Origin of the sequence: Xanthomonas translucens pv. cerealis (genome assembly GCF_006838285.1) — a bacterium.
Lineage (GTDB): Bacteria > Pseudomonadota > Gammaproteobacteria > Xanthomonadales > Xanthomonadaceae > Xanthomonas_A > Xanthomonas_A cerealis.
This window is the reverse complement of sequence record NZ_CP038228.1, coordinates 3,027,843-3,483,807: the sequence shown is the minus strand read 5'-3', so window position 1 is coordinate 3,483,807 and position 455,965 is coordinate 3,027,843. Positions and strand designations below refer to the sequence as shown.

At 67.7% G+C, this 455,965-nt stretch carries 387 protein-coding genes, 2 tRNA genes, 1 other RNA gene, 21 pseudogenes and 3 riboswitches (2 of these 414 only partly in view); of the genes and pseudogenes, 252 read left to right on the top strand and 159 right to left on the bottom strand.

All coding sequences use genetic code 11. From position 1 onward, the window contains the following. Both speD and E4A48_RS15475 read left to right on the top strand, forming a co-directional pair. Positions 1–310 carry the final stretch of an adenosylmethionine decarboxylase gene (gene speD / locus E4A48_RS15480; protein WP_003476431.1) on the top strand. It extends 485 nt beyond the left edge of the window, so the window shows 310 of its 795 coding nt (coding positions 486–795); its start codon lies off the left edge, out of view; it ends in the stop codon at positions 308–310. Positions 311–431: 121 nt separating this feature from the next. Then, complete coding sequence (locus E4A48_RS15475; RefSeq protein ID WP_003470247.1) at positions 432–749, top strand: DMT family transporter; 318 nt, start codon at positions 432–434, stop codon at positions 747–749. Between the two features lie 91 nt (positions 750–840). Here the strand turns inward: E4A48_RS15475 and E4A48_RS15470 are convergent, their stop codons facing one another. Both E4A48_RS15470 and coq7 read right to left on the bottom strand, forming a co-directional pair. Next, the gene (locus E4A48_RS15470; protein ID WP_235426577.1) at positions 841–1,350 is read right to left on the bottom strand and encodes a hypothetical protein; all 510 of its coding nucleotides are present in this window, start codon (positions 1,348–1,350) and stop codon (positions 841–843) included. A gap of 194 nt (positions 1,351–1,544) precedes the next feature. Further along, positions 1,545–2,189: a 2-polyprenyl-3-methyl-6-methoxy-1,4-benzoquinone monooxygenase gene (gene coq7, locus E4A48_RS15465; protein ID WP_142742725.1), complete on the bottom strand. Its 645-nt coding sequence runs from the start codon at positions 2,187–2,189 to the stop codon at positions 1,545–1,547. 217 nt (positions 2,190–2,406) lie between these two features. Here coq7 and rplM point away from each other — a divergent pair, with 217 nt between their 5' ends. Then, the gene (rplM, locus tag E4A48_RS15460; RefSeq protein ID WP_039008165.1) at positions 2,407–2,835 is read left to right on the top strand and encodes a 50S ribosomal protein L13; all 429 of its coding nucleotides are present in this window, start codon (positions 2,407–2,409) and stop codon (positions 2,833–2,835) included. A 2-nt stretch (positions 2,836–2,837) separates the two neighbouring features. Further along, positions 2,838–3,230: a 30S ribosomal protein S9 gene (gene rpsI / locus E4A48_RS15455; protein ID WP_039008163.1), complete on the top strand. Its 393-nt coding sequence runs from the start codon at positions 2,838–2,840 to the stop codon at positions 3,228–3,230. Between the two features lie 450 nt (positions 3,231–3,680). Here the strand turns inward: rpsI and E4A48_RS15450 are convergent. Both E4A48_RS15450 and E4A48_RS15445 read right to left on the bottom strand, forming a co-directional pair. Next, positions 3,681–3,754: transfer RNA gene (locus tag E4A48_RS15450), tRNA-Gln, on the bottom strand. Between the two features lie 44 nt (positions 3,755–3,798). Further along, positions 3,799–3,875, bottom strand: a tRNA-Met gene (locus E4A48_RS15445). A 120-nt stretch (positions 3,876–3,995) separates the two neighbouring features. On the opposite strand from E4A48_RS15445, the gene E4A48_RS15440 reads away from it, so the two are divergent. From E4A48_RS15440 to bfr, 3 genes are all read left to right on the top strand, one after another. Then, positions 3,996–4,607, top strand: a complete 612-nt coding sequence (locus tag E4A48_RS15440) for an RNA pyrophosphohydrolase (protein ID WP_039008162.1) — start codon at positions 3,996–3,998, stop codon at positions 4,605–4,607. Positions 4,608–4,686: 79 nt separating this feature from the next. After that, complete coding sequence (locus tag E4A48_RS15435; RefSeq protein WP_058196882.1) at positions 4,687–4,896, top strand: (2Fe-2S)-binding protein; 210 nt, start codon at positions 4,687–4,689, stop codon at positions 4,894–4,896. A 113-nt stretch (positions 4,897–5,009) separates the two neighbouring features. After that, complete coding sequence (gene bfr, locus E4A48_RS15430) at positions 5,010–5,480, top strand: bacterioferritin (protein WP_142742724.1); 471 nt, start codon at positions 5,010–5,012, stop codon at positions 5,478–5,480. Between the two features lie 138 nt (positions 5,481–5,618). Here bfr and E4A48_RS15425 read toward each other — a convergent pair whose 3' ends face one another. Genes E4A48_RS15425 through E4A48_RS15415 form a run of 3 tightly spaced genes read right to left on the bottom strand, consistent with a single transcriptional unit; the run spans position 5,619 to position 10,645 of the window. Next, positions 5,619–8,054: a hybrid sensor histidine kinase/response regulator gene (locus tag E4A48_RS15425; protein ID WP_185910780.1), complete on the bottom strand. Its 2,436-nt coding sequence runs from the start codon at positions 8,052–8,054 to the stop codon at positions 5,619–5,621. A gap of 35 nt (positions 8,055–8,089) precedes the next feature. After that, complete coding sequence (locus tag E4A48_RS15420; RefSeq protein WP_142742723.1) at positions 8,090–9,967, bottom strand: EAL domain-containing protein; 1,878 nt, start codon at positions 9,965–9,967, stop codon at positions 8,090–8,092. A 45-nt stretch (positions 9,968–10,012) separates the two neighbouring features. After that, positions 10,013–10,645 carry a DUF4126 domain-containing protein gene (locus tag E4A48_RS15415; RefSeq protein WP_058196699.1) on the bottom strand — a complete coding sequence of 211 codons (633 nt, stop codon included), beginning with the start codon at positions 10,643–10,645 and terminating at the stop codon, positions 10,013–10,015. A 210-nt stretch (positions 10,646–10,855) separates the two neighbouring features. Here E4A48_RS15415 and E4A48_RS15410 point away from each other — a divergent pair, with 210 nt between their 5' ends. From E4A48_RS15410 to E4A48_RS15390, 5 genes are all read left to right on the top strand, one after another. Further along, positions 10,856–11,590 carry a DUF6776 family protein gene (locus E4A48_RS15410; RefSeq protein WP_142742722.1) on the top strand — a complete coding sequence of 245 codons (735 nt, stop codon included), beginning with the start codon at positions 10,856–10,858 and terminating at the stop codon, positions 11,588–11,590. 7 nt (positions 11,591–11,597) lie between these two features. Further along, positions 11,598–12,053, top strand: a complete 456-nt coding sequence (locus tag E4A48_RS15405; RefSeq protein ID WP_039008154.1) for a bactofilin family protein — start codon at positions 11,598–11,600, stop codon at positions 12,051–12,053. 31 nt (positions 12,054–12,084) lie between these two features. Further along, positions 12,085–12,471: an iron-sulfur cluster insertion protein ErpA gene (erpA, locus tag E4A48_RS15400; protein WP_003470970.1), complete on the top strand. Its 387-nt coding sequence runs from the start codon at positions 12,085–12,087 to the stop codon at positions 12,469–12,471. A 48-nt stretch (positions 12,472–12,519) separates the two neighbouring features. Then, entirely contained in the window at positions 12,520–13,455 is a 936-nt protein-coding gene (nudC, locus tag E4A48_RS15395) for an NAD(+) diphosphatase (protein WP_142742721.1), read from the top strand. A gap of 62 nt (positions 13,456–13,517) precedes the next feature. Then, positions 13,518–14,414 (top strand): hypothetical protein, encoded by an 897-nt coding sequence (locus E4A48_RS15390; RefSeq protein WP_142742720.1) that lies wholly within the window; start codon positions 13,518–13,520, stop codon positions 14,412–14,414. Positions 14,415–14,420: 6 nt separating this feature from the next. On the opposite strand, the gene E4A48_RS15385 is transcribed toward E4A48_RS15390, so the two are convergent. Next, positions 14,421–14,828: a DUF2752 domain-containing protein gene (locus E4A48_RS15385; RefSeq protein WP_039008151.1), complete on the bottom strand. Its 408-nt coding sequence runs from the start codon at positions 14,826–14,828 to the stop codon at positions 14,421–14,423. Positions 14,829–14,833: 5 nt separating this feature from the next. Continuing rightward, a complete protein-coding gene (locus tag E4A48_RS15380; RefSeq protein WP_039008150.1) occupies positions 14,834–15,175 on the bottom strand; it encodes a CD225/dispanin family protein in 342 nt (113 codons plus the stop codon). A gap of 282 nt (positions 15,176–15,457) precedes the next feature. On the opposite strand from E4A48_RS15380, the gene xopQ reads away from it, so the two are divergent. Next, positions 15,458–16,861, top strand: a complete 1,404-nt coding sequence (gene xopQ, locus E4A48_RS15375; RefSeq protein ID WP_230812716.1) for a type III secretion system effector XopQ — start codon at positions 15,458–15,460, stop codon at positions 16,859–16,861. 56 nt (positions 16,862–16,917) lie between these two features. On the opposite strand, the gene E4A48_RS15370 is transcribed toward xopQ, so the two are convergent. Both E4A48_RS15370 and E4A48_RS15365 read right to left on the bottom strand, forming a co-directional pair. Then, positions 16,918–18,846 carry an MFS transporter gene (locus tag E4A48_RS15370; protein ID WP_039008149.1) on the bottom strand — a complete coding sequence of 643 codons (1,929 nt, stop codon included), beginning with the start codon at positions 18,844–18,846 and terminating at the stop codon, positions 16,918–16,920. Positions 18,847–19,085: 239 nt separating this feature from the next. Further along, positions 19,086–19,973, bottom strand: coding sequence for a LysR family transcriptional regulator (locus tag E4A48_RS15365; protein WP_039009353.1), 888 nt, complete (start codon positions 19,971–19,973; stop codon positions 19,086–19,088). Between the two features lie 103 nt (positions 19,974–20,076). Between E4A48_RS15365 and E4A48_RS15360 the strand changes: the two genes are divergently transcribed. After that, positions 20,077–21,288, top strand: coding sequence for an MFS transporter (locus tag E4A48_RS15360; RefSeq protein ID WP_142742719.1), 1,212 nt, complete (start codon positions 20,077–20,079; stop codon positions 21,286–21,288). On the opposite strand, the gene yccS is transcribed toward E4A48_RS15360, so the two are convergent. From yccS to purH, 3 genes are all read right to left on the bottom strand, one after another. Then, the gene (yccS, locus tag E4A48_RS15355; protein ID WP_142742718.1) at positions 21,233–23,455 is read right to left on the bottom strand and encodes a YccS family putative transporter; all 2,223 of its coding nucleotides are present in this window, start codon (positions 23,453–23,455) and stop codon (positions 21,233–21,235) included. The genes E4A48_RS15360 and yccS overlap by 56 nt on opposite strands. A gap of 595 nt (positions 23,456–24,050) precedes the next feature. Then, complete coding sequence (gene purD / locus E4A48_RS15345; protein ID WP_039008147.1) at positions 24,051–25,340, bottom strand: phosphoribosylamine--glycine ligase; 1,290 nt, start codon at positions 25,338–25,340, stop codon at positions 24,051–24,053. Between the two features lie 148 nt (positions 25,341–25,488). After that, positions 25,489–27,075, bottom strand: a complete 1,587-nt coding sequence (gene purH / locus E4A48_RS15340) for a bifunctional phosphoribosylaminoimidazolecarboxamide formyltransferase/IMP cyclohydrolase (RefSeq protein ID WP_058196901.1) — start codon at positions 27,073–27,075, stop codon at positions 25,489–25,491. 78 nt (positions 27,076–27,153) lie between these two features. Here purH and E4A48_RS15335 point away from each other — a divergent pair. The 3 pseudogenes from E4A48_RS15335 to E4A48_RS15330 form a co-directional block, all read left to right on the top strand. Continuing rightward, a pseudogene (locus E4A48_RS15335) lies at positions 27,154–27,755 on the top strand (CDP-alcohol phosphatidyltransferase family protein); the annotation flags it as partial. Further along, a pseudogene (locus tag E4A48_RS20635) lies at positions 27,747–28,109 on the top strand (lysophospholipid acyltransferase family protein); the annotation flags it as partial. The pseudogenes E4A48_RS15335 and E4A48_RS20635, both read left to right, overlap by 9 nt. Further along, positions 28,106–29,076, top strand: a pseudogene (locus tag E4A48_RS15330) (phosphatidate cytidylyltransferase). The pseudogenes E4A48_RS20635 and E4A48_RS15330, both read left to right, overlap by 4 nt. 368 nt (positions 29,077–29,444) lie before the next feature. Here the strand turns inward: E4A48_RS15330 and fis are convergent. The 3 genes from fis to E4A48_RS15310 form a co-directional block, all read right to left on the bottom strand. Next, entirely contained in the window at positions 29,445–29,717 is a 273-nt protein-coding gene (gene fis / locus E4A48_RS15320) for a DNA-binding transcriptional regulator Fis (protein WP_003471008.1), read from the bottom strand. A gap of 115 nt (positions 29,718–29,832) precedes the next feature. After that, positions 29,833–30,336 (bottom strand): DUF3426 domain-containing protein, encoded by a 504-nt coding sequence (locus E4A48_RS15315; RefSeq protein WP_141696371.1) that lies wholly within the window; start codon positions 30,334–30,336, stop codon positions 29,833–29,835. A gap of 581 nt (positions 30,337–30,917) precedes the next feature. After that, positions 30,918–31,286, bottom strand: coding sequence for a helix-turn-helix transcriptional regulator (locus E4A48_RS15310; RefSeq protein ID WP_039008141.1), 369 nt, complete (start codon positions 31,284–31,286; stop codon positions 30,918–30,920). A gap of 189 nt (positions 31,287–31,475) precedes the next feature. Here E4A48_RS15310 and E4A48_RS15305 point away from each other — a divergent pair, with 189 nt between their 5' ends. After that, entirely contained in the window at positions 31,476–31,934 is a 459-nt protein-coding gene (locus E4A48_RS15305) for a hypothetical protein (protein ID WP_142742717.1), read from the top strand. 44 nt (positions 31,935–31,978) lie between these two features. On the opposite strand, the gene prmA is transcribed toward E4A48_RS15305, so the two are convergent. Further along, the gene (prmA, locus tag E4A48_RS15300; RefSeq protein ID WP_142742716.1) at positions 31,979–32,899 is read right to left on the bottom strand and encodes a 50S ribosomal protein L11 methyltransferase; all 921 of its coding nucleotides are present in this window, start codon (positions 32,897–32,899) and stop codon (positions 31,979–31,981) included. 200 nt (positions 32,900–33,099) lie between these two features. Between prmA and E4A48_RS20630 the strand changes: the two are divergent. Further along, a pseudogene (locus E4A48_RS20630) lies at positions 33,100–34,048 on the top strand (hypothetical protein). Beyond that, complete coding sequence (locus E4A48_RS15285; protein WP_039008138.1) at positions 34,045–34,398, top strand: hypothetical protein; 354 nt, start codon at positions 34,045–34,047, stop codon at positions 34,396–34,398. Before E4A48_RS20630 ends, E4A48_RS15285 begins: the two are co-directional and overlap by 4 nt. Before the next feature lie 430 nt (positions 34,399–34,828). Here E4A48_RS15285 and accC read toward each other — a convergent pair whose 3' ends face one another. From accC to aroQ, 3 genes are all read right to left on the bottom strand, one after another. Continuing rightward, entirely contained in the window at positions 34,829–36,196 is a 1,368-nt protein-coding gene (gene accC / locus E4A48_RS15280; RefSeq protein WP_003470512.1) for an acetyl-CoA carboxylase biotin carboxylase subunit, read from the bottom strand. Positions 36,197–36,339: 143 nt separating this feature from the next. Beyond that, the gene (gene accB, locus E4A48_RS15275; RefSeq protein ID WP_039008135.1) at positions 36,340–36,825 is read right to left on the bottom strand and encodes an acetyl-CoA carboxylase biotin carboxyl carrier protein; all 486 of its coding nucleotides are present in this window, start codon (positions 36,823–36,825) and stop codon (positions 36,340–36,342) included. Positions 36,826–36,930: 105 nt separating this feature from the next. Beyond that, positions 36,931–37,377, bottom strand: a complete 447-nt coding sequence (gene aroQ / locus E4A48_RS15270) for a type II 3-dehydroquinate dehydratase (protein ID WP_039008134.1) — start codon at positions 37,375–37,377, stop codon at positions 36,931–36,933. Positions 37,378–37,856: 479 nt separating this feature from the next. Here aroQ and E4A48_RS15265 point away from each other — a divergent pair, with 479 nt between their 5' ends. Next, positions 37,857–39,254, top strand: coding sequence for an FAD/NAD(P)-binding protein (locus E4A48_RS15265; protein WP_058196960.1), 1,398 nt, complete (start codon positions 37,857–37,859; stop codon positions 39,252–39,254). Between the two features lie 144 nt (positions 39,255–39,398). On the opposite strand, the gene E4A48_RS15260 is transcribed toward E4A48_RS15265, so the two are convergent. From E4A48_RS15260 to E4A48_RS15245, 4 genes and pseudogenes are all read right to left on the bottom strand, one after another. Then, positions 39,399–39,959: a TlpA disulfide reductase family protein gene (locus E4A48_RS15260; RefSeq protein WP_058196959.1), complete on the bottom strand. Its 561-nt coding sequence runs from the start codon at positions 39,957–39,959 to the stop codon at positions 39,399–39,401. Continuing rightward, positions 39,956–42,241, bottom strand: coding sequence for a protein-disulfide reductase DsbD family protein (locus E4A48_RS15255; RefSeq protein WP_142742715.1), 2,286 nt, complete (start codon positions 42,239–42,241; stop codon positions 39,956–39,958). The genes E4A48_RS15260 and E4A48_RS15255 overlap by 4 nt, the downstream gene beginning before the upstream one ends. A gap of 4 nt (positions 42,242–42,245) precedes the next feature. Next, a complete protein-coding gene (gene cutA / locus E4A48_RS15250) occupies positions 42,246–42,578 on the bottom strand; it encodes a divalent-cation tolerance protein CutA (RefSeq protein ID WP_009611150.1) in 333 nt (110 codons plus the stop codon). Between the two features lie 305 nt (positions 42,579–42,883). Further along, positions 42,884–43,069, bottom strand: a pseudogene (locus E4A48_RS15245) (endonuclease); the annotation flags it as partial. A gap of 190 nt (positions 43,070–43,259) precedes the next feature. Between E4A48_RS15245 and E4A48_RS15240 the strand changes: the two are divergent. From E4A48_RS15240 to E4A48_RS15225, 5 genes are all read left to right on the top strand, one after another. Continuing rightward, positions 43,260–43,547 (top strand): co-chaperone GroES, encoded by a 288-nt coding sequence (locus tag E4A48_RS15240; RefSeq protein ID WP_003470504.1) that lies wholly within the window; start codon positions 43,260–43,262, stop codon positions 43,545–43,547. Between the two features lie 136 nt (positions 43,548–43,683). Further along, the gene (gene groL / locus E4A48_RS15235; protein WP_039008127.1) at positions 43,684–45,333 is read left to right on the top strand and encodes a chaperonin GroEL; all 1,650 of its coding nucleotides are present in this window, start codon (positions 43,684–43,686) and stop codon (positions 45,331–45,333) included. A 457-nt stretch (positions 45,334–45,790) separates the two neighbouring features. After that, complete coding sequence (locus E4A48_RS15230; RefSeq protein ID WP_039008125.1) at positions 45,791–46,864, top strand: 3-deoxy-7-phosphoheptulonate synthase; 1,074 nt, start codon at positions 45,791–45,793, stop codon at positions 46,862–46,864. A gap of 39 nt (positions 46,865–46,903) precedes the next feature. Continuing rightward, complete coding sequence (locus E4A48_RS20625; RefSeq protein ID WP_185910665.1) at positions 46,904–47,062, top strand: hypothetical protein; 159 nt, start codon at positions 46,904–46,906, stop codon at positions 47,060–47,062. 114 nt (positions 47,063–47,176) lie between these two features. Then, positions 47,177–47,461, top strand: a complete 285-nt coding sequence (locus E4A48_RS15225; RefSeq protein ID WP_058196064.1) for a GIY-YIG nuclease family protein — start codon at positions 47,177–47,179, stop codon at positions 47,459–47,461. Positions 47,462–47,701: 240 nt separating this feature from the next. Here the strand turns inward: E4A48_RS15225 and E4A48_RS15220 are convergent, their stop codons facing one another. Then, positions 47,702–49,222: an acetyl-CoA hydrolase/transferase family protein gene (locus E4A48_RS15220; RefSeq protein WP_058196065.1), complete on the bottom strand. Its 1,521-nt coding sequence runs from the start codon at positions 49,220–49,222 to the stop codon at positions 47,702–47,704. A gap of 125 nt (positions 49,223–49,347) precedes the next feature. Here E4A48_RS15220 and E4A48_RS15215 point away from each other — a divergent pair, with 125 nt between their 5' ends. Both E4A48_RS15215 and glnE read left to right on the top strand, forming a co-directional pair. After that, positions 49,348–51,570 carry a translocation/assembly module TamB domain-containing protein gene (locus tag E4A48_RS15215; RefSeq protein WP_142742714.1) on the top strand — a complete coding sequence of 741 codons (2,223 nt, stop codon included), beginning with the start codon at positions 49,348–49,350 and terminating at the stop codon, positions 51,568–51,570. Between the two features lie 453 nt (positions 51,571–52,023). Continuing rightward, a complete protein-coding gene (gene glnE / locus E4A48_RS15210) occupies positions 52,024–54,864 on the top strand; it encodes a bifunctional [glutamate--ammonia ligase]-adenylyl-L-tyrosine phosphorylase/[glutamate--ammonia-ligase] adenylyltransferase (RefSeq protein ID WP_142742713.1) in 2,841 nt (946 codons plus the stop codon). Between the two features lie 175 nt (positions 54,865–55,039). Here the strand turns inward: glnE and E4A48_RS15205 are convergent, their stop codons facing one another. The 3 genes from E4A48_RS15205 to E4A48_RS15195 all read right to left on the bottom strand — a co-directional run bounded on the left by E4A48_RS15205 (position 55,040) and on the right by E4A48_RS15195 (position 59,470). Beyond that, the gene (locus E4A48_RS15205; RefSeq protein ID WP_142742712.1) at positions 55,040–55,597 is read right to left on the bottom strand and encodes a VUT family protein; all 558 of its coding nucleotides are present in this window, start codon (positions 55,595–55,597) and stop codon (positions 55,040–55,042) included. A 424-nt stretch (positions 55,598–56,021) separates the two neighbouring features. Beyond that, positions 56,022–57,131, bottom strand: coding sequence for a glycerophosphodiester phosphodiesterase (locus tag E4A48_RS15200; RefSeq protein ID WP_142742711.1), 1,110 nt, complete (start codon positions 57,129–57,131; stop codon positions 56,022–56,024). 41 nt (positions 57,132–57,172) lie between these two features. Next, positions 57,173–59,470: a TonB-dependent receptor gene (locus tag E4A48_RS15195; RefSeq protein ID WP_058196067.1), complete on the bottom strand. Its 2,298-nt coding sequence runs from the start codon at positions 59,468–59,470 to the stop codon at positions 57,173–57,175. A 217-nt stretch (positions 59,471–59,687) separates the two neighbouring features. Between E4A48_RS15195 and E4A48_RS15190 the strand changes: the two genes are divergently transcribed. After that, positions 59,688–59,882 (top strand): hypothetical protein, encoded by a 195-nt coding sequence (locus tag E4A48_RS15190; RefSeq protein ID WP_142742710.1) that lies wholly within the window; start codon positions 59,688–59,690, stop codon positions 59,880–59,882. Positions 59,883–59,964: 82 nt separating this feature from the next. Continuing rightward, entirely contained in the window at positions 59,965–61,839 is a 1,875-nt protein-coding gene (locus tag E4A48_RS15185) for a S53 family peptidase (RefSeq protein ID WP_039008110.1), read from the top strand. Positions 61,840–61,941: 102 nt separating this feature from the next. On the opposite strand, the gene E4A48_RS15180 is transcribed toward E4A48_RS15185, so the two are convergent. Further along, positions 61,942–62,922 carry a mitochondrial fission ELM1 family protein gene (locus E4A48_RS15180; RefSeq protein WP_039008107.1) on the bottom strand — a complete coding sequence of 327 codons (981 nt, stop codon included), beginning with the start codon at positions 62,920–62,922 and terminating at the stop codon, positions 61,942–61,944. A 132-nt stretch (positions 62,923–63,054) separates the two neighbouring features. Here E4A48_RS15180 and E4A48_RS15175 point away from each other — a divergent pair, with 132 nt between their 5' ends. Together E4A48_RS15175 and E4A48_RS15170 are read left to right on the top strand one after the other, a co-directional pair. Then, positions 63,055–63,645, top strand: coding sequence for a malonic semialdehyde reductase (locus E4A48_RS15175; RefSeq protein WP_039008104.1), 591 nt, complete (start codon positions 63,055–63,057; stop codon positions 63,643–63,645). Between the two features lie 91 nt (positions 63,646–63,736). After that, positions 63,737–64,375 (top strand): YceI family protein, encoded by a 639-nt coding sequence (locus E4A48_RS15170; RefSeq protein ID WP_080763460.1) that lies wholly within the window; start codon positions 63,737–63,739, stop codon positions 64,373–64,375. A gap of 128 nt (positions 64,376–64,503) precedes the next feature. Here E4A48_RS15170 and E4A48_RS15165 read toward each other — a convergent pair whose 3' ends face one another. The 6 genes from E4A48_RS15165 to E4A48_RS15130 all read right to left on the bottom strand — a co-directional run bounded on the left by E4A48_RS15165 (position 64,504) and on the right by E4A48_RS15130 (position 69,547). Then, entirely contained in the window at positions 64,504–64,950 is a 447-nt protein-coding gene (locus E4A48_RS15165) for a hypothetical protein (protein WP_080763459.1), read from the bottom strand. 292 nt (positions 64,951–65,242) lie between these two features. Next, the gene (locus E4A48_RS15155; protein WP_142742708.1) at positions 65,243–66,226 is read right to left on the bottom strand and encodes a radical SAM protein; all 984 of its coding nucleotides are present in this window, start codon (positions 66,224–66,226) and stop codon (positions 65,243–65,245) included. Between the two features lie 9 nt (positions 66,227–66,235). Beyond that, positions 66,236–66,505, bottom strand: coding sequence for a hypothetical protein (locus tag E4A48_RS15150; RefSeq protein WP_139119979.1), 270 nt, complete (start codon positions 66,503–66,505; stop codon positions 66,236–66,238). Between the two features lie 263 nt (positions 66,506–66,768). Next, positions 66,769–67,155, bottom strand: a complete 387-nt coding sequence (locus E4A48_RS15140) for an STAS domain-containing protein (protein WP_039008103.1) — start codon at positions 67,153–67,155, stop codon at positions 66,769–66,771. Next, entirely contained in the window at positions 67,152–67,592 is a 441-nt protein-coding gene (locus E4A48_RS15135) for an ATP-binding protein (protein WP_039008100.1), read from the bottom strand. Before E4A48_RS15135 ends, E4A48_RS15140 begins: the two co-directional genes overlap by 4 nt. Then, positions 67,589–69,547, bottom strand: coding sequence for a SpoIIE family protein phosphatase (locus E4A48_RS15130; RefSeq protein WP_409976343.1), 1,959 nt, complete (start codon positions 69,545–69,547; stop codon positions 67,589–67,591). The genes E4A48_RS15135 and E4A48_RS15130 overlap by 4 nt, the downstream gene beginning before the upstream one ends. Positions 69,548–69,764: 217 nt before the next feature. Here E4A48_RS15130 and aceE point away from each other — a divergent pair, with 217 nt between their 5' ends. The 21 genes and pseudogenes from aceE (at position 69,765) to E4A48_RS15020 (ending at position 93,922) form a co-directional block, all read left to right on the top strand. Next, on the top strand, positions 69,765–72,455 hold the full coding sequence (aceE, locus tag E4A48_RS15125) for a pyruvate dehydrogenase (acetyl-transferring), homodimeric type (protein WP_142742707.1): 2,691 nt from the start codon (positions 69,765–69,767) through the stop codon (positions 72,453–72,455). Positions 72,456–72,548: 93 nt separating this feature from the next. Further along, on the top strand, positions 72,549–73,871 hold the full coding sequence (drt3a, locus tag E4A48_RS21630) for an antiviral reverse transcriptase Drt3a (protein WP_142742706.1): 1,323 nt from the start codon (positions 72,549–72,551) through the stop codon (positions 73,869–73,871). Then, positions 73,864–75,837 carry an antiviral reverse transcriptase Drt3b gene (gene drt3b, locus E4A48_RS15115; protein ID WP_142742705.1) on the top strand — a complete coding sequence of 658 codons (1,974 nt, stop codon included), beginning with the start codon at positions 73,864–73,866 and terminating at the stop codon, positions 75,835–75,837. The genes drt3a and drt3b overlap by 8 nt, the downstream gene beginning before the upstream one ends. An 823-nt stretch (positions 75,838–76,660) precedes the next feature. Further along, entirely contained in the window at positions 76,661–76,873 is a 213-nt protein-coding gene (locus E4A48_RS15110) for a type II toxin-antitoxin system HicB family antitoxin (protein WP_142742704.1), read from the top strand. 104 nt (positions 76,874–76,977) lie between these two features. Beyond that, positions 76,978–78,513 (top strand): AAA family ATPase, encoded by a 1,536-nt coding sequence (locus E4A48_RS15105; RefSeq protein WP_142742703.1) that lies wholly within the window; start codon positions 76,978–76,980, stop codon positions 78,511–78,513. Positions 78,514–78,518: 5 nt separating this feature from the next. Beyond that, positions 78,519–79,379, top strand: coding sequence for an HNH endonuclease (locus E4A48_RS15100; RefSeq protein ID WP_142742702.1), 861 nt, complete (start codon positions 78,519–78,521; stop codon positions 79,377–79,379). 275 nt (positions 79,380–79,654) lie between these two features. Beyond that, positions 79,655–80,254, top strand: a complete 600-nt coding sequence (locus tag E4A48_RS15090) for an XAC0095 family protein (protein ID WP_142742701.1) — start codon at positions 79,655–79,657, stop codon at positions 80,252–80,254. 280 nt (positions 80,255–80,534) lie between these two features. Further along, complete coding sequence (locus tag E4A48_RS15085; RefSeq protein WP_142742700.1) at positions 80,535–80,942, top strand: PAAR domain-containing protein; 408 nt, start codon at positions 80,535–80,537, stop codon at positions 80,940–80,942. A gap of 3 nt (positions 80,943–80,945) precedes the next feature. After that, positions 80,946–81,383: a DUF4123 domain-containing protein gene (locus tag E4A48_RS15080; RefSeq protein ID WP_142742699.1), complete on the top strand. Its 438-nt coding sequence runs from the start codon at positions 80,946–80,948 to the stop codon at positions 81,381–81,383. Further along, a complete protein-coding gene (locus E4A48_RS15075) occupies positions 81,370–81,726 on the top strand; it encodes a hypothetical protein (protein ID WP_260607968.1) in 357 nt (118 codons plus the stop codon). Before E4A48_RS15080 ends, E4A48_RS15075 begins: the two co-directional genes overlap by 14 nt. A gap of 1 nt (position 81,727) precedes the next feature. Continuing rightward, positions 81,728–82,441 carry a Tox-REase-5 domain-containing protein gene (locus tag E4A48_RS15070; protein WP_142742698.1) on the top strand — a complete coding sequence of 238 codons (714 nt, stop codon included), beginning with the start codon at positions 81,728–81,730 and terminating at the stop codon, positions 82,439–82,441. Then, positions 82,438–83,172: an immunity 52 family protein gene (locus E4A48_RS15065; RefSeq protein WP_260607967.1), complete on the top strand. Its 735-nt coding sequence runs from the start codon at positions 82,438–82,440 to the stop codon at positions 83,170–83,172. Before E4A48_RS15070 ends, E4A48_RS15065 begins: the two co-directional genes overlap by 4 nt. A gap of 147 nt (positions 83,173–83,319) precedes the next feature. After that, positions 83,320–83,946, top strand: a complete 627-nt coding sequence (locus tag E4A48_RS15060) for a hypothetical protein (protein ID WP_142742697.1) — start codon at positions 83,320–83,322, stop codon at positions 83,944–83,946. 378 nt (positions 83,947–84,324) lie between these two features. Continuing rightward, the gene (locus tag E4A48_RS15055; protein ID WP_142742696.1) at positions 84,325–86,442 is read left to right on the top strand and encodes a type VI secretion system Vgr family protein; all 2,118 of its coding nucleotides are present in this window, start codon (positions 84,325–84,327) and stop codon (positions 86,440–86,442) included. Between the two features lie 13 nt (positions 86,443–86,455). Further along, positions 86,456–87,820, top strand: a complete 1,365-nt coding sequence (locus E4A48_RS15050) for a DUF2169 family type VI secretion system accessory protein (protein ID WP_142742695.1) — start codon at positions 86,456–86,458, stop codon at positions 87,818–87,820. A 2-nt stretch (positions 87,821–87,822) separates the two neighbouring features. After that, positions 87,823–89,082 (top strand): PAAR-like domain-containing protein, encoded by a 1,260-nt coding sequence (locus E4A48_RS15045; protein WP_142742694.1) that lies wholly within the window; start codon positions 87,823–87,825, stop codon positions 89,080–89,082. Positions 89,083–89,133: 51 nt separating this feature from the next. Continuing rightward, a complete protein-coding gene (locus tag E4A48_RS15040) occupies positions 89,134–89,997 on the top strand; it encodes an ankyrin repeat domain-containing protein (RefSeq protein WP_221887383.1) in 864 nt (287 codons plus the stop codon). Between the two features lie 107 nt (positions 89,998–90,104). Next, complete coding sequence (locus E4A48_RS15035) at positions 90,105–91,370, top strand: polymorphic toxin type 15 domain-containing protein (protein ID WP_142742693.1); 1,266 nt, start codon at positions 90,105–90,107, stop codon at positions 91,368–91,370. Between the two features lie 4 nt (positions 91,371–91,374). Continuing rightward, on the top strand, positions 91,375–92,034 hold the full coding sequence (locus tag E4A48_RS15030) for a GAD-like domain-containing protein (RefSeq protein WP_142742692.1): 660 nt from the start codon (positions 91,375–91,377) through the stop codon (positions 92,032–92,034). A gap of 74 nt (positions 92,035–92,108) precedes the next feature. Further along, positions 92,109–92,771 (top strand): GAD-like domain-containing protein, encoded by a 663-nt coding sequence (locus E4A48_RS15025; RefSeq protein WP_142742691.1) that lies wholly within the window; start codon positions 92,109–92,111, stop codon positions 92,769–92,771. A 184-nt stretch (positions 92,772–92,955) separates the two neighbouring features. Continuing rightward, positions 92,956–93,922, top strand: a pseudogene (locus E4A48_RS15020) (IS1595 family transposase). A 94-nt stretch (positions 93,923–94,016) separates the two neighbouring features. Here E4A48_RS15020 and E4A48_RS15015 read toward each other — a convergent pair. Beyond that, positions 94,017–94,247, bottom strand: a complete 231-nt coding sequence (locus E4A48_RS15015) for a hypothetical protein (RefSeq protein ID WP_141696337.1) — start codon at positions 94,245–94,247, stop codon at positions 94,017–94,019. 172 nt (positions 94,248–94,419) lie between these two features. On the opposite strand from E4A48_RS15015, the pseudogene E4A48_RS21730 reads away from it, so the two are divergent. The 3 genes and pseudogenes from E4A48_RS21730 to E4A48_RS15000 all read left to right on the top strand — a co-directional run. Then, positions 94,420–94,839, top strand: a pseudogene (locus tag E4A48_RS21730) (polysaccharide deacetylase family protein); the annotation flags it as partial. Positions 94,840–95,503: 664 nt separating this feature from the next. Next, the gene (locus tag E4A48_RS21240; RefSeq protein ID WP_058196230.1) at positions 95,504–95,704 is read left to right on the top strand and encodes a hypothetical protein; all 201 of its coding nucleotides are present in this window, start codon (positions 95,504–95,506) and stop codon (positions 95,702–95,704) included. A 648-nt stretch (positions 95,705–96,352) separates the two neighbouring features. After that, complete coding sequence (locus E4A48_RS15000) at positions 96,353–96,973, top strand: DUF2076 family protein (RefSeq protein WP_142742690.1); 621 nt, start codon at positions 96,353–96,355, stop codon at positions 96,971–96,973. Between the two features lie 323 nt (positions 96,974–97,296). Here E4A48_RS15000 and E4A48_RS14995 read toward each other — a convergent pair whose 3' ends face one another. Continuing rightward, complete coding sequence (locus E4A48_RS14995) at positions 97,297–97,518, bottom strand: hypothetical protein (RefSeq protein WP_142742689.1); 222 nt, start codon at positions 97,516–97,518, stop codon at positions 97,297–97,299. On the opposite strand from E4A48_RS14995, the gene E4A48_RS14990 reads away from it, so the two are divergent. Next, a complete protein-coding gene (locus tag E4A48_RS14990; RefSeq protein ID WP_185910779.1) occupies positions 97,463–98,146 on the top strand; it encodes a HipA domain-containing protein in 684 nt (227 codons plus the stop codon). The genes E4A48_RS14995 and E4A48_RS14990 overlap by 56 nt on opposite strands. A gap of 254 nt (positions 98,147–98,400) precedes the next feature. Here E4A48_RS14990 and E4A48_RS14985 read toward each other — a convergent pair whose 3' ends face one another. After that, entirely contained in the window at positions 98,401–99,582 is a 1,182-nt protein-coding gene (locus tag E4A48_RS14985) for a glycoside hydrolase family 30 protein (RefSeq protein WP_141696340.1), read from the bottom strand. Between the two features lie 90 nt (positions 99,583–99,672). Next, positions 99,673–99,918, bottom strand: a complete 246-nt coding sequence (locus tag E4A48_RS14980) for a hypothetical protein (RefSeq protein ID WP_141696341.1) — start codon at positions 99,916–99,918, stop codon at positions 99,673–99,675. Between the two features lie 119 nt (positions 99,919–100,037). Between E4A48_RS14980 and E4A48_RS14975 the strand changes: the two genes are divergently transcribed. Further along, positions 100,038–102,125, top strand: coding sequence for a beta-galactosidase (locus tag E4A48_RS14975; RefSeq protein WP_142742687.1), 2,088 nt, complete (start codon positions 100,038–100,040; stop codon positions 102,123–102,125). Positions 102,126–102,315: 190 nt separating this feature from the next. Here the strand turns inward: E4A48_RS14975 and E4A48_RS14970 are convergent, their stop codons facing one another. Next, positions 102,316–103,419 (bottom strand): DUF1615 domain-containing protein, encoded by a 1,104-nt coding sequence (locus E4A48_RS14970; RefSeq protein WP_039008069.1) that lies wholly within the window; start codon positions 103,417–103,419, stop codon positions 102,316–102,318. Between the two features lie 62 nt (positions 103,420–103,481). Next, entirely contained in the window at positions 103,482–104,309 is an 828-nt protein-coding gene (locus E4A48_RS14965) for an NAD(P)H-dependent oxidoreductase (protein ID WP_142742686.1), read from the bottom strand. Positions 104,310–104,393: 84 nt separating this feature from the next. Between E4A48_RS14965 and E4A48_RS14960 the strand changes: the two genes are divergently transcribed. Next, complete coding sequence (locus E4A48_RS14960; protein WP_039008065.1) at positions 104,394–105,287, top strand: LysR family transcriptional regulator; 894 nt, start codon at positions 104,394–104,396, stop codon at positions 105,285–105,287. Positions 105,288–105,539: 252 nt separating this feature from the next. Here the strand turns inward: E4A48_RS14960 and E4A48_RS14950 are convergent, their stop codons facing one another. Beyond that, positions 105,540–106,376, bottom strand: a complete 837-nt coding sequence (locus E4A48_RS14950) for a class I SAM-dependent methyltransferase (protein ID WP_039008063.1) — start codon at positions 106,374–106,376, stop codon at positions 105,540–105,542. A gap of 289 nt (positions 106,377–106,665) precedes the next feature. On the opposite strand from E4A48_RS14950, the gene E4A48_RS14945 reads away from it, so the two are divergent. The 3 genes from E4A48_RS14945 (at position 106,666) to E4A48_RS14935 (ending at position 110,121) form a co-directional block, all read left to right on the top strand. Next, positions 106,666–107,541 carry a DMT family transporter gene (locus E4A48_RS14945; RefSeq protein ID WP_039008061.1) on the top strand — a complete coding sequence of 292 codons (876 nt, stop codon included), beginning with the start codon at positions 106,666–106,668 and terminating at the stop codon, positions 107,539–107,541. A gap of 132 nt (positions 107,542–107,673) precedes the next feature. Further along, a complete protein-coding gene (gene cycA / locus E4A48_RS14940) occupies positions 107,674–109,053 on the top strand; it encodes a D-serine/D-alanine/glycine transporter (protein WP_039009334.1) in 1,380 nt (459 codons plus the stop codon). A 156-nt stretch (positions 109,054–109,209) separates the two neighbouring features. Then, positions 109,210–110,121 (top strand): CorA family divalent cation transporter, encoded by a 912-nt coding sequence (locus E4A48_RS14935; protein ID WP_039008059.1) that lies wholly within the window; start codon positions 109,210–109,212, stop codon positions 110,119–110,121. Positions 110,122–110,139: 18 nt separating this feature from the next. Here the strand turns inward: E4A48_RS14935 and E4A48_RS14930 are convergent, their stop codons facing one another. Then, positions 110,140–110,499, bottom strand: a complete 360-nt coding sequence (locus tag E4A48_RS14930) for a hypothetical protein (protein WP_039008057.1) — start codon at positions 110,497–110,499, stop codon at positions 110,140–110,142. A 301-nt stretch (positions 110,500–110,800) separates the two neighbouring features. On the opposite strand from E4A48_RS14930, the gene E4A48_RS21235 reads away from it, so the two are divergent. Both E4A48_RS21235 and E4A48_RS21230 read left to right on the top strand, forming a co-directional pair. Continuing rightward, positions 110,801–111,250 (top strand): AraC family transcriptional regulator, encoded by a 450-nt coding sequence (locus E4A48_RS21235; protein WP_260607966.1) that lies wholly within the window; start codon positions 110,801–110,803, stop codon positions 111,248–111,250. Positions 111,251–111,252: 2 nt separating this feature from the next. Beyond that, entirely contained in the window at positions 111,253–111,495 is a 243-nt protein-coding gene (locus tag E4A48_RS21230; RefSeq protein ID WP_260607965.1) for a helix-turn-helix transcriptional regulator, read from the top strand. A 107-nt stretch (positions 111,496–111,602) separates the two neighbouring features. Here E4A48_RS21230 and E4A48_RS14920 read toward each other — a convergent pair whose 3' ends face one another. Then, positions 111,603–112,382, bottom strand: coding sequence for a transporter substrate-binding domain-containing protein (locus E4A48_RS14920; protein ID WP_142742685.1), 780 nt, complete (start codon positions 112,380–112,382; stop codon positions 111,603–111,605). A 298-nt stretch (positions 112,383–112,680) separates the two neighbouring features. Between E4A48_RS14920 and E4A48_RS14915 the strand changes: the two genes are divergently transcribed. Then, entirely contained in the window at positions 112,681–113,646 is a 966-nt protein-coding gene (locus E4A48_RS14915; RefSeq protein WP_260607964.1) for a hypothetical protein, read from the top strand. Positions 113,647–113,969: 323 nt separating this feature from the next. Beyond that, positions 113,970–114,743, top strand: a complete 774-nt coding sequence (locus tag E4A48_RS14910) for a lytic transglycosylase domain-containing protein (protein ID WP_052235075.1) — start codon at positions 113,970–113,972, stop codon at positions 114,741–114,743. A 5-nt stretch (positions 114,744–114,748) separates the two neighbouring features. Here the strand turns inward: E4A48_RS14910 and E4A48_RS21725 are convergent. The 5 genes and pseudogenes from E4A48_RS21725 to E4A48_RS14895 form a co-directional block, all read right to left on the bottom strand. Beyond that, positions 114,749–114,841 (bottom strand): annotated as a pseudogene (locus E4A48_RS21725) (AIM24 family protein); the annotation flags it as partial. Positions 114,842–114,853: 12 nt separating this feature from the next. Continuing rightward, the gene (gene treA, locus E4A48_RS14905) at positions 114,854–116,545 is read right to left on the bottom strand and encodes an alpha,alpha-trehalase TreA (protein WP_142742684.1); all 1,692 of its coding nucleotides are present in this window, start codon (positions 116,543–116,545) and stop codon (positions 114,854–114,856) included. Between the two features lie 342 nt (positions 116,546–116,887). Then, positions 116,888–117,010, bottom strand: a complete 123-nt coding sequence (locus E4A48_RS21225; protein WP_256056226.1) for a hypothetical protein — start codon at positions 117,008–117,010, stop codon at positions 116,888–116,890. Between the two features lie 197 nt (positions 117,011–117,207). Further along, a complete protein-coding gene (locus E4A48_RS14900) occupies positions 117,208–120,084 on the bottom strand; it encodes a M16 family metallopeptidase (protein ID WP_142742683.1) in 2,877 nt (958 codons plus the stop codon). A gap of 326 nt (positions 120,085–120,410) precedes the next feature. Continuing rightward, the gene (locus E4A48_RS14895; protein WP_142743184.1) at positions 120,411–121,844 is read right to left on the bottom strand and encodes a glycoside hydrolase family 5 protein; all 1,434 of its coding nucleotides are present in this window, start codon (positions 121,842–121,844) and stop codon (positions 120,411–120,413) included. 269 nt (positions 121,845–122,113) lie between these two features. Between E4A48_RS14895 and E4A48_RS14890 the strand changes: the two are divergent. Continuing rightward, positions 122,114–122,381, top strand: a pseudogene (locus tag E4A48_RS14890) (peptidase M20); the annotation flags it as partial. Between the two features lie 116 nt (positions 122,382–122,497). Here E4A48_RS14890 and E4A48_RS14885 read toward each other — a convergent pair. Further along, the gene (locus E4A48_RS14885; RefSeq protein WP_039008045.1) at positions 122,498–124,090 is read right to left on the bottom strand and encodes an APC family permease; all 1,593 of its coding nucleotides are present in this window, start codon (positions 124,088–124,090) and stop codon (positions 122,498–122,500) included. Between the two features lie 299 nt (positions 124,091–124,389). Between E4A48_RS14885 and E4A48_RS14880 the strand changes: the two genes are divergently transcribed. The 7 genes from E4A48_RS14880 (at position 124,390) to E4A48_RS14850 (ending at position 129,453) form a co-directional block, all read left to right on the top strand. Continuing rightward, positions 124,390–124,812: a hypothetical protein gene (locus E4A48_RS14880; RefSeq protein ID WP_039008043.1), complete on the top strand. Its 423-nt coding sequence runs from the start codon at positions 124,390–124,392 to the stop codon at positions 124,810–124,812. A gap of 10 nt (positions 124,813–124,822) precedes the next feature. Next, on the top strand, positions 124,823–125,272 hold the full coding sequence (locus tag E4A48_RS14875; RefSeq protein ID WP_003465753.1) for a type II 3-dehydroquinate dehydratase: 450 nt from the start codon (positions 124,823–124,825) through the stop codon (positions 125,270–125,272). Further along, the gene (locus tag E4A48_RS14870) at positions 125,253–125,471 is read left to right on the top strand and encodes a hypothetical protein (RefSeq protein ID WP_039008038.1); all 219 of its coding nucleotides are present in this window, start codon (positions 125,253–125,255) and stop codon (positions 125,469–125,471) included. The genes E4A48_RS14875 and E4A48_RS14870 overlap by 20 nt, the downstream gene beginning before the upstream one ends. A 347-nt stretch (positions 125,472–125,818) precedes the next feature. Further along, entirely contained in the window at positions 125,819–126,625 is an 807-nt protein-coding gene (locus E4A48_RS14865) for a cyclase family protein (protein ID WP_142742682.1), read from the top strand. Positions 126,626–126,969: 344 nt separating this feature from the next. Next, a complete protein-coding gene (locus E4A48_RS14860; RefSeq protein WP_142743183.1) occupies positions 126,970–128,253 on the top strand; it encodes a sensor histidine kinase in 1,284 nt (427 codons plus the stop codon). Further along, positions 128,246–129,013, top strand: coding sequence for a LytR/AlgR family response regulator transcription factor (locus E4A48_RS14855; protein ID WP_039008036.1), 768 nt, complete (start codon positions 128,246–128,248; stop codon positions 129,011–129,013). The genes E4A48_RS14860 and E4A48_RS14855 overlap by 8 nt, the downstream gene beginning before the upstream one ends. 41 nt (positions 129,014–129,054) lie before the next feature. Beyond that, positions 129,055–129,453: a hypothetical protein gene (locus E4A48_RS14850; RefSeq protein WP_039008034.1), complete on the top strand. Its 399-nt coding sequence runs from the start codon at positions 129,055–129,057 to the stop codon at positions 129,451–129,453. Between the two features lie 278 nt (positions 129,454–129,731). Here the strand turns inward: E4A48_RS14850 and E4A48_RS14845 are convergent, their stop codons facing one another. Then, on the bottom strand, positions 129,732–131,825 hold the full coding sequence (locus tag E4A48_RS14845) for a TonB-dependent receptor (RefSeq protein WP_058196440.1): 2,094 nt from the start codon (positions 131,823–131,825) through the stop codon (positions 129,732–129,734). A gap of 334 nt (positions 131,826–132,159) precedes the next feature. On the opposite strand from E4A48_RS14845, the gene E4A48_RS14840 reads away from it, so the two are divergent. After that, a complete protein-coding gene (locus E4A48_RS14840; protein ID WP_142742681.1) occupies positions 132,160–132,639 on the top strand; it encodes a hypothetical protein in 480 nt (159 codons plus the stop codon). 52 nt (positions 132,640–132,691) lie between these two features. Here the strand turns inward: E4A48_RS14840 and E4A48_RS14835 are convergent, their stop codons facing one another. The 11 genes from E4A48_RS14835 to E4A48_RS14785 form a co-directional block, all read right to left on the bottom strand. Next, on the bottom strand, positions 132,692–132,919 hold the full coding sequence (locus E4A48_RS14835) for a hypothetical protein (RefSeq protein WP_068829998.1): 228 nt from the start codon (positions 132,917–132,919) through the stop codon (positions 132,692–132,694). Between the two features lie 463 nt (positions 132,920–133,382). Next, positions 133,383–134,369, bottom strand: a complete 987-nt coding sequence (locus E4A48_RS14830; protein ID WP_260607963.1) for a glycoside hydrolase family protein — start codon at positions 134,367–134,369, stop codon at positions 133,383–133,385. Further along, positions 134,362–135,498, bottom strand: coding sequence for a dTDP-4-amino-4,6-dideoxygalactose transaminase (rffA, locus tag E4A48_RS14825; protein WP_058196447.1), 1,137 nt, complete (start codon positions 135,496–135,498; stop codon positions 134,362–134,364). The genes E4A48_RS14830 and rffA overlap by 8 nt, the downstream gene beginning before the upstream one ends. 65 nt (positions 135,499–135,563) lie before the next feature. Continuing rightward, complete coding sequence (locus tag E4A48_RS14820) at positions 135,564–137,171, bottom strand: hypothetical protein (RefSeq protein ID WP_260607962.1); 1,608 nt, start codon at positions 137,169–137,171, stop codon at positions 135,564–135,566. Then, positions 137,164–137,541 carry an EamA family transporter gene (locus E4A48_RS14815; protein WP_003465732.1) on the bottom strand — a complete coding sequence of 126 codons (378 nt, stop codon included), beginning with the start codon at positions 137,539–137,541 and terminating at the stop codon, positions 137,164–137,166. Before E4A48_RS14815 ends, E4A48_RS14820 begins: the two co-directional genes overlap by 8 nt. An 85-nt stretch (positions 137,542–137,626) precedes the next feature. Then, positions 137,627–138,295 (bottom strand): acetyltransferase, encoded by a 669-nt coding sequence (locus tag E4A48_RS14810; RefSeq protein WP_058196443.1) that lies wholly within the window; start codon positions 138,293–138,295, stop codon positions 137,627–137,629. Further along, entirely contained in the window at positions 138,292–138,927 is a 636-nt protein-coding gene (locus tag E4A48_RS14805) for a methyltransferase domain-containing protein (protein WP_039008022.1), read from the bottom strand. The genes E4A48_RS14810 and E4A48_RS14805 overlap by 4 nt, the downstream gene beginning before the upstream one ends. Then, complete coding sequence (locus E4A48_RS14800; RefSeq protein ID WP_039008020.1) at positions 138,908–139,837, bottom strand: glycosyltransferase family 2 protein; 930 nt, start codon at positions 139,835–139,837, stop codon at positions 138,908–138,910. Before E4A48_RS14800 ends, E4A48_RS14805 begins: the two co-directional genes overlap by 20 nt. Further along, a complete protein-coding gene (locus tag E4A48_RS14795; RefSeq protein ID WP_142742679.1) occupies positions 139,834–140,529 on the bottom strand; it encodes a WbqC family protein in 696 nt (231 codons plus the stop codon). Before E4A48_RS14795 ends, E4A48_RS14800 begins: the two co-directional genes overlap by 4 nt. Next, complete coding sequence (locus E4A48_RS14790; RefSeq protein WP_221887382.1) at positions 140,526–142,379, bottom strand: DUF6077 domain-containing protein; 1,854 nt, start codon at positions 142,377–142,379, stop codon at positions 140,526–140,528. Before E4A48_RS14790 ends, E4A48_RS14795 begins: the two co-directional genes overlap by 4 nt. Before the next feature lie 599 nt (positions 142,380–142,978). Continuing rightward, positions 142,979–143,596 carry a hypothetical protein gene (locus E4A48_RS14785; RefSeq protein WP_039008014.1) on the bottom strand — a complete coding sequence of 206 codons (618 nt, stop codon included), beginning with the start codon at positions 143,594–143,596 and terminating at the stop codon, positions 142,979–142,981. Between the two features lie 195 nt (positions 143,597–143,791). Here E4A48_RS14785 and E4A48_RS14780 point away from each other — a divergent pair, with 195 nt between their 5' ends. Further along, entirely contained in the window at positions 143,792–144,739 is a 948-nt protein-coding gene (locus E4A48_RS14780; protein ID WP_142742678.1) for an oxygenase MpaB family protein, read from the top strand. Between the two features lie 147 nt (positions 144,740–144,886). Beyond that, a complete protein-coding gene (locus E4A48_RS14775) occupies positions 144,887–147,889 on the top strand; it encodes a bifunctional diguanylate cyclase/phosphodiesterase (protein ID WP_058196820.1) in 3,003 nt (1,000 codons plus the stop codon). On the opposite strand, the gene E4A48_RS21220 is transcribed toward E4A48_RS14775, so the two are convergent. The 13 genes and pseudogenes from E4A48_RS21220 to E4A48_RS14725 form a co-directional block, all read right to left on the bottom strand. Further along, positions 147,879–148,289 carry a hypothetical protein gene (locus tag E4A48_RS21220; RefSeq protein ID WP_260607961.1) on the bottom strand — a complete coding sequence of 137 codons (411 nt, stop codon included), beginning with the start codon at positions 148,287–148,289 and terminating at the stop codon, positions 147,879–147,881. The two genes, E4A48_RS14775 and E4A48_RS21220, sit on opposite strands and share 11 nt — an antisense overlap. Before the next feature lie 42 nt (positions 148,290–148,331). Then, positions 148,332–148,562: a Rieske 2Fe-2S domain-containing protein gene (locus tag E4A48_RS21215; RefSeq protein WP_237655147.1), complete on the bottom strand. Its 231-nt coding sequence runs from the start codon at positions 148,560–148,562 to the stop codon at positions 148,332–148,334. Between the two features lie 170 nt (positions 148,563–148,732). Next, positions 148,733–149,887, bottom strand: coding sequence for a GGDEF domain-containing protein (locus tag E4A48_RS14765; protein ID WP_235426563.1), 1,155 nt, complete (start codon positions 149,885–149,887; stop codon positions 148,733–148,735). A gap of 343 nt (positions 149,888–150,230) precedes the next feature. Further along, positions 150,231–150,359, bottom strand: a complete 129-nt coding sequence (locus tag E4A48_RS21210) for a hypothetical protein (RefSeq protein ID WP_260607960.1) — start codon at positions 150,357–150,359, stop codon at positions 150,231–150,233. A gap of 97 nt (positions 150,360–150,456) precedes the next feature. Continuing rightward, the gene (locus E4A48_RS21205; RefSeq protein ID WP_260607959.1) at positions 150,457–150,717 is read right to left on the bottom strand and encodes a hypothetical protein; all 261 of its coding nucleotides are present in this window, start codon (positions 150,715–150,717) and stop codon (positions 150,457–150,459) included. An 83-nt stretch (positions 150,718–150,800) separates the two neighbouring features. Next, positions 150,801–151,076 carry an ATP-grasp domain-containing protein gene (locus tag E4A48_RS21200; protein WP_142742677.1) on the bottom strand — a complete coding sequence of 92 codons (276 nt, stop codon included), beginning with the start codon at positions 151,074–151,076 and terminating at the stop codon, positions 150,801–150,803. 429 nt (positions 151,077–151,505) lie between these two features. Further along, positions 151,506–151,793, bottom strand: a complete 288-nt coding sequence (locus tag E4A48_RS21195; RefSeq protein WP_235426757.1) for an MBL fold metallo-hydrolase — start codon at positions 151,791–151,793, stop codon at positions 151,506–151,508. Positions 151,794–151,975: 182 nt separating this feature from the next. Next, positions 151,976–152,194 (bottom strand): annotated as a pseudogene (locus E4A48_RS21190) (MBL fold metallo-hydrolase); the annotation flags it as partial. Continuing rightward, positions 152,104–153,426 carry a 3-oxoacyl-[acyl-carrier-protein] synthase III C-terminal domain-containing protein gene (locus tag E4A48_RS21185; protein ID WP_260607958.1) on the bottom strand — a complete coding sequence of 441 codons (1,323 nt, stop codon included), beginning with the start codon at positions 153,424–153,426 and terminating at the stop codon, positions 152,104–152,106. The pseudogene E4A48_RS21190 and the gene E4A48_RS21185, both read right to left, overlap by 91 nt. 245 nt (positions 153,427–153,671) lie before the next feature. Further along, positions 153,672–154,373, bottom strand: a complete 702-nt coding sequence (locus tag E4A48_RS14740; RefSeq protein WP_185910664.1) for a glycosyltransferase — start codon at positions 154,371–154,373, stop codon at positions 153,672–153,674. Positions 154,374–154,446: 73 nt separating this feature from the next. Next, positions 154,447–155,442, bottom strand: coding sequence for an aldo/keto reductase (locus E4A48_RS14735; protein WP_142742675.1), 996 nt, complete (start codon positions 155,440–155,442; stop codon positions 154,447–154,449). Positions 155,443–155,817: 375 nt separating this feature from the next. Next, the gene (locus E4A48_RS14730) at positions 155,818–156,387 is read right to left on the bottom strand and encodes a flavodoxin family protein (RefSeq protein ID WP_142742674.1); all 570 of its coding nucleotides are present in this window, start codon (positions 156,385–156,387) and stop codon (positions 155,818–155,820) included. A gap of 127 nt (positions 156,388–156,514) precedes the next feature. Then, entirely contained in the window at positions 156,515–157,426 is a 912-nt protein-coding gene (locus tag E4A48_RS14725; RefSeq protein WP_039007999.1) for a LysR family transcriptional regulator, read from the bottom strand. Positions 157,427–157,605: 179 nt separating this feature from the next. On the opposite strand from E4A48_RS14725, the gene E4A48_RS14720 reads away from it, so the two are divergent. The 4 genes from E4A48_RS14720 to E4A48_RS14705 all read left to right on the top strand — a co-directional run bounded on the left by E4A48_RS14720 (position 157,606) and on the right by E4A48_RS14705 (position 161,770). Next, a complete protein-coding gene (locus E4A48_RS14720; protein WP_142742673.1) occupies positions 157,606–158,412 on the top strand; it encodes a DODA-type extradiol aromatic ring-opening family dioxygenase in 807 nt (268 codons plus the stop codon). Positions 158,413–158,511: 99 nt separating this feature from the next. After that, positions 158,512–159,756 carry a putative DNA modification/repair radical SAM protein gene (locus E4A48_RS14715; RefSeq protein ID WP_039007996.1) on the top strand — a complete coding sequence of 415 codons (1,245 nt, stop codon included), beginning with the start codon at positions 158,512–158,514 and terminating at the stop codon, positions 159,754–159,756. Between the two features lie 37 nt (positions 159,757–159,793). Further along, entirely contained in the window at positions 159,794–160,306 is a 513-nt protein-coding gene (locus E4A48_RS20605; protein WP_185910663.1) for a hypothetical protein, read from the top strand. Positions 160,307–160,321: 15 nt separating this feature from the next. Further along, positions 160,322–161,770, top strand: a complete 1,449-nt coding sequence (locus E4A48_RS14705) for a UdgX family uracil-DNA binding protein (RefSeq protein WP_142742672.1) — start codon at positions 160,322–160,324, stop codon at positions 161,768–161,770. A 63-nt stretch (positions 161,771–161,833) separates the two neighbouring features. Here E4A48_RS14705 and E4A48_RS14700 read toward each other — a convergent pair whose 3' ends face one another. Then, entirely contained in the window at positions 161,834–162,502 is a 669-nt protein-coding gene (locus E4A48_RS14700; protein WP_142742671.1) for a class I SAM-dependent methyltransferase, read from the bottom strand. A gap of 253 nt (positions 162,503–162,755) precedes the next feature. Here E4A48_RS14700 and E4A48_RS14695 point away from each other — a divergent pair, with 253 nt between their 5' ends. The 3 genes from E4A48_RS14695 (at position 162,756) to E4A48_RS14685 (ending at position 166,278) form a co-directional block, all read left to right on the top strand. Continuing rightward, positions 162,756–164,393: a Na+/H+ antiporter gene (locus E4A48_RS14695; protein WP_039009317.1), complete on the top strand. Its 1,638-nt coding sequence runs from the start codon at positions 162,756–162,758 to the stop codon at positions 164,391–164,393. Positions 164,394–164,572: 179 nt separating this feature from the next. Beyond that, positions 164,573–165,520 carry an ABC transporter ATP-binding protein gene (locus tag E4A48_RS14690; protein ID WP_142742670.1) on the top strand — a complete coding sequence of 316 codons (948 nt, stop codon included), beginning with the start codon at positions 164,573–164,575 and terminating at the stop codon, positions 165,518–165,520. Next, entirely contained in the window at positions 165,517–166,278 is a 762-nt protein-coding gene (locus E4A48_RS14685) for an ABC transporter permease (RefSeq protein ID WP_003465683.1), read from the top strand. The genes E4A48_RS14690 and E4A48_RS14685 overlap by 4 nt, the downstream gene beginning before the upstream one ends. Positions 166,279–166,299: 21 nt before the next feature. Here the strand turns inward: E4A48_RS14685 and E4A48_RS14680 are convergent, their stop codons facing one another. Next, entirely contained in the window at positions 166,300–166,545 is a 246-nt protein-coding gene (locus E4A48_RS14680) for a DUF3297 family protein (RefSeq protein ID WP_003476154.1), read from the bottom strand. Positions 166,546–166,690: 145 nt separating this feature from the next. On the opposite strand from E4A48_RS14680, the gene E4A48_RS14675 reads away from it, so the two are divergent. Beyond that, a complete protein-coding gene (locus E4A48_RS14675; protein WP_003465679.1) occupies positions 166,691–167,236 on the top strand; it encodes a DUF6630 family protein in 546 nt (181 codons plus the stop codon). 57 nt (positions 167,237–167,293) lie between these two features. Here the strand turns inward: E4A48_RS14675 and E4A48_RS14670 are convergent, their stop codons facing one another. The 4 genes from E4A48_RS14670 to E4A48_RS14655 all read right to left on the bottom strand — a co-directional run bounded on the left by E4A48_RS14670 (position 167,294) and on the right by E4A48_RS14655 (position 171,338). Then, positions 167,294–169,384: a protease pro-enzyme activation domain-containing protein gene (locus E4A48_RS14670; protein ID WP_058196756.1), complete on the bottom strand. Its 2,091-nt coding sequence runs from the start codon at positions 169,382–169,384 to the stop codon at positions 167,294–167,296. 484 nt (positions 169,385–169,868) lie between these two features. Further along, positions 169,869–170,285 carry a hypothetical protein gene (locus tag E4A48_RS14665; protein WP_080763453.1) on the bottom strand — a complete coding sequence of 139 codons (417 nt, stop codon included), beginning with the start codon at positions 170,283–170,285 and terminating at the stop codon, positions 169,869–169,871. A gap of 229 nt (positions 170,286–170,514) precedes the next feature. Beyond that, a complete protein-coding gene (locus E4A48_RS14660; RefSeq protein WP_003465674.1) occupies positions 170,515–170,799 on the bottom strand; it encodes a DUF4031 domain-containing protein in 285 nt (94 codons plus the stop codon). 8 nt (positions 170,800–170,807) lie between these two features. Next, positions 170,808–171,338, bottom strand: coding sequence for a hypothetical protein (locus E4A48_RS14655; protein ID WP_142742669.1), 531 nt, complete (start codon positions 171,336–171,338; stop codon positions 170,808–170,810). 298 nt (positions 171,339–171,636) lie between these two features. On the opposite strand from E4A48_RS14655, the gene E4A48_RS14650 reads away from it, so the two are divergent. Beyond that, positions 171,637–172,446, top strand: a complete 810-nt coding sequence (locus E4A48_RS14650; protein WP_039007983.1) for a hypothetical protein — start codon at positions 171,637–171,639, stop codon at positions 172,444–172,446. 326 nt (positions 172,447–172,772) lie between these two features. Here E4A48_RS14650 and motB read toward each other — a convergent pair whose 3' ends face one another. From motB to msrB, 3 genes are all read right to left on the bottom strand, one after another. Then, the gene (motB, locus tag E4A48_RS14645) at positions 172,773–173,984 is read right to left on the bottom strand and encodes a flagellar motor protein MotB (RefSeq protein ID WP_039007981.1); all 1,212 of its coding nucleotides are present in this window, start codon (positions 173,982–173,984) and stop codon (positions 172,773–172,775) included. A gap of 10 nt (positions 173,985–173,994) precedes the next feature. Further along, positions 173,995–174,849, bottom strand: a complete 855-nt coding sequence (gene motA / locus E4A48_RS14640; RefSeq protein WP_039007979.1) for a flagellar motor stator protein MotA — start codon at positions 174,847–174,849, stop codon at positions 173,995–173,997. A gap of 403 nt (positions 174,850–175,252) precedes the next feature. After that, complete coding sequence (gene msrB, locus E4A48_RS14635; RefSeq protein ID WP_039007977.1) at positions 175,253–175,717, bottom strand: peptide-methionine (R)-S-oxide reductase MsrB; 465 nt, start codon at positions 175,715–175,717, stop codon at positions 175,253–175,255. Between the two features lie 138 nt (positions 175,718–175,855). Between msrB and E4A48_RS14630 the strand changes: the two genes are divergently transcribed. After that, positions 175,856–176,254, top strand: coding sequence for a hypothetical protein (locus E4A48_RS14630; protein WP_039007976.1), 399 nt, complete (start codon positions 175,856–175,858; stop codon positions 176,252–176,254). A 137-nt stretch (positions 176,255–176,391) separates the two neighbouring features. Further along, positions 176,392–176,769, top strand: coding sequence for a baeRF12 domain-containing protein (locus E4A48_RS14625; protein WP_039007975.1), 378 nt, complete (start codon positions 176,392–176,394; stop codon positions 176,767–176,769). A gap of 221 nt (positions 176,770–176,990) precedes the next feature. Here the strand turns inward: E4A48_RS14625 and E4A48_RS14620 are convergent, their stop codons facing one another. Continuing rightward, complete coding sequence (locus E4A48_RS14620; protein WP_039007974.1) at positions 176,991–177,470, bottom strand: AsnC family transcriptional regulator; 480 nt, start codon at positions 177,468–177,470, stop codon at positions 176,991–176,993. Between the two features lie 148 nt (positions 177,471–177,618). Between E4A48_RS14620 and E4A48_RS14615 the strand changes: the two genes are divergently transcribed. Next, positions 177,619–178,926, top strand: coding sequence for a D-amino acid dehydrogenase (locus E4A48_RS14615; protein ID WP_142742668.1), 1,308 nt, complete (start codon positions 177,619–177,621; stop codon positions 178,924–178,926). Further along, on the top strand, positions 178,905–179,978 hold the full coding sequence (gene alr / locus E4A48_RS14610) for an alanine racemase (protein ID WP_142742667.1): 1,074 nt from the start codon (positions 178,905–178,907) through the stop codon (positions 179,976–179,978). Before E4A48_RS14615 ends, alr begins: the two co-directional genes overlap by 22 nt. A gap of 480 nt (positions 179,979–180,458) precedes the next feature. Here alr and E4A48_RS14605 read toward each other — a convergent pair whose 3' ends face one another. Further along, positions 180,459–181,028 carry a DUF3016 domain-containing protein gene (locus tag E4A48_RS14605; RefSeq protein WP_142742666.1) on the bottom strand — a complete coding sequence of 190 codons (570 nt, stop codon included), beginning with the start codon at positions 181,026–181,028 and terminating at the stop codon, positions 180,459–180,461. A 196-nt stretch (positions 181,029–181,224) separates the two neighbouring features. Between E4A48_RS14605 and E4A48_RS14600 the strand changes: the two genes are divergently transcribed. The 5 genes from E4A48_RS14600 (at position 181,225) to E4A48_RS14580 (ending at position 185,930) form a co-directional block, all read left to right on the top strand. Continuing rightward, positions 181,225–181,695, top strand: a complete 471-nt coding sequence (locus E4A48_RS14600; protein ID WP_052235072.1) for a hypothetical protein — start codon at positions 181,225–181,227, stop codon at positions 181,693–181,695. 17 nt (positions 181,696–181,712) lie between these two features. After that, on the top strand, positions 181,713–181,961 hold the full coding sequence (locus E4A48_RS14595; RefSeq protein WP_176717104.1) for a hypothetical protein: 249 nt from the start codon (positions 181,713–181,715) through the stop codon (positions 181,959–181,961). A 166-nt stretch (positions 181,962–182,127) separates the two neighbouring features. After that, a complete protein-coding gene (locus E4A48_RS14590; protein ID WP_039007968.1) occupies positions 182,128–184,131 on the top strand; it encodes a PAS domain-containing hybrid sensor histidine kinase/response regulator in 2,004 nt (667 codons plus the stop codon). A 66-nt stretch (positions 184,132–184,197) separates the two neighbouring features. Then, positions 184,198–184,488 carry a DUF3247 family protein gene (locus tag E4A48_RS14585; RefSeq protein WP_142742665.1) on the top strand — a complete coding sequence of 97 codons (291 nt, stop codon included), beginning with the start codon at positions 184,198–184,200 and terminating at the stop codon, positions 184,486–184,488. Positions 184,489–184,595: 107 nt separating this feature from the next. After that, positions 184,596–185,930, top strand: a complete 1,335-nt coding sequence (locus E4A48_RS14580; RefSeq protein ID WP_142743180.1) for a PQQ-dependent sugar dehydrogenase — start codon at positions 184,596–184,598, stop codon at positions 185,928–185,930. 187 nt (positions 185,931–186,117) lie between these two features. On the opposite strand, the gene E4A48_RS14575 is transcribed toward E4A48_RS14580, so the two are convergent. Continuing rightward, a complete protein-coding gene (locus E4A48_RS14575; RefSeq protein ID WP_003465648.1) occupies positions 186,118–186,381 on the bottom strand; it encodes a hypothetical protein in 264 nt (87 codons plus the stop codon). A gap of 144 nt (positions 186,382–186,525) precedes the next feature. Here E4A48_RS14575 and E4A48_RS14570 point away from each other — a divergent pair, with 144 nt between their 5' ends. Together E4A48_RS14570 and E4A48_RS14565 are read left to right on the top strand one after the other, a co-directional pair. Beyond that, positions 186,526–187,599, top strand: a complete 1,074-nt coding sequence (locus E4A48_RS14570; protein WP_142742664.1) for a class I SAM-dependent methyltransferase — start codon at positions 186,526–186,528, stop codon at positions 187,597–187,599. Next, complete coding sequence (locus E4A48_RS14565; RefSeq protein ID WP_004425459.1) at positions 187,596–188,297, top strand: pseudouridine synthase; 702 nt, start codon at positions 187,596–187,598, stop codon at positions 188,295–188,297. The genes E4A48_RS14570 and E4A48_RS14565 overlap by 4 nt, the downstream gene beginning before the upstream one ends. Before the next feature lie 199 nt (positions 188,298–188,496). Here the strand turns inward: E4A48_RS14565 and E4A48_RS14560 are convergent, their stop codons facing one another. After that, on the bottom strand, positions 188,497–189,045 hold the full coding sequence (locus E4A48_RS14560) for a DUF1415 domain-containing protein (protein WP_004425458.1): 549 nt from the start codon (positions 189,043–189,045) through the stop codon (positions 188,497–188,499). 70 nt (positions 189,046–189,115) lie between these two features. After that, a complete protein-coding gene (locus E4A48_RS14555; protein WP_003476107.1) occupies positions 189,116–189,598 on the bottom strand; it encodes a YajQ family cyclic di-GMP-binding protein in 483 nt (160 codons plus the stop codon). Between the two features lie 108 nt (positions 189,599–189,706). Between E4A48_RS14555 and E4A48_RS14550 the strand changes: the two genes are divergently transcribed. The 5 genes from E4A48_RS14550 to E4A48_RS14530 all read left to right on the top strand — a co-directional run bounded on the left by E4A48_RS14550 (position 189,707) and on the right by E4A48_RS14530 (position 193,926). After that, a complete protein-coding gene (locus E4A48_RS14550) occupies positions 189,707–190,603 on the top strand; it encodes a DMT family transporter (RefSeq protein WP_142742663.1) in 897 nt (298 codons plus the stop codon). A gap of 107 nt (positions 190,604–190,710) precedes the next feature. Then, a complete protein-coding gene (locus E4A48_RS14545) occupies positions 190,711–191,718 on the top strand; it encodes a methionine ABC transporter ATP-binding protein (protein WP_142742662.1) in 1,008 nt (335 codons plus the stop codon). After that, entirely contained in the window at positions 191,715–192,410 is a 696-nt protein-coding gene (locus tag E4A48_RS14540) for a methionine ABC transporter permease (protein ID WP_039009303.1), read from the top strand. Before E4A48_RS14545 ends, E4A48_RS14540 begins: the two co-directional genes overlap by 4 nt. A gap of 133 nt (positions 192,411–192,543) precedes the next feature. Further along, on the top strand, positions 192,544–193,350 hold the full coding sequence (locus tag E4A48_RS14535) for a MetQ/NlpA family ABC transporter substrate-binding protein (RefSeq protein ID WP_142742661.1): 807 nt from the start codon (positions 192,544–192,546) through the stop codon (positions 193,348–193,350). Positions 193,351–193,362: 12 nt separating this feature from the next. Next, positions 193,363–193,926: a hypothetical protein gene (locus tag E4A48_RS14530; protein WP_058196951.1), complete on the top strand. Its 564-nt coding sequence runs from the start codon at positions 193,363–193,365 to the stop codon at positions 193,924–193,926. A 72-nt stretch (positions 193,927–193,998) separates the two neighbouring features. Here E4A48_RS14530 and E4A48_RS14525 read toward each other — a convergent pair whose 3' ends face one another. Then, positions 193,999–194,631 (bottom strand): OmpW/AlkL family protein, encoded by a 633-nt coding sequence (locus tag E4A48_RS14525; RefSeq protein WP_039007953.1) that lies wholly within the window; start codon positions 194,629–194,631, stop codon positions 193,999–194,001. A gap of 188 nt (positions 194,632–194,819) precedes the next feature. On the opposite strand from E4A48_RS14525, the gene E4A48_RS14520 reads away from it, so the two are divergent. Next, positions 194,820–195,362 (top strand): DNA-deoxyinosine glycosylase, encoded by a 543-nt coding sequence (locus tag E4A48_RS14520; protein WP_185910662.1) that lies wholly within the window; start codon positions 194,820–194,822, stop codon positions 195,360–195,362. Here the strand turns inward: E4A48_RS14520 and E4A48_RS14515 are convergent, their stop codons facing one another. Beyond that, positions 195,363–196,121 carry a hypothetical protein gene (locus tag E4A48_RS14515; RefSeq protein WP_142742659.1) on the bottom strand — a complete coding sequence of 253 codons (759 nt, stop codon included), beginning with the start codon at positions 196,119–196,121 and terminating at the stop codon, positions 195,363–195,365. Positions 196,122–196,365: 244 nt separating this feature from the next. Between E4A48_RS14515 and aceF the strand changes: the two genes are divergently transcribed. Together aceF and lpdA are read left to right on the top strand one after the other, a co-directional pair. Then, positions 196,366–198,135 (top strand): dihydrolipoyllysine-residue acetyltransferase, encoded by a 1,770-nt coding sequence (gene aceF, locus E4A48_RS14510; protein ID WP_142742658.1) that lies wholly within the window; start codon positions 196,366–196,368, stop codon positions 198,133–198,135. A gap of 131 nt (positions 198,136–198,266) precedes the next feature. Further along, the gene (lpdA, locus tag E4A48_RS14505; protein ID WP_142742657.1) at positions 198,267–200,072 is read left to right on the top strand and encodes a dihydrolipoyl dehydrogenase; all 1,806 of its coding nucleotides are present in this window, start codon (positions 198,267–198,269) and stop codon (positions 200,070–200,072) included. Between the two features lie 148 nt (positions 200,073–200,220). Here lpdA and E4A48_RS14500 read toward each other — a convergent pair whose 3' ends face one another. After that, positions 200,221–201,048, bottom strand: coding sequence for a porin family protein (locus E4A48_RS14500; RefSeq protein WP_039007944.1), 828 nt, complete (start codon positions 201,046–201,048; stop codon positions 200,221–200,223). Between the two features lie 437 nt (positions 201,049–201,485). Here E4A48_RS14500 and E4A48_RS14495 point away from each other — a divergent pair, with 437 nt between their 5' ends. The 10 genes from E4A48_RS14495 (at position 201,486) to E4A48_RS14450 (ending at position 209,893) form a co-directional block, all read left to right on the top strand. Further along, complete coding sequence (locus tag E4A48_RS14495; RefSeq protein ID WP_141696343.1) at positions 201,486–201,851, top strand: ATP synthase subunit I; 366 nt, start codon at positions 201,486–201,488, stop codon at positions 201,849–201,851. A 27-nt stretch (positions 201,852–201,878) separates the two neighbouring features. Next, positions 201,879–202,673, top strand: coding sequence for a F0F1 ATP synthase subunit A (gene atpB, locus E4A48_RS14490; protein WP_039007940.1), 795 nt, complete (start codon positions 201,879–201,881; stop codon positions 202,671–202,673). A gap of 78 nt (positions 202,674–202,751) precedes the next feature. Continuing rightward, the gene (atpE, locus tag E4A48_RS14485) at positions 202,752–203,051 is read left to right on the top strand and encodes a F0F1 ATP synthase subunit C (protein WP_003476079.1); all 300 of its coding nucleotides are present in this window, start codon (positions 202,752–202,754) and stop codon (positions 203,049–203,051) included. Between the two features lie 117 nt (positions 203,052–203,168). Beyond that, entirely contained in the window at positions 203,169–203,639 is a 471-nt protein-coding gene (locus E4A48_RS14480; protein ID WP_004425439.1) for a F0F1 ATP synthase subunit B, read from the top strand. Between the two features lies 1 nt (position 203,640). Beyond that, on the top strand, positions 203,641–204,168 hold the full coding sequence (locus E4A48_RS14475) for a F0F1 ATP synthase subunit delta (protein ID WP_009609780.1): 528 nt from the start codon (positions 203,641–203,643) through the stop codon (positions 204,166–204,168). A 147-nt stretch (positions 204,169–204,315) separates the two neighbouring features. Continuing rightward, positions 204,316–205,863, top strand: a complete 1,548-nt coding sequence (atpA, locus tag E4A48_RS14470) for a F0F1 ATP synthase subunit alpha (RefSeq protein ID WP_039009301.1) — start codon at positions 204,316–204,318, stop codon at positions 205,861–205,863. 144 nt (positions 205,864–206,007) lie between these two features. Further along, positions 206,008–206,871: a F0F1 ATP synthase subunit gamma gene (atpG, locus tag E4A48_RS14465; RefSeq protein WP_003476073.1), complete on the top strand. Its 864-nt coding sequence runs from the start codon at positions 206,008–206,010 to the stop codon at positions 206,869–206,871. A 140-nt stretch (positions 206,872–207,011) separates the two neighbouring features. Next, positions 207,012–208,418, top strand: a complete 1,407-nt coding sequence (gene atpD, locus E4A48_RS14460; protein WP_003476072.1) for a F0F1 ATP synthase subunit beta — start codon at positions 207,012–207,014, stop codon at positions 208,416–208,418. Between the two features lie 170 nt (positions 208,419–208,588). Then, a complete protein-coding gene (locus E4A48_RS14455) occupies positions 208,589–209,011 on the top strand; it encodes a F0F1 ATP synthase subunit epsilon (RefSeq protein ID WP_039007930.1) in 423 nt (140 codons plus the stop codon). Between the two features lie 309 nt (positions 209,012–209,320). Beyond that, a complete protein-coding gene (locus E4A48_RS14450) occupies positions 209,321–209,893 on the top strand; it encodes a chorismate mutase (RefSeq protein ID WP_039007928.1) in 573 nt (190 codons plus the stop codon). A 221-nt stretch (positions 209,894–210,114) separates the two neighbouring features. Here the strand turns inward: E4A48_RS14450 and E4A48_RS14445 are convergent, their stop codons facing one another. After that, a complete protein-coding gene (locus tag E4A48_RS14445) occupies positions 210,115–210,498 on the bottom strand; it encodes a GtrA family protein (RefSeq protein WP_142742656.1) in 384 nt (127 codons plus the stop codon). A gap of 143 nt (positions 210,499–210,641) precedes the next feature. Between E4A48_RS14445 and glmU the strand changes: the two genes are divergently transcribed. Together glmU and E4A48_RS14435 are read left to right on the top strand one after the other, a co-directional pair. Beyond that, positions 210,642–212,006 (top strand): bifunctional UDP-N-acetylglucosamine diphosphorylase/glucosamine-1-phosphate N-acetyltransferase GlmU, encoded by a 1,365-nt coding sequence (gene glmU / locus E4A48_RS14440; RefSeq protein ID WP_039007924.1) that lies wholly within the window; start codon positions 210,642–210,644, stop codon positions 212,004–212,006. Positions 212,007–212,126: 120 nt separating this feature from the next. After that, positions 212,127–213,083 (top strand): right-handed parallel beta-helix repeat-containing protein, encoded by a 957-nt coding sequence (locus tag E4A48_RS14435; protein WP_039007922.1) that lies wholly within the window; start codon positions 212,127–212,129, stop codon positions 213,081–213,083. A gap of 273 nt (positions 213,084–213,356) precedes the next feature. Here E4A48_RS14435 and E4A48_RS14430 read toward each other — a convergent pair. From E4A48_RS14430 to E4A48_RS14420, 3 pseudogenes are all read right to left on the bottom strand, one after another. Beyond that, positions 213,357–214,664: pseudogene (locus tag E4A48_RS14430) on the bottom strand (sensor histidine kinase); the annotation flags it as partial. Then, positions 214,661–215,017, bottom strand: a pseudogene (locus tag E4A48_RS14425) (AAA-type ATPase lid domain-containing protein); the annotation flags it as partial. The pseudogenes E4A48_RS14425 and E4A48_RS14430, both read right to left, overlap by 4 nt. A gap of 1 nt (position 215,018) precedes the next feature. Beyond that, positions 215,019–215,568, bottom strand: a pseudogene (locus E4A48_RS14420) (efflux transporter periplasmic adaptor subunit); the annotation flags it as partial. Between the two features lie 288 nt (positions 215,569–215,856). On the opposite strand from E4A48_RS14420, the gene glmS reads away from it, so the two are divergent. Both glmS and E4A48_RS14410 read left to right on the top strand, forming a co-directional pair. Continuing rightward, entirely contained in the window at positions 215,857–217,686 is a 1,830-nt protein-coding gene (gene glmS, locus E4A48_RS14415; RefSeq protein WP_142742655.1) for a glutamine--fructose-6-phosphate transaminase (isomerizing), read from the top strand. A 115-nt stretch (positions 217,687–217,801) separates the two neighbouring features. Further along, a complete protein-coding gene (locus tag E4A48_RS14410; protein WP_142742654.1) occupies positions 217,802–218,275 on the top strand; it encodes a hypothetical protein in 474 nt (157 codons plus the stop codon). Between the two features lie 197 nt (positions 218,276–218,472). Here E4A48_RS14410 and E4A48_RS14405 read toward each other — a convergent pair whose 3' ends face one another. From E4A48_RS14405 to E4A48_RS14395, 3 genes are all read right to left on the bottom strand, one after another. Beyond that, positions 218,473–219,471, bottom strand: coding sequence for a copper resistance protein B (locus tag E4A48_RS14405; protein WP_142742653.1), 999 nt, complete (start codon positions 219,469–219,471; stop codon positions 218,473–218,475). After that, positions 219,468–221,330, bottom strand: coding sequence for a copper resistance system multicopper oxidase (locus E4A48_RS14400; protein ID WP_039007909.1), 1,863 nt, complete (start codon positions 221,328–221,330; stop codon positions 219,468–219,470). Before E4A48_RS14400 ends, E4A48_RS14405 begins: the two co-directional genes overlap by 4 nt. Positions 221,331–221,445: 115 nt before the next feature. Then, positions 221,446–221,877 (bottom strand): CopL family metal-binding regulatory protein, encoded by a 432-nt coding sequence (locus tag E4A48_RS14395; protein WP_039007907.1) that lies wholly within the window; start codon positions 221,875–221,877, stop codon positions 221,446–221,448. Positions 221,878–222,123: 246 nt separating this feature from the next. Here E4A48_RS14395 and E4A48_RS14390 point away from each other — a divergent pair, with 246 nt between their 5' ends. The 6 genes from E4A48_RS14390 to E4A48_RS14365 all read left to right on the top strand — a co-directional run bounded on the left by E4A48_RS14390 (position 222,124) and on the right by E4A48_RS14365 (position 229,616). Further along, positions 222,124–222,579: a heavy metal-responsive transcriptional regulator gene (locus E4A48_RS14390; protein WP_142742652.1), complete on the top strand. Its 456-nt coding sequence runs from the start codon at positions 222,124–222,126 to the stop codon at positions 222,577–222,579. After that, the gene (locus E4A48_RS14385) at positions 222,576–225,029 is read left to right on the top strand and encodes a heavy metal translocating P-type ATPase (protein WP_312845553.1); all 2,454 of its coding nucleotides are present in this window, start codon (positions 222,576–222,578) and stop codon (positions 225,027–225,029) included. Before E4A48_RS14390 ends, E4A48_RS14385 begins: the two co-directional genes overlap by 4 nt. A gap of 41 nt (positions 225,030–225,070) precedes the next feature. Further along, complete coding sequence (locus E4A48_RS14380) at positions 225,071–225,283, top strand: heavy-metal-associated domain-containing protein (protein ID WP_039007901.1); 213 nt, start codon at positions 225,071–225,073, stop codon at positions 225,281–225,283. Between the two features lie 121 nt (positions 225,284–225,404). Further along, entirely contained in the window at positions 225,405–226,508 is a 1,104-nt protein-coding gene (locus E4A48_RS14375) for a PLP-dependent cysteine synthase family protein (protein WP_039007900.1), read from the top strand. A 61-nt stretch (positions 226,509–226,569) separates the two neighbouring features. Then, on the top strand, positions 226,570–228,594 hold the full coding sequence (locus E4A48_RS14370) for a M3 family metallopeptidase (protein WP_142742651.1): 2,025 nt from the start codon (positions 226,570–226,572) through the stop codon (positions 228,592–228,594). Positions 228,595–228,812: 218 nt separating this feature from the next. Continuing rightward, entirely contained in the window at positions 228,813–229,616 is an 804-nt protein-coding gene (locus E4A48_RS14365) for a hypothetical protein (RefSeq protein ID WP_142743178.1), read from the top strand. Positions 229,617–229,716: 100 nt separating this feature from the next. Here the strand turns inward: E4A48_RS14365 and fabB are convergent, their stop codons facing one another. Both fabB and fabA read right to left on the bottom strand, forming a co-directional pair. Beyond that, on the bottom strand, positions 229,717–230,925 hold the full coding sequence (gene fabB / locus E4A48_RS14360; protein ID WP_039007895.1) for a beta-ketoacyl-ACP synthase I: 1,209 nt from the start codon (positions 230,923–230,925) through the stop codon (positions 229,717–229,719). Continuing rightward, on the bottom strand, positions 230,925–231,440 hold the full coding sequence (gene fabA, locus E4A48_RS14355; RefSeq protein WP_003476023.1) for a 3-hydroxyacyl-[acyl-carrier-protein] dehydratase FabA: 516 nt from the start codon (positions 231,438–231,440) through the stop codon (positions 230,925–230,927). Before fabA ends, fabB begins: the two co-directional genes overlap by 1 nt. A 205-nt stretch (positions 231,441–231,645) precedes the next feature. Between fabA and dinB the strand changes: the two genes are divergently transcribed. Next, positions 231,646–232,707 carry a DNA polymerase IV gene (dinB, locus tag E4A48_RS14350; protein WP_039007893.1) on the top strand — a complete coding sequence of 354 codons (1,062 nt, stop codon included), beginning with the start codon at positions 231,646–231,648 and terminating at the stop codon, positions 232,705–232,707. Positions 232,708–232,783: 76 nt separating this feature from the next. Here the strand turns inward: dinB and E4A48_RS14345 are convergent, their stop codons facing one another. After that, on the bottom strand, positions 232,784–233,725 hold the full coding sequence (locus tag E4A48_RS14345) for an MBL fold metallo-hydrolase (protein ID WP_142742650.1): 942 nt from the start codon (positions 233,723–233,725) through the stop codon (positions 232,784–232,786). A 144-nt stretch (positions 233,726–233,869) separates the two neighbouring features. Next, entirely contained in the window at positions 233,870–234,505 is a 636-nt protein-coding gene (locus tag E4A48_RS14340) for an NAD(P)-dependent oxidoreductase (RefSeq protein ID WP_039007891.1), read from the bottom strand. Between the two features lie 104 nt (positions 234,506–234,609). Here E4A48_RS14340 and E4A48_RS14335 point away from each other — a divergent pair, with 104 nt between their 5' ends. Beyond that, positions 234,610–235,512, top strand: a complete 903-nt coding sequence (locus tag E4A48_RS14335; RefSeq protein WP_039007889.1) for a LysR family transcriptional regulator — start codon at positions 234,610–234,612, stop codon at positions 235,510–235,512. Between the two features lie 45 nt (positions 235,513–235,557). After that, on the top strand, positions 235,558–236,211 hold the full coding sequence (gene gph / locus E4A48_RS14330) for a phosphoglycolate phosphatase (protein WP_058196471.1): 654 nt from the start codon (positions 235,558–235,560) through the stop codon (positions 236,209–236,211). An 82-nt stretch (positions 236,212–236,293) separates the two neighbouring features. Here gph and btuB read toward each other — a convergent pair whose 3' ends face one another. The 3 genes from btuB to E4A48_RS14315 all read right to left on the bottom strand — a co-directional run bounded on the left by btuB (position 236,294) and on the right by E4A48_RS14315 (position 239,443). Continuing rightward, positions 236,294–238,165 carry a TonB-dependent vitamin B12 receptor gene (btuB, locus tag E4A48_RS14325; RefSeq protein WP_142742649.1) on the bottom strand — a complete coding sequence of 624 codons (1,872 nt, stop codon included), beginning with the start codon at positions 238,163–238,165 and terminating at the stop codon, positions 236,294–236,296. A gap of 109 nt (positions 238,166–238,274) precedes the next feature. Then, positions 238,275–238,489: riboswitch (cobalamin riboswitch) on the bottom strand. A 26-nt stretch (positions 238,490–238,515) separates the two neighbouring features. Then, on the bottom strand, positions 238,516–238,953 hold the full coding sequence (locus tag E4A48_RS14320; protein ID WP_039007883.1) for a TfoX/Sxy family protein: 438 nt from the start codon (positions 238,951–238,953) through the stop codon (positions 238,516–238,518). A gap of 7 nt (positions 238,954–238,960) precedes the next feature. Beyond that, a complete protein-coding gene (locus E4A48_RS14315) occupies positions 238,961–239,443 on the bottom strand; it encodes a GAF domain-containing protein (RefSeq protein WP_039007881.1) in 483 nt (160 codons plus the stop codon). 103 nt (positions 239,444–239,546) lie between these two features. Between E4A48_RS14315 and bioD the strand changes: the two genes are divergently transcribed. Further along, positions 239,547–240,242: a dethiobiotin synthase gene (bioD, locus tag E4A48_RS14310; RefSeq protein WP_142742648.1), complete on the top strand. Its 696-nt coding sequence runs from the start codon at positions 239,547–239,549 to the stop codon at positions 240,240–240,242. A 329-nt stretch (positions 240,243–240,571) separates the two neighbouring features. Here bioD and E4A48_RS14305 read toward each other — a convergent pair whose 3' ends face one another. The 3 genes from E4A48_RS14305 to E4A48_RS14295 form a co-directional block, all read right to left on the bottom strand. After that, entirely contained in the window at positions 240,572–240,943 is a 372-nt protein-coding gene (locus tag E4A48_RS14305) for a phasin family protein (protein ID WP_039009297.1), read from the bottom strand. A gap of 262 nt (positions 240,944–241,205) precedes the next feature. After that, the gene (queD, locus tag E4A48_RS14300) at positions 241,206–241,568 is read right to left on the bottom strand and encodes a 6-carboxytetrahydropterin synthase QueD (protein WP_039007877.1); all 363 of its coding nucleotides are present in this window, start codon (positions 241,566–241,568) and stop codon (positions 241,206–241,208) included. Positions 241,569–241,700: 132 nt separating this feature from the next. After that, positions 241,701–243,062 (bottom strand): DEAD/DEAH box helicase, encoded by a 1,362-nt coding sequence (locus tag E4A48_RS14295; protein WP_039007875.1) that lies wholly within the window; start codon positions 243,060–243,062, stop codon positions 241,701–241,703. Between the two features lie 375 nt (positions 243,063–243,437). Here E4A48_RS14295 and E4A48_RS14285 point away from each other — a divergent pair, with 375 nt between their 5' ends. Together E4A48_RS14285 and maiA are read left to right on the top strand one after the other, a co-directional pair. Continuing rightward, complete coding sequence (locus E4A48_RS14285) at positions 243,438–244,427, top strand: fumarylacetoacetate hydrolase family protein (RefSeq protein ID WP_039007873.1); 990 nt, start codon at positions 243,438–243,440, stop codon at positions 244,425–244,427. 88 nt (positions 244,428–244,515) lie between these two features. Then, the gene (gene maiA, locus E4A48_RS14280; RefSeq protein ID WP_058195870.1) at positions 244,516–245,175 is read left to right on the top strand and encodes a maleylacetoacetate isomerase; all 660 of its coding nucleotides are present in this window, start codon (positions 244,516–244,518) and stop codon (positions 245,173–245,175) included. A gap of 104 nt (positions 245,176–245,279) precedes the next feature. Here maiA and E4A48_RS14275 read toward each other — a convergent pair whose 3' ends face one another. After that, a complete protein-coding gene (locus E4A48_RS14275) occupies positions 245,280–246,422 on the bottom strand; it encodes a PilT/PilU family type 4a pilus ATPase (RefSeq protein WP_039007869.1) in 1,143 nt (380 codons plus the stop codon). A gap of 98 nt (positions 246,423–246,520) precedes the next feature. On the opposite strand from E4A48_RS14275, the gene E4A48_RS14270 reads away from it, so the two are divergent. From E4A48_RS14270 to E4A48_RS14220, 11 genes are all read left to right on the top strand, one after another. Next, a complete protein-coding gene (locus tag E4A48_RS14270) occupies positions 246,521–246,913 on the top strand; it encodes a DUF4398 domain-containing protein (protein ID WP_142742647.1) in 393 nt (130 codons plus the stop codon). Continuing rightward, the gene (locus E4A48_RS14265) at positions 246,910–247,806 is read left to right on the top strand and encodes a coiled-coil domain-containing protein (RefSeq protein ID WP_142742646.1); all 897 of its coding nucleotides are present in this window, start codon (positions 246,910–246,912) and stop codon (positions 247,804–247,806) included. Before E4A48_RS14270 ends, E4A48_RS14265 begins: the two co-directional genes overlap by 4 nt. Before the next feature lie 338 nt (positions 247,807–248,144). After that, positions 248,145–248,369 (top strand): YdcH family protein, encoded by a 225-nt coding sequence (locus tag E4A48_RS14260; RefSeq protein WP_009575526.1) that lies wholly within the window; start codon positions 248,145–248,147, stop codon positions 248,367–248,369. A 200-nt stretch (positions 248,370–248,569) separates the two neighbouring features. Next, complete coding sequence (locus E4A48_RS14255) at positions 248,570–249,940, top strand: pyridoxal-phosphate dependent enzyme (RefSeq protein WP_039009295.1); 1,371 nt, start codon at positions 248,570–248,572, stop codon at positions 249,938–249,940. An 82-nt stretch (positions 249,941–250,022) separates the two neighbouring features. Then, complete coding sequence (locus tag E4A48_RS14250) at positions 250,023–251,210, top strand: cystathionine gamma-synthase (protein ID WP_058195868.1); 1,188 nt, start codon at positions 250,023–250,025, stop codon at positions 251,208–251,210. A gap of 1 nt (position 251,211) precedes the next feature. Next, positions 251,212–252,045 carry an ABC transporter permease gene (locus E4A48_RS14245; protein WP_003475998.1) on the top strand — a complete coding sequence of 278 codons (834 nt, stop codon included), beginning with the start codon at positions 251,212–251,214 and terminating at the stop codon, positions 252,043–252,045. Continuing rightward, entirely contained in the window at positions 252,035–253,399 is a 1,365-nt protein-coding gene (locus E4A48_RS14240) for an ABC transporter ATP-binding protein (protein ID WP_142742645.1), read from the top strand. The genes E4A48_RS14245 and E4A48_RS14240 overlap by 11 nt, the downstream gene beginning before the upstream one ends. 37 nt (positions 253,400–253,436) lie before the next feature. Further along, positions 253,437–255,554 carry a class I SAM-dependent methyltransferase gene (locus E4A48_RS14235; RefSeq protein WP_039007859.1) on the top strand — a complete coding sequence of 706 codons (2,118 nt, stop codon included), beginning with the start codon at positions 253,437–253,439 and terminating at the stop codon, positions 255,552–255,554. A 56-nt stretch (positions 255,555–255,610) separates the two neighbouring features. Beyond that, on the top strand, positions 255,611–257,872 hold the full coding sequence (locus E4A48_RS14230) for a glycosyltransferase family 2 protein (RefSeq protein ID WP_260607956.1): 2,262 nt from the start codon (positions 255,611–255,613) through the stop codon (positions 257,870–257,872). 97 nt (positions 257,873–257,969) lie between these two features. Continuing rightward, complete coding sequence (locus tag E4A48_RS14225) at positions 257,970–260,147, top strand: glycosyltransferase family 2 protein (RefSeq protein WP_230812377.1); 2,178 nt, start codon at positions 257,970–257,972, stop codon at positions 260,145–260,147. A gap of 43 nt (positions 260,148–260,190) precedes the next feature. Further along, positions 260,191–260,691 (top strand): hypothetical protein, encoded by a 501-nt coding sequence (locus E4A48_RS14220; protein ID WP_142742644.1) that lies wholly within the window; start codon positions 260,191–260,193, stop codon positions 260,689–260,691. Positions 260,692–260,697: 6 nt separating this feature from the next. Here the strand turns inward: E4A48_RS14220 and E4A48_RS14215 are convergent, their stop codons facing one another. Further along, positions 260,698–261,627: a methyltransferase domain-containing protein gene (locus tag E4A48_RS14215; protein ID WP_080763452.1), complete on the bottom strand. Its 930-nt coding sequence runs from the start codon at positions 261,625–261,627 to the stop codon at positions 260,698–260,700. Positions 261,628–262,155: 528 nt separating this feature from the next. Here E4A48_RS14215 and E4A48_RS20600 point away from each other — a divergent pair. Genes E4A48_RS20600 through E4A48_RS14205 form a run of 3 tightly spaced genes read left to right on the top strand, consistent with a single transcriptional unit; the run spans position 262,156 to position 263,236 of the window. After that, a complete protein-coding gene (locus E4A48_RS20600; RefSeq protein ID WP_185910792.1) occupies positions 262,156–262,563 on the top strand; it encodes a glycosyltransferase family protein in 408 nt (135 codons plus the stop codon). After that, positions 262,560–262,697, top strand: a complete 138-nt coding sequence (locus E4A48_RS21175; protein WP_230812376.1) for a hypothetical protein — start codon at positions 262,560–262,562, stop codon at positions 262,695–262,697. The genes E4A48_RS20600 and E4A48_RS21175 overlap by 4 nt, the downstream gene beginning before the upstream one ends. Continuing rightward, entirely contained in the window at positions 262,694–263,236 is a 543-nt protein-coding gene (locus E4A48_RS14205; RefSeq protein ID WP_142742643.1) for a hypothetical protein, read from the top strand. Before E4A48_RS21175 ends, E4A48_RS14205 begins: the two co-directional genes overlap by 4 nt. 34 nt (positions 263,237–263,270) lie before the next feature. On the opposite strand, the gene E4A48_RS14200 is transcribed toward E4A48_RS14205, so the two are convergent. From E4A48_RS14200 to E4A48_RS14140, 12 genes are all read right to left on the bottom strand, one after another. After that, positions 263,271–264,695, bottom strand: a complete 1,425-nt coding sequence (locus E4A48_RS14200; RefSeq protein WP_039007846.1) for a hypothetical protein — start codon at positions 264,693–264,695, stop codon at positions 263,271–263,273. Further along, positions 264,692–265,093 (bottom strand): GtrA family protein, encoded by a 402-nt coding sequence (locus tag E4A48_RS14195; protein ID WP_039007844.1) that lies wholly within the window; start codon positions 265,091–265,093, stop codon positions 264,692–264,694. The genes E4A48_RS14200 and E4A48_RS14195 overlap by 4 nt, the downstream gene beginning before the upstream one ends. Continuing rightward, positions 265,090–266,394: an NAD(P)/FAD-dependent oxidoreductase gene (locus E4A48_RS14190; protein ID WP_039007843.1), complete on the bottom strand. Its 1,305-nt coding sequence runs from the start codon at positions 266,392–266,394 to the stop codon at positions 265,090–265,092. The genes E4A48_RS14195 and E4A48_RS14190 overlap by 4 nt, the downstream gene beginning before the upstream one ends. A 308-nt stretch (positions 266,395–266,702) precedes the next feature. Next, positions 266,703–268,838 (bottom strand): hypothetical protein, encoded by a 2,136-nt coding sequence (locus E4A48_RS21170; RefSeq protein ID WP_260607955.1) that lies wholly within the window; start codon positions 268,836–268,838, stop codon positions 266,703–266,705. A gap of 334 nt (positions 268,839–269,172) precedes the next feature. After that, positions 269,173–270,423, bottom strand: coding sequence for a hypothetical protein (locus tag E4A48_RS14175; protein WP_058195860.1), 1,251 nt, complete (start codon positions 270,421–270,423; stop codon positions 269,173–269,175). Positions 270,424–270,438: 15 nt separating this feature from the next. Beyond that, positions 270,439–271,383: an NAD-dependent epimerase/dehydratase family protein gene (locus E4A48_RS14170; protein WP_142742642.1), complete on the bottom strand. Its 945-nt coding sequence runs from the start codon at positions 271,381–271,383 to the stop codon at positions 270,439–270,441. A gap of 1 nt (position 271,384) precedes the next feature. Continuing rightward, a complete protein-coding gene (locus tag E4A48_RS14165; RefSeq protein ID WP_142742641.1) occupies positions 271,385–272,113 on the bottom strand; it encodes an SDR family oxidoreductase in 729 nt (242 codons plus the stop codon). Between the two features lie 2 nt (positions 272,114–272,115). Continuing rightward, positions 272,116–273,423, bottom strand: a complete 1,308-nt coding sequence (locus tag E4A48_RS14160; RefSeq protein WP_142742640.1) for an FAD-binding oxidoreductase — start codon at positions 273,421–273,423, stop codon at positions 272,116–272,118. Next, positions 273,423–274,811 carry a UbiA family prenyltransferase gene (locus E4A48_RS14155; protein ID WP_039007839.1) on the bottom strand — a complete coding sequence of 463 codons (1,389 nt, stop codon included), beginning with the start codon at positions 274,809–274,811 and terminating at the stop codon, positions 273,423–273,425. Before E4A48_RS14155 ends, E4A48_RS14160 begins: the two co-directional genes overlap by 1 nt. A gap of 108 nt (positions 274,812–274,919) precedes the next feature. Then, a complete protein-coding gene (locus E4A48_RS14150) occupies positions 274,920–275,909 on the bottom strand; it encodes a lysylphosphatidylglycerol synthase transmembrane domain-containing protein (protein ID WP_142742639.1) in 990 nt (329 codons plus the stop codon). Positions 275,910–275,925: 16 nt separating this feature from the next. Next, positions 275,926–276,867 carry an electron transfer flavoprotein subunit alpha/FixB family protein gene (locus E4A48_RS14145; RefSeq protein ID WP_142742638.1) on the bottom strand — a complete coding sequence of 314 codons (942 nt, stop codon included), beginning with the start codon at positions 276,865–276,867 and terminating at the stop codon, positions 275,926–275,928. Continuing rightward, positions 276,867–277,613: an electron transfer flavoprotein subunit beta/FixA family protein gene (locus E4A48_RS14140; protein ID WP_039007834.1), complete on the bottom strand. Its 747-nt coding sequence runs from the start codon at positions 277,611–277,613 to the stop codon at positions 276,867–276,869. The genes E4A48_RS14145 and E4A48_RS14140 overlap by 1 nt, the downstream gene beginning before the upstream one ends. Positions 277,614–277,851: 238 nt before the next feature. Between E4A48_RS14140 and rfbB the strand changes: the two genes are divergently transcribed. The 4 genes from rfbB to rfbD are packed head-to-tail and all read left to right on the top strand — an operon-like array spanning position 277,852 to position 281,317. Continuing rightward, a complete protein-coding gene (gene rfbB, locus E4A48_RS14135; RefSeq protein WP_039007832.1) occupies positions 277,852–278,907 on the top strand; it encodes a dTDP-glucose 4,6-dehydratase in 1,056 nt (351 codons plus the stop codon). 57 nt (positions 278,908–278,964) lie between these two features. Next, a complete protein-coding gene (gene rfbA / locus E4A48_RS14130; protein WP_009575611.1) occupies positions 278,965–279,852 on the top strand; it encodes a glucose-1-phosphate thymidylyltransferase RfbA in 888 nt (295 codons plus the stop codon). Continuing rightward, positions 279,849–280,406 carry a dTDP-4-dehydrorhamnose 3,5-epimerase gene (gene rfbC / locus E4A48_RS14125; protein ID WP_142742637.1) on the top strand — a complete coding sequence of 186 codons (558 nt, stop codon included), beginning with the start codon at positions 279,849–279,851 and terminating at the stop codon, positions 280,404–280,406. The genes rfbA and rfbC overlap by 4 nt, the downstream gene beginning before the upstream one ends. Continuing rightward, positions 280,403–281,317, top strand: a complete 915-nt coding sequence (gene rfbD, locus E4A48_RS14120) for a dTDP-4-dehydrorhamnose reductase (RefSeq protein ID WP_039007828.1) — start codon at positions 280,403–280,405, stop codon at positions 281,315–281,317. Before rfbC ends, rfbD begins: the two co-directional genes overlap by 4 nt. A 78-nt stretch (positions 281,318–281,395) precedes the next feature. Here rfbD and E4A48_RS14115 read toward each other — a convergent pair whose 3' ends face one another. Both E4A48_RS14115 and E4A48_RS14110 read right to left on the bottom strand, forming a co-directional pair. Next, positions 281,396–282,799 carry a mannose-1-phosphate guanylyltransferase/mannose-6-phosphate isomerase gene (locus tag E4A48_RS14115; protein WP_039007826.1) on the bottom strand — a complete coding sequence of 468 codons (1,404 nt, stop codon included), beginning with the start codon at positions 282,797–282,799 and terminating at the stop codon, positions 281,396–281,398. A 50-nt stretch (positions 282,800–282,849) separates the two neighbouring features. Beyond that, the gene (locus E4A48_RS14110) at positions 282,850–284,196 is read right to left on the bottom strand and encodes a phosphohexomutase domain-containing protein (RefSeq protein ID WP_009575620.1); all 1,347 of its coding nucleotides are present in this window, start codon (positions 284,194–284,196) and stop codon (positions 282,850–282,852) included. 132 nt (positions 284,197–284,328) lie between these two features. Here E4A48_RS14110 and E4A48_RS14105 point away from each other — a divergent pair, with 132 nt between their 5' ends. Both E4A48_RS14105 and E4A48_RS14100 read left to right on the top strand, forming a co-directional pair. Then, the gene (locus tag E4A48_RS14105; protein ID WP_003466795.1) at positions 284,329–285,066 is read left to right on the top strand and encodes a CoA transferase subunit A; all 738 of its coding nucleotides are present in this window, start codon (positions 284,329–284,331) and stop codon (positions 285,064–285,066) included. 1 nt (position 285,067) lies between these two features. After that, positions 285,068–285,700: a CoA transferase subunit B gene (locus E4A48_RS14100; protein WP_039007823.1), complete on the top strand. Its 633-nt coding sequence runs from the start codon at positions 285,068–285,070 to the stop codon at positions 285,698–285,700. A gap of 20 nt (positions 285,701–285,720) precedes the next feature. Here the strand turns inward: E4A48_RS14100 and E4A48_RS14095 are convergent, their stop codons facing one another. Both E4A48_RS14095 and E4A48_RS14090 read right to left on the bottom strand, forming a co-directional pair. Next, positions 285,721–288,552 (bottom strand): rhamnan synthesis F family protein, encoded by a 2,832-nt coding sequence (locus E4A48_RS14095; protein WP_039007821.1) that lies wholly within the window; start codon positions 288,550–288,552, stop codon positions 285,721–285,723. A gap of 70 nt (positions 288,553–288,622) precedes the next feature. Beyond that, positions 288,623–290,266: an electron transfer flavoprotein-ubiquinone oxidoreductase gene (locus E4A48_RS14090; protein ID WP_142742636.1), complete on the bottom strand. Its 1,644-nt coding sequence runs from the start codon at positions 290,264–290,266 to the stop codon at positions 288,623–288,625. A gap of 113 nt (positions 290,267–290,379) precedes the next feature. On the opposite strand from E4A48_RS14090, the gene E4A48_RS14085 reads away from it, so the two are divergent. Further along, on the top strand, positions 290,380–290,961 hold the full coding sequence (locus E4A48_RS14085; RefSeq protein ID WP_142742635.1) for an alpha-ketoglutarate-dependent dioxygenase AlkB family protein: 582 nt from the start codon (positions 290,380–290,382) through the stop codon (positions 290,959–290,961). Between the two features lie 176 nt (positions 290,962–291,137). Here the strand turns inward: E4A48_RS14085 and E4A48_RS14080 are convergent, their stop codons facing one another. From E4A48_RS14080 to E4A48_RS14065, 4 genes are all read right to left on the bottom strand, one after another. Further along, positions 291,138–291,809 carry an ABC-type transport auxiliary lipoprotein family protein gene (locus tag E4A48_RS14080; RefSeq protein ID WP_039007816.1) on the bottom strand — a complete coding sequence of 224 codons (672 nt, stop codon included), beginning with the start codon at positions 291,807–291,809 and terminating at the stop codon, positions 291,138–291,140. After that, a complete protein-coding gene (locus E4A48_RS14075) occupies positions 291,806–292,732 on the bottom strand; it encodes an MlaD family protein (protein ID WP_039007814.1) in 927 nt (308 codons plus the stop codon). Before E4A48_RS14075 ends, E4A48_RS14080 begins: the two co-directional genes overlap by 4 nt. Positions 292,733–292,735: 3 nt before the next feature. Further along, on the bottom strand, positions 292,736–293,557 hold the full coding sequence (locus tag E4A48_RS14070; RefSeq protein ID WP_039007813.1) for an ABC transporter ATP-binding protein: 822 nt from the start codon (positions 293,555–293,557) through the stop codon (positions 292,736–292,738). Between the two features lie 81 nt (positions 293,558–293,638). Next, a complete protein-coding gene (locus E4A48_RS14065; RefSeq protein WP_039007811.1) occupies positions 293,639–294,751 on the bottom strand; it encodes an ABC transporter permease in 1,113 nt (370 codons plus the stop codon). A gap of 99 nt (positions 294,752–294,850) precedes the next feature. Here E4A48_RS14065 and E4A48_RS14060 point away from each other — a divergent pair, with 99 nt between their 5' ends. Continuing rightward, positions 294,851–296,107 (top strand): threonine/serine exporter family protein, encoded by a 1,257-nt coding sequence (locus E4A48_RS14060; RefSeq protein ID WP_039007810.1) that lies wholly within the window; start codon positions 294,851–294,853, stop codon positions 296,105–296,107. 100 nt (positions 296,108–296,207) lie between these two features. Here E4A48_RS14060 and E4A48_RS14055 read toward each other — a convergent pair whose 3' ends face one another. From E4A48_RS14055 to E4A48_RS14045, 3 genes are all read right to left on the bottom strand, one after another. Then, positions 296,208–296,684, bottom strand: a complete 477-nt coding sequence (locus E4A48_RS14055) for an H-NS histone family protein (RefSeq protein WP_058195851.1) — start codon at positions 296,682–296,684, stop codon at positions 296,208–296,210. Between the two features lie 295 nt (positions 296,685–296,979). Continuing rightward, positions 296,980–298,674 (bottom strand): proline--tRNA ligase, encoded by a 1,695-nt coding sequence (locus E4A48_RS14050; protein WP_039007805.1) that lies wholly within the window; start codon positions 298,672–298,674, stop codon positions 296,980–296,982. 100 nt (positions 298,675–298,774) lie between these two features. Beyond that, on the bottom strand, positions 298,775–299,167 hold the full coding sequence (locus E4A48_RS14045; protein ID WP_142742634.1) for a DUF4124 domain-containing protein: 393 nt from the start codon (positions 299,165–299,167) through the stop codon (positions 298,775–298,777). A 79-nt stretch (positions 299,168–299,246) separates the two neighbouring features. Here E4A48_RS14045 and pssA point away from each other — a divergent pair, with 79 nt between their 5' ends. From pssA to E4A48_RS14025, 4 genes and pseudogenes are all read left to right on the top strand, one after another. Continuing rightward, positions 299,247–300,023: a CDP-diacylglycerol--serine O-phosphatidyltransferase gene (gene pssA, locus E4A48_RS14040; protein ID WP_039007802.1), complete on the top strand. Its 777-nt coding sequence runs from the start codon at positions 299,247–299,249 to the stop codon at positions 300,021–300,023. An 8-nt stretch (positions 300,024–300,031) separates the two neighbouring features. Beyond that, positions 300,032–300,517: a hypothetical protein gene (locus tag E4A48_RS14035; RefSeq protein ID WP_039009289.1), complete on the top strand. Its 486-nt coding sequence runs from the start codon at positions 300,032–300,034 to the stop codon at positions 300,515–300,517. Further along, positions 300,514–301,005, top strand: a complete 492-nt coding sequence (rimI, locus tag E4A48_RS14030; protein ID WP_039009287.1) for a ribosomal protein S18-alanine N-acetyltransferase — start codon at positions 300,514–300,516, stop codon at positions 301,003–301,005. The genes E4A48_RS14035 and rimI overlap by 4 nt, the downstream gene beginning before the upstream one ends. Positions 301,006–301,052: 47 nt before the next feature. Then, a pseudogene (locus E4A48_RS14025) lies at positions 301,053–301,381 on the top strand (pectate lyase); the annotation flags it as partial. Between the two features lie 62 nt (positions 301,382–301,443). Here E4A48_RS14025 and E4A48_RS14020 read toward each other — a convergent pair. The 4 genes from E4A48_RS14020 to E4A48_RS14005 all read right to left on the bottom strand — a co-directional run bounded on the left by E4A48_RS14020 (position 301,444) and on the right by E4A48_RS14005 (position 306,948). Further along, positions 301,444–301,896 carry a methyltransferase family protein gene (locus E4A48_RS14020; RefSeq protein ID WP_142742633.1) on the bottom strand — a complete coding sequence of 151 codons (453 nt, stop codon included), beginning with the start codon at positions 301,894–301,896 and terminating at the stop codon, positions 301,444–301,446. Between the two features lie 21 nt (positions 301,897–301,917). Further along, a complete protein-coding gene (locus E4A48_RS14015; RefSeq protein ID WP_142742632.1) occupies positions 301,918–304,767 on the bottom strand; it encodes a valine--tRNA ligase in 2,850 nt (949 codons plus the stop codon). 115 nt (positions 304,768–304,882) lie between these two features. Further along, positions 304,883–305,308 carry a DNA polymerase III subunit chi gene (locus E4A48_RS14010; RefSeq protein ID WP_058197019.1) on the bottom strand — a complete coding sequence of 142 codons (426 nt, stop codon included), beginning with the start codon at positions 305,306–305,308 and terminating at the stop codon, positions 304,883–304,885. Positions 305,309–305,442: 134 nt separating this feature from the next. Continuing rightward, positions 305,443–306,948: a leucyl aminopeptidase gene (locus E4A48_RS14005; protein WP_142742631.1), complete on the bottom strand. Its 1,506-nt coding sequence runs from the start codon at positions 306,946–306,948 to the stop codon at positions 305,443–305,445. A gap of 108 nt (positions 306,949–307,056) precedes the next feature. Here E4A48_RS14005 and lptF point away from each other — a divergent pair, with 108 nt between their 5' ends. The 3 genes and pseudogenes from lptF to E4A48_RS21165 form a co-directional block, all read left to right on the top strand. Beyond that, a complete protein-coding gene (gene lptF, locus E4A48_RS14000; RefSeq protein WP_039007796.1) occupies positions 307,057–308,142 on the top strand; it encodes an LPS export ABC transporter permease LptF in 1,086 nt (361 codons plus the stop codon). After that, positions 308,139–309,245 carry an LPS export ABC transporter permease LptG gene (lptG, locus tag E4A48_RS13995; RefSeq protein WP_068830391.1) on the top strand — a complete coding sequence of 369 codons (1,107 nt, stop codon included), beginning with the start codon at positions 308,139–308,141 and terminating at the stop codon, positions 309,243–309,245. The genes lptF and lptG overlap by 4 nt, the downstream gene beginning before the upstream one ends. A 4-nt stretch (positions 309,246–309,249) precedes the next feature. Next, a pseudogene (locus E4A48_RS21165) lies at positions 309,250–309,522 on the top strand (hypothetical protein); the annotation flags it as partial. Between the two features lie 101 nt (positions 309,523–309,623). Here E4A48_RS21165 and E4A48_RS13985 read toward each other — a convergent pair. Next, positions 309,624–310,100: an RDD family protein gene (locus E4A48_RS13985; protein ID WP_068830393.1), complete on the bottom strand. Its 477-nt coding sequence runs from the start codon at positions 310,098–310,100 to the stop codon at positions 309,624–309,626. Positions 310,101–310,260: 160 nt separating this feature from the next. Here E4A48_RS13985 and xerD point away from each other — a divergent pair, with 160 nt between their 5' ends. From xerD to purL, 3 genes are all read left to right on the top strand, one after another. Beyond that, positions 310,261–311,235, top strand: coding sequence for a site-specific tyrosine recombinase XerD (gene xerD, locus E4A48_RS13975; protein WP_068830395.1), 975 nt, complete (start codon positions 310,261–310,263; stop codon positions 311,233–311,235). A gap of 122 nt (positions 311,236–311,357) precedes the next feature. Next, positions 311,358–312,164: a DsbC family protein gene (locus E4A48_RS13970; RefSeq protein WP_068830397.1), complete on the top strand. Its 807-nt coding sequence runs from the start codon at positions 311,358–311,360 to the stop codon at positions 312,162–312,164. A 224-nt stretch (positions 312,165–312,388) separates the two neighbouring features. Continuing rightward, positions 312,389–316,462 (top strand): phosphoribosylformylglycinamidine synthase, encoded by a 4,074-nt coding sequence (purL, locus tag E4A48_RS13965; RefSeq protein ID WP_142742630.1) that lies wholly within the window; start codon positions 312,389–312,391, stop codon positions 316,460–316,462. A 169-nt stretch (positions 316,463–316,631) separates the two neighbouring features. Here the strand turns inward: purL and E4A48_RS13960 are convergent, their stop codons facing one another. Then, positions 316,632–319,259 (bottom strand): methyl-accepting chemotaxis protein, encoded by a 2,628-nt coding sequence (locus E4A48_RS13960; protein ID WP_142742629.1) that lies wholly within the window; start codon positions 319,257–319,259, stop codon positions 316,632–316,634. Positions 319,260–319,383: 124 nt separating this feature from the next. On the opposite strand from E4A48_RS13960, the gene E4A48_RS13955 reads away from it, so the two are divergent. The 15 genes from E4A48_RS13955 to E4A48_RS13885 all read left to right on the top strand — a co-directional run bounded on the left by E4A48_RS13955 (position 319,384) and on the right by E4A48_RS13885 (position 341,648). Then, positions 319,384–320,514 (top strand): hypothetical protein, encoded by a 1,131-nt coding sequence (locus tag E4A48_RS13955; RefSeq protein ID WP_142742628.1) that lies wholly within the window; start codon positions 319,384–319,386, stop codon positions 320,512–320,514. A gap of 1,182 nt (positions 320,515–321,696) precedes the next feature. Further along, a complete protein-coding gene (locus tag E4A48_RS13950; RefSeq protein ID WP_142742627.1) occupies positions 321,697–327,069 on the top strand; it encodes an ESPR-type extended signal peptide-containing protein in 5,373 nt (1,790 codons plus the stop codon). A gap of 158 nt (positions 327,070–327,227) precedes the next feature. Beyond that, a complete protein-coding gene (locus E4A48_RS13945) occupies positions 327,228–329,120 on the top strand; it encodes a S8 family peptidase (protein WP_142742626.1) in 1,893 nt (630 codons plus the stop codon). A gap of 339 nt (positions 329,121–329,459) precedes the next feature. Further along, the gene (gspE, locus tag E4A48_RS13940) at positions 329,460–331,190 is read left to right on the top strand and encodes a type II secretion system ATPase GspE (RefSeq protein WP_142742625.1); all 1,731 of its coding nucleotides are present in this window, start codon (positions 329,460–329,462) and stop codon (positions 331,188–331,190) included. Between the two features lie 115 nt (positions 331,191–331,305). Further along, on the top strand, positions 331,306–332,520 hold the full coding sequence (gene xpsF, locus E4A48_RS13935) for a type II secretion system protein XpsF (protein WP_039007777.1): 1,215 nt from the start codon (positions 331,306–331,308) through the stop codon (positions 332,518–332,520). A gap of 436 nt (positions 332,521–332,956) precedes the next feature. Next, on the top strand, positions 332,957–333,391 hold the full coding sequence (gene gspG, locus E4A48_RS13930; protein ID WP_009575957.1) for a type II secretion system major pseudopilin GspG: 435 nt from the start codon (positions 332,957–332,959) through the stop codon (positions 333,389–333,391). A 79-nt stretch (positions 333,392–333,470) separates the two neighbouring features. After that, on the top strand, positions 333,471–333,920 hold the full coding sequence (gene xpsH, locus E4A48_RS13925; protein WP_039007774.1) for a type II secretion system protein XpsH: 450 nt from the start codon (positions 333,471–333,473) through the stop codon (positions 333,918–333,920). Further along, positions 333,917–334,333 (top strand): type II secretion system protein XpsI, encoded by a 417-nt coding sequence (gene xpsI / locus E4A48_RS13920; RefSeq protein ID WP_039007772.1) that lies wholly within the window; start codon positions 333,917–333,919, stop codon positions 334,331–334,333. Before xpsH ends, xpsI begins: the two co-directional genes overlap by 4 nt. Beyond that, positions 334,330–334,980, top strand: a complete 651-nt coding sequence (locus E4A48_RS13915; RefSeq protein WP_142742624.1) for a type II secretion system protein J — start codon at positions 334,330–334,332, stop codon at positions 334,978–334,980. The genes xpsI and E4A48_RS13915 overlap by 4 nt, the downstream gene beginning before the upstream one ends. Beyond that, on the top strand, positions 334,977–335,837 hold the full coding sequence (locus E4A48_RS13910) for a type II secretion system minor pseudopilin (RefSeq protein WP_039007768.1): 861 nt from the start codon (positions 334,977–334,979) through the stop codon (positions 335,835–335,837). The genes E4A48_RS13915 and E4A48_RS13910 overlap by 4 nt, the downstream gene beginning before the upstream one ends. Further along, positions 335,834–336,958 carry a PilN domain-containing protein gene (locus tag E4A48_RS13905; RefSeq protein ID WP_142742623.1) on the top strand — a complete coding sequence of 375 codons (1,125 nt, stop codon included), beginning with the start codon at positions 335,834–335,836 and terminating at the stop codon, positions 336,956–336,958. The genes E4A48_RS13910 and E4A48_RS13905 overlap by 4 nt, the downstream gene beginning before the upstream one ends. Next, on the top strand, positions 336,939–337,715 hold the full coding sequence (gspM, locus tag E4A48_RS13900; RefSeq protein WP_142742622.1) for a type II secretion system protein GspM: 777 nt from the start codon (positions 336,939–336,941) through the stop codon (positions 337,713–337,715). Before E4A48_RS13905 ends, gspM begins: the two co-directional genes overlap by 20 nt. Next, the gene (gene xpsN / locus E4A48_RS13895) at positions 337,705–338,487 is read left to right on the top strand and encodes a type II secretion system protein XpsN (protein WP_142742620.1); all 783 of its coding nucleotides are present in this window, start codon (positions 337,705–337,707) and stop codon (positions 338,485–338,487) included. The genes gspM and xpsN overlap by 11 nt, the downstream gene beginning before the upstream one ends. A gap of 11 nt (positions 338,488–338,498) precedes the next feature. Further along, positions 338,499–340,808 carry a type II secretion system secretin GspD gene (gene gspD / locus E4A48_RS13890; RefSeq protein WP_039007762.1) on the top strand — a complete coding sequence of 770 codons (2,310 nt, stop codon included), beginning with the start codon at positions 338,499–338,501 and terminating at the stop codon, positions 340,806–340,808. A gap of 6 nt (positions 340,809–340,814) precedes the next feature. Next, positions 340,815–341,648, top strand: a complete 834-nt coding sequence (locus tag E4A48_RS13885) for a glycosyltransferase (RefSeq protein WP_142742618.1) — start codon at positions 340,815–340,817, stop codon at positions 341,646–341,648. Between the two features lie 274 nt (positions 341,649–341,922). Here the strand turns inward: E4A48_RS13885 and E4A48_RS13880 are convergent, their stop codons facing one another. From E4A48_RS13880 to E4A48_RS13865, 4 genes are all read right to left on the bottom strand, one after another. After that, positions 341,923–342,660: a UTRA domain-containing protein gene (locus E4A48_RS13880; RefSeq protein WP_142742616.1), complete on the bottom strand. Its 738-nt coding sequence runs from the start codon at positions 342,658–342,660 to the stop codon at positions 341,923–341,925. A gap of 137 nt (positions 342,661–342,797) precedes the next feature. Beyond that, positions 342,798–343,370 (bottom strand): nicotinamide riboside transporter PnuC, encoded by a 573-nt coding sequence (pnuC, locus tag E4A48_RS13875; protein WP_039007755.1) that lies wholly within the window; start codon positions 343,368–343,370, stop codon positions 342,798–342,800. A 225-nt stretch (positions 343,371–343,595) separates the two neighbouring features. Further along, positions 343,596–345,758, bottom strand: a complete 2,163-nt coding sequence (locus tag E4A48_RS13870; protein ID WP_142742615.1) for a TonB-dependent siderophore receptor — start codon at positions 345,756–345,758, stop codon at positions 343,596–343,598. Between the two features lie 125 nt (positions 345,759–345,883). Continuing rightward, complete coding sequence (locus tag E4A48_RS13865) at positions 345,884–347,032, bottom strand: phosphotransferase enzyme family protein (RefSeq protein ID WP_142742613.1); 1,149 nt, start codon at positions 347,030–347,032, stop codon at positions 345,884–345,886. A 369-nt stretch (positions 347,033–347,401) separates the two neighbouring features. On the opposite strand from E4A48_RS13865, the gene E4A48_RS13860 reads away from it, so the two are divergent. From E4A48_RS13860 to E4A48_RS21150, 15 genes and pseudogenes are all read left to right on the top strand, one after another. Then, positions 347,402–348,247 carry a glycosyltransferase gene (locus E4A48_RS13860; protein ID WP_039007749.1) on the top strand — a complete coding sequence of 282 codons (846 nt, stop codon included), beginning with the start codon at positions 347,402–347,404 and terminating at the stop codon, positions 348,245–348,247. Between the two features lie 170 nt (positions 348,248–348,417). Then, on the top strand, positions 348,418–349,392 hold the full coding sequence (locus E4A48_RS13855) for a hypothetical protein (protein ID WP_142742611.1): 975 nt from the start codon (positions 348,418–348,420) through the stop codon (positions 349,390–349,392). Between the two features lie 68 nt (positions 349,393–349,460). Then, positions 349,461–351,332, top strand: coding sequence for a glycosyltransferase family 2 protein (locus E4A48_RS13850; protein ID WP_260608133.1), 1,872 nt, complete (start codon positions 349,461–349,463; stop codon positions 351,330–351,332). Continuing rightward, positions 351,280–352,794: a hypothetical protein gene (locus E4A48_RS13845; protein ID WP_142742609.1), complete on the top strand. Its 1,515-nt coding sequence runs from the start codon at positions 351,280–351,282 to the stop codon at positions 352,792–352,794. Before E4A48_RS13850 ends, E4A48_RS13845 begins: the two co-directional genes overlap by 53 nt. Then, positions 352,776–353,753, top strand: coding sequence for a glycoside hydrolase family 113 (locus tag E4A48_RS13840; RefSeq protein WP_409976342.1), 978 nt, complete (start codon positions 352,776–352,778; stop codon positions 353,751–353,753). The genes E4A48_RS13845 and E4A48_RS13840 overlap by 19 nt, the downstream gene beginning before the upstream one ends. Before the next feature lie 122 nt (positions 353,754–353,875). Continuing rightward, the gene (pncB, locus tag E4A48_RS13835) at positions 353,876–355,060 is read left to right on the top strand and encodes a nicotinate phosphoribosyltransferase (protein WP_039007739.1); all 1,185 of its coding nucleotides are present in this window, start codon (positions 353,876–353,878) and stop codon (positions 355,058–355,060) included. Positions 355,061–355,245: 185 nt separating this feature from the next. Continuing rightward, positions 355,246–355,669, top strand: a pseudogene (locus E4A48_RS21160) (cellulose synthase subunit BcsC-related outer membrane protein); the annotation flags it as partial. 490 nt (positions 355,670–356,159) lie between these two features. Next, entirely contained in the window at positions 356,160–357,344 is a 1,185-nt protein-coding gene (wecB, locus tag E4A48_RS13825; RefSeq protein ID WP_058197094.1) for a non-hydrolyzing UDP-N-acetylglucosamine 2-epimerase, read from the top strand. Beyond that, positions 357,341–359,560, top strand: coding sequence for a hypothetical protein (locus tag E4A48_RS13820; protein WP_142742607.1), 2,220 nt, complete (start codon positions 357,341–357,343; stop codon positions 359,558–359,560). Before wecB ends, E4A48_RS13820 begins: the two co-directional genes overlap by 4 nt. A gap of 6 nt (positions 359,561–359,566) precedes the next feature. After that, the gene (locus E4A48_RS13815; protein WP_058197146.1) at positions 359,567–361,711 is read left to right on the top strand and encodes a glycosyl transferase family protein; all 2,145 of its coding nucleotides are present in this window, start codon (positions 359,567–359,569) and stop codon (positions 361,709–361,711) included. Beyond that, entirely contained in the window at positions 361,708–364,530 is a 2,823-nt protein-coding gene (locus E4A48_RS13810; RefSeq protein WP_142742605.1) for an NfrA family protein, read from the top strand. The genes E4A48_RS13815 and E4A48_RS13810 overlap by 4 nt, the downstream gene beginning before the upstream one ends. 315 nt (positions 364,531–364,845) lie before the next feature. Further along, positions 364,846–365,460, top strand: a complete 615-nt coding sequence (locus E4A48_RS13800; RefSeq protein ID WP_345776672.1) for an acyl-CoA synthetase family protein — start codon at positions 364,846–364,848, stop codon at positions 365,458–365,460. Beyond that, on the top strand, positions 365,460–365,984 hold the full coding sequence (locus E4A48_RS13795; RefSeq protein ID WP_142742604.1) for an alginate O-acetyltransferase AlgF: 525 nt from the start codon (positions 365,460–365,462) through the stop codon (positions 365,982–365,984). Before E4A48_RS13800 ends, E4A48_RS13795 begins: the two co-directional genes overlap by 1 nt. A 98-nt stretch (positions 365,985–366,082) precedes the next feature. Then, a pseudogene (locus E4A48_RS21155) lies at positions 366,083–366,577 on the top strand (acyl-CoA dehydrogenase family protein); the annotation flags it as partial. Next, positions 366,570–366,995: pseudogene (locus E4A48_RS21150) on the top strand (acyl-CoA dehydrogenase family protein); the annotation flags it as partial. The pseudogenes E4A48_RS21155 and E4A48_RS21150, both read left to right, overlap by 8 nt. A 130-nt stretch (positions 366,996–367,125) precedes the next feature. Here the strand turns inward: E4A48_RS21150 and E4A48_RS13785 are convergent. After that, entirely contained in the window at positions 367,126–368,142 is a 1,017-nt protein-coding gene (locus E4A48_RS13785; protein WP_142742602.1) for a DUF4434 domain-containing protein, read from the bottom strand. 387 nt (positions 368,143–368,529) lie between these two features. On the opposite strand from E4A48_RS13785, the gene def reads away from it, so the two are divergent. Beyond that, positions 368,530–369,045 (top strand): peptide deformylase, encoded by a 516-nt coding sequence (def, locus tag E4A48_RS13780; RefSeq protein WP_039007728.1) that lies wholly within the window; start codon positions 368,530–368,532, stop codon positions 369,043–369,045. Between the two features lie 160 nt (positions 369,046–369,205). Here the strand turns inward: def and ettA are convergent, their stop codons facing one another. Then, a complete protein-coding gene (gene ettA, locus E4A48_RS13775; RefSeq protein ID WP_003475810.1) occupies positions 369,206–370,867 on the bottom strand; it encodes an energy-dependent translational throttle protein EttA in 1,662 nt (553 codons plus the stop codon). Positions 370,868–371,330: 463 nt separating this feature from the next. On the opposite strand from ettA, the gene E4A48_RS13765 reads away from it, so the two are divergent. The 12 genes and pseudogenes from E4A48_RS13765 to E4A48_RS13710 all read left to right on the top strand — a co-directional run bounded on the left by E4A48_RS13765 (position 371,331) and on the right by E4A48_RS13710 (position 384,836). After that, positions 371,331–371,825: an RcnB family protein gene (locus E4A48_RS13765; protein WP_039007723.1), complete on the top strand. Its 495-nt coding sequence runs from the start codon at positions 371,331–371,333 to the stop codon at positions 371,823–371,825. A gap of 777 nt (positions 371,826–372,602) precedes the next feature. Further along, positions 372,603–374,918: a TonB-dependent receptor gene (locus E4A48_RS13760; RefSeq protein WP_058196811.1), complete on the top strand. Its 2,316-nt coding sequence runs from the start codon at positions 372,603–372,605 to the stop codon at positions 374,916–374,918. A gap of 171 nt (positions 374,919–375,089) precedes the next feature. Then, the gene (glyA, locus tag E4A48_RS13755; RefSeq protein WP_142742600.1) at positions 375,090–376,343 is read left to right on the top strand and encodes a serine hydroxymethyltransferase; all 1,254 of its coding nucleotides are present in this window, start codon (positions 375,090–375,092) and stop codon (positions 376,341–376,343) included. 144 nt (positions 376,344–376,487) lie between these two features. After that, positions 376,488–377,018, top strand: a complete 531-nt coding sequence (gene nrdR, locus E4A48_RS13750; RefSeq protein ID WP_009576486.1) for a transcriptional regulator NrdR — start codon at positions 376,488–376,490, stop codon at positions 377,016–377,018. 11 nt (positions 377,019–377,029) lie between these two features. Continuing rightward, positions 377,030–377,521, top strand: coding sequence for a GNAT family N-acetyltransferase (locus E4A48_RS13745; protein WP_142742599.1), 492 nt, complete (start codon positions 377,030–377,032; stop codon positions 377,519–377,521). A gap of 11 nt (positions 377,522–377,532) precedes the next feature. Further along, positions 377,533–378,651 (top strand): bifunctional diaminohydroxyphosphoribosylaminopyrimidine deaminase/5-amino-6-(5-phosphoribosylamino)uracil reductase RibD, encoded by a 1,119-nt coding sequence (gene ribD, locus E4A48_RS13740; RefSeq protein WP_142742598.1) that lies wholly within the window; start codon positions 377,533–377,535, stop codon positions 378,649–378,651. A gap of 147 nt (positions 378,652–378,798) precedes the next feature. Next, a riboswitch (FMN riboswitch) is annotated at positions 378,799–378,971 on the top strand. Between the two features lie 78 nt (positions 378,972–379,049). After that, positions 379,050–379,649 carry a riboflavin synthase gene (locus tag E4A48_RS13735; RefSeq protein WP_039007715.1) on the top strand — a complete coding sequence of 200 codons (600 nt, stop codon included), beginning with the start codon at positions 379,050–379,052 and terminating at the stop codon, positions 379,647–379,649. 91 nt (positions 379,650–379,740) lie between these two features. Beyond that, positions 379,741–380,916 carry a 3,4-dihydroxy-2-butanone-4-phosphate synthase gene (gene ribB, locus E4A48_RS13730; protein WP_230812773.1) on the top strand — a complete coding sequence of 392 codons (1,176 nt, stop codon included), beginning with the start codon at positions 379,741–379,743 and terminating at the stop codon, positions 380,914–380,916. Positions 380,917–381,000: 84 nt separating this feature from the next. Further along, the gene (ribH, locus tag E4A48_RS13725; RefSeq protein ID WP_039007713.1) at positions 381,001–381,468 is read left to right on the top strand and encodes a 6,7-dimethyl-8-ribityllumazine synthase; all 468 of its coding nucleotides are present in this window, start codon (positions 381,001–381,003) and stop codon (positions 381,466–381,468) included. After that, positions 381,465–381,932 carry a transcription antitermination factor NusB gene (gene nusB, locus E4A48_RS13720; protein WP_039007711.1) on the top strand — a complete coding sequence of 156 codons (468 nt, stop codon included), beginning with the start codon at positions 381,465–381,467 and terminating at the stop codon, positions 381,930–381,932. The genes ribH and nusB overlap by 4 nt, the downstream gene beginning before the upstream one ends. A gap of 126 nt (positions 381,933–382,058) precedes the next feature. Then, a complete protein-coding gene (gene thiL / locus E4A48_RS13715) occupies positions 382,059–383,036 on the top strand; it encodes a thiamine-phosphate kinase (protein WP_142742597.1) in 978 nt (325 codons plus the stop codon). Positions 383,037–383,260: 224 nt separating this feature from the next. Then, positions 383,261–384,836: pseudogene (locus E4A48_RS13710) on the top strand (CocE/NonD family hydrolase). 229 nt (positions 384,837–385,065) lie between these two features. On the opposite strand, the gene E4A48_RS13705 reads toward E4A48_RS13710, so the two are convergent. Further along, complete coding sequence (locus E4A48_RS13705; RefSeq protein ID WP_141696364.1) at positions 385,066–385,374, bottom strand: hypothetical protein; 309 nt, start codon at positions 385,372–385,374, stop codon at positions 385,066–385,068. Positions 385,375–385,468: 94 nt separating this feature from the next. On the opposite strand from E4A48_RS13705, the gene E4A48_RS13700 reads away from it, so the two are divergent. The 7 genes from E4A48_RS13700 (at position 385,469) to E4A48_RS13670 (ending at position 395,335) form a co-directional block, all read left to right on the top strand. Then, the gene (locus E4A48_RS13700) at positions 385,469–386,974 is read left to right on the top strand and encodes an outer membrane beta-barrel protein (protein ID WP_039007706.1); all 1,506 of its coding nucleotides are present in this window, start codon (positions 385,469–385,471) and stop codon (positions 386,972–386,974) included. A gap of 291 nt (positions 386,975–387,265) precedes the next feature. Further along, positions 387,266–387,358: a potassium-transporting ATPase subunit F gene (locus E4A48_RS13695; protein ID WP_003466177.1), complete on the top strand. Its 93-nt coding sequence runs from the start codon at positions 387,266–387,268 to the stop codon at positions 387,356–387,358. A 16-nt stretch (positions 387,359–387,374) separates the two neighbouring features. Beyond that, a complete protein-coding gene (gene kdpA, locus E4A48_RS13690) occupies positions 387,375–389,096 on the top strand; it encodes a potassium-transporting ATPase subunit KdpA (protein WP_058196834.1) in 1,722 nt (573 codons plus the stop codon). A 10-nt stretch (positions 389,097–389,106) separates the two neighbouring features. Then, positions 389,107–391,167: a potassium-transporting ATPase subunit KdpB gene (kdpB, locus tag E4A48_RS13685; RefSeq protein WP_039007701.1), complete on the top strand. Its 2,061-nt coding sequence runs from the start codon at positions 389,107–389,109 to the stop codon at positions 391,165–391,167. Positions 391,168–391,208: 41 nt separating this feature from the next. Further along, positions 391,209–391,844: a potassium-transporting ATPase subunit KdpC gene (gene kdpC / locus E4A48_RS13680; RefSeq protein WP_039007698.1), complete on the top strand. Its 636-nt coding sequence runs from the start codon at positions 391,209–391,211 to the stop codon at positions 391,842–391,844. 82 nt (positions 391,845–391,926) lie between these two features. After that, entirely contained in the window at positions 391,927–394,617 is a 2,691-nt protein-coding gene (locus E4A48_RS13675) for a sensor histidine kinase (protein ID WP_039007697.1), read from the top strand. Next, positions 394,607–395,335, top strand: coding sequence for a response regulator (locus E4A48_RS13670; RefSeq protein WP_039007694.1), 729 nt, complete (start codon positions 394,607–394,609; stop codon positions 395,333–395,335). The genes E4A48_RS13675 and E4A48_RS13670 overlap by 11 nt, the downstream gene beginning before the upstream one ends. A gap of 190 nt (positions 395,336–395,525) precedes the next feature. On the opposite strand, the gene E4A48_RS13665 is transcribed toward E4A48_RS13670, so the two are convergent. The 3 genes from E4A48_RS13665 to E4A48_RS13650 form a co-directional block, all read right to left on the bottom strand. Further along, on the bottom strand, positions 395,526–396,911 hold the full coding sequence (locus E4A48_RS13665) for an FAD-binding oxidoreductase (protein WP_142742596.1): 1,386 nt from the start codon (positions 396,909–396,911) through the stop codon (positions 395,526–395,528). Between the two features lie 219 nt (positions 396,912–397,130). Further along, positions 397,131–397,499 (bottom strand): YraN family protein, encoded by a 369-nt coding sequence (locus E4A48_RS13655; RefSeq protein ID WP_039007690.1) that lies wholly within the window; start codon positions 397,497–397,499, stop codon positions 397,131–397,133. Continuing rightward, entirely contained in the window at positions 397,489–399,216 is a 1,728-nt protein-coding gene (locus tag E4A48_RS13650) for a penicillin-binding protein activator (protein ID WP_142742595.1), read from the bottom strand. Before E4A48_RS13650 ends, E4A48_RS13655 begins: the two co-directional genes overlap by 11 nt. An 81-nt stretch (positions 399,217–399,297) precedes the next feature. Between E4A48_RS13650 and rsmI the strand changes: the two genes are divergently transcribed. After that, positions 399,298–400,122, top strand: coding sequence for a 16S rRNA (cytidine(1402)-2'-O)-methyltransferase (gene rsmI / locus E4A48_RS13645; RefSeq protein ID WP_058197005.1), 825 nt, complete (start codon positions 399,298–399,300; stop codon positions 400,120–400,122). A gap of 46 nt (positions 400,123–400,168) precedes the next feature. On the opposite strand, the gene E4A48_RS13640 is transcribed toward rsmI, so the two are convergent. Next, a complete protein-coding gene (locus E4A48_RS13640; protein WP_039005206.1) occupies positions 400,169–400,975 on the bottom strand; it encodes an IS5 family transposase in 807 nt (268 codons plus the stop codon). A gap of 85 nt (positions 400,976–401,060) precedes the next feature. On the opposite strand from E4A48_RS13640, the gene rnpB reads away from it, so the two are divergent. Further along, positions 401,061–401,504, top strand: an RNA gene (rnpB, locus tag E4A48_RS13635) — RNase P RNA component class A. A gap of 413 nt (positions 401,505–401,917) precedes the next feature. Here the strand turns inward: rnpB and E4A48_RS13630 are convergent. Next, entirely contained in the window at positions 401,918–402,700 is a 783-nt protein-coding gene (locus E4A48_RS13630) for an NRDE family protein (protein WP_039007685.1), read from the bottom strand. A 327-nt stretch (positions 402,701–403,027) separates the two neighbouring features. On the opposite strand from E4A48_RS13630, the gene mraZ reads away from it, so the two are divergent. From mraZ to lpxC, 15 genes are all read left to right on the top strand, one after another. Next, positions 403,028–403,474, top strand: coding sequence for a division/cell wall cluster transcriptional repressor MraZ (gene mraZ, locus E4A48_RS13625; RefSeq protein ID WP_003475756.1), 447 nt, complete (start codon positions 403,028–403,030; stop codon positions 403,472–403,474). Positions 403,475–403,488: 14 nt separating this feature from the next. Next, a complete protein-coding gene (gene rsmH / locus E4A48_RS13620; RefSeq protein ID WP_142742593.1) occupies positions 403,489–404,598 on the top strand; it encodes a 16S rRNA (cytosine(1402)-N(4))-methyltransferase RsmH in 1,110 nt (369 codons plus the stop codon). Further along, positions 404,595–404,858 (top strand): cell division protein FtsL, encoded by a 264-nt coding sequence (ftsL, locus tag E4A48_RS13615; protein WP_142742591.1) that lies wholly within the window; start codon positions 404,595–404,597, stop codon positions 404,856–404,858. Before rsmH ends, ftsL begins: the two co-directional genes overlap by 4 nt. Beyond that, a complete protein-coding gene (locus tag E4A48_RS13610) occupies positions 404,855–406,720 on the top strand; it encodes a peptidoglycan D,D-transpeptidase FtsI family protein (RefSeq protein ID WP_039007679.1) in 1,866 nt (621 codons plus the stop codon). The genes ftsL and E4A48_RS13610 overlap by 4 nt, the downstream gene beginning before the upstream one ends. Beyond that, entirely contained in the window at positions 406,717–408,210 is a 1,494-nt protein-coding gene (locus E4A48_RS13605; protein WP_039007677.1) for a UDP-N-acetylmuramoyl-L-alanyl-D-glutamate--2,6-diaminopimelate ligase, read from the top strand. Before E4A48_RS13610 ends, E4A48_RS13605 begins: the two co-directional genes overlap by 4 nt. Continuing rightward, positions 408,207–409,745 (top strand): UDP-N-acetylmuramoyl-tripeptide--D-alanyl-D-alanine ligase, encoded by a 1,539-nt coding sequence (locus E4A48_RS13600; RefSeq protein ID WP_142742590.1) that lies wholly within the window; start codon positions 408,207–408,209, stop codon positions 409,743–409,745. Before E4A48_RS13605 ends, E4A48_RS13600 begins: the two co-directional genes overlap by 4 nt. Beyond that, positions 409,735–410,820 carry a phospho-N-acetylmuramoyl-pentapeptide-transferase gene (mraY, locus tag E4A48_RS13595; RefSeq protein ID WP_003466111.1) on the top strand — a complete coding sequence of 362 codons (1,086 nt, stop codon included), beginning with the start codon at positions 409,735–409,737 and terminating at the stop codon, positions 410,818–410,820. Before E4A48_RS13600 ends, mraY begins: the two co-directional genes overlap by 11 nt. After that, complete coding sequence (ftsW, locus tag E4A48_RS13590) at positions 410,820–412,139, top strand: putative lipid II flippase FtsW (RefSeq protein WP_039007674.1); 1,320 nt, start codon at positions 410,820–410,822, stop codon at positions 412,137–412,139. The genes mraY and ftsW overlap by 1 nt, the downstream gene beginning before the upstream one ends. Further along, on the top strand, positions 412,136–413,437 hold the full coding sequence (gene murG, locus E4A48_RS13585; RefSeq protein ID WP_142742588.1) for an undecaprenyldiphospho-muramoylpentapeptide beta-N-acetylglucosaminyltransferase: 1,302 nt from the start codon (positions 412,136–412,138) through the stop codon (positions 413,435–413,437). Before ftsW ends, murG begins: the two co-directional genes overlap by 4 nt. After that, a complete protein-coding gene (gene murC, locus E4A48_RS13580) occupies positions 413,434–414,870 on the top strand; it encodes a UDP-N-acetylmuramate--L-alanine ligase (protein ID WP_058197173.1) in 1,437 nt (478 codons plus the stop codon). The genes murG and murC overlap by 4 nt, the downstream gene beginning before the upstream one ends. Continuing rightward, positions 414,867–415,826, top strand: coding sequence for a D-alanine--D-alanine ligase (locus tag E4A48_RS13575; RefSeq protein WP_058197172.1), 960 nt, complete (start codon positions 414,867–414,869; stop codon positions 415,824–415,826). Before murC ends, E4A48_RS13575 begins: the two co-directional genes overlap by 4 nt. Before the next feature lie 157 nt (positions 415,827–415,983). Beyond that, entirely contained in the window at positions 415,984–416,877 is an 894-nt protein-coding gene (locus E4A48_RS13570) for a cell division protein FtsQ/DivIB (RefSeq protein ID WP_142742587.1), read from the top strand. Beyond that, positions 416,874–418,109: a cell division protein FtsA gene (gene ftsA, locus E4A48_RS13565; protein ID WP_003465508.1), complete on the top strand. Its 1,236-nt coding sequence runs from the start codon at positions 416,874–416,876 to the stop codon at positions 418,107–418,109. The genes E4A48_RS13570 and ftsA overlap by 4 nt, the downstream gene beginning before the upstream one ends. Before the next feature lie 310 nt (positions 418,110–418,419). Continuing rightward, positions 418,420–419,640: a cell division protein FtsZ gene (gene ftsZ, locus E4A48_RS13560; RefSeq protein WP_003465507.1), complete on the top strand. Its 1,221-nt coding sequence runs from the start codon at positions 418,420–418,422 to the stop codon at positions 419,638–419,640. A gap of 375 nt (positions 419,641–420,015) precedes the next feature. Beyond that, complete coding sequence (lpxC, locus tag E4A48_RS13555; RefSeq protein ID WP_004427486.1) at positions 420,016–420,927, top strand: UDP-3-O-acyl-N-acetylglucosamine deacetylase; 912 nt, start codon at positions 420,016–420,018, stop codon at positions 420,925–420,927. Between the two features lie 149 nt (positions 420,928–421,076). Here the strand turns inward: lpxC and E4A48_RS13550 are convergent, their stop codons facing one another. Then, positions 421,077–421,553 (bottom strand): DUF721 domain-containing protein, encoded by a 477-nt coding sequence (locus tag E4A48_RS13550; protein ID WP_058196687.1) that lies wholly within the window; start codon positions 421,551–421,553, stop codon positions 421,077–421,079. A 10-nt stretch (positions 421,554–421,563) separates the two neighbouring features. Here E4A48_RS13550 and E4A48_RS13545 point away from each other — a divergent pair, with 10 nt between their 5' ends. From E4A48_RS13545 to E4A48_RS13500, 11 genes and pseudogenes are all read left to right on the top strand, one after another. Next, positions 421,564–422,511 carry a M23 family metallopeptidase gene (locus E4A48_RS13545; RefSeq protein WP_058196686.1) on the top strand — a complete coding sequence of 316 codons (948 nt, stop codon included), beginning with the start codon at positions 421,564–421,566 and terminating at the stop codon, positions 422,509–422,511. A 163-nt stretch (positions 422,512–422,674) separates the two neighbouring features. Beyond that, the gene (gene secA, locus E4A48_RS13540) at positions 422,675–425,416 is read left to right on the top strand and encodes a preprotein translocase subunit SecA (RefSeq protein ID WP_039007657.1); all 2,742 of its coding nucleotides are present in this window, start codon (positions 422,675–422,677) and stop codon (positions 425,414–425,416) included. 637 nt (positions 425,417–426,053) lie between these two features. Next, positions 426,054–427,109, top strand: a complete 1,056-nt coding sequence (locus E4A48_RS13535; protein WP_142742586.1) for an HlyD family efflux transporter periplasmic adaptor subunit — start codon at positions 426,054–426,056, stop codon at positions 427,107–427,109. A gap of 82 nt (positions 427,110–427,191) precedes the next feature. Next, positions 427,192–427,329 (top strand): hypothetical protein, encoded by a 138-nt coding sequence (locus E4A48_RS20595; RefSeq protein WP_003475730.1) that lies wholly within the window; start codon positions 427,192–427,194, stop codon positions 427,327–427,329. 106 nt (positions 427,330–427,435) lie between these two features. Beyond that, positions 427,436–428,260, top strand: a complete 825-nt coding sequence (locus E4A48_RS13530) for an SPASM domain-containing protein (RefSeq protein ID WP_142742585.1) — start codon at positions 427,436–427,438, stop codon at positions 428,258–428,260. Next, entirely contained in the window at positions 428,226–429,218 is a 993-nt protein-coding gene (locus E4A48_RS13525; RefSeq protein ID WP_185910661.1) for a hypothetical protein, read from the top strand. The genes E4A48_RS13530 and E4A48_RS13525 overlap by 35 nt, the downstream gene beginning before the upstream one ends. Continuing rightward, the gene (locus E4A48_RS13520) at positions 429,205–429,423 is read left to right on the top strand and encodes a hypothetical protein (protein ID WP_142742583.1); all 219 of its coding nucleotides are present in this window, start codon (positions 429,205–429,207) and stop codon (positions 429,421–429,423) included. The genes E4A48_RS13525 and E4A48_RS13520 overlap by 14 nt, the downstream gene beginning before the upstream one ends. Before the next feature lie 2 nt (positions 429,424–429,425). Next, the gene (locus E4A48_RS13515; protein WP_142742582.1) at positions 429,426–430,241 is read left to right on the top strand and encodes a hypothetical protein; all 816 of its coding nucleotides are present in this window, start codon (positions 429,426–429,428) and stop codon (positions 430,239–430,241) included. A gap of 426 nt (positions 430,242–430,667) precedes the next feature. After that, complete coding sequence (locus tag E4A48_RS13510) at positions 430,668–432,848, top strand: peptidase domain-containing ABC transporter (protein ID WP_409976341.1); 2,181 nt, start codon at positions 430,668–430,670, stop codon at positions 432,846–432,848. Further along, positions 432,826–433,199 (top strand): annotated as a pseudogene (locus tag E4A48_RS13505) (VOC family protein). Before E4A48_RS13510 ends, E4A48_RS13505 begins: the two are co-directional and overlap by 23 nt. 216 nt (positions 433,200–433,415) lie before the next feature. Continuing rightward, positions 433,416–434,372, top strand: coding sequence for a Nudix family hydrolase (locus E4A48_RS13500; RefSeq protein WP_142742580.1), 957 nt, complete (start codon positions 433,416–433,418; stop codon positions 434,370–434,372). A gap of 131 nt (positions 434,373–434,503) precedes the next feature. On the opposite strand, the gene E4A48_RS13495 is transcribed toward E4A48_RS13500, so the two are convergent. Together E4A48_RS13495 and metF are read right to left on the bottom strand one after the other, a co-directional pair. Then, on the bottom strand, positions 434,504–435,148 hold the full coding sequence (locus tag E4A48_RS13495; RefSeq protein ID WP_039007654.1) for a DUF4124 domain-containing protein: 645 nt from the start codon (positions 435,146–435,148) through the stop codon (positions 434,504–434,506). A 403-nt stretch (positions 435,149–435,551) separates the two neighbouring features. Further along, positions 435,552–436,376 (bottom strand): methylenetetrahydrofolate reductase [NAD(P)H], encoded by an 825-nt coding sequence (gene metF, locus E4A48_RS13490; RefSeq protein ID WP_142742579.1) that lies wholly within the window; start codon positions 436,374–436,376, stop codon positions 435,552–435,554. Between the two features lie 391 nt (positions 436,377–436,767). On the opposite strand from metF, the gene E4A48_RS13485 reads away from it, so the two are divergent. The 3 genes from E4A48_RS13485 to E4A48_RS13475 all read left to right on the top strand — a co-directional run bounded on the left by E4A48_RS13485 (position 436,768) and on the right by E4A48_RS13475 (position 439,253). Continuing rightward, positions 436,768–437,691 carry a M14 family metallopeptidase gene (locus E4A48_RS13485; RefSeq protein ID WP_142742578.1) on the top strand — a complete coding sequence of 308 codons (924 nt, stop codon included), beginning with the start codon at positions 436,768–436,770 and terminating at the stop codon, positions 437,689–437,691. 165 nt (positions 437,692–437,856) lie between these two features. Then, positions 437,857–438,414: a DUF3228 family protein gene (locus E4A48_RS13480; RefSeq protein ID WP_142742577.1), complete on the top strand. Its 558-nt coding sequence runs from the start codon at positions 437,857–437,859 to the stop codon at positions 438,412–438,414. A 152-nt stretch (positions 438,415–438,566) separates the two neighbouring features. Beyond that, positions 438,567–439,253: a sulfotransferase family protein gene (locus E4A48_RS13475; protein WP_142742576.1), complete on the top strand. Its 687-nt coding sequence runs from the start codon at positions 438,567–438,569 to the stop codon at positions 439,251–439,253. 69 nt (positions 439,254–439,322) lie between these two features. Here E4A48_RS13475 and E4A48_RS13470 read toward each other — a convergent pair whose 3' ends face one another. After that, positions 439,323–440,720, bottom strand: coding sequence for a cytochrome P450 (locus tag E4A48_RS13470; protein ID WP_142742575.1), 1,398 nt, complete (start codon positions 440,718–440,720; stop codon positions 439,323–439,325). A 158-nt stretch (positions 440,721–440,878) separates the two neighbouring features. On the opposite strand from E4A48_RS13470, the gene E4A48_RS13465 reads away from it, so the two are divergent. Further along, positions 440,879–441,202: a hypothetical protein gene (locus E4A48_RS13465; RefSeq protein WP_141696281.1), complete on the top strand. Its 324-nt coding sequence runs from the start codon at positions 440,879–440,881 to the stop codon at positions 441,200–441,202. A gap of 19 nt (positions 441,203–441,221) precedes the next feature. Here the strand turns inward: E4A48_RS13465 and ahcY are convergent, their stop codons facing one another. Next, positions 441,222–442,667: an adenosylhomocysteinase gene (ahcY, locus tag E4A48_RS13460; RefSeq protein ID WP_058196841.1), complete on the bottom strand. Its 1,446-nt coding sequence runs from the start codon at positions 442,665–442,667 to the stop codon at positions 441,222–441,224. Between the two features lie 35 nt (positions 442,668–442,702). Next, positions 442,703–442,802, bottom strand: a riboswitch (S-adenosyl-L-homocysteine riboswitch). Between the two features lie 190 nt (positions 442,803–442,992). Between ahcY and ppc the strand changes: the two genes are divergently transcribed. The 6 genes and pseudogenes from ppc (at position 442,993) to E4A48_RS13430 (ending at position 454,053) form a co-directional block, all read left to right on the top strand. Beyond that, positions 442,993–445,710, top strand: a complete 2,718-nt coding sequence (ppc, locus tag E4A48_RS13455) for a phosphoenolpyruvate carboxylase (protein ID WP_039007647.1) — start codon at positions 442,993–442,995, stop codon at positions 445,708–445,710. Positions 445,711–445,823: 113 nt separating this feature from the next. Next, complete coding sequence (locus E4A48_RS13450) at positions 445,824–446,390, top strand: TetR/AcrR family transcriptional regulator (protein ID WP_039007646.1); 567 nt, start codon at positions 445,824–445,826, stop codon at positions 446,388–446,390. After that, positions 446,387–447,481 carry an Lnb N-terminal periplasmic domain-containing protein gene (locus E4A48_RS13445; protein ID WP_260607953.1) on the top strand — a complete coding sequence of 365 codons (1,095 nt, stop codon included), beginning with the start codon at positions 446,387–446,389 and terminating at the stop codon, positions 447,479–447,481. Before E4A48_RS13450 ends, E4A48_RS13445 begins: the two co-directional genes overlap by 4 nt. 28 nt (positions 447,482–447,509) lie before the next feature. Then, a pseudogene (locus E4A48_RS13440) lies at positions 447,510–449,336 on the top strand (esterase/lipase family protein); the annotation flags it as partial. Between the two features lie 355 nt (positions 449,337–449,691). After that, a complete protein-coding gene (locus E4A48_RS13435) occupies positions 449,692–452,511 on the top strand; it encodes a TonB-dependent receptor (RefSeq protein ID WP_185910660.1) in 2,820 nt (939 codons plus the stop codon). A gap of 300 nt (positions 452,512–452,811) precedes the next feature. Then, positions 452,812–454,053, top strand: a complete 1,242-nt coding sequence (locus E4A48_RS13430; RefSeq protein WP_039007644.1) for a histidine-type phosphatase — start codon at positions 452,812–452,814, stop codon at positions 454,051–454,053. 414 nt (positions 454,054–454,467) lie between these two features. On the opposite strand, the gene metK is transcribed toward E4A48_RS13430, so the two are convergent. Further along, the gene (gene metK / locus E4A48_RS13425) at positions 454,468–455,679 is read right to left on the bottom strand and encodes a methionine adenosyltransferase (RefSeq protein WP_039007643.1); all 1,212 of its coding nucleotides are present in this window, start codon (positions 455,677–455,679) and stop codon (positions 454,468–454,470) included. 205 nt (positions 455,680–455,884) lie between these two features. Here metK and E4A48_RS21140 point away from each other — a divergent pair, with 205 nt between their 5' ends. Continuing rightward, positions 455,885–455,965, top strand: the beginning of a protein-coding gene (locus tag E4A48_RS21140) for a lysophospholipid acyltransferase family protein (RefSeq protein ID WP_260607952.1). Its footprint extends 498 nt past the window's final position; the window shows 81 of its 579 coding nt (coding positions 1–81); the start codon lies at positions 455,885–455,887; the stop codon falls past the right edge of the window.

Sequence of the window (455,965 nt, the reverse complement as noted above, 5' to 3'; positions counted from 1 at the left end):
GATCATGGATTACCGCATCCGCGGCTTCACCCGCGACGTGAAGGGCAAGAAGCACTACATCGACCACAAGATCAATTCGATCCAGAACTTCCTGGCCAAGAACATCAAGGCGCGCTACGAGATGTTCGACGTCAACGTGTATCAGGAGAACATCTTCCACACCAAGATGCACCTGAAGGACTTCGACCTGGACCAGTACCTGTTCGAGGAAAAAGCCAAGAACCTGTCGTTCAAGGAGCGCATGCGCATCGAGGCGCTGCTCAAGCGCGAAATCGAGGAACTGTTCCACGGTCGCAATCTGGCCGAGTAGCGCGTCACACTCGGCGGGACGGCCCGCCCCGCGGCGTTTTGCGCTGCGACCCCTGACGACGGCGGCCCGGTGTGCAGACATCGGGCCTTTTTTTGTCCTTATTTGTCTACGGAGACAGACAATGCCATGGATCTATCTGCTGCTCGCCGGCCTGTTCGAAATCGGCTTCGCGCTCGGCCTCAAATACAGCGAAGGCTTCACCCGTCTGTGGCCGACGCTGGGCACGCTGGCCGGTGCTGGGATCAGCCTGTGGCTGCTGACCCAGGCGCTGAAACACATACCGCTGGGTACGGCGTATGCGATCTGGACCGGGATCGGTGCGTTGGGCACCGCCGCGCTGGGCATCGCGCTGTTCGGCGACAGTGCTTCGCCGGCGCGGCTGGCCTGCATCGGCCTGATCGTGGCCGGGGTGATCGGCCTGAAGCTGGTCCAGTCCTGAGCGTTGCAGGCGGCGCCAGGTGAGAACGGGCCGAATGCGATAGCGCTGCGGTCGGTGCGCTGCGCCGGCTCCGCGGGACTGGCACGGGCGCTTAGGCGACGGCGGCGCGGCGCGTGCCGAGCACGCGTCCGATCAGCACCTGGTGCGCGGCCGCGGCCAGCAGCGCGGCGATCGACAGCGCGATCGCCAGCCGGGTCAGCACGCTGCCGAGGTTGCCGGCGTGCTGCAACTGGTCGAGGCGGCCGAAGCGCGACGGGTCGGCGTTGGCGTAGGCGATCTCCACCGTGGCGCCATCGAGCAGCAGCGGCGCGGCCTCGGCGCCGCTGGCCTCGAACGTGCCGCGGTGCAGCCGGCCCTTGCTCTCGAAGACATAGTGGAAGCGGTAATGCACCAGCGGTTCGGTATGCACGCCGAAGGCACCGTCGGCGATCACCGGCACCGTCGCCACCGAGTGGTCGTGCAGGATCGCGCTGGCATGGCGATAGTCCCCGAGCAGGTGGTACAGCAGGGCGCCGCCACCGAGCACGAACAGGCTGGCGAACAGCAGGCGCGAGAGCCAGCGTGTCCGTGGCGAGGGGATATGGATGGAGCGTGCGGGCATGTCGGTCGGAAAGGCGCGCGCAAGCGGCATGGCTCGGCGCAGTGGTGCATGGGGTACAGGCGGTGCCGGGATGGAACCGCCGGTCGCTGGAACAGGGAGGGGGTGACGTAGAATCAGTCAGCTTTCGTTCACTTTAACCCGAATGCGCCGGCAATGCCAGTGCGCTGTCCCGCGACAGGGGCGCCGCGCCGCGCTCAAAGCCGGTAGGCGACCGCTTTCATCAGCCGCGAGGCCGCTGCCATCAGGCTCGGGATCGGCGCCGGCAAGCGCCGCGCGCCGGCCTGTTCGGCGTGTTCGGCATGGCGCGCCTCGTCGGTTTTCATCACCTTAAGTATGTCGCGGCTGCGCAGGTCGGCCGGCGGCAGCGTCTGCAGGTGCTCGTCCAGGTGCGCCTCGACTTGGCGTTCGGTCTCCACCACGAAACCGAGGTTCCAGCCGTCGCCGCGCAGCCCTGCCAGGCTGCCGATCGCATAGCTGCCGGCGTACCAGACCGGATTGAACAGGCTCGGGCGGCTGTCCAGTTCGCGCAGCCGCTTCGCGCACCAGGCCAGGTGGTCGGTCTCTTCCTGCGCCGCCTCCAGCAGGTGCAGGCGGGTGGCCGGGTCGCGCGCGACCGCGGCCTGGCCGAAGTACAGCCCCTGCGCGCAGACCTCGCCGACATGATTGATACGCATCAGCCCGGCAGCGTGGCGGCGTTCGTCCGATGCCAGCACCACGTCGGCGCTCGCCGCGGCGGGGTAGGGGCGCTGCGCCGGCGGATTGCCGAACACCGTCTCCAGCGCGCGCTGGGCTTCGACCAGGGCGCGGTCGAGCGGGGTATGCAGGCGGGGAGCCGTCATCGCGATGGGCCTGGGAACGGTGGGGGATTCGATTTTCGCCGCGGGGCGCCGCGATGCCAAGCGCCGGCCGGCGCTGGCGTCCCGCGCAGGGGGCGGACTTGCGTGTGCCGCTGCCGGCGCGTAGAATTTCGCCTCTTGCGTTTTTGCAAGTCACAACGCGTGGCAAAGTTCAGGCAGCGTGCTGCCGGAATCCGCCCGACCAACCGAGTCTTCTTTAATGAGCACCTTCACCGCTAAGTCCGAGACCGTCCAGCGCGACTGGTATCTCGTCGACGCCGCCGGCAAAACGCTTGGCCGGCTCTCCACCGAATTGGCCCGCCGTCTGCGCGGCAAGCACAAGCCGGTCTACACCCCGCACGTCGATACCGGCGATTACCTGGTGGTGATCAACGCCGAGAAGATCACGGTCACCGGCAACAAGCTCAATGACAAGAAGTACCACCGCTTCACCGGCTACATCGGCAACCTGAAGACCGAGACCTTGGCGCAGGCGCTGGAGCGTCATCCCGAGCGCGTCATCGAGATCGCGGTCAAGGGCATGCTGCCGAAGGGTCCGCTGGGTCGCGCCATGTACCGCAAGCTCAAGGTCTACAAGGGCCCCGAGCATCCGCATACCGCCCAGCAGCCGCAAGTTCTGGATATCTAATCATGGCGATCACGCAAAACTACGGCACCGGCCGCCGCAAGTCCTCCACCGCCCGCGTGTTCCTGCGCAAGGGTACCGGCAACATCACCGTCAACAACCGTCCGCTGGACGAGTTCTTCGGCCGTGAGACCGCGCGCATGATCGTGCGCCAGCCGCTGGAGCTGACCAAGAATACCGAGAGCTTCGACATCTTCGTCACCGCCGCTGGCGGCGGCACCACCGGCCAGGCCGGTGCGATCCGCCTGGGCATCGCCCGCGCGCTGGTCGAGTACGACGAAACCCTGAAGTCCGAGCTGCGCAAGGCCGGCTTCATGACCCGCGATGCCCGCGAAGTCGAGCGCAAGAAAGTCGGTCTGCACAAGGCGCGTCGCGCCAGCCAGTTCTCCAAGCGCTGATCCACCGCGCCTGGCGCGGAATCCTTCGGGATTCCCCTGGGAAATACGCAAAAGCCCGGCTCCGGCCGGGCTTTTGTCGTTTCGGGGTTCGGGCCTGTGCCGCGGAGACCGGCGGGCCATCGAAATGGCGGAGCCAAGCAATGGCGACTGCTGCTGATCGCGCGCGTTCGATCGCTGCACCCAGGGCAATGCGTCATTCAACAGCATCGGCAGTCGAGCGCGGCCTGCCCTCGGATCAAGGCTTTACTTCCGATCTGCATCAAAGTGTCTGGTGAAAAGCCCCCTTGAAGTCCAAGGGGGCGCGCCGACAGGCGCGGGGATGTGGGAGCGGAAGGGCTGGGGCCCGCATCTTGCGCAGCAAGGTGCGGGGCGTAGGCGTGTTGCGCCTACGCAAACCCCGCGCCAAACAAAAAAGAAAGGCCGATCAAAGATCGGCCTTTCTTTTTTGTTTGGCTGCCCCGGATGGATTCGAACCACCGATGCCTGAGTCAGAGTCAGGTGCCTTACCGCTTGGCGACGGGGCAATGTCGCATATCGCAATTATTGCACGCTTGCTGCGTGGACACCATGGTGGCTATGGGTGGACTCGAACCACCGACCCCAGCATTATGAGTGCTGTGCTCTAACCGGCTGAGCTACATAGCCTTGGTGAACCGCCAATTCTTATAGCAAATCGGGCGGCTGTCAACGGGTTTTTGCCGCGCTTGTGGGCCGGCCGCCGCCATGGCAGAGTCGGAGCCAGTAGATTTTTCAGGAGTCCGCATCGTGATCGATCCGGACGGTTATCGACCTAACGTGGGCATCGTGCTGATGCGGCCGGATGGTCAGGTGTTCTGGGCACGTCGCGTGCGCCGGGATGGCTGGCAGTTCCCGCAAGGCGGCATGAATACCGACGAGACCCCGGTCGAGGCCATGTACCGCGAGTTGCGTGAAGAGACCGGGCTGTTGCCAGAGCACGTCGACGTGCTCGGGGCGACGCCTGGCTGGCTGCGCTATCGGCTGCCCAGCCGCGCCATCCGCCGCAACGAACGCCAGGTGTGCATCGGCCAGAAACAGGTCTGGTTCCTGCTGCAGATGCGCTGCGACGAGAGCGAGTTGAATCTGGAGCTGACCGAGACCCCGGAGTTCGACCATTGGCGCTGGGTCGACTTCTGGTATCCGGTGGAGCACGTGGTGCTGTTCAAGCGCGGCGTCTACGCGCGCGCGCTGCGGCATCTGGCGCCGTTGGCGCAGACCATCGCCGGGCCGGGTATCCGCGCCATGCCGACCCTGGCCCAGGAAGCGTGGATGCCAGGCAACAACGCCGGCCACGAGCGTCCGCGCAAGCGGGCGCGCAAGCACGGCGGGCCTTTGGCCGCCCGGATTAATAACGATTAACGCCCGGAATTGACAACCATTCTCACTTTGGGTTGAATGGCGGCAGGCGCAGTCCGCGCCGTTCGCCGCCAACGCCATCGTGTACGTCTGCATCTGCAATGGGGTCACCGATCGTCAGATCCGCGAAGCCGCCGACGCCGGCTGCCGCAGCGTGTCCGAGCTGACCATGCGCACCGGTTGCGGTGCCACCTGCGGTTCCTGCCTGGACATGGCCGGCGACCTGCTGGAACGCGCGCTGCTGCGCGAGCTGCCGTTGCCCCTGCTCGGCGGCATGGCCCGCGCCGCCTGAAAGTAGCGGTCCCGCGGCGCGGATGCGCAGCGGGATGATCACGATTCGCGTTCCTTCACGGCCGCGGCCGATTCGCTAAAGTCTGCGCTTTCCACGTATTAGCGAGCACTGCGATGAAGGGCGACAGCAAGGTCATCGAGTTCCTCAACAAGGTCCTCTACAACGAGTTGACCGCGATCAATCAGTACTTCCTGCACGCCAAGATGCTGAAGAACTGGGGGCTGAAGGAACTGGCCGAACACGAGTACAAGGAATCGATCGATGAGATGAAGCACGCCGACAAGTTGGCGGACCGCATCCTGTTCCTCGAGGGGCTGCCCAACTTTCAGGCGCTGGGCAAGCTGCGCATCGGCGAGAACCCGAAGGAAATCCTCGAGTGCGACCTGGCCCTGGAGCAGGACGGCACCACCGCCCTGCGCGACGGCATCGCCTACGCCGAGTCGATCCAGGACTACGTCAGCCGTCAGTTGCTGGCCGACATCCTGGAGTCGGAAGAAGAGCACATCGACTGGCTGGAAACCCAGCTGGATCTGATCGGTCGCATCGGCGAGCCGAATTATCTGCTGACCAAGCTCGAGGACTGAGCGGGTTGCTGGCCGTCTCGCCCAGTCATGGATGCTGGCACTCGTGTAGCGGCGGCTTCAGCCGCGACAGATCCTAAAAGTACCTACGGGTGAGACCTGTCGCGGCCGAAGCCGCTCCTACAGGGGGCCGCGGGCCGGTTATGGCGCGGCGCTTTCCGCGGCGTCGCGCAAGGTGTTGCGGTAGCCCTTCAGGGCCAGCCGCGCACGCGCGAATTCGGCGATGACCAGCGCCACCACGACCGCCGGGTGCTCCAATTGATGGGCGCGCACGCCGTCCTCGATGCGCGCGGCCGCAGCCGCCAGCGCCAGCGCGCCTACATTGGCCGCCGAGGACTTCAGCGTATGCGCCGCGTCGCGCAACGGGTCCAGTTGCGGGATCGCAGTGGCCTGCTCCATGCGTTGGATCAGCTGCGGCGCATCGCCCAGGAACACTTCGACGATCTGCGCGGTGGTCGCGTTGCCGGCGAGTTCGCGCAAGTCGTCGAGCACCGCGATGTCCAGCACCGGCAACGGTGTCGGCGGCAGCATCGGCGCCGGCTCGACGGCAGCGACGGCAGGCGCCGGCGTGGCGCTGGATGACGGCGCCGGCGCGGCCGCAGTTGCCGACGTAGTCGTCTGCGTCTCCACATCCGTCGCCAGCGTCACCGCTGCCAGCGCGGCATGTGCTGCGCGGTGCGGCAGCCAGCGGTGCAGGCATGCCGTCAGCAATTCGCGGTTGACCGGCTTGGACAGGTAGTCGTCCATGCCGGCCTCCAGGCAGCGCTGGCGGTCGCCGGCCATGGCATTGGCGGTCATCGCCACGATCGGCAGCCGCGGCCGTCCCGTCGCCGCTTCGGACTGGCGCCACTGGCGGGTGGCGGCGTAGCCGTCCAGCACCGGCATCTGGCAGTCCATCAGCACCAGGTCGTAGGCCTGCGCGTCCAATTGCGCCAGCGCGGCGGCGCCGTCGGCGGCGCTGTCGCTGCGGTAGCCGAGCACGTCGAGCAGCTTCTGTGCGACCAGCAGGTTGACCGGGTTGTCCTCGACCAACAGCAGGCGGTAGTCGGCGGCCGGCGAGGCCGGGCCGGCATGGGCGTCCGGGTCCGGCGCGAGGGTGGTCGCCGCTGTCGGCGCTGTCTCGGCGGCGTCCGCGGGATCCAGTTCCGCGATGGAATCGGGTAGCAGCAATCCTGCAACGGAAGGTGCGGCCGCCGCAGGCGCCAGCGCGAGCATGCCGCGCAGGTCCAGGTCCGTCGCCTGCCGCGACAGCAGCGCGCCGTGGGCGCGGATTTCATCGGGAATCTCCACGTCCCCGTACAGCCAGGTCATGCGCACCCCGTGCGATGCCGGCAAGCGCGCCACCGTGCGCTGCAACGCGCGTGCGCTCTGGCGCAGGCTGTCGAGGTCGCCGATCACCAGGTGGTAGGGCGTGTAACCGGGGCCGCCGGCGCGCAGCCGCTCCACCGCTTCCTGGGTCGAGTCGACCTTGCTCAGTTGCACGCCCCAGTTCGGCAGCAGGCCTTTCAGGCGCTGGTACAAGCGCAGGTCGGCGCCGACCAGCAGCGCGTGCAGCCGCGGCAGGCCGCCCTGGATCTGCGGCAGGTCGCCGATCACCTTCAGCAGCGGGATCTCGAACCAGAACGTGGCGCCGCGGTCGCTGACCGATTCCACGCCGATGCGCCCGCCCATCAGGTCGACGATGCGCTTGCAGATCGCCAGCCCCAGGCCGGTGCCGCCGTACAGGCGGGTGGTGGAGGCATCTGCCTGGGTGAAGGAGCGGAACAGCCGTTGCTGCTGTTCGGGGCTGATGCCGATGCCGGTGTCGCGCACCTCCAGTCGCAGCAGGTGCTGCGCAGGGGTTTCGCCGAGGCGGCGCACGCGCAGCTCCACGCTGCCGCGCGCGGTGAACTTGATCGCGTTGCCGATCAGGTTGCTCAGCACCTGCCGCAGCCGCACCGGGTCGCCGCGCACCGGCAGGCGCACCGCAGGGTCCAGCTGCAGGCTCACGCGCAAGCCCTTGGCCTCGGCTGAGCGCTGCATCAGGTGCAGCACGCCGTCGAGCAGGTCGCGCAGGTTGAAGCTGGTGATCTCCAGCTCCAGCCGGTTCGCTTCCAGCTTGGAGTAGTCGAGGATGTCGTCGACGATGCGCAGCAGTTGCAGCGAGGAGTCGTTGGAGGCGCGCAGCATCTCGCGCTGCTCGGTGCCGAGCTGGCCGCGCGCGATCAGTTCCAGCATCGGGATGATGCCATTGAGCGGAGTGCGGATCTCGTGGCTCATGGTGGCCAGGAATTCGCCCTTGGCCATCGCCGCGGCCTCGGCCGCCTGCTTGGCCTGCACCAGTTCCCGCTCCAGGCGCTCGCGCAGATGCACGTCGCGCTGCAGCGCGTCGCGTTCGGACTCGGCCAGCGCGGCGCGCGCCAGCGCCGCATCCAGCGCGCCGGCCTGCTGCCGCGCGCGCCAACCGGCGAGCAGGGCCAGCAGTGCGGCGGCACCGATGCAGGCCAGTGCCAGCAGTTGCCACGGCGGCGGTGGCGCCAGTGCCGGCACCGCCAGCAGCGCGCCGGCGGCGGCGCTCGCCGCGCTGGCCGCGGCCAGCCACGGCAGGGGCCGGCGCCGGTGTGCGGGCATCGCTACAGCACCGCGCTCTGGAAATCGAAGTTCATTTCGTCGCCGACCGACTGCACCAGGTTGCCCTGGATGAAATCGACCCCGCTCATCCACATCGCCGCGGCGGCCTGCGCTTCCTCGATCTGCTGGCCGATGATCAGCAGCCCGGCGCGGTGCGCCAGATCGATCGCGGCGCGCAACTGGTCGCGCAGTGCGGCATCGGCATGCGCGTTGGCGAAGCGCGCGGACAGGCGCAGGTAGCCCAGCGGCAACTGGTTGAGCAGTGCCTCGGCTTCGGTGCCGGGTTCGAACTGGCTGAGGCAGAACTGCACGCCCAGCGGCATCAGCCGGGCGCAGAACTGCTGCAGCGTCACCGTGTGAATCAGTGCGTCTTCCAGGCGCAGATCGATCACCAGCGAGGTGCCGGTGACGCCGCGCCGGTCGATCGCCTGGACCAGCCAGTCGGTGAAGGCGCCGCGCGCCAGCGTGCGCGAGGACTGCGACACGAACAGGCGCAGCGGCGGCGTGGCGTGCTGGTACAGGTGCAGCAGGCCGAGCGCGTGGTCCAGCACCTGCTGGTCGAGGTCGGCAATGCGCCCGCCGGCTTCGGCGGCGGGCAGTACCTGCCCGGCCGACAGCAGGGTGCCGTCGCGCTGGCGCAGGCGCAGCAGCACCTGGTATTGCGCGGTGTCGCCGCCGGCGACGGCGACGATCGGCTGGTAGGCCGGTTCCAGCTGGCCTTCGAACATGGCGATGCGGTCCAGGTCCTCTTCCTCGCGCGGCGGCGCGTACGCGGCCACGCCCTGCGGGTGCAGGCGCGCCTGCAGCGCGGTGCGCTCGACCGCTTCCAGCGCGATGCCGGCGTCTTCGAAGCCCTGCCCCAGGTCGGCATAGCCGATCGCGCAGCGCAGGTGCACGGTCTCGTCGTCGCGCAGCGGGAATGCATTGCTGGCCAGGGCTTCGCGCAAGGCCTGGGCGCGCTGCTGCAGCACGTCCAGGTCGCTGTCCTGGATCAGCAGCAGGAAGCTGTTGTCGTTGAGCCGGGCCAGCGGCTGCGGCGCGGTGGCGCTGGCCAGACGGCGCCCGGCCTGGGTCATCAGGCGTTCGAATGCGGCATAGCCGTAGCGTTCGCGCAGGCCCAGCGCGCTGGCGATCTCGATGAAGAACAGGCCGCCGCCGGCATCCGTGCGCAGCGCATCGCCGAGCAGCTGCAGCACGTGGGTACGGGTCGGCAGGCCGGTCTCGGGATTGTTCAGCGGCACGCTGTCGCTGGCGCTCTGCTGGCGCGCGCGGCGGATGCGGTTGGAGACCGCGGCGATCAGGTGCCGCGGGCGGATCGGCTTGGTCAGGAAATCGTCGGCGCCGCTGTCCAGCACTTCGTATTGCAGCTCCGGATCCGGGTCGCCGGTCAGGAACACGATCGGCAGCAGCTGCTGCTGCGGTTGCTGGCGGATCAGCGCGGTCAGCCGCATGCCGTCCAGGCCGGGCATGTGCAGGTCCATCAGGATCAGGTCCGGCCGGTATTCGGCGATCGCCTGCTGCACGCCTTCGGCCTGCATCTCCACCTGCGCCTGCATGCCGGCGCCGTGCAGCACACTCTGCGCGAACAAGGCCTGCGAACGGTCGTCTTCGACGATCAGGATGCGGTATGGCGCGTCCAGCGGCTGCGGCGGCGCGGCGCCTTCGCTGGCCGCAACCGAGGCGGCGGGCACTTGATCCGCACCGGCGGCGGCGATGCCGTCTTCCGTGCTCGCCGCCAGGTCGGGTGCCTGCGCGGGTGTGTCGGGCAAGGCGTCGGCGGCCCAGCGCCGCCAGTAGTGAGGCGGCGGGATCTCGGCACGGATGTTGCGCGAGCGCAGTTCGTCGCGGCTGGAAAGTGGTGCGGTGTCTGTTGCGGCCATCGTGTCTTTAGGGATCCTGAATGCGCGCCAATTATGCGATGAAGTTCACGAAGAGAGGGGGCCATCCCGGCTCGGCATGGCGACGGCGGCGTCCACGGGTGGCGCCAGCAGGCGGCGCACGCCGCGCCACAGCGTGCGCCACACCCACCACACCAGCAGCGCACCCAGCACGCTCGCCCCGAGTGATACGGCCAGCGCCAGCCACGGATGCACCAGGGCCAGCGCCAGCGTGGCAAGCACCACCGAATCCTCGGTCAGCGAGGCGATCCAGTTGCTGGCCGGTTCCGGCGAGGTATTCAGCAAGGCGCGCGAACCGGCCTTCAAGACATGGCTGGTGAGCGCGACGCCGGCACCGGTGGCCAGCGCGCCGGCGCCCAGCTGGCCGTCCTGGGACAGCGTGGCGGCGGCCAGGAACGCCCCGGCCGGGATCCGGGTCAGGGTCTGCAGCAGGTCCCAGGCCGAATCCACGCCGGGAATCTTGTCGGCGAAGAACTCGGCCAGGGCCAGCCCACCGGAGGTGCCGAGCACCCACCATGACTCGGTCGCCTGCAGTGCCGGCGGTAACTGCAGCCAGCCGCACAGGCCGGCCAGGCCGATTCCGAATACGGTCAGATAGACCCGGATGCCGGCCAGCCAGGCCAGCAGGATGCCGATTACGAAGAGGTGGGCGTCGGTCATGGCGAGGCGCTCCTGCAGATACGCGGGTGGCGGCCACTATCGGTCAAGCGTGCAGCGAAGGCCAGCGCAGGCGCGTGCCGGCTGGACGCGGCACGGCTGCGGCGGCGCTGTCCGGCGTCGCTCAAACGCGTGGCTTACACTAGCCGGCCGGCCCCCCCCCCCCCCCGCGAGGATCGACGCCGCTGCCGCCTCGGTGGCACGGCTTTGACGATGAACCGACCCGTCCCCCGTTTCCAGATCGTGCCCAACGGCGCCGCGCCACCGCGCGGACGCGCTCTGTGGCTGCTGGTCGCCATCGTGTGGCTGCTGTCGCTGGGCGGGACCTGGTGGCTGGCCAGCCGCAGGGCCGCGCCGCAGCTGGGCGCGGTGAAGACGCAGTTGGGCGAGGCCGAACGCAAGCTGCAGGCGCAGCAGCGGCAGATCGACACGCTCAACCAGCGCCAGGCCACGCTGGCGCGCTCGGACCAGATCAGCCGCGCCGCCAACAACGAGGTGCAGAGTTCGCTGGCCGAGCGCGACGAGGAGATCGCCGGGCTGCGCGCCGACGTGGCCTTCTACGAGCGCCTGGTCGGTGCCACCAGCCAGCGCAAGGGCCTGACCGTGCACTCGGCCGAGTTCTCGTCCGAGGCCGGCGGCACCTGGCACTACAACGTGGTGCTGACCCAGAACCTCAACCGCGGCGCGATCAGCCAGGGCCAGATGCGCCTGGCGGTGGAAGGCGTGCGCAGCGGCAAGCTGACCAGCGTGGGCTGGGACGAACTGCACCAGAAGAGCGGCGTGCCCGGGCAGGACTATTCGTTCCGCTATTTTCAGCAATTGGACGGCAGCGTGATCCTGCCCAAGGACTTCACCCCGCAGCGGGTGCGAGTATCGCTGTCCGGCGGCGGGGCGCCGGTCACCCAGACTTTCGATTGGACACTGGTCGGCAACGGCAAAGGGGAGTAGGCAGCTTATGTTCGGGAGCAACAAGAACGGCCGCAGCAGCGGCCAGACCGTGGTGGATACCCTGATCGGCGCGCAGGTGGTGATCCGGGGCGATTTGGTGTTCAGTGGCGGCCTGTACGTGGAAGGGCGCATTCTGGGCAAAGTGCTGGCCGAGGACGGTGCGCCGGCGACGCTGACCCTGTCCGAGCACGGCAGCATCGAGGGCGAGGTGCGCGCGCCGATCGTGATCATCAACGGCCAGCTGACCGGCGACGTCCATGCCGCCGAGCGCGTGGAATTGGCGCCGAAGGCGCGGGTGCAGGGCAACGTGCACTACCAGGTGGTGGAGATGAACGCCGGTGCGCAGGTGACCGGGCGGCTGATTCACGTCGGCAGCATGGCCGCGCTGGCCCCGCCGGAGCGTCTGGACGAGGACGCGGCGGACGCGCCGGCGCAGCGCGCGCTGAGCTCGGCCGACGCTTGATTCGGCTGCCGGCCGCCCCCATCCTGCTGCCATGAGCACCCTCGTTTCCCTGCCCAGCGCCGCGCCCGCACCCGACTACCAGTCGCTGGAGCGGCCGCTGAACTTCACCCAGGCCGCCGCGGCCAAGGTGCGCGAGCTGATCCGCGAGGAAGGCAACGACGCGCTGGCGTTGCGCGTGTACATCCAGGGCGGCGGCTGTTCCGGGTTCCAATACGGCTTCGAGTTCGACGAGAACCGCGCCGAGGACGATCTGTCGGTGCGCACCGACGATGTCACCCTGCTGGTCGATCCATTGAGCCTGCAGTACCTGATGGGCGCGGAAGTGGATTACAGCGAAGGCCTGCACGGCGCGCAGTTCGTGATCCGCAATCCCAACGCCAAGACTACCTGCGGCTGCGGCAGCAGCTTCAGCGTGTAGACACGCTGCGGCTTGCCGGATGCGCGGTTTGCCTGCACCCTGCGGCGCATGCCTGAGCTGACGCCTGCTAGCTTCGCCTTCGCCGACGCGGTCATCGACCGCGCCGATGCGCTGCGCAACGATGCCGATGCGCTGCGCCGCGCCTGGCCCGCGGCGCACCTGTTGCTGCTCGATGCCGACGGCAACGCCTACGCCGATGCGCATGGCCAGCCGCTGGCGCTGACCGGCGCGGCGCTGGGCGAGGTGGTCGAACAGGCGATCTTACTCGGCCTGCGCGACGGCGTCGTCTGGTTCGCGCTGGCCGCCGCCGCGCTCGAGGTGGACGTCAACCCGCCGCAACGCATCGATCTGCGCCGCGCCGCGGCCGAATGGCCGGCGTTCGCGTCGGGCCTGTTCGCCTATGCCCGCGGCATGTTGTATTGGCAGTCGCGCACCCGCTTCTGCGGCGTCTGCGGCGGCGCCATCGGGTTTCGCCGCGGCGGCTTCCTCGGCGTGTGCACGCACTGCGCGAGCGAACACTATCCGCGCGTGGATCCGGCGGTGATCGTTGCGGTCGGCGACGGCCAGCGGCTGCTGCTGGGGCGCCAGGCGAGCTGGCCGGCGCGGCGCTATTCGGTGATCGCCGGCTTCGTCGAGCCGGGCGAGTCGCTGGAGCAGACCGTGGCGCGCGAAGTGGCCGAGGAGACCCAGGTGCGGGTCCGGCCCGGCAGCTGCCGTTATTACGGCGCACAGCCATGGCCGTTCCCCGGGGCGCTGATGCTTGGTTTCAGCGCGTTGGCCGAGCCCGATGCGCCGCAGGTGGATGGCGAGCTGGAGGACGCGCGCTGGTTCGAGCGCGACGAGATCGGCGGCGCCCTGCAACGCGCGGCGGCGCATGGCGACAGCGCCGACGACGGGCGCGGCCTGCGCCTGCCGCCGCGGATCTCCATCGCGCGCGCGCTGGTCGAGGACTGGTACCACCGCGGCGGCGATCACGCCGCCTAGGCCACACTGCCACGCCGGCACTCGCCGTGGCACACGCTTCAGAACGGTCCCGGAGGACCTGCATGTTCACTACCCTCGTCGCTGTGATCGTCGCCCTGGTGCTGGGCCATGTCGCGCCCCGCATGGTGGCCTCGCTGCGCCGCTTCGATGCCTTTGGCGACTGGCTGGCGTGGCTGGATGCGCATGCCGGCGAAGGCAGCGGCTGGCGCGGCCGTTACGGCATCGCGCTGGCGCTGCTGCCGGCCTTGCTGCTGGTCGGCCTGCTGCAGTGGCTGCTCGCCGCGCCGCACCTGGGCCTGCTGGCATTGCTGTTCGGGGTGCTGGTGCTGACCTTCAGCTGGGGGCCGCGCGACCTGGATACCGATGTGGAAGCGGTGATCGAGGCCGACGATGTCGCCGCGCGGCGTGTCGTGGTCGCGCACCTGCACGCCGATGGCGGGCCGCTGCGCGAGGACCCGGCCGGGCTGGTCGAGGCGGTGGCGCTCAGCGCGTTGCGGCGCTGGTTCGCGGTGCTGTTCTGGTTTCTGTTGCTGGGGCCGTTCGGCGCGCTTGGCTATCGCCTGCTGGCGCTGGCTGCGGTCGGGCCGTATGCGCCAAGGCTGCCGTTGACCACGGCGCTCGGCGCACGCACCGCGCTGGCCGCGATGGAATGGCCGGTGGCGCAGCTGATGACTTTCTCGCTGGCGCTGGTCGGCAATTTCGAAACCGTGTTCGGCGCCTGGCGCGCGGCCGGCGGCAATCGCTGGCAGCTGGACAGCGGCTTCCTCGGTCCGGTGGCCTGCGCCAGCGTGCGCGGCGAACTGGACGCAGAGGCGCACGACTACAGCGATGCCGGCATGGTGGTGCCGGTGCTGCGGCGGCTGCCGGAATTGCGCGATGCGATGAGCCAGATCTGGCGGGTGCTGCTGCTGTGGCTGGTGCTGCTGGCGTTGCTGGTGATCGCCGGCTGGGTCAGCTGAGGCGCCCTAACCCGGCGCGAGCAGGGTGAATGGGAACCACGGCAGGTTGCGCGCGATCCAGTAGCCAGGTAGCGCCAGCAGCCAGAAATTCGGCCGCGATACCAGCGCGACCACCGGCGCGAACCACGCCGCGCGCCAGCCCGCCTTCCATGCGATCAGGCCCGGCAGCAGGGCCAGGCACAGCATCGCGCCGGGATTCATCGCGAAGGCGCCGAGCGGATCCAGGTGCACCAGGGCGTGCAGGGCGCGGGTCATGCCGCAGCCGGGACAGTAGTAGCCGGTGAGCGCATGGAACAGGCACGGCGCGAATGGATTGTCCGCGGCGTTGGGGTCGAACCGGTACAGCAGCGCGCCGCCGGCCGCCGCGAGGGCGGTGGCGGCGCCGAGGCACGCCCGTTGTTGCCAGGCGCGCATGCCGATCAGCTCATGTGCTGCATCTGGTTCACGTATTCCATGTATCTCTGCATGCCGCCGGTGGCGACCATGCCGATGTTGATCAGCAGGCCGATGATGGCCAGTGCGGTGGTCACCCAGCACCAGGTCTTGGCGCTGTTGGAGGCGCGGCGCGCGCCGTCCAGATCGCCCTGGTTGAGCAGCCCGTTGACCTTGCTGGAGAACACGATGGCGACGATGCCGGTGATGATCGACGGGCAGCACAGGCAGAAACCGAGCACCGTGGCGACGATCGCCCAGGCCAGATGGTTGGGGACCGCGCCGGGCGTGGGGGCGGGCGGCGGCGTGACGGGGCTGACGGTGCTCATGTGGACGTCCTTGAAGTTGAGTTCATGTGCAGTCTAGACGAGTAGCTGCGCGGAACCTAGAACGACTGTCGGGGTGCCGGCGGATTGGGTGTGGCGCCATGCGCGAACATGGCAGTGTGGGCGGCATCCCACGCGCCGCTGCCGCACCTACGCTGGGTTGTCGGCACCGGCGCCGCTAGCGCGGGATCGGGTGCAAGGGCCGCGTCGCGATCACTTCGCTCGCTTGCAAGCCGCTTCGTTTACGCCAGCCGGCGACGTTGGCGCCGGCGTCATCATGCCGCCATGAAAATGTCTTCCTCCCATGCCGCGGGCGATGCGGTGGCGGCCCATTGCCGGACAGACCGCTACGCGTCCGGCGCCGCGGCCGAGTCCCTGCACGAGGTGGCCGACGTGGCGCCGCCGCAGCACCCGCATGCGCCGCCTGATGGCGCCCTGCGCGAGTTGGGACGGCATGGCCGGCTCGGCTCGGGCCGCGTGTCGCGGCCGCCGCGTTATACCGCGCAGGCGGGGCTGCAGCGGGCCTTGTTCGGCGCGTTCTGGACCAGCGGCCAGGAGCGCATGCTCAGCGCCGCGGAGCGGACCCTGCTGCACCAGCTGAGGCCGTCCACGCCGGCCGCCGCGCAGGACTGCATCCTGTTCAGTGATCCGAACAAGGACCCGGACGACGTGGTGTCGTTCGTGATGGCCAAGCAACTGGAGATGCTGGGCCTGGCCCGCGTCGGCCATGTCGTCACCACTCTGGGGCCGCACGCGGTGCGCGCCGAGCGGGCGATGCTGGCCAAGGGTGTGTTCGGCGCGCTGGGCATGCCGGGGGTCGGGGTCGCCATCGGGCGCGAGTACGAGATCGGCGCGCGCCAGGCCGATCACGGCAGTTTCCTGTCGCGCGGCGCGCCGCTGTGCGCCGCGCACGCCGCTGTCGGCCAGGACAGTCTTGCCGGCATGCGCCAGAGCCTGCGCGATGCGTCCGGCAAGGTGACCTTGATCGCGATCGCCGGCATGACCGACGCCAATGCGTTGCTGGTGGCGGAACCGGATCTGGTCAGGCAGAAAGTCGGGCGGGTCGTGGTGATGGGCGGCATCGCGCGTGACAAGGACGATCAGGGCCTGGTATGCCCGGACGATCGCGCCTACAACAACCATACCGATCTGGCGGCCGCGCGCAGCTTCTATCGCCTCGCCCAGCAGTGTGGGATTCCGCTGCGCGTGGTGTGCAAGGAGGCCGCCTACAAGGCGGCGGTGTCGCCGCGCTTCTACGATGCGCTGGCCGCATCGGGGCATCCGGTCGGCGGATACTTGCGCGACATCCAGAAGGAATCGCTGAATACCCTGTGGGACAGGATCGGCAAGCGCGAAATCGGCAAACTGGATGAGCGCTGGTTCTACAACACGTTCATCGCGCGCGGCGACGACGCCGGCTTCGAACAATGGCATGCGCAACGGCCGCCGTTCGAGCAGATATGGGGCCAGGTGGAACGGTTGAATCTGTACGATCCGCTGACCTTGCTGGCTGCGCTGGACGGGCCTTCGCAGATGCTGTTCAAACCGCTGGGCGCGCACGCTTCGGGCAAGCCGCCGGTTGAGGTGATCGGCGCCGAAGAGGTGACCAGCCCGGACGCCGCAAGGACCCTGATGGCGGCCCTGTCAAAGCTGGCGCTGGCGACCGAGATCGGCTACGGGACGCGTTAAGCGCGGCCTTGCATCGGCCTGCTGTTCGCGCGCCCGCGGAGCCGGCATTTGCCGGTTCACGCGGCATCCCCGCGCAACTGCCGCACCTGCGCTTCCAGCCGTTCGGCGCTGGCCTCGGCGGCCGCCACCGGCGCGCCGGCGATCACCTCCACGTGCGCGCGGAAGCGCCGCGGCACGCGCATGCGCCGCAGCCGCGAGTCGCGCTTGCTCCACATGCTGGTCCACATGTTGCGCAGCGCCATCGGCAGCACCGGCACCGGCACCGCGCGGCGCTCGAGGATCTTCTCCACGCCCGACTTGAACTTGGCGATCTCGCCGTCCTTGGTCAATGCGCCCTCGGGGAAGATGCACACCAGTTCGCCCTCGGCCAGCGCCGCGTCGATGGCGTCGAACGCGCGCTGCATCAGCGCCGGGTCCTCGCGCGCGCCGGCGATCGGGATCGCCTTGGCGGTGCGGAAGATCCAGCGCATCACCGGAATGTTGAAGATGCGGTAGTACATGACGAAGCGCACCGGGCGCGGGATCGACGCGGCCAGCACCAGCGCGTCCATGTAGCTGACGTGGTTGCACACGATCAGCGCCGCGCCCTCGTCGGGCACGTGCCGCGCGATGCCGTGCACGCGCAGCCGGTACAGCGCGCGTACCATCACCCAGCTGAGGAAACGCATCAGGAATTCGGGGACGATGCTGAAGATCCAGATCGCCACCACCGCGTTGGCGATGGCCAGCGCCAGGAACACCTGCGGGATGCTCAGCCCGGGCATCGGCACGCGCACGCCGAACAGCGTCAGCTGCTGCATCTGCAGCGCGATGCCGACCATCGCGGCGATGACGATGAACATCGAGTTCTGGATGTTGAGCCCGGCGATGACCCGCGACAGCTCCGCCTTGGGCGTGCGGCTCTGGATCAGCGCGAACAGCGGCACCACGAACAGGCCGGTGCACAGGCCGATGCCGACCAGGTCGAGCATGATCCGCCAGCTGCCGGCCTGGTGCACGAACTGGCCGATGCCCAGCCCGGCCTGCAGCGCGCCGCCGGGGCGGGCGAAATACAGGTCGAGCATGAACGCGCTGATGCCGAACGCGCCCAGCGGCACCAGGCCGATTTCCACGGTGCGCCCGGACAGCTTTTCGCACAGCAGCGAGCCGGTGCCGGTGCCGATCGAGAACAGCGCCAGGGCGAAGATGTACAGGTCCTGCGCGCCGCCGAGATTGAGTTCGGCGTAGGTCGGCAACTGCGCGGTCAGCACCGTGCCGACGAACCAGAACCAGGACACGCCGAGCACCGCGTTGCGCACCGCCAACTGGCGCTGGGTCAGGCGCATGATCGCCAGCGACTCGGGCAGCGGGTTCCAGTTGATCTTCAGTTCTGGCGCGCCGGCATCGACCTTCGGGATCCGCCGCGCGACCAGGTTGCCGGTGACCGCCAGCGCGATCACCGCGGTGGCCGCGGCGACCGGGCCGTGGCTACCGGCGATCTGGAAGATCAGCCCGCCCAGGATCATGCCGCACAGGATCGAGATCGAGGTGCCCATCTCGACCAGGCCGTTGCCGCCGGTCAGTTCCTCCGGTTTCAGCACCGAGGGCAGGATCGAATATTTCACCGGGCCGAACAGGGTGGACTGCAGGCCGGTGCAGAACAGCGCGACCAGCAGCACCGCCATGTTCTCGGTCAGAAAGCCGACCGCGGCCAGCGACATGATCGCGATCTCCATCGTGGTGGTGATCACCACCAGCCGCGATTTCTCCAGTTTCTCGGCGATCTGCCCGGCCAATGCGGAGAACAGGAAATACGGCAGGATGAACAGCGCCGGTGCCAGGTTGGTGTACAGCGTGCGTTGCTCGGGCGTGACGCCCAGATAGAACAGCAAGCCGATGATCGCCTGCCGGTAGACGTTGTCGTTGAACGCGCCCAGTCCCTGGACCACGAAGAACGGCAGGAAGCGGCGCTGTTGCAGCAGGGCGAACTGGCGATGGCCGGACATGCAGGCTCCTTTGCGAACGCGCGCAGCCTAGCAGGTTCGTTGTGCGGCGGAGGCGTAACGTGGGGCGTGGCTGGGCCGCGCCGCGGCCGGTGCCGACGAGCGCCGTCTGCTGGGTGGACGAGTGCTGCCGTTCTGAAAGAGAGGGCATGGTGTCGTGCTTCGTTCGTCGCGACTGAAGTCGCTTCCACAGGGGATTCGCAGGTGGCGGGACGGGCATGCTGCGACGGGTTGTGGTGCGGCTAGCCGGTTTCGGCCGCGCCTGTCTGCTGCCGCAGCAGCGCGATCAGTGCGCGTGCGGCCGGGGTCGGGTCCGAGCGCCAGGTGGCGTAGGTCAGGAAGCGGAAGCGCTCGCGCAGCGCGACCACCGCCACGCCGCGCATCGCCGCGGCCATGGTCTGCGGCACGATCGCCACGCCCAGGTCCTCGACCACCAGCTGGCGCAGCAGGTCGGCGTGGGTGACCTCGTACTGCAGCCGCTGGCGCAGGCCGGCCTCGGCGAAGGCGCGGTCGATGATGCCGCGCACGCCGGCACCGGCGATCAGCCCGGCCATCGGCGCGTCCTCCAGTTCGTGCAGGGACACTTCGGCGCGCGCGGCGAACCGGTTGCCGGGCGCGGCGATCAGCGCCAGCGGTTCCTCGTGCAGCAGCAGGCGCTGCGCGGGCAGGACGATATGCGGGCCGACGCCGACCAGGGCCACGTCCAGCCGGCCTTCGCCCAGGTCGAGCAGCAGCGCATCGCTCATGCCGGTGCGCAGGTGCACGTCCACCGCGCGGTGCGCCTGGCCGAAGCGGCGCAGCAGGGCTGGCACCTGCACGGTGTTGAGCGAGGAGATCTGGCCGATATGCAGGCGCCCGCGTACCGTGCCTAGCGCCTGCGCCATCTCCTCGTGCAGGCGCTCGGCCGCGCGCAGCGTGGCGCGGGCGTTGTGCAGGAACACCTCGCCGGCGGCGGTCAGCCGCACCTGCCGCGCGCCGCGCTCGAACAGGCGCGCGCCCAGTGCCTCCTCGATCTTGGCGATCTGGTGGCTCAGTGCCGACTGCACCGTGTGGCAGCGCCGCGCGGCGGCGGTGAAGCTGCCTTCCTCGGCCACGGCGACGGCGAATTCGAATTGGCGCAGGGTCAGCATGGCATCTGCAAACAAGATGGATCTAGTGAAAACAATACATTGGAAAGATCGGTGACGTGTGCCCAGACTGACGCCATTCCTTCCGCACCCTTGGATTCCGCCCATGGACACGTCCCCGCATCCCCCCATGCCGCGCGGCCTGGTGCTGCTGATGGCCGCCGCCACCGGGCTGGCGGTGGCCAGCAACTACTACGCGCAGCCGTTGCTGGAGGTGCTGGCGCAGACCTTCGCGATCGACGTGCGCAGCGCCGGCGCAGTGGTCACCACCGCGCAGCTGGCCTACGCCGCCGGCCTGCTGTTGCTGGTGCCGCTGGGCGACCGCTTCGAGCGCCGCAGCCTGATCGTCGGCCTGTACGCGCTCAGCGCGGTGGGCCTGCTGATCAGCGCGGCCTCGACCAGCTTCGCGCTGCTGCTGCTCGGCACCCTGGTTACCGGGCTCAGCTCGGTGGCTGCGCAGATCCTGGTGCCGTTCGCCGCCACCCTGGCCGCGCCGCACGAGCGCGGGCGGGTGGTCGGCACGGTGATGAGCGGCCTGCTGCTGGGCATCCTGCTGGCGCGCACCGTGTCCGGGCTGCTGGCCGGCGCCGGCGGCTGGCATACCGTGTACTGGGTGGCCGCGGCGCTGATCCTGCTGGTGGCGGTGCTGCTGTGGTGCGCGCTGCCGCGGCATCCGGGCAATCCGCAGCTGTCCTATCCGCAACTGATCGGTTCGGTGCTGGCGTTGCTGCGCGACGCGCCGGTGTTGCGTTCGCGGGCGATCCTGGGCGGTTTGATCTTCGCCGGCTTCAGCATGTTCTGGACCACGCTGGCGTTTCTGCTGTCCGGTCCCGACTACCGCTACGGCACCGCCACGATTGGGTTGTTCGGCCTGATCGGCGCCGCCGGCGCGTTCGCCGCCAACCTGTCGGGCAAGTTGTCCGACCGCGGCGCCGGGCACTGGGTGGGCTGGGGCGGGCTGGCCATGCTGCTGCTGTCGTGGCTGCTGCTGGCCGCCGCGCCGCACTCGCTGTGGCTGCTGATCGCCGGGGTGCTGCTGCTGGACGTGGCGGTGCAGGGTGTGCACATCGGCAACCAACATGTGATCTACCAACTGGATCCGAAGGCGCGCAACCGCATCACCTCGGCCTACGTCACCTGCTATTTCATCGGTGGCGCGATCGGTTCCAGCCTCGGCACCGCCGCCTATGCCTACGCCGGCTGGCGCGGGGTGGTGGTCGGCGGCACGGCGCTGGCGGTGGCGGCGCTGCTGTGGATGGGCCTCAGCGTGCGGCCGGCACCGCCGGCGGCGCCGCTGGCGCCGCTGCCGGAGCGGTGACCGCATGCGCGGCGGCGCGCAGCTTGGGCAGCAGGCGCAGGGTCAGCGCGAGCTGGTTGCGCACCAGTCGGCGCTTGGCGTCGTCGATCCTGTCCTCATCCTCCAGCGCATCGGCCATGCCCAGCTCGGCCGCTTCGTCGGCCGGCGGTAGCGCCTGGCGTTGCGCCAGTGCGTCGGCGATCGCGCCCAGGGTGTCCTGCAGGTAACCGCCGGCACGGTCGATGACCGGATCGGCCTCGCCGGCCAGCGCGGCGCGGTGCGCGCCCAGCGCCGACAGGTAGCCGAGCAAGGTGTTGGACAGGGCCAGGAAGCGGAAGCCCGCATCCAGGTTGCGGCGGTAGTGGCCGGGTTCGCGCAGCATGTTGGACAGCGCCACCGACAGCGCGGCGTCGGCGTTGTGCATGTCGCGCCGGGCGATGCGGTACGGCAGGTCGTCGCGCATGCCGCTGCGGTATTGCTCCAGCACCTGCGCCAGGTAGCGCGCGCAGCTGGCCAGCACCGTCGCCATCACCTGGTTGAGGCGCCGGCCCTGCCAGTCGGGCAGGATCAGGAAGGCCGCCGCCGCGGCGATCGCGCAGCCGATCAGGGTATCGACCAGGCGTGGCCAGATCAGCACGAAGCCGTCGCCGAGCAGGTTGAAGCAGAACAGCGCCATCACCGTGATCGCGGCGGTGGCCAGCATGTAGCGGTCGGTGCGGGTGACGAAGAACAGCAGCGCGCCGAACAGCGCGAACAGCAGCTGCAGTTCGGTGCCGGGGAACAGCTGCATCAGCGCCCAGGTCGCGATCAGGCCGATCAGCGTGCCGGCGATGCGCTGCGCCAGGCGCAGCCGGGTGGCGCCGTAGTTGGGCCGGCACACGAAGGCGGTGGTGAGCAGGATCCAGTAGCCGTTGCTGGCGTGGATCGACTGCATGATGGCGTAGCCGACCACCAGTGCGATCGCCATGCGCAGCCCGTGCCGGAACAGCACCGAACCCGGGGTGAGCTGCTGGCCGACGCGCACCAGCATTTCGCGCAGGGTGTGCGGCGAGGAGTCACGCAGGCGGGTGTCGAGGGTGTCGCTGGTAGTGTTCGATTGCGCGGCCTCGGACAGCCGCCGCTCGATGCTCTGCAGGTTGGTGACCAGCAGTTCCAGCGAGCCGAGCAGCCGCGCGTGGCGCGGATCGGCCTGCGTGTGCAGGAAGTCCAGCGACTGGCGCAGGTCGGCGGTGGCCTGCTGGGTCTGTTCGCCGTATTCGAACGGATGGCGCAGCCGGATCGCCTCGCCCAGCGCGGTGCAGGCCTTGCCCTGCAGTGCCAGCAGGCGCTGGCAGCGGTACAGCACGTCGCTGTGAAAGAACGCGTCGGTCAGCGCTTCGTAGGGGTAGTGCGAGGAGCTGGCGCGCTCGTGGAAATCCTGCGCCATGTAGTACAGCCGGAAGTACAGGCCGGACTGCACGCCGGGCCGGCCGGAGCGGCCGAAGCGGCTCATGATCGCGGTCTTGGCCGCGTTCAGCGCCGCCACCACGTGCGCGTTCTGCTCGGCCAGCGCCAGCCGCCGCGCATGCAGGTCGCTCTGCCGCACCGGTTCGAACAGCGCGGCCTTGAGCCGCAGGTAGCGGCCGAGTTCGAAGAACAGCCGCGACAGCCGCTCGCGCACCGGGCGGTTGGCGAACAGCACGGTCCACAGGATCGACAGCAGCCCGTACCAGGCCGCGCCGAGCATCAACAGCGCGATGCCGTGCCAGGCGCTGCCGCCGACGTGGCCGGCGCGGCCGCCATGGTCGATGCCGATCATCGCGTAGATCGCCAGCGCCACGGTGGCCTGGGCGATGGAGGCGTAGCGTTCGCCGAGCGCGCCTAGCAGTGTCAGGGCGAAGGTGGACAGCGCCATGCCGGCGACGAACGCCAGCGGGTACGGGAACAGCAGCACCACCGCGGCCGCGGCGGCGGCGAAGCACAGCAGCGACAGCAGTACCGACTTGATCCGGCCCAGCCAGTTGTCGTCGGTCTCGGCGATGGCGCTGGCGATGGCGCCGAGGAAGATCGCCGGCAGCGCGGTCAGGTGCTGCTGCTGCCAACACACGCCCATCGCCACGCCCAGGGCGATGAACACGCGCAGGCCGTAGCTGGCCTTTTCGTGGGCCCACAGGCGGCTGAGGCGGGTTTCGATCGAGGGTTTCGGCACGGCGACACGATAACGCAAGGCTGGCGCGCGCAGTATCGCAGCCGGCGGCGGATCGGCGCACCGCGGTGCTGTCCCGCTCAGATTTTCAGTTGCCGCAGGCGCGCCTCGAGCAGCCCCGGGAAGCGTTTGAACCAGGTCTGGTTGAACGGCGAGGGGTGCGGCAGCGGATGCAGGGTGAAGCGCCGCGTTGCGCCGGTCTCGGTGTGCAGGCCGACCCCGATGTGCGCGCTGAAGCGCGATTCGCTGGCCTAGAACGCGTCCTGCGTGTATGCCGCCGTGCCGATGCCGCCGGTGTGTGCGGCCAGTGCGCGGAATTGCGCGCGGAGGTCGGGATCCAGCGCCATGGAGTGTCCTCGAATGCCAATGGTGTCGCCTGTAGGCGCGGCTTCAGCCTCGACAACTCCCGAAGCCGGAAGGCCCGCCGCTGCGCTCGTCGCGACTGAAGTCGCTCCCACAAGGGCTCCACCGGCGCCGTGGAGCGGCGAGGCCTCTTGTGGAAGGGACTTCAGTCCCGACTGCATGCCGCTTCGGAAAATGCACCACTCCGCTCGTCGCGGCTCAAGGCAGTTGCTCCTACACAGGGGCGGCGTGCGGCCTATTCGCCGCGTTCGCGCGCGATCGCGCGCCAGCCGATGTCGCTGCGATGGAATTCGCTGGGCCACCGGATCTGCGCCACGCCGGCATAGGCATTGCGCTGCGCGTCCGACACGCTGTCGCCCAGCGCGGCCACGCACAGCACGCGACCGCCCGCGCTGAGCACGCGGCCCTGGCCGTCCAGCGCGGTGCCGGCATGGAACACCTTGGCGCTGGCCGGCACGTCGTCCAGGCCGGAAATCGCTTCGCCGGTGACCGGCGTTTCCGGGTACGGCGCCGCCGCCAGCACCACGCCCAGCGACGGGCGCGGATCCCACTGCGCTTCGGTCGCGTGCAGGCGGCCATCGATCGCCGCCTCGACCAGCTCCAGCAGATCCGATTGCAGGCGCAGCATCACCGGCTGCGTTTCCGGATCGCCGAAGCGCACATTGAACTCGATCACCTTCGGCGCGCCGCTGGCGTCGATCATCAGCCCGGCATACAGGAAACCGGTGAACGGCACGCCGTCGGCGATCATGCCCTGCACGGTCGGCTCCACCACCTCGCGCATCACCCGCGCGTGCACCTGCGGCGTGATCACCGGCGCTGGCGAATACGCGCCCATGCCGCCGGTGTTGGGGCCGCTGTCGCCGTCGCCGACGCGCTTGTGGTCCTGGCTGGTGGCCATCGGCAGCGCGGTGGCGCCATCGACCATGGAGATGAAGCTGGCTTCCTCGCCGTCGAGGAATTCCTCGATCACCACGCGCGCGCCGGCATCGCCAAAGGCATTGCCGGACAGCATGTCGCGCACCGCGGCCTCGGCCTCGTCCAGGGTCATCGCCACGATCACGCCCTTGCCCGCAGCCAGGCCGTCGGCCTTGACCACGATCGGCGCGCCTTTGTCGCGCACGTAGGCCAGCGCCGCGTCCACCTCAGTATGTACTTCATAGAACGCAGTGGGGATGCCGTGGCGGGCGAGGAATGCCTTGGCGAAAGCCTTGCTGCCTTCCAGCTGCGCGGCCTTGGCGCTGGGGCCGAAGATGCGCAGGCCGGCGGCGCGGAAACGGTCCACCACGCCCAGCACCAGCGGCACTTCCGGGCCGACCACGGTCAGCGCGACGCCTTCGGCCTGGGCCAGTGTGAGCAGGCCGTCCAGGTCGTCCACCTTGACCGCCACGTTGCGGCACTTGGCTTCAGTGGCGGTGCCGGCATTGCCCGGGGCGACCAGCACTTCGCTGACCCGCGGGGATTGGGCGAGTTTCCAGGACAGGGCGTGTTCGCGGCCGCCGGAGCCGATGACGAGCAGTTTCATTGGAGTGCCGGGAATGGGAAGTGGGGAATAGGAAATGGGAAAAGCGACGGCAAGGCAGCAGCGGGCGCGTGGCTAGGGCCGGTGGCAGGGAGCGGTCAGGGAATCCGCTTTTGCGACTCCCCATTCCCCACTCCCGAATCCCGGCACCTCAGTGCCTGAAATGCCGCACGCCAGTGAACACCATGGCGATGCCGTGTTCGTCGGCGGCGGCGATCACCTCGCCGTCGCGCATCGAGCCGCCGGGCTGGATCACCGCCTTGATGCCGGCCGCCGCCGCCGCGTCGATGCCGTCGCGAAACGGGAAGAACGCGTCGGAGGCCATCACCGAGCCCTGCACTACCAGCTCCGCATCGGCCGCCTTGATCCCGGCGATGCGCGCCGAATACACCCGGCTCATCTGCCCGGCGCCGACGCCGATGGTGCGGTGGTCCTTGGCGTAGACGATGGCGTTGGACTTGACGTACTTGGCCACCTTCCACGCGAACAGCAGGTCGGCGAACTGCGCTTCGGTCGGCGCCAGGCGGGTGACCACCTTCAGTTCGTCGCGGCTCACCACGCGATCGTCGGCGGTCTGCATCAGCAGGCCCGAGCCGATACGCTTGGTATCGATGAAACCGCGGGAGGCCGGCGCCAGCGGGATGCGCAGCACGCGTACATTGGCCTTCTTCTTCGCATATTCCAGTGCACCCCCGTCGTAGTCCGGGGCGATCAGCACCTCGACGAACTGGCGGTCCAGGATGACCTTGGCAGTGGCCGCGTCCAGCGGGCGGTTGAAGGCGAGGATGCCGCCGAAGGCGCTGGTCGGATCGGTCGCATACGCCAGTTCGTAGGCATCGCCGCAGGCCGCGCCCACGGCCACGCCGCACGGGTTGGCGTGCTTGACGATGACGCAGGCCGGCGCGTCGAACTGGCGCACGCATTCCCAGGCCGCGTCGCTGTCTGCGATGTTGTTGTAGCTCAGTTCCTTGCCCTGCACCTGCTGGAACGTGGCCAGCGAACCCGGCGCCGGATGCAGGTCGCGATAGAACGCGGCCTGCTGGTGCGGGTTCTCGCCGTAGCGCAGGTCCATCACCTTGACGAAGCTGCCGTTGCTCTGCGCCGGGAACGCGCTGCGGCACACGCCGGCCTCGTTGTGCTCGACCACCGCCGACAGGTAATTGCTGATCGCCGCGTCGTACTGCGCCACGCGATTGAACGCGGCCACCGACAGCGCGAAGCGCCTGGCCGCCGACAGCTGGCCGTCGTGCGCCTCCAGGTCGGCGAGCAGGTCGGCGTATTGCCCCGGATCGGTGGCCACCGCCACGCGCGCAAAGTTCTTCGCCGCCGAGCGCAGCATCGCCGGGCCGCCGATGTCGATGTTCTCCACCGCCTCGGCGAGCGTGCAGTCGGCCTTGGCGGTGACCGTCTCGAACGGATACAGATTCAGCACCAGCAGGTCGATCGGGGCGATGCCGTGTTCGGCCATCACCGCATCGTCGCTGCCGGCGCGGCCGAGCAGGCCGCCGTGCACCAGCGGGTGCAGGGTCTTGACCCGGCCGTCCATCATTTCCGGGAAGCCGGTCAGCTCGGCCACGTCCTTGACCGCCAGCCCCGCCTCGCGAATCGCCTTGGCGGTGCCGCCGGTGGACAGCAGCTCCACATCGCGCGCGGCCAGCGCGCGGGCCAGGTCGATCAGGCCGGTCTTGTCGGAAACGGACAGCAATGCCCGGCGCACGGGCAGGAAATCGGAGGGCATGGGGGCAGGGCACACATTGGAGCGGGGAGCCGATATTGTAGGCTGCGCCGCCCCGGCATGGACCCTCAGGACCCCGCAATGGTGTCGATCTACGCATTGAAAGGATGCTTCCAGGATCTGCTGCGGCCGGGGGTGCGCGGCCTGTACCGACTCGGCGCGACCGCCAACCAGGTCACCGCGGGCGCGGCCGCGGTGTCGCTGCTGGTCGCCGCCTGGGTGTTCTGGCGCGCGCCGGCGCAGCCGCTGTGGTACGCGCTGCTGCCGGCGTGGATGCTGCTGCGCATGGGTTTGAATGCCATCGACGGTATGCTGGCGCGCGAGTTCGGGCAGCAGTCCAGGCTGGGCGCCTACCTCAACGAATTGAGCGACGTGATCGCCGATGCGGCGCTGTATCTGAGCCTGGCCAGCGTGCCCGGCGTGGGTGCCGGTTGGCTGTGGGCGCTGGCGCTGGCGGCGGCATCGACCGAGTATGCCGGGGATTGGGGTTGATGGTCGGCGCCGCAAGGCGCTACGACGGGCCGATGGGCAAGAGCGATCGCGCCTTCGCCATCGGCCTGCTGGGGTTGCTGCTGGCCGGCGGCTGGGTGGGGGCGAAGACGGTGGACGGGTTCGCGATGGTGTTGGCGGTGCTGTGCGCGGCGACGGTGCTGCGGCGCGTTGCCGCCGGCCTGCGCGAGGCCGCGCAGCGCCGCCGCGATCCGATCGAGTGCCTGTGCGAAGCGGTCGATGGCGGCGGCTCGCTGATCCTGTTTCCGGAAGGCACGCGCAACACCGAGGAAGGCGTGCTGCCGTTCAAGAGCGGCATCTACCATCTGGCGCGGCATCGGCCTGAACTGGAATTCGTGCCGGTGTGGATCGACAACCTGAAGCGGGTGATGCCCAAGGGCAAGTGGTTGCCGCTGCCGCTGTTGTGCACCACCACCTTCGGCGAGCCGCTGCGGCTGGGCGCTGGCGAGGACAAGCACGCATTCCTGGAACGCACGCGTGCGGCGTTGCTGGCGCTGTCGCCGGAACAGATGGAGGCCGCGCGATGAGCACGATCGCCTTCAGCGACCACCTGCAACAATCCTCGCTGCGGCAGCAGACCATCTGGCTGTTCCTCGGCATTGCCGCGGTGCTGCTGCTGGCCACGCTGATGTCCGAAACGCTGCGCTGGCGCGCGCGGGCGCCCCAGCGCGGTGCTCGACAATCTGGTGGCGCGGATCGCGCGTGGTGGGTGATGGCCGCGGTGGTGGCGCTGGCGTTCGTGTTCGGACGCATCGGGGTGATCGTGCTGTTCGCGCTAGTGTCGCTGTTCGCGCTGCGCGAGTTCATCACCCTGGCGCCGACCCGGCGCGGCGACTACTACGCGCTGCTGGCCGCGTTCTACATCGTACTGCCGTGACAGTACTGGCTGGTGTGGAGCGGCTGGTACGGGCTGTACACGGTGCTGATCCAGGTCTACGCGTTCCTGATGCTGCCGATCCTGGCCACCATCGGCCGCGACACCACGCGCTCTCTGGAGCGCACCGCGAAAGTGCAGTGGGGGCTGATGATCTGCGTGTTCTGGATCTCGCACGTGCCGGCGCTGCTGAACCTGGAGATTCCCGGCTACGCAGGCCGCAACCTGTTGCTGTTCGCGTTCCTGGTGATCGTGGTGCAGTCCTCGGACGTGCTGCAGTACGTGTGGGGCAAGCTGATCGGCAAGCGCCTGATCGCGCCGAAGCTGTCGCCGTCCAAGACTGTGGAAGGCTTCGTCGGCGGCATCCTGTCGGCGAGCCTGCTCGGCGCGGCCTTGTGGTGGATCCCCCGTTCTCGCCGCTGCAGGCGTTCGCGCTGGCGCTGATGGCCAACCTGATGGGCTTCGTCGGCGGCCTGGTGATGTCGGCGATCAAGCGCGACCGCGGCATCAAGGACTGGGGCTACATGATCGAAGGCCACGGCGGCGTGCTCGACCGGCTGCACTCGGTGTGCTTCGCCGCGCCGGTGTTTTTTCACTTGATTCGGTATGGGTGGGTGTGAAGGGGGCCGGGACTCGGGACCGGGGACTCGGGACTCGTGGATGCGCGCGAGTGCACTGCATTGCTGCTTTTCTGTAGCGGCTTCAGCCGCGACCAGGCGCGACCGGTAACGCCCCGGTCGCGGCTGAAGACAGTTGCTCCTACAGGAAAGCGGCCGGGCTGGAATAAAAAAGCCGCCTTTTCTGCAGAAAAAGCGGCTTTTTTATCAGATCGCTTGACGGTGATTCATACGCGGACATGATCCTGCAGTCCCGAGTCCCGAGTCCCGAGTCCCGAGTCCCGAGTCCCGAGTCCCGAGTCCCGAGTCCCGAGTCCCGAGTCCCGAGTCCCGAGTCCCGAGTCCCGAGTCCCGAGTCCCGAGTCCCGGCCTCACGCCAACCCGTATTCCTTGAGCTTCTTGCGCAACGTCGCGCGATGGATGCCCAGCATCGCCGCGGCGCGGCTCTGGTTGCCTTCGCAGTGGTTGAGCACTTCCACGAACAATGGGATCTCCATCTCACGCAGCACGATCTCATACACGTCGTCGGCATCGCAGCCATCGAGATCGCGCAGGTAGCGGCGCACGGACTGGGCCACGTGTTCGCGCAGCGGCGGCTTCGGCGCGCCGCGACTGGAGTCAGGACGAGTGGTGGCGGCGTTCAAGTTCGGCGGGTCCCCGGATGACGGCGGCGCCGGAGAGCTGGAGGGCCGGCGCGGGGGAACGAGTCTAGCGCGTGGCCTGCCTCGCTGCCATGGCGGATCGTGGTGCCACAGTGTTTCAGTGGAAGTCGAAACTGAATGCCGCAGTTTCCGCCGCCGGTTCGCGCACCTGGAACGTCACCTGTGCGCTCTGCCCGGGTGCCAGCGTCGCCGCCTCGGGACGGGTGCGGCCCAGGTAGTCCTCCGGGCGCAGCACGCGGCTGCCGATGGTGCGGCCGTCGGCATCGGCCAGCGACAGTTGCAGCAGCGGCCACGCCTGCGCCCAGCGCGCGTCGTTGCGAAACGTGGCCTGGATCTGCAGCGTGCCGGCCCGGCCGGGCAGCGGCCGCACTTCGCGGCTGAGCATGGTGAACGCGCCCGGCTCGCGCCACGGTGGCAGGCTGCAGCGCAGCACCTGGCACACGCCGGCCACCCATGGCCGCCAGCGCGCGTCGGCCCCTAGCCGTTGCCGGTCGGCGATCAGGATCTGCAAGGCCAGCAGCAGGCCCAGCCCGGCCAGTGCGATCCACTGCCAGGGCGCGGCGTGCAGCACCGGCCGCCGCGACGCGCTGCTGCGCTGCATGAAGCTGGGCGTGGCGGTTGCGCTGGCGGGCGCGGCGCTGGCTTGCGGCGCTGGCGCTGGCTGCAGCGCCGCTTCCGATGCCAGTTCCGATTCCGATTCGGATGCGCCAGGGAGGGATGCCAGCGACGCGTCGGCCTCATAAGCAAGGGGGGGCGAGTGAGCCGTGGCGGCGAGCGAAGCGTCTGGGGCCGCGCTGGACGTGGCTGGCGCCACTTGCGCTGGCGTTGGTACGGCATCGGCGTGCTGCGCAGCGCCGGCGCCACGCGCCTGGGCCGGGCTGGCCGCCGCGCCCGGCTCGGCATCCGCTGGCGCGGTAGCATCGGCCTGTTCCGGCGCGGGCCGCGCGGGCTGGCGCAGCAGGGTCGCGAGGCTGGGGCGGGGCGGGCTGGGATCGGGCATGCGGAGGCGACGGCGGCAACGAGAACGCTATTCAAGCACGCGCGGCAGCGGGCTGCAGCGCGGTCGTGGCCTGGTGCAGGAGCGGCTGCAGCCGCCACAGGCACCTTCGGCAAGTTCTTCTCGCGGCTGATGGCCCGAGGCCACCCAGAGCCGCTCCTGCAAGAATGCCGGGAGCGGCCCGCTCAGCGCCGGGTCTTACCGATGCCGATCAGGTCCAGCAGGCCGGCGCGCTGGCGTGGGCTCAGGGTTTCGAAGCCGTCGAGCAGGCGTGCCTGCTGGTCGGACAGGTGCCGGTAGTGCAACGCTTCCTCGGCCACCGACAGCGGCTCGCCGAACACGCGTTCGCCGCGGCCTGTGGCCAGGTATTCGAAGGTCATCCCGCTGCGGCGGGCCAGGGCGCTCAGGTGTTCCACCGCCGGCGCGGTGCCGTCGGCCATTTCCCACTGCGCCACGGCGCTACGGGTCACCGCCAGGTCCAGCGCGAGGGCTTCCTGGGTGAGACCGGTCAGCTTGCGCGCTTCGCGCACCCGTTCGTACAGCTTGCTGCTCACACTCACCTCCGCGTGGGAGGCGAGATATAGCCGTGCCGGCCGGGAAAGTTGGTTCGTACGGCTTTCAATGACCGTTTTGTTGTTGATACTGTCGTCTGCGATGGCTGTGCGCAGTGAAGACGCCGGGCTGCCCGCGCGGTCCCTGCCAGCGCCATCGACCGACCCGCTGCCATGGACCAGGACGCGCCGATGCACACACAGGATGCCCCACCGCAGGACACTGACCGCCCCCGTTTCGCGCCCGCGCCGCCGCCCGCGTCGCGCCGCCCAAGGCCGCCACCGGGGATCGGCGCGCACCGCTACCGGATCTGGGCCGACGCCGGCGACGGGCGCTGCGCCGTCAGGCAGGGCTGGTCGTGGCGGGTGTTCGCGCTGCCGTATCCGCCCGCGCCGCTGCCGCCCGCGCTATGGCTGCTGCTGCATGCCGCGGCCTGGGTGGTGGTGGTGCAGGTGCTGGGCGTGGCCGCGGCGTTCGGATTGGCGCTGGAATTGGCCTGGCGGCTGCCGCGGGCGCGGCGCGGCCATTGCTGGCACGAGCGCCGATTGCGTGCGCTGGGCTGGCGGCCGTGCACGCGGGTGCTGGCGATCCATGCCGAGGCGGCGCTGCTGACCGCGGCGATCCGCAGCCTGGCCGCCGGGCGGCGTTGAGCGCCGGCCGCGCCAGCGCGCTGGCGTCCCGGTGCGGGCCGGCCTCAGCTGCGGCGCACGCCGTCGATGCGCATCCAGTCGCCGTCCTGCTCGGCGCGCAATTGTTCGAACCAGGGGGCGTAGCGCTGCAGCAGCTCCGGTTCCTGGCCGTGCAGGATGCCGGACAGGGCGATGCGCCCGCCCGGCGCGACGCGTTCGGCCAGGGTCGGCGCCAGCGCGTCCAACGCCGAGGCCAGGATGTTGGCGACCACCACCGGATAGGTAGCCACCGGCTCGTCGGCCGGCAGGTGCACCACCAGGCGCGTGCCGACGTCATTGCGCTCGGCGTTGTCGTGCGTGGCCAGCAGCGCCTGCGGGTCGTTGTCCACGCCCACCGCCGCCGCCGCGCCCAACTTCAGCGCGGCCAGCGCCAGGATCCCGGAGCCGCAGCCGAAGTCGAGCACCCGCGCCTGCGCCAGGGCGCCGTCGGCGGCCAGGGCGTCGAGCCAGCGCAGGCACAGCGCGGTGGTCGGGTGGGTGCCGGAGCCGAACGCCAGGCCCGGATCCAGCCTCACCACCGCGGCATCGGCGCCGCGCGCTTCTTCCGGCAGCTCATGGTTCCACGGCACGATGAAGGTGCGCGCGCCGAAGCGCATCGGCTGGAACTGGTCCAGCCAGGCGCGTTCCCAGTCCTGGTCGTCGACCTTACGGAACGTGGCCTGGGCCCAGTCCAGGCCCGGGTCGAACGCCTCCAGCGCGGCCAGCAGCAGCAACGCGTCCTGCTCGGCGGGGAACAGCGCGCTGAGCACCAGCGTGCCCCACAGCGGGGTCTCGCCGACGCCCGGTTCCAGGATCGCGCGCTCGTTGCTGGTGTCGGCCTCGGCGTCGAGCAGGGTGACCGCCAGCGCGCCGACGTCCTCCAGCGCGTTCTCGTAGCGGGGCTGGGTAGTATCGGTGCAGCGCACAGTCAGTTCGAGGAACGGCATCGGTCGGGCACGCGGAGAAAGGACCGCGCATCTTAGACGACCGCCGCGGCGGCTCGAACCGGCGACCGCCGTGACCGCGGCCGCCACTGCCTGGCGTGGCCCGCCAGCGGCTGCGCTAGCTAGACTGCGCCACTGCGGCGTCCGACGGTCGCAGCGGGCCCGGCCGCCCTCGTCGCCCGTTGCCCAGATCGCCTACGCGCATGCCCTTCGCCATGTCCCGCAAAACCTGGCTGTTGCTGGCGCCCGCTGCGTTGCTGCTGGGCGTGGTCGGCTATCGCCTGGTGCTGCTGGCGGCCGCGCAGGCGCTGCCGCCGGTGGCCGCCGCCGCCGCGGCCACCCAGGTTGCGATAGACGTGCCGGACCAGGACCAGCGTCGGCGCAGCTCTGTGCAGGCATTGCCGGCGGCGTCGCCCGACCGCCGCGCCGCGCTGGAGCGCAGTCCCGACCTGTACCGCACCGCGCAGCAGCTGTCCGCCGCCGCCGCGCAGGGCGATGCCGATGCGTCCTGGCTGCTCAGCCGCATCTACGACTACTGCGGCGGCTATGCCATGGACCCGGCCGGCTATACCGCCGACACCCGCGCGATCGATGCGGCGCAGTTGCCCACGTCGGCGCGGATGACGGTGGCGCGCGCGCGGGTCGGCCGCCGCTGCGCCGGCTTCGTGCCCGGCGACGGCCTGACCCGTCAGGCCATCGTCGCCCAGCGCGTGCAGGCCGCGCGCCGCGGCAACCTGGCCGCGAAGGCGGCGTTGCTGACGTTGGGGCAGCCGCTGCAGGCGTCGGCCGGCTACAAGCGCGATCTGGTTCAACGGATGCGCGCCTCCGGCGACCCGGATGCGTACCTGGCGCTGGCGCCGGCGATGGGCCTGGCCGCCAGCGGCGACGACAGCCTGGACGAGCGCATCGCCGGCACCGCCTTCACCGAACTGGCCTGGCAGCTGGCGGCCTGCCGGCTGGGGGCTGGATTGCGGCCCGGACAGCGAGCTGATGACCCGCTATTGCGCCAACGGCGGGATCTGCTCGCAGGACCCGACCCAGGATTTCAGCAGTTTTGTTTACGCCGCCGCGGTGCCGCGGCAAGGCACGGACACGATGAACGAGATGGTCAACCTGTTGGTGGAGACGACGGCGACAGGAGCGGGCTCATGAATTACCGGCGATGGTTGCACGGTGCCAAGTTCTGGTTCTGGGTGCTGCCCCTGGTCGCCTATTCGGCGGCGGCGGCCGGCTTGCTGCTGATCGACACGCCTGAACAGCGCTACCGCGGCCTGTCCAAGGTCGAGCGGACCACCGCACACGCCACCCCGGACCTGCGCCGCGCCGGCGCCGCGCAGGTGGCGGCAATCTACCGCGCCCGCAGCGGCATGCCGTTCTCCACCCTGAGCCCGGGCAGCACCTTCCAGATCGTATGGCCGGACGGCTCCACCGACACGGTGATGATCGTCAGCCCAACCTCGACCCTGGGCGCCGAACCGGTGCCGGGGATGCAGGCGAAATAGCCGGGAATGGGGAGTGGGGAATCGCAACGGCCGGTTCCCGGCCCTGCGCTGTCGTGCGCGACCTGGGCGCGGAGCCTGTAGCGGCTTCAGCCGCGACAACGTCCGAAGCCGGGCCGCCGCTGCGTTCGTCGCGACTGAAGCCGCTCCCACAAGGACTCCACCGGCGCCGCGGAGCGACGAGGCCTGTTGTGGGAGGGACTTCAGTCCCGACTGCATGCCCGTTCGGAACATTCACACTCCGCTCGTCGCGGCTGAAGACAGTTGCTCCTGCAAGGAGCCAGCCGCCGGTCTGGTGAAGCGTCGCAACGGTGGGCGAGCGGGCCATCAGTCCGGACGGCGGCCCGCCATCAGCATCGAGATCGCCGCGTTTCATCGGCAGGAATCGATCAGGAACCGGGTCTGCCGATTCCCGATTCCCCAATCCCGGCTCTCACACCAACGCAATCGACTTGTTCTTGCGCTCGGCCAGGCGCTTTTCCAGGTAGTGGATGTTCTGCCCGCCGGCCTGAAAGCCCTTGTCGCGCATGATCCGCTGCTGCAGCGGGATGTTGGTCTTGATCCCGTCCACCACCATCTCGCTCAGCGCCACGCGCATGCGCGCGATCGCGGTGTCGCGGTCGGGGCCGTGCACGATCAGCTTGCCGATCATCGAGTCGTAGTTCGGCGGCACCTTGTAGCCGCTGTAGATGTGCGTGTCCACGCGCACGCCGGGGCCGCCGGGCGGATGGAAGGCGGTGATCAGGCCCGGGTTGGGCATGAAGGTTTCCGGATCCTCGGCGTTGATCCGGCATTCGATGGCGTGGCCGCGCAGCACGATGTCGCTTTGCTTGATGCTCAGCTTGTGGCCGGCGGCGATACGCAGCTGTTCGCAGACCAGATCGATGCCGGTGATGCGCTCGGTGACCGGGTGCTCGACCTGGATGCGTGTGTTCATTTCGATGAAGTAGAAACGGCCGCCCTCGAACAGGAATTCGAAGGTGCCGGCGCCGCGATAGCCGATGCGCACGCAGGCATCCACGCAGACCTTGCCGATCTCGCTGCGCAACTGCTCGGTGATGCCCGGCGCGGGGGCTTCTTCGACCACCTTCTGGTGGCGGCGCTGCATCGAGCAGTCGCGCTCGCCCAGGTGGATGGCGTTGCCCTGGCCGTCGGCCAGCACCTGGATCTCCACATGGCGCGGATTCTCCAGGAACTTCTCCATGTACACCTGGTCGTTGCTGAAAGCGGCCTTGGCCTCGGACTTGGTGGTCTCGATCGCCGCCTTCAGCGCCGCCTCCGAATGCACCACGCGCATGCCGCGGCCGCCGCCGCCGCCGGCCGCCTTGATGATCACCGGGTAGCCGATCTCGCGCGCGACCTTGGTATTGGCGACGATGTCGTCGCCCAGCGGGCCGCCCGAGCCGGGCACGCACGGCACGCCGGCGGCTTTCATCGCGCGGATCGCCTCGACCTTGTCGCCCATCAGGCGGATGGTGTCGGCCTTGGGGCCGATGAAGATGAAACCGGACTGCTCCACGCGCTCGGCGAAGTCGGCGTTCTCCGACAGGAAACCGTAGCCGGGATGGATGGCCTGCGCGTCGGTGACCTCGGCCGCGGCGATCAGCGCCGGGATGTTGAGGTAGCTCTCGGCCGACGCCGCCGGGCCGATGCACACCGACTCGTCGGCCATGGCCACGTGCTTGAGGTTGCGATCGACGGTGGAATGCACCGCGACCGTGCGGATGCCGAGCGTATGGCACGCGCGCAGGATGCGCAGCGCGATTTCGCCGCGATTGGCGATGACGACTTTATCTAGCATGGGATGGGGTTCCGAAGCACGGGGTTGTCTCTTCGGGACCGGGGACCGCAGACCGCGGACCGGGAAGAGCAGGAGCCAAGCGCACGCGCTTTGGGGCTTTTGCCTTTCCCGGTCCCCGGTCCCTGGTCCCCGGTCCCGGCGGCTTAGCCAATCACGAACAACGGCTGATCGAACTCCACCGGCACGCCGCTTTCGCTGAGGATCGCGACGATGGTGCCGGAGATGTCGGCTTCGATCGGGTTGAACATCTTCATCGCCTCGATGATCGCCAGGGTCTCGCCGGCCTTGACCGCCTGGCCGATCGTGACGAAGGCCGGTTTGTCCGGCGACGGCGAGGTGTAGAAGGTGCCGACCATCGGCGCGCGCAGCACGTGGCCTTCGGGCAGGGCGTTGCCGGGCTTGGCGGTGCCGCCGGTGGAGGCCTCGGTGGGCGAGCTCATCGGCATCGGCGCGGCCGCAGGCGGCGCGGCTGAGGGGGCCGGTGCCGGTGCGTACTGCGGGGCGCTGGCGATCATGCCCTTGGGCGTGCGCGCCAGGCGCACGCTTTCCTCGCCTTCCTTGATCTCGATCTCGGCGAGATTGGATTCTTCCAGCAGGTCGATCAGCTTCTTGATTTTACGCAGATCCATAACGGCCTCTTGAGGTGAATCGGGAAATGACCGGGCACGCGGCCCGGCGAACGCGGAGAGGGTGGCGCAGCGCCGCGCGACGCGCGCTGAAGCCGGGGTTGCCGTTCATGCGCTGGCTCCCAGCCGGGCCAGCGCCGCGTCCAGCGCATAGCGGTAGCTGTCGGCGCCGAAGCCGCAGATCACGCCGAGCGCATGGTCGCTGAAATAGCTGTGATGGCGGAACGGCTCGCGGCTGTGCGGGTTGGACAGGTGGATCTCGATGAACGGGATCGCCACCGCCGCCAACGCGTCGCGCAGCGCTACCGAGGTATGGGTGAACGCGGCCGGGTTGATCAGGATGAAGCCGGTGCCGTCGCTGCGCGCGGCCTGCACCCGCTCCACCAGCACGTGCTCGGCGTTGGACTGCAGGCTGTCCAGCTGGTGCCCGGCGGCCGTGGCCTGCGCGAGCAGCGCCGCATCGATCTGCGCCAGCGTGGTATGCCCATACATTCCCGGCTCGCGGGTGCCGAGCAGGTTGAGGTTGGGGCCGTGCAACAGCAGCAGTCGCGCCATGGAAGACAAAGCAGCGGAAAGGGCGGGAGTCTGCGCGAAGCCGGGATTACTGTCCAGTTCGGCGAAGTTGCGGCTGTTTTAAACGGGCGTTTTGTTTCTGCGCGAGGACCGCGCCAGCAGCGGGCAGGGCCAAGCTACACGTTCGTTCATGAATCGCCTGTGCGTTTGCGGTTCGGCCGCATCGGCCGACGCGCCGGCAATGGCGCCGATGGGCTGGATCCTCGGGGCGCAGGCAATCGGTGCAGACGGCGTTGGCCGGAGCGGATCTTCGCTGAGTCGGCGGAGTGCCTGCGTGGCCGTGCCGGCATGCGCGGCCAACGCCGGCCCGGATCGAGACCGATCGGCCGCCGCTCATGCGTCAGGCGCATCTGCTGATGCCCGATCGGCATGCGCCATGTGGTGCGCATTAACCGGCCATTTACACACGCGGCCGGCATCCCGGGCACAAAGGGCGCTCCAAACAGCCACGAGTGCACGCCATGCGAATTGCGATCATCGGCGCAGGATTCTGCGGCAACCTGTTGGCCGCGGCCCTGGCCAGGCAGGGAACGGCCAGCCGGCTGACGTTGATCGGCGTGGCCGATACCTTCGGCCGCGGCATCGCCTATGGCGCAGCGCGGCCGGAACATCTGTTGAACGTGCGCGCCAAGGACCTGGGCGTGGACCCGCAGGATCCGGGCGGGTTCGCCGACGCCTTGCAACTCGACGCCGGGCAGCGCCTGGACTTCCTGCCGCGGCTGCGCTACGGCCGTTACCTGGAGCAGCACCTGGACGCGGCGCTGGCCTCTTCGGCGGTGGAGGTGGCGCGGGTGAGCGAAGAGGCGGTGGCGGTGGAACGCGGCCCGGACGGCTTCCGCATCTTCCTGGCCAATGGCGAGGATGTGGTCAGCGACGTGGTGGTGCTGGCGATCGGCGCGCTGCCGCCGGCGGCGCTGCCCGGCATCGGGCCGCGCCTGGCGGTGCACCGCCGCTACATCGGCTGGCCGTGGCAGGATGGGGTGCTGGACGAGGTGCCGCCGCAGGCGCGGCTGTTGCTGGTCGGCACCGGTCTGACCATGGCCGATGTCGCGCTGACCCTGCGCCGGCGTGGCCATCGCGGTCCGATCACCGCGTTGTCGCGGCGCGGTCTGGCGCCGCAGGCGCACCTGGCCCACCCGGGCGCGCCGGTGACGCTGCCGCCACGCGTGGCGCAGGCGCTGCGCAACCACGACCTCACCGGACTGGTGCGCAGCCTGCGCCAGCTGACCACGGTGGTGGAGGACTGGCGCTGCGTGGTTGACGCGCTGCGTCCGCATCTGCAGCCGTTCTGGAAAGGCCTGGCGCCGGCGGCGCGCTCGCGGTTCCTGCGCCACCTGCGCCCGTATTGGGAAGTGGCGCGGCATCGGCTGGCGCCGGCCGCGGCCACTGCGCTGGCGCAGATGCAGCAACAGGGCCAGTTGCGCATCCGCGCCGGTCGCCTGCTGCGCGCGCGGCTGGGCGAACATGCGGTGGAGGCGGTGATCCGCGACCGCGCCAGCTACAGCGCGCGCACCGAAGACTTCGACGTGCTGATCCGCGCCACCGGGCTGGACACCGACGTTGCCCGCACCAGCCATCCGCTGATCGCCACGATGCGCGATGCGGGCCTGCTGCAGGCCGATCCGCTGGGCCTGGGCTTGGTGGTGGACGCGCGTTTGCAGGTGCGCGACGGCAGCGGCCATCCGGTGGCCGGGCTGTACTGCCTGGGACCGCTGCTGCGCGGCGGCCTGTGGGAAATCACCGCGGTGCCGGAATTGCGCGCCGGCGCGCAGCGCCTGGCCGCGGAACTGGCGGCGTTGGGGCAGGCGTGGGTTACAGGCGGCGGCGTCGGCGGCGAGGCGCAGCGGCAGGCGGTGTAGCGCATCCGATCCAGGCAACGATCCCGATCCCTTGCAGGAGCTTCAGCCGCGACCGGATCTTACCGGTGAAGTCCGGTCGCGGCTGAAGCCGCCCATAGGGGCGAGTGCGTAAACGGGTACAGGAGCGAGTGCGCAAACCAGCACCTACGGCAACTGCGCCCAGCGTTCCGCTTCGCCCGGCGCGAACGGCCCCAGCTTCTGCCGCACGATGCGGCCGTTGGCGTCGATCAGCACGCTGTACGGCAGCAGGCCCTGGGTGTCACCCAGGCGCACGCTGGCGTCGGCCGGGCCGGGGGTTTCCAGCGCGATCGGGTAGGCGATCGGGATCCGCTGCAGGAACGCGCGCACGTCCCGGGGACGGTCCAGGGCGATGCCCAGCACCTGCAGGCCGTCGGCCTGCTGCGCGCGCGCCAGCCGATCGAGCTCCGGCATCTCGCGCACGCACGGTTCGCACCAGCTTGCCCAGACGTTGACCAGCAGCGGGCGGCCGCGGAACTGGGCCAGGGTCAGGCTGCCGCCGTCGAGCGTGGGCAGGCGCAGCGCCGGTGCCAGGTCGCCTGGGCCGGCCGCAACGACGCCTGTGGGCACCGCGCTGTCGCTGGTCGGCGTGTCAGCCGGCCTATGCCACCAGAATTGCGCGGCGAGCAGGCCCAGCGCCGCCGCGATCACCGCCACCGCGAACAGACGCGGCGGCGTGGCCTTCATCGCGAGGCGCGCAGCAGCGCGTCCTCGACCACCGCCTGGCTCAGTACCGGCGGCAGCACGGTCGGCGGCGCGCCCGGGCCGTAGACCACGTACAGCGGCACCCCCACCGCCTTGTGTTCGGCGAGGAAGGCGCTGATGCGCTCGTCCTCGTTGGTCCAGTCGCCCTTCATGTACACCGCATCCACGCGCTTGAGCGTGTCGCGGAAGGCGTCGCTGCTGAACACGTTGCGCTCGTTGGCCTTGCAGGTCACGCACCAGTCGGCGGTCATGTTGACGAACACCACGCGGTTGTCGGTACGCAGCCGGTCAAGCATCTGCGGCGAATACGCCACCGTGTTGCGCTCCACTGTGGCGCCGGGCGGCGCCAGCCGCGTCACGCCCCAGGCCGGCACCAGTGCCAGCAGCAGCAATACGCTGGCCAGGCGCATGCCCGTCTTGTGGCCGCGCCAGCGTGCGCGCTCGAACCACCACAGGCCCAGCGCCAACAGGGTGGCGCCGACCAGCAGCAACGCCACCGCGTCCACCCCGCGCTGCTTGCCCAGCACCCACAGCAGCCAGATCGCGGTCAGGTACATCGGGAACGCCAGCACCTGCTTGAGCGTTTCCATCCACGCGCCGGGCTTGGGCAGGCGCCTGGCCAGCGACGGCACGAAGCCGATCAGCAGGAACGGCAGCGCCAGGCCCAGGCCCAGGGTCAGGAACACCAGCATCGCCATCGCCGGCGGCGCGGTCAGCGCATATCCCAGTGCCGGGCCCATGAACGGGCCGATGCAGGCGCTGGATACCACGCAAGCCAGCACGCCGGTGAAGAAGTCGCCGACCGGGCCGCTGCGCGAGGACAGCGACTGGCCCAGCCCGCCAAGATTGGCGCTGAGGGTGAACACGCCCGATAGGCTCAAGCCGACCACGAACATCAGGTACACCAGTACTGCGACGAAGCCCGGGCGCTGCAGCTGGAAGCCCCACAGCAGGCGCGCGGCGACGGCGATGCCGCCGACCACGGCGAAGGACACCAGCACGCCCAGCGTGTACCACAGCGCATGGCTGCGCGCGCGGCTGCGGCTCTCGCCGCTCTGCGCCACGCCCAGCACCTTCAGCGACAGGATCGGCAGCACGCACGGCAGCAGGTTCAGCACCAGGCCGCCGCCCAGCGCCAGCAGCAGCATCCACAACAGGCTTTGCGGTTCCGCCACCGGCGCGGTGCTGCGCGCGGCGTTGTGCGCCGAGGCATCGGGCGCACTCGCCCCATCGCGCGCGGTCACCGGTGCCGCCGTGTCAGCCGCCGCGACGTTGGCATCGGCCTGGCTGCTGTTCAGCGGGGTGACCAGCAACGGTGCCACCTCGGCCTGGTCGGCGGGGCTGAGCTTGCCCTTGGGCAGCGACAGCTTCACCCGCCGGGTCATCGGCGGATAGCAGATGCCTTCGGTCTGGCAGCCCTGGAAGGTGGCGACCAGGGTCGCTTCGGCGGCATCGGCGCGCTGGCGCTGCAGCGGCACGCTGACCTCGGTCTGGTCGAAATACACCACCACGTTGCCGAAGTGCTCGTCCTGGTGCGAGCGGCCCTGCGGCCAGCGCGGCAGGCCGGTGCGGATGCCCGCCGCGCCTTCCAGTGCCAGCGCGGTGCGGTCGCGATACAGGTAGTAGCCCGGCGCCGGGGTGAAGCGCAGCAGCAGGGTGTTGCCGTCGCCGACGATGGCCTCGAAGCCGAACGCCTGGTCCGACGGTAGCGGCAGGCCTTGCACCGCACCGGCACCGCCGCCGAACAACGGCTTGGCGGCGGGGCCGGCCGCGCCTGGCGCGCTGCCCGGCAGCGGCGAGCCAGCGGCCGCCGCCGCGCCGGCCTCGGCCGCCGGCAGCGCCACCTTGAGCACGCGCTTCTGCGGCGGATAGCACACGCCGGCGTCGGCGCAGCCCTGGTAGCGCACCTCCACCTGCACGCTGGTCGTGGCGGGATCGGCGACGCCGCTCTGCACCGCGTTCAACTCGCCGCGATAGGTTTCCACCTCGCCGAAGTACGGGTCGGTCTTCTTGTGCCCGGCCGGCAGTTGCAGGGTCGGGTTGGGCTTGAAGCTGCTCAGCACGCGCACCGCGATCCGGTGCCGGTACAGGTAGTAGCCGTCGGCGATCTTCCAGTGCAGTTCGATGCGGCCGCGCTCGGGCGCCTGCGCGGTGAGCACGAAGGCCTGATCGACCGGCAGCAGATCCTTTTCCTCGACCGCCAGGGCGGGGAAGGCGGCCAGGGCCAGCAGGCACAGGGCGGCGATACGGTGCAACACGGTCATCGGCTTACGGTTCCTCACGGGTTTCGGCGTACACCCACTGCAGGTAGGCGGGCAGGCCGCCGGCCACCTCGACCTCGATCAGTTCGGGAACGTCGTAGGGGTGCAGTTCGCTCAGCCGCTGTTGCAGCGCGGGGATGCGGTCGGCGGCGGTCTTGATGAGCAGCAGCACTTCCTCGGCCTGCTCCACGGCGTCCTGCCAGCGATAGGTGGCGTGCACGCCGGGCAGGCGGCTGACGCAGGCGGCCAACCGTTCTTCGACCAAGACCTGGGCGATCCGCGCGGCGCTGGCCGGATCGGGGCAGGTGCTGAACAGCAAACGGAGTGGGGGCGAAGACATGCGGCCGACAGTATAGGGACGCCGGCAGGGCTTTGCCGGGCCTGGTTCGGACGTGAGTACAGGTCTGCGGGTGGCTGGTTGCAGGTCGGTGCGCGATGGCCGGAGGCTGGTGCCGGGCTGTGCGACGGCGAACCGATCCGCAGCGGGAAATTCCCTGCGGCCTGGGGGCTGCGCACGGTAGCAGCGGCCCGGCGGCCATCCGCCGCCGAGCCTTCAACGCGGCGCGAGCGCCTGCGGATGGACCCGGGCCACCCGCGGTGCCTGCGGCGCCCTGCGCGCCGCAGTCGGCGCGCCGGAGATTCGCCTCAGTTGAGCCGCTGGCAGCTCGCCGGCTTGGCCGAGGTGAACAGCGAGGAGGTCGCCCACTGCGGGTGGTCGATGAACGGGTTGCGGTTGCCCTGGAAGCTGTTCACCACTTCGTTGCGGGCGCGCTCGGCGGCGTCCGGCGGATTCTGCTGGCTCCACGCGAGCGGTGTCGACAGCAGGCGCATCCGCTGCCGGGCCTGCGGCGGAAACGAAATTTTTTGTCGCCAGCCCTTGAAAGCGCGCCGGCCAGCACCACATCTTGCGCATCCCGGCGTACCGGGTTTTTTCGCGAGCGTTGCTGGCAGTCGTCACATGCGAGTGCTAACATCGCCAGCCTTTCCTAGACCAATCAATCACTTAAGAGGGTCTCTCTCAATGAGCATCAAGCCGCTTCACGACCGCGTCGTAGTTAAGCCGATCGAAGCCGACGAAATTTCCGCCGGCGGCATCGTGATCCCGGATTCGGCCAAGGAAAAGTCCACCAAGGGCGAGATCGTCGCCATCGGCAGCGGCAAGCCGCTGGACAACGGCAGCGTCCGCGCCCCGGCGGTCAAGGTCGGCGACAAGGTCATCTACGGTCAGTACGCCGGTTCCAGCTACAAGGCCGAAGGCGTCGAGTACAAGGTGCTGCGCGAAGACGACATCCTCGCGATCGTCGGCTAAAACGCCGCCGATCGCGGGATCGGGAGTGGGGGTTCGGGATTCGCGCTGCGCTAGCCGCGGCGCGATCCCGGATCTCCGCCGAATCCCGCTCTTGGCCAATCCCTAATCCCCAATCACGAATTCCGGAGTTACACACATGGCTGCCAAAGATATCCGTTTCGGTGAAGACGCTCGTTCGCGCATGGTGCGCGGCGTCAACATTCTCGCCAATGCCGTCAAGGCCACCCTGGGCCCGAAGGGCCGCAACGTCGTGCTCGAGAAGAGCTTCGGCGCGCCGACCATCACCAAGGACGGCGTCTCCGTCGCCAAGGAAATCGAACTGGCCGACAAGTTCGAGAACATGGGCGCGCAGATGGTGAAGGAAGTCGCCTCCAAGACCTCCGACAACGCCGGCGACGGCACCACCACCGCCACCGTGCTGGCGCAGGCGCTGATCCGCGAAGGTTCCAAGGCGGTCGCCGCCGGTATGAACCCGATGGACCTCAAGCGCGGCATCGACCAGGCCGTCAAGGCCGCCGTGGTCGAGCTGAAGAAGATCAGCAAGCCCACCGCCGACGACAAGGCGATCGCCCAGGTCGGCACCATCTCGGCCAATTCCGACGAGTCGATCGGTCAAATCATCGCCGACGCGATGAAGAAGGTCGGCAAGGAAGGCGTCATCACCGTTGAAGAAGGCTCGGGCCTGGACAACGAGCTGGACGTGGTCGAGGGCATGCAGTTCGACCGCGGCTACCTGTCGCCGTACTTCATCAACAACCAGCAGAGCCAGTCGGCCGACCTGGACGACCCGTACATCCTGCTGCACGACAAGAAGATCTCCAACGTGCGCGACCTGCTGCCGGTGCTGGAAGGCGTGGCCAAGTCGGGCAAGCCGCTGCTGATCGTGGCTGAGGAAGTCGAAGGCGAAGCGCTGGCGACCCTGGTGGTCAACACCATCCGCGGCATCGTCAAGGTCGTGGCGGTCAAGGCGCCGGGCTTCGGCGATCGTCGCAAGGCGATGCTGGAAGACATGGCCACCCTGACCGGCGGCACCGTGATCTCCGAGGAAGTGGGCCTGGCGCTGGAGAAGGCGACCATCAAGGACCTGGGCCGCGCCAAGAAGGTGCAGGTCTCCAAGGAGAACACCACCATCATCGACGGCGCTGGCGACAGCTCGGCGATCGAGTCGCGCATCAAGCAGATCAAGGCGCAGATCGAAGAGACCTCTTCGGACTACGACCGCGAGAAGCTGCAGGAGCGCGTGGCCAAGCTGGCCGGTGGCGTGGCAGTGATCAAGGTCGGTGCTTCGACCGAGATCGAGATGAAGGAAAAGAAGGCGCGCGTCGAAGACGCCCTGCACGCGACCCGTGCGGCCGTGGAAGAAGGCGTGGTCCCGGGCGGCGGTGTGGCCCTGGTGCGCGCGCTGACCGCGATCGGCGATCTGAAGGGCGCCAACGAAGATCAGACCCACGGCATCCAGATCGCGCTGCGCGCGATGGAAGCGCCGCTGCGCGAGATCGTCACCAACGCCGGTGAAGAGCCGTCGGTGATCCTGAACCGGGTCAAGGAAGGCACCGGCAACTTCGGCTACAACGCCGCCAACGGCGAGTTCGGCGACATGGTCGCGTTCGGCATCCTGGATCCGACCAAGGTGACCCGTTCGGCGCTGCAGAACGCCGCGTCGATCGCCGGCCTGATGATCACCACCGAAGCGATGGTGGCCGACGCGCCGAAGAAGGACGAGCCGGCCGGCGGTGGCGGTGGTATGGGCGGCGGCATGGGTGGCATGGGCGGTATGGATTTCTGATCCACGCCGGCGCAAGCCGACCTGCAGTCCGCAGTGAAAAAGGAGCCCCGCAGCGATGCGGGGCTTTTTTTTGCGTTTGTGTGGCGGCACGCACACGACGCGATCGGGCGCGAGGTGGCTTTTGAGTCGGGACTCGGGACCCGGAAGAGCCGAGAGCCGACCTGCGCGCGCTAACCTGCCTTGCGAGTCCCGAGTCCCGAGTCCCGAGTCCCGCAGCCACAGTTGCATCAGCAACTGTGGCACTCGCAAAAATCCTGTGCTATCAATGCAACCCATGAACGCCAACCGCAGCTTTTATTTTTGGTACTACGGTTTTCCGATGCCGCTGGCGGAGGAAGGAGTGCGTTCACCCTGAAGGAAACTTCAGCCGCATCCCCGAAAGCCGCCAGCGAACCTGGCGGCTTTTTTCATGCCGCCGGACCTGGCCCCCACCCAGAACCCGACCGAGAGATTCCCCATGGCCCCGCATACCGACGATCTGCGCATCCGCAAGATCGAACCGCTGACCCCGCCCGCCCAGCTGTTGTCGCTGCTGCCCTGCGACGAACAGGCCTCGCAGACCGTCGCTGCCTCGCGCGCGGCGCTGCACGACATCCTGCACGGCCGCGACGACCGCCTGGCGGTGGTGATCGGCCCGTGCTCGATCCACGATCCGGTGGCGGCGATGGACTACGCGCAGCGCCTGCGCCCGTTGCGCGACAGCTACGGCGATGCGCTGGAGATCGTGATGCGGGTGTACTTCGAGAAGCCGCGCACCACGATCGGCTGGAAGGGCCTGATCAACGATCCCAATCTCGACGGCAGCTTCGACATCAACAAGGGCCTGCGCCTGGCGCGCGGCCTGCTGCGCGACATCAACCGCCTCGGCCTGCCGGCCGGCGTGGAATTCCTCGACATCATCTCGCCGCAGTACATTGCCGATCTGGTGGCCTGGGGCGCGATCGGCGCGCGCACCACCGAAAGCCAGGTGCACCGCGAACTGGCCTCGGGCCTGTCGTGCCCGGTCGGCTTCAAGAACGGCACCAGCGGCGACGTCAAGATCGCGGTGGATGCGGTTGGCGCGGCCTCGCATCCGCACCATTTCCTGGCGGTGACCAAGGACGGCCAGACCGCGGTCGCCACCACCACCGGCAATCCCGACTGCCACGTGATTCTGCGCGGCGGCAAGCTGCCCAACTACGACGCGGCCAGCGTCGCCGCCGCCGGCCAGGTGCTGGAGAAGGCCGGGTTGCCGGCACGGCTGATGGTCGATGCCAGCCACGCCAACAGCGGCAAGAATCCGGACAACCAGCCGAAGGTGATCGAGGACATCGCCACGCAGCTGGAAGCCGGACAGACCCGCATCGTCGGCGCGATGGTGGAGAGCCATCTGCTCGGCGGCCGCCAGGAACTGCTCGACGGCCAGCCACTGGTCTACGGGCAGAGCATCACCGACGGCTGCATCGATTGGGACAGCTCGGTGCAGGTGCTGGAGCGTCTGGCGCAGGCGGTACGTGCGCGGCGCCAGGTGCGGTTGTCGCAAGCGGCCTGAGCGTGGCCGAGCGCTGATGCGCAGCGAGCCGAGTGCTCGTTGCGTGTCGCCCAAAAAGACCCGGCCGTGCCGTCGAATCCAAAGGGAGAGAGCTTCTTCATCGACGGCATTCGGCCGGTGGTCAAGTTATGCGCCCGTGCCGTGGCGGCGGTGTGCCGGCGTGTGGCAGCGACCGGCAAGGTGTTCGGGTTGCGTTAAAGCCGGTTGCGCGACGTTTTAGCGCGGCGGCGCCGCCGTATCGGTTTTCCGGGCGCAAAGCGCTGTGGCGCGGCACAAGCTGGCGCAAATCACGCGCCGGCCGATAATGCGTGCATGGCCGACGCCCCGCCCTGGTTCCTGTACCTGCTCGAATGCCGCAACGGCAGCTACTACGCGGGCATCACCCTCGACCTCGAGGCGCGCTATCAGGCGCATCTTCGTGGCGCCGGTGCCAAGTACACCCGTGCCAACCCGCCGCTGCGGCTGCTGGCCAGCCGCGCCTACCCGGACCGTGCCGCCGCCTCGCGCGCCGAATGGGCGCTCAAGCAATTGCCGCGTGCGCGCAAGCTGGCGTTTCTGAGCGAGCCTGACCTGGTGTCCTCGTCCATCGATGCATAGTGGGACGGTGTAGGCTTTGGCGCCGACCGCGTCCGAAGCCTGTCAGCATCGCGGCTCCGCTCGTCGCGACTGAAGTCGCTCCCACAAAGGTCTCGCGGCCAGCGTGCCGGGTGCACTGTGGGAGGGACTTCAGTCCCCGCGTTCCGGTCGCGGCGACTGCGTGACTTCGTTTGTCGCGGCTGAAGCCTACAAAAAAGCGCGGGAGCCGCGGTGCTGGCGCTGCGCAGCGCGCTGGATGGGTCAACCCGCCGCGTGCATGCTTCCGGTGTCCAGCCAGCGTTGGTGCCAGGACAGCGCCTCGGGCAGCAGGTGCGGGGTGTGCTTGCCGTAGCTGTCGTGCAGCGCGCGGTCGAAATAGTCTTCCAGCTGCACGCGGTAGCTCGGGTCCACGCAGTGGTCGATCAGCTGCCGCGCGCGGTGCCGCGGCGGCAGCCCGCGCAGGTCGGCCAAGCCGTGTTCGGTGACGATGATGGAGACGTCGTGCTCGGTGTGGTCCACGTGGCTGACCATCGGCACGATCGCCGAGATGCTGCCGTGCTTTGCAGTGCTCGGGCTGAGGAAGATCGACAGGAAACTGTTGCGCGCGAAGTCGCCGGAACCGCCGATGCCGTTCATGATGCGGCTGCCCATCACGTGGGTGGAATTGACGTTGCCGTACAGGTCGGCCTCGATCATGCCGTTCATCGCAATGCAGCCCAGCCGCCGCACCAGTTCCGGATGATTGGAAATCTCCTGCGTGCGCAGGATGATGCGCTGGCGATAGAAATCGATGTTGCGCTTGAACTCCTCGTTCGCCTCAGGACTCAACGCAAACCCCGTGCACGAGGCCACTTTCAGCACGCCGCTGCGCAGCAGGTCGAGCATGCCGTCCTGGATCACCTCGGTGAAGGCGCTCAGGTCGCGAAAGCCGCTGCTGGCCAGGCCGGCCAGCACCGCGTTGGGGATGTTGCCCACGCCCGACTGCAACGGCAGCAGGTTGGCCGGCAACCGGCCCTTGCTCACTTCGTGCTGGAGGAAGGCGATCAGGTGCGCGGCGATGCGCTCGCTGCTCGCGTCGGCCGGGGTGAACGGGCTGTTGCGGTCCGGGCCATGGGTACGCACCACCGCCACGATCTTGTCCGGATCGCAGCGCAACGACGGCTCGCCGATGCGGTCGTCGGCGTGCAGCAGCGGGATCGGCTTGCGCTGCGGCGGCAGCGCGGTGCCGTAGTACACGTCGTGCATGCCGTCGATGCCGGCCGGTTGCCAGTCGTTGACCTCGACGATCACCTTCCTGGCCAGGTCCAGCCAGGTCTTGTTGTTGCCGATCGAGGTGGACGGAATCAGGCTGCCGTCCTCGCGGATGCCGGCCACTTCCACCACCGCGGTGTCGATCTCGCCGTAGAAGCCGAACCACACGTGCTGGGCGACATGGCTGAGGTGGATGTCGATGTAGTCCAGGGTGCCGGCATTGATCCGCTGGCGCGCGTCCGGGTCGGTCTGGAACGGCATGCGCAGGGCGATGCCCTCGGCCTTGGCCAGCGCCCCGTCCAGTTCCGGCGCGGTGGAGGCACCGGTCATCAGCTGGATCTTGAACGCCTGGCCTTGCAGGTGTGCGGCCTCGATCCGCTGCGCAAGCGCGATCGGCACCGCCTTGGGATAACCGGAACCGGTGAAGCCGCTCATCGCCACCGTCTCGCCCGGTTGGATCAGTGCGGCGGCGGCTTCGGCGCTGACGATGCGCTCGCGCAGGCGCGGGTGAAGGATGCGTTCGGCGGACATGCGGCGACCGTGGCGGGAAGGGGAAACCACGATTATCGCGGATCGCGCCGGGCGCGGGTGTGCGCCACTGCTGCAGTAGCGGCAAGGCGTTCACGCGGCCCAGGCCGCGGCGCGGCGATAGTGCCATGGTGCCGCCCTTCGCCCGCCTCTCGCCGAACGCCGCCCTTGACCGCTACCGGCGCTGGCCGCGTGCGTTGCGTTTGCTGCTGCGCGGGCTGCTGATCGCCTATCTGCTGTACCTGCTGCTGGGCAACGTGTTTCTCAACACGCCGCTGTTCGACCTGGCGACCAACCGCACGCCGGAAAAATTCCGCATGCACACCGGGCCTGCGCTGACCGTGCTGCCGGGCTTCGTCACGGCGTGGGACCTGCGCATACGCGGCCACGTGCAGCGCACCGTGTGGAGCGTGCGCGCCGATCGCGCCAGCGCGCGCATCGCGCTGTTGCCGCTGTTGCACCGCGAAGTGCGCCTGCCATGGATGGAGGCGGTGAACGTGATCGGCGAGATCGACCGCGTCGCCGACGCCATTCCGCCGCCACCGCAGAGCGACCAGGGTTGGACCCTGCGCTTCGACGCGATTCACAGCGGCACGCTGCGCCGCGCGCGCATCGGCGACCTGGCGATCGAAGGCAAGGGCCACGGCACGGTGGGCTTCCTCAAACAACTCAAGGGCGGGCCGGCGCAATTGTTTCCGTCGCAGATCGTGTTCGACGATGCCAGCGTGCGCTACGGCAAGCGCCAGATCGCCGACCAGGCGCACGTGGACGCGCGCTTTTCGTTCCCGCGCCATTACCGCGCGCAGGCGCCGGGCCTGCGCAAGCTCGGCATCGCCGACCTGGCGCTGCAGCTGCACGGGCGCAGCGTGGCGCTGCGCATCGACACCGCCGGGGCGCAGACGCGCTTGAGCACCGAGCCCGGGCTCGGCCATGTGCAGGCGAACCTGCGCCTGCTGCGTGGCGAACTGCAGCCCGGCAGCAAGCTCACCTGGCGGGTGCCGCTGCATGCCGGCGTCGGCGCCACCGATCGCGGCGTGCTGGCGCTGCTGCTCGATGTCGATCGCGACATCCGGCTGCGCGCACGCCTGCCTGGGCAGATCGATCCGCGCAGCATGCTCGACGCCGACCTGCGCATCGGCGGACGAACGCTGCCTTTCGACGACCCCGGCGCGCTGCTGCCGCGGCTGTCCGGCACGCTGCAGGGGCGCTGGCATTTCGAATCGCTGAACTGGATCAGCGACCTGCTGGTGCGCAAGCCGTGGTTCCGGCTCGACGGCGGCGGCGATGTATCGGCCGATCTGCGCCTGGCGCACGGCGCGCTGCAGCCGGGCAGCCGCCTCGACGTGCCCGAGGTGCAGGCCACGGCCGATGTGCTGCGAGTGCGCATCCGCGGCAAGGCGCAGGCCGCCGGACGCATCGTCGGCACTGCCGCGCAGCCGCGCACCGAGGTCGCTGTGCGCATGCACAGCTTCGCGCTGGCGCCGCTGGCCGACCCCAAGGCGATCTTCGTGCAGGGCGAGAACCTGCGCCTGGACCTGGACGGCGCTGGCACCCTGGCGACGATGCACGACTCGCTGCAGGCGCGGCTGCGCTTCGACGATGCGCGCGTGCCCGACCTGAGCGCCTACAACCGCTACCTGCCGGCAACGCAGGTGCGCGTGCTCGGCGGCAGTGGCTCGCTCAGTGGCGATGTGCACCTGGATGCGGCCGGGCAGGTGGGCGAAGGCCATGTGCGCGTGCGCGGCCGCCAGGCGCGGCTGCAGGCGGCCGGATTGGCGCTGGCCGGCGACCTCGATCTCGACGCGCGGCTGCGGCGCGCGCAACTGCACGACAAGCGTTTCGACCTCAGCGGCAGCACGCTGCGCGTGCAGGGCGTGCGCTACGGCGACGGTGGTAAACAGCGCGACTGGTGGGCCACGCTGCGCGTGCCGCAGGGGCGTATCGCTGCGGCGCCGGCCACGCAGGCCGATGCGCAGGTGCAGATGCAGATGCGCGATGCCGGCCCGGTGCTGGCGGTATTCGCGCAGCGCAGCGATGCGCCGGCCTGGCTGCTGAAGCTGGTCGATGCCGGGCAACTGGATGCGCGTGGTCAGTTGCGATGGAGCAAGGACGCACTGTGGCTGGACCGTCTGCGCGCGGAAAACCAGCGCGTTTCGCTGCGCGCGCGCCTGCGCGTCGGCGATGCCGGCACCCAGGGCGATCTGTATGCGCGCTGGGGCGTGCTCGGCGTCGGCGTGGCGCTGCGCGGCGAACAGCGGCAATGGCATCTGCTCAACGCGCGCGAATGGTACGAGCGGCAGCCGGCGTGGTTGCCGGAACCGCCGCCCGCGCCTGCACCGGCGGCGCCCTGAGCCGCCGCATCGCACCCGCGCGCGCGTTGTAGGCGCGGCTTCAGCCGCGACCGATCGCACGATCGCTCGGTCACCGGCGGCATGATGCTGCGACCACGGCACGCCGCTCGACGCGGGCGCGTCGGCATCGCGCAGCGGGTGAAGACGAGACAGCGGCGCATACTGCGGCGCAGCAGAATGTACCGTCCGGTTTCGTTTTGCAGTGCAGCGTGCAATGCGTAAAAAAAGCGCCCAAGATCAACCTGCATCCCGACGTGGGGGAGGGAGCAAGGCCCGCTGGCAGTTCGCTGCAAGCGGGCTTTTTTTGCCTGGCGATCGTCGATTCTGCCACGCCGTGGTTGCTGCGGTCAGGTGGCGTCCCGCGCTTTCCCGGAGCACGCGAACCGCGTTCGCCGCCGCCGCCATGATCGCGCGCCGCTGTCTGCGGACAGGCCGGGATGCCAGAATCGGCCCATGCCAACCCCGTCCTCGATTGTTCCAGACGCCCTGCAGCCCTTGCTCGAACGCAGCCTGGCGCGCTTGCGCCAGAGCCTGGCCGCGCAGCCATGGCCCGCCGCGCCGGCGTTCGACGCGCCGCTGCGCCGCGCGCTGCTCGCCAGCGATTTCCTGCTCGACACCTTGTGCCGGCAACCGACGCTGTTCGCGCATCTGGCGCAGCCCGACCCGCCGCCGTTGCCGGTGCCGCAGCTGGATCCGGCGCAGCCGGCGGCATGGCCGGCGCAGCTGCGCCGCTATCGCGCCGCCGCCTCGGCGCGGCTGGTGTGGCGCGATGTGCTGGGCCTGGACGACGTCGATGCGACCCTGGCCGGCAGCACGCAGTTGGCCGAGACCTGCCTGGGCATCGCGCTGCAGGCGCTGGAAGGCGAATTCGCCACGCGCCACGGCGTGGTCCGCGGCGCCGACGGCAGCGTGCAGCGGCTGGTGGTGTTCGGCCTGGGCAAGCTCGGCGGCGGCGAACTGAACTTCTCCTCGGACGTGGACCTGGTCTACGCCTATCCGCAAGACGGCGAATCCGACGGCGCGCGCGCGCTCGCCGCCGAGGAATATTTCGCCCGCCTCGGCCAGCGCCTGGCGCGGCTGCTGGATGAGACCACCGCCGATGGCTTCTCGCACCGGGTGGATCTGCGCCTGCGTCCGTTCGGCACTGCCGGGCGGGTGGCGCTGTCGTTCGCCGCCATGGACCACTACTTCCAGCGCGAAGGCCGCGACTGGGAGCGCTATGCGTGGCTGAAGGCGCGCGCGGTGGCCGGCGACAGCGCCGCCGGCGAGGACTGGCTGCAGACGCTGCGCCCGTTCGTGTACCGGCGCTACCTCGACTTCACCGCGCTCGATGGACTGCGCGAGATGAAGGCCGCGATCATCGCCGAAGTCGCGCGCCACGACCGCCTGGACGACATCAAGCGCGGTCCCGGCGGGATCCGCGAGATCGAATTCCTGGTGCAGTCGCTGCAACTGATCCGCGCTGGCCGCGAACCGGCACTGCGCGAGCGCCGCTTGCTGCCCGCTCTGCAGGCGCTGGTCGCCGGCGGCCAGGTCGCGGCCGCGGACGGCGCGGCGCTGGCCCAGGCGTACCGCTTCCTGCGCCGGGTCGAGAACCGCCTGCAGATGCTGCGCGACGCGCAGACCCACGCGCTGCCGGAAGACGCGCTGGACCGCGCACGCATCGCGTTCGGCCTGGGCTACGCGGATTGGGCGCAGTTGTACGCCGCGTTGCAGGCGCAGCGCGACCGCGTCGCCGCTGAATTCGCCGAGTTGCTGGCGCCGCGGGTGCAGGCGGTGGCACCGGATGCACTGGCCAGTTACTGGCGTGGCCTGCCGCAGCAGGACGGCGCGCAGGCGCTGGCCGCGGCCGGCTTCGCCGATGCGCAGGGCGCCGACCAGGCGCTGCGCGGCTTGGTGCAGTCGCTGGGCGTGCGCACGCTGTCGGACGCGGCGCGCGCGCGCCTGGACCGGGTGCTGCCGGCATTGTTGCACGCCGCCGCGCGCACGCTGCAGGCCGATGCCGCGCTGCACCGCGTGCTCGGCCTGCTGCAGGCGATCCTGCGCCGCGCCAGTTATCTGGCCTTGCTCGACGAACAGCCCAGCGCGCTGGCGCGGCTGGTCGATGTGCTGGCGCGCAGCGCATTCCTGTCCGAACGGCTGGTGGCGCATCCGTTGCTGCTCGACGAACTGCTCGACAGCCGCGTCGCTGGGCCGATGCCAGATCGGGCGGCGCTGCAGCGGCTGTGCGACAGCGCGGTCGCCGCCGCTGGCGACGATCCGGAAACCGCCCTGCGCGGCCTCAACGAAGCGCGCCAGGCGCTGAGCTTCCGCATCGCCCTGGCCGCGCTGGACCGGCGCCAACCGGCGGTGCACAGCGCCCGCCAACTTGCAGAACTGGCCGAAGGCGTGGTGCTGAGCGTGCTGCGCCTGGCCCGCGCCGAGCTGGCCGCCGCGCATGGCGAAGTCCCTGGCGGCAGCTTCGCGATCATCGGCTACGGCAGCCTCGGCGGCAGCGAATTGGGCATCGGCTCGGACCTGGACCTGGTGTTCCTGTACGACCATGCCGCCGGTGTGGAGGCTTCGGACGGGGCGCGTCCGCTGGAGAGCGGGCGCTGGTTCGCGCGGCTGGCGCAGAAGGTGATCGCGCTGCTCGGCGCGGTGACCGGCGGCGGCCGCCTGTACGACATCGATGTGCGCCTGCGCCCGGACGGCGGCAAGGGCGCGCTGGTGTCGTCGCTGGCCAGCTATACCGACTATCAGCGCGAACGCGCCTGGACCTGGGAACACCAGGCGCTGGTGCGCGCGCGCGGCGTGGCCGGCGATGCCGCGCTGCTGCAGCGCTTCGAGCAGGTGCGCGCGCAGACCCTGGCGCGCCCGCGCGACGCGATGCAGCTACGCGAGGAAGTAGTGAAGATGCGTGCACGCATGCGCACCGAACTGGACCGCAGCGATGCCGCGCGCTTCGACCTGAAGCAGGGCGCTGGCGGCCTGGTCGATCTGGAATTCCTGCTGCAGGCCGGGGTGCTGCTCGGCGCCGCGCAGCATCCCGCGCTGGTCGTGCCGCGCGCGACGCCGGCACTGATCGACGCATTGGCGGCCACCGGCTGGCTGAGCGTGGACACCGCGCAAGGCCTGCATGCCGCGCACGCCACGCTGGTGGACGCTGGGCTTGCCTGCACCCTGGACCGCCGCCCTCGGCTGACCACCCGCAGCGCGGAGATCGACATGGCGCGGGCGGCGATTGCCGATGCCGCCGCCGCGCTGCAGCTCGCGTTCGTTGCCGGGCGCGACACCCAGGCCGCGCCGCGATGAGCGGCGCCGCTCAGACGCGGACGTAGTGCGACTGGAACAAGACTGCGTCGGTGCCAGTCGCCGCCATCATGTCCGGGTCCACGCCGAACAGCGCCACACAGGCGGGCTTGCAACTGCCGTTGTTCCCTGCGCTCAGATCGCACCACTGCGCACAGAACGTGCCGGCGTCGCGCGATCAGCGCGGCGGCGCGGTCCGCCACAACAGCGCGCGGAACGGCGCCAGCAGGAACACGGCGATGCCGAGTTTCACCGCCAGGTCGCCGGCGGCCCAGCTGACCCACGGCAGCGCCGACCCGGCGAAGGCGACCGACCAGAAGAGCGTCGTGTCCAGTGTCGCGCTACAGGTGGTGGCCACGATCGGCGCGCGCCACCAGCGGCCGCGGCGCAGGCGATCGAACACCGCGATGTCCAGCAACTGCGCGGCGATGAACGCCAGGCACGAGGCGGCGGCGATGCGTGGGGTGGCGATCCAGATCGACAGCAGCACCGCCAGCGCGAAGCCGCACCAGGCCACGCGCCGCGCGGCGCGCGGGCCGAAGCGGCGATTGATCAGGTTGCTGACCAGGAACGCCAGCGGATAGCTGAAGGCGCCCCAGGTCAGCCAGTCGTTGATCGGGAACTGCACCAGCACGTTCGACAGCAGCACCACCGCGCCCATCGCCAGCACCGCCAGCGACAGCGCGCGCGGGGTCAGCGCGGCGAACGCGGGCGATGGCGAGGAGGCTGGAGGCATGGGGCGATGGCGCGGCGGGCGAGGCGGCGCATTATCGCGATGCGGCGGCGCCGCGGCCAGTAGCGTGGCACGCTGGCCGCAACGCCGTCGCCCCCTGTAGAAGCGGGTTCAGCCGCGACCGGGCTTCACCAGGAAGATCCGGTCGCGGCTGAAGCTTCTACACGGCCTGCGGATCGCCTGCTGGGTGCACTGCAGGAGCAACTTCAGCCGCGACAACGTCCCAAGCCGCAAGGCTCGCCGCTGCGCTCGTCGCGACTGAAGTCGCTCCCACAAGGGCTTCACCGGCGCCTTGGAGTTGCGAGGCCGCTTGTGGGAGGGGCTTCAGTCCCGACTGCATGCCGTTTCGGAAAAAAAAACACCACTGCGCTCGTCGCGGCTGAAGACAGTTGCTCCTACACCGGGCAAGCCGCCGAGGGAAATACCCTCAGCGCGCGTGCGGCGGTGCCGTCCCATCCACTGCCGCGCGGCCCAGCGCCGGGTCGTCGGTGAAGAAGGCATCCACGCCCGCAGCAATGAACGCACGCATCTCGGCGATGCTGCCGGCCGCATTCACCGCCGCCGGGCCGCGCGCGTCCTGCAGGTGCTTGGGCAGGAAGTAGTTCTCCGGACGGAACGTGTACGGCACCACCTGCAGCCCGGCCGCATGCGCATCGGCGATGAAGGCGCTAGGTGCAGCCAGTGCGCCGTCGGCAGCGATCGGGATGATGGTGCGCAGGTTGGGGCTGACCAGTTGCGCGTACCTGGCGATCGCGCGCAGGCCCTGCGCGCTGCCCATCTGCGCATAGGTGGGGCCGTCGCGCAGCTGGTCGCCTGGGCGTTCCTTTGGGTCGCCCAGCAACTGCACCAGGCGCACGTTCGGATGGGTGACGCCGAGCTTGCGGTGCAGATATTCCAGATTGCCGATCTCGAACGACTGCACGATCACCGGTGCGCTACGCGTGTACGCATGCGCGTCCAGCGTGGCCAGCACCTTGTCTTCCATCGCCAGGCCCAGCGACTGAAAATAGGTGCCGTGCTTGATCTCCGGGATCAGCCCGATCGGGCGCCCGCGCGTGGCCGACTCGGCCGCGGCGAAATCGATGATCTCGTCGAAGGTGAGCAACTGGAACTGGCCGTCGAAGGCGGTGCTACGCAGTTGCGGCAGGCGCTCGCGCGCGCGCAGCGTCTTCAGCTCGGCCAGGGTGAAGTCTTCGCTGAACCAGCCTTCCACGCGCTGCCCATCGATCTGCTTGACCGTCTTGCGCGCGGCGAACTCCGGATGCGCGGCGACATCGGTGGTGGCGCCGATCTCGTTCTCGTGGCGCGCCAGCAGCGCACCGTCCTTGGTCGAGACCAGGTCCGGCTCGATGAAATCGGCGCCGTCGGCGATGGCCTTGGCATACGACGCCAGCGTGTGCTCGGGGCGCAGCGCGCTGGCGCCGCGGTGGCCGATCACCAGCGGCTTGCGCGTACCCGGTGCCGCGGCCTCGGCCGCGGCGGTCAGCGACGACAGCGCCATCGAACATCCCAGCACCCAGACCAGGGGTTTCATCATCGCATGCGCTCCGGAGCGGTGTTGGGCCAGGATGCGTGCGTTCAGAAGCGCGCGTCCAGGGTCAGGAACACCTGCCGCGGCGCGCTGGCATGGAACGCCAGCGAACGCCCGTTCGGATCGCTGTTGCCGAACGCGGAGAGGTTGGAGGCGTAGCGCTTGTCGGTGAGGTTGGTCACGTTGAGCGACAGCTTCAGGTCCTGCAGGAACGACACCGCGCCGAAGTCGTAACCGGTGCCGGCGTCGAATGCGGTGTAGCCGCCGAAGCCCTGGTCGTTGGTGTAGGTGTAATAGCGCTGGCCGGTGTACTTGCCGCGCAGGTTCGCGTTCCAGCCGTTGTAGTTCCAGCTGATCTCGCTGGTGAGCATGCGCTTGGGCGTGTCCACCGTGTACTTGCCGGCGGTGGGAATGGTCACGCCGTTCTGCACATAGTTGTCGTCGTAGGTGGAGCGGTTGATCGACGCCGAGTTGTACCACTGCAGGTGCGCGATCGGCTTCCAGATGACGGTCAGCTCGCCGCCACGGCTGCTGACCGAGCCGACGTTGAAGAAGCGCGTGGTGCACGCCGGCGTGGTGCCCTGCTGGATGCTCGCGCAGGGGTTGAGCGAGAGCAGGCGGTTGTCGAAGGTCACGTCGTAGCCGACCAGCGAGGCTTCGAACTGGTCGCGCACCAGGCGGTAGCCGGCTTCGAAGGTCTTCGACTTCTCCGGCTCCAGCGCGCCGACGCTGGCGTCGAACGAGGCCTGGGTCACCAGCAGCGGGCCGCCGGCGCCGCCGCCCTGGAACGCGGCGATGTTCTCGGCATAGGAGGCGAACACTTCCTGCCCTTCGGCCAGGCGATAGCGCACGCCGGCCTGCGGCAGCAGCGCCTCGCTGGCCTTCAACGTGCCATTGGCGACCGGCGATTCCACCGCGATCCCCGGCGTCTCGCGCGCGGTCATCGTGGTGTGCGGGCTCTTCGCGCCCACGTCCAGGGTCAGGCGCTCGTCGAGCAGCTTGAAGGTGCCCTGCACATAGGCCTGCTTGGTGGTGATCGTGTAGTCCTGCGAGAACAGCCGGCGGTCCGGGCCGCTGAGGAACAGGTCGTCGTCGATCGGGCCGTCGATCCAGTAGAAGTTGCGCTCCACGTGGTGCTTGTTGCGCTCGTACCACACGCCGGCTTCCAGGTGGTGCGGGCCCAGGTCCCAGCCCAGCGAGGCGATGCCGCCGGTGCGGTTGATGGTGTAGTTGGTGCTGCGGATCGAGATCGGCAGCGCCTGCGGCGTGCCTGGATTGGACGCCTGGCCCGGCGACCACCAATGGCCCTGGCCTTCGTTCTCGTGGTGGTAGACCTGGGTGTGCACGCTCACCGCGTCCGACGGCTGGAAGTCGCCGGCGAGGTAATACAGGTCGTCGTTGCGCAGCGCGCGGCTCTGGTAGTAGGCGTCGTCGGTGTTGTCCACGCCGCCGCTGTAGGCGCAGCGGCTGGCATTGCGGGTGGCCGGCGCGCAGTAGGCGGCCGCCAGCGCGCGCTGCCAGTCCGGCGCGTACAGGTTCCAGTCCCAGCCCAGGCCGCGGTGCAGGCCGCTCTTGGACAGGTAGGCGTAGTCGGCCTGCGAGGTGCGCGAGGTGTCGACGAAGGCGGTGATCTTGCCGCCTTCGAACTGGTACACGCCCTTGCCGTTGAACTGCGCGGTGCTGGTCGGCGACTTCGGGTCGGCCCACATGTCGGCGCTGGCGTAGACGCCGGACAGATATGCCGAGAAGCCGTTGTGCTCGCCGGTGTCCAGGCGCAGGTAGGTGCGGCGGTTCTGGTCCGAGCCGACCGTCTGCGACAGGCGCACGCCGGTTTCGGTGGACGGATCGTCCGAGAAGTACTGCACGGTGCCGCCGAGGTTGCTGGTGGAGGCGGTGCCCAGGCTGCCGATGCCCGAGGCCAGTTCCACGCCGCCGAAGTTCTCGGCGATCAGCGCGCGGCTGATGTTCAGCCCGTTGTAGTTGCCGTAGGCGTTGTCGCCCAGCGGCAGGCCGTCGAGGGTATAGCCCAGGCGCGTGCCGTTGAAGCCGCGCAGGCTCACCGTCTGCGATTCCTCGTTGGCGCCGAACGCGTCGTTGGATTGCACGTTGACGCCGGGAATGCGGTTGAGCAGTTTCTGGATGCTGGTGCCCGGCGGCAGCACCGCCACGTCCTGGCGGGCGATGCGCTGCACCTGGCGGGTCTCGCCCTGACCGATCACCGACACCGTATCGAGTTGGCGGGCGTCGCCGCTCGTGCTGTCGGCCGGGGCGTCCGCCGCGCGCGCCGCCAGCGGCGACAGCAACGTGGCGAGGATCGCGGCGCTCAGCAAGTGATGGGTAGGCATGCCTGAAAAATTCGCTAAAGGAGGTCGGGCGAAGATGCGACAGCGAGGTTTCAGGATCGCGTCACGCGTATTGCGGTTGTCATGCAATGCAGACACGGGCGATACATTTGCCCGGCCGGAGACGGTGCGCCTGCCGCGGTCCAGCGCTGCAGGGGCGCGGTTTCCATGAAATTAAACGGCCGCAAAACGGGGGGATTATTTACGGACGAATATTGGAATGTTGCCGTTTTCCGTTGAAAAACGCGCATCGCCACCACGTTTTTCAGAAGCGCCTATGGGTTTCGACGGTGCACATGAAACATTGCCGATGCATTTTTTGCACAATCGAAGATTCGCAACAGCATCAAATTTTTCGCTGCGTGGCACCATGAATGATGGCGGCCCACCTCATGATCTGATCTTGTACGCGTGACGCTGCTCATTTTTGTTTCCACGTAACGCCGCCAGCAGTTGTCCGCAGGCGACGCCCTATCGCCCCACCCACGGAGAGAGATATGATCGATCGTAGTCGCCGCCAGCCGTTGCTGGCCGCCGTGTTGTCCGGGTGCGCGCTCGTGTTCGGCAATGCCTATGCCGCACAGGACGCCACGCTCGCCGCCATGTCCGCCACGTTGCGCACCGCACCCGTCACCTTCGACGTGCACCTGCCGTTGCGCGACCAGGCCGGCCTGGACGCTTTGCTGGCGGCCATCCAGGATCCGGTGTCGTCGCAGTACCACCATTGGCTGTCGCGCGCAGAGTTCGAACGCCGCTTCGCGCCGCTGCCTGCTCAGGTCGAAAGCGTGCGCTCGGCGTTGCAGGCCGCGCACATGGCGGTCACCCAGCAGGGCGCGACCCTGCACGTGAGCGCCAGCGCCGACAATGTCGAGCGGCTGTTCTCCGCGCCGTTGGCGGTGGATCTGCACGAAGGCGCCAACGCCAGGCTCGCCGTGGCCGGTGCGCTGCAGCTGCCGGCGGCATTGCGCGACAGTGGCGCCGTGGTCACCGGTCTGACCGGCGGATTGCCGCCCTACCAGGTGAATTCGCACATGCTGCCGGTCGATCCGGACAACCGCAGGGGACCCAACGGCGCCTATGCGTACAACGATCTCAAGCAGGCCTACGGCTATCCGTCCTACCAGAGCATGATCGGCGCGCCCGGCCAGCAGCGCCGCCTGGACGGGACCGGCACCACGATCGCCATCCTGATCCAAAGCGACGTGCTGGATTCGGACGTGGATGCGCTGTTCAACAAAGAGAACTTCAGCCGCTACGGCGCCGGTCACGTCAACCCGAAACTGTACGCCCGCCGCTACGTGGCTGGCGCCAAGCCGGGGATCAACGAGGCGGGTGGGGGAAGCGAAGCGGCGCTGGACGTGGAGATGGCGCTGGCCGGCGCGCCGGGCGCGCACGTGCTGCTGTATGTGCTCCCCGATCTGACCGATGCATCGATCATCGCAGGCTACCGGCAGATCGTGCAGGACAACGAGGCGGACGTGGTCAGCACCTCGTTCGGCGGTTGCGAGCTGTACCACACCAAGGCCTACAACGGCGGCCAGGATTTCACCTCGACCTTCAGCACCCTGGATGCGATCTTCAAGCAGGGCAACGCGCAAGGCATCACCTTCATCGCCTCCAGCGGCGACAACGCCGGCCTCGGCTGTGCGGATACGCACTATGCGGTCGACGGCAAGGACGGCAACTTCGTCGCCGGCGTCCAGTTTCCGGCGATGGATGCGAATGTGACCGCGGTCGGCGGCACCAATCTGTCCACCAACTACCAGAAGGGATCGCTGGATTCCAGCTACCGTTCCGAGAGCGCCTATGCCGATCCACTGGTGACCATGGACTACTACGGGATGGGCGCGCAGCTGGCCGGTGGCTATTGGGGTGCCGGCGGCGGGGTAAGTACCTTGATCCAGCGGCCGGCCTATCAGTTGCGCGCGCTGGGCGGCGCCCCCACGTCGATGCGTGCGATGCCCGATGTCGGCATGCTGGTCGGCGGTTGCCCCTTGAAGGAGGCAAAACTGCCGTGCGCGGAAGGCAGGGCGCCTTTCGCCAGTTCGGTGTTGGCGGTGTACAAGGGCAAGTTCCATTCGACGATCGGCACTAGCGTCGCCGCGCCCGAGTTCGCGAGCGTGGCCGCGCTGCTGGTGGAGAAGCAGGGGCGCCAGGGCAATCTCAATGAGTATCTGTATCGGCTGGCGGCCAGTAACCCGCAGGCGTTCCATCACGATATCCCGGGCAATAACGGCGTGGTCGGCAACGACGTGCCGCTCAACGGCAAGTACAACTACACGACCGGTCTGGGCACGCCGATCGTGCGTTTGCTGATCGGCGCGCTGGACGCGGCTCCGGCCGGGATACCGCGCTCTCCCAGCAACCCGTGATCTAGCGGAAATGCAACTACGGGGCGGTATGCGTGCCAACGCCGGCACGCATGCCGCCCCGCTGCGTTTGCGCAGGCGCCGCCGCCCGCAGGCGGTCTTGCGTCAGTCGCTGGCGTCCAGCTGCAGGCGCTGGCGGACGTGCGTGGCGATGCGTGCGGTTTCGCGCAGCGGTTCGATCGTATGCGTGGCGGCGCCATGCACGCCCGTTGCATCGGCGAGGCGGCCACGCGCGTGCAGCGCCGCATGGAAGTCGCGCGCGCGGCCGTGCGCCGTCAGTGGCATCGCCACCGTCACCGGCACCCGCGTGGCGCAGGCTTCCGAGAGCAGGTTCACCGAATCGGGCGTGCACACGATGCGCTCGGCCCAGCCGAGCAGGCCGGCATAGGGATTCGGGCCGTCGCATTCGCCGCACCAGACCACGCCTGGTACACCCGCAAAGGCGTCACGCAGCGCGGCGGCCACCGCTGGCGGCGTCCGTCGCGAAGTGCTGGCGAGCACGCTGCCGCCGGTGTCGTGCAGCTGTGTCGCCAATTGTCTGAACACCGACGCCGCCGCCTCGGCGGTCCACGGTGCCAGCGCGGCAGGGCCGCCGACCAGCAGCGCGGTACGCGGCGACGGCAGCGCGCCGAACTGTGGGAACGCCGCGCGCGCAGCAGACAGCCAGGCATCGTCGATCGGATGCAGGCTGCCGAGCAGGGTGAGCACGTTGTCGCCGCGCAGGCGATCGTGCTCGGGCACCACCACCACGTCCCAGTGCCGCGGCGATAGGCGTGGATCCAGCACTTGCACCGCCGCGCTGCCGCGCGCGCGCAGCAGCCGCGTCGCCAGCGCCGCCTGGCGGCCGCAGCCGATCGCCAGTGCCGGCGGGCGACGCAGCAGTTCGGCGAAGGCGGCGCCATAGGCCTGCGCTGCGCCGGGCAACCGCCGCGGCGCCAGCCAGCGCCAGGGCATGTGCGGTTGCAGCAACAGTGCCGTGGCGGGCGATGCTGCAGGTGCGGACAGCGCCGCGGCGAGCGCCTCCGCCTGGCGCGCGTTGCCGGCGTTGCCGTCGCTAATCGCCCAGGGCGCGCCCGATCGTTTCACGTTTGGTAGTAATCCGTTGCATTGCGGCTGGGTGTTGCGGCTATCGTGCCACTCTACACTGGCTGTCTTGCGTCGAAACCGCCCACCGTGGTTGGGTATCGGCCTTCCCCCGACGACAACAGGTACTTCCGCATGTCCGACGTTCTGCACGATGCCGCCCTGGATCAACTGTTCCGCACCGCCCGCACCCAGAATGCCTTCCGCGACACGCCGGTCGGCGAAGACACCGTACGCGCCCTGTACGAATTGCTGAAGTGGGGTCCGACCGCAGCCAACGGCAGCCCGGCACGCTTTGTGTTCGTGACCTCGGCCGCGGGCAAGGACAAGCTCAAGCCGGCGCTGTCCGAAGGCAACCTGACCAAGACCCTGGCCGCGCCGGTGACGGTCATCGTCGCCCACGACGAGGACTTCCACGAGAAGCTGCCGTACCTGTTCCCGCATGCCGATGCCAAGAGCTGGTTCGATGGCCCGCGCGAAGGCCGCAGCGAATCGGCGTTCCGCAACGGCAGTTTGCAGGGCGCCTACCTGATCCTGGCCGCGCGTGCGCTGGGCCTGGATGCCGGCCCGATGTCCGGCTTCGACAACGCCAAGGTCGATGCCGCCTTCTTCGCCGGCACCGCGATCAAGTCCAACTTCCTGGTCAACCTGGGCTACGGCGATCCCGCCGGCCTGTTCCCGCGCCTGCCGCGGCTGAGTTTCGACGAGGCGGCCCGCATCGAGTGAGTCTGGCCGCGTCTGGTCCGCCCGTGTCCCACTGCATGCCTGTGCCTGCCGCAGGCCTGCCCAACCGCCCCATCACCCGGAGTTCCTGCTCATGAACAAGACCCGCAAACTGCTGCTCCCGCTCGCTCTGGCCCTGGCCGTCGTCGTTGCCCAGCCCGCGACCAGCGCCTTCGCCGCGCCGGCCGCCGCTGCCGCCGCCGCAATCAAGGGCACCACCGGCACCTACAAGCTGGACCCGGCGCACACCGACGTGCTGGTGCAGTGGAGCCACCTCGGCTTCTCCAACCCCAGCGCGCACTTCGGCGACGTCGACGGCACCCTGGTCTACAACGCCGAGAACGTGGCCAAGTCCAGCGTCCAGGTGACCCTGCCGCTGTCCGGCCTCAACAGCTTCACCGCCAAGTTCGACGAACACCTGAAGAGCGCCGACTTCTTCGACGCCGCCAAGTTCCCGACCGCCACCTTCAAGAGCACCAAGGTGACCGCCGCCGGCGCCAACAAGCTGAGCGTGGCCGGCGACCTGACCATCAAGGGCACGACCAAACCGGTGGTGCTGGCGGTGACCCTCAACGGCGCCGGTCCGCACCCGATGAAGAAGGTGCCGGCGCTGGGCTTCGACGCCACCACCACGATCAAGCGCAGCGATTTCGGCTTGGCCGCATACGTGCCGAACGTCAGTGACGAGGTCAGGATCCGCATCACCACCGAGGCGCTGCAGGAGGCGAAGTAAGCCTGACGGCGGTCGCGGCGATGGCGGCGCCTGATGCGTCGCCGTCCGCCGCATTGAATACCGAACGCCCGCCATCCGGCGGGCGTTCGCGTTTCGGGCCGGTTGTCTTGCGCTGCGACGGCGGCCGCTTACATCGCCTGTTCGATCGACAGTGCGTAGACCTGCACGCCGTAGCGGGTAAAGGTGGCGGTGGTGTCGCTGCCGATGTTCATCTCTTCCAGCGGCATGCCCTGCGCGTCGGCGAGGGTCAGCCGGTAGATCGGCCCGAAGCGCGTGCTGATGTCGGTGGGGCTGATCTTCACCCGGTAGGTGCCGTTGCCCTTGAGCGCGAGCGGCTCGGAGAGCTGCCCGGGAATCAGCTGCAGGTCGGTCGACAGCTGCCGTAGGTCGCCGAGCACCTGCACGGCGAAGGTCTGCGTTTCGGGGAGGGCGCGACCGAGAGGCGCCGCCGCCTGTGTCGCTCTGGCATCGGTGGCCGCGGTCGCCGCAGCCGCGGCAGGGACAATCGCCGCGATTGCGGTGGCAGCGGTGCCGAGCAGGAAGTGACGGCGGCTGTCGTTCGTATGGGTTGTCATGGCGATCCACCTGGAGTTTGCGCGTCAGCCCTGGCCAGGGCCAGGGTTGGGAGTGAAGCAGGAGCCTTTGTTATTGCAGTTGGTATTGCTGCCCAATGAGCAGTCTTTCGTATTGGTGCATGCGGGATTTGTACCGTTGCAGACCTCATTGGTGGCGAGCGTACCGAAGCGCCGTGCTGCCAGTGCTTCGATGGCGGCAGCGCTGGATGGGTGTGATCCATCGAACAGCACGTCTCCATGCTTGCCTATTGAGATCTTGTCCGGATCTATGCGGATTGGCATGGGACGTATCTCACGTGCTGGCCAAGGTGGAAAGCGGACAGCCGAGCGTGCGTTCGGATAGGTCGGAAAATCCGCTCATCCAGCGACGCAGCTTGTCGTTTTCGATGTCGATGGTGCCGTCGGCGTGGAGTTGTCCGAGGTCGTTGCGATCATCGTTCAGTGCAACCGTGCATTTGCCGATCTTGCCATTGGCACGGATCATCAGCGAGTTCGGTTTTGCCGCATAGCAGATATATCCATCCAGATGCTCTTCCGACATTGGGCGTTCGTCGTTTTTGCAGCAATCGACGCACGAAGTGATGTAGGCGATCGCTTCAAGGTAGCGGTCGCGCGGCAATATCTTTTCCCCGATCGTGCCGCCCGCGCTCAGATTGGAAACCTTGTGGAAGTAAACAGAAAACCGTGGGTCGCTCAATAGCTCGCGATGCAGGCTGGAATACAGGCGCCGTACAGATTCGATGTTGTCCTGATGCAGGTGCAGCCGCAGCGAGATAGCGAAATTTGCCGATAGCGACCGGTAGGCGATGAGGTTCGACCATAGTTTCTCGAACGTGGCGCCTTTGTTGGCGGTGATCCGTGTCTTGTCGTGCCATTGCGCGTCACCGTCCAGCGTGATCTGGAACTCGCGGTGCTGCAGCTCAGTAAACCTCTGCAGCAGAGCCGGCTCGAGCAGGTAGCCATTGGTGGTAAAGCCGGCGCTGAACGCAACGCCGTGTTGTGCGCACACTGCGTTTGCGTGTTGACCGATATCCAGGACAACATCACGCGCCAGGAGTGGTTCCCCCCCGAACCAGGAGATGTTGAGCCGATCCAGGTGAGGGACGCGATGAGTGATCAACGCCTTGATGCCGCGGACCACGCTCGGTTGCATACGTCCTATTGCAAAGTCTTCATAGCAATAGGTGCAGCGGAAATTGCATTTTTCGGTCGGCAGCAGGATGAGGGACAGGATGCGCGGAGAAAGCGCTTCGGCGATGGTGGATTCGCTCAGCATCGTGCTGTCTCAACCGTTCGGCGAAGGCTGGCCGCCGGCTCTACAAGCGCCGACATTGGACGCCTTGGAGCAGTCGCCGGTGTTGTTGCAGGTGTAATTCGTGGAAGAGCAGGTGCCGGAGTTGGTGCACGTTCCGGCATTTTCGCTCATGGGGCGGATGGCCCCGGCTGTCGCTGAAGCGATCGCCGCAGCGCGCAATCGATGGTTGGCGAAGTTGAGCGATCCGTCCGGGTTCAGGGTGATGCCGCGGGGATCGATCTGGTGAAATGCCTTATCCATGTGCAAGCAGCCTGTCGAGATCCGTCGAGGGGTGAGCAAATCTATAAAATACAAATCATGCTATTTTTGTGATGAAAATCACAGATATATGGTGTGTCTACGGCCCGCATCTGTGCGCCGGTGTGGAGTTGCGATGGCACTTGGCCCCTTGGCGGCTCTAGTCAAACTTGCGCATCATCCGCGCGCGCCGATTCGCAGGCGATCTCAGTAAACGCGTCGCCGTCCGGCGCTTGGAAATCGTGCAGTGCGTCTTCCAGCAGCTGTCAGCCGCCGTCGCCGTCCTCCAGCACCCGCCGCTGCATCTCGTCCAGGTAGTCGTCCAGTTCCTGCACCGAGGTGAAGATCTCGTTCAACGGCACCGCCTTGACCACGTCGAACACCTTGCGGATCTGCGGCTGCGGGTTGACCACCAGCACCCGGCCCTCGCGCGTAGCCAGCACCTTGCGCGCCTTGAAGATCGAGCGGATGCCGGCGCTGCTGATGTAGTCCAGGTTCGACAGGTCCAGCACCAGGGTGGTGATCTGCGTGGCCAGCAACGGCCCCAGCGCCTCGTCCAGGGCCTGGTAGGTATGCGTGTCCAGGCGCCCGCTGAGGGTGATGCGCTGGCGCCGGTCCTGCGTGGGGTCGATCTGCAGGCTCAACGTGCTCATGCGGTGAACTCCTGGGGGATGGGGTCGAAGGGATGCAGCAGGGTAATGCGCACGACGTTGCGGCCGGCATCGTGACGGTAATCGATGTGGTCGGCGAACTGCCGCACCAGGTGCAGGCCGAGGCCGCCGATCGGGCGCTGCGCGATGTCCGCGTCCAGATCCGGCGCCGGCGCCGCGCGCAGGTCGAAGGCCGGGCCGCTGTCGTGGAATTCCAGCACCAGCGCGCCGCTGTCCACCTGCAACAGCACTTCCACCGGCGGCTGTTCGCTGCTCAGGTGGCCGTGCTCAAGCGTGTTGCAGGCCAGTTCCTCCACGATCAGCCGCGCCCGGTTCACGTGATCCAGGACCACGCCGTGGCGCAGCAGCGCGGCCTCCAGCGTGTCGCTCAGCTGCGCCAGCGTGTCCAGTGCCGGCACCATCTGCAGCCGCAGTTTCATGGTGCTCCTTCCCGCGTCGGATCCTGGCGCAACCGGATCGCCAGCAAGGTAATGTCGTCGGACTGCGCTGCGGCCGCAGTGAACGCATGGACCTCGGCCAGCACCCGCGCGCACTGCGCCTGGGCGTCGATGCCGGCCTCCAGCGCGGCCAGCAGCCGCTCGGGGCCGTAGGCCTGCGCGTGCGCGTCCATCGCCTCGGTGATGCCGTCGGTATAACTCAGCAGCGTGGCGCCGGCGGCCAGGCGCCCGCGCACCACGGGGTAGCGCGTCTGCGGCTCGATCCCCAGCGGCGGCCCCGATTCCACCGCCAGCAACTGCGCGTGGCCGTCGGCGCCGAGCAGCACCGGCGGCTCGTGGCCGGCGCTGGACAGCCAGTAGTCGCCGCTGTGCACGTCGATCAGGCCGCACAGCACGGTGGCGAACATGCAGGTGTCGTTGCCCTCGACCATGCGCTGCGAGGCCGCGATCAGGATCGCGTCCGGCCGGGTGTGGCGGCGTGCGGCCACCTCCAGCACGGTCATCGCCCGCGCCATGAACAGCGCCGCCGGCACGCCCTTGTCGGACACGTCGCCGACCACGAACCACAGCAGCCCCGGCTCGGTCTCGAAGAACTGGTAGAAATCGCCGCCGACCATCGTCGCCGGTTCCAGCAGCGCGTAGGTTTCCAGATGCTTGTGCGCGCTGTCGAAGGTGCGCCCGCCGGGCAGCATCGCCTGCTGGATGTCGCGCGCGATCGACAGCTCGCTCTGCATCCGCTGCCGCGCCTGCGCCAGCGTGGCGATCTCCTCCAACTGCAGCTTGATCGAGCCGCGCGCGCGGTCGAAGGCGCGCGCCATCACCCCCACCTCATCCTGCCGCTCCACATGCCGCAGCGGATAGTCGAACTCGCCCTGGCTGAAATGCCCGGCCGAGTTGGTCAGGTCCTCGATCGGCCGCGCCAGCCGCGCGGTGTAGCGATGCAGCAGCCCCAACCACAGCAGCAGCGCAGTGCCGCCGCCCAGCCCCACCCACAGCGCGATGCGGTTGAGCCCGGCCACGATGTAGCGTTCGGACACGCTCAGCGCGAAGGTCCAGCCGGTGTCGCCGACCGCCGCGCTCTGGGTCAGGTAGCGCTCGCCGTCCGGTGCGGTGTGGGCAAAGCGCACCGGCATGTGCGTGACCACCGCCGCGGCCAGCGGCGACAGGTCCGGCCGCGCGCGCGCCACGTGCGTTTCCAGGGTGCGGCGCAAGCGCAGTGCCGGATCCGGGTGCAGCACGAACAGCCCGTCCGGCGACAGCAGCATCGGCTGCAGCCCGGCGTTGGCCGGCAGCTCGGCGACGATCGCCTGCAGCCGCTTCACCGGCACGTCCACGCTGACCATGCCGATCGCGCGCGCCTGCGCGCCGTCGCCGGGCAGGCGCAGCGGCAGGTTGTAGGTGGTGAGGTAATCGCCGCCGGTGGAGGCGTCGCTGTACGGCTCGGACCACCACGGCGCCGGCGCCGCCAGCGTGCGTTGGTAACCGGGCATGGTGCGGTAGTCGTCGCCCAGCGCATCGGCCGGCTGCTCGGTCACGGCGCCGTTGGCCCGCCGTAGGTGCCAGGCGAAGCCGCGGTCGTCGCCCTTCAGCGCGCCCGGCTCGATCACCAGCAGCGCCCCGGCGATGTCCGGGTCGCCCTCCAGCGTGGCGTGCAGCAGGCTGCGCAGGTTGAACGGCTGGCGCCCGACCGCGGACGCGCCGGCGGCCAGCGTGCGCCCGCTCACCTGCACCGAGCCCAGCGTCGCATCCAGGCTGCGCGCGGTCTGCTGGGCCAGCCCGGCCACCTCCTCGCGCGCATTGCGCAGCACCACCTGGCGCGCGCCCAGGTAGAACAGCAGCGCCAGGCCGGCCACCAGCGCCACCTGGATCAGGCTGCCCCACAGCACCAGCCGCGTGCGCAGGCTGTGCCGCCAGGCCACCACTGAAGCGTCCTGCACTGACGATAGGGCGGCGATGGCGGCGCTCCGCGGGAGTCGGCCCCGATCATAAGCGCAGCCGCGCCCCGCCGCGCATCCGGGGCGCGCGCTCCCGGGCCACTATGACAGCCAGCTCCATACGCTGGCGTACGAGGTCCGGCGGGGGCGGTTGCGCTACACTTGGAGGCTTCGAAAGACACAAGCAATCGCGCGCGTGCGTGCGACCTACGGGAGCGCTATGAACTGGTTGAACGAGGTGCTGCAGAACGATCCGAACCCCACTGAGACCCAGGAGTGGATCGAATCGCTCAAGGCCGTCATCGATGTCGCAGGCCCCGAGCGCGCGCATCAGCTGCTGGAGGACATGGTCGAACTGACCCGCCGCTCCGGCGCCTACCTGCCGTTCTCGCCGACCACCGAGTACGTCAACACCATCGCGCCCGCCAACGAGGCCAAGAGCCCGGGCGATGCGGCCATCGAGTGGAAGATCCGCTCGATCATCCGCTGGAACGCCATGGCCACCGTGGTCCGCGCCAACCGCAAGCCCGGCGACCTGGGCGGCCACATCGCCTCCTTCGCCTCGGCCGCCACCCTGTACGACGTGGGCTTCAACCATTTCTGGCGCGCCCCGTCCGACAAGCACCCCGGCGACCTGCTCTACATCCAGGGCCACAGCGCCCCGGGCATCTACGCCCGCGCCTTCCTCGAAGGCCGCATCAACGAGACCCAGCTCGACCACTTCCGCATGGAAGTGGACGGCCAGGGCATCTCCTCCTACCCGCACCCGTGGCTGATGCCGGACTTCTGGCAGACCCCCACCGTGTCGATGGGCCTGGGCCCGCTCAGCGCCATCTACCAGGCGCAGTTCATGAAATACCTGGAGCACCGCGGCCTGATCCAGAAGTCCGACCGCAAGGTGTGGTGCTTCATCGGAGACGGCGAGAGCGACGAGCCGGAAACCCTGGGTGCCATCGCCCTGGCCGGCCGCGAAGGCCTGGATAACCTGATCTTCGTGGTGAACTGCAACCTGCAGCGCCTGGACGGCCCGGTGCGCGGCAACGGCAAGATCATCCAGGAACTGGAAGGCGTGTTCCGCGGCGGCGGCTGGAACGTCATCAAGCTGCTGTGGGGCGGCTACTGGGACGCGCTGCTGGCGCGCGACACCGACGGCGTGCTGCGCAAGCTGATGATGGAAACCGTCGACGGCGAATACCAGAACTGCAAGGCCTTCGGCGGCGCCTACACCCGCGCCAACTTCTTCGGCAAATACCCGGAAACCGCGGCCATGGTTGCCGGCCTGTCCGACGACGACATCTGGCGCCTGAACCGCGGCGGCCACGACCCGCACAAGGTCTACGCCGCCTACCACCAGGCGGTGAACACCACCGGCATGCCCACCGTGATCCTGGCCAAGACCGTCAAGGGCTACGGCATGGGCTCCTCGGGCGAATCGCTCAACCCCACCCACCAGACCAAGAAGCTGGACGACGACGCCGTGCGCGCGTTCCGCGACCGCTTCAACATCCCGCTCAGCGACAAGCAACTGGCCGACGCCGAACAGGTGCCGTTCTACCACCCCGGCCCGGACTCGCCGGAAGTGCAGTACCTTCAGGAACGCCGCGCCGCGCTCGGCGGCCACCTGCCGCAGCGCCGCCGCAAGGCCGACCAATCGTTCACCGTGCCCGGCCTGGACAAGTACGACCGCCTGCTCAAGTCCAGCGGCGAGCGCAGCTACTCCACCACCATGGCCTTCGTGCAGAGCCTCAACATCGCCCTGCGCGACAAGGACCTGGGCCCGCGCATCGTGCCCATCGTGGCCGACGAAGCGCGCACCTTCGGCATGGAAGGCATGTTCCGCCAGATCGGCATCTACGCCCCGTTCGGCCAGAAGTACAAGCCGGTGGACGCGGACCAGCTGATGTTCTACCGCGAGGACCAGTCCGGCCAGGTGCTGCAGCAGGGCATCAGCGAGCCCGGCGCCATCTCCTCGTGGCTGGCCGCCGGCACCAGCTACTCGGTCAGCAACGTGCCGATGCTGCCGTTCTACATCTACTACTCCATGTTCGGCTTCCAGCGCGTGGGCGACATCGCCTGGCAGGCCGCGGACATGCGCACCCGCGGCTTCCTGCTCGGTGGCACCGCCGGCCGCACCACGTTGAATGGTGAAGGCCTGCAGCACGAAGACGGCTTCAGCCAGGTCATCGCCGGCTCCATCCCCAACGTGCGCAGCTACGACCCCACCTTCGGCTTCGAGGTCACCGTGGTCATGCAGTACGGCATGAAGCGGATGATGCAAGAGCAGGTGGACGAGTACTACTACATCACCCTGATGAACGAAAACTACACCCACCCGGAAATGCCGGCCGGTGCAGAAGAAGGCATCATCAAGGGCATGTACCTGCTGACCGACGCCGGCAAGCCCAAGAAGGGCGAACTGCGCGTGCAGCTGCTCGGCTCGGGCACCATCCTGCGCGAAGCCATCGCCGCGGCGGAGCTGCTGGACAAGGACTTCGGCGTCACCGCCGACATCTGGTCCTGCCCCAGCTTCAACGAACTGCGCCGCGACGGCTTCGACGCCGAGCGCTGGAACCGCCTGCATCCGGAAGGCGAGCAGCGCAAACCGTACGTCACCCAGCTGCTGGAAGGCCGCCAGGGCCCGGTGATTGCGGCAACGGACTATGTGCGGGCCTTTGCTGACCAGATCCGCGCGTTTGTGCCGACGCATTACACCGTGCTGGGTACCGATGGCTTCGGCCGCTCGGATACGCGTGCGAACCTGCGCCGCTTCTTCGAAGTGGACCGGTACTACATCGCGCATGCCGCGATTGCGGCGCTGGCGAAGGATGGCAAGATGACCGGGAAGGATGTGGCTCGGGCGATCAAGCAGTACAAGATTGATGCGGAGAAGGCTAATCCGGTTGGGGTTTGAGCCTGTCTAAAATTAGCGAAGGTAAGGGCGGCCCTAGTGCCGCCCTTATTTTTTTATCAGAATAGGGAATGGATAAATCGAAGGAGCGACGATATGACCGCACCCACGCAGGAGTTCACCGCAAAAAATCTGGGATGGATGCGGCGACATCGTAGGCAGTTCGGACTAAGTGCGGACGAGGGAAAGGTCCCTAGAACCAGAGCGGATTGGGAGGTCTTTCTCGCCGAGCTTGAGCGCAATCTCTCAGATGAGAAATTCTCATTCGATCGGGTTAAGGTTGCAAAAGTTAAGAAAGGGCGGAAGTTTCGGCAAATAGCTTCGACCAAGAGTCTGAACGAGGTTCTAGTGCTTAGGCGCATCAATGAGAACATTCGAAGGGCCTACGGTATAAAGAACCCAAATAGATCTGCCTTGGTAAGCACTATACGACAGGCTATTCAAGAGAGTACACAGAAGTCAATTCTCAGGGTGGACATCAAGTCTTGCTTTGAAAGCATCCCAAAGTCAGTCATGCTAAGACGCCTAGTGGCTGACGGGGTTGTCTCATTTCAGACGGTCTCGTTACTTTCTCGGCTGTTTTTAACGCTAGAGGCTCAAGCTGGATACGAGAGCCGAAAAGGACTGCCGCGAGGGCTCGCGATCAGTAGTACTCTGGCAGAGATTTACTTGTCCGACTTGGAGAGAGAGATTAGATCTCTCCCCGGTGTATATTTAGTAGCTCGCTATGTAGACGACATTGTAGTGATCTCGAGCGAGATTCGGTCTGACCTGTTTGCGAAAGTTCGGAGTGTTGTTAGGACGTCTCGCCTAAAGTTGAATGTGTCGAAGACAAATCACATTACAGTCGCCTGCGACTGTTCCGCTGGCTGTAATCATGGGGTCTTCTGTCCGTGCATTAAGAGATGTGAGTGCAAGCTGGAAACTTGCTTTATGGAGTATCTCGGCTACTCATTTCAATTTAATAGCAGAAACGCGATCTCTGGCGCTAATGTGGTAAAAGTACTTCTCTCAAATCAGAAGATTAAAAAGATCAAATCGCGGATCTTTATTTCATCCAGGGCATATGCAAAAACAGGTAACTTTGAGCTCTATTTAAAGCGCTTGAACTACATTGTAGGCAATCTCCAGCTGATCTCAGAGAGTGGCAATAGAGGGCTGTCAACTGGCTTGGCTTACACTCATTCCGAATATAGTCTGGCTAGGGAGCAAGATGCTTCGGAGGGTGGAAGTCTTACGTCATTAAATGATTTTCTTCATGGATCCATTCGATTTAGTTTAAAGTTGCGGCCACAACCCCCCTCCTTGGCGAAGCAGGCGTTCAAATACGATTTTCTTTGCGGATACTTCTCTCGTCGAAGAGTGAAGCTCTCGCGTGACGAGATCGGGATTATAACGGAGTGTTGGCGAAATGTCTAAGATGAAGAAGGGCTTATCGAGAAAGCATGTCGCCCGAGTCATTCTAACAGACGCGCTTCCCTATGAGCTCCCAATCTACTTTAGTAACTATTTGCTATATATACGCCTGCAATCTAACGGTGGCGCTCATAAGCTGGTTGAGAAATTATTGGAGCACGGGAGTGAGACAATGCCGTGCAAATTTTCCATCTCTAAGCGCCCTGCTGGTACAAGAGAGCTAGCACTTATCCATCCTGCTGTGCAGAGTAAAGTGGTGAACTTCTATCGCCAGTATGATGGATTTATTTCACAACTCTGTTCGCGAAGTTCATTTTCACTTCGATACCCGCTTCGTCCAGCCAGTCGATTTTTTGAGTCAAGATATAAAGACGATTCTGAGTCTAGTGAGGTGGAGCTGGATGATGTGGATTTTAACCCGCAATCTGAATTTGCATCATCGTACTTCGCATATCGAAAATATTCGCAGGTCTATAAGTTCTTCGACTCAGAGGAGTTCATAAGGCTTGAGCAGCGATATGTATATCTTTTGCGAATTGATATATCGAAGTGTTTTGCTTCAATTTATACGCATTCGGTTGCGTGGGCAGTTCGTGGAAAGCAGTTTGCGAAAGAGCAAAAATCGAGGAGGAAAGTCACGTACTTTGAGGATGCCTTCGATACCCTGATGAGAGATGCAAACTGGGGTGAGACTAGTGGCATAATCGTGGGGCCGGAATTTAGTAGAATATTTTGTGAGGTTGTCCTCCAGGGCGTTGATGTGCGAGTGACTAGCCGTCTGTCGGGTGATGTCGAAGTAAAACGTTATATGGATGATTACTTCATATTTGCTGCATCTGAGGACGCGGCGATATCTGCGGAAGCGGTAATTGCTGAGGAACTTGCTAAGTTCAACCTCTATCTAAATGAGGGAAAGAGGAAGCTCGAACACCGTCCACTAGTCTCCGCGCTGAGCGTCGCACGTCTTGAGGTAAATGATCTATGCGCAAATATTCTGGTGGGACTACGGCGACTCATTTCACTCAAGTCTGTGGAAGTGGGGGCTGAAGGCATTGTGCCTGTGAGCGATGCGGTAGCACCATTGGATGCGGAGAGTGCTGATAAGCTGATTCGGCGGATACGAGCGATTGCGAAGCAGCACGGCGTTGAGTACTCAGGGCTTGCAGCGCCAGCGCTTGCGGTCATTGGTAGAGGATTAAATGCTACTTACTCTAGTCTTGCTGCGAGTAAGGGAATACTTCAGAATGAAAATTCCGCAAGTATCCAAAGGTATCTCGCCAAGATAATTAGGGTGGCTGAATTTTTCTATGTTGCAGATGTGAGATCATCCACTTCTAATAAGATTGCTCGGGTATTTCTTGAGATTGCTGCAATTTGTGAAGTGGGTAAGCTGGGTAGATCCTTTGTTGAGCTTCAAATGCTGTATGTCGTCAGAAAAGCGATGGGAATATGGAAGTCAGCAACCTTAATCGACATCGTAAACGCTGTAGTCGCGGTTCAACTTGTGTCGTCGGACGGGCGCGGATTAGAGGGTATCGACATCGATGCTGTGTTATCGAGGCATGTCAATTCCAATGGTGATGGGGTTGAATATCTCAAGTTTGTGCTAGGCATCTTTCTCTGCGCCGACAGACCTAGCCTGAAAAAGCTTAAGCTTCGTTTAGCGGATGAAGTTATTGCTTCACTCCAAGCTCCATCGGCGCTCAATCTTAATGACGCTTCAGTTGCCTATTTGTTGCTTGATATTTTGGTTTGCCCATACTTGGATGTCTCTGTGCGGGCTAATCTTTATAAGTTCGTCTCACTGCGGCTGTTCTCACCTAATGCGATTACAGATGCTGAGGCAAGGGGCGAGCTAACTAAGCTATCAAAGTCAGTTCACTTTACGGATTGGAATGCTACTTCGGGAGACCTGCGTCGACTGAGAGCGCTACTTAGAAAGGGCGAGTTGCGCCTTGCGTACGATTGATGAATAATCACAGCGCAGGCCACGGGAGCATTGATCCGTCTGCCTATGGTTGGATCGGTAGGTGGGACGCTCAGAATGCAGCTTCGAGTCGGACCGGCAGGCGAATCCGTTTTCTGGACTGGCCGGCAGGTTAAAGGGGATGCGATATGGTGTCTCAAGTCCATGACACGACAGTCATACCGAGACAAGAGACTGCTGCAGTGATGTTTGCTGCAGAAGCCACACACACAAGCTCCTTGTGGCCTGCTTCTTTTTGAAATAGCGAGGTTAGATTGACTTATTAGTGGGCGGCCATGGTCAGTGTGTGGGCCAGGAGCAAAGGGTACGGAGGTAATTAAGCCGACAGCTCCCATGTTCAGGCCGCACGAGGTCCATCTGAGCCTTGGCGGGGAACTGCAGATTGGGCTCAGGCCTGCGGCACTTGGCTATGCAAATAGCCAAGCACCAGAAGGCGAAGACGCGGTATGGCGGCACCTCACGCAGGAGTACGCCTGGGAGAGCCACACTCTCAGACAATGGAAGAACGTGCTAACGCCCAGTCGCGCGCCGTGCACATACCGGGACGAAGGGGGATTAATTACCTCCGTCCCGCTGGTTCGAGGTCTTCATTTGGCCGGTCCCGCTTTCGCAAGGACTGCGCGTCCCGGAAATCCGCGACCTGCTGCAACAGCTCAGGGGGCACAGGTAGGCAGCAAGTCGGCCAGGCCATCTCAAACATCCTGTCTACGAGGCCGCGTGACAGTAGCTGGGAAGCCGAGCGATGATGTGCTCCTTGCGCCCTGAATAGTATCCTGAAACTGGTTGGCCTGAACAGGTAATCGCCATGCGCTATGCCCTCGTTATTGAGAAAACGCGTAACAACTACTCTGCCTACGTGCCTGATCTACCGGGTTGTGTGGCTACGGGCGAGAGTGCAACAGAGGTGGAAGGGTTGATCCGCGGAGTGATCGAACTACATCTGGCGGGTATGCGCGAGGATGGGGGAGCGATTCCGCTGCCGTCGAGTCAGATCGAGTATGTGGATGTGGCGATGTAATGGGTTAGGGTCCGTGCGCTATAAACGCGCATAACAAGAAATAATAGTATTGATCTAGCTTATGTGGTTTGAATCTATCGAAAATTTTAAGGAATCAATGCGGTATGGATGTTAGATTCTTAAAAATTGGGCGTTCGGCATCCAGTCCGTCAGGACTTAAGGGTTGTTTTACTTTGAGAGAGGATGGTTGGGATGACTATTCTTTCAAAACGATGTTTAGGCTTGCCTTCTATGACTCATCTGGCAACTATCTAGAAATTGGTGAGGTTAAGATCGGGTACCAAGGGCAGGTGCATGGTTGGACGTCAGAGAAGATTCCTCAAAGCTTCGAGGCATTGCCGTCTGAGTTCTTTTCTATTGGGCAAAGTACTCAGTACTATGAAACGATAAGAGGGTTGCCGAATTTTTCGCCGATTTGGCTCGAGCGCCTCGGTGATCTAGCTGCGCTTCCTCAGCGTAGGTTGGTGGCGTACGAGCAAAAGGTATTTGTTGATTCGCTGACTAGGACAGTAAGTGTTGCCGTCATTGAGCAGCAGTTTGCCAGAATCTTGGCCGGGATGGCTGCGCTGACTGCATACGATTTTGAGTTTATTCGCGAACCAAGTGATCTGCTATCTGGAGTATCGCTTAGGTTTCAGGTTGCACCAGAGTCCAAGCCTCCCTCCAACATTCACGTGCTTATTGGTAGGAACGGTGTTGGAAAGACAAAGATTTTAAATGGAATGATCGCTGGTGCTCTAGTGCTGTCGCCTGGTTCCGCTGAGGATGGTCGATTTTTCGGACATGTCGGCTGGTCTGTGACGCCCATAGATGAAAAATACTTTAGCGGCATAGTTTCCGTCTCGTTCAGCGCCTTTGATCCATTCAATCCGCCGCCAAACAATATGCAGCGAGATGCGGGGATTCGGTACTCTTATATAGGGTTGAAAGACAATACGAGTAGCGAAAACAATTCAACCCCGCGCGACATGAAGAATCTGGCTAAGGACTTCTTTGAAAGTCTGATGGTTTGCATGAGCCAAGAAAAAAAGAGCGGCCAGTGGTTGAGGTGCATTTCTATTCTTGAGTCCGACCCCAACTTTGCGGAAATGGGGCTTTCAGCACTTTCTGAAGTAAAGCGTGAACATGAATCTAAAGTCGTAGAGTTTTTCCATGAAAAAATGAGCTCTGGACATGCGATTGTACTGCTCATCATGACGAAGCTTGTCGAGTCCGTAGGGGAGAAAACTCTTGTTCTCATTGACGAGCCAGAGAGTCATCTACACCCTCCGCTTCTTTCTGCTTTCACGCGAGCACTATCTCAGCTTCTTTCCTCTGAAAACGCCGTAGCAATCGTTGCGACTCATTCTCCAGTATTGCTTCAGGAGATTCCTCGGCAATGCGCATGGATTCTATCGCGGTCACGTCTGATCAGTGATGTGGATAGGCCTTCAATCGAGACTTTCGGTGAAAACATAGGCGTGTTAACGCGAGAGGTTTTTAAGTTTGAAGTATCTAAGTCAGGGTTTCACGCACTCTTGGCTGAATCGGTTGCCAGAGGAGGGGGGTTCGCAGAAATCATGGATCAATATGGGAGGGAGCTTGGCATGGAAGGTCAGGCCATTCTGATGTCTATGATCCGGTCGCGTGATGAAGGGTAATTTTTATGCGTCAGGTGGATATCTATAGCAAGACATTTTCCGATGTGTACAAAAGCTGCGTCGCAGGCGTAAGTGATCTTGTAAAAGCGGGCAACTACAATGCGGCATTGGCTGGGCTGCAAGTTGAAAACGCTAACTATGAGATTTTAGCGCGGGCCTCAAATCTGTATCTCATTCCTGCTGTAAAATCTCGATTGAAAGATGTTGTGCGAGTGGCGTTGACCCGAAAAGATCTTAAGGATCTATATGAGGTCAATATGGTTGGTCAACGTCAGGCTGCGCGAGATCACTATGACCAGATCCTTCTGTCGCCTCCGTATAAGAAGTGCCCATATTGTAGCCTGGGGCAGGCGACGACCCTGGACCACTATCTACCAAAATCAAGATTTCCTCAGTTCTCTGTTTCGGTGGCAAATCTCGTTCCTTCTTGCAGGGACTGCCAGTCCAAGAAAGGAAGGGATTATGCTGTAAATAAAACTACCCAGACACTTCATCCCTATTTCGATAGTCCGGTCTTTTTTAATCAGCCTTGGTTACGGGCTAGGCTATTACGTGCGCCTACAATGAGTATTGAGTTTTATGTGGATCCTCCTGCGCTTTGGCCAAGCGCGATGAAAGCCAGGGTCGAAGCGCACTTTGCCGCCCATCATCTGGCTAAGCGATTCGCAATCGAGGCGGCGTGTGAACTCGTATCGGTCAACGAAACCGTCGCAGATCTAAGGGCGGCTGGTCAATTCATGGGCATTGAAATAATACTTCGGCTGCAGGCAAAAGGGCATGCTCGAAACTGCGTCAACTCGTGGCAGTCTGCATTTTACAATGCACTTGCGGACGACAGTTGGTATTGCACTGCGCCAGTGATTTGATGCTTTTCGCTATTGACAGGCCACGCATCGCGGTAGCACTCTATACATCAAGGAGCGTCGAAACTCCCCACACAGCGGTACCCACCTCCGACAAACCGGTGGGTTTTTTGTGCCCGATCCTCGGGCGCAAGCCGACGCGATGCCTGCGTCGGGAGGGCGGCTAATACAACACCCTTCGGGGGAATACGCCCGCCGGCTGTGTGCGGTTTCGAACCTCCCGACTTCCCGTCCGCCATGCCTGGCGGGCGGACCCTTCATGGAACGAGGAGGCAACGATGGCGTACGACCGTTTGGACGATGAAACCATGCCCGGCTATTTCCTTCCGGAGGAGAGCCAGTTCCGGCTGGTCAAGCTGCGCGATCACGTGAGGTTCCTGGTCCGGCTGGCGCAGCCGCGCACGCCGGACGAGGAGCGTGCCGCCGAGCCCAAGGTGCGCATGGGCGAGCTGGCGGTCTGTCTGGAGCTGTTGGCCGACCAGGTGGAGCTGGTGCTGGACGCGCTGTCCTATCCCGCGCAGCGGACCGACCCGACGCACGGCGCCTGGCCCGATGCCCCCATCGAGGTGGCGCCGGACGCGGCCGGCGGCGCCTTCCGCGTCACGCTGGCGCAACTCGATCAGCTCAACCTGCTGGCCGAGACCGTCTCGGCCCATGCCCGGGTGGTGGCGGCCGGCGATGCAACCGCGCGCGCCGGCCAGGCATTGCCAGCGGTGGGCGACACGCTCTGCGAGGCAGCGAACGCGATGCGGGCGCTGCTGCTGCAGATCGAGCGCCACCCGCTGCGCGAACCCACGTCCAACGGCGTAGGCGAGGAGCGGGCGGTCTATGCGGTGGAGGGGAGCGCGCCGCCTGCGGGAGGCGGGCGGCTGCATTGATCGCGGCCTGGGTGGCATGAGGCCGGGATGCGTCGCTGGAGCGGGCTGGCCTCGTGGTGCGGGGCCGGCCCTGGGAGGCAGCGAGCGTCAGTGCAAGCGGACCCCGGCCGCGTCGCAACGGCGCGGCGCTCCCCACCGGGGGCGCGCGCAGTGTGATTTGTGTCTCACCGACGCCTTGGCGAGCGCCAAGGCGCGCTGCTCGGGCTTGAGCCATGGCAGGGTAGTATGGTATTTCCGTACAGGCGAAGTTGCGCTATCTGTAACGTCAGGGAGTGATGCGATGCGGTCACTGATCGTGGTGGGCGACATGACAAGCGGTGGCGGCAGCGTCGTCAGCGGCTCGATGGAAACCGACATCGACGGCAGGCCCGTTGCTCGGGTGGGCGACATGGCAAACTGCCAGCTGCACAAGGGCGCGTTCCCCATCGTTTCCGGCGACCCCACGCTCATCGTCGAGGGGCAGCCTGTGGCGCGCCATGGCGACAGATTGGCATGCGGCTGCCAGGTTCTTGCCCATCGACAGTCTCATGTCTTGATCGATGCAGGGGCGGCAGTCGCGAGCGCCGCACTATCCGCCGTGCCGCAAGCATCTTCCGCCGCCTCGATTGCCGAGCCAGCGACCACCGCAGTGTGCGAAGAGTGCCTGCGTGCCGCCGCCAGGAAGGGCGCGGCCTTTCTGGTGCGTTGAGCCATGCACCGCTACGTCATTGTCGATTGCGCCGTCCGCCACGATGCGGCCAAAACCCTGCGTTTCTACGCGGAGCAATTACCGCACCGCGCGTTGTTCCAGGGCCAACCCGAAGCCAAACACGCTCACGCTGGCCCCTGGCTAGTGCAGGTGGATCACAGCAACGCGCTCCACGGCTGGCTCAACGCGCTCGACGGCACCTGCGCGCCGTGCGTCACCTATCTGGCCGCGTCGGTTGGCTTTGAGGCGGTATTCACGCACCTGCAGTCGTTGCTGGATATGAAACTGTCCGACGGGTCAAGCGCGCTGCTGCGCTTTTACGACCCGCGCGTGATGGGGCAGTTGCAAAAAGTGCTGACAGAAGAACAATTCTGCTCGATCATTGCCCCCTTTACGGAGTGGCGCACCCGCCAGGGATGGTGTTCGAATGCCCAGCATTGAATTAACTGCTGAGCAGGAAGCATTGCTACGCTTGCCAGAGCCCGAGGGCTTTACCCAGCGCCTGGCGAAGGAGATCCGCCGCGATGTTCCCAAGGATGTGGCCCACCTCACCGACGTGCAGTTACTCGAAGCCACCCGAACGTCATACGACTTCGCCGCGTACGAACTGCACATCACCCGCATCCCGACGCTGGTGCACTGGGTCAAACTGGATGCGTCGTGCGATGGCGTGCTGCGCCGGAACCCGGCCCTGGTATTGAAGATCCGCACCGCCCAAGCCCCAAGCCTGGCGGCAGAGGACATGCTGTCGATCCTGCTTGCGCAGACCAACTGGAGCAACTGACATGGCAACCGCAATCCCCGCCGGTGGCCGGCTGCTTGGCGAAGTGGTCAGGGGCCTGATCAACGCCGAAAAGCTCCGCAGGTTGGCCCAGGCGATTCCCCAGGAGCAAACCAAAGAAGGCGATTGCGCCGGCGAGAAGGACGAGACGCAGTGCAACCAATGCAAGTTGCACACTGGCGTGTTGCTGCCCGCCAAGCCGCGTCGTGCCATTCGCAAGCAAAACAAGATCAACTGGGACTACCAGCTTTACATCGCAAATATGAACGCTAGTCCGGAGAGATTCGTCTACTGCGACAAAGACACCGGCCAGCCGCTCGGTGACTTTGATTTTTCCCTCGCTGCGCGCGCCATCAACGCGGTAAAAGGAGTGCCTCAGCCAAATCCCGAACAGCTGAATCTAACGGAATGGCTTTACAGCGGCGTATGGTTCGATGGTTTCTGGAGGGATAAATGCACGGTTGTTGATGCAAAGGGGCAGTACAAGCAGTTTTTAGATGAAGACAATGAACCGAATAAAGGCTTCCCTGCGATAAAAATGTTTCCCGAGATGATTCAGGAATCCGCAAGTCAGAATAGCGCCATCAATGATGCGCGTCCTCAGGCTAGCCTCGAATGGCATTTCTTGCAGATTGAGCTATGGTCATGGGCACAATCGAATCTACCGGCCTCCGTACGCTGCATTCACACTCCTTGGCTACCGATGGTGGAAGCATGATAAACTCAATCATTTACATGGATGTTCCTTCAATAGGGCTTGATGTTGAGTCCGCGTATGATCGTATAGATTCTCTTGCAAAGCGAATCTCCAATGTTGTGCCCGGAATAACGGAATGGTATGGTCAAATAAATACCCCCGAACAGAAGGCTGCTGAATTCTCTGACCGTACGCTGACGATACACCGGATGACCGAGCGAATGAGGCAGAGCTTAGAGCGGTTTCCAAATCTGACCAAAGGCGCCGAGGTTCACCTCGCCAGCGACAACAAACCGAAGCGAACCCCAGGTCTAGTGGAACTGACCTACATGCCGGCTATCGGTCGGATTACATTGATGATTACCAAGCCTGACGCTGCATTCGGAAGCGCGACAACATCTGTGGTAACCAGGATTTTTCTGGAATTGTTGAAAGAAGAAGACGTGGAGTATGCGTTCGCAGACGTCAAGGACCGGGTTTCCAGTGCGGCTATTCCGGTGACTTACCGCACTAAGTACGCGACATTTCCCCACAGGCGATGTTTGGGGTGGATGTCGTACGTACCAAAAGTGGTAACAAAAGAACAACTACCACTAGCTGCCGACATCATCCCTGCAAAGGGTGGATCGATCATCGTTGCGGTGAACGAACCGTTCGACTTGGCGAACAAGGAGCACATCAAGCGCGCCAACCAGATCGAGATGGACATGAACGACCTGGGCTTGCTTGCGGTGACCGATCCGACGTTCTAGGGACGGTTGACCGCACGGTATGCCGCGGGTTTCAGAACCGCGACGCGTCGCTGTTTTAGTGTGGTGAGAGCCCTTGTTGCGCCTTGCGGGAATGGCCGTAGCGCGTGAGCCGAGTAGCGAAAAACAGCATGATCTTGGAGGCACTCCGTGTCAGGACATCACGACTTTATTTTTCCAAAGCATCCGCATTTGCCAGCACCTGACTGGAAGAAGCTCGAACAACGCCTCTTGGACGAAGGGTGGGTGATCCCCGCCGTAGGTCGTGATGTACCTGAAATAGCACTACGGGATCTCCACTTCAGCCTGGGTCGGCTTTCAGAACGGCATTTTGACTTCGATCCCACGTGGCGTACGACCGGCGATCTGATTGCCGCCCACGTCGCGGCGCGTGCGCTGCCGAACGATGTACCCGTCATACACGATCAAACAGTGGCCCAGGCAGTTGCAATGCTTGAGTGCCACGGGATAGCGCTGACCGATTGGCAGTGCTTTGATGCAGCATCAAGCACGTGGTGCTGCGCGCAATACCGGCCGGGTCCGGAGTTCATTCGCTTCCTGGACCGCGAAATTTTTGATCCAGGACGGGACACGCTAGCCATGATGCTGCTGGAGTTCGACGGCGACCATCCCTTTGTATCGGCTGGGGGAAACACATTTGAACCGCGACTGCCTGGCTCCGGGGAGGAGCTGGTGGAGCTGGCCAGTGAGCATATACTGCTGATATCGATAAGCCCGCCACTCCCCATCAGCCGAAACATCGAGAGGATCGAGTAGATAGTAGTCATCATGACTGCTTGGTCGTGAGGTAAGCTGAGGTAATGAATCCAGCTCGAGGTGGAACAAGCGAAAAATCGACTCCTGTGAGATTGAGTGTTTCGCATTGCTGGCGAGTGGAAACCGCCGGAATAGTGGCCTCGGCTTTGGAGCTGAACCGGGGCGCCGCCGTCGCCCTGTGCGTCGCATTAAGTAGACAATTACTGTGGCGAGATTCCGATCCCGCCCCCTGCGTACCCATTGTGGCGCCGAGCTCGCAGGGTTTCGGGCTATGGGCCAATCTCGATCGATTCAGTCTTGAGTCATTTTAAGTTCAGGTTTTTATGCCGGCTGTCGCGCTATAACGGAACCGTTTGTTCCCCATGGAAGAATCGAACAATGTGGCTCCCCACTGCAGCTACAGCGCTCTCCGCTTTGCTGGAACGCCAGACCTCGCGGTTGATGCGACTCAGCTTTCCAAACGACGACGGTCCTTCCGCGGTCCTGCTCCCTGAGAAGCTGGTTGCAGACGAGGCGGTGTCCCGGGATTTCGAGTACACGTTGACGCTCCTCTCCGAGGACGCAGCAATCCCCGCCAAGTCGCTGATAGGCAAGATGGCCACCATCGAGTTGGTGCGCCGGGACGGCGGCCCTCGCTACTTCAACGGCTACGTATTCGAGTTCGGGCGCACCGGCACAGACGGTGGCATTGCGCACTACCGCATGGTGCTGCGCCCGTGGATGGCGTTTCTGCGGTCGCGTCAAAATAGCGGCCCTTTGCACCAGAAAACCGTCGCTGCGCTTACCGACGAGATACTCGGCCGCTACCGCTTCCACGATTATCGCCTGCAAGTTGGGGCGACCTCCGATGCGACGCAGACCGAGGCAATGCAGTGGCAGGAATCCGATGCGAACTTCCTGCATCGTTGGTGGGAGACGCGAGGCTGGTACTACGGCTACGAGCATCGAGCAGATGGCCATACCCTGGTGCTTTGCGACGATTCCAAACAGGCGGCACCGATCGATGGGGTGCCGCGCATTCGCTATTTCACCGAGGGCGGCCCCGACGATGACGACGCGATCGCCGAATGGTCGCCCGCGCGCCGGCTGGCCCCCACACGCTATGCGGTGTCGAGCTTCGACTTCAAGAATCCGCATCGACCCTCAGCGGCAAGTATCGCCACAGTGAACCAGCAGGGCGACGTGCCGGAGCTGGAGATCTACGAAGATACCGGCGCCTACGGGTTCCGGACCGTAGCGGAGGGCGAGGAACGCGCGAAGCTGAGCCTGGAAGAGATCGAGGCCAAGGCCAAGCACTACGAGAGCCGCGGTAACGCGGCCCGTTTGCAGCCCAACCGCTACTTCGATCTGATCGAGCATTTCGAACACGATCGTGATCCAGAAGAGGATCGCAGATTTTTCGTTGTCAGCGTGCGCCATGAAGTCGTCAACAATCACCTAGTCGATGAGCCTGCCCGCTACAGCAATTCCGCTGTTGCCGTTCGGCAGAAAGTGCCGTGGCGACCAGGGCGCGGCTACAACAGCGTCATGCCGCGGGTCTATGGCCTGCACACCGCGCTGGTCGTGGGTCCCGCCGGGGAAGAAATCGACTGCGATGAGTATGGTCGCGTCCTGGTGCAATTCCACAACGACCGCGTGGGTGACTACAACGAGAAAAGTTATTGCCGCGTGCGGGTGGCCACACCTATGGCCGGCGACCGCTTCGGCTTCGTGGCAATTCCGCGCATTGGACAGGAGGTGATTGTTCAGTTCCTGGACGGGCATCCGGATCGTCCTCTGATCACCGGATTGGTTCCCAATCAGGAGCAGATGCCGCCGTGGGAGTTGCCGGCGAACAAGACTCAAACCGGTTTCCTGACCCGTTCCAGCCATGGGGGTGAATACGAGAACGCGAACGCATTCCGCTTCGAGGACAAGAAGGGTGATGAGGAGGTCTGGCTGCATGCCGAGAAAGACCAGCGGATCGAGGTCGAGCACGATGAATCGCATTGGGTGGGGAACGACCGCAAGAAGACCATTGATCGCGACGAGAACGTACAGGTCAAACGCCACCGTACCGAGCGCGTGGACCACAACGAGACGATTTCCATCGGCGATAACCGCACCGAGGACGTCGGGCGCAACGAAACCATCTCCATCGGCGACAACCGTAGCGTGACCATCGGCGGCAACAAGACCGAGACCATCGCGCTGGCCAAGGCAGAGACGATCGGCCTGGCGAAGGCGCTGACCATCGGTGCCGCCTACCAGACCAGCGTGGGTGCGGCGATGAACACGACCGTTGGGTTGTCGCAGAGCGAACAGATTGGGCGCAACAAATCCACGCTTGTCGGTAAGACCTACGAAATCAAGGCGGGAGACGAGTTCAAGGTGACGGTGGGCAAGTCCACGCTGGTGATGAAGTCCGACGGCACAGTGCTGATCAACGGAACCCAGTTCAAGTTCGCCGCCAGCGGACCGGTGCAAATCATAGGTAAGGACGTGGACATCAACTGACAGCTGGAGGCTGATGCACGTGGAGTTCCGCAACCTCACCCCATTCGACGGATTGTGCTTTCCGACAATCGACCGTGACGGTCGTCGGAACCGCGTGTTCGTAATGAAGGCTGGATATCGGCTTCGGCCCCGCGCCGGAGGACAGGTGTCGCTCCAAGTTATCGACGACGAACCGCTGCCCTTGTGTCTCGCTGATTCCTACTATGGTGAGCCCGGGACGTCGAGCGTATGTGCTGAGAGTGATCTGGCGCCCGGTAAGCCCCGATGCGACGTGGTGATTGTCGGCTCCAGTTACGCGCCGCGGGGCCAGCCTTCGCCGCACTGGCTAGCGAGGGTGCGCGTCAGCCGCCCCTTGCCGCCGGTTTCACCGCCGGAAATTCCTCTGCCTTACGGTCTGGCACCAAACATGCTCCCTAGCTCGGCGCAACTGGAACAGTGGCGACGCGAGGTGACCCGGGCTGAGCAAGCGTGGTCGGCACGTACAACGCACGAGGCCCTACTGGACAAGACGCTTCGTATCCATGGACCTCGCCACTTCAAAAAGGCAATGTTCAATCGTTGGCAGGTGTCCGACGCTGAACCGGTCATCGAAGCGCCCCTGCGCTGGGAAGAGGCATGGGGCGGTCGCTCGACAGTTTCGTCTCACTCCACAATACCCGGCGATTCTTCCTATGCCCTGGATGAAGTGTGTTTCAGCAACCCGCTTGGACGGGGCTGGCTCGAAGAGCGGCAACTCAAATTAGCTTCGAAGGACAGTCCGTTATCCGTGGCGGATGGCATGCCGGCCCCGCGGTTCGAGTATCCGCAAGCCCCCATCAGTGCACCGTCTATTGCCACGCATCCCGAGCCCCCTCTTGACGCCCTGACGATGGCAGAGATCGCCTCGGGCTACGGAGTCACACCAGCGGGCTTCGGTTGGGTAGGGCGTAGCTGGGCTCCCAGGCTGGCGCGGGCGGGCCGGTACGACGAGCATTGGCTGGAATCTCGGTGGCCGCAGCTGCCTGAGAGCTTTGACGCCGGGTACTGGAACGGCGCCCCGGACGACCAGCAGATAGTCTTTCCTCCCACGGACGCACGGATCGAATTGTGGCACTTGCTGCCGCCGGATTTTTCCGATCGGGAGGGCTTGGCTGTTATCGATTTGCCGGGACATCGACCCTTCGTGCTGCTGCGATTGCATAATGGCGTGCCGTTGCCCCTACACCTGTCGATCGACACGATGGTCGTAGATACGCAAGCTTTGGTGCTCGCGCTCACCTGCCGCGTTTGCATATCGGAAAACGTCGAGGTCCGCACGGCGGAATTGCGTTTCGAAGTCGATCCCGGTGCGCCTTTGGTGCGAGCAGCACCTATCCCTGTGAGCCTTGAAGAGACCTGAGAATGGCCGAGAACGTCACCGCACGTAAGGAGGCCAACTGGCGAGTGATCAGCACGCTTCCGGATGTGTGTAAGACTCCAATGGGCAGCAGTACGCCGCCCGTACCGTATCCGGTGCTCGCAGAAATCGCGGCAAGCCAACAACCTGCAGGCACCGTTCGCACCAACGGAAATCCCCTGGTTCTGTTTGACGCGAGCTATTTGCCAACGACGGTAGGGGACCAGGCGGGGGTGGCAAAGGGGATTAAAAGCGGCACTGTAGGGGCGAAGTGCTGGCCGAAACAGCGCAGCAGCACGGTGCGTGTGGAAGGCAAGCGCATCATCCGGGTCAATGACCAGTTTTGGATGAACGGTAACTACAGCGCGCCGCCGAGCAAAGCCGAGCGCTGGAAAGGACGGCAAGAACAGATCGCCCAGGCCCGCGAGCGCGCTGGCAAGATGCCACCCGGAGAAGAACGTAATCAGTTGACTAACGCGGCGAATCGTTTCGAGAAAAACAATATCGCGATCGAGCGAGCGAGGCTTTCCCAGAATGTCTACGATCCGTCGCAGCCGCCACCTGAGGGCTGGCGCAACGCGAGTAATGACCCTAAGACACTTGCGGCGATGGGTCTGAAGCCCAGTGACTTGCAGATCCCTGGCTCAGACTTTCGCGCCCAGGTGTATAGCCCGGATCCCGCTGTCTTTGGCAATCAGATCTCGCCGGAAGTTGCGTTCAAGGGCACGGTCAGTGGTGAGGACTGGAGCAACAATCTGTCCCAAGGACTAGACAACAATTCGACCTACTACGAACGTGCCGTGAAGATCGGCGACAAGCTCGGGAAGAGTGGAGCATCGGCTCATCTTGCCGGGCACTCCTTGGGCGGGGGTCTCGCCTCAGCCGCCGCGCGTGCAAGCGGTCTGCCGGCGACAACCTTCAACGCCGCGGGCTTGCATCCTAATACGGTCGCCCGCTACGGTGGCACAGTCACCGATTCAGCTATCGAGGCTTACCGCGTGGATGGCGAGGTACTTACACATGTGCAGGAGGGAGGGTTCTGGGATGGGGGGCCACTTCAGTCGCTTCTCGGTCGCAGCATGCCTGATGCGGTAGGTACGCCCCATGAGATCCCGGGTCATGGCGTCGACCGTATCCGCCGCCATTTCATGAGCCAGGTGGTCGATGGCATCGAGTCCCAGAAGAAGGAGGACCAGGCCATCATAGAAAAATCACTTGCAAAACCCGCACCAGTCCGGAGCTCGGGCGCTTCGGGCTCCTGGTAGGCCTTTGTGATGGGATGGCGCGTATTGCCCGGTTTGTTTCGATGGTTGACCTTGCTGGCGCTGACGATGGCCCTTGCTATTTCAGGATGCGACATGAAGCGCGAAAATCCGGCAGCCTACTTTGATGGCCCCTATCTTCAGGCTGCCCAGGCCATTGAGGACAATGATATGGCGCGTTTGCAAATCCTAGTGCGCAACGGCGTGGTGGTGGATACTCCGGGACGCAAGCAGATGACCTTGCTGTGGTACTCGATGCAACGCGAGAATTTCGATGCGATAACTACCTTGATCCGGCTCGGCTCGGACCCAGACAAACAGGTCGCACAAGGGCTAGGAACCGCGCTCGAAGTAGCGCTCACTCACAAAGATCCGCGATATTTAGACGCTATGTTAGAAGGCGGCCTCTCTCCAAACCTTCAAAGCGAAGATGGGACCACCTTGCTACAGAGGGCTACCCTTGGCCCCAATGCGATTGAGCGGATAAAGTTGCTCGTCATGCGCGGCGCAGACGTCAATTTGCGGGACAAGATTGGCGGCACTGCTCTGGCCGATGCGATCGACGTGCGCAAGCCTGAGATTGCGCTCTACCTGGTCGAGCAGGGGGCAGACGTCAATGCGACCATGACCAATGGCGTCTCGATAGCTTGGGGATTGCAATTCATATTGCAAAGATTGCAGCCAGGCGCCGCATCGGGTGAAGTTACCGACATTACTCTGGATGCCAAAGGTCAGCCGGTCCCTCGCGATACGACACCGCCATCCGTTAGCGAAACCGATCAAGCCAACAATAAGTTGCGGGCCGACTTCGAGCGGCTGCGCGACCTCATGATCGCCAAAGGTGCTCAATTCCCTGCGGAGCCTCCCGCAAAGGTTCGTGAACGAATGAAGGCGCAGGGGCTGGAGGTCGCTGAGTAAGGTTTTAGTCAATTCGACCGCTCGTTAGCCGAATTGAACCGATGAATCGCCGCTTCATTCCCGGTCAGGCAGACCATCCAAGGAAATAAGGACCAGGAATCTCTCTTATGGGAGAGCCCATCGACATCAAGCCCCAGGGTGCGGTTAGGCTGCTCCCTAGTGGCGATACTTTGCAGATTGTTCGCCAGCCTGACGGGGTCTTGGCACAGGTGTGGTCGGGTGGCGACGGACAGGGCGATCTGCTCGCGCAGTCCACGCTGAGCTACGACGAGTATGACAACCTTCGTGACAAACAACCGAAATTAAAGCTGCCCAACCTCAGACCGCCGGAGAAGGAGGCGCCGCCGGGCAATACTATCGGCCAAGTCGTCGGGCCGACCGCGCCAACGGCAGTGCCCGCAACCGCGGCTAACCCACCCGTACAGGCGGAGACCGAGTCAGAGAAGGGTTTTTGGGCCAGCGCCAGCGGCTGGGTCCACGGCGGCTTGGACGTCCTGGGCTTCATCCCCGGCCTAGGGGCAATTCCGGACCTGCTCAACGCCGGCATCTATGGGCTGGAAGGCGATAAGATCAACGCCGGCATTTCTGCGGTGGCGGCGATTCCAGCCTTTGGTGATGCAGTCAAGGGCGGTTCGCTGATCTACAAGGGCGGCAAGCAGGTAGTGAAGGAAGGCGCTGAGGAGGTCACCGAGCAGGCTGCGAAAGAGGCTGCCGAGGAACTGGCCGAGCGCGAGGCGGCAAAGGTCGCTGCCAAGAAAGCCGAAAAGGAAGCGGCCGAGAAGGAGGCCAAGGACGGCGGAAAATTTCCGGGTAAAAAGAAAACTGAAGTGCCGTGCTTCAATCCCCGTAGCAAGCGTTTCCGCAAGATGACCCCGGAGCAACAGCGGAAGTATCTTCAGGACTACACTAAGCAACTGCGCAGGCAACAAGACGCAATCAACGAACTGACGGCGTCGGAATATAAAGCAGCACGTGATGCCTTTAAGAAATTTGGAAGGAATCCTAGTGCAGACGCAGCTCAGAGTAACTTTAGGAAAGATTACGCCAGCGAAATTCAAGAAAGCATCTACGCTAGCTCACTTGAGCGAATGGGCGCTCGCCAGGCTCGTGCAGAGGCTAAAGCAAGAACGGAAGCGATTATGGGAAAGCTAGCTGCCTTGCACGAACCGGACATGGTTGCCGGTGGGTGGGCCTCGCCGGACCCAAAAGCTATGGGTAGCACAGGTGCAAATTCGGCCCTCGGCGGTAGCTGGCCACAGGGAGGTCGGGTTGACGCCATGGATCAGGCTGCGGATGATGCGATCAAGCGAGGCGAAGGCGATACGAAGATGAATGTGGAGTTGAAGCCATGCCCCCCTGGCAGGAAAAGGTAGAGCTATGAGAGGCGAGGACTTTGAAATTTTTATCGAAGAGTTTGGGGAGCCGACCCTTCGTAGGGATGTGCCCGAGGAGGCGCTCAGGAAATGGGCTGGTAAGCTTCCTGGTAGACTTCTTGAGTACTGGCAATTGGAGGGCTGGAGCCAATACGCCGACGGGTTGTTTTGGATTGTCGACCCGGATGAATTTGAGGGTGTAACCACGGACTGGCTTAGCGGAACCCCTTTAGTCAATATCGACAAATTTCACACAATTGCCCGTTCGGCTTTTGGCAGCTTGTATCTGTGCGGAGAGACGACTGGACGCAATATCACAATAAACTGCTCAATACACGGGATCGCCGCGGTTCCGCGCGAACTGAAGCCCAAAACCCCAGTCCAACTTGATAAATCGATCCGGGCCTTCTTTGGATCCAGTTCGCCAGATAGATTTGATCTCGATGACGAACAGGGAAAGCCTCTATTTAGGCGGGCCTTAAGCAACCTCGGACCGCTTGAGCAGGACGAAGTGTATGGCTTCGAACCTGCCATAGCTTCCGGCGGTCGGTTGATTCTTGAAAATCTCAAGAGGATGAAGGCCGAGCAACACCTAACCATTCTGAGACAGCTTGCGGCACCACGCATCCCTTTCCTCAATGAGAACATCGATAAGATTTCGTGAATAGCGCGGCCTCGTTTGTGGAATGCGCTTAGGGCATATGGCGGCCATGTGGTTTCATGGAAGGTTAAAAAGTCGTGAGAGACGAGGATTTTGAAGTTTTAATCGACGAGTTCGGCGAGGCGTTTCATCATGAAGCTGTCGCACAAGACGCTATCGACTGCTGGGTCGGCAGGGTGCCGAACTATCTCTTGCAGCAGTGGAGCGCTGAAGGGTGGAACGGATATGCCAAGGGGCTTTTTTGGCTCGTGAACCCCGGCGATTATGAGGAGATTGCAGAGGCGTGGCTGGCCGATACGCCCTTGCCAAAAGTCGACGTCTTCCATGTGATTGCGCGGTCGGCCTTCGGCGATCTGTACCTTTGCGGGGAGCGTACAGGGAGCAGCGTTTCGGTATCCCCAGCCCTCAATATGATCTTCGCAACACCAAAAGGCCTCAAGCCGAAGAATGAAAAACAGAAGGACATTTCGGTCAAGAGCTTGTTGCTTAGTAGCAAAAAGGATTTCGACTTTAAAGATCAGAATGACGAGCCGTTGTTCTCGCGGGCGGCTGCGAAGCTTGGGGAACTCGCACCTGATGAAGTATATGGATTCGAGCCTGCGCTCGTGGCCGGTGGCAAAGCCCACATTGACTCGTTGCGAAGGATGAAGCTGGATCCGCATTTGACGATACTTCGTCAGTTCGCCTCTCCCCAGTCTGCCTCTGAAAGCCTCGACATCGATAAGGTACTGGATGCCTAGCACATGGATGTGGGGTCTCGAGGCAGTCAACAATGATCAACGAAGACGTGCGGTTTCCGGCCGAGCTCGCAAATGGCGGCCTCAAGGTAAAAATTAAACTGATTAGCACGAACTCTCAGCGCAGTCGCAGCCGTTGAGAAGGCGGCGACCGAAGATGGGATCCTCGTTCACAAGGGTCCCGATGATGAGCATGAACCGAGTGCAGTTCCAGGCAGGGCTGTCGCTGCCCGCTTTTCTCAAGCGCTACGGAACCCAGGCGCAGTGCGAAAAGGCGTTGGAAGCGGCTCGTTGGCCGCAGGGCTTCATCTGTTCGCAGTGCGCCGGCACGGCGCACTGCCGCTTTCATCGCAATGGCGTGGCCTATTGGCAATGCTCTGGGTGTCGTCACCAGAGCAGCCTGACCGCCGGCACGTTGATGGACAACAGCAAGCTGCCGCTGACCACCTGGATGCTAGCGATATATCATGCTGGGCCAGAGCAAGACAAACATGTCTGCGTTGGAGCTGATGCGGCACCTGGGTGTGAGCTACCCGGCGGCCTGGCGACTCAAGCACAAGCTGATGCAGGCGATGAGCGAACGCGAAGCAGACCGCCAGCTGGGTGGCATCGTGCAGTTGGACGACGCCTACCTGGGCGGGGAGCGCAATGGCGGCAAAGCCGGTCGTGGCTCTGAGAACAAGCGCCCTTTCGTAATCGCCGTGGAGACCACTGAAGACGGTCGTCCACGGCATGCGGTGATCGATCCGGTGTCGGACTTCACCAAGCAAGCGTTGGCCCTGTGGATCAAGCAGCGCCTGCGCCCCGGGGCCGATGTCTACAGCGATGGGCTGGGAGCATTCCAGGCATTGGAGGCAGAGCATGCGCATACGGTGATCGAAGGTCACGGCCGTGCACGCTGCGAGCATGACAATGCACGCTGGGTCAATGTGGTGCTGTCGAATCTGAAGCGGTCCCTGGACGGGGCCTATCACGCCTTCAAGTTCGCCAAGTACGCCCAGCGTTATCTTGCCGAGACGATGTGGCGGTTCAATCGGCGGTTCGATCTGGCTGCCCTGGTACCGCGATTGCTGGTCGCGACGGCCAGGACCAGCCCTTGGCCGGAGCAGGCGTTGCGCGATGTCCCGGTGTTTGCTGCTGAAGGTTCGTGCTAATCAGGTCGTAGGATGGATGATATCTCCGCTCTCCAGTCGGGAATGCGGTGCTGCTGTTGGCATGCTTGCTCCGTCATGCGTTGTCCTCGTTTATTTAAGTTGCAGTAACGGGATCAGGTTGGTCGGGCGCGTTCCAGACCTCACTGTCCGCGATTTCGTAAGGCTTTCCTTCGCCGCGTTGCCCGCCCGTCGTGGAGGCCGTCGCACGCGCCGCCGGCACCTGTGGCGACGCGTGTTGCGCGCAGGTCGCTGCCGGCGCCTGCGACGTATCGGCACAGGCCGCCAGGCGCGGCGCAAGCAATCCTATCGACAACGACTTGCTCAATCGCGATCTCCTGGCTGCATTGGCTCGATAGGTCCGACGCACGAACAGCGCCGGATCATGCCATGCAGAAACGCTGTTGCGCCGCCGTGGATCGAAGAGCGCGACAAGCGCGGGGCGGGAGCGCAAGCGGCCGCACCGCTAGACTTGCCCAGTCCGTGATCGGGTGAGGCCGATGCGCCGTTACCGCTTGGTGTTGTTGGCCATGCTGTCTGTGTTCAGTGCTGCGCAGGCACAGGCACAGGACGCCGAGCGCCGCATCGCGGTGACCATCGACGACCTGCCATTGCAGCGCATGGGCAAGACCCCGGCCGCGCAGTTGCCTGCATTCCATGCGCAGCTGATGGCGTCGTTGCGGCAGGCGGACGTGCCCATCGTCGGGTTCGTCAACGAGGACAAACTGGAACAGGACGGCCAGCTGCAACCGCAGCGCGTGGCGATGCTGCGCGGTTGGCTGGAGGCGGGCTATGAGCTGGGCAATCACACCTATGGCCACGTGAATCTGCACGAGGTGGGGTTGCCGGCCTATGAGGACGCGATCGTGCGCGGCGAGCGCACGTTGCGGCCGCTGCTGGCCGAGTACAGGCAGTCGCTGCGCTGGTTTCGCCATGCTTCCCTAGCGACCGGCCGCAGCGATGCCGAGCGCGAGGCGGTGGTGGCGTTCGTCGCCGCGCGTGGCTACCGCATCGCGCCGGTCACCGTGGACAGCGGTGAGTGGGTGTGGGCCTTCGCCTATGCGCGGGTGTTGGAAACCGAGCCGCCAGGCGCGGCGCGCGCAGCCACGCTGCTGCGGCTGCGCAAGGGCTATGTGCCGTACATGCTCAACACGCTGGATTATTTCGAGGCGCCATCGCAGCGGCTGTTCGGCCGCCACATCGCGCAGGTGTGGTTGATGCATGCCAACGCGTTGAACGCCGTCGCATTCCCGGAACTGATCGCCGCCACCCGCCGCCGCGGCGCTGTGTTCGTCAGCCTGGACCAAGCGTTGCGCGATCCGGCCAACCGGCACGCCGAGGGCTATACCGGCGGCGGTGGCATCAGCTGGCTGCACCGCTGGGCCATGGCCGAGCACACGCCCAAGGACGTCCATGCCGGCGAGCCGGTGGTGCCGGGGTGGGTGTTCGCGCTGGCGGGGATCGATTCGGATGAGGGCCTCGTAGGTCGGGACAGCCTGGGCGCATCGGTGCGCTGGTGTCGTTCACTCGTTCGCGCACCGCATCGCGTCACGATGGGCGCCTCCGTTTCCTGCAGTCATGCCCATGCGCGCCTCCAAGACCCCGCCCTGGAAGAAGCCCAAGCCGCGCGGCCAGCGCGCGCAGCCGTTGTCGCCTGCGCAGAAGGCCGCGGCGCGGCAGCGTGCGGAAGAGAACGGCCGCCCATATCCGAATCTGATCGACAACATGTGGGCGGTGCGGCAGCCGTGCGGCGATGGCGTGGCGGACGCAGCCGGGGAGGAATAGGCGTCGAAGTGCGCATGCGAGTCCCTGTGCTGGCGGGTGGTGCCGGCGCCGTTTGATCTTGGGCCATCGGTTGCGGCAGGCCCTGCCGGTAAGGCCCGTCGCGACTGAAGTCGCTCCCACAAGGAAGTCGCTCCCGCTACGTGGACGAATGCCGTGGCTCCGGCGCTCAGCGCGGCGCTGCGTGCGCCCTCGACGGGGCGGTCGAAGCGGTAGACGCGGCCATTGGCGGGGGTGGCCACGAAGGCGAGCGCATCGCCGTTGCGGGTGCCATGCGCCGGGTCGGTGTCCAGCGCGAGCGTCTGCCAGACGCGATTGCTGCACAGGTCCGTCGCCACGCGCGCCCACGCCGGTGCGGCTGCGGCCAATGCCCGCGCGAATCGCCCTTGCCTGCCGCGGCACTGCAGCGTGGTTGTCTTTGTGCGCCTTTTTGACCACAGATGTCGTCATGGGCGGGGTGGGCGGCAATGCCGGAAGCCATGCGGTGGTGGAGCGGGATGCCGCTGCCGATGGTCTCGGTTGCAGCAGCCGATCCGGTCGCTTTGATGAATGTCGGTGCACCAGGCTGCAAGGGTAGCCCTTGGCGCCGGCCGGTCCGCGCCCATGCTGTGCCTGCCGGCATTGGGCCGGTCACCCCCTCCAGGTACTGGTATGACCCCGCAAGAACAACAGCTACTCGAAGATTTCCTGGCCCGCGTGCGCAGTGCCGGCGGCGCGGCGATCGATCCGCAGGCCGACGCGCTGATCCGCGAACGCCTGGCCGGTCAACCCGATGCGGCCTATCTGCTGGTGCAGCGGGCCTTGCTGCTCGAACATGCGCTGGAGAGCGCCAAGGCGCAGATCGCGCAATTGCAGCAGGCCGCGCCGCCACCGCCGCCAGCCACCAGTTTTCTGGGCCAGGGATTCAATGCAGGACCGCCGCCGTTGCCGCCGGCGCCCGCGCCGCAGGCCGCGCCGGGTTGGCGTGAGCGCCTGTTCGGCGGCGGCAACGGCATGCCGGAGCAGGCGCCGGTCGCGGCACCGGCCGCGCGCGGGCCGAGTTTCCTCGGCACCGCGGCCACCACAGCCGCGGGTGTGGCCGGTGGCATGTTCCTGTTCGAAGGCGTGGAGAGCCTGCTTGGCGGTCACCACGGCGGGTTCCTGGGCGGCGGGTCGTCGCCGCCCACCGTGGTCGAGAACGTCACCAACAATTATTACGACGAGGCGCCGCTGCAGGACGCCGGCCAGGACTTTGCGGACGACAGCGGCCTGGATGGCGACAACTGGACCTAGGAAGAAGGTTGCGCCCGCTCGGCAGGCCCCATGCCGGGCCGCCGAGCCGGCGGCGCATGGCCGTTGCGCCTGCGATTTCCGGCCGTCGGCATTCCTGCTCCTTTCCTGAAAAGCTGATGCCGCCCATCCGCACTGCCGTGTCGGCTGGTGGACACGGCCTTCTGGCTGGTGCCGGGGTGGGTCCGCCGCGACGGATCGACTCCGGCACCCGCGATCAACCATGAATCCAGTCTCTATTTATTCATATTTTTTCGATTTCTTCTGGATGATAAAGTGAAGCGGCTGATAACTAAGTCGATCGATAGTCGTGGTTTCTTGACTATCTATTCATAAGCCAGCCGACCGTGTGGCGCCTGTTGCAGGGGATGCTGCAGCCGGCCGACACGATCGCGCAGGCGCAGCGCCTGCTGGCGTCTCCGCGCCTTGCCGAAGCCGCCTTGCGTGGCGAAGACGTCGGTTCCTCGGTAGGCGGCGAACAGCCGAAATTCGCTGCAACATTGCAGCACGACGGCCGCTTCCCTCAAGTTCAGCGGGCGCGTCGGCACGCCTGCTGCGCAGCGATGGGCGGATCTGCTGCATTGCGAACAGCTTGCCGGGCAGGTGATGCGCGCGCAGGGCCTGGCCGCCGCCGAGAGCGAAATCGTCGAAGCCGACGGCCGCGTGTTCCTGCAATCCACGCGCTTTGACCGCACGCCGGATCTGGGGCGTCGCGGATTCGTCTCGTTGGCGGCACTGGACGCGGCCTACTACGCGCATGGTCGCATCGACTGGTGGCTGTTTTCCCCGCAATTACAGCGCGACGGTTGGCTCGATCGCGACGATGCGCGGCGGCTCGGCGTGTATGGCTGGTTCGGCGCGCTGATCGGCAATAACGACATGCCTCTGGGCAATGCGGGCATGATGCTCGCCGATATGCGTCCGCTTGCGCTGGCGCCGGCATACGACATGCTGCCGATGACGTTTCGTCCCGCTGTGAGCGGCGAGGTGGTGGAGCGCGTCTACACGCCCGCCTTGCCCACGCCGGACTACCAGGACGACTGGCGTGTCGCTGCGAGCATGGCGCTGGAGTTCTGCAAGCGCGTGGCGCAGGCAGATGCCATTCCCGCAGGCTTCCGCAGCCTGGCGCTGGCCGCACTGCAGCAGCTCGGCTGGGCCGTGCAAGGCATCGGTTGATAGCGGCGCAGCGTGGCATCTGCGCCGACGCAGCTGCCTGTGCATGTCGCCAGGCAGATAGAAAACGAGCGCGTATCCATCTGCACGCAGAAGGCCGCGCTCACACGAACACTGCGATGCGTGGAGGTTGCGGCACGGTCGCGACGCGCAGCATGCGTGGTCGGACGCATCTGCGGCCCGTCGGGCCGCAGATCTTCCCTGCATCGTGCGCTGTGGCGAACGGACGATCAGTCCGGGCGCGGCAACGCAAACGCTCAGTTGCTGATGAACGTCGCCACGCTCTGCGGATCTACATAGAACGCGGTCCGGCCGTTGCTGATCTGGTACCTGCCGCCATAGCCGACATTGACGCTGGCCGAGGTACTGTACTTGGTGAAGCTGGCCGCGCTGCCGCTGGGCAGGGTGACCTTCAGTTCGCGGTACTGGGTGCCTGTATTGACCGCGACCAGCACGATCTTGTTGTCGGCGCGCTTGTAGGCGGTGACCGCGACATCGCTGTACGGCGCGGCGGTGGCGTCGATCCGTTTGGCGCCGGGGCGCACGAAGCGCGCGTATTGCGCCATCGCGTAGCCGCGCTTGCTGACTGTGCCGCCCTCGGTGATCAGGCCGTAGCTGCGCCGGATGTACCACCAGATGTAGGCGCTGTAGTTGGCTGCCATGCTCTTGTGCAGCTCGCTCGCCACGCCGAGCGCGGACGGCCAGGCGTTACCGTCGGTGTTGTCGGTGTAGTGCTCGGTCATCCACAGAGACTTGCCCTTGCTGCGTGCCAGAGGATCGTCCTTCGGCGTCGCCCCGTACAGATGCCCGCCGATGATGTCCACGTGCTGGCTGCCGCTGCTGTTGAGGAAGGCATCGTTCAGGGTGGCATTGAAGTTCAACGACTCGCCGGCGAGCACTTTCAGGTTGCCGAATCCACCGCCCTGGGCGCTGAGGAAGTTGGCGAAGTCGCTGGCGTTCCATTCTGCCGACTCGTAGCCCGGGTGCCAGTCCGGCTCGTTCTGCATGGACAGCGCATACAGCGGCGCGCCCTTGCCCGACATGTAGCTGGCGAAATCCAGCAGGTGCTTGGCGTAGGCGCCGTAATACTGCGGCAGCAGCTTGCCGCCGTTGTTGAGGCTGTTGTTCGACTTCATGTACGCAGGCGGCGACCATGGCGTGGCCAGCAATACCGCGCCATGCGCGCGTGCGCGCACCGCGGCCGGGACCTGCACGTCCCAGTCGGAGCTAGAAGGTGCGATGCGCATGCGCATGATCGACAGGCCGATCTGGCCATTGTCGCTGCCGAAGGCCAGATCGACCTGGGCTGGCGTGAGGTCGGCGATCCAGCCGGCGCCGTTCATGCCGCCGAATCCCTGGATGGTCTGATAGGTCTGGCTTGGGGTGACGGTGACGTTCTGCGCCAGGGCGGGCGCAGTGGAAAGGATTGCTGTGGTCATCGCCAGCAGGGTGGCTAGGATCCGTGGTGGTGTCATGCTTGTATCCGGGAAAGGGGAAAGGGGAAAGGGGGCGTGTGCCAGGGCGCGACGCTACCCGGTCAACATGACATCGACAATCGGTGCATGCGCCAGCGGCGGCAAATGAGGCGAAACGCCTAGGGAGGCAAGGATGCATTCGCGAAGGGGCAGGACCGTCGCGAGCATGTCCTGAAACAGGTGGATGCCGACCGACAGCGTGCTGAATGAGCGCGTGTGCCTGGCCAGCGCGTGCATGATACCCGGTGCTGCGCTGCTCAATCCGTTGCCGCGCGCCGCCGTTTTGCCCGCGTTGTGCACAGTTGCGCATCCAGGTTCGGCAAGTTGCGCAAGTGCGCGCCTGGCGCAGGCGTGCACAATGAGCGCTGGCGGCTGAGCGGATCCACCGGCTGCCGTTCCTTCCATCGCCGAGCCCGCCTATGTCATCGCCTTCCTGGTTCCCGCAGCGCGCGATCGCGCTGGTGTGCGCTGCCTTGTTCGCCCTGAGCGCCGCGTTGCCCGATGCCCGCGCGCAGGCCACCCGCTACGCCGACGCTGCGCCGTTGCTGCTGGGCGTGGCCTGGTATCCGGAGCAGTGGCCGGAGGCGCAATGGGAGCGCGACTTGGCGCTGATGCAGGCGGCGCACGTGCGCGTGGTGCGGATTGGCGAGTTTGCGTGGAGCCGCATGGAGCCGCGCGAGGGCCAATACGACTTCGGGTGGCTGGACCGCGCCATCGCCGCGGCGGCGCGCCACCGCATCGTGGTGGTGCTCGGCACGCCGACCGCGGCGCCGCCGGCGTGGCTGACCCAGGCCTATCCGGACACGCTGCGCGTCGGCCAGGACGGCGTGCGCGACGAGCACGGCAACCGCCAGCAGTTTTCCTTCGCCAGTGCGCGCTACCGCCGTTTCGCCAATGCCATCGCCGAACAGATGGCGCAGCGCTATGGGCGCAATCGGCATGTGGTCGGCTGGCAACTGGACAACGAATACGCACAGGCCTCGTTCGATCCGGAAGCCAAGGCGCAGTTCCATGCCTGGCTGCAGCGCAAGTACGGCAGCATCGAGGCATTGAACCGGCGCTGGGCGACCGCGTACTGGAGCCAGACCTACAACGACTTCGCGCAGATCCCGGTGCGCGAGGACGAGGAGAATCCGGCGTTGCTGCTGGAGTGGAAGCGCTTCGTCAGCGATACCTGGGCCGACTATTCGCGCAACCAGATCGCGGCCATCCGCCCGCACGCCGATCCGCGCCAGTTCATCACCACCAACACCATGGGCTGGTTCGCCGGCTTCGACGCCTACACCGTGCACGACGTGCTCGACATCGCCGCGTGGGACGACTACGTTGCCGGCGAACGCTACGACTGGGTGGACAACGCGGCGCGGCACGACCTCACCCGCGGCTACAAGCAGCGCAACTATTGGGTGATGGAAACCCAGCCGGGCTTCGTCAACTGGCGCGCGACCAACGTGGCGCTGCGCAAGGGCCAGGTGCGGGCGATGGCCTGGCAGGCGGTGGCGCACGGCGCCGATGCGGTCTCTTACTGGCAGTGGCGCGCCGCGCCGAACGGGCAGGAGGAATACCACGGCACCCTGGTCGGCGCCGATGGCGAGCCGGTGCCGGTGTATGCGGAGATCCAGCAGGTCGGCGCGGAGTTCGCCAAGGCCGGCGCGGCGCTGGCGGGCACCACGCCGCACGCGGACGTGGCGTTGATCAACGATTTCGACAGCCGCTGGGCACTGGGTTTCCAGAAGCATTCGGCCGACTTCGACCCGGTCGTGCAGATGAAGTCGTTCTACCGGCCGCTGCGGCAGCAGGCGCAGGTGGTCGATGTGGTCTCGGCGCTGGCGCCGCTGGGTGGTTACAAGCTGGTGGTCGCGCCGTCGCTCAACGTGCTCAGCGAGGCGCAGGCGCAGCGGCTGAAGGCCTATGTCGAACGCGGCGGGCATCTGGTACTGGGCCCGCGCAGCGCGATGAAGAACGCCGACAACGGTTTGCAGCCGCAGCGCCAGCCCGGCCCGCTGGCTGAGCTGCTGGGCGGCCGCGTGCAGCAGTTCTATGCGTTGGACAGGCCGATCCCGGTTGCCGGTGCGGCCGGCGAGGGCAGTGCGAAGATCTGGGCCGAGCAGCTGCAGGCGCGCGCGGCGCAGACCGAGGTGCCGTTGCGCTACGGCCAGGCCAACGGCTGGCTGGACGGCGCGCCGGCGGTGCTGACCCGGCGGGTCGGCAAGGGCCGCATCAGCTATGTCGGCGCCTGGCTGGACGATGCCACGCTCGATCGCCTCACCGGCGACTGGCTGCGCGATGCGCAGGTGCGCGCACCGTTGGCGGACGTGCCGCAGGACGTGGAGGTCGGCGTGCGCAGCGATGGCCGCCGCCGCGTGCTGGTGCTGATCAACCACGGCAGCGATGCGCAGCAGGTGCGCCTGCCGGCGCCGATGCGCTCGCTGCTGGGCGCGGGGGCGGCCAGCGATGTGGTGCAGCTGGCGCCGGAGGACGTGGCGGTGCTGGACGATCGTCGCTGAGCACGGTTGCGATGCGCGGCTGACGCCGTGTAGGCGGCTCCGCACGTGCAGCATGTGCGGATCGGCGCAAACAAGGGCCATGATGGATGCCATTCGCGTGCGGGCGCATTGCGCGCAGCGGGCGTCGCCGCCGCCATCGCGTGGGTGGACAAGCCGAAGTCGCGCCGCCCGTCGGACCTGTCTGCCGGTGTTACTTGCCCATGCAACGGCGCCAGCGTTCGGCGACGCGCTGGGCGAACCAGGCGGTGGTGAGGGTGCGGGTGATCTTCGGGCTTTGCAGGGTGATGCCTGGCAGGATCGCGCGCGGCAATGGCTTGCCGGCGCTGCGTTCGGCCAGCGCGAACACCTTGCGGTAGAGCGCTGTGTCGCCGAAATCGGCGGCGTTGCCGCGCTGCAGGGCGCGGCGGATCTCCTTGTCGTCCAGCGCCAGGCGCGCGCCCAGGCTGCGTGCAACGCGCTCGGTGGCACCGGGCTGGTCGATGTCGCTGCCGGGGATCAACAGATCGCCGTCCAGCGCCAGGCCGGTGCCGCTGGCCTTCGCCAATGCCGCCTGGAACGCCGCATTGCGGCTGGCGTACCAGCCGGCGTTGAAGTCGGCGAAGCGGTACAGCAGCGTGTCGTAGTCGCTCGGGTAGCCGAGCAGATGGCGGGTGCCGAACCACACGCCGCCGCGACGACCGAACACCTCGTGGCGCACCGCGTCCTGCAACGGGTACGGATAGCCGTCGGTATGGGCCTCGGCGAAGGCGATGCTCACCTGCATCGGACCGCCGGTATGCACCGGGTTGAGGCCGCCGAACAGGCGTTGGCCCAGCGGCACGCTGCCGGCGAAGTCTTCGAAGATGGCGCTCAGTTCCTGCTCGGTGCGCGCGGCGCCGATGCGTTGGCCGTAGCTGCGGCCATTCGGTGAATTTACCGCCAGTGCGGCGTCGAGCATGAACGCGGGCACATGCAATGCCGACGCGCGGCGGCCGAGTTCGGCGCGCGCGATCTTGCCCAGGCCGGGCACCGGCGGATTGGCCTGGTAGGTGGATTCCTGTTCGATCACCGCCAGCACCGCGCAGATGTTGTCGGCGCTGGTGGCCAGTTCCTGCGAGGACAGCGCCACGTACACGTCGTTGGCCCAGCCGCTGCGGTCGGGGATGGCGGCCGGGATGCGCCGCGCGATGTCGGCCTTGATCTCGGTCGGCGTGCGCTCGGGCGCGCGCGGTGCCTGCGTGGCGCAGGCGCCGAGTAGCAGAATGGTGCACAGGGTGAGTAGGCGGGCGAACGCAGGTGCGGCGACGTACGGCATGGTTCCGATGGCAGGCGCGGCGCATTCGCCGCAGGCGCCATCCTACCGTCCAACGCTGCGCTTCACGTCTGAGGGATCCGCTGGTCGTATGCGGGCGATGCCTCTTCCTCTGAGTCCGTCACATGCGCGGCGAACCCGACCTGGCCCTGGGCGATCTGCGGCCGCAGGGTCAGCTCCGGCATGGCATAGTCGCCGCCGTTCTGCTTGCGGAACGCGATTGGCGCGGCGCTCCACAGCGTGTCCAGGCGCTGGCCGAGCGTGTCGCGGATCTGCGCGAACCGATCGGCGTCCATGCGGCTGCTGCGATAGACCACGAACGGCGGCAGCACGTCGAAGCCGGGGTAGTGCAGGATGCCGTGCTGGATCGGGAACAGCACGTCTTCGATCGGGCCGTTGATGCCGCGCGGCGCGTAATGCGATTCCCAGCCGCCGGTGGTGACGATCAACATCGCGCGCTTGCCGGCCATGTTGCCCTCGCCATAGCGGTCGCCCCAGCGCGCGTCGGAATGTTCGCCGACACCGTAGGCGAAGCCATACGCATAGACGCGGTCCACCCAGCCTTTCAGGATCGCCGGCATCGAGAACCACCACAGCGGAAACTGCAGCAGCACGGCGTCGGCCCAGCGCAGCTTGTCCTGCTCGGCGGCGATGTCCGCGCTTTGGCGGCCGTTGGCGAAGGCGCGCTTGGAGTCCAGCGACGGATCGAAGCGATCGCCGGCCGCGCCATCCAGGCTGTCCTGTGCGTCGAGCGTCGGCTTCCACTGCGTCGCATACAGGTCCGATACCTGCACGTGGTGCCCGGCGGCCTGCAGGCGTTGCACGGCGAAGTCCTTGAGCGCGCCGTTGAGCGAAGTGGGTTCGGGGTGGGCATAGACCAGCAGCACGTTCATGGGCGACCTCGGAAATGGGATGCAGCCAAGGTAGGCCCCAGCCCGCTATAGTTGAAATGAATTGCGGGAATTCCAGCTATAGCCATGCTTGATTTCGGACGTCTGGACCTGAACCTGCTGCTGACCCTGGACGCGCTGCTCGCCGAGCACAACGTGACCCGCGCCGCCGCGCGCCTGCACCTGTCGCAGCCCTCGGTCAGCGTGCACCTGGCGAAATTGCGCGCCGCGCTGGACGATCCACTGCTGCTGCCCGGTCCGCGCGGCATGCGCCCGACCGCGCGTGCCGAGGCCTTGCGCGCGCCGCTGCGGCAGGCGCTGGAGGCGCTGCAGCGCGCCGTGGCGGCGGATACGCCGTTCGACCCCGCGCAGGCGAGTAACCGCTGGCGCGTGGCCGCGACCGATTACGGCGAATCGACCATCCTGCTGCCGGCGCTGGCAGCACTGCGCAGCGCGGCGCCGGGCACGCGATTGGCGGTGCTGGAAATGGCGCCGTTGCAGATCGCGCGCCAGGCCGAGCAGGGTGAGATCGACCTGGCCCTGCACACCCGCGATGGCGCGCCGCCGCACCTGCGCCAACGCACGCTGTTCGCCGAGGACTATGTGCTGGTCGGCCGCGCCGAGCATCCGCGGCTGCAGCGGCGGCCGACGCTGGCGCAATTCTGCAAGCTCGAGCATGTGATCGTGTCGCCGGATGGCGGCGGTTTCAGCGGCGTCACCGACGCGGCGCTGCACGCGCGCGGGCTGCAGCGCCGGGTGGTGCTGTCGGTGCCGCATTTTTTGTTCGTCATCGACGTGCTGCGGCGTACCGATCTGGTGGCGATGCTGCCGGAGCGGGTGGTGCGCGCGCATTCCGGGCTGAAGGTGTGCGCACCGCCGGTGCCCGTGGCCGGTTACGAGATGGCCATGCTCTGGCACGAGCGCGTGCATCGCGATCCGGCGCATCGCTGGTTGCGCGAGCAGATTGCCGCTTCGGTGTGAAGGCAGCGCGACAGTCTTTTCCAGTGTTTTACATGGTGCGGAAGCGGCTGCGGATGGCGTTGGGTCAGCGGTCGCGATGGGTTGTCTGTCGCGGCTGAAGCCTACAAGGGCGTGCGGCAAGCCGGTTGAATCCACTGTAGGAGAGGCTTCAGCCCCCGATGCCTTTTTCTGATGTGGTCAGGCCCATCTTTGCCGGTGGCCGGAGGCGACCCGGCGCGGCTCCTGCAAGGACTACGCTCGAATCGAGACAGCCTAGCGGCGCGTCGCCAGCACCCCGTCCAGCGCGAGTTCTGCGCGGAAGCCGGCCTTCTCCAGGCGCTTGGCCACCTCGCGCGGCACGTCGCGGCCGCTGGTCAGTTTGTTCGGGCTGCCGGTGTAGTGGAACAGCCGTCCGCCGCGGCGCAGCACCCGCGCGAGCTGGTCGTAGAACGCCTGCGAATACAGCTCGCCGGCGATGCCGAAGCGTGGCGGGTCGTGCAGCAGCGCATCCACCGAATCGCTGGCGATGGCACCGATGGCTTGGCCGACGTCCGCGTGTTCCAGCTGCAGGCGCCCATCGCTGGCGGCCGGATCCGGCGACCACGGGTTGAGCGTGCGCAGCCACAGCACGTCGGCGTTCTTCTCGAACGAGTGCAGCTGCGTCACGCCGGCCTCCAGCGCGCAGGCGGCGAAATAGCCCAGCCCGCCGCAGGTGTCGAGCACCCGCTTGCCGCGCGGTTCGATCAGCGCGACCTTGCGCCGCGCGTCCTCGAACGGCGACAGCTGCGCGCTCGGCAGCATCTTGATGCCGTCGATCTCGAAGGTCGGTGCGCCCCATTCGGTCGGCACCAGCTTGATCAGCGCGCCGCCGAAGCGCGACACCGGCGCGAACTCGTCGCCGTCCCAGTGGTAGATCGTGCGGTCCTTGAGCTTGGACGGATACGGATACGCCTGTCCATGCCACTGCCAGCTGTCAGTGGCGAGCAGGGCCTGGCCCTCGCTGCGCTGCAGATCCAGCGACCCGGTCCAGGTGGCGGCGCCGCCATCGCGTGCGACAAGCAGCGCGTTGGCGAGCGGGCGGGTCAGCAGGGGGCCGGTGGAATGGGTCACGTCGAGGGAGGCGATGCGCCAGCGCGCGCTGCGCGAGGCCGGGTCGTCGATACGGGGGAGGGCATCGTAACCGAGGCCCGTTGCGACGTCCTGCGCTGGCGCTGCCGCGGCGTGCCTGGCACGGGAATCATCGGCGACGGCGGCGCAGTCCGCACAGCGGCACGTGGCTCGCGCGCGTGTTGGCTGCAGCGAGCCGTCATGGTGGCCGTGGCGATGGCGACGCATAATGACGCCGTCCTCTCCCTTCAATGACCGACGCCGCGCGCGGCGCCAGCTGCCAGGATCCGCGATGCTCAAAGGTGTGCTGCTCGGTTTCGCCTGCTATGCCGCTTATTCGGTCAGCGACGCGTTCGTGAAGGGCCTGGAAGGCACGCTGCCGGCCTACGAGGTGGTGTTCTTCGGCGCGTTGCTGATGCTCACCGCGCTGCCGTTCCTGAAGAAGCGCGGCGACCGCTGGCGCGAGGTGGTGGTGGCGCAGCGCCCCAGCATCTGGCTGCTGCGCGCGTTCACCGGTGCGGTCGGCAATCTGTCGGCGGTCACCGCCTTCACCCTGTTGCCGATGGCCGAGGCGTTCGCGCTGATCTTCCTGATGCCGATCTTCGTCACCGTGCTGTCGGTGCTGTTGCTCAAGGAGGAAGTGCGCTGGCGGCGCTGGCTGGCGGTGATCGTCGGCTTCGTCGGCGTGCTGATCGTATTGCGGCCGGGCTTCCGGCACCTGAGCCAGGGCCATGTCGCGGCCATCGTCTGCGGCTTGGTCGGGGCGGTGTCGGTGATCAGCCTGCGCATGGCCGGGCCGGGCGAGAAGCGCCTGACCCTGTACAGCGCCTGCGTGCTCGGCCCGTTGCTGATGGGCGGGTTGCTGATGCTGCCGACGTTCGTGTGGCCGACCTGGCAGCAATGGGTGCTGCTGGCCGGCTATGGCCTGCTCGCGGGGCTGGCGGCGATCTTCCTGATGTACGCGTCGCAGCTGGCGCCGGTCAGCGCGGTGGCGCCGACCCAGTACAGCCAGATGCTGTGGGCGATCGGTTTCGGCTACTGGCTGTTCCACGATCACCTGGACTGGCCGATGCTGGTCGGCATCGCGCTGATCCTGGGCGCCGGCCTGTTCACCCTGGTGCGCGAGGAAAAAGTCACGCAATGGTGGCGGCGCACCAAGATCGTGTGAGCCGTGCGCGGCGTGCTGGCGCTGGCGGCGGCGCGGTTTGTGCCGGTTTCCGCGCGTAACGCGGGCGCAGCGCTCTGGCGCGTGCGCGTCGCATCTTCTATGTTGTCGGATCCCCTGCCGATGGCCGCGCCCATGTCCGACCCGTCCGCCCAGCCCGACCATCTCAAGCGCAGCCTGTGCAACCGCCACCTGCAATTGATCGCGATCGGTGGCGCCATCGGCACCGGCCTGTTCATGGGCTCGGGCAAGACCATCAGCCTGGCCGGCCCGTCGATCCTGTTCGTATACCTGATCATCGGCGCGATGCTGTTCTTCGTGATGCGCGCGATGGGCGAACTGCTGCTGTCGAACCTGGAGTACAAGTCGTTCATCGACTTCTCCACCGATCTGCTCGGTCCGTGGGCCGGGTTCTTCTGCGGCTGGACCTACTGGTTCTGCTGGATCATCACCGCCATCGCCGACGTGATCGCGATCGCGGCGTACGCGCAGTTCTGGTTTCCCGGCCTGGCGCCGTGGATCCCGGCGCTGCTATGCGTGCTGTTGCTGCTGAGCCTGAACCTGGTGACGGTAAAGCTGTTCGGCGAACTGGAATTCTGGTTCGCGCTGATCAAGATCGTGGCCATTTGCGCGTTGATCCTGACCGGCGCCGGGCTGGTGGCCTGGGGATTCCAGTCGCCGTCCGGGCACGTGGCCTCGCTGGCCAATCTGTGGAACGACGGCGGCATGTTCCCGATGGGCATCGGCGGTTTCTTCGCCGGCTTCCAGATCGCGGTGTTCGCCTTCGTCGGCATCGAACTGGTCGGCACCACCGCCGCCGAGACCGCCGACCCGCGGCGCAACCTGCCCAAGGCGATCAATTCGATTCCGGTGCGGATCCTGGTGTTCTACGTGCTGGCGCTGATCGCGATCATGGCGGTGACGCCGTGGCGCGAGGTGGTGCCGGGCAAGAGCCCGTTCGTGGAGCTATTCGTGCTGGCCGGGGTGCCGGCGGCGGCCAGCCTGATCAATTTCGTGGTGCTGACCTCGGCCACCTCCTCGGCCAACAGCGGTATCTTCTCCACCAGCCGCATGCTGTACGGCCTGGCCGAAGAGCGGCACGCGCCGCGCGGCTTCGCCCGGCTGTCGCGCGCGGCGGTGCCGGCGCGCGGCTTGCTGTTTTCCTGCGCGTGCCTGCTGGGCGGCACGCTGCTGGTGTACCTGATCCCGAATCTGGTCACCGCGTTCACCCTGGTCACCACGCTGGCCGCGGTGCTGTTCATGTTCGTCTGGTCGCTGATCCTGTGCGCGTACATCGCCTACCGGCGCAAGCGCCCGCAGCTGCATGCGGCCTCGGCGTTCAAGCTGCCCGGCGGCGTGCTCATGTGCTACGTGTGCCTGGCGTTCTTCGCCTTCGTGCTGGCGTTGCTGACGCTGCAGGACGATACCCGGCAGGCGTTGCTGGCCAGCCCGGCCTGGTTCCTGCTGCTGGGCGTGGGCTATGCGTTGAAGCGTCGCGGTGGCGCGCGCGGCTGAACTGCGGCAGCGTGGCGAGGGCCGGCCTTAGCGCGGCGATGGCGCTGTCGGCGCGCTGGCACGGCGTTGCCCGCCGCGGCGCGTGCCTGCGCCGTTGACGTTCGCTTCAGCCGCGGCGGAGGATGCTCGCGCCCTCCCGCGACCAAGCCGAACCCGATGATCACGATCCACCGAATCGCCGGAACGTCCGCGCAACCGTTCTGCTGGGTGGACCTGTGCCAGCCCAGCCGCGAAGAACTGGCCGAGGCCGACCGGCAGGTGGGGTTCGCCCTGCCCACGCGGGCGGCGATCGGCGAGATCGAGTTCAGCAGCCGGGTGCGCATCGAGGGCGACGTGCTGTTCCTCAATGTGCCGCGCTTCCAGGACGAGGACGGCCCGACCGCACCGCTGGGCTTCGCGCTGTCGCCGCGGGCGCTGGTGACTCAGCGCGAGCAGCGCATGGGGTCGCTGCAAGCGGTGGCCGCGCACTTGGAGAACACCCCGTGCCGGAGCAGCGACGATCTGCTGCTGCGCCTGCTCGATCAGCTGGTCGGGCAGTTGGCGGACCGGCTGGAAGCGCTGGAGGCGGAGATCACCGAGACCACCCGCATGGCCTTCGACCAACCGCACACCTCGCGCGATCTGGAGCGGATGCTGCACGCGGTCGGCGGCATGGGCCGGCGGCTCGGCGGCATGCACAACGCCGGCCACGGCCTGTTGCGCCTGGCCACCTACCTGGACGGCGCCGCGCCGGACTGGTTCGGCGACGATGCGGCCAAGCGCATCGGCCTGCTGCACAAGGACCTGGTCACCCTGAGCGAATTTGAGCAGCACCTGGACGACCGCGTCGAGTTCCTGCTCGACAGCGTGCTGGGCATGATCAACATCGACCAGAACAACGTGATGAAGGTGATGGCGGTGGCGTCGGTGGTGGGCATCCCGCCGACGGTGCTGGTCGGCATTTGGGGTATGAACTTCGCGCACATGCCCGAACTCAAGTGGCACGACGCCTATTACTGGGCGCTGGGCGTGATCGCGCTGAGCGTGGTGCTGCCGCTTGCGTGGTTCCGCCGCCGCGGCTGGGTGTGAGCGCGGCCGTCGCCGTCGCTAGGCCGCCAGGCTGTCCGCTTCGGCTTCCGCCTCGCTGTCGCCGCGCTCTTCGCCGCTGACGTGCTGCACCGGCGCGATGTCCCAGGACACCGTGTCCGGATCGATCAGTGCATGGATCGCGGCGCCTTGCAGTTCGCGCATCAGCCGCCGTGCCGAGGCGGTGCCGTGGGCCACGCTGTCCCACAGCAGCATGTCGACCACGGTGCCGTCGCGGCGCCGCGCGATGCGCCGCGAGCGGAAGCCGGGCTGGCGTTGCAGCCAGGCATCGACTTCGGCATTGGCGCGCAGGAAGGTGCGCCAGGTGCAGTCCTGCAGGCGGAAGGTGGTGATTTCCAGGGCTTCGCTATGCGCTTGCATCGGCTCAGCCCTGCGCGTTGCGCGGCGCGGCGCAGTGGTGGGAAAGGGCGCGGCAGGGCGCGGCGGCGGCGATCGGCGTGCAGCTGAGGGCGGCGGGAAGCAGGAGGGGCATGGGAGCACTCCGGTAGACGCGACGGGGGATCCTACCTGCACAGAATGCGAGCGCGGCGCCGCGGCGCGTTATCGCGATCCCGCGGAATTCTTGTCCGATCCTGCAAACCGTTCCATGGCGGCGACCGCGCCGTCGCAGCACCAGGCAAGCTGCAGGTCCTTCGATTGCCCGCCACCGCGCCCGACGCCGATGACCGCGCTTGCCGACCGCTATCAAGAAATCGCTGCACTCATTGCCCGATTGGCCGTCCCCGACGGCGATACCGCCATCGACGGCCTGTTCTGTTCGCACCGCACCGCGCCCTCGCCGAAGACGCACGCCGCACAGTGGCCGTGCTTCGCGCTGATGGTGCAGGGCGAGAAATGCCTGAGCCTGGGCACGGAGGAGTACCGCTACGGTGTCGGCACCTACCTGCTGGTGGCGTTGGATCTGCCGGTGGTGTCGCGGATCGCCCAGGCCAGCCCGGAGCGGCCGTTGCTGGGCGTGGGCATGGCAATCCGCCCGGACCGGCTGCGCGATCTGCTCGAACGCATTCCGCTGCCGGCGCAGGCCAGCGCCGATTGCGTGCGCGGCGTGTCGGTCAATACCGCCAGCACTACGCCGAGCCGCTGCGGATCGAAGACCTGGCGCGGCAGGTGAACATGAGCGCTTCGTCGCTGCATCACCATTTCAATGCGGTGACCGCGATGACCCCGCTGCAATACCAGAAGCAGTTGCGCCTGCGCGAGGCGCGGCGGCTGATGGTGGTGGAGCGGATGGACGTGGGTGCGGCCGGCTACCGCGTCGGCTACCAGAGCCCGTCGCAGTTCAGTCGCGAATACAGCCGCCTGTACGGCCGCTCGCCGCGCAACGACCTGGCCGAACAGCTCGGCCAGGCTGGCTGACCGCACGCCGCCGTTCGCCGATTGCTACGGCATCATGGTCGATGCGCATGACGCGCCGTACATCGCCGATCCCGGCAACCGTGCGATCCGCAACGCTTCCCGGCAAGCTACTCGGCCGCCTCCCCCAGCCACGGCGCCTGCGCCTTGCGGTACTCGCCGCTGGCCTTGCTCAGGTGCAGCCACTGGTCCACGTAGGCCTTCCAGGCCATGTCGTCGCGCGGCAGCAGGAACGCCTTTTCGCTGTACTGCAGCGGCTGTTGCGGGTTCACCGCGCACAGGCCGGGCACGCGGCGCTGCTGGAAGCGCGCTTCGGAGGCGTCGGTGATCATCACGTCGGCGCGGCCTTCGGCCAGGTCGCGGAAGATCGCGGTGTTGTCGTCGGACAGGGTCAGCGGCGCGTGCGGCAGCGCGCGGCGGGCGAAGGCTTCGTTGGTGCCGCCGCGCGGTTCGATCACCCGCACCTCGGCGCGATTGATCTGCGCGATGTCGCGATAGCGCTGCTGGTCGGCGCAGCGCACCAGCGGAATCTTGCCGTCCACGTCGAGCACCGCGCTGAACCAGGCGTGGCGCTGCCGTGGCAGCGACACCGAGATGCCGCCCACGGCGATGTCGCAGCGATCGGCGAGCAGGTCCGGCAGCAGTGTCGCCCAACGCGTGGGGACCCACTGCACCGGCACCTGCAGGCTGGCCGCGAGCGATTGCGCCAGGGTGATGTCGATGCCCTCGTAGCCCCCGTCCGCGCGCAGCAGGCTGTACGGCAGGTAGTCGCCGGTGCTGCACACGCGCAGCGTGCCGCGCTCGGCGATTGTGTCCAGGTGCGAGGGCGCCGCGGTGGCTGGCAGCGTCGCGGTGGCGCTCAGCAGGCAGGCGCCGAGCCATCGGATCATGTGCTTCTCCACAACAGGCGCGTTCTCCAGAACAGGGGATATCGGCGCCGACGACGCGCGCTGGCTGTACGCCGGCTGTCGCCCTATCGGCGCCGGCCACCTTAGCCGGTTTCCTCGCGGCATGGCGCAGCGTCAAGCGTGGCAGGGGTTTTGCACCTGCAGTCTGGCGGCGCATGGCCGTGCATGATGGCGGTGGACGCCGACCGACACGGTGCGGTACAGGAACTCACGGCACCATAGCGCAGTCCGGAGACACTCCTCCGGTGGACGCATGCCTGGCTATGGAATCTCGATCATCGTGACGTCTGCACCTGTGCAAGACCGGCTGCTGCACCTGGGCGCGGCCGTCACCACCGTGCTGATCCTGCTGTTGCTGGGCCGCCTGCTGTTGATCGCGCCGGCGGCGGCGCCGGCGCATGCCCACGATGCGATGCGGCTGGTATTCGTGCCGCGCTCGGTCGCGGTCGCGGCACCGCCGCCGCCATCGCATGCCGCGGCACGGCGCGCACTGGCTGCCGCGCGCGCGGCGCAAGCGTCGCTGCCGCCACCGACCCGCAGCGCCACCGCGGTGGCCGCGCCGGCCGCACCGATGCGTGCCACGCTGTACACCCGCGATGGCAGCGCGCGGCTGCCGGACGGCGTGGCGGTGGACCCGTTCGCCGAGGCGCCGGGCACCGCGCCGGGCACCACCAACCCGCGCGACCTGGCCAAGGCCAAGCGCCTGCTCGAGCGTCCGAACCCGATCGACTACCGGCCCACCCGCTTCGACAAGGACTGGGCCAGCGACGGCACCCTGGGCGACGTGGCCATGCAGGGCATCGGCGATGCGATGAAGAAGATGCTGCCCAAGAGCAGCGACCAGCCGGCGGTGGCGCGGCCGCCGCCGGACGTGCGCTTCAACCCGGCGCTGCACGAGCGCCCGGGCGATCTCGGCAGCGAGGCCACCGGCGATGCCTACAAGGCCGCGCCGATCGCGTTGGAAAAGGCGCCCGGCCTGGACGGCGAGGCCAGCCGCCGCATCCGCAAGGCGATCGGCGAACTGGAGCAGCGCCGTGCGGCCTGCCCTGCGGCGCAGCGCAGCCGCCTGCTGCAGCCGGTGCTGGACAACCTGGGCGACCTGCAGCGGGTGGAAAACGCCATGGCCCGCGGTGCCGACCCGATCCTGGCGCAGCAGACCCTGCCGCGCGCCGCCGACAGCGCCTACGACCTGGCGCGGCGCGCGCTGTGGTACGCCGACCAGAAACTGGCGGCATGCGCGCCGTAACGGTGGCGTTTTCCCGGCTGCTTGCCGTTGTAGGAGCGGCTCCAGCCGCGAGGAACGGAGTGGGCTGGCTATCCGATCTCGGCAGCAGTCGGGACTGAAGTCCCTCCCACAGTGCACCTGACAGCTCGCCGCAAGCCTCCTGTAGAAACGACGTCAGTCGCGACGAGCGGAGCTGGAACTGCAGCGGCTTCGGCACCCTGTCGCGGCTGAAGCCGCTTCTACAACGGTGCGGGCCAAAAAGAGTGTCCTGGCCGGCCCTCACCCGCGCCGACGCACGGTGCGCGATGATGCGCGCCCACCGTCGCCGGTTCCACCTCCCACCCATGCGCTGTGCCCGAACGCTGCTGAGCCTGCTGCTGTGCTGCTGCGCCGTTGCTGCGGCGCAGGCGCGCACGGTGTACCGCTGCGTGCGCGACGGCACGGTCAGCCTGGCGACCGCGCCGGAGCCGGGGTCGCGCTGCACGCCGAAGGAACTGGACGATGCCGCGATCGCCACGCCCAATCTGTGGGGCAGCATGGGCGTGTTCAGCGGCACCCTGTACGAACGCGAGCAGGACGGGCGCCTGGTGTATTCCACGCGCAATCTGCCGGGGGCGCGCGCGTACCTGCGCTTCACCGCGGTCACCCCGCCGGGCGAGGCGGCGCATCCGGGACTGGGCAAGGTCGGCGCGCCGCAGTTGAACATGCACGCCAAGCAGTTCCGCGCCGCGGCGCGCGCTACCGGGGTGGACGATCCGTGGCTGCGCGCGATCGCGCATGCCGAAAGCGGCTTCGACGCCGCGGCGGTGTCGCCCAAGGGCGCGCAGGGCGTGATGCAGCTGATGCCCGAAGTGGCGAAGGAATACGGCGTGGCCGATCCGTTCGCCGCCGACCAGTCGATCGCCGGGGGTGCGCGCTACATGCAATCGCTGCTGCGCCGCTACCAGGGCGACCGCACCCTGGCCGCGGCCGCCTACAACGCCGGCATCGGCACCGTGGCGCGCTACCGCGGCGTGCCGCCATATGCGGAAACCCGCGGCTACATCGACAAGGTGATGGCGCTGTACCAGCGCTACCGCGAAGCGATGGGGACCAGGACGGAAGCGCCGGCGCAGTAGCGCGCGTCGGTGAACAGCGGGCCGCGCTGCGCGTTCACCGGCAGCGTCAGCGGTTCGTGGCGCGAGGTGATGGCGACGATGCCGTAGCCGCATACCCGCCGGCTGCCGCCTCAGGGCGTGGCCGGCTCCGGCTGTGCGTGGCGCTGCGCCGCCGCTGCGGGCGGCGCGGCGATGGCCGGTTTCGCATACAGGTCCAGCAACAGCAGGGTCACGCCGTTGGTCCAGCCGAAGCCGTCCTGCAGCGCATATTCGCCGCCGCCGCCGCCCTGGGCCTTGGCGTCGACGCCGTACTTCTCCACCAGCTTGTGCTGCTGCGCGAACAGCGCCTGCACCCGCGCCAGGAAGCGGCTGCCGATGCGCTGCGCCAGCGCGTCCTGGCCGTAGCGGCGCAGGCCGTCCACCGCGATCCATTGCAGCGGCGCCCAGCCGTTGGGTTCGTCCCATTGCTGACCGGTATGCAGGCGGGTGGTGGCCAGGCCGCCGGGACGCAGCAGCTGCGCCTGCACAGTGTCGGCGCTGCGCTTGGCGCGCGCCGGCGAGGCGATGCCGACGAACAGCGGATACAGCGCCGCGGCGGTGACCTGTTCGCGCAGCCGGCGCTGTTGCCAGTCGTAGTCGGCGTAGTAGCCGGCATCGCTCCACAGGTGCTTGTCCATCGCGGTCTTGCGCGCGCTGGCCAGGGCCGCGTAGTCGGTGTCGCAGCCCGAAGCGCCCGGGTTCTTTTTGCAGGCCAGGGCCAGGGTGGTTTCGAGGTGGTAGAGCAGGCTGTTGAGATCGACCGCGACGATGGCGGTGGTGCGGATGGTGGCCAGGGTCTTGCGGTCGCCGAGCCAGCGGCTGGAATAGTCCCAGCCGCTCTCGGCGCCGGCGCGCAGATCGCGGTAGACCTCGGCGGCGGGGCGGTCCTTGGCCTGTGCCGCAGTGCGCACGTCGTGCAGCCAGGCTTCCGGGCGCGGCGTGTCGCGCGCGTCCCAGTAGCGGTTGAGCAGGCTGCCGTCGGCCAGCCGCACCACGTGCGCCTGCGCGCTGCCCGGCGCCAGCGCCTGCGCGCCCTGCATCCAGTACGCGTATTCCTTCTGCAGCTGCGGCAGGTAGCGCGCATAGGCGGCGTCGCCTTCCACCTTGGCCTGCAGCTGCACCATGTGCGAGAAGAACGGCGGCTGCGAGCGGCTCAGGTAGTAGCTGCGGTTGCCGTTGGGGATGTGCCCGTAGGTGTCGATCAGGTAGGCGAAGTTGTCCAGCATTTGCCGGCTGCGTTCGCGTTCGCCGCTCTCGACCAGGCCGAGCATGGTGAAGTACGAATCCCAGTAGTAGACCTCGCGGAAGCGCCCGCCCGGCACCACGTAGGGCTGCGGCAGCGACAGCAGGCTGCTGTGCGCCGGCACGTCCACCTGGCGCCGCACCAGCAGCGGCCACAGCGCATCGATGTGCTCGCGCAGGCCGGTGTCTTGGCGGATCGCCTCGGTCTGCACCGGGCCGGATTCCTCGAAGTTGGCGGCGACGAAGCGGCGCAGGTCGAAGCCCGGCTGCTGGCGCTGGGCCAGGTAGTCGGCGTTGATCAGCGCCGGGTCGCGCAGCGGCAACGCATCGACGAAGTGCTTTTGGTCGTCGAACAGTTCCTGCTGCTGCACGGCCTGGAACAGTTCGGGATAGGCCAGGTCCGGGGTCAGCGGCGCCGGCGCCCGCGCGGTCTGCATCGCGCGCGGCGCGGGCTGCGCCGAGGCGGTGTCGTAGTTGCCCAGCAGCAGGCCCAGCGACAGGCTCAGCAGCGGCGTGCAACAGGGAGGAGCGGCATGGCTCATCTCGGGTCCAGAGCAGGATGCGTGCGGCATGGTAAACGACCGAAGGAGGAGGCGGGTGATTGGCGGCGGTGGCGGCCGTTCGCCGAGGAACAGGCGCGCATGCGCCGCGATCCTGGCAGCGCATGGCGCGTATAGCCGATCTGATGATAGCGGCCGCGTTACGATCGGCTTGAACGGAGGCATGGCCGGTGGCATGCCGCAAGCGATGCAAAAGCGGGGCCAATCGGCTGTTCCGGTGGTCGCGACATCTGGCAGGAGCACCGGGTCTGCGCATCACCCAGCTGATCAGCGTGCCTGGAGGCGATGCTTTCCGTGTCCTGGCTGGACGGCCGGCGGTGTTGTTTACAGATGGTGTTCCACTTCGCGCATGCCCACCTCCGCGGCACGCCGGAAGGCGGTGCTCACCAGCGCGCAGTCCCTGTCCGACATGCGCAGTTGCTCGAACACCGCGCGCCACTCGCGCACTGCCGCGACAACTAAGAAATTCGCTGCCAGTCGGCAGGATCAAGCACTCTCGACGGCTGTGCAGGACGACGCAGCTGGGCAGCGTGTGGACCACTGCGCAGGGGGGGGCTACCGAGACGTCCAGCGTCGCGGGCGATCCCGCCCGCACGCCGCCTTGCAACGCATGGCCGGCAGTTCCCGGCCATGCGCGTGTCGCGTTACTGCTTGGCGGCGTTCGCCTTGACCGGCTGGCCGTCGCTGTCCAGCACCTGCACCTGGCCCAGCTTCAGCGCGCGTACCGGCGCCTCGATCTGCTTGAGGTCGCCGACGATGACCCAGGTCATCGCCTGCGGCGCGACGATGTCCTTGATCGCCGCTTCCGCCGCGTTCTGGTCGATGCCTTCCAGGCGCACCTTCAGGGTCTGCACGTAGTCGTCCGCACGCCCGTACTGGACGATGCTCTCGACCGCGCCCAGCACCGCGCCGGTGGTCTCGTAGCTGCCCGGCAGGGCGCGGATGCGTTGGTTCTTGATGTTGGCGATCTCCTCGGCGGTCAGCGGCTTGGCGCCGACCACGGCCTTGGCTTCCTTCAGGATCTCGGCGGCCGACTCGGCGGTCTTGTCGGTCTGCACCGGGGCGAAGAACAGGAACGGGCGCTGGCCCTGCGCGTCCAGCATGAAGCTGTTGGCGCCGTAGGCCCAGCGCTTGTCCTCGCGCAGGTTCATGTTCAACCGCGAGGTGAAGGTGCCGCCGAAGGCATCGTTGGCCACGTCGATGGCCAGGTTGCCCGGCGCCTTGGTCGACGGCGCGAGCAACCCGGCCATGATCACTGACTGCGGCGCGTCCGGGCGATTCATCAGATAGACGCGCGGCGCGGGCTGCGCTGCGACATTGCGCAGGTCTTTCTTCGGCAATGCGGTGTCAGGCGCTTTCCAGTCGCCGAACACCGCGTCCAGTTGCGGGACGATCTGCGCCAGCGTGGTGTCGCCTGCCACCAGGATGCGCAGGTTGTCCGGGCGCAGCCATTGGTCGTGGAAGGCCTGAAGGTCGCGCGCATCCAGGCTCTGGATCGCCGCCTCGGTACCGCTGCCGGTGAGCGGGATGCCGTAGGGGTGGGTCGTGCCGTACAGCAGCGGCGGCAACGCGCGCATCGCCAGCTTGGTGGGCTTGGTCTTCTCCTGCGCGATGCCGGCCAGCCACTGGCCGCGAATGCGCTCGATGTCCGACGCCTTGAAGGCCGGATTGCGCACGATGTCGGCGAACAGTTGCAGCGAGGGTTGCAACTGGTCGTTGAGCGCATTCAACGAGGCGCTGCAGGCGTCCAGGTTGCAGCCCACTGCGGTGATCGCGCCCAGGTGCTGGCGGCGCTGCGCCACTTCCACCGAATCCAGCGAGGCGGTGCTCTCGTTCATCAGCGCGGCGCTGAAGCTGGCGGTGCCGGGCTTGTGCCCATGGTCGGCCGCATAGCCGGCGTCGAACAGCAGTTCGATCTGGGTCACCGGGATGGTGTGGCGCTCGGCCAGCACCACCTGGATGCCGTTCTTGAGCTTGCCGCGCTGCAGCTGCGGGAAGCTCAGGCTCGGGAACTGGCTGGTTTCCGGGATGCCGGTGGCGCGGTCCACCTGGTTCTTGCCGACGCTGTAGCTGGCCTTGGCCGGTAGCTTGGGTGCTGGCTTGCCTGCGGCCACGGGCAGCGGCTTGACTGCCTTGTCCTCGGCCGCCGGGTCGAAGCCGTCGCCGGCCGGCAGTACGGTCAGCAGGTAGTCGCCCTTGCCGAACCAGGTGTCGGCGGCCTTGCGCACGCTGGCCGCGGTGGCGGCCTGGATGCGCTGCAGGTCGTGCTGGTAGGCGCCCGGATCGTTGCGGTAGACCTGGCCCTCGGCCAGGATCGCGGCCTTGCCGCCGACCTCCTCCAGGCCGCGCACGAAGCTGGCGCGTGCAGCGATCTGCGCGCGCTGCAGTTCGTCGGCGCTCGGGCCTTCGGCCAGGAACTTCTGCAATTCGTCGGCGATGGCGGCCTCGACCTTGGCCGGGTCCACGCCGTCCTTCACGTCGGCGCTGATCTGCAGCTGGCTGGCCAGCGCGAACGGCTGGATGCTGGCCGAGACGTCGTCCACCAGATTGTCGCGGTACACCAGGCGCTGGTACAGGCGGCTGGTCTTGCCGCCGCCGAGCACGGTGGTGGCCAGGTCCAGCTGCACGGCGTCGTCGCTGCCCAGCTGCGGCACCACCCAGGTGCGGTAGAGGCGCGGCTGCGCGACGTGGTCGTGCTGCACGCCGCGGGTCTGCCTGGCCAGCGGGGTGATCCACGGCTGCTGGCGCGGCACCGGCCTGCCGGCGGGGATGTCGCCGAAATACTGCTCGGCCTTGGCCTTCGCCTGGGCCACGGTGATGTCGCCGGCCAGCACCAGGGTGGTGTTGGCGGCGCCGTAGTTGTCGTGGAACCACTGCTTGACGTCGTCCAGCGAGGCCGCGTCGAGGTCGGCCATCGAGCCGATGGTGTCGTGCTGGTACGGGTGGTTGGCCGGGAAGAGGTTGGCCAGGATGTTCTCGTCCACGCGCCCGTACGGGCGGTTCTCGCCCTGGCGCTTCTCGTTCTGCACCACGCCGCGCTGGGTATCCAGTTCCTTCTGCCCGATCGCGCCGAGCAGGTGGCCCATGCGGTCCGATTCCATCCACAGCGCCATGTCCAGCGCGGTGGTCGGCACGGTCTCGAAGTAGTTGGTGCGGTCGAACCAGGTGGTGCCGTTCATGTCGGTGGCGCCGACCTTTTCGAACGGCTCGAAATAGGTGCCCTTGTGGTTCTCCGAGCCGGAGAACATCAGGTGCTCGAACAGATGGGCGAAGCCGGTCTTGCCGGCCGGCTCGTCGCCGGAGCCGATGTGATACCAGATGCTCACCGCCACCACCGGCGCCTTGTGGTCTTCATGCACCACCACGGTCAGGCCGTTGGGCAGGGTGAAGCGGGTGTAGGCGATCTCCGGCACGGTGGCCTTGGCCGCCAGCGCCGGCGGCGCGGCGCTGGCCGGGGCGATGGCGGCGCCAGCGCCGAGGATGAGGATGCTGGAGATCAACAGCGACAAAGGTCGGAGCATGGGCAGGGCCTGCAAGAAGGAAGAGAACAATGGACCAGCATAGAGGGCGCGTGCCGGGCTCGGTACGTGACTTATGGCACGGCACCGATGCCTGGCCGCGGGGGCTTTGCCGAGCCGCCGGCGCCTGGAGCGGTTTCAGTGGCGGCCGCTGCCGAGGAGAAACCCGGCGTCCGATGTGTCGCGCAGGACGGATCCGCGCACGCAACGATCGTCATCCGCGCCGCCGCTCATGGTGCTGGCCCGAAATGCGACCGGCAGCGCCGTGAGCGCTGCCGGTCGTTGCCATCGCCGCGCAGGACGCGCAACGACGGTGTCGCTGCAGGCGCTCAGCGCGCGGCGCAGAAGCCGAATTCGGCGCTGGCGCCGGGGGCCAGGGTCTTGTTCCAGCCTACGCCGGCAGCGTTGAGCGTGCTGCCGGACTGCGTCCACGTCGCATTCCACAGGTTGTTGACGGCGCCGCCGATCGACAGGCTGACCGCCCAGTTGCCGCTGGCCTTGCCGGTGTTGGTCACCTGCACGCGGTGGCAATAGCCGGCATTCCAGTCGCTGTCCACCACGGTCTTGGTGCTGAAGCTGGCGCCGCCCTGGCTGGATGTGAGCGCAGGACTGAGGGCAGCAGTGGGCGTCGGTGTCGAACTGCTGGAATCGCCCCACAGTTTCTTCAGCAGGGTGACCTTGTCGGTGCGTACCGACTTCCAGTCGTCGTTGAGGATGCCGCCGGTGTCGTTGCTGTTCGGATTCCACGACCAGTAGAAGCCGCTGTGGATGCCCTTGCCGATCAGGTAGTCGACCAGCGCGTTGTGCCACTGCACGTCCAGCGCATTGCCCTGGCCGTACTTGCCGCCGAACTCGCCCAGCAGCAAGGCATGCCCGGATTTGGCGAACTGGCCGAAATGCCGCTCCCAGATCGCCGGCATATTGGCCGGGAAATTGGAGGCGCTGAAATAGGACTGCATGAACACGTCCGGACCGTATACATGCGGTGCCAGCAGCAGGCGGTTGGCCGGGATCTTCAGCGCGGTGCAGGCCAGCGGCTCAAGGTTGCCGCCCCAGAAGTGGCCGCCGCTGCTGGAGCAGTTAGCGCTATCACTTATGCCCTCGACAAGGATCAGCCATTTGGGCGCCACCTTCAGCACCGCCGCCGAAGCGCGTTCGGCGGCCTTGTTCCAGTCGGTGCTTGCATTGCCGCTGCCCCAGGTGGCCGCGCCATGCGGCTCGTTCTTCAGGTCCAGGCCGATCACGCCCGGCACGCGTGCGTAGCGCTTGGCGACGAAGCTCAGGTCCTTGAGCCACTGCTGCTCGCTGTAGGAGGAGGTGTACCACAGCTCGGAAATCGCATTGCAGTCCGGGGTGTGGTGGTCGAGCAGCACGTACATGCCGCGGCGGCTGAGTTCGTTGATCACCTTGTCCATCACCTGCAGCGCGCTCAGGCCATGCAGGTCCGGATTGAGGCCGTAGTCGATGCTGCTCGGCGCGGTGCCGTTCAAGGTCTGCGGGCAGAACGGCAGGCGCACCGCGTTGAAGCCCAGGCCCTGCATCTGCGTGATCATGTCTTTCCAGTTGCGCGCCCACAGGCCGTGCACGGTGTGCACGTTGCCATCCAAACCGAACCAGTTGACGCCGCGCAGCTGCACGGCGTTGCCCTTGTCGTCTACGACCTTGCCGCCATTGATGGCGTAGCTCCATGCCGAACCGCTTGCCGCCAGCAACGCTGCGGCCAGTACGCAGCGGGTGAGACGGGATTTGCTCGACATCGACATCATCTCTGTTCACTCCGAAAGCGGCCGGCCCAGGACGGAGCGGCCAAGGTGGGGGCGCAGGCGGGCGCATGGCGGGCATCATCGAGAGCGGATGAGGCGGGAAACGTGATTGACCGCACAGAAAATGGCGTTGTCCACGGATACTGCGAGGCGCTTCGCGAGCGCGGCGATTAGAGCACGTATCGATCGAAATTTGAGATATGCATCACGTCCTCCTGGGTGACGCCGGCAGCGTGTGGTCGCCCGCCGCCTGCGTCGCTACACTCGGATTCTCCTTCGCCAAGCGCAGCGTGCCGGCGCTGCCGTTTGCGGCTGGGCAGGACTGGGTGGACGGCGGGATCAAGGCCGGCAAGGCCGCCGCCTACACCGCCAAGCGCTACCACCAGCGCGGCGACGGATGGCTGTCGAGCTGGACCTTCGCCGGCGCCGCGCGCGACCTGCAGGTGCTTGGGCACCGAGCTGGCAAACTCGCCGCAATGGTTTAACTGGAGCCGCGACTTGGAGCTCCGCGCCACCCGCGACGTGCAGCGGGAGTGAGCCGGGCCCCGGGACTGGTGACCGGGGACCCGGAAAAGCGCAGCGTCGCGAACGGAAGCGTTACCGACTTCCGTTCTTCGGGTCCCGAGTCCCTGGTCCCGAGTCCCGCGCCGGCTTCAGCCGGCGCTGGCCTGCTGCAGCGACGGCGTGCGCCAGCCGGCGCGCACGCCCCAGAAATAGAAGCCCAGCGCCACCACGCCGACCACGATCAGGTCCGGTCCATAGGACAGGTAGCCATGCCCGCCGAAGGTGGTGCTGCCGGCCCACGACAGCAGCGCGATGGTCGGCAGGTAGGCGATCAGCCAGCTGGCGCCGCGCAAGTGCCGGCCGAAATCCTGCCAGCCCTGGCGGTGCTGGTAATACGCGTACACCGGCAGCGCCACCAGCATCAGCAGAATGATCTCGCCGGTCAGCGGCCAGCGCGCCCAGTACAGCAGTTCGGTGGCCAGCACGAAGGCGGCGGCGGCCAGCACCGGCAGGCCGAAGATGCGCAGCGGGCGGTGCATCTCCGGCGCGTGGCGGCGCAGCGCCATCGCGCTGATCGGGCCGGTCAGGTAGGAGATGATCGTGGCCACCGAGATCACCGCGGCCAGCGTGCCCCAGCCGCGGAAGAAGAACAGGAACAGGTAGGACACCGCCAGGTTGAATAACATCGCCGGGCGCGGCACGCCCCAGTGCGGATGCAGCTTGCCCAGCACCGCCGGCAGCGTGCCGTTGCGCTCCATGCCGTAGATCATCCGCGCAGTGGTGGCGGTGTAGGTGATGCCGGTGCCGCTGGGGCTGACGAAGGCGTCCACGTACAGCAGCATCGCCAGCCAGTGCAGGTTGACGATGATCGCCAGCTGCGCGAACGGCGAGCGGAAATCGATGCCGTGCCAGCCGGCCTTGGCCAGCAGCTCCGGCGGCACCGCGCCGATGTAGGCCACCTGCAGGATCACGTAGATCACCGTGGCCAGCGCGATCGAACCGAGCACCGCGAACGGAATGCTGCGCCCGGGATCGCGCGCCTCGCCGGCCAGGTTCACCGGGCTCTGGAAGCCGTTGAAGCTGAACACGATGCCGGCGGTGGCCACCGCGGTCAGCACCGCGGCGAAGTCGATGGTATGCGTGCCGCCGTGCAGGCCGACGCTGAAGTTCCCGCTGTGGAAACCGCTGGCGACCAGCGCGATGCCGGTCAGCGCCGGCACCACCAGCTTGAACACGGTGATCAGGCTGTTGGAGCGCGCGAACAGCTTCACGCTCCAGAAGTTGAGCAGGAAATACACCAGCACCAGCGCCGCGGCGATGTAAAGGCCCGGTACCGACAGCTCGCCGGCGCCGCCGGGCTGCTGCACGTACAGATCCTGCGCCCACTGCCACGGCCACGACGCCATGTACTGCACCGACGCCTCGGCTTCGACCGGGATCACCGACACGATCGCGATCCAGTTGGCCCAGCCGGCGATGAAGCCGACCAGCGAGCCGTGCGAGTAGTGGCTGTAGCGGACCATGCCGCCGGACTCGGGGAACATCGCGCCCAGTTCGGCGTAAGCCAGGGCGATGGTGGTGACGATCGCCGCGCCCAGCAGCCAGGCCCAGATCGCGCCGGGGCCGGCCAGCCCGGCGGCGCGCCAGGCGCCGAACAGCCAGCCGGAGCCGATGATCGAGCCCAGGCCGGTGAGCATCAGGGCGAATGGGCCGACATCGCGGCGCAAGGCAGTCTGGGTCATGGGAGGTTCCTGGCAGCGTCGGCAGCGGGAAACCGGGAATGATCGCAGATGCGGCCGGCGATCGCACGGCTGCAGGTGTGGGCGGGACCAGGGACCGGGGACCGGGGACCCGGAAAAGCGCAGCGTCGCGACCTGAAGCTCTAGCGACTTCCATTCTTCGGGTCCCCGGTCACGGGTCCCGGGTCACGGGTCCCGACTTCATTCTTACGTAAGCTTTACGCGGCCACGGCATAGTGCAATAGCGCGCTTACGCGGCACGCGCCTACAGTCTGCAGCGTCCCCTCCGTTGGATGTGTTGCATGTCGATTCTGGTGATCCAAGGCCCGCACCGCGATGCGCCGGCCATTGCCGTTGCGCGGCGCCTGGCCGGGGCATCCGGCGCCCAGCTGGTGCCGGTGGCCTGCGCCGATGCTGCGCAGATCGTGGCGCGGCTGCAGCAGGGCGCACGCGACGAGACCGAACTGGTGCTGCTGGACTCCGGCGAGCTGCCGGCCGCGGACCTGGCCGATCACGGCGCGCACCTGCGCGAGGCGCTCGATGCGCTTGGCCATCCGTACATCGAAGTGCACGACGCCAGCGCGCAGGCGCTGGAGCCGCTGCTGCATCCGCGCCACGCGCCGCTGCTGACGGTGATCGCCAATGGCGCACTCGCCGACAGCTACGCGATCGCATTGGGCGTGGCGGCGCGCCACCTCGGCGCGCGCGCCGCGCTGGCCGGTTGAGGGCGCCGCCATGTCGATCCTGTTGTTGCGCGGCCCGGACAGTGTGGCCGGCCATCGCGGGCGCCCGGCGCGCATCGCACCGCGGATGATGCGGCAATTGCTGGAACACGCCGGCCGCGCCGGCAAGACCCTGGCGGTGCGCGGCTGCGCAAGCGAGGCCGAACTGCTGCAGGCGCTGACCCAGGCCGACGCGGCGCGGGTGGAGATGCTGCTGCTGGATCCGGGCGCCTGCTCGGACAGCGCCGCCGCCGCCGCCGCGGTGGCGCGGCTGGGCCGGCCGTATGTGGAAGTGCACGACGATGCCTGCGACCAGCGCGAACCCTGCCTGTGCGCGGCCTCGCGGCAGCGCGTGGGGCAGGTCGGCGGCTACTGTGCGCAGAGTTATGCGCTGGCCTTGTCGATCGCGCTGGAACACCTGGGCTGCAACGGCTACGAAGGCGATGTCCACGTCGGCACCTGAGCGCGCGCGCCACTACCTGGCCGACTACGACGCCTACAGCTACGGTCAGCGCGTGGCCTGGGGCACGCTGGCGCACAGCTGGGACGCCACCGCGCCGCTGGACCCGGAACGCCTGCTGCAGCAACTGCGCGCGCAGGCGGCGCAGCGGCACGGCGTGGACAGCGAGGAGATCCGCATCCGCAGCGTCAGCCGGCTGTAGCGCGCGCTGCACCGACCGGTAGGCGAGCGCACGCCACATGCCGCCGCGAAGTAAAGCGGCGGCATGCGTGCCGGACATCGTCTACGCGCTGCACCGCCACGGCCAAACGCGGCGGGTGATCGCCGCATGGCAGCCGTGCGCGGCAGGTCGGCAGTGCACGCCCGCAGCCAGCAGCCACGGCGGTGAGGTGTGACCAGGATCGCAGCCGCGACGCGGCGCACGCCACGCTGTGGCGCTCGCTGTAGCGCACTTGAGCGCCAAGTCGGTTTCGGCATTGCTCGCCCTGCGCGTGCCGCCTACCGTGGTGCATCCCACTGCATGCGGCCATGTCCGCAGGAAGAAGTCCGATGACCAGCTCGCTTGCCGCTTCCCCCGCCGCGCTGCCGCGCCTGATCGACTTGTCGATGGCGATCGAAAACGATGTGCCCTCCGATCCGCCGATGATGCAACCGAAAATCACCTATCACGGACACCATGCGACCGCGCCGCAGATGGCCGCGTTCTTCCCCGGGCTCGACACGGCGGACTTGCCCGGCGGCGAAGGCTGGGCGATCGAGGAACTGCGCCTGTCCACGCACAACGGCACCCACATGGATGCGCCCTATCACTACCACTCGACGATGGACGGCGGGGCGCCGGCGATGACCATCGACGAAGTCCCGCTGGACTGGTGCCTGCGTCCCGGCGTCAAGCTCGACTTCCGCCACCTGCCCGATGGCCACGTGGTCGGTGCCGCCGAAGTGGAGGCGGAGCTGGCGCGCATCGGCCATGTGCTGCAGCCGCTGGACATCGTCCTGGTCAACACTGCCGCCGCGGCGCGCCACGGCGAGCTGGCCTACGTGGACAGTGGTTGCGGCATCGGCCGCGAAGCAACGCTTTATCTGCTCGAACGCGGCGTGCGCGTCACCGGCACCGATGCCTGGAGCTGGGACGCGCCGTTCAGCCACACCGCGCGCCGCTATGCACAGACCGGCGACGCCAGCGTGATCTGGGAAGGCCATCGCGCCGGGATCCATACCGGCTACTGCCACATGGAAAAGCTACGCAACCTGGATGCGCTGCCGGCGCATGGATTCCGCGTGTGCTGCTTCCCGGTCAAGATCCACCGCGCTTCGGCCGGCTGGACCCGCGCGGTCGCCTTGCTCGACGCCTGAGCCTGCGCAGGCTACGGCCCGTGCGCGCGGCGCCGGGCCGGGCGGCGGTTGCCGGCCGCGGACCGTCCGCTCGCCGCCACCCCGGCCGTTCACCAATTCGTTGCGGGCATGAAACGCGGTGCATTCGCTGCAGGCGATGGCGATGGCGATGGCGATGGCGCATGGCGATGGCGCATGGCCGCCGGCGCGCTGCGGTCGCGGCCGGCGTGCTGGCCGTCCCAGCGCCCGGGTTTCGCTCTGCCGATTGGCGCTTCCATCCGTACGCGCGGGCGTTCGTCGCAATGGGACTGGCGGCCCACGCCGGCGCGGCTATGCTCGCGGCCATGTCATCCATCCCCGCCGCCATGTTTTCCAGTGTGTCCCTGATCGTCCGCCTGCTGTGCGCCTGGGCGGCCGCCGTGATCGTCGCCGGCTTCGTCTGGAGCGGCCTGTTCTACGGCATGGAAGACCGGCCCGGCTGGTTCTTCGGCCTGCTGGCGATGCTGCTGATGCTGTCGGCGCTGGTCGCCGGCATCACCCATCTGCGCCGGGTCTGGCTGATCGCCGGGCGCCTGGACAATGCCACCCTGTCCAGCCGCCAACGCCGCCAGATCGAGATCCCGCTGGGCACCCGCGAGGCGTTCGCGCTGGTCGCTGCGGCGGTGCGCGAACTGCCGCGGGTGGAGGAGATCGAGAGCGCCGCCGATAGCTTACAGATACGTGCCAAGGTGCGCCGTATCGATCCGTACAACGGCCGCACGCCGTCGCGCTGGAACCTGGCCGCGCGCTGGTCGGTCAAGCGCAACCAGGTGCTGGCGACGCTGACGCCCGGCGCCGGCACCAGCAGCCTGACCCTGCTGCTGGAACCGGACGCCAGCGCCTGGATCGACCTGTTCGCGGTCGACGAGGGCAGCAACTACGAAAACGCCGAGGCGCTGAGCCGCGCGCTGGCGCGCCGCATCGCCGATGTGCGCCGCGACGAGCAGGCCGCCGCCAAGCAGGCGGCCACCAATCAGGAGCTGACCGTGGCGCGGCTGAATCTGCTGCACGCGCAGGTCGAGCCGCATTTCCTCTACAACACGCTGGCCAGCGCGCAGGTATTGGCGCGCACCGATCCGCCTCGCGCCGAGCTGATGCTCGGCTACCTGATCCAGTACCTGCGCCGCTCGCTGCCCAGCGCCGAGGCCGCGCTGAGTTCGCTCGGCGAAGAGCTCGAACGCACCCAGGCCTACCTGGAGATCCTCAAGATCCGCATGGGTGCGCGGCTGCAGCTGGAACTGCAGGTGCCGGAGGCGATGAAGACCCTGGCGCTGCCGTCGATGATGCTGCAGACCCTGGTCGAGAACGCGATCAAGCATGGCCTGGAGCCCAAGCCCGGCGGCGGCACGGTCTGGATCCTGGCACGCGCCTTCGACGACCACGTCACCCTCACCGTCGCCGACGACGGCCTGGGCTTCAACAGCCAGTCCAGCGGCACCGGCATCGGCCTGAAGAACCTGCGCGAACGCTTGCGCCTGACCTATGCCGGCGCGGCCATGTTCGCCATCGTGTCCAATTTCCCCAGCGGTGTGGCCGCGACGATCACCTTGCCGTGTCCGCCGCAACCACCCGCACCGCCGCCGCTGCCGGCAGGAGCGCAGCATGGTTGATGCCATCGTCGCCGAAGACGAGGAACTGCTGCGCAGCGCGCTGGTCGCGCTGCTCGGCGAGGTCTGGCCGCAGCTGCGCATCGTCGCCGAGTGCGAGGACGGCGCCAGCGCGCTGGAGCGCCTGGCCGAGCACCAGCCGGACGTGGCGTTCCTGGATATCCGCATGCCCGGCCTGAGCGGCATCGAGGTGGCGCGCGCGCTCGGCGAACTGAGTCCGCGCACCCAGGTGGTGTTCGTCACCGCCTACGACCAGTACGCGATCGATGCGTTCGAGCAGGGCGCGGTGGACTACCTGCTCAAGCCGATCGTGCGCGAGCGCCTGCAGGCGACGGTGCAGCGGCTGCAGGCGCGCGCCGCGCAAGGGCCGGACGTGGCGGTGCTGGATGCGCTGCTGCAACGCCTGGAGCAGCGCCCGGCAGCGCCCACCGCGGCGCCGCCGTTGGCCTGGATCACCGCCAACAGCGGCCGCGAGACGCGGCTGATCCTGCTCGACGACGTGGTCTATTTCCAGGCCGACAACAAATACACCACGGTGCTGACCCGCGACGGCGAAGCGCTGCTGCGCACGCCGCTGCGCGAACTGCTGGACGTGCTCGACCCGGCCGCGTTCCGGCAGATCCACCGTTCCACCATCGTCAATCTGAAAGCGGTGGCCTCGGTGGTGCGCGACGACACCGGCAAGGGCCGGATGAAGCTGCGCCACCGCGACGAAGTGCTGACCGTCAGCCAGCCGTACATGAGTCTGTTTCGCGGCATGTAAACGCTGCCTCCGCATCTGCGCACTGCAACAAGGAATTCGCCATGCGTCTGCTCTCCGCGTTGTGGTCGTGCCTGCTCAGCTTCGCCGGCTGCCAGGGCCACGCCAACCTCGACCTGTCCACCGGCGCCCACCGCGAGACCGTGGTGCATGCCAGCGAGCGCGGCGTGGCGGCGATCGTCAGCCGCACCAGCTACCGCGGCGGGCTGGCCACGTTCCGCTGTGTGGACAGCCGCAGCGGACGCTGCCACTACCAGGTCTACGCCGCCTGCGCGGCGCCGGCCGCGCCCGCCGGCAGCACTGCTGCGTGCGCGCCGCACATGCTGCAGGAGTTCGACCTGCAGGTCGGCCAACGCCGTGAGGTCGGCGGCCTGCCGCCCGACTTCGGCCAGTGCGTCGCAGCCGAGACCCCGGCCGCGGCGCAGCCGTGCATGCAGGGCTGAGGGAGACTGGCGTCGAGGGATTGGGACCCGGCTACTGATACCGTCGCGGATCACAGTGCGCTCATCAGTCCGACTGCTTCCGAAGCCGGATCGCAGGATGGCTTCGTTCGTCGCGGCTGAAATAACTCCCACAATGCCTTGCGGCGAGACGGCTGGGTGCATTGTGGGAGGGACTTCAGTCCTGACTGCGTCCGAAACCGGATAGTTGGAGGGCTTCAGCCGCGACATATCGCCGGGGCCGCTGAACTTCCTGCCAAGTGCAACACGCACTCAATAGCTTAGTAATCCACGCCCACCGAGAACAACAGCGTGCGCGGGTCGCCCAGCGCCACCGCGCGCTGCAGGCCGCCGCTGTAGTAATCGCGGTCGAACGCGTTCTTCAGGTTCAGCGCGTAGCGCCAGTGGCCCTGGCGATAGGCCAGGCCGGCATCGAACACCATGTAGCCGGGAATGCGCTGGCCGTAGGCGGTCTTCTCGCCTTCGGCACGGGCGCCGCCGCTGAAGGTCCAGCCGTCGTCCACGCCATGCGCCGCGTACTGCAGCCACAGCGAGCCGCTGTGCTTGGGTACGTTGTACAGGCGGTCGCCGACGGTGGTGACGCGCTGCGCGCCGTCGTCGGTGACCACCGCGTCGGTGTAAGCGTAGCCGGCGAACAGGCTGACCCCGCTGCCCAGGTCGGCGGCGGCGTTGAGTTCCACGCCGCGGCTGCGCTGCTCGCCGACCGCGATGCTGTAGCCGTCGTTGAACGGATCGCTCTGCAGCACGTTGCGCCGGCGCAGGTCGTACAGCGCCATGCTCAGGCTGGTGCCTGCGTCCAGTTCCATCTTCAGTCCCAGCTCCACCTGGCGGCCGCGCTCGGGATCGAACTGCGCGCCCTGCGCGTCGGTGCCGACGTTGGGATAGAACGAGGTGGCGACGCTGGCATAAGGATGCAGCCCGCCGCCGGCATCGAACATCAGCGCGGCCGAGCCGGTGGTGGCGCTGGCGTCGTTACGCGTGTTCGTGCCGGTGAGGGAGTCCTCGCTGAGGTTGCGGCTACGGTCGTGGCGCACGCCCAACAGCAGTTGCCAGTCGGGCGTGAACTGGATGCGGTCGCGCAGGTACAGGCCGCCGGAGGTGACCACGCTGAGGTTGTCGCGGCTGGGCGTGGCCGGGCAGACGATCGCGCCGCCGTAGACCGGCGCGTACACGTTCAGCGTGCCGACCCGGCAGGTGGACTGCAGGTTCCATTCCCAGGTCTTGAACGCATCCACGCCGGCGGTCAGCGTGTGCTGCCAGGCGCCGCTGGCGAAGCCGCGCTGCAGATAGGTGTCCTGCACCCAGGTGCGTCCGTCGTAGTGCTGATCGGTGGCGGTGCGGCGCAGCGTGCGCAGGTCGGCGGCCAGGCCGTTGTTGGCGACGATGAAGCCGTCCAGTCCGAATGCCTGCCAGCGTGCGGCGTGGTGCAGGGTCCAGCCGTTGTCGAAGCGATGGTCCAGCACGTAGCCGATGCGGCTCTGGTGGCTGTGGTATGGCGGCTGGGTGGGTTCGCCGGTGAACAGTGCGCGATCGATCCTGCCGTTCGGATTGGACGCGGCGCTGCCTTCCCACGGCAGGCCCTGCTGGCGGAGGTAGTCGCGTTCCTGGTAGCTGGTGATGAGCACGAAGTCGGTGCGCGCGCCCAGGTCCAGCGACAGCGACGGGGCGATCCAGCGGCTGCGGAAATACACGTGATCGGTCGGGTCGTCTGCGTTCATCGCCAGGCCGTTGAGCCGCAGCGCGGTCTTGCCGTTGGCCGACAGCGGCTGGTTCAGATCGAAGCTGCCCTGCTGCAGGCCGTCGCTGCCGACGCCCAGTTCGGCGCGGCGCAGCGGGCTCGCTTCGGGGCGCTTGCTGACCAGGTTGACCAGCCCGCCCGGCAGCACCTGGCCGTACAGCAGCGAGGCCGGACCCTTCAGCACTTCCACCTGTTGCATGCCGAACAGCTGCTCGGCGACGCGGTTGTCGGAGGCGGTGCGCAGGCCATCGACGAACAGCGAATCGGAGGCGGTCTGGCCGCGGATGATCAGGTCGTCCCAGCCGCGCCGGCCGTAGGTCTTGGCGACCACGCCGGACACGTTGTGCAAGGCATCGGCCAGGGTCTGCGCCTGCTGGCTGTCCAGCAGCGCGCGCGGCACCACGGTGATCGAGAACGGGGTCTGCGCCAGCGGCGTGTCCGACTTGTCGGACTGCGCCGGCGCAGTGCTGCGGAAGCCATTGTCGGTGGCATCGGCGCGGACCTGCACTGCAGGCAATGCGGTGGCCTGCGCGGCGTCGGTTGCGTCGGCCGCGTGCGCAGCAGTGGAAGCGGCCATGCCGAGCAGGCAGGCGAGCGGAAGGGGATGCAGGTTCATCGCGACCGTAACGTGAGGGAGGGGCTAATCGAGAATGATTATATTTCGCGAAGCGGCGGTTGCGAAGGGCCGGCCTTCGTCGTGGCGTGCAGCAGGCTGTAAGCGGACACATGGTCTGCGAAGTCTTGAAGGCTTATTTGAAAGCCCCCTTGAAGAGCCGTGAAGGGCGCTGCAGCACACAGAGAAGCCGCGCCTGGTACTAGGCGGCCGAGTTCCTGGCATTCGCCGCTTCTCAGACTGGAGCGCACTGTAAACAGGTTGTCCATCGACGCCGCCAATGTGTCCGGTTGGGCATAGCATAGGGGTCGGACATCCCGTCCACTCAGACATCATCATGGACATGAAGAAACTAGTCCTGAGAGCAGTAGTTGTTGCCCAGTTGATCGCAGCGCCGTTTGCAGTGAGCGCGGCCACGACGACATCTCAAACCGTAGTAACCACCTCGACCTTCGCGGAAAACTCCGTGGAAAGGCAATCTGTTGTGGCTTGGCTGCAGCAGCACGCTGCGCACGTGAACGGGAAGCTGATCGGCGAGTTCGACCAAATCGGTGCTGTAACGGTGACCACCACCCGTGAAATTGCAGGCGGTCGTGCCTATCCCCAGTCTCCTGGCGATGGTCCGCCGGTTCCGTTGCCAGCAAACGGGGTTCCTGGCCAGACCATCTCGGTTTCCACCTGCTCTCATGGAGTAAGCCAATCGTGGTCGTATGTCTGGGTTCCAGCAAATAACGGCGGCGGTACGTGGGCGCTGACCAGCTACAAGTACAACCAGGTGGCATGTGGCTCCGGATCAACCTGGGCGGCCACCTGGTAACACGATGAACGGGCTTTACGGCCCGTTCTTTTTTCCGCTCTTGTAGGCCTTTTCAGACCGGAACCGCCTCCCAGGCTGCCTGCCTGCCGATGAACCGTCCAGTGGCATCCAGGCTGCGATCTGCCAAAGTGCGCAATGCTTCGAGCTTGGGGTCCGCCAGGCCCTGTACCAGCGCCAGAAGCACGTTGCTATCAGCACCCCGGAAGGCTTCGTGAACCGCGTGGGCGGCTTCAGCGTGCATGGCGCGGGTACGTTCGTCGGCGGTGCGGGGAAGGCTCATATCGGTTTCCGTAAGTGATGAGTGTGCGTACATGGACGCTCGATCCAGGGCGTGGATCCAGTCCTGGCGTCTCTTACGGACAGCCCTGGGACAGGAACGGAATCACCGTCTCCGCGGTGGCCGCCAGGTGGTGTAAATCCGCTCCTTCCTGGCTGCTGATCGCCGCCCGATTGTGTACTCGATCCCGACCGTTTTGCCGTAGATCCTGTCGAAGCGAGAGCGCATGTCAGAGTAGTCTTTGATGGTCAGGATCGTCCGTCCCTGCAGGGCCGATATCGCTTCGGCCAGCGCAAGGCGCCCGCGCCATGTTCGCGCAGCGGCCATGGCGGGCCTTCAGGTCGCCGGCACTGCCGTTCCGCGTGCGGGTGGCAGCCTTGTACGATCGCTTGCCGGCGAACCGGCAGTGCGCCGCAGCGACTGACGCATTGGCGGCGTCGAGCGGTGGCTGCGGCGCAGACCGCGACTAACCGTGTTCCAGAACCGCCAGCCCGAAGCCGCTGCGGCCATAGTCGTTGCCGTTGTAGAGCATGTAGCGCTCGCCCTCGTGATCGAACACGAACGGATACTCGATCATCTGCGAATCCCAGCCGCTGGGGGAGGGCGCGATTCCCGCCAGATGATCCAATCGCTGCCAGCGCACGCCGTCGGCGGATTCGGCGTAGCCGATGCGATAGGCGCTGCCGCGATACGAGTACCACATGCGCCAGCGGTCGGGGTCGCGGATCACGCAGGGGCGGGAGATGGCGTACTCCGCGGCGTCGGCATAGTCGATCGCGACATCGCCGTTGCGGCGCCAGGCGATACCGTCGTCGGACTCGGCGTACTTGAGATGATAGCGGTGTCGCGGCTTGCCGTCGTGCAGCTCCCAACCGGTGCAGGACAGGTACCACATGCGCCACAGATCCTCGCCCGGCAGCACGCAGCAGCTTGCGCAGAAATGCGGTTCGGTGGCCGAGCGGTCGACGATCGGCCCGGGCAAGTGGCGCGCGAACGGCTGTTCGGCTCCCGCGGCGATCGCCAGGCCGATTGAATTGCGGAAGGGCACGGTCACGCCGAGGTTCCATCCGATGTAATACAGGAACCGCTGCCCGCGATGCGTCGCCAGCCAGGTCGCCATCGCGCCGCTGTCGTCGAACTCGCCGAGAGCGCCCGGCTGCAGGACCGGTGCGGTGGCGGCATCGAGGATGCGCTGGGGGTGGCGGAGATCGATGACGACGTAGGAGGTGAAACTGCGATTTGCCGCGTCGCGGCTGCTGAAATAGATCCGATAGCGGTCGCTGTCGCCGAGGCGCTCGGCGATCGGTACGGCGGCGTAGGCGTGCAGCCAGGAGGTCTGGCCACTCGCGCTGAAGACCAGCCCCAGTTTCTTCCAATACGCCGCCATCGATACTCCCCGTGTCAGATGCGGCCGCCGCCGCGCGTTGCCGTGCGCGACCAGCGACTCAGCCAAGCGCGCGCGTAAAGACGTCCACCACCCGGTCCTGCTGGGCTGCGCTCAGTCCTGTCCACAGCGGCAGCCGCAGCAGGCGCCTGGACTGGCGCTGGGTGATCTCCAGCTGTCCCGCGGCCCGGCCGTAACGCTTGCCCGCGGGCGAGTCGTGCAGCGGCACGTAGTGGAAGACCGATCCGATGCCCTGTGCGCGCAGCGTCTCCAGCACATGTTGCCGATCGGCCTGCGGATGCAGCAGGACGTAGTACATATGCGCGTTGTGCTGGCACTCGTCCGGGATGATCGGGCGGCGGATCGCGCCGCTGTCTTCGAGCGATTGCAGCGCGGCGTGATAACGCTCCCAACTGCGCAACCGATCCTGGGTGATGCGTTCGGCTTCTTCCAACTGCGCCCACAGGAAGGCGGCGGTCAATTCGCCTGGCAGGAACGAAGAGCCGACATCCTGCCAGGTGTACTTGTCCACTTCGCCGCGGAAGTAGCGGCTGCGGTCGGTGCCCTTCTCGCGGATGACCTCCGCGCGTTGCGCCAGCGCGGTATCGCGCATCAGCAGAGCACCGCCTTCGCCACTGATCACGTTCTTGGTTTCGTGGAAACTGTAGGCCCCGATATCGCCGATCGCGCCAAGCGCGCGGCCCTTGTAGCTGGCCATCACCCCCTGCGCCGCATCTTCGACCACGCTGAGCCCGTGGCGTGCGGCGATGTCGAGGATGCTGTCCATCTCGCAGGCAACACCGGCATAGTGCACCGGCACGATGGCGCGGGTGCGGGCGGTGATGGCGGCTTCGATCAGGCGCTCGTCCAGGTTCAGGGTGTCTTCGCGGATATCGACGAACACCGGGATGCCACCGCGCAGCACAAAGGCGTTGGCGGTGGAAACGAAAGTGTACGAAGGCATGATGATTTCGTCGCCCGGCTGGATGTCCAGCAGCAAGGCGGCCATTTCCAGCGCGGCCGTGCACGAGTGGGTCAGCAGCGCGCGCGCGCCGGTGCGCTTGTGCAGCCAGTCGTGGCAGCGGCGGGTGAACGGGCCATCGCCGGCAAGGCGGCCGTTGAAATGCGACTCGGCGATGTAGGACAGCTCCTTCCCGGTCATGTGCGGCCAGTTGAAGGGGATGGAATCGTTGCTCATGCGATACGTGTCCGCGGTCCGGGAAGAGTCATCTGCGTGAAACGGGTCGGTGTGGCCATGCGCTGTCACCTCGCCGCCGCGCATCGCTGGCGGCTGGCCAGCAACGCGCCGGCCTGCCACCCCTGCAATTGCGCTGGTTCGCCTGTCAGGCGCTGCCTGCAATACAGGTCCAGCCACTGCAGGCGTTGCTCGTTGGCGACGATCGTCACCCCTTCGCTTCGTTGCAGCAGGTACACGAACCCGCGTCCGGCGCGGTCTTCGTGCCTGGCAACGGAGTTCGGCACCAGCGTGAACGCGCCCAGTGCGTACAGCCGATACCGGGCGTGTTCGTCGGCACCGCTCAGCGGCTGGTACACGGCCTCGAAAGGAAAGGTGGCGCCCCACACCACGACCGATCCATGCGGAAGCGAGGCGAGATCGCCGCGTGCCTGCGCGTCCGCACGCCGCGCGCTCTGCCACGCGCCGGCCGCCAGCCAGACGTTGGCCAAGGCCGCCAGTGCCACGATGGCCAGGATCGCAGGACGCTTCCTGGTCTGCAGCGCGGTGCCGAACAGCAACGGCGCGATCGTCAACAAGGCGATCAGCGGGATGTACACGCGCAAGACACCGGGCCGGCCAAGCAGCCCCATCGTGAACACGGCCGAGACGCAAACAAGCCAGCTGGCCGCCACCCTGCGCTTGGGGAGCAGCACGCCGAGCAGCAACGCGGCAATCAGCGACGGCAGCAGGTTGGGATGCCAGAGCGCGCGGATGCCTTGCCAGCCGGCGCTCAACCCGTTCTCGCGCAGCGCAAGCGCGCCGGCTTCCGCCAGCATGGCCTTCAACGCGGTCGGATCGGCCAGTTGCGGGTCGGGGAAGAACCAGCGACTCAGCAGGTCGATGTCGTTGGTCGTATAGGCGTGGCGTGCCAGGATGTCGGGACGGGTCTTGAGGTAGTCGCCGGCGCCGAAATCGGTGAATGCGGCCCGGACCAGATTCAGATCGTTGAAATCCTTCCATTCCGGCGTGGCGTACGCATTGCGGTCCAGCAGCGCAGCGGCAAGCAGCGCGAGACAAAGCGCGGCGGCGGCCCAGCGCGGAGCACGTGCTTGCGTCAGTGCGCGCCAGGGCAGCAGCGGCAGGGCGATCAACAGCACCAGCAGGAATTCATGGCTGCGCACCATGCAACTCAGGAACAGCAGTGTCGTACCGAGCCACAGCGCCTGGGCGCGTCCTGCGTGGGCGTAGAGGCGCAAACACACGACCGCAGCCACGGCCAATAGCCCGGCGTTAACGGTGAACTGCGGGAGCAGCAGCGGGCGTGCCAGCGTCAGCAGTACGATGCCGGCCGCCAGTGGCCAGCCGTTGCCGAGGCGCCGCAGGCTGTACAGCAAGGTCGTTGCGACCAGAACCAGCACGGCGAATGTCGCCAGCGTATAGCCATCGATGCCACCCGGCGTGGGCAACAGGCGCACGATGTACCCCCAGACGACATTGGAGAACACCAGATTGGGCGAGCCGACGGCGGCCATGCCGTAGCCATGCGCCAACATCGCCATGCCGACATCGTCATTGGTTTCCCAACGCGGCGGACAGGCGGCACAGACCGCCAGCACCGACAGCAAGACCATCAGCGCCACCACAAGCCATCGATACCGCTCGGCGAAGCGTGGGCGGGCCAGCGGCTCAGCCACGGGCGGCAACCACGGTGCCTGCCATGATCAAGGCAACGCCGGCCAGCCGTTGCGGCGTCAGCGGCTCGCTCAGCAACCAGCCGCTGAGCAACAGCACGATGACGAAATTCAGGCTCATGAAAGGGTAGGCGTGGCTGAGTTCGAAGCGGGTCATCGCCGCCATCCATGCCAGCGAGGCCAGGAACGCTGCGGCGAAGCCAGAGAAGATCGCCGGGTCGAACAGCAACGACACCAGGAATTTGAGCTTGTCGAACGCCTCGGCAGGCAGCGGACCCAGCTTGGCGATCCGCCATTTCAGGATCAACTGGCCGTACACGGTGAAGACGATCGTGGCGGCGATATACAGATAGTCCAGGGGCCGTGGCGGCATCAGCAAGGCTCCGGCCGGGCGGCAGTCGCTGTGCGCTCGGCCAGGCCGGCGATGCGACCCGGCGCATCCTGTGCAGGCGTGCGTGTCATATCTTTCTCAGCCGTGTGCTGGGGACCGCGGAGCGCTCGGTGGCGGCGCCGATATACAGACCTTCCTGCTCGGCGTCGCCCAGCAGCAGGGCGCCGGCGCCGACCACGGTCTTGGCGCCGATGCGGATGTGGTCGCGCAGCGTCGCGTTCACCCCGATGAAGCATTGCTCGCCGATCTCCACGCCGCCGGACACGACGATGTGCGAGGCCAGGAAGCAGTGGCTGCCGATGCTCGAGTGATGGCCGATATGGTTGCCGCTCCACAGCGTGACGTTGTCGCCGATCTGCACGAACGGCTGGATGGTGTTGTCTTCGAGCAGGAAGCAGTTGTCGCCGATCCGGCCGTCGTTGAGGACGGTGGCATGCGAGCTGACATAGCTGGCGCAACGGTAACCGGCCGCCTTGGCGGCGAGGTACTTCTCCTTTCGTACCGCGTTGAGCTTCGAGTAGCTCAACGCGATGAAAATCTCGTTGCGCTCTGGTGGGTAGGATGCTGCGAGTTGCTCGAACGCCACCACCGGCAAGCCACAGAAATGGCTGTCGGTGATGTAATTGGCATCGATCGTGAACGCCACCACTTCGTAGTCCGAGTCGGTGCTGAAGTAATAGTGCGCCAGTTGCGCGATGTCGCCTGCGCCGAAGATGACCAGCGGTTGCTTGCTCATGGTGCTTTTCTCACCAGTATCGTGAATTCGTACAGGCTGTAATCGTGGAGCAGCGCGACATTGCGTGAATAACGCCGCTTGCACAGATCGAAGGACTGGCAGGGATCGGCGTAGTGGAGATGCGCGCGCATGCGCTCGCGGTCGGAATAGCTGGTCAGGCAGTTGAACGCGAAGCCGGCGCGGCTGGTGCGGTCCAGCACGTCCAGCGTCGCCTCCACGTAGGATTGCCAGCGCGCCGGATCGTGGCCGAGGCGGACATTGAAAATGCCGCTGGCCATGCCGTAGTCGGCAATCCGGTCGGGTTCTGCGGCGACCACGAATCTGGCGTTGGGCTGCGCGGCGTGTCGCGTGGCCGCGGCCGCCACCATGTCGGCGGAGACGTCGAAGCCGGCATAGTCCACGCCGGCGTGGCGCGCGCGCAGGTAGTCGTAGAGCGCGGCATAGCCACAGCCCAGGTCGTTCACCGAAAACGCGCCGTCGCCGCCGATCAGCGTGCACAGCTGGGCGAAGCGCAGGGCCTGGCCGTCCTCGCCGTTCCAATCCACGCCGCGCGCGGTCTGCCCGTGCTGGGCGAGCTTGTCGCTGTAGTAGCCAGCGACATCGGCGAGCAGCTCAGTCGTGTCGTTGTGCATGGATCCGCCTTACGATCGTATAGGGGCGCTGCTTGGTTTCGGAAAAGATCTTCGACAGGTAAATGCCGATGACGCCGATGAAGGAGATGATCATGCCACCCAGCAGCCAGATCGACGCCATCACCGAGGTCCAGCCGCTGAGCGGTCGTTCCAGGAACGCCCAATGCACCATCAGGTAGGCGATATAGACCAGCGCCATCAGCGAAATTGCCACGCCGACATAGAAGATGCTGACCAATGGCGCATTGCTGAAAGAGGTGACCGAGTTCACCAGCAGCGACAGCTTGCGGCGCAGCGTATACGTGGTCTGGCTGGTGCTGTGCTTGGCGACCGCATGCGGCTGCTGCCGGAAGCCGGTGATATGCCATAACCCGGCCATGAACACTTCGCGTTCGCGATGCTGCACCAGCGCCTGTACATAGCGCTGGCGCATCAGGCGTGCGGTGACCACGTTTTCGGGCAATGCCATGCCGGTCAGCAGTTTGAACGCGCGATAGAACCACTGCCCGCTCCAGCGCTCGAACGCGCTGCCTTTGCGTTGCGTCTGCACGCCGTAGACGACATCGGCCGCGTGATCCTGCAGGGCGTGGCTGAACGCTGCAAGCCACTCCGGTTCTTCTTCCAGGTCGCTGTCGATCAGGAACACCCGTTCGCCGGTGGCATGCGCCAGGCCGGTCATCATCGCCTTGTGGTGACCGAAGTTGCGCGACAGATCCACCACCACGACATGCGGATCGGCCTCGCTCAAGCCCACCGCCAGCTCCAGGCTCTGATCCGGAGAGCCGTCGTTGACCAGGACGATCTGGTAGTCGTCCGCCACCAGGCGTTGTGCCGCAAGGCTGGCGCGCCGATGGAACTCCGCGATGTAGGGCGCGGACTGGTACAGGGTGGTGACGATGGACAGTTTCATGGGCGCACGTATCTCATGTATCTGTGAGCCTCGGCGCCGCAATTGAAGAGCAGGTCGAGGATGCTCACGCCGTGCACGAAGTCGCCCCACAGCTGCGGGTATTCGGGATAACCGGCATAGTCGAACCAGGCCAGCTCAATGCCGTACTGCCGGAACACATCTTCGTCGATGTAGGTTTTGGCCGCCGGCCCGGAAATATAGGTGGTCGCGCCCACTTTCGCGCACAGATCGGCCAGGCGTTCGGTTTTGGCGTCGAGCAACGCGTAGTCGGACGAAATCCTGAACACGGTCGGTATCTTCAGGTAGCCGCAGATCGCTTCCAGGAAGCGCCGGTTCATCTGCGAAAGATGGGTATGGGGCTGAAGGTAGAGCGGCTGCAGCCAGGCGGCGATCTCATCGAAGTGCGGGGCGCGGCGATAGTTCTGCGCGAGCGCGCGCCAGTGCAGTTCGGCCCATTCGGGTCCGTCCAGTTCGGTGTCGGCAATGCGCTGGTGATACTTGCCCTTGCTCAGTACCGGTACGGTCAACCATTGCACGCCCTGCGGCGTCTTGATCTGGTTGCGGTTGCGCCAGTCGCGACGGGTGTACTGCATGTCGTCGTAAAGAATGAATTCGTCGACGGCGGCGATCAGGTCGAAATAGCCCTTCCACGGAATATAGTTGGACTGCAGGATGGCGACTTTCTTGGTCACGGATGGGGCCTCGGTGTGCGGCTGAACAGCTCGTATCCGCCTGCGACGGCGAATGCCCGGCGGTAGCCTGCGGCCTCGAGCTGCGCTGCGATGACCGCGTGGCGATCGGCATCGGTACGAACCAGGACATGCGCCGGTCCGTTCCCTGCGGCGATCGTGGCGCGGAAGGCATTCCCCGCTTCCGGAGTGGCGGCATTGCGGTAAAGGTAGGCCGCGGCGTCCTGCCTTTGCTGGAACGAAATGCGCGCCGGTACGGTGCTCATCATAAGGCCAAGATAGTCTTCGCGCACGACGTACTGCGGAAAGCGCGAGGACAGCAACAGCACGTTGCTGGCGATTTCGACCGGGGCCAGCATCGAACCCGGCGCGGCCCCCTGCACCAGCTGCTGCGCGCAGATCCTGTCCGCCGTGCCGATCTTGTAGCCGGGCAGCGCGAGCGTTGCGCCGTTGTCGTGGCGCAGTACCGAGGTCGGCCCGAGCGTCGCCGCAATGCCGGCGGCGACCACGCACAGACCCGCCCACAGCGGGCCGCGGCGGCCGGCGTTGGCCAGCGGCGCCAGCGCCAGCGCGGCGAGCAGCGGAAATGGAAGCAGGTAGAACATCCGCCAGTAGATGTTCTCGGTGGTGAGGTGCAGCATGACCAAGTGCGACACCCAAGGATTCAGCAGCAGGATGCACAGCGTCGCCACCCAGGTGGCGAAAAAGCGGCGATACGGCGAGAGCGCCAGGACCAGCGCCAGGGACGCCACGAACAGCACCGGCGTCAGTGGGTAGTCGGGATTCACGATCAGGCGCAGCTGATCGGCGAACGATGTCGGGAATCCTGCGTTGATCTGGCTTCCCGCCGCGATGTTGTCCACCGCGTAAAAGCGAAACGCGATCGCCATCAGCACCACCGGCGCCAGGGAGGCGCCGTAGCGCAGCGCCGGCAACCATGCCGCGGTCGAGGCGAATGCTCTGGACTCCTGCACGTAGACCGCCAGTGCCAGGGTCAGCGCCAGGAACGGCAGGAACACCATCGCCGTCGGTGTGGCGGCGGCCATGCCCACGCCCACCGCGGTGAGGATCAGCCAGCTGCGCGGCTGCGGCTGGCGCAGATAGCGCAGCGAGAAATAGATCCACGCGGGCACGCCCACGGACAGGAACATGTACTTGCCATGGAAGGCGCGCGCGATGCTCAGGTTGCCGTAGGCGCGATGGGTTTCCCCCAGCGCGAGCAGCAACAGCAGGTAGAAGACGCTGCACAGCAGGATCGTGCGCGGCCGCGTCTCGAACGATCCGATCAGGACGATCGCGGCCGCGCACATCAAAAAGCCGACAATTCCCGGGAATAGCACGTGATACACGGCCAGATACGGAACGCCGCCTAGCCAGGCAAGGGCCGCCTGGGTGAGTTCGTAGTACGGAAAGACGCCGGAATTGGGAGTGCGCTCCAGGCCTGCCAGCCAGTTCACGCTGGTGTCGATCGGCGCATCGGGATGCGCAACGTAGTAAACCGCCTTCGGAACGTAGATGGAGTCGTCGATATCCGGGCGGTTGATCGACATCGCCAGCCAGCCGCCTGCCAGGGCAAGCGCGATCGCCCCGGCCAGGTGCAGGCGCTGCCCAGGTTGGCGCAGGCGCCGATAGCAGCCGATCGCGTGCGCGGCCGTCGCCGACAGCGTTGCAACCGCCAAGCCGCCGATCAGTACTGCGACGACGGAGAAGCGCAGCGATAGCCGCTGCGCGAACATCAGCGATGCTGCGGACGTGGCCAGGAAGATCGCAAATGCCGCTAGGCACGCCGCAAGGATTTCATGACTCTTGTGCATGAAACTGGCAGGGCTGTGCTGGTGCTGAGGGATTGCCACTTCGACTCCGAGTCCAGGAGAGGGGAGGCGTCGGGGCCGTGCGTTCCTATGTATCCATTCGGCCGCCGGACGTCGCGGCCTTGCCGGCCCGCACCCCCATCGCGCATTTTACCGTCATGCAATGGATTTGTCGGGATGTAGGCAAATTCAGTTGCTGCCGCCGCTGCCGGGCTGGTTCTGGCGTCGTGGGCCGCCGCTGCAGGTGCATTGGGGCCTGACCGCTCTGCATGGGAGCCGTCCAAACGCGGAGGCAGGGCGTTGCGCCTGGCGAACGGGGTGCTGGCACCGGCCGCGCTCCAATGGCAGTCCGGCGGCATCGGCCGCAGCGCCGCTGCGGCTGCGAGCCTGCTGGCCGTGCAGCGCTCGACCCGGCGCCGCGGTGATCGAGCGGGTGTCTGTGCCGGCGATGCAGGACAACGCTGCCGTGCGTGTTCATTCCAGCGCCGCAGCATGGCGCATCGCGGTCTGATCGTTGCTTGATGTTCCTTGGAACCCGCCGCATCGCCAGGTATCGGCGACACACGCGCCGCCCGTTCGCGGGCGGCGGCATATTGCCGCAGCGTTTGTGCCGGCGCACACGCCGTGCGGCCGTTACCGGTTCAGCCGGCGACGCGCAGCACGCCGTTCTGACCGCCCGGTGGCGCGCCTTCGAACTGGGTCAGGGCGGCGACCAGTTCGGCATGCAGGCGGATGCGGCCCATCTCGCGCATGATGCGAATGTCCTCGTGGCGCAGTGCGCGGTTGGCCACCACCTCGCGCTTGTAGTCGAGGATTTCCGGATACTTGCGCGCCATGTTCAGCGCGTCGGCGACGCACTCCACCGTATCGGCGTCGGCGGTCAGCGGCTCGCGGCTGTTGAAGGCGGTGAGCCAGCGTTCGAAGCCGGCTGTGCGGTCGAACATGTTGGCGATGAACCAGATCACGAACAGGATCGCGACCCAGGAACTGACCACGATCACGATGCGCGAGAAGGTCAGGTGATAGTCGTGCTGCCACAGCTGATTGGTGATCACGCCCAGGATGATCAGCGAGATCGCCTGCCAGCCGATGATCGAGGCCACCAGCCATTGCTGCTTGGCCTGGGCCAGCAGATCCACTTCCGAGCGCAGTTGCGCCTCGCTCTTGTGCTGCCAGTGCGCGACTTGTTCGGGGAACGAGCGCTGATGCAGCGCGTTGTCCTCCAGCAATAACCCCAACCCCTTGAACAGAGCGATCATGACAGGCTCCCTGCAGATGCGGTGATGGACGACGAGCGATGCAGCTTCTTTCTAGCACAGTGTCCGCAATCGGCATGTTGCATCCGCACATGGGCAGCTCGCGGCGCGCTCCCGCGCCACGTCATTGCGACGCGCGCGCCTGGCCCGTGGCGGCCGCTCGCGGTCCGGTGTTGCCGCCCGCGGTTTGCACGGCCCATGCAGGCCGCTCGCTACGATGGCACGATGACTGCCATGTTGCGTACGCTCACCGCCCCTGCCGTCGCCCGGATCCGCCGCTGGGTGCTGGACGTATTCCCGCGCGGCCAGGGCGGCATCGACTACGACCGGCCGCTGGGCGACGCCGGCCTGTTCGGGCCCGACAGCGTCACCTGGCGCATCCATGCCGAGTTCCCCGGCATGCTCTCCGGCGGGCTGTGCGCGTTGTTGCTGCAGACCTTGCATCCGCTGGCGCTGGCCGGCGTCTACGACCATTCCAATTTTCGCCAGGACCTGGTCGGGCGCCTGCGCCGCACGACCCAGTTCGTCGCCGCCACCAGCTATGCGCCAACCGCCGAGGCGCAGCGCCTGATCGCACGCGTGCGCAGCATCCACGCGCCGGTCCGCGGCCACACGCCAGACGGCCGTGCCTATGCCGCCGACGATCCGGCGCTGCTGACCTGGGTCCACGTCACCGAGGCCTACGGTTTCCTGCAGGGCTATCGCCGCTACTGCCGGGCGGTGCCGGTGGCCATCGCCGATCGCTATTACGCCGAGGGCCGGCGCGTGGCCGAGGCGCTCGGTGCGCAAGCGGTGCCGGGGAGCGAGCGCGAGGTGCTGGACTACTTCGCGCAGGTGCGTCCGCAGCTGCAACTGGATGCGCGCTCGCGCGAGGTGCTGGCGGTGCTGGCCGGCCTGCGCCTGCCGGTGCCGGCGGCGGGGCTGTCGCGCGAACTGTTCCTCGGCGCCGGCGCGGCGCTGCTGCCGCCCTGGGCGAGCGCGATGCTGCGCCGCAGCCGCGTGCAACGGATCCAGGCGGCCACGTCGGCACGGGTGCTGCAGGGGCTGTCGCCGTTGTTCCGTATTGCGCTCCATGACGGCATCGCACAGCGTGCCTGTCGCCGGGTCGGCATCGCCCCGCAGCGCCTGGCGCAGTGGCCGGATTGAGCGCGCCGCCGTCCGCCGGCGGCGCGAGGGAACTGTTGCCGCCACGCCGACAAAGCTGAACGGCATAGGCGCTGCGGCGCTCGGCCTGCGTCGCGGCGCCGCTGTCCGGTCAAGATCGCCGCACCTGGGCCGCTCTATGCAGGACCGATGCAGCGCCGTTTCGCCACCGCCGACAAGCTCTACGAGGTCCGTTTCAGGCAGCGCCTGCGGCGCGCGTTGCGCGCGCCGCTGCGCGCGATCCTGGTCTGGGGCCTGGCCTTGGCGCTGCTGCTGGCCTGCGGGCTGGCCTATGTGCTGGTGCAGGACCGCGGCAACCGCCTGGCCGCCGCGCAGCGGCAGAGTCTGGCGCTGGCGACCGGCGCCGACCGCCTGCTGCAGCTGGAATTGGACAACCTCAGCCAGGCGCTGCGCGGCGAAGGCGTGGGCGCGCAAACGCTGCTGGCCGACGCGCCGGCGCGTGCGCCGGAGCTGATCGAGGCATCGCTGCGCGGGTTGTTGCGGCGCCATCCGGAACTGCACGACGTCGCGCTGCTGGATGCGCTGGGCCAGCGCAGGTTCGGCGGGCCAGGCGATCCGCGCGTGCGCGAATGGGCCCTGGGTTCGCGCCGCAATGGCGAGGACGTGTTCGTCGGCCCGTGCCGTCGCCTGGCCGACGGGCAAGCGGTGGTGACGCTTGCGCTGCCGCTGGCATCGGGCGACTGGGTGGTGGCGCATTGGCGGGTCGCGGCGCTGCAACGCATCGTCGGCGGCGTCGATGCCGGGCGCGACGGGGTGGTCGCGCTGACCGATACGCATGGCCTGCTGCTTGCGGCCAGCAGCGCCGCGGCCGGGACCACCGGCACCCGCGTGCGGCTGCCGTTGGGCCTGGTGCGCGGGCGGCCGCAGGGCAGCGCGATGGGCATGCACCATGCGGTGTTCGGCCAGCAGGCGCGGATGTTGGCGGTGAGCGGCGGAGGCGACTATCCGTTGCTGGCGGTGGCTGGACTGTCGGTGCGCGAGGCGCTGGCGCCGTGGTGGTGGTTCGCCGCCGCGGCGCTGTCGGTCTATCTGCTGTATCTGGCCGGGTTCGGCTACCTGCTGGGCAGCCTGCGCCGCGCCGAAGCCCGCCAGCGGCAGATGCTGGAGCGCTTGCGCCGCGGCAACGAGGAGCTGCGCCTGGCCCACGAGATGGGCGGCATCGGCACCTGGCGGGTCGAGGCCGATCGGGGTCACCTGCTGCTGGCCGAGCCGACCGGCACCCTGTTCGGGGCGCCGCAACTGCGCCTGAGCCTGCCCGCGTTACTGGCCCGGGTGCACGACGACGATCGCGCGCGGGTCGAGCGGTTGTACGACCAGGCGCTGCATGGCGACGGCGAGTTCAACGTGGTGTACCGCATGCACTCGCTCGATGGCGGCCTGCGCTGGCTGGCCGCGCGCGGTGCGCGGGTGCAGGGCCGCGACGGGCTGTGCATGACCGGTGCGGTGCAGGACGTCAGCGAGCGGCTCGAGGCGCAGGCGCGGCTGTTCGACGCCGAGCGCCAGTTCCGCCTGGTGTTCGAGCGCAACCCGCTGCCGTTCTGGCTGTTCGCGGTGGACGGCCTGCGCTTCCTGGAAGTGAACCAGGCGGCGATCCGCCAGTACGGCTACAGCCGCGAAGAATTCCTCGGCATGACCCTGCTCGACCTGCGCCCGCGCAGCGAGGCCGAAGGGCTGCTGCAGGACGTGCGCACGCCGCGCGAGGGCTTCGACGCGCCGAGCGTGTGGACCCACCAGCGCAAGGACGGCAGCCTGCTGTCGGTGCGGGCGCACAGCGCGGACCTGGACTTCGGCGGCGTGCCGGCGCGGCTGATCCTGGCCGAGGACGTCAGCCAGCGCATGGCGGACGAGCGCGAGCTGGCGTTCCGCGCCAGCCATGACGTCACCACCGGCCTGCTCAATCCGCGCGCCCTGGCCGAGGCGCTGGACGCGCGCCACCAGGCCGGCTATGCGGTGGCCTACGTGCAGTTGCGTGGGCTGGCGCTGATCGGCGCCACGCTGGGCCAGGCCGCTGGCGATGCGGTGCGCTGCGCGGTGGCGCAGCGGCTGCGTGGGCTAGGCGAACGCTTCGGCCTGACCGCGCACCAGCCGTCGCAGGACTTCGTGCTGGCGGTGCTGGATGCGCGGCAGCTGCCGCAAGCGCTGCAAGCCTTGCTCGAGGCGGTGTCGGCGCCGGTGCAGGGTGGCGCCTTCACCCAGCAGTTGCAGGCGCACGTCGGCGTGGCGCTATGCCCGGACGATGCCGCAGGCGCCGAAGAGACCATCGGCAGCGCCGCGCAAGCCGCGCATGCGGCGCAGGCGGAGGGGCGCGGCGTGGTCCGTTTCGAGCGCAGCATGTCCGCGTGCATCGGCGAACGCCTGCGCCTGGCCGGGCGCATCCATCAGGCGATCGCGCGGCAGGAGTTCGAACTGCATTTCCAGCCGATCATGCACGCCGACAGCGGTGCGCCGCGCCTGCTCGAGGCGCTGATCCGCTGGCCGCAGGCCGACGGCAGCTACATCGCCCCGGACCAGTTCATCCAGCTGTGCGAGGACACCGGGCTGATCCTGCCGCTGGGCCGCTGGGTGATGCAGGCTGCCGCGCAGGCGCGGCGGCAATTGGCGCTGCATGGCTGGGCCGACCTGCCGGTGGCGGTGAACGTGTCGGCGCTGCAGTTCTTCGACGGCGATCTGGTCGCGGACCTGATGCAGGCTTGCGCTGCGGCCGGGCTGGCCGCCGACGGCCTGCAACTGGAACTGACCGAGAGCAGCCTGATGCGGCAGCCGCAGCAGGCGCTGGAGGTGTTGCGGCAGCTGCGTGCGCTGGGAGTGAGCGTGGCGCTGGACGATGTCGGCACTGGGTTCTCCAGCATGGCCTACCTGCGCGACCTGCCGCTGGACACGCTGAAGATCGACCGCAGTTTCATTGCCGACGTGCATCGCGACGCGCGCAACGCCTCGATCTGCGAGGCCTTGCTCACGCTCGGCCGCAGCCTGGGCCTGGACGTGGTGGCCGAAGGCGTGGAGACCGAGGAACAGCTGCAGTGGCTGCGTGCGCACGGCTGCGACCAGGTGCAGGGCTATCTGCTGGGACGGCCGGCACCGCTGGCGCAGGTGATCGGCGCGCTCGGCACGCGCGACGCGGTCACAGCATGAGGTCGATGCCGTGCTGTGCACCCGGCGCCGGCAGCGGCTCGCCGTCCCAATAGCGGCGCAAGGGATCGCGCGCCGGATCCAGTGCGGTGCAGGCGCCGCGCACGCCGGGAAAGCGCTGCAGGTTGTGCGACTGCAGCGCGAGCATGCGCCGGTCCTGCTCGCCCACCTTGCGCAGCAGCGGCCACACCAGCCAGCGCACTGCCCACGTCGGCGCCCAGCGTCCGTCCCACGTGCAGGCTGGCGAACCCTCGGTGCTGCGCGCGCCGCCGTGGCGCACCAGCCACGGATGCAGCAGGTGGGTATGCAACGGATCGAGGAAGTTCTCCAGCGCATCGGCCACGTGCGCCTGCCAGCGCGTGCGCCACAGGAAGCGCCGCGCCGATGGCCGCAATGCCCGCACCAGCGGTGCGGGCTCGGCGTCGCCCTCGGGGTCCGGGCGCAGTCAGATCAGCCCGTCATGCTGGCGCGCGGCGAATGCGCGTACCCGCACCGCCGGCAGTGCCTGCCCGGGCGGCATGCCTGGAATGTCGCGCAGCGCGCCGTCGCGGCCGAAGCGCCAGCCATGGTAAGGACAGGCCAGGCCGTCGCCGCTGGCGCAGCCGGCCGACAGCGGCGCGTGCCGGTGCGGGCAACGGTCCTCCAGCGCGAGCAGGCTGCCGTCGGCGCAGCGCACGATGCCGCATGCCGGTCCATCACCGTCACTGCCAGCGGCCGCTGCCGCACTGCGTCGGCGCGGGCCACGGCGAACCGGTGTCGGTACAGCGAGGAATGCCAGGCGTTCATGGCCGCTAGCGTCGCATGCGCGGCAGGCGGATGTCCGGATGCGCGCTCGAACGCGACGCACTACGCGACGACTGTCCCCGTGACTCGGTTGCGTCCGCTGTGCTTGGCCGCATACAGCGCCTGGTCGGCGATGACGACCAGCTTCTGCCACTCGATCTGCGCCCGCGTCGAAATGCAGTAGCCGATGCTGACCGTGCAGACCAGCGCGGCGCTTGACGCAGCAGCGATGTCCTGGCGTTCGACCACGCGCCGCAAGCGGTCGGCGATGTCGCGCACCACCGATTCTTCGCCATGTGGGATCAGCACCATGAATTCCTCGCCGCCGACGCGGGCCAGAAAGTCCGGGCTGCGGATATGCCGCGCAAGCGTGTCGGCGATGGCGATCAGCACTTGGTCGCCGGCGGTATGGCCCAGGCGGTCGTTGATCGCCTTGAAATTGTCGACGTCGATCATCAGCACCGCGATCGGCGCGTTCCTGTCGCGCGCGTCCTGCGTGGCCGATTCGCCTTTTTCCCACATGATGCGGCGGTTGGCGACGCCGGTCAGCGAGTCCAGGGAGGCATGGCGAATCAGTTCCGCGTTCATTTTCCGGGCCAGCATCCACAGGAACCCGGGGGTGATGATCGAGGTCAGGACCATGCGCGAGAGCAGGCCGAATTTCGACGTCGGGTCGTAGCTGGTGTCCGCGAACGGATGGACCGTCCACCAGACGATGCGCAGCAGCAGCATCAAGCCCCACAGGAAGTGGAACGAGGCCGTGAATCGCGCCGCGGTGCGTATCGTCGCGTCCGCATGGCGCCACAAGGCCATGCCGGTGGCGACGGTCAACAAGCCGCGCAGGGTGCAGCCGAAAATCACCATGATCCTGAGATTCTCGCCTCCACTGTGCAAGCAATAGATCTCCGCCGCGCCGATCAGCGCGACCGTGACCAGGATCCAGGGCCGGATCAGCGGCCGCTGCAGATAGGCGTTCACCGCGCACAACTCCAGCACCGTGGCCGCATCGATCGTCAAGTTACCGATCAATCCCATGGCGGCGGCATGCGCCGGCAACGCCGCCGGCAGCACGAGTGCGGCAAAGCCCGCAGCGAATACGGCGTAGCTCAGGCCAAGCAGCAGCAATCCGCAGGTGTGCTGGGCTTTGCGACCGGTCAAATGAATGGCAAGGAACACCGCCGACGAAACCGCCGCCAGCAAGGCATTGACGATCAGCAAGGTGCCAGCGTGAGCCAGCTGTGTGATCGAATCCACAGGTCCCCCCGTCAGCGGCGGAAGCGATTTTTAGGAGCCGCCCAGTATAGGGCTGCGAGAATATGCGAGCCGCTCGTTTGCGGTGGTTTTGCCGTTGCAACCGTTTTCAGGTGCCGTGCACGATACGTCGCTGTTACTGTGCACGCCGGCTTGGTTTTGCAGGCGCGGCGCAGCTCGAAGGCAAGGGGCGATTCGGTTCATCTGGGTTCCTGGCGCTAACGTTCGTGCTGGCCGTGATATCGGCGGCGGGTACGCGGCCTTGAGTCCTGTGCCGTTGCGACCGTGGTGGCAACGGCATGCCGGTCGTTCATAACCGATAGCGGCGTATCAGCGGCACGCCGAGACGCTTGGTCAGCACGCCGAGCGCGGCGATCGGCTGGCGCCGGCGCAACGGCAGGTGACGCGCATCCACCGCGCTGTACTCGATCACCGGCATGCCGCCGCGCTGGCGCTTGAAGCTGGCTGCCGGCGCTCTGGTTCAGTCGGCGTCCGTACCGCAGCGCATGTTCTAAACCGCAGGCGGTGAGCGTGCGCTACAGCGCCAGCCGTTGCGGTTGCCGCAGGCCGTCGCCGACGATCGGCGCGGTCAGCGTCTGCTCCACACCGAACAGGCCGGTGATGCAGGCCAGCGCGCGCGGCAACAGGCGCGCGGCCTCCTCGGCGGCGTAGTCGGCATAAGTAATGCGCGGCGAGCACACCCAGGCGTTGCCCGCACGCTCCTCGTTCATCGTGACCGGCATCGACAGCGTGCCGGCTTGCAGCATGTCGATGCGCGCGTACAGGTTGCCGGCCACGTGCTGCGCATCGCGGCCGGCATGCAGGTCGGCGAAGCGCTACGCCTGAACGGCGTAGTCGCTGCCGGCCTCGGCGGCGCCGTTCATGGCGGCGGCAGGGCCTGGCCGTCCCATTCGGTATCGCGGGTGGAGGCGGCGCGCACGCTGCAGCGCTGCGCCAGCGCCAGCCGCGCATGGCTGCCCAGGTCGCACAGCGCGCCTGCCAGCGGGCGCCTGTCGCCGCGTGGGGCGAGCACATCGTCGGCGCGGGCGTAGTCCTCGCGCCATTGCCGAAGTCGGCCATGACGCAACGCCGCCGGCAGCGCGACACCGAGCATCAGCGGGCCGAGCATCGCCGCGCGCGTCGGCGCCGGGCGCACGATCGCGGCCGGGTCGCGGTGTGCGCACGCGCCTGCTGTCGGGCACGTCCACGTCGGCATCGATGGTGCGCGCCAAGTGCAGGAAATGCCATTTGCTGTGCAGCGCGCGCAGCGTGTCGAACGCGTCCACCAGCACGTCCAGCTGCGCCGGCAAGGCATGCCAGTAGCGGGCCAGATGGAATACTTCCTCGCAGGTCGGCAGCAGTAGCGCGATGCGCTGGCGCGCGACCAGCGCGTTGAGGTCGGCGATGTAGGCGGCCGGCGCGTAGCGTGCCGGGGCGATGGCTGGCGGCGACCGCGTGCGACCAGCCGGAAATGCGGCAGGCCACGCTGTCGGCCAGATGCACGCGCCAGCCCTGCGCAGCGAAGCGGCGCGCCAGGTCCAGCGCCACCGGCGCGCGTGCGCCGGTGATCAGGACGGCCGGTGCGCTAGCCATCGACGCTCGCGGCGGCAGCGGGCCGCCACTGCCGGCAATGCGAGGGCGCGATGCGCAGCGCGGGTTCGGCCAGGCGCAACGCGTGCAGCCGCGCCAGCGTGTCGCGGTAGACGCGGTGCTCGCCGAGCGGGTGGGTGACCAGCATCGGCGGCGGCGTGCTGTCGGCGATTGCGGCGCTGGACCAAGCCGCATCGGCGACCAGGAACACCGGCCCGTGCGCGTCCTCGAACCACAGCCCGTAGTGGCCGGGCGCGTGCCCAGGCAGCGGTACCAGCAGCACGCTGCCGTCGCCGAACAGGTCGCGCGGCGTGCCGAAGCCGCGCAGCGCCGCCGGTCCCGGGCAGGCAGTGCTTCGAACCGGTGTATGCGCGCACGGGTGCCGTGCAGCAAGGCCGGCAGGAAGCCTTCGCGCAACGCCGCCAGTCGCCCGCGCCGCTGCAGATCGTCCCAGGCCTGTTGCGCGCAGGCGATGCGCGCCTGCGCGAAATCGGCCACGCCGCCGATGTGGTCGCCATGGAAATGCGACAGCACGATCCAGTCGACCGCCAGCTGTTCGCGCAGCGATTGACCAGGCGCCAGATGCACCGGCGTCAGCACGCGGTACAGGCGCTCGGGTAACTGCGCGGTGGCATCGAGGAAGTGTTGCGAATAGCCGGTGTCGAACAGCAGGTTGCCGTGCACCGGATGCTGCAGTAACGCCGCCAGCGCCGGGAACCGGCAGGGCGCCAGCGTCGCGCCGCGTAGCCGAGTTCGCGCCGTGCGCGGCTGATGTCCAGCGTCTGCGAATAGCCGAGCACGCCGATGCCGTAGCGGCTCAGCCGCGGCTCCGGCTGCCCGCGCCGGCGCAAGGCGATCTGCTCGCCGAGCGTGGCCAGCGCCAGCGCCAGCGCCAGGGCCAGGGCCAGGCGACGCGGCACCGGCAGCAGGCGCACGCGCAGCTGCAGCGCTGCGAACAGCTGGGTGAGCAGGTCGCGCACCGCGATCGGCGTGCCGTTACTGATGTTGTAGGCGCGGCCGTCGCCGAGGTGTTCGGCGCGCAGCGCGGCCAGCGCCGCGGCCACCGCGCTCTCCACGCAGCACACGTCGATCATCGCGCGCCCGCCGCGCACGATGCGGCCGCTGGCGATGGCCTGGTGCAGCGCGCTGGGGATCGAGGCGGCCATCTGGTTGCCGCGTTCGCCGATCACGTTGACCAGCGTGTCCGGCGCCCGCCGCAGCGCGACCTGCAGATGCCACAGCGCCGTGGCGCTGGCCTGGTGCGGCACGATCCGCTGCAATTGCGCCAGCTCGACGCCGGCCTTGTGCAGCAGCCGCTGCAAGAGCCCGGGCAGCTTCGCCGCGGCGAGCCGGTAGTTGGCGCGGCCGTTCATTTCGAACAGCGAACCGGCGCGCAGCGCGTCGATGCCGTGTTCCAGGCGCAGGCGCGTGCCACCGGCGCGGACCCGGCAGTGTTCGATGCCTTCGGAATAGGTTTCCAGGTGCGCGGCCAGCAATTGCGAACCGCTGTCGCCGCTGTCCGCGCCCAGCACCAGCACCAGCGCCGCGGCGCCGTCGCCGAACAGCGGCGCGGTGTCCATGTCATCCCGGTTCAGGCCGACGCTGGCGATCTCGCTGCACACGATCAGCATCCTGCGGTAGCGGCCGGTGGCGATCGCGCAGGCGGCCAGGTCGAGCGCGGCGATGAAGCTCAGGCAGGTGGCGTTGATGTCGAACGCCGGCAGTCCGCTGCCCTGCAGGCCGAGCCGCGCATGCAGCAGTGCGGCGCTGCACGGGATCGCCTGCTCCATCAGGCAGCAGGCGGAGATCACGCAATCGACCTGGTCCGGTTCGAGTTGCGCCGCCGCCAGCGCCGCGCGCGCGGCGCGTTCGCCCAACAGCGAGGCCGGTTCGTCGGCGCCGGCGTAGTGGCGCATGCCGACCCCGGCAATGGCGCAGGGTCCAGCCGGCGGGCTTGACCCAACGCTGGTCGAAGCTGTCCGAGGTCACTTGCCGCGTCGGCAGCTAGTCGCCCGTGCCGAGGATGCGCACCGCGATGGGCGTGCTGAGGGCGACGGTCATTGCCAAAGCTCGGGCAAAGGAGACGCAGCGTACTGCCAGCGGATCGGCGCCGGCAACCGCGCCGTTGCGGCGCGTGCTGTCCGGGAATGAAGCGCGTGCGCTAGCGGCCGCGGCGCTGCCCGTACCAGAACCCCAACGCGTCGCGCGAGCGCAGCATGCCGCGGCCGCGGCGCAGCAACTGCAGCAGCAGGCCCAGGTGCTCGCGCTTGCTGAAGCTGCGCAGCTTGCGGTCGGAGGTATGCACCGGCTCGCGCAGGATCACGAAGCGCCCGCGCCGGGCCAGCGCGCGGCTCAGCGCCACGTCCTCGCCGGCGTAGTAGCGTTCGTCGAAGCCGGCGGCGGCGTCGAACGCGCTGCGCGTGCAGAACAGGAAGCAGCCCGGGGCGATGCCGGTGCGGCGGAACAGCCAGGCGAACACGGCTTGCGCCGCGCGTTCGTGCCAGGCGATGTCGCCGAGCAGGTGTACCTGCGCGCCGCCGCCGACCGCGCCGGTGTGCAGCGCGCGCAGGGCCGCGGCCAGCAGCGGCGTGTTGACGCGGGTGTCGGCATCGACGAACAGCAGGTAACGGCCACGGCTGGCGGCGGCGCCGGCATTGCGGGTGGCGGCGATATGCCGCAGTTGCACGTCCAGCACCTGCGCGCCGTGGCGGCGCGCGATCTGCGCGGTGTCGTCGCTGCAGGCGTCGGCGACGACGAGCGTCTCGTAGTCCAGCCGCAGGGCGTCGGCGGCGATATGCAGCGACGCCAGGGTGTCGCCGATCAGGGCGGCTTCGTCGTGGGCAGGGACGATGAACGAGATCACGCCCGGCATCATGCGACGCGGCGGCGACGCGGGCAAATCCGCCCGCGCCGCCGCGGCGACCGCGCAGCGCGGGTCAGCGCTGCAGCGCCGCCATCATTGCCGGCGGGTAGCGGGTGCCGGCGGCGGCGTCGGCCGGGAAGATCGCCTCGATCTGCGCGCGTTCGGCGGCGCTTAGTGTCACCTGCAGCGCGCCCAGGTTCTCTTCCAGGTAGGCCAGGCGCTTGGTGCCCGGGATCGGTACCAGGTCCTCGCCCTGCGCCAGCACCCAGGCCAGCGCCAGTTGGCCCGGCGTCACGCCCTTGGCCTGGGCCAGGGTGCGCACCTGTTCCACCAGCTGCAGGTTGCGCGCGAAGTTCTCGCCCTGGAAGCGCGGCGAGTGGCGGCGGTAGTCGTCGGCCTCGAAGTCCTCCGGCGAGCGGATCGCCCCGGTCAGGAAACCGCGGCCCAGTGGCGAGTACGGCACGAAGCCGATGCCCAGCTCGCGCACCGTGGCGAACACCCCGTCGCTCTCCGGGTCGCGCGACCACAGCGAGTATTCGCTCTGCACCGCGGTGATCGGGTGCACCGCATGCGCGCGGCGGATGGTCGCGGCGGCGGCCTCGGACAGGCCGAGGAAGCGCACCTTGCCCTGTTCGACCAGCCGCGCCATCGCGCCGACGGTGTCCTCGATCGGCACGTTCGGGTCCACCCGGTGCTGGTAGTACAGATCGATGTGGTCCACCCCCAGGCGTTGCAGGCTGGCTTCGCAGGCGGATTGCACATACTGCGGGCGGCCGTCGACGCCGCGCACGGCCGGATCGTTCGGATCCAGCTTGATGCCAAATTTGGTGGCCAGCACGACCTGCTCGCGGCGCCCGGCCAGGGCCTTGCCGACCAGCACTTCGTTGGTGTGCGGGCCGTACATGTCGGCGGTGTCGATCAGGGTGACGCCGTGGTCCAGCGCGGCATGGATCACCGCGATCGCGGCGGCATCGTCGCTGCGGCCGCCGTAGAACGCGCTCATGCCCATGCAGCCGAGGCCGAGGGCGGACACGCGGGGGCCGTTGCGGCCGAGGGTGCGGGTTTGCATCGGGAAGCTCCTGTCGGGAGGTTGGAAAAAAGGTGGCAGACACCTGCGGTGCAGCGTGGCGTCGCCTGGCTATGGAGGATGCGAATGCGGTGCGGCGCAGCGTTAGCGCGATCGCGCAGGATCCTCGTCCGATCCTGCGACCGTGCCGTGCCGCCGTGCCGCCGTGCCGCCGTGCCGCCGTGCCGGGTGCAGGCGCCGACCATGCCACGGCGTGCGTTCGCGCACAGTCAGTGCCGTGTTCGGCCGCGACCATCTGCGCGTGGCGAACGCGGCGGCGCAGCAGCGGCCGCGTCCGTTTGTGTTCGGCGCCGGCACCGGTCGCGCAAAACGCGCAACCGGCGTCGCCAGCATGGCGGTGGCGACGCCGTGCGCGGCTCAGCCTTTCAGCCTGGCCGCGTATTCGGCTACGCGCTTGCCGAGCAGCCTGGCGGTTTCCAGGTCGCCGGCGCGCGGCGCTTCTTCCGGCGAGGCGTCCGACGGCGAGATCGCCAGCGCGCCGCCGGAGCCGGCGGTCCAGTTCACGTCGGCCGGGCCGTGCGCCTTGGTGTTGGCCGGCAGCAGGCCGGTGCCGACCCAGACCTGGCCGTGCTGCTGCGACAGGGTCCAGAAGTATTCGATGGTGGAGAACTTGTCGCCGTTGATCGAAGCCGAGTTGGTGAAACCGGCGGCCACCTTGTCCTTCCACGCTTGCGTGAACCACGGCTTGGAGCTGGCGTCGGCGAACTTCTTGAACTGCCAGGCCGGGCCGCCCATGTAGGTGGGGCTGCCGTAGACGATCGCATCGGCCTGGCCGATGGCCTCCCAGGCGCTCTCCGGCAGGTTGCCGTCCTCATCGATACGGTACAGCGTGGCGGCGCCGACGCTGGCGGCGCCGGCGTGCACCGCCTCGGCCTGCTTGACGGTGTGGCCGTAGCCGCTGAAATAGACGATGGCGATCTTGCTCATGGGCGAACTCCTGGAAGGAAGAGGGATGAAGCGCGGGCATTGTGCGCATGCGCCGCCGCTGCGATCAGCGCCAGGCGCAGGATGTTGTGTCCGAGCGGTGGCCGCGGCGAACTGCGCCTGCCGCGGATCAGGGCGCCGCGGCGCCGTGCATCTCGCGTTCGATGCCGACCTCGACCAAGTAGTCGATGAAGCTGCGCACCTTCGGCGCCAGGTGGCTGCGGCTGGCATAGACCGCATAGACGCCGATCGGGGCGAGCTGGTGGTCGGGCAGCACCCGCACCAGGCGCCCGTCCTCCAGTTCCTTCTGCGCGATGAAATCCGGCTGCAGGACGATGCCCATGCCGGCGATGGCGGCCTCGCGCAATACGTCGCCGCTGTTGGCGCGCAGCCCGCCGCGCACCCGCACCCGGGTCTCGCCGTCGGGACCCTGCAGGGGGAGCTCGTCGCCGATCGGCGAATAGCTGTAGGTCAGGAATTCGTGGCCGGCGATGTCGGCGGCCAGGCGCGGCGTGCCGGCGCGTTCCAGGTAGGCCGGCGCGGCGCACAGATAGGCCTGCACCTGGCCGAGTTTGCGTGCGATCAGGGTGGGGGTGACCTGGCCGGTGATGCGGATCGCCATGTCGTAGCCTTCTTCGACGATGTCCACCATGCGATCGGATAGCGACACGTCCAGCGCGACCTGCGGATAGCGCGCCCGGTAGCCGGCCAGCCGCGGCCCCAGCCGGGCGATGCTGAAGCTGAAGGGCGCGTTGATGCGCAGGGTGCCGGACGGGGTCAGCGCCTGCTCCCCCACCGCCGCCTCCATGTCGTCGAACTCGGCCAGCAGCACCTGGCAACGCTGGTAATACGCGGTGCCGACGCTGCTCGGGCTGACCCGGCGGGTGGTGCGGTTGAGCAGGCGCAGGCCCAGCCGCTTCTCCAGCCAGGCCACCTGCCTGGTGACGCTGGCGGTGGACATGCCCAGCGCCTCGGCGGCGCTGTTGAAGCCGTTGCGGTCGACCACGGTGACGAACACGCGCATCGCTTCCAGCGTATCCATTGTTGCCGTTCCTGAAATAGATATCCGGTGGCAGGGTAATTTATCTCCCCAGGCGTGGGGAATACCCTGTGGATCTGCTGCCATAGCGCTGCGAACGTCGCCATGCATGCCGGCGCCCCCCGTTGGCGGCAAGGTCGCGGCCGGCGGACGCAGCGCCGCATCCTTCTGGAGAATCCTTCATGTCCCGTCTGCCCTCGCTGTACATCTCGCACGGTTCGCCGATGACCGCGCTGGATCCGGGCCTGGTCGGCGTGCGCCTGGCAGACCTGGCGGCGGCGCTGCCGCGTCCGCGCGCGATCGTGGTGGCGTCGGCGCACTGGCTGGGGCAGCGGCCGTTGGTCGGCGCCGCGGCGCAGCCGCAGACCATCCACGATTTCGGCGGCTTCCCGCGCGCGCTGCACGAGATGCAGTACCCGGCGCCGGGCGCGCCGGCGCTGGCGCGCGAGGTCGCCGAACGGCTCGAATGCGCCGGCCTGCAGCCCTATGTGGACGAGCGGCGCGGCCTGGACCATGGCGTGTGGGTGCCGTTGTCGCTGCTGTACCCGCAGGCCGACATCCCGGTCGTGCCGCTGTCGATCCAGCCGGAACTCGGACCCGCGCACCAGCTGGCGATGGGCCGCGCGCTGGCGCCGCTGCGCGACGACGGCGTGCTGCTGATCGGCTCGGGCAGCATCACCCACAACCTGCACGACGTCGGCCGCTATGCCGAGGGCAAGGACGCGCCGTATGTACGCCCGTTCATCGACTGGGTGGAGCAGGCGCTGCGGCGCGAAGACCTGCCGGCCTTGCTCGACTACCGCCGCCAGGCGCCGTTCGCCGAGCGCGCGCATCCCACCGACGAGCACTGGCTGCCGATCTACTTCGCGATGGGCGGGGCCGGCGCGGAGGGTCTGGGCGCGCAGCGCATCGATGCCGGCATCGATGCCGGGCTGCTGGCGATGGACCTGTATCGGTTCGACGGCGGGGCGCAGCACGCCGTGGCCTGAGCAAGCCGGGCCGGCGACCGGCTGAGTCGTTCATCGCAGTGAAGGCGGTGACGCACTGCCGTCTCACAGACTGAGACGGCAACCGGGCATCGTCTCGGAGTGAATACCCTCGAAAAGCTCGCCGTGCTCGCCGACGCGGCCAAATACGACGCCTCCTGCGCTTCCAGCGGCGCGGACCAGCGCCATTCGTTGCGCAGTGGCGGCATCGGCAGCACCGAGGGCATGGGCATCTGCCATTCGTACACGCCCGATGGCCGCTGCGTGTCGCTGCTGAAGATCCTGCTGACCAACTTCTGCGTGTTCGATTGCGCGTACTGCGTCAACCGCGTGTCCAGCAACGTGCGCCGCGCGCGCTTCACCCCGGCCGAGGTGGTCAAGCTCACCCTGGATTTCTACAAGCGCAACTACATCGAAGGCCTGTTCCTGTCCAGCGGCATCATCCGCAACAGCGACTACACGATGGAGCAACTGGTGGAGGTGGCGCGGCAGCTGCGCGAGGAGCATCGCTTCGCCGGCTACATCCATCTCAAGACCATTCCCGATGCGGCGCCGGACCTGCTGGCCGCGGCCGGCCGCTACGCCGACCGGCTCAGCATCAATGTCGAGCTGCCGACCGAACAGGGCCTGGCCCAGCTGGCGCCGGAGAAGAGCGTCGGCGGCATCCGCGCGGCGATGGGCGAGCTGCGCTGGCGCATCGAGGAAAGCAAGGAGGCGCGCAAGGCCGAGCGCAAGCTCAGCGCCAAGCCACCGCGTTTCGCGCCGGCCGGGCAGAGCACGCAGATGATCGTCGGCGCGGATGGGGCCGACGACCGCGCGATCCTGCGCACCAGCCATAATCTCTACGGCAATTACCGGCTGCGGCGGGTCTATTACTCCGCGTTCAGTCCGATTCCCGATGCGTCCTCGAAGCTGCCGTTGCAGGCGCCGCCGTTGCAGCGCGAGCATCGTTTGTACCAGGCCGATTGGCTGCTGCGGTTCTACGATTTCTCGGTGGAGGAGATCGCGCCGGAGGCGGCCAGCGGCATGCTCGATCTGGATGTGGATCCCAAGCTTGCCTGGGCATTGCGGCATCCGGAGCGGTTTCCGGTGGATGTGAATACGGCGGCGCGGGAGATGTTGTTGCGGGTGCCGGGCCTGGGGACGCGCAATGTGGAGCGGTTGTTGTTGGCGCGGCGGCATGCGCGGTTGCGGGTCGAGGATCTGGCGCGGTTGCGGATGCCGATGAAGAAGGTGCTGCCGTTCGTCAGTGTGGTGGATCATCATCCGCGGCGGCGCCTGGACGATACGCAGCGGTTGCGTGCGCAGTTGGCGCCGGCGCCGCGGCAGGGTGGGTTGTTTGATTGACTCTGTGCTGTGGGGCTGTAGTGGCTGGGCTGTTGCGATGATTGCTGCAATTGCAACTGCAACTGCAACTGCAACTGCAACCGCAGCCGCAACTGCAACTGCAGAAGCTGAAGCTGAAGCAAGATCAAGAGCTTTCGCGCCGGTCGGCGCGAGTCACTTTTGTCTTGGCAAAAGTAACCAAAACCGCTCCCGCCCGACACGAGCCGGTGCGATACAGCCGCACCGGTGCCCTGCGCTCCTCGCGACGAGCGGCACGGCGCCCAAACTCGCTTCGCTCAAACAAGGGCGCCTCTTCGGCCGCTCGCCGCTGCGGTGCTCGGCTCGCTTTAAGGCGGGAAGGTTTAAAAGCAAGATCACCAGCAGCAACAACAACAGCAACAGCAACAGCAACAGCAACAGCAACAGCAACAGCAACAGCAACAGCAACAGCAACAGTAACGGCAACAGTAACGGCAACAGCAACAGCAACAGTAACGGCAACAGTAACGGCAACAGCGGCTATCGTTGTGGTGATGGTGGCGCTGGTGTCGTGTGGGTGCAGGTGGGGTGATGCTAGGGTTGAAGTGTGTTTCGGGCTGAGGTGGTGCCGCCATGGTGTCTGGAGGCGTGGCGGGCGGCGGCGCGGGCGGCGTGGTGTGCGCAGGTGGCGCCGGAGTCGCTGGTCTGGGAAGGGGGTGCGCAGGGCGGGTTGCTGGCCGGGACCGATGTGGCGGCGTTGCCGGCGACGGTGGCGGCGCCGCGGGTTTCCGCCGAATTTCTGGCCTTGGCCGGGGCGGTGTTGTGCCATCGCGATCCGCAGCGGCATGCCGTGCTGTATCGGTTGTTGTGGCGGATCGCATCGGGCGAGCGGGCGCTGTTGCAGCGGGTCACCGATGCCGATGTGCATCGGGCGCAGCAGTGGGCGCAGGCGGTGCGCCGCGATAGCCACAAGATGAAGGCGTTCGTGCGCTTTCGCGAGGTGCCTGGTGAGGAGGAGACGTTTGTGGCCTGGTTCGAGCCGGAACATTGCATCGTCGATCGCGTCGCGCCGTTCTTCGCGCGCCGTTTCGCCGGCATGCGTTGGGCGATCCTGACCCCGTACCGCAGTGTGCGCTGGGATGGCGCGGCGCTGCAGTTCGGCGCCGGCGCGCAGCGCGCCGATGCGCCGGCCGACGATGCGCAGGATGCGTTGTGGCGCACCTACTACGCCAACATCTTCAATCCGGCGCGGCTCAATCCGGACATGATGCGCCAGGAGATGCCGCAGAAATACTGGAAGAACCTGCCGGAAACGCAGTTGCTGCCGGGCCTGATCCGCGAGGCTGGGCAGCGCGTGCGCGAGATGGCCGAGCGTGCGCCGGCGCCGGTGCGCCGGCGCATTCCCGCAGCGCCGCCGCCGGCCGTGGTCGCAACCGACGGCAGCCTCGGGGCGCTGCGCGCGGCGGCGCTTGAGTGCCGGCGCTGTCCGCTGTGGCAACCGGCCACGCAGACGGTGTTCGGCGAGGGGCCGCACGACGCGGCGCTGATGGTGGTGGGCGAGCAGCCCGGCGACGAGGAAGACCTGAGCGGGCGGCCGTTCGTCGGTCCGGCCGGGCGCCTGTTCGATCGCGCGCTGCACGAACTCGGCATCGCCCGCGCCGGGCTGTACGTGACCAATGCGGTCAAGCATTTCCGCTTCGAGCAGCGCGGCAAGGCGCGGCTGCATCGCAATCCCGACCGGGCCCATGTCGAGGCATGCCGCTTCTGGCTGGCTGGCGAGCTGGCGCGGGTACGGCCGCGCGTGGTGCTGTGCCTGGGCGCTACCGCGGCGCGCGCGGTGCTCGGCAACGACTTTGCGTTGATGGCGCAGCGCGGGCAGTGGCAGACGCTGGCCGACGGCAGCCGCGCGCTGGCCACGGTGCATCCGTCGTGGGTACTGCGCCAGCGCGGCGGCGATGCCGGCGAGGCGGCCTATCGCGGGTTCGTGGACGACCTGCGCGAGCTGGCCCAGGCCACGCACATCCCGCGCAGCGCGGATGCGCGACCTGGCCGCTGATCGCGGCGCCGCGCCTGACGCTCTGCGAACCGATGCGTCACGCGGCGCCGGGCTGCCGCTGGCTCACAGGCGCTGCAGCACATAGCTGTTCTCGAAGCCATGCGCGCAGCCCAGCACATGGAAACCGTTGAAGTAGCCGGTGGCGCGGAGCAGATCGACCGCCGGGCCGACTTCCGGCGAGTACTTGTGGTCGCCGTAATCGTCGAACACCACGAACCCGCCGCTGATCACGCTGGGTCCGTACAGCAGGAAATCGAGCAACACGTTGCGTCCGGTGTGGCCGCCGTCGATATGCAGCAAGGCCACTTCCGGCTTCATGTTGTAGAAGTGCTGGGCGCAGAACTCCGAGTAGCCACGGATGAACTGCGCATTGGGCAGCAGCAGCTCGCGATAGTGGTTGAATTCCTCGAACTGGTTCGGCAAGGCGAACGGATCCAGGCCGATCACCCGGCGCTGGCGATTGCTGAGCTCGTTCATCAGCACCAGCGATTTGCCCTTCCACACACCGATCTCCACCAGGTCGCCGGGAATTCCCTCCAGCAGCATGCACAGATAGCCCAACAGCCGCACATGATCGTGGAACGACAGTTCGCGCCGCGGCATCGCCTGGTCGGGCGGCAGGCTCGCCTGGGCCTGCTCGAAATGCTGGCCGATCAGGTTCCAGACCTGGGTGACGTTGTCGCTTACCGCCGGGTCGTCGAGGAAGCGGTTGAGTTCTTGGATAGTAAGCATGGAGTCTCCGACGGCGGCGGCACGCTGGGTTCGGTCTGCGCACAGATCGGTTCGATGGTAACGCGTGCTGCGGCGCGGTGCCGGGTCGCGCAAGTCTCGCCGCCACGGCGGAGCAGCGTCTGCGCCGTGGCGTGCCGGCGCATGAATACCGTGCGGACATGCCACTGGACATCGCGCCTGCGGTGCGCTTTGCTTGCCGCTTCCCCCATTCATGGTGCGGTGCCGGCGGCGCGGCGCCGCCGTCCGGACGAGCATGCATTCGATCGAAGTGGTGTTGGCGATGTTGCTGGCGGTGGTGGCCAGCGGCTATCTGGTCCGCGTATTGCCGTTTTCGCTGCCGTTGCCGCTGGTGCAGATCGGCCTGGGCGCGGTCATCGCCGGGGTGTTCAAGAAGGGCTACGCGCTGGAGCCGGAGCTGTTCTTCCTGCTGTTCCTGCCGCCGCTGCTGTTCCTGGACGGCTGGCGCATCCCCAAGCAGGGCCTGTTCCGCGACAAGGGCGCCATCCTGGAACTGGCGCTGGGCCTGGTGGTGTTCACCGTGGTCGGCGCCGGCTTCCTGATCCACTGGATGATCCCGGCGATGCCGCTGGCGGTGGCGTTCGCGCTGGCCGCAGTGGTGTCGCCGACCGATCCGATCGCGGTGTCCTCGATCGCGGCACGGGCGCCGATCCCGAAGCGGCTGATGCACATCCTGGAGGGCGAATCGCTGCTCAACGACGCATCCGGCCTGGTCTGCTTCCAGTTCGCGGTGGCCGCCGCGATGACCGGCACGTTCTCGCTGGCCGCCGCCTCGCTGACCTTCCTGTGGGTGGCGCTGGTCGGCGTCGCCGCCGGCATCGGCGTGACCCTGGGCGCGAGCCTGGCGCAGCGCTGGATCTGGCGCCAGGTCGGCGAGGAGCCGGGCGCGGCGATCCTGGTCAACCTGCTGCTGCCGTTCGCCGCTTACCTGCTGGCCGAGGCGATCAACGCCTCCGGCATCCTTGCCGCGGTCGCCGCCGGCATCAGCATGAGCTACGTGGAGCTGAGCGGCCGCGCCCCTGGCAGCATGCGCGTGCAGCGCTCGGCGGTGTGGGACATGGTCCAGTTCACCCTCAACGGCATCATGTTCGTGCTGCTCGGCGAGCAGTTGCCGGGGATCGTGCAGGGCGCGGTGCACAACATCGACGAGGCCGGGCACCTCAATCCGTGGTGGCTGCTGTGCTACGCGCTGGCGATCTACCTCGGCCTGCTGCTGCTGCGCTTCGTCTGGGTGTGGCTGTCGCTGCGCTGGAATCTGCTCAAGGCGCGGCGCCGTGGCGAGGAACGGCGCAGTCCGCCGTCGCGGATCATCGTGGCCACCTCGCTGGCCGGCGTGCGCGGCGCCATCACCCTGGCCGGCGTGCTGACCCTGCCGCTGGCGCTGCCGACCGGCGCCGCGTTCCCGGCGCGCGACCTGGTGATCTTCCTGGCCAGCGCGGTGATCGTCACCTCGCTGCTGGTCGCCAGCGTGGCGCTGCCGCGGCTGCTGCGCGGCCTTGAACTGCCGGAGGAACCCAGCGACCGCCTCGAGGAAGACCTGGCGCGGCGCGAATCCTCGCGCGCGGCGCTGGTGGCGGTGGAGAAGCTGCGCCAGCGGCTGGTGCATGACAGCGAACACGCCGATCTCTACAACGAGGCGGCGATCCGGGTCAGCGCCCTGTACCAGCGCCACCTCGACCACGGCGAGGCGATGGAGAGCGATCCGGAAGAGGCGCGGCGGCTGGACGACGTGCTGCGCCAGCTGCGTCACGCCGGCCTGCAGGCCGAACGCCAGGAACTGTTCAAGCTGACCCGCCAGCGCAAGATTTCCGACGAGATCGCGCGCCGGCTGATCCGTAATCTGGATTTGCTGGAGGCTAGGCGAAAGAGTTGATCGGGACCGGGGACCCGGAGATGCGCTTGATCTGGTAGCGTGTCTGCGCAGACGCAACGCATGGTTTGGCGCTGTAGCCGCAACAAACACTTTACTGCTGCTAGGCTCCCTGGCCCCTGGCCCCTGGCCCCTGGCCCCTGGCCCCTGGCCCCCGGTCCCGACTCCCGCCCAGGCCTCCCGTGTCCCCCATCATCTCCATCCAGCAGCTCACCAAGACCTACGCTGGCGGCTTCCAGGCGCTGAAGGGCATCGACCTGGACATCCAGCGCGGCGAGATCTTCGCCTTGCTCGGTTCCAACGGCGCCGGCAAGACCACGCTGATCAGCGTGGTTTGCGGCCTGGTCAATCCCAGCTCTGGCACGGTGCTGGCCGACGGCCATGACATCGTGCGCGACTACCGCGCCGCGCGCGCCAGGATCGGGCTGGTGCCGCAGGAACTGGCCACCGATGCGTTCGAGACGGTATGGGCGACACTGCGCTTCAGCCGCGGCCTGTTCGGCAAGCCGAAAAATCCGGCCTACCTGGAGCAGGTGCTGCGCGAGCTGTCGCTGTGGGACAAGCGCGACAACAAGATCTCCACCCTGTCCGGCGGCATGAAGCGACGCGTGCTGATCGCCAAGGCGCTGGCGCACGAGCCGAGCATCCTGTTCCTGGACGAACCCACTGCCGGCGTGGATGTGGAGCTGCGCCACGACATGTGGCAGATGGTGCGGCGCCTGCGCGAGCAGGGCACCACCATCATCCTGACCACGCACTACATCGAGGAGGCCGAGGACATGGCCGACCGGGTCGGGGTGATCAACCGCGGCGAGCTGGTGCTGGTGGAGGACAAGCGCACGCTGATGCGCAAGCTCGGCAGGAAGCAGCTGGCGCTGACCCTGCAGGCGCCGCTGCCGGCGTTGCCCGCGGCACTGGCGGCGCAGCCGCTGGAACTGTCCGCCGACGGCACCGTGCTGACCTATACCTACGACGTGCAAGCCGAACAGACCGGCATCGGCAGCCTGCTGCGGCAACTTGAGGAACAGGGCGTGGAGATCAAGGACCTGCATTCCAGCGAAAGCTCGCTGGAGGAGATCTTCGTCAACCTGGTGCGCCCGGCCGTCGCCGGCGCGCAGGTGCGCGCATGAACCTGCATGCGATCGCCGCGATCTACCGTTTCGAGATGGCGCGCACTTTCCGCACGCTCACCCAGTCGATCGCCTCACCGGTGCTGTCGACCTCGCTGTACTTCGTGGTGTTCGGCGCGGCGATCGGCTCGCGCATGGGCGCCATCGACGGGATCAGCTATGGCGCCTACATCATCCCCGGGTTGGTGATGCTGTCGCTGCTCAACGAGAGCGTTTCCAACGCCTCGTTCGGCATCTACATGCCGCGCTGGGCCGGCACCATCTACGAGGTGCTGTCGGCGCCGGTGGCGTGGTGGGAGGTGGTGATCGGTTATGTCGGCGCGGCGGCGAGCAAGTCGGTGCTGCTGGGCCTGCTGATCCTGCTCACCGCGCGCGCGTTCGTGCCGTACGAGATCGCCCATCCGCTGTGGATGTTCGGCTTCCTGGTGCTGACCGCGCTGACCTTCAGCCTGTTCGGTTTCATCATCGGCATCTGGGCCGACGGCTTCGAGAAGCTGCAGGTGATCCCGCTGATGGTGGTGACCCCGCTGACCTTCCTCGGCGGCAGCTTCTACTCGATCAGCATGCTGCCGCCGCTGTGGCAGAAGATCAGCTGGTTCAACCCGGTGGTGTACCTGGTCAGCGGCTTCCGCTGGGCGTTCTTCGGCAAGGCCGACGTGCACATCGCGGTCAGCGCGGGCATGACCGGGGTGTTCCTGGCGTTGTGCCTGAGCGTGGTCTGGGCGATCTTCCGCAGCGGCTACCGGCTCAAGTCCTGAGCCGGCGGCCGCGGGCGGCGCTCAGGCGGTTTTTTCCAGGTAGTACGCCTCGACCTGGCCGTTGATCTTCATCGTCATCGGATTGCCGCGGCGGTCGCGCGCCTTGCCGACCTGCACGCGGATCCAGCCTTCGCTGACCGAATACTCCTCCACGTTGTCGCGCTCCACGCCGTTGAAGCGGATGCCGACGCCGCGCGCCAGCGCCTGCGCATCGTGAAACGGGCTCTGCGGGCTGATCGCCAGGTGATCGGGAGGGGTATCGGGCATCGTCGTGGGTTCGCTTGGCGGCGGGTGGCGCCGTCTTCCGGGGGCGAAGGATAAACGTCTGCGGCGCCGCTGCCGAGTGTCGCCGCGCTTCCGTCGCCGCGCCCGGCGCGTCACACTGCGCATTCCGCAGCACAGATCCGCCACCATGCCCGACAACAGCGCCGACTACGAAGACCCCGACGACCTCAGCGGCGACGCGGACGACGACGATCCGGATACCCAGCAGGGGCTGATCTGGAACCTGCTGCTGCTGATCAATCCCGGCGACGACGAAACCGCGCTGCGCCAGTTCAACGCCTATCGCGAGGTGGCGGGCGAAGTGGAGAGCGACGGCGACGGCTGGCTGTGGACACTGAAGGACGCCATCGACTGGACCTCCGGCTTCTACGTGGACGGCGGCGATACCGTAGCGCTGATCGGTGCGATCGACGAACTGGCCGCGCGCTGGAACCTGCGCATCGACTGGGGCGGCGACCTCGACGACGAGGACTTCCTCGGCGCCCACGACACCGCCTCGCTGCTGGCGGTCGCCTACGACCGCCTGCGCGAGTACGGCTACAGCATCTGGTGCTGGGACACCGGCGGTGACGGCCGCGCCGGCTGGATGGCGCTCAGCCGCGACGACGAGGACATGCAGCGGCTGGCGGCGATCCTGGGCATCGACCTGCGTCCGGGCAGCGATCCGTTCTAGGCGCCGCGTGCGCCGTGCCGGTCCGGGCCGCGCACGGCCCGGACGGCGGCCTGAGCGCTAGCTCTTCTTCGCGGTCTTGACGATCACCGGCGAACTCTGCGTCGCCCCGCCCTTGTTCAGTGCGATGACCAGGAACGCGTAGTAGGTGTTCGGCTTGAGGTCCTTGAACGTGTAGCGCGTGCCGCGGGTGAGCGCGTAGCCGCTCACCTCGCCGCTGGCGTAGTCTTCCGCGATCAGCTCGTACCCGGTCGCGTTGTCCGCCGTGCTCCATTCCAGCGTGCTCGTCGTCGTGGTCGGGCTGGCGTGCACGCCGCGCGCCTGGTTCGGCGGTGGCGTGCTGCTGTCGTGCGCAGTGAGCAGCGAGTCGATCAGCAGCCAGGAAGACAGCATCGAACCCAGCCCGGTCACGTTGTCGTAGCCCTTGCCGGCAGAGAAGCCGGCGACGCCGCCGAACAGGTTGGCGTTGCCATTGCTGCCCTTGAGCACGTCTTTGGTATCGAGCGAGACGGCACCGTCGATATCGCCGTAAAGGAACGGATTGGCGAAGCCGATCCGCCCCAGTCCCGCGTACTGGTGCGCCTGGTCGGCAATGGACATGAAGCTGGCCCAGATCGGCGCCGAGACGCTGGTGCCGCCCATGTTGATCCAGCCACCTTCCAGTTCGGAATAGACTGCGACCGGCGTGCTGAGGCTGGCCACGGCGGCCACGTCCGGGAAATTGCGTTGCGTGGACGAGCCGTGGTTGGGCGCGGCGATCGACGTCTGCTTGCCCTGGGCGTCGGCGATCAGCTGGTAGTCCGGGATCGGCCAGTAGGCACTGATGCCACCGCCTGTGGCGCCTTCGCCCTTGCCGAGCAGGTTCCAGGTTTCTTCGTTCAGGTAGCTGCCGTTCTGCCGGGTGAACAGCGCGGTGCCGCCGACCGAGGTGACCAACGGCTGGGTGCCGGGATCCTCGCCGTGCAGGCCGCTGCCGGTGCGTCCGTAGGCGCCCTGGTCGCCGGAACTGACATAGACCCCCTGGCCTTGCGCGACCATCTGCGTCAGCACCTGGCCTTCCGCGGCGAGCGCCGCATTGCCCAGGATTTCCTCGTCCACCCCGTAGGAAATGCTCACCGTCTGCGCGGTATTGTCGTCGGCGATGGCGCCCAGTGCCGCCAGCAGCGCCACCGGATACGGATCGTCGCCTTCTTCGTAGACCTGGATCTGCTGCAATTGCGGATTCACCGCGATCGCCATGTCGATGTCCAGCGCCGCCTCGCCAGCGACGCCTGTATCGTTGACCGCACCGGCATAGCCGTTGACGTTGCGCACCTTCACCGGCACGTTCGGCAGTCCGAACTTCCTGACGTAGGTGGCGATATCGCTGCTCAGGAAGCCGCCTTGTTCGAACAGCGCAAGGGTCTCCTGCTTGCCCGGTGCCAGTTGCGCGGGAATGGCATAGGCCGTGCGGATGTCCTGCGGACTCAGGCCGCCGTTGGGGCCGTGGCCGGCGGATTCGGTCGCCGCATGCGCATTGCCACTGGTGTGATCGTCGGCCATCGCCGCAGGCCTCACCGGCGCGCGGATGGCCAGCGGCGCGAAGCGGACGGCGTCGTTGAGTCCGACGATGCCGCCGACGTGGCTGGCGATCTCGCGGGGCAATTGCGGTTGCCGATCGGCCGAAAAGAAGGTCTTGCCGTCGCTGGCCTGGTAGCGCCCGAAGTTCACCCCGAGATGGTGGGCGAAGGTGCTGGCGGGCGCCTTCAAGGTGATCAGCGAGCCGGCGCCGCCGATGCTCTTGACCTGCATTCCATGCGCCTGGGCGAAGGCCTTGACCGCGTCGATGTCGCTCTGCCGCGTGCCGAAGCGCGCCGCGAATTCGCTCGGGGTCAGGTAGTGCCCATACAGCGGATCGCCCGGTCGCGAGACGTGCATCGCGTAGTCGTAGGCACCGGCACCGTCCTTCAACGGCAGGGTCATCACCACACTGATCGGCGCACTTGCCGTCAGCGCGCCGAGTTGCTTGGCGCTTTGCAGCTGTGCCGGGAGATGGGCGATCTCCGGCGTCGCGGTCTGGCCGCTCTGCGCGGCGCTGATCGCAGGCGTGGACAGCCCGGCCAGGCAGGCCAGGTGCAGGGGGAGGCAGCGAAGCAGGGAGGCATCTTTCATGCAGGCGGACCTTCGATAGGGAGCTGCGAAACGACCACGCCGGAACGACATGCACAGGCACGCCGCAACGCTGGCGTGCCAGGATGCGAAACCATTAAAAATGTGCGATTCAAGTAGTGAGAGCCTCAGCAGAGGCTCGCTCGAATCATAACGCTGTCGTTGGATGGCCTGTAGACAAATGCGGACAAGATCGAGCGCGGTTAACAAAAGCCTTTGAGCTGGTCTGTTGAGCCGCCTCTGCGCGCTGTGCATACCTTCAAGGCATGCCCAAACGGCGTGTCGAGTGCAGTTTTACGCGGGTGCAGAAGAACCCACTGCTATGGAAGAACTGCAAACGCAACCTCAACACCAGCTTGCAGTTGATCGCCAGAGGCTTCTTGGCACTACTGCTCAGAAGGTCGTAAACAGGCCACGAGGCGCGTATAGACGTCGTACATGGCCGGGCCGAAAAATTCTTCGGCCTGGCTGTATTGCATTGAGAGCATTATCCCTTGTAACCCTTGCTGGCCTTGTAGCCCTTGTTATCTCTGATTTCTTTGTAGGCAGCGTAAAGTTTACGATCTTTCTTTGTTTTTTTCTTGACGTCGCTGGGAAGGTCTGTGGGATTATTAATCCAGAGTTGGTACGCTTCCTGGCTAATTTTGGTGTCCTCACGCACGCTAATGTCTGCCTGTCGGCTTTCATAATCGTCAGGCAGATCACGGCTGGTATTCTCATCCGAAAAGCGTGCGTTGAATGTGCTTCCGGCAGTGCGGCGGCTAGCGTTCATGCGCTGCAGCGACGGGAACCCTGAGGATTGGGCGTGGCTTGAAGATTGATTGTGTGGCGGCGGTGAGCTTTCCGGGCTGTTTGTTTGGTTGTAATAGCTGCTGCTTGATGCGCCACGAATTGGACTAGTCATGAAAAAACTCCAAGATCAGACATGTATTGCTATGCGCGAGCCGGGAACGCCTAGCGTAAGGCCGGTGCGGCGCCGCAACGCGAATGATCCGCCTAGTCAGTTTCTGGGGATTCTTGCGCAAAGAATCTTGTGCGCCAAAAACGAAGGCTTCCGGGTACCTGATTACCCATCAGGGGTATCCCCTGATTCGGAGAGGATCGTGGCGGCGCCTATCCAGGTCCCAAGCCGTTCAATCGGCCTCCCCGCGCGCCTGTGCGCACGCCTGGCGGATCAGCGCCTTCATCAGCGCGCGATCGGTGTGCCGCGACACCGGCAGCGCGCCCAGCCGGATCGCTTCGTCACGCAAGGCGGCGGGCACGTCATAGTGCGCGCCGCTGCGTTTGTTCTGGAAGGCGCGGCGGGGAATGCCCAGCCGCGCCGCCATCGCATGCAGTTCGTCCAGCGTATCGGCGAGCAGGTGTCCCCAGCGCTGGCCGCGCCAGGGATGCACCGCATCGTCGATGTAGACCGCCATCGTGCCGATCAGGCGGGCTTGTGCTTGCTGTCGGCGTCGGCCGCAGGCGCCGAAGCGTCGCCTGCTGTCGTGTCCGCTGCGATAGCGTCGGCATCGACAGCAACGTCGCCGGCCGTGGCGAGGCCCTCTTCTTCTTCGGCTTCGGCCGCGGCGTCATCGCCCTCGGCGAACTCGGCGACCAGCGCGTCCAGATATTCGGCCGCAGTCTGGCCTTCGTCGGCGGCCAGGTCGTCGATCATTTGCTGCAACTGGGTCGAGTAGTCCAGGGTGATGGTGTTGCCTTCCTGCTCCTGCACGTTGGCCAGGTGCTTGAGCATCGCCAGCATCGGCACCGGGTTGTCGGCGTTGCCCATGGTCTGGCCGCCGACCGACAGCAGCCATTCGCTACCCTGCAGGCCGATCGCGGCCAGCACCCGGCCGCTGTCGTCCTGCAGCACGGCGTGGTTGGCGATGGGCTGCTCGCGGCCCAAGCGGGCGAAGCCGCGCTTGGGTTGCTGCTTCTTGCGCTTGTCGCGCTTGGCTTTGGATTGCTTGGACACGTTCGTCTCGTTCGTGGAGTAGCCGCCATTGTAAGCGCGGTGGGCCGGCATGACCTTCGGCAGGCTTGACGACATGTGTGGTCATCAATAGTTCGACTACAAATGTAGTTCTCTGTTGCCGTCACCGAGGCGCTGCACGAACCGTCGTGCCGCAGCCGCAGCCGCAGCCGCGGGTTCGCCTGGTGGCGGAATCGGTAGCGTGCTACGCCAGCGCGTGGTCCATGTCGCTGCCGGCGGCTTCGCGCTGCGCGGGTGCCATCGCCTCATCCCTTTCGATCTGCCCACCGGGAGACACCCCATGCTGCACTCGAACCTCAGGCTCTGGCGCCGCGGCGCCGCATTGCTGGTCCTGGCCGCTGTCGCCGTTGCTGCGATCCCGTGCGCACAGGCAAGCACCCAGGATGCGGCGATGCTCGGCGCCGAACCGGCAGCGCCGGCGCCGCCTGCAGCGGCTGTGTCGCCTGCAGTGCCGATGCCGCCTAACCATGTGGCCGGCGCGCAGCGCATGGCGATCAGTTCCAGCGTCACCACCCTGTCCGGCGATCGCCGCAACGCGTCGGTGCTGTTCGAACAGGGGAACACCCTTGTGTACGGCAGCAGCGGCGACCTGCGCGAGGCGCGGCGTGCGCGCCGCGGCGAGGAGACGCTGTGGTGGATACGCAAGGACCGCAAGCGCTACGTGGTGCGCGATGCGGCTACCATCGGGCAAGTGAAGGCGGCCTATGCGCCAGTCGAGGCGCTGGGGCGGCAGCAAGGCGAACTCGGCGTGCAACAGGGGCAGCTGGGTCAGCGCCAGGGTGAGCTTGGTGAGCAGCAGGGCGCCATCGCGCAACGCCAGGCGGGCCTGGCCGTCGAGCAGGCCAAGGCTGCCAGCGGCGATCAGGCCGTTGCGCCACGCACCGACGCGGCGCAGGCCGATTACCCGCAGCAGATGCAGGCACTGGCCAAGCGCCAGTCGGCGTTGGCCGAACAGCAGGCGGGGTTCGCCAAGCAACAGGCGGCGCTGGCGCAACGCCAGCAGGTCGCCAACGCGGCGTTGCAGCGCGACATCGAACGCATCGTGCAGCAGGCGATCGCGCAAGGCGTGGCGCAACCGCTGGCACAGTGAGCGCTGCGGCGCGAGTGCGCAACGCGATGGACAGGCCGGTGCGCCGCTGGAGCGCGTTTCCGCAGCGGGGCATAACCAGCAGGAGCGGCTCTACGTGGCCTTGGGCCATCGGCCGCGACCGGGGCTGCCCTGGTAATGCCCGGTCGCGGCCGATGCCGCGCCTACACGGCCTGCGGATAGCCTGCTGGGTGCACTGTAGGAGCAACTTCAGCGGCTACGACTTTCGAAGTCGGAAGGCCCGCCGCTGCGCTCGTTGCGTCTGAAGACAGTTGCTCCTACCCAGAAGGGGTAAAGCGTCGACAGGTCGGGTAACGCGCCGAAACGTCTCAGCGCTGTTCCGAACCTTCGGCGGTCACCGTCACCGTCGCCGGAGACGGCGCCGCACTGCTGCGCGGCTTGCCGCCAGTGACGCTGTTGACCGCGCGGATCGCTTCGCGGGCGGCGTCGGCCGCGATCTCCGGAGAGGTGGTGCGCGGCGCCGCGACCGTCACCGTCGCCGGCCTGGCGGCGCTTGCCGCCGGCGCCACGGCAGGCGCTGCCGCGACCGGGGCCGGCAGCTTCACCGCGGCGGGCAACGGCGGCGGCGCCGCGCTCGCCGTGGCGCTCAGGTCCGGCACCTTGGTGTCGGCATCGCTCTGCGGCTTGCCCAGCGCCAGCGCATGGTCGCTGCCGGCCAGCGCCGCGTCCTCGGCATCCTTGGTCATCACCACGATGCTGATGCGGCGGTTGATCGGGTTGTCCGGCGTCTGCTTGTCGAACAGGATCGACGAGGACAGGCCGACCACGCGCGACACCTTGTCTTCGCCCATGCCGCCGACCACCAGCTCGCGCCGCGCGGCATTGGCGCGGTCTGCGCTCAGCTCCCAGTTGCTGTAGCCGTTCTTGCCGCTGTACTGGGTGACGTCGGTGTGGCCGGTGATGCTGATGTGGTTGGGCACTTCGTTGATGAAGCCGGACAGCTCGTGCAGGATGTCGCGGGTATAGGGCTTGAGCATCGCGCTGCCGATGTCGAACATCGGCCGGTTCTCCTTGTCCACGATCTGGATGCGCAGGCCGTCCGGGGTCAGGTCCAGCAACAACTGGTCCTTGAACGGCTCCAGCGCCTGGCTCTTGTCGATCGCTTCCTTCAAGTCCTGCATCAGCGCTTCCAGACGCTGCTTTTCCTTTTCGCGCTGCGCCGCCTTGCTTTGCGTGTCGCCGTTCAGGCTCTTGCTGCCGAACGGATCCTTGTTGTCGCCACGCTGCATGTCCGCAGTGCCGCCGAGCTTGATCATCGAGGTGCTGGCGCCGCCGGGACCGGCCATGCCGGGGCTCGGCGCCGGGCTCTTGCCTACCAGCGGGCTGGGATTGCGGAAGTATTCGGAGATCGCCGCGCGCTGTTCCTTGGTGGTCGCCGCGACCAGCCACAGCACCAGGAAGAAGGCCATCATCGCGGTCACGAAGTCGGCGAAGGCCACCTTCCAGGCGCCGCCATGATGGCCGCCGCCCTGGACCTTCTTGACCCGGCGGATGACGACGGTGGCTTTGGTCTCCGGCATGGCGGCGGCGCTACTTGATCGTCTTCAGGTGCGTCTCGAAGTCCGAGAAGCTCGGCCGCACGTTGCTCGGCAGGGTCTTGCGCGCGAACTCCAGCGCAATCTTCGGGTTGTAGCCGCGCAGGCAGGCCAGCAGCGCGGTCTTCACCGATTCGAAGATGCGGCTGTCCTGCTCGGCGCGCGCTTCCATCGCCGCCGACAGCGGCGCGACGAACCCATAGGCCAGCAGGATGCCGAGGAAGGTGCCGACCAGCGCGGCGCCGACGTGGTGGCCGATCTCCTCGATCGGGCCGCCGATCGAACCCATGGTGATGACGATGCCGAGCACCGCGGCGACGATGCCGAAACCGGGCAGGCCGTCGGAGACCTTGCTCAACGCATGCGCCGGCGCCATCGCCTCGTGGTGGTGCTTCTCCAGCTCCAGCTCCAGCAGCGGCTCCAGTTCGTGCGGCTCGATGTTGCTGCCGATCATCAGGCGCAGGCAGTCGGTGATGAAGTCGAGCAGGTGGTGGTCGGCCAGCACCTTCGGATAGTTGCTGAAGATCGCGCTTTCGTCGGGCTTCTCGACGTGATCTTCCAGCGCCATAAAGCCGTCGCGCCGCGCCTTGTTCAACAGCTCGTAGATCAGGGTCAGCGTGGCCCGGTAATCGTCGGATTTGTACCTGGGGCCCTTGAACGCGCCGAGGATGTCGACGAAGGTCGCCTTGACGATCTTGGCCGGGGTGCTGACCAGGAACGCGCCCAGCGCCGCGCCGCCGATGATCATCAATTCGTAGGGCTGCCACAGCGCGCCAAGCTTGCCATGCGACAGCACATAGCCGCCGACGACACTGATGATGACGATGAGGAAGCCGACAATGATGAGCATGGCGGAGGCAGCCTGCGAGCGGTGAACGGGGATACTTCCATTTCGGCCCGGCGGCGGCTTTCTGAAGTCGGCGCTGTCGCGGCGGCGGTGTGAAGACGCGCGTGAAGACGGGTGTGAAAGCGCCAATGGCACGGCGCCACGGCAACGTATCCCGGCGTGCGTTGCGGCGTTGCGGCAGCCGCTTCGTACTAGCGCTGGCACGCACTGGGATGCAGCGCACTGCTGCGGCGGCGCCGTTGCCGACACGCAGCGGCAGTTTCTTCGCTAGCGCGTGCCGCAGCGGGTCCGTATTGTTCTCAAAACTGTGTGTTGCAGCGGGTGTGCGTTGTTCTCAAAGACGATGGCAGTGCCGCGTCGCAGCGGCCTGCGGCACGGCGCCGCTCGCCGCTGCGGCGAGCGGCGCTCAGGCCGGTTCGCTGTCGCCGCCGCCGCGGCGCAAGGGATTGGACAGCGCCTGGCCCTGCGCGGTGAATTGCAGCGACACCGAATTCAGGCAATGTCGCTCGCCGCTGGGCGGCGGGCCATCTGGGAACACATGGCCGAGATGGCTGTCGCAGCGCGCGCAGACGATCTCGGTGCGGATCATGCCGTGGCTGCTGTCGCGGATCTCGCGCACGTGAGCCGCATGGTAGGGCGCGAAGAAACTTGGCCAGCCGGTGCCCGAATCGAACTTGGCGCTGGAGCGGAACAGCGGCAACCCGCACAGCCGGCAGCTGTAGACACCTTCCAGTTTGTTGTCCAGGAACACGCCGCAGAACGGCGCTTCGGTGCCGTGCTGCAGCAGCACCCGGCGCTCTTCGTCATTGAGCCCGGCGATCAGGCGCTCGCGTTCGGCAGAGGTGGGAGGCGTGAGGTCGAATCGGCTCATGGCGGGGCCTGCGGCGCGTAGGGATGCGCACAAGATGAGGGCGTTGCCGCAGCGATCAAGCCGCATTCGCGGCCGTATCGACGTGGCGCCCCGGTTGCGCTAGCGTTGGCGCATCGACGCCGGTGCAATGGAGCGATTGTGCATCCTTCCCTGACCCGCGCGGCCGCCATCGCGCTGCTGCTGCCTGCGCTGGCGAGCGCGCAGAGCCTCAATTCGGCACCGCCGTCGCCGACCGCCAGCCGGCAAGCGACCACGCTGCAGTCGGCGCCGGCCGCCAGGGCCGCGCCCGTGTCTTCCAGCCTGGACGAGCGGCCACAGTCGCCGCAGTCGCTCGCGCACAAGCCAGCCAAGGCCAAGCCGGCACCCGCCAACGGCGCCAATGCCGCCGCCGCCCGCCGCCCGGTCAAACTGTACGACCGTGGCGGCCGCCTCATTCCCGGTGCGTTGCAGGTCGGCCCCAACCGCGTGCTCGACACGCGCAGTGGCCGCTACTACAGCACCGTGCCCAGCGGCGACGGCCAGCGCATCGACGAGTAGGCGCCGTCGGCGGCGTGCATGGCCGTGGCGTGAAAACGGGCCAACGCTCCGTGGTCGCGATCCTCACGAACCGCTTTCTAGACTGACCCGATGCAGGCGCTCCGATCGCCTGTGCCGTACCTTCGCTAGGAGAACCGATGAGCAAGCTTCCCGACAACACCCTGGTGGTCGTCGCCGATCGCGTCAGCGCCCGCCTGTTCCGCACCAATCTGGCCGGGCAGACCTCGTTGCTGGAGCAGACCGAAGTGCTGACGCCCACGCCGATCGAGGGCGTCGAGGATGGCGACCGGCCGATGACCATGGACGAGGCCGGCTTCGTCCGCCAGCTGGCCGAGCGCCTGTATCAAAGCGCCTTGCGCAGCGACTTCGAACATCTGGTGCTGGTCGCCGACCCGCAGACCCTGGGCCAGCTGCGGCCGCTGCTGCACAAGGAAGTCCAGAAGCGTGTGGTGTCGGAACTGGCCAAGAACCACGCGCACACGCCGCGCGACGAGCTGGAAAAGCTGCTGGCGTAAGCGTGCCCGCCGCGTAGGCCGATGCGGCAGGGCGCTGCGCAGTGCGCCCACTCCCTTCTGCCCTCTACAGTTATTTTCCCGCGGGGAGGAGGTGGCCCGACGGGCCGGATGAGGATCCGGGTGCAGCCTCGTGCATCACCTCCGCGAGACGCTGCGCGCCGCACCCCAACCCCTCTTTCCCACGGGACTTCCTTCGGTCGCCGGCGGGAGCGGGGTTACGCTCAGTCGGCGATCGGCAGGCTCAGCGTCTCCTTCACCTCTTCCATCACGATGTAGCTCTTGGATGCGCGCACATGCGGCAGGGTCAGCAGGGTGCTGCCGAGCAGCTTGCGGTACGAAGCCATCTCGTTGATCCGCGCCTTGAGCAGGTAGTCGAAGTCGCCCGAGACCAGGTGGCACTCCAGCACGTTCGGCAGCTTCAGCGCGGCGCGGCGGAATTCCTCGAAGATGTCGCCGGACTTGTACGCCAGGCTGATCTCCACGAACACCAGCAGGCTGGCCTTGAGGAAGTGCGGGTCCAGCCGCGCGTAGTAGCCGGTGATGGCGCCATCGCGTTCCAGCCGGCGCACCCGCTCGGTGCACGGGGTGGTCGACAGGCCGACTCGCTCGCCCAGTTCGGTGAAGGAAATGCGCCCTTCCTGCTGCAGAATGCGCAGGATCTTGCGGTCGATCTTGTCCAGTTCGCGGGCGCGGGCGGCCATGGCGCAGGTCTCGGTGGGCTGGGGCAGGGGATTATCCTGCGGTATGTTCGAAAATCGGCGGAAAATCCTGGCTTGCGCTTCATATACTGCACCTAAACCCATCCTTGGCGCCATTCAGCCAGGGATTTGATCCGACAGAGGTAAGCGTATGCGGGTTCTGGTTCTCGGCAGCGGTGTGATCGGCACGGCCACGGCGTGGTATCTGGCGCGCAGCGGCTGCGAGGTGACGGTGGTCGATCGCCAGCCCGCGGCCGGGCTGGAGACCAGCTATGCCAACGCCGGCCAGGTGTCGCCCGGCTACGCCGCGCCTTGGGCCGCGCCGGGGGTGCCGTTGAAGGCGCTGAAATGGCTGTTCCAGCGCCATGCGCCGCTGGCCATCACCCCCACTGGCGACATCCGCCAGTACCTGTGGCTGGCGCAGATGCTGCGCAACTGCACCGCCGAGCGCTATGCGATCAACAAGGCGCGCATGGTACGGCTGTCCGAATACAGCCGCGACTGCCTGGACCAGCTGCGCGCCGACACCGGCATCGTCTACGAAGGCCGCCAGCTCGGCACCACCCAGTTGTTCCGCACCCAGGCGCAGCTGGACGGCGCGGCCAAGGACATCGAGGTGCTGCGCGAATACGGCGTGCCCTACGAGCTGCTGGACCGCGTTGGCATCGCCCGCATCGAGCCGGCGCTGGCCAGCGCCCCGGCCACCCTGGTCGGCGCGTTGCGCCTGCCCAACGACCAGACCGGCGACTGCCGCCTGTTCACCCAGCGCCTGGCCGCGCTGGCCGCCGCGGCCGGCGTGCAGTTCCGCTACGGCGAGACCATCGACGGCCTGCACGCCGATGGCGACCGCCTCGACGGCGTGCGCATCGGCGGCCGCCTGGAGCGCGCCGACCGCTACGTGGTCGCCCTGGGCAGTTATTCTGCGCAGCTGCTAGCGCCGCTGGGCATCCGCCTGCCGGTGTATCCGCTGAAGGGCTATTCGCTGACGTTGCCGATCCGCGACGCGGCGTTGGCCCCGATGTCCACGATCCTCGACGAAACCTACAAAGTGGCGATCACCCGCTTCGACCAGCGCATCCGCGTCGGCGGCATGGCCGAACTGGCCGGCTTCGACCTGTCGCTGCCGGCACGGCGCCGCGCCACCCTGGAAAACGTAGTGAACGACCTGTACCCGCGCGGTGGCGATCTGGCCCGCGCCGAATTCTGGACCGGGCTGCGCCCGGCCACGCCCGACGGCACCCCGGTGGTCGGCGCCACCGGCTACCGCAACCTGTTCCTCAACACCGGCCACGGCACCCTCGGCTGGACCATGGCCTGCGGCTCCGGCCGCTACCTGGCCGACCTGATCGCCGCGCGACAGCCGCAGATCAGCGGCGAGGGCCTGGACATCTTCCGTTATTCGCGCGGCGCCTCGGCGCCCGTCGCCGAGGCAAGTTCGTGCGCCCAGCCCGTGCGTTGATCGATCTGCAGGCGCTGCGCCACAACTACCGCCTGGCCCGGCGACTGGGCGGCGGCAAGGCGCTGGCGGTGGTCAAGGCCGATGCCTACGGGCACGGCGCGGTGGCCTGCGCGCGCGCGCTGGAAGCGGAGGCCGACGGCTTCGCGGTGGCCTCCATCGAGGAAGCGCTGGAACTGCGTCAGGCCGGCATCGCCACGCCGATCCTGCTGCTGGAAGGCATCTTCGACACCGACGAACTGCCGCTGATCGCCGAGCACCGGCTGTGGTGCGCGGTGGCCTCGCCGTGGCAGGTGGAGGCGATCGCCGCCTATGCCGCGCCGCAGCCGCTGTGCCTGTGGTTGAAGCTGGACAGCGGCATGCACCGGCTGGGCCTGGCGCCGGACGCATTCCGTGCCGCGCACGCGCGGCTGAGCGCGCTACCGCAGGTCGAACGGCTGGTGCTGATGAGCCATTTCGCGCGCGCCGACGAACTGGACAGCGCGCGCACCCTGGAACAGGCCGAGGTGTTCCGCCAGGCCACTGCCGGCCTGGCTGGGGAGACCAGCCTGTGCAATTCGCCGGGGCTGCTGGGCTGGCCGCAACTCCACAGCGACTGGGGCCGCCCCGGGCTGATGCTGTACGGCGCCGACCCGTTCGCCGCCGGCGCCGAACTGCCAGGCGAGCTGCGCCCGGTGATGACCCTGCAGTCCAAGGTGATCGCGGTGCGCGACCTGGCTGCCGGCGAGCCGGTCGGCTATGGCGCGCGCTTCGTCGCGCCGCGCCCGACCCGGGTCGGCGTGGTCGCGATCGGCTACGCCGATGGCTATCCGCAGTTCGCGCCGAACGGCACCCCGGTGCTGATCGACGGCGCGCCCGGCGCAGTGATCGGGCGGGTGTCGATGGACATGCTGACCGTGGACCTGACCGAGCACCCGCAGGCCGGGCTCGGCAGCCACGTGCAGCTGTGGGGCGCGCAGCCGCGCATCGACGCCCTGGCCGCGCGCTGCGGCTCCAGCGCCTATCGCCTGCTGTGCGGACTCAAGCGCGCGCCGCGGCAGTATCTGGGCGGTTGAGCGTCGCAAGCGTTTGCAGGGGCGTCGGCGAGTGGCCTCGGGCCAGCGGCCGCGACCGCGAGGCCTGGAATGCGTGGTCTCGCGCGTCGATCGCAGCCAGCGATGCGCTGACCGCACCTGGCATGGTTGCAGTCGGGAATGAAGTCCCTCCGACTAGGGGGCGCACCTCGCGTCGCCTGAAGCCTTCCGCTCTTTTGAAGGAGCAACTGTCTTCAGCCGCGACGAGCGCAGTGGTGAATGTTCCGAACTGGCATGCAGTCGGGATGACGTCCCTCCCACAAGAGGGCTCGCAGCTCGCGGCGCCGGTAGCGCCCTTGTGGGAGCGACTTCAGTGGCGACCGGGGCGTTACCGGTCGTGTCTGGTCGCGGCTGAAGTTGCTCCTACAAAGCCGGGGTCGGCTGAAACGCCGGGTCGCACGCGCAGGATGGTCCGCGCATGCTGTTCCCGATTCCCAGCCCTATCCGCAGCCACATCCCGGCTCAGCGTTTGGCCACCGCCGCCTGGTCGCGGAACTGGCGGCGCAGCCAGTCGTCGAGCATCCGCTTCTCGTAGCGCAGCGGATCGTTGTTCAGGCCGATCGCGCTGTTCATCAGGTAGCTGCTGTCGAGCAGTTTGCGCTCGCCCTGCTCCAGCACCTGTCCGTCGGCGCCGTACAGGGTGAAGTTCAAGCTGATGCGCGGCGGGTAGATGTCGCGCATGACCCGCACGTCGTTCCATTGCGGGCCGTGCCAGGGCTCGTAGTCGCCGGCGCGCTTGATGTCGGTCAGCTCCACCTGCAGCCGCTGGCCGGGCGCCAGCTGCTTGCCGGCGCGCTGCTGCAGGTAGTCGGCCAGTTGCTTTACCCAGTCGCCGCGCTGCGCTTCCCAGCGATTGCGGCTGTAGCGCAGTTCGCTGAAGGCGGCGGGGTCGGTCCAGCGCACCTGCACCGGGCTGTCGCCCTCGGTGCTGTGCATGGCCTGCGGATCGGTGACGTTGCGGGTCGCGGCGGAGGCGCCGCCCGCCAGCAGGCAGGCCAGGGCCAGCGCCGTCCAGGCATATCGGATATTCATCGCGGATCTCCACGAAAACGGCCCTGCCAGTGTGTGCCTGCGTGAGCGCGGCCGCAATCGCGGCGCCGCCGCGTGCGGCGCGCGGTCTTCGCCGGTTCATGGGCACGGCCAGGTGACACGCGGTTCACGCCGCGTCGCCGCGTGCTTCACGGCGCCGGCGCGACCATGGCGGCAACTAACGTGATGCGGGGATCGCATGAAGATGCCGCTGTTCCACCAGGCCCACGCCGCCTCGGACGTGCGCCTGCAGTTCATCGACTGGGCCAAGCGGCATGGGCACAGCCCGGCGAGCGGCGCGGCCAGCTTCGTCGATCAGCAGGCGGACCTGGACGCGGCGGCGCATCACTTGCGGCTGAATCCGGGCGAGGACGTGCGCCAGGAACTGCGCCGTTACCTGGCATCGCTCGGCGAGCAGCAGGACGTGGCGGTGCAGTTCCCGCCGATCTACGCCTGCCGCAATCCGCAGGGGCAGGGTTTCCGCTATTCGCTGACCCTGGTGCTGGCCGACAGCGGGGTCGAGTGGAAGGCGCGGATCTGGAGCGGTCTTGAATATCTGGGCCTGATCGTCGGCCGCGGCGCCGGCCCGAGCGCCAACTACACGCGGCTTGCGCGGATGGCGGTGGAGCAGGAGCTGACCAGCGACAACCCGCGTTTCACGCTGGGCTAGGCCTGGAGCACACCGCGATGTCCTGCGCAATCGCGCCAGAAGACGCCACTGCGCCCGAACAGTGCCGGCAGCAGTGCCGCGCGCTGGGGGTGACGCGGGTCCAGCAGATCCTGGAGCAGTCGCCGCCGCCGTCATGGCGGCAGGAGGCCGAGCGCTGGCTGGAAGAACAGGCGCTGCGCAGCGCGCAGCTGACCCAATGGGGCGTCCTCGGCGGGATCGCGCTGGCGTTGGTGGGGATTGTGCTGGTCGTCGCCTTCTTCTGGTGACCTGCCGCTGCCCGGTGGCTGGGCCGGCTTGACGGCAGCGGAGCGGCTTCACAAGATGCGGGGTCCGTCGTGCCATTGCCGGTCCTGTGCATCCGTCATCACGGCGTGGGCGCGGAGCGCGCTGTCGCCTCCGCCGCCGCACGCCGTTTCCAGAGCAAACTCCGTCATGCATGTCAGCACCGAATCTTCCTCCACGTTGCGCACGCAGGCGTCGGACCTGCAGTACCGCGAGATCTTCGACAAGATCGACTCAGGTTTCTGCGTGGTGCAGGTACTGTTCGACGCGGATCAACGCGCGGTCGATTACGTGTTCCTGGAGGTCAACCAGGCGTTCGAGCGCGAGACCGGCCTGCACGACGTGATCGGCAAGCGCATCCGCGAACTGTCGCCGACCAACGAGGAGCATTGGTTCCGCATGTACGGCGAGGTGGCGCTGAGCGGACGCTCGGCCAAGTTCGAGAACTTCGCCGCCGGGTTCGGCCGCTGGTGGGCGGTGGAGGCGTTCCGCATTGGTGCGCCGGAACGGCATCTGGTCGCCGTGCAATTTCTCGACATCACCGAGCGCAAGCGCGTGGAGCGCGACCTGGCCGAGAGCGAGGCGCGTTTCAGCGCGCTCGCCGAGGGCCTGCCGATGCCGGTGTGGGTGCTGGATGCCAGCGGCCAACTGCGTTTCACCAACACCGCCTACGCCGAATTCTTCGGCATCGACCTGCAGGCCGAGGACGCGTGGCCGGGCTGGGGCGACGTGCTGCACCCGGAGGATGCCGGCGTGTTCGCGTTCGAACTGCGCAGTGCGCTTGACGAGCAGCGCAACCTGCGCGCGCTGGTGCGCGCGCGCCGCTACGACGGCGAGTGGCGCTGGATCGAGATGACCGCGGTGCCGCGCTATTCGGCCGAGGGCGAATTCATCGGCCTGGCCGGCAGCAGCCCCGACGTCACCGAACGCCGCGACATCGAACTGGCCCGCGAGCAACTGCTGGAATCGGAGCGCAGCGCGCGCAACGCGGCCGAGAGCATGGCGCGGCTGAAGGACGAATTCCTGGCCACGCTGTCGCATGAATTGCGCACGCCGCTGACCACCATCCTTGGCTGGAGCGACCTGCTGCTGCAGCGGTTGCCGCCGGGCGATCCGAGCAGCAAGGGGCTGTCGGTGATCGCCAGCAGCGCGCGTGCGCAGCAGCGGCTGATCTCGGACATGCTCGACCTGAGCAGCATGCTGCTGGGCAAGGTGCAGCTGGAAGTGGAGGCGCTGGACCTGACCGAACAGGTGCGCGAAGCGCTGCGCGCGCAGGAGCCGGTGGCCGAGGGCAAGGACCAGGCGCTGACCCTGCGCGAGCCGTCGCATCCGTGCGTGGTACTGGGTGACGCCACGCGCCTGCAGCAGGTGTTCTGGAACCTGTTGTCCAATGCGATCAAGTTCACCCCGGCGCATGGCCGCATCGAGTTGGCGATCGAGGTCGATGCCGACGGCGAACACGCCACGGTGGCGGTACGCGATTCCGGCGACGGCATTCCGCCGGAGTTCCTGCCGCACCTGTTCGGCCGCTTCCGCCAGGCCGACGGCACCACCACCCGCCTGCACGGCGGCCTCGGCCTGGGCTTGGCGATCGTGCAGCAGCTGGTGGAAATGCATGGCGGCCAGGTCAGTGCGGCCAGCGAAGGCCGCGGCTGCGGGGCGGTGTTCACCGTGCGCTTGCCACTGCACCGCGACAAGGCGGGCAAGCGGCCGATGCGCGAGGTGCGCACGTTCGCGGTGGCCGAGCAGGTGGTGGAAGCGTATGCGCTGAAGGGCATGCGCCTGCTGGCGGTGGAAGACCAGCCGGACATGCTCGAATACCTGCGGCGGCTGCTCGAGGAGCAAGGCGCGGAGGTGGTCACCGCCGGTTCCGCCAGCGAGGCGTTGGCGCTGCTCGACGATGGCGGTCACACCCGCATCGATGCGATGGTCACCGACATCGGCATGCCTGGCATGGACGGCTATGGCCTGATTCGCACGATCCGCGACAACATGGGGTTGCAGGCGTCCGAGTTGCCGGCGGTGGCAGTGACCGCGCTGGCGCGTGCCGACGATCGTCGCCGCGCGCTGCAGTCCGGCTTCCAGGAGCACCTGGCCAAGCCGTACAGCGTGGCCCAGCTGGTGTCCGCGGTGCGTTTCGCGCGCCAGCAGTAGCCGAACTTCCCGGACTTTTCACGGCATTGCCGCTATGTTGCGCGGGGTCCTTCGCAGGAGACGCGCATGAGCAAGTACACCGATGCGGTGCATACCGATCCCGACGCCATCGCGGCATTGCAGGCATGGTTGCCGAAATTGCCGGACCAGGCGCAGATGCTGCTGCGCCTGGACGATGGTAGCCAGGTCAGCGGCACGGTTTCGGTGCGGCCCACCTTGCAGACCTTCCGCGACCGGCAGGAACGCGAGGGCGTCAACGGTGTGGTGCGGCTGGACGATCTGCTGCATCCCGAGCAACAGCACTACGTCTGGCTGGACCGCATCGGCGAGGTCGCGCCATCGACGCCGACCGCATGAGCAGCGCATGCCGGCGCATAACGGCAGTTGACATCTATTTCACGTTTGCCGAGCGCGTGCTGTGCATTATCGGTGGTCCTGTCGTCACCATGGAGAGTTGAGCAGTGATGATGCGACTTCCTTCGTCCGCAGCCCGTTGGGCCTTTTGTTTCCTGACCGCTGCCGCATTGAGTGCCTGTGGCGACACCGCTAAGCATTCCATCGAGGACGGGATGGGGCCCGATCCGGCGCTGCCCCACCCGGTCAAGCGCATGATCCCCACGGTGAAGGTCGCCGAGGTCAAACGCTGGGCCGAAGGCGCCGCGCCGGTGCCGGCCGATGGCCTGGCGGTGCAGGCCTTCGCCCGCGAACTGGACCATCCGCGCTGGATGTACGTGCTGCCCAACGGCGATGTGCTGGTGGCCGAGACCGCCGCGCCGCCGGCCCCGGAAAAGGAAGGCAGCGGCCTGCGCGACAAGATCCAGGGCGCGATGATGGCCAAGGCCGGCTCGACCGTGCCTAGCGCCAACCGCATCACCTTGCTGCGCGACGCCGATGGCGACGGCGTGGCGGAGGTGCGCACGCAGTTCCTCAAGGGCCTGTATTCGCCGTTCGGCATCGCCCTGGTCGGCGATCGCCTGTACGTCGCCAATGCCGACGCGCTGGTCAGCTTCCCGTACAAGGACGGCGATACCCAGATCAGCGCCGCGCCCAGCTTCGTCGCCAACTTGCCTGGCGGCATCAACCATCACTGGACCAAGAGCCTGCTGGCCAGCCACGACGGCAACAAGCTTTACGTCGGCGTCGGGTCCAACAGCAACGTTGCCGAAAACGGGATGGACGCCGAACTCAACCGCGCCGCGATCCTGGAAGTGGACGCGCACAGCGGCACCACCCGGGTGTTCGCCAGCGGCCTGCGCAATCCCGTCGGCATGGCCTGGCAGCCGGGCGCGGACACGCTGTGGGTGGTGGTCAACGAACGCGACGAGATCGGCAGCGATCTGGTGCCCGACTACCTGACCTCGGTGCGCGAAGGCGGCTTCTACGGCTGGCCGTACAGCTACTACGGCCAGCACGTGGACGAACGCGTGCAGCCGCAGAACGCGGAAATGGTGGCCAGCGCGATCAAACCCGATTACGCGCTCGGCCCGCATACCGCCTCGCTGGGCCTGACCTTCTACGAAGGCGCGCTGTTGCCGCAGGCGTATCGGGGCGGTGCCTTCATCGGCCAGCACGGTTCCTGGAACCGCGATCCGCCGTCCGGCTACAAGGTGATCTACGTGCCCTTCGCCAATGGCAAGCCCAGCGGCAAGGCGCAGGACGTGCTGACCGGCTTCCTCGACGCCGAAGGCAAGGCCCAGGGCCGCCCGGTCGGCGTGGCGGTGGACAAGCCCGGCGCCCTGCTGGTGGCCGACGACGTCGGCAACGTGATCTGGCGGTTGACGCCGAAGGCCGGACCTTAGTCGGGGAAGGGTGTGTGGCGCCCGGCAGCTGTGCGGCCGGGTGGCGTATCGCTCAGGCCGCCCTCATCATTGTGGGAGCGACTGAAGTCGCTCCCACAAGCGTGTGCACGCGTTTGCATCTGTGCGGGAAACCGCGGCTCAGCTGCAGAGTCGCGGCTATATCGATCCGGCACCCTCCGTTCCGGTCTCAGTGCTCCACCGGCGCCGGCTCCACCCCGAAGCGGCGTGCGTAGCCGCGCTCGCTGACCACGCGTTCCACCTCGGTGTCGCCGAGTTCGGGCGCGGCATACACCGCATACACCACGCTGCCGTCGTCGCGTTCGCCGCGCTGGTGCAGTCGGTAGCGCGGGCGTCCGGTGCCGGTGTTTTCCGGATAGTGCAGCGGCGGTTGGCTGCCTTCCAGATCCACTTCGCTGTTGTCGACGACGCCACCGATGAACACTGCACGCATATGCCTCTCCAATCCGTCCGGGGTGACCTGCAGCCTAGGCGCGGCGATGTTGCCATTGCATCAATGATGCGTTCACTGGGCGCAAAACCGGGCCGGCGCCGGGCTGCCGCTAGAATGCGCGCTCCCTGACCGATTCCGATCCCGATGCCGGCTCTGCAAGACGCTCCCCTCGATACCCTGTTCCTGCCGTTCGCCCAGGGCGCGCTGCGCTGGCCGGCCGGCAAGGTGCTGTTCCTGCGCGCGCGCGACGGCTGGGCGCTGCGCCAGCACGCGCAGCCGGCGCAACTGGTCTGCGAGCAGGGCTACCGCCCGTTCGCCACCGCCCTGCAGCAGGGCGGCTGGCAGGTCCGCGCCGAGGATGCCGACGACAACGACGACGCCGGCGGCTATGCGCTGGTGCTGGTGCTGCCGCCGCGCCAGCGCGACGAGGCGCGGGCGCTGCTGGCGCGCGCGCTGGCGCTGGCCGCGCCGGGCGGCATCGTGGTCGCCTGCCAGTCCAACAACGAAGGCGCGCGTTCCGGCGAGGACGACCTGCAGCAACTGGCCGGCCTGGGCGGCAAGCTGACCAAGCACCACTGCCGCGTGTACTGGACCGCGCCGCTGCACGGCGGCCACGACGCCGCGCTGCAGCAGCGCTGGGCCAGGCTCGACGCGCCGCGGCCGATCCTGGACGGACGCTTCCGCAGCCGTCCCGGGGTCTTCGCCTGGGACCGCATCGATCCGGCCTCGGCGCTGCTGGCCGAGCATCTGCCGGCCGACCTGGCCGGCCGCGGCGCCGATCTCGGCGCCGGCTACGGTTATCTGTCGGCGGAATTGCTGGCGCGTTGCCCGACCATCGCCGCACTGGACCTGTTCGAGGCCGACGCGCGCGCGCTGGCGCTGGCGCGGTCGAACCTAGCGCAGGCGCAGGCCGCGGTGGAGATCGGCTACCACTGGCACGACGTGACCGCGGGGCTGCCGGCGCAGTACGACTTCATCGTTAGCAATCCGCCGTTCCACGCGCCGGGGCGGATGGAGCGCCCGGACATCGGTCGCCGCTTCATCGCCGTGGCCGCGCAGGCGCTCAAGCCCGGCGGCAGGCTGTACCTGGTCGCCAACCGGCACCTGCCGTACGAGGCGGTGCTCGACGCCAGCTTCGGTGACACCAAGGTGGTCGCCAGCCGCGACGGCTTCAAGCTGATCCTGGCGGTCCGCGCCCGCGCCACGGTGCGCCGGTGAAACTGGTCAAGCATCTGGCCAATCTGGGCTACGGCAGCCGCAAGCAGGTCACCCTGATGTTCCGCGAAGGCCGCATCACCGACGCCGACGGCGAGGTGCTGTACGCCGACGACCAGATCGAACATGCCGCGATCCGGGTCGATGGCCAGGCGCTGGATCCGCCGCCGGGGCTGATCCTGGCGCTGCACAAGCCGGTCGGCTACACCTGCTCGACCAAGGACCCGGGGCGCATCGTCTACGACCTGCTGCCGCCGCGCTTCCGCCTGCGCTCGCCGTTGCTGTCCACGGTCGGGCGGCTGGACCGCGATACCAGCGGGCTGTTGCTGATGACCGATGACGGCGCGCTGCTGCATCGCATCGTTTCGCCGAAAGCGCAGCTGGCCAAGGTCTACGAAGCGACCCTGGCCGAGGACCTGCGCGGCGACGAGGCGGCGCAGTTCGCCAGCGGCACGCTGCTGCTGGACGGCGAGACCACGCCGCTGCTGCCGGTGCAGCTGGAGGTGCTGGGCCCGCGCCAGGCGCGCATCACCCTGTACGAAGGCCGCTACCACCAGGCGCGGCGCATGTTCGCCGCGGTCGGCAACCACGTGGTGACCTTGCACCGCAGCCGTATCGGCGGCTTCGCGCTGGACGCGAGCTTGCCGGCCGGGCAGTGGCGCGTGCTGGAAGCGGCGGATCTGGGGCGGGTGTTTGGGTGAGGGTGTATCGGGACTGGGGACTGGGGACTCGGAAAAGCCGGGGTGCTGCTTGGTGCTGTCTGCCCGGATTTTTGTAAAGCGCGGCAGCGTTTGTAGGAGCGGCTTCAGCCGCGACGAGCGTTACCCATAACGTCTGTCGCGGCTGAAGCCGCTCCTACAGGGTCTTGCAGGGAGACACGATCCGGATGCGCTTTGCGCGTTACGCGAACAGCTTTTTCCACCCGTCCAGCCCCAGCTGTTCCAACGTCTGCAGATTGCGCTCCACGATCACGTCCGCGTCCGGGAATGCGGCCACGGCGCGTTCGACGCTGTCCTCGCGCAGCAGGTGCAAGGTGGGGAAGGGCGCGCGGTTGGTGTAGTTGCCGATGTCGTCCCGCGCGGTGCCGGCGAACTGGTAGTGCGGATGGAAGCTGGCCACCTGCAGGATGCCGTGCAGGTTCAGCGCGTCCACCGCGGCGTCGGCGTTGTCGAGAAAATCGTTGTAGTCCAGGAAATCGCCCAGCACCTGCGGATGCACGATCAGCGTGGTGTCGATCTGCGCGGCCGGCGTGTCGCGCAGCAACAGCAGTTCCTCGCTCAACTCCTCCAGCAACGCCTCCGGCGTGGTCGCGTCGCTGAGCACGTAGCGGATCTGCTGCTTGACGTGCACCGCCTTGGCGAACGGGCACAGGTTCAGGCCGATCACCGCGCGCTCCAGCCATAGGCGGGTTGCGGCGATCGGATCTGAGTTGGGGTCGAGGTGGTTCAAGGCGATTCCAGCGGGCGAGGGCGGGCGGCGATCGGGCGAAGCGGACGGCGGGCGTGCCGCCGCGCGCGGCTCAGTCGCGGAAATTCTCGAACTGCAGCGGCAGCTCGAAATCGCTCTTCTTCAGCAGCGCCATCACGTCCTGCAGGTCGTCGCGCTTCTTGCCGCTGATGCGCAGCTTGTCGCCGTTGATCTGCGCTTCCACCTTGAGCTTGGCGTCCTTGATCGCGGCGACGATCTTCTTGGCCAGCTTCTGCTCGATGCCCTGCTTGACCGTGACCTTCTGCCGCGCGCCGGCCAGGTTGGTCTCCACGTCGCCGAATTCCAGACAGCGCACGTCGATGCCGCGCGCGATCAGCCGCGCGCGCAGGATGTCGGTCATCTGCTTGACCTGGAAGTCGCTCGGCGCGGCCTGGTTGATGACCTGGTCGTCGAGTTCGAAGCTGGCCTCCACGCCCTTGAAGTCGAAGCGGGTCGACAGCTCGCGGTTCGCCTGGTCGATGGCATTGGTCAGTTCGTGCTTGTCGATTTCGGAGACGACATCGAAGGAAGGCATGGCAGTTCCTCGGGAAAAGACCGCCTATCCTACCGATCTCGCCGCAGCGCCGCTGCCGGCGCGTTCGCGCCGCTGCGCGCTGCCGCCGATCGCGGCGATAATCCGCGCATGCCCAGCTCCCGTTCCAACGCCGCGGCCGCTGCCTGGATGATCGCGGCGGTCGCCTGCTTCGCGCTGATGGATGCGGCGATGAAGCTGCTGACCGCGCACTATCCGGCGCTGCAGGTGGCCACGCTGCGCGGCGGCGCCTCGCTGCCGTTCGTGCTGCTGTGGGTGCTGGCCACCGCCGGCCCGCGGTCGATCCTGCCGGTGCGCTGGGGCCTGCACCTGCTGCGCGGCGTGCTCGGCATCGCGATGATCGGCTGCTTCGCCTGGGCGCTGCGCAGCCTGCCGCTGTCCACCGCCTACACGATCTACTTCGTCGCGCCGCTGCTGGTGACGGCGTTGTCGGTGCCGCTGCTGGGCGAGCAGGTCGGCCCGCGGCGCTGGGCCGCGATCGGCATCGGCCTGGTCGGCGTGCTGGTGGTGCTGCGCCCCGGCGTGGGCGGCTTCGTGTCGTTGCCGGGGGTGATGGTGCTGCTGGCGGCCACCGCCTATGCGCTCGCGGTGGTGCTGGTCAGCCTGCTGGCGCGTACCGAGACGCCGCAGTCGCTGGTGGTCTGGTTCCTGCTGATCATGGCGCTGGGCGCCGGTGCGCTGGCGTGGCCGGCCTGGCTCCCGCTGCGCCTGGCCGATGCTGGCTGGATCGCCACGCTCGGCCTGGCCGGCGCGCTGGCGCAGGTGGCCTTGACCCAGGCGTTCCGCCGCGGCGACGCCTCGCTGATCGCGCCGTTGGAGTACAGCGGCCTGATCTGGGTGATCCCGTGGGACTGGCTGCTGTGGCGCAAGCTGCCCGACGCCTGGACCTGGCTGGGCGCAGCGATCATCGTCGCCAGCGGGCTGTACCTGCTGCACCGCGAGCGGGTCCACGCCACGGTGCGCCCGCCGCCGCTGGCGCATCCCTAGCGGGTGCCGGCGGCGCTCCAGGCGCACGCGTTAGAATCGAATGGAATAACGCCTGCAGGCCTGGCCTGCTAGGCTTTGCGCCCCCTTCCGCTGCCGGTCCCCGCGCGTTGATCCAGTTCGAGCACCTGCACAAGTCCTACTCCGTCGCCGGCCAAGCGGTCGTGGCCTTGCATCCGCTCGACCTGGAGATCCGCGCCGGCGAGGTGTTCGGCATCATCGGCCATTCCGGCGCCGGCAAGTCCACGCTGATCCGCCTGATCAACCGGCTCGAGGAACCCAGCGGCGGGCGCTTGCTGATCGACGGCGAGGACGTCACCGCGCTGGACCGTGCCGGGCTGCGCACGCTGCGCCGGCGCATCGGCATGATCTTCCAGCACTTCAATCTGCTGTCCTCGCGTAGCGTGGCCGGCAATGTCGCCTTCCCGCTGGAACTGGCCGGCACCCAGCGCGCGCAGATCGAGGCGCGGGTGGCCGAGCTGCTGGCCCGGGTCGGCCTGGCCGAGCACGCCAACAAGTATCCGGCGCAGCTGTCGGGCGGGCAGAAGCAGCGCGTCGGCATCGCCCGCGCACTGGCCACCGGGCCGCAGATCCTGCTGTGCGACGAGGCCACCAGCGCGCTGGATCCGCAGACCACCGCCTCGGTGCTGCGCCTGCTGGCGCAGATCAACCGCGAGCTGGGCCTGACCATCGTGCTGATCACCCACGAGATGGACGTGATCCGCCGCGTCTGCGACCGCGTGGCGGTGCTCGACGCCGGGCACCTGGTCGAGAGCGGGCCGGTCACCGAGGTGTTCCTGCACCCGCGCCATCCGACCACGCGCCGCTTCGTGTCCGAGGCCGAACACGTGGACGAGGGCGAACTGCATCGCGACTTCACTGCGGTGGCCGGGCGCATCCTGCGCCTGACCTTCCTCGGCGGCGACACCTACGCCCCGCTGCTCGGGCGCATCGCGCGTGCGACCGCGGTGGACTACAACATCCTGTCCGGGCGCATCGACCGGATCAAGGACACCCCGTACGGCCAGCTGACCGTGGCCCTGGTCGGTGGCGACCTGGACACGGCGCAGGCCGGGTTCGTCGCCGCAGGCGTGCATGTCGAGGAGCTGCGTCGATGATCCCGTTCGCCACCGCCGCCACTGGCTTCTTCCGCAATCTCGACGCCGGTAAATGGGCTGAGATCGGCAACGCTACGCTGGACACGCTGCTGATGCTCGGCGGCGCGCTGCCGCTGACCCTGCTGATCGGCCTGCCGCTGGGCGTGCTGCTGTTCCTGACCGGGCCGCGCCAGACCCACCAGCGGCCGCTGCTGTACGGCGTGCTGGCGCTGGCGATCAACGTGCTGCGCTCGGTGCCCTTCATCATCCTGATGATCGCGATGATCCCGCTGACGCTGTGGGCGATGGGCACCTCGCTGGGCGTGCGCGGCGCGATCCTGCCGCTGGTGGTGGGCGCGGCGCCGTTCTACGCGCGGCTGGTGGAGACGGCGCTGCGCGAAGTGGACCGCGGCGTGGTCGAGGCCAGCCTGGCGATGGGCGCGACCACCCGGCAACTGGTGACAAGGGTGCTGCTGCCCGAGGCGCGGCCGGGGCTGATCGCCGGTGCCACGGTGACCACCATCGCGCTGATCGGTTTCACCGCGATGGGCGGCGCGATCGGCTCCGGCGGCCTCGGCGACCTGGCCTATCGCGACGGCTACCAGCGCTCGCACGCCGACGTGGCGCTGATCACCGTGGTGGTGCTGCTGTTGCTGGTGCAGGGCCTGCAGATGCTCGGCGATCGGCTGGTCGCGCATTACAGCCGGCGTTGAGCCGCATCGCGCTTCTCGCGCTCCTCCACGAGAGCCGCCACGGGCCTTTCGCCGCATGCAGCGGCCGGGTCTGCTAGCTTGCTCGCAGCGCCGCCCGCGCCATTGTTCTCCCCATGTTTCCGGATTCCCGCCCATGACCAAACTCCCGCTTCGTCTGCTGCTCGGCGCCGCCGTGCTCGCCCTGGCCGCCTGCGGCAAGACCTCCGCGCCCGGCGCCGACAACGCAACGCTCAGCGTCGCCGCCACCGCGGTGCCGCATGCGGAGATCCTGCAGGTGGTCAAGCCGCTACTGGCCAAGCAGGGCGTGACCCTGCAGGTGCGCGTATTCAACGATTACGTGCAGCCCAACGACCAGGTGGTGCAGAAGCAGATCGACGTGAACTATTTCCAGACCGAGCCATACCTGGACGCCTACAACCGCGATCGCAAGAGCGGCCTGGTCACCGTGATCGGCGTGCATATCGAGCCGTTCGGCGCGTATTCGCGCCGCTTCAAAGCGCTGGCCGCGCTGCCGCAGGGCGCCGACGTGGTGATCCCCAACGATCCCAGCAACAACAGCCGCGCGCTGATCCTGCTCGACAAGGCCGGGGTCATCAAGCTCAAGGATCCGGCCAATGCGCTGTCCACCCAGCGCGACATCGTCGCCAACCCGAAGCAGCTGAAATTCCGCGAACTGGATTCGGCGATGCTGCCGCGGGTGCTGGACCAGGTCGATCTGGCCCTGATCAACACCAACTACGCGCTCGACGCCGGACTCAATCCCACGCGCGACGCGCTGGCGATCGAGAGCAAGGACTCGCCGTACGTGAACTTCCTGGTCGCGCGTGCCGACAACAAGGACGATCCGCGCGTGCAGAAGCTGGCCAAGGCGCTGACCAGCCCCGAGGTCAAGGCCTTCATCGAACGCAAGTACCGGGGCGCCGTATTGCCGGCGTTCTGAGCGAGCCTGCGCATGCCGTTGCTGCTGGCCCTTCCCCTGGCGATCGTGATCGCGCTGGCGGTGACCGCGGTGCTGGTGCCGCTGTCGCTGCTGCAGCGCTTCCGCTACGGCACCGCGCGGCGTCAGGCGCGGGCGTGGCTGGCCAGCGTGCAGTTCTGGTCGGCACTGGTGTCGAGCCTCGTGTTGCTGGGCTTCGCATTGATCGCATCGCACTGGTGGCCCGGTGCGGCGATGTATGCCTGCATCGGCTGGGCGGCGGGCCTGGCGCTGGGCGCGCTGGGCATCTGGCTGAGCCGGTTCGAACCGCTGCCGCAGGGCCTGTACTACACGCCGAACCTGTGGCTGGTGCTGGGCTTGACGCTGCTGGTGGTGGCGCGCATCGGCGCCGGCCTGGTGCAGGGCTGGCGCAGCATGAACGAAAGTGCGGCGTGGCCGGCGCAGGGCTGGATGAGCCATGCCAACCTGCTCGGCGCGGCGGCGTTGTTGCTCGGCTACGCGTGCGCCTATGCGTGGCTGTTGCGGCGCCGTGTGCGCCATTTCGATCGCTACCGTGGCTACGACCGTTCGCCGCGCTGAACCCCAGGCGGCGACGCAAAAACAAACGGGCCCGAAGGCCCGTTTGCAGGTGACGCGGTGCTGCAGGCGTGCTTAGAAGCGCGCGCCGACGCCGAAGCTGACCAGCCACGGATCCAGCTTCAGATCCTGGCCGGTGCCGCTGCCGGCGACCTGCACTTCCGGACGCGAATGCATGTAGCGGGCATCGGCGCGGGCGAACCAGGTCGAGTTGATGTTCATGTCCACGCCGACGGTGCCGATCGCGCCCTTGGCGGTGTCCAGGCCGACGTGCTGGCCGCTGGCCGACAGGCCGTCGATCTTCTCGTTGCTGAAGTTGGACTCGTAGTAACCGACGCCGACGAACGGACGGAACACGTTGTCCGCCTGGCCGAAGTGGTACTGGCCGCTCAGCGCCAGCGGCTGCTGCTCGACGGTACCGACCTTGCCCACGCCGCTGGCGGTGACACGGTGGTTGAACTTGTCGGCGGCGCCCCACAGCTCGACGGCCCAGTTGTCGTTGATCAGCCAGCTGGCGCTGAGGGTCGGCGCCGGGCCGCCATCGACATTGAGGCCGTTGGCCGGCTTGGAATGGGGGTCGAGCAGGGTCGCGCTGCCGACGACGGCAAAGCGCTTGCCGGATGCGGTGTCGGCATCCTGCGCAAACGCGGCGGGCGCGAACGCAAGGGCGGAAACGACAGCCAGGCTCAGGATTTGAATGGACCGCATGGGAATCTCCTCAATCTTTTTTTTGTGGGGCCACAGGAGTGGGCGCGCACACCGTATCGATGAGAAGATGAATCGACGCCGACCCCGGCCCCGCGAAGGCGGGCGTTGTTCAGGCACGGGCCGCCAAGGCTTGAAATAACGAGGTTTTAATACTTGGCGGCATTCACCCACATGCGCGCGATGTGACGATGCAGGACGTATTGCAGGGCTTGCCTGCGCAGATTCGCGACGATTGCCGGGTGCTGATTCTCGGCTCCATGCCCGGTGCGATGTCGTTGCAGTACGCCCGCTATTACGCGCATCCGCGCAATCGCCTGTGGCCGCTGCTGGGCGCGCTGTGCGGTTTCGATCCGCAACAGGACTACGACGCGCGGTTGCAGGCGATGCAGGCCTGCGGCGTGGGCCTGTGGGACGTGATCGGCCAGTGCCGGCGCCGCGGCAGCCTGGACACGGCGATCGTGCGTGGCAGCGAAGTACCCAATCCCTTGCCCGCGCGCATCGCGCAATTGCCGCAGTTGCGCGCGATCGCCTGCAACGGCGCCGCGGCGGCGCAGGCGTTCGCGCGTTTCGTGCAGCCGCAGCTGGCGCCGCGCGAAGCGCCGCTGGCGGTGCTGGCGCTGCCCTCGACCAGTCCGGCCAACGCCGCCTTTTCGCTGCCGCGGTTGCAGCAGGCGTGGGCGCCGCTGCAGGCCTGGCTGATGCCGCTGTCGGCAGCGCCGGCACCGCGCTGATCAGTGGCGCGCGCGCAGCCCCGGCGCGCGCAGCCGCAGCCACAGCGTCTGCACCGGCAGCGCCGCGGCCAGCGCCAGCGCCACCCAGGCCGCGCTGCGCGCACCGTCCAGGCCGCTGCCGGCCTGCTTGACGTAGACCGCGGCCAGCGCCCACAGCGCCGCGGCGACATAGGCCAGGTTGCCGCGCATCGCCCGGTTCAGGCCGAGCAGCAGCGCCGCGGCCAGCGCGAACAGCAGCAGGCTCCACGGCAGCATGTGCTCGGTGGACAGCCAGCGGTAGGCGACGATCACCTGCGCGGTGTCGAGGAAGGCGGCCAGCGACAGCCAGCCGGCATGCAGCGACAGCGGTAGCCAGGCCCACAGCGCCTGCCACGGCTCGGCGCGCCGATCGCGCGACAGGCGCAGCGCGGCCAGCGCCAGGCACGCCAGCGCCGCCCAGATCACCGCCAGCGCCAGCAGGAAATGCTGCTGCGAGAACACCGGCATCCACAGCGCGGTGAGGCCGAAGCCCAGCGCCGCCGGCAGCCGCACCCGCTTCAGCGCGCTGTCGCACCGGCGCCGCGGCGACAGCTGCCATGCAGCGAAGGCCAGGTCGAGCAGGAAGATCGGCCCCCAGATCGCGAAGGCGTAGCCGGCGGCGACGATCAGGGTCGGGTAGCGGTCGGAGATCGCGCCGTTGCTCGGGCCGAACGCGCCGCGCCGCGCAAACCAGGCGACCAGCGGCATCGCCAGCGACATCAACAGCACGAACGCACGCATGGCGGCACTCCGGTCGGGGTGCGGCGCATCCTAGGCGCCCGCCCGTGAAGGCCGCGCGCCGGCGGCCGCCACGCGGGCGGCCGGACAATGCGCCGGCGTACAGTCCGTCGCGCACGCCCATCCCGGCGCTTCCTGGCGCCGCCGCGCGGCCGCTGCGGGGTTTTTTGCCAGGCAAAGGTTGGCGCTGCGGCTGCGGGCCGCCACAATAGGGGTTTCCCCCTCATTAGTTGCCGGAGTTGCCCGCATGGCCGAAATCAAGGAAGCACTTGTCCCCGATATCGGTGACTACAGCGACGTCCCGGTAATCGAAGTGCTGGTGGCGGTCGGCGACACGGTGAAGAAGGACCAGAGCCTGGTCACCCTCGAGTCGGACAAGGCGACGATGGAAGTGCCGTCGCCGTTCGCCGGCGTGGTCAAGGAGTTGAAGGTCAAGATCGGCGACAGCCTGTCCGAAGGCAAGCTGGTGGCCTTGATCGAAGTGGCCGAGGACGGCGCCAGCGCCGCGCCGGCAGCGGCCCCAGCAGCGGCCAAGGCCGCGCCAGCGCCGGCCAGGCAGGAACCGCCCCAGCCGGCGCCGGCCGCGCAGCAGGCGAGCAAGCCGGCGGCGGCCGCGGGCGGCGCCGGCATCGTCGAGGCGCGCGTGCCGGACATCGGCGACTACAGCGACGTGCCGGTGATCGAGGTGCTGGTCGCTGTCGGCGATACCGTGGCCAAGGACCAGAGCCTGGTCACCCTGGAATCGGACAAGGCGACGATGGAAGTGCCTTCGTCGGTGGCCGGCGTGGTCAAGGAACTGAAGGTCAAGGTCGGTGACAGCCTGTCCGAAGGCAAGGTCGTGGCGCTGATCGAAGTGGCCGGCGCCAGCGCCGACGCGCCGGCGGCAGGCGCGATCCAGCCCAGCGCCGAAACCGGCGGCGGGGTGGAGCCGGTGCCGGCCTCGGCCGCGCCGGACAAGCTCGCGCAGCGCGAGATCGCCCAGGTGCAAGGCTCGGCGCCGGCCAAGGCGGGCGCGGCCGCGCCGTCGGCCGGCACCCCGAGCAGCCCGCCGGTGGAGTTCAACGCCGACAGCGTGCTGCCGCAGAAAGTGCCCTACGCCAGCCCGGCGGTGCGCGTGTTCGCCCGTGAACTGGGCGTTGACCTGTTCCAGGTCAGCGGCACCGAGCAGGGCGGGCGCATCACCAAGGACGACGTGCAGCGCTACGTCAAGGCCGCGTTGGCCGGCGGCGTGCCGGCCGCAGCGGCCGGTGGCGCAAGCTCGGCCGGCGGCGGCAAGGGCCTGAGCCTGCTGCCGTGGCCGAAAGTCGATTTCGCCAAGTTTGGCGAGGTCGAGGTCAAGCCGCTGTCGCGGATCAAGAAGATCTCCGGCGCCAACCTGGCGCGCAACTGGGCGATGATCCCGCACGTCACCCAGTTCGAACAGGCCGACATCACCGACCTGGAAGCGCTGCGCGTGGCGCTGAACAAGGAAAACGAAAAGGCCGGCATCAAGCTGACCATGCTCGCCTTCCTGCTCAAGGCCAGCGCCGCGGCGCTGAAGCAGTTCCCCGACTTCAACGCCTCGCTGGATGCGGCTGGCGAGAACCTGACCCTGAAGAAGTACTTCCACATCGGGTTCGCCGCCGACACCCCGAACGGGCTGGTGGTGCCGGTGATCCGCGACGTGGACAAGAAGGGCGTGGTCGAGCTGGCGCGCGATAGCGGCGAGCTGGCCAAGAAGGCGCGCGACGGCAAGCTCGGCCCGGCCGAGATGAGCGGCGGCTGCTTCTCGATCAGTTCGCTCGGCGGCATCGGCGGCACCGCGTTCACGCCGATCGTCAATGCACCGGAAGTGGCGATCCTGGGCGTGTCCAAGGCGGCGATCCAGCCGGTCTGGAACGGCAAGGAATTCGCGCCGAAGTTGATGCTGCCGTTGTCGCTGAGCTACGACCACCGGGTCATCGACGGCGCCGCGGCGGCGCGCTTCACCACCTACCTGAGCCAGGTGCTGGCGGACATGCGCCGCGTGCTGCTGTAAGTCCTGCCGCAACGGCGCCGCGCCCGGCGCGGCCCGTGTTTCCCCCACCTGCGTGCGCCGCGTCCATCGCGGCGCCGCCGTAGAACTGCAATCGCCCGCCGGCGCGCCGGCCGGGCCACAGGAGAAGCTGCATGGCGGTCATTGAGGTCAAGGTCCCGGATATCGGCGACTACAGCGAGGTTCCGGTCATCGAGGTGCTGGTCGCCGTCGGCGACTCGGTGAAGAAGGACCAGGGCCTGCTGACCCTGGAGTCGGACAAGGCCACGCTGGAAGTGCCGTCGGCGGCGGCGGGCGTGATCAAGGAGCTGAAGGTCAAGCTCGGCGACACCTTGTCCGAAGGCGCGGTGATCGCGCTGCTGGAAACCGAGGACGCCGGCGCCGCGTCGGCGGCCGCGCCTGCGGCGGCCAAGGCCGACGCGCCGGCCAGTAAGCCGCCGGTGGCGCCGTCGCATCGCGCCCCGGCCGAGCCGCCGGTGCCCAAGCCGGCGCTGGCCAGCGGCAAGCCGGCCGACATCGAATGCAAGATGGTGGTGCTCGGCGCCGGTCCCGGCGGCTACACCGCCGCGTTCCGCGCCGCCGACCTGGGCCTGGACACGGTGCTGATCGAGCGCTACCCCAGCCTCGGCGGCGTCTGCCTCAACGTCGGCTGCATCCCGTCCAAGGCGTTGTTGCACGCCGCCGCGGTGATCGACGAGGTCGCCCACGCCGGCGATTTCGGCGTGACCTTCAGCGCGCCCAAGATCGCCCTGGACAAGCTGCGCACGTACAAGGAAAACGTGGTCGGCAGGCTCACCGGCGGCCTGGCCAGCATGGCCAAGCAGCGCAAGGTGCGCACCGTCACTGGCGTGGCCAGCTTCGTGTCGCCGAACGAACTGGAGATCGTCGGCGCCGACGGCAAGACCCAGCTGCTGCGCTTCGAACACTGCATCATCGCCGCCGGTTCGCAGGCGGTGAAGCTGCCGAACTTCCCGTGGGACGACAAGCGGGTGATGGATTCCACCGACGCGCTGGAGCTGCAGGAGATCCCCAAGACCCTGCTGGTGGTCGGCGGCGGCATCATCGGCCTGGAAATGGCCACCGTGTACAGCGCGCTGGGCAGCAAGGTTACCGTGGTCGAGTTCATGGACCAGCTGATGCCGGGCGCCGACAAGGACCTGGTCAAGCCGCTGGCCGAGCGGCTGAAGAAGCAAGGCGTGCAGATCCATCTGAAGACCAAGGCCACTGAGGTCAAGGCCGACAAGAAGGGCATTACCGTGTCCTTCGAAGCCGCAGCCGCGGGCGAGACGCCGGCGCTGGGGGCGACCAGCTACGACCGCGTGCTGGTCGCGGTAGGCCGTTCGCCGAACGGCAAGAAGATCGGCGCGGAGAAGGCCGGGGTCAACGTCACCGAGCGCGGCTTCATCCCGGTCGATCGGCAGATGCGCAGCAATGTGCCGCACATCTTCGCCATCGGCGATATCGTCGGTAACCCGATGCTGGCGCACAAGGCCACCCACGAGGGCAAGCTGGCCGCGGAAGTGGCGGCGGGCGAGAAGAAAGAGTGGGTGGCGCGGGTGATCCCGTCGGTGGCCTACACCAACCCGGAAATCGCCTGGGTCGGCGTCACCGAGACCGAGGCCAAGGCCAAGGGCCTTAAGGTCGGCGTGGCCAAGTTCCCGTGGGCGGCCAGCGGCCGCGCCATCGGCATCGGCCGCACCGAGGGCTTCACCAAGCTGATCTTCGACGAGGACACCCACCGCATCATCGGCGGCGCCATCGTCGGCGTGCATGCCGGCGACCTGCTGGCCGAGATCGGCCTGGCGATCGAGATGGGCGCGGAGGCCGAGGACATCGGCCATACCATCCACGCCCATCCAACACTGAGCGAGTCGGTCGGCATGGCCGCCGAGGTCTACGACGGCACCATCACCGACCTGTACATCCCGAAGAAGAAGTAGGCGCAGGCCTGTTCGCAGCGCAAAACCCCGGCCCGTGCCGGGGTTTTGCGTTTCTACAGCGCCACAACGACAAAACCCCGCATCGCCGCAGGGTCCTGCATAAAACTTCTTGCGAGTCCCGAGTCCCGAGTCCCGAGTCCCGAAGGAATCAGAACGCGAAGGTCACACCGGCCACCGGACCCTTGAACTCCTGCTTCAGGCCGACGGTGGTCAGCGAGTCGATGTTGGAGTCGGTCTTGCGGTCCACGTCCAGCTTGAACCAGTCGTAGCCGGCGAAGATGCCGAAGTTCCTGGTGAAACGGTACTCGACGATGGCATTGGCGCGGCTCAGATCGCCGTCGTATTTGCCGAAATCGCCCCACTTGGTGTTGAGGTACTGGCCCTGCACGTTGAACAGCCAATGCTCGCTGGGCCGGGCAGTGAAGCGTACGCCGACCACCGGCGCGGCGCCGTCCTTGCTCTCGTCGATGAATGTGCCCGAATACAGGTCGCCCAGGTCGGCGTAGGCATTGGCCTGGACCTTGGCCCATTCGGCGCCGAGCTGCAGGCCCAGGCTGAACTGCTGGGTGTCGATCACCGAGTAGTCGTATACCAGGCTGGCGACCTGGTACTTCAGCTCGCCCTTGACGAAGCTGCCGCTCGGCACGGTGACGCCGTCGTAGCTGACGTCCTCGCCCAGTTGCTCGCGGCGATCCCTGTCGTACTTGAAGTAGTCGAAGATCAGGCGCTGGCGGGTGCTGATGCGGAATATGCCGTCCACGCGCGGCTCCCATTCCTTGCCGCCGAAGCCGAAGTCCTGCGAGCCGGAGATCGCGTTGCCGTCGATGGTGGTGTTGCCGCGCAGGGTGTTGTCGTTGTCTACGTTCATCGCGCCGAGGCGGAGGGTGAAGCGGTCGTCGCCGTCTTCGGCGTGGGCGGGAAGGGCGTAGGCAGCGGCGAGCGCGCACGGCAACACCAGGGCAAGCAAGTGTTTCATAGGGGGTAGAGCTCCGTCATCTGGGGATGGGTGCGCCGGGGTGGCGAGCGCCACCACGTGCCGCAACTATCCTTAAAACCGTGTCCACCATCCGTGAAGGTATGGAGGTGGCGTCGGTCACGGAATCTCAGGCAAAAAGAAGAGCCCCGGTCGCCCGGGGCTCCATGGGTCCGCGCTGCAAATCGACGAGGATGGGCGCAGTCCCTGCATGATCGGACCGGAGGCGAGGTGAAAAGTTCCCACGCAAATCTCTGGTGCGATGCATCAATCCAGGCCGCGGTGCGGGTCCGCGACGTGGTATCGTTGGCGGCTTGGGTCGATCAGGGGGACGGCCGCAACCGTTGCCGGTTGTCTCGCAAATTGTCCCATTGCTATAATTCCGCGGCTAGACGGACGCTAAGACGTCCTCAAATCCACCACCAACTGCAGGATTTTCTGTGCTGAACTCCGTTGATGCGGGTCGGCGGCTGATGCTGCGCGCAGCGATTTACCCGCTGCTGGCGGTGGCCGTGGTTTCCCTGGCGTTCCTGCTGCTGGGGCCGAAGTACGCCATGGGCGCCGCCGCAACCGGGCTGGCGACGGTGGTGGGAGGATGGCTGGCGGCACGCACCGCGTTGAGCGGCGGCGTGCAGGCGGCAGGTGCGGCGATGGCGCGGTTGATCGTGGCCATGGTGCTGAAGTGGGTGTTGATATTCGCGGTGCTGGCGCTGGGCTTTGCCTGGTGGCGGTTGCCTCCTCTGGCCCTGTTGGCGGGTATCGCCGTCGGGCTGATGTTCCAGGTTCTGGCGCTGGCCAGACGTTGATCGAATCACGATAAAGGCTCAGGACTCATGGCGGGCGAGGAAGCAACCCCTACCTCCTACATCCAGCACCACTTGCAGAACCTCACCTTCCAGGTGCAGGAAGGCGGGTTCTGGCAGGTGCACGTCGATACCCTGGTCATGTCGGTGCTGTCCGGCCTGCTGATGGTGTTCGGCTTCTGGATCGCCACGCGCAAGGCCACCGCCGGCGTGCCGGGCAAGTGGCAGGCGTTCGTGGAGATCCTGCTGGAGTTCGTCGACCGCCAAGTCAAGGACACCTACCACGGCACCAGCAAGCTGGTGACCCCGATCGCGATCACCCTGTTCTTCTGGATCCTGATGATGAACCTCATCAAGATGGTCCCGGCGGACTTCATCGCCAGGCCGCTTGAAATGGCCGGCGTGCACTACTGGAAGCCGGTGCCCACCGCCGACGTCAATGCCACCCTGGGCATGTCGATCAGCGTGTTCTTCCTGATGATCTTCTTCTCGCTGCGCTCCAAGGGCGTGGGCGGGATGACCAAGGAATTCCTGACCGCCCCGTTTGGCAAGTGGATGCTGCCGTTCAACCTGATCCTCAATATCGTCGAGTGGGTGAGCAAGCCGATCTCGCTGGCGATGCGACTGTTCGGCAACATGTTCGGCGGCGAGATCGTGTTCCTGCTGATCTGGGTGCTGGGCGGTGCCGGCATCTTCGGCGCCCTGGCCGGCGGCGCGTTCGGCTTCGGCTGGATGCTGTTCCACCTGCTGGTGATTCCGTTGCAGGCTTTCATCTTCATGATGCTGTCCATCGTGTATCTGAGCCTGGCGGAAGACAGCCACTGACGTTTCTGTTTCACGCGTTTTACGCAACCCTTCGTTCGATTCACCATCCTCAAGCAACTTTAGTTCTCGGAGAAAACCATGTCCTTCGCCGTCCTGACCAACCTCGCCCAAGTCCAGAGCTCCACCGTCCTCGCCGTCGGCATCATGATCGGCCTGGCCGCGCTGGGCGCCGGCCTCGGTCTGGCCATCATGGCCGGCAAGTTCCTGGAGTCGGCCGCGCGCCAGCCGGAACTGATCCCGGTGCTGCAGGTGCGCATGTTCATCACCGCCGGCCTGATCGACGCCGCGTTCATCATCAGCGTCGCGGTCGGCCTGCTGTTCGCATTCGCCAACCCGATGATCGGCGAGTTCGTGTCGCGCCTGCCGCAGGGCGGCTGATCCAGTAGCACCGGCGGACGGCCGCAGCGATGCGGCTGCCCCGCTGCGGATGAAGGTTCGGACGCGCCCGCCGCGATGGCGGCGCGTCCACCCCGTCACTTTGGCTGAGCGTACCCCATGAATATCGGTCTCACCCTCTTTGCCCAGGCGCTGGCGTTTGCCGGTCTGATCTGGATCGTCGCGACCAAGATCTGGCCGCCGCTGACGAAGGCCATCGAAGAGCGCCAACAGAAGATCGCCGAAGGCCTCGCCGCCGCCGATCGCAGCCAGAAGGACCTGGCGCAGGCGCAGGAAAAGGTCAACGAAGCGCTGAAGGACGCACGCGTCAAGGCCAACGAAATCATCGACCAGGCCCACGCGCGCGCCAACCAGATCGTCGAGGCGGCCAAGCACGAGGCGATCGCCGAGGCCAACCGGCAGAAGGATCTGGCCCAGGCCGAGATCGACGCCGCCGCCAACCGTGCGCGCGAAGAACTGCGTCGCCAAGTGTCGCTGCTGGCGGTGAGCGGTGCGGAAAAGCTGCTCAAGCGCGAAATCGATGCCAACGCCCACAAGGCGCTGCTCGACGCGCTGGCGGCGGAGATCTGAGATGAGCCAGGCCCTCACACTGGCGCGTCCGTATGCCCGCGCCGCGTTCGCCGCGGCCAGCGATGCCGGCAAGCTCGCGCCCTGGTCGCAGGCCCTGGCGTTGTCCGCCCAGGTCGCCGCCGATCCGCGCGTGGCGGCGTTGCTGCACAACCCGCAGCTGCAGCGCGAGCAGGCGGTGGCGCTGCTCGCGCCGCAGGTGGCCGACGAGCAGTACGCGCGCTTCCTGGGCCTGCTGGCCGAAGCGCAGCGGCTGCCGCTGCTGCCCGAGATCGCTGGGCTGTACGATCAGCTGCGGGCCGAGGCCGAATCCGTGGTCAAGGCCAACGTGACCTCGGCCACCCAGCTCAGCGACGCGGAAGTGGCCTCGTTGAAGGTGGCGTTGAAGCAGCGCTTCGGCCGCGAGGTCGAGATCACCACGGCGGTGGACGCTTCGCTGATCGGCGGCGCGGTGATCGACGCCGGCGACGTGGTCATCGACGGTTCGCTGAAAGGCAAGCTGTCGCGCCTGCAATCCGCACTGGCCCACTAAGAAGCGGGAATGGCGAATAGAGAAAAGAGAACCCGGCCCGGCGGAGACGCCAGCAGCGATTCCCGATTCCCCATTCCCGATTCTCAAAGAAGCTAACCAAACGTCGCCATCCGCCTTCGCGCGGTGGACGATCCGAAGGAAACCAAGATGGCAACCACGCTCAACCCCTCCGAAATCAGCGAACTGATCAAGAACCGCATCGAGCAGGTCACGCTGGCCGCGGAGTCGCGCAACGAAGGCACGGTCACCAGCGTGTCCGACGGCATCGTGCGCATCTTCGGCCTGGCCGACGTGATGCAGGGCGAGATGATCGAACTGCCGAACGAGACCTACGCCCTGGCGCTGAACCTGGAGCGCGACTCGGTCGGCGCCGTGGTGCTCGGCGACTACGAGAACCTGCGCGAAGGCGACGTGGCCAAGACCACCGGCCGCATCCTGGAAGTGCCGGTGGGCAAGGAACTGCTCGGCCGCGTGGTCAACGCGCTGGGCGAGCCGATCGACGGCAAGGGCCCGCTCGGCACCAGCGCGACCGCGCCGGTGGAGCGCGTGGCGCCGGGCGTGATCTGGCGCAAGTCGGTCGACCAGCCGGTGCAGACCGGCTACAAGTCGGTCGATGCGATGATCCCGATCGGCCGCGGCCAGCGCGAGCTGGTCATCGGCGACCGCCAGACCGGCAAGACCGCGCTGGCGATCGATGCGGTGATCAACCAGAAGAGCACCGGCATCAAGTGCGTGTACGTGGCGATCGGGCAGAAGGCCTCGACCGTGGCCAACATCGTGCGCAAGCTGGAAGAGAACGGCGCGATGGCGCATACCATCGTGGTCGCCGCGACCGCCTCCGAATCGGCGGCGATGCAGTACATCAGCGCTTACGCCGGCTGCACCATGGGCGAGTACTTCATGGACCGCGGCGAAGACGCGCTGATCGTGTACGACGATCTGTCCAAGCAGGCGGTGGCCTACCGCCAGATCTCGCTGCTGCTGAAGCGCCCGCCGGGCCGCGAAGCGTATCCGGGCGACGTGTTCTACCTGCACAGCCGCCTGCTGGAGCGCGCCGCGCGCGTGTCCGAGGACTACGTGGAGAAGTTCACCAACGGCGAAGTGACGGGCAAGACCGGTTCGCTAACCGCGCTGCCGATCATCGAAACCCAGGCCGGCGACGTGTCCGCGTTCGTGCCGACCAATGTGATCTCGATCACCGATGGCCAGATCTTCCTGGAAACCGACCTGTTCAACGCCGGCATCCGTCCGGCGGTGAACGCGGGCATCTCGGTGTCGCGCGTCGGCGGCGCCGCGCAGACCAAGATCATCAAGAAACTGTCCGGCGGTATCCGCATCTCGCTGGCGCAGTACCGCGAGCTGGCGGCGTTCGCGCAGTTCGCCTCGGACCTGGACGAAGCCACCCGCAAGCAGCTCGAGCGCGGCCAGCGCGTCACCGAGCTGATGAAGCAGAAGCAGTACCTGCCGATGTCCATCGCCAACCAGGCGCTGTCGATCTACGCGGTCAACGAAGGCTTCCTGGACGACGTGCCGGTCAACAAGATCGGCGCGTTCGAGGAAGGCCTGCACGCGCATTTCGCCAACACCGCCGGCGAGCTGATCGCCAAGGTCAACGACAGCGGCGACTGGAACGGCGAGATCGAAGCGGCGTTCAAGAAGGGCATCGGCGAGTTCAAGACGACTGGTAGCTGGTAAGCGGAACCGGGACCAGGGACCGGGGACCGGGGACCCGCGAAAGCGGCGTCCACGGTTCACCGTCCCAGGTGCCGGCGACAACAACGATCTGTGATCGAGGGCCTTCCGGGTCCCCGGTCCCCGGTCCCGAGTCCCGAGAAGAGAATGGCAGGCGGACGCGAAATCAAAACCAAGATCAAGAGCGTGCAAAACACCCGCAAGGTGACGCGCGCGCTCGAGATGGTCTCGGCCTCCAAGATCCGCAAGGCGCAGGATCGGATGAAGACCTCGCGCCCGTACGCGCAGGCGATGAAGCAGGTGATCGGGCATCTGGCGCAGGCCAGCACCGACTACACGCATCCGTTCCTGGTGCAGCGCGACGCGGTCAAGCGTGTCGGCTACATCGTGATCTCCTCCGATCGCGGCCTGGCCGGCGGCCTCAACAACAACCTGTTCCGCAAGATGCTGGGCGAAGTGCGCCAGTGGCAGGACCAGGGCGCCGGCATCGACGTGGTCACCATCGGCCAGAAGGCCTCGGTGTTCTTCCGCCGGCTCAAGGTGGACATGGTCGGCAGCGTCAGCCACCTCGGCGACGTGCCGCAGCTGGAGCAGCTGATCGGCGTGATCAAGGTGATGCTGGATGCGTTCACCGAGGGCAAGGTCGACCGCGTCTACCTGGTCTACAACCGCTTCGTGAACACGATGACGCAGAAGGCCAGCTTCGACCAGCTGCTGCCGCTGCCGGCGGCGGAGAACCAGGTGGCGCACCACGACTGGGACTACCTGTACGAACCCGATGCCGCGAGCGTGCTGGAGCACGTGATGACGCGCTACATCGAGTCGCTGGTGTACCAGGCGGTGCTGGAGAACGTGGCCTCCGAACATGCCGCACGCATGGTCGCGATGAAGGCCGCCAGCGACAACGCCAACAAGCTGATCAGCACATTGCAGCTCATTTACAACAAGGCGCGGCAGGCGGCGATCACCCAGGAAATTTCCGAGATCGTCGGCGGCGCGGCGGCCGTCTGACGACGGCCGCGGGATTGGAGATTGGGGATTCGCAGAAGCAGCAGGCGCGCTTACGAATTCCCAATCACGACTCCCGAATCACGGATCACTGAAGGGCCGACCCGTTGGCCGATCGAACTAAGTTAACCGGAGCAGCAAACATGAGTCAGGGCAAGATCGTTCAGATCATCGGCGCGGTCGTCGACGTCGAATTCGCGCGTGCCGATGTGCCGAAGATTTACGACGCACTCAAGGTCGAAGGCACGGCCATCACGCTGGAAGTGCAGCAGCAGTTGGGCGACGGCATCGTGCGCACCATCGCGCTCGGTTCCACCGACGGCCTCAAGCGCAACCTGCTGGCGACCAACACCGGCCGTGCGATCTCGGTGCCGGTCGGCCCGGGCACGCTGGGCCGCATCATGGACGTGCTGGGCCGCCCCATCGACGAGGCCGGCGAGGTGCAGGCCACCGACCATTGGGAAATCCACCGCGCCGCGCCGAGCTACGAAGACCAGTCCTCGGCCACCGAGCTGCTGGAAACCGGCATCAAGGTCATCGACCTGATGTGCCCGTTCGCCAAGGGCGGCAAGGTCGGCCTGTTCGGCGGCGCCGGCGTCGGCAAGACCGTCAACATGATGGAACTGATCAACAACATCGCCAAGGCGCACGCGGGCCTGTCCGTGTTCGCCGGCGTGGGCGAGCGTACCCGCGAGGGCAACGACTTCTACCACGAGATGAAAGACTCCAACGTCCTGGACAAGGTCGCGATGGTGTACGGCCAGATGAACGAGCCGCCGGGCAACCGCCTGCGCGTGGCACTGACCGGCCTGACCATGGCCGAGTACTTCCGCGACGAGAAGGACGAGAACGGCAAGGGCAAGGACGTGCTGCTGTTCGTCGACAACATCTACCGCTACACCCTGGCCGGTACCGAAGTGTCGGCGCTGCTGGGGCGCATGCCGTCGGCGGTGGGCTACCAGCCGACCCTGGCCGAGGAAATGGGCGTGCTGCAGGAGCGCATCACCTCGACCAAGACCGGCTCGATCACCTCGATCCAGGCCGTGTACGTGCCCGCGGACGATTACACCGACCCGTCGCCGGCGACCACCTTCGCCCATCTCGACTCGACCGTCGCGCTGTCGCGCAGCATCGCCTCGCTGGGTATCTACCCGGCAGTGGACCCGCTGGATTCGACCTCGCGCATGATGGATCCGAACGTGATCGGCCACGAGCACTACGACACCGCCCGCCGCGTGCAGATGACCCTGCAGAAGTACAAGGAACTGAAGGACATCATCGCGATCCTGGGCATGGACGAGCTGTCCGAAGAGGACAAGCAGTCGGTGTCGCGCGCGCGCAAGATCGAGCGCTTCTTCAGCCAGCCGTTCCACGTGGCCGAAGTGTTCACCGGCTCGCCGGGCAAGTACGTGTCGCTGAAGGACACCATCCGCGGCTTCAAGGGCATCGTCGAAGGCGAGTACGACCATCTGCCGGAGCAGGCGTTCTACATGGTCGGCAGCATCGAAGAAGCGGTCGAGAAGGCCAAGAAGATGGCCGAGAAGGCCTGATCCGGATCCTGGCCGCGCTGCGGCCGGGATGCGGAAGCACCAATCGCCAATCGAGCATCGTCAGGGCGGGTCGCTGGAGCGTCGAAGAACCGGGAACAGGATGCGGCCGCCGAGCCGCCTCCGCGTCCCGGGTCCCGAGTCCCGAGTCCCGCCTCACCCAGTGAGGCACCATGAGCACCATCCGTTGCGACATCGTCAGCGCCGAGCACGAGATCTACCACGGTGAAGCGACCCTGGTGGTCGCCACCGGCGAGCTGGGCGAGCTGGGCATCGCGCCCAAGCACGCGCCGCTGATCACCCGGCTCAAGCCCGGCAAGGTGGTGGTCACCACCCCCAGCGGCGAGCAGCTGGATTTCGCCATTTCCGGCGGCATCCTCGAGGTACAGCCGCAGGTGGTGACCATCCTGGCCGACACCGCGATCCGCGCGCAGGACATCGACGAGGCGTCGGTGCGCAAGGCCAAGGAAGAAGCCGAGCGTATGCTGGCCAACCGCGGCGACGGCATCGACGTGGCCGAGGCGCAGGCCAAGCTGGCGGAAGTCACCGCGCAGCTGCAGGCGCTGGAACGCCTGCGCAAGAACCTCAAGCATTAGCCAAACCGTGCGCCCGCCTGGCGGCCGCACGATCGGGACGAAGACGCCGGCGATTGCCGGCGTTTTTCGTTGATGAAATGCGTCACGTGCTGGCTCCTTAGCGGCGACGGCCGCACATGCGCCGCAGCGCGGTGGGGTCTGCGCGACAGTGACATGGCGCACGGCGCTGGCTTTATCGCCGCTGACTCGATCGCGCGCTTGCGCCGCAAGCGCGGCGTGCTGCAATGCAATCGTCCACCGGCTTCGGCAAGATGGCGGCCCGATCTGCGCATCCTTCCCCCACGCAGACGGTTCCCCTGGAGACACACGATGACCGCTTCCGTTGCTGCCACACTCCCGCGCGCGCTGACCGCGCTGCTGGCCGGCGCTGCCATGTTGGGCTGCGCGATGCCTGCGCGCAGCGCCACCCAGATCGAACCGCTGCTCGACCATATCGTCGAGCGCAACGCGATCGGCGACCAGGTCGCGCTGAGCAAATGGGACAGCGGCAAGCCGGTGCTGGATGCCACGCGCGAGGCCGCGGTGCTGGCCAACGTACGCGCGCAGGCGCCGGCGCACGGCGTGGACGCGGACGACGCGGCGCGCTTCTTCGGCATGCAGATCGAGTCCAACAAGCTGGTGCAATACCAGCTGCTGGCGCGCTGGCGGCTGCGCGGTCGCGCCCCGAACCAGGCGCGTCCGGACCTGACCGCGCTGCGCGCGCGTCTGGACCAACTGCAGGGCGAGATGCTGGACGCGCTGCAGGCCAGCGCCGCGGCCCGGCAGGCGCCGGATTGCCCGGCAGCGACCGCGCGCGCGGCCGAGGCCTATGCGCTGCGCTGGCAGCTGGACCAGGTCCATCGCACCGCACTGGTGCGCAGTCTTGGCGATTTCTGCCACTGAGCGGGGCGAGCGGGTCGCAGTCGCGCCGATTGCACCCGCACCCGGCCTGCGCCGCCGAGCGCGCGCAGGCCGATCATCTGCTGCAGCTTCCTTCCTAGTTGTGGGAGCGACTTCAGTCGCGACGGGCTCTACCGGTAAAGCCCGTCGCGACTGAAGTCGCTCCCACAAGCGCCAGTATGCCGCGGGCTGTGCGCGGCACTGATGTCTGCGCCCCAGCGCGCCTAGCGGTACACCACGTGCCGTCCGAGGAAGAACGACAGCACCGCCAGCACGCCTTCGACCACCGGCTTGGCCAGCCAGGCCAGGCGCAGGCCCAGCGCGTCTACGCACAGCGCCACCAGCCAGGTGCTGAGCAGGGTCAGCACGCTCCACATCGCCATGAAGCGGCCGAAGCGCTGCCAGCCCAGGCGCACGCCGTCGTCGCCGGCGAAGGTGATGCGGCCGTTGAGCCAGAAGCCGAGCAGGGCGCCGCACACGCGGCCGAGCACGTTGGCCGGGATCGGCGGCATGCCGGCGGCGGTCGCTGCGACGAACACGCTCCAGTCGATCAGCAGTTGCAGCAGTCCGATCACCACGAATTGACTGCCCTGGCGCAGCAGACTCATGCAAGCCCTGGGTTGGGATCAAGCGCGCATCCTAGCGTCTACCGCGCAGATGTATATGCCGCCGCGGCGCGATGGCGCGGGCATTGCGGCACGCACACGCGGCTGCCTCTAAAATCCCCGTCTACCCGGAATGGAACCTGCCCATGAGCCTGCCCCTGCACGTCGTGATCCTTGCCGCCGGCGCGGGCAAGCGGATGAAGTCGGCCAAGCCCAAGGTGCTGCAGCCGGTCGCCGGCCGGCCGATGCTGGCGCATGTGATCGAGACCGCTCGCCAGCTGCAGCCGGCGGCGATCCACGTGGTCTACGGGCACGGCGGCGACGCGGTACGCGCCGTGTTCGGCGCGCAGCCGGACCTGCTGTGGGCCGAGCAGGCGCAGCAGCTGGGTACCGGGCACGCGCTGCAGCAGGCGATGGCCGCGGTGCCGGATGCGGCCACCGTGTTGGTGCTGTACGGCGACGTGCCGCTGATCCGCGCCGACACCTTGTTGCGCCTGCTGCATTCGCCCGGGCGGCTGGCGGTGCTGGTGGCCGAACCCGAGGACCCCAGCGGCTATGGCCGCATCGTGCGCGATGCGGCGGGCAAGGTCGCCGCGATCGTGGAGCACAAGGAGGCCGACCACGAGCAGCGCCGCATCCGCATCATCAACACCGGCATCGTCACTGCCGAATCCACCGCGCTCAAGCGCTGGCTGGCGCAACTGCGCAGCGACAACGCGCAGGGCGAGTACTACCTCACCGACGTGTTCGCCGCCGCCGCCGCCGAATTCACCCCGGCGGAGATGGTGCTGGTGGCCGATCCGACCGAGGCCGAAGGCGCCAACGACCCGTGGCAGCTGGCGCAGCTGGAGCGCGCCTGGCAGCTGCGCGCGGCGCGTGCGCTGTGCGAGCAGGGCGCGCACCTGCTCGACCCGAACCGGCTGGACCAGCGCGGCCGTGTGCGCGTGGGCCGCGACGTGTGCATCGACGTGAACGTGGTACTGGAAGGCGAGGTGGAACTGGGCGACGGGGTCAGCATCGGCCCGTTCGTGCGCTTGAAGGACGTGGTGCTGGGGCCGGGCACCGAAGTGCGCGCGCATTGCGACCTGGAAGGCGTGATCACCGAGGGCGCGGCAATGATCGGTCCGTTCGCGCGGCTGCGGCCGGGCACGGTGCTGGCCGACGGCGTGCACATCGGCAACTTCGTGGAGACCAAGCAGGCGGTGCTCGGGGTCGGCAGCAAGGCCAATCATCTGAGTTATCTGGGCGATGCCAGGATTGGCAGCGGGGTCAACATCGGCGCCGGCACCATCACCTGCAACTACGACGGCGTGAACAAGTCGCAGACCACGATCGGCGACGACGTCTTCGTCGGCTCCAACAGCGCGCTGGTGGCGCCGCTGACGATCGGTGCGGGGGCGACCATCGGTGCCGGGTCGGTGATCACCCGCGATGCGCCGGCCGGCCAGCTCACCGTGGCGCGGGCGCGGCAGGCCTCGCACGAAGACTGGAAGCGGCCGAAGAAGAAATAGCCGGCAGTACGCGCCTGGCGGCGCGTGACAGGCATCGCAGCCGTACGTGCAGGGCTGCGCTAGGGTGGCGCGGCTGGCCGGATCCTGCGCCAGCGCCGCGACGCTCCATGGAGGTGTTCGATGTCGGTACGACGCATGCGGTGGTGGGTCTTGATGGTGCTGGTGGCGGCGAGCGTCGCGCACGCACAGACGTTCCGCCTGTATCTGGCGCCGGACGGCAACGATGCCGCGGCCGGGACCAGTGCCGCGACCGCATTGAAGACATTGAGCGCCGCGCAGCAACGATTGCTGGCGCAGCCGCCGCCGGCCGCGGTGGAGATCGTGGTCGCGCCCGGCACCTATCTGGGCCAGTCGGTGCGCTGGACGTTCCGCAATGGCGCACCGCTGCGCATCGTCGCCGCCTCCGGTGCGGCGACGATGCCGCACTTCGATGGACGCGGCGGCGGCACCTGGTTCACCCTGCGCGGCGGCGGCAATCAGCGCACCCAGTTGCAGGTCGTCGGCCTGGAGGTCAGCGACTACTGGATGGCGATGGACCTGGGCGGCAGCAACGCCGCCGCCGACGGCAATGCCGGCAACAGCATCCGCGGCATGCGCTTCACCCGCATCGGCGGCCTCCATGGTCAGGGCGATCCGGCGTATTCGTACGCGGCGATCCGGCTGCAGAACTCGCGCGACAACGTGATCGCCGACAACCAGTTCAGCGCGATCGAGAACAGCAAGGACACCTCCGGCTACCTCCATGCGCTGTACCTGGCACGGCATTCGACCGGCAACACGGTCGAAGGCAACAGTTTCACCGACGTCAACGGCGACGTGGTGCGCACCCGCGATGGGTCCGACGCGACCCTGGTGCGCGGCAACCGCTTCGTGCGCGCCGGCAAGTACGCCGCGTTCTCCGACTGGTTCGACCCGGACCAGGGCGAATGCCCGTCGCAGGGCGGGCGCTTCGTCGACAACACGGTGGGCGCGGGTTACTACGGCGCGATTCCGGCCACCGCCACGACCGGCGCCGACGATGCCTGTGGCGCGCTGGGTACGCCGCGCATCGTCGAGCGCGGCACGGTGCGCGAGTGAGTGCGCCGACAGATGTTGCGAACCCTGTAGGAGGCTTCAGCCGCGATAGGTTCCCAAGCCGGAAGGCCCGCCGCTGCGCTCGTCGCGACTGAAGTCGCTCCCACAAGGGCTTCCGCGGCGCAGTCGCGCTACGAGGTCTTTTGTGGGAGGGGCTTCAGTCCCGACGGCATGCCAGTTCGGAAAAATCGCTACTTCGCTCGTCGCGGCTGAAGCCGCTCCTCCAGGTGGGTCAGTTCGACGACGCCAGCGGCAGCTGCACCCGCCACCCACAGCCCCGCCTTCGTCGCGGTTCTGCAGCGACAGGCGGCCGCCGTGCGCTTCGACGATCTCGCGGGTCAGTGCCAGGGCCCAGGCCAGTGCCGTTGCGCTTGGTCGAATAGAACGGCATCAGCGCGTTGTGCAGCACCGCTTCGTTCATGCCGCTGCCGCGGTCCAGCACTTGGATGCGCAGCCGCTCGTGGCGGGTGGAGACGCGGATGCGCACGCTGTCGGCCGGTGCCTGAGCCTCGGGGCTTGACTCATGCGCGTTCTTGACCAGGTTGAGCAGCGCCTGCTGCAACTGCGCCGGATCGACCCGGCTGTGCAACTCGGGCGCTTCCAGTTCCAGCGCGAACGGGATCTGCTGCTGCAACCCGGCCAGGAACTGCGCCCAGTGCGCGGTCTGCAATTGCGGCTGCGGCAGCTTGGCGAAGCGCGCGTAGCCGCGGATGAAGCCTTCCAGGTGCCGCGCGCGTTCCTCGATGGTGCCGAAAACTTCTTCCAGCCGCTCCACCTTATGCCGGGGCACCAGCTCGGCGCCGGAATGCGCCAGCGAGGCGATCGGCGCCAGCGAGTTGTCCAATTCGTGGCTGATGACGCGGATCACCTTCTTCCCGGTATGCACTTCCTGGCGGCGCAGTTCGGTGGTGAGCAGGCGGATCAGCAGCAATTCGTGCGGGCGGCCGTTGAGACGGAAGCAGCGCCGCGACAGATGGTAGACCTGCTCCTCTTGCGGGTCCTTGTCGTCGGCGATGGTGAACAGGCTGTCGCCGCCGCGCGCCACGGCCTCGCGCAGCGCCGGCGGCATGCCCAGCAGCAGCTCGTCCAGGCGCTGGCCGTCCAGTTTCCAGCCGCCGTGCAGCAGCTTGCGTGCGGCCAGGTTGGAGAACACCACGCGGCGCAGGCCATCGCCGCCGTTGGAGGCCAGCAGCATCGCCACCGGCGTGTTCTGCTCGATGGTGGCGAGCATCAGTTCGCGTTGCGCCAGGCCCTGGGGCTGTTCGCGCAGGATGTCGCCCAATTGCCGGTGCGCGGCGACCATTTCGCCCAGTGCGTCGTCACCGCGCCAGTGCACGCCGAAGTTGTACTCGCCATCGCGGTAGCTGCTGACGGTACCGGCCAGGGCGCGGAACAGCGAGCGCATCGGCGCGGTGGCGCGGTGGCGCGGCGCAGCGTCCACCACATCAGCGCCAGCCGCAACAGCGCCGAGAAGCTCGCCACTTCCCAGCCGCGGGCCAGCAGCCACGGCATCGCCGCGGCCAGCGCCAGCACCGGCAGCAGGCGCAGGAACAGGCCGATGGTGAAGGAGCGCTGCAGTTTCATTCGCGCGGAATTCCGTAGCGGTCCATGCGCCGGTACAGCGCCTGCCGGCTCATCCCCAACTCGGCCGCGGCCTGGGCGATGACGCCGTTGGCGCGGCCCAGCACCGCGACGATGCGCTCGCGGTCCGGTTCGGTGCCGGCGGCGGGGCGCTGCGGCGCGGGCTTGGGCAGGTTTGGATCGGCGGCCTCGATGTGGCGGCCGCCGGCCAGCAGTTCGGCGCGCTGGATCACGTTGCGCAGCTCGCGCACGTTGCCGGGCCAGGCATGCCGCTGCAGCGCCTGCACGGCGCCGGCCGACAGCGCATTGGTGCAGGACAGGAAGCGCTCGGCCAGCGGCAGGATGTCGCCGGGCCGGCGCCTTGGCCAGTTCCACCGCCGGCACCGCACCGCCGTCGTAGCCGCGCTGGTAGCGTTCCAGGTCGCGGCTGGCGGCCTGCCGCTCGATCTGCGCCTGGTCCACCAGCTTGCTGGCATTGGCGCGGGCCAGCACCGGATCCAGGTCGGCGCGGCCGGCTTCGGCTTCCAGGCCGGCCAGCGTGGCCTCTTCCTGGGCCAGCTTGCTGCGCAGTTCCGGCTTGTCGATCTCGGCCGGTGCCTGGCCCTGCCTGACCACGTCGCCGGCGACCACCTTCAGGCTCACGGTGCCGCCGGAGATCGCGTACAGGGTGGGGCTGTTGGCGGCGATCAGGCGCCCGTCGGCGGAGATATCGCGGACCAGGTCGCCGCGGCTGACCGTGGCGATGCGCGTGCGCTGCCTGTCGAACGAACGGCTGCCGGCGATCCAGCCGCGTGCGGCGAAGGCGATGCCGAGCAGTACCGCCAGCGCGATCAGTGCCGGCCAGAATCAACGGCGCCAGGCGGCGGCGGGCGAGAACCTGGTCCTGGGCGGAAGTATCGCGGACCATCGGTCGGGTCGGCGCAGCGGAGAATGAACGAATCCGAAGCACACGGCGTGCCAATCGCAAGTGGCTGAAATACCGTAAGTTCGATCGGGGTAGACGGCTGTCCGCGTGTCCGCGGACATGTTCGCGGACACCGTGTCCGGATCGATCGGCCAGCGCCTGGCGGCGCTCACGGTAATCGCAGCGGCCGTGCCGGGGCTGGCGATGGCCGGTCCAAGTCGCGCTGTCGGGTCCTGCAGGACATGCAGCGGACAAAGCTAGAATGGCGATCTTTCGGTGCAGGGTGCGGCTATGTGCGGGATCGTGGGTGCGATTGCGGAACGGGACGTGGTGCCGGTGCTGATCGAAGGCCTGAAGCGGCTGGAGTACCGCGGCTATGATTCCTCCGGCATCGCCGTGGTCGCCGCCGACGGCGTGCGCCGGGTGCGCCGCACCGGGCGCGTGGTGGAGATGGAACGCGCGGCGCTGGCCGAGGACCTGCATGCCACGCTGGGCATCGGCCACACCCGCTGGGCCACCCATGGCGGCGTCACCGAGGCCAACGCGCATCCGCACGTCAGCCACGGCGACCTGGCGCTGGTGCACAACGGCATCATCGAGAACCACGAGCAGCAGCGCGAACGGTTGCGCGCGCTCGGCTATGTGTTCGAGTCGCAGACCGACACCGAAGTCATCGCGCACCTGATCCACCACCACGCCGCGCAGGGGCTTTCGCTGCTGGCGGCGCTGCAGGCCGCGGCCAAGGAACTGACCGGCGCCTATGCGCTGGCCGCGGTCAGCAAGTCGCGCCCGGACGTGCTGGTGTGCGCGCGCATGGGTTGCCCGCTGCTGATCGGCCTGGGCGAGGGCGAGAACTTCATCGCCTCCGATGTGTCGGCGGTGATCCAGGCCACGCGCCGGGTGATCTTCCTGGAAGAGGGCGACACCGCCGAGTTGAGCCGCAGCGGCGTGCAGGTCTACGACGCCGAGGACCGGCCGGCGCAGCGCGAGGTGCACATGTCCGAGGTGTCGCTGGCCTCGCTGGAGTTGGGCCCGTACCGCCACTTCATGCAGAAGGAGATCCACGAACAGCCGCGCGCGCTGGCCGACACGCTGGAAGCGCTGTTCGATGCCGGCGGCTTCGACACTACGCTGTTCGGACGCAATGCCGAGATGCTGGCCGACATCGACGGCGTGCAGATCCTCGCCTGTGGCACCAGCTACTACGCCGGGCTGACCGCGCGCTACTGGATCGAGTCGATCGCCAGCCTGCCGTGCAGCGTGGAGATCGCCAGCGAATACCGCTACCGCGCCGCCTACGCCAACCCGCGCCAGCTGATCGTCACCATTTCCCAGTCCGGCGAGACCCTGGATACGATGGAGGCGCTGAAATACGCCAAGTCGCTGGGCCACGCCAAGACCCTGTCGATCTGCAACGTGCCTGAAAGCGCGATCCCGCGCGCCAGCGCGCTGGTGTTGTACACCCGCGCCGGCGCCGAGATCGGCGTGGCCTCGACCAAGGCCTTCACCACCCAGCTGGCGGCGCTGTTCCAGCTGACCTGCGTGCTGGCCAAGCTGCGCGGACGGCTGAGCGCCGCGCAGGAAGCCGAGTCCCTGGAACAGCTGCGCTACCTGCCGGGCAGCGTGCAGCACGCGCTGAACCTGGAGCCGCAGATCGCGGTGTGGGCCGAGCGCTTCGCCGACAAGCGCAACGCGCTGTTCCTGGGCCGCGGCCTGCACTATCCGATCGCGCTGGAAGGCGCGCTCAAGCTCAAGGAAATCACCTACATCCACGCCGAAGGCTATCCGGCCGGCGAACTCAAGCACGGCCCGCTGGCGCTGGTGGATGCGGCCATGCCGGTGGTGGTGATCGCGCCCAACGACGCGCTGCTGGAGAAGGTGAAATCCAACATGCAGGAAGTGCGCGCGCGCGGCGGCGAGCTGTTCGTGTTCGCCGACCAGGACAGCCACTTCAGCGAATCCGAGGGCGTGCATGTGATCCGCACCCCGCGCAACGCCGGCCTGCTCAGCCCGGTGGTGCACACCATCCCGGTGCAGCTACTCGCCTACCACACCGCGCTGGCGCGCGGCACCGACGTGGACAAGCCGCGCAATCTGGCCAAGTCGGTGACGGTGGAGTAGCGCCCGCGCAGCGGCACGGTAGCGGCGGTTGGCAGCCTGCGCCCACGGCTGCCAACGCAGTGGCACATGTTATGCATAAGCTCCTGGCGAGGGTTCCCACCACGCAGGAGGACGTATGTACGAGTCTTTCAGACAGGGGGCGCCGGCCGAGCTGTGGCAGGCGCTGGTGCACGAGGCAGGGCTGCGGCTGGGCCGGCCGCTGGACGAGTCGCGCGAGAGCTATCTGGTGTTCGTGTTGCTGCGCTACCAGGCCGATGGACACCTGCTGTCGCGCACCCAGGCGCTGGCCTGGCTGCATGCGCAGGAGCAGGTCGGGCGCGCCCGCGCCGATGCACTGCGCGAGGTCGGCGACGGTTGCCTGCTGATCGCCGGGCTGTTTCCCGGCGTGGCCGCCCGGCGCCGGGTCAGCGTGGACTACTTCATCGATCTGGGCCGCGGCGCCTATTACGAAGTGGCCGAAACCCGCGCCAGCGATGCGGGCCTGTTCGGGCAGCTGGCGCGCAGTTACCAGGAACTGGTGCGCACGCTGGGGGCGCTGCGTCCGCCGCGCGACTGGCGGATCGGGGCGGATGGTTCGCTGCGTGCTTGAGCGGCCGGGACTGGTGTGAGGAAGCGGTTGCTGGGCGCCGTGGTGTCGCCTGATGCGCGTCGTGCCATTACGGTTGGCGGGGCGGTGTAGGAGCGGCTTCAGCCGCGATAGGATCTATGGGTACCTGTCGCGGCTGAAGCCGCTCCTACAAGGGCCATTGCCGTTCAAATGGATGGTAAAGAATCCTCCCGCGGCCGCTAAAACCAGATGCGTACGCCGGCGACGACACGCGTCTCGCGCGCGGCTTCTCCCGCGTCGCGGCGATAGTCCGCGGTTGCGCCGAAGGCGCGCTCGTGGACCACGCCGAGATACGGCGCGAAGCGGCGGCTGATCTCGTAGCGCAGGCGCAGGCCGGCTTCGAGCGTGGACAGGCCGCTGCCGATGTCGCGTGCGCGATCGTCTGCGAACGCGACGTCGGCTTCCAGCCGCGGCTGCAGGATCCAGCGGTTGCTCAGCAGCACGTCGTACTCACCTTGCAGGCGTGCGCTGGCGCTGCCGCCTTCGCCGACATACAGCGTGGCCGCGACCTTGAACTTGTACGGCGCCACGCCCTGCACGCCGAATGCGGCCGAGGTGCGCGCGTCGCCCGGTGCGAGGTCCTGTTTCACTCCCACCAGCAGATCCCACCACGGCGACACCGCGTGACCGTACAGCGCTTCCAACTCCGCCGCTTCGGTACGGCCGCCGCTGCGCGCGCCTTCGCTGCGCAGCCACAGCCGATCGATGTCGCCGCCGTACCAGGCGCTGGCTTCCCAGGCCTGGCCGCTGCCGTGGTCGGTATCCCAGCCCTCCAGACGATCGAACAGCAGATAGCCGGTGCGCGGTGGCGCATGCAGCATCGCGTGCGTACGCAGGACCGGGAACGCGGCGGCGCGGTCGGCGTCGGTGAGCGCCGGGATCGGCTCGCGCGGCAGCGCGGAAGCGGGCGCACTGGCGCAGCTGCACGTCGCCGCTGAGCTGAAGTGAGCAGGCCGCGCTTGTGCTTTTCCGGGTCCCCGGTCCCCGGTCCCTGGTCCCGGCTCCACAGCCCCCGGCTGCATCCCGGCGTGGTCCTGCATGGCGTGATCGGCCTGCGCTGCGCTTGGGGTGCCGTGCTCCTGCATCTCCATCTGCGCACGCGCAGCACCGTGCGCGAACAGCAGCGCCAGGCCGAGCGCCTGCGCCTGCGCCAGCGCGGCGCGCGGCGTGGCGTTCATGCGTCCACCCGCACTTCGCGCATCATGCCGCCGTCCATGTGGTACAGCAGGTGGCAGTGGTAGGCCCAGCGGCCCAGCGCATCGGCGCGCACGCGGTAGCTGCGGCGCGTGCCCGGCGGCATGTCCACGGTGTGCTTGCGCACCTGGAACTGGCCGGCGGCATTCTCCACGTCGCTCCACATGCCGTGCAGGTGGATCGGGTGCTGCATCATCGTGTCGTTGACCAGCACGATGCGCAGGCGCTCGCCGTAGTTGAGCCGCAGCGGCGCGGCGCTGGCGAACGGGATGCCGTCGAAGGACCAGGCGAACTTCTCCATGTTGCCGGTGAGGTGCAGTTCGATCTCGCGCCCGGGGTCGCGGCCGTCGGGGTCGTCGAACAGGCTGTGCAGGTCGGCGTACGTCAGCACCCGGCGGCCGTTGCCGCGCAGGCCGATGCCCGGATCGTCCAGCTTCGGCGCGGTCGCGGAGGACCGCATGTCCACCAGCGGATTGCCGCGTTCGCTGCGCGGATGCGTGGGCGCTGCGCCGGCGTCGCCGGGCGCATGCGTGCCGTGATCCATCGTGCCGTGGTCCATCGCCGCATGCTGCATCGCGGCATGGTCCATGCCGGCCATGCCGGCCATGCCCATGCTCGCGCCGCAGCCGCCTTCCATGCCTTGCATCGTGGTCGCGCCGCCGTGGTCCATGCCGGAATGCCCCGCCATGGTGTGGCCCATGTCCTGCATGCGCAGCAGCGGGCGCGGATCGTTCGCCGGCACCGGCGCCTGCAGGCCCTGGCGCACGGCCAGGGTGCCGCGTGCGTAGCCGGTGCGGCCCATGTCCTGGGCGAACACGGTGTAGGCGTCCTGGCCGCCGGGTTCCACCAGCACGTCGTAGGTCTCGGCTGCGGCGATGCGCAGTTCGTCCACGCTCACCGGGTGCACGTACTGGCCGTCTGCGGCGACCACGGTCATCTTCAGCCCGGGGATGCGCAGGTCGAAGTAGGTCATGCTGGAGGCGTTGATCAGGCGCAGCAGCAGCGTCTCGCCGGGACGGAATACGCCGGTCCAGTTGCCGCCGGGAGCGACGCCGTTGAGCAGGTAGGTGTAGGTGTTGGCGTTGACGTCGGACAGGTCGCTGGGGGTCATCCGCATGCGTCCCCACCTGCCGCGGTCGGCGAGGGTGGCGCGCAAGCCGTCTTCGCGCGCGTCGCGCAGGAAGTCGCCGATGCTGCGCTGGTAGGTGTTGTCGTAGGACGGCATTTTTTTCAGCCGCCGGAACAGCGCCGCCGGGTCCAGATCGGTCCAGTCCGACAGCAGCAGCACGTGTTCGCGGTCGTAGTGGTAGGGCGGCGGCTGCAGCGGGTCGATCACGATCGCGCCGTACAGGCCGGCCTGTTCCTGGTGCAGCGAGTGGCTGTGGTACCAGTAGGTGCCCGACTGGCGCAGGGCGAAGCGGTAGCGGTAGCTTTCGCCGGGAGGGATGCCGTCGAAGCTCATGCCGGGCACGCCGTCCATGTTCGCCGGCAGCAGGATGCCGTGCCAGTGCACGGAGGTTTGCGTGTGTCCCGGCAGGCGGTTGGCGACGCGCACCTCGACGCTGTCGCCTTCGCGCCAGCGCAGGATCGGCGCCGGCACGCTGCCGTTGACGGTGATGGCCGGACGCTCGCGCCCGGTGAAATTGACCCGTGCGCTGCCGATGCTGAGGTCGAAGTCGGTGCCGTGCAGTTGATAAGGCACGGCGCCGTTGCGCGCTAGCGTTGCGGCTTGCGCTTGCCGCAGCGACAGGCCGCCGATGCCGGCGGCGGCGCCCAGCGCCAGTCCGGTGACGAAGCGGCGCCGCGACGGCAGGGCCGGCAGGCCGGAGGAAGGTGGTTTCATGAGCGAGCCTCGATGCGATGCGATGCGCGACCGCGTGGGCGGTGCGTGCGCAGAAGCGACGGCGCGCGGATGCGCGGTCGCCGTGGTGCCGCCCGAGCGGGCGGCGGGGTCGCGATCAGGCGCTGGGAGGTCGCTCCAGCCGCGGCAGGCCGGGTGCGCCGCGGCCATCCTGGCGGCCGCGCGGGAACAGCGGTTGCGCCGCGACCGGCAACGCCAGCGGCAGCGCGATCAGCGCCGGCAGCGGCTGCGCATGCGCGCACTGGCAGCCGGTCGCGGTGCCGCAGCAACCGTGCTTGCCGGCCTGCCTGGGGCAATGCCCCTCGCCATGCTCCGCGGCGTGCGGTGCGGCCTCATGGTGGTGACACGGCATCGCTGCGGCGGCGATACGCGTGGCAGGCGCGTGTTCGGCGGCGTGGTGCCGGGAGATGCCAGCGTCGGTGCGCTGCGGGGCCGCGGCCATGCCCGGCATCGCCACAGCCGTGACGGCGCCATTGAGCAGCAGGCTCAGGCACAGCAGCAGGCGGGTCAGCAAGGCGAAGATCGGCACGGAACACGCAAGGCACGCGAGGGGATACGCGGAGAATACTGCAGTGTTGGCCGCGGGCAAGCGCCGGGACGGCGCGGCGGCGCGCCATCGGCGCACCCTGGAGCCGGGTCCAGGGCGTACGTCCACGCCCGGCGAAGGCCTGCGCGGCAGGGGTTTGGCGCCAGGGTGAGCCGCCAATGAACAATGCGCGCGCAACGGCGACAATGGCTTGACCCTGGACCGGCGTCCAGGGAGTAGCTTGCACGCATGAATCCGGTCGCCACTCCATCCCGCTTCACCATCGGCGCGCTCGCGCGCCAGGCCGACGTCGCCATCGACACGGTCCGCTACTACGAGCGCCAGGGCCTGCTGCCGGCGCCGCCGCGGCGCGCGTCCGGCTACCGCGACTACGATGCGGCCGCGGTGGAGCGGGTGCGTTGCATCCGCCGCGCCAAGGACCTGGGCTTCTCGCTGGAGGAGATCGGCGACCTGCTCGCGCTGCAGGACGATCGCCTGCATGGCGTGGAAGGCATCAAGCAGCGCGCGAGCGAGCGCGTGCACGAACTGGATCGGCGCATCGCGCAACTGACCGAGATGCGCGACGCGCTGGCCGCACTGGTCGCGGAATGCCCGGGCCGCGGCGAACCTGCGTGCTGCCCGATCCTCGGCGACATCCGCGGCGACATCCGCGGTGGCGCCGCGCCGGGCAAGCCGCAGCCGTGAACGCGACGGCCGCCACCACTGTCACGCTGAGCCTGCCGGTGCAGGGCATGAGCTGCGCGTCCTGCGCCGTCGGCCTGGAACAGGCGCTCAACCGCTTGCCCGGAGTCGTCGCGCAAGCCAATTACGCCGCCGCGCGCGTCCACCTGGACTACGACCCGCGGCAGGTGGATGCGCAGACGCTGCTGCAGCGCATCGGCCAGGCCGGTTACACGGTGCCGACGCAGATGCTGACGCTGGACCTCAGCGGCATGAGCTGCGCGTCCTGCGCGGCTTCGATCGAAACCGTGCTGGCGAACACGCCCGGGGTGTTCGCCGCCAGCGTCAACCTGGCCTCGGCCAGGGCGCGTGTGGAGTACGTGGCGGAACTGGTCGCAACGGCCGACATCATTGCGCGAATCGGCAGCGCCGGCTTCGGCGCCAGCGTCGTGCGCGAGCTGGACCGCACCCAGCTGCAAGCGCGCGAACAGGCCGAGCGCCGCGCCTGGCACCACGAGCTGGGCAGGTTCGCCGCGGCGATGCTGCTGACCCTGCCGTTGTTCGTGCAGATGTTCGGCATGCTGGACATCTCCGCCATCGCGCATGCGCTCGGCAGCCAGCACGCCGAGCCGTTGCCACGCTGGCTGCAGTTGCTGCTGGCCACGCCGGTGCAGTTCTGGCTCGGCGCGCGCTTCTACCGCGCCGGGTTCATTGCCTTGCGCAACGGCCGCGCCAACATGGACGTGCTGGTCGCGCTCGGCACCAGCATGGCCTACCTGTACAGCGCCGCGGTCACCGTGTTCGGCCTGGCCGGGCAGCATGTGTATTTTGAGGCCAGCGCCTCGATCATCACCCTGATCCTGCTCGGGCGTTTGCTGGAAGCGCGCGCCAGGCGCAGGACCTCCTCGGCGATCCGCGCGCTGCTCGATCTCAAGCCCAAGACCGCCAGGGTGGAGCGCGACGGCGTGCTGGTGGAGGTCGAGGTGGCCGAGCTGGTGGTCGGCGATGTGTTCGTGGTCGCCGCCGGCGCGCGCGTGCCGGTGGACGGCGAGGTGCTCGACGGCCGTTCCAGCGTGGACGAGGCGATGCTGTCGGGCGAGGCGATGCCGGTAGCCAAGGCGCCGGGCAGCCGCCTGTTCGCCGCCACCGTGAACCAGTTCGGCATGTTGCGCGCGCGCGCCACCGGGGTCGGCGCCGACACGCTGCTGGCGCAGATCATCCGCATGGTCGATGCGGCGCAGGGCTCCAAGGCGCCGATCCAGCATCTGGTCGATCGCATCGCCGCGGTGTTCGTGCCGGCGGTGATCGCCATCGCCGCGCTCACCCTGGCCGTCACCTGGTGGCTCGGCGGCAGTTTCGCCACCGCGCTGGTGCACGCGGTGGCGGTGCTGGTGATCGCTTGCCCGTGCGCGCTGGGCCTGGCCACGCCGACCGCGATCATGGTCGGCACCGGCGTGGGCGCCCGCGCCGGCATCCTGATCCGCAACGCCGAGGTGCTGGAGCGCGCCCGTGCGCTGACCACGCTGGTGCTGGACAAGACCGGCACCCTGACCGAGGGCCGCGCGCAGGTGACCGCGATCGGCGTGGCGCAGGGCGCCGATGCCACCGCGCTGCTGCGCCTGGCGGCGGCGTTGGAGGCCGGTTCCGCGCATCCGCTGGCGGTTGCGATCGTGCGCCGTGCCGCCGACGACGGCGTGCGCGCGGCGCTGCCGGTGGCAACGCCGCAGGCGGTGGAAACGCTGCCCGGGCAGGGCGTGCGCGGCCGTGTCGCTGGCCAGGCGGTGGCGCTGGGGTCGCTGGCGTGGCTGCGCGCGTTGTGCGCGCCGCCGCTGGATGCCGAACTGCTGCAGCGGGCCGAGGCGGCCCAGGCGCAGGGCCAGAGCGTGGTCGGCATCGCGCTGGACGGCCGCCTCACCGGCTACATCGCCATCGCCGATCCGCTGCGCGACGGTGCCCTGGACGCGGTGGCGCGGCTCAAGGCGCGCGGCATCGAGGTGATCATGCTCAGCGGCGACAACCGCCATGTCGCGCAGGCGGTGGCCGCGCAGGTCGGTATTCAGCGCGTGCTGGCCGAGGTGTTGCCGCAACACAAGGCAGAGGAAGTGCGGCGCCTGCAGGCCGAACCTGGCGCGCACGTCGGCATGGTCGGCGACGGCATCAACGATGCGCCGGCGCTGGCCGCGGCCGACGTCAGCTTCGCCATCGGCGCCGGCTCGGACATCGCGGTGGAGGCGGCCGACGTGGTGCTGGTGCATGGCGACCTGGACGGCGTGGCCACCGCCATCGACCTGTCCGCGGCGACCTTGCGCAAGATCCGCCAGAACCTGTTCTTCGCCTTCGTCTACAACGTGCTCGGGATCCCGCTGGCCGCGTTCGGCCTGCTCAACCCGGTGCTCGCCGGCGCGGCGATGGCGCTGAGTTCGGTCTCGGTGTTGGTCAATTCCCTGCTGCTGAACCGCTGGCGACCGCGCTGAGCGCGGTGCGGCGGCCACCACATTCCAACGAGGACACCGCAATGCAGCACATCGAACTCACGGTACAGGGCATGACCTGCGGCGGCTGCTCGGCGCGGTTGCAGCGCGTGCTGCAGGCCAGCGCCGGGGTCGCTGCGGTGCGGGTGGTGCTGGAGGGCGGGCGCGTGGAGGTGGAGTACGACGACGCGCGCATCGATGCGGCGGCGATCGAGCGCGCCATCGCCGATGCCGGTTTCGGGGTGGTGCCGCGCTGAGCGGCAGCCGCCGCCAGCACCGCCGGCAGGTGAACGTCGCGGCCCAGCGCCGCTCCGGCGCAGCCCCAGGGCTGGGGCGGGCGTGTATCGTGGACGCGATTTTTCCGTCCTGCGCACCGTCATGACCTATCGCGATTGGGTGGCCAACGCCATCCAGAAGATCGAAGCCGATTTCAACCGCTCGGCCGACACCCACCTGATTCCGCTGGAGCTGCCCGGTTTCCCCGGCATCGATCTGTATTTCAAGGACGAGTCCAGCCATCCCACCGGTAGCCTCAAGCACCGCCTGGCGCGCTCGCTGTTCCTGTACGCGCTGGCCAACGGCTGGCTGCGCGAGGGGCGGCCGGTGATCGAGGCCTCCAGCGGCTCCACCGCGGTGTCCGAAGCCTATTTCGCGCGCCTGCTGGGGTTGCCGTTCATCGCGGTGATGCCGGCGACCACCTCGCCGGAAAAGATCGCCGCGATCGAGTTCCAGGGCGGGCGCTGCCACCTGGTCGAACGCGCCTGCGACCTGCACGCCGATTCGGTGCAGCTGGCGCGCGAGAGCGGCGGCCACTTCATGGACCAGTTCCTGTACGCCGAACGCGCCACCGACTGGCGCGCCAACAACAACATCGCCGAATCGATCTTCCGGCAGATGCAGGAAGAACCGCATCCGGTGCCGGCATGGATCGTGTGCAGCCCCGGCACCGGCGGCACCGCCGCCACGTTGGGCCGCTACGTGCGCTACCGCCGCCATGCCACCCGCATCCTGTGCGCGGATCCGGAAGTATCGGTGTTCTTCGAAGGCTATTGCGAAGCGCTGGCTGGGCGTGACTACGCCGGCCTGGCCAGCACCGGCGGGTCGCGCATCGAGGGCATCGGCCGGCCGCGGGTGGAATCGAGCTTCATCCCCAGCTGCGTCGATGCGATGGTCAAGGTGCCGGATGCGCTGAGCCTGGCGGCGATGCGCTACGTCACTGCGCGCCTGGGCCGGCGCGTCGGCGGCTCCACCGGCACCAACTTCGTCGGCGTGCTGCAAGCGGCGACGCGGATGCGCGAGCACGGCCGCAGCGGTTCCATCGTCACCATCCTGTGCGACAGCGGCGAGCGCTACGGGCACAGCTACTACCGGCCGGACTGGTACCGCGAGCACGGCATCGACGTGGCGCAGGCCGATGCGCAGCTGGCCGCGGCGGTGGCCGGCGCCGGCTTGCCGCCGCTGGCTTGTGCCGCGTTGACGTGACCGCCATATCCCCCTCGAGGCCGGCAGCGCCGGCCCTTCCCCCGCTACCGAGATTCCTGCGATGACCAATCCCCTGCTCGATTTTTCCGGCCTGCCGCGCTTCGATGCGATCCAGCCCGAGCACATCGGCCCGGCGATCGACACGCTGCTGGCGGCCGCCGAGGCCGCGGTCGCGCACGCCGAGCAGGTCGCGCCGGTGAGCTGGGACAGCTTCGTGGTGCCGCTGGACGATGCCACCGAGCGCCTGTGGCGCGCCTGGGGCCAGGTCAACCACCTGCAGGGCGTGGTCAACACGCCGGCGCTGCGCGAGGCCTACAACGCCAACCTGCCCAGGCTGACGCGCTTCTCCAGCGCGCTGGGGCAGAACCTGGCGCTGTTCGCGCAATACCGCGCGCTGGCCGCCACACCCGAGGCCGCCGGCGACGACGCCGCGCGGCGCAAGGTGCTGGACAACGCGCTGCGCGATTTCCGCCTGGGCGGCGCCGAACTGGGCGATGCCGACAAGCAGCGTTTCGCCGCGATCCAGGAAGAACTGTCGGCGCTGTCGGCGAAGTTTTCGCAGAACGTGCTCGACGCCACCGATGCGTGGTCGCTGCTGATCGACGAGCCGTCGCGTTTGGCCGGCCTGCCTGACGACGTGGTCGCCGCGGCGCGCGCGGCGGCGGACAAGGACGGCCAGGCCGGCTGGAAACTGACCCTGCAGATGCCGTGCTACCTACCGGTGCAGATGTACGCCGAGGACCGCGCGCTGCGCGAGACCCTGTACCGCGCCAACGCGATCCGCGCCTCGGAGTTCGGCGACCCGGCGCTGGACAACAGCGCAGCGATCGAACGCATCCTGGCGCTGCGCGGCGAACTGGCCGGCCTGCTCGGCTTCGCCAGTTACGCCGAATATTCGCTGGCGACCAAGATGGCGCGCAGCCCCGACGAGGTGCTGGGTTTCCTGCGCGACCTGGCCGCGCGCGCCAAGCCTTACGCGCAGCGCGACCGCGCCGAACTGGAAGCCTATGCGCGCGAACACCTGGGCCTGGACGAGCTGCAGGCCTGGGACCTGGCCTACGCCAGCGAAAAGCTCAAGCAGGCGCGCTACAGCTTCTCCGAGCAGGAAGTGAAGCAGTATTTCACCGAACCGAAGGTGCTGGATGGCCTGTTCGGCGTCATCAACGACCTGTACGGCCTGCAGGTGCAAGCGGACACTGCGCCGGTCTGGCATCCGGACGTGCGCTTCTTCCGCGTCAGCGATGCGCAAGGCCGCCTGGTCGGACAGTTCTACCTCGACCTGTACGCGCGCGAGGGCAAGCGCGGCGGCGCCTGGATGGACGACTGCCGCAACCGCCGCGACCGCGCCGACGGCGTGCAGACGCCGCTGGTCTACCTGGTGTGCAACTTCGGCCGCGGCGGCGACGGCAAGCCGGCCACCTTCACCCACAACGAAGTCACCACCGTGTTCCACGAGATGGGCCACGGCCTGCACCAGTTGCTGACCCAGGTCGGAGAACTCGGCGTGGCCGGCATCAACGGTGTGGAATGGGACGCGGTGGAGCTGCCCAGCCAGTTCATGGAGAATTTCTGCTGGGAGTGGCCGCGGCTGCAGGCGATGACCGCGCATGTGGACAGCGGCGAGCCGCTGCCGCGCGCGCTGTTCGACAAGATGCTGGCGGCGAAGAACTACCAGAGCGGCATGTTCACCGTGCGCCAGCTGGAATTCGCGCTCTTCGACATGCAGTTGCATCACGCCTTCGATGTCGCCGGCGACAGCATGCTGCAACTGCTCGAACGCGTGCGCGACGAGGTCGCGGTGAACCGCCCGCCGGCCTGGAACCGCTTCCCGCACCAGTTCAGTCACATTTTCGCCGGCGGCTACGGCGCCGGCTACTACAGCTACAAATGGGCCGAAGTGCTCAGCGCCGACGCCTATGCCGCGTTCGAGGAAGCGCCGGACCAACTGGCCGCCACCGGTGCGCGGTTCCTGCAGGAGATCCTGGCGCGCGGCGGCAGCCGTCCGGCGCTGCAGAACTTCACCGCCTTCCGCGGCCGCGCGCCGGAGCTGGACGCCTTGCTGCGGCATAGCGGCATGGCGGGTTGATCGGCGCGCGCCGCGTCGCTTGGTCCGCGGCGCGGCGAGGAGCGGACAGGCCGGCATAGCGCGAGTGTTGGCCGCCGCGCGTTCGCTGAACGCCATGGCAACCGCATGCGCCGATGCCGGTGTCGCAACGCATAATTTATGCGCGCAGATGCGGGCTTTATGGAGGATTTGTGCGGTGTTTGCGTAGCGTGTGCGGTAACCCAGCAACGAGATCGCAGATGCCTATCCGTGCAGTGTCTTCCACGTCCCACCCGCGCATCGATCTGGAAGCCGGCGCCAGCGGCGCGGCCACGATCGTCGCGCCTTCGCTTCTGCCGTCCGCCAGCGCCGCGCTGTCGGGATTGACGTCCGCTCCGGCGCGCCCTGCGTCAAGGCGCGCGCAGGCCACGGATGCCTCGGCGCAATCGGCGCCGCCGAGCGCGCTGCGGCAGGTTGGCAGCTATGGCGGGCCGGCGCTGGACGCGCTTGCGTCCGGCTTGTCCTTGGCGGCCTCGCGGCTGTCTGCGGCGCCGGATGCGGCGAAGCTGACCGGGACGCTCAGCGGTGCCCTGTGGGCCGGAGGCGCTGGCCTCACGCAGGTCGGCAGCGCTTCACCGCCGCTGCTCGTCACCGGCGCCAACGCCCTGGGCGGCGTCGCCGGCGTGCTCAGCGCAGTGCAACCGTGGATCGGCGCAAACAGCGCCAGCACGCTGGCTTACTCGTCTGCGGCGGCGTGGGCTGTGAACGGCGCCGCCAACATGGTGCGCGCCGGCAGCGATGCCGGCCGCCACCTTCCCAGCCGTGTGCTGCAAGGTGTCAGTGGCGCCGCCAATGTCGCCGCCGCCGCCATGGCCGCCGCCGCGGCGAGCGCTGCGCAACAGGACGAACCCGTCAAGGCGGCCAATCTGGGCGCCGCATCGTCGCTGGCATGGGGCGTGGGCGCGATCGCCGCGCTTGGGTCGGCGTACACTGCCGCGCCTGCTGGCGACGCCGCCGCAGAAGATGCGCCGCCGTCACCGCATGCGCCCGCTGTGGCGCCCTGATGCGGCATCGGCAAGCGACGGGCGCATCCGCGCCGTCGCGTCGATCAGGGCAACGGCCGCACCGCAACCGGGGTGCGGCGTGCCGCCGTCGCGTTGCGCTTCAAACGCGCCCGAACACCAGCGCGGCGTTGGTGCCGCCGAAGCCGAAGCTGTTGGACATCACCGTGCGCAAGGTCGCCTCGCGGCTCTCGCGCACGATCGGGAAACCTTCGGCGCGCGGGTCCAGCGCGTCGATGTTGGCCGAGCCGGCGATGAAGCCGTCGCGCATCATCAACAGGCAGTAGATCGCTTCGTGCACGCTGGCCGCGCCCAGCGAATGCCCGGACAGCGCCTTGGTCGAGGACAGCGGCGGCACCGCATCGCCGAACACTTCTCGCACCGCGCCCAGTTCGGTGACGTCGCCCAGCGGTGTCGAGGTGCCGTGCGTGTTGAGGTAGTCGATCGGCGCAGCCACGCCCTGCATCGCCATCTGCATGCAACGCACCGCGCCTTCGCCGGACGGGGCGACCATGTCGGCGCCGTCGGAGGTCACGCCGTAGCCGAGCAGTTCGGCATGGATGCGTGCGCCGCGCGCCACCGCGCGGTCGTAGTCTTCCAGCACCAGCATGCCGCCGCCGCCGGCGATGACGAAGCCGTCGCGCTCGGCGTCGTACGGGCGCGAGGCCACCGCCGGGCGCTCGTTGAAGCCGCTGGACAGCGCCCCCATCGCATCGAACATCAGGCTCATGGTCCAGTCCAGCTCTTCGCCGCCGCCGGCGAACATCACGTCCTGCTGGCCGTGGCGGATCAGGTCCGCTGCCGCGCCGATGCAGTGCGCCGAGGTCGCGCACGCCGCCGACAGCGAATAGCTGACGCCCTTGATCTTGAACGCGGTGGCCAGGTTGGCCGAGACCGCCGAGCACATCGTGCGCGGCACCATATACGGGCCGACCTTGCGCACGCCGCGGTTGCGCAGCAAATCCGCCGCTTCCACCTGCCAGTGGCTGGAGCCGCCGCCGGAGCCGGCGATCAGGCCGGTGCGCACGTCGCTGACCACGGCCTCGTCCAGGCCGGCGTCGGCGATCGCATCGCGCAGCGCCAGGTAGGCGTACGCCGACGCGTCGCCCATGAAGCGCTTGAGCTTGCGATCGACCAGCGCTTCCAGGTCCAGCTGCACGTCGCCGGCGACCTGGCTGCGCAGGCCGTGTTCGGCCGCCTCGAGGTTGGCGCGGATGCCGGCGCGGCTCTCGCGCAGCGCGCGCGACACCGTGTCCAGGTCGTTGCCCAGGCATGAGGTGATGCCCATGCCGGTGATCGCGACGCGGCGCATCAGAACGCCTCCGTCGAGGTGAACAGGCCCACGCGCAGGTCCTTGGCGGTGTAGATCTCGCGGCCGTCCACCGACATGCGCCCGTCGGCCACTGCCATCACCAGCTTGCGGTTGATGACCCGGCTGATGTCCAGCTCGTAGACCACCTGCTTGGCGGTCGGCAGCACCTGTCCGCTGAACTTCACTTCGCCCACGCCCAGCGCGCGGCCGCGGCCGGGCGCGCCGATCCAGGTCAGGAAGAAACCGGTCAATTGCCACAGCGCATCCAGGCCCAGGCAACCGGGCATCACCGGATCGTCGATGAAATGGCAGCCGAAGAACCACAGGTCCGGGCGCACGTCGAGTTCGGCGCGGACCACGCCCTTGCCGTGCGTGCCGCCGTTGTCGTCGATGTGGCTGATGCGGTCGAACATCAGCATCGGATCGTTGGGCAGGCGTGCGGCCTCGGCGCCGAACAGCTCGCCGCGCGCGCTGGCGAGAAGGTGTTCGCGTGAATACGAAGTGAGGCGGCTCATGAGCGATTTCCCAGGGCAGACAGTCGAGGCGCGCAAGCGTGCACGAGGCCTGCGCTTTCAATCAAACGTTTTATCCGTACGCACGCGTAGCGTAGGCGGTGCTGCCGTGGTTGGCCGTGAGCAAGATCAAGGCGTGCGTTCCCGGCGCATGCGTAGGCCTGGCTTATCATGCCGCTACCGTTCGCTGGCGTAGGGTGCAGGGCCGATGCGCAAGATCATTCACGTCGACATGGATGCGTTCTACGCGTCCGTGGAGCAGCGTGACGATCCCGCATTGCGCGGCAAGCCGGTGGTGGTGGCCTGGCGCGGCATGCGTTCGGTGGTGTGCGCCGCGTCGTACGAGGCGCGCGTGTTCGGCATCCGCTCGGCGATGCCGGCGTTGCGCGCCGAGCGCTTGTGCCCGGACGCGATCTTCGTGCCGCCGGATTTCGCGCGCTACAAGGCGGTATCGCGGCAGGTGCGCGAGATCTTCCAGCGCCACACCGATCTGATCGAGCCGCTGTCGCTGGACGAAGCCTATCTCGACGTCACCGTGCCGAAGGGCGAGCTGGCCACCGCCACCGAGATCGCGCAGACCATCCGCGCGCAGATCCGCGAGGAAACCGCGCTGACCGCCTCGGCCGGCATCGCGCCGAACAAGTTCCTTGCCAAGATCGCGTCGGATTGGCGCAAACCCGATGGGCAGTTCGTGATCCGCCCGCACCAGGTGGACGCGTTCCTGACCCCGCTGCCGGTCAGCAAGGTGCACGGCGTGGGCAAGGTGATGCAGGCCAAGCTGGCGGCGCTGGGCATCGTCACCGTCGGCGACCTGCGCACGCACGGCGAGGCGGAACTGGAAGCGCGCTTCGGCAGTTTCGGCTCGCGCCTGTACCAGCGCGCGCGTGGCATCGACCAGCGGCCGGTGCAAGCGGACCAGCAGGTGCAGTCGATTTCTTCGGAAGACACCTTCGCCGAAGACCTGGCGCTGGACGCGCTGGAGCCGGCGATCCGGCTGCTGGCGGAAAAGACCTGGACCGCGACCCGCCGCACCGAGCGCATCGCGCGCACCGTGGTGCTGAAGCTGAAGACCGCGCAGTTCCGCATCCTGACCCGCAGCTTCACGCCCGAGCAGCCGCCGGATTCGCTGCAGGCGCTGACCGACATCGCGCTGGCCCTGCGCCAGCGCGTCGACTTGCCCGCGTCCACGCGCTACCGCCTGGTCGGCGTGGGCCTGGCCGGCTTCCACGAACCCGAGCCGATGCAGGCCCAGGGGCGGCTGTTCCGCTGAACCGCGTGACGGCGCGAGCGGTGGTGTGCGCCGCTGCGCGTCGGCCGTTCGCTCATGGCCAGCCCATTGCGCCGTCTCAGGGCCAGCGCATTTCGCCCTTGGCGACCTTCGCACTGAGTTGCAGCGAGTCCACGCCGCCCAGCTGTGGATAGCGCTGCCGCATCGCCGCGACCAGTGCGGCCGCATCCTTGGCCTTGGCGGTTTCCTCGTCGAAGGCGCGGATGTAGTCGGCGGTGAAGCGCACCGCGGCCAAGTCCTGCGCCGCGCCCGGTGCGAAGTGGCCGGGAATCACCCGCTGCGGCTGCAGCGCCTGGATCCGTTGCAGCGTGGCTAGCCACTGCGCATGCGAGGCCGGGGTCTGCGTATCGGCCATCCACACGTGTTCGCCGGCCACCACCGGGATCCCGCCGAGCGCGGTCTTGATGGAAGGAATCCACACGAAGGTGCGGTCCGGGGTCGCGCCGTTCAGGCCGACGATCCGCAGTTCGCGGCCTTCCAGCAGCAGGCGGTCGCCGTGCAGCGGCTGCGGCAGCACGATGCGCTGCGGCGCGTCGGCACCCAGCTTCGGCGCCCACACCTGCAGCTTCTGCGCCTGGGTCTGGCGGATATGCGCGACGGTCGCCGGGCTGGCCAGCACCTTGGCCTGCGGGAACGCCTGGGTCAGCACGTCCAGGCCGAAGTAGTAGTCCGGATCGCTATGGCTGACGTAGATCGTGGTCAGGCGCTTGCCGGAGGCGCGGATCTGCGCGACCAAGGCGCGCGCATCGGCCGCGGAGAACTGCGCATCGATCAGCACCGCATCCTTGGCGCCGCTGACCAGCACCGAGGCCACGCCGAAGATCGCGTTCGCGTCCGGATGATAGACCTGCACCTGCAGCGGCGCTGCGGTTGGTTGCGCCGCGGTGGTGCTGGCCGCCGCGGGATGGGCGGCGGTGGCGGCGTGCGCCGCGGCGGCGCCAGTGATACCGAGGGCAAGGATCAGGGCAGCGCTCGGGCGCGACAACGAAAGGGAAGACATGCGGAACTCCATCGGAGAAGGCGACGCCATGCATCGGTATGGCGTGCGGGAGTAGGGCCGCGACCGTGCTGCGGCAGCGGCGCAGGGAGGGCGACTGCGCGCGCCGCCATCGGCGCGCCCGCAGTCGCCTGCCCGGCGCTGCGCTCAGTACGCGGCAGTGGCGATCTGGCGCAGGTAATGCGGGCGCTCGATCTCGTCGACGAAGGCGCTGGCGTAGTCGGCGTAGCTGATCGCGCTATGGCCCTGCGCATCGCTGAGCAGCGCGGTGGCCTGGGTGCGCACGCCGCCGCGCTTGGCGCCCGGGCCGATTTCCGCGGCCGGGGCGTAGAAGGTCCACTCCAGATCGGTGGCGGCCTGGAAGTGCTGCAGGGCGGCACGGTGCGCCAGCGCATAGGGCTTGTAGGCGTCCGGGAAGTCCGGCGTGTCCACCAGTTGCACGCCCGGCGCCACTTCCAGGCTACCGGCGCCGCCGACCACCAGCAGGCGTTGCACGTCGGCGCTACGGGCGACCTCGATCAGCGCCTGGGCGACCGCCGGAATGGTGTCGGCGGCCGCGGCGCTCGGGCCGTAGGCGCTGGCCAGCACGTCGTGGCCGCGTACCGCGGCGGCGAGGGCGGCGCGGTCGTCCAGCGACGCGAGCACGATGCTGGCGCCGTCCAGTTCCGGCGGCAGCGGTTGCGTGCGGCGGACCAGCGCGGTGACCGCGTGGCCGCGGCGCAGAGCTTCCTGGGCGATATGGCGGCCGATATTGCCGGTGGCGCCGAACAGGGCGAGGTGCATCGAGGTTCTCCGGGGGAGGGTGGACGGGATGCGCACAGCTTAGTCCTGATAATTGGCGCGATAAACAGCGTATAAGTCGCATATTTGTTGCATGGAACGATCAAATGGACCGTCTGACCGCGATCGCGGTATTCGTCGAAGTCGCCGAGCGCGGCAGCCTTACCGCGGCCGCCGAGGCGCTGGATCTGTCACGGGCGATGGTCTCGCGCCATCTGGCCGAACTGGAGCGCTGGCTGGGCGCGCGCCTGCTGCATCGGACCACGCGGCGAGTGACCCTGACCGGCGCCGGCGAGACCGCACTGGCGCGGTTCCGGCCGATGCTGGCGATCGGCGCCTCGCTGCGCGACGAACTGGCCAGCGACGACCCGGAGCCGCACGGACAACTGCGCGTCACCACCTCGGCTTCGTTCGGGCAGGCGCACTTGGCCGCGGCGGCGGCCGAGTTCGTCGCCCGCTACCCGCAGGCGCGGGTGGACATGCTGCTGGCCGACCGCACGGTCAATCTGGTCGAGGAGCGCATCGACCTGGCGGTGCGCATTTCCCATCGCGTCGATCCCGGGCTGATCGCGCGGCGCTTGAGCGTCTGCCGCTCGGTGTTGTGCGCGGCGCCGGCCTATCTGCAGCGGCGCGGCGCGCCGCATAGCGCCGCCGACCTGGCCGCGCACAACTGTCTGGGCCATCACTACGTGGGCAAGCACGAATGGCCGCTGCGCTACCGCGGCGAACGGGTGTCAGTGGCGGTGAGCGGCAACTTCACCGCCAACGAAGCCACCGTGCTGCTGGAGGCGGTGCGCGCCGGCGCCGGCATCGCGATGCTGCCGACCTACCAGGCCGCGGCGCTGCTGCGCAGCGGCGAATTGCAGCGCGTGCTGCCCGACCATGCACTGGACACGATGGACATCTTCGGCGTGTATGCGTCGCGCCGGCAGCAGCCGACGATCGTGCGCGTGTTCCTGGATTTCCTGGTCGCGCGTTTCGGCGAAGTGCCGTACTGGGATCGCGACTGAGCGTGGCGCCTACAATGGGCGCCGCTTTTCGCACCCAGGAACGACATGACATTTCCGTATGCGCTGGTGGTGTTCGATCTGGACGGCACCCTGGTGGACAGCGGCGCCGATATCGCCGAAGCGCTCAATCGCACGCTGGCCGAATTCGGCCTGACGCGCGTGCCCGAGGCCACCGTGCTCGGCTGGATCGGCGAGGGCGTGCGCAAGCTGGTCGAAGCCGCGTGGCGGCATGCACACGACGCCACCCCGATCGATGCGGTGATGCCGACCTTCATGCGCCACTACGAAGCCTGCCTGCTGCGCAGCCCGGGCCTGTACCCGGGCGTGGCCGAGGCGCTGGCACAGTTGCGCGCGCGCGGCGTGACCCTGGCGCTGTGCACCAACAAGCCGTCGGCGTTGGTGTTGCCGTTGCTGCGCCATCTTGGCGTGGCCGATGCGTTCGCCGCGGCGCTCGGCGGCGACAGCCTGGCCGAGCGCAAGCCCAGCCCGCTGCCGCTGCTGCACCTGGCCCAGCAGTTCGCGCAGCCGCCGGCGCGTTGCCTGATGGTCGGCGATTCCGGCACCGACCTGCAGGCCGCGCACGCGGCCGGCATGCCGGCCGCGCTGGTGCGCTACGGCTATCCGCGCGACCTGGACCTGGCCGCGGCGGACGTGGTGCTGCTGATGGACGACATGCGCGAGTTGCTGGCGTTGGGTTAAGGCTGGCTATCGCGCGCATGCCGCTGCAATCGACCCGACGACCGCACCAAGGGCTGCGCGGTCCGGCGCAGCCCTTCGCCACTCAGCGCGCCGCCGGCGCGTAGCGCAGGGTCAGCGCGTACTCGCGGCCCGGCTGGTTGTACCAGCTGATGGTCTGGTAGTCGCGATCGAACACGTTGCTGGCCTTGGCCTGCAGCGTCCAGTCCGGCGCGAACGCGTATTCCACGCGCAGGTCCAGCGTGCCGTAGCCGGCCAGGCGCACGCTGTTGGCCGCGTCGTCGTAGCGGTGGCCGCTGCCGGACGCGGTGACGCCGACCTTGACAGGGCCGAAGCCGCGATCCACGTCCAGCCGTGCGGTGTCCTGCGCGCGCCGCGCCAGCCAGTTGTCGCGGTTGGCGCCGTCGCTGCGGTTGCGCGGATCGGCATGGCTGAGCTGCGCCGACAGTTCCCAGCCGGCCAGCGTGGCATAGCCGGTCAACTCGGCGCCGCGGATCCGCGCCTTGTCCACGTTGACCGGCAGGAAGCTGGCGGCGTCGTAGGAGATCAGGTCGTCGACGCGGGTCTCGTAGACGTTGAACGTCCAGTTCCAGCTGTCGGCGTACTGCGCCACGCCCAGGTTGCCGCTCTTGGACTTCTCCGGCTTCAGTTCCGGATTGCCGGAGAACGGGTAGTACAGGTCGTTGAAGGTCGGCGCCTTGAAGCCGGTACCGAGGCTGGCGGTGAGCTTGAAGCCGCCGCCCAGCGCCAGGCCCCAGCCGAGGCTGCCGGTGGTGTGCTGGCCGAACTGCGCGTTGTCGTCGCTGCGCACGCTGGCCTGCACCTGCTGCGCGCCGAAGCGGCCCTGGTACTCGGCGAACACGCCGGTGTTGTCGCGCTGGTCCACGTCGTAGGCGGTGGTGCCGGTGACTTGCTCGCGCTGCCAGTCGGCGCCGGCGCTGAGCAGGTGGCCCTCGGCCAGGCCGAAATCGCCCTGCAGCGATGCGCTGTCGCGGCGGCTGTCGAAGGTGCTGACGAAGCTGCGCGTGTCGCTGCCGGCGGCATGGTAGTAGCTGTCGGCCTGGTCGCTGTTGCGGCCGAGCTGCGCGGCCAGGTGCACGCGCTCGGACGGGGTCCAGTCGAGCTTGCCGCCGACCACCTGCTGGGTGTTGTCGGCCTCGTTGCCGGCGAACAGCGCATCGCCGTCGTACTCGTTGCGGCTGTCGATGTTCAGCGCCTGGCCTTCGATGCGCAGCGTGTCGCTCAACGCATAGCCGCCGCGCGCGCTGAGCGAGTTGTTGCGGTAGCCGTCGCGGTCCGGCTGGTCGACGAAGCAACCGGCGAACAGAGTAGCCGAGCCGTTGCAGGCGTTGATGCCGTCGGTGTTCTGGTAGCCGCCCTGCACCGACAGCCAGCCGCGCTCGCCGCGGTTGCTGAAGCCGGCGCTGGCCTCACGCAGGCCGTTGCTGCCGGCGCCCAGGCTCAGGTTCTGCTGCAGGCCCTGGCCGCCGCGGCGGGTGAAGATCTGGATCACGCCGCCGATCGCATCTGAGCCGTACAGGCTCGAACGCGGGCCGCGCACGATCTCGATGCGCTCGATCTGGCTCAGCGGCAGGTCCTGGAACGCGGCCAGGCCCGCGCTGGCCGAGCCGATGCGCACGCCGTCCACCAGCACCAGCACGTGGTCCGATTCGCTGCCGCGCAGGCTCAGCGTGGTCAGCTTGCCGAGCCCGCCCTGGTTGGACACGCCGATGCCGGCGCGGCCCTGCAGCAGCTGCGCCAGCGACGTGGCCTGGCTGCGCTCGATCTCGGCGCGGTCGATCACCTGCGCCGGGACCACGCTGTCCTCGACCGAGATCTGCGTCCGGGTGGCGGTGACCACGACCTGGTCCAGGTCGGTGGCGGCATCGGCGGCGAGCGCCAGCGAGGGCAGGGACAGGGCGGACGCGATCGCGACCGAAAGCAGGCGGGACGACATGGGGCAACTCCGGCGCGCGGGCGCGCTGTGACGGCAAAGAAGTCGCGACGGAAGGTGCAAGCGGACGGCGCCAGACGCGGCGCGGCACGCCGCAACGCCCTCCGCATCGCAACCAGTGGACTGCAAGGCCGGTCTCCGGGCTGGCGATCTGGGAGTCGGACTCCCGGCTGCGACGCCTTCCCATGCCAGGCACAGTGGCGTAAGTCGTCAGCGCGGATCGCTTACCGTTGCGGGGGCAGCGCCGGCCTTGTCGCAAGACGCACCGGCTTCCCGTTTCAACCTGCAGGCCGGAGCCGGCGGGTCACCTTGACGCGGCGCGATTGTACGCGATCGCCGCTGCGGCGCACGGATCAGTTGGCGTCGCGCTCGCCTGTGTGGCCATCCCCGTCGGGTTCTTGATCGGCGTCGTACGCATGGCCGCCGGAGGCGTCGTGCGCGTCCTCCGCATAAGGCGTGTCGCTGCGGTCGCCGTCGCGGTCGAAATGGGTGGTCGCCACCGGTCCGGCCACCGGCAGGCGGCGTTGCGCCGGCAGTTGCGCCGCCGCGGTTTCCAGTTCGCCGAGCAGTTGCGCGCGCCGCGCCTCGGGCAGTTCCTGCCAATGGCAGCCGGTCAGCGCACCTTCCAGCGAGTACAGCAGGTTGAGGCTGGGCTTGAAGCCGGCACGCTTGACCTTGAGGAATGCGCCCACCGCACCGGCGGCGTTCAGATCCTGTTGCGTGCGCAGGCCGACCTGGCGCAGCCAGGCCGCGCTCTTGGGACCGATGTTGCGCAGCTTCTCGGTGCTCATCGCCGGCTCATCGCAGCGCGTCGACGAAGACCTGGGCGATCGCCTCCAGGCCGTGCTGGTCGTCGGCGTCGAAGCGCGCCAGGTCCGGGCTGTCCAGGTCGAACACGCCGACCAGCGCGCTGTCGCGCAGCAGCGGCACCACCAGCTCCGAGCGCGAGGCCGCATCGCAAGCGATATGCCCGGGAAAGGCCGCGACGTCGTCGATGCGCTGGGTCTGGCCGGTGCTGGCGGCGGCGCCGCACACGCCTTTGTGCAGCGGGATACGCACGCACGCGGGCAGGCCCTGGAACGGCCCGACCACCAGTTCCTTGCCGTCGTACAGGTAGAAGCCGACCCAGTTCAGCCGCGGCAGCGCGTGGTACACCAATGCCGCCAGGTTGGCGGCATTGGCGATGCGGTCGGGCTCGCCGCTGACCAGGGAACGGGCCTGCGCGAGCAGTTGAGCGTACTGTTCCGGCTTGCTGCCGGTGAGCGAAGAGGAAGCGAACATCAGGCGAGTCTAGCAGCGGCCGCTGGCGGCCTGTGCGCCGGCGTCTGGCCCGGCTATCCTGCGCGCCCGCGCCGCATGCGCCGACCTCGAGGATCCTGCAACGATGAGCGTCCCCGCCTTCTATGTCACCGGCACCGATACCGGCATCGGCAAGACTGTCGCCAGCACCGCGCTGTTGCATGCGCTGCGCGCGCACGGGCAGACGGCAGTTGGTATGAAGCCGGTCGCCAGCGGCTGCGAGCGCAGCGCGGACGGCTGGCGCAACGAGGACGCGCTGGCGCTGCAGGCGGCGAGCCTGCCGCGCCCGGACTACGCCAACCTCAATCCCTACGCCTTGCCGCTGCCGCTGGCGCCGGAACTGGCGGCCGCCGACGCCGGCGTATGCGTGGAACTGGAGCCGATCGTCGCCGCCTTCGCGCGGCTGCGTGCGCAGGCCGACGTGGTGGTGGTGGAGGGCGTCGGCGGCTGGGCGGCGCCGCTGTCGGCGACCCTGGAGCAGGCCGATCTGGCGCGCGCGCTGGCGCTGCCGGTAGTGCTGGTGGTTGGCCTGCGCCTGGGTTGCCTCAACCATGCCCGGCTCAGCGCTGCGGCGATCGTCGCCGACGGCTTGCGCTGCATCGGCTGGATCGGCAACGAGATCGATCCGGCGATGGAACGCATCGACGCCAATATGCAGATGCTGCAGCAGCGCTTGCCGATGCCGTGCTGGGGGCGGCTGCCGTATCGGCCACAGCCGGACCCGGCGGCGCTGGCGGCCTCGCTGAGCCCATGGCGGGGCATGCAGACTGCGCAGGGCTGATGCGGCGCCTGTCCGGAAGCGCGCATAGCGCAGGAACGAAGGCTTGCTGTGGATAAACAGCGTTCAGACCCGAGGCAGGGCCGGAAAACTTCAGGCTGGGGCTCTGACAAGAAGCGCAGGAATGTCTGGCAGTTGCGCAAATCCCGAATCCCGCGCGCGCTTCGACAGCCGCAGGCTGGTCATCCCGAATCCCGAATCCCGAATCCCGGCCATAAAAAAGACCCGGTAGAGGGAGGGATCTACCGGGTCTTGGCTGCGCGGGGGGAGGGACCCGCGCGTACCACAGGTCAGTCGTGCGGCTGCGCCGCAGTGGACTTGTCTGGTCTTGCTTATTTGGTCTTGGCCTTCGGTGCGGCCTGGTCGTTGGCCGTCTCGAACTGGCTCCTGGCGAGCTGGCCGATGGCTTCGGAGGCCTTCAGGCCCAGGCCGAACACTTCCTGGTTGGCCGTGGCCAGCCGCTCGAAGTTGTCGCGGGCAATCTGCAGGCCCTTCGGCCACAGCGACTGCACGCTGCCGATGTCGCGCGCTTCGGTGAGCTCGCCGAAGAAGCCGGTGGTCGCGGCCACGTTCTTCTCGAAGGTCTTCAGCTGCACGCCGAACACGTTTTCGGCGCTTTCCAGCGCCAGGCGGCTAGCACGCGACGCGGCGGCGGCGAACTGCTGGGTGTAGCTGCTGAATTGATCGTTGAACTGAGCGGACATCATGCGACTCCAGGGGAATGCCGATTGCTGTTGCAGTGCAACATACGCACATTCTGCTGCAATGCAACATCATTTTCCAAGGTCGCTCAGTAAACGTTAAAAATGGATTTCAGATCAATGGGTTGGCTAGGTCTGCCGAGCTCTGCCAGAGCCTGCGGATGCGCCAGACCGGCATCATTTGCGCCGCTGCCGCGCCTTGGGCGGAAACGGGCCACCGGCACTCCATCCGGCGCCGCCCTGCCGCACTTGCGACTCCCCGCTCTCAGGCCTGCGGCCCGCGATAGCGGCAGCCAGAAGTGCAGGTCTCGTGTACCACGATCTCGCTCAGCAGCGGCAATGCCGGCTTGAGCCGTTCCCAGATCCACACCGCCAGGCGCTCGCTGGTCGGGTTCTCCAGCCCCTCGATGTCGTTGAGGTAGTGGTGGTCGAGCTGGTCGTAGATCGGGCCGAACGCGGCCTTGATGTCGCCGAAGTCCATGACCCAGCCGGTGTCGGCGCCGGGTTCGCCGCTGACGTGCAGCTCGATCTGGAACGAATGCCCGTGCAGCCGCGCGCACTTGTGGCCGGGCGGGACGTTGGGGAGGCGGTGCGCTGCTTCGAGGGTAAAACGCTTGAAGATATCCATGGCGTCATTGTAGTTGGCGGGGAGAACCGGCTGGCGGAGCGCCGGCACTGCGGCGGTTTGGCGATAGTGGCGCGTGGCGAAAACACGAACGCCGCCCGGAGGCGGCGTTCGTGCTGCTGCGCTCGGCTGCGCTTAGCGCGCGGCGCTGGGCTGGCCGCCGCCGCTGCGACGGCGCTCGCCCTGGCGGCGTGCGCCGCCAGGCTGGGTGCCGCCGGCCGGCTTGGCCCCGGCATGCGCGTGCGCGCGCGGCGCGTCGCCGTGCGGACGCCGCACATGGGTGCTCTTGCGCGGCGGACGCTGGCCGCCCGGACGCTCGTCGGCCGGATTGTTGTTGCCCCAGCGGATCGGCGTGGACGGCTCGAAGCCCGGCACGTCGCGGATGTCCATCTCACGCTTGAGCATGCGTGAGATCGCGCGCAGCAGCTTGGCCTCGTCCTGCGCCACCAGCGACACCGCCTCGCCCTGCGCGCCGTTGCGGCCGGTGCGGCCGATGCGGTGCACGTAGTCCTCGGCGACCATCGGCAGGTCGTAGTTGATGACCTTCGGCAGCTGGTCGATGTCGATGCCGCGCGCGGCGATGTCGGTCGCCACCAGCACCGTGATGCGGCCGGCCTTGAAGTCGCTCAGCGCGCGCAGGCGCTGGCCCTGGCTCTTGTTGCCGTGGATCGCGGCGGTCTTCAGCCCTGACTTGTCCAGGAACATGGTCAGCTTGTCGGCGCCGTGCTTGGTGCGCGCAAACACCAGGGTCTGCATGCGCGAGTCGGCGGCCAGCAGGTGCAGCAGCAGTTCGCGCTTGCGCGTGCCATCGACCGGGTGCACGCGGTGGGTGATGGTGTCGGCGACAGTGTTGCTCGGCGTGGCCTGGATTTCCTGCGGGTTGTGCATGAACTCGCGGGCCAACTGCTTGATGCCTTCCTCGAACGTTGCCGAGAACAGCAGGGTCTGCCGGTTCTGTTTGGGCAGCTTGGCCAGGATGCGCTTGATCGAAGGCAGGAAGCCCATGTCGAGCATGCGGTCGGCTTCGTCCAGCACCAGGATCTCGATGCCCGACAGGTCCACGCTGCGGCGCTCGAGGTGATCGAGCAGGCGGCCCGGGCAGGCGATCAGCAGGTCCACGCCGCGGCGCAGCGCGTCGAGCTGGTTGCCCATGCCGACGCCGCCGTAGATGGTGGTGCTGGGGATGCGCAGGTACTTGCTGTAGCCGCGCAGGCTGTCGTGCACCTGGGTGGCCAGCTCGCGGGTCGGGGTCAGGATCAGCGCGCGCGGCTTGCGTGCGCCATTGCCGACCGGCTGCGGCGAGGTGCCCAGGTGCTGCAGCAGCGGCAGGCCGAACGCGGCGGTCTTGCCGGTGCCGGTCTGCGCGCCGGCCATCAGGTCGTGGCCTGCCAGCGCCAGCGGAATCGCCTGCAACTGGATCGGGGTGGGGGTTTCATAGCCCTGCTCGGCCAACGCGCGCAGCAGGAAGGGCGCCAGGCCCAGGGATTCGAACGACATCGAGGAAAGCTCCGGATAACGCGCCGTCGCCAGGACGTGCCCGGCGTGAAGACGCAAGTTGGGTGAGGCTCGGAGCGTTCCCGTGAACCGCGCTGCGAGAGGGTGGATCAACCCGGAGCAGACAGCGCTCGGGTTTGTCGGCACCACGAAAGGCGTCGGGCGGGGCGGGCGAGCGGATCGCAACGATCCTGACCTCGCCGGCGATCCCTAAGGGAAACGGACGGCCGCATGCAGACCTAGCCAGTCTACGCTGAATTGGCGCGTTGCACAAAAGGCGGTGCCGGTCGTCCGATAGCCGGCATTTCTGTTTCAGTTGCAACCAATATCCGGTCTGGCCGTACAATCCTCCGATCGGCTCCCCAGCACTGGACGGACATGAAGCTAGGTTCCCTGAAGGAGGGCGGTCGCGACGGCACCCTGATCGTCGTTTCCCGCGACCTGACCCGCGCGGTGCGCGCCACCGGCATCGCCGCGACCCTGCAGCGCGCGCTGGAGGACTGGAGCAATCTGGCGCCGCGCCTGAACGCGCTGTCCGAATCGCTCAACGACGGCAGCGCCGACGGCCAGTTCGACCTGGACATCGCCGCGCTGTCCGCGCCGTTGCCGCGCGCCTACGAATTCCTCGACGGTAGCGCTTATTTGCCGCACGTGGAGCGGGTGCGGCGCGCGCGCGGCGCCGAGGTGCCGGAGAGCTTCTATACCGATCCGCTGATGTACCAGGCGGTCAGCGCCGGCTTCTACGGCCCGCGCGATGCGGTCAAGGTGGTCAGCGAGGACCACGGCATCGACCTGGAGGCGGAGATCGTGGTGGTCACCGACGATGTGCCGATGGCGGTCGATGCGCAGCAGGCCGCCGCACACATCCAATTGGTCGGCCTGGTCAACGACGTGTCGCTGCGCAACCTGATCCCGGCCGAACTGGCCAAGGGCTTCGGCTTCGTGCAGTCCAAGCCGCGTTCGGCGCTGTCGCCGGTATTCGTCACCCCCGACGAGCTGGGCGAGGCGTGGCGCGACAACAAGCTGCACCTGCCGCTGCTGACCCACATCAACGGCGCCTGGTTCGGCGCGCCGGAGGCCGGCGAGGACATGCAGTTCGATTTCGCGCAGCTGCTCGCGCACGCGGCCAGGACGCGGCCGCTGGCGGCCGGCGCGGTGATCGGCTCGGGCACCATCGCCAATCAGGACACTACGCGCGGGGCGTCCTGCTTCGCCGAACTGCGGGTGGTCGAAACGCTGCGCGACGGCCAGCCGAGCACGCCGTTCATGAAGTTCGGCGACGTAGTGCGGATCGAGATGCTGGACCGTGACGGAGTGAGCATCTTCGGCGCGATCGAGCAGCGCATCGAGCCGGCCGCGCGGCCCTGAGCCGGCCAGCGGCGGCGCGCGGGCGACCGGCGGCGCGGCGCTGACGGTGTCCGCCGGTATCTTGAGCGTCCTAACGGGGAGAGAGCGCGTGCAAGAGGCGTTGCAGCTGTACACCTACTGGCGTTCCAGCGCCGCCTATCGCGTGCGCATCGGTCTCAATCTGAAGGGGCTGGCCTACCAGGCGCTGCCGGTGCACCTGCTGCGCGATGGCGGCCAGCAGCATTCGCCGGAGTACGCGCGGCTCAATCCGCAGGAACTGGTGCCGACCCTGTGCGACGACGGCCAGCCGATCCGCCAGTCGCTGGCGATCCTGGAATACCTGGACGAACGCTGGCCGGAGCCGCCGTTGCTGCCGGATGCGGCGATCGACCGCGCCCGCGTGCGCGGGATCGCGCAGCTGATCGCCTGCGACATGCATCCGCTCAACAACCTGCGCGTGGGCCAGTTCTTCGAGCACGTGTGGAGCGTGCCGCAGTCCGAGCGCGAGGAGTGGATGCGGCACTGGCTCGTACTGGGGTTCGATGCGCTGGAGCAGTTGCTCGCCGAATCGGTCGATACCGGCCGCTACTGCCACGGCGAGCAGCCGGGCCTGGCCGATTGCTGCCTGGTGCCGCAGGTGTTCAATGCGCGCCGTTTCGGCGTGGACATGCAGGCGTATCCGACCATCGCGCGGATCGAGCAGGCCTGCCTGGCGCTGCCGGGGTTCGCCGCGGCGCGCCCGGAGCAGCAGCCGGACGCGCAGGGCTGAGGCCTGGCGTCTGGACCTTGCAGGAGCGGCTTCAGCCGCGACCGGGTCTTGCCGGATGCTGTCTGTTGCGGCTGAAGCCGCTGCACAGGGTGGGGGGGGCGGTCTCAACCGAAGCCGTGGGTGATGCGCGGCGAGCTGGCGCCGCCGCCGGCGTCGTAGTCGGCGTAAGGGTCGTGTTCGCCGCTGGCGCCTTCGGACAGGCGGAACTTCAGCGCCAGGCCGTCGCGCGAGTCGGCCGCGCGCAGTGCTTCCTCCTGCTCGATCTGGCCCTGCTTGACCATCCGGTACAGGCACTGGTCGAAGGTCTCCATGCCTTCCTCCAGCGAGTCCTCCATCGCCTGCTTGATCTCGTGGACCTGGCCGCGGCGCAGCAGGTCGCGGATCATTGGCGTGTTCAGCAGCACCTCGGTGGCCGGGCGGCGGCGCTCGTTCTTGTCCTTGACCAGCCGCTGCGAAACCACCGCGCGCAGGTTCAGCGCCAGGTTCATCAGCACGTTCTTGTGCGCGCTTTCCGGGAAGAAGTTGAGGATGCGCTCGATGGTCTGGTCGGCGTTGTTGGAATGCAGCGTTGCCAGGCACAGGTGCCCGGTCTCGGCGAAGGCGATCGCCGCCTCCATCGTCGTCGCATCCAGGATCTCGCCGATCAGGATCACGTCCGGCGCCTCGCGCATCGCGTTCTTCAGCGCGTTGTTGAAAGTGTGGGTGTCCAGGCCGACCTCGCGCTGGTTGACGATCGACATCTTGTGCTTGTGCAGGTATTCGATCGGATCCTCGATGGTGAGGATGTGCCCGGTGGTGGTGCTGTTGCGGTGGTCGATCATCGACGCCAGCGAGGTGGACTTGCCCGAGCCGGTCGAGCCGACCACCAGCACCAGCCCGCGCGGGGTCATGATCACGTCCTTCAGCACCTGCGGCAGGTGCAGTTCCTCAATGCTGGGGATCTTGCTGCGGATCGCGCGGATCACCAGGCCGACCTCGCCGCGCTGCTTGAACATGTTGACCCGGAAGCGGCCGGCGTCCTGCAGCGCGATGGCCATGTTCAGTTCCAGCTCGCGCTCGAACTGCGGCACCTGGCCCTCGTCCATCAGCGAATAGGCGATTTTCTTGACCATGCCCGGCGGCAGGCCGGTGGCGCCGAGCGGGTACAGCTTGCCTTCGATCTTGATATAGACCGGTGCTCCCGTGGTCAGGAACATGTCCGAGGCGTTCTTTTCGGTCATCAGCTTCAGGAAGTAGCCGATATCCATGCGCAATGGTTCCCCAACAATCCGCGACAGCCCGTTGCAAGCGCGCCACAGGCTTCCGACAATGGCCGTGCTCGACGTCTCCGCCTACGGCCCCCTTGATGAAAACTAGCTTCGCACAAATCCGTTGCCCGCAGTATGTGATGGCGGGCGCGTTGGCGCTGTTCGCCACGTCCGCTGCCTTTGCCCAGGTCGCCTCGCCGGAACTGCAGAGCGCGCAGCAGGCGGTGCAGCGCGCGATCCAGGCCGACGCCGACCAATACGCCCCGGACCTGATCGCCACTGCCCGCCAGGGCCTGGAGCAGGCGCAACAGGCGGCGCTGGACCGCCGCCAACGCAAGACCGCACCGCAGCTGGCGCTGCGCGTGGCCGCCGACGCCGACCTGGCACGGGTGCGCAGCGAGGAGGCGGTGGCCAATGGGCAGCTGAAACAGCGCAAGGCCGAGGTGGCCGAGCTGGAACGCAGCTTGAACACCGGGGAGGGCCGTCCATGAGCCGCCGCCTGGGGATGGCCGGCCGCCTGGCCGCGCTGCTGTTGCTGGTCGCACCGCTGGCCGTGTTCGCGGCCGACGATCCGGAACTGGCGGTCCTGAACCAGCGCCTGGTCGCGCTGCAGGCCGATCCTTTGAGTGCCGACGTGGCCGCCTACGAGCGGTTGCAAGCGCAGCAGGCGGTCGCCGCGTTCGCCGCGGCCAAGCGCAAGGAGCAGGACGACGCGCGCTATCTCGCCGAGCGCCGCGTCGAGATCGCCGAGACGGCCGCACGCGCGGCACTGGCGCGGCGCCAGGTCGAGCAGTTGGAGAAGACCCGCAGCGACTTGCTGGTCGAGGCCAGCCGCCGCGAGGCCACACGCGCGCGCCAGGAAGCCGAACGGCTGCGGGTGCAGGCGCAGATCCAGGCCGAAGAGGCCGCGAGCCTGCGCCAGGCCGCCGAGGCCGAGCAGGTGGCCCGGCAGGATGCCGAGCAGGCGCTGACCAACGTGGCCGGGCAGCAGACCGCCAAGCTCAGCGCCGCGCAGCAGAAGTCGGCCAAGCTGGCCCGCGAGGAGGCCGAACTGGTCGCCGGGGCCAAACTGCCGGCGTCGCGTTTCGAGCCGCGCGGGGAGGTCTTCACCGTCGCTGGCGGCGCTTTCGCGGCAGGCAAGGCGGCGCTGTCGGCCGATGCCGCCGGCCAGGCCAAGGCGCTGGCGCAGTACCTGCAGATCGGCGCCAAGAGCCGGGTGCGGATCGAGGCCTGCGACGCCGATGCCGGCGTGGCGCAGAAACGTGCCGACGCGTTGCGCGATGCGCTGGTCGCTGGCGGGGTCGCGGCCAGCCGGTTGCAGGCGGTCGGCAAGAAGGCGCCGGCGACCAAGGCGCGTGCCGCCGAGGTGGTGATCAGCCCCTGAGCGAGCGCCGGCCGTTGCGGCCCTATGGCCGCGTTTAGCCCGGTTTTTCCCTGGGCCTGAGCGGCAAGCAACTGAATGCGAAAAAGCCGGCTGTCGTCTCTTGCCGGATCCGGTGGGGAGGCGTAGGGTCGAACTCCCAGGCGACACATCGTCGCCTGGTTCCACGGAGACACCGGGCCGATGAAGCAATGGCACGCACCGCAGCGAGACGTTCCGAGGGCAGCAGGCCCGGGCGTTGCGGTGGAGTGGCTGGCGGCCCGCGCGATTCCGCTCCCAGGCAACGCCCCGCGCCGTTCCGGCCGGGGCGTTCTTGTTTCCAGCTGAAGGAGGCTATTCCTATGTTCGAAGGGCAACCGCAGACCGAAATCGACGCGTTGATCAAGTCCGATCCGGAGTTCAAGCAGCTCTACCAACGCCACAAGACCCTGGACAAGAAGTGCATGGACGCCGAGCTCGGCGTGCTGCCGATCGACGATCTCACTCTGTCGCAGATGAAGCGGGAAAAGCTCGCGGCCAAGGAAAAGCTGTTGCGGCTCTACGACGAGCAGCAAAAGCCTCACTGATTCCTCTCTCCCACGACAAGCGTTCCATTGTCGCGGGCGGTGGCCGGCCTCCTCGTCGGCTTGCCACCGCCCGCGTCATCTCCTCCGAATCCGCGATCGCGGCTTTTTTTTGCCGATTCCGCGCTTTGTCTGACATTCCGGCGCATACCGCGGATAATCACCGGTCCAGCCGCTATGACGGCGCGATGCATCCGGACGCGATGGCCATTCACTCTTCCGTACTCGACCTGATCGGCGACACCCCCATCGTCAAGGCCAGCAAGCTCGACACCGGCGTGTGCGAGCTGTACCTGAAGCTGGAAAGCGCCAATCCCGGCGGCTCGATCAAGGACCGCATCGGCCTGTCGATGATCGAGGCGGCCGAGCGCCGCGGCGAGTTGAAGCCCGGCGCGGTGCTGGTCGAGGGCACCGCCGGCAACACCGGCATCGGCCTGGCCCTGGTCGCCCAGCAGAAGGGCTACAAGCTGATCCTGGTGGTGCCGGACAAGATGAGCCGGGAGAAGATCTTCAACCTCAAGGCGATGGGCGCTGACGTGGTGCTGACCCGCTCGGACGTGGCCAAGGGCCATCCCGAGTACTACCAGGATCTGGCCGCGCGCCTTGCCGCCGAAATGCCTGGGGCCTACTTCGTCAACCAGTTCGGCAACCCCGACAACCCGGCCGCGCACGAGTTCGGCACCGGCCCGGAGATCCTGCGGCAGATGGACGGCAAGCTGGACGCGATCGTGTTCGGCTGCGGCAGCTCCGGCACCATGACCGGGCTGTCGCGCGCATTCGCCGCCGCCTCGCCGCATACCGAACTGGTGCTGGCCGACCCGGTCGGCTCGATCCTGACCGAGTACATCGAGCACGGCACGGTCAGCGAGAAGTCCGGCAGCTGGCTGGTGGAGGGCATCGGCGAGGACTTCCTGCCCGACATCTCCGATTTCACGCGGGTCAAGAAAGCCTATTCGATCAGCGACGCGGAAAGCTTCCACACCGCGCGCGAACTGCTGGCCAAGGAGGGCATCCTCGGCGGCTCCTCGACCGGCACCCTGCTGGCCGCGGCGCTCAAGTACTGCCGCGTGCAGACCGAACCCAAGCGGGTGCTGGTGTTCGTCTGCGACACCGGCAACAAGTATCTGTCGAAGATGTACAACGACTACTGGATGCTGGATAACGGCTTCCTGGAGCGCCCGCAGTACGGCGACCTGCGCGACCTGATCCTGCGCCCATACAGCCAGCGCGATACCGTGGTTGTTGGCCCCAACGACCTGCTGACCACCGCCTATCAGCGCATGAAGCTGTACGACGTGTCGCAGCTGCCGGTGATGGACGGCGACCAACTGGTCGGCATCGTCGACGAAAGCGATGTCTTGTTGCACGTTTATGGCGACGAGGCGCGGTTTCGCGACCCGGTGTCCACGGCCATGGTCAGCAAGCTCGACCGGCTCGACGTGAAATCGCCGATCGAAGCGCTGCTGCCGGTGTTCGACCGCGGTCAGGTCGCCATCGTCATGAACGACGGCGCCTTCCTCGGCCTGATCACCCGCATCGACCTGCTCAACTACCTGCGCCGCCGCGTGCAGTGACGGTCGCCTCGTGACGGCCCCAGTACATGGGGCCGTTCAGACCGCGCTGCTAGAATCACGCCCCTCCTCTGGGAACCCCCTCATGACGGACCACACGTCCAACCCCAATGGCGACGGCCCCGCGCTGTCGCTGGCGACCCTGGCGATCCATGGCGGCCAGCATCCGGACCCGTCCACGGGCGCGGTGATGCCGCCGATCTATGCGACCTCTACTTACGCCCAGTCCAGCCCTGGCGAACACCAGGGCTTCGAGTACTCGCGCACCCACAATCCGACCCGCTTCGCTTACGAGCGCTGCGTCGCCGTGCTGGAAGGCGGCACCCGCGGTTTCGCCTTCGCCTCGGGCATGGCCGCCACCTCCACGGTGATGGAGCTGCTGGACAGCGGTAGCCACGTGGTGGCGATGGACGACCTGTACGGCGGCAGCTATCGTCTGTTCGAGCGCGTACGCAAGCGCACCGCCGCATTGGAGTTCAGCTTCGTCGACCTGACCGATCCGGCCGCGTTCGCCGCGGCGATCGGACCCAAGACCAGGATGGTGTGGATCGAGACGCCCACCAACCCGATGCTGAAGATCGTCGACATCGCCGCGATCGCCGCGATCGCGCACAAGCACGGCCTGCTGGTGGTGGTGGACAACACCTTCGCCTCGCCGATGCTGCAGCGCCCGCTGGAGCTGGGTGCGGACATCGTGGTGCATTCGGCCACCAAGTATCTCAACGGCCACTCCGACATGGTCGGCGGCATCGCCGTGGTCGGCGCCAACGCCGAACTGGCCGAACAACTGGCGTTCCTGCAGAACTCGGTGGGTGGCGTGCAGGGCCCGTTCGACAGCTTCCTGGCGCTGCGCGGGCTCAAGACCCTGCCGCTGCGCATGCGCGCGCATTGCGACAACGCGCTGCAGCTGGCGCAGTGGCTGCAGACCCATCCGGCGCTCGACAAGGTGATCTATCCCGGCCTGGCCTCGCATCCGCAGCACGCCCTGGCGCAACGGCAGATGTCCGGCTTCGGCGGCATCGTCTCGATCGTGCTCAAGGGCGGTTTGGACGCGGCCAAGCGCTTCTGCGAACGCACCGACCTGTTCACCCTGGCCGAATCGCTGGGTGGCGTGGAAAGCCTGGTCAACCATCCCGCGGTCATGACCCACGCCTCGGTGCCCTTGGAGCGGCGCGCCCAGCTCGGCATCAGCGATGCGCTGGTGCGTTTGAGCGTGGGGGTCGAGGATGTGGGGGATTTGCAAGCCGACCTCGATCGCGCGCTGCGGAGCTGACATGCACGACGTGCTGCAACGGGCGAATCGCATTTCGCCGACCGGACCGTTCCATGCCTGGCTGCACTATCCCAGCCTGACGATGGAGATGACCCGACGCGACGTGCTCGGTCGCTATCGTGGGGCCAGCTTCGGCCTGCTTTGGTCGCTGATCAGTCCCTTTATGATGCTGATCATTTACACCTTGGCGTTCGGTTACGTGCTGAAATCGCGCTGGCCGGGGACCAGCGGCAACATCGCCGACTTCGCGATGCTGCTGTTTCTCGGTCTGATCGTGCACGGCCTGTTCGCCGAATGCCTGACGCGCGCGCCCACTCTGGTCATCGGCAATGCGAACCTGGTCAAGCGCATCGTGTTTCCGCTCGATGTCCTGCCTTGGACGATGGTGCTGTCGGCCCTGTTCCACGCCTGTACCAATTCCCTGGTGTTCGTGGTGCTGAACCTGATCGTGCGGCATGAAATGCACCCGACGCTGGTCTTCCTGCCGATCGTGTTCCTGCCGCTGGCGGTCGGATTGCTCGGCCTGGGATGGCTGCTGTCCTCGCTGAGCGTCTTCCTGCGCGACATCGGGCAGATGACCGGCGTGATTGCCACGGCAACCTTGTTTTTGTCCTCGGCCATCGTTCCGGTGAGCACGCTGCCGCCGAAGTACCAGTTCGTCTTCCACCTCAATCCCTTGACCTTCATCATCGACGAGGCGCGCGACGTGGCGTTCTGGGGGCGCGCGCCGGATTGGGCGGGCCTGGGGATGTACACGCTCGGTGCGCTGGCGTTCGCCTATTTCGGTTACTTCGTGTTCCAGAAGACGCGCCGGGGGTTCGCCGATGTCCTCTAAGCCCCTGGCCGTGCAATCGGGTAGTCCGGTGTCCAGCGACGCCGATCTGGTGGTCGATGCACGTGGCGTCGGCAAGTGCTACCACATCTACGACCGGCCTTCGCATCGTCTGCTGCAGGGCTTGGTGGGCGGTTCGCGCCGCTACTATCGCGAATTCTGGGCTTTGCGCGGCGCCGATCTGCAGGTGCGCCGCGGCGAGACGGTCGGCCTCATCGGTCGCAACGGTTCGGGAAAATCGACGTTCCTGCAGATGATCGCCGGCACGCTGACCCCGACCGAGGGCAGCATCCAGGTGAAGGGGCGAGTGGCGGCATTGCTGGAGCTGGGAAGCGGCTTCAATCCCGAATTCACCGGGCGCGAGAACGTCTATCTGAATGCCGCGATCCTGGGCTTGAGCAAGGACGAGGTGGATGCCAGCCTCGATCGCATCCTCGCCTTCGCCGACATCGGTGCGTTCATCGACCAGCCGATCCGCAGCTATTCCAGCGGCATGGTGGTGCGCCTGGCGTTCGCGGTGCAGGCGCAGGTGCATCCGCAGCTGCTGATCGTCGACGAAGCCTTGTCGGTCGGCGACGCCAAGTTCCAGGCCAAGTGCTTCGCGCGGCTGAAACAGCTCAAGGACGATGGCGCTTCGATTCTGCTGGTCAGCCACTCGGCCGATCAGATCGTGCAGCATTGCGAGTTCGCGCAGTTGCTCGATGGCGGCCGCGTGCTGCGTCAAGGCAAGCCCAAGGACGTGGTCAACGCCTACTACAATTTGTTGTTCGGCAGCGGCGACAGCGAGGCTCCGGCGCCCGACGCGGGCGAGCGGGCCGCGGATGCGCCATTCCCACAGACGGCGCCGTTCGCCGGCGAGGGCAGTGGCTACGAGTCGCGTCCCAACTACAATCCGCACGAATTCCGCTGGGGCGATGCGGCCGTGCGCATCACCGACTTCGAGTTGCGCTCGGCGCAAGCGCTCTATCCGCCGATTCTGGAGTCCGGCCAGGAAGTGCGCCTGGTGGTCAGATTGGCGTTCGATCGGGAGGTGGTCAGGCCGATCGTCGGCTTCACCTTGAAGACGGCCGAAGGCGTTGTCGTTTACGGGACCAATACCGAGTACAAACCATTGCCAGCGTTCACCGCGGGCGGTGCTGCCGGTAGTACGGTCGATGTCGTGGCCACCTTCCGCTGCGACCTGGCCGATGGCGACTATTTTCTGTCCGTGGGCGTGGCCAGCCGTGGCGAAGAGGACGTGGTGCCCCATGACAGGCGCTACGACAGCATCCATTTCAAGGTGATCAACGCCGATTTTTTCGGTATGGGCGGGCTGGACATGCAGCTGGAAATCGCAGGTTCTCGCCAGGCTGTCTGATCAATCACGCCGACGATGATTCAAGAGGAAGCATTGCATGATTGATTTATTGGCAGCAGCTGGCTATGTCCTGCCTGCGGACGTTGCCGTATGGCGCCGTGAGGGCTATGACAGCATCGACTACAGCGATGGTGACAGTTCCGAAGATGGGTTGTTGGCGACGTTGCGCGCCGCTGCCGATGTCAGCGTGTTTTCTTCCGATCTGGCGGCCGCTTGCGTCGATTGGCCGAGCCGTTATCACCTGTCCACGGAGCGCGCGAACCTGCTGCGGCCGTTCGCGCAGTATCTCCAGCCCGGTGCCAGCGTTCTCGAAATCGGTGCCGGATGCGGGGCGGTCACGCGCTATCTCGGCGAGAGCGGGGCCGACGTGCTGGCGCTGGAAGGCTCGCTGCGGCGTGCAAGCATCGCCCGCGAGCGCACCCGCGAGCTAGGCAATGTCGCGGTGGTGGCCGAGCGGTTTCAGGATTTTTCCGTCGCCCAGCGCTTCGACGTGGTGACCCTGATCGGTGTGCTGGAGTACGCCAGCCTGTTTTCCGACGCGCAGAGTCCCGCGTTGCACATGCTGCAGGCTGCGAAGCGGCTGTTGGCGCCGGGTGGGCGCCTGATTCTTGCCATCGAGAATCAGTTGGGTCTGAAGTATCTGGCTGGCGTGCCGGAAGATCATCTGGGGCATGCGATGGTCGGGTTGGAGGACCGCTATCAACCGCGCGGCGCACGCACCTACGGGCGCAACGAACTCGACGCGCTGCTCCAGCGCGCCGGCTACGCACGCAGCCGTTTCTCGGCGCCCTTGCCCGATTACAAGATGCCGGCAACGATCCTGACCGAACGCGGCATCTCGGCCGACCCCGTTCTGTTCAATGCCGGCGCGCTGGCATCGCAGGCGGTTTTCCTCGATCCCCAGCTCACGCCGACGACATTCAATCTTCAGCGCGCCTGGCCGGTCGTCGCGGCCAATGGCTTGGCGCTGGATCTGGCCAATTCCTTCCTGGTGGAAGCGGTGGCCGACGACGCGGCGATGGCCGAACAAACGGCGCTGGCGTATCACTACAGCACGCAGCGGCTGGGCGCCTATGCGCGTGAAACGGTTTTCGTGGCGGAGCAGGGTCAATCGGTGCGGGTGCATGCACGCAGGTTGTCCGACGCGCCAGCGGCAGACGGTGGGGTGCGTCTGCAGGTGGAACGCGATATGGAGTATTTTCAGGGTCCTCTGCTGGTCGACGGAATTCGTTCGGTACTGAGTCAGCCTGGCTGGACCCAAGCCGATCTGATCGCGGAAGTCAGACGCTATTTGCACGCATTGGCGCAGGTGCTGCATGACGAGGGACATGCCATCGCGTTGGACAGTGTCGACAGCGTTTTGCCCGACGACTATCTCGACGCCACACCATCGAATTTGTTGTGCACCGCCGATGGCCGGATCGTCTACTTCGATCGCGAGTGGGTCGTCGAGCGGCCGACGCTTGGCTGGCTGCTGTTGCGTTCGCTGTTGTTCACCTATGGCGGCAGCGTCGTGGCGCCGATGGCCGGAGGCGAGCCGATCATGTTGCGGACCCTGCTGCTGGATGTCGTGGCTGGGGTGTTGGCTCGCTCGGCAAATAGTGGTTTCGATCTCTGGCTTGAGCGCGAATTGGCGTTTCAGCGCCAAGTCACGGGCAAGGATCAGCGCGAAGCGATCGACAATATGCTCGATGCGCCCGTGCCGCGTGCCGCAGCGGGGGGGGCGGCGGCCGGGCGCCAGCACGTAGAGATCGCAGACTGCTTCGCGTCGCTTCAGCACGCGTTCAACCTGGCTGGTCAGCACAGCGTGAACATGCATGCCTCCATCGAGGCGCTGCACACCTCCCTTGGAGATGGTCTGGCGCAGACGCTGCCGGCGTTGCAGCGGATTGAGGCCGTCGTCCAGCAGTTGGCCGAGGGCCAGGGTGCCTTGCATGACCGAATCGTCGCCACTGACGATCGTCTGGTCGATTCGATCCGGCGCTGGAGCACGCAGCAGGCCGAATTGACCGGCCGGCTCAGCGGTGCGCTGGACCGGATGGAGCGATACGCTGCGCTCGAGGCCAAGATGGATGCGCTCGCTGCCGTCCAGGGCCAGCAGATGGACATGCTTGCACAGCTGCAAGGAAGCAGATGGTGGAAGTTGCGGCGGTGACTGCGGCGGATTCGAGCCAACCACCGCCAACGCGAATGCGTTGGGATGCGACGCCGTTGGCCGATCTTGCCTGCATCGCCGCTGGCGAGATCGCGACCTGGGAATCGGTCGGGTCCGATCCGCAGTTCGCGCTGGGCCAGTCTGCACTGCCGCTTGCCGCCGGCTGGTACCGGCTGCGTGGTGTCTTGCGCGAACTGGATGGACGCCTGGCCAGCCCCTGCCTCTATCCCGACTATGGGAGCGGGATCGCCGAAGACACCCGAATCGATCTCGCGCTTGCCGCTGGCCGTGGCCGCTTGGATGTCGTGGTGCAGTTTCCCGCGCCGCTGCAGTCGCTGAGGTTCGACCCGACCAACGCCTATGCGAGGTTCGAGCTGGGGCCGCTGGAGTGTTACCGGTTGAGCGAGCGCGAAGCCTTCTGGTTGCTGCTGCGCAGCGGTATCGGTGAGCGGCTGCGCGATGCGCCACAGGAAGCGCTGGAACTGGTCGATGAGGCGCAGTCGCAGTGGCGCGAGCAGGGCGCGAACGCGTCCTTGCAGGCCCTGCTGCGCACCGAGCGTGCGGACACGACGGCGCGCGATGCCGGCTATGCGACATGGGTACTGCGCGAGGATCGGCGGCTGGCCGAGCTGGTGTCGATGCCGGGCAGCGAGATCTGTGTCCAGGCTCCGGTTCTCTCGCTGGTATTGCACGATCGAGCGGGAGTGGATTTCTCGGCATGCCTCGATGCGCTCGGTTCTCTGGCGGGGCAAGCGGTCGAAATCGTGGCCGATGCCCGGCAGCTGGGCGAGTGGCCCGTGCAGAGGGCGCTGCCATCGCTGCGCAGGGTGGATGCTTCGGCGTTGCTGGGCGCGCGTCTGCGCGTGGCGCAAGGCGCCTACGTGGCGGTGCTGGCGGCGGACGATCGCCTCCATCCGATGATCGCCAAGGTCCTCTCTCAGCTGGTCTGGCTTGATGCCGCGACCTTGGTGTACAGCGACGAGGACAGGTTGGACGACGACGGGCGGCGTTTCGCGCCGCTGTTCAAGCCGGCTTGGGACCGCCTGCGCTGGTACGAACAGGATTATCTCGGGCGCAGCGCCTGCGTGCGCAAGCAGGCGCTTGTGGATGGCCTGCTCGATGGCCTCGACCCGGATGCGCCGTGGTTCTCGCTGCTGTGCGCGCTGATCCACAAGCGTGCCGCGATCCCGCTGCACCTGCCGCATATGTTGCGTCACGTGAATGGCGACGTCGGCCCGATTTGCGCGCCGTTTGCGCGTAGCGAAGCGGACGCGACGGCGCGTGCGCGCGTGCTCGGCGCGGCGTTGCAGCCCCAAGGCGCGCGGATCGATGTGGTAGACCAGCAGCGCTTGCGTGTGCACTATGCGCTGGACGCCGAGCCGGACGTCGAGATCGTCATCCCGACACGCGATCGCATCGATCTGCTCGAACAGTGCATTTCCACACTGCTCGCCAAAACAGCGTATTCGCGCTATCGCATCACGGTGGTGGACAACGGCTCCGTCGAAGCGCGCTCGCATGCCTATTTCGAGGCGATCGGCCAAGATCCGCGGGTGCGGATACTGCGCTACGACCATCCGTTCAATTATTCCGCGATCAACAACTACGCCGTGGCGCATTGCACGGCGCAGATTGTGGTCCTGCTCAACAACGATATCGAAATCACCGATGCGGGGTGGCTGCAGGAACTGGTGCGGCTGGCGTCACGCCCGGGGGCGGGGGCGATCGGCGCGAAGCTGTTCTATCCGGACGGGTCGCTGCAACATGCCGGTGTGGTGCTGGGCATCGGCGGCGTGGCGGCGCACGCGTTCGCCCACGCGCCGCACGATTTCGCCGGCGAATACGGCCGCGCGTTGCTGACGCAGCGCTATTCGGCGGTCACTGCGGCGTGCCTGGCAGTGACACGCGCGGCCTATGTCGCAGTGGGCGGCCTGGATGAATCGATCGCGGTGGCGTTCAACGATGTCGACTTCTGTCTGCGGCTGTGTGCGCACGGTTACGACAATGCGTGGACGCCGCACGCCCAGGCCTACCATCATGAATCGGCCAGCCGGGGCATCGAGGATGATCCAGTCAAGCAGGCGCGGTTTGCCGGCGAGGTCGCCACGATGCAGGCGCGTTGGCAGCAGGTGCTCGGTGACGACCCGGCCTATAGCCCATGCCTGTCGCTCGAGACGCCAGCGTTCTCGCTGGATCCCGACCGTCACGCGGTGGCGCTGGCACGAGATTTACATCCCGTTTATCCTACGCACTACGCGCCCCCGGTGACCCGAGGGACTTTTCCCCGAGAGTTAGATGTCCGAAACGATTGCACTTAGCGTCACGCCCCTGCAGCAGATTGCGCCGCTACCTCCGACATTCCCGGCTGCGGCAGCGCACGACGCGATGTGGCGCGCCTCCGGCAGCGACCCTCAGATGGAACTGCGTTGGCAGGGCGAGGCCCTGGCGGGCGGCTGGTATCTGCTCACCGGCGAGCTGACGGTCTATCGCGGGCGCATGTTCGCGCCGGTGCTGTATCCGACGTATCGGGTCAGGCACAGCGGCGAGGCCGAGCGTATCGATCTTCCTCTCAATATCCCCAGCGGCGAAACGCGGCGGTTCGAGATCGTGGTCCGTTTGGTGGAGTCCACCACCGGCATCCGCTTCGATCCCTCTGTCGCGCCGGTGGATTTCAGTCATTCCGTCCTGCACCTGCAGCGCATCGAGCGCGGCGGCGCCATGTGGCGTCTGTTCGGCGCATCGTTCGATCGCCGCGAAGGCGGTGTGAGCAAGCTGCGGCTATTGGCGCGAACGACGATCGATCTGCTGACCAAGGGCGTCCGCAGGATGGCCGATCGGCTCTATCACGAATACGCGACCCGCATGCGTTCGGGCTCTTTCTCCGACTACGAGGTGTGGCAGGAGTTCTACGACTGCCGCGATGCCGCGTGGCAAGAGGCTGCAGATGCAGAACTCGCCTCGCTAACGCGCAGGCCGCTGGTTTCGGTGATCGTGCCGACGTACAACACCCCCGAGCGCTGGTTGCGGCGCTGCATCGAAAGCGTGCGCGAGCAGGTATACCCGAATTGGGAGTTGTGCATCGCCGACGATGCTTCCTCCGATCCTGCAGTGCTGCAGGTGCTTGCCGAGTATGCCGAACGCGACGATCGCGTGCGGTTCCAGCGGCGCGAGCAGAACGGGCATATTTCCGCGGCGTCGAACACAGCCCTGCAAATGGCCAGGGGCGAGTTCGTGGCATTGCTCGACCACGACGACGAACTACATCCCTTGGCCCTGCTCAAGAGCGTCCACGCGTTCGAGAAAAATCCGCAGTGGCAGATGCTGTTCACCGACGAAGACAAGATCGACGTGGAGGGGAAGCGTTCGGATCCCTACTTCAAGTCCGACTGGAATCCAGATCTGTTCCTTTCGCAGAACTGCGTCTGTCACTTGACCGTCTATCGTGCCGAAGCGGTGCATGCGGTCGGCGGTTTCCTGGAGGGATTCGAGGGCGCGCAGGATTGGGATCTGACCTTGCGGATCACCGAGAGGCTGCCGCACGATGCGGTCGGCCATCTTCCGCTGGTGCTGTATCACTGGCGCATGATCAGCGGCTCCACCGCGATGGCGCCGGGTGAAAAGTCGTATGCGCATCTTGCCGCGCTGCGCGCCGTCCAGGCGCATCTGGACCGAACCGGCAACGGTGGGAAGGTGCTGGAGATGCCGACCTATAGCGGCTATTTCCGCATTTCGTATCCGCTGCCGGAACCGGCGCCGCTGGTCAGTCTGCTGATTCCCACCCGCGATCGCATCGATCTGCTCAAGCAGTGCATCGATTCGATTCTGGAGCGCACCGACTACCCGAACTACGAGATCGTGGTCATCGACAACGATTCCCAGGAGCAGGCGTCCAGGGAGTATTTCGCGCAGGTCCAGCAGGATCCGCGCGTGCGCGTGTTGTCGTATCCGCATCCGTTCAACTACTCGGCGATCAACAACGCCGGCGCACGCGTGGCACGCGGCACGGTGCTGGGGCTGCTCAACAACGATATCGAAGTCATCAGTCGCGATTGGCTGGACGAGATGGTCGGCCACGCATTGCGCCCGGAGATCGGCGTGGTGGGCGCGATGCTGTATTACCCGAACAACACGATCCAGCACGCCGGCGTGATCCTCGGCATCGGTGGCGTGGCCGGGCACTGCTATGTGGGCATGGCGCGCGGCTGGCCGGGCGACAAACACCGCGGCGGCCTGGCGCAGAGTCTGAGCGCGGTGACCGCGGCCTGCGCGATCGTGCGCCGTTCGGTGTTCGAGCAGGTCGGTGGCCTGGATGAGCAACTGGAAGTGGCCTTCAACGATGTCGACTTCTGCCTGCGCGTGCGCGAGGCCGGCTATCGCAACCTGTGGACCCCGTTCGCCGAGCTGTATCACCACGAATCGGCGTCGCGCGGCTACGAGACCACCCCGGAGAAGATCGCTCGCTTCAAGCGTGAGGAGAGCTTCATGAAGGCGCGCTGGGGCAAGGCGTTGCAGCAGGATCCGTACTACAACGTCAATTTGACAACCGAATCGACGCCATTCACGTTAGCTTATCCACCACGCGTTGTGAACTAAATAGCCTCTTCTTGCATCATGTCACTTACTCTGGAGTCCTGCCGTGCGACCGATTACCTTGATTGTTCCCCTGATGCTGACCTCGCTGGTCGCGTGTAAGCAGAATGAAGCTCCGATCCCGGGAGATTCGAGCACCGATGCAGTCAAATCGGCGGTATACCAAATCCCCGTGCAACCACTTGCAGCCGGTGGCGACTGTGCATTGGATTCAGTGAACGGCGCGCCGGCGGCGAATGCGTCGCTCAAGACCGGGACTGGCGCATTGTTCGCAGGTTGGATGGGCGACGCGCAAAAGCAGGTTCCCGAGAAAGCCGAGCTGATCTTCAAAGGACAAGGGCAGTCCTATCAGTATCCGCTTCGTGCGGGGGGCGAGCGCCAGGATGTGGTGGCGGTACTGGGCGCTCCGGGTCTGGCCAAGTCCGGCTATAACGTCACGCTTTCGCTTGGAGGGGTGGCGCCTGGCAAGTACGCTCTTTCCATCGTCAATGGTGGAGATGCTGCGACCGAGTGCAATCTGAACATCGATCTGACCATCACCGACTGATCGCAATCAGCGCCAGCGCCGTTGCTCGCTACGTCCGTACTCGACGTAGTGATCGTTGGGATCCACCCCGGCCGCGCGTACATCAGGATTGAGGTGATAGTAGAGGTTGGCGTCGAATCCTTCCGGCAGCGAGCGGTAACGCTCGCCTGCTGCGGGATAGCTGGCCATCCGCGATGTCCGGTCCATGTGATCAGCACGGCCGAGCCTGACCAGGAATTCGTTTTCCGCGGTGCCGCGCAATTCGAGAAGATGAAGTTCCACCATGCCGGCGGCAACGACAGTGCGCATTAAATTGCAGAAGGATTCCGGTGTGAATGCCCAGCAGTGAACGTCGAAATACTCGCCGCTCGCCAGCACATGTCGGGCAATCGACAACGCACGGTCTGGCTTGCGGCTGAGTTTGAGTTCCTCGAGTGCTGGCTGATGGTTCCAGCTGATTTGATCATCTAGCTTCACTTCATTGGCGAGCGCATCGAAGATGCGACCAGGCGAAGGGCGCGAATGTTCCAGCAGCGCTGCTTCCACCCATTCTCCAGCGGTGGTTTCCCGCCGCAAAGCATCGAAGCAGCGTCCTCGATCCGGTATCGCCAGTGCCAGCCATCCTCCATCCTCTAGCAGCGTGTGAATGTCGGTCAGCCATTTGATCGGGTTCGGGACATGCTCAATGACATGCGATGCGATGAGATAGCGAAACCGGTCGTCACCCACCGCCGCGAGTAGTCCGCCCGGGCCGATGATGTAATCGATCTCTGGAATGCCTGCTGGATCCACCCCCGAATGGTCCGCGTACTTTTGAATGAGGGCTTCACGTCCCAGGTGGTCGGCATAGCGAATCTGCGCTCCCGGCTTACCCACGATGGGGTGATTAAGCGGACCAATCTCCAGTCCCAGGTAATTTTCTGTGATGCCTTGGCGCAACCATGCAGTACGATCCATCAACTACTCCAATGACCAATTGCAATAGTGCAAAAACAGGCCGAACGGTATTTTGCTTGGTGCAGAATCTAATCGCGACTTGTGCTTGCGAGCGTGCCTCAATCTTTTTTGGTGGGCAAGATTTTTCGCAACGTTGGGCGTCGAGCATCTGGCGCAGAAGATCCAGCTTGGGCTAAGGTATCTCGAAATGGGGTGCGTTCAATGCTTCTGTGTTGCCGGTACGTAGATACTGCAGCGCATTGCGCTGTTGCAGTGCAAACGCGCTCCATCTGTCTACCAATTCCGTACTGTTTTATCCGGACGGCTCGCATGCAACATGCAGGTGTCGGGCTGGGCATTGGCGGCGTCGCTGCCCATCCCTTCACTGATGCGCCCACGATTTTGCTGGCGACCACGCCTGTCGCTCGAAGCGCCCGCGTTCTCGCTCGATCCCGACCGCCATGCACTGGTGCTGGCACGGGGTTCATATCCCGTTTATCCTTTGGAGTACGCGCCCCGGTGACCCGGGGGACTTTTCCCGAGAGTTAGATGTCCGAGATGTCCGAAACGATTGCACTTAACGTCACTCCACTGCAGCAGATTGCGCCGCTGGCTTCCACCTTTCCCGTCACGGCGTCGCACGATGCGGCATTGCGGGCCTCCGGTAGCGATCCCCAGGTGGAACTGCGTTGGCAGGGCGAAGCGCTGGCTGGCGGCTGGTGCCTGTTCACCGACGAAGACAAGATTGATGTGGAAGGGAAGCGTTCGGATCCCTACTTCAAGTTGGACTTGAATCCTGACCTGTTCCTTTCGCAGAACTGCGTTTGCCACCTGACTGTCTATCGCGCAACCTGTGGACCCCGTTCGCCGAGCGGTATCGACACGAACCGGCGACGCGCGGCGACGAGACCACTCCGGAAAAGATCGCGCGCTTCAAGCGTGAGGAGAGCTTCATGAAGGCGCGCTGGGGCAAGGCGTTGCAGCAGGATCCGTACTACAAGGTCAATCTCACGGTGGAATCCACGCCGTTCACGCTGGCCTATCCGCCGCGCCCTTGGGAACCGCAATCGTCGGGTCGAGCGCTTGCATGAGCGCGCGCCATTGCGCCGCAAGCGTCGGGATCGGGAAGCGCCTGCCTTGGCTTGCGCTGGCGCTCGGCACGATGCTCGCCGGGTGCCACAGGCAGCCGCCGATTTCCGACGAAGGCATCGCCGCGGCGACCGAGCCGGCGTTCGCGCCCTATGCTGGGCCGGTCTCCGACTTGCCTGCGGGCGGACGTTGCAGCCTGGATGCGGTCGACGGCAAGCCGGCACAGCAGGCCCGCGTCAGGCCGCCCAGCTGGGTCACGTTCGGCGGCTGGATGGCGGATGCGGCGGATGCGGTGCCCGATGCGGCGATCCTCGTGCTGAACTCCGCTGCGGCGTCGTACGCGGTTCCCATCGTCGCTGGCGGTGAACGGCCGGATGTCGTCCAGGCGTTCGGCAAGCCGGCGTTGCTGCGATCGGGTTACAACCAGCGGGCGTGGTTGCCGGCCATCCAGCCCGGACGCTATCGGGTCTTCCTGGTCTACGGACGCGACAAGGCCGCGTCGGCATGCGCAATGGGAACGCTCGCCGCTGGCGCGCCTTGAGCGCTGCTTCTAGCGCCACAGCTACTGGCGTTCGCTATAGCCGCCGCTGGCGCACGTCGTTCGGCGAGGTGAAGCTGTGCAGCGGCCTGGGCCGGTCGCTGCCGGAAAGCGCCTGCAGCAGATACGGATCTTGCAGGAGCTGATGTAGCCGTTGCGAATTCGGATAAGGCAGCGGTAGCTGCCCGCTTTCGAACGTGACGTCGTCTTTGGAGGCGATGTAGTACAGCACGCCTTGCGCCTGCGCCTGGGTGGCCTCGTGGCGGGCGCGCAGCGCCTCCATATCGACGTGGAATCGTTCGGCCCAGCCACCGAATAAGGTGAGCGTAAACAGCGCTGCCACCGCGTAAGTGCCGCGTTGGACCAGCGCAGGAACGTTGTGACGCAGTTGCAGCAGGCGGATGGCGAACCAGGCATTTGCGAACAACCCGGGAATGAGAATCTCGGTATAGCGCGGAGAAAGTTCCACCAGGTCGTGGCCTCGCCCATAGGCAATGGCGGCGGCCTGCAGGCCGCCCCAGGCCAACAGACCGGCCATCGTGATGTCGGTCTTGCCGGCTGGCCGGGCATACAGGGTCAATGCCACGCCGAGCACGCCGGGCAGCCAAAGCAGCAGCGCAGGCACGTGCATGCCGCGCACCGGCCAGCTCAATACGCGGGTCAGGCCGCCAAACAGCTCGAGCCCGGATTGCGCGCGCATGACGGCATGCTCGGGGATGACCGGCATGCTTTTGTACGCCAGCACGGCGATCGCCAGCAACAGGCAAATGGCCAGGACGGATGGCCACCTGCGCCCGGGCAGCAGCCAGGCGGCCAGCGCATAGGTGGCCGCCGCTGCGACCGGCGTCAGCAGGCCCGATGCCATCGTGAGCACGCTGATCACGCAGAGCAAGACAACGCCGCCGATGGCGATGAGATTTTCATGCATTGCCGCGGCGAGCGAGACCGCCAAGACGGCAGACAGGATCAGGAAGTAGAACTGGCTCTGGAAGCCGACCAGGAAGTTCTCCCAGGAGTAGGGCAGCACCGCCGCGCAGATCGCCACGGCAATCAACAAGAAACGCGAGCGCAGCGAGGCGCCGATGCGCATGCCGTGCCAGACCAGAATGGCGGGAATCATTGCGTAGATCGCCGCGCTGATCCTGGCTTCGTAGATGTTGTTCCATTGTCCGGTTGCGAGGTAGCTCACCAGCGTCACCAACTTGGTAGGCACAATCCGATGTTCGTTGTGCGCATGCAACAGATCGGCCAAGCCTAGCGAGCCCGACAGCAGTGGTTTCAGCAGATGGTCGCCCTCCGCATCCCATTGATCCCAGAACGGCATGCTGACGGCAAAGTGTTCGATGTAAAGCAGGCGCGCGGCAAGTGCGACCAGGCCCACGGCCACAGCGATCCACCATGCGGAACCAGGCCGGAACTGACGCAGGCTGGCACGTGTATGTTGCATGTCAGTTCCGTTCATGCTGGCCGCTCTTTGAAGGTGAGTGCCTTGTGGCCGAAGTAGCTGGTGAACACAGGCACCGCCACGCCGATCGCGTGCGCCAGCGTTTCAGGATGGAAGCGCATGCCCATCGCCGGAAAAATCCAGCGTGCGAGGATCAGGCTGCAAGCGAGCGTCTGCAGCACGGCGGCGATATTGATCAGGGTGAACCAGATGGCCTGGTGCCTCAGGCCGGTGCTGGCCGCTTCGAACACGAACATGCGGTTGAGCAAGAACGCGGTGAGCATGCCGATGAGATAGGCCACCACGATCGACCATGTGTACGGCATGACCTGGCCGAGCAGGATGCGCGAGCCGAAATTGGCAGCGGCAGCGGTCCCTCCCGCCAGCAGGAACTTGATGAACTTGCGCGATGTCATGCCTGAAGCACGGCTTCTGCCAGGCGGTCCGCCGCTTGCAGGCTCTCGGAGATCGAACGGTCCTCAGGGTAGTAATAGGCGGTGTCGGCCATGAAAAACCCGTTCAGCGGGGTCCGCATCGCCGGCAGGCGATCCTGGAAGCCTGGCGGGCAGATGGTCTGCGCGAATTCATAGCGGTGGCAGTGGGTTGCCAGCACCCAGTCGCGCTGGAAGGACGGATTCAGCTTCGGCAGATAGCCAAGCACTTCTTCGATCAGCGCTTCGTTGCGCATGCTCCATTTCGGGTGGGTCTTGGGCATGTAGAACGGGGCGTACAAGATCTTCTGCCCTGGTGGTGTGGTGGGGTTGAGGTTGCTGTACTCGATCACGCCCGGGATCGCGATGCTCGGGTCGCTGATGTTCATCCAGAAGTTTTCGCTGACCGGCTGCTTCAGTTTGAGGATGACGCAGGCGACCGGAATATTTTCGATGGCGCGGATCTGGGCGCTGAAATCGGGTGGCAGGCCCGGTACCATCGCCGGTACGTATTGGATGGGGGCCGTGGAGACCACGCCATCGTAGGCAACGAACTGGCCGCCGGCGCGTACGCCGCTGACGCTGCCGTTTTCGCTGACGACTTCGTCGATGCCCTGCGACAACACAATGCGACCGCCGCGGGCGGTGATGTCTGCGGCCATCTTGTCGAGCAGGGTCATCGAGCCGCCATCCAGGTAGCCCAGGCTTTCGTGCATGAGGCTGCGCCGCGACAACGCGATGCGCTTGATGCGCGTGCCGATCCAGCTCGCGGAAAGATTGTCCCGGTACTCGAAGAACTTCAGCCGGAATGCGTCCCTCCACATCACGTCGTACGCCTTGTCGCCGATCCACTTGCGGATCCACGTGGTCGCATTGACCTTGTCCAGCGCCGTCCAGTCCTTGATACCCTTGGTGTACATGACGTGCAGCGCGTAGCGCAATTTGCTGATCGGCCCAAGATGCGGGAAGCCCAGCAATGCGAACGGCGTGCCCCACTTGTAGAGCTTGCCATTGTAGAAATAGCCCATCTTGGTGTCTGTCCAATGCAGCTTGTCGGACAGGCCGTAACGGCTCAGCAAAGCGAACAGCGGATCGTCGGTCTTGCAGATGAAGTGATAGTAGCGCTCGATCGGAAGGCCATCGAAATCGAAGGTGGCGGACATGCCGCCGATGCGGTCGTCGCGTTCGTAGATGTCCACGCTGTGGCCGGCGTCGAGGAGCCGAACGGCCGCCATCAGGCCCATGGGGCCGGCGCCGACGATCGCGTAGTGCTTCTTTGAGGTCATGTCATTGGCTTCAGTAGAGGGTCGCCAGCGCCAGCAGTCAGGGGCGGCGCGGCAGGCAGGAGGCAAGTTTAGCGTGTCATCGCCATGGGTGATGCGGTGGCGGGGTGCGTCAGGTCCGCGGGGCGCGGGGCGTCATATGCAGAGCGCCAGGCGTGGAGGGCCAGGATCGGCGGTGCCGCTGCGCGCAGTCCAAACAGGCGCCAATCGCCCCACGCCACGGCAACCGGACGCAATCCCGGATTCGGCAAGACACCGGAACAGGCGATCGACATCGACTCAAGGGCGACGCGCGGCACCCAATGACCGCATCAACACCGACGCCGCTCGTCGTCCATCGCTTCCGCTGAAGCCAGCCTGCAGGCGGCGAGCAGGCCGCCGGTCAGTGCCAGCGTGGTGCCGAGATGGATCGCGGAGGATGCACCGTCGAAAGGCTTGTCGAAGGCGTAGGCGAGCGCAGCCACCGCGAGATTGAGCGCGACAACGGCGTATAGCGCCGGCGGGAAGCATCGAGCCAGCATGAGCAGGATCACCAGCATGCTCGCCAAGAAGCTGAAGTAGGCGCCTTGATGAATGACCGTCTGCCCAGGCTCGTAGATCACCAGGATCCAGAACAGGAAGGACAGTGCCGCCGCGAGCGCCAGGTCGGATGGAAACCGTAGCGGGCGCATGCTACGGCGCTTGACCAACGCGTAGGCAACGCAGGGCAGCAACCACAGCGGCGATGCGAACCACATCGAATACGCGCCGTAGAAAAAGCTGTTCTCCACGACGGTGGTGATCGCGGCCGGGCTGCGATTCCAGAACAGTGCCGCTACGTCGCCGAAAAAGCTGAAGCTGCCATGCATCAGGGTATTCAGGTTGGAGGCGCGCCCGGCGAGCCATGGCCACAAACCGAGATCGGCATAGGCCGCACGCAGCACGTGCAAGAACGAGTCCTGGGTGACCGGAATGTGCCCGGCGAAATGCCATTTCAGCAGTCGGTCGCCTGGTGGGTCGATGAGGCGCTGGTAGCCGACCCAAGGCAGGTAGGCCGCCACCGCGAGGGCGCCGGTCTTGAGCAGCACCGGCAACGCCTGGCTGCGTTTCAGCAACACGAAGGCGGCCGTGGATCCCACCAGGGCAAACAGCGCGCCGCCATGCGACAGCATGGCCAAGGCTGCCGCAAGCCCGGCCATCGACCAGCGCGCCGGCCTGGCGATGTTGGACGGCCCGAACAGGGCGATGTGGAAGATGGCGCAAAACGTCGCCGCGAAGAGCTTGGGCCAAACGAACAGGCCGTTGAGCAGCACCAGCGGGGAAAGCGCGAGCGCGAAGACGATCGCGGCCCGTTGCGAACGCCGCGGCAGCGTGCCGGCCAGGACCAGCAGCGGCACGAGTACCAGCGCTTGCGCCCACGTCGACAGGGCCTGATAGATCAGGCCGCCGTGCGGCAGCCAGGAATGGAAGAACAACAGGTACAGGCCCGATTGCAGCGGCGGCCGATCGCTGCTCAGCCAGTCGCCGATCATCGGCACGTCCAGGCGCCCGGCCGAAACCATGTCGGCGAAGGTGAGCGGCAGCCACGAGTCCATCGGCAGGTTGCGCCAACGATTGGCGGCGATCTGCCAGTCCTGCCCGTCCCATGAAAACGGATAGAGGCCGATCCACAGAATCAGCAATGCCAGCAGGAACGAGGGGAAAAACAACCGGTGCAGCGCGGCGGCGTCGGCAATCGGCGCCGGTCCCCGGCGCAGCCGCAGCGGCAACGCAAGCAGCGGCAGGGCGGCAGCGCCGTAGGCGATGATTCCGCCGAGAGTGGGAGATGCAATGTAGCCCGCAATGACGCACCCGGATGCCGCGCCGAGCGCCAGGAGCGCGCACAGCGCCCGCGCCGGCACCGTCCATGTTCGTGGCAGCAGCCAGCCGGCGAGGATCAGCCACAGATGCGCGGTCAGGATCGCCAACGCCATCGGCAGCGCATGGGTCGGCAGCGTCGTGGCCAGCCCGGCATGCTCCAAGCCCAGGCCTGCCCAGCCGAACGTGCCGGTGGCGTCGTCGACCAGCCGAAGGTAGAACGCGCGCGTCTGGGCCGCCTCGGGCAATTGCAGGGTGACCGGCTTCCAGCTGTCGCCGATGTTGTCCGTCTTCAAGGCCGAAGTGAAACTGCCATCGGTGGCGACCGCCAGCACGCGCACGCCCTCGGTCGCGGGATACCCGGCCATCATCACGGTGACGCGGCGCGTCCCGGCGGGGTATGCGGTTGTGCTGATCTGGCCGGTGGAAGCGTCGCCCTGGTCGCAATAGGTGATGCGTCCGTCGACGCTCGGCGCCTGCTTGAGATAGGGCGAGTGCTGCGGCGGGCAGCCACCGTCCTGCACGAAGTCCGGATGCGGCGACTGCTGGCATGCGAGCAGCGACATGCTCAGGATGACAATCGCATGCCATTTACGAAATAGGCGGAACATGGACGTTTCTTCGAAAAGTGAGCGAGTAGGCGCTCTGGCAAGGGGCGCGCGGATGCCGCCGCGCAGCGGGTGGAGCATTGGTTTTCCCGGTGGCATTCGTGGCGAGAGCGGAGCAGCCGGCGTGCATGCACCCGAAAATGGAATATACCGTCAATGCAAGTGATTTGGTACGCCGCGCCGTACGCCGCACACACCGGTATTGGCGCCTGCCCCCTGCCCCCTGCCAGCGCCGCTCAAATCCTTGTCGCTTTCTACCCATCGGATACCCATCCTCGCGCCTTGCCCATCATGAAAATGGCGCATGTGCGCCTTCTCCCTCCCACCAGGGCGGGCGTCATTGCTTCGGGGTGATGGTGGTTTCCCAGCCCGCCGGGTTGAGCTTGATGGTATGTGAGCCCGGCTGGTCGAGTTTGCGCAGTTCTGCGGCGGATCCGTAGTCGATAAAGCGTGGCCGCAGCATGTGGTCCTTGTTCAAAAGGCAGATAAACAGCAGCAATAGCAGCGTGCAGTTGGCGCCTTGCCGTTCGCTGCCAAGCAGGTCTTTCAAGCAGATGAAGACGGTCCACCAGAAGACGATCTTCAACGCGAAGAAATAACGGTCGCCGTGAAGCAGCGACAGCATCGGCTCGACGGTGAACTTGTGGGCTGCGGCGAAGACTTCCAGGATTGCGAAAGCAAGAACGAGAAACATGCCAATACGGGCTGCTGGGACGAGCTTGCTGAAAAACAGGATATATGACCCGACTGCTGTGTAACCGATCGGCCAGAACACCGGGCGAAGCGGGTTATAGCCCAGGATATGCAATGGAGCGGCTTGCCCGAGCGAGCCTACGATGAGGTGGGCGAGGGACGTGATCGGGGGATGGCTGGGCGCGGATGTGTACAGGAATGACAGTTGGATCACTGCACACGCCGCCACGACCGCCCATGCAGTGAAGTCGCGCTGTTCGAAGTATGCGGTGGCAATGGCGAGCGGGTTCGAGCGCCTGGTGACGCGCAGGGCGAGAAAGCCAAAGAAGCTCAGCGCCATCAGCGCAATGCAGATGATCGAGAAGGGGCCGGTCAACGCGGCGAGGGCAAGCACGCTCCTGAGCAGGTGTCTGCTGATCGGATTGCTGGCTTTCGGGGCGATGAAACAGTAGGTGATCAGTGGAAACTGCAGGAACCATTGAATGTTGGTGATCGTGCCGAACACCTCCCCATTCGTGGGAGTGAACAAGAACGCAGCCAGGACCAGATACGGCGGAATCAGCGGGCGCAGGTTCTTCGCGCAAATGAAGATCGACCCGGCGGCGACCGCGATCGCGCTGGCGTTATAGATCAGCGGCGTGTATGCCGCGCTGACGAGTGAGGCGAACCATGTCACCAGCCGCGGCGCGGCGTGCAGATAGCCTGCGTATGGGCTGAACAGCAGCAGTCCCCGCTGTTCCAGTTGGTCTTTCAAGAAAAGAACGGCGTCTTCCGCCCACAACTGCGGATGCGCCAGGGCATCATTGGATTTCAGGCAGACCAGCGCGAAAGCAAGCAAGAACAGGCCGAGATCGTATCTCCTCAAGTCGATCCGGTCGTCGCTGCGTGGGTTCATCGACGTCGGGTCTGTTCAGCGCTGCAGCACGATACGGCTATACCGCGGATCGGTGTAACTCTCACGGATCGCGTCCTCGAACGGCGTCTGGCGTACGCCGAATACCGCTTCGGTATCGATACCCTTGAAGTCGTCGCCGGCGCTGAGCGCTTTGAGCTGGTCGGCGGTGAACGGCGGCTTTGCGCTGAACAGCGAATACACGCGCAGCAGGAAGGCAAAGAACCCGATTGGGATATGCACGATGAGCGTACGCAGCTTCTTGACCCGCTTGATGGTCTTGATGATGTCCACGTAATCCACGCGTGTGTCGCCGACGATGTCGTAGACCTCGCGGTCGGGCTCGCGTTCGATGCATTTGGCGATGCAGCGGCAGAAGTCGCGTTCGTACAGCGGTTGGCGCATGAACCTGCCGTCGCCGGGAATCGGGAACACGGGGGTCTTGGCCATGAAGCGCGACAGCCAGCCCAGGTGCTTGGGATCGAACCAGCCGAACATCAGGGTCGGGCGCAGCACGCAGTGGCGCAGGCCGCTGGCCACTACCATCTGTTCCTGCGCGCGTTTGGTGTTGGTGTAGTCGTCCTTGGCCAGCGAGTTCACCACCGAGGAACTGATGTGGACCAAGTACGGCACCTTGGCCGCGCGGCAGGCGTCGAGCACGTGCGAGGTGGCCACCAGATTGTTGCGGGTGAACAACGCGGCGGTCTTGCCGGTGATCTGCGCGTGCAGTTGGGCGACGCAGGCGGCGCCTTCGAACTCGCGCGCCCAGTCGCCGGGTTCGGCCAGATCCGCGTGCACCACGCGCACCGCCGGGTGCAGCTCGCGCAGGATCTGCAGGTTGTGCGCGTGCTTGTCGATCGCCACCAGCTGGGTGTAACCCTGCTCCTCGAGTTCGACGATCAGGTTCTGTCCGACCAGCCCGGCGGCTCCGGTGATGACGATCTTGGCGTGTTTGTCGGTCATGTCAGAGCTTGATCCTGCGGAAAACGAACTCGGGGATGAACGTGATGATGAACATGATCGCCCACCAGAACCCCGGCAGGTAGGCGACGGCACGCCGCCGATCGACGGCGCGCACGATGCCCTGGGCGATCTGGTCTGGCTTGGCCCACAGTGCGCCCTTCTTGAAGGCGGCGGTCATCGGTGTGTCGACGAAGCCGGGCTTGATCGTGAGCACGTTGATCCCGGCCGGGCGCAGGCGCTGGCCGAGGCCGCTGAGATAGGCGCTGACCGCGGCCTTGGCGCTGCCGTACAGGTAGTTGCTGGCGCGGCCGCGGTCGCCGGCGACCGAGGAGATCACCGCCAGCGTCGCACCGGCCGCCAGGCGCGGCGCCAGCGCCGCGCACAGCGCGATCGTGGAGGTGCCGTTGGTGGCGAACTCGCGCAGCGACAGCGCGACCGAGGCGTCGCACGCGGCCTGGTCCGGCAGGGTGCCATGCGCGATCAGGACCACGTCCACGCCGCCGAGCGCCGACCATGCCGCGTCTAACACGGCGCCGTGCTGCGCGCCGTCGTTGACGTCGAGCACGCCGACGCTGCTCTTGGCGCCGCGCACGGACAGGTCTGCCGCGATCGCCTCCAGGCGTGCGGCCTGGCGGCCGAGCAGATGGATCGCCGCGCCGCGTGCGGCGTAGCGCCGGGCAGTGGCTTCGGCGATGGCCGAGGTGGCACCGATGATGAGGACGCGTTGCATGGTTACTCCGTGACCCGGCGCCAGAAGCCGGAAGAAAAACGTGGGTCGAGATAATCGGCGAATTCCTGCCAGCGGCCGTAGGCGCGCTGGAACGAGGTCGCGGCCATGCGCGCATCCTTGGCAGGGTACAGAGCGCCGCCGGCCGCGTCGACGATGCGGTCCAGCCGCTCCAGCAGCCGGAAGACGTCCGGCCCGCTATTGGGGAAATCCAGCGCCAGGGTGGTGCCCGGGCGCGGAAACGACAGCATGCCCAGCGAGCGCGCGGCGCCGAATTCCTTCAGCACCGCCAGGAACGAGCCGCTGCCGCTGCGCGCGATCTCCGCCAGCAACGCGTCGATGCCGTCGCGCGAGGCGGCCGGCGGCAGTACGCACTGGTACTGCAGGAAACCGGCCGGGCCGTACATCCGATTCCAGTTGCGGATGCCGTCCAGCGGATAGAAGAACGGCAGCAAGTGGCTGACCGCGCGCTTTCGCGGTGCAGGCTGGCGCCAGAAGTACAGCGCGTTGAACGGCCGCAGCGACAGCTGGTTGACCAGCGAGAATGGGGGCGTCAGCGGCATCGGCAGGCCTGCGCCCGGGGGTTTGGGCCGTTCTTCCGGCAGGCCGGGGCAATGGTCGGCGCGGGTGAAGTGGCCGCGGCCGCGCGCGCGGCCGCTGGCCAGGCAGTCGATCCAGGCGACGCTGTATTCGTGGCTGTCGGCGGAGGCGGCCGACAAGGCGAAGAACTCGTCGAGTGAGCCGAAACGGATGTTCTCCGTTTCCAGCGCGGCGCTCGCGACCCGGCGCAACTGGAGCTGCGCCCAGGTGATCAGGCCGGTCAATCCGAGGCCGCCGACGGTGGCCGCGAACCAGCCTTCGGCGTCGTCGTCGGGGCTGCACACGTGGCGCGTGCCGTCGCTGCGCAGCAGCTCGAAGGCGCGCACATGGTGGCCAAAGCTGCCGGTGCGGTGGTGATTCTTGCCGTGCACGTCGTTGGCGATGGCGCCGGCCACGGTCACGTAGCGGGTGCCCGGGGTCACCGGCAGGAACCAGCCCTGCGGCAAGGCCAGGTCGATGATCTCGGCCAGGGTGACCCCGGCTTCGCAGCGCAGCAGGCCGGTCGCCGGATCGAATGCGATGAACCGGTCCAGGCTGCGCGTGCACAGCAAGCTGCCGTCCGGGTCCAGGCAGCTGTCGCCATAGCTGCGGCCGTTGCCGCGCGGCAGCGCATGGCCGTCGAATGCCGGCAGGTTCGCCGCGCGGTCGGTGACAGGCAGCAAGGCTTGCGTCGCCTTCGGATAGCGCCCCCAGGATTGCCCCGCGTCCGCCATCAGATCGCGCTCAGCGCGAACAGCCCGCACAGCACCACCACCACCTGGCTGACCCGGTCGGTGGCGGCGAACACGATCGGGTCGTCGTGCATGTCGCCGCGGTGCGCGATCACCCAGACCCGGCTCACCCAGTACAGCAGGACCGGGCACACCAGCCACAGCACTTTCGGGTGGCGGTACAGTTCCACGCTCTCCGGGCTGTTGATGTACAGCGCCATCACCAGCACCGCGATGTAGCCGGCCGCCGCGCCCATCGATTGCAGCAGCGACAGGTCCTCCACCGAGTAGGCGCGCCCGCTGGCCCTGGTCTTGCCGCTGCTGAGCATCGCGTGCAACTCGGTGTAGCGCTTGAGCAGCGCCAGCGACAGGAAGATGAACATCGAGAACGCCAGCAGCCAGAACGACAACTCGATGCCGATCGCCATCGCGCCGCCGATGATGCGCACCGTGTACAGCGCCGCCAGCAACACCACATCGATCATCACGATCCGTTTCAGGCGCAGCGAGTACGCCAGCGTCATCACGTAATAGGCCAGCAGCACCAGGGTGAATTCCAGGTTGCAGGCCAGCGACAGCGCGAGCCCGGCCACGGTCAGCGCCGGCGCGGCGAACAGGCCGTGCAGCAGGGGAAGACTGCCGGCGGCGAACGGACGCTTGCGCTTGCGCGGGTGCTGCCGGTCCGGGGTGAGATCGAGTAAATCGTTCAGCACGTACACGCCGGAGGCGCACAAGCCGAACGCGATCAGCGCGATCGCCGCCTGCAGCACCGACTCCGGATCCAGGAAGCGATGCGCGGTCAGCAGCGGGACGAACACCAGCAGGTTCTTCAGCCACTGGTGCAGCCGCAACGCCTTCAGCCAGGCGCGGGCGCGCGGCGGCGCGGGCCAATGCGCGTGCACCGTGGTGCGCTGTGCGGCGGCCTTGCTGAGCGCGCTGCCATTGTTGACGACCCAGGCGCCGCCGGCTTTCTCCCACACGTGCAGATCCACGCTGCCGTTGCCGGCGTAGTCGAAATTGCCGGCACCGAACGCTTCGACCAGGACATCGGCCTTGTTGCGCCCGGAGAGATTGCGTTTGCCGTCGCTGGCGATCACCTGCTCGAACAGGCCCAGATACTCCGCGATCGGCGTCACCAGCAAGGCATCGGAGGCGGTGCACAGCACGCGCGGACGCTGCGTGGTGGTACGCAGCAGTTCCAGCACTTGCTCGTTGTAGGGCAAGGTCTCGGCCGGCAAGGTGACGCGCGAAGCCAGTTCGCGCTTCAGCGCCGCTTTGCCGCGCAGCAACCACAGCGGCAGCAGGAACAGGTACAGCGGATTGCGTGCCAGCAGCGCCAGCACCGACTCGTAGAGAATGTCCGAGTTCAGCAGGGTGCCATCCAGATCCACGCACAGGGCGCGCCCCGGAACTGCCGGACGGTGGGGCGTTGGACTGGAGGGGACGGGCATTCTCTGGCCTGGCGGTCCATTGCGGGGCCGCGATTATACCTATATGAATCAGACGGCCTTGTCGTGAGGCAGCAACTCGGCCCGGATCATCGCCAGCGCGCCGACCACAATGGCGTACCACAGCGTGACCAAGCGCGCCGCCACCGCCACGGCGATCGCGTCGGCGGTGGCGACGCCGAGGCGGTCGAGCATCATCACGATCGCCAGTTCGGTGGTGCCGACGCCGCCGGGCACGAAGGACAGCGCGCCGACCAGCATCGCCAGCGGGTAGATGCCGAACGCCACGATGGGATCCAGCTGCAGGCCCATCCCCAGGCACAGAACCACGAACACCAGGGAGGTCAGGCCCCAGGCCAGCACCCCGGCGAACATACTTTGTCCGAACTGGCGCACACCGAGGCAGCCGCGCAGTTCCAGCGCCGCGGCCAGCGCGAACTGCGCCGGGCGCTGCAGCCAGCGGCCGGGAATCCACCGCGCCAGCGCGGTCAGCCGATCCAGCAACGGCGGCCAGGCGGCCGCGCCGAACAACAGGCCAACGAAGGCCAGGACCACTGCCGCAAGCACGCCCAGCGTGGGAAAGACCGGAGCGGCCAGCAGCGACAGCGCCAGGATCACCAGCAGGTCGGAGGCGCGCTCGAACACGAACACGGCGATGGTGCGCCGCGCCGGTACGCCCATGCGGACGAAATAGCGGATACGCAGCAATTCGCCGGCTTTGCCCGGCGTTGCGGTCAACGCGAAGCCGGCCAGGTAGCCGGCCAGTCCGGTGCCGAACGGGACTGGATGGCCGTAGCGCTGCAGCAGCCAGCGCCAGCGCCAGTAGCGGAACAGGTAGCTGGCGCTGACCGGCAGCGTGGCCAGCGCCATCAGCTGGCCGACCTCGCTCAAGCGCGAGAACGTCCCGTTGCCGCGGTCCACCCAGAACAGCGTGGCCACATAGCCCGCGCACAACAGCAGCACGAACCTGGCCAGATGGTCCATGCGCCGCCGCCGCGGCATCGGCATGCCGTCGGCGCCGGAGGGCGGCAGCGAGGTCATTGGAGCCGCATCGGCGTCAACCCAGTGCCGTTTCCAGTTCCGGGAGCAAGGTGAACAAGTCACCCACCAGCCCGATGTCGGCGATCTCGAAGATCGGCGATTCCGGGTCCTTGTTGATCGCCACGATGGTGCCGGCGTCCTTGATCCCGGTCAGGTGCTGGATCGCGCCGGAGATGCCGACCGCCACGTACAGGTCCGGGGCGATGATCTTGCCGGTCTGGCCGACCTGCAGTTCGTTGGGCACGTAGCCGGCATCCACTGCCGCGCGCGAGGCGCCGACCGCGGCGCCGAGCTTGTCGGCCAGCGCGTAGATGATCTGGAAATTCTCCGCCGAACCCACGCCGCGGCCGCCGGAGACCACACGCTTGGCGCTCTGCAGGTCGGGGCGGTCGGAGCTGCCGGCGGCCAGGCCGACGAAGCGGGTGTGAGTGGGCAGCGTGGCGCTCACGCTGGCCGCTTCGATCGCCGCGCTGCCGCCTTGCGCCGCTTCCGGCCACGAGGCGCTGCGCACGGTGGCGACCACGGTCTGGTCGGCGGGCGCCTGCACGCTGATGATCGCGTTGCCGGCGTAGATCGGTCGCTTGAATGCGTAGTCGCCATCGACCGCCATCAGGTCGGAGATCTGGTTGACCCCGAGCAGCGCGGCGACCACCGGCATCAGGTCCTTGCCGAAGGTGGTGGAGGGGCCGAACACGTGGCTGTAGCCCTGCGCCAGCTGCGCGATCTGCGGCCCCAGCACCTGCGCGATGGCGTATGCGTTGGCCGTGTCGGCCACGGTGAGCACGCGGCGCACGCCGGCGATCTGCGCGGCCTGCGCGGCGACCGCGGCCGGGTCGGCGGCCAGCACCACGATGTCGATGGCTTCCGGCGACAGCGCCTGCGCGGCGCTGACGGTCTTGGCGGTGGCCGCGTTGAGCTGGCTGTTCAGGTGTTCGGCGACGACGAGGATCTTGGCCATTACAACAACCCCTTCTGCTTGAGTGCGGCCACCAGTTCGGCGGCGTCCTTGACCATCACGCCGCGGCTGCGCTTGGGCGGCGGGGCGTAGTGGGTGGTGATGAGGCTGTCGTTGGACTCCACACCCAGGTCGGCGAAGGCCAGGGTCTGCAGCGGCTTGCTCTTGGCTTTCATGATGTCCGGCAGCTTGATGAAGCGCGGCTCGTTCAGGCGCAGGTCGGTGGTGACCACCGCCGGCAGGTCCACTTCCAGCGTTTCCAGGCCGGCGTCGACCTCGCGGGTCACCGTGGCCTTGCCGTCGGCGACCACCAGCTTGCCGGCGAAGGTCGCCTGCGGGCGGCCCCACAGCGTGGCCAGCATCTGCCCGGTCTGGTTGGCGTCGTCGTCGATCGCCTGCTTGCCCAGGAGTACCAGGTCCGGCTGCTCCTGCTCGACCAGCTTGAGCAGCGCGCGGGCCGCGGTCAGCGGCTGGATCGCGGCATCGGTGACGACGTGGATGGCGCGGTTGGCGCCCATCGCCAGGCCGTTGCGCAGGTGCGCGGCGGCATCGGCCGGGGCCAGGGTGACCACCACCACCTCGCTGGCGATGCCGGCATCGCGCAGGCGCAGCGCCTCTTCCAGGGCGATTTCGTCGAACGGGTTGGGGGAAAGCTTGACGCCCTCGGTCACGACGCCGGAGCCGTCCGGCTTGACCTGGATGCGGACGTTGTAGTCCACCACGCGCTTGTAGGCGACGAGGATTTTCATCTTGTACGAGATCCTTGAGCAGTGCGGGGGGAAGCCCGGCGCGGCGGCTGGCACGGGGCAGTCGGTGGATTCTAACCGGCGGCGGCTGGCCATGCGATGGCGTATGGTGATCGTCGGCGGTGGTTGCCTCAGTCTGAACCCGGCACAGCAGGCGCAGGCGACCATCCCGGGCAAAGCGTATATGCTTTTCGGTTTGGACAGCGGAGCGCGTCGCAGCGCCCGATCAGGAGACGTCATAGTGGCTACTTGGCTTGTAACCGGCGGCGCCGGGTTCATCGGCGGCAATTTCGTGCTGGAGGCGGTGTCGCGCGGCGTGCGCGTGATCAATCTGGACGCCTTGACCTATGCCGGCAATCTGAACACGTTGGCGTCGCTGGAGGGCAATCCCGATCACGTCTTCGTGCAGGGCGATATCGGCGACCGCGCGCTGGTCGCGCAGCTGCTGCGCGAGCACCAGCCCGACGCCGTGCTGAACTTCGCCGCCGAGAGCCATGTGGACCGCTCGATCGACGGCCCCGGCGCCTTCATCCAGACCAACGTGGTTGGCACCCTGGGCCTGCTGGAAGCGGTGCGCGACCATTGGAAGGCGCTGCCGGAAGGGCCGCGCGCCGCGTTCCGGTTCCTGCACGTTTCCACCGACGAGGTCTACGGCACGCTCGGCGAGACCGGCAAGTTCTCCGAAACCACGCCGTACGCGCCCAATTCACCGTACTCGGCCTCCAAGGCCGCCTCCGACCACCTGGTGCGCGCGTTCCACCACACCTACGGCCTGCCGGTGCTGACCACCAATTGCTCCAACAACTACGGCCCGTACCACTTCCCCGAAAAGCTGGTGCCGCTGGTGATCGCCAAGGCGCTGGCCGGCGAACCGCTGCCGGTCTACGGCGACGGCAAGCAGGTGCGCGACTGGCTGTTCGTCGGCGACCATTGCGAGGCGATCCGTGCTGTGCTGGCCAAGGGCCGGGTCGGCGAAACCTACAACGTCGGCGGCAATTCCGAAAAGCAGAACATCGAGGTAGTGCAGGCGATCTGCGCGCTGCTCGATGCGCGCCGCCCGCGCGCCGACGGCCAGCCCCGCGCCAGCCAGATCACCCATGTCGCCGACCGCCCCGGCCACGACCGGCGCTATGCGATCGATGCATCCAAGCTGAAGCACGAACTGGGCTGGGAGCCGAAATACAGCTTCGAGCAGGGCATTGCCATCACCGTGGACTGGTACCTGGCCAACCAGGCCTGGGTGCAGGGCGTGCTCGACGGCAGCTACCGGCTGGAACGCATCGGCACGGCGGCATAACGCGAGTCCCTCGCAAGAGCCCGCACATCGATGTGCGGACTTCCTAGGAAGCACTTCATGACGCAACGCAAAGGCATCATCCTGGCCGGCGGCTCCGGCACCCGGCTGTATCCGATCACCAAGGGCGTCAGCAAGCAGTTGCTGCCGGTGTACGACAAGCCGATGATCTATTACCCGCTCAGCGTGCTGATGCTGGCCGGCATCCGCGAGGTGCTGATCATCAACACCCCGCACGAGCAGGCCTTGTTCCGCGCGCTGCTGGGCGACGGCTCGCAGTGGGGCATGCAGCTCGAATACGCGGTGCAGCCGAGCCCGGACGGACTGGCGCAGGCCTACCTGATCGGCCGCGATTTCATCGACGGCAAGCCGAGCTGTCTGGTGCTCGGCGACAACATCTTCCACGGTCACGGCCTGACCGAGACCCTGCGCCGCGCCGACGCGCGGCAGCACGGCGCCACCGTGTTCGGCTACTGGGTCAACGACCCGGAGCGCTATGGCGTGGCCGAGTTCGACCAGGCCGGCAAGGTCATCGACATCGCCGAAAAGCCGGCGCAGCCGCGCTCCAACTACGCGGTCACCGGCCTGTACTTCTACGACGGCCAGGCCAGCGAGCACGCGGCTGCGTTGACCCCCTCGCCACGCGGGGAGCTGGAAATCACCGATCTCAACCGCCGTTACCTGGACGCGGGCGAACTGCACCTGGAACCGCTGGGCCGCGGCTACGCCTGGCTGGATACCGGCACCCACCAGTCGCTGCACGAGGCTTCCAACTTCATCGAGACCATCCAGTCGCGACAGGGGCTGCAGGTGTGCTGCCCCGAGGAGATCGCATTCGGCCAGGGCTGGATCGATGCCGCGCAGCTGGAGAAACTCGCCGCGCCGCTGTTGAAGAACGACTACGGCAAATATCTGCATGAACTGGCTGTCCGAGGAACCGTTCCGTGAAAGTGATTGAAACCAATCTGCCTGGCTGCGTGGTGATCGAGCCGGCGGTGTTCGGCGACGAACGCGGCTATTTCTTCGAGACCTGGAACGCCGAGCGTTTCGGCCAGCACGGGCTGCCGACCAACTTCGTGCAGAGCAACGTCTCGACCTCGGCCAAGGGCGTGCTGCGCGGGCTGCATTACCAATGGCCGCGCCCGCAGGGCAAGCTGGTCAGCGTGCTGGAAGGCGAGGTCTACGACGTCGCCGTGGACATCCGCCTCGGCTCGCCGCAGTTCGGCCGATGGGCGGCGGTGGTGCTCAGCGCGGAGAACAAGAAACAGTTCTGGATCCCGGAAGGTTTCGCCCATGGCTTCGCGGTGCTGTCCGAGCGTGCGGTGTTCAGCTATCTATGCACCGACGTATACGTGAAGGAAGCCGACGCCGGCGTGCGCTGGGACGACGCGGCGATCGGCGTGGACTGGCCGATCAGCCAGCCGCTGCTGTCGGCCAAGGATGCGGTGGCCCCGTTCCTGGCCGACATCGCGGCCGAGCGTTTGCCGGTGTACGCGCCGTGACCACACTGGTGTTTGGTGCCAACGGCCAGGTCGGCCAGGAGCTGCTGCGCGCGCTGGGCGCATGCGGGCCGTTGCTGGCGACCACGCGCAGTGGACGCCTGCCCGACGGCAGCGCCTGCGAGACCGCCGACTTCGACCAGCCGCACACGCTGGGCGCCTTGCTGGATCGGCTGCAGCCGAGCGCCGTGGTCAATGCGGCGGCCTATACCGCGGTGGATCGCGCCGAACAGGAGCGCGACGCGGCCTTGCGCGCCAACGCCGAGGCGCCCGCGGCGATCGCCGGCTGGTGTGCGGCGCATGGCGTGCCGATGGTGCATTACTCCACTGACTACGTGTTCGATGGCCAGGGCAGCCGCCCATATCCGGAGGACGCGCGGACCGCGCCGCTCGGCGCATATGGCGCGACCAAGCTCGCCGGCGAAGCCGCGATCCGCGCTTCCGGCGCGCAGCACCTGATCTTGCGTACCGCCTGGGTCTACGCCGCGCATGGCAGCAACTTCCTGCGCACCATGCTGCGCGTCGGCGCCGAGCGCGACGAACTGCGCGTAGTCGCCGATCAGCTGGGCACGCCGACGCCGGCAGGGTTGATCGCCGATGTCACCGCGCAAGTCCTCGCGCAGCGCACTGCCGCGCAATCGGGGACCTGGCACCTGACCGCCGCCGGCGAGACCACCTGGCACGGCTTCGCCGAGGCGATCTTCGAAGAAGCGCTCGCTGCGGGCCTGCTGGCGCGCGCGCCGCGCGTGCTGCCGATCGCCACGGCCGAATATCCGACCCCGGCCAAGCGCCCGGCGTATTCGCGGCTGGACGTGTCCAGGCTGCAACGCGATTTTTCGCTGGTGCTGCCGGAATGGCGCGATGGCCTGCGCCGGGTGATCGGCGAACTGGCTGCGCAAGCGAAGCTTGTGTAAGGCACCGCGCGCGGGTTGAAGCAGAAACAAAAAAAGCCGGGCATCGCCCGGCTTTTTTCTTTTTCGCTGCAGCAGGACTCAAGTGCGTCCGTAGGTGTCCTCGAAGCGCACGATGTCGTCCTCGCCCAGATAGCTGCCGGACTGCACCTCGATCAGTTCCAGCGGCAACTTGCCCGGGTTCTTCAGGCGATGGGTCACGCCCAGCGGGATGTAGGTGCTCTGGTTCTCGGTGAGCAGCAGCACTTCCTCGCCACGGGTGACCTCGGCGGTACCGCTGACCACGATCCAGTGCTCGGCGCGGTGATGATGCATCTGCAGGCTCAGCGTGGCGCCGGGCTTGACCGTGATGCGCTTGACCTGGAAACGCTGGCCGTTGTCGATCGAATCGTAGGCACCCCACGGGCGGTACACCTTGCGGTGCCAGGTGGCCTCGGAGCGGCCGCTGGCCTTGATCCTGGCCACGATCTCCTTGACCTCCTGGATGCGCTCGCGGTGACCGACCAGCACCGCGTCGTCGGTCTCCACCACCACCACGTCCTGCAGCCCGACCATCGCGATCAGCCGCGAACCGTAGGCGTAGGTGTTGCGGCAATCGATCTCTATCACGTCGCCATGGTGCGCATTGCCCTGCGCGTCCTGCGGCGAGACTTCGAGCAAGGCCGACCAGGAACCGACGTCGTTCCAGCCGGCGTCGAGCGGCACCACCACCGCATCGGCGGTTTTCTCCATCACCGCGTAGTCGATCGAATCCGACGGGCTGGCAGCGAAGGCGTCCTTGTCCAGCCGGGTGAAGTCGGCGTCGCGCTTGGACGCTTCCCAGGCCTTGCTGCAGGCGTCGGCGATCGCCGGCTGGAAGCGGCGCAGTTCTTCCAGGTAGCGCGAGGCGCGGAACAGGAACATGCCGCTGTTCCAGTAGTACTCGCCCGAAGCAAGATAGCCCTGCGCGGTGGCCAGGTCCGGCTTCTCGACGAAGCGCTCGACCGCACTGACGCCGCTGCCGGCGCCGGCCTTGATGTAGCCGTAGCCGGTTTCCGGCGCAGTCGGCCGGATCCCGAAGGTGACCAGCTTGCCTTGCTCGGCGGCCGCCGCGGCCGCGCGCACGGCGGCCTGGAATGCCGCTTCGTCGCCGATCACGTGATCGGAGGGCAGGACCAGCAACAGCGGATCGGCGCCGTTGCGGGTGGCCTCCAGCGCCGCCACGGCGATGGCCGGAGCGGTATTGCGGCCCTTGGGCTCGAGCAGGATCGACTGTGGCTTGACGCCGATCTGCTGCAATTGCTCGGCGGCGACGAAGCGGTGCTCTTCGTTGGCGACCACGATCGGCGCATGCCCGGCGACCGGCGCCGCACGCAGCCAGGTGGCCTGCAGCATGCTGTGCTCGCCGACCAGCGGCAGGAACTGTTTCGGATAGGACTCGCGCGACAGCGGCCAGAGCCGCGTACCGGAGCCGCCGGACAGGATGATGGGTAGGACGTCGCTCATGGGCGGGGGAACTCCATCGTGCGTCTAGGGGGGGGAGGGGAGAGGGGTGATCAACCGCGCAACAGGTCGGAAATTTCCTGGGTGCGCTGTTCCAGCAATGCCGCATCGCCACGCGTTTCCACGTTCAGGCGCAACAGCGGTTCGGTATTGGAGCTGCGCAGGTTGAAGCGCCACTGCGCGAACTCGGCGCTGACGCCGTCGGTGTCGTCCAGCGCCGGCGACTGCGCGGCGTAGTGCTGCATCACCCGCGCCACCGCAGCCTTGGCATCGGCGACCTTGAAGTTGATCTCGCCGCTGCACGGGAATTTCTGCATGCGCGCCTCGACCAGATCGGCCAGCGAACGGCCCGACTGCGACACCAGCTCGGCGATCAGCAGCCACGGGATCATGCCCGAGTCGGCGTAGGCGAACTCGCGGAAATAATGGTGCGCGCTCATCTCGCCGCCGTACACGGCGTTCTCGCTGCGCATCTTCTCCTTGATGAAGGCATGCCCGCTCTTGCACAGCACCGGCACGCCGCCGGCGTCCTCGACCATCTCGATCGTGTTCCAGGTCAGGCGCGGATCGTGCACCACCTTGCCGCCCGGCTGCTTGGCCAGGATCGCCTGCGCCAGCAGGCCGACCAGGTAATAGCCCTCGATGAAGCGGCCGTTCTCGTCGAAGAAGAAGCAGCGGTCGAAATCGCCGTCCCAGGCGATACCGAAGTCGGCGCCGTGTTGCTTGACCGCCTTGGCGGTGGCTTCGCGATTTTCCGGCAGCAGCGGGTTCGGAATCCCGTTGGGGAAGTGGCCGTCCGGCTCGTGGAACACGCGCACGAACTCGAACGGCAGATGCGGCGCCAGCAGATCGACGATGGCGCCGGCGCCGCCGTTGCCGGCGTTGACCACCAGCTTCAGCGGCTTGAGCGAGCCGATGTCGATGTAGCTCAGCAGGTGCGCGATATAGGCGGACTTGTCCGGGCGGCTGTGCTGCGCCGCGGTCGGCGTGCCGGCCGGCGCGGTGTCGGCGGCCACGGTGTCGCGGATCGCGAACAGGCCGGTATCGGAGCTGATCGGGCGCGCGTTCTCGCGCACCAGCTTCATGCCGTTGTAGTCCATCGGGTTGTGGCTGGCGGTGACCATCACCCCGCCGGCGGCCTGCAGGTGATCGGTCTGGAAATACACTTCCTCGGTGCCGCACAGGCCGATGTCGATAACCTCGCGGCCGCTGGCGCGCAGGCCGGCCGACAGCGCGTCCTGCAGTCCCTGGCTGGCCAGGCGCACATCGTGGCCCACCACTACCGGCCCGCTCTCCAATTGCCCCGCCAATGCCACGCCGATGCGGCGCGCCAGGTCCTCGTTCAGTTCGTCGGGAACGCGACCGCGGATGTCGTAGGCCTTGAATGCGGGAAGCGACATAGGGCAGAAACCTTGCATGGGGGAACCTGGAGTGTAACGGCCCGGCCCTTAATCGGTCATTGCGGCAGTGCGCAGTAGCCGCGCGCGGCGAGCGGCTAGACTACTTGTCTACTTCCGATGCGGAGCTGGCGAATGGGCGACACCTCTACCCGGGCGACCGGACGGCGCGGCAAGCTGTTCCCCGACGCGGCCACGGCACTGGCCGACGTGGTCGGCGACGGCCAGACCCTGGCGGTCGGCGGCTTCGGCCTGTGCGGCATCCCCGAGGCATTGATCGCCGCGCTGCGCGACAGTGCGGTGACCGGCCTGACCGTGATCTCCAACAACGCCGGTGTCGATGGCTTCGGCCTGGGCCAGCTGCTGGCGACCCGGCAGATCCGCAAGATGATCTCGTCCTATGTCGGCGAGAACAAGGAATTCGAGCGCCAGTACCTGGCCGGCGAGCTGGAGCTGGAATTCAATCCGCAGGGTACCCTGGCCGAACGCCTGCGCGCCGGTGGCGCCGGCATTCCCGCGTTCTTCACCGCCACCGGCTACGGCACGGTCGTCGCGCAGGGCAAGGAGACGCGCGAATTCGACGGCAAGCACTACGTGCTGGAAACCGCGCTGCAGGCCGACGTGGCCCTGGTCAAGGCGTGGAAGGCCGACGCGGCCGGCAACCTGGTGTTCCGCAAGACCGCACGCAACTTCAACCCGGCCTGCGCGATGGCCGGCAAGGTCTGCATCGCCGAGGTCGAGCAACTGGTCGACACCGGCAGCATCGACCCGGACCAGGTGCACCTGCCTGGCATCTACGTGGACCGCATCGTGCACAACCCGCATCCGGAAAAACGCATCGAACAGCGCACGCTGCGCCAGAAGGACGCCTGACATGGCCTGGACCCGCGACGAAATGGCGCAGCGCGCCGCCCGCGAACTCACCGACGGCGCCTACGTGAACCTGGGCATCGGCTTGCCGACCCTGGTCGCCAACCACATCCCCGAGGGCGTGGACGTGTGGCTGCAGTCGGAGAACGGCCTGCTCGGCATCGGCCCGTTCCCGAGCGAGGACGAGGTCGATGCCGACCTGATCAACGCTGGCAAGCAGACCGTCACCGCGCGCGCCGGCGCCAGCTATTTCGGCAGCCACGATTCCTTCGCGATGATCCGCGGCGGGCATATCGACCTGGCGATCCTGGGCGCGATGCAGGTCAGCGCGCGCGGCGACCTGGCCAACTGGATGGTGCCCGGCAAGATGGTCAAGGGCATGGGCGGGGCGATGGACCTGGTCGCCGGGGTCAAGCGCGTGGTGGTGCTGATGGAGCACGTGGCCAAGGACGGCAGCCACAAGTTGCTGCCCGCCTGCGATCTGCCGCTGACCGGGGTGGGGGTGGTCGACCGGATCATTACCGACCTGGCGGTGTTCGATGTGAGCGCCGACGGCCTGGTGCTGGTCGAGGCAGCCGATGGCGTCGAGGTGGCGGAATTGGTTGCCAACACCGGGGTCGCGTTCCGCAGCGCCTGACGCTACCGCGCAGGCGCCGCTCAGATGGTCACGGCGACCCGGCCGCGGCCAGTGAACGCGTCGCTGACCGCCAGGCCGCGCGCCCAGTCGCCGGCCTGCCAGCGGCCCTCGCCCAGGCAACGCAATGGCGCCTGGATCAGCGTATGGTCGAAACTGAACTGCCAGGTTTCGCTGCCGCCGACCGCGCACAGGTCGGCGACGAAGTCGAGCGCGCCTTGTTGGACCGCCGCCACCGTGGCGAACTGCGTGGCGTCCAATTCACTGTCGGCGAAGACCGCTTCGGTGCTGCCGTCGTCGCGCACGGCGAAGTGCGAGAACTGGCCGTGCGCTGCGGTCAGAAAGGTTTCCAGCAGCAAGTCGTGTTGCAGGATCGGCGAGGGGTGCGTCTGCGTGCTGCGGCCATCGAAATAGCAGGCTTCGGCCCAGCCACTGGCCTCGACCTGGGCGATGCCACGGTTCACCGCGAAATAGCCGCCACCCAGCGCGGTTCCGCTCAACCGGGCCAACTGCGCCTGGATCGTGCCCGCGTAGCCCAGGTCCGCGACCATGGCCGGCGCCTCGCCGACGGTATCGCGCCAGTAACGCAAATAGCCTTCGCGTTCTGCTTCGGCCACGGCCAGCAGCGCCGGCATCGCGGGCGCCAGCTTCTGCAGCAGTGCGGCACGCATCTCCGGCAATAGCACGGTGCTGCGCATGGCTGCCGCGCCGAGCTGCGCTGCGATCGCGGTGGTCGCCGGTGCGCCAAGCCGCGCTTGCAACAGCTCCTGCAGGCTGCCGGTGTAGGTATTGCCAAGCAAGGCTTCCAGGTCCTTTGCCGCGCGCAGCGTCGGCACCCCGGTGCCGCGGCGCGAGGCCAGCAGATAGCGGCCGCGTAGCGCGGCCAAGGATGGGCACGCGGCCTGGAGCTGCGCGAACGCCTTTTGCAACAGATCGCCTTCGCGGCTCAGGAACAGGATCTGGCCAATGCCGCGCGACAGCGCCAGCCGCGCCAGCCACAGCAGGTAATCGGCGATCAGCGGGCCGAGCACCAGGTAGCCGAGCGATGCCGGCGACTCCAGGCGCAGCCGGTCGCCGAACTGCTGCGGCCGCGCATCGGCCAGATCCGCCAGGTGGCGACTGAGCAGGCCCAGCCACAATTGATCCTGCCAGGGGCTGGCGGCGCCCGCGGCAGGCCGCAACGGGCGCAACGCCGGGACCACGTCGAGCAGGGCCGATGGCCGCAGCACATGCACGGGGGGGAGATAGCCGTGCATCTGCGGACGCTGGATATCCGCCTGTTCGTTGTCGCCGACGTGCAGCCAGTGCCGCGCGGCCACGCCTTCGCGCGCCGGCAACTGTTCCCAGGCCTGGCCGTCGTCCTTGCGCCAGCCGGTTTCGCAAGACACATACCAGGCGTGCGGCAGTTCGCGCACGGCCGATGGCAACACCCTTTGCAGGTCGGCGCTGTCCAGGTACATGTCCGACACGGCGACCAGGCGCCGGCCGTTGGCGGTGAGCGCGGCGGCAGCGGCGACCAGCGCCTGACGCGGCTGCAACAGGCGTGCTTCGGTTTCCAGTTCGAGTTTCTGCAGGGCGTGCAGGGGCAGGTCTTTCGCCTCCGCCAGGTGCGCCATCGCCGCATAGATGGCGTCCAGGTCGACATCGCGCCCGGCCGCTGCGCGCGCGCGCGCTTCGGCACGCTCGCGCAACATGGCGAATTCGGCGACGCCCAGCGTTTCGGCGGCCAGATGTGCGAGATAGGCGCGTGCGCCGGCAGGGGTCAGGAAGGGGCGTGTCACCAGGGTGTCGAACACATCCAGCGACACCACGTGTGCATCGATCGCCGACAGCGCCAGGCGTGTGGCCAGGGGCATCTGGAAGGCCTGCATCCAGTTGCGGCTTCCTTCCGTGCTCAGCGCGAGCGTTCCATCCGCTGGCAGGATGCCCGCCAACAGGCCTTGCTGGCGGACAACCGCGACGAACATCCGTTCCAGGCCATGCTGCAGGGTGCCGTCGATCTGGCCGCGCTCTTCCGGGAAGTCGTGCAGGTTCAATCCCAGTGCGTAGATCGGCCGCAATGCTTCCACGCGCGCCCAGAACATCGAGCCGGCCGGGAAATCGATGTAGGCCGTCGCATCGATGCCGATGCCGAGGCGCTGGCCGAGTTCGCGACACACATGCAGGTTGCTCAGCCAGGTGTGCGCCCACAGCGGCACGCTGCCGAAGCTCTCCGGGTAAACGATGCCCAGCTTCGGTTCGGCGGCGAACATGCCCAGGATCCAGGCAACGCGTTGCGTCGAACCGAATAGGGAGCCGGTCAGGTAGCTGCGCCAGTCGCGGCGTTCGCTACCGGTATACAGCGATTTCTTGGTGTGCCAGTGCGCCACGACATCGAGCGCCAGGACTTCCTCGCGGAACGTCACGATCAACGGCGCCAGGTCGCGGCCGCGGTTGGCGACCTGGCGCACATGCAGCGTCTGCAGGTTAGGCAGCGCCGACAATTGCTGTCGGACCATGCGCTGCGCGTCGTCGTCGATCACCGACACCATCAGCACGTAAGGCACCGCCATGGCCGCCAGCGCTTGCGCCAATTCATCCAGCAGGTCTGGATAGAACACGTGCGCCATCACCCCCACGCGCAGTTGCACGCGTTCGATCGGCGTCGGCGCCGGGAACACCGCATCCGATGGCGGCGCTGCCGACACCTGCGCCTGTCCGGCATGGCGCAGGCGCTGCAGAAAACCGGACAGGCCCAGCGCGCGCAGCACTTTCCAGCCGCGTTCGGCGACTGCGCGCAGGCCGCGCCAGCCGCCGCCATGGCGCTCGACCGCCGCGCGCGCGGCCAGGGTGGCCTTACGCCAGGCGGTGCTCATCGCAAGGTCATGCTGCGCCGCACCCTGTTACGGCGCAGCCGGCATATCGTCCCGGAAGCGCGCAAGCGGCTCACAGGTTCTGGTAGTTCGGCCCGGAGCCGCCTTCCGGGGTGACCCAGTTGATGATTTCGTAGGGGTCCTTGATGTCGCAGGTCTTGCAGTGCACGCAGTTGGCGGCGTTGATCTGCAGGCGCTTGCCGGCTGCGTCGTCGACGATCTCGTAGACCGCGGCCGGGCAGAAGCGGGTGCAGGGGTTGCCGTATTCCTCGGTGCAGCGGGTCACGCAGATCTGCGGGTCCAGCACCTGCAGGTGCACGGGCTGGTCCTCGTCGTGTTCGGTGGCGGCGAAGTACACGCCCTGCAGGCGGTCGCGCGGCGCCAGCTCGCGCTGCACGTAGTCGCGTCTGGGCTGTTCGTGTTCGCCCAGCCGGTCCAGCGACGACCAGTCGGCGGTCACCTTCAGCGTCCACGGCGAGGCGCCCTTGACCAGGGTTTCCCAGGCGGCGTTGAGCATGCCGAACCACAGCCCTTTCTTGAAGCCGGGCTTGATGTTGCGCACCTGGCGCAGTTCGGCCATGACCGCCGAACCGCGCAGTCTGGCGTCGAAGCCGGCCGGGTCCAGCGCGGCGCCGGCGGCCAGGTGTTCGGCGGCGAGCATGCCGCTGCGGATCGCCTGGTGGGTGCCCTTGATCTTCGGCACGTTGAGCAGGCCCGCGCTGTCGCCGATCAGCAGGGCACCGGGCATCTCCATTTTCGGCAACGACTGCCAGCCGCCGCTGGCGATGGCGCGGGCGCCGGCCGACAGGATGGTGCCGCCTTCCAGCAGCGGCTTCAGCAGCGGGTGGTTCTTCCACTGCTGGAACGCCTCCCACGGCCGGTACTCTGGGTCGTGGTAGTCCAGGCCGCTGACGTAGCCCAGCGCCACCTGGTTGTGCTCCAGGTGGTACAGGAAGCTGCCGGCGTAGGTGGCGTTGTCGGCCGGCCAGCCCAGGGTGTGCACGATCTTGCCGGGTACCACGCGCCCTTCCGGCAGCTGCCACAGTTCCTTGATGCCGATCGAATAGGCCTGCGGGTCGCTGTCGGCGTCCAGCGCGAAGCGCTTGACCAGGCGCTTGGTCAGATGACCGCGCGCGCCTTCGGCCAGCACCGTGACCTTGGCGCGGATATCGATGCCGGGGGTGTAGCCGGGCTTGTGCGAGCCGTCCTTGGCCACGCCCATGTCGCCGATGCGCACGCCGAGCACGCTGCCGTCGTCGGCATGCAGGGTTTCGGCGGCGGCGAAGCCGGGATAGATCTCCACGCCCAGCGCTTCGGCCTGCTGCGCCAGCCACGCGCACAGCGCGCCGAGGCTGACGATGAAGTTGCCGTGGTTGCGCATGCCCGGCGGCACGATCGGGAACTTGCGCCCGCCGTCCTTGCTCAGGTGCCAGAACTCGTCTTCGCCGGCGGGGACGCAGATCGGCGGCGGGGCGTCGCGCCAGCCGGGCAGCAGCGCGTCGAGCGGCGCCGGTTCGATCACCGCGCCGGACAGGATCTGCGCGCCGACCGCGCTGGCCTTCTCGATCACGCAGACCGAAATGTCCGGGTTGAGCTGCTTGAGCCGGATCGCGAACGCCAGCCCGGCCGGGCCTGCGCCGACGGTGACCACGTCGTATTCCATGACGTCGCGCTCCACTGGCTGCGGCGCGTTGGCGCCGCCCTCCGATCCCGTCATCTGCTCCGCTCCGGTTGGCTCGTTCTGGCTGGCTGCATTTTCAGGCTTTGTGCGTGATCGGGCAAATTCCGAACCCTGGCGTATGGTGCCTGCGCGCATGCTAGCGTGGCGCGATGCGACTCGATCTGCCCGGCGCCGACCTCCGCTGGCTGCCCGGCTGGCTCGCCCCGGTCGAGGCGGCGGCGCTGTTCGCGCACTTGCTGGCCGCGGTGAATTGGGAAGTGCACCGCATCCGTCTGTTCGGAAAGCTGGTCGATTCGCCGCGGCTGAGTTGCTGGATCGGCGATGCGCAGGCGAGCTACCGCTATTCCGGCACCCGCTTCGCGCCGCATCCGTGGCCGCCGGCGTTGCAGCCGTTGCGCGAACGGCTGGCGGCGGAAACCGGAGTGGCGTTCAACAGCGTGCTGGCCAACCGCTACCGCGACGGCCGCGACGCGATGGGCTGGCACAGCGACGACGAGACGGAACTGGGGCCGCGTCCGCTGATCGCCTCGCTGAGCCTGGGCGCCACGCGCCGCTTCGTGCTGCGCCACCGCCAGCAGCCGGCGCTGCGCCAGGCGCTGGAACTGAGCGCCGGTGGCCTGCTGTTGATGGGCGGGGAGACCCAGCGCCTGTACCGGCACGCCTTGCCGCGGACCGCGAAGCCGGTCGGCGAGCGGATCAATCTGACGTTTCGGAAAGTCGCCGTGCGTTAGCGGCCAAGAATTTCCTTCTCCCGTCGGGAGTACTGCTGTTCCCTATCTCCGCGGGAGAAGGTGGCCCGTAGGGCCGGATGAGGGTACGGGCGCAGCCTCGTGCATCCAAACTCCGCGGGTCGCTGCGCGCCGGACCCTCACCCCAACCCCTCTCCCGGGGGAGGGGGGCTTTACCGTCAGCGGTGTGGTGCCGGGGCGAGCTTCGGCACTGGGGCCAGGGCCGAAGCCGCATCGGCCTGGCCCTGCTGCAGGGTCCAGCCGACCACGTCGCCGGCCACCTGCGACAGCGCCTGGCTGAAGGCGTCGGCGACCTGCGCCTGCGCGGTGCTGGCCGCCGGTTGCGCAGCGAGGAAGGTGCGCGAGGCGACCACGCGCTGGTCGGGCGTGTACAGCAACTTGGCGTTGAGCTCGATCGTGGCCGAGGGCACAGCGCGGCCGGCGTAGTCGGATTCGAAGCGGCGCAGGTCCAGGATCAGTTTGTAGTCGGCGCGGATGCCGGTGCCGAGCCGGGCCACACCCGGTATGCGCCCGGAATCCTCGAATGCGCGCACCACGGTGTCCTCGAGCATGTCGGTGGCCGGCTGCGCCCAGCTGACGCCGCTGTACACCTGCAGTTCGTCCGGGGTTGCGCGTACCGCGATGCGCGGGCTGTCGACCACGCGCGATGCGCTGGGCTTGGCGATCGCCAGTTGCCAGGTCACCTGCGGCCAGGCCGGGTTCGGCGCGACGTGGACGTCGGGCGCGTAGATCGTCACCGGCTCCTTGCTGCCGCCGGTCAGCGCGGAGCAGCCGGCGGCAAGCAGCAGGGCCGGGACGGCGAGCAGCAGGAGGGAGCGCGTCGGCTTCATTTGGGTTTGAACTCCTTCGGGGCGTCGCGGCCGAGCAGGTAGCGCGCGGGGTTGTTGTCCAGGCGGTCGCTGACCCGGCGCAGGTCGCGGATCAGCCCGCGCAGTTCGGTCAGGGTCGGGCCGAGCTGGCCCAGGCCGTCGTTGGCGAAGCTGTTGATCGCCGCGCGGTTCTCGCCCAGGATCTTGTCGGCGTTGCCGGACGCCGAATCGAGCTTGCTCAGCGTGCTTTCCAGTTTGTCCAGGATCGGCGGCAGCTGCTGCACCAGGTTGGTGTCCAGGCGCTGGATGGTGCCGTTGGTGGTCTTCAGGGTCACGTCGAGATTGCGCGAGGCATCGCGCGCGCTGAGGATCAGCGACTGCATGCCCTGGTCGCGGTCGGCCAGCGCGCCGCTGATGGTTTCCAGGTTGTGCAGGGTGGCGGTGATGCTGGCGACGTTGCGGTCGCTGAGCACTTCGTCCAGGCGCTCGACGATGCGGTTGGCGGTGTCGGTGATGTTCTGCAGCGCCGACGGCGTGGTCTGGATGATCGGCGCGTCGCTGGTGTCGATCGTGGTCAGCGCCGGCGCCTCCGGGGTGCCGCCGGAGAGCTGGATGATCGACGGCCCGGTCAGGCTGGTGATGCCCAGCTTGGCACGGGTGTCGCTCTTGATCGGCGTGGTCGAGTTCACCCGCACCCGCGCCACCACCTGGCGCGGATCGTTCGGCGCCAGGGTCAGCTCGGTGATCGAGCCGACCGCGATGCCGTTGTACTGCACCGGGCTGCCCACCGACAGGCCTGTGACCGCCTCGCGGAACACTACCCGGTATTCCTGCCAGGTGCGGTCGGAGGAATACTTGGCGGCCCACAGCCCGAACAGCAGCAGTGCCAGCCCGGCGACGATGGTGAAGGCGCCGATCAGGACGTAGTTGGCTTTGGTTTCCATGGCTTAGTGAGTCTCGCTCCAGGCGGTTTTGGCGTCGCGCGCCGCGCGCGCGCGCGGGCCGTGGAAATAGTCCTGGATCCACGGGTGGTCGACCTGCTCGATCTCGGCCAGCGGCGCGGTGGCGATGACCTTGCGGTCGGCCAGCACCGCCACGCGGTCGCAAATAGCGTACAAGGTGTCCAGGTCGTGGGTGATGAGGAACACGGTCAGCCCCAGCGCTTCCTGCAGGGTGCGGATCAGGTGGTCGAAGGCGGCCGCGCCGATCGGGTCCAGCCCGGCGGTGGGTTCGTCCAGGAACAGCAGCGGCGGGTCCAGCGCCAGCGCGCGCGCCAGCCCGGCGCGCTTGCGCATGCCGCCGGACAGCTGCGACGGCAGCTTGTTGAGCGCATCGGCCGGCAGCCCGGCCAGCTTCACCTTCAGTAGCGCCAGTTCGTAATGCCAACTGTCCGGCAGTTCGCCGAAGTGCTCCTTCAGCGGCACCTGCACGTTCTCGCCCACGCTCAGCGAGGAGAACAGTGCGCCGTCCTGGAACAATACCCCGGTATTGCGCTCCACGTGCAGGCGGTCTTCGCGGCGCCGCGAGTCGGCGTCCACGCCGAGCACGCGGATCTGGCCGGCATCGGGCTCGCGCAGGCCGAGGATGCTGCGCATCAGCACCGACTTGCCGGTGCCCGAGCCGCCGACCACGCCCAGGATCTCGCCGCGGCGCACATCCAGCTCCAGGTCTTCGTGCACGGTCTGGGTGCCGAAGCGGTTGAGCAGGCCGCGCACCGAGATCGCCAGTTCTTCTTCGGGATTGGGGATGGGGGATGGGGGATTGGTCAACGCATGCACTCCCGGCCGGATGCATAGATGCAGTCGGCTTTGCCCATTCCCAATTCCCGATGTGCGATTCCCGGCCTCACATCACCACCCCACGTTCATGAACCACAGCGCGGCGATCGCGTCGATGATGATCACCAGCGAGATCGACTTCACCACGCTGGAGGTGGTGCGCTCGCCGACCGACTGCGCGGTGCCTTCCACGCGCAGGCCTTCCAGGCAGCCGATCAGGGCGATCAGGACCGCGAAGATCGGGGCCTTGGACAGGCCGACCAGCATGTGCCGCAGCTGGATGGTGTCGTGCATGCGCGCCAGGTACATCTGCGGCGGGATGCCCAGGTCGAAGGCGCCGACGGTGACGCCGCCGGCCAGGCCGGCGATCATCGCCACGAACGTCAGCAGCGGCAGCATCACCAGCAGCGCCACCAGCCGCGGGATCACCAGCAGGTCCATCGGGTCCAGGCCCAGGGTCTGGATCGCGTCGATCTCTTCGCGCGCCTTCATCGCGCCGATCTGCGCGGTGAACGCGCTGGCGGTGCGCCCGGCCAGCACGATCGCGGTCAGCAGCACCGCGAATTCGCGCAGGAAGGCGACGCTGACCAGTTCCACCACGTAGATCTCGGCGCCGAAGTCGCGCAGGATGGTCGAGCCCAGGAACGCGATCACCGCGCCGACCAGGTAGGACAGCAGCGCGACCAGCGGCACCGCGTCCAGCCCGACCTGTTCCATCTGGTGCACGGTGGCGGTCGTGCGGAAGCGCCGGGGTTCGTGCACCAGACGCAGCATCTTGACCAGGGTCTCGCCGAGGAAGCCGACCAGCGCGACGATCTCCTTGCCGTTGCGGTGTACCGCATAGCCCAGCCGCTCCAGCGCCGCGGCGAAGCCGTAGTCGCGCTTGCGCTTGGGGCGGTCGTCGGCGACGTCTTCGATGGTGCTGACCAGCGCCTGGTGGTCGTGGCGGAAGTTCAGCGCCTCCTGGGCGATGCCGTTGCGGGTGGCGTAGCGGATCAGCTGCAGCACGCCGGCCGAATCCAGCTGGGCGATGCCGCTGGCGTCGATGCCGGTGGTGCCGGCCGGCAGCGTGCGCAGCACGTCCGACGACGCCAGCGCGGTGGCCAGCGTCCAACTGCCGGACAGCCGCACCCGCGTGGGGTCTCGGTCGTCCTGGCTGAGTAGTGGCGGTTGCGGTTCGATCATGGGGCGTCCGGGGCGCGAGCATACCTGTTTCGCCTGCAGCGCAATGTCGTCGTGCGCCACAGGGTGGCTGTGCGCGGGGTTGGCGCCATACTAGCCGACATGCAAGCCGCACCCATCGCCCACGCTTCCACCGCCACCTATGCGCAACGGATCGCCTTCGTCTCCGAGATCGCCGGCCGCCTGCACACCTACGGCACCACCGCGCAGCGCCTGGAGGCGGCGGTGGTGGCGCTGTCGCAGCAGCTGGACCTGGACTGCGAACCCTGGTCCAACCCGACCGGCGTTATCCTCAGCTTCAGCGATCCGACCAAGGCGATCGGCTCCAGCGACATCACCCGGGTGGTGCGGCTTGCGCCTGGCGACAACGACCTGCACAAGCTCAGCGTTGCCGACAGCATCGCCGACGACGTCGCCAGCGGGCGCATGAGCGTGGCCCAGGGCCATACGGCGCTGCGCCAGCTGGACCGCCCGCCCGGGCGGCGCTGGAAGGCGATGCAGGTGCTCGGCTTCGGCCTGGCGGCGCTGGGTGTGGCCGGGCTGTGGCGGCTGCCGTGGCTGGACATCGCCACCGCCACCGCGATCGGTCTGCTGATCGGCGCGTTGACCCAGCTGACCGACACGCGCCCGGCGGCCAAGGAGGCTAGCGAGGCGCTGGCGGCGCTGCTGGCCGGCATCGTCGCCGCGCTGGTGGCCACCTTCGTGGCACCGCTGAACCTCAATTCGGTGATCATCGCCTCGCTGGTAGTGCTGCTGCCGGGAATGGCGCTGACCAATGCAGTCAACGAACTGACCAGCCAGCACTGGGTGTCCGGCGTGGCGCGCTTCGCCGGCGCGGTCACCACCATCCTCAAGCTCACCGTGGGCGCGGTGATCGCGGTGACCTTGGCGCAGTTGCTGGGCCTGCAGCCGCTGGTGCACGCATCGCGGCCGCAGGCGGTGTGGGTGGAATGGTCCTCGCTGCTGGTGGCCGCGTATGCGTTCGCGCTGCTGTTCAAGGCCAACGGCCGCGATTATCCGTGGGTGATGGCGGCCTCGGTGGCCGGCTACGCGATCGCGCGCTTCGCCGGCGAGGCCTGGGGCAGCCCGGTCGGGATCTTCCTGTCGGCGATGTCGCTGACCGCGGCCGGCAATCTATTCGGCCGGCTGGTGCACCGGCCGGGCGCGCTGATCCGCCTGCCCGGCATCATCATGCTGGTGCCGGGCAGCGCCAGCCTGCGCGGGCTGCTGACCATGGTGCAGCAGCACGACGTGTCCGGCGGGCAATCGGCGTTGCTGGCGGTGACCAATATCGTGATGGCGCTGGTCGCCGGCCTGCTGTTCGGCAATCTGCTGGTGCCGGCGCGGAAGAATCTCTAGCGCCATTGCGCTTGCGGCAGGCATGAAAAACGCCGGCTTGCGCCGGCGTTGCTTGAATCGACGGGCAAGCCCCCGAGCCGTTGCCGGATCGGGTTCCCGATCAGTTTTTCGGGGCCGCGGACTTGCCGGCTTTCCTGGCGACCTTGGCGACTTTCTTGGTGGCCTTCTTCGCCGTCTTCTTGGCTGGCGCGGCGGACTTGGCCGGCGCGGCGATCAGGAAGTCCTCGACCTTCTTGCCCTTGGACACCTGCTCGGCCAGCCAGCGCGGCTGCTTGCCGCGGCCGGTCCAGGTCTCCATGACATTGGCCGGATTGCGGTATTTCGGCGGCACCTTGCCCAGCTTGCGGCCCGGCTTCGGACCCGGCTTGCCGGTAGCCGGCTTGCGGCCACGCTTGGCTGGAGCGGCGCCATCGACGACTTCGTCGATGCTGTAACCGTGGGACTTGGCCAGGCGTGCCAGCAGGGTGCGGACCTTGGCGATGGGCGTGCGCTTGGCGACGATGGTCTGTTGCTTCTTGGCCGTCTTGATAAGAGCGCCCAACTGCTTGGCCGACAGGCCACTGAGATCGATGGTCATCTTTACTCCGGAAAATGGACGGTGGGCATGCAGCCATTCCCTGGCGACAGTGCCCTGGCTAGAGCGGAATCATAATATCGCTTTATCGGATTGACAAATATTCCGGGTATTTCGATAGGCAGGCCGTCATTGGATCGGCGTGGCTGACACTTATACGCGCCGAATTCTGCTTGTCAAATCAACCCGGGGCCACGCCGCTGATTCGATTGGCATATTGCCCCGGCAAATGTAGAGGCTGTGTCATGAAGGCGGCGGCACAAGAAAAAAGGCCGGGATATATTCCCGGCCTTTCCGATTAACCCTGCAGGCGCGCCAGCAAGGCGGCGCGGTCCAGGTTTTCCGCCTCGCCGCCGCTGCGCGCGCGGTACTCGAAGGTACCGGCGGCCAGCCCGCGTTCGGAGACCACCACCCGCTGCGGGATGCCGATCAGTTCGATATCGGCGAACATCGTGCCGGCGCGCAGGCCGCGGTCGTCGAGCACCGGATCCAGGCCGGCCTGCTGCAGCTCGGCCAGCAGCGCCTCGCCGGCCGCGTCGATCGCCGGGTCGCGCTTGGGATTGATCACGCATACCGCCACCGACCACGGCGCCATCGGCTGCGGCCAGCGGATGCCGGCCTCGTCGTGGTTCTGCTCGATCGCCGCGGCGACGATGCGCGAAATGCCGATGCCGTAGCAGCCCATCGCCATCGCCACGGTCTTGCCGTTCTCGTCCAGCACGGTGGCGTCCAGCGCCTGCGCATACTGGCGCCCGAGCTGGAACACGTGGCCGACTTCGATGCCGCGCGCCAGGCGGATCTCGCCGCCGTCGTGAGCGCGCTCGCCCTCGACCACGTTGCGCAGGTCGGCCACGGTGTCCGGCTCGGGCAGGTCGCGGCCCCAGTTCACCCCGGCCAGATGGAAGCCGGCCGCGTTGGCGCCGACCACGAAATCGGCCATCGCCGCCACGTCGCGGTCGGCGACCACGCGGATCGGCTGGCTGGGATTCAGCGGGCCGAGGAAGCCCGGCTCGCTGCCGAGGTGGACGCGGATCTCGGCCTCGTTGGCCATGCGGTACCCGGCCAGGCCGGCGACCTTGCCCAGCTTGATCTCGTTCACCGCGTGATCGCCGCGCACCAGCGCCAGTACGAACGCGTCGCCGGCCATCACCGCGACCGACTTGACCGTGCGCTGCAGCGCGATGCCGAGCAGTTCGGCCACGGCCTCGCAGGTCTTCTGGGTGGGGGTGGCGACCTTGCGCAGTTCCTCCTGCGCTGCCGGGCGCGGCGCAGGAGCGGCAGCGACCGCGGTTTCGACGTTGGCTGCGTAGTCCGAACCGGTGGAGAACGCCAGCGAATCCTCGCCGGACTCGGCCAGCACGTGGAATTCCTGCGAGGCGTCGCCACCGATGTCGCCCGAATCGGCCTGCACCGCACGGAACTGCAAGCCCAGGCGGGTGAAGATGCGGCTGTAGGCGGCCTTCATGTTCTCGTACTCGCGCGCCAGGTCCTCGTCGCTGACATGGAACGAGTAGGCGTCCTTCATCAGGAACTCGCGCGCGCGCATCACGCCGAAGCGCGGGCGGATCTCGTCGCGGAATTTGGTCTGGATCTGGTAGAAATTGACCGGCAACTGCTTATAGCTGCTCAGCTCCTGGCGCGCGAAGTCGGCGGCGGCCTCTTCGGCGGTGGGGCTGTAGCAGTATTCCTGCTCCTTGCGGTCCTTCATCCGCAGCATCAGGCCGCCGAACTTCTTCCAGCGCCCGGTGGCTTCCCACAGCTCGCGCGGCTGGATGGTCGGGAACAGCACTTCCACCGCGCCGGCGCGGTTCATTTCCTCGCGCACCACCGCTTCCACCTTGCGCAGCACGCGCAGGCCCAGCGGCGACCAGGTGTACAGGCCGGAGGCGAGCTTGCGGATCATGCCGGCGCGCAGCATCAGCCGGTGGCTGACCAACTCGGCGTCGGCCGGGGTTTCCTTGGTGGTGTGCAGGTGGAACTGAGAAAGGCGCATCGAGGGGCTTCGCGAACGGCGGGCGCCCATTTTGCCAGTCATTGCCGGCGCTGCGGGAATGCGGGGCCGCCTGCGCCGCGTCCGCACTGCCTTGGCGTGCTCACTGCGCGGCGGCGGGCGGTGCGCAATAGGCTTTGATCGCGGCTTCGGCCAGGCTCTTCTGCGCGTCGCGCTGGGCTTCGTCCAGTTCTCCGTCGGGCTTGCCGTCGCCGTCGCGGTCGGTCAGCACCTTGCCCGGCTTGCCCAGGATGTCCAGGTTCTTGCGCGCGCTCAGGCAGTTGGCGTTTTCGGCCGGGGCGGCGACCTCGCTGCTCTCGGCCTGGGTGCCGCCGTGGCTGTCGACCCATCGCGCCTGGTACTTGCCGTCCGCCGGCGGACTCTGCGAATAGTGAGTGACGCCCTGCGCATCCTTCCATTGGTACAGGGTGGCGGCGCCGGCCACGCCGCTGGCGGTGAGCAGGCACAGGCAGCAAAGCCGGGTCAGGGCGCGCATCACGGTCTCCAGGGGCACGGGGCGAGCGCCGATTGCAGCACCCGCCGTCGGGCCTGGCAAGTCGATTAAACTGCCGGCCATGGACCCATCCCGACCGCCTCCCCGTTCGCGCACCATCTATCTGCTGCCGAACCTGTTCACCACCGCCGGCCTGTTCTCCGGCTTTTACGCCATCATCGCCGCCGCCAACGGCCAGTTCGTGCACGCCAGCGTGGCGGTGTTCGTCGCCGCGGTGATGGACGGGCTGGACGGGCGGGTGGCGCGGCTGACCGGCACCAGCAGCGAATTCGGCGTGCAGTACGACTCGCTGGCCGATCTGGTCAGCTTCGGCATGGCCCCGGCGCTGGTGATGTACCACTGGTCGCTGTCGGCGCTGAAGTTCGACGGCAGCGTGATGGGCCGGGTCGGCTGGTCGGTGGCGTTCCTGTACGCGGCCTGCGCCGCGCTGCGCCTGGCGCGGTTCAACACCCAGGTCGGCACCGTCGACAAGCGCTGGTTCGTCGGCCTGGCCAGCCCTGCCGCGGCGGGGCTGATGATGGCCTTCGTGTGGGCGTTCGCCGACGGCAACCTCGGCTGGGACGGCGAGCAGTTGCGCTATGTGGCGCTGGGCCTGACCGTGGTCGCGGCGCTGCTGATGGTCAGCCGGATCCGGTTCTGGAGCTTCAAGGGCGGCGCTGCCAAAGGTCCGCGCGCCGACCGGGTGCCGTTCCTGATGCTGGTGCTGGCGTCGGTGGTGATCGCGGTGCTGGTCATCGATCTGTCGCGCGCGCTGCTGGCGATCGGCGTGCTGTACGCCTTGTCCGGTCCCTGCCACTGGCTTTGGCGGCGCTGGCGCAAGCTGCCGGACGCGACGTGAGCGAGGCGATGGACAACGCTGCGCCGCTGTGGACGGCCGAGCAGCACGGCTGGCTGCAGGCGCTGGGGCATACCGTGTATGTGGGCGCCGATGCCGAGGTCGGCGCGGTGGTCGCGCAGCCGGCGCAGGCGCAGCTGCGCGATCCGCCTGCCGCCGATGCGGCTGGGCCGGCGCTGCTGTCCGGGCACGCGGCACCGGCGCCTGCGCCGCCCACGCCCGCGGAGCCGTCGCCGCGCGGCCGCGCGCCGGCCGCACCCGCGGCTTATCCCGAGCCGCGACGCGCGGCGCCGGCTTCGGGCGTGCGGCGTGCCGGCCTGCGCTTGCCCGACCGGCTGCAGATCGCGCTGCTGCGCGCTTCCGGGTGCAATCCGAACGATCCGGCCACGCAGGCCTTGATGGCGACCTGGCCGCTGGCCGAGCTGCGCGGCAACGCCGCTGCCAAGCGCGCGCTGTGGCCGCAGCTGCGCGCGCTGCGCAAGCAGGCGCCGCGGTGAGCGCGCTGGGTTCGGCGTCCTCGCCGGCGACGACGACGCTGCGCAGCTTGCGCGAAACCGACCTGGATACGGTGATGGAAATCGAGCGCCGCGCCTATCCGTTCCCGTGGACGCGCGGCATCTTCCGCGACTGCCTACAGGCCGGCTATCCGGGCTGGGTGCTGCAGGAACAGGGCCAGATCGTCGGCTACGGCGTGATCAGCGTCGCCGCCGGCGAGGCGCACATTCTCAATGTCTGCGTCGCGCCCGAGCGGCAGTCGCGCGGCTATGGCCGCCTGCTGCTGCGCGCGCTGATCAAGTACGGCGCCGACCTGGGCGCGCGTCGCGTGTTCCTGGAAGTGCGCCCGTCCAATCCCGGCGCGATCGCGCTGTACCACAGCGAAGGCTTCAACGAGATCGGCCGCCGCCCGCGCTACTACCCGGCGGCGAACGGCCGCGAGGACGCGCTGGTGATGGCGATCGAACTGTTCTTCGACGGCGTGTCGTAACCCGCGCCGGCAGCGCACCCTGCGGTTTTCGTGGCGCGCGGCTTTCCTTGCGGCAGGTGCACCTGTACAACGATGGCCATGCGGGCAGCACCAGCAATGCGGTGTATCCGTTCTCGCATGCGCACGGCGTCGGCAAGGAATTGAAGATATTCTCCGAGAACAACGCGTACAGCGCCGGCGTCAGCAGCTGCGACAAGATCGCCGCCAATGACGGCGGCAGCGTGTACCGGATGTCGGCTCGCTGCGCAGCGGCAAGGCGCTGACCTGCTAGTGAAACAACAGCATCGTCTGGACGCCGCCGTGCGCCTACTCGCTGCTGCCGGCGAGCCAGGTGGCGAACGACGTCAAGGCCAAGGCGGGCGCCGGCAAGCTGTGAGTGCGCAGGCCGCCGCCCGTAATGCCGGGCGGCGGTCGATTGTCGTCGTCGGGGAATTCCCGCTACAGCCAGCGGCGCACGCGGCTGCAGTAATCCGTGTAGCCGGTGCCGAGGCGTTCGCGTAATGCCGCTTCTTCGCGCGGAATCTGTACACGATCGATGTACAGCAGATAGATCGCCAGGGCGAGACCTGCGGCCGGATGGCCGAGGCACAGCATCCAGCCCAGCAGGATCAGCACATGCCCCAGGTACATGGGATTGCGCGAATAGCGATGCAGGCCGGATTGCACCAAGGCGCTGGCGCGCTGCGGATGTAGCGGATTGACCGTGGTCCCGGCACGGCGGAAATGCAGCTTGGGCGCCACGTTGGCGATCAACCCGACGACGATCAAGGCCACGCCCAGCGGGCGTTGGCCGGACAGGAGCAGGGTCGCCGCCGGCCAGGCATGTGCGGCGCCCCATGCGCACAGCGCGCCGGCGACCACGATCAGCGGCGGCGGCACGCGCAGCTGCATGCGCTTGCGCCTGTCCGCGACTTACAGCTTGGCGCGCTGCTCGCGCAGGCCGGCCAGTTGCGTGGTCCAGTCGGCCAGGCGCGCGCGCTCCTGCTCGACCACCGCCGCCGGTGCGTTCTGCACGAAGGTGGCGTTGCCGAGCTTGCCGTTGCACTTGCCGATTTCCGCATCCACGCGCTTGATCTCCTTGTCCAGGCGAGTGCGCTCGGCATCCAGGTCGACCAGTCCTTCCAGCGGCACCAGCAGCCGCAGCTCGCCGACGATCGCCGCGGCGGCCGGCGGTGCGTCCTGCGCCGCGTCCAGCCCCTGGATCGTCTCCAGCCGCAGCAGGAACTTCAGCTGCGAGGCGAAGCGTTCCACCCGCGCGCGGTCCTCGGCGTGGCCGCCCTGCAGCAGCAGTGGCACCAGCCTGGACGGTGGCACGTTGAGTTCGCTGCGCACCCGGCGCAGCGCCGAGACCATCGCCTTGAGCCACTCGATGTCGGCTTCGGCGCCGGCGTAGGCGCTCACGTCCAGGTCGCCGGTGCGCGGATACGGCTGCAGCGAGATGGTCGGCGCGGCGATGCCCAGGCGCGGCGCCACCTGTTGCCATAGTTCCTCGGTGACGAACGGGGTCAGCGGATGCAGCAGGCGCAACAGCGTCTCCAGCACCTGCAGCAGGGTATGGCGGGTGCTGTCGGCGGCCGCGGCGTCGTCGCCGTTCAAGGCCGGCTTGGTCAGCTCCAGGAACCAGTCGCAGAACTCGTTCCAGGCGAACTCGTACAGGCACTGCGCCAGCAGATCGAAACGGTAGGCGGCGTAATGCGCCTGCGCCTCGGCACTGACCTTGTCCAGCCGCACCAGAATCCACTTCTCGGCATCGGTGACCGGCGCCTGTGCCGCGTCCCGCGTCCCGCCTCCCGCGTCCCGCCCTTCCGTGTTCATGAGCACGAACCGGCTGCCATTCCACAACTTGTTGCAGAAGTTCTTGTAGCCCTCGGCGCGGCCCAGGTCGAACTTGATGTCGCGGCCGTGGCCGGCCAGCGCGGCGATGGTGAAGCGCAGCGCGTCGGCGCCGTGGGCGATGATGCCCTCGGGGAATTCCTTGCGCGTGGCCTTCTCGATCTTTTCGGCCATGCGCGGTTGCATCAGCCCGGCGGTGCGCTTGGCGACCAGGTCCTCGATGCTGATGCCGTCGATGATGTCCAGCGGATCGAGCACGTTGCCCTTGGACTTGGACATCTTCTGCCCGTCCTTGTCGCGGATCAGGCCGGTGATGTACACGTCGCGGAACGGCACCTGGCCGGTGAAGCTGTCGGTGGCCATGATCATCCGCGCCACCCAGAAGAAGATGATGTCGAAGCCGGTGACCAGCACGCTCGACGGCACATAGCGCTCGAAGCCGCGCTCGGCCATCGCCTGCGGATCGGGCCAGCCCATCGTCGAGAACGGCCACAGCTGCGAGGAGAACCAGGTCTCCAGTACATCGCTGTCCTGGTGCAGGGTGATGTCGGCGCCGAGGCCGTTCTTCGCGCGCGCTTCGGCCTCGTCGCGGCCGACGTAGCAAGTGCCGGCGTCGTCGAACCACGCCGGAATGCGATGGCCCCACCATAGCTGGCGGCTGATGCACCAGTCCTGGATGTTCTCCATCCAGTGGCGATAGGTGTTGATCCAGTTCGGCGGCACGAACGTGACCTGGCCCGACTCGACCAGTTCCAGGCCGCGTTTGGCCAGCGCGTCCATCTTCACGAACCACTGGTCGGTGAGGTAGGGCTCGATCACCTGGCCGGTGCGGTCGCCGCGCGGCACCTGCAGCTTGTGCGGCTTGGTCTCGACCAGGATGCCGAGGTCTTCCAGGTCGGCCAACACCGCCTTGCGCGCGTCGTAGCGGTCCAGGCCACGATACTTCTCCGGCGCGTTGTCGTTGATCGCCGCGGTCGGGGTGAACAGGTTGATCATCGGCAACCCATGCCGCACGCCAACCTGATAATCGTTGAAATCGTGCGCCGGCGTTACCTTGACCACGCCGGTGCCGAACGCGCGGTCCACGTAGTCGTCGCCGATCACCGGCACCTGACGGCCGGTGAGCGGCAGCGTCACCGTCTTGCCGATCAGGTGCGCGTAGCGCGCGTCCTGCGGATGCACCATCACCGCGGTGTCGCCGAGCAGGGTTTCCGGGCGCGTGGTGGCCACCACCAGATAGTCGCGGGTTTCGCGCAGAGTTTCGTTGCCGTCGGTGTCGTGCTCGACGTGTTCGTAGCTTGCGCCATCCTCGAGCGCGTAGGCGATCGACCACAGGAAGCCGTCTTCCTCCACGTTCTCCACTTCCAGGTCGGAGATTGCGGTCTTCAGCACCGGGTCCCAGTTGACCAGGCGCTGGCCGCGGTAGATCAGGCCTTGTTCGTGCCAGCGCACGAACGCCTCGACCACCGCCGCCGACGGCTGCGGGTCCATGGTGAAGGTGCTGCGCGACCAGTCGCTGGAGGTGCCCAGGCGGCGCATCTGCCGCTCGATGGTGTCGCCCGACTGTGCCTTCCATTCCCACACCTTGGCGATGAAGCCTTCGCGCCCCAGCGCGTCGCGGGTCTCGCCCTGGCCTGCCAGCGCCAGGTTGCGCGACACCACCATCTCGGTGGCGATGCCGGCGTGGTCGCTGCCGACCTGCCACAACGTGTCGAAGCCGCGCATGCGGTGGTAGCGCACCAGCGCATCCATCAGCGTCTGCTGGAAGGCGTGGCCCATGTGCAGGGTGCCGGTCACGTTCGGCGGCGGCAGCAGCACCGTGTACGCCTCGCCCTGCCCGGACGGCTTGAAGTAGCCGGCCGCTTCCCACTGGGCGTACAGGCGCGATTCGAAGGAGGTGGGGTCGTAGCTGGGGGCGAGGGTAGTCATGGGGAAGCCGGGATTCGTTATTCGGGATTGGGAATTCGCGCGGGATGGTGCCGATGCAAGGACAGCGGGGACCCGGAGATCCATCGCAAATCTCCCATCCCCAATCCCGGCTTCATCACATGTCGTACTTGCTGAGTTCGAAGCCCAGCGCCTTGTACTGTTTCCAGCGTTCGCGCAGCGGTTCGCGCGCGGCGGGGTCGGCCGGCACCACTTCCAGCACGCGCTCGCAGGCGCCGAGGTAGGCGTCGTCGCGCAGGTTGATCACCAGCGCGCGCGACGGCGCTTCCACGCCGGGCGGGACGATCAGCACCTGCGCCTCTTCCTCGTCGACATCGGCGCCGGCGATCTGGTGCGGGATGTAGGCGTCGTCGTCGAACGCCCACAGCAGTTCGTCCAGCTCCTCGGCCTGCGCCTGGTCGCGCGCCAGCACCAGCGTCCACAGGTTGGCGTCGTTGGCCTTGCGCGCCAGCTCGCAGACCAGCCGCAGCGGCTCGGTGAGGAAGCGCGGCTTGGCGATCAGGTAGAAGTCGGCGCGCATCAGAGGCCGGGACCGGGGACCGGGGACCGGGGACCCGGAAAGAGCGGCCTGGAACCGGGGCGCGCACGGGCGCGGCCGATGCACGGGCCGGGGGCTGAGGCGAACTGGTGGGCTGGGTGCATGGACATGCAGACGTCCTACCGGGTCCCCGGTCCCCGGTCCCTGGTCCCGGCCGCTGCCCGATCCAGCAACCACTGACTCAACAACCCCACCGGCCGCCCGGTCGCCATGCCGCGCTTGCCTTCGTCGCTGGCCACGCCGGCGATGTCCAGGTGCGCCCAGCGCTGGCCTTCGGTGAAGCGCGACAGGAAGCAGCCGGCGGTGATGGCGCCGGCCCAGCGGCCGCCGATGTTGTAGACGTCGGCAAAGCTGGAATCGAGCAGGCCCTGGTATTCGTCCCACAGCGGCAGGCGCCAGGCACGGTCGAACACGTGCTCTCCGGCGGCCAGCAGTTCGTTGGCCAGGTCGTCGTGCTTGCTCATCAGGCCGGCGGTCTGGTGGCCTAGGGCGACCATGCAGGCGCCGGTCAGGGTGGCCACGTCGATCAGCGCCTCGGGGTTGAAGCGTTCGGCGTAGGTCAGCGCGTCGCACAGGATCAGCCGGCCTTCGGCGTCGGTGTTGCCGACTTCGATGGTCTTGCCGGACATGCTGGTGATCACGTCGGAGGGGCGGTAGGCGTCGCCGTCGATCGCGTTCTCCACCGCCGGCACCACTACCACCAGGTTCAGCGGCAGGCGTGCGCTGGCGGTGGCGACGAAGGTGCCGATGACGTTGGCGCCGCCGCACATGTCGTACTTCATCTCCTCGATGCCGCCCTGGGTCTTCAGGTTGACGCCGCCGGTGTCGAAGGTGATGCCCTTGCCGACCAGCACGTAGGGCTTGGCGCCGCCGCCGCCATTCCACTTCAGCACCAGCAGCCGCGGGCGGTTGGCCGAGCCGCGCGCCACCGCCAACAGCGAACCCATGCCCAGTTCCTGCAGTTGCGTCTCGTCGAGGATCTGCGCCTCGGCGCCGTCGATGCCATGGGCGAACGCGGCCGCGGTCTCGGCCAGGTAGGCCGGGGTGCACAGGTTCGGCGGCAGGTTGCCGAGCTCGCGGGCGAATGCCACGCCGGCGGCGATGGCCTGGCCCTGGGCCAGCGCGGTGGCGTCCTGGCCGAGTACGGCCAGGCTGGCCAGACCGCCGTCGTCGGGCTTCTTCTTGCCCAGCGTGGCGGTGTAGCGGTAGCAGGCGTGGTCGCTGGCGATCACCGCCTGGCGGATCGCCCAGGACTGGTCGCGGCCCTTGACCTCCAGTTCGGACAGGGTGAACAGCGCCCTGGCCGCCGGCCCGCTCTTCAGCGCGCGCGCCGCATCGCCCACCGCCTTCAGGTATTGCGGCACGCCAAACTTGGCGGCCTCGCCCAGGCCGACCACCAGCACGCGCGGCGCGGTCACCCCGGGCAGGTCGTGCAGCAGCGCGCTGGCGCCGGTCTTGCCGCTGAGGTCGCCGCGGCCGGCCAGGGCGGTCAGGCGTCCGCCGCTGGCGGCATCCAGGGCCTGGGCGGCGGGCGACAGGCGCTTGTCGGCGAATATGCCGACGACGATGCAATCGAACGCCGCGGCAGCCGGGGCGTCGTGGTTCAGGATGAATTCCAGGGCCATTGATCAGATTCCGTTGGCAAATCCGTACAATCGCGGGCTGTTTAGGTCCAGCCGGGTTAGGCTGGCTCCGCCGCGAACGAATTACAGAGTTTAAATCAACCCACCCCCATGCCGAAGCTCGATCGATACCTGCTGCGCGATTTCATCCAGAGCTTCCTGGCCACCCTCATCGTGCTGCTGGTGGTCAGCGTCGGCGGTGTGCTGGTCGACATCCTGGGCAACATCGCCGATGGCCGCATCCCGGCCAAGTTGCTGTTTTCCCAGTTGGGCCTGCAATTCGTGGTGTATCTGCCGCTGATCCTGCCGCTGGCGCTGATGCTGGGCTTGCTGCTGGCGCTGGCGCGGCTGTACCGCGACTCGGAAATGGCGGTGATCACCGCCATCGGCGTCGGTCCGCGGCGCCTGCTGCGTCCGATCCTGATGCTGGTGGTGCCGGTGGTGGCCCTGGTCGGGCTGTGCTCGTTGTGGCTGGGTCCCTGGGCCGACCGCACCTCGGACCGGCTGATCGACGAGGCCAACCGCAGCCTGCTGATGGCCGGGCTGGAGGCCGGGCGCTTCACCACGCTGTCCGACGGCGGCATCGTCTACATCAGCACCCTGTCCGGCGACGGCACCAAGCTGGGCAAGGTGTTCATGCAGCGGCAGAAGGACGGCCGCCTGGACGTAGTCACCGCGCAGCGCGGCGCGATGTTCTTCGAGGGCAGGGCCGACCGCTACCTGCGCCTGGAAGACGGCTACCGCGTGGAAGGGCCGCTGGCCGGCGACGGCATGGACTACCGGCTGATGCGCTACGTCAGCAACGACGTGGCCCTGCCGGACCGCGATGAGGCGCGCAAGGACGACGATCCGGAACTGCTGCCCACCGCCAAGCTGATCGGCGACCCGCGGCCGCAGGCCAATGCGCAGCTGCACGCGCGCATCGCCCCGCCGCTGCTGGCGCTGGCCTTCGCCCTGCTGACCCTGCCGCTGTCGCGCAGCTCGCCGCGGCAGCAGCGCTACGGCCGGATCATGCTGGCGTTCCTGGCCTACCTGGTCGGCACCAACCTGATGTTCATCGGCACCCAGTGGCTGAGCACCGACAAGCTGCCGCGCGCATTGGGCCTGTGGTGGCTGACCGTGCCGCTGCTGGTGCTGGCGGTGTGGACCTACCTGCGCGACGGCCAGCTGTCGCGGCCGCGGAGGCGGGCGGCATGAGGCTGCGTCCGAACCTGCACGACGTCTACGTCGGCCGCGCCGTGCTCGGTACCGTCCTGCTGACCTGGGCGGTCCTGCTCGGACTCGACGTGATCATGGCCTTGTCCAACGAATTCAAGGACATCGGCAAGGGCAGCTACAGCCTCGGCCACGCCGTGGCGTTCGTCGCCTACACGGTGCCGCGGCGCGCCTACACCCTGTTCCCGACCGGGGCGGTGATCGGCGTGCTGATGGGCCTGGGGCAGCTGGCGGCCACCTCCGAGCTGACCGCGTTGCGCGCGCTGGGCCTGTCGCGGCGGCGGCTGAGCATGGCCGCGGCGGCGACGATGTTGGTGCTGACCGTGGCGATGGTGTTCAGCGGCGAGACCCTGGCGCCGTGGGCGCAGAACCAGGCCGATGCGATCAAGGCCAACGCCAAGTACAACGGCAACATGAGCATGGCCCGTTACTCCGGGTTGTGGGCGCGCGAAGGCGACACCTTCCTCAACGCGCAGAGCGGCGAAGAGCATCTGGAGGAGGCCGGCGGCACCTGGCTGGAACTGCGCGACGTGCGCCTGTACACGCTGGACCAGGCCGGGCGCCTGGCCTCGCTGACCCACGCCACCACCGCCGAGCACCGCAGCAGCGGCTGGACCCTGAAGCAGGTGTACCGCGATACCTTCGCCGAGCGCGCGGTGCAGCGCGAGAAGTTCGACAGCCTGCCGTGGGCCTCGCGGCTGGACGCCGCCGCGCTGGCCTCGGGCCTGGCCAAGCCGCGCAACCTGTCCGCGCACGATCTGCACACCAGCATCGAGTACCGGCGCCGCAATGGCCTGGACGCGCGCGACTACGAGGACCAGTACTGGAGCCGCTGGTTTTATCCGGTCAACGTGCTGGCGCTGTGCTTTGCCGCCATTCCGTTCGCGTTCGGCGCGCTGCGCAGTGGCGGTATGGGCAAGCGCCTGTTCCTGGGCATCCTGTTCGCGCTGGTGTTCTGGCTGCTGCAGCTGTTCTTCGGGCGCATGGCCGGCGCGCTCAAGTTCGACTACCGCATCGCCTACGCGTTGCCGCCGCTGGTGATGCTGACCGTGTCGTGGTTGTTGTTCCGCAAACGCAGCAGTTGAGTCGATGCGCCGGTTGAGCCTGCTCGGCGTGGGCTTGTGCCTGCTGTATGCAGTACCGGCTGCGTTGTGTGTGGGGGGTGCCCAAGGTGCCGACGACAAAGGGCACTTCGTGTTGCTGCAACTTCCGTTGACCCCGCAGTTGCTGTTGCCGGATGCGCTCTGGGCCGATGCCTGGTTGCGCGGCATGTCCTGGGTTGCCGGTTACCTGCTGCTGGTGCCGCCGCTGTTGCTATTGCTGTATTGGGCGGGCCATGTACTGGGGCAGGTGTTGCGCCGCGCCGCGCCGCGGTGCGCCTGGCGCGTCCGGACTGAACGCAGCGCCTTGCGTCGCAGTGGCATTGACACGGCATCGGGTTCGCCGCGTGCGCCTGCGTGCGGTCAGGGCTTGTGTTTCGGAAGTCGAACCAACCGCGTCCTGCTGGTACGGTCGTGCCAGGTCAAGCGTTCGCGATCCAGCAGCGCCCACCAGAACCCCAGCCCGCCCAGCAGCAGAGACAGCGTGCCGACCAGGTAGCGCCGCCATAGCGCGCCCCAGGTCGGCGTGCCGCCATCGGCGCCATGCAGGCGCAGCCGCCACGGGCGCATGCCCAGGGTCTGGCCGCCGCGGCGCCAGCTCAGCGTCGCGTACAGCCCGGCGGCCAGCCAGCAGCACAGCCACAACAGCCACTGCAGGGCGCTGAATGGAGCGATGTTCTCGCGCGGCGCGTGGCCTTCGAGCGTGTAGCCCAGGGTGAACAGCGCGGAGATCGCGAACCACAGTGCCAGCACCGGCCAGGCATCGTAGAACAGCGCCAGCAGCCGCCACGACAGCAGCGCGCGCGGACGGGAAGCGGTGGCGGTGGACGCGGCGGTCATCGCCACAGCTTAGCGGCAGCGCCAGCGGCGCGTCACCGGCCGTCACCGCCTTGCGTCGTGCAACGTCGGCGTTAAGCTTTCCCCGGTCCCCGGTCCCCGGTCCCCGGTCCCCGGTCCCCGGTCCCCGGTCCCCGGTCCCCGAGTCCCGTAAGCTCCCCCGATGCCCGAACTCCGCACCCCCGCCGAACGCCGCCAACAGGCGCAACGGCTCGCCCCGCTGCGCGATGCCGATGCCATCGCGATCCAGCAGTTCCTGGATACGGCCTGGGCCGAGCAGGGGCTGGCGCGGCAGAGTCTGGACAGCTATCGGCGCGACCTGGAAGGCTTCGCGCGCTGGCGCGACGGCGCCGGCGGCGGCCTTCCCGGGGCCGATCGCCAGGCCTTGTTCGACTACCTGGCCTGGCGCACCCGGCTGGGCTATTCGCAGCGCAGCAACGCGCGCTGGCTGTCTTCGCTGCGCGCGTTCTTCGCCTTGCGCCTGCGCCGCGGCGAGCGCAGCGACGATCCGACCGCGCTGATCGACCCGCCCAAGCTGCCGCGCTCCCTGCCCAAGGCGCTGGCCGAAAGCCAGATCGACGCGCTACTGGCAGCGCCGGACGACACCGATCCGGCCGGCCTGCGCGACCGCGCCATGCTCGAGCTGATGTACGCGGCCGGGCTGCGGGTCAGCGAGCTGGTCAACCTGCCGGCGAACGCGGTGAACCTGCGCCAGGGCGTGCTGCGCGTCACCGGCAAGGGCAGCAAGGAACGCCTGGTGCCGCTGGGCGAGGAATCGCAGCACTGGCTGCAGCGCTACCTGGACACGGCGCGGCCGGCGCTGGCGGCGGGGCAGACGGTGCCGGCCAGCGACGGCACCGTGCCGATGTTCATCGATACGGCGCGGCATCCGCTGAGCCGGCAGCAGTTCTGGGGCCTGGTCAAGCGCTATGCGGCGCTGGCCGGCATCGACCCGACTTCGGTCAGCCCGCATGGGCTGCGCCACAGCTTCGCCACCCACCTGCTCAACCGCGGCGCCGACCTGCGCGCGCTGCAGATGCTGCTCGGCCACAGTTCGTTGTCCACCACCCAGATCTACACCCTGGTCGCGCGCGAACACCTGCAGAAGCTGCACAGCAAGCACCATCCGCGCGGCTGAGGCGTCCGGGCGGCGCCCGTGTCCGTTTGCGCGGGCGGTGCCGCGGCCACTCAGGCTGGCTACATGGAGCGGACCAATCGGTATGCGACAATCCGGCAGATTCGCCGCCTCATGGATAGCTAATGCTTCGTTTTGCTCTTTTTGCGCTGCTGGGCGCCACGACTCTTTCCGCCTGTGCGCAGCCGGCTTCGCCCACCGGCGCTGCCGCCGCCCAGACCAAGCCGGCCGCCGCCGCTGTCGGCGCCCCAGGCGACCAGCGCGTGCGTGCGGCGCTACTGCAGCTGGATCCGAACTTCAAGCCCGATTTCATCGGCGCCGCACCGTTCCCGGGCTTCCGCGAAGTGGTGGTCGGCGGGCAGGTGCTGTACGTGTCCGACGACGGCCGCTACCTGTTCCAGGCGCAGCCGTTCGACATTCACGAAAGGCAGGTCGCCTCCAGCGAAGGCCTGCTGAGCTACCGCCGCAGGCTGCTGGAATCGGCGCCGCGCAGCGAGCGCATCGTGTTCGCCCCGGCCAATCCGAAATACACCATCAGCGTGTTCACCGACATCGAATGCGGCTACTGCCGCAAGCTGCACAGCGAGATCGCCGAGCTCAACAAGCAAGGCATCGCGGTGGAGTACCTGGCGTTTCCGCGCATGGGCCTGGGCAGCCAGGACTACAAGGACATGGTCGCGGTGTGGTGCGCGGCCGACAAGAAGACGGCGCTGACCGAGGCCAAGGCCAACGGCAAGGTGCCGAGCGCGACCAGCTGCAAGAATCCGGTGACCATGCAGTACAACCTGGGCCAGCGCCTGGGCGTCAACGGCACCCCGGCGATCTTCGCCCCGGACGGCACCCAGCTCGGCGGCTACCTGCCGCCGGCGCAGCTGCGCGAGGCGCTGGACAAGCGTGCGGCCGAGGCGGGTCGGGCGGGGGGGAGCCGCTGAGGTTGCCGGGACCGGGGGCCGGGGACCGCGGACCCGGAAAAGTAGGTGCGCCACGGCTGAGAGTCTGCTGTGCAATGCAGTGAAGCCGACTGTCGCTCCTGGTTTGCGTTTTGCGTGAACCCTGCCGCTGCGGGTTCATGCTTTCCCGGTCCCGGTCCCGGTCCCCGGTCCCCGCGGTCCCGGCTACACTACGCAGCCCGTTTACCTCACACGGTTCCCCGGACATGATCGTCCTCGAGGGCGCTTCCGCCCTTTCGCCGTTCCGTCGCGCTCGGCTCGAAACCCGCCTGCACTCCGTCGTTCCCGGTCTGCGCATCGCTGGCGCCTGGTACGTCTACTTCATCGACAGCGATGCCGACGCCGCGGTGGATAGCGCCGCCGCGCAGCGCATCCTGCAGGCGCAGGACGTGCCGGCCGTGGCCGAGGCGGGCACCTGCTCGCGCTACGTGGTGCCGCGGCTTGGCACGCGCTCGCCGTGGTCGAGCAAGGCCACCGAACTGCTGCGCGGCGCCGGCCTGGCGATCCGCCGGGTGGAGCGCGGCACCCGCCTGGACCTGGCCGGCTGGCCGCAAGACGCCCTCCAGCAGGCGGCGCTGGCCAAGCTGCTGCACGACCCGATGACCCAGTCGCTGCTGGATGACGCAGCCCAGGCGCAGGCGCTGTTCCAGGCGCCGGCGCGCGGCGCGGTCGAGCGCATCGCGCTTGACCAGCTGGAAGCGGCCAACGCGCGGCTGGGCCTGGCCCTGGCCCAGGACGAGATCGACTACCTGCGCCAGCGCTTCGGCGACCTTGGCCGCGATCCGGCCGACGTCGAGCTGATGATGTTCGCGCAGGCCAATTCCGAGCACTGCCGGCACAAGATCTTCAACGCCAGCTGGAGCATCGACGGCAAGGCGCAGGAACGCTCGCTGTTCCGGATGATCAAGCACACCCACCAGCAGACCCCGCAGCACACGCTCAGCGCGTACAGCGACAACGCGGCGGTGGTAGAAGGGCATCCGGCCGCGCGCTACCGCCCGGATCCGGCCAGCGGCGAATACCGCAGCGAGCCGGTGACGCCGTCGGCGTTCTGCATCAAGGTCGAGACCCACAACCACCCGACCGCGATCGCACCGTTCCCGGGCGCCTCCACCGGCGCCGGCGGCGAGATCCGCGACGAGGGCGCCACCGGCCGCGGCGGCAAGCCCAAGGCCGGCCTGACCGGCTTCAGCGTCTCGCACCTGCGCATCCCGACCCTGCCGCAGCCATGGGAGGCCGAGCGCCCGTTGAACCCGCGCATGGCCCCGGCGCTGGAGATCATGCTCGAGGCCCCGCTCGGCGGCGCCGCGTTCAACAACGAATTCGGCCGGCCCAACCTGCTCGGCTATTTCCGCAGCTTCGAACTGCCGGAGACGCAGGAGCTGACCCGCGCCTACGACAAGCCGATCATGCTCGCCGGCGGCCTCGGCGCGATCGACCGCATCCAGGTCGAGAAGATCCGCCTGCAGCCGGGCGATGCGGTGATCGTGCTCGGCGGCCCGGCGATGCTGATCGGCCTGGGCGGCGGCGCGGCCAGTTCGGTGGCCTCCGGCGACAGCGCCGAGGACCTGGATTTCGCCAGCGTGCAGCGCGACAACCCGGAGATGGAGCGGCGCGTGCAGGAGGTCATCGACCGCTGCGTGGCGCTGGGCGCCGATAACCCGATCCGCTGGTTCCACGATGTCGGCGCCGGCGGCCTGTCCAACGCCATTCCCGAACTGCTGCACGACTCCGGCGTGGGCGGCCTGATCGACCTGGACCGCGTGCCCAGCGACGATCCGTCGCTGTCGCCGATGCAGCTGTGGTGCAACGAATCGCAGGAGCGCTATGTGCTCGGCGTGCCGCAGGCGCGCCTGGCCGAATTCGCCGCGATCTGCGAACGCGAACGCTGCCCGTTCGCCGCAGTCGGCGTGGCCACCGCCGAAGAGCGGCTGGTGGTGGGCTATGGCGTCTTCGGCGGCGGGAGCGGGGAATCGGGAATGGGGAATGGTGAACAGCCAGCCGCACCCGCTTCTCACGAATCCCCAATCCCCAATCCCCAATCCCGGCACCCCATCGACCTCCCCATGGACGTCCTCTTCGGCAAGCCGCCGAAGATGCACCGCGATGCGCGGCAGCCGCCGGCGCCGCGCTGGCCGGAGCTGGACACCGACACGCTGGACCTGCGCGAAGCCGGGTTGCGCGTGCTGGCGCATCCGGCGGTGGCGGCGAAGAGCTTCCTGGTCACCATCGGCGACCGCAGCGTCGGCGGGCTGACCGCGCGCGAGCAGATGATCGGTCCGTGGCAGCTGCCGCTGGCCGACTGCGCGATCACCCTGGCCGGGTTCGACACCCATGCCGGCGAAGCGATGGCGATCGGCGAGCGCACCCCGCTGGCGCTGCTCGATGCCGCCGCCGCCGCACGCATGGCGGTCGGCGAGGCGATCACCAACCTGTGTGCGGCGCCGGTCGAGGCGCTGGCCCAGGTCAAGCTGTCGGCGAACTGGATGGCCGCGGCCAACCACGCCGGCGAGGACGCGCGGCTGTACGCCGCGGTCAAGGCGGTGGGCATGGAACTGTGCCCGCAGCTGGACCTGAGCATTCCGGTCGGCAAGGATTCGTTGTCGATGCAGGCGCAGTGGAGTGTGGCCGGGACCAGGGACCGGGGACCGGGGACCGGGGAAGAGCAAGAGCAGAAGCGCGATTCTCGCGATCCTGCCGCTGCCGATAGCGCCGCTGTTCCGGGTCCCCGGTCCCTGGTCCCCGGTACCGGCTCTACGCATAAAAGCGTTTCGCCCGTCTCCCTCATCGTCACCGCGTTCGCCCCGGTGGCTGACGCGCGCGCGCAGCTGACGCCGTTGCTGGCGCGCGAGGCGGAGAGCGAGCTGTGGCTGATCGGGCTGGGCGGCGGCAAGCAGCGCCTCGGCGGGTCGGTGCTGGCGCAGGTGCATGCCGAGGGCGGCTTGCCGGCGTTCGGCGGCGCGGTGCCGGACCTGGACGATGCGCAGCGCCTGCGCGCGTTCTTCGAACTGATCCGCGATGCGCGCGAGGCCGGGCTGCTGCTGGCCTACCACGATCGCAGCGACGGCGGCGCCTTCGCCACCCTGTGCGAGATGGCGTTCGCCGCGCGCCAGGGCCTGGAGATCAACCTCGATGCCTGGGGCGACGATCCGTTCCGCAGCCTGTTCAACGAGGAACTGGGCGCGGTGGTGCAGGTCGCCAACGAGGACCGTGCCGCGTTCGCCGATCTGATCGAGCGGCATGCGCTGACCGAGTGCGCGCAGCGCATCGCCCGCCCAAGCACTGCCGCGGTGGTGCGCGTGGGCCTGGCCGGCAAGACCCTGGTCGAATGGCGCTGGGAGGAACTGTTCGACGCGTGGTGGTCGGTGAGCCACGCGATGCAGAAGTTGCGCGACAATCCCGACAGCGCCGACGAGGAACGCGCGGTGGCGCGCGATTTCGCCGCGCCGGGGCTGAAGCCGAAGCTGGTGTTCGACCCGGCCGAGGATGTGGGAGCGCCGTTCGTCGCCAGCGGGCAGCGGCCCAAGGTGGCGATCCTGCGCGAGCAGGGCGTCAACGGCCAGATCGAGATGGCCAACGCGTTCGAGCAAGCGGGTTTCCGCGCCTTCGACGTGCACATGAGCGACCTGATCGCCGGCCGCGTGGACCTGGCCGAGTTCGTCGGGCTGGCGGCCTGCGGCGGCTTCAGCTATGGCGACGTGCTCGGCGCTGGCCGCGGCTGGGCCACCTCGATCCTGGAGCGGCCGGCGTTGCGCGATGCGTTCGCAGCGTTCTTCGCGCGCCCCGACAGCTTCGCGCTGGGCGTGTGCAATGGCTGCCAGATGCTCAGCCAGCTCAAGGACATCATTCCCGGCGCCGAGCACTGGCCGCGTTTCCTGCGCAACCGCAGCGAGCAGTTCGAGGCGCGTACCAGCCTGCTGGAAGTGGTGGAATCGCCCTCGATCTTCCTGCGCGGCATGGCTGGTTCGCGGATCCCGGTGGCGGTGGCGCACGGCGAAGGCCGCGCCGAGTTCGACAATGCCGTGGATCAGGCCGCCGCGCGCGTGGCGCTACGTTTCGTGGACGGTAACGGCGAGGTCGCGCAGCGCTATCCGCTGAATCCGAACGGCTCGCCCGACGGCATCACCGGCCTGACCAGCGACGACGGCCGGGTGACGATCCTGATGCCGCATCCCGAGCGCACCCCGCGCGCGCTCAACCTCAGCTGGCACCCCGAGGGCTGGGCGGACGCTTCGCCGTGGCTGCGCATGTTCCGCAACGCACGGGTGTGGGTGGGTTGAGCATCCGCTGCTGCCGCGTCCGCCAAGGAGGACGTGGCGGCGCGAACGCAAGCCGGCGCGGGCGCGGGCCTTCGCGCGCTCGCGGCGCCGGCGCTGCTTGAACATCAAGGACTGCAGCTAGACCCAACGCAGCCAGCGCGCCGACCTGGGCGCCCCGCGCCGGCCTTGGTCAGAATTCCGTCCAGCTGCTTTCGTTGCTGGGAGCGGCAACCAAAGCACGCGGCCTGGACGTGGCAGCGCGGCCGGCCGTCGCCACCTTGACCACCGGCGCCGCCGCCGGTCCTGGCGCGGCCCGCTTTGCCTCAACCGCATGGCTGGCGCCGATCTTGAACACCGCGACCGCTTCGGTGAGCTGCACCGCCTGGTCCTCGAGCGAGCGAGCGGCGGCGGTGGCTTCTTCCACCAGTGCCGCGTTCTGCTGGGTGGCCTCGTCCATCTGGGTGATGGTCTGGTTGACCTGCTCGATGCCGGCCGATTGTTCCTGCGACGCGGCGGAGATCTCGCCCATGATGTCGGTGACCCGCTGCACGCTGGCCACTACCTCGCTCATGGTCTCGCCGGCGCTGTGCACCAGCGTGGAACCTTCGGCCACGCGCTGTACCGAGTCTTGGATGAGATCCTTGATCTCCTTGGCCGCGCCGGAGGAACGCTGTGCCAACATGCGTACTTCCGAGGCCACTACCGCAAAGCCGCGGCCCTGTTCGCCGGCACGCGCCGCTTCCACGGCCGCGTTCAATGCCAGGATGTTGGTCTGGAACGCGATGCCGTCGATGACCGAGATGATGTCGGCAATCTTCTTGGACGAGGCTTCGATGCCGCTCATGGTCTCGACGACCTTGTCCACGACCTGGCCGCCCTGCGCGGCCACGCTGGCCGCACCGATGGCAAGCTGGTTGGCCTGGCGCGCGCCATCGGCGTTCTGCTTGACGGTGGAGGTGAGCTCCTCCATCGAGGCGGCGGTTTCCTCCAGATTGGCGGCCTGTTGCTCGGTGCGCTGCGACAGGTCCTGGTTGCCGGCGGCGATCTCGCTTGCGGCGCCCTTGATCGATGCGGCCGAGGTCTGGATGCTGCCGACGATCTGCGCCAACTGGCTGGCGGTGGCATTGGCGTCGTCGCGCATCTGCGAGAACACGCCGCGGAACTCGCCGCTCATGCGCACTGTGAGATCGCCGGCGGCGATGGCGCGCAACAACCGCGACAGCTCGGCCAGGTTGGTGTCGGTCGTCTGCATCAGGTTGTTCAAGCCTTCGACCATGCTGCGGAAATCGTGGTCGAACGCGTTCGCATCCCCGCGGGTCGAGAAGTCGCCGGCCTCCGCTGCCTGCGCCAAGGCGAGAATCTGCCGATTGATCGCCTGCAGATTGTGTTTGGTTGCCGCCATCGCATCGCTGAGGGCCGCCTTCTCGCCCGGCAATGCCGGCATGTCGGCCTGCATGTCGCCTACCGCGTAGCGCGACATGACGGACACCAGCTCGCGCTGGACCCGCACATGCGCATCGACCAGGTTGTTGGTGCCGGCCACCATGCGGCCGTACTCCCCTGGAAAACGCGCTGCATCCATGCGGTAACTCATTTCGCCGGCGTCGTGCCGGCTGGCCATATGGTCTTGCGCTTCGATGACCGCGCGCAGCTGCGCCTGCATGGTGCCCATCGAGAGCAGCAGCTGGCCCAGTTCGTCCATGCGGCGCGGCTCGATGCGACTGTTCAACTGGCCGGAGGACACCGCCGCAGATACCTTGACGGCCTCGGCGAGGGGCGCCAGTACCTGGCGCCGCAGCAACAGGTACAGACACACGCTCAGCAGAGCGGCCGAGAGCAGCCCCACCGCGATGATGACCCATAGCAACGTGCGTGCCTGCGCCATGACATGGTGTTTGGGCACCATGATGCCGAGCGCGAACATTTCCGGTGCCTTGCCCAGCCGCATCGGGACGAACACGCGCAGCCAATCTTCGCCACCGATCGCGGCCTCGTCGCTGCTCACTTGCCCCGCGCGCACTTTCGCCAGCATGGCCTGCGTGCCGGCGTCGGTCAGCTTCTTGCCCACCTGCTTGGCATCGGCGCTGGCCATCACGGCGCCGGTGGGCGACAGCAGCAGCGCCTGCCCAACGCCCAGCGGCCGCAGCGTCGCCACGCGCTTTTGCAGCGCGTCGAGCGAAATGGTGATATTGACCGTGCCGAGGAAATGATCGCCTTCCATGACGGGCGTGCTCAACGTCGTCATCAGCGTGTCGATGCCGGCAACCGGATAGTAGTAAGGCTCGATGACCACGGGCGCGTGGCTCCTGCGCGCAGCGAGATACCAGTCGCCCTCGCCGGGCTTGTCGTAGCTGTGCAGCGCTTCACGCACCAGTTCGCCTTTTTGATACGACCAATACACCATGAAACGGCCGGTCGCATCATGGAAGGGGGCGTCGACGTTGCTGGCGTCGTGTCCGTCGAATGCGTTGGGTTCCCAAAGCGTACTGATACCAAGCCAGTTCTTCTGCAGGCGCAGCTGCTCATGAAGCACCAATGCCGCCGAATCGCGGCTCGCGCCGGCAATGCCGCGCTGGATTCTGAACGTATTGGCCAGCGTTGCCCCGGTGTTGAACGCCGACCCGATGTCGGACGAGATCTCGCTTGCTTGGTGACGCGCCACTTCGCGCAGCATGCCTTGCGACGTCCCGAGCAACGCCTGGCTACTGCGCCAATAGCTGATGGCAGCGGTCATGCCGAAACACAGCAGGGCCAGGATGCCGGTGCCGATCATCAAACGGCTGGCGACGCTGTTGCGGCGAACTAGGGGCCTGTTCATTGGTGCTCCGGGGATGGATTTTCAGGTGTCCTGCTGGACACTTCGCTACGCTGAGGTATCGACGAGCGGAAACGAAACTTAAATCCCGCCGTGCGCCTCATGCTGGCTCGATTGCGGCCGATAGATGTCTGGCGACACCAACGCGAAGGCGGCCACATCCATGTCATTTCATTCAGGTATTTTGCTGCTGCTGGCCATTGCGTGCAGCGGCCAGGCGTATGCGCAGGATGCTCGGGATACCGACTCGTACGCGAAGCTTGGCGGAGCGGTCCGATTCAATTACGGCTGGCGCGATTACGGTCCCACGCAGCGGCTCGATCTGGAGTTGCTGCGCGTCGATGTGAATGCGGGAACAGGCCCGCTCTTCGTTTCCGCGCAGTATCGTTGGTACGACGGATTCGACGCGGTGCATCACGCTTTCCTTGGCTGGAACGTCGACGACCACACCGTGGTGAAAGCCGGCATCCAGCAGGTGCCGTTCGGATTGTTGCCGACCGCGTCGAACAGTTTCTGGTTCGGCTCCGGCTACTACCTCGGGATCGAAGACGATTACGATCCGGGCGTCGTATTCGCGCGCAGCATCGGCAAGGATACCGTGCATGTCGGCTGGTTCTCGGGCGACGAATACGGCGATGGAGCGCGCACGGACCGCTACTCGTTCGATGTCGCCGACACCGCGCTGTCTCCCTATCGCGAATACCATCGTTGGAATGCCCGCTACGAACATCGCTACGACATTCGCCGTGGCACCCTCCTGCTGGGCGCTTCAACCTTTTCCGGACACGTATTGAATGTCCAGGACCGCAGCCTCCACGGGCATCGCGGCGCGGCCGTGCATGCGCAGTGGAGCGGCGGCAGCTGGACCGGCCAGTTGCAATGGGCGCGCTATCGCTACGATGTGCCTGGCGATCGCATTGCCATGTCGGCGTTTCTGGCGCCCTTCGAGATCGCTGCCGAAGCCGACGTGCCCACCGCCAACATCGCGTATTCGTTCGGCAAGGGGCGCTGGCTGGACGACGTGACCTGCTACAACAATTTCAGCATGACGGTGCCGTCCCACGATCGTCTTGGCGTGCGCGAATCAATGCAGAACGTAACTGGCTGCAGCGTGAAAAGAGGCGCGATGCTGACCTATCTGGACTGGATCGCCGGCAAGAACATGTGGTTCGCAGGTGGCGACGGCATTGCCATCGACGACGGTGACCGGTCCAGGTGGCATTCGCGTTTCAATCTGAACGTGGGGTTCTACTTTTAGTCGGTACGGCGTGTCGATCTCGACGAAGGCGGTGACCCGCCCGGCGGCTTCGACCTGCATCCTCGGCGTTATTGCCTGCCACCTGATACGTGTGGCGTTGCGCCTGGAACCTGATTCGGAGTCCCCATTGCTTGCGCGGAGGGGCCTGGCGCAGGCTGCGGCAAACTACGTCGCCCCTGCCTGCCGCGGGTATGCGGAGGGCCGCATGCGCAGCCCCGATGCAATGACGGCGACGCAGCACACCATCGATGTGCCGGAAATCGGGGGTTGCCAAAACGGCGATCTTCTTCGCCCCGAGCGCTGCGGCTCAGGGGTTCGACCCACCGGGGATTCGGCATCGGCGGCATCCTCGCGCTTGCCCGGCCCGCGCCGTCGAGGCGCCACGCGTCGGCGTAACTCAAGGCGCCCGCTCGTGTTGCCATCTCACGCTTGAGCGTGCAGGTTCACCGGTGTCTCTAGGCGCGCCACCGTTGCAACAAGCCCGATCCGGGTGAGGGGATCACGGTCGATGAGCTCCAGGTCGCCACGCCAGCGCCGCCAGGCCTTGGTTGAATCAGGCCGTGTATCGGCTCAGGCGCCCGGCGCTCCACGGAGGATGGCCGAGGTCACCGCCGCTTCAAGGCTCCGGGGCTACCGGGTGGGCACATCTGCCGTCGCCGACAGCAGGCCGATCGTTCGTCTCCATGTGCTCTTTTTGCGCCCAACCAGCTCGGGTTTGCGCAGTCGGTCTTGTACACGGCCGCATGCGGATGAGCGATGAGCGTGCATTTGCCGCTTCGCCGCTGTCGCGTCGGTACATGTCAAACCCTTGGCGCAGCAGCGAATATCGCCTCCACCGGATGTCAACGCATCGCAAGTGCCGTGCCGAGAATTTGGCGGAATGTCTTGTTTTTATTGAAATTTATCTAAACATTAACAATCTTTATATAAATTCGAGACTTTTATCACTCTTCGTGCTGTTTTAGTCAAAAACTTGACGTAATCAAGATGCGGGGTTAACACTCCAGACAGTTCCGCATTTTGCTTTGGTTCATCAAGGCAGGCGCGCAGCGACAGGCACCCGCCTCTCGCGCTCCGGGTCAGGGATGCGGCGCAAATACCGACAGGGGGTCGGCCGGCTGGAATGCCGGGCGAGGGTGGCTTTTCGACCAAAAACCAGCCTAATTTGAGGAGCAGTAGTCGATGAATCGGATTTATCGCAAGGTCTGGAACAAAGCGTTGGCAATGTGGACCGTGGCCTCGGAACTGGCCAGCGGCGATTCCCGCGGTCAGCTGGTTCGCGAAGGCAGGGCCGGGCGCGTGCAGGGCCTGGCCTTGTCGGCTGCGATCGCCATGACGCTGGGTGCCGGCGGATCCATGCTGCCCTCCAGCGCGCAAGCGCAGGCGCTGCAGATCGGCGACGGCGCCAGCGCCAGCGGCGACTACGCCACCGCGGTCGGTGCCGAAAGCAACGCCAGCGGCGAACTGAGCACCGCTACCGGCGCGGCCAGCAACGCCAGCGGTGACGGCAGCGTGGCCAGCGGCGCGCTCAGCGAGGCGAACGGCCTGGAATCCACCGCCTTCGGCTACTACAGCACTGCCAGCGGCATCGGCGCGACCGCGCTCGGTGCCGAGAGCATCGCCAACGGCACCGCCACCGCGGCGCTCGGCCTGGGTGCCACGGCCGATGCCGACTTCGCGACCGCCGTCGGCGGCTTCGCCATGGCGACCGGCTACAACAGCACCGCGCTCGGCAATGCCGCCGTGGCGCAGGGCGAGAACAGCGTTGCGCTGGGCGCCGATGCGCTCGCCGATCGCGACAACAGCGTGTCGGTCGGCAAGGCCGGCGCCGAGCGCCAGATCACCAACGTCGCTTCGGCCAGCGAAGCCACCGATGCGGTCAACCTGGCCCAGCTCGATGCGGTCGCCAACGTCGCCGACACCACCGCGCGCCTGTTCTCCGCCAACGGCGCGGGCAGTGCGCTGGCGCAGGGCGAAGAGGCCACCGCCGCCGGTTCCACTGCGCTAGCCGACGGCGACTACGCCACCGCGCTCGGCTCGAGCAGCTTCGCCGGCGGCACCGCGGCGTCGGCGATCGGCAGCGGCGCGCTGGCCAACGGCCAGAACGCCAGCGCGTTCGGCGCCAACGCCACCGCCGACGGCGCCTCGGCGACCGCGCTCGGCGGCGTCGCCACGGTCTACGAGTACGACGAGGACGGCTTCATCATCGGCAGCCGCGAGCAGACCACCCAGGCGCTGGGCACCGCGGCCACGGCGGTCGGCGGGGGCGCGCAGGCGCTGGGCGCGCTGAGCACCGCAGTCGGCAGCGGCAGCTCCGCGAGCGGCGTGCAGAGCACTGCGCTGGGCTACCACGCGCAGACCTCCCAGGACGGCGCCACCGCGGTCGGCGGCCTGTCGGAAGCGTCCGGCGCGCTGGGCACGGCGGTGGGCTACGGCTCGCGCGCCGCGGGCGATTACGCCACCGCCACCGGCATCGGCGCACACGCGACCGCGACCAGCACCGTGGCGATGGGCATGAATGCCCTGGCCAGCGGCATCGACAGCGTCGCCATCGGTGGCGTCAGCACGGCCGCCGAAAGCGCCGGCAACAGCGTCGGCATCGCCGCTGCGACCGGCGTCGGCGGCGTCGCCCTGGGCGCCGGCGCGCAGAGCCAGGGCAACTACGCGATCGCGCTGGGCTACAACGCCAACGTGTTCCCGAACATGGAGAGCAACGCCGTCGACTCGGTGGCGATCGGCCACAGCGCCGGTTCGTTCGCGCCGCACACCGTCTCGCTCGGCGCCTATGCGCTGTCCGCGGGCGAGGGCGCGATGGCGATCGGCCAGGCGTCCACCGCGTGGACAGCCAACAGCGTGGCACTCGGCGCCGGCTCGGTGACCTCGATGTTCCATGAAAGCGGCACCGCGATCGGTGCCAACAGCGCGGCCAACGGCATCGACGCGACCGCGATCGGCTACGGCGCGCGGGTCAGCAGTTGGCTCGCGGATGCGCAGGACCGTTCCGCGTCCAGCGCGGTCGCGCTTGGCGCGTATTCCTACGCAGACCGCGACAACAGCATTGCGGTCGGCGATGTGGCCAACGGCCTGACCCGGCAGATCACCAGCGTCGCCGCCGGCACCGAGGCCACCGATGCGGTCAACGTCGCGCAGCTGCAGGCGGCGGGCAAGTACCTGCAGGCCAGCGCCGGCAGCAGCGATGCCGGCGCCTATGTGGAAGGCGACGACGCGCTGGCCGCGGGCGAGGCGGCCAATGCCATCGGCAACGGCAGCACCGCGCTCGGCGGCGGTGCCGCTGCGTTGCGCAGCGGCGCCACCGCGGTGGGCAGCGGCGCGGTCGCGGCAGGGCAGAACAGCGCCGCGTTCGGCAGCAATGCGCAGGCCACCGGCCCGGCGGCCGTGGCGGTGGGCGGGGTGGCGGTGGACGAGAACGGCGACCCGCTGATCACCACCGGCGGAGTAGCGCTGGAGACCGGTGCGACCAGCGCCGGTGTCGGCGGCACCGCGCTGGGTGCCAGCGCCGATGCCGCCGGCTTCGCCGCTTCGGCGGTGGGCGTGGGCGCTCATGCCAGCGGCGCACAGGCCTCCGCCTTCGGCGCGGTATCCAATGCCAGCGGTGACTACGCCACCGCGGTCGGTACGCAGAGCGTGGCGACCGGCGCCGGCAGCGTTGCCGTTGGCGGTCCGGCCGACCTGATCCCGGGCCTGGGCCTGTTCGTGCAGACCCAGGCCAGCGGCGAGAGCGCGGCGGCATTCGGCGCCGGTGCGATCGCTTCGGGCGACTTCAGCCTCGCCAGCGGCAGCCTCAGCGAGGCCTCCGGCCTGGAAAGCACCGCGCTGGGCTATTTCGCCTATGCGCCCGGCGCCTTCGCCACGGCGCTCGGCGCCGAGTCCTGGGCCAGCGGCGCCAACAGCAGCGCGATCGGTGACTACAGCAGCGCGCTCGCCGCCGACAGCGTGGCACTGGGTTCCAACTCGGTCGCGCGTCGCGCCAACACGGTGTCGGTCGGCGATGTCGGCAGCGAACGGCAGATCGCCAACGTCGCCGCCGGCAGCCAGGCCACCGATGCGGTCAACGTCGCCCAGCTGGACGCGGTCAAGCAGTCCGCAGATGCCACCGGCAAGCAGTTCAAGGCCGGCGGCGGCGCAGCGCCTGCCGACGACGTCGGCAGCTATGTCCAGGGCAACTACGCCACCGCCGCCGGCGAGGCGTCCAACGCCTTCGGCAGCGGCGCCTCGGCGTTCGGCAGCGGCGCGCTGGCCGGCGCGCAGTACGCCACCGCGTCCGGCTACAACGCCACTGCCACCGGCGCGTCCAGCACCGCGATCGGCGGCGCGCTGTACTACACCGATGCCGATGGCAACGTGCTGCTCGACGGCACTACCACCGCCAGCGACGTCGGCGCCACCGCGCTCGGCGCGGGCGCGCAGGCCGCCGCGGCGTTCAGCAGCGCCAGCGGCGCCGGCGCCACGGCCGCCGGCCTGCAGTCCACCGCCAACGGCTACAAGGCCGAGGCCACCACCGACTACAGCACCGCGGTCGGTGCGTTCAGCAGCGCCAGCGGCGGCCGCGCCAGCGCGTTCGGCTACGGCGCGGCGGCGGCGGGCGACAACGCCTCGGCGTTGGGCTGGGGCAGTACCGCCTCCGGCGCGTACGCGTCGGCGCTGGGCTACAGCGCCCGCGCCAGCGGCGAGGATGCGACCGCGCTCGGCGCTTCTGCCTGGGCCACCGCGCAGGGCGGCACCGCGATCGGCCAGGATGCCTACGCCTACAGCGGCATCAACGCCACCGCACTCGGCAGCAACGCCTGGGCCAGCGGCAGCAACAGCGTCGCGCTCGGCGCCGGTTCGCGCGCCAGCGAAGCCAACGTGGTGTCGGTGGGGGGCGGCAACGGCGTCAGCGCTCCAGGCACGCGCCGCATCACCAACCTCGGCGCGGCGCTGGGCGCTACCGATGCGGTAAACAAGGCGCAGCTCGACGCGGTGGCGGCGGCGGCCGGCGAAACCAGCGCCGGCTTCCAGAGCTCGGGCAGCGGCGTGGCCAGCGCCAGCGGCGTGGACAGCACCGCGGCCGGGGCCGGGACCGCCGCCAGTGGCCTGCGCAGCACCGCGCTGGGCGTGGCCAGCGTGGCCAGCGGCGCCGGCGCGACCGCGTCCGGTGCCAGCAGTTATGCCAGCGGCGCGCGCAGCACCGCGATCGGCCTGCAGACCGATGCGATCGGCGAGAACGGCGTGGCGCTTGGCTACAAGAGCTTCGTGCGCAACAGCGGCAGCAACGGCGTGGCGATCGGCGCCAATGCCGGCGTCTCGGCCGACAATGCGGTCGCGCTCGGCGCCGGCTCGCGCGTCTACGAGGCCGACACGGTATCGCTGGGCAGCGGCAGCGGCAACGGCCGCGACGGCCCGGCCACCCGGCGCATCGTCAACTTGAGCGCGGGCAGCGTCGCCGCCGGCAGCACCGAGGCGATCAACGGTAGCCAGCTGTACCAGTCGCTGAGCAACATGGCCACGTTCCTGGGCGGCGGTGCCGGCCTCGGCGCGCAAGGCCTGTTCGTGGCCCCGACCTACGTGATCCAGGGCGCCAGCTACAGCAACGTCGGCGATGCGCTGGCGGCGCTGGACGGCAAGGTCAGCGCACTGGATGCGCGCAGCGGCGGCAGCGCCAGCGTGGCGCGCAGTGCGCGTGTCGCCAGCGTGGCGTCGGTGGCCGAGCCGGAGTCGACCGTGGCCAGCGCGCAGGCGGTGTCCGAATCGGCGACCGGGTCCGGCGCCGCCTCCACCGCGCAGGTCGGCCAGACGGCCGTGGCCGATGCCGGCGGCGCCACCGCGGTCGGCACGGCGGCGCGCGCCAACGACGTCACCGGTACCGCGATCGGCGGCAGCGCCTATGCGCACGGCCCCAACGACACCGCGATCGGCAGCAACGCCAAGGTCGACGCCGATGGCAGCACCGCGGTGGGCGCCAACAGCCACATCGCCGCGGTGGCGACCAATGCGGTGGCGATGGGCGAGGGTGCCAGCGTCACCGCCGCCTCGGGCACCGCGCTCGGTCAGGGCGCCAGCGCTACGGCGCAGGGGGCGGTCGCGCTGGGCCAGGGGTCGCTCGCCGACCGCGCCAACACGGTGTCGGTGGGCAGCGCCGGCAACGAACGCCAGGTCGCCAACGTCGCCGCCGGCACCCAGGCCACCGACGCGGTCAACAAGGGCCAACTCGACAGCGGCGTGGCCACCGCCAAGTCGTATGCCGATTCGCGCTTCAACACCATGGCCGACAGCTTCGACGTGCTGCGCGGCGACGTCGCCGCGCGCTTGCGCGACCAGGACCGCCGCATCGACCGGCAGGCGGCGATGAGCGCGGCGATGCTCAACATGGCCACCAGCGCCGCGGGTATCCGCACCCAGAACCGCGTCGGTGCCGGCGTCGGTTTCCAGAACGGCGAGTCGGCGCTGTCGGTGGGCTACCAGCGCGCCTTCAGCGAGCGCGCCACGCTGACCATCGGCGGCGCGTTCAGTGGCGACGACAGCTCGGTCGGCATCGGTGCCGGCTTCGGCTGGTGAGCCATCGCGGATGGCGGCGCGTGCCGCCGTCCGCCCACGCAATGGCCTGAGGGGGCAGACCGAAGGACCTTGGCTGGGCCGGCCAACGGATTCGGGAAAAAGGAGTTTTTACGGCCGCAACTGTCGCCTGATCCACGAACTTTGAAGAGGACGTCAACGTGATCGACAAGCAAAATCTTCGTATCAATGCCATCGCCGCCGCCATGTTGATGATGTCGCTGGGGGCCTCGAACGCATTCGCGGCCGGTGCCGCGTCGCTGCCGGTCAAGCCGCCGGCCAAGGCCGCACCGGTCGACGCGCAAACTTCCAGCCGCATCGTGGTGCGCTACAAGGCCGGTACCGCCGCGGCCAGCGACCGCAGCGCCAAGCTGTCGGCGGTGCAGTCGGCGCTGACCCGGTCCAGTCTGGGCGGCGGCAACAGCGGCATCTCGCGCGCCGCGGCCGCCAGCGTGCGCGCCGAATACGTGCGCACCCTGGGCGTGGGCGCCGACCTGATGCGCCTGTCGGGCAAGCTGAGCAAGGCCGACGTGGACAAGGTGGTGGCGGAAATCGCCGCCGACCCGGCGGTCAAGTACGCGCTGGTGGACGTCACGCTGCAGCGCACCGAACTGCCCAAGGCAGGGCTGGAGCAGCCGAGCCTGGTGCCCAACGACCCGCTGTACGCGCAGTACCAGTGGCACTTGAACAGCGCCACCGGCGGCATCAATGCGCCGGCCGCGTGGGATATTTCCAAGGGTGACGGCGTGGTCGTCGCGGTGCTGGATACCGGCATCCTGCCGAACCATCCGGACGTGGCGGTGAACCTGCTGCAGGGCTACGACTTCATCTCCGATGCGAAGAAATCGCGGCGTCCGACCGATGCGCGCGTGCCCGGCGCGCTGGACTACGGCGACTGGGTCGAGAACGACGACGAATGCTACGCGGGATCGCTGGCCGACGCCAGTTCCTGGCACGGCAGCCATGTCGCCGGCACCATCGCCGAGGCCACCAGCAACGGCATCGGCATGGCCGGCGTTGCGCCTAACGCCACGCTGCTGCCGGTGCGCGTGCTCGGCAAGTGCGGCGGCTACACCTCCGACATCGCCGACGCGATCACCTGGGCCTCCGGCGGCACCGTCGCCGACGTGCCGGCCAACGCCAATCCGGCCGAGGTCATCAACATGAGCCTGGGCGGCGGCGGTACCTGCAACATGCTGTTCCAGGATGCGATCGACGGTGCGGTCGCGCGCGGCACCACCGTGGTGGTGGCGGCCGGTAACAGCGCCAGCAATGCCGCCAACTTCAATCCGGCCAGCTGCGCCAACGTGATCGCGGTCGGCGCGACGCGCATCACCGGCGGCATCGCCTACTACTCCAACTATGGCGCGGCGGTGGACCTGTCCGGCCCGGGCGGCGGCGGCAGCGTGGACGGCAACCCGGGCGGCTACGTCTGGCAGAACGGCTATAGCGGCGCGACCACGCCGACCTCGGGTACCTACAAATACACGGGCCTGGGCGGCACCTCGATGGCCTCGCCGCACGTGGCGGCGGTGGCGGCCCTGGTGCAGAGCGCGGTGATCGCCGCCGGCAACGCGCCGCTGACCCCGGCCGCGCTGGAAACCCTGCTCAAGCAGACCGCGCGTCCGTTCCCGGTGTCGATCCCGACCAGCACCCCGATCGGCACCGGCATCGTCGATGCCAAGGCCGCGCTGGCCAAGGCGCTGGAAGTGCCGTGCGACCCGCAGACCGAACAGTGCACGCCGCCGGCGACCGCGCTGACCAATAAGGTGGCGGTGGCCGGCCTGACCGGCGCGACGGGCAACGAGGTGCTGTACAGCTTCGAGGCCGAGGCTGGCGCGGTGCTGAGCTTCCTCACCTACGGCGGCAGCGGCAACGTGTCGCTGTACGTGAGCTTCGACAAGGAGCCCAGTACCACCAACTACGACGCCAAGTCGGCCCGCCCGGGCAACAACGAGACGGTGCGCTTCACCGCGCCGAAGGCCGGCACCTACTACGTCAAGCTGGTCGCCACGTCGAGCTACAGCGGGGTCAGCCTGGTCGCGCGCCAGTAAGCCTGCGATGACGGTGCGGGATACGGCGCCTTAGGAACCCAGGAAACCCGGCTTCGGCCGGGTTTCCTGCGTTGTGGCAATGGAAAAGCCGCGCGCACACCGGGCGGTACCGCTGTCGGCACGGCGGCCGGCATGCGCCGCTGTCGGTTACGCTCTTGCAGCGCAGCTCGCCATGCACACGGCGCCGCAACGCGCGATGCTGCGCGCGGCGTGTGTCATGCCGATGACGCGCCCAGCGCCGCCAGGGCCGCCGTAGACAGTCGCGCCGCCTGCTGCGGCGCGGGCAGGCGGCAGGTGGTGCCGAACTGGTAAAGTCGCCGCACGCTTGGGAGGGATTGTGTGAACGCGCTTGTGAAAGACATTGCTGCCGCTGTCGATACGCCCGAGGCGCGCATCGTCGATGCGTTGCTGGCCAAGGGACGGCTCAAGGAGGGCGACCTGCTGCGCGCGCGCCAGTTGCAGCGCGAATCCGGCGGCGGCCTGCTGTCGCTGCTGGCGCGCCTGGGGCTGGTCTCCGAGCGCGACCATGCCGAGGTCAGCGCCGAAGTGCTGGGCCTGCCGCTGCTCGACGCCAAGCAATTGCCGGCCACCGCGCCGGAGCATCTGCCCGAGGCGCAGCCGCTGTCGCTGCGTTTCCTCAAGCAATTCCACGTGTGTCCGCTGGGCGAGCGCGATGGCGCGCTGGAACTGTGGATGTCCGATCCGCACGAGGCCTATGCCGCCGACGCGGTGCGTCTGGCTACCGGTTTGCGGGTGCTGCTGCGGGTCGGCCTGCGCGCGGAGATCGACGACCTGATCGAGCGCTGGTTCGGCCAGGGCCGCAGCGCGATGGGCGCGATCGTGGAAACTGCCGATGGCGACAGCGCCGCCGCCGACGACATCGAGCACCTGCGCGACCTGGCCTCGGAAGCGCCGGTGATCCGGCTGGTGAACCTGGTGATCCAGCGCGCAGTGGAACTGCGCGCCTCGGACATCCACATCGAGCCGTTTGAGAACCGGCTGAAGGTGCGCTACCGCGTCGATGGGGTGCTGATCGACGGCGAAAGCCCGCCGGTCAACCTCACCGCGGCGGTGATCAGCCGGGTCAAGATCATGGCCAAGCTCAACATCGCCGAGCGCCGCCTGCCGCAGGACGGGCGCATCATGCTGCGCGTGCAGGGCAAGGAACTGGACCTGCGCGTGAGCACCGTGCCCACCGCGCACGGCGAGAGCGTGGTGATGCGCCTGCTCGACCGCGAGACGGTGGTGTTCGACTTCCACCGGCTCGGTTTCACCGACGCGTTCCTGCCGCAGTTCCGCAAGGTGCTGGAGCAGCCGCACGGCATCCTGCTGGTCACCGGCCCCACCGGCTCGGGCAAGACCACCACGCTGTACACCGCGCTGAGCCAGCTCAACACCGCCGACGTCAAGATCATCACCGTCGAGGATCCGGTCGAATACCAGATCGAGGGCATCAACCAGATCCAGGCCAAGCCGCAGATCGGGCTGGATTTCTCGCACGCGCTGCGCAGCATCGTGCGCCAGGACCCGGACATCATCATGATCGGCGAAATGCGCGACCTGGAAACCGCGCGCATCGCGATCCAGTCGGCGCTGACCGGCCACCTGGTGCTGTCCACGCTGCACACCAACAATGCCGCCGGCGGCATCACCCGCCTGCTCGACATGGGCGTGGAGGATTATCTGCTGACCTCCACCATCAACGGCATCCTGGCGCAGCGCCTGGTGCGGCGGCTGGAGCCGACCCACGCCGAGCGCTATCCGGCCTCGCCGGAGGAGATCGAGAAGTTCGAACTGCGCCGGCTGCAGCCCGAGGGCGAGATCTGCCTGTTCCGCCCGCGGCCCTCGGCGATCGCGCCGACCGGCTACCTGGGCCGCACCACGATCATGGAATTTTTGGTGATGAACGACGCGCTGCGCCGCGCGGTGATGCGCCACGCCGGCATGGGTGAGATCGAACAACTGGCGCGCGAGGCCGGCATGCGCACGATGTACGAAGACGGCATCGGCAAGGCGCTCAGTGGCCAGACCACGATCGAGGAAGTGCTGCGCGTGACGGAGGAAACCTGATGCGCACGCTACGCAGCGCGTCTGTGCGCGTCAGCGCCGCGGCACGCCGGCGCGCGTGCAGTGCGCGCGGCCTGCTTTGCGCGTCCCGCGTCCCGCGTCCCGCGTCCCGCGTCTAATGCCCCTGTACCGCTACAAAGCGCTCAACCCGCACGGCGAGATCCTGGAAGGCCAGATGGAGGCTGCCAGCGACGCCGAGGTGGCGCTGCGCCTGCAGGAGCAGGGGCATATGCCGATGGAGGCCAAGCTCGCGGCGCAGGGCGGCGGCACCTCGCTGCGCGGCCTGTTCCGGCCCAAGCCGTTCGACGGCGCAGCGCTTGTGCAGTTCACCCAGCAACTGGCGACCCTGCTCGGTGCCGGCCAGCCGCTGGACCGCGCGCTGACCATCCTGCTCGAACTGCCCGAGGACGAGCGTTCCAAGCGCACCGTCGGCGACATCCGCGACGCGGTGCGCGGCGGCGCGCCGCTGTCCGCTGCACTGGAGCGCCAGCACGGCCTGTTCTCGCGCCTGTACATCAACATGGTCCGCGCCGGCGAGGCCGGCGGCAGCCTGCACGATACGCTGCAACGCCTGGCCGAATACCTGGAGCGCAGCCGCGAACTGAAGGGACGGGTGATCAACGCGCTGATCTATCCGGCGATCCTGGTCAGCGTGGTCGGCTGCGCGCTGCTGTTCCTGCTCGGCTATGTGGTGCCGCAATTCGCGCTGATGTACGAGAGCCTGGACGTGCAGTTGCCGTGGTTCACCCAGGCGGTGCTGGGCGTGGGCCTGTTCGTGCGCGATTGGTGGATCGCGCTGCTGGTGGTGCCCGGGCTGGCGCTGCTGGCGATCGACCGCAAGCGCCGCGATCCTGCGTTTCGCGCCAGCTTCGACGCCTGGCTGCTCAAGCGGCGCTTCATCGGCGTGCTGATCGCGCGGCTGGAAACCGCGCGCCTGACCCGCACCCTGGGCACCTTGCTGCGCAACGGCGTGCCGCTGCTGTCCGCGCTCGGCATCTCGCGCAACGTGCTGTCGAACCTGGCGCTGACCGCCGACGTCGGCGCCGCCGCCGACGACGTCAAGAACGGCCATGGCCTGTCGGCGTCGCTGTCCAAGGGCAAGCGCTTTCCGCGGCTGGCGTTGCAGATGATCCAGGTCGGCGAGGAATCCGGCGCACTGGACACGATGCTGCTGAAGACCGCCGACACCTTCGAGCAGGAAACCGCGCAGGCGATCGACCGCCTGCTCGCCGCGCTGGTGCCGCTGATCACCCTGGTCCTGGCCTCGGTGGTCGGGCTGGTGATCATCTCCGTTCTCGTCCCCCTGTACGACCTCACCAATGCGATTGGGTGAGGCCATGCGTTTGCGAACCACTGGTTCGCGCATGGCCGAACGCCCGGCCATGGATGGCCGGGCAGGTCTGTCAGGGCTCGGCCATGTCGCGCCATGGACGGCAGCGGGTATGCCTGCAGCATCCGCGCGCTGCGCCATGGCGCATGTGGCGCCGAACGCCCGGCCACGGATGGCCGGGCCGGCGATTCTGGCGCCCGCGATGCCGCGCCAGGGATGGCGGCGTGAACCTGTGGCGCCGCGAATGGTCGAAGCACTGGGTGCAACCCATGCCCGCAGCATGTGTGCGCCGCGTCATGCGCGAAGTGCGAGATGCGTCGATCGCGGCAGTGCCGCCGCCGTCGCCGCGCATGAAGCGTAGCTGCACGACCCGCACGCGGCGGCGTCGCTTGTCACCGCGTTCGGCTACATAGGCTTTCCACCGCAAGGATCCGATGCAATGCGCAATATCCGCTCCCTGACCCGTTCCCCCTCCGCCGCACGCCAGTCGGGCATGAGCCTGCTGGAAATCATCATCGTCATCGTGCTGATCGGCGCAGTGCTGACCCTGGTCGGCAGCCGCGTGCTCGGCGGCGCCGATCGCGGCAAGGCCAACCTGGCCAAGTCGCAGATCCAGACCATGGCCGGCAAGATCGACAACTACCAGCTGGACACCGGCAAGCTGCCGTCCAAGCTCGACGATCTGGTCGCCGCGCCAGGTGGCGTCAGCGGCTGGCTCGGTCCGTATGCCAAGGCCACCGAACTGAACGATCCGTGGGGCCATCCGATCGAGTACAAGGTGCCCGGCGACGGCAAGCCGTTCGATCTGATCAGCCTAGGCAAGGACGGCCAGCCCGGCGGCACCAGTTACGACGCCGACATCAAGTACGAGTGATCGCGGCATCGTGAGTCACACTTCTGCCGGCGTTCTCCAGCGCGGTGCGCACGCGTGCGTACCGCCGGCGCCTGCGCGAATGCGCGGGGTGTCGCTGCTGGAGATGTTGCTGGTGGTGGGGCTGATTGCGATCGCCGCAGTACTGGCGGCGTCGGTGCTGACCGGCGGCATCGACGGCATGCGCCTGCGCTCGTCGGCCAAGGAGATCGCCGCGCAGCTGCGCTACACGCGCGCGCAGGCGATCGCCAGCGGCCAGCCGCAACGCTTCCTGATCGATCCGCAGGCGCACCGCTGGCAGGCGCCCAACGGTCGCCATGGCGAAATCCCGGCGTCGCTGGCGATCCGCTTCAGCGGCGCGCGCGAGGCGCAGCGGCGCCAGGACGAAGGCGCGATCCAGTTCTTCGAGGACGGCGCGGCTACAGGCGGGCGCATCGAGTTGCTGACGCGCAAGGCCAGCTGGCGCATCGACGTGGCCTGGCTGACCGGCGAGGTCAAGGTCGGGCGGCCGCTGCAGCAGGGCATGCCATGAAGGCGCAGCGCGGCTACACGCTGATCGAGGTGATCGTGGCGTTCGCGCTGCTGGCGCTGGCGCTGACCTTGCTGCTCGGCTCGCTGTCCGGCGCTGCGCGCCAGGTCCAGCGCGCCGACCAGCTCAGCCGCGCCACGCTGTACGCGCAATCGTTGCTGGCCGCGCAGGGCGTGGAGCAGCCGCTGCAGCCCGGCCGCGCACAGGGCAGCTTCGAGCAGGGCCATTACCGCTGGACCCTGGACGTGGCGCCGTACGTCGATGCGCGGCGGCCACCGGAGACGACCATGACGCCAGGCGCGCCGACGCTGCTGCAGCTGAACCTGCAGGTGCGCTGGGGCGATGCACCGACACAGGCGCTGCAGTGGAAGACGCTGCGGCTGGTCAGCGCGCCGGCCAACGGGATGCCGCAGTGAGCCGCGCGCCGGGCCGTGCCGCCGCACACGGCTTCACCCTGATCGAAGTGCTGCTGGCCACGGTGCTGCTGGTCGGCGGGCTGACCCTGGCCTTCGCCACGCTGCGCTCGGCCACCGCGATCAGCGGCCGCGGCGAGACCATCGCTGGGCGCAGCGAGCGCATGCGCGCGGTCGAGGGCTTCCTGCGCCGGCGCCTGAGCGGCGCGCAAGCGCTGGCGCTGGACATCGACAGCCGCACCCTGCAGCCGGTGCGCTTCGTCGGCGAGCCGCAACGCATGCAGTTCGTCGCCGATCTTCCCGACTACCTGGGCCGCGGCGGTCCCTATGTGCACGACCTCAGCGTCAGCGGCGACGCTGGCCGGCAGCGCCTGGCGATCGCGCTGGTGCAGGTGCAGGCCGGCAAGCAGATCGCCGACGCCAAGCCGCGCCCGCCCGAGCCGCTGGCCGAGGGCCTGCGCCAGGTGCGCTTCCGCTATCGCGGTATCGATCCTGAGCGCGGCAGCATCGGCCCCTGGCAGGAACGCTGGGAGCACACCGACCAGTTGCCGCTGCTGGTGTCGATCGAGCTGAGCAGCGACGACGGCATGGTGTGGCCGCCGCTGGTGGTGGCGTTGCGCCAGGCCGGCAGCGCGGAGGCGCGGCAATGAGCGCGGCACCCGGGCAGGCGCGCGGCGCGGCGCTGGTGCTGGTGCTGTGGCTGATCGCACTGCTGACCGCGTTGATCGGGGCGTTCGCGCTGACCGCTCGCACCGAGGGCCTGCAGGGTAAGGTGCTGGGCGACGGCGCGGCGGCGCAGGAGCGCGCCCGCGCCGGGCTGGAGTACGCGCTGACCCGGCTCGCCGGCACGCCGACGCAGCCGGGCTGGCGCGCCGACGGGCGCCGCTACCGCTGGCAGTACGAAGACGCCACCATCGACCTGCGGGTCACCGACGAGAGCGGCAAGCTCGATCTGAACCTGGCCGACCCGCCGTTGCTGGCGGCGCTGGTGCGCGCGGTCGGTGGCGATCCGCAGCACGCCGACCGCATCGCCGCGGCGATCGTGGACTGGCGCGACCCTGACAACCTCAGCCAGCCCAACGGCGGCGCCGAGGACCCGGACTACGCCGCCGCCGGGCTGCCCTACGGCGCCAAGGACGCGCCATTCGAGAGCTTGGCCGAACTGCAACTGGTGCTGGGCATGGATGCGGATCTGTACGTCAAGCTGCTGCCGAACCTGACCTTGTACAGCGGTATCTCGCGCCCGTCGCCGGAGTTCGCGCCGGCGCCGGTGCTGACCGCACTCGGCCTGGATGCGCAGCAGGTGTTGGCGCTACGCGAGCGCAACGACCCGGTGCAGACCGCGGGGATGGGCGGCGGTGGCGGCACCTACAGCATCGAAAGCCGCGCGCGACTGGCGGCCGGACGCGAGGCGGTGCTGCGCGCCGTGGTGCGCCCAGGCTCGTCGGCACTACCGGGCAGCGCCTACACTGTGCTGCGATGGGAAGAAGGATCGGCCGTTCGATGACTGCGTGGCGTGACACGATGAACAAGCTCGGCGTGCGCATGGCGCCCGGTGCCGGCGGCTTGCTGGCCTGGTGGCAGCGTTCGCTGATGGCGTGGCTGCCGCCGCGCTGGCAACTGCAGCTGGGCTGGTCGCAGGCGCGGCTGCTGCTGTGGCGCGAGGGCGAACAGCTAGTGGTCGCGCGCCAGGTCGATGCCGAACTGGGCACGCCGCTGGCGTTGCCGTGGCCGTTGCTGCCGAGCGACCTGGAGGCCGTGCTCGGCCCGCGCCTGGCCGCCTTGCCGCGCGTGTGGCTGCTGCCGGCGCCCGCCGCGCTGCAGCGCACGCTGCGCCTGCCTGCCGCGGCCGCCGAGCATTTGCGCGACGTGGTCAGGTTCGAGATCGACCGGCAAACGCCGTTCCAGGCCGACCAGGTGGTCTACGACGTGCGCCCCGGCGCGCGCCGCGACGATGCGCAACTGGACGCCGAACTGGTGGTCGCGCCGCGCCGCGTGCTGGACGAACTGCACGCCAGCGCCGGTCCGCTGCGCCCGACCCTGGCCGGGGTCGATGTCGCCGCGGCCGACGGCACGCCGTTGGGCGTGAATCTGCTGCCGCCGGAGCAGCGCCATCGCCGCGTCGATCCGATGCGGCGCTGGAACGCGATCCTCGCTGCCACCGCGCTGCTGGCGCTGTTTGCCGCCGGCTGGCAGCTGCTGGACAACCGCCGCGACGCGCTCGAGCAGTTGCGCACGCAAGTGGACAGCGGCGCTCAGCGCGCACGCGGCGTGGCCGCGCAGCGCCAGCAACTGGTCGATCTGGTCGAAGGCGCGGCGTTTTTCGACCAACTGCGCGCCGAGCGCCCGACCGCGCTGGAAATCTGGAACGAACTGAGCAAGCGCCTGCCCGAGGGTACCTACCTGGAAAAATTCTCGGTCGAAGGCGACCAGTTGCAGTTGATCGGCCTCAGCAGCGAGGCGTCCTCGCTGGTCGGGCGGCTGGAGGGCTCGCCGCTGTGGCACACGCCGTCGCTGACCGGCGTGCTGCAGGCCGATCCGGGCAGCCACCGCGACCGTTTCACCCTGACCGCCGAACTGGCCGGGACCAAGCGCAAGGAGGCCGCCAATGCCGGTGCAGGTCGATAAGCGCGACCGCTGGCTGGCGCTGGGCCTGCTGCTGGCGGCGCTGGCGTTGGCCTATCTGCTGCTGGTGCATCCGTGGTGGACCGTGCCGATGCGCGAGGTCGAGGCGCAGATCCAGGAATTGCGCCAGCGCGAACTGCGCGTGCGCATGCAGTTGCAGCAGGCGCCGCAGGTGGCGCAACGGCTGCAGCAGGCGCAACGCGAGCTGGCCACGCGCCCGGGCTTCCTGCGCGAGACCTCGGCCGAGCTGGCCTCGGCCGGGCTGGTGCAGCGCCTGGAAAGCGCGGTGGCCACCGCCAGCCCCGGCAACCGCAGCTGCGCGATCAGCAACCGCTCGCCGCTGGCCGCCGACAACCGTCGCGACCGCTTCACCCGCGTCGCGGTGCAGGTGCGGCTGCGCTGCGGCACACCGGAACTGGCCGCGGTGCTGCACGCGCTGGAAAGCGGCAGCCCGGCGCTGTTCGTGGACAACCTCAACGTGATGGCGCAGCGCTACCAACTGTCGCCGGGCGAGAGCGGCAACGGCCTGGACGTGGCCTTTGAACTGGCCGGTTATCTGCGCCCGAACGCGATGCCGGCGTCGCCTGCGGCCGCCGGCATGGCCCCAGGCATGCCGGCGCCGGGGGGCGCGCCGGCGATGGACGCCGGCACGCCTGCCGGGTCCGGCCCGAGCGACCCCGCCGCCACCCAGGCCCCACCGGCCATGCCCGATGCCGCCGCGCAGCCGCCGCAGCAAGTGGAGGGCGCGCATGCGAATTGAAGCGATCGGGCTGCGCACCGTATGGCTGGCGACGCTGGCGCTTTGGGGGCTGCTGATCTGGGCGCTGGGCCTGGCCGGGCTCGGCCAGCGCATCGTGCCGCTGCCCGACGATCCGGGCATGACCCAGCGCCTGCCGAGCTTGCCGGCCGCGTCCGCCGAGCGCCTCGGCGATTATTCGCGCTATGCCGAGATCGCCGCGCGTCCGGTGTTCGCCGAGGACCGCCTGCCGCATCCGTTCTTTCTCAGCGCCGACAACGGCCAGGCCGGCGCGCCCAGCGTGCGCCTGACCGGGGTGCTGCTCACCGACAGCTTCAAGATGGCCACGCTGACCACCGAGCAGGGCGAATCGCTGCGCCTGCAGGAAGGCCACGACCCGGTCAAGGGCTGGCGCTTGCTGTCGCTGCAGCCGCGGCGTGCGGTGGTCAGCGGCGGCAGCGGTACCCAGACCCTGGAGCTGCAGGTGTTCGACGGCAAGGGCGGGCAACCGCCGACCGCGCTCGGCCAGGGCGCCCGCCCGCCGGGCATGCCGCCGTTGCCGGCGGCGCAATCGTCACCTGCTGCGCCTGCGCTCAACGCCCCGGCCACTCCCGTCGCCGCCACGCCGCAGGCGGGCGCCAACGGGACGCCGCCGACCCCGGCGCCGAGCGCACCGGCGGCCGCGCCGGCGCCGTCGACGCAACAGTTGCAAGCCATCCGTGAACGTATCGAAGCCCGCCGCCGGCAGTTGCAGCAGCAGCGCCAGAACGGCACCAACCCCGGCCAGAACCCTTGAAGAGTGATCGCATGACGCCGCGCTTGTTTTCCCTGTTCCTCGCGATCGGCCTGGTGGCCGGCTGCGCCACCACGCCTTCGCCGGACGTCCGCCGCGGCGCCGCGATCGATCCCAAGGTCGGCGCCGCCGGCAGCACCAGCGGCACCGCCGGCGGGCCGGCCGGCGCAGCCGATCCCAACGACATTCCGGACCGCGTGGCCCCGGTGATCCGCCGCGGCAGCGGCACCATGATCAATTCCAGTGCCGCCGCCGCGCCAGCGCCGTCGCTGGCCAACGCCAGCAGCGGCAGCGCCACCTTCAACTTCGAAGGCGAGTCGGTGCACGCGGTGGTCAAGGCGATCCTCGGCGACATGCTCGGGCAGAACTACGTGATCGCGCCGGGCGTGCAGGGCACGGTGACCCTGGCCACGCCCAAGCCGGTGTCGCCGGCGCAGGCGCTGAACCTGCTGGAGATGGTGCTGGGCTGGAACAACGCGCGCATGGTCTACAGCGGCGGCCGCTACAACATCGTGCCCGCCGACCAGGCCCTGGCCGGCACCGTGGCGCCGAGCACCGCCTCGCCGGCCAGTGCGCGCGGCTTCGAGGTGCGGGTGGTGCCGCTGAAATTCATCTCCGCCAGCGAGATGAAGAAGGTGCTGGAGCCGTACGCGCGGCCGAACGCGATCGTCGGCATCGACGGCGCGCGCAACGTCATCACCCTCGGCGGCACCCGTGCGGAACTGGAGAACTACCTGCGCACCGTGCAGATCTTCGACGTGGACTGGCTGTCGGGTATGTCGGTGGGCGTGTTCCCGATCCAGTCGGGCAAGGCCGAGCAGGTCGCCGCCGACCTGGAGAAGGTGTTCGGCGACAACAGCAAGACGCCCAGCGCCGGCATGTTCCGCTTCATGCCGCTGGAGAACGCCAACGCGGTGCTGGTGATCACCCCGCAGGCGCGCTATCTGGACCAGATCCACGATTGGCTGGACCGCATCGACAGCGCCGGCGGCGGCAGCCGGCTGTTCTCCTACGAGCTGAAATACATCAAGGCCAAGGACCTGGCCGACCGCCTGGCCGAAGTGTTCGGCGCCGGCGGCAATCACGGCGACTCCAACGCCTCGCTGATGCCGGGCACGCAACTCAGCCAGATGGGCGGCGTTGGCCTCAACGGCGGCTTCAACGGTGGCCTCAACGGCAGCAGCGATGGCGGCCTGGGTGGCAGTGGCGGCCTCAATGGCAGCAGCGACAGCCTGTCCTCTAGCAGCGGCGGTTCCTCGTCCGGCAGTGGCGGCGGGTTGGGCAGCGGCAACCTGCAGCTGTCGCCGCACACCTCCGGCAACGGCAGCGTGACCCTGGACGTGCAGGGCGACAAGGTCGGCGTGTCGGCGGTGGAAGAAACCAACACCTTGCTGGTGCGCTCCACGCCGCAGTCGTGGCGCTCGATCCGCGACGTGGTCGAGAAGCTCGACGTGATGCCGATGCAGGTGCACATCGAGGCGCAGGTGGCCGAGGTCAGCCTGACCGGCAAATTGCAGTACGGCGTGAACTGGTTCTTCGAGAATTCGGTCAATGCCTCCGCCGACGGAAACGTGGCCAACAGCACCGGACTCGGCGCCGGCGCCGGTCTGCCCAGCGCCGCGGGACGCAGCATCTGGGGTGACATCGCTGGCAAGGTCACCAATGGGGGTCTCGGCTGGACTTTCCTCGGCAAGAACGCCGCGGCGGTGATCAACGCGCTGGACCAGATCACCAACGTCAAGCTGCTGCAGACGCCCTCGGTGTTCGTGCGCAACAACGCCGAGGCCACCCTCAACGTGGGCACGCGTATCCCGATCAACTCGACTTCCATCAACACCGGCATCGGTGTGGACACGAGCTATTCCCAGGTGCAGTACCTGGATACCGGCGTGATCCTGAAGGTGCGTCCGCGGGTGACCAAGGACGGCATGGTGTTTCTGGACATCGTGCAGGAAGTCAGTTCCCCGGCTGCCGCCTCCGCAAATTGCGGTGCAAGTAATGCCACCAGCGCCGCCTGCAACGTTCCGATCAATACGCGCCGGGTCAAGACCGAGGCCGCCGTGCAGAGTGGCGATACCATCATGTTGGCGGGCCTGATCAACGACAGCACCACCGATGGCAGCGACGGCGTGCCGTTCCTGAGCAAGCTGCCAGTGGTGGGCGCGCTGTTCGGCCAGAAGAGCAAGGACCAGGCACGCCAGGAAGTGATCGTGTTGATCACCCCGTCGATCGTGCGCAACCCGCAGGAAGCGCGCAATCTCACCGACGAGTACGGGCAGAAGTTCAAGGCGATGCAGCCGCTGCCGGCAGCGGGCAAGAAGTAAGCGCAGGTGACCCTGCCCATCGTGCTGCTGCCGGTCGGCGTCGACGACGTCGCGCTGGACGCATGCCTGGGCGCGCTGGAGGCACATACCCCGGCCGGCACCCGCGTGTGGCTGGCCGACGACGCGCAGGCGGGACCGCGCGGCATCCGGGTGATCGAGGCGTGGCTTGCGCATACCCGCCTGCAGGCCGACTACACCCGGCGCCCGCGCATGCTCGGCGAGGTCGCGCACCTGGATGAAATGCTGCGCGCCTGCGCCGCCGCCGATGTGGTGGTGCTGGCCGCGGACGCGCAGCCGCTGCCCGGCTGGCTGCAGCAACTGAGCGCATGCCTGGCGCGCGATGCAGCCATCGCCAGCGCCACGCCGTGGAGCAATGCGGGCGAAGCCTGCGCCTGGCCGCGGCTGGGCGAGATCAATCCGCTGCCCGACGATGGCGAGCGCCTGGCACGCGCCTGCGCGGCGCTGCCGCCGGAGCATCCGGAACTGCCGTCGGCGGTGTGCCATGCGGTGGCCCTGCGCGGCGCGGCGCGGCAGCGCGCCGGCGGCCTGGACGCGAGCAGTTACGGTTCCTGGTACGCGGCCCTGATCGACCTATCGCTGCGCATGGCCGGACTCGGCTGGCGCAACGTGCTGTGCGAAACCGCCTATGTGGGGTGCAGCGGCGAGGGCTGCGCCGCCGACGGCGACATGGACGCGCTGGCCACGCGCTGGCCGGCCTGGCATGCGCGGCTGGCCGGCTTCCTGATGCACGATCCGCTGCGCGCGCGCCGCGAGCAGCTGCAACGCCTGTACGCCGAGCTGCCGCCGCCGGACCCGCAGCGCGCGCTGTTCGACGCCTAACGCGCTTTCGACGCGGGCATTTGCAATCGGCCAATCGGCGGAGTGTTGTCGATCGGCGGAATGTTGTGGGAGCGACTTCAGTGGCGACGGGCTCTACCGGTAAAGCCTGTCGCCACTGAAATCGCTCCCACAAGTTTCAAGAAGTCGGTAATGGTCGTTGGCTTTGGCACATCCGCCGTGCGCGGCCTTGGTCGGCCCATTCGCGATGCCATTGCCGGGCCGGGCCGGGCGGACGTGGCCGGAGCCGCCCGCCACCGCCGGACGCGCGCCGGCCTTACTCCGGCGGCGCTTGCACCTCCACCGTCACTTCCAGCACGTCGTGGCGCCAGGACTCGATATCCAATTCCACCGCGCGGCCGTCGGCCGCGTAGCTGACCCGCTGCAGCCGGAAGCACGGCGTGCCGGCGGTGGACTGCAGCAGCGCGGCCTGCTCGGCGACCAGCGTGGCCGGATACATCGACAGCCGGCTGCGCGCCTGGCGTAGCCCGAGCTGTTGTTCCAGCACGGTGCTGAGCGAGCCGGCCAGGTCGTGATCGAGCAGGGTCGGCGCCCACGCGGCGAGAATCGCATTGGTCTCCAGCAGCACCGCGCGGCGGCCGATCCAGCGCCGGCGCTGCAGCACGAACACCTCGGCCTCGGCATCGTCCAGTTCCAGGTGCCGCGCCAGCGTCGTGCCGGCCGGCTGGCGACGCGCACCGAGCAGTTCGGTACGCGGCGTACCGCCTTGCGCGGCGACGTACTGCATGAAGCCGGCGATGCTGGAGGGATCGTGGCGAACGCGCGCTGCGCTGACGAACCAGCCGCGCCGGTTCTCGCGGTAGATGTAGCCTTCCGATTCCAGTTGTTGCAGCGCCTCGCGCAAGGTGATACGAGTGCAGCCGAACAGCGCAGCCAGTTCGCGCTCCACCGGCAGGCGCTGGTCCGCCGCCCACTCGCCGCCGGCGATGCGCGTCAGCAGTGCATCGACGATGCGCTGGCCGAAGCCGGCGGCGGGATTGATTGGTGTGGGCATGGGGTCTCCGTCGCAGTGCGGCAGAGGCTAGCGTGCCCGTGCCGGACGTGCACGCGCTGCGGTGCCGGCAGCGGCTGCGCTGGGCTGTCGCCGCAATGACGCACGCCGCCTTATCCGTGGCGCACGTCGCTGTAGGTTCATGGCGCCGCGGCTGTGCCGCGCTGCTGCGCTTGCCACAGGCGCAGGCCGTAGATCGCCAGCACCACGAAGCCGGCGTACAGCGCCGCGGTGGGATACAGCCCCTTGTAGACGAAGACGCCGACATAAATGCAGTCCAGCACGATCCACAGGCCCCAGTTGGCGATGCGTTTGCGCGCCGCCCAGACGCTGGCGACCAGGCTGAAGGCGGACAGCGCCGCGTCCAGCCACGGCAGCGCGGCATCGGTGTGGCGGTGCATCAGCCAGCCCAGCGACAGCGCGACGACGGCGCCGGCCAGCAGCGATAGCACGCCCTCGCGCCGCGGCAGCGGACCGACCTGCACCTTGCCGTGGTCGAGCCGGCCCTGGCTCCAGCGCCACCAGCCGTAGCCCTGCAGAAACACGTAGACGCCTTGCAGCAGCATGTCCGAGTACAGCTTCCATTGGTAAAACAGCCACGCGTACAGCAGCACCGCGACCACGTTGACCGGCCAGCACCAACGCACCCGGCGCGCGGTCAGCCAGACGCCGAGCACATTGACCAGCACGGCGAGGAGTTCGAGGGGGGACATGGGGGTGGGGCTCGGTGGTTGGATGGTGTGGAGTCGGGACCGGGGACTCGGGACTCGGGACTTTCGCAAGTCCGCAGTTTCTGCGCTTTTCTGTGGGAGGGGCTCAAGCCCCTCCCACAGAAAAGCGGTTGGGCTGAAGCCGCAAAAAAAAGCCACTTTTTCAAAAAAAATCAGCACTTTTTTCAAATCGCTTGACAGAAATTTGCCCCGCGACAGCGTCCCGGGTCAGAAATCGAACTGCAGCGCCAGCCGCGCGGTGCGCGGCGCGCCCGGGAACAGATAGTCGTCGCCCAGGTACTCGCCGACGTCGCGCCAGTAGCGTTTGTCGGTCAGGTTGTCCACGCTCAGCCGCAGCGTGGTCGGCAGCGTACCCAGCCGCGTCGCGTAGCGCGCGCCCACGTTGTAGACGGTGTAGCCACCGACGGCGACGCGGCCGCTGCGGTCGGCGTACTTGGCACCGCTGTACTGCGCGCCGCCCAGCAGCGCCAGGCCACTCGCGCCCGGCACGTCCCAGCTGGCCTGGGCGCTGGCGCGCAGCCTGGGCACGTTCAGTGCCTGGTGGCCTTCGTAGGCCGGCGTGCCGGTGTCCTCGGCGCGCGCGCGGAGGCCGGCGACGCTGGCCTGTACGTGCAGCCGCGCGCCGACCGTGCCGTCGGCCGACAGTTCGATGCCGCGGTTGTGCAGGCGGCCCTGCTGCAGGTACAGGAAGCTGCCGTCGGCCTGCGGCTGCGCGTACTGATAGGCCTGGCGCATGTCGAACACGGCCGCGCCAAGCGCCAGGCCGTCGCGCTCGTATTTCAGGCCGGCTTCCGTCTGGTAGGCGCTGGTCGGGGCGAGGATCGCATCGGCGTTGCTGGCGAACCACGACGCGGTGCCGCCCGGCGCCAGGCCCTTGGCGAAACTGGCGTACAGCGACAGCGTGTCCTGCGGCTTGAACAGCAGCGCCGCCTGCGGCAGCAGTTGCGAGCGGCGGGTGTGGCGGGTCAGCGCGCCGTCGCGGTCCCAGGCGCGCTCGTCGTAGCGCACCTGGCGCGCGCCCAGCAGCAGCTGCCAGGCCTCGCCGATGCCGATGCGGTCGCTGACCAGCAGCGATTGCTGGGTGCTGTCCAGGCGCCGGCGCTTGGGGTCGAGTTCGGCGTCGGCCTGGGCCAGCAGCGGCGGATCGGCGGCGATGTTGCCGCTGCCGATCAATGCGTTGATCGCGCCGTGCCGATCGATGGTGCGCTGCAGGTAGTCCACGCCGATGTTGAGCTGGTGCTGCAGCGCGCCGGTGGCGAAGCTGCCGGACACGGTCGCCTGCACCTGGTCGTTGCGGCGCGTGTCGTCCGGGCTGCGGTAGTCGTAGAGGTCGTAGTCGCCTTCGCGGCTGAAGTGGTTGGGGATCGCATCGTTGGCGCAGCTGGCCGCGCCGTAGCAGCCCCAGGCGAAGCTGGAATAGTCGTCGATCACCGCGCGACTGTGCGCGGCCGCCAATTGCGCGCGCCAGGCGTCGTTGAAGCGGTATTGATAGCGCAGTTGCGCGTTGAGCGAGTCGATGCCGACCGGCTTGGACCAGGGCTGGTAGGCCAGCAGCCGGTGCACCGATACGTCGCCGGGCACGCGCTCGCCGCCGAGCAGTTGATAGCCGGGCACCGAACGTTGCTGCCGGTCCTGGTCTTCCACGTCGAGCTGCAGCGTCGATTGCGCATCGATGTTCCAGTCCGCGGCCAGCGACAGGAAGTTGCGGTGGCCGTCGGCATGCGCGACGTAGCTGCGGATGTCCTCGTGCGCGGCGTTGACGCGCAGGCCGAACTGGCGGTCGCGGCCGAACCAGTTGCCCAGGTCCACCGCGGCGTAGCGGCCGCCGTCGTCGTCGGTGCCCAGGACCAGCGTGCGCACCTGCTGCGGGCGCTTGGTGATGTAGTCGATCACGCCGGCCGGCTCGGTGAGCCCGGACTGCAGCCCGGACAGGCCCTTGAGCAGCTGCACCTGCTGCTTGTTTTCCAGCGCCACGTTCTGCTCGCCGGTGACGGTCAGGCCGTTGATCCGGTAGCTGTTGGCGGCGTTGAGCGAATAGCCGCGCACCACGAAGTTCTCGTAGTAGCCGATCGGCGCGTAGCTGTCGCCGACCGCGGCGTCGGCGCGCAGCACTTCGCTGAGCACGCGCACCTGGCGGTCGTCCAGCTGCGCGCGGTCGATCACTCCGATCGAGGCGGGGGTGTCCAGCAGCGCGGCGTCGCCGTAGCCGCCCAGCGTGGAGCGGTGGCGTGGCTGCTCGCCCTGCACGTTGACCGCGTCCAGCTCGACCGGCGTCTGCGTGTCCGCATCGCTAGCGCGTGCCGGTGCGGCGGTGGCGGCCAGTGCCAACGCCAGGGTGAGCGGCGCGAGTGCGGGGAAGGCATGGGACATGGGGGAACCTCCAAGCGGGAGTCGGAATGGGAAAGGCCGATGCGGATGCGAGGGCAGACGCGCTGCCGGCAGCGCGGCGCGGCATGCACGCGCAATGGGCGCGCGCGGCGACGAACGGGCTGCGCTCATTGCGCTGCGTCCGTGTGCCGCTGCAGCTGCCGCAGCAGGCGCTGGCCCTCGTCGCCGCCGAACCAGTCGGCATGGCCGAGCAGGTAGCGGTGATAGGCGATATCGGCATTGGCCTCGGAGCCGGTGATGCCGGCGAAATAATCGATCTCGCTGAGCGCGAAGTCGGCATGCGCGATCGGCAGCAGGGCGGCCAGCAGGCGCAGCTGCGCCGCGTCCAACGGCAGTACCTGCGCGTAGCCGTGCAGCAGCGCGTCGAGTTGATCGAGTTCGGCGGGCGCGCAGCCGCCGACGTCCAGTTGCAGCCACGGCACCAGGTTGCGTTCGATCGCGGTGGCCAGATCGAATAAAGCGAAGGTGCGGTCGGCCAGGCCGAAATCGAACACCGCGCTGACCTCGCTCGCCGCGCCGTGGCCGCGCCACAGCAGGTTGGAGGCGTGCCAGTCGCCATGCGTCCACAGCGGCGGCGCTGGCGAGCGCAGCAGCGGCCAGGCGCGCGCGTGCCACGGCAGCAGATGCCGGCGCAGGTCGCCGCGCCAGTCGCGCCGCTGCAGCCACGCGGCCAGTGCTGGCCGGCCGTGCAGGTCTTGCTGCACGGCCTGCAGCGGATCGGCGTGGCCGAACAGGTGCAGGTTGGCGACCAGCAGTGCGGTGCTGCGTGGCGGCGCCGAATAGCCGGCGGCGGCGCGGTGCAGCAGGGCGAGCGAGCGCCCGGCGGCCTGCGCGTGCCCGGTGCCGGCGAACGGCAGCCACGAGGCCGTGTCGCGGTACAGGTCTTCTCCGGTGGCGGCGCGCTGCACTTCGTAGGTCCAGTCGCCGAGTTCCACCGCGCTGGCGCCGTCGGGCGTGCGCAGCAGTTCCGGGACCGGCACGCCGCGTGCGCGCAGATGCTCGATGAAGCGATGTTCCTCGCCCAGCGTGCGCGCATCGCGCAGCCTGCGGTGATGGCGCTTGACGAACAGGGTGCCGGCCGCACTGTCGACCTCGGCCGCGGCGGAGAACGGACGCGGGCTGTGCCAGCGCAAGGCGCGGACCGCGTCGGGCAGGGCCATGTGCCGCAGCAGGGCGTCCACCTCGTCGTCACCCAGCGGCGGCCAGTCCGCCGCGGCTGGGGCCAGGCTCATGCCATGCATCTGATGTGCGCTCATCGGGCCGCTCGCGCAGGCGGGGACGCGCGCCTGGCGTCGCAATGGCCCGCTGCGTCGCGCTTTTCGGGTTTTGGTCTAGACCAGGAACGCAGAAGCTCGCGGCTGCGGCCGATGGCGACATCGGTCGAAACGCGGCGACGCTGCCGGGCCATCGGCAGGCACGGCCGCCAGCGAGCTGGGCGGCCGATGCGTCGCGATCCTGGCGGCAGCGCGCCGTAGTGGGCGTTAGCCGTCATCTACACCGCGCAATGCATGGAACCGCGGATTCTACCGCGTCGGCGCGGCGCCCACGCCGCAGGCGCGCCGTGCGCGGACGCCAGCCAGGCGCCGCACCTTCTGCACGCGCCACTTTGCCCGGATAATCGGCGCATGAGCGAACAGCAGATGGCCGTGGTGGTGGTGACCTACGAGAGCGGCAGCACCATCGACGCCTGCCTGCAGCGGCTGCGCACGGCGGCGGAGGTCGCGCAGATCCGCGTGGTCGACAACGCCTCGCGCGACAACACCCTGGCGATCGTGCAGCGCCACGCGCTGGAGGACCGGCGCGTGCGCTTCATCGCCAACCCCGACAATCCCGGTTTCGCCAGCGCCTGCAACCAGGGCGCGGCGGCCAGCGATGCGGCGTGGCTGGCGTTCGTCAATCCGGACCTGATGGTGGAGGCCGACACGCTGGCGCTACTGCGCGCGCAGGTCGCCGCGCTCGGCGATGCCTTGCTCGGCGTGGAGCAGATCGACGAGCACGGCCGCGCCGACGCCGCGGTGCGCCGCCGCGATCCGGACTTCGCCGCGATGCTGCGGCACCCGCTGGCCGGTTCGCGGCTGGCGCTGGCGGCCGATCCGGCGCAGCCGCTGCAGCGCGTGGACGCGATCTCCGGTGCGCTGATGTTGCTGCCGCGGGCGCTGTTCGAGCGCATCGGCGGCTGGGACGCCGGCTACCGCCTGCATGCCGAGGACCTGGACCTGTGCCGCCGCGCGCGCCAGGCCGGGGCCACGGTGGCGGTGTGCAACCGCCTGCGCGTGCTGCACGTGCGCGGCGTCTCCAGCCGCAAGCGGCCCTGGTTCGTGGAATGGCACAAGCATCGCGGGCTGTGGCGCTATTTCCGCAAGTTCGAGGCGCCTGCACGCCCTGCGCCGGTACGTGCGGCGGTGTGGGCGGTAATCTGGCTGCATGCCTGGGTGACCTTCGCCCGCTTGTGCTGGCGCCGCCCTGGCTGAACCGTGCACCAGGCTGGTGCGTGCGCTACGACACGCTGCATGCGTGATGGGCATTCAGTTATCGTGTGATGTGAATCACCCTGAAAAAGTGCTACGTTCCTGTCGCGATTCCGCGACGGAATCGTTTCCTGCTCCCTGTTTCAGGGGCCCCCCTCCAGGAAACAACTGCGATGAACCAGTCCTACGCCGAGCGCGCGCGCTCGTGGTTGCACGTATGCGCGGCACCCGCTTCCATAGCCAACAGCGGTGGCGCGCGGCACCGCCCCGGCCGTCGCGCACGCACGCTGTCGCGATTGGCGCTGGGCCTGGCCGCCTTGGCCGCCGGACCCTGTTGCGCCGGTGCCTGGGTGCAGGACGAAGGCGCCGCGCTGGTGATCCTCAAGGCCAGCCATAGCGACGGTGGCGCGGTCTACAACAGCCACGGCCAGGACCAGAATTTCCCCGATGCCGGGCGCAGCCGCCAGGACCAACTGAACCTGTACGCCGAGTACGCGCTGAGCGCGGACCTGACCCTGGTTGGCAACGTCTATTTCAGCAAGGTCGGCTATCGCAACGACAGACACTACGGCAATCAGCACACCACCGGCTGGGCCGACCAGGAAATCGGCCTGCGCTACCGCCTGGACCCGGACGGCCGCGACGGCCCGTGGCAGGGCGCGCTGCAGGTGCTGGCGCTGATTCCCGGCTACAGCCGCCAGGATGCCGACAACCGCGACCATCCGGCGCTGGGGCAGGGCGACTACGGCGCCGAACTGCGCTACAGCCTCGGCCGCGGTTATCGTGCCGGCAACCTCGACGGCTATGTGGATCTCGGCGCGGCGGTGCGCCTGCGCGGCGGCGATTCCGCCGACGAGGCGCGCGTGGACATCAGCAGCGGCCTGGCGCTGGCGCCGCGCTGGATGCTGATCGGCGAACTCAACGTGATCCAGAGCCTGGGCAACGGCAACGGCCCCAACCCGGTCTACGCGCCCGGCGACAGCACCCCGATCCGCGGCAACAACTACGACCTGACCAAGCTGCAGGCCTCGCTGCTGCATACGCTGCCCGGCGGCACCCAATTGCAGCTCGGCTATCAGCAGCCGGTGGCCGGGCGCAACACCGGCGGCGCCGGCGGCCCGTTCGTCGCCGCCTGGTGGCGGTTCTGACGGTGGCGGCGCTGAATCCTCCCGCCGCGCTCGGCATGCCTGGCGAGGCGATCGGTCCGCTCGGCAGCATGCCCGAGCCGCGCGGCTGGCAGACCCCGATCGGCACCGCGCTGGTCGAAGCCGGCGTCATCGACGCGGCGCAGCTGCAGGAGGCACTGGCGCTGCAGGCGCGCTGGCGTTCGCGCCTGGGCGACGTGGTGCTGGCGCAGCGCGGTGTCACCGCGCTGCGCTTCTACACGGTGCTGTCGGCGCATTTCGGGCTGAACTTCGTCAACCTGCTGCAGCAGCCGATCGACCCGGCGCTGTTCGAACCGGAGCGGCTGGCCGACTACGCGCAGCGCCTGGTGCTGCCATGGCGGATGGAAGAGGGCCGGCTGGTGCTGGCGGTGGCCGATCCCGGCCCGGAGACCTTCGCCTGGGCGCGCAGCGCGTATGGCGCCGACGTGCGCTTCGTCGGCACCTCCAAGTTCGACATCGTCTGGGGCCTGCAGCAGCAGGCCGATGCGCAGCTCACCCACGATGCGCTGAACCTGCTTGCCGAACACGCGCCGGAGCATTCGGCCAAGCAGGTGGTCACCCGCAAGCAGGTGGTGTCGCTGTGCACCGTGGCGCTGTTGTTGCTGCTGGCCCTGCTGATCTGGCCGGTGCCCGTCCTGATCGCGATCAACAGCGTGGTCGGCATCGCCTTCGTGGCCACGTTCGCGCTGAAGTTCGCGCTGGCCTGGCTGGGCGCGCGGCGTCGCATCGAGATCAAGGTCACCGACGCGGAAGTGGCCGCGCTCAGCGACGAGGACCTGCCCGTGTATACGGTGCTGGTGCCGATGTACAAGGAGCCGGACGTGTTGCCGATCCTGGCCAACGCGCTGCGCCGGCTCGACTACCCGACCTCCAAGCTGGACGTGAAGCTGGTGCTGGAGGCCGACGACACCGAGACCATCGAGGCGGCCAAGGCGCTGGGCCTGGAGGCGTTCTTCGAGATCATCCGGGTGCCGCCGTCGCAGCCCAAGACCAAGCCCAAGGCGTGCAACTACGCGCTGCAGTTCGCGCGCGGGCAGATGCTGACCATCTACGATGCCGAGGACAAGCCGGAGCCGGACCAACTCAAGCGCGCGGTCGCCGCGTTCCGCAAGTCGCCGGCCGACGTGGCCTGCATCCAGGCGCGGTTGAACTACTACAACGCCGACGAGAACTGGCTCACGCGTATGTTCACGCTGGAATACACGCTGTGGTTCGACTTCTACCTGCCGGCGCTGGAAACCCTGCGCATTCCGATCCCGCTGGGCGGCACCTCCAACCATTTCCGCCTGGACATCCTGCGCAAGGTGCGCGCCTGGGACCCGTACAACGTCACCGAGGACGCCGACCTGGGCGTGCGCCTGACCCAGCAGGGCTACCGGGTCAGCGTGGTCAACTCGACCACGTTCGAGGAAGCCAACGTCAGCATTCCCAACTGGATCCGGCAGCGTTCGCGCTGGCTCAAGGGCTACATGCAGACCTGGCTGGTGCACATGCGCGATCCGGTGCAGCTGTACCGCTCGGTCGGCTTCCGCGGCTTCTGGGGCTTCCAGTTCTTCGTCGGCGGGACTTTCTTCACCGCGCTGATCGCCCCGCCGATGTGGCTGATCTACGGCATCTGGGCGCTGACCGACACCCATGTGTTCAATCCGTTCTTCCCGCCCGCGCTGCTGTACCTGAGCATGCTCAACCTGCTGCTGGGCAACGGCTTCCTGATCTATATGACCTTGCTGGCCGCGTTCAAGCGCGACTACTTCCGGCTGGCGCCGTACGCGCTGACCGTGCCGCTGTACTGGCTGCTGCAATCGGTCGCTGCCTACAAGGGCCTGTGGCAGCTCATCCACAATCCGTTCTACTGGGAAAAGACCACCCATGGCATCAGCAAGCACATGGCCGAAGAGCGCCGCGCCGCACTCGACGACTGAGACGCCGCGGCGCCCACGCGGCGTGGCGGTGTTCGTGGTCACCGCGGCACTGCTGGCGCTGCTGTGCCAGCGCTTGCTCGCGCACGGCTACATGAGCGACGACGCGATGGCGCAGTACGCCAAGCTGCTGCTGTTGCGCGACGCGGCCGGGTTCCGCACCGAATACCTGGGCTTCCTGTACGCGCAGGCCTCGCTGTACCTGGGCCTGCTGATCGGCGGCGTGCCGGGCTTGTCCACGCCGTTGCTGCCGTACCTGGTGGATGTGCTTGCCGGCGCGGCGCTGCTAACCCTGCTGTGGCGCGACCTCGCCGCGGGCCTGGGCCGTGCCTGGGCCTGGGGCCTGTGCGCGGCGCTGGTGCTGCAGCCGTTCTTCCTGTGGCCGACGCTGTCGGGCAATAACCAGGGTCTGGGCCTGCTGGTGTTCTATCTGACCTGCCGCGCGCTGCGCCATCTCCGCGGCGATCCGGAAGCCTTCGCCTACCTGCGTCTGGCGCTGTGTCTGTGCCTGCTGTTCTTCGTCGACGAACGCGCCTGCTTTCTGGCCATGGCGATGGCGCCGTGGTTGGGCCTGATCGCGCCGCAGGGCATGCTGCGGCGCGCGCCGCTGCCGTTCTACCTGGTGTGCTATCTGCCGTTTCTGTTCGCGGTCGCGACCTGGATGTATCTGAACTATCTGTTCTTCGGCGATGCGTTGCTGTTCGTGCGCGACCAGCATTCGGCGTTCCGCGGCAGCTACGCGCAGGCCGCGCTGCAGCCGTGGCTGCAGCAGGCGATGGCGCGGCCGTGGTGGCCGCCGCTGTACCTGGCGTTGGCCGGTCTGGTCACCACGCCGCTGCTGTTGCTGGTGCGGCGCACCCGGCTCAGCAGCACCTGGCGCTGCGTGCTGGTGGCGACGGTCACCGTGATCGGTGCCGGCACGCTGGCGGCATGGGCGCGCTTCAGCGCGCAGCCGCTGGATTTCCTGGCGCTGATGGTGGTGCCGGCGGCGTTGCTGCTGGGCGACCTGCGCCGTGCGCTGCGCTGGCCGGCGTTGGCGTTGCTGCTGCTCGGCGCCGTCGCCAGCGGCTGGGTCATCGCCCAGACCGCCGCGTCGACCACCCGCGATTGGGCTGCGGCGCTGTACGCGCCGGTGGCGCCGCGGCATCCGGACGAAGCGCGGCTGGGCGCCTGGCTGGCCGAGGCGCGGCTGCCGACCCTGCTCGACGATCGCGCCGGCTACGCGGTGATCGTGGCGCGCGGCGATGCGCAGGGCCTGATCCTGCCGTTCGACCCGCGCTTCAAGCGCGCGCTGGACGACTCGCGGCAGATGCCGGCGCAGGTGGTGGTGGCCGATCCGGCCAGCCAGGCCGGGGGGCTGGACAGCGTCAACCGGCGCCTGCCGCAGCTGTGGCGACACGGTCTACCGGGCTACAGTCTGGTCTACCGACAAGGGTCCTACCGGGTATGGCGTCGATTGCCTTGAGGTGGCTGCTGGGCATGCTGTTCGCGATGAGCGTGTGCGGCTGCGGCGCGGCCACGCCCGCGGCAGCGCCGTGGATGGGCGCTAACGTCAAGGTGTCGGCGCAGGCGCCGTGGGGCAGCGACGCGGCGCAGCGTTCGCTGCAGCAGTTGGCCGATGCCGGTGCCGCGCGCGCGCTGCTGGTCGCCTTCGTCTGGCAGGCCACGCCGCAGTCCGACGATCCGGTGCTGGGCAGCGACAGCAGCGTGCAGCAGGTGCGTGCCGGCCTGCGGCAGATGCGCGCGGCCGGCCTGCAGCCGGTGCTGAAGGTGCATTTGTGGATTCCGGGACATTGGGCTGGCGACGCCGCGCCGGCCGATCGCGCGGCCTGGTTCGGCGCCTACCAGCGCGCGCTGCTGCAGCTGGCGCAGGTCGCCGCCGACGAGCGCGCCGAGGCCTTGATCGTCGGCACCGAATTGCGCGGTCTGCAGGATGCGCCGCAGTGGCCGGCGCTGGTGGCGGCGGTGCGCCAGGTCTACCGCGGTCCGCTCGGCTATGTGGCCGATGGCCTGGAGCAGGCCGAGCGGTTCGATTACTGGGAACGCTTCGATTTCGTCGGCACCAGCCTGTATCCGGCGTTGTCGGCGGTGCCGGCACAGCGCTTGACGCAGATGCGCGCGGCGGCGGCGCGGGCGCAGGCGCTGGGCACGCGCCGCGGGCGTCCGGTGTGGGTGGCGGAACTGGGGCTGCGCTCGGCGCGCGGCAGCCTGGCCGCGCCCTGGGAGAGTCCCGAGCAACGCAGCGCCGCGGTGGATACCGCCTTGCAGGCACACGTGCTGCAGGATTGGCGCCGGGTACTCGGCGAGCAGCGCATCGCCGGCATCGCGCTCTGGTGCTGGTACACCGACCCGGACGCCGGCGGCGCGCACGACAGCGATTTCACCGTGCAGCACAAGCCCGCGCAGGCGGTGCTGGCGCGCTGACGCTTCCTGCAGGAGCGGCTTCAGCCGCGACCTGGTCTTGCCGGATGATGTCTGTCGCGGCTGAAGCCGCTCCTGCAGGGTAAAGGCGGGAGCCGGCAATACGGCGGGCGCATAATCGCGCGATGATCATCGATTCGCTGCTCGACACCGATCTCTACAAGTTCACCATGATGCAGGCGGTGCTGCACCAGCATCCCGGTGCGCAGGTGGAATACCGCTTCAAGTGCCGCACGCCCGGCATCGACCTGGCGCAGTTCATCGGGCAGATCTCCGACGAGATCGACGCGCTGTGTGCGCTGCGCTTCCGCGCCGAGGAACTGGACTACCTGCGCGGCCTGCGCTTCATCAAGCCGGACTTCGTCGACTTCCTCGGGCTGTTCCATCTGGACCGCAAGTACCTGCAGCTGCAGGCCTCGGCCACGGTGCCGGGCGAGATCGAGCTCAGCATCCGCGGGCCGTGGCTGCACACCATCCTGTTCGAAGTGCCGCTGCTGGCGATCGTCAACGAGGTCTGGTTCCGCACCACCGGCGGCGACGACCATGCCGAAGGCCTGCGCCGGCTGCAGGCCAAGATCGCGTTGCTGCGCGACAGTAGCGGCTATGGCGGCTGCGCGATCGCCGACTACGGCACCCGCCGCCGCTATTCGCGGGCTTGGCACGGGGAGCTGTTGCCGGTGCTGCAGCAGACCCTGGGCGCCCAGTTCGTCGGCACCAGTAACGTGTATTTCGCGCATCGCTACGGGCTGACCCCGCTCGGCACGATGGCCCACGAATACCTGCAGGCGTTCCAGGCGCTGGGCCCGCGGCTGCGTGATTCGCAGGCCGCGGCACTGGAGTCATGGGCGCGCGAATACCGCGGTGACCTCGGCATCGCCCTGTCCGACGTGGTCGGCCTGGACGCGTTCCTGCGCGACTTCGACCTGTATTTCTGCAAGCTGTTCGACGGCATGCGCCACGATTCCGGCGATCCCTTCGCATGGGGCGAGCGCGTGCTGGCGCACCTGCAGCGGCAGCGGGTGGACCCGCGCGGCAAGGTCCTGGTGTTCAGCGACGGCCTGGACATCGACAAGGTGATGCGGCTGTACGCGCACTTCCACGGCCGCTGCATGCTCGCCTTCGGCGTCGGCACCAACCTCACCAACGATCTGGGGCCGGCGCCGCTGCAGATCGTCATCAAGATGGTCCGCTGCAACGGCCAGCCGGTGGCCAAGCTCAGCGACTCGCCGGGCAAGAATCTGTGCGACGACCCGGCCTATCTTGCCTATCTGCGGCACGTCTTTGCGGTGGCGGCCGATCCGCGAGAGTGAGACGTGCGCTGCCACGCCCTGGCCGCTTGCGACGAAAATGGCGGCAGTCCTGCGTAGGCGCGAAGGGCTGTGCTGTCGCGCAACAGTCGGCGACCACATGCCGTAAGAATGAGAAAGTTATCGCATTAATGACGGTTTTTTCCCATCTTGGCACTGTGTTTGCTGGGTAGCTTTTGTCCACCCTTTCGGGCCGGGCGTTCCGGCGCGCGGTCAGCAACCGCCTGCGGTCCTTCGCCGGCGTCGACGACGGCCGCGCCGGGCTCGGCTGGGACGGGGGTGACCAGCAACGGCGTGCGCCTGTCGGCCACGCTCGACAACGGCGTGCTTGGCGGCTCGCCAACCTGAGCGCCCCTCGCCTGGTCGGCCACAACGTCGCCGACAACGACCCACCGCTAGCTGGACCTGAGCGTGTATGTGCACGCGCTGGAAACCGATAGCCACGCGTTGACCGCCGGCCTCAACATCGCCGGCGCGGCCGTGTGGCAGCTGGCCCCGCAGCTGTTCCTGGGCGGGCAGCTGATCTTCAACAACGTCCGCGATTACACCCAGTTCAGCACCAACCTCTACGTGCGCTTCGTGCTCGACCGGCCCGGCGCCGGCCTCGGTCGCCGTACGCGGGCGAGTAGGGCAGGGCGCTTCCCGCGTCGCGACCGACCCCCCTGCCGCGGGGGGACTTGCGGCCAGCGCCCGCAGGCACTGCAGCAGGGGCTGCGGCCCCGACGCCAGCGCCAGGCAGCGGCCTCGCTTAGGCCCCCCCGAAGCAAGGCCGCATGCTGCCAGGCGGACATCCGCCGTCGCCAGACGCAGCGCCGATATCTCGGCGACTGCACCATCCAACCTGATCGGAGCAACCGCAGGACCACGCAAAGCGGCGCGTCTGGCGGCGCAGGCGGCTGTGCGACGCCCGCGCGTGACGGGCGATCTGCCCTACAAATGCAAATTTTCACCCGCGCCGGACCTAGGCCAAACGCCGAGGTGCGGTTGGCGAAGCGGGGCATGACGCCGGGCATCGCCTTGTCGCCTGCACGATTTGTATACACCAGTTCTCACATATTATGTGACGATTATCACAATTAATTTGCGATCACTGGAGCGGTTGGTGAAGGTTCTTTGCGTTTTTGGTACACGCCCCGAAGCGATCAAGATGGGGCCGCTGGTCCGCGCGCTGCACGCTGCGCCTGGCATCGACTCCCAAGTCTGCATCACTGGGCAGCATCGGGCGATGCTGGATCAGGTGATGGCGTTGTTCGCGATCAGGCCGGATCACGATCTCAATGTAATGGTAGCCGAGCAGACCCTCAACGGCCTGTGTTCGCGGCTGCTCGCCAAACTCGATGCCCTGTACGCGCAGGTGCAGCCGGACCGGGTGCTGGTGCACGGCGATACCAGCACCGCGATGACCGCCGCGCTGGCCGCGTTCCATCGGCGCATTCCGGTCGGCCACGTCGAAGCGGGCCTGCGCACCGGCAATCTGCAGCAGCCGTGGCCGGAAGAAATGAACCGGCGGGTGATCGACATGGTCGCCGACCATCTGTTCGCGCCCACCGCCAGCGCGCGCGACAACCTGCAGCGCGAACAGCTGTGCGGCCGCATCAGCGTCACCGGCAACACGGTGATCGATGCGCTGCAACTGACCGTCGATCGGCTCGAGCGCGATGCCGCGCTGCGCGCGACGGTGGATGCGAAGTTCCCGTTTCTGGATGCGCAGCGCAAGTTGCTGCTGGTCACCGGGCATCGCCGCGAAAGTTTCGGCGACGGCTTCGCCAATATCTGCCGCGCGCTGGCCGAACTGGCGCAGCGCCAGGATCTGCAGATCGTCTATCCGGTGCATCTGAATCCGAACGTGCAGGGCCCGGTCCACGCGCAGTTGCGCGGGCTGGACAACGTGCACCTGATCGCGCCACAGGACTACCTCGCCTTCGTGCGGCTGATGCAGCGCGCGCACGTGGTGCTGACCGATTCCGGCGGCGTGCAGGAGGAAGCGCCGGCGCTGGGCCGGCCGGTGCTGGTGATGCGCGATGTCACCGAGCGCCCCGAAGCGGTCCAGGCCGGGGTGGTGACCCTGGTCGGCACCGATCCGGCGCGGATCGTGGCTGCGGTCGCCGCAGCCTGCGACCTGCCGGCGCGGCCCGCGCGGTTCCTGCCCCACGCCAGCCCCTACGGCGATGGCCGCGCCGCGGCGCGGATCGTGGCCGCGCTGCGTGGCCAGTCCTTCGACCGTTTTGTGCCCGGCCGTGCCGCGGCGGTGTCCCACCTCCCCCTTTTATCAGAAGCGATGCCATGACCCAGACCCGCCGTCCTACCGCACGTTTGCCCCAGGTCCTGCCGTTGGCCCTGGTCCTGGCGACCGCGCTGCCGCCTGCCACTGCCGCCGACTCCGTTGCCGGCCAGTTCGGCAAATGGGCCGGGACCACCACGGTCACCCGCTCGATGACCCTGCGCGAACTCGGTTTCAAGCAGCCGCTGGTACTCAGCGGCCAGGAAAGCCAGCGCGAGATCTACCTGCCGGTGCCGGCCGGCGTGCCTACTGGCGATGCGCAGTTGCAGGTCGATGCGCGCTACGTGCGCGGGCATCCCGGGCGCAGTTCCAGCCTGCTGTCGATCGACGGCGACCCGGTGTCGGCGCGTTCGATCACCGATGCCCAGGGCGATCTCAGCCAGCTGATCGGCATCGATGGGTTCGCCCGCCCCAACGGCTTTGTGCGCTTCGGCGTGGGCTGGTGGTCGGTGGTCTCCGAATACCGGTGCGCCGACCAGAGCGCGCCGGCCAACGTGCTGCGGCTGTCCCCTGAGTCGCGCTTCAGCTACCGCTTCGACGGCCGCGCGATCGACACCGTGGCCAAGGCCTGGGGCGCGTTGCCGGCCACGGTGCGGCTGCTGGTGGAGGGCCGCACCAGCAGCGTGCAAAGCTACGACACCGCCTGGCGCGTGGGCACGGCGCTGGAGAACGGCGGCAAGCGCGTGGACGTGGTCGCGCTGCCGGCGGTGGGCGCGAGCGTGGACCTGCGCGGGCTGGCGATTCCGGCCAGCCTGGCCGGCATCCCCGCCTACGCGGCCTTGTCCGATCGTAGCGCCAGCCACCGCATCGGCAGCCTGGCCGAAGTCGGCGCGCTGCTGTCGCTGCGCGATGGCGGTCCGCTCGCGGTCGACGCGGCGGTGCTGAGCGATCCGTTGCGCGCCGGCGTGCGCGCCGCGCTGGATGCGCTGGGCGCCCAGGTCGCCAGCGCCGCGCCCGATGCGGCCAGCGCGTTCGCCGCGTGGCGCAAGGCCGACATGGCAGGGTTCGAGCAGCCGGCTGGTACTGCGTCGGTGCAGGTGGCGCTGGTCGGCGGGCATCCGACCCTGCTGGTCGCCAGCGGCGCCGGCGCCAAGGTCGCCGGTCTGTTGACCCAGCAATGGCGCGCCTATGCGCTTGGCCGTGCGCTGCAGGTGAGCACGGCGCTGCTGCCGCAGGCCGACAAGGACGTGGTGCTGCTAGGCCGCCTCGGCGACATGGCCGGGACCCAGGACATCGTCTTGCGCGGCGACCGCACCGCGAACTTCGACCTGGGCGCGCTGTCCAGCGAGGGGCGCCTGCCCAGCGAAGTGGTGGTCGACGTCAGCGCGGCGCCGAACCCGGCCGGGCAGGGCGCGGTCGCCTCGATCTTCTTCAACGACTACCTGCTGGGCGCCAAGGTGCTAAACGCCGACGGCAAGCCGCAGCGGCTGGTCGCCACGGTGCCGAGCTTCGCGCTGGCCGCGCGCAACCAGGTGCGGATCAGTTTCCTGCGCCAGCCGGCGCGCCCGTACTGTCACGATCCGGCCACCGGCTACCCGGTGTCGGTGTTGCCCAGCAGCCACATCCGCCTGGCCGATCGCAGCCTGGCGGCCGATTTCGTCGGCGCCGCCTCGCAGCTGGCCGGCGCGCACGAGGTGTTCGTCCCCAGCAGTTGGCTGCAGGACGCGCCGACGTCGCTGACCAAGGTGATCCATCTCGCCGGCGCGACCGGCGCCTCGCCGATGCAGGCCTCGCTCAAGCTCGGCGATGCCAAGACCGCGATCGCGCCGACCGGTCCCTACCTCAGCTTCTTGCTGGCGCCGCAGGGGCTGGCGCGGAGCGCGGCGGTGCGCGACGGCAAGCTGGTGGTGTCCGGCCCGGGCAAGCAGGTGCTGCTGGACCTGGCCGGACTCGACCGCGCTGCCCTGGTCGAAGTGGTCGGCAGCGGCGCCAGCACCGGGGTGATCTACCGCGAGCTGGGCACGCAGGGACCGCAGATCGCCGAACCGTTCCGGCTGATCCGCGGCAACCTGGCGCTGCTGGATGCCAGCGGCGTGGTGCAGGACTTCGACGGCCAGGACCCCACCGGCGCGCGCATGGCCGAGCACAGCAACCCGCAGTCGCTGTGGCAGCAGCACATGGTGTGGCTGGTGGTGCTGGTGGCGGTGATCGCGTTCATGCTGCTGGCCGCGCGCGTGGTGCAGATCCGTCGACGCCGCCGCGCCGCGCAGAACGGGAACTGATCGCTCGTGGACAGCCTGTACTGGAACATCCACCTGGCCAATTACTACGCCTTCCTGGAGACGGCGGCCGTGGTGGTCGCGGTGGTGATCCTGATCTCCAGCCTCGATGACCTGTTCATCGATGCCTGGTACTGGGTGCGCGAACTGTGGCGCAGCGCGATCGTCAAGCAGCGCAGCGAATACCGGCCGTTGACCCAGCAGGACCTGCAGCAGCGCCCGGAACAGACCCTGGCGATCATGGTGCCGGCCTGGGCCGAGTTCGACGTGATCGGGCAGATGGTCGAGAACATGATCGACGTGCTCGATTACCACGACTACATGGTCTTCGTCGGCACCTATCCCAACGACGCGCAGACCATCGCCGAAGTGGAACGCATGCGCCGCCGCTACAAGCGCATGCGCCGCATCGAGGTGCCGCACGACGGCCCGACCAGCAAAGCCGACTGCCTGAACTGGTTGGTGCTGGCGATCTTCGAGTACGAGAAGCAGAACGACATCACCTTCGCCGGCGTGGTCCTGCACGACAGCGAAGACGTGCTGCACCCGATGGAGCTGCGCTTCTTCAATTACCTGCTGCCGCGCAAGGACATGATCCAGTTGCCGGTGACCTCGCTGGACCGCGAGTGGTACGAGCTGGTGGCCGGCGTGTACATGGACGAGTTCGCCGAATGGCACGCCAAGGACCTGGTGGTGCGCGAAAGCGTGTCCGGCATGGTGCCGTCGGCCGGCGTCGGCACCTGCTTCTCGCGCAAGGCGCTGCTGGCGCTGAGCCAGGCCAGCGACAACCAGCCGTTCAACCCCGACAGCCTGACCGAGGACTACGACGTCGGCGCGCGCCTGGCGGCGATGGGCATGCACTCGATCTTCGCGCGCTTCCCGGTGCAGTTCCGCGTGCGCCGCCCGTCGTGGTTCGGCTGGGGCCCGGTGCGCGAGCGCACCCTGCACATGGCGCTGTGCGTGCGCGAATACTTCCCCGACAACTTCCGCGCCTCGTACCGTCAGAAGGCGCGCTGGGTGCTGGGCATCGGCTTGCAGAGTTGGGAAACGCTGGGCTGGCGCGGTTCGCTGGCGACCAAGTACCTGCTCGCACGCGACCGCAAGGGTATCGTCACCTCGTTCGTCAGCGTCTTCGCCTATCTGATCTTCCTGCAGCTGCTGCTGTTCTGGCTGCTCAAGGTCGCCGGCACGTGGGCCACCCAGTTCCCGACCATCTTCCAGAGCGGCACCTGGCAGATGAACGTGGCGCTGCTGACCACCGCGGCGCTGGCCATGCGCGTGGCGCAGCGCTTCTACTTCGTCAACCGTCTGTACGGCTGGGAACACGCGCTGATGTCGATCCCGCGCATGGTGGTCGGCAACATGATCAATTTCATGGCCACCGCACGCGCCTGGCGGCTGTACCTGCTGCACCTGTTGTTCGGCAAGCGCATGGTGTGGGACAAGACCATGCACGATTTCCCCAGCGCCGCGCAGCTGGTGCATACCCGCAGGCGCCTGGGCGAACTGCTGACCACCTGGGAAGCGATCGAGCCCGAGCGTCTGGCGCAGGCGCTGCGGCAGCAGGAGGGCGGACGCCAGCAACCGCTGGGCCGGATCCTGGTGGCGCAGGGCTGGCTGGACGACGAAACCCTGGCCGAAGCCATCGCCTTCCAGGGCGACCTGCCGCGCGCGGCGATCGACGTGGCGTATCTGCAGGCCGGACAGTTCCCGTTGTCGGTGCAGGCCTGCGTGCAATGGCGGCTGCTGCCGCTGCCGTCGGACACGCCCGGCGAAGTGGCGGTCGCGGTGTCCAATGCGCTGTCCGAAGACGAGCAGGCGCGGCTGCTGCACGACCTGGACGCGAGCGTGCTCAGGCAGGCGATCGCGCGCGAAAGCGAAATCAACGCTGGCCTGCGCCTGATCAGCGGCGAAAGCTACCGCGTCGACGCGGTGCCGCTGCTGGGCGATCTGCTGGTGGAACTGCGCCTGATCGCGCGCGACCAGTTCGAGCGTGTGCTGGACGGATACCGGCCGCAACGCGACGGCCGCATCGGCGATCACTTAGTGAAGAAAGGCGTCGCCACCCAGGCGGCGATCAGCGCCGCCGTGCGCGAGCAGCATCGCCGTGCCAATCAACCCCACGGCGGCATCGGCGGAGCGTTGCCGACATGAGTACCCGCTTGCTTTCCAGCATGATCGCCCTGAGCCTGCTCGGCTTGGGCAGCGCCACCGCGCACGCACAGCAACTGCCGTTGGCCGGCGCCGCCTACCGCATCGCCGAGGACGCCTACGCGTCCTACGCCCGCGGCGATTACCCGCAGGCCAGCCGCCAGGCCGCCGAAGCGGCGCGGCTGCGCCCGGACGTGGTGCGGCTGCGCCTGTTGCAGATCTACGCGCTGCAGAAGCTGGGCCGCGGCGACGACGCGCGCGCGCAGGCGCGACGTGCGCTCGCCGATGGCCTGCAGGATCCGGCATTGCCGCGGCTTGCCGCCGGCGCGAACGCGGCATCGGCCACGCGCGCCGCCGGCGCCCCCGCGCCACGCGCCAGCGCGCATCCGAGCGCCGCCGAGCAGGCCTACCGGCGCGCCTTCGCGCTCGCTACCCAGGCCTACGACGCCTACAACAACGACCGCATGGCCGAGGCCGCGGACAAGGCCGAACAGGCCTTCCGTCAGCGGCCGCAGCAGGGCGCCTGGGCGGTGCTGTGGGTGGCTGCGCTGGAGGCCCGGCAGCAGTTCGAACAGGCCGAGGCCGCCGCCGCCGCGGCGATTCAGCTGGGCGCGCCGAATGTCGCCGACCTGCAGGCCAAGCGCGTGGCGCTGGGTCGCCAGCGGGCGGTCAAGCCGGCGCAGCAGGGCTACCAGGCGTTGATCGAGCAGGACTTCGCCACGGCCGCCGGCTACGCCCGGCAAGCGGTGGCGTATGCGCCGGACGTGGCCTCGCATCGCCTGTTGCTGATGACCGCGCAGTTGCTGGACGAACGACTGCCCGCCGCCGAGGCCAGCGCCGATGCGGCGCTGGACAACGACAGCGAAGACACCGTGGCGCTGGTCATGCGCGCGTATCTGCGCCAGCGCCAGTTGCATACCGAACAGGCCAATGCCGATTTCGACGCGGCCCTGCGCCAGGACTGGCTGGATCCGCAGCAGCAACGCAACGTGCGCCTGCTGGCGGTGGATGCGGCGATCGCCGCAGGCGATCGTGCGCGTGGCGCGCGCCTGCTGCAGCCGTTGCAGGCCGATCCGCTGGCCGGCGCGGACGAGGCCGCGCGCGAGCAGTTCGGCCAGGCCATCGCCCAGCGCGAGAAGGCGCTGCGCAGCGCGCGCCAGGCGCCGTCGCTGACCCTGGCGACGTACCCGGCACCGTTCCAGCAATGCCGCGATACGCCCTACGGCACCCAGTGCGAACTGACCCCGGCCGACCTGCAGGGCAGCGGCAGCGCCGCACAGCGCGCCTACGCGGCCTACGGACGGCGCGATGACCAGGAGGCGATCCGCGAAGCGCAGCGCGCGCTGCAGGAGAACCCGGACAACGGCAGCGTACAGAACCTGCTCACCACCGCGCTGGCCGCCGGCGACCGCGCGCAGCGCGCGCAGGCGCGGCAGCGCCTGGACAGTGCCTTGGGTAAGCGCCCGGCCGATGCCGGGCTGCTCATGCAGCGCGGCTACCTACTGCAGCGCGCCGGGCAACCGGCGCAGGCGCTCGACGATTTCCGCGCGGCCGAGGCCACCGGCAAGGCGCCGCCCAGCGTGGTGCTCGACCAGGCCTATGCCAGCGCCGCCAACGGCGACAACCCCCAGGCGGTGGCGCTGCTGCGCAGCGCGATCGACCGCGCCGACCAGAGCGCGTTGCCGCTGGATCAGGCGCAGCGCTACACCACGCGCAGTTCGATCGCCAACCTCGGGCGCGAGTGGGGCATCACCGCCGCGGCCGGCTACCGCGGCGCGCGCCAGGCCGCGAGCAACCTGGGCGGCACGGCGATCAGCACCCCCGGCGATTCGGTGTTCAGCACCCTGGAGGCGTTCTGGCGGCCCGCCGCGCTCAACAACCGCCATGGCACGCTGGAAGCGTATGCGCGCGCGGCCAACACGCTGTACGACGCGGGCGGCACGTTCGAATCCGTGCGCGCCGTGGACCCGTGCACCGGCGAAGCGACAGAGGACGCGCGCGCCCGTGCCGAGCGCCTGAGCCGCTCGCGTTCCAGCGCCGGCTGGCCCTCCACCGTCGGCGCGTTCGGCGTGCGCTACGCGTTCGGCCGCACCGGCCTGAGTGCCGGCATCGAGCGCCGCCAGTTCCTCGGCAGCGGCATCCGCAGCGGCGGCGTCTATCCGGACGCGGCCGCGATCCAGTGCCGCATCCAGCGCGACTCCAACCAGCCACAGCAACTCAACACGCTGGCGCGCTATCGCCTGGACGGCCATGCCGGCGGCTGGCTGTCGTACCTGACCTACGGCTTCTATCACGGCACCGGCGTGCGCACCGACGTGACCCAGTGGTGGACGCTGAGCGGCTACGCGCAGGCCGGCTACAGCTGGGACGACAACCGCGCGCGCTTCAGCGTGGATCGGCTGGACAGTAACGGCGCGGCGGTGGAAACCCTGCGCGACGCCGATGGCCGCCTGCGCCGCACGCAAGGCTTCGCCGCCGCGGAACTGCATGCCGGGCGCAGCTACCGCTTCGGTGCCGAGCAGACCCGCTGGGTGCTCAATCCGTATCTGGTGGTGGCCGCGGACTGGCTCGACCAGCGCTCGCGGGTCAGCGGCATCGACTACCCGCTGATCGGCGAGCAGGCGTTCGCCTTGTCCGACACCGACCGCAGCTGGTCGCTCGGCGCCGGTCCCGGCGTCGGCGTGCGCTACTGGTTCCGTGAGGACCGCTACAACGCGGCGCGGTCCTACCTGGATCTGAGCGTGCAATACCGCTTCGCGCTCGGCGGTGGCGATACCCAGCGCGCCAAGGGCCTGTTCGCTACCGCCACCTTCTCCTACTGATGCCTGCCGAAACAACTGCCATGACCGATGCTGTCGCCCCGATTGTTCCCGTGCATACCCGTGCGCTGTGGTTTGGCCTGCTGTGCGCCTTTGCCGCCGCGCCGGTGCTGGCCCAGGCGCCGCCGCCGCGCAGGATTCCTCGATCGTGCTGGTCGGCAAGGACGGCTGCTTGTTCCCTGCCTGGGGCAGCCTGAGCGAAGTCGATGGCGCGGCGATCGAGCGCAACACCGCGTTGATCGCCGAAGCCCGGTACTGGCCGCGGCCGGCGTCGAGAACTCCTACGGCACGACCGAAGCGACCTGTTCCACCATCTGGATGGAGATCGATGCCGCACTGCGCGCGGCCGCACCCAACCCGTTCCCGATCGGCGTGGCCAAGCCCTATGCCGAGGTGTTCCTCGACGCCGGCGAGATCTGCATGGCCGGCGACCACGTGATGCGCGGCTATCTGGACCGCCCCGGCCTAGATCAAAGCGTGCTGTTCGAGCACCACGGCAAACGCGCCTACCGCAGCGGCGACCTGGGCGATATGGATGCGCAGGGCCGGCTCTGTTTCCGCGACCGCAGGGACGAGCAGATCAAGCTCAACGGCGACCGCATCGAACTGGCGCAAGTGGATGCGGCGCTGTCCACCCTGGATGGTGTGATCGCCGGTGCCGCGGTGGTGCTGCGCCGGCCCGATGGCAGCCTGGTGCGGATGATCGGCTTCGTCGAACTGGCGGCAGCGGGCGCTGGTGCGGTACAGCCGCTGCCGGACGCGCTGCAGGACTGGAAGCAACAACTCGGCCGCCGCGTGCCGGCGTACATGATTCCCTCCGAACTGATCGCCGTGGACGCGTTGCCCACCGGCCACAGCGACAAGGTCGATCGCAAACGACTGGAGCAGCGCTATGCCATGGCGCGCACGCTCCGCAGCCGGGAAACGCCATGATGAAATTGATGCTCGCAATGCGTGCCGCCACCGCGCTCGCGCCACTGGCCGCCAGCGCCCAACAGAGCGCCGCGGAAGGCCGCCTCGCGCAGCTGTACGCCGCGCGCCCGCCGGCCGGCGCGGCGTTCGTGCGCGTGCTCAACCCGGGCAATGCCGCGCTCAAGGTCGGCATCGGCAACGGCGCCGCACAGTGCATCGGCCCGGCCACCCGCGCCACCCGCTACGCCATCGTCGAAGGCGGCAAGCCGTTCGCCGTGCGCGTGGCCGGCACGGCCCGCGCGCAGGCGCAGATCGCCGCCGGCAGCTTCACCACGCTGGTGCTGGACCCGGCCGTCGCCGCGGGCGCCAGCAGCGCGCGTGCGATCAACCCGGTCAAGGCGCGCCTGGTCGCCGCGTGCGGCAGCAAGGACAGCGCGCCGCTGGCGCTGCAGCCCGGCGACCACTACAGCCTGTTCCTGAGCGGCAGCGGCAATGCGCCGGTGCTGCAGGGCCAGCTCAGCGGCACCGATCCGGTCGGCCGCTGAGCCATGCGCGAGCGCCCCGTGTTCCGCGAAGACCACACGCTGTTCCGCGCCCAGGTGCGGCGTTTCATCGACAGCCAGATCGCCCCGCACTACGCACAGTGGAGCGCGACGGCATCACCCCGCGCGTGCTGTGGCGTGCGGCCGGCGCGGCCGGCCTGCTCAATTGCCAGCTGCACGAACCCTACGGCCTGGGCGGCGACGCCGGGCATGCCGCCTGCGTGATCGAGGAACTGGCGCGGGCCAATTTTCTCGGTATCGGCTTCTCGATCCATTCGGACATGGTCGCGCCGTACATGATGCAGTACGGCAGCGATGCGCTGCGCGACGCCTGGTTGCCGAAGATGGCGCGCGGCGAGGCGATCGGCGCGATCGCGATGACCGAGCCCGGCGCCGGCAGCGACCTCAAGGCGATCCGCACCCGCGCCCTGCGCCACGGCGAGCACTACCTGCTCAGCGGCCAGAAGACCTGGATCAGCAACTGCAGCAACGCCGACGTGGCGGTGGTGGTGGCGACCGTGGCGCCGGAACTGGGCGCGCGCGGCTTGAGCCTGTTCTGCGTCGAAACCGCGCTGCCCGGCGTCACCCGTGGCGCGCCGATGGCCAAGATCGGCCAGCACGCACAGGACACCAGCGAGCTGTTCTTCCAGGACGTGGCGGTGCCTGCTCGGCGAGGAACAGCGCGGCTTCGACTACCTCGGCGAACAACTGGCCGCCGAACGCCTGGCGATCGCGCTGCGCGCCGCGGCCTCGGCCGAAGGCATGCTGGACGAAACCCTGGCCTACGTGCGTCAACGCAAGGCGTTCGGCCGCTACGTGATCGACCACCAGAACACCCGCTTCGTGCTGGCCGATGCGGCATCGCGGCTGGCGATGCTGCGCAGTGTCCTCGACCAGTGCCTGGATGCGCACATGCAGGACCGGCTGCATGCGACCACCGCGGCGATGACCAAGCTCAACGCCACCGAGATCCAGGGCCAGGTGCTGGAGGCGCTGCTGCAACTGCACGGCGGGTACGGCTACAGCAGCGAATACGGTATCGGCCGCGCCTGGGCCGACGCGCGCGCTGCGCATCTTCGGCGGCACCAGCGAGATCCTGCGCGACATCATCGGCCGCGCCCTGTAGCAGGCGCGCGCCGGGCGGCTATTGGCGCCCGGCGTGCCACTGCCGGCGCAACGCCTGCGCGCGCGGCGAGTCCTGCGACAGCCACGGATCCAGCGCGAACGCGAAGATGCCGGCGGCGCCGCTGCGCTGCGCCCACGCCAGCTGCTGCTGGATGCGTGCGGCATCGGCGGTCTGCGCCTGGAAGTGGCTGCCGTCGGCGGCCGGGCTGGCCAATTCCTCGAACAGTTCGACCACCACGTCGAAGGCGACCTGGCGCGCGCGCAGCGACGCCAGCAGCGGATTCACTCCGTCCAGGTTGTCCAGCCCGGCCACGCCGACGCCGTCCTGCACCATCGGCCGCAGTGGCACCTGATCGAGAATGCGGCGCCACAGCTGCGGCAGCGAACCGCTGGTCTGCAGCCGGCTGAAATAGGTGGAGATCGCGGTGACCTGTTCCGTGCCGGCGCTGGCCGCAGCGCACAGTGCGGCAAGCCATGTGCACAGGCGCTGCTGCCGTTCGTCCTGCGCCCAGTGGAACTGTTCCAGTTCGTACGGCAGGTACCAGCCGTCGAAGTTGGCCTGCCTGCTCCATGGCGCGGTCTGCAGATAGACGCGGGCGTTGTCCAGGGTCAGCGCCAGGAACGCATCCAGCGTGGCCAGCTCCGGCGCCTGCAGCGCCTTCCACCAACCGCTGTGGTAGGGCAGGCCGATGCGTACCCGCAGGCCGGCGGCGGCCGCGGTGGAGAAGATCAGTTGCAGCGTGCTGTCCGGCAGATTCCAGTCCGCATCGCTGTCGCTGCCGTACAGTCCGGCCCACTGCACCACGATCTGCCGGCAGCCCATGCGCTGGGCGAGCGCCATATGCCGTTGCCAGTCCTGCGCGCCCAGGTCCAGGTGGCTGCGCCACGGCTGGATGAAACTGCCATCGAAACGCGGCGGCTTGGAACAGCCCGGCAGCATGCCCAGTCCGAACGCCGCGGGGGCCAGCACGGCCAGGCGCAGCAGATCGCGCCGGCTGGGCGAGAAGAAAGAGGATCCAGGGCGATCGTTGTTCATTGCCTTCGCGCAGCGGAGTCCAGGGCGTTGTTCTACAGCATCGCCACGAAACATCGCGTCGCGCCGCATGCGCGATGCGGCGCCGGTCGCCGCAAAAGCGCCGCCGCAGATGGGTTTCGCAGTGGTACGCGGCGCCGGCCTTCAGTCCCGCTCGATGAGGCGCCAAGCATACCGGCCAGGAAGTGCCGCCACATGGCGGCCGACACCACCACCGGCAACCGCTGCTGCACAGGACTTGCGAATGGCCGGCTGGGTGCACTGTAGGGGGACTTCGGCCGCAACCCCATCGGCAGCCGGGAACACGCTAGGTTGCGCTGACGCGACCAGGCTGCAAGCGCGCGCCAGTCGGCGGATAATCGGCGCAGCATTCGGCCACAGGAGCAGGGAATGATCCGCGACATCATCCGCATGGGCGACCAGCGCCTGCTGCGCATCGCACAGCCGGTCGATACTTTCGGCAGCGCGGAGCTGCACGCGCTGGTCGCCGACATGTTCGAGACCATGGACGCCGCACGCGGCGTCGGCCTGGCCGCGCCGCAGATCGCGGTGGACCTGCAGCTGATGGTGTTCGGCTTCGACAGCAATGCGCGCTATCCCGATGCGCCGCCGGTGCCGCGTACTGCGCTGGCCAACGTGCAGATCGAGCCGCTGTCGGACGAACTGGAGGACGGCTGGGAAGGCTGCCTGTCCATTCCCGGGCTGCGCGCGGTGATTCCGCGCTACCGGCAGATCCGATACCGCGGCTTGGACCCGGACGGCAACGCGGTGGTGTGCGAGGCCGAAGGCTTCCATGCGCGCGTGGTGCAGCACGAGCACGATCATCTAATTGGCCGGCTGTACCCGTCGCGGATCCGCGACTTCGGCAAGTTCGGCTTCGAGGACGTGCTGTCCTACGAGCTGTAGGCCGGGTCCAATGCCAGGCGATGCCCTTTGTGGGAGCGAGGCTCCCACAGGCGTCTAGGCGGCTGAGGTGAGGGGATCCGAGCCGAAGCACTATCCGAAATGCACACGGCCCGCTGTCAGGCGGGCCGTGGCAAGGAACATTCGCGTGTTCCGCGCTCGCTTACTTCAGCGCCTTGAAACGCAGCCGCTTCGGACCGGCGTCGTCGCCCATGCGCCGGCGCTTGTCGATCTCGTACTCGCGGTAGTTGCCCTGGAAGAACTCCACGTGCGAGTCGCCTTCGAACGCCAGGATGTGGGTCGCGATGCGATCCAGGAACCAGCGATCGTGCGAAATCACGAAGGTGTTGCCGGGGAACTCCAGCAGTGCGTCTTCCAGCGCGCGCAGGGTCTCGATGTCCAGGTCGTTGGACGGTTCGTCGAGCAGCAGCACGTTGCCGCCCTGCAGCAGGGTCTTGGCCATGTGCAGGCGGCCGCGTTCGCCGCCAGACAGACTGCCGACCAGCTTCTGCTGGTCCTGGCCCTTGAAGTTGAAGCGGCCCAGGTAGGCGCGCGACTGGATCTCCACGCCGTTGATGTTGAGGATGTCCAGGCCGCCGGACACTTCCTGGAACACGTTGTGGTTGCCTTCCAGCTTGTCGCGGCTCTGGTCCACGTAGGCCAGCTTCACCGTCGGCCCGAGCACGATCTCGCCCGAATCCGGCTTCTCCTTGCCGATGATCATCTTGAACAGCGTCGACTTGCCGGCGCCGTTGGGGCCGATGATGCCGACGATGGCGCCGGACGGCACCAGGAAGCTGAGGTCGTCGATCAGCAGGCGGTCGCCGAACTTCTTGGTGACATGCTTGAACTCAAGTACCGCGTTGCCCAGGCGCTCGCCCGGCGGAATGAAGATCTCGTTGGTCTCGTTGCGGCGCTGGTAATCGACCGACTGCAGTTCTTCCAGGCGCGCCAGACGCGCCTTGCCCTTGGTGCGGCCGCCCTTGGCGTTCTGCCGCGACCACTCCAGTTCCTTCTGGATCGCCTTCTGCCGCGACTTCTCCTGGTTGTCTTCCTGCTTCAGGCGCTCTTCCTTCTGCATCAGCCAGTCGGTGTAGTTGCCCTTCCACGGAATGCCGCGGCCGCGGTCCAGTTCCAGAATCCACTCGGCGGCGTTGTCGAGGAAGTAGCGGTCATGGGTCACCGCCACCACGGTGCCGGTGTAGCGCGCCAGGAACTGCTCCAGCCATTCGACGGACTCGGCGTCCAGGTGGTTGGTCGGTTCGTCGAGCAGCAGCATGTCCGGCTTCTGCAGCAGCAGCCGGCACAGCGCCACGCGGCGCTTCTCGCCGCCAGACAGCGGGCCGATCACCGCGTCCCACGGCGGCAGGCGCAGCGCGTCGGCGGCCACTTCCAGCTGCTGTTCGAGCAGGTGCGCATCGCCGGCGGCCAGGATCGCTTCCAGCCGCTGCTGCTCGGCGGCGAGCTTGTCGAAGTCGGCGCCTTCCTCGGCATAGGCCTCGTAGATCCTGTCCAGCGCGGCCTGCGCCTGCAGCACTTCGCCGACGCCTTCCTCGACCGCTTCGCGCACGGTCTTGGCCGGGTCCAGCTCCGGCTCCTGCGCCAGGTAGCCGACCTTGATGCCCGGCTGCGGGCGCGCTTCGCCGCTGAAATCGGTGTCCACGCCGGCCATGATCTTCAGCACCGTGGACTTGCCGGCGCCGTTGAGGCCGAGCAGGCCGATCTTGGCGCCGGGGAAGAACGACAGCGAGATGTCCTTGATGATCTGGCGCTTCGGCGGCACCGTCTTGCTGACGCCGTTCATGGTGTAGATGTATTGCGACATGGGGGCTCCAAAGGCGCAGGGCGCCCGCCGGCCGGCGGCCGGAAGGCGTCGAAAGGGATGCCGGATTATAGCCGGACGGCCGCCGGCAATCTGCCGCGCCGGCGCTGCGCCGGATGCCGCCCGCGCGGTGGCGCGCTACTCGGCGGCAGGCGGCAGGTCCCGGGTTGCCGCCTGCGCCTGTGCCCCCGCGCGGCGTTGCCGCCGCAGACAGAGCGACGCGCAGATCACCAGCAACAGCATCGCTAGCCACTCGCTGTCCAGCGCCGCGTGCATCGCGGCCAGGCCGCCGCCGCTGCGGGCGTGGGCGGCGCTGTTGCACCTGCACGCGCAGGCAGGCAACGGCCGGTGGATGAACGCCTTCTTAGCCCGATCCGGAAAGCTGAATACGTAACCGATTCCAGCAGGAAGCGGTTCAGACGCTAGCGGCCTAAATGCAATCGCCACATCACGTGACGGAGTTGCCATGAACGCTAAACGTTTTGCCACCCTTGCCCTCTCGTCCGCGTTGGCGCTGGGTTTCATGGCGCCGCCCGCATTCGCCTGGGGTCCTCCAGGCCCCGGGCCGGGCTGGGGCCCGCCGGGGCCGCCCCCGCCGCCGCCGGGTCCCGGCCCGCGCGCGGACCGCGACTGGTACGACCGCGGCTACCGCGACGCCGATCGCGAGCGGTACTGGCGCGACCGCGACCGCGACCGCCGCGACGCCCGTCGCGCCTACGATCGCGGCTATCGCGACGGCTACCGCAGCGGGCCGGATGTCGTTTACTACCGCCCGGGCCCGCCGCGCTGGGCGCGCGGCCAGCGCTACCACGGGCCGAACGACGTGGTCTACGATTACGACCGCTATCAGGTCCGGCGCCCGCCCTACGGCTACCGGTGGGTACGCGACGATGCCGGCAATCTGTTGATGGTGACCATCGCCAGCGGCATCATCGCTGACCTGGTGCTCAGCGGCCGCTGAACCCTGCCGCGGCACCGCCAGACGGCCTCCTCCGGGAGGCCGTCTGCGTTTTGGTTCGCCCTCGACCCTGCGCCGGGCCGGGCCCAGAACGCGGTGTGTCCTTTGAGACGGTGCGGAGCGGCCTGTCGCGCGCCAAGATGTTCAGACCCATATGAAAGGGAATCGCGTCGTTCCATCTGATCTGCGCCGATGGGGACGAGCCCGCTCCCCCGGCCTGGTGGTTGCGCGAGCTGGAAGCGGGCAACCGCTAAGGCATGGCGTTCGTGCTGCTGTTCCAGTGACGGATCCTGCGTCTGTCATGAGACACATAACGGCGCCTCGCTGTACTGAAAATTCGTCCAACTGACAGAAGCGTGACCTGCAACGACTTGCGAGTCTGTAAGTTCCGCGCGAGAAATCTATGCTGCTGCTCTGCAGCGGTTACGTGGCAGGCCACTTGGCGAGTCGGGCGCGCGACCGATGGCGTTTCGCCAGACCGGCTTTCCGCCGTGCGACGGACTCGCCGTGGCGGCGCGGCCGGCCCCTTCGTTGATCACCGAGTCGAGCAAATGACGTTGGACACCTGTCTCGACTGCGGCACCGGCGATGGCGACATCCTGTTCTGCAGCCCGCCAAACGCGCCCGGCCTGTGCGAACGGCGTCAGACCGTGGTGCGCACCATCGATGTGCCACGTTCCGAGGTGCGGAGGGTGCGCCTGCTCATCTCGCCCCGGCCGAGCGCGATTGGCGCGGCGATGTATCGGTTCGATAGCTCCCCCCACACAGGTAACCTCCCCCATGAACAAAGCCTTCCTTTCCCTTGCCGTGACGACCGCGTTGTACGCGATCGTCGGCGCCGGCTTCGCCCAGGACGCCGGCGGCACCGACGCCGGTCAGCGCAGCAGCGTCGCCACGACCTCCAACACCACCAACTCCAACGCCACCGAGCGCGCGCGACAGCTCGACGCGGTCAACGTGATGGGCAACTCGCTGTCGCTGGGCGGCGGCAACATGCAGGTGCAGTACGCGCCCAAAGCGGTGTCCACCATCGGCCGCGAAGCCATCCTCAAGGCCGCGCCCGGCGCCAACTTCATCCAGATGCTGTCCAGCATCCCCGGCGCGCTCTCGGCCACCAACGACGTGAGCGGCCTGAACGACGGCAACTTCACCGTGCGCGGCTTCCCCGCCGACGAGGTCGGGGTGACCGTCAACGGCGTGCCGATCAACGACTCGGGCGACTACACGATCTACGCCACCGAGTACGGCGACACCGAGAACATGGGCGACATCACCGTCGAGCAGGGCTATCCCGGCGTGACCTCGCCGGTGATCGGCGCAGCCGGCGGCAACATCGCCTGGGTGACCGTCGACCCGACCGCAGAGGCCGGCCTGGACCTGAGCCAGAGCTTCGGCAGCAACCGCTACACGCGCACCTTCCTGCGCTACAACACCGGCGACACCGGCCCGGTGCGTTCGTGGGTCTCCTATTCGAACAATCAGGCCGACCAGTGGCGCGGCGACGGCCAGTCCACGGTGACCAAGATCGACGCCAAGTCGGAGTGGACGCTGGACGAGGGCGATGCGATCACCGGTTCGGTGCAGTACAACCGCAAGGTCACGAACAACTACCGCAACCTGACCAAGGCGCAGATCGCGGCCAACGGCTACGACTTCGGCTATGTCGCGGCCGACAAATCGGCCGATCCCAGCGACTGGGTCGGCACGCGGGTCAACCCGTTCCGTAGCTGGACCGCCAGCCTGGACGGCGAGTTCACCCTGAGCGACAGCCTGCACCTGTCGGTCGTGCCGTACTTCGTCTACGGCTACGGCGGTGGTGGCTACGGCTACGCCAAGACCTATGTGTTCTACACCTTCGACACCTTCCGGCCGGGCCTCCATGTCAAGTTCAAGCAGGACTTCGGCATGAACGACAGTCTGGAGTACGGCGCGCTGGCCGAGCGCCCGCGCGAGCAGAGCGCCAACGTCTTCCTGCCGGCCGACCCGCAGGGCAACCCCGCCGACCTCTGGGGCCATGACAGCCGCTACTACTACAAAAACGCCAACGGCAGCCCGCAGGTCGCCTATCGCCTCTACTCGACCACGCCCACCTACCGCGTCTTCGCCACCAATACCTGGACGCCCGACGATCAGTGGACGCTGACCGTTGGCGGCGCCTACACCTGGGTGCGCCGCAAGGGCTGGTATGCGACCTGGCCGGGCGCGGACCGGGGCATCGACCTGACCACGCCGGACAACAGCACGCTGTACGCCTCCGGCGCCGGTACCTACAAGAAGTTTACCCCGACGGTGGGCCTCAAGTTCCAGCGCGACGAGCAGAACCAGTTCTTCCTCGGCGTCGGCAAGGCTTACCGCGCACCGATCAACACCTCGGCGCTGTACGACTTCTGGAACGCTGCCTACGCCGATGCCATCGGTACGCGGCCGTCGATCCGCGATGCCGAACCCGAGCAGTCGCTGACCGCCGATCTGGGCTGGCGCTACTACGGCGACAAGCTGAGCACGGTGCTGGATCTGTATGCGACCAACTTCGCGCACAAGCAATTCAGCGGCGCCGATCCGGTAACCCGCGCGCCGGTCTACTACCAGTTGGGCAGCGTGCAGATGCGTGGCGTCAACACCGAGTTGAGCTACAAGGTCGACGACCTCTGGTCGCTGTATGCCTCCTACGCGTACAACAAGAGCGAGATGAAGAGCGATGTCGCGCTCGGCGGCACGCTCTACGCGACCGATGGCAAGACCCTGGTCAATGCACCGAAGAACGTCGGCTATGTCGCGCTCAACGTCACCGGCCGTGCGCTGTGGGCCAGCCTGAGCGTCAACGCGCAGAGCAGGATATGGGGCACATTCCTCAACGAAGGCGGCTCGGACGCGGGTGGCTTCGCCACCGTTAACCTTAACGGCGGCTACAACTTCCAGGACTTCGGCGGCCTGAAGAAGCCGTACCTGAAGGTCAACGTGTTCAACCTGAGCAACCGCAAGGCGCTGATGTACGCGGCGACCACGGCGCTGGACACCACGGCCGCGGCGGCGGCCTGGCAGCCGCTCCAGGACCGCACGCTCATGGTGACCCTGGGCGGATCGCTCGCGCTGTAACGCACGGCGCAGCCGCGGCGCTGGCCTGCGGCTGCGCCTGCGTTGGCGGCAGGCCTGTCGGGCCTGCCGGTGTGGACCCTCCTTCCGACTCCGGCCAATGGATCTCGCCTCAAAGGGTGCAACAAGCTCTAAACTATGCGCCCGCCTTGTGTCCATGCCCCCGGAGACCCGATGTTCCCGCGTGCCGCCCGCATCGAAACCTACGATCCCGAACTGGCCCAGGCCATCGCCGCCGAAGCCAGCCGCCAGGAAGACCATGTCGAACTGATCGCCAGCGAGAACTACTGCAGCCCGCTGGTGATGGAAGCCCAGGGCAGCCAGCTGACCAACAAGTACGCCGAGGGCTACCCGGGCAAGCGTTACTACGGCGGTTGCGAATTCGTCGACATCGCCGAGCAGCTGGCGATCGACCGGGTCAAGCAGCTGTTCGGTGCGGACTATGCCAACGTACAGCCGCATTCCGGTTCGCAGGCCAACCAGGCGGTGTACCTGGCGCTGCTGCAGCCCGGCGACACCATCCTGGGCATGTCGCTGGCCCACGGCGGCCACCTGACCCACGGCGCCAAGGTCAACGTGTCCGGCAAGCTGTTCAACGCGGTGCAGTACGGCGTGGACGCGCAGGGCCTGATCGATTACGACGAAGTCGAGCGGCTGGCGCTGGAGCACACGCCGAAGATGGTCGTGGCCGGCTTCTCCGCGTATTCGCAGAAGATCGACTGGGCGCGCTTCCGCGCCATCGCCGACCGGGTCGGCGCGGTGCTGTTCGTGGACATGGCGCACGTGGCCGGGCTGGTCGCCGCCGGCGTGTATCCGAGTCCGCTGGAACATGCGCACGTGGTCACCTCGACCACCCACAAGACCCTGCGCGGCCCGCGCGGCGGCATCATCCTGGCCAAGGGCGCGAGCGAGGAGCTGGTCAAGAAGCTGCAGTCGATCGTGTTCCCGGGCATCCAGGGCGGCCCGCTGATGCACGTGATCGCGGCCAAGGCGGTGGCGTTCAAGGAAGCGCTGGAGCCGGAGTTCAAGACCTACCAGCAGCAGGTGGTGAAGAACGCGCAGGCGATGGCCAACACGCTGATCGCGCGCGGCTACAAGATCGTCTCCGGCGGCACCGAGAACCACCTGATGCTGGTGGACATGATCGGCAAGGAGGTGTCCGGCAAGGACGCGGAAGCCGCGCTCGGCAAGGCCCACATCACCGTCAACAAGAACGCGGTGCCCAACGACCCGCGCTCGCCGTTCGTGACCTCGGGCCTGCGCCTGGGCACCCCGGCCATCACCACCCGCGGCTACCTGGAGCAGGACAGCATCGACCTGGCCAACTGGATCGCCGACGTGCTCGACGCCCCGGCCGACGCCGCGGTGATCGCCCGCGTACGCGAGGCGGTGACTGCGCAGTGCCGGAAGTATCCGGTGTATGGCTGAGGTATCGGGACCGGGGACCGGGGACCGGGGACCGGGCGGTATGTCCGGCCGCGGCCACGCCATGTCTGGTCATCGGCATCGCCGCCTTGCCGCCGCGCTGTGGTGTTGCATCGGCTCCCCGGTCCCCGGTCCCCGGTCCCGCTGATGCACTGCCCCTTCTGCCAGCACACCGACACCCGCGTGATCGATTCGCGGGTGTCCGAGGACGGCGCGACGATCCGTCGCCGCCGCGAGTGCGAGGCCTGCGGCGAGCGCTTCAGCACGCTGGAGACGATCGAGCTGAAGCTGCCGACGGTGATCAAGAGCGACGGCGGGCGCGAGGCGTTCGATGCGCGCAAGCTGCGCACCAGCTTCGATCGCGCGCTGCAGAAGCGGCCGGTGGCCGAGGAGCAGATCGAGGCGGCGGTGCGTGCGGTGGTGCACCAGCTGCGCATGTCCGGCGAGCGCGAATTGCCGTCGATCCGGGTCGGCGAATACGTGATGGCCGAGCTGCGCAAGCTCGACCATGTCGGCTACGTGCGCTTCGCCTCGGTGTACCGCAGTTTCCAGGACGTAGCCGATTTCCGCGAGGAGATCGAGAAGCTCGAACGCGAGCTACCGGTGGGCAGCGAGCAGTTGCCGCTGCTGGAACTGGTCCGCGCCGACAAGCCGGGCGACAAGTCCGGCAAGCGCTGAAGGCGGGCGTCATGCGCATCGTCTGCCTGGCCGAAGCGCCGCAGCACATTACGGCGTTGGCGCACGAACACCTGCAAGCCTTTGGCGCGTTGCTGCCGAAGTGGAACGTGGTCGAGGCCGAGGCCGACCTGCGCAGCCATCGCTGCGACAGCCGCATCCCGACCAGCTGGATCGCGCTGGAAGGCGACGACTGGCTCGGTTCGGTCAGCCTGCTGCAGAACGACGATGCGCGCATCCGCCAGTTCTCGCCGTGGCTGGCGACGCTGTACGTGCGCCCGCAGGCGCGCAGCGGCGGCGTCGGCGCGCGCCTGGTCGCGCATTGTGTGCAGGCCGCCGCCCGGCTGCAGGTGGGGTATCTGTATCTGTATTGCGAACCGCGGCTGGTGCCGTACTACGAAGGCCTGGGCTGGGAGCCGCATGTGCAGCTGCCGCTGGGGCCGCTGCAGGTGACGGTGATGCGCATCGACGCCGGCGCGCTGGCGGCACCAGCGCAGAGCGCATGAGCGCGAACGGCATGAGCGCTGACCGCATGGGCGATTTCTCCGCCGACGATCATCGGCACATGGCGCAGGCGCTGCGCCTGGCCGAGCGCGGCGCCTACAGCGCGCGCCCCAATCCGATGGTCGGCTGCGTGCTGGTGCGCGACGGCGAGGCGGTAGGTGAGGGCTTCCACCAGCGCGCTGGCGGCCCGCATGCGGAGGTGTTCGCGCTGCGCGCGGCCGGCGCGCGCGCGCGCGGCGCCACCGCTTACGTGACCCTGGAACCGTGCGCGCACTACGGGCGCACTCCACCGTGCGCGCTGGCGCTGATCGAAGCCGGGGTGACGCGGGTGGTGGCGGCGATGGCCGATCCGTTTCCGCAGGTCAACGGCGGCGGTTTCGCGCTGCTGCGCGAGGCCGGCATCGAGGTTCGCTCCGGGCTGATGGAAGCGCAGGCGCGCGCGCTGAATCGCGGCTTCCTGGCGCGGGTGGAACGCGGCCGGCCGTGGCTGCGGGTCAAGCTCGGCGCCAGCCTGGACGGGCGCACCGCGCTGGCCAGCGGCGAATCGAAATGGATCACTGGTGCGGCCGCGCGCCAGGACGTGCAGCAGTGGCGCGCGCGCGCCGGGGCGATCCTGACTGGCGCCGGCACCGTGCTGGCCGACGATCCGTCGCTGAGCGTGCGTCTGGACGCCGCCGCCGAGGTCGTGCCGCCGTTGCGCGTGGTGCTGGATGCGCAACTGCGCACGCTGCAGCAAGCCAAGGTGCGCGACGCCGTAGCGCCGACCCTGTACCTGCATGCGCCGGGCGTGGCGCCGCCATCGCTGCCTGGGGTCGAGTTCGCCGCAGTCGCCTTGCAGGCGGGCCGCTTCGACCTGGACGCGGTGCTGCGCCTGCTGGCCGTGCGCGGCATCAACGAGGTGCAGGTCGAGGCCGGCGCGACCCTGAGTGGCGCGCTGCTGCGCGCCGGCCTGGTCGACGAACTGCTGTTGTACCTGGCGCCGCTGCTGCTCGGCGACGCCGCGCGCCCGCTGCTGGCCGGCCTGGGCATCGACAGCATGGCGCAGCGCGTGCCGCTGCAATTGCTGGAGACGCGCCAAGTCGGCGCCGACCTGCGCCTGCTGCTGCGCCCGCTGGCGGCGGACGCCGCCTAGCCGCGGCGCGGCGCTGCGCCCACACCCTGCCGCGCGCAAGGTTGCCGTCTTCGCCGCGATGCTATGTCCCATCCGCGATGGCGCCGGCGGCGGCGGGCGCCCTGCCGCGCCCTGTTAGAATGCGCACGCCGGTTCGCCGGCAATCACAAACGTCTTCAGGGCGGGGTGCGATTCCCCACCGGCGGTAAGTGCGTTCGCGCACGAGCCCGCGAGCGCTTGGGTGGTCGGGCCGGCACGCAGGTGCTGTTCGGGGACGCAAGGTCAGCAGATCCGGTCCGATGCCGGAGCCGACGGTATAGTCCGGATGAAAGAAGACGGCTTTCGCGCAGCCTTGCGGCTGCGCGCGCGCCTGTTTGCCTTGTGGCGTTTTTCGCTCACCCTGCTTGCGAGAAACGTTTATGTTCACCGGAATCATCGAAGGCGTCGGCCGCCTGGCCGCGCGCCAGCCGCAGGGCGGCGATATCCGCTTCACCTTCTCCACCGGTAGCCTGCCGTTCGCCGACGTGCAGCTCGGCGAAAGCATCGCGGTCAACGGCGTGTGCCTGACCGTCGTCGCCTTCGACGCGGCGTCGTTCCAGGCCGATGCGTCCACCGAAACCCTGTCCCTGACCACGCTCGGCACGCTTGCCGAAGGCGCGGCGCTGAACCTGGAGCGGGCCATGCGCCCGAGCGACCGGCTCGGCGGGCATCTGGTCAGCGGCCATGTCGATGGCCTCGGCAGCGTGCTGTCGGTCCACGCGGATGCGCGCGCGCAACGCTGGCGCTTCGCCGCGCCGCCGGCGTTGCTGCGCTACATCGCCAAGAAAGGCTCGATCTGCGTGGACGGGGTCAGCCTGACCGTCAACGAAGTGGACGACGCCGGCTTCGAGGTGGCGCTGGTCCCGCACACGGTGGCGCACACCGCGTTCGCGCACACCGCGCTCGGCGCGGCGGTGAACCTGGAGATCGACCTGGTCGCGCGCTACGTCGAACGCCTGCTGCACGGCCGGCAGGGCTGACCTGGCAGCGCCCGTCATCTGCCGTCGCCGCTGCCCGCGGCGCCTTCCGCCTTCTGCGAGTCCCGCCATGTCGCCATCCACTGCCCCTAGCCTGAATTTCGCCCCCGTCCCCGAGCTGCTGGAGGAAATCCGCGCCGGCCGCATGGTGGTCATCGTCGACGACGAGGACCGCGAGAACGAGGGCGACCTGATCATGGCCGCCGAGCTGGTCAAGCCCTCGGACATCAATTTCATGGTCACCCATGCGCGCGGCCTGGTGTGCCTGTCGCTGACCCGCGAGCGCTGCACGCAGCTCGGGCTGGCGCCGATGGTCCAGCACAACACCGCGCAGTTCCACACCAACTTCACCGTCAGCATCGAGGCCGCCGAAGGCGTGACCACCGGCATCTCCGCCTACGACCGCGCGCATACCGTGCGCACCGCGGTCAAACCCGATGCCAAGCCGCACGACCTGAGCCAGCCCGGCCACATCTTCCCGCTGATCGCCCAGCCCGGCGGCGTGCTGACCCGCGCCGGCCACACCGAGGCCGCCGGCGACCTGCCGCTGCTGGCCGGGCTGGAGCCGGCCGGGGTGCTGGTGGAAGTGCTCAATCCCGACGGCAGCATGGCGCGGCGCCCGCAACTGGAGGAATTCGCGCGCCTGCACGGGCTGAAGATGGGTTCGATCGCCGACCTGATCGCCTACCGCCTGGCCACCGAGCACACCGTCGAGCGCATCGACGAGCGCCCCATCGAGACCGAGTTCGGCGATTTCACCCTGGTCACCTACCGCGACCGCATTGCCCAAGACCTGCATTTCGCCCTGGTCCGCGGCACCCTGGACGCGGACACGCCGACCCTGGTGCGGGTGCAGGTGGAAAATCCGCTGGCCGACCTGCTGCACTGGCGCCGCGAGGATTTCGGCGTGGCCGCCAGCGACGCGCTGCGCGCGATCGCTGCGGCCGACAGCGGGGTCATGGTGGTGCTGTCGGCGCCGCGCGACAGCCAGGCGCTGCTGGCGCGGCTGCGTAAGCAGCCGGACCTGATCGCCAACAGCAAGGACGTGGGGCAGTGGCGGCGCAACGGCGCCGGCAGCCAGATCCTGGCCGACCTGGGCCTGGGCAAGCTGCGCGTGCTGGGTACGCCGCGCCGCCAGGTCGGCCTGGCCGGGTTCGGGCTGGAGGTGGTGGAGCATGTGGAGCCGGGACTCGGGACTCGGGACTCTGGATCCGATCGGAACCGGGGACCGGGGACCGGGGACCGGGAACGGCAAGAGCCAACGGCATGAAGTCCGCGGCGCGCTTTTGCTTTTCCGGGTCCCCGGTCCCGGCTGCACTGCTAAACTCTCCCACCCCCTGAACCCACCACCGCCATGACCCACTACGAAGGCGACCTCCGCGCTCCTGCCGCGGCCCGTTTCGCGATCATCGCCAGTCGCTGGAACGCGCGCATCACCGACGTGCTGGTCGCCGGTGCGCGCGAGAGCCTGTCCGGCAACGGCATCGCCGAGGACGCGGTGGACGTGATCCGCGTCCCCGGCGCGTGGGAACTGCCGCTGGTCGCCGCGCGCCTGGCCGCCGCCGGCCGGCATGCGGCGATCATCGCGCTGGGCTGCGTGATCCGCGGCGATACGCGCCACTACGAACACGTGGCCGATGGCTGCGCCCAGGGCCTGCTGCGGGTGTCGCTGGATTTCCGCATCCCGGTGCTCAATGGCGTGCTGGCGGTGGAGCGGGTCGAGGACGCCGAAGCGCGCGCCGGCGGCAGCCATGGCAACAAGGGCGAAGAAGCGGCGTTGAGCGCGCTGGAAATGGTCAATCTTCTGGAACTGCTGCCATGAACAAGCCCGCCGGCCACAAGCATGTCCGCCGCGACGGCGTCGATCCGGTGCTGCGTTCGCGCGCGCGCCGGCGCGCGCTGCAGGCGATCTACGCCTGGCAGATCGCCGGTGGCACCGCGCAGCACGTGATCGCGCAGTTCGCGCATGAGCAGGCGCACGAGATCGCCGACCTGGTCTACTTCGAGAACCTGGTCGAAGGCGTGCTCAAGCACCGCGCCGAGCTGGACGCGGCGCTGGTCGGCTACCTGGACCGCACCGTCGAGGAAGTGGACGCGATCGAGCGCGCGGTGCTGCGCCTGGCCGCCTACGAACTGCTGCACCGCCACGACGTGCCGTACCGCGTGGTGATCAACGAAGCCATCGAGACCGCCAAGCGCTTCGGCTCCGAACACGGCCACACCTACGTCAACGGGGTGCTCGACCGCGCCGCGCTGGCGTGGCGCACGGTGGAGCCGGGGAGCTGAAGGGCTGGGAATGGCAGAAGCTAAAGACGTCCGCCGCGGCGGACGCGCCCTGCGGCCGGTGACGCCGCGGCGGTTGCCCTCGCTCCTACCATTGCCGATTGCCGATTCCCCATTCCCGGCCTGCAAATGCCCGAATTCGATCTGATCGATCGCCTGCGTGCCCGCATCGGGACGCACGCGGACGTGCCGTTGGGCATCGGCGACGATGCGGCGCTGCTGCAGCCGCCGCCGGGCGAGCAGCTGGCGATCACCACCGATACGCTCAATGCCGGCGTGCATTTCCCGGCCGAGACCGATGCTGCCGACATAGGCTGGAAGACCCTGGCGGTGAACCTGTCCGACCTCGCCGCGATGGGCGCGCAGCCGCGCTGGTGCACGCTGTCGCTGTCGTTGCCGCACGACGATGCGGGCTGGATCGAGGCCTTCGCCGACGGCTTCTTCGCGCTGGCCGATGCGCACGCCATCGTGCTGGCCGGTGGCGACACCACGCGTGGGCCGCTGTCGCTGTCGGTGACCGCGATCGGCAGCGTGGCCCCCGGCACCGCGCTGCGCCGCGACGGCGCGCAGCCTGGCGACGAGATCTGGGTCAGCGGGCGTCCGGGCGAGGCCGCCGCGGCGCTGGCGCTGTGGCAGGCCGGGCGCCTGGACGTGGCCCATGCCGCCGCCGATCCGATCCACGAGCACCTGCGCCAGCGCCTGCTGCGGCCGTCGCCGCGGGTGCAGGCGGGGTTGTGTTTGCGCGGGCTGGCGCACGCCTGCGTGGACATCTCCGACGGCCTGCTGGCCGACCTGGAGCACATCTGCGCGCGCAGCGGTGTCGGCGCCGAACTGTGGCTGGCCGCGCTGCCGGCGGCAGCCGCGCCGGTGGAGGCGAGTGCCGCGCAAGTGCACGCCTGGCAGTTGGGTGGCGGCGACGACTACGAACTGTGCTTCACCGCCGCGCCGGCGCAGCGTGCGGCCATCGTGCAGGCGCTGCAGGCGATCGGCGAGGCAGCGACGCCGATCGGCCGCATCGTCGCCGGCGGCGGCATCGTCGTACGCGACGCGCACGGCCAGCCCTGGCAACCGCCGCGACGCGGCTACCAGCATTTTTTTGCCGGGTAGGGGAAGTCCGCTGGACGTTTCGCGCCTTACCCTCACCCCAACCCCTCTCACGGCGGGAGAGGGGCCAAGGCGCGCCGCGGCCTCACCATACCGTGCCGCACTGCGGTGTGAACGTATCCGTACCTGCTGGTACGGTTGCGGCGCCCGACTCCCCACGTCGGCGTACCCGTAACCGTTTCTGGCAGCCGGGCCATTCCGGTCCGGCGCCATCTGGGAGGCCGTACATGCGTACGGCCGTGTCCCGATGCATCGCCCTGTGCGCGATGCTGTTGTTCTCCGCCGCTGCCTTCGCCGGCGGTTTCAGCAACCAGTACCAGACCATCGCCAGTTGGGACGGCACCAAGCTCGGGGCGCTGGTGCTGGTGCCCCAGGGACAAAGCCACGGGCCGTTCCCGCTGGTGGTGATGTCGGCCAGCTGGTCGGTGCCCAATCTGGAATACGTGGGCCGCGCCCGCGAACTGGCCAGCGACGGCTACGTCGTGATCAGCTACACCTCGCGCGGGTTTTGAGATTCGGCCGGGCAGATCGGCATCGCCGGGGCGGCGACGGTGGAGGACATCAGCACGGTGATCGACTGGGCGCTGGCCAACACGCCGGCCAATGCCAAGGCGATCGGCGTGTCCGGCATTTCCTACGGCGCCGGCACCAGCCTGCTCGCCGCCGCGCGCGATCCGCGGATCAAGGCGGTCGCCGCGCTCAGCGGCTGGGCCGACCTGCAGGCCTCGCTGTACGCGAACGCCACGGTCAGCCAACAGGGCGTCGGCCTGCTGGTCGCCTCCGGCGCGATCACCGGCCGGCCTGGGCCGGACCTGGCGCAGATCAGCGCGCGGGTCGCGGGCGGCGACTACGACGGCGCGGTGCAGGGCTTCCTGCCCAAGGCCGGCGAACGCGGCGTGACCAACGAAGTACAGGCGCTCAACCGCAACGGCACGGCGGTGCTGCTGGCCAATGCGTTCAACGACGGCCTGTTCTCGCCGAACCAGTCCATCGATCTGTACAACCGCCTGAGCGTGCCCGAGCGCCTGATGTTCAGTCGGGGCGACCACGCCACCGCCGAACTGCCCGGCGCACTCGGTCTGCCGAACGAGATCTACACCGAGGCCACCCGCTGGTTCGATCATTACCTCAAGGGCCAGGCCAACGGCGTGGACAGCGAGCAGTCGGTGCAGCTGTCCACCCTCGGCGGCACCTGGCTGCGGCTATGCCGACTGGAACAGCGTGCAAGCCGGCGCGACCAGGTACGCGCTGACTCGTCCGAGCGGCCGGATCGCGACCGGTGCGCTGAGTAGCGGCGCCAGTAATGGCTGCAGCCATCGCATCGCCACCGGCGTGCCGAGTCTGGCCGATTCGGGCGTGCTGCTGGTCAGCGGCCTGCTGCAGGGTCTTGGCCAGCCGGTCAGTACATCGATTCCGCTGCTGGACCGCAACGGCGCGGCGGTATGGAGCGGGCCGGTGCTCAGCAGCGCCAAGCACCTGGCCGGCAGCCCGTCGCTGCGGGTGACGGTGACCCCGAGCCAGGCCAATGTCTCGCTGTTCGCCTATCTCTACAGCATGAACAGGCACGGCGTGGCGCAACTGCTCAGCCATGCGCCGTACTCGCTGCGCAACGCGCCTCCGGGCGTGGCGACCACGATCGACCTGCCGCTGCAGGCGACCGCCGCCGAGATCCCGGCCGGCAACCGCCTGGTGTTGGCGATGGACACCACCGATCCGCGCTACAGCTCGGCCAGCCGCTTCGGCGGCAGCGTCAGCTTCAGTTCGCCGGCGGCGCCGTCCAGCCTGAGCGTGCCGCTGCACTGAGCGCGACCGCGGGCGTTCCATGCAACAGGGAGTGCCCATGATGGCGCGACACGCAAGATGTCGCGCCATCGTGCGCGCGCTGATGCCGCGATGCCGAGGCTCGATGCATCGCTGCGCCGTAGCTCCGCTGTCGAGCAGACGGCCACCGCGCCATGCCGCGCCCGTCGCGAATTTACGCAGGATTTATTCAAATCCCTCGCGGGTTTGCAACGAAGATATTCGGCTATTCCTATACTTTCCGCGCTGACACCGAGGGCGGTTTGATGGAATCGATGGATGGATGTTTGCTCCTGTTGCCGACCACGCCGAGCACCGCGTTGTGGCGGTTGCGCCTGGCGTCCATCGACATCATCGGCGGCATGCGCAGCGCGTGTCGCATGGCCTGCGCACTGCGCTCCATGCACGAGGTTTCCGCCATGCAGATGCGGCAGCGCAGTCGCCGCGCCTGCATCCCGCTCCGGTCGGGTTGATCGCCGCGCCCCGCGTTCGGCGGCGTCATCCCATCGTGTCCGCCGGCCCTGCGCAGGGTCGCCGGCATCGCGCGACGGCACGCCGATCAGGCGCGGCGCACGCGCCACTGCGCCCATTTTCCATCCACCGAAGAGGACGGCTCGCTGCGAGCCGGTTTTGCGATGTCCATGAAGTTCACTCCCTTGTTCGTGTCCCTGGCGCTGCTCTGTGCGGGCAAGGCCGTTGCGGTCGAAACCGCAGCGCCGGTCTCCGTGTCCGTGCCGCCACCGCCACAGGAGCACGCCGCGCCGGCCAGCGCCGATTGTTCGAACGGCTTCCTCTCGCGGCTGGCGGCCGCGTATCGCGAGGACGCCCAGCCAGCCGATCCGGACGCGTCCGCACCGGCGCGGCGCAGCATGCAGTCGCCGTTCTCCTCGCCCCCCTTCCCCTCGGCGGAATGGCAGCTCGGCGCGGTGGACTATCCGCTCGGCGTGCCCAACGAGAATGCGCAGTATCCGGTCGAGAAGGCGCTGGCATGCACACGCACCGGGCAGTGGATGGCGCGCAACCGCATCGAGCTGTATGGCTGGATCAACCCTTCGCTCAATGCCAGCACTTCGGCGCATACCAATTATCCGCTGTCCTATTCCACGCGCCCCAACCGCGGCGAGTTCGACCAGGCCCTGATCCGTCTGCAGCGCGTGCCCGATACGGTGCAGACCGATCATGTGGACTGGGGCTTCCACGTCGACGACCTGTATGGCTACGACTACCACTACACGACGATGAAGGGGGTCACCAGCGACCAGCTGCTGCACCACCCCAATCCCAATAGCGCGCTCAACGGCAAGATCTACGGCAACGACCCGATGATCGCGTACGTGGACCTGTACCTCCCGTCGGTGGCGCAAGGCATGCTGATCACCGCCGGTCGCTATCTCTCGCTGCCGGACATCGAGGCGCAGTTTTCGCCCAATAACTACCTGATGACGCACTCGATCCTGTACACGATCGATGCCTATACCAACATGGGCATTCTCACCACCACCAAGCTCAACGACCAGTGGACGCTGCAGCTCGGCGTGCATGGCGGCGACGATTCGGCGCTGTGGGATTCGACCAGCCGGGTGAGCGCACAGGCCTGCGTGCGCTGGGTGTCCAAGAGCAACAACGACATGTTCTATCCGTGCGTGGAGTCGTACAACCACTCCGCACAGACCTACAACAATCTGCAGGAATTCGTGCTGACCTGGGGACACCGTTTCTCGCCGCAGGTGCACATGCTCACCGAGGCCTATCACCTCTATGTGCGCGACCAGGCGCTGGCCACCGATCCGTCGCAATCGCATGCGCCGAGCGGCCGGCCCGGCTATCCCCTGGGCGAAGCACCGGATTTCCCGCTGGGGCGCAGCACCGCCGACGCCATCGTCAACTATCTCAACATCCAGCTCGATTCCGCCGACATGCTGTCGATACGCAACGAGTTCGTCGACGACCACGACGGCCAGCGCACCGGCTTCGCCACGCGCTATTCCAGCCATACCATCGGCATGACCCATTGGGTGTCGCAGGATCTGGAGATCCGCCCCGAACTGCGTTACGAGCGTGCCTACGATTTCCCGGCCTACGATGGCGGCCGCAGGAACCACCAGGCGGTGGCGTTGATCGACGCGATCCTGCACTACTGAGCGCACCGCACCGCGCCGGCACCGCAGCACGCGGCGGTCCGGCGTGGCCGGTCGCATCCGTTCGTCGGCTTTACGCAGAATTTATGCCGCCTGCGTGCCTGCGACACAGAGAGTTTATGGCGCTTGCTCCGACAATGCCGGCCTGGGACAGCGAGGCCTGTCCGGTGCGATGTCCATGGTTACCGCGTTTTCTGCAGCACCTCTTTGGCGCATCAAGCGCCAACGGGTTCTTTGTCGCGATTTTGAGGTCCGCCGTGCGTGCGGACCATTCACCTGTCCGGAGTTGACACCATGAGCGGTTGGCTTTCGTTCGTTTGCGGCATGGCGGTGATCGTCGCCGCCGGCTACCTGTTGTACGTGATTTTGCGTCCCGAAGACTTCTGAGCCGAGTGCCACTGCCATGATCGATACATTGCTTGTCTATGCGCTCGCGCTGCTGCTGGGGTGGCCGTTGGGCCTGTACCTGGCCAAGGTGATGCGCGGGGCGCCGATGCGCGGCGACGCGCTGTTCGGCTGGATCGAACGCCCGCTGTACCGCCTGCTCGGCACCGACCCGGCGCGCGGCATGCACTGGCGCGGCTATGCCGGCGCGTTCCTGGCCAGCAACCTGGTGCTGGGCGTGCTGGTGTTCGGGTTGTTCGTGACCCAGGCGTGGCTGCCGCTGAATCCCGATGCGGTGCCGAACATGCGCTGGGACGTGGCCCTGCACACCATGGTCTCGTTCCTGACCAACACCGACCAGCAGCATTATTCCGGCCAGGCGCAACTGTCCTATCTGTCGCAGGCGGTAGGCGTGGTCGGACTGCAGTTCGTCACCCCGATGATGGGCCTGGCGTTGGTGGTGGCGACGCTGCGTGCTTTGTTCGGGGGGCGAATGGCCGCAGCGAACGGCGGTACCCAGCAGGCCACGCTCAGCGTCGACGAAGCCGACGTCGGCAACTACTGGGCCGACGTGATCCGGCCGACGCTGCGCTTCCTGCTGCCGCTGTGCCTGTTGTGGACCGTGCTGCTGACCCAGCAGGGCGTGCCGTCCACGCTGGCCGCCGGCCCGGTGGCGACGCCGCTGGATGGCAGCGCCGGCATGGCCGCGCAGAAGATTCCGCTCGGCCCGGTCGCGGCGATGGTGGCGATCAAGCAGCTCGGCACCAACGGCGGCGGCTGGTACGGCCCCAACAGCGCGATGGCGCTGGAGAACCCGACCCCGTTCTCCAACCTGCTGGAAGCGCTGGCGATCGTGCTGATCCCGGTGGCGATCGCGTTCATGGTCGGCCCGTTCACCGGGCGGCGCAAATTCACCGTGCTGGTGTTCGGCAGCATGCTGGCGATGTCGCTGGCCTCCACCGCGGTATCGGTGTGGTCCGAAGGCCATTCGGCCAGCACCGCCAGCGCGGCGCTGCTGGAAGGCAAGGAGGTGCGCTTCGGTGTCGATGCGTCTGCGGCGTGGTCGTCGCTGACCACGCAGACCTCCAACGGTTCGGTCAATGCGATGCACGATTCGCTGGCGCCGCTGACCGGCGGCGTGGCCATGATCAACATGCTGGTCAACGCGATCTGGGGCGGCATCGGCTGCGGCCTGCAGCAGTTCCTGGTGTATCTGCTGCTCAGCGTGTTCCTGGCCGGATTGATGACCGGACGCACGCCGGAGCTGTTCGGGCGCAAGATCGAAGCCGGCGAAGTGCGCCTGCTGGCCTTGCTGATCCTGCTGCAGCCGCTGGTGCTGCTGGGCTTCACCGCGTTGACCCTGGCCATGCCGGCGGCGATCACCGCCACCTCCAATCCCGGCTTCCACGGCATCAGCCAGGTGTTCTACGAGTACACCTCGGCGTTCGCCAACAACGGCTCCGGCTTCGAAGGCCTCGGCGACGGCATTCCGTGGTGGAACCTGACCTGCACGCTAGTGCTGATCCTGGGCCGCTATCCGGCGCTGATCGTGCCGTTGATCGTGGCCGCGCAGATGGCGCGCAAGCGCATGGCGCCGGAAACCGGCGGCAGCCTGCAGGTGGAAACGCCGACCTTCGCGCTGACCCTGATCGCGGTCATCGCGGTCCTGACCGTTCTGCAATTCACGCCGGCACTGGTGTTGGGCCCGATCGCCGATCACCTGACCCTGGCCGCGCACTGAGACCACGACCATGAGCACCCCGCTTCCGCAAGCTTCTTCCTCCGTCCACAGGCCCGGCCTGCTCGACGGTCCCGCGCTGCGCGCCGCGTTGCGCGCCAGCGTGCTGAAACTTTCGCCCCGCCATCTGCTCGGCAGTCCGGTGATGGCGGTGGTGTTCGCCGGCACCTTGCTGTCGGCGTTGATCACCGCGGCCGGGCAGGGCGCGCCCGGCTTCGGCTGGGCGGTGACCGCGATCCTGCTGATCACCGTGCTGTTCGGCAATTTCGCCGAAGCGGTGGCAGAGGCCCGCGGCCGCGGCCAGGCGGCTTCGTTGCGGCGCGCGCGCAAGGACCTGGTGGCGCGTCGGGTGAGCAGCGCGCAACTGGACGGCGAAACCAGCATTCCCGCCGCCGAGCTCAAGCCCGGCGACCTGGTGGTGATCTCCGCCGGCGAACTGATCCCGGCCGACGGCGAGATCGTGCACGGCGTGGCCACGATCAACGAAGCGGCGGTCACCGGCGAATCGGCGCCGGTGCTGCGCGAGGCCGGCACCGACCGCTCCGGCGTGATCGGCGGCACCAAGGTGCTGTCCGACGAGATCGTGGTGAAGGTCACTGCCGAACCGGGCCACAGCTTCCTGGACCGCATGATCGCGCTGGTCGAAGGCGCCAACCGGCAAAAGACCCCGAACGAGATCGCGCTGACCATGCTGCTGGCGGCGATGACCCTGACCTTCCTGATCGTGGTCGCAAGCTTGCCGGTGATCGCCGGCTTCGTCGGGGTCACGGTCGATCCGTTGCTGCTGATCGCGTTGCTGGTGTGCCTGATCCCGACCACCATCGGCGGGCTGCTGCCGGCGATCGGCATCGCCGGCATGAACCGCGCGCTGTCGGCGAACGTGCTGGCCAAGTCGGGCAAGGCGGTGGAAGTGGCCGGCGACGTCGATGTGCTGCTGCTGGACAAGACCGGCACCATCACCTACGGCGACCGCCAGGCCACCGCGTTCCATGCGCTCAGCGGCGTCGATGCGCTGCAGCTGCGCGAGGCGGCGATGCTGTCCTCGCTGGCCGACCCGACCCCGGAGGGCAAGTCGATCGTGCGCCTGGCGCGCGAGCAGGGCATGTCGCCGGCCGATCCGGACGGCGCCAGCTTCGTCGCCTTCACCGCGCAGACGCGCATGTCCGGCGTGGATCTCGCCGCGCAGGGGCAGCAGGCGCCGCGTTCGATCCGCAAGGGCGCGGCCGATGCGGTGATCCGCCACGTCACCGCGCTGGGCGGGCAGGTGCCGGCGGAACTGAGGGGCCGCGTCGAACAGGTCGCGCGCAGCGGCGCCACGCCGCTGGTGGTGGCCGAAGGCCGGCATGTGCTCGGCGTGGTCGAGCTGTCGGACGTGGTCAAGCACGGCGTGCGCGAGAAGTTCGCGCGGCTGCGCGCGATGGGCGTGAAGACGGTGATGATCACCGGCGACAACCCGCTCACCGCCGCGGCGATCGCCGCCGAGGCCGGCGTGGACGACTACATCGCCGAGGCCACGCCGGAAGACAAGCTCGCGCGGATCCGCGCCGAGCAGGCAGGTGGGCGCCTGGTGGCGATGGTCGGCGACGGCACCAACGATGCGCCGGCGCTGGCCCAGGCCGACGTCGGCCTGGCGATGAACTCGGGCACGCAGGCGGCCAAGGAAGCCGGCAACATGGTCGATCTGGATTCGGATCCGGCCAAGCTGCTGGCGGTGGTGGAAGTGGGCAAGCAGCAGTTGATCACCCGCGGCGCGCTGACCACCTTCTCGCTGGCCAACGACGTGTCCAAGTACTTTGCGATCCTGCCGGCGCTGTTCGCCGCCTCGATCCCGCAGATGGCGGCGCTGAACGTGATGCACCTGTCCAGCCCGACGCATGCGGTGCTGGCCGCGCTGATCTTCAACGCGCTGGTGATTCCGGCGCTGATCCCGCTGGCGTTGCGCGGCGTGCGCTTCACCCCGGCCACGGCGACCTCGCTGCTGCGCCGGAACATGCTGATCTACGGCGTCGGCGGCGTGCTGCTGCCGTTCGTCGGGATCAAATTGATCGACATGATCCTGGTGGCGCTGGGCTGAACCCGGCGCCGATCTTCCGCTTCCTTTCCGGATCTCCCGCAATGAACGTTTCCCCGGTTTCCTCTCCCTACCGCGAGCCGTTGCGCTGGCGCGCGGCGCTGCTGCTGCCGCTGCTGGTGCTGGGCGCCGCCTTGCTGTATTCGCTGCTCGCCACCGTGGTCGCCGGCGCGCTGTTCCCGGCGCAGGCGAACGGCAGCCTGCTGCAACGCGACGGCCACGTGCTCGGCTCGGCGCTGGTGGCGCAGCCGTTCGCCGCGCCTGGCTATTTTCAGCCGCGTCCGTCGGCGGCCAAGTTCGATCCGATGGCCGCGGCTGGCAGCAACCAGGCGCGCAGCAATCCCGAACTGCAAAAGCGCATCGCCGACGCGCGCGCCAGCGTGGCCGCGCGCGATGGCGTTGCCCCGGCGCAGGTGGCGGACGACCTGCTGACCCAGTCCGGCAGCGGCATGGATCCGGACATCAGCGTGGCCGCGGCCCAGCAGCAGGTGGCGCGCGTGGCCAAGGCGCGCGAACTGCCGGTGGCGACCGTCGCCGCGCTGGTCGCCGCGCAGGTGCAGTCGCGTCAGTTCGGTGTGCTCGGGCAGCCGCGGGTGAATGTGTTGGGGCTGAATCTGGCGCTTGATGAAGTCGGGACCGGGGACCGGGGACCGGAGACCCGGGAAGGGCAAAAGCGGTAAAGCCGGGATTGCAGGCTGTAGGCTCTTCCGGTCCCCGGTCCCCGGTCCCCGGTCCCCGCCTCACTCACGCCCCGAGCTACCCATGCCCGATTCCCGCACCCAACAGGCCGACGCCTTGATCGGCGCACTCCAGCGCGAGCGCGGCGGGCGCCTGACCGTGTTCCTGGGTGCGGCGCCCGGGGTCGGCAAGACCTACGCGATGCTGTCGCGCGCGCGCCAGCTGCAGCAGCAGGGCAGCGAGCTGGTGGTCGGGGTGGTTGAGACCCATGGCCGTGCCGAAACCGCGGCGTTGCTGGACGGGCTGGCCGTGCAGCCGCGGCAGCGCGTGGAGTACCGCGGCCGCATCCTCGAGGAAATGGACCTGGACGCGCTGCTGGCACGGCGCCCGCCGCTGGTGCTGGTCGACGAACTCGCCCACCGCAACGCGCCCGGTAGCCGCCACGAGCGGCGCTGGCAGGATGTGGAAGAACTGCTCGACGCCGGCATCGACGTCTACAGCACGGTCAACATCCAGCACCTGGAAAGCCTCAACGACGTGGTCCACCGCATCACCGGCATCCGCGTGAGCGAGACCGTACCCGATGCGCTGTTCGACCGCCTGCGCGACATCGTGCTGGTCGATCTACCGCCGCGCGAGCTGATCGAACGCCTGCAGCAAGGCAAAGTGTACCTACCCGAGCAGGCCGGGCAGGCCTTGCAGGCATTCTTCTCGCCGTCGAACCTGGCCGCGCTGCGCGAACTGGCGATGCAGACCGCGGCCGACCGCGTCGACAACGACCTGCGCGACTCGCAGGCCGCGCAGGGCCGCACCGGCGTGGCCTTGCGGCGGCGGGTGCTGGTGGCGATCGACGGGCGCGGCCAGTCCGACTACCTGGTGCGGGTGGCGCGGCGCCTGGCCGAACGCCGCGGCGCGCCGTGGAGCGTGGTCACCGTGCAGACCCAGGCGCAGCCGGAGGAAGCCTGGCAGCTGGAGGTCGATCGCGCCTTCGCGCTGGCGCGGCGGCTCGGCGGCGACGCCGCGCTGCTGCACGGCGCCAGCGTGGCCGATGCGCTGCTCGACCACGCCGCGCACAACGGCGTGTCCACGCTGCTGCTCGGCCGCACCCGCGAGCGGCCGCTGGCGCGCATGATCAACCGCACGCTCACCCAGCAGCTGCTGCAGCGCGGCGCGCACTACGAACTGGTCATCATCAGCTCGCCGGAGGCGCGCGCGCGCGCGCGACGGCGTTGGCGCAACCCCGGCCACTGGCTGTCGCGCGACGACCTGGTGTTCGCGACGGTGGCCTCGCTGCTGGCGGTGGCGGTGGGCTGGGTCGCCGAGCGCTGGGTCGGCATCGACGACCTGTCGATGGTGTTCATCGTCGCGGTGGTGATGGTCGCGGCGAAGACGCGCATGGCCGCGGCGGTGCTGTCGGCGCTGCTGAGCTTCTTCGCCTACAACTTCTTCTTCATCGAGCCGCGCTACACCCTGCACATCGGCTCGCGCCAGGGCGTGGTTACGGTGCTGCTATTCCTGGTCGCGGCGCTGGTCGCCGGGCGCCTGGCGTCGCGCCTGCGCATGCAGGTGCTGGCGCTGCGCGCGGCCAACGCGCAGACCACCGCGCTGCAGCGGCTGGGCCGCGAACTGACCAGCGCCGCCGACCTGGGCCAGGTGCTGGAGGCCGGGCGCCGCGCGCTGGCCGCCACCCTCGAGGCCGAAGCCTGGGTGCGGCTGCAGCCGCTGGAGGCGGCGCATGCCGCCGCGCAAGACGGCGCGCACGACTACGCGCCGTCGATGGCGGCGGTGGACCGCAGCGCCGCCGACTGGTCGCAGCGCCACGGCCAGGCCACCGGCCGCTTCACCGACACCCTGGCCGGCGCCAGCTGGTGGTTCCTGCCGGTGCGTCACGAACGCGGCGCGATCGGCGTGGTCGGGCTGAAATTCGCCACCGGCGTGCAGCGCCCGGGGCTGGAACAGCAGCGCCTGGCCGAGGCGATGGTCGAGGACATCGGCCAGGCTGCGCTGCGCACGCGGTTGGTCGCCGACCTGGAAAGCGCGCGGGTCAGCGGTGAGACCGAACGCCTGCGCTCGGCGCTGCTGTCGTCGGTGTCGCACGACCTGCGTTCGCCGCTGGCGGCGATGATCGGCGCGGCCAGCAGCCTGGCCAGCTACGGCCAGGCGATGGACGCCGACGACCGCCGCAGCCTGCTGGAGACCATCCAGCTGGAAGGCGAGCGCCTGGACCGCTACATCCAGAACCTGCTCGACATGACCAAGCTCGGCCACACCGGGCTGACCTTGAACCGCGATTGGATCGACGTGGACGAGCTGATCGGCTCGGCCGCGCGGCGGCTGCAGCGCTACCAGCCGCAGGTGCGCCTGGACATCGCCCTGGCCGCCGAGCTGCCGACGCTGTGGGTGCATCCGGCGCTGGTCGAGCAGGCGATCTTCAACGTGCTGGAGAACGCGGCGAAATTTTCGCCGCCGGACGAGGCGATCCGGGTCGCCGCGGCGATGGTCGATGGGCGCCTGCGTATCGACATCGGCGACCGCGGCCCTGGCATCCCCGAGGACGAGCGCGCGCGTATCTTCGACATGTTCTACAGCGTCGAGCGCGGCGACCGCGGCCGCCACGGCACCGGCCTCGGCCTGACCATCTGCCAGGGCATGATCGGCGCGCACGGCGGCAGCGTCGAGGCGCTGCCCGGCGCCGATGGCTGCGGCACCACGATCCGTATTACCCTGCCGTTGATCGAACCCGCCGCCCCGCCGCCCCGTCCCGATGCCGACTGACTCCCACGCCGTTCCGATTCCGCCGCCGCGCGTGCTGGTCATCGACGACGAACCGCAGATCCGGCGTTTCCTGGACATCAGCCTGCGCGCGCAGGGCTACCGTGTGCTGCAGGCCGCCACCGGCGGCGACGGCCTGGCGCAGCTGGCCGCGCACGGCGCCGAACTGGTGGTGCTGGATGTGGGCCTGCCCGACCAGGACGGGCACAGCGTGCTGCGCGAACTGCGGCAGTGGTCCACGGTGCCGGTGATCATGCTCACCGTGCGTGCCGGCGAAGCGGAGAAGGTGCAGGCGCTCGACGCCGGCGCCAACGACTACGTGACCAAGCCATTCGGCGTGCAGGAACTGATGGCGCGCATCCGCGTGCTGCTGCGCATGCAACCGGCCGCCGGCGAAGCCGAGCCGGTGTTCGACGACGGCCACCTGCACATCCACCTGGGCCTGCGCGAGGTACGTCTGGACGGCGAGCCGCTGCCGCTGAGCCGCAAGGAATACGCGCTGCTGGCGCTGCTCTTGCGCCACAGCGGACGCGTGCTCACCCAGCCGCAACTGCTGCGCGAAGTGTGGGGACCGACCCACCAGGAAGACACTCACTACCTGCGCATCCTGGTCGGCAAGCTGCGGCAGAAACTCGGCGACAGCGCGGTGGCGCCGCGCTACATCGCCACCGAGCCGGGTGTGGGCTTGCGCTTCGTCGGTACGAGCGAACGCAGCGCCTGAATCGCTCCTGCAAGCTGGCCAGTACACTGTAGGAGGGGCTTCAGCCCCGGATTCCCACGTCGTCAGCCGTTTCCACTGCGTTCGTCGCGGCTGAAGCCGCTCTACAACAAGCGGTCGCCGGTTGCGTGCGCGCGGCATCAGGCCGATTCTTGCGAGTCCCGAGTCCCGAGTCCCGAGTCCCGAGTCCCGTTCACGCCTCCGGCAACACCTTGCCCGGGTTGAGGATGCCGTCCGGATCCAGCGCGCGCTTCACCGCGCGCATCGCATCCAGCGTGGCCGCGTCGAAGGCCTGCGCCATGTAGTCGCGTTTGGCCACGCCGATGCCGTGTTCGCCCGACAGCGTGCCTTCCAGCGCCAGCACCAGCGCGAACAGGCGCGGCAACGCGGCGTGCGCACGCGCGGTCTCAGCGGCATCGTCGGGCGCGTACATGATGTTGACGTGCAGGTTGCCGTTGCCGGCATGGCCGAAAGCGACGATCGGCAAGTCGAATTCCGCCGCCAGCGCTTCCACCCCGGCGACCAGCTCGGGGATGCACGACACCGGCACCACCACGTCTTCGTTGATCTTGCCCGGCTTGATCGTGCGCAGCGCCGGCGACAGCGCGCGGCGCGCGGCCCACAGCCGGTCGCGGGCGGCGCCGTCGGTGGCCACGTCCAGCGACAGCAGCCCCTCGCCGTCGGCCGCCGCGCCCAGCGCCTGCAGTGCGTAGGGCAGGGTGTCGTGGTCGCCGTCGGCCTCGATCAGCAGCATCGCGCCGGCCTCGGGCATGTCGCTGCCGTTGCGGCGCAGCAGTGCGATTGCACTGCGGTCCATGAATTCCAGCATCGCCGGCGTGGTCGGCTGCGCCATCAGCCGCGACACCGCCGCCGCAGCGCTGCCGGCATCGCGGTAGAACGCGCGCAGCCCGGCCTGCGCCAGCGGCCGCGGCGACAGTTTCAGCGTCGCTTCCACGATCAGTGCCAGGGTGCCTTCGCTGCCGACCAGCAGGTGGGTCAAGTCGTAGCCGGTGGCGTCCTTGGTGTAGGCGCCGCCGCAGCGGATCAGTTCGCCGGCGCCGGTCACCGCGACCACGCCGAGCACGTTGTCGCGGGTGGCGCCGTACTTCACCGCGCGCGGGCCGCCGGCATTGGTCGCCAGGTTGCCGCCGACGCTGCAGATCTCGGCGCTGGACGGATCCGGCGGCCAGAACAGGCCGTGCGGCGCCAGCGCCTGTTGCAGGTCGCCGTTGAGCACGCCCGGCTCGACCACCGCGCAGCGGTCCTGCGGGCGCAGCTGCAGGATGCGGTTCATGCGCGCGAACGACAGCACCACGCCGCCGCCGAACGGCACCGCGGCGCCGGCGGTGCCGGTGCCGGCGCCGCGCGCGACGATCGGCACGCGGTGCGCGCGGCAGGCGCGCACGATCGCCTGCACCTGTGCGCGGGTCTGCGGCAGCGCCACCGCGTCGGCCAGCGCCCAGCGCCGCGAGTCGTCTTCGCCGTAGCTGCGGCGGCTGGTGTCGTCGGTGCGCCAGCCCTCAGCACCCAGCAGTGCGGCGAGAGTGTCGGTCAAGGTGGCAGGCAGTGGTGTGGTCATGGCTGGGATCGCGAAGCGGAAGAGGGCGGCGCTTGCAGTAGTTTCCAGGTGCCGACCGCCAATGCCGGCGGCAGCCACACCCGGCGCAATTCGGACCACAGCGTGACCATGCCGCGCGCGCCGAAAAAGCCGTTGGCGAACGGCCAGACACGCACTTGCCCCGAGCACCCGCGAGCGCGGCGCGACCTGCTCGGGAATGGGTGGCACGCGCTAGGCACGTCAGCAGTCGTCGGCGCGAAACGCATCGCGCAGCCAGGTCAGCCGTGGCGGTTCGCCTTCGGCCTCGACCACGTCGAAACGGCACGGCCAGTTCGTGTAATGCGGATGCGCGGCCAGAAACAGTTGCGCGGCCAGCAGCAGCCGACGGCGCTTGCGCCGGTCGACCGAGGCGGCGGCGCCGCCGAACGCGTCGTTGCGCCGGTAGCGCACCTCGACGAATACCAGGCATTGCGCCTGCTGCATCACCAGGTCCAGTTCGCCGCCGCGGTAGGTCACGTTGGCCGCGATCAGTTTCAGGCCGGCGCGCTCCAGTTCGACGCGCGCCGCCGCTTCCACGTCGTTGCCGCGTTGCCGGCGGTCAACGCCCATCGGGCAGCGGCGTCGCGCGCCCGCCGCTGAAGGTGGACCAGGCCGGGGTGCGCAGGATGTTGCCGACGCCGTCCAGGTGCAGCACGCCGGTGGCGCCGCGCAGGTTGGCTTCGGCGCCGGTGGCGAGCTTCTCCAGGTAGGCGCTGATCTGCCAGGCGTCGTAGCCGAACGCGAACAGGCGTGCGGCCGGGCCGCGCGCAGTCGGCAGGGTCTCGGCGACGCTGCTCGCCGCCGGCAGGCCGCCAACGCCGCGCACGTTCCACAGTTCGCTCGGGTAGGCGATGCCGTCCAGCGCCAGGTCGTCCTCGGGCTTGCCGGTGCCCAGCACCAGCTGCGAGGTCGCCACCCGGCTCTTGCCGGCGAAACCGGCCAGTGCCAGCTGCGGCGCCAGCGCGCGCGCGGTGCTGCCCTTCACCGCCAGGAACACCGCATCGGCGGCGCTGGCGCTGCGCAGCTGCGCGCCGACATCGCCCGGCACTTCGGCCACGCTGACGCTGGCGGCGACCTTGCCGCCGCGCTCGACGAAGCGCTCGCGGAACGCGGCCACCGCGCGGCGGCCGTTGTCGTCGTTGCTGCCGATCACCAGCGCGTTGCGGCGCTCTTGCGCCAGCAGATACTCGGCGGCGGCGATGCCGTCGTCTTCCGGTGCCAGCGAGAAGCCGGCGCTGCCGGCCGGCGGCGTGCTGGTGCCGCGATTGAGCGCCAGCAGCGGCACCGGCAGCGCGTCGCGCGCGAACAGCGCGCTGACCTCGTCGCGGCCGAGCGGGCCCACCACGAAGTCGGCGCCGCCGTCAATCGCCTTCTGGTAGGCGGCCAGCGCGCCGGCCGCGGTGCCGGTGGTGTCGATGAAATCGATCTCCGGACGGCGCCGGGTCTCGCCGTAGTAGCCGGCCAGCAGGCCGTCGCGCACCGGCGCGGCAACGTTGGCCAGGGTGCCGCTCAGTGGCAGCAGCACCGCCAGCTTGGCCGGCGGACGGTAGCCGTCGCGCTCGGCGGGGGGGCGCTTGCTGGTGTCCAAGCCCCACTGCTCGCCGCGGTCGAACGGGCGCGGCAGCGCCAGGCCGCGGCTGATCAGCGCGCGCCCGGCGAAGTTGTACAGCGGGTCGCCGGCCGGCAGCGCGGCGGCGCGCGCCTTCAGGGTGGCGTCGTCCAACGCCGCCAGCTGGCGCACGATGGCGCGCTGGTTGTCGCTGCGCGCCTGGCCGGTCAGGCCGATGTCGGCGCGGGCGCGTTCGTCCAGTGCCGCGGTGGCGTCGCCGGTGCCTTCCAGCGCCTGCGCGCGGGCCAGGTGCCATCGCGCGCGCAGGTTCTGCGGCACCGCCTGCGGATCGCTGCCCAGCGCCTGCAGCGCCTGCGCCGGCTGGCGGTCGACCAGGGCCAGTTCGGCGTTGACCAGGGCCAGCCGCACCTTGCTCAGGCCCGACAGCTGGCGCGGCTGCACCTGCGCGGCCAGGCTGCGCGCGCGCGCGGCGTCGCCGCTCTCGTACCAGGCGAAGGCGGCATCGGCCAGCAACTGGTTGCGCTCGCTGCCGGCGGCGGCGGCGGCCTGCGCCTCCAACTGCAGCGCCGCTTCCCGTGGCTGGCCCCGCTCCAGCAGCATCAGCGCCGCGGACTGGGCCGGCGACGACGCGCTCTGCGTCACGCTGGTGGTGGCGCAACCGGCGAACAGCAGCGCCAGCAGCGACAGGGCGGAAATCCTTGCGAATCGCTTGTTCATTTCTGGTCCATTCGGCTGGGCACGCCGGGGCGCGCCGGGGAAAACCGCTACGATTCTACCCTTGACCATGGAAAGCCGTAGATGAGCGCCCAGCCTGGAACCCTGCATGTCGTCGCCACGCCGATCGGCAATCTCGCCGACCTGACGCCGCGCGCGCAGGAGGTGCTGCGCGCGGTCGCCGCGATCTGCGCCGAGGACACCCGCCGCAGCGGCCAGCTGCTGGCGCATTTCGGCATCGACAGGCCGCTGCTCGCGCTGCACGAGCACAACGAGGACGCGCTGGCGCAGCGCATCGTCGCGCGCCTGCTCGGCGGCGAGTCGCTGGCCCTGATCAGCGACGCCGGCACCCCGCTGGTCAGCGACCCCGGCTACCGGCTGGTACGCGCCGCACGCGAGGCCGGAGTGCGGGTCAGCCCGGTGCCTGGCGCATGCGCGGCGATCGCCGCGCTCAGCGTGGCCGGCCTGCCCAGCGACCGTTTCAGCTTCGAGGGCTTCTTGCCGGCCAAGGCCTCCGGCCGCCGCGAGCGCCTGGCGCGGCTGGCCGGCGAGCCGCGCACTTTGGTTTTCTATGAATCGGCGCACCGCATCGTCGAGTCCCTGGCCGACTGCCGCGCCGCGTTCGGCGACGCGCGCCCGGCGGTGCTGGCGCGCGAGCTGACCAAGCTGTTCGAGACCGTGCTCGACGGCAGCCTGGCCGCGCTGCAGGCGCGGGTGGAGGCCGACGCCAACCAGCGCAAGGGCGAGTTCGTGCTGATCGTGCAGGGCGCCGGCGACGATGCCGACGCGCAACTGGCCGAGGGCCGCCGCGTCTACACCACGCTCAGCGCGCACCTGCCGCCGTCCACCGCCGCCAAGCTGGCCGCGGAGATCACCGGGGCGCCGCGCAAGGCGTTGTATGGGGGCTGAGGCATCGCCAGTGCCGCGCTGCCTTGAGTGCTGGCATTAGAGCGTGTTATGAACTTTGGAGGATGGCGGCAGCGTTGCTGAGCATGAGGACCGTGAAGACGACGAAATGCAGGCCAGCCAGGGTTTCCGGCAAGCGCTCGTAGTCGCGTGCAAGCCGACGGAATCGATTGACCCAGCCAAAGCTACGTTCGACGACCCAGCGCCGAGGAAGCAACACGAACCCTTTCTTGGCTTCGGGAAGTTTCACCACGTGCAATTCGATTCCTTCTTCCTGAGCCGCTTGCGCCGGCTCCTGGCCGGTGTAGCCTTGATCCACGAATGCCACCGTTACGGTGTCACCTGTGACGTGTTGCACCTCCTGCGCCAGTGAGCGCACTTGAGCGCGCTCTTGTTCGTTGGCTGGCGTGACTTGCACTGCAAGCAAATGTCCGAGCGTGTCGACCGCCATGTGCACCTTGCTGCCTTTCTTCCGCTTATAGCCGTCGTAACCGGCGCGCGGGCCGCTCTCACAGGTGGATTGCAGTGTCCGCCCGTCCAGGATGATTGCGCTGGGTTGGCCTTGCTTCCCCTGGGCGACACGTAGGACGGAACGCAGATCGCTGACCATGGCTTCAAAGCAGCCCGCCTGCAGCCAGCGCTGCGTCTGCTGGTAAACCGCTTCCCATGGCGGGAAGTCGTTGGGTAGCAGGCGCCACGGCGCTCCAGCACGCGCCATCCAACGCAGCGCATTGAACATCGCCCGCAACGCGTACTTGCGCTGCGGAGCTTGCTCTGTCATCAGGCTCAGGTAAGGCGCCGCGAACGCCCACTCTTCGTCGGAAATATCGGTCGGATATGGGCGTTTGCTCTGCATCCATCTACGATAGCTGCATCCCCGAAAAGTTCATAACACGCTCTAGGAACATGTTGCCTAGCGTACGTGCGACAATGCGCGCGGCGGAGTCGGCCAGACAGTCGCGTCATCCCGGTGCATTTCGGTGCGGCGGGGTGCCGAGGAAAGTCCGGGCTCCATAGGGCAAGGTGCCAGGTAACGCCTGGGCGGCGCGAGCCGACGGAAAGTGCAACAGAAAGATACCGCCTAAGTCCCTCGTCACCCCTCTGCCGCCATGCGGCTGCACCGTCAATGCGACGCATCGACCAAGTGCGGTCCGGAAACGGCAGGGGGTGGCGAGGGACCGGTAAGGGTGAAATGGTGCGGTAAGAGCGCACCGCGAGTCCGGTAACGGACCGGTACGGCAAACCCCACCTGGAGCAAGACCAAATAGGGACCTCATGGCGCTGCCCGCGTCGGGTCCGGGTAGGTTGCTCGAGCGCAGCGGTGACGCGGCGCCTAGAAGAATGACTGTCCACGACAGAACCCGGCTTATCGGCCGGCTCCGCCGCTTTTTTTTGCGCGTCGCGCTAAAAAAGCCCCAAACTTTTGCGCAGCATAAAGTTTGGACCCCGGGCTCTTTGCCCCCAAATCCCCGCGGCTTCGCCGCGCCCCCTTTACTAACGGGGACTTTGCTCCAGATGTGGTGTGTGGGCTTTTTCCCAGGGTGCCGGCATGTGCGTTGCTGCTGGCGCTAGCTGTGTCGTGGGCCTGCTACTGCCACCGCGCTCTCAATTGATATGGCCGCCACTCTGGCTCGGCTGTTGTGGGAGGAACTTCAGTCCCGACTGTAGGAGGCTGGTTCGCCAATTGGCGTTGCTTGCGCGGATGCCGCATGCGGCGCTTTGCCGATTCCGCTGTGCGCTGTAGTTCGGGGATCATGGGGACAGAAAAAGCTGGGATGCTTCGCTGTTGCTTGCGCTCTTACCGGAACCCGAGTCCCCGGTCCCGAGCCCCCTCCAGCCGCGTCTCCCCCAAGAACACCCCATCGGCGCCGAAGCGGCGCTCGTGGATCCAGCCGCGGCCCTCACCGTCCACCGCGACGATGGTGCTGGCGCGGGTGCCGTAGTCGTGGCCGCGGATGAAGGCCGGCGACAGGCGCCGCTCCAGCTCCAGGCCCACGCCGGTGTCGGGCAGCTGCGCGTCGGCGGCGATGGTCTCGTCGGCCAGCGCCCGCCATAGCGGGGCCAGGTCCTCGTCGCCGGCGGCGATCCAGCCGGCCAGCACCGCGCACAGGCGCACGGTTTTCGGCCAGGGCGCGTCCAGCGCGCCATTGGACATGCCGTGGATGCCGGGTGCCAGGCGCTGCCGGGCCGGCGGATGGTTGCCGAGATAGTCGGCGCCGTCGGTATCGGCCAGCAGCAGGTTGAACGGCGGATAGGCGTCGGCGCGCAGCGCCACAGCGTCGGTGAAGGCTGCAGCCGGCGCGGCGCCGGCCAGGTAGTCGGCGACCAGGGCGCCGCGCGAGGCGCCGGACAGCGACGCCAGTGGGTCACGCACGTTGGTGACCACGATGCAGCGGCCGGCATCGTCCATGCCCACCCAACTGCCGCCGGAACGCAGGTCGCGCCCGGCCAGCACCCGCTGCGCCGGCGCCGCCCAGCGCTGCAGCGGCGCGGTCGGGCGGGCATGGAATTCGTCGCGGTTGCCGACCAGCAACAGGCGCCAGCGCGGGTGCGAGTGGAGGGCGAGGGCGGCCAGGCACATAGGCCGGGATTGTGCGGCTTTGCGCAGTGGCATGCGAGACGGTCCGGAGCGGGCCTGGCAGCTGGCCGTTGTCTTAACGCCTTGTGCACGCGGCTGAATTTCCGCTCAATCTCAAAATATGAGACGAAACAGCAACTTGTGGATAACCTTTGAACAAGTCTCTAAAGAATGGCGCAAGCCATTGATGTGGCTAGCGATTTATCGCTCGCAAAGTTGTTGACAACCTTTTGGGCGCTGCTAAGGTGGGTACTCGAGGGGAAACCGGGTTTTTTGTGGTTTTTCGTGGTTCAATGACCGCCCAGGCGGATTTGGAAAGGTGTAGGCGTCGTGTTTCAGGGCGAGACCGCAATCACAGTGGACGACAAAGGGCGTATGGCGGTTCCCACCGCGTACCGCGACCTCGTCGTGCGTGCGAGCGGCAATCGGCTGGTGCTGACCTACAACCCGTTCGAAGCCGGGTGCCTGTGGCTGTACGCGGAAAAGGAATGGGAGCGGGTCCGTGACGACGTCATGGCCAAGCCCAACACCCAGCGCGTGGTGCGGGTCCTGCAGCAGAAGCTGGTGGGTTCCTCGGCTGCGCTGGAGTTGGACGCCAACAGCCGCATCACCATCCCGCCGAGCCACCGCGCTGCGGTGGGCATCGAAAAGCGCGCCGTGCTGTTGGGCATGGGCGACAAGTTCGAACTATGGAGCGAGCAGGCTCATCGCGCACTGATCCAGCAGACGTTGTCTGATGAGGATCTGGGCGATGGATTGCTCGATCTGAAGTTGTGAGCCGAGGTGTCCGGATGCGCGGACAGGCGCAGACCGGTCACCTTCCGGTGTCGCAACCGCCGGCGGCGCATGTGCCGGTGTTGTTCGCGCAGGTCATGGACGGGCTGCAGGTGATCGAAGACGGAATCTATCTGGATGGCACGTTCGGGCGTGGCGGACACGCGCGCGGGGTGCTGCACAAACTCGGCCCAGGAGGCCGGCTGCTGTTGATGGACAAGGATCCCGAGGCGATCGCCGAAGCCGAACATGCGTTCGGTAGCGACGCGCGCGTGCGCATCCGCCGCGGCAGCTTCGCCGAACTGGGCCAGTGGGACGCCGCCGCCGACCTGGACGGGGTGCTGTTCGACCTGGGCGTGTCCTCGCCGCAGCTGGACGTGGCCGAACGCGGTTTCTCGTTCGGCAAGGACGGCCCGCTGGACATGCGCATGGATCCGGACGCCGGCGAAAGCGCCGCGCAGTGGCTGGCGCGCGCCGACGAGCGCGCCATCGCCGACGTACTGTGGACCTATGGCGACGAACGCCAGAGCCGGCGCATCGCCCGCGCGATCGTGGCGCGCCGCGCCGAGCAGCCGCTGACCCGTACCGCGCAGCTGGCCGAGCTGATCGCCAGCGTGATGCCGCGCGGCGACAGCAAGACCCATCCGGCCACGCGCAGCTTCCAGGCGATCCGCATCCACATCAACCGCGAACTGGCCGATCTCGAAGCCGGGCTGGACGCGGCGCTGGCCAGGCTCAAGCCGGGCGGCCGCCTGGCGGTGATCAGCTTCCACTCGCTGGAAGACCGCATCGTCAAGCAATTCATGAACCGCCACGCCAAGGCCCCGCCGAGCAACCGCCGCCTGCCCGAAGCGCAGCCGTTCGTGCCGATCCTGCAACTGCACGGCGGCGCGATCAAGGCCGATGCCGACGAACTGGCCGGCAATCCGCGTGCGCGCAGTGCGGTGTTGCGGGTGGCTGAGAAATTGGCGGGACCGGGGACCGGGGACCGGGGACCGGGTGAGAGCAACGACAAGAGCAACGGCAAAAGCGCGGCGGCCGACGGTCTTGCGGCGCGCGCTGTCCATCTGCTTTTTCCGGCTCCCCGGTCCCGAGTCCCGGCGCAGCTTCACAGGAGCGACGCATGAGCCGCCTCCTGCTAATCGTGCTGCTCGCCTGCACCATCACTTCGGCCATCGGTGTGGTGTACATGCGCCATCGCCATCGCCAGCTGTTCGTCGAGTTGTCGCGGCTGGAGCACAGCCGCGACGAGTTGAACATCGAGTTCGGCCGGCTGCAGCTGGAGCAGGCGACCTGGGCGGAAAGCAATCGCGTCGATCAGGTCGCGCGTGAGCGGCTGGGCATGAAGTTTCCGGAAACCGGCGACATCGTGGTGGTGCGGCCATGAGCAAGACCGGCCGCAACCGCCCGCGCAGCAACTTCAATCTCCGTGGCCGGCTGGTGCTGGTCGGTGCGGCGCTGAGCCTGTGCTCGGTCACCCTGATCGGCCGCGCCGCCTACGTGCAGATCATCAACAGCGATTTCTACCAGCGCCAGGGCGAGGCGCGCTACCTGCGCGAGCTGCCGATCGCCACCTCGCGCGGCATGATCACCGACCGCAACGGCGAGCCGCTGGCGGTGTCCACGCCGGTGGAGTCGATCTGGGTCAATCCGCAGGAGCTGCTGCGCAATCCCGACCGCATCCCGCAGCTGGCGCAGGCGCTGGAACTGCCCAGCGACGAACTGGCCGCCAAGCTGTCGCAGAAGGCGGACAAGGAGTTCATGTACCTCAAGCGCCGGATCAATCCGGACACGGCGCATGCGGTAGTCGCGCTGGGCATCCCGGGCGTGTTCTCGCAGCGCGAGTTCCGCCGCTTCTACCCGCAGGGCGAAGCGATGGCGCACGTGCTCGGCTTCACCAACATCGACGACCGCGGCCAGGAAGGGCTGGAGCTGGCGTTCGACGAATGGCTGCGCGGCAAGCCCGGTTCCAAGCGCGTGATCCGCGACCGCAAGGGCGCGATCGTGGAAAGCATCGACCTGGTCAAGCCGGCCGAGCCGGGCAAGGACCTGACCCTCAGCATCGATCGCCGCATCCAGTTCCTGGCCTACAAGGAATTGCGCAACGCGCTGGCGCAGAACGACGCCGCCGGCGGTTCGATCGTGGTGATGGACGTGGCCACCGGCGAGATCATGGCCATGGTCAACCTGCCGACCTACAATCCGAACTCGGTCACCGGAGTCAATTCCGATGCGCGCCGCAATCGCGCGGTGACCGACCTGGTCGAGCCGGGTTCGACGATGAAGCCGCTGACCATCTCCACCGCGCTCAAGGCCGGGGTGGTGACCAAGGACACGCTGATCGACACCAATCCCGGCTACATGGCGGTCGGTCGCTTCACCATCAAGGACGTGCCGCGCAACAACGGCGTGCTGACCGTGACCGGGGTGATCACCCGCAGTTCCAACATCGGCGCGGCCAAGATCGGCGCCAAGCTGCCGGATCAGACCTTCTACGACCAGATCCACAGCTACGGCTACGGCAGCGCCCCGCACAGCGGCTTCCCCGGCGAATCGGCCGGCGTGCTGCCGCCGCCGGGACGCTGGAGCGGGTCGTCCAAGACCACCATGTCCTACGGCTACGGCCTGTCGGTGACCCCGCTGCAGATCGCGCGCGCCTACTGCGCGCTCGGCAACGGCGGCAAGCTGGTGACGCCGACCTTCATCAAGGGTCAGCACGAAGCAACCAAGGACGTGCTGAGCCCGGCGATCGCCAAGGAAGTGGTGACGATGATGGAAACCGTGGTCACCCAGGGCGGCGCCAAGGGCGCGGCGATCCTCGGCTACCACGTCGCCGGCAAGACCGGTACCGCGCGCCTGAACGGTCCGGGCGGCTATATCCGCGGCCACTACAACGCGCTGTTCGCCGGCCTGGTGCCGGCCAGCAATCCGCGCTTCGCCACAGTCATCGTGATCAATGATCCGCAGGGCGCCAAGTACTACGGCGGCCTGGTCTCGGCGCCGGTGTTCCACAACGTGATGGAAGGCGCCCTGCGGCTGATGGACGTGCCGCCGGACGACATCCAGGCGTGGCTGGCGGCGCAGGCCGCCGGCAAGAGCGGCCATGCGCCGCCGCCGGTGCCGGTGGAGCCGGACCCGTCGCTGGTGCCCGATGCCGCCGCCGAAGTGGAAGCGGCCCTGCCCAGCGTGCGCGCCGTCGCGCCGCCGCCTGCCGGGCAGCCGGTGCCGTTGCAGGAGACCCACCAGTGAGCCGCGCGCTGCCGCTGTCGCAGCTACTGCCGGATATGGTGCTGGCGCGCGACGTGCAGGTGTCCGGGTTGGTCATGGACAGCCGCGCGGTGCGCGCCGGCGATGCGTTCGTGGCGATCGCCGGGTTCGGCACGCACGGGCTGGGCTTCGTCGCGCAGGCGCAGGCCAATGGCGCCGCGGCGATTCTGTTCGAACCGCCGGCGCCTGCCGAATTGCCGGCCCCGGCCGACGCGATCGCGGTGCCGGGCCTGCGCGCGCGCATGGGCGCGATGGCCGACCAGTTCCACGGCCATCCGTCGCAGACGATGACCATGGTCGGGGTCACCGGCACCAATGGCAAGACCTCCACCGTGCAGTTGCTGGCGCAGGCCTGGCAGTGCCTGGGCACGCGCAGCGGCAGCATCGGCACGCTCGGCGTCGGCCTGTACGGCGCCGCGGTGCCGACTGGTTTCACCACGCCGCTGGTGCTGCAGACGCACGCGTTGCTGGCGCAGCTGCGCGACGCCGGCGCGCAGGCGGTGGCGATGGAAGTGAGTTCGCACGCGCTGGACCAGGGCCGCGTCGATGCGGTGCACTTCGACGTGGCGGTGTTCACCAATCTCACCCGCGACCATCTGGACTACCACGGCGACATGGCCGGCTACGGCGCGGCCAAGGCGCGCCTGTTCGCCACGCCGGGGCTGAAGGCGGCGGTGGTCAATCTCGACGACGCGTTCGGCCGCGCGCTGCTGGCGACGCTGGACCCGGCGCTGCGCCGCATCGGCATCAGCTCGCGCGGCCAGGCCGGCGCCACGCTGCGCGCCGAGGCGCTGCGCCTTGAAGCGCGCGGTATCGGTTTCGACCTGCTAATCGGCGACGCGCGCCATCCGGTGCAGTCGCCGCTGCTCGGCCGCTTCAACGTGGACAACCTGCTGGCCGTGGCCGGCGCGCTGCATGCGCTGGACGTGGCGCCGGCGCGCATCGCCGCGACGCTGTCGCAGCTGCAGCCGATCCGCGGGCGCATGAACCGCCTCGGCGGCCGCGACGCGCAGCCGCTGCTGGTGATCGACTACGCGCACACCCCGGACGCGCTGGAGCAGGCGTTGCACAGCCTGCGCGGCCACGCCCGCGGCCGCCTGCTGTGCGTGTTCGGCTGCGGCGGCGAACGCGACACCGGCAAGCGCCCGCAGATGGCGGCAATCGCGCAGCGCCTGGCCGACGCGGTGATCGTCACCGATGACAATCCGCGCGGTGAGGACGGCGACGGCATCGTCGCCGACATCCTGGCCGGGTTCACCGACCTGCACGCGGTGCGCGTGCAGCGCGACCGTGCGCAGGCCATCGCCCTGGCCGTGGCCGAAGCCGGCCCCGACGACATCGTACTGATCGCCGGCAAGGGCCACGAGCCGTACCAGGACATCGCCGGCATCCAGCATCCGTTCGACGACACCGAGATCGCTGCGCAGGCGCTGCAGGCGCGCGCCGCTGGTGCCATGGAGCGCGCACGATGAAGCGCCTGCCGCTGTCGATGATCGCGCATTGGGCCGGCGCCGAGCTGCATGGCGACGACGTGGCGATCGATGCGATCGCCCACGACACCCGCACGCTGGCGCCGGGCAGCCTGTACGTGGCGCTGCGCGGCGAGCGTTTCGACGGCCACGATTTCGTCGCCGATGCCGCCGCGCGCGGCGCCAGCGCGCTGCTGGTGGAATTGCTGCAGCCGCACAGCGAACTGCCGCAGATCCTGGTCGCCGACACCCAACTGGCACTGGCGCGGATCGCCGCCGGCATGCAGCGCGGCCGCGCCACGCGCGTGGCCGCGATCACCGGCAGCAACGGCAAGACCAGCGTCAAGGCGCTGCTGCTGGCGATCCTGCAGCACGCCTGCCGGGTGAACGGTGGCAGCGTCTACGCCAATCCCGGCAACCGCAACAACGAGATCGGCCTCCCGCTGGCGGTGATCGAAGCGCCGGACGCGGCCGACTACGCGATCTACGAAATGGGCGCCGGCAAGCCGGGCGACATCGCCTACCTGACCGACATCGTCGCTCCGCACGCGGCGCTGGTGAACAACGTCGCCGCGGCGCACCTGGAGCGCATGGGCAGCCTGCTTGGCGTCGCGCAGACCAAGGGCGCGATCTATGCCGCGCTGCCGGCCGACGGCACCGCGGTGATCAATGCCGACGACGCGTTCGGGCGGTGGTTCGAACAGCGTCTGCCGGCACCGGCCCCACGCGTGCTGCGCTTCGGCCTGCAGGCCAGCGCCGAGGTCTCCGCCACGCAGTTGCGGGTGGGTCCGGATCGCTCGCAGTTCGTGCTGGTCACCCCGCAGGGCGAGGTCGAAGCGACGCTGCCGCTGCCGGGCCGCCACAACCTGATGAACGCACTGGCCGCCGCCTCGCTGGCGCTGGCGCTGGACATCGCGCCGGCGCTGATCGCCGCCGGCCTGGCGCAGGTGCAGCCGGTGCCGGGCCGGCAGATCGCGCACACACTGCCCGGCGGCGCGGTGTTGATCGACGACAGCTACAACGCCAACCCCGGTTCGCTGGCCGCGGCGATCGACGCGCTGGCCGCGGCCGGCGGCGAACGCTGGCTGGTGCTGGGCGACATGCGCGAACTCGGCGACGGCGCCGAAGCGCTGCACGCCAGCGGCGGCCGCCGCGCCCGCGACGCCGGCCTGACCCGGCTGTACGCGCTCGGCCCGCTGAGCGCCATCGCCGCGCATGCCTTCGGCGAGAACGGGCGCGTGTTCGATAGTCATGCGGCGTTGATTGCGGCGCTGCGCGCGGACCTTCGTGCCGCCGTGACCGGGGACCAGGGACCGGGGACCGGGGAACAACAAGAGCACAGGCAGGTAAACACAGAGATGCACGAACACACCCGCGTAGCGCCGGCAATGGTCGGCGTTGCAGCCACGCTTTCCCCGGTCCCCGGTCCCCGGTCCCCGGTCCCGACGATCCTGGTCAAAGGATCGCGCGGCAGCGCCATGGACAAGATCGTGAGCGCGCTGTTGGCGCATGGAGAGGAGGCGCCGCATGCTGCTTGAACTGTCCCGTTGGCTGCAGCAGCTGGAGAGCCTGTTCGGGCTGTTCGGCTACCTCACCTTCCGCGGCATCCTCGCGGCGCTGACCTCGCTGTTCCTGTCGCTGTGGCTGGGGCCGGCGGTGATCCGCAAGCTGGCGCAATTCAAGGGCGGCCAGCCGATCCGCCAGGACGGCCCGCAGAGCCACTTCTCCAAGGCCGGCACGCCGACCATGGGCGGTTCGATGATCCTGATCACGGTGCTGCTGTCGGTGCTGCTGTGGGGCGACCTGCGCAACCGCTACGTGTGGCTGGTGCTGGCGGTGATGCTGGCGTTCGGCGTGATCGGCTGGTACGACGACTGGATCAAGATCGTGCGCCGCGACCCGAACGGGCTGAAGTCGCGCTGGAAGTACCTGCTGCAGTCGATCTTCGGCCTGGCCGCCGGCCTGTGCCTGTATTACACCGCCGACGTGCCGGCCGCGATCACCTTCTACATCCCGATGTTCAAGTCGATCGCGCTGCCGCTGGCCGGAATCAGCTTCGTCGCCATCGCCTACTTCTGGATCGTCGGCTTCTCCAACGCGGTCAACCTGACCGACGGCCTGGACGGGCTGGCGATCATGCCCACGGTGCTGGTGGCCTGTGCGCTGGGCGTGTTCGCCTACGCCTCCGGAAATGCGGTGTTCTCCGCCTATCTGAAAATTCCCTCGATTCCCGGCGCTGGCGAGCTGATCATCATCTGCGCGGCGATCGCCGGCGCGGGCCTGGGCTTTTTGTGGTTCAACACCTATCCGGCGATGGTGTTCATGGGCGATATCGGCGCGCTGGCGCTGGGCGCGGTGCTCGGCACCATCGCGGTGATCGTGCGCCAGGAACTGGTGCTGGTGATCATGGGCGGCGTGTTCGTGATCGAGACGCTGTCGGTGATGATCCAGGTCGCCTCGTTCAAGCTCACCGGCAAGCGCGTGTTCCGCATGGCGCCGATCCACCACCACTTCGAACTGAAGGGCTGGCCCGAGCCGCGGGTGATCGTGCGCTTCTGGATCATCTCGGTGGTGCTGGTGCTGGTCGGCCTGGCCACGTTGAAGGTGCGCTGATGAACGACGCCGCGCGCCAGGCAACCCGACTCGAGGCCATCGGCGGCCGCTACGACCCGTGGCTGCTCGGCGCCGTGGTGGCGCTGGCCTCGCTGGGCGTGGTCATGGTCGGCTCCAGCTCGATCGAGCTGACCGTGAGCCCGTTCTATTATCTCACCCGGCACATGCTGTTCCTTGCCGGCGGCATCGGTCTGGCGATCTGGACCATGCGCACCGAGCTGAAGAACATCGAGCAGTACAACCAACTGCTGCTGCTGGCCTGCTTCGGCCTGCTGATCGTGGTGTTCGTGCCCGGCCTGGGCAGCAGCGTCAACGGCGCGCGACGCTGGATCAACCTGGGCATCTCCAAGTTCCAGACCGTGGAAGCGGTCAAGGTGCTGTACATCGTGTGGCTGTCCAGTTACCTGGTGCGCTTCCGCGACGAGGTCAACGCGACCTGGCCGGCGATGCTCAAGCCGCTGGGCGTGGCGGTGGCGCTGGTCGGCCTGCTGCTGATGCAGCCGGACTTCGGTTCCTCCACGCTGCTGCTGGCGATCACCGCGGGCATGCTGGTGCTGGGCGGGGTCAACCTGCCGCGCATGTCGATGCCGATCGTGATCGGCCTGCCGGTGTTCGCCTTCATCGCGATCCTGGAACCGTACCGCCTGCGCCGCATCACCTCGTTCCTGGACCCGTGGGCCGACCAGCTCGGCTCCGGCTACCAGCTGTCCAATGCGCTGATGGCGGTGGGCCGTGGCGAACTGTTCGGGGTCGGCCTGGGCGGCTCGGTGCAAAAGCTCAACTACCTGCCGGAAGCGCATACCGATTTCATCTTCTCGGTGATCGCCGAGGAACTGGGCTTCACCGGCGTGTGCCTGATCATCGCGCTGTACGCGCTGCTGGTCGGGCGCGCGTTCTGGCTGGGCATGCGCTGCGTGGAAATGAAGCGCCACTTCTCCGGCTACATCGCCTTCGGCATCGGCCTGTGGATCAGCCTGCAGAGCTTCGTCTCGGTCGGCGTGAATCTGGGCATCCTGCCGACCAAGGGCCTGACCCTGCCGCTGATTTCCGCCGGCGGTTCCAGCGTGCTGATGACCTGCGTGGCGATGGGCCTGTTGCTGCGCGTGTCCTACGAACTGGACCGCGCCGAGCGTCAGGTGGCGAAGGTGCGCAGCGACGCGGCGCCGGTCAAGCAGACCGTGGACAGCGCCGAAGACCTGCAGGCCGCGCGCGAGGCCAGCGCCAGCGCGGTGGCCGCGGCGATCCAGGCCGGCACCCCGGCGCGCGGCACCAGCCGCATGCAGCCGCGGGTCGAGCCGACCTTCGGGAGGCTGGGATGAGTGTGTCCGTGCCGATGACCAGCACCGCTATGACCGACGCTGCGTCGCGCCCGGTGATGATCCTGGCCGGCGGCACCGGCGGGCACATCTTCCCGGCGCTGGCGGTGGCCAAGGTGCTGCGCGCGCGCGGCGTGCCGGTGGTGTGGCTGGGCGCGGCCGGGCGCATGGAAACGCAACTGGTGCCGCAGCACGGCATCGAGATCGACACCATCGAGATCGGCGGGCTGCGCGGCAAGGGCGCGCTGGCGTTGTTCGGCGCGCCGCTGCGGATCATGCGCGCGATCCGTGCCGCCGGCTTCGTGCTGCGCCGCCGCGCGCCGCGCGCGGTGGTCAGCTTCGGCGGTTTCGCGGCCGGCCCTGGTGGCATCGCCGCGCGCCTGCTGAAACTGCCGCTGTTGGTGCACGAACAGAACCGCGCCCCGGGCCTGACCAACAAGGTGCTGTCGCGCGTCGCACGGCGCGTGCTGACCGGATTCCCGGGCAGCTTCGCCACGCGCGAGGAAGCGGTGGGCAATCCGGTGCGCGCCGAGATCGCCGCGCTGGCGCCGCCGGCGCAGCGCTTCGCCGCGCGCGACGGCGCGGTGCGCCTGCTGGTGCTCGGCGGCAGCCAGGGCGCGCGCGCCCTGAACCAGGCGCTGCCGTGCGCGCTGGCCGCGCTCGGCGCGCAGCTCGACGTGCGCCACCAGTGCGGCGAGAAATTGCGCGACGAGGCGGCCCAGGCCTATGCCGAGGCCGGCGTCGCCGCCAGCGTCGAAGCCTTCATCGGCGACATGGCCGCCGCCTACGCCTGGGCCGACCTGATCGTGTGCCGCGCCGGCGCCTCGACCCTGGCCGAACTGTGCGCGGTCGGCATCGGCAGCGTGCTGGTGCCGTTCGCCGCCGCGGTCGACGACCATCAGACCCGCAACGCCGACTACCTGGTCGAGCGCGGCGCCGCGGTGCTGCTGAAGCAGGACGACGCGCTGGCGACCAACCTGCAGGGCGTGCTGCGCGACCTGCTCGGCAAGCCCGCACGCCGCCTGTCCATGGCCGAGGCCGCGCGCAGCCTGGCCAAGCCGGATGCGGCCGAGCGGATCGCGGACATCATTCTGGAAGAAGCCGGGACCGGGGACCGGGGACCGGGGACCCGTAGCGGGACCAGGGACCAGGGGCCGGGGGCCGGCGACAAGCAAGATCAACAGCAGAAGCCTATGTACACAGACAATCTCCACGGCCAGGCGCGCAGCGCCGCCGCTACGCTTTTCCCGGGTCCCCGGTCCCCGGTCCCCGGTCCCGGCGCGAACGGAGTTCGCGCATGATTCGGCGTCTCCACGACACCGGCGATCTGGTCCGTGCGTTCCCGCGCGTGCACTTCGTCGGCATCGGCGGCACCGGCATGAGCGGGATCGCCGAGGTCATGCTGACCCTGGGCTACGAGGTCTCCGGCTCGGACAATGCCGATAACGCAGCGACGCGGCGCCTGGTCACGCTCGGCGCGCGGGTGATGCGCGGGCATTCGGCGGCCAATGTGCTCGGCACCGATTGCGTGGTGGTGTCCAGCGCGATTCGCGACGACAACCCGGAACTGATGGAGGCGCGCAGCCAGCGCATTCCGATCATGCCGCGCGCGGCGATGCTGGCCGAGCTGATGCGCTTCCGCCGCGGCATCGCGGTGGCTGGCACCCACGGCAAGACCACCACCACCAGCCTGGCTGCGGCGGTGCTCAGCGAAGGCGGGCTGGACCCGACCTTCGTGATCGGCGGGCAGCTGCTCGCCGCCGGCGCCAATGCCAAGCTCGGCGGCGGCCAGTGGCTGGTGGCCGAGGCCGACGAGAGCGACGGCAGCTTCCTGCGCCTGAACCCGCTGATTTCGGTGATCACCAACATCGACGCCGATCACCTGGAGAACTACGGCAACGACTTCGCCAGGGTGCAGGCCGCGTTCGCCGAATTCCTGCAGCGCCTGCCGTTCTATGGCCTGGCGGTGCTGTGCATCGACGATCCGGAAGTGGCAGCGCTGGCCGCCAAGACCCCGCGCCATGTGATGAGCTATGGCTTCAGCGAAAACGCCGACGTGCGCGCCGAGGACGTGATCCAGGACGGCCCGCGCATGCGCTTCACCCTGCGCCTGCCGGAAGGCAGCAGCACCCCGGTGACGTTGGCGTTGCCGGGCCGGCACAACGTGCTCAACGCGTTGGCGGCCGCCGCCATCGGCTGGCAGCTGGGCGTGGCGCCCGAGGCGATCGCCAGTGCGTTGCAGAGCTTCGCCGGCATCGGCCGTCGCTTCAACGACCTGGGCGAAGTGACCACCGCCGCCGGCGCGCGCGTGCGCCTGGTCGACGACTACGGCCACCATCCGCGCGAACTGGCCGCGGTGTTCGCCGCCGCGCGCGGCGGCTGGCCGGACAGGCGCCTGGTGGTCGCGTTCCAGCCGCACCGCTACAGCCGCACCCGCGACCAGTTCGACGCGTTCGCCGCGGTGCTGTCGGAAGTGGATGCGTTGGTCCTGAGCGAGGTCTACCCGGCCGGCGAAGCGCCCATCCCCGGCGCCGACGCGCGTTCGCTGGCGCGCGCGATCCGTGCGCGCGGGCGCAGCGAGCCGGTGGTGGTCGGACAGGTCGCCGAGTTGAGCAACGTGCTGCCGGACGTGCTGCAGGACGGCGACCTGCTGTTGATGATGGGCGCCGGCGACATCGGATACGTCGCCCAGCACATCGCCCAGGACGGCTTCATCGGCGGAGCCAAGCCATGAGCGCGCAGTCTTTCCCGCCGCCGCGCCACACCGACCCGGCCGTGTTCGGCCGCGTCGCGGTGCTGCTCGGCGGCACCTCCAGCGAACGCGAAGTGTCGCTGGATTCGGGCCGCAACGTGCTCGAGGCGCTGCGCGCGCGCGGCGTCGACGCGGTCGCCGTGGACGGCATCCCGGCACTGGCGCAGGCGCTGGTAGAGAAGCGCTTCGACCGCGTGTTCAACGTGCTGCATGGCCACAACGGCGGCGGCGAAGACGGCATCGTGCAGGGCCTGATGGACGCGTTCGGCGTGCCCTACACCGGCTCGCCGGTGCTCGGCTCGGCGCTGAGCATGGACAAGGTACGGACCAAGCAGGTGTGGCTGTCGCTGGGCCTGCCGACGCCGCGCTACGTGCGCCTGGCGGCGACCGCGCAGGCCGACGCGATCCATGCCGCCGCCGCGCAGTTGGGCCTGCCGGTGATCGTCAAGCCGGCCAACGAAGGCTCCAGCGTCGGCGTGACCCGCGTGTTCGAACCCGCCCAACTGGACGAGGCGGTGGCGCTGGCCGCGCGCTACGACGGCGAACTGCTGATGGAGCAGATGATCGTCGGCGACGAACTGACCGTGGCCATCCTCGGCGACACCGCGCTGCCGTCGATCCGCATCGTGCCCAAGGGCCAGTGGTACGACTACCACGCCAAGTACGTGGCCGAAGACACCCAGTACCTGTGCCCGGGTCTGGACGGCGACGACGAGCGCGCCCTGGGCGAACTGGCGCTGGCCGCGTTCCGCGCCGCCGGCTGCCGCGGCTGGGGCCGCGTGGACGTGATGCGCGACGGCGCCAGCGGCGATTTCGCGCTGCTGGAAGCCAACACCGCCCCGGGCATGACCAGCCACTCGCTGGTGCCCAAGGCCGCACGCCAGGCCGGCATCGGTTTCGAAGAACTGGTATGGCGCGTGCTGGAGCAGACGCTATGAAGCCGGGACCGGGGACCGGGGACCGGGGACCGGGGAAGCAGCCGCACGGTGCTTCCCTGCTGCGGGCATGTGCGCGGTTTGTCCGCGTGCACGGCGTCGCTGTTCCGGGTCCCCGGTCCCCGGTCCCCGGTCCCGGCACCCACCCTGAGGCAAACGCATGAGCGCCCTGCTGCGCATCCTCGCCTGGCTGCTGGCGCTGGCGCTGGTCGCGCTGCCGGTGGTGGCGGTGCTCAACGGCTGGGTCGGCGCCGAGCGCTGGCCGTTGAGCCGGTTGCAGGTCAGCGGCGATTTCAAGCGCGTGCCGGCCGAGCAGCTGCGCCAGGTGGTGCTGCCGTACGCGCGCCGCGGTTTCTTCGCGGTGCGCCTGCAGGACGCGCAGAACGCGATCGAGCGCTTGCCGTGGGTGGAGAGCGCGCGGGTGCGCAAGCGCTGGCCGGACGTGCTGGAAGTGCGCGTCACCGAGCACCGCCCGTTCGCGCGTTGGGGCAGCGATCGCATGTTGTCCGAGCAGGGCCGCATCTTCGCGCTGCCGAGCGAGCTGCGCGGAATGGCGCTGCCGCAGCTGGCCGGGCCGGACGCCAAGGCGCAGGACGTGATCGCGCTGTACAACGAATCGCGTGCGCTGTTCGCGCCGGCCGGACTGCAGGTCGACAGCGTGGCGATGGACGCGCGCGGCAGCTGGTCGCTGCAGCTGGGCGACGGCGTGCAGGTCGTGGTCGGCCGCGACGACGCCCGCGCCCGCCTGGCGCGCTTCGCCCGCGTGCTGCCGCAACTGGCCACGCCGGAGCAGGCGCCGATCGCGCGCGCCGACCTGCGTTACACGAATGGCTTCACGGTGAGCCGCAAGGCCGTGGAGAGCGGGGACCGGGGACCGGGGGCCGGGGACCACAAGCCCAGCCGCGCCGCCGCAGGACCTGCTGCGCGTGTCGGCACCGCTTGGGTGACGCCGCCGCCCCGGACGCTCGCTGCAGCCCCGCCGTCCCCGGTCCCCGGTCCCCGGTCCCTGGTCCCGTCCCCGCATTCCCTCCTTCTACGCAGTACCCACACATGAACCGCAAAGGCGACAAATCTCTCATCGTTGGACTGGACATCGGCACCTCCAAGGTCGTCGCGCTGGTCGGCGAGTATTCGCCCGGCAATCCGATCGAGGTGATCGGCATCGGTTCGCACGAGTCGCGCGGGCTCAAGCGCGGCGTGGTGGTGGACATCGAATCCACCGTGCAGTCAATCCAGCGCGCGGTCGAGGAAGCGGAGCTGATGGCCGGCTGCGAGATCCGCTCGGTGTACGCGTCGATCTCCGGCAACCACGTGCAGTGCAAGAACTCGCCCGGGATCGTGCCGATCCGCGACGGCGAAGTGACCTGGAACGACCTGGACCGGGTGCTGGAAGCGGCCAAGGCGGTGGCGATCCCGGCCGATCAGCGCATCCTGCACGCGATCCCGCGCGAGTACGTGCTGGACGATTCGCAGGAAGGCATCCGCAACCCGGTCGGCATGACCGGCGTGCGCCTGGAGGTGCATGCGCACCTGGTGGTGTGCGCGCAGTCGGCCGCAGCCAACATCAGCAAGTGCGTGCAGCGCTGCGGCCTGCAGGTGGACGACCTGATCCTGTCCTCGCTGGCGTCCTCGGTGGCGGTGCTGACCGCCGATGAGCGCGAACTGGGCGTGGTGCTGGTGGACATGGGCGCCGGCACCACCGACCTGGCGGTGTTCGTGCAGGGCGCGATCTGCCACACCGCCTCGCTGCCGATCGCCGGCGACCACGTCACCAACGACATCGCGCACATGCTGCGCACGCCCACCCCGGAAGCCGAGCAGATCAAGGTGCGCTACGCCTGCGCGCTGGCGCAGCTGGCCACCGCCGAGGAAAGCATCCAGGTGCCGAGCGTCGGCGACCGCCCGCCGCGGCGCATGCCGCGCCATTCGCTGGCGCAGGCGGTGCAGGGCCGCTACGAGGAGATCTTCGAGATGGTGCAGGCCGAACTGCGCCGCTCCGGCTTCGAGGAACTGGTGCGCGCCGGCATGGTGCTGACCGGCGGCGCCTCGAAGATGGAAGGCGTGGTCGAACTGGCCGAGGAAATGGTGCAGATGCCGGTGCGCGTGGGCATTCCGCAGCACGTCACCGGCCTGGGCGAAGTGGTCGGCAACCCGGTGCACGCCACCGGCGTGGGCCTGCTGCTGATGGGCAGCCAGATCGAACACCCGCGTCGCCCGTCGCTGCCGACCGGGCGCGCCGGCAGCTTGTTCAAGAAATTGAAGAATTGGTATCGCGGTGAGTTCTGACGGCTGGGAATGGGGAATCGGGAATTGGGAATGGGTAAGAGCAAGAGCAAGAGCAAAAAGCGGTGCTGCGGTGGAGATGGGTGGAGAGCGGTGAGAGCAAGAGACGGTAGGTAAGGCATAGTTTTTTAGTGATTTCGCTGAGGAGCGGACACAGGATTGGAGGTGCGCTGTTGCGATTCTCCATTCCCGATTCCCCACTCCCAGCTTTCAAACAACAACACTCGCTGAAATGCGGGTGTCGGGCCGGCGAACGGAGCGATCCGATTCTCCATTCCCGATTCCCCATTCACAGCTCAAAGAGGACACGGACATGGCGCATTTCGAACTGATTGAAAAGATGGCACCCAACGCGGTAATCAAGGTGGTCGGCGTGGGCGGCGGCGGCGGCAACGCGGTCGCGCACATGGTCAGCAGCAGCGTGGACGGCGTGGAGTTCATCACCGCCAACACCGACTCGCAGGCGATCAAGAACTGCGGCGCCAAGCTGCAGCTGCAGCTCGGCACCAACGTCACCAAGGGCCTGGGCGCCGGCGCGAATCCTGAAGTGGGCCGCCAGGCCGCGCTGGAAGACCGCGAACGCATCATGGACGCGCTGCAGGGCGCGGACATGGTGTTCATCACCGCTGGAATGGGCGGCGGCACCGGTACCGGCGCCGCGCCCGTGGTCGCGCAGCTGGCCAAGGAGATGGGCATCCTGACCGTGGCCGTGGTCACCAAGCCATTCCCGTTCGAAGGCCGCCGGCGCATGCAGGTCGCGCTGAAGGGCATCGAGGAACTGAGCCAGCATTGCGACTCGCTGATCACCATTCCCAACGAAAAGCTGATCACCGTGCTCGGCCGCAACGCCACCATGATCCAGGCGTTCCGTGCCGCCAACGACGTGCTGCAGGGCGCCGTGCAGGGCATCGCCGACCTGATCGTGCGTCCGGGCCTGATCAACGTCGACTTCGCCGACGTGCGCACCGTGATGTCGGAAATGGGCCTGGCGATGATGGGCACCGGCTCGGCCCGCGGCGACGACCGCGCGCAGGCCGCGGCCGAAGCGGCGATCCAGAACCCGCTGCTGGACGACGTCAACCTCGCCGGCGCCAACGGCATCCTGGTCAACATCACCGCCGGTCCGGACTTCACCATGGCCGAGTTCGACGAGATCGGCCGCACCATCGAAGGCTTCGCCTCGGAGGACGCGACCGTCGTGGTCGGCACCGTGCTCGACCCGGACATGCAGGACGAGGTCCGCGTGACCGTGGTCGCCACCGGCCTGAACCGCGCCGTGTCGCGTCAGACCCAGCGTCCGGAGCAGCGCGCGCCGATCAAGCTGGTGCGCAACGCGACCACCGGCCAGCCGGAATTCGGCGACTTCGAGCATGGCGGCGACGCCGTGTCCAAGGCGGTCGGCGGCGCGATGGGCCTGGGCCTGCGGCGTCCGAGCAGCGATGCGGCGGGCGCCTCCTCGCCGGCACCGGCGGCGGCCGATCTGCCGAACGACTACCTGGACATTCCTGCGTTCCTGCGTCGCCAGGCCGACTGATGCCGTCCCTGGCGCGACAGTGCGGCCTGCGGATGGCCCAGCCTGGCCATCCATGGCCAGGCGCGGGTCCGCGCGCGAGGCAGTGCTTCGCAAGCACGCGGCCCGCCATGCGCCGCCAGGCCGACTGAGGTTTCGCCAGGCCGGCCTTGCGCCGGCCGCAACACCGTCGATCGGGAGTGTCCGCCTGTTCGGCGCGCCGTGTCCCTTTGCTGCCGGGTCGCCTCGACCCGGCAGGTTTTTGCGACCGCGACGCCGGCCTCCGCCAGCGTTGCGCAAATAGGACGCTGTGACCGTCTTGTTAAAATTTGGCTAAACGCGTGATATTCTCAATTCCGTTCAGTTCCCATCTGAGCTGACGTTCCCAGACTGTCTCCCATGACCCAGCAACGCACCCTCAAGAACACGATCCGCGCCACCGGCGTAGGCCTGCATAGCGGCGACAAGGTGTACATGACCCTGCGCCCGGCGCCCGCCGATCACGGCATCGTGTTCCGGCGCGTGGATCTGGAACCGGCGGTGGAAGTGCCGGCCGATGCCGAACTGGTCACCGAGACCACGCTGTGCACCGGGCTGAGCCGTGGCGAGGCCAAGATCCAGACGGTGGAACACCTGATGTCGGCGATGGCCGGCCTTGGCGTGGACAACGCCATCGTCGAGCTGTCCTCGGCTGAGCTGCCGATCATGGACGGTTCGTCCGGCCCATTTGTGTTCCTGCTGCAGTCCGCGGGCATCGTCGAGCAGGGCAAGCCCAAGCGCTTCATCCGCATCAAGCGGCCGGTGGAAGTGCGCGACGGCGACAAGATCGCCCGCTTCGCGCCGTACGACGGCTACAAGCTGGGCTTCACCATCCAGTTCGACCACCCGATGATCCCGGCCAAGCAGTCGCGCCAGGAAATCGAGTTCTCGACCATGGCCTACATCAAGGAAATCTCCCGCGCACGCACCTTCGGCTTCATGCGCGACCTGGAGTACATGCGCGAACGCAACCTGGGCCTGGGCGGGTCGATGGACAACGCCATCGTGCTCGACGAGTTCCGCGTGCTCAACGACGACGGCCTGCGCTACGCCGACGAATTCGTGCGGCACAAGATCCTCGATGCGATCGGCGACCTGTACCTGGCCGGCGGCGCCATCCTCGGTGCCTACGAAGGCTACAAATCCGGCCATGCGCTGAACAACAAGCTGGTGCGCGCGTTGCTCGCCGAGCAGGCCGCGTGGGAGTGGGTGAGCTTCGATTCCAAGGCCGTGCCGGCGCCGGTGGCCTACGGGGCGGTGGCCTACGCCTAAAGTTTCGCGCTCCGCGGCCGGGGGGCGTTCCTGGATCACGGAATGGGCGATGCGTCGCGTCTTTGGCCCATCTTAACTTATATTTAACGAATCGATAACGACCTCGACGCCGGCGCCCGCTAGGATGCGTCGGGTCGTGACCTGCGTGTCTACGTGCGCAGACCGCGGCGTCCGGAGGCCGTCGCTGCTTCAGGTGTCGTGGAAGCGACGTCCTGCAAGGACGCCAGCGCGTCGCGCAAGCCCTTGTGCGTCGCCGCGGACACCGGTGCTGGCTTGCTTCTTGCCTGTTGCATTGGGGAATGCGCGGATGCAGTCGCAATCTTGACGGTCACCCTGGTGGCCTTCAGCCCGAGGGACCGGGCCGCAGCGAGGATATCGGCCTCGGCAAGCCTGACCCGGGCGTGCCAGACCGGAGAGTCAACCAGAAAAACGAGCTGTTCGCCGTTCACATTGGCCAACCGACACCGGGGGGCCAGGTTCGGCGGCAGATGGGGGCGCAACTGTCGGTCCAGCGCGTCGAGCCACAAGGCACGCCGTAACGGGTCGCCCACCTTGTCCGCCAATGCGGCGTCCAACGCCGGCATCGGCGCGGTGGTATGGCCCTCGCCGGACTTTCGCTTAGACATGAAAACTCATATGGCGTTTAAGAAGATCGTAATCAATTCGCGTGAAAAGGGGATAAAGGACCTGCCGTGGCGGCTGCGCGAGTTCGCAGACCGGCGTCCCCTGACCGTGCTGGGCACGGTACTGGCGGTGGGCATGGTACTCGGCATCGGTGTCAGCGCCGCGACCGGCTTCGTCGGCTCGGCGCAGCTGCGCGCCAAGGTGAAGCGGCAGGACGCGGAGCTGGCGCAGGTGCGCCATGACGCGCAGACCCAGGTCAACGCGCTGGCCGCGCGGCTGGGCGAACTGCAGGCGCAGGCCACCCGGCTCAACGCGTTGGGCGAACGCCTGACCCGCATGGGCAAGCTGCAGGACGGCGAATTCGACTTCGACCAGCCGGTCGGCGTCGGTGGCGGCGACGACGAGGTCAGCCAGGACATGCCGGCGCCGCAGCTGGGCAAGGAGCTGGACGGGCTGCAGCAGCAGTTCGCCACCTCCGGCCAGCAGCTGTCGGTGCTCGAATCGCTGCTGTTCGACCACCAGCTCGACCAGAACGCGGTGCCGTCGCGGATGCCGATCCGCAACAGCTACATCACCTCCGGTTTCGGCGGCCGCGCCGATCCGTTCGGCCGTGGCGCCGGCAACCACAAGGGCATCGACTTCCATGCCAACGCCGGCGACCCGGTGCTGGCCGTGGCCGACGGCGTGGTCAGCTACTCGGGCGTGCGCGGCGGCTACGGCAACGTGGTCGAGGTCGATCACGGCAACGGGTACGTCACCCGCTACGCGCACAATTCGCGCTTGTCGGTGAAGGTCGGCGACCTGGTGCGGGTCGGCCAGGAAGTGGCCAAGGCCGGTTCCACCGGCCGTTCCACCGGCGCGCACGTGCATTTCGAAGTCTGGAAGGACGGCGTGGTGATGAATCCGGCCAAGTTCCTTGGCGACGGCGCCACCCCGGTGGGCCGCCGCGGCCGCGGCTGAGTCGGGCCTGGGGCGGCGTGCCGGCGCTTGAATCGCCGAAGCCCGCCCCAAGCTACAATACGCTTTGCCACGACAGGGCGCCTCGCGCCCTGTTTCGTTTGCGGCCCGCCGATTCCCTGGGGGATTGGGCCGTACGGGCGTTCCTTTCCAACCGGTTCCTTCAATGATCAACAGTCTGCTTACTCGCGTTTTCGGTAGTCGCAACGAACGCCAGCTGCGTCAGCTCCACCGTATCGTCGCCAAGGTCAATGCGCTGGAACCGGAGATGGAGCAGCTCTCCGACGCGCAACTGCAGGCCAAGACCCCGGAACTGCGCGGGCGCGTCGCCAGCGGCGAGAGCCTGGACAAGGTGTTGCCGGAAGCGTTCGCGGTGTGCCGCGAGGCCAGCCGCCGCGTGCTCGGCATGCGCCACTACGACGTGCAGCTGATCGGCGGCATGGTCCTGCACCTGGGCAAGATCGCGGAAATGCGCACCGGCGAAGGCAAGACTCTGGTGGCGACGTTGCCGGTGTACCTCAACGCGCTGGAAGACAAGGGCGTGCACGTGGTCACCGTCAACGACTACCTGGCGCGCCGCGACGCCGCGCAGATGGGCAAGCTGTACAACTGGCTGGGGCTGAGCGTGGGCGTGGTTTATCCGGGCATGCCGCACAGCGACAAGCACGCCGCCTATGCCGCCGACATCACCTACGGCACCAACAACGAATTCGGCTTCGACTACCTGCGCGACAACATGGCGCTGTCCAAGGCCGACCGTTACCAGCGCGGCCTGAACTACGCCATCGTCGACGAGGTGGACTCGATCCTGATCGACGAGGCGCGCACCCCGCTGATCATCTCCGGCCCGGCCGACGATTCGCCGGAACTGTACATCCGCGTCAACCGCATCGTGCCGCAGCTGAGCAAGCAGGAATCCGAGGAAGGCGAGGGCGACTTCTGGGTCGACGAGAAGGGCAAGCAGGTGCATCTGTCCGAGGCCGGCATGGAGCACGCCGAAGAACTGCTGCGCGCAGCCGGGATCCTGACCAACGACGAGGACCGCCTGTACGGCGCGCAGAACCTCAGCGTGGTGCATCACCTCAACGCCGCGCTGCGCGCGCATGCGATCTACCAGCGCGACGTGGACTACATCGTGCGCGACGGCGAAGTGGTCATCGTCGATGAATTCACCGGCCGCACCCTGCCGGGCCGGCGCTGGTCCGACGGCCTGCACCAGGCGGTGGAGGCGAAGGAAGGCGTGCCGGTACAGCGCGAGAACCAGACCCTGGCCAGCATCACCTTCCAGAACCTGTTCCGCATGTACAAGAAGCTGTCCGGCATGACCGGTACGGCCGACACCGAAGCCTATGAATTCCAGAGCATCTACAACCTGGAAGTGGTGGTGATCCCGACCAACCGCCCGACCATCCGCAAGGACTGGCCGGACCAGGTGTTCCTCAACCGCCAGGGCAAGTTCAACGCGGTCCTCGCCGACATCGAGGACTGCGCCAAGCGCGGCCAGCCGGTGCTGGTCGGCACCACCTCGATCGAGACCTCGGAGATGCTGTCCGAGCACCTGCGCAAGGCCGGGGTCAAGCATGAGGTGCTCAACGCCAAGCAGCATGAACGCGAGGCGCAGATCGTCGCCAACGCCGGCCAGCCGGGCGCGGTGACCATCGCCACCAACATGGCCGGCCGCGGCACCGACATCGTGCTCGGCGGCTCGCTGGAAGCGGAACTGCATGCGCTGGGCGAGGAAGACCTGAGCGAGGCCGAGCGCGCACGCCTGAAGGCGGCCTGGCAGGAGCGCCACGACGCGGTCAAGGCCGCCGGCGGCCTGCACATCATCGGTACCGAGCGCCACGAGTCGCGGCGTATCGACAACCAGTTGCGCGGCCGCTCCGGCCGCCAGGGCGATCCGGGTTCATCGCGCTTCTACCTGTCGCTGGAAGACAACCTGATGCGCATCTTCGCCTCCGACTGGGTGCAGAAGGCGATGCGGATGATGGGCATGAAGGAAGACGACGTCATCGAGGACAAGCTGGTCAGCCGCCAGATCGAGAAGGCGCAGCGCAAGGTCGAGGCGCACAACTTCGACATCCGCAAGAACCTGCTCGACTTCGACGACGTCAACAACGACCAGCGCAAGGTGATCTACGCGCAGCGCGACGAGCTGCTCGATGCCGAGTCGGTCAAGGACAACGTCGACGGCATCCGCGACGACGTGATCTACGACATCGTGGCGCGCTTCGTGCCGCCGAACTCGATCGACGAGCAGTGGGACCTGGCCGGGCTGGAAGCGACCCTGTCCAGCGACCTTGGCCTGCCGCTGTCGCTGACCGACCTGGTCAAGCGCCACGAGGAACTGGACGCGGCCGGCATCGCCGAGAAGGTGCGCGAGGAAGTCGATCGCCACTTCCAGGAGAAGGAAGCGGCGGTCGGCGGCGAGACCATGCGCGCGCTGGAGAAGCACGTGATGCTGACCGTGCTCGACCAGAGCTGGAAGGAGCACCTGGCGCGCATGGACTACCTGCGCCAGGGCATCCACCTGCGCGGCTATGCGCAGAAGCAGCCCAAGCAGGAATACAAAAAGGAAGCCTTCGAACTGTTCTCGGAGATGCTCGAGCACGCCAAGCGCGAGGTGGTGACCTTGCTGGCGCGCGTGCGCATCCGCAGCGAGGAAGAGGTGGCGGCGCTGGAAGCGCAGGAACGGCAGCAGATGGAGGCGCAGCTGCGCCAGGCGCAGTTCCAGCACCAGGACGCCGGCGGCTACAGCGCCGACGAGGAAGCCGAGCAACTGGCGCTGGGCGCCAACCCGCAGCAGGTGGCGCAGGTCACCCGCGAGGCGCCCAAGGTCGGCCGCAACGATCCGTGCCCGTGCGGCAGCGGCAAGAAGTACAAGCATTGTCATGGGCAGTTGAGCTAGCTGTTGCGAGCGCTGTTGCGCATTCGCGCAACAGCCCCACACTTTGCTGCGCAAAGTGAGGGCCCCAGCTCATCAGCCTCCAAATCCCCGCGCCTGTCGGCGCGCCCCCTTTACTAAATGGGGCTGTGTCTCCATATGGGCTGCGGTGATTGTCAAACCCTTGTCGCAACAGCCCCGCCTTGTGCGGGGCGTTTTGTTTGTGGGACGGGCGCACGCCGGTGTGGCGTGGCGCGCGTTCTGCGTGTAGGGTGCGGGGTGTCGCCATTGCAGTTGGATGCCTGCCGTGGAGCCTTCCCGAAAGTGAACTGATCCCTGAAATTTTGTCCCACTTCCGGGTGTGTGGGGGGGGCAGTTCCAAAGTCGGAGCGATTCAGTTGACAAATGAAATTGGGGAATTGTATCTTTCAGCCACATCAAGGATGTGATGTGCTAAATGCAAAGTAAATTTTTCCGCCAAGAAGCACTCGACTCGACGCAGTCAAGGTGGCTAGGGAGTTTTTAAATAAGCCAACCCCCGGCTCTGGGCTCGTTGTGCTTAGTCGCAGCGCTTGCTGCGATTTCAGTTATTCTATTTTTGATATTCGGTGAATATACACATCGATCACGCGTATTCGGCGAATTGGTGCCTGCGAAAGGCATGTCAATAATTCTGGCGCCAGCCACTGGCGTACTATCTCGTGTGGATGTTCAGGAAGGTGATGCGGTTCACGCCGGTCAGACCATTGCGGTAGTCGCGATTTCCAGTATGACTGTGCGAAGTGGTGACGCGGGGAAAGCAATAAATGAACAGCTTGATATTAGGATGAAAAGCGTTGAGCGCTCGAAGCTATATCATAGCCAGCAACTCAACGCTCAAGAGGCGGGTCTACGGCAACAGCTGGAAGCCGCTAAACAAGAGCTGTCGCAGCTTGATAATCAGATATTAAATCGGCGGAAACAGATTGGCATAGCTGAGGAGATACTGGGTCGAATGCGTCAGCTCAGGGATGGGTATTATATTAGTTTAACGCAAATCAAGCAGCAAGAGACGGAATTGCTGTCCCTAAGTAGTGGCATTGATGAGTTGAAGAGAAGCAAAGCGGTAAGCCAGCGAACTGTCGCTCAACTTCGTCAAGCGCTATTTGAGCTTCCCGAGCAGCAAAAGCTTAACTCTGCTTCTTACGATAATAGCGTGGCTGAGCTTGCGCAGGAGGCAATTGAAAATTCCATCCGTGGCGAGGTTGCCATAATTGCTCCTGTGTCTGGAATAGTCGCAAGTGCCTTATACAAGCCGGGCCAAGCTATCCAGTCAGGCAAGATTATAGCGAATATTCTTCCGTCTGATGATCACCTTGAGGCGGAGATAAAGGTGCCGGGGCGAGCTATTGGCTTTGTGAAGAGTGGCGATAAAGTTAATATTAGATATCAAGCGTTCCCTTACCAAAAGTTTGGGCATGGCGTGGGTGTGGTCGAGCGAGTTGCGCGCAACGCGCTCGAGGAGGAGCCAAAGGCGCAAAGTGGAAAAGCCGAAATGGATAGCTATTATCGTCTTATAGCTAGTATTAATCAGCAAGCCATCAACGTACATGGCAAATATGAGCCGCTATTGCCCGGGATGGTTGTTGAGGCTGATATTCTTGGTGAGAGAAGAAGCCTGCTGCAGTGGATCTTTGATCCTTTGTATTCGATGCGAGAGGATCTGGCTAGCGAATAAAATTCCGCTATGGCAGTAAATGCCATGCTGACGCCAAGGTTCGAGGCGATACATCGAGCCAAACTATGAAAAGGAGTTTTGCATGGATAACGATATTGTAGAAATTAAGGACGATCAGCTGGACGAAATCGCCGGCGCAATGGAGGAGTGTAAGCCGGGCCAGGTGCCGACCAACGTCTATATCCGCTCGACCGGCAGGTGGTCGACCGGCTGTGACTGATACATAAGATCCACAGGGGTGGGCGGTCAAGCGCCCACCCTTCTTTTTTGGATGACAACTTATGCGATTCGGGGACAATGTAGTGCTGGTGGAGGGGAGCAAACGCGTGGCCCTCTATCACATGGCTTTAGGCAAGCTTATTCGTGCGCCACTCTTCGTAGCAGAGTTTGGCACTGGGAATCGGGAACCTAAGGGGGACATTGAGCTCAGAACGGCAGAAAAGCTGATTTCTGCCGGATATCTGCAGAGAGAAAATGAATCGAAGTGGTTGCCATACACTGTCCAAGCCACTACGCCTAATATTTCTCCGATTTCAAATTTGGTAGTGCTGGGTAGCGTGGATAATTATCGACGTCTAAGACATCTGCTGGAAAAAGATGAGCTCGCTTATCTGGTAAGGCATGTTGTCATTTTAAATGCGGATGCCAATCTTGATTTTGCAGGTCTTATGAGGAAGTATGCCCTTTCATATGAACTTGCGGGTGAAGTATCAGGCGGGATTTACTCTAAGGTATTTAGTAAATTGGGCGATCACGTTGCAACAAGGAGGCCGGTTAAATTAAAAAATAATCGCGACCTTTTGCGGGTTGACTATCGTACAATGATTGTATTGATGAATTATGTGGAGTCGGTAGGTACAATTTTTATTGACGCATTAGGCAACGTAACGCCTCACGTTAACGAGAAGCACTTCGTGTTGGGGGCCATTGATGTAACGGGCCTTGATGGAATAATTTCGGGAGAGGCATATCAGCGTCATATTAGCAATCGTAAGGCCAAGCGCGTGCGTTGTGGCTCGTGCGAATTAAGGCTCGCCTGTCTTCATAGTTTTGTGGAGAGAGTAGACCCAAGTGACATTAGTAGCGAGCCTACAATGTGTATATACGACCCTCATGATGAATCCTATCAAAATGCGTTATTCGCAAGATAATAAGATTTTGCTTTTTGCACGAGACTATGAGCATAATATTGAGAGCCTCATCGCGCAAATATGTTGGCTCGGTGGAATGCCAATCGTTGTCACGCTCAATGATCTCCGGAATTCATTTGCCACAACTATCATCAAGGATGGCAATGATACAACGCTGATCGGCAGTGTATCTGGCAAGAGAAAGGATTTCAATATTAGAGAAATACGCTCAGTCTGGTCTCGAGGATTTCCTGTTGAGGAGATGCCGGAGATCGCGACAGCGCAGAACTTGACCTATCATCAGTGGAAATACTATATTGGTTATATAATAACTCAGTTAAGTGGTGCAGTGTGGATGAATTCATTGGACGCGATAGCCTCAACGAACAACCGCCTAACTCAGTTGAAGGTTGCGACGTTGTGTGGATTCAAGGTCCCGGATTCTTTGGTTACCAATCGGCGGCGGGATGTAGAAGAGTTCATCGCCGAGTATGGCGAAATAATTGTCAAGCAGATATCCTCTGGGCATCCTCGGGAGTGCGCAGATCGTCTGCTCTTCGCAAGAAAAATTGATTGCGCCAACCTCGCAATTTATTCGAGCAATATTGCCAGTTCACCATCACTTTATCAATCATTAGTTGACAAAGAAATCGAGCTTCGAGTCTACTTTGTTGATGGAGAAGTCTATTGCGCTGGAATGCGTATTTCTGGTGGTGATGACGTTGACTCCAGATCATTAATTTCTAAAAAACATTACTTCAAGTTTTCGCTGGATGAAACGACAATAAGCAAAATCCGTCAACTTACAAGTGCGATGAATCTCCGCTATGCTGCTATTGACATGGCTATTGATAGGCGTGGGGATCTGGTTTTCTTTGAGGTTAACCATTCGGGGCAATGGGGTTATGTTGAGAGAGAGACCGGAATTCCAGTAACTCAGTCAATTGCGAGCAAGGTTGTGGCTTATGCAAAAGCCTAGAGATAATTTCCCGCTTATAAATGAGCTTAATCAGCATCGGTTGATGTATGAAACTTATCTAGATGAGGTAAATAATGCTGAGGCGCATTATGCTATTGAAAGAGCTGAATCCGTAATATTGGGCGCAAATTTTTCTTATTTTCTTGATAAGGTGCCTGGGGAATTAAATAAGGTGTCCATGTCCTCAATCTTCGCGGAAGAATGAAAATGAAAGTTGTGAGCTCGGTTCTAATTGCCTTTTTGGCGCTGTTCATTTTTCGGAATTACGCTAAGGCCACACCAGATGACAGTGAGCGGGGCGAGGGTCCGACAGTGGGTGAGGCAATGGAAGCACTCTCACAGAATGGTCTTCTGAGGCAGCAGCAGATACTTGAAAGGTTGCTTGAGCGAATTGGTGAGCGCCAAGATGAACATTCTAGATATATTAGGGATCTAACAGGCAACAACCTAGCCACAGTTTTAAGTTTTCAGGGGGATTACCTTTCTTCGATCCGTGTTTTCCCTGTGAGTTACAGTCAAAATTCAAATATTGAGGTGGTATATCCAGCTACAGGCTGTTTGAAATTAAAAAAAGCAGATGTTTCGATTTCGAAACTTGCGCGAGATAAAAAGATACTCATTATCAACGAAGCGCACCACGTTCCTGAGACTCGTTGGCTTCCAATCTCGATACTTCCGGCGCTCAAGGAGTCAGGTTACCACTATTTGGCACTTGAAGCATTATCTGAGAACGGTGCTTCTGTTGGCGAGCGTGGATATGCCAATTTTGACACGGGTTCGTATACGAATGAGCCAATTTATTCCGAACTTATAAGAAGGGCGCTGGCACTTGGCTTTACGCTCATACGCTACGATACGGCGGTTGATGCTGGACAGGAAGAGCGCGAGTCTACTCAAGCCAAAAATATTTTAAAAATTCTAAAAGATGATCCTTTGGCAAAAGTACTAATCGTTGCTGGTTATCGGCATGCCGCTAAGAACGATCAGGGTGCGGGGGGGGGGGGACGCTTGCAACAAGACTGAGTGCGGTTACCAAAAACAGAGTGGTAACAATAGATCAGACAAGCATGGTCTCTAATTCTGGCCGAGCGCGAGAAATAGCGGAAAGCTTGTTAAAAAAATTCAAGCCATCTGAGCCCTCAGTCTTGGTGAATGAAAATGGAACGCCTTGGAGCTTACAGGAAAGGCAATTTGATGCGACGGTTCTGCTACCCTCCAATGTGGAAGTATTTGGCCGGCCGAATTGGTTAAGTCTGGGGGGGGTGAGGATGCCAGTTGAGATCAGCGCTGCGATTTGCAATTTGACCTTTCCATGCCTAATTGAGGCTCGTCCCCTGAGAGAGTCTTCGAGCTCAGTACCTAGTGATCGGTTTGTATTGCGGAGCGCCAGTGATAGGTCGAAGCTTTATTTGCCAACGGGCAAATACATTTTGCTTGCGACTGATATTGATGGTCGATTACTTCACGAGAACGAGATTGGTGTGCGACCAAGCGCTATTAGTGAGTACAAGACGCGTTAATAATAACTACTATTGCTCAAAAATGTCCGAAATTATTCTTCAATCAGAAGCATCCGAATGCGGTCTGGCGTGTTTAGCAATGATTTCGCGCGCTAATGGCGGGCGACACAATCTTCGAACATTGAGGGCAGCGTTTCCTGGTTCGCTCAAAGGGCTAAGTCTCCGTAGAATGATCCAGATCGGGAGAGAAATAGGTCTCGCAGCGCGACCTGTCCGCCTTGAGCCTGTTAGCTTACGAAAACTAAAACTTCCTTGTATTTTGCATTGGGAGATGAATCATTTCGTCGTTCTCTCCGGGATCGAGAAGTCTTCGTTTATTATTCTGGATCCGTCTGCTGGTAAGCTAAAGATATCCGCTGAGTCGTTTTCATCAAAATTTACTGGGATTGCAGTTGAATTTTCTGCAACATCTTCGCTTGGTTCTGAGCCGGAGCCGGAGCGCGTTAATTTGGTTCAATTAACCGGTGGGGTACGAGGGTTAAAGAGAATTGCTGCTCAAATTTTGCTTCTTTCTGTATCGTTGCAAGTTTTTGTTGTGCTAGCACCATTTTTTATGCAATGGGTGATTGATCAAGTTCTTGTTTCCGGAGATTCTGGCTTGTTGCTAACTCTGGGAGCCGGGTTTTCGATAGCGCTTGTCCTCCAGGTTGCAATAGCTCAGATCAGAGGGGCAGCAGTTGTTTACGTTTCATCACAGCTTGGGATGAAATGGATGCGGAACGTATTCACACACGTTCTGCATCTGCCGATGTCATTCTTTGAACGGCGTCATTTGGGTGATATTAATTCAAGAATTTCTTCGATCGGGGCCATCCAGCGCACGCTTACAACCCAGTTTGTCGAGTCGCTAATCGATGGCGCCATGGCTACTGCAGCCCTGGTTCTCATGTTTTTTTATAATGTCAAACTTGCGGCAATTTCGGCGTCTACGTGTTTGTTGTATATAATTATTAGAATTTTACTACATGGTCACATCCATCGTAGAACCGAGGCTCAGCTTGCTTGCTCAGCAGCGCAACAAACGCATCTCTTTGAATCACTTAGGGGAATGCAGAGCATTAAAGTTAATGGTCAAGAGAGCATACGAAACGCAGCGTTCGACAATCTTTTGACTGACACAGTGAATCACGAGGTGGTTTTGGGGCGTTTTCATACCATCCTGGACTCTGCTAATTTATTCGTTTTCGGAATTTCAAGAATATTTATAATTTGGGTGGGCGCGACTGTTGTCTTGAGTTCCTCGTTTTCTGTGGGAATGCTTGTTGCTTACCTGGCTTACAATGAAATATTTGCTCAGCGAGTTGCAGTGCTCGTTAATAATTATTTTGACTTCAAAATGCTTGGCGTGCATTGTGAGCGTCTTGCTGATATAACGTTGGAAAAACCGGAAAAATTTATTTCAGTTGGTGCTTCGCCGCCCACGAAAGGCTCGGTTGAGGTTAAAAATGTATCATTTCGGTATGCCGAGGGGGAGCCATGGATCGTGCGTGATTGTAGCCTTAATATTGCTCCAGGTGAGTCTGTTGCGATTGTCGGCGCTTCTGGGTGCGGAAAGAGCACGTTAATGAAATTGATGCTCGGTTTGCTGACTCCGACTGAGGGTACCATTTTGGTTGGAGGACTGGATATCAATCGATATGGTGCGTCAAGTATGAGAGATGTTGTGGGGGCTGTAATGCAGGACGATCAGTTATTTGTTGGAACTATTGGTGAGAACATTAGCTTCTTTGATCCGAACCATGATCAGGAGCGAGTGGAATGGGCATCTCGCTTGGCTGCTGTTGATGACGATATCGCGTCAATGCCTATGCAGTACAAAAGTCTGATTGGTGATATGGGAAGTGCGCTCTCGGGAGGTCAAAGACAACGAGTTATCTTGGCTCGTGCATTATATAGAAACCCGAAGATAATTTTTCTTGATGAAGCAACAAGTAGTCTTGATGTTGTGAAGGAAAGTCAGGTCAATGCTTCTATTAAAATGTTAAGTTTGACTCGAGTCATTGTTGCTCATCGTCCCCAAACTATTGCAAGTGCTGATAGAGTATTAACAATGGTAGGGGGGCAGGCAAAGGAGGTGGGTCAGAATTATGATTTTTTCCTCCAGTCTTGAATTGAAGGTGTTCTTGTCGGCGCGCGATTACGCGCTGTCCGTGCAGTTCTATCGGGAAGTGGGGTTCGTGCCCGAGGAGATCGGTCCGGGGCTGACTGCTTCCGCCACTGCGAGCGCTGTGCGTTCCTGCTGCAGGATTTCTACGACCAGGGGTTGGGGCACAACCTGATGCTGCATCTTTGGGTGGAGGATGCTGATGCCTGGTGGCGGCGGCTTGATGCCGCCGATCTGGCCGGCCGCTACGGCGCGCGCGTCGGCGTGCCGGAGGATCGGCCCTGGGGCATGCGCGACGTCAGTCTGCACGATCCGGGCGGGGTGCTGTGGCGGATCGGTCACGCCTTGCCGGGGTGAGCGAGGTGCCGGCATTCTCGCTGCGTCGGCCCCGACCTTGGTGTTCGCTGGCATGACCGCATGCGCGCGGTTTCGTCGTTGCCGCCACGTCGTCCCAGCCGCCGCCTCGCCGTGCGTTGGCCGAATGCGCGCAGAGCGCTGCCGTGATGCGCGGATCGGCGGCGATGTGAATCGCGTGCATTGCGCTGGCACCGCCGAAGGCGGCAAGCTTGCGCCATGTCCGAACCGCTCAGATCCATTCATGTCGTCGCCGGGGTCATCACCGATGCCCGCGGCCGTATTTTGCTGGCCCGGCGTACCGAGGGCCGCGATCTCGCCGGCCTGTGGGAGTTCCCCGGCGGCAAGCGCGAGCCGGGCGAGACCTCCAAGCAGGCCCTGGTGCGCGAGCTGCAGGAGGAGCTGGGCATCGAGGCGACGGTCGGCGCGCAGCTGATCGAGGTGCCGCAGCGCTATCCGGACAAGCGGCTGCGCCTGGAGATGCGCCAGGTGCTGTCGTGGAAGGGCAATGCGCGCGGTCGCGAAGGCCAGGCGCTGACCTGGGTGGCGCCGGACAAGCTGGACCGCTACGCGATGCCGCCGGCCGACCAGCCGGTGGTGGCGATGCTGCGCCAGCCCGATCGCTATCTGGTGACGCCGGAGCCGGTCGATCCCGAGCGCTGGCTGGCGGCGCTGGAGCGCGCGCTGCAAGGCGGCGTGCAGCGCGTGCAACTGCGCGCGCGCAGCCTGCCGGTGGCGCAATGGCAGCCGCTGGCGCGGGCCGCGGCGGCGCTGTGTGCGGCGCGCGGCGCGCAGGTGCTGGTCAATCGCGATCTGGCGCTGGCGCAGGACTTGGGCGTCGGCGTGCATCTGGGGTCGGAGCAGCTGGCGCAGTTCGACGCGCGTCCGCCGGCGCACTGCGTCGCCGCGTCCTGCCATCGCCTGGAGGAACTGCAGGCGGCGCAGCGGCTCGGCTGCGATTTCGCGGTGGTCGGCCCACTGGCGGCCACCGCTAGCCATCCCGGCGCCGCGCCGCTGGGCTGGGAGGCGTTCGAACGTCTGCGCGAGGAAGTGGCGTTGCCGCTGTACCCGATCGGCGGCCTGTTGCCGGCGCAGATCGCCGAAGCGCGCCGCCATGGCGGCCAGGGCATCGCTGCGATCCGAGGCTTGTGGCCGATGGACGTGGACGCGGCCTGAGCGCTGGCGACGGGAGCGACTTCAGTCGCGACGCGCATTCCAGGCAATGCGCTCGCGACGGATGGCACCAGGCCACCCCGAGTCGCTCCTGCAACGCTTCGCCGATGGCGGGGCTGCAAGCCGCAAGCGCGCTAGAAACTGATCCAGAAGCAGTTGTACTGCCGGCGCAGGCGCAGCACGGTCGCTGTCGGCGTGGCGCTACCGGCGAGGGTCTGCTCCAGGCGCAAGCCGGTGGCGCGTGCACGCGGCGGCGTGGCGCTGGCGCCGGGAGCGGTACCGGTCGCGGCCTGCGGTGTCGCAGACATGGCGTCGGGCGCATCCCGCGCGGCCGAGGCCGCGGATGTCGTCGGCATGACAGGGGCCGGATCCATCGGTGCCGACGCTTGCGCCAGCACCGGCACGATCGCGACCAGCGGCCGCCGGGTGATCGCATCGAGGCGGTCGAGGATAGGCCGCGCCGCGTCGTTCGAGACGCCGTTCCACCAGTACAGCGTGGACAGGCGATTGACGTCGCGCGCGTCCACCGCAGTGCGGATCTGCTGTGCCAGTTCGCTGAGCCGGCGCACGCATTGCGGCCGGTACAGGCCGCTGGCGCCTTCGCTGGCGGTACTGGGCGCGGTGCGCGGCGGCAACCGGTCGATCGCGCCCAGGTCTTCGCAACGGCGGTCGCTGAACACCGTGGCGCCGTCGGCGCCGGTGCAGCGATTGACCTTCTGCGCGGCGGCGGGGGGGGCGCACAGGCAGAGCAGCAGCATGATCGACGAGGGTGCGCGCATCGCGCCAGCCTAGCTGCCGGGCTGGCGTGTGGAAAGGTCGAGGGAGGGGCGCAGCTGCAGGCGGCGGCGTGAACGAAGCAGGCGAGCGCGGTTGCTGCGGGATGTGGGCCGGTCCTGATGCTTCGCGCGGACGGTGTGTTTGACTGCTTCGCTCGTCGCGACTGAAGTCGCTCCCACAGGGGGGGGGGCTGCCGGGCGAGGCCCTAAGGCTGCTGTAGCAGGGGCTTCAGCCCCGACCGGTTGGTTCCGAAGCCAGCCAAGCTTGCGACACCGTTTGTCGCGGCTGAAGCCGCTCGTGTCTCCTGCAGGGGATTTTTCGAGGTGCTGCGAAGGCGTTTGTGGGAGGGACTTCAGTCCCGACGCTGTCCGCCATCGGGATGCCTGCCGAAGCCGCAGGCCGCGCTCACGCCAGGCGCGACAGTACGCTGGTGGTGGGCTTGGCCAGGTTGAGCGTGTAGAAGTGCAGCGCCGGCGCGCCGCCGGCGAGCAGGCGTTCGCACAGCGCGGCGACCAGGTCGGCGCCGAATTCGCGGATCGCGTCGGCATCGTCGCCGAGGGCCTGCATGCGCTTGCCGATCCAACGCGGGATCTCCGCGCCGCATTGCTCGGAGAAACGCCGCAGCTGGCTGAAGTTGGAGATCGGCATGATCCCCGGCACGATCGGGATCTGCACGCCGAGCTTGCGTACCGCATCGACGAAATGGAAATACGCGTCGGCGTTGTAGAAGTACTGGGTGATCGCGCCATCGGCACCGGCCTCGACCTTGGTCTTGAAATGGCGCAGGTCGCTCAGCGCGTCGCTGGCCTGCGGGTGCGTCTCCGGATAGGCGCCCACCTCCAGGTGGAAGGCATCGCCGTGCTCGGCGCGGATGAAAGCGATCAGGTCGGCAGCGTAGCGCAGGTCGCCGGGATGGCCCATTCCCGAGGGCAGGTCGCCGCGCAGCGCGACCAGGCGCCGGCAGCCGATCGCGCGGTACAGCTTGAGCAGTTCGCGGATCTCTTCGCGGCTGCCGCCGACGCACGACAGGTGCGGCGCCGCCTCAAAGCCGTGGTGCTGCTTCAGATGACGTACCGTCTCGGAGGTGTAGCTCAGGGTGGAGCCGCCGGCACCGAAGGTGCACGATACGTACTCCGGCGCGTAGGCCTTCAGGCGTGCGGCGGTGCGGTCCAGCTGCGCACGCTGTTCGTCGGTCTTGGGCGGGTAGAACTCGAAACTGATGGCGGTCATGGGCGCGGCGCGTCAGGTGTTCGGCGGAGTATATCTCTTCATCCGGATGGATGTAAGATTGGGGTGGGCGTCCGTTATGTTTGTCCGGATAAGCGCCTCTACAGTCGCGCCTGCGGCGCCGGCAGGCTGAAGGAGTAGCGGCTGCTGGCGATGCGCGCACGCTGCCGGAGCCGAGCGTATCGCTATCGGCCACGTTCCAGCACAGCACGCTGCCGCGCATGGCGGCGCAGCATGCGCACGTTGCATACCATGGCGACAGCGCGCGAAAGCGGGATCGCACCCGCTTCGGCACCGATTGCCGCGCGCGCCGCTGTCGTGCTGCGAGCCGCTTTGCGATGCGCGCGCTTTGCTACAGTCGCTGCTTTCACTTGTCTACGCGGAGCCGCAGCCGATGACCAGCGCAGCCTTCTATCCGATCGGTACTCCAGGCGTGCCCTGGGGCGCCGCCGAGAAGGCGGTCTGGCTGGCCCGACAGCAGCGCCGGCGCAGCTATCAGGACGAGGTGGTGGCGGTCATCGCGGGTCTGCGCGGGCAATGGGACGTGGTCGAGTACGGGGAACTGGCATATGCGCAGGTGCGCTATCGGTTGCTGGCGCTGCGCAGCCGCGACTGGGACGCGGCATTGCCGTGCATGCTGGTGACCGGCGGCGTGCATGGCTACGAAACCAGCGGCGTGCATGGCGCGCTGCAGTTCGCCGAACGCCACGCCGGTCACTACGCCGGCCGGGCCAACCTGCTGGTGGCGCCGTGCGTGAGCCCGTGGGCCTACGAGCGCATCCATCGCTGGAACGCCGACGCCATCGATCCCAACCGGTCGTTCCGCGAGGACAGCCCGGCGCAGGAATCGGCCGCGCTGCTGTGCCTGGTCGCGCCGCTGCGCGGGCAGGTACTGATGCACATCGATCTGCACGAGACCACCGACAGCGACGAGTCCGAATTCCGTCCGGCGCTGGCCGCGCGCGACGGCGTCGGTTACGAGCCCGATGGCGTTCCCGACGGTTTCTACCTGGTCGGCGACAGCGATAACCCGCAGCCGGCGTTCCAGCAGGCGGTGATCGCGGCGGTGGCGCAGCTCACGCATATCGCGCCGGCCGATGCGCAGGGCAAGATCATCGGCTCGCCGGTGGCGGCGCACGGCGTCATCCATTACCCGGTGAAGAAGCTGGGTCTGTGTGCGGGCATCAGCGGCGCACGCTACACCACGACGACCGAGGTCTACCCCGATAGCCCCACCGCCACGCCCGAGCAGTGCAATGCCGCACAGGCGGCGGCGATTCGTGCGGCGATCGATTATGCGTTGGCGCATCCGGAGTAGACGCCAGGCGTGAAAAGCGGGAGTAGGAGGGGTAAAAGCCACGGCGGAACAGCGGGCTGGTCGAAGCAATGCCATGACGGCCGTTACTCGGGTGTTCGGTGCGCACGGTGTCCATCGCCTGCCCGGGCGCGCTACGCTTGCCCGCTCCTCGTGTCCGTCCCCGCCATGTCCATCGTCCTCACCGCTTTCGCCCGCACCCGGCTGTTCCCGCGCGACGCGCGTCGCAACGCGATCCAGGACTGCACGCCCGAGCAGTTCGAGCGCCACCTCAACGACACCGCGCCGCTGCAGGTGCTGGCCGGCTACGCGGCATTCTGCCAGCTGCACGTGCACCGCAACTGGACCTCGACCCGTTGCCTGACCGCACCGATCACCCAAGCCAACCGGCATCTGCTGCGTTCCGGCTACGAGGCGCGCAGCAGGGAGGAATTGCCGGTGCTGGTGCGCTGGTTCGAAGGCGTCGCGCCGCCGGTCGCCGCGTATCTGCTGCCGATCCTCTACAGCCGCGAACAACTCGCGCGCGAGGGCGCGCCGATCGAGGCCGACTGGGGCGTGGTCGGCTGCCTCTACACCGCCGAGCCGCAGGAGATCCCGATGGCGCCGATCACCATGCTGCGCAATGCGCTGGGTGTGGAAGAAGGCGGCTCGGGCGTGGCGCTGGACCGCGAGGCGTATCGGCGCAGCGTGGCGTTCTGGGAAAACAATGCGAACTGGCGCGAATAAGCGCCACCGCGATCGAGTTGCGCACATGTCTGCGGCATGCGTCGCGGGCGCGGCCTGCGGCCGGATCGCAGGTTCTGATCGTCGGCGCAAGAACGCAGGCCATCGGCGCGTGTTAGGTTTCCGCCTCGTAAGGATCGGATCGGAGAATCGCGATGTCGCTGCAGGTGATCGGAGCGGGACTGGGCAGGACCGGAACATTGTCGCTGAAGTTCGCGCTGGAGCATCTTGGATTCGGGCCCTGCTATCACGCGACCGAGGTGGCGGCGAACATGCGCACAGCGTTGCCATTGTGGAACGCGGCCGAGCGCGGCACGCCTGACTGGCCGGCGATCTTCGCCGGCTACCGCTCCAGCACCGATCATCCCGGGTGTTACTACTGGCGGCAATTGATCGAGGCGTATCCGCAGGCGAAGGTCGTGCTGACCGTGCGCGATCCTGACAGCTGGTTCGAATCGGTGACCCAGACCATCCTGGTGCCGGGCAGAAAGAGCACCTTTCTCGGTCCGGAAGGGGAGGCGTTTAGCTCGTTCTTGCGCCAGCAGTTTGGGGGACGCAATGACGATCGCGCCTCCATGATCGAGTATTTCACGCGGTGGAATCGGGAGGTGGTCGCGACCGTGCCGGCGGAGCGGCTGCTGGTGTTCTCGGCCAAGCAGGGTTGGGCGCCGCTGTGCGCCTTCCTCGACGTGCCGGTGCCCGCCCAAGCGTATCCACATTTGCACGCGCGGCCGCGGTTGCGCTGGTTCAAGCGTGTACTGCGTCTGCCCGACGATATCGCAGCGCGCGAACGGCATATGCGCGATTACCTAGATGCGCTGCACCAGGACCTGTTCGGATGAACGGGTTTCGTCATGTGCGGAATTGAAGCTGCTGTTGCGCCATTTCCCTCCGTGCCGGGAGCGACTTCTTCAACCGGGCGAGTGCGGTGAGGACGCAACGGTGCGGATCGCCGCGATGTCGGCGTGCGGGATACCGGTCGCGCGGGTCTGCCGGGTCCGCAACGCGATGCGCACGTCCAGCGGGCGCAACACCAGCGCGGGCATGACTGCCGGCCGCGCGTCCGCGGCCAGATGAAGCGTGCGGGCGCGCAGCAGAATTGCGACAACCACGGTCATCTGGCTCAGTGACAGCATGCTGCCGATGCAACTGCGAGGTCCACCACCGAATGGCAAATAGGTGTAGCGCGGCGGCGATGGCGAGGCCGCCTCGCCTAGCCAGCGCGCAGGGGCGAATGCATCGGGATCGTGAAAGTGGCGCGGATCGCGGTGTACGACCCATGGGCTCACCAGCAGCCGCGTGCCACGCGGCACACTGAAACCATTCAGCATGGTGTCGTGCCGAGCGACTCTGGCAGTCAACCATGCCGGCGGATACAGGCGCATGGCTTCCTTCACGCAGGCGCGGGCCAAGGGAAACCGTTCGATGCTGTCCGCATCCGACCCGGCGCCGGCCAGTACAGTCTCGGCCTCGTCTGCCACCGCTTGCGCAGTCTGCGAATGTTGCGCCAGCAACAGCAAGGTCCAGGTTAGCCCTGCTGCCATGGGTTCCAGCGCGGACATCAGCATCGCGGCGGCTTCGTCACGGCACCAGGCGCTGCGTCCTTGCGGATCCTCGGTCAGCAACAATGCCAGAACCGAAGCGGTACGCGGCGGATGGTCCGGGCGCTGCACCAGGATGCGTTCCAGAGCCACCTCCAACGCGTTGCGCGCCCGGCGTGCGCGGCGCTTGCGGGCGCCCAGCCACCAGATGGGCGTCTCGCAGCGGCCGCGGGTTTCTTCCAAGATCGCGTCCACCATCGGCAACATGCGTAGCAGATGGGGCGCCTGCGTTGGATCACCAAGCAGGAAGCCCGCGCCCAGGCGTGCACACAGCTCGGTCATCAGCACACGCATGTCTGGCGCTGGCTCCGTTTCGCTGTGCTCGCGCAGCATTGTCTGCGTGGCCGCAGCTGCCTGGGCAATGTCGTCGCGGATCAGCGCTGCGCGAAATGCAGGTTGCAGCGCATGTCGTTTGCGTTGCCAATCGCTGCCGGCACTATTCATGACAGAGGCGGGAAAGACCGCCTGGCGCGCACGCCGGTCCGGGTCGGATTTCCCGTACAGTGTACCGTCGTCGCTGAGCACCGTGCCGATCACTGCAGGCGCCGTGAGCAGATAGGTAGTGGCCCCGATCATGACCACATCGCCGTAATCACGTGCACATGTTTGCAGGAACGTCAGGGGGTTTTCAGCGAACGCCCGTCTGTTGCCGAACGCCCAGTGGCCGCTAGGACCGGGCGGAAGATTGGGTATGCCGCTGACGGTCATGGGCAGGTCCGGTGGCCGGCAAATAAACTGCAGATCCGCGCAACAGCACGCCTGGTGTGCCGCACTGCATTTCCGTGGCTGGCCTGGGAAAAAGGAGGCACGATGTGCCTCCCCCATCGTCAAGCCACATTCGGTGGCTTCGCTGTCAATAGATGTAGGTGAAGCCAAGTTTGCGCGCACTGCGCTTCTGGAACCATTTCGACAACGACGTAAAGAAATGCTTCATCGCGATATTCCTTCAATCGAAAAATTATATCCCATTGCCTGACGCCCCACGGCGCAATCATATCGCCAGGGTTGAAGAAAAATCTGCTTTCTTATTGCATAAATCAAGTGAAAATTTGAAGCGAATCGAACCTTGGCACATTTCGATGAGGTTGAACGCAGCTTGTGTGATATTTATCTATGCCGTTCAACCAGGCACGCATGATGCGCACACCGCAAACACATCGGGCGCCTTGCGGCGCCCGATGAGCGACTGATGAGCGATGCAGCAACCACTCAGTACCTGTAATGCTCCGGCTTGTACGGCCCATCGACCGACACGCCGAGGTAGGCGGCCTGGTCGTCGCTGAGCGTGGTCAGCTTCACGCCGATCTTTTCCAGGTGCAGGCGCGCCACTTCCTCGTCCAGCTTCTTCGGCAGGCGGTAGACCTGCTTTTCGTAGCTGTCCTTGTTCTGCCACAGGTCGATCTGCGCCAGGGTCTGGTTGGCGAAGCTGTTGGACATCACGAAGCTGGGGTGGCCGGTGGCGCAGCCCAGGTTGACCAGGCGGCCTTCGGCCAGCAGGAAGATCGCGTTGCCGTTCGGGAACACGAACTTGTCCACCTGCGGCTTGATATTGATCTTCTGCACGCCGGGGTAGGTGTACAGCGCCTCGACCTGGATCTCGTTGTCGAAGTGGCCGATGTTGCAGACGATCGCCTGGTCCTTCATCTGCGTCAGGTGCTCGATGCGGATGATGTCCTTGTTGCCGGTGGTGGTGACGTAGATGTCGGCCTGGCCCAGGCTGTCTTCGACGGTGTTGACCTCGAAGCCTTCCATCGCCGCCTGCAGCGCGCAGATCGGGTCGATCTCGGTGACGATGACACGGGCGCCATAGGCGCGCAGGCTGTGCGCCGAGCCCTTGCCGACATCGCCGTAGCCGCAGACCACCGCGACCTTGCCGGCCAGCATCACGTCCATCGCGCGCTTTAGGCCGTCGGCCAGCGACTCGCGGCAGCCGTACAGGTTGTCGAACTTGCTCTTGGTCACCGAGTCGTTGACGTTGATCGACGGCACCAGCAGGGTGCCGGCCTCGGCCAGCTGGTACAGGCGGTGCACGCCGGTGGTGGTTTCCTCGGACACGCCCTTCCAGTCCTTGACCACGCGGGTCCAGTAGCCGGGGCGCTCGACCGCCACGCGCTTGAGCAGGTCCTTGATCACCTGCTCTTCGTGCGAGGACGCGGGTTCGTCCACCCACTTGGAGCCGTTTTCCAGTTCGTAGCCCTTGTGGATCAGCAGGGTGACGTCGCCGCCGTCATCCACCACCAGCTCCGGCCCGGTCTGGGTGCCGTCTGCCAGGGTGAAGGTTAGCGCGTCGAGGGTGCAGTCCCAGTATTCCTCCAGGCTCTCGCCCTTCCAGGCGAACACGGGGGTGCCGGTGACGGCGATCGCCGCGGCAGCGTGGTCCTGGGTGGAGAAGATGTTGCACGAGGCCCAGCGCACGTCGGCGCCGATGTCCTTCAGCGTCTCGATCAGCACCGCGGTCTGGATGGTCATGTGCAGCGAGCCGGTCACGCGCACGCCGGCCAGCGGCTTGGCGGCGGCGTACTGGCGGCGGATCGACATCAGGCCCGGCATCTCGTGCTCGGCGATGTCCAGCTCCTTGCGGCCCCAATCGGCCAGGGAGATGTCGGCGACCTTGTAGTCGCCCTGTGCGGAAAAGTTTTTCAGTGCAGCGTTCATCGGTATAGCTCCGGTCAATGGCGAGAAAACTCGCGAAGGTCCGGGCGCCGTTGTCGCTCAAGCCTGCCGCCGAGCCTGGCCGGGTCTGCAGGCGGGGAACCCCGCATCGACACGGTCGCAGCGCCCCTCGGCGGAGGGATAACCAATTATAGCGGCAGCGGCGTGAGGCGCTTGAATACAGGCGGTTGGCCTGGGATGCGGCGCACGCTGGTCATCCAGCGACAGCCAATGATTTGCTTTGAAGCCGTTACCACACTGGGGCGATGGACTAATACTTTTGGGTTAGTCTTGCGACGCCCCTCCGCCGCCGAGTCATGCGTTTCCCATGAACGAGTACCGCAGCAGCATCGTGTTTGCCACGCCCGATATCCCCTTGCGCGACGACGTGCGCCGACTGGGGGCGCTGGTCGGCGACCTGCTCGCCGAGCAGGTGTCTGCGCAGTTCCTCGACGAGATCGAAACCATCCGCACCACCGCGATCGCGCGCCGCGAGAGCGATGCGCCGCCGTCCTCGCTGAGCGAGCAGCTCTACGGGCGTACGCCGCGCGACGCCGAGGCGCTGGTGCGGGCGTTCAGTACCTACTTCCAGGTGGTCAACATCGCCGAGCGCGTGCACCGCATCCGCCGCCGCCGCGACTACCAGCGCAACAGCGCCGATACGCCGCAGCCGGACGGCCTGCACGATGCGCTGCGCCGGCTCAAGGCGCAGGGGGTGAGCGCGCAGGAACTGGGCGAATGGCTGCCGCGCATCGACGTGGAGCCGGTGTTCACCGCGCACCCGACCGAGGCGGTGCGCCGCGCGCTGTTGGAGAAAGAGCAATTGATGGTGGCCAGCCTGGTCGACAACCTCGACGGCATGCGCACCCCCGGCGAGCGCGCCACCGATGCGGCGCGCTTCCGCATGGCGCTGACCGCCTCCTGGCAGACCGCCGATTCCTCGCCGGTGCGGCCGACCGTGGAAGACGAGCGCGAGCATGTCGGCTTCTACCTGACTCAGGTGCTGTACCGGGTGATTCCGGTGATGTACGAGACCCTGGAGCACGCGATCGAGGAGACCTACGGCGAGCCGCTGCCGCTGCCGCGGCTGCTGCGTTTCGGCACCTGGGTCGGCGGCGACATGGACGGCAATCCGAACGTGGATGCCGGCACCATCACCGCCACGCTCGACGCGCAGCGCCGCGCGGTGCTGGACCGTTATCTGAAGGAACTGTGGCAGCTGGCCAGCCTGCTGAGCCAATCGACCACGCTGGTGGCGGTCAGCGATGCGCTGCTGGCGCAGCTGCAACGCTACCGGCAACTGCTGCCCGAGGCCGCGGCGCGCTCGCGGCCGCGCCATGCCGACATGCCGTACCGCCTGCTCAACGACCTGATGCGCGCGCGCCTGCAGGCAACGCTGGACGATGCGCCGGGCGCCTATGCCGCACCGGCCGAACTGGAGCAGGATCTGCAGTTGATCCTCGACAGCCTGCAGGCTAACAAGGGCCTGCACGCCGGCTGGTTCGCGGTGCGCCGGCTGCTGTGGCGGGTGCGCAGCTTCGGCTTCCACCTGGCGCGGCTGGACGTGCGCCAGGAGTCCAGCGTGCACGCGCGCGCGGTCGCCGCGGCGTTGGGCGACGACGGCTGGGATACGCGTTCGCCCAAGGAGCGCGCCGCCGTACTCGGCGCCTATGCCGGCGGCGAGCAGACCTTGCCGGCAGCGCCCGGCGATGCCGGCAACGCGCGCCTGGACGCGGTGTTCGCCGCGCTCGCCGACGCGCGCGCGCGCCACGGCGCCGATGCGCTGGGCAGCTACATCATCAGCATGGCGCACAACCGCGCCGACGTGCTGACCGTGCTGGCCCTGGCGCGGCGCGGCGGCCTGGTCGATGCGCAAGGCGCGGTGCCGCTGGACATCGTGCCGCTGTTCGAGACCGTGGACGACCTGCGCGGCGGCACCGACACCCTGCGCGACCTGCTCGCCGATCCGGTCTACCGCCGCCACCTGGCCGCGCGCGACGACGTGCAGATGGTGATGCTCGGCTATTCGGACAGCGGCAAGGACGGCGGCATCGCCGCCTCGCGCTGGGGCCTGCAGCGCGCGCAGGTGGAACTGCTCGACGCGGCTGCCGACCTCGGCATCCGCCTGACCTTCTTCCATGGCCGCGGCGGTTCGATCGTGCGCGGCGGCGGCAAGACCACGCGCGCGCTGGAAGCGGCGCCGCGCGGCAGCGTCGATGGGCGCCTGCGGGTGACCGAGCAGGGCGAGGTGATCCATCGCAAGTACGGCATCCGCGCGCTGGCGCTGCGCTCGCTGGAGCAGATGACCGGCGCGGTGCTGCTGTCGAGCCTGCGCCCGCGCGCGCCTGACGCGCGCGAGCACGCGTGGCGGCCGGTGATGGACATCGTCGCCGAGCACAGCACCGTCGCCTACCGCAGCTTTGTCGGCGATGCCGAGTTCATGCGCTATTTCCGCCTGGCCACGCCGATCGACGTGATCGAGCGGATGACCCTGGGCTCGCGGCCGTCGCGGCGGCTGGGCCAGGACGCGGCACTGGACAACCTGCGCGCGATCCCGTGGGTGTTCGCCTGGAGCCAGGCGCGTGCGGTGATTCCGGGGTGGTATGGCGTCGGCAGCGGCCTGCGCGCGGCGGTGGAGGCCGGCCACGAGGACACGCTGCGCGAGATGGCCGCCGACTGGCCGTTCTTCCGCACCTTCCTCGACGACATCGCGATGGTGCTGTCCAAGGGCGACCTCAACATCGCCGAGATGTTCTCGCGCCTGGCCGGGCCGCTGCACGCGCGCTTCTTCCCGCGCATCCGCGACGAACTGGCGCTGACCAAGGGTTGGGTGAAGGCGCTGACCGGGCAGGCGTCGCTGCTGCAGCACGACCCGCGGCTGGCGCTGTCGATCCGTCTGCGCAATCCCTACATCGATCCGATCAGCGTGCTGCAGGTGGACCTGCTGCAGCGCTGGCGGGCCACCGACGGCGAGGACGAGGAACTGCTGCGGGCGCTGGTGGCCTGCGTCAACGGCGTCTCGCAGGGCGTGCAGAACACCGGCTGACCGGTCCGGGCAGTCCCCGCAGCGGCGCCGCCGGGCGCGCTGCGGGACGGCAGCGACGCGCTCGCACCGGCGCTGTGATTGCAAGTGGACAAAATTGTCCGATAATCCCCGGCATGGACCTCCGCGCCGATGCCGCCCAACGCCGCCGCCTGCTGCTCGACGCGGCCGACGAGGTGTTCTGCGAGCATGGCGTGCTGGCGCCGCTGGAGCTGGTGGTCGAGCGCTCCGGCGTGGGCCGGGCTACGCTGTACCGCAATTTCGCCGACCGTGCGCAGCTGATGATCGCGCTCCTGCAGCGCGCCCTGGACGGGCTGGAATGCAGCGCGCGCGATATCGGCGAGCGCCCCGACGGCCTGTTCCTGTTGCTGCGCGATGTCGCCGAGCACATCGCCATGTCCGCGCCGCTGGCCGACTATTGGCGCTCGATGCCGCGCGACCATCCGCAGATCGAAGTGGCGCATGCGCGGCTGATGGCGATCCTGCTGCCGTTCCTGCAGCGCGCCACCGACGCCGGCCTGTGCCGCCCTGGCCTGGACGGCGACGACCTGACCCTGTTGATGGACATGCTCGGCGCTTGCCAGCGCGGCAGCGACGAGGCCGAACGCAAGGTATTGGCGCTGCGCGCTTGCCGGCTGCTGTGCCATGCGCTGGCCACGCCCGCGGCGGCGGCGACGCTATGAGCCTGCGCCGCGGGCAAGGGCAGGGCCGCGCTGCCGCCGCGATCGCCGCGCAGCGGCGCTGGCCGGCACGCATCGCGCGCGCGGCGGCGGCGCTGGCGATCGTGCTGGCCGGCGTCTGGGGCGGGCTGTTCCTGGCCTACCTGCCGCACACCGGCAGCCTGGTGCGCTACGCCTCGGCATTGCTGTGGCTGGCGATGGGCGGCGCCGCGCTGTGGGGCCTGCGCCACCATCGCGACTACCGGGTGCTGCCGTGGATCTTCGCCGTGGCCTGCGCCGGCCTGGGGTTCGGCTGGTCGCAATTGCTGCCCGAGCAGAACCGCGACTGGGCCGACGACGTGGCGCAGCCGTTGCAGCCGCAGGTCCACGACGGCCACTTCGTCACCTTGCACAACGTGCGCAACTTCGCCTGGCGCAGCGACAGCGACTACACGCCGCGTTGGGAAACCCGCCAGTACGACCTGGACCGTCTGGTCTCGGCGGACCTGGCGTTGTCCTACTGGATGGGGCCGGCGATCGCACACACCCTGGTCTCGTTCGGCTTCGACGACGGCCGCCGGGTAGTGTTCTCGCTGGAAATCCGCAAGGAGCGCGGCGAATCGTTCTCCGCGCTGGCCGGGTTCTTCCGCAATTTCGAGCAGGCGATGATCGCCGCCGACGAGCGCGACATCCTCGCCGTGCGCAGCAACGTGCGCGGCGAGGACGTCTATCTATACCGCCTGAACATTCCGCGCACGCAGTTGCGCCAGCTGTTCATGGGTTACGTGGCGCGCGCGCAGCAGCTGCAGCGCACGCCGAAGTTCTACAACACCGCCACCAGTAACTGCACCACCATCGTGTTCGAGCTGGTGCGCAAGTTCGAACCGCAACTGCCGCTGGATTACCGCCTGCTGCTGTCCGGCTATCTGCCGTCGTATGTGTATGCGCAGCACGGTTTCGTGCCGGGCTACGCGCTGGCCACGCTGCAGGCGCGTGGGCGCATCGGCGAACGCGCGCGCCAGGCCGGCACCGGCGCCGATTTCTCGCAGCGTATCCGCGCAGGCATACCCGGCGAAGAAATGCCCGGCGAAGAACTGCCCGGATCGCCGCGCTGATGCGCGCCGCGCAGGCGCTGCGGCAGCCGACTACATCGCGACCAAGCGCGGCGACGTGCTCAGCACCGGCGAACTCAGCGACGCCAGCCAGGAGACGCTGCGCATGGTCGCGATCCAGCGCAAGGCCTGCGAGGCGGACATTCCTGCCTGCGCCGCGCAACTGCGCACGCCGCAGGGACTGGACGAGGAACGGCGCCTGGCGGCGCTGTCGGAACTGTGGCTGCGCGCGGCGATGCTGCGCACGCCGAAGGGGACCGTCGCGCTCGACGATGCGGCCTTGCAGGCATGGCTGGAGACGGCGCGCTACGCCTATGCCTACCTGTTCCATACCGAACACCCGGCCAGCGCGCGCGCCTTCGAGGACCGGCAGACGCAGGTGCGCGACGACGACAACTACGCGGTGCAGCATGTGGTCGGCGCCCTGTTCGCGCGTTGGCGCGCGCGCAGTGCCAGCGGCGAGTTGCGCGACGACGACACGCTGGCCGCCGCCGGCTGGCAGGTGCGCGCGCAGCTGGACAGTTTTCGCCTGCCGGGCGGGGTGGCGCGGCCGAATGCGATGGTGCCGGCCGCCTCGCTGCGTTTCGACGGCCTGCGCAGCACCTATCGCCGCGATGGGTTCGGCGCCGAGCTGGTGGCGGAAGTATCGCCGGCGCAGGTCGGCGATCCGGCCGCGGTCCTGGTCGCGGATCCAGGCCAGGCGCCGCGCGATACCGCCGGCTACAGCGAACTGTCGTACGCGCCGACCACGGTGCTGCTGCGCTTCGACGGCGACAGCCTGGCGCAGGTGCTGGACACGCGCAGCGTGGTGATTGCGCCCTACGATCCGTATCGCGACAATGACGTCGTGGTGCACGGCCAGCGGCTGCCGCTGGCGGCCAACTTCACCGCCGCCTACGGCCTGTGGCTGGCGCGTCCGGGTTTCGCCAGGCAGTCGTTGCGCTCGATGCTGGGGCGCGAACATGGCATCGAGCAGCCGCACCTGTACCTGATGCAGCCCTACGACCCGAACCGGCGCATCGTGCTGATGCTGCACGGCCTGGCCAGCAGCCCGGAAGCCTGGGTCAACGTCACCAACGAGATCATGGGCGACGAGCGACTGCGCCGCCATTGCCAGATCTGGCAGGTCTATTACCCGACCAACATGCCGATCGCCTGGAACCGCGCGCAGATCGAAACCTTGCTGCAGCAGACCTGCACGACTTCGATCCGCAGGGGCAGGCGCCGGCGTCGCGGCACATGGTGCTGATCGGCCACAGTATGGGCGGGGTGATCGCGCGGGCTGCTGGTCAGCAACTCCGGCGAGCGCATCTGGAACGACCTGCTCGCCGGCCGCGACCTTACTGGCGAACGCGGCGCGCGGATACGCGAGCGGCTGCAGCCGTTGTTGCGCTTCGCGCCGCTGCCGCAGGTGGATCGCCCCATCTTCATCGCTGCGCCGCACCGCGGTACCGCGTTCGCCGAGGGCCGCATCGGTCGCCTGGTTGGCGGGCTGATTCGCTTGCCTGCAGCCTTGCTTGCGTGCTTCACGGAGGTGATGCGCGACATCGGCGGCGACGACGGCGTGCCGCAGCGCCTGCCCAACGGCATCGACAATCTACGCGATACCGATCCGTTCGTGCCTGCGGCCGCCGCACTGCCGATCTCGTTGGCGGTGCGCTACAACTCGATCATCGCCCTGCGCAATCCGGCGCTGCTGCTGGCCGACGCCGACGACGGGCTGGTGCCGTACCGCAGCGCGCATCTGGATGGCGCCGAGTCGGAGCTGGTGATCACCTCCGGACATAGCGAGCAGGAGACGCCGCAGGCGATCCTGGAGATCCGCCGCATCCTGCATGCGCAGATCGCGTTGGAGTGATGCGGTGCTGTCGATGAGTGCCGGGCCAGCGCGACCAAGGTCATGCGGCACGCGTGCCGGGTGCGAGAAAAGCGCCGCCGCCATGCGCACCTGCAATATGCACGCTTACGCATCGATGACGTATCGGGCTTCCGTTCACCTATGAACTTAGTCACGCATCTGTAAACATCCCCGCACACACTGCGCCGCAGTTGTTAACGGTCCGTCAGTTCGCACGGCCCAGCTCCGACACGGAACTCCCCCAGATGTTCGCCCAGTTGCCGGCTCGACGCCGGCGATACGGGCAGTGCTTTGCCTTCTCCGGCCGCAGCGTCGCTGCGTGCCGGGACACCACCCACGTCCTGATGGAATTCCCATGAACCACACATCGCGCCGCGCCAGGCCGCACCGGCTTGCCGGATCCATCGCCCTGGCCCTGAGCCTGGCCCTCGCCGCCGCCGCCCACGCCGAAGACCCCGCGCAGGCGCAGAGCGGCGCCAGCGACGACACCGCGCCGGCCGCGGCCAAGAGCAACCCGCAGACCCTGTCGGCGGTGACCGTGGCGGCGAACCGCTACACCGCCGCCGACATGCAGATGGCGGCGAGCAACACCGCCAACGTGCTGTCGGCCGACGATTTGAAGTACACCGCCGTGCACAACATCGCCGAGGCGCTGGGCCTGCTGCCGGGCGTCAACGTGGTCAACACCGGGCAGTCGTACTTCGGCGGCGTCGACGGCGCTGCGCGCGGCGAGGGCATGTTCGCCTCGGTGCGCGGCCTCAACGCCGAATACAACGTCAACCTGATCAACGGCGTCAACGTCGCTCAGGGCATGCCGTACAGCCGCAGCGTGCAACTGAGCCTGCTGCCGCCCTCGGGCCTGCAGACCATCGTGTTGAACAAGACCTCCACCGCGGCGATGGACGGCGACGCGATCGGCGGCACCATCGATTACCGCACGCCCAGCGGTTTCGACTACAGCGACGCGCTCGGCGGCAGCGTCACCGCCAGCGGGCGCATGGAAAGCCGCGCCCGCGACTACGACGAGAGTGGCCTGGGCAAGGGCGCGGCCGGCGAGTTCCACGCCAAGTTCGGCAGCGAGCACCAGTTCGGCCTCTACGCCAGCGCCTATTACGACGAGCGCCACTACGTGAACAGCGAAGTGGCCAATGCCGCCGCCGCGCGTGGCGACTGGAACAAGAAGTATTTCTCCCGCACTACCGCCAGCGGAGCTCCGGCGCCTGGCGACAACCCGCAAGCGCTGCTGCTGGCGACCGGCGCCAACATCGGCTATTCCGGCGGCGACACCAAGCGCTACGGCGGCAATGTCTCCTTCGACTGGCATGTGGACCCGAGCCTGCAGCTGTACGCGCGCGCCACCTACGCCTACGCCAGGACCGAGCAGAACACCGGTTACACCCAGCTGGTGCCGGCCAGCGTCAGCCTGACCCAGATCGGCACGAGCGGTGTTTACCAGCCGCAGATCGATCGCGTGGCGGTGCGCTACTGGTATGAGACCAACCCGGAAGTGGCCGACATCGCCACGTTCCAGTTCGGCGCCGACAAGCAGCTCGGCAACTGGACGCTGTCGCCGAACCTGTTCTACGGCTATGGCGACAACGACCGTCCGGACCACGTCGAGGTCTCCGCACGCGTGGATCAATACACCTCCACCCAGTTCCCGTACGGCGCCAACAGCTTCGTCGGCTACGACAGCGCAGGCTTCCCGATGCCGTTGTTGACGCCGGCGATCCAGGCCCAGGCCAGCGACATCGGCAGCCTGTACGCACGCCGCCACGGCCAGCTGTCCAAGTCCTACAGCGGGCAGAAGAAGGGCGGCGCCAAGTTCGACGCGCGCTACGACGTCGATGCCGGCGCGCTGAGCAGCCTGCAGTTCGGCGTGAAGTACGTGGACAGCTCGCGTGAATACACCTCGCGCGACTGGACCACCGCCAAGTTCACCGACGGCACCCTGCTGGAGAACAGCGGCCTGGTCAGCGGCAGCTACGATGCGGTGTATCCGGGCAAGTACGACTACCCGACGGTCAAGCTCAGCAACTCGGCGCTGAAGGCATCGATCGCGCAGTACCTGACCCCGGGCAGCTTCGACACCTGCGGTAGCCTGGCGATCAACAACCAGAACTGCAATACCATGCGCGGCACCGAGGCAGTGGCCGCGGCCTATGCGATGGCCACGTTCAAGACCGGCGACCTGGAGATCATCCCCGGCCTGCGCTTCGAACAGACCAGCATCCGCAATACCTACTGGACCATGCCCAAGGACAAAGGCGGCAACGAACTGGCCGGTTACTTCCAGAACAACCACACCACCTACGACGTGCCGTTGCCCAGCGTGTTCCTGAACTACCGCCCCGGCAACGCCAACGCGGTGTACCGCGCCTCGGTGTGGACCAGCTACACGCGCCCGGCGTTCGTGCAGCTCGGCGGCGGCGTCAACTACGACGTGGCCGTTGATAAGAGCCCCGTCGTCACCACCATTACCGAAGGCAATCCCGACCTGAAGCCGATCAAGGCGGTCAACGTCGATGTGTCCGGCGAATGGGACAACGGTGTCGGCGGCCACGCGATGCTGGCCGGCTATTACAAGCGCCTGTCCGACTACATCTACGAGAACGGCTCGGACGCGGCCAATGCCGGCGCCAACACCGACGCCACCGGCGTGCGCTACGTGCGTCCGCAGAACGGCGGCGACGGCAAGGTGCTGGGCGTGGAAGCGGCGGTGCGGCAGACGCTGCAGGGCATGCCGGCGCCGCTGGACGGCTTCGGCATCGGCGCCAATGTCACCCGCCAGTCCACCCGCGTGGACCTGGGCATGACCGGCTTCCACGACGAGCGCATCCAGAACGCGCCGGACCTGATGGCCAATGCCGAGCTGTTCTACGAGAAGGGGCCGCTGTCGGTGAACCTGAGCTACCACTACTCGGGCGAATACGTGTCGGTCTACGACTACCTGGGCCAGGGCGCCAGCTGGGACGACCTGTGGGTGAAGCCGATCACCCGCGTCGACCTGCACGTGGGCTATGCGGTGAACGAGCACCTGCGCGCCGACCTGTCGGTGGCCAACCTGAGCAATCGCCTGAGCTACTGGGCGCATGTCGGCCGCAACAGCACCGCGATCTCGGACATCGTCGATGCCGGGCGCACCAGCTTGCTGACAGTGAAGTACACGTTCTGAGCCGGCGGCCTGTGCATGGCCGGCCTTCCTCGCGTGTCGCGGCATGTCGCCGCGGCGCGTGCGTTGGCGTGGATGCGATATTGGACGCCAGGCGCCGGCGCAGGATCGCCGGCGCGCGCAGAGGGCCTTGGTGTCCGATGCGCGGTGCATCGGTAGCGATGATGCCGCTGGTGCGTGCGACCCGCCGCGGCGCGGCGACCGACGCGCCATCGCCGCTGCCGGCGCTGCAATCGGATCGGCATGCATTACGATGAGTGCCGCGCAGTGAGCGCTGTCTTTTTCTTTTTTCCTGGAACGACGATGAGCAAGCGGATGCGTTGGATGCTTTTGATCGTGCTGGCAGCAACCCCCGGTGCGCAGGCGCGGCCTGCACGCGAAGCGTCTGCGCCGCCATTGCAGGTCGAGCAGGTGGTGATGTTGTTCCGCCACGGCGTGCGTGCGCCTCTGCAGGGCGAGGCCGCGGCGGCGGCATTGGCCGACCGTCCGTGGCCGCTGTGGGACACGCCGGCGAGCCTGCTGACCGCGCACGGCCGCACCGGCGTGCAACTGAGCGGCGACTACACCCGGCAATGGCTGCTGCGCGACGGCGTGCTGCCGGCCACGGGCTGTCCTGCGGCCGGTGCGGTCAGCGTCTACGCCAATACCGACCAGCGCACCATCGCCAGCGCGCAGATCCTGGCCGAAGCGCTGGCGCCCGGCTGCGGGCTGCAGGCCGGGCATCAGCCGCAAGGCAGCGACGATCCGCTGTTCCGTCCGGTCGAGGCCGGTGCGGTGGATTTCGATGCGGACGCGGCGGTTGCCTCGATCCAGCGCCAGACCGGCGGTCCCGGTGCGGTCGTCGCGCCGTATGCGAAGGAACTGCGCACCATGCAGCAGATCCTCGGCTGCAGCGCGAAGACCTGCGATTTCGCGCACATGCCTTCGTCGCTGAGCGCGAGCGCCAATGGCCGCGGCATCGCCATGCACGGTCCGCTGGACCTGACCTCCGGCACCGCCGAGGTGCTCATCCTGCAATACACCGAAGGCCTGCCGCTGGATCAGGTGGGCTGGGGCCGCGCCACCCGCGAACGCATCGGTGTGGTGTCGCGGCTGCATGCGTTGCTGTTCGAGATCTACGCGCGGCCGCAGTACATGGCCGCGCGCGCCGGCGCGCCGCTGGCGCGGCGGGTGCTGGACACGCTGGGTGTGGCGCACGCGCCGAAGCTGAGCGTGCTGGTTGCCAGCGATACCCATATCGCCGCGCTCAGCGGCTTGCTCGACCTGCACTTCCATCTGCCCGGTTTCGGCCAGGACGACTCGCCGCCGGGCGGCGCGCTGGTGCTCGAGCAGCTGCGCGACGTGCGCAGCGGCCAGCGCTATGTGCGCCTGCGCTACCAGGCGCAATCGCTGGACCAGCTGCGCGCGCTGACCCCGCTGAGCCTGCGCAAGCCGCCGCTGCTGCAGACCTTGCGCGTGCCCGGCTGCAGCGACGCCAAGACCCAGCTGTGCACGTTGCCGCAGTTCCAGAAGGTCTTGCAGGAATCGCTGCAGCGGCGCGGCTGAGCTGGCGACGCTGCGGCAGCTGCGTGCGCTGGGCTGACGCTGGCATAAGGCGGATTGGGTGACGGCATATCGCGGCTGAAGTTGCTCCTACAGTGCACCCAGCAAGCTATCCGCAGGCTGTTGTAAGAGCGGCTTCAGCCGCGACGAGCGAATTGGTGAATTTTCCGAACCGGTATGCAGTCGGGACTGAAGTCCCTCCCACAAGAGGGTTCGCCGCTCGGCGGCGTCGCTGGAATCCTTGTGGGAGCGACTTCAGTCGCGACGAGCGCAGCGGCGGGCCTTCCGGTTTCGGAAGTTGTCGCGGCTGAAGCCGCTCCTTGAGGGAGCGCGGATTGCGCGCCATCGCCGCCGCGACCAGGCAAAAAAAACGGGCCGCGATGCGGCCCGTTTTCGTGCAGGCGCCGCAGCGCTGGCTTACTTCAATTTCGCGTCCGCGCGCAGCGCATCGGCGCGGTCGGTCTTTTCCCACGAGAACGCCGTGGCGCTGTGCTCGGCGCCGGTGCCGTCGGTGTAGGTGAACACCTTCGGGGTGCGGCCGAAGTGGCCGTACGAGGCGGTCTGCTGGTACATCGGGTGGATCAGGTCGAGCATCTGCAGGATGCCGAACGGACGCAGGTCGAAGTGCTTGCGGATCAGCTTCTCGATCTTGTCGTCGGTGATCTTGCCGGTGCCGAAGGTGGTGACCGAGATCGAGGTCGGCTCGGCAACGCCGATGGCGTAGGAAACCTGCACTTCGCAGCGGTCGGCCAGGCCGGCGGCGACCACGTTCTTGGCCACGTAGCGCGCCGCGTACGCCGCGGAACGGTCGACCTTGGATGGATCCTTGCCGGAGAACGCGCCGCCGCCGTGGCGCGCCCAGCCGCCGTAGGTGTCGACGATGATCTTGCGCCCGGTCAGGCCGCAGTCGCCCACCGGCCCACCGATCACGAACTTGCCGGTCGGGTTGATGTGGAACTTGGTGCCCTTGTGCAGCCACTTGGCCGGCAGCACCGGCTTGAGGATTTCCTCGCGCACGGCTTCGACCAGGTGCTTCTGCTTGACGTCCGGATCGTGCTGGGTGGACAGCACCACCGCGTCGATCGCGGTCGCCACGCCGTCTTCGTAGCGCAGGGTGACCTGGCTCTTGGCGTCCGGGCGCAGCCACGCCAGCGGCGAGTTCTTCTTCTTGCGGACCTTGGCCTGCTGCTCGACCAGGCGGTGCGCCAGGTGGATCGCCGCCGGCATGAAGCTGTCGGTCTCGCGGGTGGCGTAGCCGAACATCAGGCCCTGGTCGCCGGCGCCCTGTTCTTCCGGCTTCTTGCGGTCAACGCCCTGGTTGATGTCCGGCGATTGCTTGCCGATCAGGTTGAGCACGCCGCAGGTCTCGCCGTCGAAGCCGACGTCGGAGCTGTTGTAGCCGATGTCCAGGATCACCTTGCGGGTCAACGCTTCCAGGTCGATCCAGGCGCTGGTGGTGATTTCGCCGGCGACGATCGCCACGCCGGTCTTGACCAGCGTTTCGCAGGCCACGCGCGCGCGCTTGTCCTGGGTCAGGATCGCGTCGAGCACTGCATCGGAGATCTGATCGGCGATCTTGTCCGGGTGGCCTTCGGAGACCGACTCGGAGGTGAAGAGATAGCTGGACATCGCGGCTATATCCTTGTATTCGGATGAAAAGATGGACGCGCATGATACACGGGCGCGCGCTGCTGTGCATTGTGCCGCCACCAGCCTCGGGCAAGGTTAACCGCTCAGGCGGCGGGGCTGCCGGCGTCACTTTGACGTAGCCATATTGCAAGATCGGTGTCGCCGCGGGGGCCGAAGCTGTGCGCAGTAAGCAAGGGGGCTTGCCGTGCTGGCACTCGAACGTCGTCTACAGGATCGCTACCCCTACTGGTTCGCCGGGCGCCGCTCGCGGCTGGTGCGGCCGTTG

Excerpts from the sequence above, each read along its gene's own strand:
- E4A48_RS15475 (WP_003470247.1), top strand. The coding sequence starts at position 432 with ATGCCATGGATCTATCTGCTGCTCGCCGGCCTGTTCGAAATCGGCTTC.
- E4A48_RS15470 (WP_235426577.1), bottom strand. The coding sequence starts at position 1,350 with ATGCCCGCACGCTCCATCCATATCCCCTCGCCACGGACACGCTGGCTC.
- coq7 (WP_142742725.1), bottom strand. The coding sequence starts at position 2,189 with ATGACGGCTCCCCGCCTGCATACCCCGCTCGACCGCGCCCTGGTCGAA.
- rplM (WP_039008165.1), top strand. The coding sequence starts at position 2,407 with ATGAGCACCTTCACCGCTAAGTCCGAGACCGTCCAGCGCGACTGGTAT.
- rpsI (WP_039008163.1), top strand. The coding sequence starts at position 2,838 with ATGGCGATCACGCAAAACTACGGCACCGGCCGCCGCAAGTCCTCCACC.
- bfr (WP_142742724.1), top strand. The coding sequence starts at position 5,010 with ATGAAGGGCGACAGCAAGGTCATCGAGTTCCTCAACAAGGTCCTCTAC.
- E4A48_RS15420 (WP_142742723.1), bottom strand. The coding sequence starts at position 9,967 with ATGGCCGCAACAGACACCGCACCACTTTCCAGCCGCGACGAACTGCGC.
- E4A48_RS15415 (WP_058196699.1), bottom strand. The coding sequence starts at position 10,645 with ATGACCGACGCCCACCTCTTCGTAATCGGCATCCTGCTGGCCTGGCTG.
- E4A48_RS15410 (WP_142742722.1), top strand. The coding sequence starts at position 10,856 with ATGAACCGACCCGTCCCCCGTTTCCAGATCGTGCCCAACGGCGCCGCG.
- E4A48_RS15405 (WP_039008154.1), top strand. The coding sequence starts at position 11,598 with ATGTTCGGGAGCAACAAGAACGGCCGCAGCAGCGGCCAGACCGTGGTG.
- erpA (WP_003470970.1), top strand. The coding sequence starts at position 12,085 with ATGAGCACCCTCGTTTCCCTGCCCAGCGCCGCGCCCGCACCCGACTAC.
- nudC (WP_142742721.1), top strand. The coding sequence starts at position 12,520 with ATGCCTGAGCTGACGCCTGCTAGCTTCGCCTTCGCCGACGCGGTCATC.
- E4A48_RS15390 (WP_142742720.1), top strand. The coding sequence starts at position 13,518 with ATGTTCACTACCCTCGTCGCTGTGATCGTCGCCCTGGTGCTGGGCCAT.
- E4A48_RS15385 (WP_039008151.1), bottom strand. The coding sequence starts at position 14,828 with ATGCGCGCCTGGCAACAACGGGCGTGCCTCGGCGCCGCCACCGCCCTC.
- E4A48_RS15380 (WP_039008150.1), bottom strand. The coding sequence starts at position 15,175 with ATGAGCACCGTCAGCCCCGTCACGCCGCCGCCCGCCCCCACGCCCGGC.
- xopQ (WP_230812716.1), top strand. The coding sequence starts at position 15,458 with ATGAAAATGTCTTCCTCCCATGCCGCGGGCGATGCGGTGGCGGCCCAT.
- E4A48_RS15370 (WP_039008149.1), bottom strand. The coding sequence starts at position 18,846 with ATGTCCGGCCATCGCCAGTTCGCCCTGCTGCAACAGCGCCGCTTCCTG.
- E4A48_RS15365 (WP_039009353.1), bottom strand. The coding sequence starts at position 19,973 with ATGCTGACCCTGCGCCAATTCGAATTCGCCGTCGCCGTGGCCGAGGAA.
- E4A48_RS15360 (WP_142742719.1), top strand. The coding sequence starts at position 20,077 with ATGGACACGTCCCCGCATCCCCCCATGCCGCGCGGCCTGGTGCTGCTG.
- purD (WP_039008147.1), bottom strand. The coding sequence starts at position 25,340 with ATGAAACTGCTCGTCATCGGCTCCGGCGGCCGCGAACACGCCCTGTCC.
- purH (WP_058196901.1), bottom strand. The coding sequence starts at position 27,075 with ATGCCCTCCGATTTCCTGCCCGTGCGCCGGGCATTGCTGTCCGTTTCC.
- E4A48_RS15315 (WP_141696371.1), bottom strand. The coding sequence starts at position 30,336 with ATGCAGCGCAGCAGCGCGTCGCGGCGGCCGGTGCTGCACGCCGCGCCC.
- E4A48_RS15305 (WP_142742717.1), top strand. The coding sequence starts at position 31,476 with ATGCACACACAGGATGCCCCACCGCAGGACACTGACCGCCCCCGTTTC.
- prmA (WP_142742716.1), bottom strand. The coding sequence starts at position 32,899 with ATGCCGTTCCTCGAACTGACTGTGCGCTGCACCGATACTACCCAGCCC.
- E4A48_RS15285 (WP_039008138.1), top strand. The coding sequence starts at position 34,045 with ATGAATTACCGGCGATGGTTGCACGGTGCCAAGTTCTGGTTCTGGGTG.
- accC (WP_003470512.1), bottom strand. The coding sequence starts at position 36,196 with ATGCTAGATAAAGTCGTCATCGCCAATCGCGGCGAAATCGCGCTGCGC.
- accB (WP_039008135.1), bottom strand. The coding sequence starts at position 36,825 with ATGGATCTGCGTAAAATCAAGAAGCTGATCGACCTGCTGGAAGAATCC.
- aroQ (WP_039008134.1), bottom strand. The coding sequence starts at position 37,377 with ATGGCGCGACTGCTGCTGTTGCACGGCCCCAACCTCAACCTGCTCGGC.
- E4A48_RS15265 (WP_058196960.1), top strand. The coding sequence starts at position 37,857 with ATGCGAATTGCGATCATCGGCGCAGGATTCTGCGGCAACCTGTTGGCC.
- E4A48_RS15260 (WP_058196959.1), bottom strand. The coding sequence starts at position 39,959 with ATGAAGGCCACGCCGCCGCGTCTGTTCGCGGTGGCGGTGATCGCGGCG.
- E4A48_RS15255 (WP_142742715.1), bottom strand. The coding sequence starts at position 42,241 with ATGACCGTGTTGCACCGTATCGCCGCCCTGTGCCTGCTGGCCCTGGCC.
- cutA (WP_009611150.1), bottom strand. The coding sequence starts at position 42,578 with ATGTCTTCGCCCCCACTCCGTTTGCTGTTCAGCACCTGCCCCGATCCG.
- E4A48_RS15240 (WP_003470504.1), top strand. The coding sequence starts at position 43,260 with ATGAGCATCAAGCCGCTTCACGACCGCGTCGTAGTTAAGCCGATCGAA.
- groL (WP_039008127.1), top strand. The coding sequence starts at position 43,684 with ATGGCTGCCAAAGATATCCGTTTCGGTGAAGACGCTCGTTCGCGCATG.
- E4A48_RS15230 (WP_039008125.1), top strand. The coding sequence starts at position 45,791 with ATGGCCCCGCATACCGACGATCTGCGCATCCGCAAGATCGAACCGCTG.
- E4A48_RS15225 (WP_058196064.1), top strand. The coding sequence starts at position 47,177 with ATGGCCGACGCCCCGCCCTGGTTCCTGTACCTGCTCGAATGCCGCAAC.
- E4A48_RS15220 (WP_058196065.1), bottom strand. The coding sequence starts at position 49,222 with ATGTCCGCCGAACGCATCCTTCACCCGCGCCTGCGCGAGCGCATCGTC.
- E4A48_RS15215 (WP_142742714.1), top strand. The coding sequence starts at position 49,348 with ATGGTGCCGCCCTTCGCCCGCCTCTCGCCGAACGCCGCCCTTGACCGC.
- glnE (WP_142742713.1), top strand. The coding sequence starts at position 52,024 with ATGCCAACCCCGTCCTCGATTGTTCCAGACGCCCTGCAGCCCTTGCTC.
- E4A48_RS15205 (WP_142742712.1), bottom strand. The coding sequence starts at position 55,597 with ATGCCTCCAGCCTCCTCGCCATCGCCCGCGTTCGCCGCGCTGACCCCG.
- E4A48_RS15200 (WP_142742711.1), bottom strand. The coding sequence starts at position 57,131 with ATGATGAAACCCCTGGTCTGGGTGCTGGGATGTTCGATGGCGCTGTCG.
- E4A48_RS15195 (WP_058196067.1), bottom strand. The coding sequence starts at position 59,470 with ATGCCTACCCATCACTTGCTGAGCGCCGCGATCCTCGCCACGTTGCTG.
- E4A48_RS15190 (WP_142742710.1), top strand. The coding sequence starts at position 59,688 with ATGTTGCCGTTTTCCGTTGAAAAACGCGCATCGCCACCACGTTTTTCA.
- E4A48_RS15185 (WP_039008110.1), top strand. The coding sequence starts at position 59,965 with ATGATCGATCGTAGTCGCCGCCAGCCGTTGCTGGCCGCCGTGTTGTCC.
- E4A48_RS15175 (WP_039008104.1), top strand. The coding sequence starts at position 63,055 with ATGTCCGACGTTCTGCACGATGCCGCCCTGGATCAACTGTTCCGCACC.
- E4A48_RS15170 (WP_080763460.1), top strand. The coding sequence starts at position 63,737 with ATGAACAAGACCCGCAAACTGCTGCTCCCGCTCGCTCTGGCCCTGGCC.
- E4A48_RS15165 (WP_080763459.1), bottom strand. The coding sequence starts at position 64,950 with ATGACAACCCATACGAACGACAGCCGCCGTCACTTCCTGCTCGGCACC.
- E4A48_RS15155 (WP_142742708.1), bottom strand. The coding sequence starts at position 66,226 with ATGCTGAGCGAATCCACCATCGCCGAAGCGCTTTCTCCGCGCATCCTG.
- E4A48_RS15150 (WP_139119979.1), bottom strand. The coding sequence starts at position 66,505 with ATGGATAAGGCATTTCACCAGATCGATCCCCGCGGCATCACCCTGAAC.
- E4A48_RS15140 (WP_039008103.1), bottom strand. The coding sequence starts at position 67,155 with ATGAGCACGTTGAGCCTGCAGATCGACCCCACGCAGGACCGGCGCCAG.
- E4A48_RS15135 (WP_039008100.1), bottom strand. The coding sequence starts at position 67,592 with ATGAAACTGCGGCTGCAGATGGTGCCGGCACTGGACACGCTGGCGCAG.
- aceE (WP_142742707.1), top strand. The coding sequence starts at position 69,765 with ATGAACTGGTTGAACGAGGTGCTGCAGAACGATCCGAACCCCACTGAG.
- drt3a (WP_142742706.1), top strand. The coding sequence starts at position 72,549 with ATGACCGCACCCACGCAGGAGTTCACCGCAAAAAATCTGGGATGGATG.
- drt3b (WP_142742705.1), top strand. The coding sequence starts at position 73,864 with ATGTCTAAGATGAAGAAGGGCTTATCGAGAAAGCATGTCGCCCGAGTC.
- E4A48_RS15110 (WP_142742704.1), top strand. The coding sequence starts at position 76,661 with ATGCGCTATGCCCTCGTTATTGAGAAAACGCGTAACAACTACTCTGCC.
- E4A48_RS15105 (WP_142742703.1), top strand. The coding sequence starts at position 76,978 with ATGGATGTTAGATTCTTAAAAATTGGGCGTTCGGCATCCAGTCCGTCA.
- E4A48_RS15100 (WP_142742702.1), top strand. The coding sequence starts at position 78,519 with ATGCGTCAGGTGGATATCTATAGCAAGACATTTTCCGATGTGTACAAA.
- E4A48_RS15090 (WP_142742701.1), top strand. The coding sequence starts at position 79,655 with ATGGCGTACGACCGTTTGGACGATGAAACCATGCCCGGCTATTTCCTT.
- E4A48_RS15085 (WP_142742700.1), top strand. The coding sequence starts at position 80,535 with ATGCGGTCACTGATCGTGGTGGGCGACATGACAAGCGGTGGCGGCAGC.
- E4A48_RS15080 (WP_142742699.1), top strand. The coding sequence starts at position 80,946 with ATGCACCGCTACGTCATTGTCGATTGCGCCGTCCGCCACGATGCGGCC.
- E4A48_RS15075 (WP_260607968.1), top strand. The coding sequence starts at position 81,370 with ATGCCCAGCATTGAATTAACTGCTGAGCAGGAAGCATTGCTACGCTTG.
- E4A48_RS15070 (WP_142742698.1), top strand. The coding sequence starts at position 81,728 with ATGGCAACCGCAATCCCCGCCGGTGGCCGGCTGCTTGGCGAAGTGGTC.
- E4A48_RS15065 (WP_260607967.1), top strand. The coding sequence starts at position 82,438 with ATGATAAACTCAATCATTTACATGGATGTTCCTTCAATAGGGCTTGAT.
- E4A48_RS15055 (WP_142742696.1), top strand. The coding sequence starts at position 84,325 with ATGTGGCTCCCCACTGCAGCTACAGCGCTCTCCGCTTTGCTGGAACGC.
- E4A48_RS15050 (WP_142742695.1), top strand. The coding sequence starts at position 86,456 with ATGCACGTGGAGTTCCGCAACCTCACCCCATTCGACGGATTGTGCTTT.
- E4A48_RS15045 (WP_142742694.1), top strand. The coding sequence starts at position 87,823 with ATGGCCGAGAACGTCACCGCACGTAAGGAGGCCAACTGGCGAGTGATC.
- E4A48_RS15035 (WP_142742693.1), top strand. The coding sequence starts at position 90,105 with ATGGGAGAGCCCATCGACATCAAGCCCCAGGGTGCGGTTAGGCTGCTC.
- E4A48_RS15030 (WP_142742692.1), top strand. The coding sequence starts at position 91,375 with ATGAGAGGCGAGGACTTTGAAATTTTTATCGAAGAGTTTGGGGAGCCG.
- E4A48_RS21240 (WP_058196230.1), top strand. The coding sequence starts at position 95,504 with ATGCGCGCCTCCAAGACCCCGCCCTGGAAGAAGCCCAAGCCGCGCGGC.
- E4A48_RS15000 (WP_142742690.1), top strand. The coding sequence starts at position 96,353 with ATGACCCCGCAAGAACAACAGCTACTCGAAGATTTCCTGGCCCGCGTG.
- E4A48_RS14985 (WP_141696340.1), bottom strand. The coding sequence starts at position 99,582 with ATGACCACAGCAATCCTTTCCACTGCGCCCGCCCTGGCGCAGAACGTC.
- E4A48_RS14975 (WP_142742687.1), top strand. The coding sequence starts at position 100,038 with ATGTCATCGCCTTCCTGGTTCCCGCAGCGCGCGATCGCGCTGGTGTGC.
- E4A48_RS14970 (WP_039008069.1), bottom strand. The coding sequence starts at position 103,419 with ATGCCGTACGTCGCCGCACCTGCGTTCGCCCGCCTACTCACCCTGTGC.
- E4A48_RS14965 (WP_142742686.1), bottom strand. The coding sequence starts at position 104,309 with ATGAACGTGCTGCTGGTCTATGCCCACCCCGAACCCACTTCGCTCAAC.
- E4A48_RS14960 (WP_039008065.1), top strand. The coding sequence starts at position 104,394 with ATGCTTGATTTCGGACGTCTGGACCTGAACCTGCTGCTGACCCTGGAC.
- E4A48_RS14945 (WP_039008061.1), top strand. The coding sequence starts at position 106,666 with ATGCTCAAAGGTGTGCTGCTCGGTTTCGCCTGCTATGCCGCTTATTCG.
- cycA (WP_039009334.1), top strand. The coding sequence starts at position 107,674 with ATGTCCGACCCGTCCGCCCAGCCCGACCATCTCAAGCGCAGCCTGTGC.
- E4A48_RS14935 (WP_039008059.1), top strand. The coding sequence starts at position 109,210 with ATGATCACGATCCACCGAATCGCCGGAACGTCCGCGCAACCGTTCTGC.
- E4A48_RS14930 (WP_039008057.1), bottom strand. The coding sequence starts at position 110,499 with ATGCAAGCGCATAGCGAAGCCCTGGAAATCACCACCTTCCGCCTGCAG.
- E4A48_RS21235 (WP_260607966.1), top strand. The coding sequence starts at position 110,801 with ATGACCGCGCTTGCCGACCGCTATCAAGAAATCGCTGCACTCATTGCC.
- E4A48_RS21230 (WP_260607965.1), top strand. The coding sequence starts at position 111,253 with ATGAGCGCTTCGTCGCTGCATCACCATTTCAATGCGGTGACCGCGATG.
- E4A48_RS14920 (WP_142742685.1), bottom strand. The coding sequence starts at position 112,382 with ATGATCCGATGGCTCGGCGCCTGCCTGCTGAGCGCCACCGCGACGCTG.
- E4A48_RS14910 (WP_052235075.1), top strand. The coding sequence starts at position 113,970 with ATGCGCTGTGCCCGAACGCTGCTGAGCCTGCTGCTGTGCTGCTGCGCC.
- treA (WP_142742684.1), bottom strand. The coding sequence starts at position 116,545 with ATGAGCCATGCCGCTCCTCCCTGTTGCACGCCGCTGCTGAGCCTGTCG.
- E4A48_RS14900 (WP_142742683.1), bottom strand. The coding sequence starts at position 120,084 with ATGCTCCGACCTTTGTCGCTGTTGATCTCCAGCATCCTCATCCTCGGC.
- E4A48_RS14895 (WP_142743184.1), bottom strand. The coding sequence starts at position 121,844 with ATGTCGATGTCGAGCAAATCCCGTCTCACCCGCTGCGTACTGGCCGCA.
- E4A48_RS14885 (WP_039008045.1), bottom strand. The coding sequence starts at position 124,090 with ATGACCCAGACTGCCTTGCGCCGCGATGTCGGCCCATTCGCCCTGATG.
- E4A48_RS14880 (WP_039008043.1), top strand. The coding sequence starts at position 124,390 with ATGTCGATTCTGGTGATCCAAGGCCCGCACCGCGATGCGCCGGCCATT.
- E4A48_RS14875 (WP_003465753.1), top strand. The coding sequence starts at position 124,823 with ATGTCGATCCTGTTGTTGCGCGGCCCGGACAGTGTGGCCGGCCATCGC.
- E4A48_RS14870 (WP_039008038.1), top strand. The coding sequence starts at position 125,253 with ATGTCCACGTCGGCACCTGAGCGCGCGCGCCACTACCTGGCCGACTAC.
- E4A48_RS14865 (WP_142742682.1), top strand. The coding sequence starts at position 125,819 with ATGACCAGCTCGCTTGCCGCTTCCCCCGCCGCGCTGCCGCGCCTGATC.
- E4A48_RS14860 (WP_142743183.1), top strand. The coding sequence starts at position 126,970 with ATGTTTTCCAGTGTGTCCCTGATCGTCCGCCTGCTGTGCGCCTGGGCG.
- E4A48_RS14855 (WP_039008036.1), top strand. The coding sequence starts at position 128,246 with ATGGTTGATGCCATCGTCGCCGAAGACGAGGAACTGCTGCGCAGCGCG.
- E4A48_RS14850 (WP_039008034.1), top strand. The coding sequence starts at position 129,055 with ATGCGTCTGCTCTCCGCGTTGTGGTCGTGCCTGCTCAGCTTCGCCGGC.
- E4A48_RS14845 (WP_058196440.1), bottom strand. The coding sequence starts at position 131,825 with ATGAACCTGCATCCCCTTCCGCTCGCCTGCCTGCTCGGCATGGCCGCT.
- E4A48_RS14840 (WP_142742681.1), top strand. The coding sequence starts at position 132,160 with ATGGACATGAAGAAACTAGTCCTGAGAGCAGTAGTTGTTGCCCAGTTG.
- E4A48_RS14835 (WP_068829998.1), bottom strand. The coding sequence starts at position 132,919 with ATGAGCCTTCCCCGCACCGCCGACGAACGTACCCGCGCCATGCACGCT.
- rffA (WP_058196447.1), bottom strand. The coding sequence starts at position 135,498 with ATGAGCAACGATTCCATCCCCTTCAACTGGCCGCACATGACCGGGAAG.
- E4A48_RS14815 (WP_003465732.1), bottom strand. The coding sequence starts at position 137,541 with ATGCCGCCACGGCCCCTGGACTATCTGTATATCGCCGCCACGATCGTC.
- E4A48_RS14810 (WP_058196443.1), bottom strand. The coding sequence starts at position 138,295 with ATGAGCAAGCAACCGCTGGTCATCTTCGGCGCAGGCGACATCGCGCAA.
- E4A48_RS14805 (WP_039008022.1), bottom strand. The coding sequence starts at position 138,927 with ATGCACAACGACACGACTGAGCTGCTCGCCGATGTCGCTGGCTACTAC.
- E4A48_RS14800 (WP_039008020.1), bottom strand. The coding sequence starts at position 139,837 with ATGAAACTGTCCATCGTCACCACCCTGTACCAGTCCGCGCCCTACATC.
- E4A48_RS14785 (WP_039008014.1), bottom strand. The coding sequence starts at position 143,596 with ATGATCGCTCTGTTCAAGGGGTTGGGGTTATTGCTGGAGGACAACGCG.
- E4A48_RS14780 (WP_142742678.1), top strand. The coding sequence starts at position 143,792 with ATGCAGGCCGCTCGCTACGATGGCACGATGACTGCCATGTTGCGTACG.
- E4A48_RS14775 (WP_058196820.1), top strand. The coding sequence starts at position 144,887 with ATGCAGCGCCGTTTCGCCACCGCCGACAAGCTCTACGAGGTCCGTTTC.
- E4A48_RS21210 (WP_260607960.1), bottom strand. The coding sequence starts at position 150,359 with ATGCCGGTGATCGAGTACAGCGCGGTGGATGCGCGTCACCTGCCGTTG.
- E4A48_RS21185 (WP_260607958.1), bottom strand. The coding sequence starts at position 153,426 with ATGCGCCACTACGCCGGCGCCGACGAACCGGCCTCGCTGTTGGGCGAA.
- E4A48_RS14735 (WP_142742675.1), bottom strand. The coding sequence starts at position 155,442 with ATGCAAACCCGCACCCTCGGCCGCAACGGCCCCCGCGTGTCCGCCCTC.
- E4A48_RS14730 (WP_142742674.1), bottom strand. The coding sequence starts at position 156,387 with ATGAGCAAGATCGCCATCGTCTATTTCAGCGGCTACGGCCACACCGTC.
- E4A48_RS14725 (WP_039007999.1), bottom strand. The coding sequence starts at position 157,426 with ATGGATACGCTGGAAGCGATGCGCGTGTTCGTCACCGTGGTCGACCGC.
- E4A48_RS14720 (WP_142742673.1), top strand. The coding sequence starts at position 157,606 with ATGTCCCGTCTGCCCTCGCTGTACATCTCGCACGGTTCGCCGATGACC.
- E4A48_RS20605 (WP_185910663.1), top strand. The coding sequence starts at position 159,794 with ATGATTGCTGCAATTGCAACTGCAACTGCAACTGCAACTGCAACCGCA.
- E4A48_RS14700 (WP_142742671.1), bottom strand. The coding sequence starts at position 162,502 with ATGCTTACTATCCAAGAACTCAACCGCTTCCTCGACGACCCGGCGGTA.
- E4A48_RS14695 (WP_039009317.1), top strand. The coding sequence starts at position 162,756 with ATGCATTCGATCGAAGTGGTGTTGGCGATGTTGCTGGCGGTGGTGGCC.
- E4A48_RS14685 (WP_003465683.1), top strand. The coding sequence starts at position 165,517 with ATGAACCTGCATGCGATCGCCGCGATCTACCGTTTCGAGATGGCGCGC.
- E4A48_RS14680 (WP_003476154.1), bottom strand. The coding sequence starts at position 166,545 with ATGCCCGATACCCCTCCCGATCACCTGGCGATCAGCCCGCAGAGCCCG.
- E4A48_RS14675 (WP_003465679.1), top strand. The coding sequence starts at position 166,691 with ATGCCCGACAACAGCGCCGACTACGAAGACCCCGACGACCTCAGCGGC.
- E4A48_RS14670 (WP_058196756.1), bottom strand. The coding sequence starts at position 169,384 with ATGAAAGATGCCTCCCTGCTTCGCTGCCTCCCCCTGCACCTGGCCTGC.
- E4A48_RS14665 (WP_080763453.1), bottom strand. The coding sequence starts at position 170,285 with ATGACTAGTCCAATTCGTGGCGCATCAAGCAGCAGCTATTACAACCAA.
- E4A48_RS14660 (WP_003465674.1), bottom strand. The coding sequence starts at position 170,799 with ATGGCGGTCTACATCGACGATGCGGTGCATCCCTGGCGCGGCCAGCGC.
- E4A48_RS14650 (WP_039007983.1), top strand. The coding sequence starts at position 171,637 with ATGCTGCACTCGAACCTCAGGCTCTGGCGCCGCGGCGCCGCATTGCTG.
- motB (WP_039007981.1), bottom strand. The coding sequence starts at position 173,984 with ATGCCGGAGACCAAAGCCACCGTCGTCATCCGCCGGGTCAAGAAGGTC.
- motA (WP_039007979.1), bottom strand. The coding sequence starts at position 174,849 with ATGCTCATCATTGTCGGCTTCCTCATCGTCATCATCAGTGTCGTCGGC.
- msrB (WP_039007977.1), bottom strand. The coding sequence starts at position 175,717 with ATGAGCCGATTCGACCTCACGCCTCCCACCTCTGCCGAACGCGAGCGC.
- E4A48_RS14625 (WP_039007975.1), top strand. The coding sequence starts at position 176,392 with ATGAGCAAGCTTCCCGACAACACCCTGGTGGTCGTCGCCGATCGCGTC.
- E4A48_RS14620 (WP_039007974.1), bottom strand. The coding sequence starts at position 177,470 with ATGGCCGCCCGCGCCCGCGAACTGGACAAGATCGACCGCAAGATCCTG.
- E4A48_RS14615 (WP_142742668.1), top strand. The coding sequence starts at position 177,619 with ATGCGGGTTCTGGTTCTCGGCAGCGGTGTGATCGGCACGGCCACGGCG.
- E4A48_RS14605 (WP_142742666.1), bottom strand. The coding sequence starts at position 181,028 with ATGAATATCCGATATGCCTGGACGGCGCTGGCCCTGGCCTGCCTGCTG.
- E4A48_RS14600 (WP_052235072.1), top strand. The coding sequence starts at position 181,225 with ATGAAGATGCCGCTGTTCCACCAGGCCCACGCCGCCTCGGACGTGCGC.
- E4A48_RS14595 (WP_176717104.1), top strand. The coding sequence starts at position 181,713 with ATGTCCTGCGCAATCGCGCCAGAAGACGCCACTGCGCCCGAACAGTGC.
- E4A48_RS14590 (WP_039007968.1), top strand. The coding sequence starts at position 182,128 with ATGCATGTCAGCACCGAATCTTCCTCCACGTTGCGCACGCAGGCGTCG.
- E4A48_RS14585 (WP_142742665.1), top strand. The coding sequence starts at position 184,198 with ATGAGCAAGTACACCGATGCGGTGCATACCGATCCCGACGCCATCGCG.
- E4A48_RS14580 (WP_142743180.1), top strand. The coding sequence starts at position 184,596 with ATGATGCGACTTCCTTCGTCCGCAGCCCGTTGGGCCTTTTGTTTCCTG.
- E4A48_RS14575 (WP_003465648.1), bottom strand. The coding sequence starts at position 186,381 with ATGCGTGCAGTGTTCATCGGTGGCGTCGTCGACAACAGCGAAGTGGAT.
- E4A48_RS14570 (WP_142742664.1), top strand. The coding sequence starts at position 186,526 with ATGCCGGCTCTGCAAGACGCTCCCCTCGATACCCTGTTCCTGCCGTTC.
- E4A48_RS14555 (WP_003476107.1), bottom strand. The coding sequence starts at position 189,598 with ATGCCTTCCTTCGATGTCGTCTCCGAAATCGACAAGCACGAACTGACC.
- E4A48_RS14550 (WP_142742663.1), top strand. The coding sequence starts at position 189,707 with ATGCCCAGCTCCCGTTCCAACGCCGCGGCCGCTGCCTGGATGATCGCG.
- E4A48_RS14540 (WP_039009303.1), top strand. The coding sequence starts at position 191,715 with ATGATCCCGTTCGCCACCGCCGCCACTGGCTTCTTCCGCAATCTCGAC.
- E4A48_RS14535 (WP_142742661.1), top strand. The coding sequence starts at position 192,544 with ATGACCAAACTCCCGCTTCGTCTGCTGCTCGGCGCCGCCGTGCTCGCC.
- E4A48_RS14530 (WP_058196951.1), top strand. The coding sequence starts at position 193,363 with ATGCCGTTGCTGCTGGCCCTTCCCCTGGCGATCGTGATCGCGCTGGCG.
- E4A48_RS14525 (WP_039007953.1), bottom strand. The coding sequence starts at position 194,631 with ATGCGGTCCATTCAAATCCTGAGCCTGGCTGTCGTTTCCGCCCTTGCG.
- E4A48_RS14520 (WP_185910662.1), top strand. The coding sequence starts at position 194,820 with ATGCAGGACGTATTGCAGGGCTTGCCTGCGCAGATTCGCGACGATTGC.
- E4A48_RS14515 (WP_142742659.1), bottom strand. The coding sequence starts at position 196,121 with ATGCGTGCGTTCGTGCTGTTGATGTCGCTGGCGATGCCGCTGGTCGCC.
- aceF (WP_142742658.1), top strand. The coding sequence starts at position 196,366 with ATGGCCGAAATCAAGGAAGCACTTGTCCCCGATATCGGTGACTACAGC.
- lpdA (WP_142742657.1), top strand. The coding sequence starts at position 198,267 with ATGGCGGTCATTGAGGTCAAGGTCCCGGATATCGGCGACTACAGCGAG.
- E4A48_RS14500 (WP_039007944.1), bottom strand. The coding sequence starts at position 201,048 with ATGAAACACTTGCTTGCCCTGGTGTTGCCGTGCGCGCTCGCCGCTGCC.
- atpB (WP_039007940.1), top strand. The coding sequence starts at position 201,879 with ATGGCGGGCGAGGAAGCAACCCCTACCTCCTACATCCAGCACCACTTG.
- atpE (WP_003476079.1), top strand. The coding sequence starts at position 202,752 with ATGTCCTTCGCCGTCCTGACCAACCTCGCCCAAGTCCAGAGCTCCACC.
- E4A48_RS14480 (WP_004425439.1), top strand. The coding sequence starts at position 203,169 with ATGAATATCGGTCTCACCCTCTTTGCCCAGGCGCTGGCGTTTGCCGGT.
- E4A48_RS14475 (WP_009609780.1), top strand. The coding sequence starts at position 203,641 with ATGAGCCAGGCCCTCACACTGGCGCGTCCGTATGCCCGCGCCGCGTTC.
- atpA (WP_039009301.1), top strand. The coding sequence starts at position 204,316 with ATGGCAACCACGCTCAACCCCTCCGAAATCAGCGAACTGATCAAGAAC.
- atpG (WP_003476073.1), top strand. The coding sequence starts at position 206,008 with ATGGCAGGCGGACGCGAAATCAAAACCAAGATCAAGAGCGTGCAAAAC.
- atpD (WP_003476072.1), top strand. The coding sequence starts at position 207,012 with ATGAGTCAGGGCAAGATCGTTCAGATCATCGGCGCGGTCGTCGACGTC.
- E4A48_RS14455 (WP_039007930.1), top strand. The coding sequence starts at position 208,589 with ATGAGCACCATCCGTTGCGACATCGTCAGCGCCGAGCACGAGATCTAC.
- E4A48_RS14450 (WP_039007928.1), top strand. The coding sequence starts at position 209,321 with ATGACCGCTTCCGTTGCTGCCACACTCCCGCGCGCGCTGACCGCGCTG.
- E4A48_RS14445 (WP_142742656.1), bottom strand. The coding sequence starts at position 210,498 with ATGAGTCTGCTGCGCCAGGGCAGTCAATTCGTGGTGATCGGACTGCTG.
- glmU (WP_039007924.1), top strand. The coding sequence starts at position 210,642 with ATGAGCCTGCCCCTGCACGTCGTGATCCTTGCCGCCGGCGCGGGCAAG.
- E4A48_RS14435 (WP_039007922.1), top strand. The coding sequence starts at position 212,127 with ATGTCGGTACGACGCATGCGGTGGTGGGTCTTGATGGTGCTGGTGGCG.
- glmS (WP_142742655.1), top strand. The coding sequence starts at position 215,857 with ATGTGCGGGATCGTGGGTGCGATTGCGGAACGGGACGTGGTGCCGGTG.
- E4A48_RS14410 (WP_142742654.1), top strand. The coding sequence starts at position 217,802 with ATGTACGAGTCTTTCAGACAGGGGGCGCCGGCCGAGCTGTGGCAGGCG.
- E4A48_RS14405 (WP_142742653.1), bottom strand. The coding sequence starts at position 219,471 with ATGAACGCCACGCCGCGCGCCGCGCTGGCGCAGGCGCAGGCGCTCGGC.
- E4A48_RS14400 (WP_039007909.1), bottom strand. The coding sequence starts at position 221,330 with ATGAAACCACCTTCCTCCGGCCTGCCGGCCCTGCCGTCGCGGCGCCGC.
- E4A48_RS14390 (WP_142742652.1), top strand. The coding sequence starts at position 222,124 with ATGAATCCGGTCGCCACTCCATCCCGCTTCACCATCGGCGCGCTCGCG.
- E4A48_RS14380 (WP_039007901.1), top strand. The coding sequence starts at position 225,071 with ATGCAGCACATCGAACTCACGGTACAGGGCATGACCTGCGGCGGCTGC.
- E4A48_RS14375 (WP_039007900.1), top strand. The coding sequence starts at position 225,405 with ATGACCTATCGCGATTGGGTGGCCAACGCCATCCAGAAGATCGAAGCC.
- E4A48_RS14370 (WP_142742651.1), top strand. The coding sequence starts at position 226,570 with ATGACCAATCCCCTGCTCGATTTTTCCGGCCTGCCGCGCTTCGATGCG.
- E4A48_RS14365 (WP_142743178.1), top strand. The coding sequence starts at position 228,813 with ATGCCTATCCGTGCAGTGTCTTCCACGTCCCACCCGCGCATCGATCTG.
- fabB (WP_039007895.1), bottom strand. The coding sequence starts at position 230,925 with ATGCGCCGCGTCGCGATCACCGGCATGGGCATCACCTCATGCCTGGGC.
- fabA (WP_003476023.1), bottom strand. The coding sequence starts at position 231,440 with ATGAGCCGCCTCACTTCGTATTCACGCGAACACCTTCTCGCCAGCGCG.
- dinB (WP_039007893.1), top strand. The coding sequence starts at position 231,646 with ATGCGCAAGATCATTCACGTCGACATGGATGCGTTCTACGCGTCCGTG.
- E4A48_RS14345 (WP_142742650.1), bottom strand. The coding sequence starts at position 233,725 with ATGTCTTCCCTTTCGTTGTCGCGCCCGAGCGCTGCCCTGATCCTTGCC.
- E4A48_RS14340 (WP_039007891.1), bottom strand. The coding sequence starts at position 234,505 with ATGCACCTCGCCCTGTTCGGCGCCACCGGCAATATCGGCCGCCATATC.
- E4A48_RS14335 (WP_039007889.1), top strand. The coding sequence starts at position 234,610 with ATGGACCGTCTGACCGCGATCGCGGTATTCGTCGAAGTCGCCGAGCGC.
- gph (WP_058196471.1), top strand. The coding sequence starts at position 235,558 with ATGACATTTCCGTATGCGCTGGTGGTGTTCGATCTGGACGGCACCCTG.
- btuB (WP_142742649.1), bottom strand. The coding sequence starts at position 238,165 with ATGTCGTCCCGCCTGCTTTCGGTCGCGATCGCGTCCGCCCTGTCCCTG.
- E4A48_RS14320 (WP_039007883.1), bottom strand. The coding sequence starts at position 238,953 with ATGAGCACCGAGAAGCTGCGCAACATCGGTCCCAAGAGCGCGGCCTGG.
- E4A48_RS14315 (WP_039007881.1), bottom strand. The coding sequence starts at position 239,443 with ATGTTCGCTTCCTCTTCGCTCACCGGCAGCAAGCCGGAACAGTACGCT.
- bioD (WP_142742648.1), top strand. The coding sequence starts at position 239,547 with ATGAGCGTCCCCGCCTTCTATGTCACCGGCACCGATACCGGCATCGGC.
- E4A48_RS14305 (WP_039009297.1), bottom strand. The coding sequence starts at position 240,943 with ATGTCCGCTCAGTTCAACGATCAATTCAGCAGCTACACCCAGCAGTTC.
- queD (WP_039007877.1), bottom strand. The coding sequence starts at position 241,568 with ATGGATATCTTCAAGCGTTTTACCCTCGAAGCAGCGCACCGCCTCCCC.
- E4A48_RS14295 (WP_039007875.1), bottom strand. The coding sequence starts at position 243,062 with ATGTCGTTCGAATCCCTGGGCCTGGCGCCCTTCCTGCTGCGCGCGTTG.
- E4A48_RS14285 (WP_039007873.1), top strand. The coding sequence starts at position 243,438 with ATGAAGCTAGGTTCCCTGAAGGAGGGCGGTCGCGACGGCACCCTGATC.
- E4A48_RS14275 (WP_039007869.1), bottom strand. The coding sequence starts at position 246,422 with ATGGATATCGGCTACTTCCTGAAGCTGATGACCGAAAAGAACGCCTCG.
- E4A48_RS14270 (WP_142742647.1), top strand. The coding sequence starts at position 246,521 with ATGAAAACTAGCTTCGCACAAATCCGTTGCCCGCAGTATGTGATGGCG.
- E4A48_RS14265 (WP_142742646.1), top strand. The coding sequence starts at position 246,910 with ATGAGCCGCCGCCTGGGGATGGCCGGCCGCCTGGCCGCGCTGCTGTTG.
- E4A48_RS14260 (WP_009575526.1), top strand. The coding sequence starts at position 248,145 with ATGTTCGAAGGGCAACCGCAGACCGAAATCGACGCGTTGATCAAGTCC.
- E4A48_RS14255 (WP_039009295.1), top strand. The coding sequence starts at position 248,570 with ATGGCCATTCACTCTTCCGTACTCGACCTGATCGGCGACACCCCCATC.
- E4A48_RS14250 (WP_058195868.1), top strand. The coding sequence starts at position 250,023 with ATGACGGACCACACGTCCAACCCCAATGGCGACGGCCCCGCGCTGTCG.
- E4A48_RS14245 (WP_003475998.1), top strand. The coding sequence starts at position 251,212 with ATGCACGACGTGCTGCAACGGGCGAATCGCATTTCGCCGACCGGACCG.
- E4A48_RS14240 (WP_142742645.1), top strand. The coding sequence starts at position 252,035 with ATGTCCTCTAAGCCCCTGGCCGTGCAATCGGGTAGTCCGGTGTCCAGC.
- E4A48_RS14235 (WP_039007859.1), top strand. The coding sequence starts at position 253,437 with ATGATTGATTTATTGGCAGCAGCTGGCTATGTCCTGCCTGCGGACGTT.
- E4A48_RS14225 (WP_230812377.1), top strand. The coding sequence starts at position 257,970 with ATGGAACTGCGTTGGCAGGGCGAGGCCCTGGCGGGCGGCTGGTATCTG.
- E4A48_RS14215 (WP_080763452.1), bottom strand. The coding sequence starts at position 261,627 with ATGGATCGTACTGCATGGTTGCGCCAAGGCATCACAGAAAATTACCTG.
- E4A48_RS20600 (WP_185910792.1), top strand. The coding sequence starts at position 262,156 with ATGTCCGAGATGTCCGAAACGATTGCACTTAACGTCACTCCACTGCAG.
- E4A48_RS21175 (WP_230812376.1), top strand. The coding sequence starts at position 262,560 with ATGAAGGCGCGCTGGGGCAAGGCGTTGCAGCAGGATCCGTACTACAAG.
- E4A48_RS14205 (WP_142742643.1), top strand. The coding sequence starts at position 262,694 with ATGAGCGCGCGCCATTGCGCCGCAAGCGTCGGGATCGGGAAGCGCCTG.
- E4A48_RS14200 (WP_039007846.1), bottom strand. The coding sequence starts at position 264,695 with ATGAACGGAACTGACATGCAACATACACGTGCCAGCCTGCGTCAGTTC.
- E4A48_RS14195 (WP_039007844.1), bottom strand. The coding sequence starts at position 265,093 with ATGACATCGCGCAAGTTCATCAAGTTCCTGCTGGCGGGAGGGACCGCT.
- E4A48_RS14190 (WP_039007843.1), bottom strand. The coding sequence starts at position 266,394 with ATGACCTCAAAGAAGCACTACGCGATCGTCGGCGCCGGCCCCATGGGC.
- E4A48_RS21170 (WP_260607955.1), bottom strand. The coding sequence starts at position 268,838 with ATGTTCCGCCTATTTCGTAAATGGCATGCGATTGTCATCCTGAGCATG.
- E4A48_RS14175 (WP_058195860.1), bottom strand. The coding sequence starts at position 270,423 with ATGAACCCACGCAGCGACGACCGGATCGACTTGAGGAGATACGATCTC.
- E4A48_RS14170 (WP_142742642.1), bottom strand. The coding sequence starts at position 271,383 with ATGACCGACAAACACGCCAAGATCGTCATCACCGGAGCCGCCGGGCTG.
- E4A48_RS14165 (WP_142742641.1), bottom strand. The coding sequence starts at position 272,113 with ATGCAACGCGTCCTCATCATCGGTGCCACCTCGGCCATCGCCGAAGCC.
- E4A48_RS14160 (WP_142742640.1), bottom strand. The coding sequence starts at position 273,423 with ATGGCGGACGCGGGGCAATCCTGGGGGCGCTATCCGAAGGCGACGCAA.
- E4A48_RS14150 (WP_142742639.1), bottom strand. The coding sequence starts at position 275,909 with ATGACCTCGCTGCCGCCCTCCGGCGCCGACGGCATGCCGATGCCGCGG.
- E4A48_RS14145 (WP_142742638.1), bottom strand. The coding sequence starts at position 276,867 with ATGGCCAAGATCCTCGTCGTCGCCGAACACCTGAACAGCCAGCTCAAC.
- E4A48_RS14140 (WP_039007834.1), bottom strand. The coding sequence starts at position 277,613 with ATGAAAATCCTCGTCGCCTACAAGCGCGTGGTGGACTACAACGTCCGC.
- rfbA (WP_009575611.1), top strand. The coding sequence starts at position 278,965 with ATGACGCAACGCAAAGGCATCATCCTGGCCGGCGGCTCCGGCACCCGG.
- E4A48_RS14115 (WP_039007826.1), bottom strand. The coding sequence starts at position 282,799 with ATGAGCGACGTCCTACCCATCATCCTGTCCGGCGGCTCCGGTACGCGG.
- E4A48_RS14110 (WP_009575620.1), bottom strand. The coding sequence starts at position 284,196 with ATGTCGCTTCCCGCATTCAAGGCCTACGACATCCGCGGTCGCGTTCCC.
- E4A48_RS14105 (WP_003466795.1), top strand. The coding sequence starts at position 284,329 with ATGGGCGACACCTCTACCCGGGCGACCGGACGGCGCGGCAAGCTGTTC.
- E4A48_RS14100 (WP_039007823.1), top strand. The coding sequence starts at position 285,068 with ATGGCCTGGACCCGCGACGAAATGGCGCAGCGCGCCGCCCGCGAACTC.
- E4A48_RS14095 (WP_039007821.1), bottom strand. The coding sequence starts at position 288,552 with ATGAGCACCGCCTGGCGTAAGGCCACCCTGGCCGCGCGCGCGGCGGTC.
- E4A48_RS14090 (WP_142742636.1), bottom strand. The coding sequence starts at position 290,266 with ATGACGGGATCGGAGGGCGGCGCCAACGCGCCGCAGCCAGTGGAGCGC.
- E4A48_RS14085 (WP_142742635.1), top strand. The coding sequence starts at position 290,380 with ATGCGACTCGATCTGCCCGGCGCCGACCTCCGCTGGCTGCCCGGCTGG.
- E4A48_RS14080 (WP_039007816.1), bottom strand. The coding sequence starts at position 291,809 with ATGAAGCCGACGCGCTCCCTCCTGCTGCTCGCCGTCCCGGCCCTGCTG.
- E4A48_RS14075 (WP_039007814.1), bottom strand. The coding sequence starts at position 292,732 with ATGGAAACCAAAGCCAACTACGTCCTGATCGGCGCCTTCACCATCGTC.
- E4A48_RS14065 (WP_039007811.1), bottom strand. The coding sequence starts at position 294,751 with ATGATCGAACCGCAACCGCCACTACTCAGCCAGGACGACCGAGACCCC.
- E4A48_RS14060 (WP_039007810.1), top strand. The coding sequence starts at position 294,851 with ATGCAAGCCGCACCCATCGCCCACGCTTCCACCGCCACCTATGCGCAA.
- E4A48_RS14055 (WP_058195851.1), bottom strand. The coding sequence starts at position 296,684 with ATGACCATCGATCTCAGTGGCCTGTCGGCCAAGCAGTTGGGCGCTCTT.
- E4A48_RS14050 (WP_039007805.1), bottom strand. The coding sequence starts at position 298,674 with ATGCGCCTTTCTCAGTTCCACCTGCACACCACCAAGGAAACCCCGGCC.
- E4A48_RS14045 (WP_142742634.1), bottom strand. The coding sequence starts at position 299,167 with ATGCGCGCCCTGACCCGGCTTTGCTGCCTGTGCCTGCTCACCGCCAGC.
- pssA (WP_039007802.1), top strand. The coding sequence starts at position 299,247 with ATGGACCCATCCCGACCGCCTCCCCGTTCGCGCACCATCTATCTGCTG.
- E4A48_RS14035 (WP_039009289.1), top strand. The coding sequence starts at position 300,032 with ATGGACAACGCTGCGCCGCTGTGGACGGCCGAGCAGCACGGCTGGCTG.
- E4A48_RS14020 (WP_142742633.1), bottom strand. The coding sequence starts at position 301,896 with ATGCAGCTGCGCGTGCCGCCGCCGCTGATCGTGGTCGCCGGCGCGCTG.
- E4A48_RS14015 (WP_142742632.1), bottom strand. The coding sequence starts at position 304,767 with ATGACTACCCTCGCCCCCAGCTACGACCCCACCTCCTTCGAATCGCGC.
- E4A48_RS14005 (WP_142742631.1), bottom strand. The coding sequence starts at position 306,948 with ATGGCCCTGGAATTCATCCTGAACCACGACGCCCCGGCTGCCGCGGCG.
- lptF (WP_039007796.1), top strand. The coding sequence starts at position 307,057 with ATGCCGAAGCTCGATCGATACCTGCTGCGCGATTTCATCCAGAGCTTC.
- lptG (WP_068830391.1), top strand. The coding sequence starts at position 308,139 with ATGAGGCTGCGTCCGAACCTGCACGACGTCTACGTCGGCCGCGCCGTG.
- E4A48_RS13985 (WP_068830393.1), bottom strand. The coding sequence starts at position 310,100 with ATGACCGCCGCGTCCACCGCCACCGCTTCCCGTCCGCGCGCGCTGCTG.
- xerD (WP_068830395.1), top strand. The coding sequence starts at position 310,261 with ATGCCCGAACTCCGCACCCCCGCCGAACGCCGCCAACAGGCGCAACGG.
- E4A48_RS13970 (WP_068830397.1), top strand. The coding sequence starts at position 311,358 with ATGCTTCGTTTTGCTCTTTTTGCGCTGCTGGGCGCCACGACTCTTTCC.
- purL (WP_142742630.1), top strand. The coding sequence starts at position 312,389 with ATGATCGTCCTCGAGGGCGCTTCCGCCCTTTCGCCGTTCCGTCGCGCT.
- E4A48_RS13960 (WP_142742629.1), bottom strand. The coding sequence starts at position 319,259 with ATGAACAGGCCCCTAGTTCGCCGCAACAGCGTCGCCAGCCGTTTGATG.
- E4A48_RS13955 (WP_142742628.1), top strand. The coding sequence starts at position 319,384 with ATGTCTGGCGACACCAACGCGAAGGCGGCCACATCCATGTCATTTCAT.
- E4A48_RS13950 (WP_142742627.1), top strand. The coding sequence starts at position 321,697 with ATGAATCGGATTTATCGCAAGGTCTGGAACAAAGCGTTGGCAATGTGG.
- xpsF (WP_039007777.1), top strand. The coding sequence starts at position 331,306 with ATGCCCCTGTACCGCTACAAAGCGCTCAACCCGCACGGCGAGATCCTG.
- gspG (WP_009575957.1), top strand. The coding sequence starts at position 332,957 with ATGCGCAATATCCGCTCCCTGACCCGTTCCCCCTCCGCCGCACGCCAG.
- xpsH (WP_039007774.1), top strand. The coding sequence starts at position 333,471 with ATGCGCGGGGTGTCGCTGCTGGAGATGTTGCTGGTGGTGGGGCTGATT.
- xpsI (WP_039007772.1), top strand. The coding sequence starts at position 333,917 with ATGAAGGCGCAGCGCGGCTACACGCTGATCGAGGTGATCGTGGCGTTC.
- E4A48_RS13910 (WP_039007768.1), top strand. The coding sequence starts at position 334,977 with ATGAGCGCGGCACCCGGGCAGGCGCGCGGCGCGGCGCTGGTGCTGGTG.
- E4A48_RS13905 (WP_142742623.1), top strand. The coding sequence starts at position 335,834 with ATGACTGCGTGGCGTGACACGATGAACAAGCTCGGCGTGCGCATGGCG.
- gspM (WP_142742622.1), top strand. The coding sequence starts at position 336,939 with ATGCCGGTGCAGGTCGATAAGCGCGACCGCTGGCTGGCGCTGGGCCTG.
- xpsN (WP_142742620.1), top strand. The coding sequence starts at position 337,705 with ATGCGAATTGAAGCGATCGGGCTGCGCACCGTATGGCTGGCGACGCTG.
- gspD (WP_039007762.1), top strand. The coding sequence starts at position 338,499 with ATGACGCCGCGCTTGTTTTCCCTGTTCCTCGCGATCGGCCTGGTGGCC.
- E4A48_RS13880 (WP_142742616.1), bottom strand. The coding sequence starts at position 342,660 with ATGCCCACACCAATCAATCCCGCCGCCGGCTTCGGCCAGCGCATCGTC.
- pnuC (WP_039007755.1), bottom strand. The coding sequence starts at position 343,370 with ATGTCCCCCCTCGAACTCCTCGCCGTGCTGGTCAATGTGCTCGGCGTC.
- E4A48_RS13870 (WP_142742615.1), bottom strand. The coding sequence starts at position 345,758 with ATGTCCCATGCCTTCCCCGCACTCGCGCCGCTCACCCTGGCGTTGGCA.
- E4A48_RS13865 (WP_142742613.1), bottom strand. The coding sequence starts at position 347,032 with ATGAGCGCACATCAGATGCATGGCATGAGCCTGGCCCCAGCCGCGGCG.
- E4A48_RS13860 (WP_039007749.1), top strand. The coding sequence starts at position 347,402 with ATGAGCGAACAGCAGATGGCCGTGGTGGTGGTGACCTACGAGAGCGGC.
- E4A48_RS13855 (WP_142742611.1), top strand. The coding sequence starts at position 348,418 with ATGAACCAGTCCTACGCCGAGCGCGCGCGCTCGTGGTTGCACGTATGC.
- E4A48_RS13850 (WP_260608133.1), top strand. The coding sequence starts at position 349,461 with ATGCCCGAGCCGCGCGGCTGGCAGACCCCGATCGGCACCGCGCTGGTC.
- E4A48_RS13845 (WP_142742609.1), top strand. The coding sequence starts at position 351,280 with ATGGCATCAGCAAGCACATGGCCGAAGAGCGCCGCGCCGCACTCGACG.
- E4A48_RS13840 (WP_409976342.1), top strand. The coding sequence starts at position 352,776 with ATGGCGTCGATTGCCTTGAGGTGGCTGCTGGGCATGCTGTTCGCGATG.
- pncB (WP_039007739.1), top strand. The coding sequence starts at position 353,876 with ATGATCATCGATTCGCTGCTCGACACCGATCTCTACAAGTTCACCATG.
- E4A48_RS13820 (WP_142742607.1), top strand. The coding sequence starts at position 357,341 with ATGACCCAGACCCGCCGTCCTACCGCACGTTTGCCCCAGGTCCTGCCG.
- E4A48_RS13810 (WP_142742605.1), top strand. The coding sequence starts at position 361,708 with ATGAGTACCCGCTTGCTTTCCAGCATGATCGCCCTGAGCCTGCTCGGC.
- E4A48_RS13800 (WP_345776672.1), top strand. The coding sequence starts at position 364,846 with ATGGAGATCGATGCCGCACTGCGCGCGGCCGCACCCAACCCGTTCCCG.
- E4A48_RS13795 (WP_142742604.1), top strand. The coding sequence starts at position 365,460 with ATGAAATTGATGCTCGCAATGCGTGCCGCCACCGCGCTCGCGCCACTG.
- E4A48_RS13785 (WP_142742602.1), bottom strand. The coding sequence starts at position 368,142 with ATGAACAACGATCGCCCTGGATCCTCTTTCTTCTCGCCCAGCCGGCGC.
- def (WP_039007728.1), top strand. The coding sequence starts at position 368,530 with ATGATCCGCGACATCATCCGCATGGGCGACCAGCGCCTGCTGCGCATC.
- ettA (WP_003475810.1), bottom strand. The coding sequence starts at position 370,867 with ATGTCGCAATACATCTACACCATGAACGGCGTCAGCAAGACGGTGCCG.
- E4A48_RS13765 (WP_039007723.1), top strand. The coding sequence starts at position 371,331 with ATGAACGCTAAACGTTTTGCCACCCTTGCCCTCTCGTCCGCGTTGGCG.
- E4A48_RS13760 (WP_058196811.1), top strand. The coding sequence starts at position 372,603 with ATGAACAAAGCCTTCCTTTCCCTTGCCGTGACGACCGCGTTGTACGCG.
- glyA (WP_142742600.1), top strand. The coding sequence starts at position 375,090 with ATGTTCCCGCGTGCCGCCCGCATCGAAACCTACGATCCCGAACTGGCC.
- nrdR (WP_009576486.1), top strand. The coding sequence starts at position 376,488 with ATGCACTGCCCCTTCTGCCAGCACACCGACACCCGCGTGATCGATTCG.
- E4A48_RS13745 (WP_142742599.1), top strand. The coding sequence starts at position 377,030 with ATGCGCATCGTCTGCCTGGCCGAAGCGCCGCAGCACATTACGGCGTTG.
- ribD (WP_142742598.1), top strand. The coding sequence starts at position 377,533 with ATGAGCGCTGACCGCATGGGCGATTTCTCCGCCGACGATCATCGGCAC.
- E4A48_RS13735 (WP_039007715.1), top strand. The coding sequence starts at position 379,050 with ATGTTCACCGGAATCATCGAAGGCGTCGGCCGCCTGGCCGCGCGCCAG.
- ribH (WP_039007713.1), top strand. The coding sequence starts at position 381,001 with ATGACCCACTACGAAGGCGACCTCCGCGCTCCTGCCGCGGCCCGTTTC.
- nusB (WP_039007711.1), top strand. The coding sequence starts at position 381,465 with ATGAACAAGCCCGCCGGCCACAAGCATGTCCGCCGCGACGGCGTCGAT.
- thiL (WP_142742597.1), top strand. The coding sequence starts at position 382,059 with ATGCCCGAATTCGATCTGATCGATCGCCTGCGTGCCCGCATCGGGACG.
- E4A48_RS13705 (WP_141696364.1), bottom strand. The coding sequence starts at position 385,374 with ATGCCGGCGACCCTGCGCAGGGCCGGCGGACACGATGGGATGACGCCG.
- E4A48_RS13700 (WP_039007706.1), top strand. The coding sequence starts at position 385,469 with ATGTCCATGAAGTTCACTCCCTTGTTCGTGTCCCTGGCGCTGCTCTGT.
- E4A48_RS13695 (WP_003466177.1), top strand. The coding sequence starts at position 387,266 with ATGAGCGGTTGGCTTTCGTTCGTTTGCGGCATGGCGGTGATCGTCGCC.
- kdpA (WP_058196834.1), top strand. The coding sequence starts at position 387,375 with ATGATCGATACATTGCTTGTCTATGCGCTCGCGCTGCTGCTGGGGTGG.
- kdpB (WP_039007701.1), top strand. The coding sequence starts at position 389,107 with ATGAGCACCCCGCTTCCGCAAGCTTCTTCCTCCGTCCACAGGCCCGGC.
- kdpC (WP_039007698.1), top strand. The coding sequence starts at position 391,209 with ATGAACGTTTCCCCGGTTTCCTCTCCCTACCGCGAGCCGTTGCGCTGG.
- E4A48_RS13675 (WP_039007697.1), top strand. The coding sequence starts at position 391,927 with ATGCCCGATTCCCGCACCCAACAGGCCGACGCCTTGATCGGCGCACTC.
- E4A48_RS13670 (WP_039007694.1), top strand. The coding sequence starts at position 394,607 with ATGCCGACTGACTCCCACGCCGTTCCGATTCCGCCGCCGCGCGTGCTG.
- E4A48_RS13665 (WP_142742596.1), bottom strand. The coding sequence starts at position 396,911 with ATGACCACACCACTGCCTGCCACCTTGACCGACACTCTCGCCGCACTG.
- E4A48_RS13655 (WP_039007690.1), bottom strand. The coding sequence starts at position 397,499 with ATGGGCGTTGACCGCCGGCAACGCGGCAACGACGTGGAAGCGGCGGCG.
- E4A48_RS13650 (WP_142742595.1), bottom strand. The coding sequence starts at position 399,216 with ATGAACAAGCGATTCGCAAGGATTTCCGCCCTGTCGCTGCTGGCGCTG.
- rsmI (WP_058197005.1), top strand. The coding sequence starts at position 399,298 with ATGAGCGCCCAGCCTGGAACCCTGCATGTCGTCGCCACGCCGATCGGC.
- E4A48_RS13640 (WP_039005206.1), bottom strand. The coding sequence starts at position 400,975 with ATGCAGAGCAAACGCCCATATCCGACCGATATTTCCGACGAAGAGTGG.
- E4A48_RS13630 (WP_039007685.1), bottom strand. The coding sequence starts at position 402,700 with ATGTGCCTGGCCGCCCTCGCCCTCCACTCGCACCCGCGCTGGCGCCTG.
- rsmH (WP_142742593.1), top strand. The coding sequence starts at position 403,489 with ATGCGCGGACAGGCGCAGACCGGTCACCTTCCGGTGTCGCAACCGCCG.
- ftsL (WP_142742591.1), top strand. The coding sequence starts at position 404,595 with ATGAGCCGCCTCCTGCTAATCGTGCTGCTCGCCTGCACCATCACTTCG.
- E4A48_RS13610 (WP_039007679.1), top strand. The coding sequence starts at position 404,855 with ATGAGCAAGACCGGCCGCAACCGCCCGCGCAGCAACTTCAATCTCCGT.
- E4A48_RS13600 (WP_142742590.1), top strand. The coding sequence starts at position 408,207 with ATGAAGCGCCTGCCGCTGTCGATGATCGCGCATTGGGCCGGCGCCGAG.
- mraY (WP_003466111.1), top strand. The coding sequence starts at position 409,735 with ATGCTGCTTGAACTGTCCCGTTGGCTGCAGCAGCTGGAGAGCCTGTTC.
- ftsW (WP_039007674.1), top strand. The coding sequence starts at position 410,820 with ATGAACGACGCCGCGCGCCAGGCAACCCGACTCGAGGCCATCGGCGGC.
- murG (WP_142742588.1), top strand. The coding sequence starts at position 412,136 with ATGAGTGTGTCCGTGCCGATGACCAGCACCGCTATGACCGACGCTGCG.
- murC (WP_058197173.1), top strand. The coding sequence starts at position 413,434 with ATGATTCGGCGTCTCCACGACACCGGCGATCTGGTCCGTGCGTTCCCG.
- E4A48_RS13575 (WP_058197172.1), top strand. The coding sequence starts at position 414,867 with ATGAGCGCGCAGTCTTTCCCGCCGCCGCGCCACACCGACCCGGCCGTG.
- E4A48_RS13570 (WP_142742587.1), top strand. The coding sequence starts at position 415,984 with ATGAGCGCCCTGCTGCGCATCCTCGCCTGGCTGCTGGCGCTGGCGCTG.
- ftsA (WP_003465508.1), top strand. The coding sequence starts at position 416,874 with ATGAACCGCAAAGGCGACAAATCTCTCATCGTTGGACTGGACATCGGC.
- ftsZ (WP_003465507.1), top strand. The coding sequence starts at position 418,420 with ATGGCGCATTTCGAACTGATTGAAAAGATGGCACCCAACGCGGTAATC.
- lpxC (WP_004427486.1), top strand. The coding sequence starts at position 420,016 with ATGACCCAGCAACGCACCCTCAAGAACACGATCCGCGCCACCGGCGTA.
- E4A48_RS13550 (WP_058196687.1), bottom strand. The coding sequence starts at position 421,553 with ATGTCTAAGCGAAAGTCCGGCGAGGGCCATACCACCGCGCCGATGCCG.
- E4A48_RS13545 (WP_058196686.1), top strand. The coding sequence starts at position 421,564 with ATGGCGTTTAAGAAGATCGTAATCAATTCGCGTGAAAAGGGGATAAAG.
- secA (WP_039007657.1), top strand. The coding sequence starts at position 422,675 with ATGATCAACAGTCTGCTTACTCGCGTTTTCGGTAGTCGCAACGAACGC.
- E4A48_RS13535 (WP_142742586.1), top strand. The coding sequence starts at position 426,054 with ATGTCAATAATTCTGGCGCCAGCCACTGGCGTACTATCTCGTGTGGAT.
- E4A48_RS20595 (WP_003475730.1), top strand. The coding sequence starts at position 427,192 with ATGGATAACGATATTGTAGAAATTAAGGACGATCAGCTGGACGAAATC.
- E4A48_RS13525 (WP_185910661.1), top strand. The coding sequence starts at position 428,226 with ATGAATCCTATCAAAATGCGTTATTCGCAAGATAATAAGATTTTGCTT.
- E4A48_RS13520 (WP_142742583.1), top strand. The coding sequence starts at position 429,205 with ATGCAAAAGCCTAGAGATAATTTCCCGCTTATAAATGAGCTTAATCAG.
- E4A48_RS13515 (WP_142742582.1), top strand. The coding sequence starts at position 429,426 with ATGAAAGTTGTGAGCTCGGTTCTAATTGCCTTTTTGGCGCTGTTCATT.
- E4A48_RS13510 (WP_409976341.1), top strand. The coding sequence starts at position 430,668 with ATGGTCGATTACTTCACGAGAACGAGATTGGTGTGCGACCAAGCGCTA.
- E4A48_RS13500 (WP_142742580.1), top strand. The coding sequence starts at position 433,416 with ATGTCCGAACCGCTCAGATCCATTCATGTCGTCGCCGGGGTCATCACC.
- E4A48_RS13495 (WP_039007654.1), bottom strand. The coding sequence starts at position 435,148 with ATGCGCGCACCCTCGTCGATCATGCTGCTGCTCTGCCTGTGCGCCCCC.
- metF (WP_142742579.1), bottom strand. The coding sequence starts at position 436,376 with ATGACCGCCATCAGTTTCGAGTTCTACCCGCCCAAGACCGACGAACAG.
- E4A48_RS13485 (WP_142742578.1), top strand. The coding sequence starts at position 436,768 with ATGACCAGCGCAGCCTTCTATCCGATCGGTACTCCAGGCGTGCCCTGG.
- E4A48_RS13480 (WP_142742577.1), top strand. The coding sequence starts at position 437,857 with ATGTCCATCGTCCTCACCGCTTTCGCCCGCACCCGGCTGTTCCCGCGC.
- E4A48_RS13475 (WP_142742576.1), top strand. The coding sequence starts at position 438,567 with ATGTCGCTGCAGGTGATCGGAGCGGGACTGGGCAGGACCGGAACATTG.
- E4A48_RS13470 (WP_142742575.1), bottom strand. The coding sequence starts at position 440,720 with ATGACCGTCAGCGGCATACCCAATCTTCCGCCCGGTCCTAGCGGCCAC.
- ahcY (WP_058196841.1), bottom strand. The coding sequence starts at position 442,667 with ATGAACGCTGCACTGAAAAACTTTTCCGCACAGGGCGACTACAAGGTC.
- ppc (WP_039007647.1), top strand. The coding sequence starts at position 442,993 with ATGAACGAGTACCGCAGCAGCATCGTGTTTGCCACGCCCGATATCCCC.
- E4A48_RS13450 (WP_039007646.1), top strand. The coding sequence starts at position 445,824 with ATGGACCTCCGCGCCGATGCCGCCCAACGCCGCCGCCTGCTGCTCGAC.
- E4A48_RS13445 (WP_260607953.1), top strand. The coding sequence starts at position 446,387 with ATGAGCCTGCGCCGCGGGCAAGGGCAGGGCCGCGCTGCCGCCGCGATC.
- E4A48_RS13435 (WP_185910660.1), top strand. The coding sequence starts at position 449,692 with ATGAACCACACATCGCGCCGCGCCAGGCCGCACCGGCTTGCCGGATCC.
- E4A48_RS13430 (WP_039007644.1), top strand. The coding sequence starts at position 452,812 with ATGAGCAAGCGGATGCGTTGGATGCTTTTGATCGTGCTGGCAGCAACC.
- metK (WP_039007643.1), bottom strand. The coding sequence starts at position 455,679 with ATGTCCAGCTATCTCTTCACCTCCGAGTCGGTCTCCGAAGGCCACCCG.